Origin of the sequence: Gardnerella sp. DNF01205 (assembly GCF_049244135.1) — a bacterium.
GTDB lineage: Bacteria > Actinomycetota > Actinomycetes > Actinomycetales > Bifidobacteriaceae > Bifidobacterium > Bifidobacterium leopoldii.
In genome coordinates, this window is sequence record NZ_CP058378.1 from 57672 (window position 1) to 519044 (window position 461373).

Consider the following 461373-nt stretch of genomic DNA (forward strand, 5'->3'; position numbering starts at 1 on the left):
TGTAACGATCTGCTTATACGGTTCGTCTGAACAATCTCCAGCAGCAAAAACACCCGGAGTATCAGTGCATCCAGCGCGATTCGTAATAATTTCTCCTCGATTATTAAGAGAAATATTATTTGCAAGCCAACGAGTATTCGGAGCTAAACCAATTTGCACAAAAACCCCATCGGTTTCAACAATATGTTCTTCGTTTTCATCATTGTCTGCTTTATTGCGATCTATGTAACGTATTGCAGTAACTTTACTACCACTACCTTCAATACTGCTTACTGCAGCACTTGTAATAACTTCAGTGTTAGGTAATTTATGCAAAGCATTAAGCAATACTTGATCCGCTTTAAGCACATCCATGAACTCAATCACAGTAACGTGTTTTGCAACTCCTGCTAAATCAATAGCAGCTTCAACACCAGAATTTCCACCGCCAACAACGACAACATTCTTATCTTTGAAAAGTGGACCGTCGCAATGAGGACAGAATGATACGCCTCTATTCCTATACTCATCTTCTCCAGGAACGCCCAACGTACGCCAAGTCGCGCCAGTTGCAATAATCACTGCACGCGCTTTCAAAGATCCGCCAGAACGCGCATGAATAGTATGTAACCCATATGGTTCCTTAGATAAATCGAGCGAGTCTGCCCAATCAGGAGTAAATACGTCAATATCGTATTGAGAAATATGCTTAGTTAAATCTACTGCTAGTTGAGAACCAGTCGTATGAGTTTGTGAAATATGATTTTCAATACTTTCAGTTTCTACAACCTGGCCGCCACGATGATCCATAATCATAGCCGTACGCAAGCCCTTGCGAGCAGTGTAAATTGCGGCAGCAGAAGCAGCAGGACCGCCGCCAACAATAACAATATCGTATGGATTTTGCGAATTCATTTTTTCTGCGAGCGCAACATTTGCCGAAGAAACGCTATTACCATTATTGCCATCCTCATCCTGCTCAACAGATTTTTCTTGTGATGCAAGCACAGATACAAGTTCGTCAATTCCTGCTCGTCCGGAGGAAATAAGTTTGCCATTTTCAAAAACTGCTGGCACGCTCATTACACCAAGTTTATCTACTTCTTCGCGGAAAGCGCTACCTTCAACTACAGTATGCTGAACTTTAGGGTTAATAATAGAAATGGTGTTAAGCGATTGCACAACTTCTGGGCAATTCAGGCAAGTTACCGACATGTACGTTGTCACATTGTGTGAACCAAGCTTTAGTATTGCATCGCGTTGCTCATCACTAATTTTTGGCGCATAGCCACTTACTTGTAGAAGTGCTAGTACTAAAGAGCTGAATTCGTGCCCTAAAGGCAATCCCGCAAAACTAATCGATACAGTGGATTCTCCATTTACTGGATTATCTAGTTTTCTACGCAATTCAAAGCTTGGCTTACGCTTTACATTGCTAATTTTATTATTATTTACTTCAGAAATACTAATTTTGTCACTTTGTTGAGATACTTCTTCTAGTAAGGATTTAACTTTTTGAGATGTTTCAGAATTATCAACGTAAGAAACGATTTCTATTTTAGATACCATCTTTTTTAGTAATTCTGAAAGCTGAGCAGTTAATGACGCATTCAACAAAGACATAATTTACTTCCTTCGGTAATTTTAGTCACAAGTAAAAATAAGCGAATGCGTAGGAAACTATGAACGTAGCTCCCTACGCATTGAGAATATTCTTTAAAAAGATTCTTTAATATTTAATTGCAAAAATCAGATTTTGCCGACTAAATCGATAGAAGGTTCCAAGGTTTTTTCGCCCTGCTCCCATTTTGCTGGGCAAACTTCGCCTGGGTGCGCTGCAATATACTGTGCTGCTTTAACTTTACGAAGGAGCTCGTCGGCGTTACGACCAATTCCGTCTGCGGTCATCTCAAAGAACTGAATCATACCTTGCGGATCTACGAGGAACGTAGCACGGTGAGCTAAACCGGATTCTTGATTCCAAGCGTCAAAATTACGCGAAAGAGCTCCAGAAGGATCACCCAACATAGTGTACTTTACTTTTGCAATTGCTTCAGAATCGTCATGCCATGCTTTGTGTACAAAATGTGTATCCGTAGAGACTGAGTAAACTTCAACGCCTAGCTTTTGCAATTCCTCATAGTGGTTTGCAAGATCTTCCAATTCAGTTGGGCATACGAATGAAAAATCAGCTGGATAGAAGAAGAAAATTGCCCATTTGCCAAGAACATCAGTATCGTTTACTTCAACAAATTCGCCATTCTTATAACCATTTACTTTGAATGGAAGAATATGTGTGTTCATTAAACTCATATCATTCTCCTAAATAGGTCATTTGCGCCTTCGTTGCGCTTTTATTTTCATTATTAAGAATAGATTATGGCTATTGATAATTCTAGTTATATAGATGTTTTCTATGGCTCTTATACACATCGTCAATGATTTTAGTAAACAAAAAGGAGCAACAACATTTATTTAGAAGTATGGACTTTTGTTTATGTAGACTATACAATTGACGAATTGTGTAGAATAGCAATTGTGGCGGCAAAATAAATTTCGATTAATTTATATAACGCACGTAGTTAACAAAGAGGTGCTACAAATCGTAAACAGTCGTCCTATACATTTGTTGACTACAAAACTAAACAAAATATGGGAGGATACTATGAAACGCAATGCAGTAACAGGGTTCCTAACTAGCCTATGCATGCTCTTGAGCCTATCTGCTTTCGCAATGCCAGCAATGGCAACAACCGCAGATAATTATGCAAAAACTCCACTTACTGCTGAAACAGCTAAACAAATCGCAAATGGAACTATAGGCTTAGATTTACCTGGGGCTTTGGATATGTCTTTATATCACAAGAAGCCTCTTGATCCGCAAGCTGATTTAGATGGTGACGGCTTAACTAATAGTCAGGAAATTTACACTTACACTAAAGACGGTAAGACTTATTATGGGTACAATTCTCACCCTATGATGAACGATACCGACGGCGATGGTATTCCAGATAATCAAGACAGCAATCCTCGCAGGTGGGATATTAGTCCTCGCGATATGGCTTTATTCTCTGAACTTTCTTATCGAGATGATAATTACATAAATAAGGTACTCGATTACACTAAACCGCTTCACGACATTTACAAAAATCGCAATGAGTACCGCCTTATGCACAACGAGCTTGCACCATTCTGGAAAGTTAAAGAAACCTACCACAAGAGGGGAGGATTTGATGCTGTTTTGTTTGAAAATGTAAGTCCATACCCATTCTTAGAACAAGGCACTGTTCAAGTACTAGCAATTCGTGGAACTTCCCAATTTAATGATTACGATGATGATTTTGCAATAGCTGTAGGTCATAACCCAGATCAAGCTAAAGATGTTGAGCAGTTGATTGAGCGTTATGGTCGCGAAAATACTGTTAGCAATTTGTATATTACCGGACATTCCCTCGGAGGATATCTTGCACAGCGTGCTTTAATTCGTGCTAAAGGCAAAGGCTACAACTGGATTAAGAAAATTTACACATTCAATTCACCACAAATTTGGGGAAATATTTTCAACCGTTGGTTACGTACCGTCGCCAATACTGGCAATAAGCTCACTCGAGAAGGTTACGCTGTTCATTACAAAGTAGACAACGACAAGGTTATTCGTTCTGTTGGCAATTTTGCTGGAGCTATAAGCGTCGGCAATTCTGCGCAAGGACATAGCTCTCGAAGCTATCTTGAGGCTCGTATGAACAATTTCCCAGGTTTCACCGTAGGTACTAGAGGAGATATTTCTGGCACTGGACGTTGGATGGAAGAACTTAACAACTTCTACGATGTTCGCACGTTCTAATTACTGCTAATTAAGGATTGCTAATTAGCACCAGCAATAGATAGCTACCTCGTGTAATTTATTAACAATAAGCTAAGCGCTGATTTACCGATGATTCATTAATATCCCAAGTAGCTCAGCGCTTTTCCTATATCAATTAATCTAATGAAATTCTTTCCTATTACACCGCATAAGCTTAAGTATTAACTTTTGGTACTTATTAAAATTATCTGATTCAACTAGATACAATTTTATGAAGTTGTTAAATCTGATAAAATCAACACGTTGAGCTAAATCTGTTGTGCTGCTCGCAAAAATATTTTCAAAATAAAGTAGAAGTCTGTACAAAAAGTAAGGAATAGCAGTATGAGAAAAGTAAGTACCATTCACACAATTAGTGGAATTGTATTAGCTTTTGGTTTGATTGTTTCATCTCTGATTTACGTACCTTCGTTAGCAACAACCGCAGTTGCAGAAGAAACATCACCAATTCACACTCCTTTGACTGCACAAACTGCTCACGACATTTCTACTGGTCGAATTCGTTTGGAAAATAATCAGATTGATTCTTTGCTTTACCATAAAGCCGCGCTAGATCCAGATCAAGATAGCGATGGCGACGGTCTGAAGAACAGCGAAGAGCTTTACACTTACGTAAAAAACGGACGCACATATTACGGATATAATTCGCATCCACTTATTAAGGACACCGACGGCGACGGGTTAGATGACAAAAACGATAACAATCCTCGCAGGTGGGATATTAGCCCCCGAGACATGGCTCTTTTTATGGAGCTTGTGTATAGGGAAGACAGCTACGTCAAAGAAGTACTTGACTACTCAAAACCGCTCACTAAAATTTACAAAAATCGCAACGAATACAAGCTTATGCATAACGAGCTTGCGCCATTCTGGAAAGTCAAAGAAACATACCACTTTGGAAGCGGATTTGATGCTATTCTTTTTGAAAATGTAAATCCTGCATACCCATTTATTGAGCAAAACGGCGTGCAAGTTCTTGCAATCCGAGGAACTGAAAGCGGCGGAGATTTTACTAATGACATTAAACTAGCAATTGGATTAAACCCGAGCCAAGCTTTAGATGTAAACAATGTGATGGATAAAATCAATAGAGAAAAACTTGCTACTAATTTATATATAACAGGGCATTCTCTCGGAGGTTATTTATCTCAACGTGCTTTAATTTACGCTAAACAAAAAAATTACCAATGGATTACAAAGGCCTATACTTTTAACGCTCCGAGGATCAAAGGTAATATATTCAACAAATGGCTTTGGGAAACATCTGATTTTGGCGATCAATTAACAAAAGAGGGTTATGCTGTTCATTACAAGGTTGATAATGATAAAGTAATAGGACCAATAGGAAACCTTAACGGCGCAATAAGCATAGGAAGATCTGGAGAAGGTCACGGATCTCGTAGTTACTTTGAGCCTAGAATGGATAGTTTCGAAGGATTCACAGTTGGCGAACGCAATAAAATTGAAGGAACCGGTCGCAAAATTGCTGCACTCGACGGATTAGTTAACGAACCAGTTATTAAAACTGACGAACAATCTTTCGAACCTAAAATTGAAAACATAGACATTTTTGAAAACGATAAGTTACCAAAAGTAACAGATTATCTTCTTAATGCATCAGACAGACCGCAAGGATCTACCATTACAGATATTACAGATAAAACTTCTATTAACACTTCTAAAAGTGGAAAATACGAAGGTAAAATATTACTTGCATTATCTGATAATTCAGTAAAAACTATTATAGTTCCAATAATTATTCATAAGCGATTGGCTAATATCGAGGAACTTCCAAATGTTACTGCTGAACCTGGCAAGAAAATAGAAGTCAAAAAAGACAATAAAATCCCCGATAATTTCGACTTCAAACCATACTTAAAAAACTTACCAGAAAACAGCACAGTACAAGTTGTAAAACAACCAAACACAACAAACACTGGAGAAACAACATTTATCGTAGAAATAACCTTTGCAAACAAAGCAAAACAGAAAGTAACTCTTAAAGCTCACGTTGTAGAAATCATTCCAGCAACACCACTAAACCCAGCTAAAAAACTCATACCAGGCAAAACCATTACTCCGATTCCAAATGTTACTGCTGAACCTGGCAAGAAAATAGAAGTCAAAAAAGACAATAAAATCCCCGATAATTTCGACTTCAAACCATACTTAAAAAACTTACCAGAAAACAGCACAGTACAGGTTGTAAAACAACCAAACACAACAAACACTGGAGAAACAACATTTATCGTAGAAATAACCTTTGCAAACAAAGCAAAACAGAAAGTAACTCTTAAAGCTCACGTTGTAGAAATCATTCCAGCAACACCACTAAACCCAGCTAAAAAGAGTATTACGTGGGCCGTGTTAATTCCTGCAAAGAAATCAACACCATGGACCGAGCTAACACCAGCGACACCAGCTCCAACACCAACTCCCGTACCTCCGACACCTGTTCCACCAACGCCTTCGCCTACGCCGACACCGACGCCTGATCAACAACCTGCAGTGCCTCTGCAGCCGAAACCAAACCCAGTGAATCCAACACCCGTTCCGCCAAAACCTGCGCCTAAACCAGAGCCACAACCTGTTCCACCAACACCAGAATCTCATTCTGGCAACAGTGAGCACTCTAGCAATGGCGAACCTGATAAGTCTGCAAATAGCACAACCCCACAGACTAATAAGTTCGATCAAGACCATAAGGAAATTCCAAGCATGGGATTTCCCGGACCAACGCATCCTTCCAAAACTCTACAAACTCCTGCAGTTAGTAACGATTCTATGCGCGAAAACCACATAGAGCTTAACGCAAACTCAGAATCACACACATTACAGCAACAGATTCCATCAGCACCAAAGAGTATTGCAGATTTACTTCCAGCGTTGTGCAACACTCTCACCGTCGGGAATAATAACATTGCTTATGCGGGAAAAAATAACCATATCACTGTTACAGTAAATGCAACATCAGAATTCATGCGCAGATTACAACTAGAAAAAGCAGTAAAAGCTTATGCCTACATATATTCCAACCCTAAACTTCTTTATAGCGCAAATGGAATGAAATATGTAACAGTTCACATTAATGAATATGGCAGGATTGTATTCGACGTAGTTATCCCGGAAGACTATAAAGGCAATCATACGATTGTCCTTATTGACGAAAACGGTAAACAAGTTGCGTGGACGAATACTTTAGTAAAGAAAGACCCCCATTTACACAAACAATCCACAATAGCCAATAATGCACTCCCTCGTACTGGAATACAAATAATTCCAATTGTACTTAGCGTTGCATTGATGCTGTTTGCTAGCACAATTGTGACAATTGCAAGAAAAAGAAAGTTTAACTAAGCGTAAGTTGTAGTTTTTATACATCCAATGTACAAAAACTACAACTTATACAATTTTACAATCTGAATGGAGCGGATGACGGGAGTCGAACCCGCCTCTGAAGCTTGGGAAGCTTCCATTCTACCGATGAACTACATCCGCATGCTGTAACTAAAAGCAAACTAGTTTCAACAACCATCTAAGGGTATCATGCACAGCTTACCGCTTCAATATTTAGGAATCAGTTTATGAACTCAATAAACAAGACAAGCAAGTTCAACAAACAAAATATTCATGCAGCAATGCTCATTAGACGCCCAATCCTATCCTGAACAGTAGGACGTGCAGTACACAAACGCACAAGCGCAGGAGCGTTATTATTCCATGGGCAAATAATCATCAAAGAAGCAACAGCCTGCAATCCAGCAGTAGATTTCATCTCGTGAAGCTGCATGCCGTAGGTAATTTTATTAAGTGCGGAAGCAAGCGCAGCAAAATCTCCAGTAATTTCACTACTTCCCTTATCTGCGTCAAATTCACGCGAACCAGGAATAATTGCATTGATAATAACAGAAGCAATAGGAGCGAATAAAATATTTAAAAACTTACCAATAAATTTGCAATACTTGCGAATATCACGACGATATGTATCACCAACATAAACAAGCCAAGAACCAACGTACGTTAATACTGTTGCTGTAGCAGTAGCCAGCGAAGAAGCGAGAATATCATGATTATAAATATGAGTTAATTCATGACCAATAACACTACGTAACTCGCGCTCGTTAAGGATATTAATCAAACCACGAGTACAACATATGCTTGCATGACGCTCACTTCTACCGGTTGCAAAAGCATTAGGACTTTCGTAGGGAGAAACCATTACTCGCGGCATAGGTTTACCAATTCGAGCAGATAAATCTCTAACCATTGCGTAGAGCACAGGCTCTTCTTCTTCACTAACCTCTGTAGCACGCATAGCAATAATCGCAAGCTTACTTGAGCACCAATAAGCAAAAACACTAAATGCAATACCAGGAATAATGAACCATATTAGTGATGACAGATGCGAGCCAGCAAGAACCCAACATAAGGCAAGAAAAAGCCACACAACAACAAAAAATAGTGCGGCTTTTAAGCTGCCATAGTGTATTCTCAAGCCTTTCAACATATGATCTATCTTAATAATGCGAACTTAAATTTTTCTGAATATATACTGCGTATTTACTAACTACAAACTTAAATACTAAGTAATATTTTCAGTTTATTTAGGGCATTATTTGCTACCTAAAGCAATATTTACAAGTTCAGACGCTGAAACAACTTTCTTTCGAGTTCTCTGCTCATTGGCTCCAAGCTCACGCTCATAAGAGTCAACTCGCTTCCAACCGGCGTAATCAATTGGTTTAATGCCCTTTTCTGCCAATAATTTATCTATAGAATTTTCATCACGATCAGGTGCGATTCGCCCAGCATTGCCAGCTTTAGATAAATCTTCAAGCATATTATTAACAATCAAAAGAGCATCAGATTTTGTAGAGCCGATTAATCCTACCGGCCCACGCTTAGCCCAGCCAGTTGCATACAATCGCTCACGGACTTCGCCATTTTCTACAGACGTCACTAAGCGTCCATCAATATTTGCAAGCAAAGTACGCTTTTCGTCGTAAGCAATTCCTGTAACTTCTGCAGGATGGTAGCCAATGGCATGGTAAACAGCTTGCACAGCGTAATCTTCAAATTCACCTGTGCGAGTCATTGTGCCATCCGCGCTTGTTACAGTTCGCTCAACTCGTATTGCTTTCACACGCCCATCTTCACCAAGAATTTCTACCGGCGCACAGTTGAAGTGGATAATATAGCGTTTGTCGGCTGGATTCCCCTCAAAATCAACGTTTCCGCCATCTTCCATATCTTCTGCCATGTCTCGAATCGCAAAAAGTTCCTCAACCATTTGACGCGTGAGCTTATCGTTACCTGCAACTTCTATCGTCTCATCGTCAAGTTCAAAATCATCCTCATTAATAACAATTTGCACTCCGGATAACTTTTCCATTTCGCGCAATTCTTGAACAGAGAATTTTGCTTGGGCAACTCCACGACGAATAAATAAATGCAAGGTTTGGGTTTTATTTTTTTGCAATCCCTCATACACGTCGTCTGGAATATCCGTATGCGCGCGCAAATAATCAGGATCTCGTAAAAGCTCACGAGCAACATCCATTGCCACATTTCCGCCGCCAATAACAGCTACTTCCTTAGCTTCGAGCGGCCATTCTCGATTGCTAGTTGGGTATCCGTCGTACCATTCTACGAATTTTGCAGCTCCGTACACTCCGTCTAAATCGGCGCCTGGAACTCCTCGAAGAGGCCTATCTTTCACAGCGCCGGTTGCAAATAGCACAGCATCGTAGCGTTCCAATAAATCTTCTAATGCAATATCCTTACCAAATTCAACATTTGCATAAAGATGAATATTTGGATTATCAAGCGTCTTTTCAAGCGCATCCGCAATAAATTTGATACTTGGATGGTCAGGAGCTACTCCGTAACGCACTAATCCAAAAGGCACTGGCAATTTTTCAAAAAGATCGATGCGAGCGCTAGAGCCTAATCCCAATTCTTCTCCACGCTTTGCAATCTGGCGTAAGAAGATATCGGAAGAATACACTCCTGCAGGGCCTGCTCCTATTACAGCAATACGCAGTTGAGATGTTTCTTGTGAAACATTTTCGTTTAAATTATTTTTTTCCATTATTATCCCCATATTGAGCTGTATTATACGGCACTTTTCGCCGTTTTCGCGCTATTTAGCACGGCCTACAAGCATAGGTTGCCTCAATCCACTCAGCAGCGTAACTGTAAAGCGTTTATATGTAATTCTTCGCCAAAAATAAGTTACGTACAAGCTTGAGCTGTTACCGTTTGCAGCTAACTCGTATGCTTTCATAATTAGACTAGCGCATTACTTCGTCTTACAACATGCTCAAATAAATAAAATGCTCAAACGAATATTATTAAAGGTGTCGTAATGAATATCGTAAAAAATATTGCCAAAAATATTTTTATTTTCGTTCGCACAATGCTGTTAAAGCCCACATAATAGCAACAACATCAATTGCTTCTTGCATCATTGCACCAATAACTGCTGGAATAAAACCGAAAGCCGCAAAAATCATACTTATAATTGCCAATCCAATGCCCATCAATACTGACTGAACCATAACGCGTTTAGTATGTTTTGCTACTCTTATTGCGCTTGCAACGGAAGAAATATCGTTGTTCATAATAACTAACTGAGCACATTCAGATGCTGCCGTATCTGTGCCATCCGTTACCGCCACGCCAATATCTGCAGCCGCAAGCACTGGAGCATCGTTTACACCGTCTCCAACCATCATTGTTACAGTCGAATCTTTCTTACTTTTGGCTGCATTGTAATTGTGCTTTTTTACATACGCTAATTTATCTTGCGGAAGCAAATCTGCATATATTGTGTCAATTCCAACGCTTTTACCAATTGTTGTTGCAGCTTGCAAACTATCTCCAGTAAGAATAGATATTGAGCACGCACCAAGCGTACGCAATGCGTCAATAGTTGATTTCGCGTTATCGCGAGGCACGTCTTTTAACACAATCCGACCAACTAGCACTCCGTCAAAGGAAACATAGGTTGCCATTTCGTCTGCAGCGAGCGCACTGACTACATGTTGTGCCGCAATATGTTGTGTCGCAATATGATTCATGACCTGTTTATTAATATCATCTTGCTCAGTAACATACTTTCTACGCCCAACGCGCACCAAAACACCATCTACAACGCCTTGAATACCCTGACCTGCAGTTTCCTTCACACTATGCACTACTGGATACTCTCTAACGCTAGGCAATTGCGGAGTTGAAGATGGATGCGTGTGCTCCCACAAAACTGAACCTGCTTTTGCTATACCTCCAGCGAGAATATGCTGAGAATACGTTTCTAGCACACCTGCGAGCATCACAATTCGATCAGCTTTCTGCGTAGTATCGATTACGTCTACGTTTACAACTTGCGGCTGTTTTACAGTTAGCGTGCCGGTTTTGTCAAAAAATACGTCTGTTACACGACTTAATTGCTCAAGCACATCCTGACTTTTAACAACAATTCCAAGTTTTGCTAAACGCCCAGTACCAGCCATGCAAGCAACTGGAACTGCAATAAGCAGAGGACATGGGGTTGCTAGAACCAATACTTGCGCAAATCGCAATGCGTCGCCAGAAAAGCTCCAAGCAAGACCTGCAATCGCAAAAGATAATACTGTAAACGGCACAGATAGCATGTCTGCAAATCTAACTACTGCAGCTTTAGAAGACCTAGCAGACTCAACAAGCTGCATGATTTTCTGATACTGCGAGTTTTTAGACAGCTTTGTTACGCGCATAATAAGCACAACTCCACCGTTTACACAGCCTGAAAGCACTGCAGCTCCCGCATAGACTTCTCTAGGAACAGATTCTCCGTTAATAGTACTTGTGTCTAAAATTGCAGAACCGCTTAATAATTCACCGTCAACTGGCACTGTTTCGCCAGGAAGCACAATAATTACGTTTCCTATCTTTAGCTCATCAACAGGAACTGTAGCGTAACGCTGCAAATTTGAGGAGATTTCGTTGTCTGTAGATGCTTGCAAAAATGGGCAATTATTTTGTTTACAGTTGCAATTTTGCAAGTCATTATTTTCGCAATTACTTTCGCTATTTTGCTCGCTACTATTAGATTGCTTAGAATTAGCGGCATCTACTTTTCTAAATTCAGCATGCTGGCACAGAACACACGAGCTAGGCTTGCACTGATTTTCACTCAAACATGGCGGTTCGTATGATTCATCATTTGCTTGATTATTATTCATACCATGCTCAATACCTGGCAAAGTCATAAGGTGAGCAGTTTTTGGAGCTGCGCTTACTAAAAGAGATAGATTGCGCTGAGCTTTCATATGCGCAAAATCTTCTATAGCTTCTCCAGTCCAAACCATTACAACAATCAAATAACTTGCCCAGAACTCACCAATACAAAGTGTTGTAAGCAATGCAACAAAAGCAAGTAGATCAATACCTAAAGTTCCATGCAGTAAATGTTTAATCATATTACGCAAAGAAATAACGCTCGTATATAAAACGAGAATAGCGATAATAGTTTTGCCAAGACTAATACTTATGGAAATACTGCAATTAATTTTTAAAAAATCAAAGATTTGCTGCGAAAAATTAGAAATTTGCTCACAGAAAGTAGCTAATATAGGCAAATTATACGAGTACAAAGGCGCAATAAACGGAAAAGCAAGAATTACGACTGTTAATTGTGGTGCACGACGGCAATATGCTAAAAGTTTACGCATACACTTTCCTTACGCTGATCAGGTTAACTACGCTTAAAACGCTGCTAACACACGATTTCACGCCTTGTTAACCCACTGAGCGCAACCTAAATAGCGCACTCAATACACGGCGTAAAGATACTTATGTTGATTTTTGGTTAATCCCAATTTTGGAATTAACAATGACTTTTAATTATTTATTTGTCTCTTTAATATACCATGAAGCCTTGATGAGAAACATTCTCATAAACACAAGCTTAAATAATGCAAAACCAAAACAAATCCAAAAAAATAAATTAATAAATAAAAAAAGTTCTGATTGAAAAATCAATCAGAACCCTGTTCGTGGAGCTAAGGAGACTCGAACTCCTGACCCTCTGCTTGCAAAGCAGATGCGCTACCAGCTGCGCCATAGCCCCATTCGGTATTGAATGAAATAATCACTCAATTCCGTGGGCCCGGGAGGACTTGAACCTCCGACCTCATCCTTATCAGGGATGCGCTCTAACCACCTGAGCTACGGGCCCAACTCGTACGCCTAAAACATACAAGTAGTTACATTAGCACAGACACAGAAAATGTCAAACCGCAACACGCCATAAAAAAGAAAATAGCATGTTGCGGTTTGAATCAAAAAAATTAAACAGAGGTTAATTAATCAAGATGACTGCGCATGAACCACTGGAACTTTTCCAACTGTTGAACATGATCTTGAATAATATTTGAGCTAACTAAATCAAGCTCATCAAGCTCCGCGATAGCTTTGCGATCGTCTGCAATCATATCGTTATAGTATTCAATAAGCGCTTGCAAATACTCCTTTGTGGACTTGCGACCAGTCAAAGCAAAACGCTTCCATGTACGAGCAGCAACAACATCATCAGCACGTCCAAGTGGAGAACCACCCAAAGTTGCAATTCGCTCAGCAGTTTCATCCGCCTGCGCCAAAACTTCAGCAACCTGTGGATCAAGCATTTCATGCACTGCAATAAAATCTGAACCAGTAACATTCCAATGCGCATGCTTAAGCACCAAAGCAGCTTCCTGCTCGTGGCTTAAACGATTCTGTAAAATGGCAACAGCCTTTTCACTGGCCGCTTCGTCGAGACCTGGCAAAATATGCAACAAAGCCATGTTCTATCCTTCCTTAGGTTTGTTAATACCGTTATTATTCTACTGCTATGGCTTAAACTACGCGCGGCGACGCACTTCAATCGTCGCAATACGCCTACCATCAACCGCAGTCACAGTCATATCGTAACCATCCGCATCATGCAAAACAGCTCCAACACTTCCCATTGAACCAGTATGCGCTAAAAAGTAGCCTGCAACAGTCTCATACGGACCGTCTTCAAGCTCAATGCCGGTAATGTCAGCAAAATCTTCAATGGTCATACCGCCATCAATTTTTGCAACACCATTTACAAAAGCAGTTGTTTTATTCACATTATTTTGCTCAGTTTCACCAGGCAAATCATATTCATCGCGAATATCTCCAACTAGCTCTTCTGTCATGTCCTCGAGCGTAACAATACCGTCAGTTCCACCATATTCATCGATGACAACAGCCAAATGAATACCACGTTTACGAAGAAGTTCCAGGCTCGGCAATAGTTTGGAAGTTCCAGGAAGACTAATTCCTTCGCGAGTTACATCTGCAACAGTTTTTGCATTTGGATCACGCACATCTAGCAAATCGCGAACATGCACAAAACCTATAACATCATCAAAATCTTTGCCAATAACAGGGTAGCGAGAATACGGAAGCTCACGAATTTTCGCGGCAGCTTCTTCAAGGCTCAATGAACCATCCAAAAACTCAACATCAGCACGAGGACGCATCACTTCAGCAACAATAGTTTCCGAAGCATCAAACACGTCATCCAAAATATTGCGCTCATCCTGACTTAAACGCTTATTGCTATTAACAAGCACGCGCAATTCTTCGTCAGAAACTTCGCTTTCCTTCTCATTAGGATCAAAGCCAAGAATGCGCACAAAACCGTTCGTATTCTTTCCAATAAGCCAAATTAAAGGCTTGCAAATCTTTGAGAAAATATCTACTGCCGGCACAACCGATCGCGCAATCTGCTCAGCACGCTGCATAGCAATACGTTTCGGAACTAATTCAGAAATAACAATAGAACAGTAAGAAATAACAAGAGTTAGGAAGATTGTTGTAAGTGGGCCAGCAACGTGCGAAGAAACACCCCATGAACATACAACCGGCACAACATACGGAGCTAAAGCAGACTCACCAAACGATGCGGAAAGAAAGCCAGAAAGAGTTACTCCAATTTGTAGAGCAGATAGAAAAGTGTTGGGATCGCGGGCAATTTTTGCAACTCTAGCGCCACGCGCATCCTGCAATTCCATGCGATCAATTTGCGAACTTCTCAAGCTCACTAAAGCTAATTCGGTTGCCGCAAATACGGAACCAAATAGCAAAAAAATCATAATGAGTAGAATATTAAAACCAATCGCCATACTTGTTATCTTAGTTTACTTCTATGCGATATCAACAATTCTAAAATAATTATCACCATTAACGAAGATAAATTATTTATGGGCGATAAAAATATCCAGTTGGAGCTTGAGCTGTTTGCATTGATATAACGTGCAGCACAACTCCAGGATGCTGATATCCAGGAATGCCAATATTGCCTCTAGAAACACGTGCACGAACACGCACCCATTCATGATCTTGAATTTCGCCAATATTTGATTTTTCGGCAACTAATCCAAACGGAGACATGTCGAGAATACAGCATGACATAAGCTGACGAGATACCCTAAATTGATTTGCATTCAACGTAGAATCTCTGCTAACAAAACCTGTAAGAGTAATCGTGTATCCATCATATTTTGCAGCATTATGATCGATTTCGTCATACCAGGAGCCAAAATCATCATCATCAACTGCTATCTCACGAGACTTTTCATACAATCCCGACAAAGGATAATTTTGGCTACGAATAGCAATAGCACGACCACCAGCATACTGGTCGAATCCATCTACACTAATATTTTGAGCGTAACGCAAAGGAACAATAATAAGTAGCGCAGGAACAACGAAAGCTACAAGCATACGCCAAACATCGCGCGAAGAAACAGAAAACCATCCAATCGCAGCGCATATAGACAGAATAAATAGCAAAATAGCAGTAATTAACAAATAATAATATGCTCTAGGCGTAGTAAAAAGCGTATATTGACCGCTTAAAGTAACTTCCGCAATTATGACTGCAAAAAATAGCAATAAAATAGCTTCTACCAATTGAGCTAAAGTGATTTTTTTACAAGCATTATGCTCAACACATTTTTGTTTTTTCATGCGATGAACCCCCAAGCCCAGTGAGCTAATAATGACGCTAGGAAGCACGCAAAAGCAATAGTTAATGTTAAGCGCCACACAAATTTACCACGGCAATCCTCAACGAGCATAAGCGTATTCTTTAAATCAAGCATAGGACCAAACAGCAGAAATACTAGCACCGACGACATAGGCAATGATGTTGCTAAACTTCTTGCAATTACAGCATCTGAGCTGGAGCATAGAGAGCTTGCGTACGCAATAGCCATCATTACAGGAATAGCAATTAACACATTACTCACTTGTACGCGAGAAGCAGGATCAGCTCCGAGCCATGCGCGAATTACAGAAGCAACTATAGTTCCACATACAATAATTGGAATTAATTTTATTAAATCCTGATGTATATGCTGCACATATTTGCGAATTTGCGCAGAAATACTATGCTTTTCAATATTATTTTTTGTGAGATTACTTTCGTTATTCAATTCGCAAGAACAATGTAAAGAAGATTTATTTTCTACTAAAATTTTCTTACGCAAAATATTGGTTTTTGAAGGGAATATAACAAAACTTAATCCAACCAGTAATGCAATACCAACACCTAGAGCAATACGCATAATAGCAACAGCTGGGGCGTCAGAGAACGCATAAAATGTTGCTAATACAGATACTGGATTTACAACAGGAACTGCACATAGAAAAGTTATGGCGCACGGTAATGGTAGTTTTCTTGCAACTAAACGAGAAAACGTTGGAACTACTACACAATCACAAACAGGCACGCAAACGCCAGCCAATATGGCAGCCAAAAAACCGTTTGCCGTAGATTTTGGAGCATGTTTCTCAATAAAATCAGCAGTTACCCAAGTTTCTACTGCAGCAGAAACAAGCACACCTATGAGAGTAAAAGGTATCGCTTGTAGCAACAAACCGGAAACACCTCGAATTGTTGTATCAATTAGAAACCAAGGATGTCTCCCCTGTAAAGCAGGAGCAGCTGCAATAATAAAAGCTACTAAAGGAGCTCCAACAAGCAAGAAAAGATAGTTCGCAGAATTAGCAGAATTTGCAGAATTCGCACCAAGCGTACCTTTAGATGATTGATTCATATTTGTAACCTAACAACGTATTAATAATTCTGTTAAAAATGTGACTACATGCTACTTAGCATGAAAGAACCTCTACCAAACCATCCTTCATTCTATACCTAGCACCAACTAGCATGAGGTTATCATTAAAAGCAGATTCACGAATAGTTTGAGATTTATTACATATTTCAGCAAGAATATTAGATACATGGATTCGTTCAATATCATCCGTGTTTAATTCTTCTTCAATACCAGCAAGTGCAGCAGGACCTAAAGAACGAAGCAATATTGACTCGCTAGACTCAATTATTTCGCTTGTTTCATCTTCGCCGTATTTAGAAACCAGCTTTTGCACATTCGGCAAAACGGCTTGTACTGCACCGCAATGCTCATGCCCAAGCACAACAAGCACTTTTACTCCCAAATCGCTTACAGCGTATTCTAAAGATGCAATTACAGCATCATCAAGCACTTCGCCTGCAGTGCGAACAGAAAAAATATCACCTAAACCGGCACCGAACACAAATTCTGGAGCAACGCGCGAGTCAGCACAGGAAAGAACAACAGCTCCAGGATGCTGACCTTCAATAAGAGATAATCTCGTTTCTTCACTAAGTCCATCACAATTTAATGAGCCTTCTGCAAACTTACGGTTACCAGCTAGCATCGCGCTCCACACAGATGTAGCCAAAAGTGAATCTTCTTTTAAAAGATCTTCTTTGACTGTCTCGTGCATTATTACCTCCTTGTATTGATGCGCTTGCGCAAAGGTGACGAATACAAGCTATCAACAAATTTTGAAAACACTTCGACTTATAAAACATATTCTATCGTTACTGTGTTAAATAGAAAATATGCTATAAAAGCTAACAAAATTTATAAAATATGATTATAAAAAGAAAAGCCAACGCACAGCTAACAAAGCAGCACGAAGGCTTTTCTTAATCATATAAACTTATAAAATCATCCAGTATTCTGCAAGCCTGCAGCAACACCAGAAACAGTGCAAAGAATAAGGTAGATGAACTCTGCCTGCTGGCTTTCGCTAAGCTCTTCTTTGTCTACCTTGTTGCGAAGCTTGTGCAATGCAAGCGACTGGATTACAGACAGCGCGTCAACATAAGGCGAGCGCACACGAATAGCCTGGCCAAGCACGTGACGGTGCTGCAAAGGCCACTTGTCGTCGACAATTTGCAAAACCCACTTGCGAGTAAGCTGCATTTCTGAAAGTACTTTATCGCTCAAATCTTCACGATCTCCAAGGCTTAAGTACATGCGAGCAATACGCTCATCTGTCTTAGCCAAAGACATCTCAATATTGTCAATAAAAGTACTGAATAGCGGCCACTCTTCGTAAGCTCTGCGCAAAGTTTCCAAGTCACCAAACTTTTCGCAAGCCGTGCCCAAACCGTACCATGCTGCCAAATTGATTCGCGCCTGAGCCCAAGAGAACACCCACGGGATTGTGCGCAAATCGTCCAAAGACTTCGCACCCAAACCGCGCTTAGCTGGGCGAGAGCCGATTGGGAGCAAGCCAATCTCGCTAAGCGGCGTAACCGTAGAGAACCATGGAGTAAAATCATCCGTTTGTAGCAAGTCAAGGAAGCGCTCATGAGCTGCAACATCAAGTTTTGCAGCCATATCCGCATACTTCTTCGTCATATCAGTGTTAGTTTTCTCAACACTTGGCGAAGACTGAAGCAAAGTTGCAGAAGCAACGGATTCAACGTGACGAATAGCAAGAATTGGATTGCCATATCGTGCGAAAATAACTTCGCCCTGCTCAGTAAGCTTGAAACGGCAGTTGACGGAACCAACTGGTTGAGCAAGCACTGCACGGTTTGCAGGACCGCCACCGCGACCAACAGCACCGCCGCGACCGTGGAACAGTGTCAAATCAATATCATGCTTCTTAGCCCATTGAGCAATTCGCTCCTGAGCGGAATGCAAAGCAAGCGTTGCGGAAGTAGGACCAGCATCCTTGGAAGAATCCGAATATCCAAGCATAACTTCCATCTTGCGGCCAGTAGCCTTAAGACGAGCTTGCACTTCAGGAATTTTAATAATCTCCTCAAGCACATTTACGGAATTCTGCAAATCTTCAAGCTGCTCAAACAGCGGAATGACGTCGATTGTTGGCGCATCCTGTGGGTGAGCGAAAGCAAGACGATTAAGCTCAAATACATCGCGCACATGCTGAGCAGATTTTGCGAAGGAAATAATGTAGCGTCGAGCAGCACGCATTCCGTTGCGCTTTTGAATTGCACCCAAAGCACGGAACGTATCGAGTACTTCACGAGTCATTGGCTGAAGCGGTCCGCGTTCGCCGTGCAATCCATGTTCGCGAATATCTTCCAAAGCACGAGAATGCACGAGAGAATGCTGACGGAATTCCATTTCAACCATGTGGAATCCAAAGGTTTGCGCCTGCCAAATCAAATCCTGCAAAGGACCATATGCAGCACGAGGATCTCCGCCTTCTGCCAAAGAGCGTTGCACAATTTGCAAATCCTCAATGAAATCTTCGCAAGAATGATACATCAAATCCGTATCGCGGCTAATAGTGCGATGCAAACGGTCAGCCATTACAAGCATTACAGCACGATGCGGCTCACTGTTAGAAACGTCTGAAGCGTTTTCTGTAAGCTGTTCGCTCATTTCGCGCTGACGATTCCACAACTCAAGCAACTCCACACTTGGAGGCGTTGTGCGCGTTTCCATAGTTAAGCATTTGCCAACTTCGCGAGTACGATTCTCCAAAGCCACAAGCACGTGATCGCTAAACTTTCGAGCGACTTGACGACTCACTTTAGCTGTCACATTAGGGTTGCCATCTCGATCTGAACCAATCCAGCTTCCTGGATGGAAGAATGCAGGGCAACGCGGAGGAACTAATCCAGCCTTCTTGCCAAGCAGCCAATCGTCAAATCGACGATACACGACTGGAATCGTGTCAAACAAAGTAGCGTCAAAAATGTCAAGAATAGTGTCAGCTTCTTCAACTGGAGTTGGCTTCTTCAAAGCAATCGGAGAAGTGCGAAGAAGCGCATCAATTTCGTTATAGAGACGACGATAATTTTCGCGCTTATCAGATCCGCCTAAACGATGATGTTCGCTTAATAATTGCGAAATTCTGCGAATTTTACCTGCAACGGCTTTACGACGAGCTTCGGTTGGGTGCGCAGTAAATACAGGATGGAACTCAAGCTTTGCGAGCAATTCTTTCGCTTCAGCAGGGCTCATTTCAGTGAGTAACTTGTGATAAGCACAAGTTAGTTCGTTAACTGGATCAACCGGCAACGAGTCTTCAACTTCACATTCACGCTGATGAAGTACAGAAACACGATAATTTTCCTCGCACAAATTTGCCAAGTGGAAATATGTTGCAAAAGCACGAGCTAAAAGCTGCGTATCGTGCAAATTCATTCCGTTGAGCTTGCTAACAGCTTTACTTAAGCCATCATCTGCAGTTACTTTTGCGTCTACCATTTGCGCAAAATGAGCTGCACTAGCTTCTACAGCATTCAAACGCACATCGTCGAATACTGCTAATAATTTTTCATCAAATTCGCCAAGAACATCGCGAAGAATATGCAAGCACAAATCCATGTCTTGCTTAAGTGATGCTGGAAGGTCACGCTCCTCTGGGCCTTTTCGCCCTAAACCAGACGTAACAATAGTTGCGTCTGCCGGAGTAACCTGCTGATTTTCTGTTGCCATCAGACCTCCTTACGCCAGACTAAGGTTGCTTGGTCGTCTGACTTCCGCGGCTCCTCCGCGGTTATGTAGGTCAGAAGTTGCAAGCCCACAGCCTTGTTTCCAGCGAGATACCAAGTTAATTGTGAAACTACCACCGGACGTAGTAAAGAATGCTGATTTATCAACAAAATATAACTCGGCAACGGGGTTGCGTATACTAAAAATTGTGAGTACAGCAGAGAATAATATCGAGAATAATGAATACGACAACAGCATCAACAACTGCGATTGCGATAAGCCTGAAATTCTTTCGACTGGTCATATAGTCGGAAAACCTTCTGGGCGTTTTCATACTCATGCTATTCCACTCGATATGGACGATGTTGAGCGAGATTGGGATAAGCCAGTTACGCAAGCAGGAATTGCTGCGAAATCGAGTATTATTATTCGCGTCGGTGCGCTCGGTTTAGGAGCAGGCACAGGAAGCTACCGAGTTCGCGAGCTTATGCACAGAATCGGCGAACCAATGGGTGTACATGTGCGCGCGGACGTGAATCTCACAGATATTGAAGCAACTTGTACTGATAAGCATGAGCGAATTACTGAAGTTGTAGATCTTCCAACCACAGGTGTTAACACTGAGCGTATTTGGCTTCTAGAACATTTTGCAGATTGGTTTAACGTCAAGCTTGGAAACGATTCTTTATATCACTCTAAAGCTGCTGTTTCTAAGGAATTAGTTGACACATTGCAAGCGAGCGACGACGAACATACCATTGTACAAACAGCTAAGCAGTCTGAAGAAAATGCTACTAAAATTGCAAAAAAGAAAGCGTTGCAAGAAGCTATAAAAAAAGAAAAACCACGCGGCATTTTTGCATTGCAGCCAGAAAGTGCTTACGCTGAACATTTTTCGCACGTAAACACATCCAACAGTAATGACGAGTCTAAAAATGATCATCCTCTTACAGTTAGGGAAGTACACGACCGTCTTGATTTGATTAAAAATAGGAAACCGCTATACAAACCGTGGTTTGCTGGTCTTGCTTCGGCAGTTGCTTGCGCATCCTTTGCGTTCTTGCTTGGCGGCGGTATTTACGACATGATTGGTGCTTTTATTGGTGCAGGAATCGGTCACTATATTCGTCGCAGAATGTTTATGAAGCATCTAAACCAGTTTGTAGTTACATTCGTAGCTGTTGCAATAGGTGCACTATCATGCATTGGGGCTTTACGTCTTATTGGCTGCTTTGACCCTAGCGCGCTTAATCATACAACTGCATATATTGGTTCAGTGTTGTTTGTTATTCCTGGATTCCCTCTTATTACAGGCGGCTTAGATATTGCAAAAATTGATTTCCCTTCAGGAATTCAACGACTGTGTTACACAATGGCGATTATTTTGATGGGAACTCTTGCAGGATGGACGGTTGCAAGCCTTGTACAGCTCAATCCTCAAGGCTTCCCTCCTCTCGGATTAAATCCTTGGCTTAACGCAGTTCTTCGACTTATTACAGCTTTTGCCGGAGTATGGGGCTTCTCAGTGCTGTTTAATTCTCCACAACGCATGTGCATAGTTGCTGGCATTATTGGCGCTATTACAGATACTCTTCGCTTAACTATGACAGATTTTGGAGTTGCTGCCGAAATTGCAGCTTTCAGCGGTGCTTTATTGGCAGGTTTGCTAGCTTCTGCTTGGAGAACTATCGTTCGTCACGGATTAGCGCCTCAATATTTGGGTTATCCACGAATAGGTCTTACGGTTCCATCTATCGTAATTATGGTTCCTGGACTTTATATGTATCGCGCAATGTTTTATCTTGGTCAATTCCACACGCTCCCGGCGTTAGACTGGACTTTCCGCGCTTTCATGGTAATTATTTGCTTACCTATTGGTCTTGCTGTAGCACGCGTTATTACAGATAAAAGCTGGCGTTACGACGTGTGATGTTCTAAGTTTCAGCCCGTTAATTTTTAACAAAAAGCCGCTTACAAGTTTTCTTGCGAGCGGCTTTATTTTTTATTACTTTACTTATTGAAATTTAATTAATACTTCATTCCCATAGCATCTCGCACTTGGGAAAGCGTTTCTTCTGCAATAGCATTTGCACGCTTATTGCCGTCATGCAAAATGTCTCGAACAGTATCCATGTCTTTTGCAAGTTCTGCACGACGCTCACGGTGAGGTGCTAAGAAATTATTTACATTTTCAATTACGTAAGCTTTCAATGCACCAGCACCAGCGTTGCCAATTTCTTCAGCAATCTCTTTAGGATCCCTGCCTGTAACTAAACCTGCGGTAGTAAGAAGCGCAGAAACTTGCGGACGAGTTACTGGATCAAAAGTAATCATCCTCTCAGAATCAGTTGGACTCTTCTTAATTAATTTGGCAGTTTCCTCGGCAGTAGCTCCGAGCATAATCGAATTACCGTAAGATTTGCTCATCTTTCGTCCGTCCAATCCTGGAATTTCAGGAGCATCAGACAAAATTGCTGCTGGCTCTGGGAACACTGGATTCTTTTTTGCGTATCTCTCATTAAAACGACGCGCGATCGTACGAGTAATTTCAACATGCGGCAAATTATCTTTACCGATCGGCACAACATTAGCTTTGCAGAACAAAATATCGCAAGCTTGGTGCACTGGGTACGTAAGGAGCAATCCGGTTAAAGCATGTCCAGATGATTCCATTTCCGACTTTACAGTAGGATTCCTGTGTAATTCTGCTTCTGTAACGAGCGAAAGGAAAGGCAACATAAGCTGATTTGCTGCAGGAACTGCGGAATGAGTAAATATCATTGTTTTTTCAGGATCAATTCCGGCAGCCATATAATCCAGCACTAAATTCAAAACATTATCTTCAATATGCTCAGTAGTGTCACGATCAGTAATTACTTGATAATCTGCAATAATAATATTAGTTTTTACTCCGCGCTGCTGCATTGCAACACGCTCACGAATAGATCCAAAATAATGTCCTAAATGCAAACGGCCAGTTGGGCGATCTCCAGTAAGCATAGTAAAAGACGAAGGGCTAGCTTTTAACTTTTCAAGCGTTGCATCTGAACGTTTACGCGCTGCAAGGAAGCTTGCGCTCATCTCATTACCAGCAGCTGTAACCTGTGCTTCTTCCGGCATTTTAGGCTCCTTAATTGTGCGTATTTTTACGCTGAAAATATGGCTTTTATGGTAAAAGTTTACACAGACAATATACTCGGTTGCGGTTAAGTGGTACGCTCTTGTGTGATGAACTGATTGTTACTTAATTTTTAGAGGGGGTCAGATGGGCCGCGGACGACAGAAGGCAAAGCAACAGAAAATTGCCCGTAAGCTCAAATACCTGACGACCGATACGGATTATGACGAGCTTGCTAAGGAACTTAATTCCAGCGAACCCGGACAAGGATCCTTCGATCCATTTGCGTCGAGCGAAAGCTATGAGGAAGATACATATCTTCCAGAAGAGAATGACACAGATCAAGAAAATGATGCCGTTGATGCTTCAAACGAAGATGATTTAGACGAGTATGCCAAGTGGGCTGCGGAAGCAGCTGCAAAAGCCGTTAGCAGCGAAAACTCTTCTACAAACTCGGGAGCGCACACGCCAGTGCATCATCATATCCCTATGCCAATTCCAAACTTCATACACAAACACGACAATTAAAAATTAAATTTTATTAAAATTATTTTATTTACGTATCCTGGGCATTCGAAATACTGTTTGCCCAGGATATTTGTAAATACATGCTGTAAATACGCAATTTAAGCTGCTTAAAGCCAACTTACAACGGCAAAATATCGCTTAAATCATCACGCTCGCCAATTGCACTTATGTTGCCAAAGTCCTGTTCCTGATGCCATTTAGTAACACCACTCGCTAATCGAAGCCATACTTTAGGCTCAAGTTCAATAACATCTGGCGGCGTGAGATTATGCGGATCCGAAGCTGGTCCTTCCAAAATTTTTACTGCACCAAAAGGCGCAACTCTTACTTCTACTGCACACCCAGGCACCTTATTTTCAAGAAGATATAACGAATATCTAACTGCTAAAGCTTCGTCGCTTAAAGAGATATTTAAAATATTACTATTTATTTGCGTAGCTTCTACGCCATCGCCAAGTGCTTTAATAGCTGATTCGCGCCAGGATTGCCAAGCACATTGTCCTCGTTTTATATCTCGTTCAAGTATTACTGACATACTTTTTATTATCTTCTAAACAACCTACTTTCAGCAATATATTTGTATTAAGACGTTATATACAAATATTTAAAGGGGCTAGGTTGTGGTATTCTTGGGGTTATCGTGTGCATTCACATGCCTCTTGTAGTTATCTGCAAAGGTTATCTGCAAAATGGTGGTGGTTTAATTGTCTAAACACAAAGTTTTAGGCTGCACACTTTTAGGAAATATATCAAACGGCACAAGGAGTCAAATATGACTAAACACGTCGCGCCGAAAGCCAAAACTACTGCGACGGCATTTGCCAAAGAACTTCAAGAGCACCTCAAGTACACCCAGGGTGTAACGCCAGAGCAGGCCACTACGGCAGATGTGTATGTTGCCGCTGCTACCGCAGTTCGTCGTCACTTGATGGACTCTTGGATGCAGACTCAGCATGACATGGTTAATGGCAACACCAAGGCTGTGGGCTATTTGAGCGCAGAGTTCTTGATGGGTAAGCAGCTTGAGAACGCTTTGTTGAACGCTGGTCTTACTGACCAATTCAATAAGGCTGTTACTAAGCTTGGCTTTGATCCAAAGGCTGTTATCGATGCTGAGTATGAACCAGGTTTAGGTAACGGCGGTTTGGGTCGTCTCGCAGCCTGCTTCATCGATTCACTCGCCTCTATTGGCGTTCCAGCATTTGGCTACGGCATCCAGTATCGTTACGGCATCTTCAAGCAGCGCTTTGATGAAGAAGGTAAGCAGGTTGAAACCCCTGATTACTGGCTTAGCAATGAAGAGCCATGGGGTCACATTGATTATGGTCGTGACCAGCGCGTCAACTTCGGTGGTGAAGTTGTAGAAGAAAACGGCAAGCGCGTTTGGAAGCCAGCTTGGTCTGTTCGTGCAGTACCAGTTGACTACATGGTTCCAGGTTATAATTCTGGTCGCGTAAACACTCTTCGTTTGTGGACTGCTAAGTCTTACGACGAGTTTGATTTGCTCACCTTCAACAAGTCTGATTACTTGGACGCTGTTAAGCCACAGGTTGCAGCGGAAAACATTTCTAAGATTCTTTACCCAGAAGATTCCACTCCAGAAGGTAAGGCTTTGCGTCTTGAGCAGCAGTACTTCTTCGTAGCTGCTTCTATTCATGATGCTATCCGCGTATTCTATCCAGGTCAGGATAAGCCGGATCTCACCACCTTCCCAAGCAAGATTAACTTCCAGTTGAACGATACTCACCCAGTTATCGGCATTCCAGAGCTTATGCGCGTTCTTATGGACGAGTACGGCTACGATTGGAACACCGCTTGGGGTATCACCACCAAGACCTTCAACTACACTTGCCACACCTTGCTTCCAGAAGCTTTGGAAGTTTGGCCAGCCAAGCTTATCGGCGAACTTTTGCCACGCCACCTTGAGATCATTCAGGGCATCAGCGAGCAGTTCCGCAACGAGCTTCGCGGTAAGGGCGTTGCTGAGGATCAGGTTGAGCGCATGCGCATCGCTACCGACGCTGACGAAAATGGCGAAGGTGCTGTAGTTCGTATGGCTTACTTGGCTACCTACGGCGGTTCTTACGTTAACGGTGTTGCTGAGCTTCACTCTGAGTTGTTGAAGGATGTCACTTTGAAGGACTTCTCCAGCGTTTACCCAGATAAATTCAAGAACGTCACTAACGGCGTAACTCCTCGTCGCTTCGTGCGCTTGAGCAACCCACGTATGTCTGCTCTTATCACTGAGGGCTTGGGCACCGACGCTTGGCAAGGTAATTTGGAGCTTCTCGAAGGTTTGAAGCCATTGGCTGACGACAAGGCATTCGTTAAGAAGTTTGCTGAAGTCAAGAAGCAGAACAAGCTTGCCTTCGTTGATTTCGCAAAGCAGAAGTATGGCTTTGAGATCAACCCAGACACCATGTTCAACACCATCATCAAGCGTTTGCACGAGTACAAGCGCCAGTCCATGAAGATCCTCCAGGTCATCTCCATGTACGCTGGAATTAAGAACGGCACAATCGACGTCGACAAGATGCTTCCACGCACCGTGTTCTTCGGCGCTAAGTCTGCTCCTGGCTATGCTATGGCAAAGCTCACCATTCAGCTCATTAACAATGTTGCTCGCGTGGTGAATAACGACCCAGCATGCAAGGGCAAGCTCGCTGTGTTCTTCCCACCAAACTACAACATCGAGTTGGCAATGAACTTGATTCCTGCCACCGATTTGGATGAGCAGATTTCTCAGGCTGGTAAGGAAGCTTCCGGTACTGGTAACATGAAGTTCGCTTTGAACGGTGCTTTGACTGTTGGTACTCTCGATGGTGCAAACGTTGAGATTCGTGAGCGCGTTGGCGCTGAGAACTTCTTCCTCTTCGGCATGACCGTTGACGAGGTTGAGAAGCTCTACGCTGAAGGCTACGATCACGGCGGCTCCCGTAAGTACTATGAGTCTGATCCTCGCTTGAAGACTGCTGTGGATATGGTTGCTGACGGCACCTTCTCCAACGGCGACAAGAGCGTGTATGAGCCACTCGTTAACGATTGGCTTACCCACGATTACTTCATGGCAATGGCTGACTTCAGCTCTTACATGGATATTCAGGCTCAGATTGAGGAAACTTACCGCGATCCAATGAAGTGGGCTCGCATGGCAGTCTTGAATGTAGCCAACTCTGGTTACTTCTCTTCTGACCGCTCTATCGAAGATTACCTCGATCGCATTTGGCACACTGGTGCTCTTCCAACACCTGTTGCTGAGTAATTGAGTATTCTCTAATAGCAATACATAATAACGCCTGCGTGAGTTTTGTACTTCCGCAGGCGTTATTGTTTCTAAACTCACTACTGCTTTTCGTAGTGTTATTTATTTCGTAGTGTTATTTATTTGCATAGTTACGTTATTTATGCATATATTTTTATTTTTAATCTTTTGAAGAAATTGTAAATATTGTTATTTTATTTTGCATGCACCTACCATTTGACACTAATAACTCCTAGAATAGCAATGTATTTTCAACAATATTCGCATGCCTTTAGTTGCGTGCTTTATTAAAGAAGGTTTTATGAAGAAGAAGAGTATACGCTTATCGTATTCATACATAATTACAGCAGTTATATGCGCTCTCGCGCTTTTGTTTAGTTTTGCAGCAAACAGCTTTGCTTTAACTTCTCGCGCAACTGCGCAGTCAACGCAACAGTCACAAAATAATAAACAAACGAATACCCCCCCCCCCTGAAACAAACTGATAGAAGCACAACTCAAACAAATAACACTGAACTACAATCTCTTAAACCATTAGACGAAAATATTTACGGCAAAGTTGACGTAAGTAAATGGACTGTTACAGTAAATGGCACAAGCGCGACCATTGAATCTTACAATGGCGATAAAAAGCATGTAGTTGTTCCAACGCTTGCAGATCTTAAAGATGATACAACTAATGGAAGCAAGTACAAAGGTGTTACTAGCTTAAGCATTGCAGAGAACACTTTATCTGGATTAATTGATAAAAATCAAACTGACACTACAAATAACACTAAAACTATTGCTATTTCTCATAATGGCAATCCTGTTAATATGCCTGACACTAACTTAAGTTATTTGTTTGCAAGCACAAAGCTTACACATATTGATCTTGCTAATTTACATACAGGTAGAATTACTGGTTTACATAGAACATTCTTTGACAATGGGGAACTTCAAACTATAAAAGGCATAGAGAATTGGGATGTAAGTACTGTTACTAGTTTAGAAGAACTATTTTCTCAATGCTATGTTTTGGTAGATCTTCCTAACTTATCTAGCTGGAATACTTCTAAAGTAACGAACATGGATTATGTATTCAACGGATTAAAAATAGTGCCAGATAAAGATTTTGGATTCTTGAGCAAATGGAAAACCGACAATGTCACAACAATGGACAGCATGCTTGCACAATGCTATGAGTTGAGATCAGTAGAACCATTGAAGAATTGGAACACTGCTAAAGTAACGATTATGAAAGATATGTTCTATGCTGCAGACATAAGAGATTTATCTCCACTTGCTAACTGGAATGTTAAAAACGTTACTAATATGCAACAGATGTTTATTTCTAACTATAATCTCGAAGACTTCTCTGGTTTAGGTAAGTGGCAGCTTAATCACGATGTCAATATGAACAGAATGTTTTCAAAACTTACCGGTACATTAATAGCTAAAGATTGGAAGTCTGTTACAAGTTATAAGAATAGTCCACTGTTTATTAAAATTATCAATAATATGGCACAAGGAGAAGAACAAGGGCCTTATAACAGATCAGGAATCGGCGCAATTTTCATAACTGATGGACCCTTTGTTAAGGAAATAAAAAATATAAGTGGATTCCACCATTGTGTGCGCCTCTATCATTCTCGCAAAGATTATGACGATAAAAAAGCTCCTTTTGCAACTATCAAAATGCCAGTAGTCTACTACAGCACAAGCATTGATGCTTCAAATAAAGATGCACAACGAAACGTTGTTCTTGCGGAAGCTCAGAAAAAAGTCAATAACTGGATAAAAGAAAAAGAAAAGAAAGATAATAAAAAATACGTAATTACAGATACCATTTTCGACAAGTTCAAAAACAGCTACAATGACGCTCATTTAACAGCTAACGCATCATTTGTTATTGAAGAAGTAAAATACAAAAAAACTATTACGCAAACTATAACAGTTCACGATCAGCCGGGCGAGCCAGAATATACTATTATTCGCAAAAGAGAGATTCATCGTACTCTTAAAACTGATAGCAAAGGCAATAAAGTGTTAAGCCCTTGGTCTAAAGCTGTTTTTGAGAAGTTTACACTTCCTCAAATTAAGGGATATAGTGTTATGCCAGTAGAAAAAGCTTCTACTACTGTCAATATTAAAGATGATGTTTATTATGTTCAATACAATAAGCAAACAACCACCGATACCGGCACGCAAACTGATACACCGGAAACAACCGACACTGGCACTGGCACAGATACAGTGACAGATACACCAGAAACCACTGATACTGGAACACAAACAGATCCAGAACCACAAAAGCCTGCAAATCCAGATCACTCAAATGTTCCAGACAAGCCGAATATTATTTACGTTCAAACTATGCCAAATAATGCCGGCACACAAAATCAAAAAGATCAACAAAATAACGATACTTCGCCTGCTTGCAATTGTGATTGTTCCGCTAAAAATATCGGTAATAACGAAAATAAAAGAAACAACCAGTCTGCAAATAGCACTTCTAACGCATCGCACACTGAACAAAATAATGCGTCAAAAAATCTATTAGCAGCAACAGGTTCTGCAACGCAATATGCAGCATTACTGTCGTTGTTCATTGCAACCTCCGTTGGATCGTTCTCCTTGGGCAAACTGCGTTTCAAAAAGCGCAAGCATGCAATTAAGTAATACTGCTGCGTAAATTACATAAAAGGCGGAAGCTGTTAATCAGTTTCCGCCTTTTTGTGTAGATTTTAGTTAAATTGCATGTAAGACAAACGCTTTTGTTTGCAACAATTCTTTAGTAATTACAAATAAAGGCGACTACGAATATACGCAATCGCCTTTATTTTGGACTGTATAAAGCAAATGTCACTTATGCCTCAGCGGCAGGAGTATCGTTAGCTTCTTTCTCTTCTTTTTCTAACCCTAGGTCAATTGGCGAAGAACTGTTCTCCCATGGTTCCTCCCAAGGGTCATAATCAGGATTATGCTGCTTGTACACATACAACGCAGCAATACCTGCGAGCAGTGCTCCGAAGAGCAGTGCAAAGAACTTCCAACCGCCAGAGGATCTGTTCTCCATGATGGCTCCTTTCCGGTTAAGCTGACCTGCTCGTCCAAGTCAACAATCTATACCGCTTTTTGTCGCGTAATAACTATCATAGTTGCTTTTCTTCAGAGTTGCATCTTTTTTAAATAATGTTATTGATTAAATTTGTGAAGTAAAACCGATATCATAAGCATATGCACAACTTTGATATTAAAAATATTTTAAATAATATAAGACTTCGTTTTAACACAACCACAGCCATTTTAGTATATTCATGCATTTTTATTTGGATATTGGAAATGGTACTAAACTTTGCATATCCAAATTATTATTCGACTCTAATAAGCTATACTGCGTTTCTTCCAATTACTGCGTTACAAACACCTTGGACTTGGTTCACATCAATGTTTGTTCACGCACCAAATTTAACCCATATTTTCTTCAATATGCTATGTCTTTGGTCGCTCGGAGTTGAATTAGAACGATTCTTCGGTAAATGGAAGTTTTTTGGATTGTATTTAATATCCGGCTTTGGCGGAAGCGTAGCTGATATCGTATGGTGCAAACTCACTAATAATTGGTTCGTTGCTTCATACGGTGCTTCGGGAGCTATTATGGGGCTTATAGGTGCACTTCTCGTAGCACAATGGCGACTAGGAGAAAACATGCGAGGAACAATTATTTGGATTGCTATTACTCTCGCTATGCCAATTATTGTACCTAATATCGCTTGGCAATCACACGTTGGAGGCTTAATTTCAGGTACTGCAATTGCAGCATTGCTCGGAGTACAAAATCCGCTACTTAAAAAAGCTTCGTTTAATACGCGTTTCTTAGTATATTTTGTATCACTATTTGCTATTCTCACTGCTTGTGCAATGTTTTGTTTGAAGGCATGATTTATTAAATTACACACGTGTAGTTTTCCACCAATGTGCACAGGATTGTGTATAAGTTGTGCCTAAATTGGTGACAACTATATAAGTTATCCACATAGTTAATCACAAACGTTGATAACTTGCCTTTTGTGAACCTGTGCACAAGTGTATAAGAGTTATCCACAATTTAAGTTTTTTGTGGACTAAACTATCGACTACATAATTTTAAAATTTACTTGCTCTAAAATTTTCTACACCTCAATAAGGAATGAGATTCATGCCTACACTTCAAGTTCCAAAAACAATCGAACCAGCAAACGCTTCTACACTCACTTTTATTAAAGAAAACGCACAATTGTCGCCAAGCAAAGCTGCTCTTAAAGCTCCACGCAACGCGAATATCGACATACCGTTTGCAATTAACCAAATAGCAGGTAGACAGATTGCGCAACAAAAACTGCCAAAATGGGCTTCCTGCAACGAAGTCATATATCCTGCACACATTTCTATGGAACAGTGTTCTTCTCAATCAACAGCACAATACAAAGCAAATGTTGCAAAAGAATTACTCAACAAATTAAATTCAGAAAATTTTAGTAGCACACTTGTGGACCTTACTGGCGGCTTTGGAGTTGATTGCACAATAATGTCTGAAGTTTTCGATTCTGCTATTTGTATTGAACAGCAAAACGAACTTTCTAGCATTGCACATCACAATATGAATGCACTTGGTATTACAAACGTAAAATGCTACAACAACAATAGCCTTGATGCACTCAAAAATATTCCTAAGTCAACGATAATATACGTTGATCCAGCTCGCCGTAACAAACAAGGATCTCGCACATACGCTATTGAAGATTGCACTCCAAACGTATTAGATCTTAAAAATCAGTTGCTCACTAAAGCAGAAATAGTAATTATTAAACTTTCTCCAATGCTTGATTGGCACAAAACAGTTAGTGATTTCAGTGGCAATGTAGAAGCCGTACATATAGTCGCACATAATAACGAGTGCAAGGAACTATTGATAATACTTAGTAACTCTCAGCACACAAAAGTACCAGTATATTGCGCAAACGATGATCAGATAACTGTTATACAAGCAACTTACAATACTTCAACAAATCAGGTATCAATACAGCCTGAATCAAATGTTTTAAATAATAAAAAAGAAAATAATAAAAAAGATGAAAATTTAGATATAAATAACTGGCCAGAATGGTCGCAATACGTTTATGAGCCGAATGCAGCAATCATGAAAGCTGGCTGTTTTTCATTGTTAGAAACTCAATACAATATACAACAAATCAGTGCGAATAGTCATGTTTACGTATCGGAAGAATACTACTCAGAATTTCCAGGAAAGACATGGAAAATTGAAAATGTATGCAGCATGAATAAACGCGAAATAAAACAAACTTTTGCTGATATTACTCATGCAAATATTGTTACTCGTAACTTTCCAATACCTGTAGAAGCATTGCGCAAAAAATTAAACCTACAAGATGGCGGAAATACAAGAATTATTGCAACAACTGATAACAATAAAAATCACATACTTATTCGAGCAGTAGCAGCAACAAAAAAGTAGCTACGCAACATTTGCATAGCTACTTTTAAAACATATTAAACAGTTTGTTTTACAGACTAACGCCACCACATTGTCATAATGAATCCAGTCATTACTATTACTAATGCAATAACTAAATTCCATGCACCAATTCCAGGAATTGGAAGCACAGGGTTCAAATAATAAACAACAGCCCAAATTAATCCAACGACCATTAATGTGCAGAACAGCGGCACAAACCATGCAGCATTAGCTTTTGTGCCTTTAATGCTTTCTTCGACACGTCGCCTATTTTCAGCTTGTCTCTGCATCATTTGCTGAATCTGTGGAGAAAGCGTTGCTTTATCCGCAGTAGCATTCAACACTGCTTCAACTTCGTCCATAGGAACGCCATAAGTATTCTCATTTGACGTATCGCTCTTCTTTGCAGCGTCGTCAGCTGCAGTTGTGTGCAATTCTTCATCAGCCATAACTGTAACTCTCCAATCAATCGGCTACACGCTATAATAGTGGTTACACTCGAACGCGTGAAGGATGAAGATAAAATATGGCTAAGAGAACTGGGAAACATCGTGCTCAACACTCGCTGTTAAGCAGTTTTGCTGTTGCCGTTGCAGTATTTCTTACCGGCTATTTATTCGTTCTTAATTTGCGCGTAAACCGCTCTGCTTTTGTGACTTCTAATACGAGTCAAATGGTTGAAAGAAATTCGCAGCGCACAAAAAATTTACGAGAAGATATAAAATCTTTAGATTCTAAAATTAATTTACTTAATAAAACGCTCGGCAGCAGCACTAGTGAAGGAAAAGAATCTTCTGATACTGGAAGTAGTACCGTACTTCCAAAACTTGAAGGACCTGGAATTGTTGTAACTCTTAACGACTCTCCTCTATGGAAAGGCGCGGTTAATGGTTCCGGAACATCCGGAAATATTAATGATTACGTAATCCACCAGCAAGATATTGAAGCTGTAGTAAATGCTTTGTGGCGCGGTGGAGCAGAAGCAATAACTATTCAGGATCAGCGAGTATTATTTAACTCCGCAGTTGTTTGTATTGGTAACGTTCTTATGTTGCAAGGTCATCAGTACTCGCCACCGTATAAAATATCTGCTATTGGTCCAATGGATAGCATGGTTGATGCTCTAAACAATTCACCAGCCATACACACCTACAAGGAGTATGTAAGTTCGTTTGGATTAGGATGGAAAGTGGAGAAAAAGAATAATCTGCGATTCCCCGAAGCATCGGCCTTGTTGCAACCATTAAGGTACGCAACAGTTCCTAAAGTGCTAAACAAATAAAATATGTTGCAAAGTCTTCATACATCAATAAAGGAGTAGCACACTATGCAATCTGCTAATATGCAGGAAGGAAAAACGAAGCGTAGCAGCTCGAATTTCTGGTGGCAAGCCGCTGGAATTATTGGCGAACTGTTGATAGCTTTTGCAGTTATTTGCGCATTGTACATTGCATGGCAAATGTGGTGGACTGGAGAGCAGGCTGAGCACACTCAAGTAGAGGCGCGTCAAGCAATATCTTGGCAAAACCCAAAAACTGGCGATAAAACGAAGATTGCTTTACCACAGAATACTGACCCACCTGCTTTAAGCAAACCAAAGTCTGAAGACCTTGTAGCTCGTTTATACATACCACGTTTTGGAAATCAGTGGGAACGAAATGTTGTAGAAGGCATTACGCCAGACATCTTAAGCAAGCGTGGTTTAGGTCATTATCCAACCACACAAATGCCTGGCGCAATAGGTAATTTCGCAGTAGCAGGTCACCGAAATGGTTATGGTCAGCCATTGGGAGATGTAGACTTACTGAAGCCTGGCGACGCAATAGTAGTTCGTACAAAGGATTATTGGTTCGTCTATAAGTACACTTCTTACAAGATTGTTACACCAGATCACGGTGAAGTTATTGATGCAAATCCTGATCATCCTGGTGAGAAACCAACAAAACGTATGCTTACTCTTACAACTTGCGAACCTAAGTATACTGCTGCAACTCATCGCTGGATTAGCTACGCAAAATTCGCTTATTGGGCAAAGATTAGCGATGGCATTCCAAAAGAACTTTCTACTATTGATGAGCAAGGAAAAGTGAAGTTTATTAACAATGAGCAACAATCTCTAGTTTCTCATCTTTCTTCACTAGTGCCAGTTATGGTGGTTGTTTTATTAGTGTATGTGATGATTTTCGCAGCAGGAGCAATCGCTTGGCAATGGCCAGAACTTCGCGCTATTCATTCTGGATTAAAGAAAAAGCCTGATGCAAGCATTTTTGGCGGTCTTTTGCGCATACAACCAGGTATTACAGCGATTCGTTGGATTCTTTCGATTCTGATTTATTTCTTCATTGTATTAGCATTATTCCAGTGGATTTTCCCTTGGGCCGCATCTACAATTCCATTCCTTCAGCAGATGTCTAATTACTCAACAACTGTATGATAACGGGTTAAGTAGTAAGTTTTAAATATTCTTACGATTGCTTTAAAACTTACAAAATAAAAACATTTAAGGCGATTGCGTATGAAGTGCAGTCGCCTTTTGTTTATATTAATAAAATAAAAGCCTATAGAAACACATAAAATAACGCATTGCTATAAAACTATGTCTAAATAAACAAACATATCTTAAACAGCTATTTTTTCGTTTTATCACATACTTTGCAACCTAATATAAGTCTATTTTTGCAGATCTATTTTCACGCATCAATTTTTATAAGTAATATATGGATTTTATTAGAGATACAAACATTAGAGATACAAAAATGCTGCTTGCTCTACTTTTCTTGTAGAACAAGCAGCATATACATTATTTTTACAGACTTAATCTAACACAAATCTAAATCAGTCTGAATCAGACGAAGAACCAAGGCTTGGACGTGTAACTAATGTAATCGCTTTGCCCTTCTCAACCTTGCTTCCTGCTTCCTCAGACATGCTCATGACTATATCGTCATCTTTTGCCATTGAATCAGATACTACTCTCAAACCTTTTGCTTCAAGTATTTTCTTCGCCTGTTTGAAGGTAACAGTACCAAGATCTATACTAGGAACTTCAACTTTCGAAGCACCTTGAGAAACGTACACAGTAATAGAGCTGTGTGGTTTAACAGAGGAACCAGACGACGGATTTAGTCGAGTTACAGAACCTTCAGGCACATTATCTGAATCTTCCTTAACTACATCCGTAGTAAAACCAAAATTCTCTAATTGGCTAACCACAATGTCTTTGCTTTGACCAACAAGACCGTCAGGAATTTTAGTTAAACCGGATGCAATATATAAAGTAATTAATGTACCCTTATCAGCAAACGAATCTGCATCAGGATCTGTGCGAGTTACATGATCTTTCTTAATATCTGCACTATCTTCTACTCGAACATTAGCAATCTTAAACCCAGCACGCTCAAGCATTTTACGAGCAGCTTCTTGCGTTTTACCACTTACATCTGGCACGCGAGTTGATTGTGGTCCAACCGAGAACCATACAGTCACCTTGGATCCAGAAGCAACATGTTCACCTCCACGCGGTGATTGCTTAGTAAAAGTTCCCTCAGGTTGAGAAGAATGATCATCTTCACGAATATCTGGAACCAAACCAAGTGCACGCAACTTTTCACGAGCAGCATCCTGCGTTGTTGTCTCCATAAATGTTGGAACTACAACATCTCCAGTAGCACGACTTCGATTGAGCATAAACAGCACACCCAGAAGAACTAATACTGTTACTAATACTCCAACTATAGATCCGATTACTACTCGTTTACGACGTTGCGCTTGCATTGTTGCTCTTTGTGACGCGCGCGTACTAGGAGAAAATGCAATATTTGCAGATTCAACTTGACCAGTAATAGGATTAAACGATTGAGTTGCAGCACCATCTGTCATGCCCATAGCCATAGTTGCAGCATTCTGTTCAGCCTGCTTACGCGCCTTCATATTAGCTAAATCAGTCAATGGATTAAACGCTGCTGCAACAGGCACTCCACCGTTCATAAACGCTAGAATGTCATTCTTAAACTCTGATGCTGTAGCATATCTATTTTGTCTATCTTTTGCCATTGCTTTAGCACAAATCTTGTCCCACATAGCAGGCATGCCTGGAACAAGTGTGCTAAGAGGTGTCGCCACTTCTGAAACATGCTGATATGCGATGGCAACAGCTGAATCTCCAATAAAAGGAGGACGTCCAGTTAGCATTTCATACAGCACACACCCTGCAGAATACAAATCAGAGCGCATATCTACTTGTTCACCACGAGCCTGCTCTGGAGACAAATATTGTGCTGTTCCAACAACACCTTGAGACTGTGTCATAGTTGTTGCAGAATCATCAAGAGCTCTAGCTATTCCAAAATCCATGACTTTTACTAAGCCTTGTTCAGAAATCATAATATTTCCAGGCTTAATATCGCGGTGAATAATACCCATTCTGTGCGAATACTCTAAAGCATTGAGCACTCCAAGCATAACTTGTTCAGCGTCTCTCTGACTTAAAGCTCCATTCATTTTTAGAATATCGCGTAATGTTTTACCTTTAATGTATTCCATTACAAGATACGGTAAACGCTCTTCTAAGCCATTTTCTGCTATAACAGATTCTTCTCCAGAATCATAAATATTCACAATATTAGGATTGTTCATCTGCGCAATGGCATGCGCTTCCCTGCGGAATCGCGAAAGGAAAATCTCATCGTTCGCTAAATCGGAACGCATAATTTTCACAGCAACTGTACGACCTAAGCGCTTATCAACAGCAACACGCACTTCTGCCATGCCGCCACGGCCAATAAGCTCCCCTAATTCGTATCGACCATTCGCTAATGAGGTGGGCATTGTGGTATTCATTGCTGCTCCTTGCGATCATTGGTATTAAAAATATTAATAATATTTACTTGGCTTTGCGGCATACTTTTAATACATCTTCGTTGTCGCAAATTTGTAGAAAGTACTCCTGTTGTATTGTTGAAGGCTGTTTCTTGATCTAACAGTCTGCGCTCAATACGAGATAATACTTTCGACACGACTAATGCATCTTTTGGACGATCTTTTGGATTCTTTGCAAGCATAGACATAATAAACTGTTGCAATTGCAAATCAACATTTTCTGGCAAAGGTGGCACAGGATCATTAACATGTGCAGCAGCAATATCTACCGGCGTTGCTCCAGTAAATGGACGATGTCCACACAAGCCTTCATATGCCACAACACCTAACGAATAAATATCAGATTGTGCAGTAGCTTGCTCACCTTGCGCTTGTTCTGGAGAAATATATTGAGCTGTTCCAACTACCATGCCATCTTGAGTGATTTGTTCTTGGTCGCTGGAATATGACACGCCAAAATCTGTGATTTTCACATTGCCAGTATCAGAAACCATAATATTTGCAGGTTTTACATCGCGATGAATTACACCATGAGAATGAGCTACAAAAAGCCCTCGAGCTGTTTGAATAAGAATAGGAAGTAACTTAGTAGGATCAATTATTTTTTCTTTATGATACAAATCTGCCAATGATTTACTTGGCACATATTCCATAATTAAGAATCCAATACCATCATGCTCATAATAATCAAATAATGCTGCAATATTAGGATGCGCTAAATTGGCAGAATTATGCGCTTCAGCACGAAGACGACGTAATTTTGCTTCAACGTTTACGGTATCTGTGCGTAACGCCTTAATGGCAACAATTCGCCCAAGTTGAATATCAAAGCCTTTCCAAACTTCTCCCATACCGCCTTGAGCAAGGCGGCGATCAAGTCTATAACGATGATGAACTAACTGTCCTTCAACGAGTTTCATTGTTTAAGCGCCTCCTCCATCACTTGTCGCATAATAGGTCCTGCCGCGTAACTACCAAATGTACTTGTGTTATGTACTATAACTGCTATAGCTATTCTAGGATTTTCAGCAGGAGCAAATCCAATAACCCAACCATTAGCAGCTTGATTATACATTCCAATCTGTGCAGTACCTGTTTTAGCAGCAACATGAATATTAGGTAAAGCAAGATTAGGATTTTCTTTTGTAACAACAGCCTGCATCATAGAAGTTAATTTAGATGCACTGTCACTACTCATTACTTGGTTCATAACGGTTGGTCTAGTTTGTGACAATACTGACAAATCACTAGATCTTACACAATCAACAAGAGTAGGCTTCATCAATGTTCCATTATTTGCAATAGCTGCCGCAATCATAGCATTTTGCAAAGGTGTAACCTTAGCATCACCTTGACCTATTGATTCCAGAGCTAGTCTATCTGGAGTTGGCTTAATAGAAAAAGTAGATTTCACGGATCGCATTGGGAATCCAGTAGAATCAGAACCATCAATAGACAGCGAATCGAAGAATCCAAACTTTCTTGCTTGCTTTACAATTACGTCAGATCCTAAAGAATTACCCAATTGAGCAAAAGCAGTATTAGACGAATATGCTAAAGCATCCTCAAAAGATATTTTTCCATCAACGCCATTCGCTTGGTAAGTGACATTTGTAAGAGACGTCTTGGTTCCAGGCAAAACATAGCTCGCACCAGCAGGTATTTTCGTATCAGGCTTGTATTTTCCAGATTCTAATGCTGCTGCTGCAACAACAGTTTTGAACGTAGAGCCAGGAGCATAAAGCTCAGAAACAGCACGATTCAGCATAGGATTTGACACATCTGATGTTATTCTCTCATACGATTTATTTACTTCATTAATATTGTGAAGAGCAAGATCATTCGGATCATAACTTGGAGTGCTTACCATGGCGCGAATTCTTCCGGTTTTTGGCTCAATTGCAACTAAAGCTGCGTCTTTGCCTTTAAGAAGATTGTAAGCAAGATTTTGCAAGCGTGAATCAATTGACGTCTCTATAGAAGCTCCGCGATTAGTTGCTCCAGTAAATAATGAACGGAATTTTTGCCAGAACAGAGCGTCTGATTCTCCACTTAATAAGCTATTGCGAGAAGCTTCAATTCCTCTATCTGCACGCTGGCTAATAGAAAAATATCCAGTAACTGGAGCATATACTAATCCGTTAGAATACTGACGTTGATACACAAAAGCATCTTTAGATGGTTCAGATTTCGCTATAACTGTGCCATCTGATGTAAGTATTGCTCCACGTGGAGCACCAAACTCATGGTATAAAGCTCTGCGATTTCGAGGATCAGAATTTAGAGCATTCGCTTTAATAGAAGTAATAATTGTACTTGAAATACCAAGTATTACAAAAAGTACCAATACTGCAGTAAAAAGTTCTCTAAGACTTTTATTCATTGTTATCACCTCTCTCTGAAGAGGAAATAACAGCAGAAGCATCTATATTATTTTCATAATCTGTATTGTTATATTCGCTATTATTTGTATTCGTATTAGCTCGCTCTCGCAATTCACGCTCGCGCAACGCTGCTAAGGCAGCGTATTGGAAAGTATCTGAAACAGGAGCAGATTCAGGTTTATTTGCAGCGTGAGAAATAACAATAAGCAAAGATGCAAGCAAATAATTTGCCACTAAAGAAGAGCCTCCAGCTGCCATATACGGCAAAGTTAAACCGGTTAATGGAATAACCAAAGTAATTCCACCAATAACAGTAAACACTTGGAAAGCCATAGTAAAAACAAGCCCTGAAGCTAATAATTTTCCAAAGCCATCTTTAATTTTCATTGCAGTAATCATTCCAGATGCAATAATAATTAAATACAAAACCAATACGGCTAGAAGCCCAGTAAGACCAAGCTCTTCACCAACAGAAGCATAAATAAAATCAGAATTAGCTAGCGGTGTTATAGAAGGATGACCTTGTCCTAAACCTGTTCCGGTTGTTCCTCCAGCAGCCAAACCAAACAATCCAGATACAATTTGCGCTGAGCCACCAGGGAAACGATTATAGACCGCATTATCAAATGGATGAAGCCACGAATCCACACGATATTGCACATGTGCGAATAACTTTACTGCCATCAAGCATCCAGCTACAAAAGCAATACCTCCAACAGCAATCCACCCTCTGCGACCTGTTGCAACATACAACATTGACACAAACATTGCGAAGAACATCAATGACGTTCCAAGATCATGCTGAATAACGAGCACGCCCATTGATGCGGCCCATACTAAAGCAATAGGTCCCATGTCTTGTAAGCGAGGAAGGTGAATTCCCAAAACTTTATTTCCACCTACAGCAAGTCGATCACGATGATTAAACAGATACGCTGCAAAGAAGAACGACAGGAAAAGCTTAGCAAACTCTCCTGGCTGCACTGTGTGATCACCAAAACCTATCCAAATTCTTGCTCCACCAATTTCTTTACCTAATCCAGGAACCATAGGTGAAAGCAAAAGAATCAAGCCTATGACCATATTCACATAAGAAAAACGCCTTAAAATGCGATAATCATTCAAAAGAATAACGAAAATAATTGATAATACCAGTGCCGCACAAATCCACACCATTTGTTTTATTGCAACATTTGTATTATTTTGCCTATCAATTCTAGCTATAAGAACTGTTCCAATTGCAGTTAAAAGCATAATACAAGGTAAAATAGCTTGACTTGCATATGGCTGTTTAACAAGAAGAACACCCCAAAATACGAAAAACAGTGCCATAACGAGAATCAACATTGCTGCATAATTAGCAGAAATATAACCGTCAATACGGAAAAACATCTGTAAAAATGCCATGCCAGAAAGCAACGTTGCAAAAAGCAACAATGCTATCTGTCTGATACGCGTAGCAATCATATTCATGAGGTTTTACCCCCCTGCTTCGCATTATCTTTATTTTTATTTATTTTATTTTCTAATTTCTTTTGATTCTGTTCATTAAGTTTTTCTTGTTCTCGTGCACGCATTTCTCGACGAATTAACGAAGCATGACCACGAGCCTCAACTAAGCTGCCAAAACTAATGCCTTCTTTTAATTGATCCTGCCAAGATCTATCTAGTTTATTAACAGGGATGTCAGTAGATTCCACTTCATGAGATAATGCAATACCGAAAATATTTGTTGGCACTCCTTGGTAGATAACAACTTTGTTACTGTCTTTTCCAATATAATATTGCGTTTGAGTCCACGCATATACTCCGTAGCCTACTCCAGAAATAACAAATAATACTAACAATATTCCCAAAGATATGCCTATGCGAGTCCACCTGCGCCTCAATGAATGAGCACGATGTGCCTCATCCTGCTCATGTTTGACAGCACGAGCAACATCTGGATCATGAGGATCCGTTGAAACTTTACCATTCTTTTTTTTGACTATAGGAATCTCATTAGTGTCAGGTGTATGTAATTCTCCAACTTCTTCACGAATGTGTGAAGGTTGCACAATTCTTGTAATAGATATTGTTCCTTCATCTGGATTTTTAGAATTATCATCATCTTGAGCTAGCGCGGCTGCTCGTTGAGCTGGTGAATTCTTATCTTCGCGCAATGCCGGTGCTGAAGCTACTGCTTTATTTACGATATCTGCAATTGACTCGAGATCCTTACTTGCAGCTCCTCCAATAAGTGGAGTTTGATGCGGAAGATCAAATGCATCAGCATCAAGTGCAAGCGTTGCATCTGCAATAACGGCTGTAACATTATCTGTACTACCAGCACGAAGTGCCATAGATACTAATTTTTGAGCGCATTCTTCTTGATTAGAAATACTACTCATCACATCTTGAATAGTTGAATCTTCAAGAACTCCACACAATCCATCAGAGCAAAGAAGCCAACGGTCAGAAGGATGAGCTGAACGCAAAGCAATATCAGGACGAGGATCTATATCAAAATCACCTAATACTCGCATAACAACATTTCGTTGAGGATGATTTCGCGCTTCTTCAGGCGTAATATGACCTGTATCAATCAAATGCTGAACATAACTATGATCAGTAGTCATGCGCATAAGATGATTATCTCTTAGTAGATACGCTCTAGAATCACCTAAATGAGCCAGAACCCAGTATCCTCTTACAAGAGTTACTGCAGTCACTGTCGTTCCCATTCCAGCAAGACGGCGCTCACGCTTAGCTTTACCAACAATCGCATCATGAGCAGCCATAATCGATGTTTCCATCATTGAAGAAACAGTTTTAACATCATGCGGTCTTGAATCTTGTTCAATATGTGCAAGAGAACGAATCGCTATAGTAGAAGCTGTATCTCCTCCAGCATGACCACCCATTCCGTCGCAAATTGCAGCTAAATGTTCACCAGCAAATGCAGAATCTTGATTATTACTACGAACAGTTCCAACATCACTGACAGCCGTAGCATACATAAAAAGTATTTTTTCTACAGAATTTGCGCGATTTTCTTTAATATCATTTTTATCTGTTATAGATGATATTTTTTCTATTTGCCCAGTAACTGCGGTCTGAATTTCTTCTTCGTTATTTGAATTGATTTGTTTCATTTGTTACCTCAATTCAAACATTGTTGCGCCGATTCGCACAGAAGTACGCGGAGCTAATATAACAGGCTCAGTAACACGATTATGACCAATCATGGTTCCATTTGTGCTGCCTAAATCTTCAAGAACCCAAGAATTAACTGATTGATTAAAATAAACACGAGCATGGTGTGAAGATACAAATTCATCGTTTAAGACGACCGTATTAGAAGCAGCACGACCAAGAGTCACACCAGCAGCGTTCAATGGGAATGAAGATCCTGCCAAAGGTCCATCAATAACAACTAACAAAGTTGGAGAACCGGATGTATTTTCTTGATTTTCTGCTTTGGTAAATACTGGCGTCTCACGCACTTGCATGACTTGTGAAAACTTTGCTTCACGAGAATTACGACGAGAACTTTTCTTCCAAAAACGAGATTTTTTAGGACTAAATACTTCAATATCGCAGCGAAGCGAACGGATAGCGCACCATACAAAAATCCAGAGTAAGACTAGAAAGCCATACTTAAGTATTGCAAACGTTAATTCAGTGAACATCATGCGCGTTATCGTCTCCTAGCTCGGAAATACTTACTACTCCTGGTCTTGAGACGATGCCCAATAAAGAATACGCGTACGACCAATAGTAATAGTGTTGCCATCAACCAATGTTGCTGCAGGAACCTGATGACCTTCTACATATGTACCATTAGTAGATCCAAGATCACGAGCAATAACACCGTCAGGAGTTATATCAATACCAAGATGATGACGAGAAATACCTGGATCATCTATTACAATATCGCAACCAGACCCACGTCCTAAAATAGTACGATCCTTTGTAAGCAGGTACTGGTTACCATTAATTTCAAGCATAGGATGATTCTGTTGCTGATCGTCTGTGGTAACAGGAACAGCATTACCCTGAACAGATTCAGATGTCAAATGGAAATTACCTTTAGTTAATTCCAAATCCTCTTCAAAAATAACAACTACAGGTCCTACGAAAGCATAATGCTGACTCTTAGCATATTGAGTAAGATTATCTGCAAGCTCATTAGCTAATGCTTCACTGCCCCATTGTTCAATATGATCAAAATCAGGCGTACTCAGCTTAAAACGATACTCATTTGGAGCAACTGTGTGATCTCTGCCAATAGGCATGGCTTCAGCGTCAATTTCACGTTCCAAAGCACTCGAAAAATCGACTGGCTGCAAATCTTTGGAGCCGAATTTTGCGAAGACGCCGTTCATTGCACCTTCCACGCTCTTCTCAAATCGGTCAAACACGCTCATGGTAAACCCTTTCTATCTGTTCATCATAGTACTCGTCACCGGGTACGGTGTTCAACTACCACACGCTTTTCTTCTAATATATTTTCTTTTTTATACATATTATTTCGTACTCTCCAACGTGCATTTACATCATTGTGCGTGTAATCTTAACAAGTATGATGCAGAAAAATAACAGTAATCACAGCGGATTATCGGTTTTCACTAGAAATTCCGCTACTATTTTTACACTATTACTCGCAGTTGTTATTCCGTGCTTAGGAAAAGCACTACTAGTTACGAGTAAAGAGCGTACTTATGAATCATCCATAGTCTCCTGGTTCCACAAGAGTGTTCCCTCTGTAATTCTCAGTATTTCAAAAATATTAGCTTTAGTTTTTTCAACTAAGGGTTGCATAGCAATACTTGTTTTATTAGCAGCGCTTTCATTATTTATAAATAAAAATTGGAAGATGACAATAATTCAACTTTTAATTTCGCTTCTTCCTATGATTTACATTTTTGCAGTTAAATTTGCTGTAAATCGTCCGCGTCCGTACATTGGTTTGAATATTAAATTACCACCTGATCCAAGTTTCCCAAGTGGTCATACTTCAGCAGCTGTAGCAGTTTGCGTTATGGCAATGTTAATTCTTTACATTAATAAACCATCGTCAGTTCAATTTGGATTACTTTTTAGCGCAATTCTTGTTGTTATAGTTGCTGTTTCACGTATTATTGTCGCTGCTCATTTCCCTACGGATGTATTAGCTGCAGCAATTATATATCCACTACTTTCTGTTACAATTTTGCGCTCGTTCCAGCGACATAATTTATATATTGACAACAGAAATGATGACAAATCTACTTACGAAGAACAAGTACTAGATTCTAACTCACAATCTAATATTCAATAATGTATAAAAGGAAGAAAATACTAATGATAAAAGGATTTAAAAAATTTATTTTACGAGGCAGCGTAATCGATATGGCTGTCGGTGTTGTTATGGGTAGTGCAGTAACTGCAGTAGTAACAACGATAGTTAATTATATTATTAATCCTCTTATCGCAATGATTTGCGGAAAGCCAGAACTTAATGGCGTTCTAACTATTAGTATGAATGGTGCAACAATTTCTTTTGGCGCAGTAATTGGAGCATTATTGAATTTCCTTATTGTTGCTACAGCAGTTTATTTCTGCATTGTTTTACCTATTAATAAATTACGTGAAATTGGTGCAGATTTGTTGCAAATTGAACATGAAAAAACTGAAGAAGAAAAAAGAAAAGAGCGCGAAGAAAAAACTATTCAACTGTTACAAGATATTCGTGACGAACTAGTAAAACGCTAATTTCTTATTTTTCTTATAAAAAATTCCCACTGCTTCGTAGTAAACAGTGGGAATTTTATTATCCAAAACTAAATTATTCACACTATCAGTCGTCACCTAAAGTAATGTGAATTCCTCCAACTAATGAACCAACAACGTTATATAGAAGGGCAATTATTGCAGATAATACGGTTATTATAATTATTTCTACAATTGAAAAAATAGTTACAGCACTTAATACTGTTGGGAGTGAGAACACATCTGCAAGATTAAAACCGTTACTATCCAAACCAGTAGAAGAAACAATCTGCGTTACTTGATCAAATACACCAATCATATTCAAGAACAACCACACTAAACCTGCAGCAATAACTTGAATAATTCCTCCTGCAACACTTAGAAGGAATGTTACTTTTGCTACAGACCATGCATCTACTCTTACTAAAGAAAGACTCATACGACGAGCACGCGGAACACGTCCTGATTTTGTTGCGTTTGTTTTATTGGAAATAGATGAAGCAACGCCACCAATTGTACGACGATACGTATTGGAACTACCACTAACACGTCCAGAAGATGATGAATTTTTAACAATATTTCCTAAAGAAGAATTACCAGATACTTCATCAAAATTATTTTCTTCACTTGAATAATTAGCTTCCTTAGAAGGAACCATTTTTTCTGCAGATAATTCTGTGTCATTAGACAAAAATCTTGCAGATTCCTCATTCATATTCATCGGATTTTGCGATGGCTCAAAATTTTCGCTCATCTCAGTGTTCCTTCTCTTATTAATTTGCTTATAATCAGTGCCATTATACCAATGAGAGTACCAATAAAAACAGACTAGAACAGTTTTTATTAGTACTCTCAAATTTTTAAGAAATAATATTATTAATATTATTCCGTATAAGAAGTTTCTTAAGCTTCCTCATTTTCTGAAGTAGCTTCTTTTTCTTCTAATTGATTTTCTTCGTCATCCGTTTCTTCATTACGGGCAATAGAAATAATTTCATCGCCTTTATCCGGCTTAGCTAAGGTTACGCCTTGAGTTGTTCTACCAGTACGCTTCACTTCGTTAACGTCAGAACGAATTACCTTACCGGACTTCATAATTGCCATTACTTGATCTGTTTCTTCAACAATCAAAGCTCCAACTAATGAACCACGACCCTCTGCAAGTTGAACAGCTTTAACACCGTAGCCGTTTCTTCCTTGCAAACGATACTCTTCAATAGCAGTTCGCTTAGCAAAACCTTCATTAGTAACAACAAGAAGATCTTTACTAGTTTCTGCTGCAACAACGTCCATATCAAGTAATTCGTCACCTTCACGGAATCTCATACCCTGAACGCCGGCAGTCTGACGACCCATTGGTCGAAGTTGTTCATCATCTGCTCTAAACTTCAAACTCATTCCAAGCTTAGAAACAAGAATAATGTCGTCTTCTGAATTACACAAAGCTGCACCAATAAGCTCATCAACAGGTTCACCTGTTTCTTCATTTGCCATCAAACGTACAGCAATCAAACCGCCTTGACGTGGAGAATCATACTCTTGCAATGCAGTTTTCTTAACTTTTCCAGAACGAGTTGCCAATACCAAGTATTTAGCGACATCATAATTTGGAATTGATAACACTGCTTGAATTGTTTCTCCAGGGGCAAATTGCAACAAATTAGCAACATGCTGACCTTTAGAATCGCGAGATCCTTCTGGAAGTTCGTAGGCTTTCAGACGATAAACTCGACCACGATTAGTAAAGAAGAGCAACCAATTGTGTGTAGAAGTTAAGAAGAAGTGATCAACTACATCATCTTCACGAAGCTTTGCACCCTTAATACCTTTACCACCGCGGTGTTGAGCACGATACTCGTCTGCCTTAGTACGCTTAATATAACCTGCGCGAGTTACTGTTACAACAACGTTTTCTTCAGCAATAAGATCTTCAACATTCATTTCACCAGAGAATGGAAGAATCTTAGTTCTGCGATCATCACCATATTTTGCAACAATTTCATCCAGTTCATCGCCAACAATTTTGCGCTGACGTTCTGGGCTTGCCAAAATATCGTTGTAATCAGCAATTTTAATCATCAAATCTTCATGCTCGTCGAGAATCTTCTGACGTTCCAAAGCTGCAAGTCTACGAAGTTGCATTGCAAGAATAGCATCCGCTTGAACTTCATCAACATCAAGCAAATTCATTAAACCAGTACGAGCAGTTTCAACATCTTTAGATGAACGAATTAAAGCCACAACTTCATCGATCATATCCAAAGCTTTCAAATAGCCTTGCAAAATATGATCTCGCTCTTCAGCTTCACGCTTTAAGTAACGTGTACGCCTATCAATTACTTCAAGCTGATGGGTTACCCAATGACGAATAAACGCATCCAAGCTCAAAGTTCTAGGAACACCATCAACCAAAGCAAGCATATTTGCGCCGAAAGTTTGCTGCAATTGCGAATGCTTATACAAGTTATTTAAAACAACTTTTGGAACAGCATCGCGCTTAAGAACAAGAACCAAACGCTGACCAGTACGGCCAGACGTTTCGTCGCGCATATCTGCAATACCTTGAATTTTGCCATCTCGTACAGCTTCACGAATAGAAGCAGCTAAGCGATCAGGATTAACTTGGTATGGAAGCTCGGTAACAACCAAGCACATACGTCCCTTAATTTCCTCAGTATTAACTACTGCTCGCATTGTAATTAAGCCACGACCTGTACGATAGGCTTGCTCAATTCCCTTATGACCTAAGATTGTTGCTCCAGTAGGGAAATCAGGTCCTTTAATTCGCTGAATTAAAGCTTCAAGAAGTTCTTCCTTGCTTGCATCAGGATGATCCAACGCCCAGTGCACACCATCAGCCACTTCACGCATATTATGAGGTGGAATATTGGTTGCCATACCAACAGCAATACCAGCAGAACCATTAACTAAAAGATTCGGGAAACGAGCTGGCAAAACCGTAGGCTCTTGAGTTTTACCATCATAATTTGGCAGGAAATCAACGGTATCTTTATCGATATCTCGTACCATTTCCATAGCCAACGGTGCCATACGGCATTCCGTATAACGCATTGCTGCTGCAGGATCATCACCAGGAGAACCAAAGTTTCCTTGACCATCAACAAGCATATAGCGCATTGACCAAGACTGAGCCATACGCACTAAAGTGTCATAGATAGCAGAATCACCATGAGGGTGATACTTACCCATAACATCACCGACAACGCGAGAACACTTGTTATATCCGCGATCAGGCCTGTATCCTCCATCATACATTGCATAAATAACACGACGGTGAACAGGCTTTAAACCATCACGAACATCTGGTAAAGCACGCTCAACAATAACAGATAATGCGTAAGCTAAATAAGATTCGCGCATTTCCTGCTGCAAATCCATGTTCTTTACGCGAGCACCCTTCATTAAGCCATAATCAGTATTATCTGCTTCCTGAGGGCTCTGTGGTTCCATAGAACCATCTGGAAGCTGATCTCGCTCAGCATCATCACGAGCGGAATTTATTTCGTCTACCACTTCAATTCCTTCTTAATCTTATAAAAATTAAAGTTTTTTCTTTTTATCTTTTCGAATAAATTAATACTTTTAAGCGTCAATAAACCTTGCATCATGAGCATTTCTTTGAATAAAGAGTCTACGAGGCTCTACTTCATCGCCCATAAGCATAGAGAATGTTTCATCAGCTCGAGCAGCATCTTCAATATGAATTTGCTTCAAAATACGATGTTCAGGATCCATTGTTGTTTCCCACAACTCCTGATAACTCATCTCACCCAAGCCCTTGTATCGCTGAATACCTTCACCTTTAGGAAGTTGACGACCAGCAGCTTTACCTTCTGCCAAAACTCTGTCTCGCTCAGCATCCGTATAAACAAAGTCATGTGCTCCCTTGCTCCACTTCAAACGGTACAAAGGTGGCATAGCAACATAAACGTATCCTGCAGTAATCATAGGACGCATATAGCGGAAGAATAGTGTCAAATTCAAAGTAGCAATATGAGCGCCGTCGACATCAGCATCAGCCATAATAATGACTTTGTGATATCGAACCTTGCTTAAATCGAAGTCTTCTCCATAACCACCACCAACAGCAGTAATTAAGGATTCAATAGTTTCAGACTTCATCATTCTGTCAATTGAAGCGCGTTCAGTATTCAAAATCTTACCGCGCAAAGGCAAAATTGCTTGCGTAATAGGATCGCGACCTTGAATTGCTGAGCCACCTGCAGAATCACCCTCGACTATGAATAATTCACATTCCTCAGGATTACTTGACTGGCAATCCTTCAACTTATCTGGCATTCCAGCAGTTTCAAAAATAGACTTGCGACGAGTATTTTCGCGAGCTTTTTTAGCAGCAAGTCGAGCACGAGAAGCTTCTATAGCTTTTTGAATAATATTTTTTGCTTCATTTGGATGAGCATCAAACCAATCTCCAAGCTTTTCAGTCATAACTCTTTGTACAAAAGTCTTAGCTTCAGAATTTCCAAGCTTTGTTTTAGTCTGACCTTCAAACTGTGGAGTTGTAAGCTTTACTGAAACAACTGCTGTTAAGCCTTCGCGAACGTCATCACCAGAAAGATTAGTATCTTTCTCTTTTAAAATATTCTTTTCGCGAGCATAACGATTAACTAAAGTAGTAAGCGCTGCACGGAATCCTTCTTCGTGAGTACCGCCTTCAGTAGTTGAAATAGTATTAGCAAAAGTGTGAACTGCTTCAGAATAAGCAACAGTCCATTGCATAGCAATTTCCGCAGAAATACCAATTTCAAGATCTTCAGCCTCAAAGTCAATAACATCTGGCTCTACTGGAACAGCTTTTCGAGATTTAACTAAGTAATCAACATAGTCTTTAATACCATGCTCATACTGGTAGCTTACACTTCTATGCTTTTCTTCACTAGAAGATTCAGAATCACCTGCAACTTCATCTCCAGCTTCATCTGGCTTACGTAAATCAGTTAAAGAAATCTTCAAACCCTTATTTAAGAAAGCCATCTGTTGGAAGCGAGAACGCAAGGTTTCAAAATCATAAACTGTTGTTTCAAAAATTGTTCCGTCTGGCCAGAAAGTCACAGAAGTTCCAGTAGATTCTCCTTCTGCCATTGGCTCACCTTTTGCCAAAGGAGCAGTTGGATGCTGATCAACATAAGTTTGAGTCCAGTGGAATCCTTGACGACGAACCTCAATTTCTACACGAGTAGAAAGTGCATTAACAACAGAAATACCTACACCGTGTAAACCACCAGAAACAGCATAACCGCCGCCACCAAACTTACCGCCAGCGTGAAGCTTAGTCATAACTGTTTCAACACCAGAAACACCTTCGCCTGGCACTTCATCTACTGGGATACCTCGACCATCGTCGACAACACGAATAGCATTATCAGGCAAAATTGTTACTTCAATATGCGAAGCATATCCTGCCAAAGCTTCATCAACAGAATTATCAACAATCTCATAAACCAAATGATGCAATCCACGAGGACCAGTAGAACCAATATACATACCTGGTCTAATACGAACTGCCTCTAATCCTTCTAGAACGCGAAGGTCACTCGCATCATAATGTTCAGGAGCAAGTGAATCATCGAGTTGAGCATCATCAAGTTTATGCTCTTCGACGGCATTATCCATCGAATTATCTTCCGTGTTTGCCACTTTAGGTCCCTTCACAAATTGCCTCATATCAAAAGGCATTTATAGAGCCAACACATGCTAGAAAGCACATAAAAGGGGATTCTAGCGTTTTAGCCATAATACATGACATTCTACACACATACTATGACCTCTCTTCAGAAAGAGGCATTTTTACTATTTTTAAAAAAATATAATACTATTATTAAAATTTATTTCTTAAAAATCCTAATCCACTCGTTGTTGGACCAATAACTTTAATTTCTTTTATTTCAATATTTTCAAGGTTATTATTAATTTTTTCTTTTAATTGTGGAATTAAATAAGAAAGTTGAGTTGCCCAAACTGTTGATTGAGCACGAACAATAAGCACACCATTTACAACTTGACTTATTTCACAATGTTTTGCAATACTTTCCCCTACTACTTTATGCCAAGAAGAACGTAATTTTGCTATAGAAAGTTGACTATTCCAGTTACTTGTAGAAGCAAAATTTTTTAAAATACCACAGAATGATTTAGGATCTCTACCAGGTTTTCCAAAATTTTCCCAAGCTTGTTCTGCAATTTTTTCACGATTATTTTCGCGTTCAGCTTTTTTATTAATAGGATCAAAAATAATTGCAGGTAATTTTCGAGTATCAATTTTTAAAAGAATATTAACAGGAATCATTATTTTTCCTCCTGCTTATTTTTTCTTTGTTCTATTACATCAAGCAAAATATTATTATGCTCTTCACTGAAATTATTAATTTCATTATTTTTTTCTAATAGTTCTCCAATATTTATAAGATTTGTTTTTTTAATATATTCTTTATTAGGAATGTCGCTAAGAGAAGAAGTAGTAATAAAAACTTGACCTTGATTAAGTGCAAAATTTAATATTCTTATGCGCCTATTTTCATCAAGTTGTGCAAATACATCATCGAGAATAACAATAGGTTTATTATTATTTTTTTCTTCTAAGGCCTTGCATAATGCCATTTTTGAAGCTATTGCAATTGTCCAAGATTCACCATTCGAAGCAAAATCTTTAGCAGAAATATTATTAATAACAAAGTCAATATCATCACGATGAGGGCCAATAAGATTGCATCCTCTAGCTAGTTCTCCCTCATAAATACGTTGAAAATGCTCACTTATTTTAGAAAAAAGCTCGTTTTTATTTTCAACATTTTCCTCACTATTTTTTTCAAATAATACTTCTTCAAAAGAAGGAACATATATTATTCCCGTATTCTCTTCATTAGTAAAAGATTTAATTATATTTTTGAAATATTTATTAATAATTTGCACAGTTTCTTGTCGTGCTTTTGTTAAGTTAATACCACTTTCAATAAATTTACCAGTCCAAATTTCTAATCCGGATAATGAAACTGTCTGATTTTTGTATGAATAATCTCTAATATTTTTTAACAGTGCAGCACGCTGTTTAGAAATATGTTTAAATTCTTGCAATAGTTGCACATAATTTGGTACTAACAAAGATCCAGCTTGATCGATAAAAGTACGCCTAACATTAGGATCACCAATTATAAGAAATTGGTCTCTTGGAGTAAAAGAAACTATTGGCAATAATCCAATAATGTCTTTAACATATAATGCTTTACCAGAATTTATATGTGCTCTATTAGAACCTTTTAAGTAAAGGTCTATTTCATAAGTTGTTTTATCTAAATTACTTTCTAAAGATGAAATATTATTTAAATCAGTATTTGTTTCATCTTTTTTATAATTTATTTCGTTATTAATTGTATTTATTCTTATTATTGATTTTTCATAGCCCTTTTTAATAAGAGGCAATGTTGAAGATGTTCTGTGACTTATTCCAGTACCAGTAACTTCTAATGCTTCTACAATATTGGTTTTCCCTAAACCATTATTGCCATATATAACATTTATTCCAGGTTTAAAATCACAAATTATATGGTTCCAAGAACGAAATGTATCAAGGGCAATTCGCGAAATATACATTGCTTAATTACCCTTTCTTAATAGTTTTAAAAGAAAAATGCGATATTACATTGTACATCAAAAAATAATCTAAAATACAATGCAATATCGCAACAATATTAATTATTAAAACGCATAGGAACAAGCAAATAGCGATAATCTGTTGATTCATCACCATCTGATTCCTGCTGACCATTAAATTCAACAGGTTTTACAGCTGTTGCCATTTTCATATGAACGAATGGCTCTGGAATAGCTCCTAAACCTTCAAGTAAATAGTTTGGATTAAAGGCAACAGTTATGTCTTCTCCATCCATATCGATATCAAGTACTTCTTTTGCTTGTGATTCGTCAGCAGTACCAGCACTCAAAGTTAACTCCTGATTTGAAAAAATCATTCGAATAGGAGCATTTCTTTCGGCGACTAAAGATACTCGCTTAATTGCATTTATCAATAATTGTTTATTAATAATTGCGTGAATAGGATATTCATCTACGAATAGTCGATCTACAGAAGGGAATTCTCCATCAATTATTTGTGAAGTACTTGTACGACCGGAATTTTCAAAACCTAAAAGTGACTTATCTTCCTCGTTAAAATGAATAATAACATTTTGATGATCGTCAAGAGAATGAGCAATATCTCTTAGTAATGACCCACGAGTAAGAGTGGTCGAATGAATGTCATTATGTTCTGGTGTCCACTTAAAAGTAGATCTAGATAGACGGAATCTATCAGTAGAAGTCATAGTAACGGTGTCATCTTCAAATTGGATCCTAATTCCAGTTAAGACCGGTCTATTTTCTTCTCTAGATGTAGAAACAGATGCTTGGTTTACAGCTTGAATAAATGTTGGTGCATCAACCTGACCTAATTTATTAGGCAATTTAGGCAAATCAGGATATTCTCCAAGAGGCATAAGTTGCAGAGTAAATGTTGATTTTCCGGAAGTAATAGTCAAAGTATTATTTTCAGATTTTAGATAAGTTTTTTCTGCAGGAAGAGACTTAGTAATATCTGCCATCAATTTGCCTAGAATAAGTATGCTTCCCTCTTCGTCAACACCAGCTTCAATGTGATGGCAGCTAGAAATTTGATAGTTGAATGCAGAAAGTTGCAATGTGCCATTTGCTGCTTCAATCTTTAAGCCTGCAAGAATAGGGTTTGCAGGGCGTGCGTCAATTACGCGTGTAGTCCAAGCTACAGCATCAGCAAATGATGCAGAGTTGACTTCTACTTTCATGCTTCCTCTTTTCTGTAAAGTCTGCATTTATTCTACAGTATGATGTTGCCTATAAAAAATATTTTTAAATGATTACATTGCTTTTGCAATTGTTATTTTTCTTATTAAGTAAGTAATAAATAAAAGCAGTAATAAAGACTGTGTATATGTGGAAAAGTGGTTAAAAATCGCTTTTTAAAAGACTTATTAACAATTAAAAGATGTGGATAACGCAAGAACAACAATGTGGATAAGTAGGCAACTTATCCACAGCTTTTTCTATTTTTTAAAGTTTCCACATTTTTAAATGCCTTATAAACAACTTAATAACATTTTTAAGCGGCGTTTTCCACGAGTTATGCTCAGCTTTTACCCACATTTGTTATTAAGTATGTGGATAACTTTTTATAAACTTTTAAACATTTCTTCATAAATATGTGGAAAATAAGTTTACTTTCTACGCTCAACAGGATTTTGTTTTAAACGAACAGTTAATTCCATGACGTAGTTATAAATTTCTTGCTTTTCTTGCATCTCGCCACTTACTCGAGTATAAGCATGCATAACTGTAGTATGATCCCTACCGCCAAAAACTTCGCCAATATCAACCAAACTCATGCTTGTCATTTCTCTTGCAAGATACATTGCAATTTGACGAGCGAGTGCAACATTCTTTGTGCGCTGACGACCAACAAGTTCATCAAAAGTCATGTGGAAATACTGAGCTACTTGACTAATGATGTCAGTTGGTCTTACTTCAATATCTGTAGCAAAGAAATCTTGTAATGCTTGTTCAGCTAAAGCTTTACTAACAGGCTGATTACTTAAAGATGCTACAGCAGTAACGCGTGTCAATGCACCTTCAAGTTCACGAATATTTTCCGTAAAACGTTCAGCAATTAAATCAAGTACGTCACTTGGAACATTACAGTGATTCATTGATGCCATCATTCTCAGAATTGCAATACGCGTTTCCAAATCTGGCGGTTTAATATCAACCGTAAGACCTGATTCAAATCTGGAAATTAAGCGTGCTTCAAATCCCTTAAGATTTTTTGGCGCAACATCTGAAGCTATAACTATTCGCTTATTTGCTTGATATAAAGAATTAAAAGTATGGAAGAATTGTTCAAGTGTTGCTTCTTTTCCACCAAGGAACTGAATATCGTCAATAAGAAGAACATCTACTTCACGATATCGCCTATTAAAATCAGCAATTTGACCTTGACTTTGATTTGGTGTTTGAAGAGCTTCAATAAATTCATTAGTGAATTCCTCACTTGTTACATAACGAACTTTAAGTGAAGAATCTTTTACTAAAGCATAATTGCCAATTGCATTAAGCAAGTGAGTTTTGCCAAGACCGGAGCCACCATAAATACATAAAGGATTAAAATCTCTGCCGGAACCCTCTGCGACTGCCAAAGCTACAGTTCTTGCAAAACGATTTGAATCGCCAGGCACAAAAGTATCAAAAGTTGCGCACGTATTTAAATGTGTAATTGCATCGCGTTGAACAGAGACAGGCATTTTTTGCTGTGCAGCCTGTTCAGTAGAAATATCAGTTTGTTGAAGAGTAGATATTCCAGTTGCATGATCAAAATCTGGTTGTACAGGAGATACATCATTAGCTGTAACTGATGGCAAATCATTAGATGCTGAAACTGAAATATTATCAACAGGTAAAACTGTATTATCAGTTACTGCTTTATTTAAAATCGTATTGTTCTGTGCTTGATGAGATAAAGAATTTGAAGGACTTTGTGCAGTTTTTTCCTGATATTCAGATTGAGGAACAATCCTAAAAGCAGGAAACATATCTTTACCAGTGCAAATCTTTAATGCTGTAAGTAGAGGAGAATTTAATTCATTTTGCAAGGCTTGTTGCGTTTCAGCATTAGATACACACAAAACAATGGTTGTACCAAAGATTGCTTCTGGTTTAACACCTTCAAACCAACCTTTATCGCGCGCAGTTAAAAGGGCATTATGCTGTAAAACAGTAAGCGTATTAGACCATACCAAAGCAGCTTGCGATGTAGGATCGCCTAATGTATCAGCCATTTCACCCCCCAAACTTGCATTTAGCGCATGTAATAATGCTGATTCTGTTTACGAGCGCACGTGTGTAATAAGTATCAGTAAGATATGTTTACTCTGACCCTACGAAGTTATCCACAGTCTAGCGTGTTGAAATTGTTTAATTGTGAATAACATGTGTGTAATTTGTGGATAAGTTTAAAGCTGAGATTTGGCTATTTTTCAACGATTCTGCGTGTATAATAAATTATGATAGAAATGTGAATAAATCATTTTTATTTATATTTGACTATGTTGATTCTTTAATAAGAAAATGTGGAGTTTTGAACATTGGTGAGGGGTAATAGTATTTTGGTATAGCTTGACTCATACGGGGCCATGCTTTTGCATGGCTGAATACAGGAGCATTAGTTATGAAGAGGACATTTCAGCCGAATAATCGTCGTCGTCACATGAAGCACGGCTTCCGCGTTCGCATGCGTACGCGTGCAGGTCGCGCAGTAATCAATCGTCGTCGTGCCAAGGGCCGCAAGTCACTGTCTGCCTGAGTTAAGGTAGCGTCGTAAGGCATGGAAAGGCTGAAAAGCCACCGTGATTTTGTTGCGGTGCTAAAAAAACGGCGCAAGGTGAGTTCCCGGGATATCGTCGCGCATTACATTATGCGTGACGATATAGCCGTGCAGAGCACACTTAACGAAGATAGAAGTGCAAGTTTAGATTATATTGCCACGGGTTTTGAAAGTGATACTCCCGCGGCATTTTCTGGTACCTTCTTACATGATCAAAAATTTGAACATGTAAAGAGGCTAGGTCTTGCTGTATCTAAATCAGTGGGGAAAGCTGTAGTTCGCAATAAGGTAAAAAGACGTCTACGAGTAATCGCAAAAAATTATGAATCTTTATTACCTGCAGGTTGTGATGTGGTGCTAAGAGCAAAACCTTCTGCAGCTCAATCTTCATTTGATTCATTACAATGCCAGATACAAAAGCTTTTTGGCAAAATTAGTGCAGATTTATGTTCTACACAAAATTGCAAAATGCATGAGAATAATCAGAATCAAGGATAATTGAAATATATTATTTTGAGTAAATGGTGGTTATTGTTATGCGTAGTAAAAAAAGTTTAAGCTCTAAGTTTGTAATTAGTGCAATTAGATGGTATCAGCGCACGATTTCTGCAAATAGACCAGCTTGCTGTAGATACTATCCTACGTGTTCGCGTTATGCTATTGAAGCAATTGCTAGATATGGCACGTTCAGAGGTGGTATTCTTGCATTATTACGCCTTCTACGCTGTAGACCTTGGACAAGCTGCAGTATTGATGATGTGCCACGCAAATATTCAATTTTTTACAGATGTGCTTGGTCTAAGGCACATGAAGAGCCACGGCTAACTCCCTTGGCTGAAGAAGACAAGGAAAACTAATGTTTAATCAAGATAACTTCATACTTGATAATGGATTCTTGGGATGGTTTTATAAAATCTTGACGCCAGTTGAGTGGCTTATGACTCAAATTATGTCATTATTCCACAAGTTATTAACTCTTCTTGGAATGAATGAAATTGGCTTTTCATGGGTTTTTTCCATCGTATTCTTGGTATTAGTTGTGCATGCGTGCATTTTCCCTGCATTTATTAAAAGCATTAAAGGCATGCGCAAAATGCAAGCTATTGCGCCTAAGGTTAAGAAAATACAGCAGAAATATAAAGGTAAAAATGACCCTGCAAGTAAAGAAGCTATGCAGCGTGAAATGATGAAGCTTTATCAAGATAACAAAGCTAATCCTGCTGGTTCGTGCTTGCCTATGATGATTCAGGGTCCTGCATTTATGAGTATTTGGTATACGCTTTCCGTTATTCCTTTTATTGCTCGTGGTAAGCATGCAGCTCTTGGTGCCTTTGATATTGCAACAGCACAGCAATTCGTTAAAACTCGCGTATTTGGGGTTGGTGTTGCAGATACTTTTATGACAACTGCTGGCGCAGGTAAAATTGTTATAGTTATATTTGTTGTACTTATGTGTGCTGCAATGTGGTACATGCAATTCAATAATATTCGTAAGAATCTTCCGCCTGAGTCTAAGCAGGGTAGCCAATATACTGTACAAAAGCTCATGATGTGGGGATTCCCGTTGATTTACGTTTTCTCTGCGTTTGCTATGCCGTTTGCAATGTTGGTTTACTGGTTAGTAAACAATGTTATAAATATGCTGCGTTCAATTTGGCAGGTTTATGCATTCCCAACTCCTGGATCTCCTGCAGCTGAAGAAAAAGAAAAGCGTGATTATCAAAAAGAAACTGCTCGGCGCGAGCGCGAAGGTTTGCCTTCTATTGAAGAAGAGAATCTTCAAAAAGCTCGTGAAGAAGCTGAGCGTAGAGAGATTGAGGGATTCCAACGCAAGCAGCCGCAACGTAAGCGTAAGGTGGCAAAGCGCTAATATTTAGATACATTTTGCGGATATATAAAGTCATTTTTATGACTTTAAAATAAGTTAGTAACTTGGCTTTATTATCCGCTAAACTAGACTTCAGAAATTTTTAAAACGTGAATTTTCTCACGATAAGGAGTAATTAATGGTACAAGATGAGAAGAGGACGGTTGATCAACTCAATGAAGAAGCTGATATTGCCGCAGATTATTTAGAAGGCTTACTCGATATTGCTGATTATGAGGGTGATATTGAGATGGGTGTGCGCAATAATCGCCCAATGATTCAGATTGTTGCAGATGATGACACTGATATTAAGAATTTAATTGGTCGCAATGGTGAGGTTGTCGATGCCTTGCAGCAATTGAGCCGTCTTGCTGTTCAGCAAAAAACCGGTGATCGTTCGCATCTTATAGTTGATGTAGATGGATTCTTAAAGCGTAAGCGCCAGCATTTGCGCGATATTGCGTTAGATGCTGTTGATGAGGTGCGTGAAACTGGTGAACCTGTGAATTTGAAGCCAATGAATTCTTTTGAACGCAAAGTTGTTCATGATACTGTACGTGACGAAGGTTTGCGTTCCCGTTCACATGGTGAAGAACCACACCGCTATGTAACTGTTTACATGCCTTCAGTTGCTTCTGAAGATGAAAATATTGACGAAATTGACGATGTAGACGGCGAATATTCTGAAGAATAATTAATTTTTATTTAATTGTTTCTTTTCAAAGGAAAAGAGAAATAAAATGAAAAGTAACACAATGAAACAAAAAATGTTTTGTTGTGTTACTTTTTATTTATTTTTTATTATATTTCTTTTATTTGTTTTGGGGAAAATATGGAAGCTAGTTTAGATAAAAAATATGAGGAAGATGCACAAAAAGTAGCGGACGAATTAGAAGGATCCCCATTGTTAAGTGAAGTTTTAGGTGAAGCATTAGAAAAGTGCAAGCTGTTTCACGTGAAACTTCAGCAAGAAGGATTAGTAAGAGGTCTTATCGGTCCTAGAGATATGAATATTCTTTGGGAAAGGCATATATTAAATTCTGCAGCAGTTGTTCCTTTTATTAAAGAAGCAGTAGTTGGTAGGAAAAATAAAAGAGTTGCAGATGTAGGTAGTGGCGGAGGTTTTCCTGGTCTAGTTTTAGCTGCGTGCTTACCTGATTATGACGTTACTTTGATTGAACCTATGGAGCGTCGTGTTGATTGGTTGTGTGAGTGCGTTGCTCTTATGAAATTAAAAAATGTTACTATATTTCACGGCAGATCAGATGAAGTTATTGACAAAATTAAGTCACATGAAATTCCAGCGTTTGATGTAGTAACATGCAGAGCCGTAGCTCCTATGACGAAATTAGCTGGATGGACTATTCCTCTATTGAATAAGCACGGGAAATTAATAGCATTAAAAGGTAAATCTGCTCAAGCAGAAGTAGAAAAAGCTGTAAAAATGATTCGAAAAGCTGGTGGCACAAATCCTCGCATTCTTGAAGCGCCAGTTGCATCTGGTTTGCAGCCGACTACAGTCGTATTAATCGATAAAGCCTAATTTTTTTAATTAAAATTTGTGTTTTCTATGGCGCGAGTTTATTTTCGATGTTCTTGCATATCGTCTATGAGTTTTGTAACTGATTTAGTTTTTTGGTTTTGACGAGGCTGGAAAATTTGTGTTTGCGTGCGTCCCGTCCTTCGTGCGCTCTGGCTGCTAAAAGAGTTTAGTTTGTTCGCCTATCTTTAAAGAATGTAGCTTCTCAGTCCTCTTTTAGCACTGAACACAATTTTTCCAGCCTCTCAACACATTAAACACCAACACAAAACTCATAGACTCGTGCAGAAAGTTACGTAAAGTGCGTGGTTTACTAAGTGCAACTAAAGTAACGCAATTAAGCTGCGGGTGGGTGCGTGGGTTGAGGTTTCTGGTGTGGTGTGTGCGGCAGCGCTAATACTAGTGTTCGCTGATCAACAGGAATCAGCGTCTGCAGAGCATTAATGTTAAAGTTCACTAAGCAATAAGTAATCGACGTTAGCAAAGCATTACTGCAAAGCTTCATAAGCAACGTTCGCAAATCACTGATGCAAAGCTACAAAACTACTGTTCACAGAAGCCAACTGCAAAGCTTCATAAGCAACGTTCGCAGAAGCACTGATGCAAAGCTACGAAACCACTGTTCGCAGAAGCACTGGTGCAAAGCTTCATGAACGTGCAAGATTTAATCAGTGCGAAAAATCGAAAAAATACGTAGTTAGTTATGGAATAAGGTGTTGATGTTTCATGTGAAACATCAAAAAAATTTGTGCTTTTTATGTCCATAGAAACGACGAAACTTAAAACACGATATTTTATTTTAAGAGTTTCGCATATTTAATTGGGGGTGATACATCGTGGAATCAGCTGCTGAAACGATTCAACGAATTTTTGGAGATTCGAAATCCTCCCTAGGTATTGAATTGGCAGATTTGACATCTCGTTTTCATTCCATTGAACAGGCGAAATATCCTAAGCCTAAGCAAACGCGTTTTATTGCTGTTGCTAATCAAAAAGGTGGAGTAGGAAAAACAAGTTCTGCTGTAAATCTTGCTGCAGCTATGGCTGTGAGTGGATCAAAAGTACTTCTTATTGATATGGATCCACAGGGGAATGCATCAACTGCATTAAATGCTCCTCATGCTTCTGGTAATTTGTCGGTTTACGATGTTCTTGAAGGGCGAAAAAGTATCGCTGAAGTAAAACATGCTTGTCCAGATATTGAGGGACTTGATGTTGTTCCAGCATCTATTGATTTAAGCGGTGCTGAATTAGAGCTTGCAGATATGGATAATCGTAATAATCTGTTAAAGGATGCCTTGCAAGAATATCTTGATAATAGCAGCGAACACTATGATTATGTTTTTATCGATTGTCCTCCGTCGCTTGGCTTATTAGTTATTAATGCAATGTGTGCAGCACGTGAAATGCTTATACCAATTCAAGCTGAGTATTATGCTCTTGAAGGTTTAGGACAGCTTATAAGAACTATTGGTTTGGTCCAGCAACATTACAATCCAATTTTAGTTGTTTCTACAATGCTTGTTACTATGTTTGACAAGCGAACTTTATTAGGCAGAGAAGTTTTCCAAGAAGTTAAAAAACATTATCCAAATATTGTGCTTGAGACTACGATCCCTCGTACTGTGAAAATACCTGAAGCGCCAAGTTTTAACCAAAGTGTTATTACTTATGATCCTCATGGATCAGGAGCGATTTCTTATCGCGAAGCTGCGTTGGAAATTGCGAAAAGATCTAAGACTGTATTATCTGTTATTGCAGCAAAGCAAGATGCTAATCGACAAGAACAACAACAGGAGAATAAATAATGAGTGGAAATAAGTCTCGCCTGGGTAAAGGTTTAGGCGCTTTGTTCCCAGCTTTGCCTGGCGAGGATGCGCTTGCCGATGCGTCTAATAATTTGCAATTTAATGTTTCGCATGAAACAGAAAAATCCGAATCTGTGGATAGTCAATTAGAAAAACAAGCAAAAGTTTCACGTGAAACGTTACATAAAGATAATAATCAATCAAAAAATGTTTCACATGAAACAAAGGTCCCTAGTATGAGCAATTCAATTGCTCCTCATGTGGATAAGAATAATAACAAAATAAAGAATGTTTCACGTGAAACCGTGCCGTCAATTCATACTAACAAGCATTCTCACAAACGTTCAACTATGCCGTCTCTTGGAGATGTCACTAGACCTATGGATTTCTTTTTTGGAGATTCAGCATCGACTACATTTATGTCATCTAAGACAAAAAATAATGAAGAAAATGCTTTTGGCGAAAAAATAAAGCTGTTGAAAAATCGAATAAAACCGCAAAAAATGAGCCTTTGAAGCCAGTAAAAGGCGGATATTTAGCTTATCTTAAGCCGCTAGATATTGTTCCTAATGCGCATCAACCGCGAACAATTTTTGATGAAGATGAGCTGCGAGAACTTGCATCATCTATTAAAGAAGTTGGCGTTTTACAGCCTATAGTTGTGCGACCTATTGTTGATGCCGATAAAAATGATGAACAAATTGCACATTATGAACTTATTATGGGTGAAAGAAGATGGCGTGCTTCTCAGCTAGCTGAACTTGATACAGTTCCAGCGATTGTGCGCACAACTGCTGATGAAAATATGTTAAGAGATGCATTGCTTGAAAATCTTCATCGCGTTGCTCTTAATCCTCTTGAAGAAGCGGCAGCATATTCTCAGATGATAGATGATTTTGGTTTAACACAGATTCAGCTTTCTCAGTCTGTATCAAAATCACGTCCACAAATTGCTAATACTTTAAGACTTCTCAATCTTCCTGCTAGCGTGCAAAAACATGTCGCCTCAGGCGTGCTTTCTGCAGGTCACGCACGAGCACTACTTGGCTTGGAAAATCCAGAAGATATGGAAAGTCTAGCTAAGCGCATTATTGCAGAAGGATTGTCAGTTCGTAGTACTGAAGAGATTGTTTCGTTGAAGAATGAAGATACATCTCATGGAGCAGTACGTACGCGTGTGCGTCGCAATAATCAGTGGTCTTCTTCGCCTGTGCGCAAGCAGCTTGAGGAGCATTTTGCTACCAAAGTTTCTATTAAGGGCACAGAAAATCATGGTCGCATTGAAATCGTATTTTCTTCTCCTGAAGAAATGCAACGAATTATTGGTTTACTTGTTGATGGGAATGGTAAAAACTAGAACCAGATTTGAAGAGCATGTAGCACAAAATATAACAGTAAGTAAATTGCGCTAATATTCCTATCTCCGCAGTTTATGGACGGAATAAATTTATGCAACGAGTAATTGCATCTCTGTTAAGAACTATTAAGAAATAAATATCGGAGTGTGCAAATAAGTTGCTCAGTAGTAGCAACGTAATTAGGATGGCATGTATAAGAATAGCATGTGAAGTAAGTAAAATAGGAATATCAAATCCAATATTATGCATAATGCTTGATTTTTGATCGGTTCGTATATAGCCTAATGTTTAGTGTTATCCGATATTTAAAACAGATAACGCTCATTCGCATAAATGGTGAATAATATTTGCAAAAATGCATATATAGAAGAAAGGGAAAGATATGTTAAATAAGAAAGTTGCTAAAACTTTTGCTTTTAGTGTAAGCGTGGTTTGTGGGCTAGTTGTTTCTGGATTATTTGCATCCAGTGCTCATGCATGTGTTTTTGATGATGTTGATCATAGTGTTTATACCAATCCTTCTAGTTCTTACCTGAGTAGTTTAGACTCATTTGATAATCTTTATTCAGGTAAAAAGGTTTCAGTTGAATTATTGAACAAGTGTGATTATATGACTGGTGGGGATTGTGCTCCGCTTCCGCCTTATGCTTCTATTCTTGACGGTGTCGATTCTGATACCTATGTCAATCCTTCTTCTTATCACTTGGGTGATTTAGACTCATTTGATAATCTTTATTCAGGTAAAAAGGCTTCAGTTGAATTATTGAATATGGGTGATTATACAACTGGTGGGGATTACACTTCGCTTCCATCTTATGATTTTACTTTTGACGGTGTCAATCTCGATACTTATGCTAATCCTGGCAACACTAACATAGATGATGACATCAGATTGGATGAAGTAAATGCTTACGACACGATCAGCTCGGATTCAGAAATTGAAAATGAGTTGCTAGAGAAACATAAAGAATTAGCCGAGGCAAAGTTGAATGCTAAGATTGCTCTTCCTGTGCCAGGTTCTCAGCATAACTAAATGCTAACTAATATATCTATTAGATAAAATCGTTTTTCGGCTGAGCTTGTTTCACGTGAAACTTACTCAGCCGAAAATACTTTAATAATATTTTAATAATAAAATTTAGTAATTTAACAAATATAAAAGCTGGAGTTTATATTATGATGCTTAGCTATATTTTTCGTTGAGATAAGTTTGAGCATCAAGAGCTGCTCTGCATCCCATTCCTGCTGCAGAAATTGCTTGACGATACATGTTGTCGACAACATCTCCAGCAGCAAAAACGCCTTCAACAGAAGTGCGAGTAGTTGCGCCATCAACAACAATCGTTCCATCTTCATTAAGCTTTAATTGGCCGTTTAAGAACTTTGTTGCAGGAGTGTGACCAATTGCCACAAACAATCCGGCTGACTCAACTTCTTGAGTTTCTCCCGTAATAACATTGCGAACAGTGAGTGAAGTAGCTTCTACATCGTTGCCGTGCACTTCATCTACAACGCTATTTGTAATAAATTTGATTTTTTCGTTCTCTTTTGCTCTGTCAACCATAATCTTTGAAGCGCGGAACTCATCTCTGCGGTGAATTAAAGTAACAGAAGAACCAAATCGTGTGAGGAACAATGCTTCTTCAAAAGCAGAATCTCCCCCACCAACTACAGTAATTGGTTTTCCTCGGAAAAAGAAGCCGTCGCAAGTTGCGCAATAAGATACACCTCTGCCGGAGTACTCGAGTTCTCCCGGAACGCCCAATTTGCGCACTTGCGAGCCCGTAGAGACAATAACTGCGTCGGACCCATAAGTTATACCGTCATCGGTAGTAACGAGCTTTACAGCGCTCTTAAAGTCTACAGAAGTGACATCGTTCAACAATACTTCTGCGCCAAACTTTTCAGCTTGTTTTTGCATAGATTCCATTAAGTCAGGGCCTAAAATACCTTCTGGGAATCCTGGATAATTCTCTACTTCCGTTGTGTTCATCAATTGACCACCTGGAGTAAGAGCTCCAGCAATAACAAGTGGTTTGTACCCAGCGCGACCCAAATATATTGCAGCAGTGTATCCTGCAGGTCCGGATCCAATTATGATAACTTTTCGAAGTTTATTTTCCATTACTTATTTCCTTAAAGCACTTATTATAAGAGATTCAGTACAGTTTTACAGAATTGATGTACAAACTGTTCTTAGGCATGCTATCTTTTGGAACCCATAGCATGAAATCTTGAGATTTTACAATCTTCTTAAGTTTTACATCTGTTGTTCCACTTTCGTCGAATGTAAATTCTGCTACTTGAGTTCCCTTAGTTGGATTATCTTTAGTATCTGCCAACAAATATGCGTGACCTCCAGAGGAACGTATCGAAACAACGAAGCGATACACAGTTTGTGGTTCGGTTAAGTGAATATAGTATCCATATCCAGCTTGATTAGCTGGGAAGCTTAAGAATTGATAACGATCAGCTTCGTAAGCAACGTTATTAGTAGGAATTTTAGGCTTAGGCACAGGTTTTACTTGCTTACGACCCATATTTTTCTTAGCAGGTTGTTTTTCTTGAGGAAGAATACCTTGGCTGCCAAACGGAACATTTTCTAGACTAGTGCTATCCCATGAGCCGTTGTTTCCGAAGCTATCTGTGCTTTCATGATTTCCAAATAAACCATGTAATGCCAAAGCTAATCCAGCTACAAGGAGTAACGAAACAGCACCGATAGCAATAACTTTGGTTGAAAGACCCCACCAAATTTTAGCATCTGCAATAGTGTTGTTATTTTGTGTATTCTGCTTTTGTTTGTGCAAAGTAGCAGCTTGTTCCAGAGGCTGGAAGCTTGGCGGCAAAGAAGGTGCTCCATTTTCTTGGATATCGTCGTTTTGGTCACTGTTTATTTCGTCTCTAAGTGCTCTTGCTGATTCCTCTCCAGGAGCTACAAATCTTCCGTGAGAATCAACAACAGGAACGCGACCAGTAGATTCGCCTTCTGAAGTTAAGTTTTGTGGTCTTGACATTAATTCTGTGTGCTGATTATTTTCAGTAAGAAGATGCCCAAAATCAAAACTACTAACTACGCCTGTTTCGTTAATAGTATTTTTGGAAGTTTGATTTCTTGTATTTTCAGCGTGATCAAAAATATTTTTAGACGTAGCAGTATCAGGAAAATGTTTATATGAAGCAGACAATGTTGGGAAAAGAGCATCGTCTGTATCAAGTTCTGTAGGAGCGAGAATGCTAGCCATTTCTGCTGCTGCAATATCATGAAAATCTATATCTGTATTAGTGTTAGTTTCGTCACTAAAACTATTGTTACCAATGCCTTCAGAATCTGAGTTAGTGTTGCTTCTTTTAAGAAGAGATCCTAATGTTCTCCCAGCATTTTTGAAACTATTACTTAATTTAGCGGATCCATTTGTATTGTTTGAAATAGTGTTGGCTGAATTAGTTGAAGAAAAATCGTTAGAATCCTGATTATTTCTTTGCATTAATTGTGCATCAAATTCTTCTTCACTTTGTGAAAGACCTTCAGGCAAAGGTAATATAAAATCATCTTTTGCTTCGCGAAGTCGAACATTGCTAATAGAAGCAGCACTTGTTTTACCATCAAGCACAATATCTTTTGTTGTGAGCTTCGATAAAGGCGTGTATGAACCTAATAATGCTACTAATTCTGCAATAGACGCCATAGGTATTACGTTGTTATTTTTATTTGGAGCTAGGCTTCTTGTGCAAATCATCCTAAATTCTGAAGGAGTATTATCTGGCAGAAGAGACGCATCAAAACGAGCTTGTATTCGAGAAGAAGTTTTAGTAATCAAAGTGTATAACAATGACGCAAGTTGCTTAGTTGCAATATGTTCAACATTTTGCCTTGGAATTTGATCATCATCTTTTTGAGTCACATCTTCCAAAAGAGGACTTACTGGAGTATCTGCTAACTCAATTCCTGAAGAACTTATGCGAACAGTGTCACTAGAAACAGCGTGGTGAGTGATATTGCTAGCAAGTAATCTGCTTAAAGCTTGTGCAGTTTCTGCAACAATAGTTCTTATTGCTTCGTAGCTTAAAGGTGCTTTTTTAAGAGCCAAATAATCATTGATAGTAATACCGCGATCTAAAGCTGTAACAATAATTGCAACAGAATCATGATGCCGTAATTGAAGTACTTGCGTAAACTTGCGGCTATGCGATAAAGCCAAGGTTGATGCAATTGTATTTACTTGCGGCAAAAAACGTGAATCTCGTACAATAAAAAGCTGGCAATCCTGCGTAAGTATGCGGTCATTAGCTTGCCATACTTGCAAGCCTGCTTCGTTGCGCAAAAGCGATACTAATACGTATCGATTTAGTACAATATCTCCTAACCGAGGTTCCATTTGTTCCTCATCTTCCTACGCATGTGCAATAAGTAACTTAACATTTTTTACTAACACATAATTGTACTGGTGAGCCGTCATGTTATGTACAGCATTTTGCTGTTATTGAAATAATTTCCCAAATAATCACATATTTTAAGGAAAAGCTCAATATGAAACTACGCTCTTAGAAGTTTTTGCCGTTAGAAGAATCATGATATTTTGCATCGGATTGTATTCTACGTGGAATTCTAAGATTTTTCTGTTCGCGTTGTGATTGACTTTTTGCAGTTTCTTCAAAAATTTTAGCAAGAGGAATAAGAGCAGGAATCTTTTGGGCAAGCTTACTAATTATTGGAGCAGACAAATCTACAAGTTCTCTGGTCCTCAAAAGTAAGAGTGCTGACAGATAAACAACAGCAATAATAATTGTTGTTATTGCGCAAATAAGTATTGCGTATACCCACCTTAATACTCCATGCATATGTGGGGAATTGAAGTTTAAAACATGCAATAGCGGTTTACTCACTAAGAAACCAACAACAATAGATACTATTGAAGCAATAATAATTTTTATATGCGTAATTATAAGATTTCGATCATCTAAGTCATTGTTGAAACGATTTCGAAGCATATGAACAAGTGATGGGAAAGTCAAGAAGTAGCTTATTGAAACTGATGAGCCTAAAGCTGTAACCCAATAAGTAGGTGACAGTACATTAATGCAACCGATAAAAGCGAAAAGCTCAGTAAAAAGTTGCGCTGCTGCGAAAATAAAAGGACTTTTACCGTCTTCAAAAGCAAAGAATGTGCGTTGAATAATCAAATAGCTACTAGTTAAAGGCAAGCCAAAAGCTAGCATCATTAGAGGTGCGGACATAAGGTTTGCTTCTTGAACACTTATTGATGGTATTAAAGCTAACGAAATAGGTGTTGGAATAACAATAAAAATGACTGTAAAGAAGCACATAATTATGCTTACATGCCTGAGTGCTTCACTTAAGTCATTGCGCGCGCTATGTAAATCGTGAGATGCAATAGAGCGTGAAATTTTAGGGAAAATTGCTGTTGCAACAGATACTGCAACTAAAGAGTATGGCAATAGGAACATTGTGTAAGCGTTTTGATAAGTAGCATTACCTGCTACTTCAAACTGATCTAATCCTAAACGTTTTTCAGCAACAAATGGGACGCTTGTTGTTATATGCGTAGTAATCATTACAACTATTTGTGTAACAATAACAATGCCCATGCTCCATGCAGCAACAGGGCCCATTGATCTTAAACCGATATCTCGTATACCAAAACTTGGCTTGTAGTGTATTCCGCATTTTATAAGAGGTAGGAATAACACTAAAGCTTGTGCTGCTACGCCGATAGTCCAGAATCCTGCAGTGAGCAAAAGAGTATTGCCATTCCAAAAACTTAGTGGCATCCTATTTGCTTTACCAAAGATGATGATAAAAACGCCAAAGCCTAGGCAACTAATAATATTTGCTGCAACTGAACTCCACGCGTACATAGCAAAATGCTCTTTTGCTGCCAAAACTTGCCCAAGTACTGTATAAATACCGTAAAAGAAAATTTGAGGCATGCACCATAAAGTAAATGAACAAGTTAATGTTTGCATTTCGGCGCTTCCGCCGGCGTATAGCATAGTGAGCACAGGCGTTGCTATAGACATAAGAACTGTTAGCGCGAGAAGCAGAAGAATTGCAAATGTAATAAGTTTATTTAAGCGTTCCTCGGCATTTTTCTTTTCGAGAGTGCGAACAATTTGCGGTACTAATACAGCGTTGAAAATTCCACCTGAAACAAGCGTATATATTAGCTGTGGAATCATAGATCCAGCTTGATATGCGTTTGCTGCCAAACCTGTTGTTCCAAGGGCTGCTGCTAATAAGATAGTACGTATTTGACCTGTAATGCGTGATGCGGCTGTTCCGCTAGCCATAATTACAGAATTTCGACCTACTGAACTCATTCGTCTGGATCCTTCTTACGGTGGAATTGCCTCCAAAGGCCAAGAAGACCAAGAATGAAAGCAAATACTATAATAATCGTACCGCTTTTATCACTAATTTGCAGTGTACTAGTAATAAGTGTGCTCTGTTCTTTTGCAAATACGCGATGCTGATTGTCTTCAAGCACAAAAGTAGCTTTTGTGTGAATTGATGTAGTAATTCTCAACGGTAAAGTTACTTGAGTTTCGCTATTAGCTGGAATTTTTACTAAAGTTTTACGGCGTGTAACAATTTCCATAGCATGAGTATTTGCAGATAAATACACTTGCACAGGGTAAGAGTATGTGTTGCTTATCGTAATAGGCATGCTTGCTGTTTCGCTTACGGCAGTAATATCATGCGGTGGGATTATGCGAATGCCATTCATCAGTGTATTTGCAAAAGTCTTAGCAGTATTTTTACTTATACAAGACTTGTTATTTTTCTTGCTGTGTGCAGTAGTTTTAGCTGAATTTTGCTGCTTGATTGTATTATTGGTAAATTCATGCAACGAAATATCGTCGTATAAGCGTAATAGATACTTTTCTAAGTCTTTTATGCTAATAAGTTTTTTTGTTTTGGCTGTTTGCTTTGCAAGTGCTTGAGCGTCACCTTCAGTATTATGAGGATGCTTAGCGGCACTATAGTCGAGAATATTCTTAGTAAAACGTAAAACGTCTTTCCTTGAATGTGACAAATCGTTTAGGCAAGAGCGTCTTGTTTTAGTAATATTCGCGCTTATAGAGCTGTTGCGAGATATTTCACGCATTATGGAATTTTTCTTCCAGTCAGGCAAGGCATTTTGCTTCGTATTTGCCATTGTTTGCAAGTCGCTTAACGACAGCCAAGGAGATTGTTCTAATGCGTTCATAACAGCATCAATATTTGAATTAGATGCATTATTCGAAAAAGTAATAAGAATATGCCTATCAACATACGGCTGTTCCATTTGGTAGAACGCGCTTTGTGCCACTAAACGATTAATGCGCCCAGCCTGAGTTCGTTCGCTTGTTGCGTTATCGCTTGTAGGCTTTCCATTTGCTAGAAGAGTAAGCACTGATTGAGGTGACAAAACTCGCACATTCCCTGCAGGCGTATCTATATCGTATATGCCATTTCTAACAGCAAACTGTGAAGCATTATTGTCAAATTCGTCTGTTGCAATAACAGTTTCATATCCATTACGTTTTGCTTGCTCTAGTGCATGAATAGTCCACTTGCCATATGTTTGCCATGCATAAGCTTTATTTAAATTATGATTAGCTGAGTCGGTTTGTTTTGAATTATTTGCTTTAGTAATATTTTTCTGCGATTGCGAATTTTTTGCAGACCATTTTTCTTTAGTAATTCCTGCCGATTTATACAAATCGTCATTATTGTCATCTGCATAAGCACTGATATCAAAACCAGATTGTTGCATATAAGCGCTTGGTTTGAGTGTTAAATGCGATGCTTGTATTGTGCTTAAATCTGCGATTGTTTGTAATTTTGAGTGTTTATTTGCTAAATCAGCTTTCCCAATAATGTTGTGAATACTATCTTTGTCGGCTCTAAGTAGCGTTTCTAAATGATCGCTAGGCTGAATGTTATTAGTTTTAAAATTGCGTAAATCGTTTTGTGTACGAATTAATATTGGCATAAGCGCAGTAAGTTTCATCGCTGGTAAGCTAGCTGAGTGCATGCCAATATTTGCTCTTGTCAAAAAAGAATGTATCGATTTGTATTTTGAATAATTTTGTGAGAAATACGTAATTTTTAATGGTTTTGGACCCCAATTCAGGATGGAACGTAATTCTTGTTTATCTGCAGGTATGTTAAAGCTAAGAGTGCACGTATGGCCGGAAGCTAAACTTGGAGTTTTTACGGAATCTAAAATTTGAGGAGTTGGTATAAGAGATTCCTCTTGCGACCAATTTTGCACGTCCGTGCGCGAAACAAAAGTGTAATTGGAATTTATAGAAAGTTGTAAAGTGCCTTCTGGAAGTGCCGTTTTTACGGCTTTTAGTGTTGCAGTAAGGTGGTATCCGCTTTTATCTGTTACTACAGGCGTTGCTTGAGTTATATCTATTTCAATGCCCTTGCTATGCGGATTCTCATACGTAGATTGTTTTTTATTTTGCCTTGTAGAAGTTTTGTCAGATAAATCTGCTTTTTTCGTGTTTGCATATGCATAATTTACTAATCCTGCATATTTTGCTGTTGGAAAAGCAAAAATCGTTGCAAATACTACGAATAATATAAAAATAAAACGTGCAGAAATTAAACAAGTCTGTAACGTAATTCGTAATAAAGAAAATACGTATGAAAGTGATTTCTGCTTTAGAGCAGTAGACGCATTTGTGGTCTGATGTTTACGCGTGAGTTTCTTCACTGTTAGACCGCCTATGTGCTTTTTTGGCATAAAGCCATGCAATTTTACGTTCATTTGGATAGCTTAATATTGCATTAAGTTCTTTAAAATTCACCCATATTGCATCTTCTGCTTCGTGATCAGGATCTCCTAATACAGATAAGTCGCCACTTACATAACGTAACGCAAAATGGTGCACTAGCTTGTGTACTCTATGCGTTGTGCCTGTAAACCAATAGTCGATTGTGGCAATCGAATCTACTACTTCGCCAACTATACCCGTTTCCTCATGAATTTCGCGAACTGCTGTTTCTTGAGGTGTTTCACCTTTTTCTATATGTCCTTTTGGTAGACACCATTCAAGGTGTCCGCTTCTCGAATGACGAGCAATAATTGCGACACGCCCAAGAGAGTCAAATACTAAACCGCCTGCGGAATATTCTCGAATAATTGGCAAGTCTTGCGCATCTAAAGAAGCAAAAGTTGTAGGAGTATCTGCCTGTCTACGTGGTGGCATAAGTGCTGGAGATACGCCTGAGAAAGAAGATGTTTTTTGAAGATTATCTTCCGGCGATTCTGAGTCTTGCGCAGTACCGTCATCCTTAGAAAACAGCGGAATATCAACAACATTTTGCTCTTCGCAACTGTCTTGTTGCCAAGACTTTTTTCTATGCATTTTAGCTAAATCAAGTGGTGTAATAACAGGAGCAGCTTGATTTTGGGCATGATTATCCGCAAGCTTGGCGAGTGTACGTCGTAAATCTGCAGGAGTAATCATATAGTCAACATTACTCAATCCGCTGTGCATTGGGGTAACGGTATGCTGGAATATAGATTGATTTTTGCTGAAAGGGTGTCGGTAAGGGTGACTGAGAACTTCGAAGTTTGGCCTGAAGCTATAGAGTTGGGGCGACTTTTTGCTGAGCGTCATTATGAACTTGCATTAGTTGGTGGTCCTGTGAGAGATATGCTACTGCATCGCGTGTCGCATGATCTTGATTTTTGTACATCAGCTCGACCTGAAGAGTTTGAACCTATTTTGCGTCGTTGGGGACATGATGGTTTTTGGGATATGGGTCGTAAATTTGGCACGTTGGGAGCTATGCGTCGGCGTGCTGATGGTACAGAAGTAAAAGTTGAAATTACTACATATCGTTCTGATGTGTACGATCCAGATTCTCGTAAACCTGAAGTGCAATACGGTGATACTTTAGAAGGTGATCTTTCTAGGCGTGATTTTACTGTCAACGCAATGGCGTTGCGCGTGCCAGATTTAGAGTTTGTGGATCCTTTTGGCGGTGCCAGTGATTTAGCTAAAGGCGTGTTGCGAACCCCGGTTGATCCTCGTCAATCTTTTGATGACGATCCTTTGCGTATGATGCGTGCAGTTCGTTTTGTTGCGCAACTTGGGTTTAGTATCGAAGCAAATACTGCTGAAGCGATTGTAGACATGGCAGATAGGTTAGATATTGTTTCTGCTGAAAGAATTCGCGACGAAATTACTAAAATGTTACTTTCGGACAGACCTCGTAAAGGATTAGAAGCTCTTGTTGAATCTGGTATAGCTCAGCGTGTTCTTCCGGAGATTCCAGCTTTACAGCTTGAAATTGACGAGCATCATCGTCATAAGGACGTTTTTGAACACACAATGATGGTTCTTGAGCGCGCTATAGCTTTGGAAACAGATCAAGAAGGTCCAGTGCCGTCTCCAGATTTAACATTGCGTCTAGCTGCTTTATTGCATGACATTGGGAAGCCAAAAACTCGAAAATTTGAAGATGGAGGGAAAGTTAGTTTCCACCACCATGATGTTGTTGGCGCAAAAATGACTCGTAAACGTTTGAAAGCACTGCATTTTGATCATCATCTTATCGACGATGTTACTGAATTAGTGAATTTGCATTTGCGTTTTCATGGGTATGTTGATGAACCGTGGACTGATTCTGCAGTTCGTCGTTACGTAAAAGATTCAGGACATCTGTATGAGCGGTTGAATCGACTTACTAGAGCAGATGCAACCACTCAGAATCGTCGCAAATCGTTAATGTTTGAGCATGCGATGGACGAGATGGAAGAGCGCGTAAAAGAGCTTAAAAAGCAGGAAGATTTTAACGCTATTAGACCTGATGTAGACGGTAATGAAATAATGCAATTATTGCATTTGCAACCAGGTCCAATAGTTGGTGAGGCTTATAAGCATATGCTTGATTACCGTCTCGATAATGGTCCGGTAGACCATGATATTGCTGTAGAAGAATTACAGCGATGGTATGAGGAAACGTACAAAAAGTAAAAGTTTCTTCACTTAAATAAAAGAGTAGCAGTAAAATATTTTATACTGCTACTCTTTTTTATCTAACTTCCTTATGCTGATCTGCCTTAGGAATGTTTTTCATAAGGTCAGCTCTTATACATCCTTGCACTTCATGTATTGCTGCGCCTGCTGCTGGAACATCTACTTTAGGGCGAAGATTATTAAAAGTAGAGCCAAGCACAATATCGACGAGCTTATCTTTTCTATCATCCATTCGCATAATTGCATCGGTAAAATTAGCGTTTACTGTATAAGCTTCATTAATAGCGTTTTTTCCAAAGTAAATGATTGTTCGTTTAATATTACTTGATTTGTTATTGTTAACCTCTGTTAAGTTAAATCCACGAGCGTTTAAAGCTTCGCCAACAGCGCGAGCAAAACCGCGGAACTTTGTGCCGTTTAGAACTCTGATTGCTACAGCTCTATTATCTACGTAAGGGGCTTTGGCTCCTTCTTTTCCTATTATTGCGCATGGAGCTGGAACACCATAATTTGGGTTATCTTTTGGAGCACGCACAGAATTTATACCAAAAGCGTGGAATTGCACAAGTAAAGCAAATATAAAGGTGACGCCTAGGCCTACGCCCACTGTGGTGAGTACAGATCTTTTTCTTTGATACATGAAAGCTTTACGAGCAATACGTTCGTCGTATTCTTGCGTCATGTTCACTTCCGATCTGTGGTTTGTAACTTTGTTAGCAGCAAGTTTACACAAGCTGCAGAATATACGTAATATTTCATTGCGTAATATTTTATTTTGCATATTTATTCAACGAATAAATATGCGTTTTATTTATAATTGACAATCTTTGCATGCGCGATACAAAGCAATAAATTCATCGCAAGTAAGCGTCTCGCCGCGTCTAGTTGGGTCAATTCCAGAATTTTTATATGCTTCTTCTGGAACTTGATTTTTAAGAGCTGCGTGCAATGTCTTACGTCGTTGCTGGAAGGCTGCATCAATGAAAGCGAATACTCCCTCACGCTCATTGTTGTCACCTTTGCTTGTGCAATCGCGAGTAAAAGAAACTAATGCCGAATCAACGTTTGGCGATGGCCAAAACACATTACGACCGATAAGCCCTGCGCGCTGGGCTTTGCCGTACCACGCCAACTTAACACTTGGTGTGCCATATACTTTATTCCCAGGTTGTGCGCATAAACGATCTGCTACCTCTTTTTGAACCATAACTAGAAAATTCTGTAAGTTGCTAAATTTTTCTAGCAAAGTAAGAATAATAGGCGTCGCAACATTGTATGGCAGGTTTGCAACAAGAGTAAATTTTTTAGCCTGTGCAATTTGTGGAACATCATCGGCATTTACTGTTAAAGCATCTTTTAGAATGACATTAAACTTTTGCATTGCTTTAGGCATAAATTCTTCTACAGTATGCGGCAATCGTCGAGCTAGCGGAGGGTCTATTTCTACTGCAGTAAGCTGTGCTCCTGTTTGCAATATTGCAAGAGTAAGAGAACCAAGACCAGGCCCTACCTCCATAACGATATCGCCAGATTTAACTCCAGCTGCCGCTACTATTTTTCGCACTGTACCAGGATCAATAACGAAATTTTGACCAAACTTTTTGGTAGGAGTAATGCCTTCCTCGGCAGCAATACGTCTAATATCTGCTGCACCTAAAAGCTGACCTTCATTTTCAATGCTGATTTCTGTCAAAGTTTTACCATCCAAATTTCGTAACAATTAATCTGTTGCACCAAAGTGCGTTAAAACACGCTGCTGCCTTTTAATACCAGCCAATTTCGCGCGAATGCTTTACTGCTCCACTAGGTGTTTTATATTTGCCCTTAATGTAACTTAGACCCCAGCTAATTTGTATTGCGGCATCTTCATGCCAATTAGCTCCTGCGCTGCTCATTTTATTTGCAGGAAGAGCTTGAGGAATGCCATAAGCGTGTGAGCTAGGATTTTCTGCGTTCCATCTCCATCCAGATTCCCTATTCCATAACCATAAAAGATCTTCCCATTCTTTACCGGTCCAACCCATTTGCGCAGCCGCGCCCTGAGCAAATAGTTTAGCTTGTTCTGGAGTAGCATGTACGAGGCTATCGGGATTAGAGCTTGGAGCGGGTGCAGGTGGATTAGCTGCAGGTGCGGGGGCAGCAGATGCGGTTTGTTGTTGAGTTTGTGATGTTTGCGCACCATTGTTACCATTCTGGTCTTTGCTTTGAGCCTGATTTTGCGTTTTCTGATTTTGTTGAGTTTGCTGTTGGCTGTTTTTCTTCTCCTGTTTTGCAGGCTGCTCAGTATTCTGCTTTTTGTGTTGAGAGTTTGTTTGTTGTTTGGATTGTTTTGACTTTTGTGTATTTGTATTATTTTTGTGAATTGGTGCGGGAGCAGCCTTACCTACAGCAATAACTTGATTAACTGCAGGCTTTACCAAATTTTGCGAAACTAGAGTTGCGCTTTCTGCTTTGCCATCTACGTATGTAACGTTATAAACATCTTCCCGCTCACCATTCACGCCAACTTGTTGTACAACGCGAGAATTTGCTGGAAGTTTAGGATCTACTACAGTTTGTGTGGCAAAAGGTAATGAAACCGTACGAGTTTCTTTGCCATGAGTAACTCGAGAAACACGTAAAACAGTATTTCCATCATCTTCTTCTACGCTTACGCGATCTTCCTTGCCGAGCACTATACCTTGAGAATCAAGAATTGCGCTCGCAGGTAAGTCTCCATTTTGCACAACGCGTGTTTTCCCGTCAGAGATAACGCTAATTGGACCTTTTTTATTAATCGATAAGCCGCAAGTTAGTTTATCGTAAATATTTTGCAAATTTACTGTAATTCGTGAAGCGTTCTTAGCATTAGCTTTAAAAAAGCCGATTAATTGATCGACACTAGTTGCAACAGTCCAGAACGGTATAGTTACTCCATCTACAGTGATAGAAGTTTGATAAGCACTGCGAACTGTTACAGTAGAATGATTTGTGAGAATATCTCCAGAAGAAGAAATAATTTGATCGTGAGTTTTTACTGGCACGTGTTGTTCTTCCAATAAACGTATTGGATTTGTTGAATAAGTGCTTACAATACGCGTTTTTCCATTTACGATCATTGCAACAGATTTTTTAGCTGTAAATATAAACAAGCTTGTTGCTGTGAGTGATATAGATAAAACGCAGGCGATTATTCTTGCACGACGCATCACTATTAATCGTCTAGGCGTCCATCGACGTGCCATACAATCACTCCCTTCGCAATAATGCTAACTTTTCTATTATACCTTCAGTTTGGCATTCAAAATCGAATGCAAAACAAAATAAAAGTGGGGGCGGGAGAGAAGGGGATATTCCCGCCCCCTATGAGGTGGAGCTGGTTGGGGGACGCTCCACTCTCACCTCGGAAACCCTGAGTTGGGGGAAGGTTCCCGAGTTCTTACTCGCGAAAAGTTTTTTGTTATAAAGATGATCATGTGCGCAGATATAGATTTGTCATTTTCATAATACGCCATAATTGGCACTGTATATGAAAAATAGAAATCTTTTCTATTTTTGAATAGTTAATTAGCCACTATCCCCTCTGCTTTAATCATTTCACGTCATTATATGTGATACGAAAGATAACAAAACTATAGTTCTGGAATATGTGAACAAAAAATAAGAAATACTCACGAAACGAGTGGAATAAAAATGGAGCCTCCTGCCGGGATCGAACCGGCGACCTGCCGCTTACAAGGCGGCCGCTCTGGCCATCTGAGCTAAGGAGGCGATGTTTTCTCGTTAGCATAACAAATCATGCTAAGTAGAACAATTGATTAGTGTACCATATGCCACGTCATTACAAAATTACGGCGATGTTGAATATAGAAACGGCGTGTTTTTTGTTGTTTATATTTGTGTATTTGGCAATATAAGGCATTAACATAATGCAGTATGGAAGATACAAGCATGTTCGATTTGCAGCCAGGGAATAATGTAGGCGGATACACGCTTATTTCTAGGCTTGGCGGCGGCGCAATGGGGTCAGTTTGGCGCGTTAATGACGATGGCGGCAATCAATATGCTATGAAAATATTACGTGCTTCTGTTCGTACAAAACAGAGTGAAGATGAGGATTCTGAGCAGGAACGTGCTCGAATGCGTTTAAAACGTGAAGCTTTGGCTTTGCAGAGGATTCATCATCCAGGTGTTTGCGCGATAGTGGATATGGAATTAGATGCTTCAATCGCTTTTATTGTGACAGAATTGATTGAAGGACATAATTTGCGCGAAGACGTGGATGAGAATGGGCCCTATATTGCAGATGATTTAGAGCGTCTCGCGCATAAGCTTATTGAAGCTGTTAAGGCAGTTCATGAAGCCGGTATTGTTCATCGCGATATTAAACCAACTAATGTAATGATTTCTGCTACTGGACCAGTATTAGTAGATTTTGGTATTGCGATGGGTGAAGGTGAAAGCCATGTTACTCGCACGGGATTAGTGATGGGCACTCCTGGTTTTATTGCTCCAGAAATTATTGAAGGCGGAGATTCAGATGAACTTACAGATTGGTGGTCTGTTGCTGCTGTGCTTGCATTTGCGGCTACCGGTAAGCCTGTTTTTGGCACAAAGCCTATGATGGCGGTTTTGGAGCGTGCTGCCTCAGGCAATGCAGATTTAACTGGGTTGCCTCCTAGAACAATGGCTGCTTTTCGTAAGGCGTTGAATCCGATTCGAGAACAGCGTTGCATGCTATCTGATTTAGAAAATGCAATTAGTCAAGATGCTATGGATCCTTTAGCCTGGCCGGAGGTGAACCGCCCTTTTGACCGTAATGCCACTAACATAACTATGCGTAAAATGTGGCGTGAAACGAGTCGTGAAACAAAAGAAAAAACTGCTATACTAACAAATTCTCGTACCTGCGATGCAGCTGGTACAGCTGGCATAACAAATCTTAACTCTGATGGAGAAACGCCAACCGTAACTGTTCGTTCTACTACTGTTATGCCGCATTCATTAGATAGTGAAGACGATAAAACATTTTGTGTAGATGAAAAAACACGAATTAATGCGTTAAACGATGTCGATTTACAGCATATACAGAACGACAATTCAAACAATTCACGTATTGCACAATCTTCAAAACTTATTCATGCTTCTAATAACGTTTTTGATAATGACAATATTGAAAATGAAGCAGGCGATTCCCTTCATGTTAAAAGTGATGAAGTGCCTTCTGTTGATCATACTCTTAATCAACATGATTATGTGCGTAAAGGAACATGGATACTGCTGATTTGTATAATTCTTCATTTAGCCATTGCTTGCTTAAGCATTCTCGATTCTATTGGTTTTGCGATGGTTTTTATGTGGATTAGTGCAACATCCGGCTACAGTATTTCATCAAGCTTGCGAAGATGGCAACTTAACGATGGAATAATTCCTCGTCATGATTCTGTAGTGCGTATTGCAACTTTGCCATGGCATATTATTCGAGGATTCGTCTACATGCTTCCACGAGTTATAGCTATTGTGATTTCTGGAGGTATTGGAGCTGTTATATATCCATTTCTCTGTGGTGATAATCCTGAATTACTTTCTATAGATGTTGGATCCTTGCGTATTCTTTTGCCAGCTTACTCACCTAATATTTTTTCAAATACTGCATTTGGATATACTCTAGGATTTATTGTTGCATGGGTTGTTTTTGCTGTAGTTAAATGGACTACAAAATTCCGTTTAGGATTAGGTGCGTTATTTTATTCTGGAAAATCATTTGAAAAATAAAAATAGTACGATACGTAATGTGTATTTTCCGTTGATGCCATCTACTAAACTGTGGTGAGGTTATTATTTCATTAGCAAGAATGCTGCTAGGAACTAGTCTTAGCATGCGAAATAAAGGGTTGAAGGATAACAATGCCTAAAATTCAGATGCGTGATAATAAGCAGGGAGATTCATCTGCTACTCGCCTACAAAGAACCATAGAAAATCGCGAACGTGCCGCGCGTGAGCGTCGTCAGCAAGCAATTATCGGCGTTATTGTAGTAATTATTGTTGCGGCTATGTTGGCTGCTGTAGGCATTACTGCGTATCAGGCAGCTTACGTTCAGCCTCAGAAAAAAGTAGAGCAATCTGCAAAATCTAATCATAATTTGGATAATATTGATCCAAGTATTCGTCCAAGCGGTGTTAATTCTAAGAATGGAATTCTTCTTAGCAAGGATGGGTACGGTAAGCAAGCTGCTGGTGCTCCTACAGTTGCTACTTATTTTGATCCTTTGTGCCCTGGCTGTGGAAACTTTAATCGTACTGTTGATGAAACTTTAATTAAAATGGTTGAAGCAGGTCAAATTAACCTAGAACTTCACCCAATGTCATTCTTGGATGGACTTTCTACTGACCATTACTCGACTCGTGTTTCTAGTGCTATTGCTTATATCGCTTCATATGATAACGATCCAAAGCATTTGCTTCAGTTTATCAATGGTATTTTTAACGAAAAATTCCAGCCGGAAGAAGGCGAGGGATATAAGCCTGTAAGCAATAAAGAATTGATTAAACTGGCTAAGAAATCTGGAATTCCAAACGAAATTGCAAGTAAAGCTTTTAACCGCCAATATTTGAAGTGGCAGCTGCTAGTTAATAAATACACTCCTGATCGTAAGGAATTGTGGAATGTCAGCGGTTCAAATAAAGGATCTATGACAACTCCAACAGTAACTATTAACGATAAATTGCTTGATATGAATGCCATTAATGAGAAAAAAATGAAGGTGCTTGATGCTCTGCTTCATTGCATTGGCTTGGATAAAAAGCAAGTTGGAGTTGCAGGTCAGATGCCTAAAGTGTCTGACACTAGTTCCCCTATTGCATTGTAAATAAGCTAAATTATAGAAATATAAATTATTAAATAAAAACGGACGTTGAGTGTATTCTTAACGTCCGTTTTAGTATAGAAATTACTTAATTTTATTTATAAATCAAGCGGCTTGCTCTTATATGTAACTTTTGGCATATGGCCAGATTTGCCAACATGTTCTTTATCGATTCCCAAAGACTTTAATATAGCTTCCAAAGGATCCATCTGCTTTTCAGAAGCTGCATTGAGATCTACTAGCTTACCATTAATTGTTACTGTTGGAGTTGTCATAGCGCCTTTATTAGAGCCAGAAACATTCCATAAAGCTTTTTCTTCTGGAGTATTCTCATTAATAACTTCTTGCCACTTAACATAGTGTAGGTTAAAGGCTTCATTCGCAATCTTATTTGCAACTCCAGCATCTTCAGCTAAATCAATAAGAGCTTTATTCGGTGTTGCTTGGTATCCATCGCCTTCTTCCGGCTGGAATCTTTCACTAAAGATGCTATTGATAAACTGAAGCAAATGCTTTGGATCGTTATCATATGAGGCGATATAAGCAATACCGCTTGAGACGCGATAAGAATATTGATCTGAGCTAAAACGATTTAAGAATGACATAGGATGAAGCTCTAGGTTAATTTGACCTGCTTCAACCATTTTAATTAAAGTTTCATCAACAGTACGATTAAAGGATCCGCAACCAGGGCACAAAGGATCAAAATAAGTAGCAACTGTAGGAGCACCAGCAGCTTGCTTGCCATACCCATCCTTGCTAAGAAGAATTCCGCCTTGTAAATTAGATGCCGGTGGGATGTCAGAAGAAGGCAGTTTTTTAATCTCTTTGGCTATTTGGGAGTTTGCTGTATCCTCAATTTGTGTATCTGGCTTATTGGTTGTTGGATTTTCAATTTTTACTTGTGGTTTATTGATTGAATTGTAATAAGTCATAAACCCAGCTCCTGCAGCGAATGCAAGAATAACTAGTGCTATTACGATGCCAATTAAGCTTTTACTATAAGGGGTATTTGATTTTTGCATTTCATTATTTGTTGTTTCTTGTTGTTGATCCATAGTTATTCTCCTTTTGTGCGTCTTACTCGACACGCCGAGTTTATGCAAAATACTGATTTTTTGCTGTTTTTCTAAGATAAACATGATATATTAAGGCATGGCTCAACGAAGAGAACCTTCAATGGACCAGGTAAGTAAACTGTGGACGATTGATACCCGCCGATGTAGGAATTGGGGTCATGAGTGCACACCCTTCACTACGGATCGTTCGGCACGTACCTGCCGATGAAAGGACATATCATGGCAGAAGTTGTATTTGATCATGTGACTCGTATATACCCGGGCAACGATAAGCCTTCGGTTGATGACTTGAACATGACTATTAAAGATGGTGAGTTCCTCGTACTCGTTGGTCCATCTGGTTGCGGTAAGTCAACTACTTTGCGTATGTTGGCAGGTCTTGAAGAGGTTAACAAAGGACGTATCCTCATCGGCGGTCAAGATGTTACTACAATGCAGCCAAAGGATCGCGATATTGCAATGGTCTTCCAGAATTATGCACTGTATCCACACATGACAGTTGCTGATAACATGGGCTTTGCTTTGAAGATTGCTGGTGTTCCTAAGGAAGAAATTCGCAAGCGTGTTGAAAAAGCTGCAGAAGTGTTGGATTTGACAGAGTATTTGGATCGTAAGCCGAAGGCTTTGTCTGGTGGTCAGCGTCAGCGTGTTGCTATGGGTCGCGCAATTGTTCGTGAACCAAAAGTCTTCCTCATGGATGAGCCTCTTTCCAACCTTGATGCTAAGCTCCGCGTTCAGACTCGTACTCAGATTGCTGCTTTGCAGCGTCAGCTTGGTGTTACTACTCTGTACGTTACCCACGATCAGACTGAAGCTTTGACCATGGGCGATCGCATTGCAGTGATTAAGCTTGGCGTATTGCAGCAGGTTGGAGCTCCTACTGAGCTTTATGACCGCCCTGCAAATGTATTCGTTGCAGGCTTCATTGGCTCGCCATCCATGAATATCAATCAGCACCCAGTTGTAAACGGTCGAGCTCAGATCGGTGAGGATTCTATAGTTCTTCCAGCTGAGGCTGTTGACAAGCTCACTGCAGAAGATAACGGACAGATTATTGTTGGCTTCCGTCCAGAAGATGCAAGCTTGGCAACATCCGATGATCCAAATGCGTTCTCCTTGAAGGTAATGAACGTGGAAGATCTCGGTTCCGATGGCTATATCTACGGCAATATCATCACCGATGGTTCTCCTGAGGAAGCATCTACGATGATGTCTGATCAAAACAAGCTCACGACTATTCGCGTGAACCCACGTGCTCTTCCAAAGGTTGGCGACACTGTGAAGATCAAGATCGATCCATCTAAGATGCATCTGTTCGCACCTTCTACGGAGTTGCGTTTGAACTAAAAGTGTTGGTTTGCCTGCTTATATGAGCTAGTAAGCAAACTTTCGGTATAAGGTATAGCGGGGTTCGCAGTATGACGCGAACCCCGTTTTTGGCACAAAAAAGCAGCATAATAAGTGTGCAATAATACATCATTACAATGCATCGCTTATTATATATAGTTGTTATCAATAATTCGTCGGTGGTTGAGCTGTGTTTATCTGGAATGCAGTGATATCGTTGGCATGAGCTTGATTGGTAAATAAACTTTATGGAATGGAATGACGCTCCTCAATTAGACCCGCGTGCTGTGCAAGCAACTTCGGTATCTGCACAGGACGAGAATGCGTCGTCTCAAGAGCCGCAGGCACTGAAGATTACTGCGGCTAGTTCAGATCCAAAAATGTTTACACTGCCTTGGGAATTACCACTTTCTCAATGGCCTGCTGATTTATTCGTGAATTTGCCGCGTGGTATTTCTCGTCACGTTGTGCGATTTGTTCACGTTGGCGATGAAGTGTATGCAATGAAGGAAATTACTCGTCAAGTTGCAGAACGTGAGTATGAGCTTTTGCGTAGGCTTCGTAAACTTGAGTTGCCTACAGTTACTCCTATAGCTGTTGTTGCAGGACGCCATGACGCTAATGGTGAAAAGCTTGAGGCAATGTTAGTTACGAAACATTTAAAGTTCTCACTACCATATCGTGCATTATTTGCTCGTACGTTGCGTCCGGATACTGCAGAGCGCCTTATCGATGCGCTTGCTGTTCTTATGGTGCGCTTGCATCTTTCTGGCTTCTATTGGGGCGATGTATCGCTTTCCAACGTGCTGTTTTTGCGAGATGCAGATGCTTTTTCTGCATTCCTAGTTGACGCAGAAACTGGTGATTTGCATGGAAGTTTAACAGAAGGTCAACGAGAATACGATATCGATTTAGCCCGAACCAACATTATTGGTGAGCTTATGGATTTGAGCTCCGGTCAGCTTTTACCGACAGAAGTAGATGAAATCAGTATAGGAAATCGTCTAGTAGATCGCTATCATTCGCTTTGGAGTACGCTTACTGACGTTGATAAGTTCAGTCCTGATGAGATGTGGCGAATTGAACGTCGTGTCAATCGTCTAAATGAGCTTGGTTTCGATGTTGATGAGTTGGAGATGAAGACTTCAGAAGATGGTCGAAGGGTTTTGGTTCGACCTCGCGTTGTGGATGCTGGTTATGCTTCCCGCAAGCTTCTTCGTCTTACTGGATTGGACGTTCAAGAGAATCAGGCTCGAAGGCTTCTGAACGATTTGGATGCGTATCGCACTTCTACATGGCGTCAAGGTGAAGAGCTGGAAATCGTCGCAACTGATTGGATGCGTGAAATTTTCGAGCCAACAGTTCGTATGATTCCTCCTGAGTTCCGTTCGCAAATTGAGCCAGCTCAGTTCTTCCATGAAGTGTTGGATCATCGTTGGTTTATGGCAGAAAAAGTTGGCCATGACGTTGCTATGCAAGATGCTGTAACTAGCTATATTAAGAACGTATTACCACAGTACAAAATGGATAAGCATGTTCTTGCTGCTATTAATGCAGATGCTGATTCTGGCGTTGTGGATGATGAATACACGTATTCTTCTCCAGCACCTGTAGGTCACGATATAGTTGAAGATGATCAAGATGCTAGTGTTTGGGCGAGTTGAGTATTGCGTTATATAAGTAATTAGCTAATTCTCAACAAGTATGGCATTGATTGTCGTTTTTGATCTTAAGTGAATTTTTCGTAGGGGGAGCTTCGACTCCCCCGTTTTTTTTATTGCAGTTTACTCGCTTACCCTAAATTTGGATATAAAAAAGTGCCCCCTGTGGGACTCGAACCCACAACCCAAGACTTAAAAGGACTCTGCTCTGCCAATTGAGCTAAAGGGGCAACAAATGCCAAGTATACTACATTCAATCGACGAAGTGAATATCGTGTGAACTTATGCGTGTTATATATATTTATTGCAGTATTCCGAGTGACTCCAGTTTTGCTTTTATTTGTGTTGCAGATGGCTCAACCATAAAAGTATTATCCGCAAAAGTAACAACTGGAATGTGCTTTTGATTGCTAATTTCAATCGCTTTTTCTTCAGCACCTTCTTCTGTTTCAATATCGTGCCAAACGAATGCCACACCATACTGGGTTAGCGCAGCTTTTGCACGTTTGCAATCTCCACACCAATCTGCACCGTATACATTTACGGTAGGCTGATCTGACATAAAATCCTCCTTAATGATTTTGTGAATTCAAATTTTGCGTAATAATAGCTCGTGCTATTTATTACTACTTTTATTAGTGTAATAGATGCAGATGTACTTAAGCATATTGACGTTGAAGTGTGACAAAGATGAGAAAAAATAGTGAAATGTATTGCTAGTGTCCCTTGACTTTCATAGTCTTGATGTCATGAATATGGTTATGGATATGAACATGCTAATTTGGTTTGCGGCTGCGGCTGTTGTTATTGCCATCTTATTAGTAACAGTTGCAGTGATTTTGCGCATTCACAGCAATAGTCATGGACCAGTAATTCCTGAAAGCGTTGATAGTTCAATCGATACAGGCAAAACTAAAGCGCGTGGAACAAAAAAATCTGGAAAACAGATAGAAAGTAACATAGCTGTTATACCTAATGAAGAAGTAAAGTCTGAATTATTGCCAGAAAGTACTTCTTCGCGTATTAAACGTCTTCGCGAACGTTTGGCTCATAGTGCAAATCCATTTGGTCGTGCATTGTTTAATATCATAAGCAAGGACCATCTTTCGGAAGAAGATTGGGAAGATGTAGAAGATACTCTTCTTATGGCCGATGTTGGCTCTCGAGCTAGTGAAGAATTAGTAGAAGATCTACGCAAAGATGCACGCATTGCTGGTACTTCTAGTTCAGAAGATGTGCATTCAGCATTGCGTACGAAACTATTGAAAATAGTAGATGAAGACGCTGATCGACGCTTAAATGCAGATAAATCAGATGCGCATCATCCTAGCGTTATTATGATGGTCGGCGTTAATGGCACCGGTAAAACCACTACTGCTGGTAAATTAGCGCGATTGTTTATTGCCCAAAAACGTTCAGTAATGTTTGCTGCAGCAGATACTTTTCGTGCGGCTGCAGCTGATCAACTTGAAACTTGGGCGTCTGCAGTAAGCGTGCCAGTTGTTCGTGCAGATAAAGATGGTGCTGATCCTGCTTCTGTTGCTTTTATTGCTGCGAATAAGGCAAAAGAAGAACAAACTGATTTATTGATTGTAGATACTGCTGGTCGTTTGCAGAATAAAGCAAATTTAATGGAAGAGCTTGGCAAAATTCGTAGGGTTATAGAAAAAACTATGCCTGTTGATGAAGTATTGCTGGTATTGGATGCTACTACTGGTCAAAATGGCATGTCTCAAGCAAAAGTATTTGCTGAAGCTATTGGCATTACGGGCGTAGTCCTTACTAAGCTTGATGGTTCCGCTAAAGGTGGAATTGTTATAGCTGTACAGCGTGAACTTGGTGTGCCGGTTAAGCTAGTAGGTCTTGGCGAAGGACCAGATGATTTGGTCCCGTTTGATGCTCAAAGCTTCGTAGACGGTCTGCTCGCTTAATGCTGAGCATTGATGTAGCTGCATGAGTGGTAGTTTTTAATCTTCCGCTAAAGTCTTTATGAGTTTTGGCTATAAGAGTTTCTCGGTACAATAGTTATATAAAGTAATACTTAAGCTGCAATGATGTTATTGTTGCGCTGTTTCAAATAATTGAGGTGAAAAATGACCACAATGGATCCGCAATGGGCATTGTTGGCTGGCGCGTTGGTGTTTATTATTACGCCGGGTATTGCCCTGTTCTATGGAGGCCGTGAACGCGCTACTTCCATGGTGAATATGATGATGCTTTCAGCTGGCGCTATTGCTGTAACTACACTGGTTTGGACGCTGTGGGGATGGTCGTTAGCTTTTGCTGGCAAAGATATGGCTGGTGGTGTTATAGGTGATCCATTGAGCGGTTTGCTATTCCGTGATTCGATGGTGGCAGATCATGGTGTGTTTACGTCTATGGACGCAAATTCCGGATTATCTGGCGGCATTCCTGCAGCTTTTCGCTTAGCATGTGCTGTTGTTGCAGTAGCGCTTATTACTGGAGCTCTAGCCGGTCGAGTGCGTTACGCTATTTGGCTTATTTTCGTAGCTGTGTGGATTACTTTAGTATTCGCTCCGTTAGCGCATATGGTGTGCGGTGGTGGATTGCTTTCGCCTAATGGTGCTATTTCACAGGCGTTAGGTATTTCAGTGCATGACTTCGCGGGTGGCTCTATATTGCATATTGCTGCGGCTGTTTCGGCTTTTGCAATTGTTATGATCATTGGCGGACATGCTCACTTCCCTCTTAAGCGTTTTGTTTTGCATATTAAGAATGTTGCGCATACGAGTGGCAATGCTAATTCTGGAGCTACTAATTCGCGTAATCCTAAAAGTCGTTTATCGCGCGCATTGTGGGCTGATGTTGAGCATGCTAAAAATGCTGCTAGTGAGACTGTTGTCTCTCCAGTTGCTACAGTAACTGAAGTTGCTGCTGAATCCACTGCAACGCAGTCAGCAGTCGAAAATGGTGTTGCTGCTCGCCAGCCGCATAATGTTCCTTTCGTTATGCTTGGCGTTTTCCTGATTTGGTTCGGTTGGCTTGGGTTAATGATTGGTTCTTCTGCAGGTGTTCCTGGAGTTGCTGGTTATGCTTGGGTGAGTTCCACAATAACTGCTTCTGCTTCAATGCTTGCCTGGGGTGTGACTGAACGTTTACACTCTGGATGCTTTACTGCTTTGGGAGCTGCGTCTGGTGTTATGGCTGGATTAGCTGCAAGTGCTGCAGCCGCGGATGTTATTGCTCCATTGTGGGCTTTAGTTTTGGGTGTTCTTTCTGGTGTTATTACTTCTCTAGTGACTCACTCTCGTACTTTTGTGCGCTACGATGGTGCCTTGCATGTAGTTAGCGTGAATGGTGTTGCTGCGCTTATTGGTGTGCTTGCAGTAGGCTTATTTGCTGATGGCTCTGGATTACTCGCTGTTGGTGATTGGCATCAGTTAGTTGCACAACTGTGCTTGATTGGGATTACGGTGCTTTATGCAGGTGCTGTAACTGCAGTGCTAGCTTTTGTTCTTGAAAAGCTTTTTGGATGGCGAATCTCGGAAGCTAAGGAACGTAAGGGCGTTGATTTAGCTGATCAAGGAGAGCGTGCTTACGATTTTTCTTCTATTGCACAAAGTCATGATGGCGCTGTAGTTGCTGTTGCAGATGATGATGCAAATAAAACTCAAATGGCTGTTCTTACTTCTGTTGATATTGATATGGGTGAAAACGAGGTTGAACAATCTGATTTTATGGTTGATCAATCTGAGGCAAATCCTGAGCAAGGCGATTCTGAGGTTGATGATACTAAATCTGAAGTTGAGCAGAAAGAGTCTTCTTCTGAAAAAGAGTCTGAAACTGTAGAAAAAGATAAATCAGCGCAGAATAATAAGAAAACAGGAAAACGAAATAATAGTGCTAAAGAATAGAAGCATGTGCGTAAGCGCTATTGTTTAGCAACAAGTTCTAGTTATTTTGATATAAACCGCATGTCTTATCTAAGATATGCGGTTTTGTTATTTTTGCTAATTTAAAATCAAGTTTTTAATTAATAAGTTATTTTTAATGAATAAGTTATTCATATGACACGCACGAATTGCTTGATGTGGATAAAAAAGATAAGTTATCCACATTTTAGGCGTGTCTACGTGGATATCACACAAATTTATCCACATAGTGGGGATAACATTGTGGATATCCTGCGGATAACTTTTTAAAATAATATTTTTATTTGCGATTTACGCATATTTGTGTTACTTCACTTGCAATTGTTTTTGCATAAAATTGTTAGCAATTGCAATCTTCTTTTATACAAGCGTGACAAAGTAGCGGTAGAATGAAGCATTATGACAAATCAAAAGTTGGACAACCAGAACAAAAAAGACGTACTGCGCAATATTTGGCTACTAGCCGTACCAACTTTTGGACAGCTCATATCTGAGCCAGCATTTGTACTTATTGACACTGCTATTATTGGCCACATTGGCAAAAGTGCTCTAGCAGGTCTTTCTATTGGATCAACGGTACTTCTTACTACTACAGGTCTTTGCTTATTTTTGGCTTACAATACAACTTCACAGGTTGCGCGTCTTTTAGGCGCAGGTAAGCGTCGAGAAGGTTTTAGCATTGGCATGGATGGGTTGTGGCTTGCATTATTGCTTGGCATAATTCTTACAGTCATACTTATTTTTGCCGCTGAACCGTTATGCTACGCAATAGGCGCGCGTGGCTCTACGTTGCAAAATGCTATTGTGTACACACAAATGGTTATGCCTGGATTGCCTGCGATGCTACTCGTATATGCAGCAAATGGCATATTTCGCGGTCTTTGCAACGTGCGCATAACATTATTTGCTGCTGTAAGTGGAGCTGTTCTAAATACAATTCTCGATATAATCGCAGTATTTGGTCTCAACATGGGAATTGCTGGCTCTGGTATTGCAACAATGATTGCGCAATGGTATATGGGACTTGTTCTCACTATTCCTGCAATTATTTGGGCTACTCAAAGTGGTGCGCGTCTCAAACCGCATTTCCAGCATATTCTACATTCTGCTGGAACTGGTATGCCTTTGTTTGTTCGTACACTTGCATTGCGCGTGTGCATGGTAGCTACGGTTGTTACTGCGACTCATCTCGGTACCAATACTCTCGCTGCGTATCAGGTTGCTAATTCTTGCTGGAATTTTGTTATGAATATTTTAGATGCAATTGGTATTGCTGCGCAGACTATTGTTGCTGCAGCGCTAGGTGCAGGCTGTCGTAAGCGCGCAGGAATGATTACGCGTATTTGTGCTCAAGTGGGAGCTGTAAGCAGCGTAGGAGTCGGTTTATTCATGATTTTCGTGGGTTGGAGTTGCGCGCCACTATTTAGTCAGCATACAGATATTCAGTTTTTAATTTCTGTAGGTATGACAATATTAGGATTGTTCTTGCCTCTTGCTGGATGGATGTGGGCGTTAGATGGCGTATTGATTGGCGCAGGTGATCATCGCTACTTGGCAAAAGCTTGCTCAGTAATGGCTGTCGTATATTTAACATTTTTGGCGCTCACAAGCGTTTTTGATGTCATCGTTGATGCTAATGACGTGATAAGAACTATTACTTTGTGGGTTGTTTTAAATGCTGTTTATATTGGGGGGCGTGCAATAGGCAATAGTTTGCGCATAAGAAATGATACGTGGATGGATTCTGCGCTAAAAATGTAGATAAAGTTTTGTGTTAATACATTTACGTTTTTTCATAATACGTGCGCGCGTTTATACTCGTTTCTATGGCAGATAATGATATGTGGCAATCTACTAAAGGCAATGTTATCCGCGCAGGTAGCAATCATGGTGGCAATGGTGACGCCTCTGCATATGGTTCTGGCGTTGCAAATCGTGGTGCCGAAGTAGGTGCTACGTTGTTTGATCGTGTACCTCCTCACGATGTTGATGCAGAAATGGCTGTGCTTGGCGGAATGCTCATGAGCAAAGATGCTATTGGCGAAGTGTCTCAATTACTTGAAACATCAGATTTTTATTTACCGCAGCACCAAACAATTTACGATGCTATTCTTACGCTTTTCGCTGGCTCACAGCCTGTTGACGTTGTGCTTGTAGCTAACGAATTAATGAAAGATGGAAATCTCGATAAAGTTGGCGGAGCTGACTATTTGCACAGCCTAGTAGCTTCTGTGCCAACAGCCGCAAACGCAATGTACTACGCAGATATTGTGCATCAAAATGCTGTTCTTCGTAACGTTATTACTGCTGGCACAAAAATTGCACAAATGGGCTATTCTGCTTCCGGGGCGCAAGCAGAAGATATTGTAAATCTTGCGCAATCAGAAGTGTATGAAATGAGTGCTGGCAAAGTGCGTCAAGATTACGTTGCTATTGGTCCAGTTTTACAAAATACACTTGATCAGTTAGATAAAATGCAAAATCACGAACTTGAACAAGGTGTACCGACTGGATTTAGAGATATTGACGAAGTTACGCAGGGTTTGCAGCCTGGTCAAATGATTGTTGTTGCTGGTCGTCCGGCTATGGGTAAGTCAACACTTGGCATTGATTTTGCTCGTTCGGCTGCACTGCACCACAATATGACGTCTATTGTATTCTCTCTAGAAATGAGCAAAGTGGAATTGGCTCAGCGCATTATTGCTGCAGAAACTAATATCCCACTCGCTGCTATGCGAAGAGCGGAAGATATTACTCCAGATCGTTGGAATACTCTTAATACTTTTTGGACAAAAATGCAAAACGCTCCGCTTTTTATTGATGACAGCCCAAATATGAGCTTGATGGAAATTCGCGCAAAATGCCGTCGTTTGAAGCAAACTAATGATCTGAAGCTAGTAGTTATTGATTATCTTCAGCTGATGAGTTCTGGCAAGCGTGTGGAAAGTCGTCAGCAGGAAGTTTCGGAATTCTCGCGTGCGCTGAAGCTTCTTGCTAAAGAGCTTGAAGTGCCAGTTGTGGCTTTGAGCCAGCTTAATCGTGGACCGGAAATGCGAAACGACAAGAAACCACAGCTTTCAGATTTGCGCGAATCTGGTTCTATTGAGCAGGATGCTGACGTTGTGTTCCTAGTGCATCGCCCTGATTTTTACAATAAGGAAGATCGCCCAGGCGAAGCAGATATTATTATGGCAAAGCATCGTAACGGCCCTACTGACACGTTTAATCTTGCCTTCTTGGGTGCAACTTCCAAGTTCATGGATATGCCGCAAGACTACCAGCAATAAGGGGTGTGATTTAGTATGTCAAGCCGCGACCATGAATCGCATAAAAAGTTGCGCCAAAATTTGCATAAGCATTGGTACAGTTTTGCCATGCCTGCTGTTGGTAAACTTGTTTGCGCGCTTTCTAGGCTGCTACATCATGGTGGAAGCGCATTGCCTGGGAAAGTTATTGAGAGCCTCGATTCTGGCTTTTTAGCGCGCACTCTTGCCGCATTGCCGTACGGAATAGTGTTGATTTCTGGCACCAATGGCAAAACTACCACAACGCGTATGGTAACTTCTATGCTGCGCGACGCAGGACTTAACGTATTTACTAATCCAACCGGTTCAAACTTTACTAGAGGAGTAGTGGCAGCCCTTGCAAAAACAATGCCTGCTTTTGGCACAAAACTAAATGCGGATATTGCAGTTTTAGAGCTCGACGAAGCGTACGCAGTGCATTTTGTAAATCAAATCAAGCCTCGCTACTCTTTATTGCTAAACGTTATGCGAGATCAGCTTGACCGATTCGGCGAAATTGACACAACTGCAAAACTATTAAGCAACGTGGCTGAAGCAACCGAAGGAACGGTAGTGCTAAACCGTGAGGATCCACGTATTTGCGCGCTTGCAAAAGTTGTTCCTTCCGGGACTTGTGTGCGGTATTTTGGTTTGGATGACGCTGTAAAAAGCATGTTCCCGACGGATGATGATTTGCACAATAGTTCCGAAAAAAGCGAAAATTGCGAAGATGCTGCAGAAAGCAAGGCTAACAATCTTCCTAAAGCAGACGTTGTGCTTTCAAAAGTTGGAGACCATGAGGCTGAGTTTATACTTGATGGCAAGCGTAAAACCACATCTGTAAAACTTGACGGTGCTTACAATATTTTCAACGCTGCTGCTGCAGCAACAGTAGTTCGCGCTATCTTGGCGGACGCTGCAAAACAAAATTCTGCGCTGCAAAAATTCGATGACGATGCGCTTATGGAAGCGATTTCGCACGTAACTCCTGCTTTTGGTAGAGGCGAAGTAATTGAAGTTAATGGCGCTCCTGTTGAGCTTGTTTTAGTGAAGAATCCTATTGGTTTTAGGCTTGCAATCGCTTCGGATCATCCGCAAAATCACGATACTATGATTGCAATTTGTGACGAATATGCGGACGGTAGAGACATGAGCTGGCTGTGGGACGTTGATTTTGCAAGCTTTAGCGGCACTGGAGTTGAGTGCGTTTCTGGTACTCGCGCATGGGATATGGCTTTGCGGCTGCAATACGATAAGGTTGAGGCTCGCAATGTGAATACGGATTTGGAAGAAGATGCTAAAGCTTTTGTAAATGGCGATTTTAGTGGCAATACTAAAAATGCTAAACGCATATACTGCACGTATACTGCCATGCTTCGCGTACGCGCTGCTTTAGCGCAACTCGCGGAAGTTAAAGACGTTGGAGTTGGAAAGTAGTTGTCATGAATGATTCCAGTAATATTAGTAAAGCAAATGCTACTTTTGAAAACGCAAATCGCGTGCTACATATTGTGTCGCTATATCCAAAAGACATGAATATTTACGGCGACTACGGCAATGTGCTTACGATTATGCGCCGAGCGGAATTGTACGGTTACAAGCCTGTACTTCACGAGTACAATGTTGGCGATTTATGGCCAGAGCGTGTGGATATGATTCTTGGCGGCGGTGGTCAAGATCATGGTCAAAGCAGAGTCACAGAAGATTTATTTGCGCGCGCGGGCGCGATTCGTGAGCTTGCAGAAAATGGCGTTCCAATGCTTATGATTTGCGGACTTTACCAGCTTTTTGGAGAGTATTTTGAAACCGTTGAGGGTCAAAAGCTTAAAGGAATTGGAATACTTGGCGAGCATACGGTTGGTCAAGATGTGCGCATGATTGGAAATCTTGTGGAACATAGCGACGATTTTGGCGATATTGTGGGCTATGAGAACCATTCTGGACGAACAAGCTTGGAGGGTGATACTCAGCCACTTGGCTCGGTTGATAGTGAAAATTGCGGTAATAATGGCAAGGATCACACGGAAGGAGCGCGCAAATACAATGTTATTGGCACTTATATGCACGGCTCAGTTTTGCCAAAAAATCCGTGTCTGGCTGACTTTTTAATCCGTACTGCTGCGCAAAATCGTTACGGCGAATTTTCGCCAAAGCAGACTGATTCTCAACGCGCGGAAATTGCTAAACTAGACGAATTAGCAGAGCGCGCTCGCGAAGTGGCCGTAACTCGTCCGCGGTAAAGAGATTTATCTGCGCAAAATTTGTCAACGCTAAACACAAAAGCCTGCTGAACTTGCAAAGTGTTGCAAAATCAGCAGGCTTTTTGTAGTTTTTGATTCTAGCTTTCGCTTGATTTGGTTAGTAACTATTAGTCAATCAAGCCATACAAGCGATCGCCGGCGTCGCCAAGACCTGGAACGATATAAGCTTTGTCGTTCAAATGCTCATCAACAGCGCAAACAACAACCTTAAAGTCAATAGAAGGATCAATCTCCTTCTCCAGGCGTTCCAAGCCTTCTGGAGCTGCCAAAATGTTAATAGCAGTAACGTCCTTAGCACCGCGCTCAGCCAAATAGTGTGTAGCAGCAATAAGAGTGCCACCAGTGGCAAGCATTGGGTCAAGAAGGAAGCACTGACGGCCAGTTAAATCTTCTGGTAAACGGTTGGCATAAGTGATGATGTCGAGCGTCTGCTCGTCGCGCTTCATGCCAAGGAATCCAACCTCAGCGGTTGGAAGAAGGCGAGTCATGCCATCGAGCATGCCAAGACCAGCGCGCAAAACCGGCACAACCATTGGGCGTGGGCGGTTCAAATGCTTGCCAGTCATCTTGCAAATAGGAGTTTCAATCTCGCGATCGCTAACTTCCAAATTGCGGGTTGCTTCGTATGCTTCGAGGGTTACCAATTCGGAAACCAACTCGCGGAAAATGTTAGAAGGTGTATTCTTATCTCGCAAAACGGTGAGCTTGTGGTCCACCAGCGGATGATGTAAAACATGAAGATCCATACTTTCTAGATTAGTGCAAGCATTGCACGTTAAGCTAGCGGCGTGCCGTTATTTTTGCGCAAAATATAAACAAATGTGAGTGGAAAATATATTTTATTTAAACTTATCTAGCAAAATCTAAAATCTAAAATTCAAAACAGAAACGATACTGACTTGCGAAAGCGCCTGTCGGCGCAAACGCCGCTCGCAGCGGCAAAAAATGGAGCCCGGGGCTTAAGCACAAGCCAGCATCATTTTGAGTATACCTTGTTTTCTGTTTTCACGCGCCGCACAATTTTAATCGAAAATAATTTATTCCAACTTTCCTGCTCGCCACAATTTTGCTCCATGAGCAAAAGATAGTGAAAGAGCGTGCATATTTGCGGATATGTGCAAAACCTTTGAAATTTTTTGCGTGTGTATTGTATTTTCTTGCTCGTCTAACTTTTTTGCGTAAACTCGCATTCCGCTCGCAATAATTGAAGTAAAAGTTGAAGCGCGGTAAAGCGCTACAGCAAAATCGCCTGTAAAAGCGCCGGAAAGAATAGAATCTGCAAGTCGCGCAATATCTTCTCCGGTAGGAGTCTCATCAATTCCTGTAATAGCTGAAGCACTTGTTGCTTCAGGCTCGCCAAGACTCCAGTACTCAGCGTAAGCTTCGCGCTGTTTTCGTAAAGACATGCGCAGTAAATACAGTCGCCACAACATTCCAGGAAGAGACTCAGCCTCCGCATGACTCCACAAATCTGCAATAACTTCAATACCTTCATTTTCAACCAAATTCAGCACGCGCTCAACGATTTCCGGCGACTGTGTTTTATGAACGCGGTTAAGCAAAACAGCAGCGGAAGTGCGGCTAATCTCATGCACAATTTGCGGATCCGTGCCTCCTTCAATCTGCGCGAGCATCGCAGGATCCATTTGTGCAGGTCGGCTTGGGCGGGCAGAGCCAGTGGGGCTTGGCATAAAAGCAGATCTGCTTGAATGAATAGAACTCGATTGTGAATTTAAACTAGTAGACACTTGGAAGAACCTTTTCAATATCGATAATGCGAGCGCCTTTAGGGGTATTAATTATGTGCAAAACTATTGCGCTTCCTGTAGGCATGTATGGAGATTTTTGGCTGAGTATGCGTTTGTGTGCTCTAGGTTTTGTTATTTCGCGCAAATAATCGAAGAAAGTGCCGATAACCGGGCGATGCAAGCATATGACTGTTGCATTGTTGGTTGTGCTTACATTGTTAGTTTCGCTTGTATTTTGTGTGTTGCACTCAAGATTTTGTATTTCGTTTATAAGCACAGACAATGTAGATTTTGGTTTTTTCTCGTGACAATCTTCTGTAAGTTCCGCAACCTGTTCGATAGAAAGCGAAGAGTCGTGCGCAAAAGCCGCAACTGTTTCTAAGCAACGCTTCCAAGGAGACGATATGATTTTATTCGGCGCGTAGCAGGCAAGCTCGCGGCCTAAAGCGTATGAGGCGGCAGCACCTAGAGGCGTGATTGGTCGAGTCGCTTCGCTTCCTTGCCAAGTTTTTCGAGACTCAGCTTTTCCGTGACGCACTAAAAGCAACGTGCTATATTCTGCTTGACCTTCGTGTAGCTTCTCTAAGAAAGCATCTAGCACTTCGCGGTCACTATCGTGCGTAAGCTTTTTTCGTGCTTGAGAAGGAGTAAGCCATAACACATTGCCGATTTCAGTGGGTTTAGCAGGCTTAATTGGTCCGAAAGCAGGAAGACGCTTTGCTGCGGTTGGCTTATCGATTAAGCGCATCATCCAGTAGTGGATTCGCTTTATTACTTCCGGCTGAGAATTGCGATTTTGGTTGCTATTTGATGTGTTGCTCTTGGAAGATTTTTTGCCTTCGCGCTCAAGCGGATACTCTATTTTGGCGATGTGCGGACCTAGTGTGACTGAATATCCTGTTTCTTCTCCAACTTCGCGCACTGCTGTGTGGCGATGTGATTCTTTTGGCTCATTCTTTCCTTTTGGCCAGCTCCAATCGTCATATTTAGGACGGTAGACTAGGCAAAGCTCAAAATCATCGTCGCTAGACTTTATTGAGTCGCTGCTTGTTTTTGCCTCTCCACTTGCATTTGAGCTGTTTGTAGTATTGCGCTTGCGATAAATAATTCCGCCAGCTGCTTCAACGTATTGCGTCGTTACTGCACTCATATTCACTATTTTAGCGGTTTTCTTTCACAACTTTTAGTTGTGCCGTAATCTTTTACTTTTGTCACAGTCATAACAGTAACAAATTGTTTTATAATCCTTAAATTTGCCAAAACTGATAAATAATTACTTAAAAAACTTCCTAAAACTGGCAAATGGTGCTGTAGAAGATTTCGACTATTGCTGGAACGCTTGAGATTTAGTCAGATTAGAAGTGGTAATAAACACAAAAAGAGCCAGAAACATGTTACTGAATCTGGCTCTTACTTATCGTTTATTTAGTTGCTTGCGATTAGTTCGCGCCGCGAGGCTTACGCGTGTGAGTATGAATCAAGTAAGCCTGGCTGTCAACGAGCGGACGACCTTCCTTATCGCGAGAATGCAAGGTATACGTGCCGTCACCATCCATCCACCACGAAACAGTAGAATCAGCCATTTGCAAATCAATGTACTGGATTAAAGCTTCAACCTGATCAGGCGCACTGATACGAACCAGCGTCTCAACGCGGCGGTCAAGATTGCGGTGCATTAAATCAGCCGAACCAATCCACACTTCTGGGCCGCTTGCAGGACCGTCGCCAATCTGCGGACCGCAAGAGTTAGCAAAAGCGTAAATGCGGCTGTGCTCAAGGAATCGGCCAAGAATAGAACGAACGCGAATATTGTCGCTCAATCCTTCAATGCCAGGCTTAAGCGAGCAGATACCACGCTCAACAATATCAATCTTTACTCCAGCTTGCGAAGCTCGATACAAAGCGTCAATAGTCCGCTCGTCAACTACAGAATTGACCTTAATCTTAATCCATGCTTCTTTACCAGCAAGAGCTGCAGCTTCCTCGCGCTGAATTCGCGCAATAATACCTGTGCGAACTGTACGAGGGGCAACAAGCAGGCGGTGGAAACTAGACTTCGGCGCGTAACCAGAAAGCTGGTTAAACAAGCGAGTCAAATCCTGGCCGACTACAGGATCGCAAGTAAGCAATCCCAAATCCGTGTACAAGCGAGCAGTCTTAGGATTGTAATTACCTGTACCAACGTGGCAGTAGCGGCGCAATCCTTCTGCTTCCTGACGAACCACGAGCGAAAGCTTGCAGTGAGTTTTCAAACCAACAATGCCGTACACAACGTGAACGCCTGCGCGCTCAAGCTTACGAGCCCAAGCAATATTTGCGTCCTCGTCAAATCGTGCCTTAATCTCAACCAGCGCAAGTACCTGTTTGCCAGCGTGAGCTGCGTCAACAAGAGCGTCAATAATTGGCGAATTGCTAGACGTGCGATACAAAGTCTGCTTAATTGCAAGCACTTTTGGATCCGCGGCAGCCTGCGCGAGGAATGCTTGCACAGAAGTAGAGAACGAATCGTAAGGATGATGCAACAAAATGTCATGCTCGCGAATAGAAGCGAAAATATCTTGCGCGTGGCTAGTTTCAACTTCCGCAATCTGACGGTTTGTAGTAGGAATGAACGGACGATACTTCAAATCAGGGCGGTCAAGCGCTTGCAATTCAAACAGTACCGTCATATCAAGCGGCGAAGGCAAGCGATATACTTCCTCAGGGCTTACGCGAAGCTGATTTGCAAGAAGCTGAGAAAGGAATGGGCTGGCCTCGTTAGAAATTTCCAAACGAATTGGCGGTCCAAAGCGGCGGCGAAGAAGTTCCTTCTCCATAGCGTTGAGCAAGTTTTCTGCGTCATCTTCCTCAACGTCAATATCTTCGTTACGCGTAACTCGGAATGAGCGGGCTTCCTTAATAATCATGCCTGGGAAAAGCGATTCCAAGTGTGCTGCAATCAGCTTTTCCATAGTAATGAAGCCGTAACGCTCTTCGCGACCTTCCTCGTCTGTTAAATCGTCAACTGGTACAAGGCGATTCAAATTATCTGGAATCTTTACACGAGCAAAATGCGACTTTCCAGAATTTGGATTTTCGACGATAACAGCCAAGTTAATAGACTTGCCGGAAATGTACGGGAATGGGTGAGCAGGATCCACTGCAAGAGGCGTAAGAACAGGGAAAACTTGCTTTTTGTAGTAATCAGACAAACGTGCTTTTTCTGATTCTGTAAGCTTATCCCAGCTGAGCAAAACAATGCGCTGTTTGGCAAGCTCGGGAAGAATGTGCTCAATAACATAGTGAGCGTGCTCATCTTGACGGCGGTGAGTTACCTCACTAATAGCGCGCAACTGCTGGCGAGGGCTTAAGCCGGATGCTGCAGTTACTGCTATTCCAGAATCTATTCTGCGCTTTAATCCTGCAACTCTAACCATAAAGAATTCGTCGAGATTTGACGCAAATATAGCAGCAAAATTAGCGCGTTCAAGAAGTGGCAAATCTGTATTCTGAGCCAACTCAAGCACGCGACGATTGAACTTCAACCAGCTTAATTCTCGGTCGAAGAAACGATCTTTTGGCAACGGTAGCTCACCCTCACGAGCTTCACGCTTTTCTGCCTTTTCATCTTCGGCGATATGCTCTGCAATTTGACCGCGCAGAATCGCCTTTGAGGGAGCGTCAAAAATTTGTACCATATTCTGTAATTGTATGCGTTGTAAGGGAAGTGCGCGAATGAGTGTCGATTTTATTTGCTTGCTTCGCGCTCGAAAAATATCTTGCGACACGCCGGAGTGTGTCTCATGCGAACGTAATTTAACATGATAACCTTTGCATGTTCACAAAAGGCCGCAAGAGTTACGATTTTTCGTGTGCAATTGAACAGTAGTGACAATATGTTAACAAAGGCTAATTTGCTCTTTACTATTAGGTAAAAAACGATGATAATAATAATTACAAAAACAAAAAAGAGATAGCGGTAACCCACAAAAGTGTATGGATATGAAATCCGTGGACGTTGGACGGGATATTTAAGACTTTAACCGTTGCAACGAGGATGTTGTGAAGATGAAACCGCAGATATTGTTTTTGTAGATAAGAGGCTCGCCAAAGTGGCGGGCCTCTTTTGATGTGAGGGCGATTTTACTATTTACGCAGACTGTCGCGCGTATAAGGGAAACTATCAAAGAATAAATGTTGGAATTCATTTTCTTAGCTTCTTTGAAAATGAGAATATATTGTGTTCCATGCTGTGCTAATCGCAATTGCGAGTTGTTGGACGATTGTTAAGCGACGAGTCGTTATTTATGCGCGTGATTACGTGTGTGGAGTTTGAAACAGGTAAGAAGGATCGAAGGACCATGCAACATTCGTTTATGGCAATGTTGGCTGCAGAATTTATTGGCACTGCTATTCTCATGATTTTTGGAAACGGTGCTGTTGCAAACGTTGAATTAAAAAATACTAAAGGACACCATGCCGGCTGGCTAAATATTGCTATGGGCTACGGTTTTGGCGTGATGTTCCCAGTGCTCATGTTTGGCGGAATCTCAGGTGCGCATATCAATCCTGCTATGACAATTGCGCAAGCTGTAAACGGCATGTTCCCGTGGGCTAACGTTGCGCCTTATATTGTAGCTCAGCTTTTAGGTGCGCTGGTTGGTCAGCTTATTGTGTACGTAACGTATTTGCCGCATTACAACGAAACTGAGGAGCCAGAAGCAATTCTTGGCACTTTCTGCACTACGGATGCGTATAACAACAAGCTTAACTACTTCCTTAACGAGTTCTTCGGCACACTTGTGCTTGTTCTGGCTGCTCTTTGCTGCCTTACCTCTCCATGGGGTGAGAAGAATTTGGCTGGCGCTTCAATCGTTGTCGGCTTCGTGGTTTGGGGTTTGGTGACTTCTATGGGCGGACCAACTGGTCCTGCTTTGAATCCTGCTCGTGATCTTATGCCGCGTTTGCTTCACGCAATTTTGCCAATTCCGCACAAGGGATCTTCTCGCTGGGGTGAAGCGTGGATTCCAGTTATTGCTCCTATTGCCGGCGCAATCTTGGGTGTGGTTATGTATAAGTCGTTATTTGCATAAAGTAGTTGCTTTTAGCTGTGCTTGATTGCGATTGTAAGAAGCGCGTAATGCTAGTATGAATGCGTTACGCGCTTTTTATTTTGTAAGCTTATGCTTTGCAAGTTTATGCTTATTAATTAAAGATATTAAGAAAGACTAAATCATGTTTTCGAAGTCAACTATTGCAATTGGTCGTTTTGCGCCTACTCCTTCCGGGCGTATGCATATTGGCAATATGGTAGCAATGTTGGCTGCGTGGCTCTCTGCAAAATCGCAAGGCGGACACATGCTTTTACGTCTGGAAGATCTTGATATTGCGCGCATGCCAAAGGATGCTAGCGCGCGAGTTATTGACGATTTGAAGTGGGCTGGGCTTGATTGGGTCGGCGAGCCGACTTATCAGCATGAACGCACTGCAATTTACCAAGAAGCTCTTGATGCGTTAGAATCTTTGCAAGACGAAGACGGGAATTCTCTAATCTACCCATGTTTTTGCTCGCGTTCCGATATTCGCGCAATCGCAGCTCCGCAGGAAGGCGACGGTTTTATACGCTACCCGGGTACGTGCAGAAATCTTCGTAAAAACGCGGAAGGTCTGGCACAAATCGAAAAGCGTTTGCAAAATAATCAGCAACATTCTTTAAGGCTTGCTGTTCCCTCGGCTGATTCGCCGCAAGCAAATGTGAGTTTTGAAGATGCGATTTTTGGTGCGCAATCGTTTAACATTAATCGCGATTTGGGTGACATGGTGATTCGCCGCGCGGATGGCGTTTTTTCGTACCAGCTTGCGGTTGTTGTTGACGATGTTCTGAGCGGAGTAAACGACATTGTGCGCGGCCGCGATTTGCTTCGTTCTGCGGCGCTTCAAATTTGGATTGGTGAGCTGCTTGAAAAATCAGGATTTTTTGCGGCTCACGGTACGCATTATGTGCGTCCGCAATTTGCGCACTTGCCGCTAATTGATAACGCTCAAGGTGAGCGGCTTGCAAAAAGTAAGCACTCGCTAGACGTCGGTGCGCTTCGAGAATCTGGCTGGAGTGCCGAGCGCATGATTGGCTATTGTATGTATCTTCTGGGATACAAAAAGCATGGTCAAAATCAATCGGTAGATATGAGTGCTGCCGATGCGCTTGCGTTGTTTGAAAGCCTTGACACGCCGTGGGATTCTGTTCGCGCAAACCTAGCCGACAAATCCGTGCCCTTCCTTGACTAAACTATGTAGTTAGGTTTGATAGATTGGGGCATAAATGGCATATATGACGCAAAAAGATTTAGCGAATACTGAAGTCGATTGTGTTCGTGCGTGTCAAATTGCCGACGGCGTGCACAGCGTGCAAGACGCCATTGCTCAAGCCGAATTGCATTATGGTCGCAAAGCTGAGTCGGTTACGCTACTTGCCGCAACTAAAACGCGAGATGTTGGCGAAATCATGGCAGCGCTTAAAGCTGGAGTGCGAGTAGTTGGGGAAAATCGCCCACAAGAAATCGTTGCAAAAGCCGAGATTTTACGCGCACAAGCTGCTAGAGAAGGTTTAAGCGTTGGAGTGAACGGTGAAATTCCACTCTACTTAATCGGTCAGCTGCAAAGCAATAAAATAAATAAAGTTTTACCACTTGCAAATGGTATTCAGTCGGTTGACGGCATTGAACTTGCGCAAAAAATATCTACGCGCGCACAAAATTTGGGACTTTGCACAGACGTTATGTTGGAAGTGAATGTTTCGGGAGAAGCTACGAAATCGGGATGCGCGCCAGAACGTGCGATTGATGAAGCGCTCGCTATATCTAGTCTTCCGGCGCTTAATTTGCACGGATTTATGACGCTCGGAGCGCGCGTGGATGATGAAAAAATAGTGAGAAGTGGTTTCGCAAAATTGCGAGAAATTCGAGATTGTGTAAGTGGACAACTCGCGCAAGATTATGATGGAAACTCTGCAAAATTAGAGCTTTCGATGGGAATGTCCGGCGATTTTGCGTGGGCGATTGCCGAAGGCTCGACGATGGTTCGAATCGGTTCGGCAATCTTTGGCCCACGCGCATTTGTGTAGTCTTAAGTCAAAGTTTTAAGCCAAATTGATGATTGTAGTTACGCATGCACAATCACATTGCGCAGCGAACCGATGCCATCTACGTGTACAATCGCTTCGTCACCCGCGCGTAAAGTCCCAGCCGGGTATGGGGTTCCTGTCAAAATCACGTCTCCTGGAAGAAGCGTTGAGAAGCTTGAAATCGCTGCAATTTGCTCAGGAATACTGTGAATAAGTCGAGCTGTAGTGCCGTCAGCTTCCGGCACATTTTCACCATTAAGCGTAAATGAAATATGTGCATCGCGCCAATTTAGCTCGGTTGTAATCCAAGGTCCAAGTGGGCAAGAAGTGTCGAAACCTTTTGCGCGCGTCCACATTGGGTCGCTTCCTGCGCAATCTCGTAAAGTTACGTCATTTACGCAAGTAAAGCCAAAAACGTAATTCATTGCGGTAGCTGCAGTTACATTTTTGGCGATTTTGCCCATAACAACTGCCACTTCTGGCTCAAAATTCATGTCGTTTGAGCAAGCAGGAATCACAATCGGATCGTCCGGACCAATTACAGAAGTGCTCGGCTTTGTAAAAATCACCATGTCTGCAGCAGTATGCGAAGATGCCGCAGGAGAAGCAGCGCGCTCGTCGTCAGAACGGGTATCGTAATTTTTTGCCAATCCGTATACTTTTGATGGAATTACAGGCACGAGTAAACGCACGCCATCAGCGTCCAACGCGTAACGTTTACCAGTTGGCTTAACTCCTTGCGGACTTAAAGGATGTCCTTCAAGGGCTACTAAATAATCTTTACCGTCGGTTTCGTCTTTTTGGACGAAAGCGTATTGCGGAACTTCATTATACGAAAAACGTGCAATTATCATGTTTTTAAGATTACGACATATTTGCTACTTAATTAAGCATTGCTCGATACTTAACTAAACTTTGCTTACTACTTAATTAAATTATTTGTGTAAATTATTTGCGATTGAAAGTTCTTGAAAACAAAACTTGAGTCTAGTACACTCAAGTTTTAGGAATAAAGTTATAGGAAAATCTGTTATACGTATCAGATACATGAAAGTGAAAGCTCGTTAGAACTCAAAAGTATCGTCAAAAAGCTTGAAATTGCAATAAAAGTTGCAGCGATTTGACTTAACTGAAATGTGTTTTAGAGCTTTCGTGGAAATGAGGTAGATATGGAACAAAAGTTTACAACCTTAGCGCAAGACGCATTAAGCGACGCTGTGCAAAGTGCAGCGGCTGCTGGCAATGCGCAAGTTGACACTCTGCATTTGGCGGATGCTTTACTCCGCCAAGAGCAGGGCGTCGTTCGCGCGCTTATTGCTCAGGCGGGGGCGGACGCGCAACAAATCGGTGCTGAAATTCGTAACGCATTAGTGGCATTGCCTTCATCTACTGGCTCAACTACAACTAAGCCAGATGCAAGTCGTCAGCTTTTGGCTGCGCTAAGCCAGGCAGAAAAAGAAATGCGCGCAATGGGAGACGAATACGTTTCTACGGAACACATGCTTATTGGCATGGTTGCTAGCGAACCAAACGCTGTTGCGGATATTTTCAAAAAGCACAACGTTTCCGCAGACGTGTTGCGTAAGGCTGTGCCAACTGTGCGCGGTGGCGCAAAAGTGACAAGTCCGGATGCTGAAGGCAACTACAAAGCGCTCGAAAAGTATTCTGTTGATATGACTGCGCGCGCTCGCGAAGGAAAGCTCGACCCAGTAATTGGACGAGACCAGGAAATTCGCCGCGTGATTCAGATTCTTTCTCGCCGCACGAAGAACAATCCTGTGCTAATTGGAGAGCCGGGCGTTGGTAAAACGGCAGTTGTAGAAGGATTGGCTCAGCGAATTGTGGCAGGAGATGTGCCTACGACTTTGCAAAACAAGCGTCTTATAAGCCTCGATTTGGCTTCGATGGTTGCAGGTTCGAAGTATCGCGGCGAGTTTGAGGAACGCTTAAAGGCAGTGTTGAAGGAAATTCAGCAATCGGACGGTCAAATTATTACGTTTATTGACGAAATTCACACTGTTGTTGGCGCAGGATCTGCAGAAGGTTCAATGGATGCTGGCAATATGCTTAAGCCAATGCTTGCGCGCGGTGAGCTGCGCTTGGTTGGTGCAACTACGCTTAACGAGTATCGCGAGCATATTGAAAAGGATTCCGCGCTTGAACGCAGATTCCAGCAAGTGTTTGTTGGCGAGCCATCTGTTGAAGATACGGTGACGATTTTGCGTGGACTTAAGCAACGTTACGAAGCGCACCACAAGGTGACGATTAGTGACGATGCAATCGTAGCTGCAGCAACGCTTTCAAACCGCTATATTACTGGCAGACAGCTTCCAGATAAGGCGATTGATTTGGTGGATGAAGCGGCAGCTCACTTGCGTATGGAACTTGATTCTCAGCCAGAAGAGATCGACGAATTGCAGCGCAAAGTTACGCGTCTTGAAATGGAAGAAATGCAATTAAAGAAGGCGGAAGATGCTGCTGCGCGCGAACGCTTAGAAAAGTTGCAGGAAGAATTAGCTAACTCGCGCGAAAAGCTTTCTGGATTGAAAGCGCGTTGGGATGCGGAAAAGGCTGGCCATAACAAGGTTGGTGATTTGCGAGCGCAACTCGACGCTAAGCGCGTAGAAGCCGACAAATTCACACGTGAAGGCAACTTGGAACAAGCAAGCCGTATTTTGTATGGTGAAATCCCAAGCATTCAAAAAGCTTTGGAAGAAGCGGAGTCTGAGGCCGCTAATGCTAAAAGTGAAGCGAAAGAGCCAATGGTTCCGGATCAGGTTGATGCTGATTCTATTGCAGGAGTCGTTAGCGAATGGACGGGCATTCCTGTTGGTCGCTTGATGCAAGGCGAAAATGAGAAGCTGCTCAACATGGAAAAGGAGCTTTCTAAGCGTGTGGTTGGTCAAAGTGAAGCAATTCAGGCTATAGCGGATGCTGTGCGCAGAAGCCGTGCTGGAATTGCAGACCCGAATCGCCCAACTGGTTCCTTCTTGTTCTTGGGTCCTACTGGCGTTGGTAAGACGGAGCTTGCTAAGGCTCTTGCTGACTTTTTGTTTGACGACGAGCGTGCAATGGTTCGCATTGATATGAGCGAGTACATGGAAAAGGCTTCCGTTTCGCGTCTAATCGGTGCTGCTCCTGGTTACATTGGCTACGAGGAAGGCGGCCAGCTTACTGAAGCTGTGCGTAGACGTCCGTATTCTGTAGTGCTTTTTGACGAAGTTGAGAAGGCACATCCAGAAGTATTCGACGTTTTGTTGCAGGTTTTGGACGATGGTCGTTTGACTGACGGTCAGGGTAGAACGGTTGATTTTACGAATACGATTTTGATTATGACATCAAACTTGGGTTCGCAATTCCTTGTGCAAGAGGGCTTGGACGATGCTGCTAAACGTAAGGCTGTTATGAACGCTGTTCACGCTGAGTTTAAGCCAGAGTTCATCAACCGTTTGGATGAGCTTGTTATGTTCCATCCGTTGAGCCGCGAAGAGCTTGGTGGAATTGTGGATATTCAAGTTCGTCAAGTGGCTGCACGCTTGAGCGACCGCCGCATTAGCTTGGATGTGAGCGGTTCTGCTCGCGCTTGGCTTGCGGAGCATGGCTATGATCCAGTTTATGGTGCTCGTCCGTTGCGTAGATTGGTTCAAACGGAAATTGGCGATCAGCTTGCTCGATTGCTGCTTTCTGGCGATGTGCATGATGGCGCTCGCGTAGTTGCGGATTGTGAGAATACTAGCGACCATGTGACCCTAAAGATTGCGTAGTTCCTGCATTCTTCAATGTAGTCAAATAAAAAAGCGTGCTGTTTATTGGATTATTTTCCAGTAGACAGCACGCTATTTTGTATTAGGTAATGCACGTGTTTAATTATGTTTCAAAAGTCAACTCAATAGTGTTTAATAGAACGTATGTTCGATAATATTGTGATGTTTGTTTTAATGGTGGTTGCTGTTGTAATAACCGCCATTGTTGTGCTGGCTATTGTTAAGCGCAACTCTGGAACGCAAGGCGCTAATGGCGTAAACCAGCGCGAATTTAACGAATTGCGCTCGCAGTATGAACAAGCGCGCGCTCAAGCTCAAGAAAATGGTAATCAGGCTATACGGTATCGCACGCAAGCAGAGCAGCTTGCTGAACGATTAAAGTTTGTTGAAGCAGAACTTGCTAAAGCGCAGCAAGCAGAGCAATTGCGAGTGAATCGCGAAGAGCAATTGCGCGCAGAGCGAGAAGAACGCGAACGGTTAAATCGTGAGAAAACTTTGAAAGAACAAGGTAAAGTTTTGGAAGCGCTTGCTCCAGTAAAAGACAATCTCGAAGCATTGAAGAATAAAGTTTCGCAGATTGAAGAAGGGCGTAAACAAGAAATGGGTGTGCTGAGCACTCAGCTTAAAGGCTTAAGTGAGCAGCAAACAAGGCTTGACCGCGAAACAAGTTCGCTTTCTGCAGCATTGCGAAATAATAAGGTTCGCGGAGCTTGGGGCGAGGCTCAACTAAAGAATATTGTTGAATCTGCAGGCTTGCTTGAGCATGTTGATTTTGATACGCAGGTTGTTGTAACTGGAGTAAATGGCGAACAGCAGAGGCCAGATATGGTTGTGCATCTGCCAGGAGGCAAAACAATTCCAGTTGATGCAAAAGTTCCGTATGCGGATTATCAGCGTGCTTGTGAAATCCCAGATAACGCAAGTGACGAAGAATTAGCTAGAAGGAGCGAGCTTCTAAAAGCGCACGCTAAGGCTTTGCGAGAGCATGTTAGAGTATTAGGAGCTAAAGCGTATTGGCAGGCTTTTGAAACAGCACCAGACTTTGTAGTTGCATTTATTCCAAACGAAGCATTGCTTCAGGCGGCTCTTGAAGCGGATCCAACGCTTATGGATGATGCTTTTGCACAAAAAGTAGCACTCACTTCACCAGTTACTTTGTGGGCTGTGCTTAAGTCTGTTGCGTACGCATGGCAGCAGCAAAGTCTTACAGATGATGCAAAAGAACTTTTCGATTTATCTAGAGAATTGTACGATCGCTTTGCGGTTCTTGGAGAAAATGCTTCAAAACTTGGCGTATCTTTGGCAAGAACAGTTGCAGCTTACAATAAGTTTGCTTCCTCACTTGAGTCTAGAGTGTTGGTAACAGCGCGTAAACTTCAGAAGTTAGATCAAAGTAAGGTTATTGCTTCAATAGATCTTATAGATTCCGATAAAGCTGATGTTAAAGAGCTGAGCGCTCCAGAAGTATCAGTAGAAGATCGTTAAGCATAAAAACATCAAAGCGTCAAAAATTGAACAGCTCTAAACGCTAAGGAGTGCAAAAATGGCAGAATTACAAGAGGAACGCGCGGAACTTAAGCGCATGCTTTGTGCGGATATGAGTGCGAAACCATTTAGCGAACTGTTTTCTGTTACATTTGCTCAGCGCGGCTCTAAGCTGGTTGGAGATGTTCTTTTTGATGCAATTGAGAAAGCTGGGTATTCGTTAGAACGCGATGTTGACGCTATTGGTGCGTTAACTGCTGCTGCAGTGCCGATGGTTTTTGCGCTTATTCATGCTGCAGAACGTAAAGGAATTGCACTCGACGGCTTTGTTATGGATTTTGTTTTTCCTGCAACAAAAGGTCCGTCAGTTAAAGGCAAGCGAGTATTGTTACTTGACTCTTGGCTTTCTGAAAAATCGTATGTTCAAACTTCTTCGCTTGTTACTTTACGACACGGCAATGAATTAAGTCTTGATTTTGGCATTGTTCATCAGCAAGGCGCGCAAATTCTTGCTATAGTTGCATTAATTGGTGGTGTTGACGCCGACGAACAAGGCATGAGGCATCTTCAATTAGTAAATCCAATAAGTGAGGAGAGTACTAAAATGGCATTTGTTCAAGCTTTCGGTGAAGAAGAATTACGTGCAGATGCAGATCACGAAGATTGCTGCAACGACAATTGCTGTGGCGGCCATTGTGAGGTTAAATGCACGGGAGATTGTGCTAACGATGGTTGCACTGAGCCTTGCTGTGAAGATAACTGCTGCGGTGGCCATTGCAAAGTAGAGTGCACGGGAGATTGCGCTCATGACGGTTGCACTGAGCCTTGCTGTGAAGATAACTGCTGCGGTGGCCATTGCAAAGTAGAGTGCACGGGAGATTGCGCTCATGACGGTTGCACTGAGCCTTGCTGCGAAGACGATTGCTGTGGCGGTCATTGCAAGTCAGGTTGCACAGGCGATTGCGCAACTGACGGCTGCCAAGACTAGTTGTAATTACTAGCTGCCAATACTAAGCAAAAGTATTAAACGGAGCAAAACTCACACATGCACGAACCGAATCCAATTACTTTGGCTGCAAAAGCTTCCGATGAACCAGAATTTCGACCTATAGGAGTTGGCCCGTGGGAAGAAGAGCATCCAGGTGAGCCTCGTCCAGATAATCCAGAATCGCCAAATTACGATGCGCGGTTTAGCGCTGAATTACTAGACGAAGGTGACCAGCGCAACGTCCTAGACCGCTACCGATACTGGAAAGTAGAAGCTATAAAAGCGGATCTCGATTCTAAAGGACGCCACGAGTTTGAAGTAGCTGTAGAAAATTGGACTCACGATTTCAACATAGGCTCTATGGTTCGCACTGCAAATGCGTTTACAGCGAAAAAAGTGTATATTGTAGGGCCTCATAAATGGAATCGTAAAGGCTCGTTAATGACTGAGCTTTACCAATACGTTGAGTGCTGCCCAACTATTGAAACTCTAGTAACTAATTGGCGCGAAAATATAGTACGAGAAGCAGAAGAAGCGCATCAACTTTTGCTTAAAGCACAAGCAGAAGGCAACAAAGAAGCTGAAAAAATCGCAAATATAAAGGAACACGACGCTAAAAACGCGCGCGTTATAGCGCTCGATATTATTCCAGGTGCTGTTGCTATGGAAAACTACAAGTTTCCTAAACGTTGCCTTATGCTTTTTGGTGCAGAAGGTCCGGGTCTTTCTAAAAAAGCGTTAGAAATGGCGGATGACGTTGTTTATATTTCGCAATTTGGCTCTGTTCGCTCGCTAAACGCAGGAGCAGCTGCGGCTGTTTCCATGCACGCATGGATTGCGCAACATGCAGCACCAAATTGCTGAATCTTAATAAAATATTAATTAGAATTTCGGTAGCAGAATTTTGTCAGCAGAATCTCATCAGCAATATTAGTTAAAACGCAGTAGCTTGTACTCATAAACGCTTACATTTGATGTTTATTTTTTTTTTATTTGTGATATTGTTAATTTATGTTAGAATTTCAACATATTACAAAGCGTTTTGGTGCAAAGACAGCGCTTAACGATGTTTCTTTCGTCGCCGAAGACGGTAAAGTCACGGGCTTTTTAGGACCTAATGGCGCTGGTAAATCTACAACCATGCGTTGCGCGTTAAATCTTATTCATGCAAATAGTGGCACTTCTCTTATTGACGGCAAACCTTACGCAAAAATTGCATCCCCAATGACGGAAGTTGGCGCAGTTCTTGATGCAAAGTCTGCTCACAGAGGTCGAACGGCTTACAATCACCTGTATTCATTGGCTTTAACTCACGGAATATCAAAGAAACGTGTCGATGAAGTCATTGATATTACTGGTTTAACTAGCGTAAAAAATCGCAAGGCAGGTTCATTCTCGCTTGGCATGGGTCAGCGTCTTTCCATTGCTGCGGCTCTTTTAGCAGATCCACATAATCTCATACTTGACGAACCGGTTAATGGTTTGGATCCGGAAGGTGTTAAGTGGGTTCGCGAATTATGCAAGTATTATGCAAGCCAAGGTCGTGCAATACTACTTAGTTCTCACTTAATGAGCGAAGTCGCGCTTACTGCAGATAATCTTGTGATTATTGCGCACGGAGAAATTTTGGCGCGCACAACAGTACAAGATTTTGTTAATGCACATTCTCAGCATGCTATACGTTTAGTGACACCTGAAGGCGAAAAACTAAAGTCTGTGCTCACTCAGAATCATCCGGAATGTAAGATTTTGTCTGATAATCGCACACCTCAAGATGTTCAAGAGGGCGAACTTTTTAAGGTAACAGGTTGTGAGCTTAATCAACTTGCTCGCGAAATTGCAGATAATCAAATTATGGTTTACCAGCTAAATCAAGAGCATGCATCGCTTGAGGAAGCATATTTGGCTCTTACGCACGGCCAAGAGCAGTACGTAACAAAAGCATTGCCAAATGCTACTGCTGTGACTGGAACGCAATATGCGGATGGAGGAAATGCAAAATGAGTGAGCAAATTAATCAATCTGTTAATCAAGAAACAAGCAACTCTTACAAAACCGGCAGAAGCATGAACGCTCAGCATCTACGTCTTACATTTATGCACTCGCTTAAATCTGAGATGGTTAAGTTGCGTGGACTTGCATCAACCTGGTGGTGTATGGCATTGGCCATTGTTTTGCCTGTAATTTTCAGCTTTATTATCGCGATTGTGCAAAAAACAATATCTAAAGTTGACTTTACTAAACATGGTGCGTCTGCTGGCAAATCAAGCGGTGTAGTCACCATGGGGCCGAGCGATAAAAGCAGCCTTATTTCTTCTCAAGAAGGTATTTTCAACTTAGTTATTAGTTTTGCCTCTATATCTTTGATTATTATTGCGATTTTTGCAGTGCTTGCTATAACAGCTGAGCATTCCACAACTTCAATTCAAGCTTCGCTTACGTCTGTACCACGCAGGGGTATGTTCTTTACTGCTAAGTTTGTTGCAATCACAATCTACGTTTTTGTTGTGCAACTTATTGCAATGGCAGTTTCGTTAGTTGCTGCAGAATTAGCATTTATGGGTGAGAATATCTCAGGCTTGTCTGGAAGTAGAACATGGCAATTACCTCTTACTCTGTTCCTTGGCTCACCTGTAATTATGGTTGTTGTGGCAGCAATGGCGTACGGTTTCGGCATGATTTGCAAGTCAACTGCTGGCGGAATTATGTGCGTTATTGGAGCCGTGATGATTTTGCCTACTTTTGTTAGCATTATTATGATTACGAGCAATTTCGCGAAGTGGACTTCAATACTTATGCAGCTTTTGCCAGCCAAGGCTGTGAGCCGATTCTTAGGAACGGGCGAACAACTTCCGCCAGACGCAACTGCTTTCGAATGGTGGCAGTCCGGTTTAGTGGTTCTCGCTTGGGCTGTAGTCATGTACGCAATTGGCTACGTTATTGAAAAGCATCGCGATATTTAAACATAGTAAGTATAAATAAAAAATAAGCCCCGTTCGATTGCAATCATTACTGAGCAAACGAGCGGGGTTTATTTATTGCAACTTTTGCCGATACTAGTTTTAATTCTTTTTGCTAGAAGTAAAGCGCCCACTGCAAATAGCATAACGCCCCGAGCAACCATAGCAATAATAGATGGCACTAATTCTGGCACTAAGCTCATTGTGCATTTTCTTGAGAATCCTGATCGTTTTGTTTCTTTTTAGCAAATTGAGGATGAGCATACTCTGGCCCAATATATGAAGTATCAGGCAATGGTAGCTCGGTAGTAGGCTTAGCATACTGAGGTTGCGCATACTGCTGTTCACAATGCTGTGGTTCAGGATACTGATCTTGTTGCGCATACTGCTGCTCATAGTATGGTTGCTGACTGTATTGCGGATTGTAATATTGTGGCTGCGCGTACGGCTGTTGTCCGTACGGCTGTTGTGCATACGGCTGACCGTATTGGATTTGTTGCGGTTGCTCATATTGTTGTTGCGCATACTGATTTTGTTGCGCGTATGATTGTTGTGCGTACGGCTGCTGTGCGTACGGTTGTTGAGCGTACTGTTGTTGAGCGTACTGCTGATCGTATTGTATTTGTTGTGGCTGTTGAGCGTACGGTTGTTGCTCATATTGCTGTTGAGCATACGGTTGCTGTGCGTACGGCTGCTGAGCATACTGATTTTGTAAGTATTGTGGAGTCTCCTGCTGCGGTTGAATAGGTTGTGCCTTTTGAGCTGGCAAGTCAGTTTGAGAGGCTTCCTCTATTACGTTGGCGTGTAGCACAGGTGCAGGTTGTGGTTCAGTCTCAGGCTTGGCTTGAGGCTCAGGCTTGGCTTGTGGTTCAGGTTCAGGTTCAGGTTGTGGCTCAGGTGTTACTTGCACAGCAGGCTCAGGCGCTACCTTTGTTTCATGCTCTGTCATTTGCTGCGTATCAAGCTCAGGAAATACCTGTGCTTCAGGCTCAGTAGTCACATGCGTTTCAACCGCAATTGTTGCCTGAGGTTCAACTGCCTTAGGTTCTGCAACTGCTTGAGGTTCTTCCGCCAGCTGAGGCTTTACTTCTTCCTTTACCGCTGTCTTTACTTCTTCCTTTACTGCTGTCTCTACTTCTGCCTCCACAGTTGTATTCTCTGTTGTTAGTTGAGGTTCAGGAGTCAATTGTGGCTCAGGCTCATTTAACAATTGAGTATCTACTGCCGCATCTTGCGTTAATTGTTGTATTGAATTTAGCTGAGTCGTTTCATTGTTGACATTATTAGGGATGTGTTCCTGAGCATATGCTTCTGTAGAATTTTGGTATTTTTGTACATTGTTATAAACATATGGAGGTTTGGACACATATGCTGCGTTGTCTCCTATTGCCGCCATATACGCATCTTCGAGTGAAACGCATTCTTTACTCAACTGATATGTAAGTAATTGTTTATCGTTAAAGAATTGCGCCAAATCTGCAATATTTGCATTATTTATAACGAAAGCTGCGCCTTCCTGCACGTCTTCGTTTTTGTGCTCAACTTGCATAATAGAGCATTCACTATGCTGCGATTGCATAATGTCAAATAGCTTTTCTGGCTCAGGAGTAATAACTCGTACAGTGTTCTGAGAATATGCAGTAAGCAAATCTGTCACGCTTGTTTTTTGTAGAATTTTACCATGCGCAATAATAACAAGATCGTCTGCAATAAGAGAAAGCTCACTAATGTTATTAGTGCTGATAAGTACCGCACCACCGCGTTCTGCATAGTATTTGCAGATATCGCGCATCCATCTAACTCCTTCAACGTCTAAGCCATAGAATGGATTATCGAGAATAAGATTATGAGGATCTGCGAGAAGTGCTGCAGCAATCTCAAGTCGTTTGCGCATGCCGGTTGACATTTCTTTAATTTTCATATTTTGTATAGAGCTGATTCCGGCAATATCCATAATCTCCGATACGCGCGTTTTTGGAATTTTGCAATACTTCGCGACGAATGTGAGCTTTTTTATAGCACTAGTATTTCTATAATTAGCTTTTAAATCTAATACTGTGCCGACTGTTTCTATTGGGGAATTAAGTTTTTTGTATGGGACGCCGTCGAATAATGCTTCACCTCCATTGGCTTTTATGAGTCCCAATGCGCAATATAGTGCAGTTGATTTTCCGGAACTGTTAGGTCCAACAAAACCTGTAACTTTACCATCTTCTGCTACAAAAGAAATATTATTTAGTACTTGCTGTTTTTTATAGTACTTAGATATATTTTGTATCTCTAACATAACTAAATCCTACTGCTAAAAATGTAATAAAAAAATCCTATTTGTGTAAAAAATTAAGGACTTCATCTCATAACTGGCTATAAGATAAAGTCCTTAATTTTTCAGTTTTATTTATTTATGCTCAATTGCAATATGAGTTCAGTCATTCTTTACAGTTTCAGCAACGCGAGGCCACAAGGTTGTGCCCCAGTTCTTGATTGTGCGCTGGCGAACCAACGGCAAATCAGTACGGTTGTACACTGTACGCCATGGTTCCCATACTAAGCCGGTCTTTTCTTCCAACTTAATGCGAAGATTGCGCACATTGCCCTTGAACTGAATCGTTGTGCTGAAGTGAGCGGTACGATACTTGCCGTTTCCTTCCCAAGCGCGAGAACGTACGTATGGAGTTCCGTCGATATCAGTGCCGTACTCATCCCAGTAGACGTAGTAGCGAGCTACATAAGCTCCACGGTGATCCAAGGTCAAATAACCGTCACGGTAAGCAGAAACCTTAGTCTCAACATAATCGCTGTTGCTCTGGAGAGTTGCTACTTCGTTATCTTTTACGAAGGAAGTAGTGTAAGCGATTGGAACAGCTGGGCTAGAGGTGCTCAAATTTGCACCTTCCTGAATCAAAGCCTTTAGCGTATCGATATTGCCGGTAATAACCTTTGCTGCACCGTTAGCGCTGCCGCCGAGAATCACTGCAGTAACAGAAGTATTCTGGAGAATGCGATGGAATTCGGTGTTTGGCTTGATTTCTACGCCCTTAATTGCTGCTTCTACTGCAGCCTGGAAATCAGTGCTCTTGCTGGTGGTATCGAACTTTACGTACATTGAGCGACCATAAGCTACGTTTGACACGTAAACTGGTGGGCGTTTGCTGTCAACGCCACGGTTCTTCAAGCTTTCTGGCGTGGTGCATGGAGCAAAGAAATCTGCTGGGCTATCTGGAGCGTCGACGCTTACTGTGTAGTAAGTTTGCTTGAAGTTCACAATTTGAGTCTGCTTCTCACCCTTGTGTACCGCATCGAAATCAATCTTCAGCGGTACGCCAATCTTTGCAAAATCAGCACCAAACTTAGCCTTGAGCTGGTTCATGCTTTGTGCGCTTGCGGAATCATACTGCATACGAGCTGCTACATGATGGCTTGCTGCATATTGTGCATTCCATTTAGAAACTAAACCGTTAACTGCTGAAGTAACGGAGCTCTTGGTTGGATGTTGCACAGTTACAGCACTCTCGCCGCCGTGGAAGCCTGGCAAATCAATGCTCAAAGTTAATGGTGCGCGATTTGCTGAAATCAAGCTTGGCATGTTATCCATCAAATTCTGGTCAGCGCGGAATAATGCACCAGGATACACGCGATCATTGTTGGCCGAAGTTACCGACAAGTTTGACGTTGTATTGGTGATGTTCTTCTTCTGATGCTCAACAACAACGAATTCGCCGTTCTTGTTGAAGCTGTCGCTGGAGAATTTATTGTTAATTGTTTCGCCGTGACGTGCGAGAATATTTGTTTTATCGTAATGCAAATCCCACAAGTAGTTGTTCAGCGAGTCCTTGCTAGCTGCGCAAGATGCAGCTGGTGCAGAAGGCTTTGTGGAAGAATCTGCCATTGCTGGAACTGCTAAGCATTGTGGAATAATAGTCGCGCCCGCGAGCAACAACATTGCTGCATTACGGTAGAACTTTGTGCTCTTCATATGTATCCTTCGATTTTTATTAGATTTTATTTCAAATTATTTTTCAGTGAGATGCCGCAAAATACGTGCTTCAGTGCATATATATGCTTCAGTGCATCAGCTTCAGCTTCTCACATCACATGATTATTACACACTTTTTATTTATGCGATAATTGTTTAAAATAATTTTTTTAAGTTTCAAACAAAAGTTTAAATAATGCTGAAATACCAACACTTTTTGGTTACGTCAGTTTTGTTGTTTCGGCGTGTTGACAGATAAAACGAGCGGATTTTACGTATTTTGATTCGTGATAATTTTGTGAAAATATATGCAAAATATTTGTGCAAGTATTATTTAGTGTTACGCATGCGCAATTTTTAATTGCTTCAGTCTTAAAAAATTAATTTGTAGTACTTTCTCAATAAAACAAAAATAATCAACAAATAACTCTCGTAAAGCTTTTATCCACATTGCTTTTTTCTACTAACGAAGGTCACGTATCACACATATAGTTGAGGTTATGCCTACATTCACACGCGAAGAAATTGAGCATTTGGGCGTTTTGTCCCAGATTGCTTTAAGCGACGAAGAAATCAGTCGCTTGCAAGGCGAATTAAACGTCATTGCAGAATCTATTAATAAAGTGCAGGAAGTTGCTGGCGAAGATGTGCCACCTACTGCAAATCCAGTGCCTTTGGAAGCTTATTTGCGTCCAGATGAGCCTGCTACACCTTTGACTCAAGAAGAAGCTCTTTCGGATGCTCCTAGAAGTGAGTCTGGCATGTTTGTAGCGCCTCGAATTTTGGGGGAGGAATAAAACATGACTAATACTCAAGATTTGGTAAAACTTTCTGCTGCCGATATGGCAAAGGCTGTAAAAGCTAAAGAAGTTTCTAGCCGTGAACTTGTTGAAGCTCACTTGGCAGTCATTGAATCTGCAGAGCCAGAAATTAAGGCATTCTTGCATGTTTCTGCAGATATTGCTCTCGAGCAGGCAGATGCTTTTGATGCTAAGAACGCTAAGGGTGAGACTGAAGGATTGCCTGAGTTGGCTGGTGTGCCAATTGCCATTAAAGACATGATTGTCACTAAGGGCATTCCTACTACTGCAGCATCGAAGATCCTCGAAGGCTGGGTTCCACCTTACGATGCTACTGTTATTGAAAAGCTCAAAGCAGCTGGCATGCCAATTCTCGGCAAGACTAATTTGGATGAGTTTGCTCAAGGTTCTTCTACAGAACATTCTGCTTATCAAACTACTTGCAATCCTTGGGATACTGAGCGTGTTCCTGGTGGTTCCGGCGGCGGTTCAGCTGCAGCTGTTGCTGCATTCGAAGCTCCTATTGCTTTGGGTACAGATACTGGTGGTTCTATTCGCCAGCCAGGTGCTTTAACTGGTACAGTCGGCGCAAAGCCAACTTACGGTGGTGTTAGCCGTTTTGGTGCAATCGCTATGGCAAGCTCTCTCGACCAGATTGGACCTGTTTCTCGTACCGTTCTTGATTCTGCGCTTTTGCAGGAAATTATCGGCGGTAACGATAGGCGCGATTCTACTTCTATTCCAGCTCCTGTTCCTCCAATGGCTCAAGCTGCTCGTGAGGGCGCTCGCCGTGATTTGAAGGGCTTGAAGGTTGGTTTAGTTAAGGAGCTTAGCGGTGAAGGCTTCCAGCCAGGCGTTGAAGCACGCTTTAATGAAGCTGTGCAATTGCTTAAGGATATGGGCGCAGAGGTTACGGAAGTTTCTTGCCCTCACTTCCCTTACTCTTTGGCTGCTTATTACATTATTATGCCTTCAGAAGTTAGCTCTAATTTGGCTCGCTACGACGGTATGCGCTACGGTTTGCGCGTCATGCCACCAGCAGACAAGCCTCAGACTGCTGCAAATATGATGGCTGCAACTCGTGAAGCTGGCTTTGGCGACGAAGTAAAGCGTCGTATTATTCTCGGCACTTACGCACTTTCCGCTGGCTACTACGATGCTTGGTATGGCTCTGCACAAAAAGTTCGTACGCTTATTATTCGCGATTTTGAAGAAGCGTTTAAGAAAGTAGATGTTCTTGTTTCTCCAACAAGCCCTACAACGGCATTTAAGTTTGGCGAGAAGATGGATGATCCACTTTCTATGTACATGAACGATATTGCTACAATTCCTGCAAACATGGCTGGAGTTCCTGCTTTGAGCCTCCCAGCTGGCTTAAGCGACGACGGTTTGCCTGTTGGCATTCAGATTATTGCTCCGCAATGCCACGATGAAAAGATGTACAAGCCTGCAGCAGCGTTGGAAGCAGCGCTCGAAGAGCAGTGGGGCGGTCCAATTTGGAAGTCGCTTAAAGCTGGTTGGCTCGATTCATTGGCTAAGTAAAGTGAAGTAAAGCTTAAGTAAGAAGGATATCTAATGGCTGAAAAACTTATGAAATATGCCGATGCTGTTGAGCAATTCGATCCAGTATTCGGTTTGGAAACTCACGTTGAGCTTTGCACTCGTACGAAGCTGTTCTGCCCAGCAGAAGTATCTTTTGGCGGTGAGCCAAATACTCAGCTAACTCCTGTAAGCCTTGGTTTGCCAGGCTCTTTGCCAGTTGTAAACAAGACTGCAGTTGATTATGCAATTAAGCTTGGTTTGGCTTTACATTGCGAAATTGCTGAGTGGAGCCAGTTCGCTCGTAAGAACTACTTCTACCCAGATATGCCTCGCGATTATCAGATCTCCCAGTACGATAAGCCTACTAATGGCAACGGTTACTTGGATGTTGAGCTGGAAGACGGCACCGTGTTCCGTGTGCCGATTGAACGTGCTCACATTGAGGATGATGCTGGTAAGAATACTCACGTTGGCGGCGCTGACGGCCGTATTGAAGGCGCAAATCACTCTTTGGTTGATTACAATCGTGCAGGTGTGCCTTTAATCGAGATTGTAACTAAGCCAATCGAAGGTGCAGGTAGCCGCGCTCCAGAAATTGCTGGTGCTTATATGCGTGCTATTCGCGATATTGTTCGCGCTCTCAACATCTCTCACGCTCGTATGGAGCAGGGCAATATGCGTGCTGACGTGAACGTTTCGCTCCGTCGCAAGCCAACCGATCCATTTGGTACGCGTTCAGAAACTAAGAATGTGAACACATTCCGCGGAATCGAAAAGACGCTCCAATATGAGATTCGTCGTCAGGCTGCTATTTTGAGCGAAGGCGGCGAGATTTTGCAGGAAACTCGTCACTGGGATGAGGCAACTCAGACCACTGCTGGTGGTCGTGTGAAGTCGGATGCTGACGATTATCGCTACTTCCCAGATCCTGATTTGGTTATGCTTCACATTACTAAAGAGCATATTGAGCGCATGAAGGCAGAAATGCCTGAAATGCCTCGCGAGCGCCGTAACCGTTTGCAAAGCGAATGGGGTATTAGTGATCTTGAAATGCGCGATATTTTGAACGCAGATGCTCTTGATTTGGTTGAAGAAACCGTTAAGGCTGGCGCAAGTGCGGCAGGTGCTAAGAAGTGGTGGCTTGGTGAGCTTGCTCGTGAAGCAAACACTCGTGGCGTGACTTTGGAAGAATTGCCTATTACTCCGCAAGATGTGGCTGAAGTTGAAAAGCTAATTGCAGACGGCAATCTTAACGATAAGCTCGCTAAGCAAACTGTTGCATGCGTTTTGGCTGGCGAGGGTAAGCCTGATGAAGTTGTTAAGAAGCACGGATTTAAGGTTATGAACGACGACGGTGCTTTGGAAGCTGCTGTTGACGCTGCTCTTGCTGCTGATCCTGAAGTTGCAGAAAAGCTTAAGGCTGGAAATATGAAGCCGATGGGTGCAATTATTGGCGCTGTTATGCGTGCAACTAAAGGTCAGGCTGATGCTAAGGCTGTTACTAAGATTGTGATGGCAAAAATCAAAGGCTGAAAAGTGCCGTAAAGGCTGAAAAATTTAATATTTGATAACGCTAATGTATAAACGTAAAAGCGTAATCAATATTCAAAAGTAAGTGCTGCGTACTTGCTGCATACTCAAATCAGATTTGTTTGTGTAGCAGGTGCGCAGAATTTACTATTTATCAACATTGCGAGGCATTTTTCGTCTTCTGGATTATCATATATTATGCGATGTGAGAATTATGCGAAGGGCTTAATTTTCAAAGGCACAATACAAGTAGGTGACTATGCAACAAACCAATGATGGTGTTATTAACTCTCGCGAGTTACCAAAATCTATAGTAATTCCTCAAATTCGTGGAGAGATGGCGCACCTTCGTCCAGCTACGTGCGATGATTTTCAAAGAATGGATGATTTGTGCGCATTTGATGGTGCTGCAGTTATTACTGGAAAGGATGCTAATTCAGAGCGTTCTATGGTTCATTCGTGGGTTGAAAGCTCTATGCAATGGACTAAAGATAGTCTTATTGGCGAAAATCCTTCTGAATCTTGTCGTTTTGCTGGCGATGTTCAGTTGCGTCACACTATTGCGTGGGCGATTGTTCCTGATGTTTTGGATGATTCAAATAACGCTTCCGGCGATATTATTGGCATGATTTTCCTTATAGATATTGACGGATGGTCTCGCAGTGCTCGAATTCAAGTTGTTTTAGGCAAAAATTATCGAGGAAGAGGCTATTCGCGCGACGCAATGCCTAGGGTTATGACTTATGCTTTTGCATCAGAGCCGACTGGTCTAGGGTTGCATAGAATTTGGGTAGGAGTTCCGGCAACTAATACTCGCTCACTTTCTGTATATCAATCTCTTGGATTCGTAAAAACAGGCACTGCGCGCGACGCATTATGGGATGCTCAAAATCAAAAATATCAAGATTTTGTTGTAATGGACACTCTTGTAGATGAATATGATGCAATTCGCTCGCTGGATGCGTTTGGTCTACACGTTATTGAAGAAAATCCTGGTGTAGTTGAAGCTTTGAGCGCGCATGAGCATTCTGTGGCTATACCTGTGCATCGTGATAATCTTGATGAAGCATGGCCGTACAATGCAAACATCTCTGAAGGAAGTTCATCAAAAAAAGCTTGGTGGCGCATTATAGGTCGTGGACGCAAACGTAATACGGAAGGTAAGTAATGAGCGCCGAAGATCTCGACAACTATGAAACCGATGCAGAACTTGCGTTATACAAAGAATACCGTGATGTTATTAAGCTTTTTACTTATGTTGTAGAAACAGAGCGACGATTTTATTTAGCCAATAAAGTCGATTTTAATGTGCGTTCAGCAGGTCAGGATGTTTATTTTGATGTTCAACTTACAGACGCTTGGGTATGGGATGTTTACCGCCCTTCGCGTTTTGTTAAAAATGTCCGAATAGTAACTTTTAAAGATGTAAATGTTGAAGAAGTACAGAAAACAGACATTGACATTCCTGAATCTATCGCGTGATGCGCGTATGCTCAATAAGGATATATAGAAATTGCTTACCTAGCACGCAAAGTGTTTTCGTAAAAATTTGATGTATTAAGATGGAGGACAAGTGACGGATACACAATCCCCAAAGGAATCTGTGGTAATTATTGGTGGCGGTCCGGCAGGGTTGACGGCAGCCTGGGAACTCGTTAAGGATGGCGGATCCAGCCGCTACGACGTAACAGTACTCGAAGCCACGCGTGAATTTGGCGGTATTTCGCGTACTGTGAAGTATAACGGCAATCGTATGGACATTGGCGGTCATCGTTTCTTCTCAAAAGATGACCGTATTATGCAGTGGTGGCGTGAAATGCTGCCTCTACAGGGTGCGCCTTCATATGATGATAAAAAGCTTGGTCGTCATCACGATTTGGAAGCAGGTGGACCTGATCCTGAAGTTGAAGATGAAGTGATGTTGAAGCGTCATCGCGTTTCTCGTATTTTCTGGAATCATCATTTCTTTGATTATCCAATTTCTCTTTCTGCAGCAACCTTGCGCTCTATGGGCTTTATTTTGACAATGAAAGTTGGCTTCAGCTATTTGTGGTCTATGATTCACAAATTGCCAGAAACTAATCTTGAGAATTTCTACATTAATCGTTTCGGCAAGAAACTTTATTCCATGTTCTTTGAGGGCTATACAGAGAAGCTTTGGGGTAGGCATCCAAGCCAGATTTCTGCCGATTGGGGTGCTCAGCGCGTTAAGGGTTTGAGCATTGTGGAAGTGTTGAAGAATGCTTTTTCCAAGCTTTTCCCTAAGAAAAAAGGCAAGAAGAAGGAAGTAGAGACCTCATTAATTGAGGAATTCTGGTATCCAAAGCTTGGTCCTGGTCAGTTATGGGAAACAGTTGAGCGCCGTTGCCGCGAAAACGGTGCTACTGTGCGCACAGACGCAAAGGTAGTTGCTATTAAGCAAGCAGACGGAAAGATTTCCAGTGTTGTAGTTGAAGATGCAAATGGAGAGCGTTCAGAATTGCACGCCGACCAGTTTATATCTTCTATGCCAATTAAGGATTTGGTAGCTGCTCTTGAGCAGGGTGCAGATGGTGACGAAAAGGCTGAAGTTCCAGCAGAAATGCAACGCGTTGCCAAAGGTTTGCCTTATCGCGATTTTGTGACTGTAGGCTTGCTTGTTAAGCGCGTGCGTCTGCGTAATACTACTACTATTCCAACGCTTGGTAATCCTCCTATTGTTCCTGATTGCTGGATTTACGTGCAGGATCCTGGATATAAAGTCGGACGTTTGCAAATCTTCAACAACTGGAGCCCATATCTCGTTAAGGATGTTGATAACACTGTTTGGATCGGTCTTGAGTACTTCTGCGAAGAAGGCGACGACTTCTGGAATATGAGTGATGATGATGCTCGTAAGATGGCTATTGACGAGTTGACTCGTATGCAGGTTATTAATGGTGAGGAAGACGTTCTTGATTCTCATCGTGAGCGAGTTCCAAAGGCATATCCTGCTTACTTTGACACATACGCTCAGATGCCTGAATTGATTGATTATCTTGATGGCTTCGGTAATTTGTATTGCGTTGGTCGTAATGGACAACATCGTTATAATAACCAAGATCATTCAATGGCAACTGCTATTGAGGCTGTAGAAGATATCCGAACTGGAGAAACTTCTAAGAAGAACGTGTGGTCTGTTAACACTGAAAAGTCATATCACGAAAAGAAGTAGTAATTAATTCTCGTATAAATTTGAGCGTTTGATTTTAAAGCGCAAATAATTTAGCGATATAGCGTCAATAATACTGGGTGTTACCCATATTATTGGCGCTTTTTGTTTATTCTAATATCGCTTTAAAAGCTTTATAAAAATTGTAATAAAAAATACTAAATACTATGGCGCGTCGCGTTGTACAGCGTCGTATAGCTGTAGTAGCATACATAATGTTCGTTGTTATGTACATATGAATTGTTATGAAATGGCAGCGAGTTCGTGACGGATTTTTCCGTAATCTTCCATGTAAAGACTTGCCGGGGCTCTATTCCGTGTGAGTTAAGGAAAGGTAAAATTGTGGCAACAGGCCAGAATCTTGAAAAAATGAAGCTTTCAGAATTGAAAGATCTTGCAAAACAGATGGGTTTGCGCGGAACATCTACAATGCGTAAGCCTGAGTTGGTGGCTACACTGACGGCTGCTCGTAATGGGGGAGAAGCGCCTGCAGGTGTAAGTGTTCGTGTTCCTCGTGATGTTGTAAATCCTAATAAAACTGCAGATACTAGTACAGATATAGAAGATGCTGGATCATCGAAAGACAATAGTGATTTAGAAGCATTAGAAGTTTTGGTTCCCAATGCTACTTCAGATCGTCGCTATAGAGACGAAGAAGATTTTGGGAATAAAAATTATCGACGCGATGCGAATCGTAATAATACATTCCAGCGTCGTCGTTCCTCAGAAGATCGTAATGATAATCGCGATCGTAGAGAAGATGGTATGGACTCGCATGAGTTGGATCAAATTTTGGCAACATTGCCTGGTGAAGATTCTCATGCAGAGGGTGAACCGCGTCGTCAGCGTGTAGCTTCTCGTGACTTTGATAGAGAAGAACAACAAAATCGTGCTGATCGTTTCCAGCGTCGTATGCGCGGTCGTGCACGTGATTACGATGAGTCTCGTTCAGATTATTCAGATCGGCAGAATCGTTCAGAACGCATGGATCGAATAGAACGTGAAGATCGTGATGAACGTCGTGCTGAGCGTGGAGAACGTCAAGATCGTAACGATCGCAATGTTCGTCTTGATCGCGATGCACGTGATGCGCGCGATGCTCGCGAAGAGCATGATTTACGCGAGCCTCGTCGTGAAGAGCCTCAGGAAGAGCTCGTGCCAGTAGCTGGAATTGTTGATGTCTTAGAATCTTACGCATTCGTGCGCACTTCTGGTTATTTGCCTGGTCCTAACGATGTTTATGTTTCAATGAGCCAAATTAAAAAATATGGCTTACGTAAGGGTGATGCAGTTCAAGGCTCCATTCGTGCTCCTCGCGAAGGCGATCGTCGAAATCAGCGCCAAAAGTTTGTTCCTTTGCAAACAATCGATAGCATTAATGGAATGAGCGTTGAAGAAGCTCAGTCTCGACCGCAATTTGCTAAGTTAACGCCGTTATATCCGCAGGAGCGTTTGAAGCAAGAAACTACTCCGAATCGCATGTTGGGACGTGTTATTGATTTAGTTGCCCCAATTGGTAAAGGCCAGCGCGGTTTGATTGTGTCGCCACCAAAGGCTGGTAAAACCATTACTCTTCAGAATATTGCAAATGCAATTACTACAAATAATCCTGAAGTGCATCTTATGGTTGTGCTTGTAGATGAGCGCCCAGAAGAAGTTACCGACATGGAACGTACTGTGCAAGGCGAAGTGATTTCTTCTACATTCGATCGTCCTGCAACAGATCACACTACTGTTGCTGAGCTTGCTATTGAGCGCGCTAAGCGTTTGGTTGAGCTTGGCCAGGATGTTGTGGTTTTGCTTGATTCTATGACTCGTTTGGCTAGAGCTTACAATATTGCAGCTCCTGCTTCTGGTCGTATTCTTTCCGGTGGTGTTGATGCTCAGGCGTTGTACCCACCAAAGAAGTTCTTCGGTGCTGCTCGAAATATTGAAGACGGCGGCTCTTTGACGATTATTTCTTCTGCATTGGTTGAAACTGGCTCTAAGATGGATGAAGTAATCTTCGAAGAGTTTAAGGGCACTGGAAATATGGAATTGCGCTTGAGTAGAGATTTGGCTGATAAGCGTCTCTTCCCAGCGGTAGATATTAATGCTTCTGGAACTCGTCGCGAGGAGTTAATTACTCCAGCTGCAGATTTGCCAGTTATTTATCGTTTGCGCCGTCTCTTTGGCGGTCTTGAGGCAGAGCAAGCGTATCAGACTTTGATTCCTCGATTGAAGAAAACTGCTTCAAACCGTGATTTCTTAGCTGCTATAACTCAACAAACTGGCACTGCTACGAATAATTCTTCTTCTACGACTATTGCGTAGTTCTTATTTCGTAAGGAATTAAAATTATTGCCCTTTGGATTATCTACCAAGGGGCAATAATTTTATTTATATTTATATTTATTAATAACTAATATTTTATGCAGCATGTAAAGCTTGTTGCGCAAGTGCAAATTTGCTTATGCGCGCTACGCCTTCTTTAAGTTCTTCTGCTTTTCCAGCGTAAGATAGTCGCACGAATCCGCTTCCTTCTGCGCCAAAGGCTTCTCCTGGTACAACAGCAACTTTTTCTTCATCTAAAAGTTTTTTGCTAAATTCTTCTGAACTTAAACCAGTTGGTCGAACGTCAACAAAAACGTAGAATGCACCTTGAGGCTCTATAAGACGCAATGCATTGCAATTTGCCAATCCGTCTATAACAAGCTGACGTTTTGTACGATACTCTTCTCTCATTTCACGCACGTGATCTTGCGGACCTGTTAATGCAGCCACGCCGCCATATTGTGCGGTAGAATTTACAGAAGAATGCATCATTTCTGCAATTTTGCTGGTTTGCTCAATAACTTGACTTGGTGCAAGAATATATCCAATTCTCCAGCCTGTCATTGCATAAGTTTTCGATAAACTTTCTACAATAATGGTTCGTTCGTGCATTCCTTCAGCTGCTGCAATAGATGGTGCTACAGCATTTCCGCAAGGTTCAGTTTCTGGATTGCTTGCGAATACGAATGGATGGTAGACTTCGTCAGAAATTACCCAAAGATCAAATTCTTGGCATAATTTTGCAATTTTTTCGAGTTCTTCTGCGGTTGTTACTGCACCGGTTGGGTTGCATGGAGAATTGATAATGATGGCTTTAGTGCGTGGTGATATAGCTTTGCGTATTTCTTCTGCATTAATATGCATTCCATGTTCTGGCTTAAGGGCTACAGTTACTGGAATTCCTTCGCACATTAGCACTTCTGCATCGTATGATGTGAAGTATGGAGATGGAATAATAACCTCATCTCCCGGATCTATTACTGATTTAATAGCTAAATATAATCCAATAGTAGCGCCGTCAACGGCTTGAATTTCTGTGTCTGCGTTGTAGTTTAAACCTTTTACTCTATTCGTATAATTTGCAGCTGCCTCGCGGAATTCTGGTATGCCTAAAACGTCTGTGTATTTTGTTTTTCCCTCTCGTAATGAGTTGCACGCGGCTTCAACAATGTGTGAGGAAGCAGTTTCGCCTGGTTCTCCTAGGCATAGTGAAATAGCGTCTGGTATTTGTTCTACACGGTCAAATACATCTCTAATACCTGAACGAGGTATTGAAATTGCATGTTTCGCTACTTTTGCCATGCTGTGCTCCTTTTTGATTGTTGGTTTTGATTTTATAAGAATAATCTTTAAAGGTTATAGGTTTCGTTTATACGCTTATTATGCGAATTGTACAACACTATTACGGCTGATGTTAAAAGAAAAAATTATTTTTAACGTAATAATTTGTATTTTTTATTATTTTTTGAATAAATTTGTTCTTTTTCTGTAAAAAATACTGTACCATAAAAGAGACTGCAATGTGGCGCTACATAGATTCGTTTTAGATTCTCAATTCAGCGTCGACTGGAGAATGGAGGACGTATGGCTGGAAATCCTCATAAAGCTGAAACTAGTATAGCTATGGATTCAACTGATGCAATCATTGTTGATATTCTCGAGCATGATGGTCGAGCGACGTTAACTCGTTTGGCTAAGGCTTCGGGTTTGTCTGTTTCTGCGGTTCAATCTCGAGTGCAAAAGCTTGAGCGTAAAGGTGTTATTACCGGTTATCGCGCGTTAATTGACTATGAGCGTCGTGGTTTACCTGTAAGTGCATTTGTGTCTGTTACACCACTTGATTTTGGGCAGGAAGCTACAATACCTAACAAATTGCGTGATATTTCTGGTATTGAAGCTTGCTATTCGATTACTGGTAGTCCAAGTTTTATGCTGGTAGTGCGTGTTGCTACGCCAAGCAAATTGGAAGAACTTATTAATACCATTCATCGCATAGTCCCTGTCAGTACAGAAACAACTATGGTTCTGCAAACATATTTCGATTAAATAATATGTGTGATTTTTCTGAAACAACGGTTGACGCGCGCGATACATCTCTTACGACATGTTGCAAAGTTGCTGCCGAAGAGATTATCGTGTTGCGTCAATCTGTTGATAATTTTGATAATGCAATAATTGCACTGCTTGCTGAGCGGTTTAAAATTACGAAACGAATTGGTGAGTTGAAGGCTGAAGCTGGATTTGCTCCTGAGGATTCTAGAAGAGAGCGGCAGCAAATAGAAAGTTTGCTAAATATTGCGGAAAATGCCGGATTAGATTCTTCGATTGCGTTGAAATATCACGAGTTTGTTGTTACTGAGGCTAAAAAACGTCATCAGCAAATGCAGTTTTGAGATTAGATGTTTCTGTTATTTTAATTGAGCTGAACTATAGAATCACAATCAGTTTGTAGATTTTGAAGATAGATTTTCGCATACCAGTATGTAATGTTTTTGTGCATATGCATAGCTATCTGAGTAATAAAGGCGGATAATACAAGTATGACTATTGCAACTGTTGAACGTTATGCGCATATGCTTGATGCTGCAAGTCGAGGTGGCTACGCATACCCTGCTATCAATGTTACTAGTACGCAAACTCTTAATGCAGCTTTGCAGGGGTTTGCTCAAGCTGAATCTGATGGCATTATTCAAGTTTCTGTCGGTGGTTCTGCTTATTTTTCAGGTCAATCTCTCAATAATCGTGTTGTTGGTTCAATAGCATTTGCAAAGTTTGCGCACGAAGTGGCAGCTCAATACCCTAATATTACTATTGCGCTTCATACAGATCATTGTGCTGAGCGATATTTAGATGGTTGGATTAAACCACTAATTTCTTATGAAACAGAACAAGTCAAAAAAGGCGAAGAGCCGTTATTCCAGTCGCATATGTGGGATGGTTCAACAGTGCCTTTGCAACATAATCTAGACGTTGCAGAACAGTTGCTTGACGCTTCGCAAAAATCTCGCACAATTCTTGAAATTGAGATTGGTGCTGTTGGTGGAGAAGAAGACGGGCATCGTGCTGATATTGACGAGAGATTGTATTCTACGTCTGAAGATGCTTTGCGTGTTGTAGATAAGCTTGGCTTGGGTGAACGTGGCAGGTATATGGCAGCGTTTACTTTTGGCAACGTTCATGGAGCCTATAAGCCTGGCGTTGTAAAACTGCATCCTAAATTATTGCAAGAAATCCAAAAAACTGTATATCAGAACTATCAAAATATTTGTGATACTCGCACCTTTGGCGCTTCTAAAAAGCCGTTCCTGCTGGTATTTCATGGCGGATCTGGTTCTACTGCTCAAGAAATTGCTGAAGCTGTGCGCTACGGCGTAATTAAAATGAATATAGATACTGACACTCAATATGCTTTTACTCGTGCAATTGCTGGTCACATGTTCAGTAATTATGACTCTGTTCTTAAAATAGACGGAGAAGTTGGCGAAAAGAAGTTGTATGATCCTCGATCTTGGGGTCGTGAAGCCGAAAAAGCCATGGCTCAGCGTGTAGTAGAAGCTTGTGTGCAGTTAGGTTCTGCTGGTAAAGCACTGAAATAGTAAATTTTTTAATTTTATATATTTCTTTTTCTTATTCGGTAGTGGCATAGAGATAGTCTTAACAGGTAAGAATTGTGCTTATTTGAGCAGCGTTAGCTCAAAAATGGAGGTGCGGCATGCCTGGTATTGTGCTTATTGGAGCTCAATGGGGTGACGAAGGTAAAGGCAAAGCAACAGATTTAATTGGTTCAAAGGTTGATATTGTCGCACGTTTTAATGGCGGTAATAATGCCGGACACACTGTTGTTGTTGGCGATAAATCTTATGCATTACATTTACTTCCAAGCGGAATTATCAGCCCTAATGTTACGCCTGTAATTGGTAATGGTGTTGTTGTTGACCCAGAGGTATTGCTTGAAGAAATTGACGCTTTGGAATCTCGCGGTGTAGATTGCTCGCGCTTGCTTGTGAGCGAAGCCGCGCATGTTATTACTCCGTATCATCGAGTTATTGATAAAGTAACTGAGCGTTTCCTTGGTAAACACAAGATCGGCACGACTGGTCGTGGTATTGGACCTACTTACGCGGATAAAATTAATCGTGTTGGTATTCGAGTGCATGATTTATTTAATGCTGATCACTTGCGCGACAAAGTTGAAGCAAGTTTGCATCAAAAGAATCAAATGCTTATAAAACTTTATAATCAACATCCTATTGATATTGATGCAGTTACTGCTCAACTTGTGGAGCTTGGCAAACGCTTGAAGAAATATGTTGCTGATACTTCATTAGTATTGAATGAAGCAATGGATGAAGGCAAAACTGTGCTGTTTGAAGGTGGGCAAGCCACAATGCTTGACGTCGATCATGGTACTTATCCGTTTGTAACTTCTTCAAACCCTACTGCTGGTGGCGCTTGCACGGGTACTGGTGTTGGTCCTACTCGTATTACGCGCGTAATTGGAGTAGCGAAAGCGTATATTACTCGTGTTGGTGAAGGTCCATTCCCAACTGAACTTTTGGATGAGCAGGGTGACTGGTTGCGTGAGCAAGGCCATGAATATGGTGTTACAACTGGTCGTCCTCGTCGTTGTGGATGGTTTGATTCTGTAGTAAGCCGTTATGCAACTCGCGTAAATGGTTTGACGGATATTGTTCTTACTAAGCTTGACGTTTTGACTGGTTTGAAGGAAATCCCAGTTTGCGTGGCTTATGATGTGGCTTTGTCTGATGGAACAGTTCAGCGTATGGAAGAAATGCCTGTAGATCAATCACTATTTGCTTCTGCGAAACCAGTATACGAGATGCTTCCAGGCTGGAATGAGGATATTTCTCAAATCCATAAGTTTGAAGATTTGCCTCAAAATACGCAAAGTTATGTAAAGCGTTTGGAAGAGCTTTCTCATTGCCGTATTTCTGCTATTGGAACTGGTCCGCAGCGTGATCATATCATTAGTGTTCACTCACTAACTGACTGAAATTGTTTATTATTTTATGATCAACTTAGCAAAACGGCACTTCTCGATTGGGAGTGTCGTTTTGGTTTATGACGATAATTTCAAAAAGAGTGAAAATGAGTAAAATAAGCGGAAAAAATAAAAAAAATAATTGTCGATTATACTTTTTAGTTTTTATTGGTGGTACATGTGGAGCTTTCGTGCGCGCAGTAATTTCTTCTTATGCGCACACGATTCACCAAGTAGACGGACAATCATTTATATTTGGCCAGCTTACTTTAGGGACTTTTTTGTCAAATATGATTGCATGCTTTATTTTTGCTCTTGTTACTGCAATATCTGTTAAAGCTTTAACGCAAGAAAAGCAAACTTTGTATAAATATGCGCTAGGAACAGGCTTTTGTGGCGGATTGTCGACTATGTCTACTTTCGCGTTTGAAAGTGCAATGTCTTTCATGGCTCCACGCATGACGCTTGTTGTTTTGGGCATGCTTTTTTCGCTGCTTTTTGGCGTTTTTATGGCTTTTGTTGGTAATTGGGTTGGAGCAGGAATTGCGAATTGCATGAATAAAAAGCAAAGTCGATCTGTTGCAGAAGCTAATACTAAGGTGATGAAGTGATGAATTCTTTATACGTTTTTATTATGTTTATTTTGCCTTGCTTTTTTGGTGGTTTAGGTGCTGTTTTAAGATGCGCAATGACTAAAAAAATTTCAGCTGCTCATAAAAGCGAAGTTCCAGTTGCAACGCTATTTATCAATTGCGTTGCTTCATTTGCTATAGGTGTTGTGTCTAATGTTTTCATGGTTGCAGCTGCAATATGTGGAGTACGTTTTGCTTATTTGATGATTTTGGGATTTTTGGGTGGATTTTCCACGTTTTCTACTGCAATTTTTGAAGGTGTGGATCTTATTCAAAGAAAGCGCATAAAAGATGGAGTGTTCTTGCTTTTTGCAGAACTTATTGTTCCATTCTTTGCTGCTTCTGTTGGGTATATTGTTTCGCAAATATTGTTACTGCACGTAATTTAGTATTTAGAAGTTAAGTGTTGTGCGCAGAATCGAGTTGTAGTGAAGTTTAAGAATGCATTGAGCTTTTTAAGCAATAAGTTAAAGCAAATATCAAAAACTTTTTGCCAGCTTCGTTGGAAAGTAATATTAGCTGGGATATTTGTCGGCGCTGTTTCTGGTTCATTAGTAGCTTCTTACAGGCTTGGTATTGAATACGGTACGGATTTTGCGCGTTGGATGTATTTACAAATCCGGCATAACGTATGGTGGATTTTGCCATGCTTTATTTTTGCTGTAATTGCAGGTCTAATTATTGGCTGGATGAGTCGTAAAGAAAGTATGGCTTCTGGAAGTGGTATTCCTCAAGTCGTGGGATATGTTAATCGCGGTTTGAATATGCGATGGCATACAATTCTGCCAGTGCGTTTTGTTGGTGGTTTACTTGGTTCTTTATTTGGATTGTCTCTTGGGCGTGAAGGTCCATCTATTCAAATAGGTGCATGTGGTGCTCAAATGTTGTCTCGAATTTTCCGTAAAGGTAGGCGTGACGATATTAAAGAGCATTATGTAGTAACTGCTGGAGCTGCAGCCGGTTTATCTGCTGCATTTTCTGCGCCACTTTCTGGAGTTATGTTTGCTATGGAGGAGATTCAGCACGGCTTAACTTCAATTGTTCTTATAGGAGCTGCTGCAGCTGCTTTATGTGCTGATTTTGTTTCGCAAACTTGTTTCGGATTGCGTCCAGTTCTTGATTTTGGTCAGATTCCAGATTTGCCAATGAACTTGCATATTTGGATTATTCCTCTTGGTATTTTTGCAGGTTTTGTAGGCTCGATAATGAATCGTTCGTTACTTGGTCTGCAAACATTATACGGATATTTGCCAAAGTGGATGCCTGTTGCTGTTGCTTGCTTAATTGCAATACCAGTTGGCTTGTTCCTGCCTGAAGTTCTTGGTGGCGGATCTAATTTAGTGCGACTTTCTGAATATGGAAAAGCAAGTCTTGTAATGCTTTGTTTGCTATTTGTGGCAAAAATGTTGTTTACTTCTACGAGTTTTGGCTGTGGCGCTCCTGGTGGTATTTTTATGCCTATTCTTGCAGTAGGTGCGCTCGCAGGTGGTGTTGCTGCGCGCTGTATTACTAGCGTTTCAGCATTTGGCATTGATACAAAATTTGTATCTGTGTTTGCAGTTTGCGTTATGGCTGGTACGTTGTCTGCATCTGTAAAAGCTCCACTTACTTCGATTTTGCTTACTGTTGAAATGTCTGGAACTATGATTCATACGCTCCCAGTTGCAGCTTCTGCATTTATAGCATTGCTTATTTCAGATATTCTAAAAACTAAGCCAATTTATGGTGAGTTACTTGAACGCTATATGAAAGTTAATAAAGATTTAGTATTGCCATCTGTAAATTCTGTAAAATAGATGTTTTTATAGATAATTTTTGTGCAATATTTGCTTATTCTTAATATTTTCTGAGCTTTTAACCACATTGCATGAATATTGTTGAAAACTCATTGCTGTATGCGTTTCAATAGGCGCATGAGTATGAATATGAGTGTAAACAATAAATCAATTGGCGTTAAGCAGATTGATAAGAATTATAACAATGGCGAAGCTGTAGGCGCATTTAGAGATGTTAAACGTTATGTTTATCCTCCTCAAGTTGCAGATAAATCTATATACGAATCTGCGTCTAATGGTATAAAAATTGCGCCATGTATAGCTGACGATCATACTGTTATGACTCTTTTGCCTAAGAGTTCTCAAGATGTGGAGAGTTTTCAAAATACTGAACGCTCGCAAGATATTTCTATTAAGCATAAATCTCGTATGTTTAATAATGCTGAAGAAGATAATCTTATTGCGCGTGATTCTTTAGATTCATTGCCTAAAAATATTTTGGTTGGAATGTCTGCTGCAGATGGCATTGGGCTAAGCACTTCTCTATCTATTCTTTCTCGCTATATAAGTGAACAAGGCCATAGTGTTGCTCTTGTAGATGCTGATTTGACTCATGGCGGTTTAGACGTTCTGCTTGGTTTGGAATCAGATGAAGGTCGCAGGTTGCAAGAAGTTGATGCTCCCTTAGGTAGATGCGATGGCTATGTGTTGCGCAATGAGCTATTGCATTGGGATAATGTGGATGTTTTAGCATTTTCTCCATGGCATGGTAAATATCCTGAACCTTGGGTTTTGGAGGCTGCTATTAGAGGTCTAGCTGATGCTGTTGATGTAGTTATTGTAGATATAGGTTCTGGCGAGACTGCTATGAAGTCTTACCGTAATATTCCGCAATTTATTGACAGTGCGACTCTTGCTGCGGTTGAGCTATCTGTGCTTGATTTAGCAAGGTTTAGAGCGTTGCTACAAAAATTAGATACTTTGTGTGATTCTGGCGTAAAGTTCAACAAATTTGCTGTTGTGGGATTGCCTCCTCGCGGTTTAATGCAAAAATCTTATGTTTTAAGTATCGATGAAGCTTCTGAATATCTATCAACTACATTTCTTGGTTCATTGCAACATGATGCTCGCATGTACACCGACATTATAGGGGGCTACGGTATTCGAAATGTGCCATCTTCAATGAAGGAAACCATGAAACGCATAAATAATTGGCTTATTGGAGATGTTATATCAAATACAAAAAATGTTGTAACTAAATATCGTCGTTCGCAATATCGTCGTTCGAAATATTCAAGAGGTAAATATGATCGTAAATAATATTCGTGATATCGATTTTGGGATTTTGCAGGGATTTGCCAATGACGTAAGAGTCACAGACATGGTTGTAAGCGAGTCTGGTCGTGTGTGGGTAGATTGTGGGCAAGGTCTTAAGGAACGCGCAACTCGAGTTCCACTTAACAACCCTGCTTTGTTAAGAGAATATGCTGTATGGCTCTGTGCACAATTAGGCAAAAGACTGGATGATGCGTGTCCTATTGCTGATGCTTCAAGTACTTCTGGCATTCGCATACATGCTGTTTTAGCGCCACTTGTATCTCAAGGAGCAGCATTGTCAATTCGTTTTCCTTCAATTAATCGTTATGATCTTGTTTCTTTGAGTGATCAAGGCATGTTTCCAAAAGAATTGTCTTGTATTCTAAGCGTTCTAGTTAAAAAGCGAGCAAATATAATGATCACTGGAAGTACTGGATCTGGGAAAACCACACTTATGAAGGCTTTGTTGGCTGCTGCTGATTGCGAAGATCGTATTGTATCTGTTGAAGAAATTAGAGAGCTTGGCGAGTTGACACAAAATCATGTTTCGTTAAGTGCGCGAGAAGCTAATGTAGAAGGTGTAGGAGAAATTGGCTTATCTCAATTAGTAAAAGCAACATTAAGAATGCGTCCGGATCGCATTATTCTTGGTGAATGTCGTGGGGAAGAAATTGCTGATTTGTTGAGAGTATTTACTTCTGGTCATAAGGGTGGAATGACAACTCTTCATGCAGATGAAATAGAGAAAGTTCCCGCTCGTCTTATGGCATTAGGGTTATTGGCTGGGTTGGAGCCTGCAGCTTTATGTGCTTTAGCTGCTGGAGCATTCGATGTTGTTATTCATGTAGAGAGATCCTCTAACGGGCGTCGAATGATCAAAGAACTCGGTATTCTGCAATACGCTTCTAGCGTTTCGTTGCTGTGCGGCGTTCCAGTTTTGCAATTATCTTGTGGAATTGACGGCAGTATTGTTATGAAATTTTTGCCTGCATGGGTTAAGTTTTCAAATTATTGGAATCTTCTCGGGAATATGGCCAGCATATGTGTTGACAGTTCAAATAATTAGTAGTCGATTGTGTTGCTTGGAGCGTAAAAATGGATATTGAAGAAGTTCTTGCTGGAATGATTGCTGCATTACGTTCTGGTTCTACTTTTGCAATGATTGTTCACAGTGACTCTAAGTCTCAACAATGTATTTGCAGTAATGCAGTTAATACAAAAATTATTTATAAATGGCTTTATGAACGTTGTTTTCCAAAGAAGCGCAATATGAATAAGACTCAACGTCGTCAGCTTGAAAAACATATGCATACTGTTTCTGAAAGTCTTATGGCTTCATATGAATTGAGTAATACTCTTGGTTGCGCTATGGCAGAATGTGTGGAAGCTACGGCAGCGTCATATCATGCTCAGAAGCGTGCAGAAGATTTACGTGCTGACGTAGCTGCAATGCCAAAAGCAACAATAAAATTACTTACTGCTCTACCTATTTTGGCTCTTTTTGCTGGTGAATTACTAGGTGGTCACCCTATTTTGATGTTAATTACAACAGTAAATGGATGGATTTTATTAACAATAGGTGGAATATGTTATGGATTGGGTTTGGCGTGGGTTAGTTCTATGTTGCAAATATCTCAGCATGCAATGGATGCTGCTTCGCTGGAAGGATGATTTATGGAATCCACAAAGCAGCTTTTGTTTATCATCCCATTGTTTGTTGTAATTGTTTGGCAATGGGTGAGTTTGAGATTAGAGTGCGATTCATTAGATAATCGTATGCGCTTTAACAGTAAAATTATGCTATTTAAATACGAATGGCGTAATTCAAAAGTTTCATATGTAGATCCTCTTCTTGGTTTACATATGATTATTGTTTCACTTCGTAGTGGTGTTGCTATTACTAGGGCTCTTAGTGCTGTTGGGCAAGTGTTTCCTTGCGGTCAAGGCATGTGGCTTTGCTCTGTTTCCAATGCTTTACTTGCAGGAGATACGTGGCATGAAGCATGGTCTTCTACTTATACTAGACAAGATGATTTTGAATTAGAAAATAAATCAAAATTTACTAATCGTAAAAACTTAGATTCTTCAGAAATATTAGCTAGATGGTTAATGACATCTTTAAAAGAATCATGGTGTTATGGTTCATCTCCAGTTCCTGTATTGTCTGCACTTGCTCAACATTATGAGAGAAATATGGCCAATATTGCTAGACAAGAAAGTTCTAGGTTGTCTGTGCGATTGCTGCTTCCTGTTGGATTATGTTTTTTGCCATCTTTTATATGCATAGGAATTTTGCCAACAGTTATGTCACTTATGCGCTAGCTTTTTAAAAATAAATTTCTAGAAAAATAAATTAGCTTTTATCCACAATGCAATTTTTTTATTTTCATTCGCAAAACAAGTTGTAATAATATTTCTATCCGAAAATTTCGGATAGTTTGAAGTGAAAGGTACAAGATGATGGTTGGGATAATGCAAAAACTTGTTGCACGATGCTCTGTGTCTATGCTTCAAGTAAATGAACAATTAGTGAATATTGAGTCATGTTTGTGTCAAAAAAGAAAATTGTACGCTGACGGTCTTAAAAATAAGGATTCTGGAGCTGTAACAGCTGAATATGCAGTAGTTATTATTGCTGCCACTGGTTTTGCTGCACTGCTAGTTGCTATTTTGAAATCAGATACGGTTCGCACAACGTTGACAGATTTAGTTAAAAAAGCATTGAAAATCGGCTAACGGCATGCTTTAGCGGATGAAATGAGCTTATGATGCGGAAAGTTATTGTGTGCAAAAGGTTGTTGCGCAAAATTAGTGATTATGACAGAGGGACGGTAACTGCTGAATTTTCTATTGTTTTACCTTGTGCATTAATACTGTTATTTGTATTGATTGGCATAGGTAGAGCAGTTGTATGTACTATGAATTGTCATGATGCTGCTGCGCAAGTTGCGTATTATCTTGTGACTCATAAGGACGATAAAGCTGCCGCAAGTATCGTGCAGTCGGTCGCAGGTCAAGGAGCGTCGGTGAAAATAAGTCGTAGCAATAATATGGCGAATATTGTTGTTAAATGTCCTCTTATTCCTGATCCTCTTCATATTTTGCCGCCTCTAGTGGAAAGTCATGTAAGCCAGGTTTTAGTATGAGTAGGCGCAAGAATTTTGTGAAGCATTCAATAAATTTCATTCATAAGCGATGTAAGGGCATCGACTGCGGTTCTGGCACTATGCTTGGCATTATGCTAGTGATCGCAGTCTGCTCAATACTAGTGCTTTCTGCTATTTTATGTAATGTTCTCGGAGCTAAACATCAAGCTTATGCTGTTGCAACTTCTGCTGCTTTATCCGGTGCTTCTGCGTTGCAAAGGATGGAGGATAATGCGTGTGAGGTTGTTGCGCGTACTGTTGCTTCAAGCAATGCTTTTTTGAAATCTTGCAACTCTACTAGTAATGATGTAACTGTTCGTGTTTCTGTTGGGCTGAATATTCCATTTGCTTCTAACGTGGAAGTTTCTGCTAGAGCAGGACTAGAAGATTGCAATAAGTAGTAAGTAGCAAAAACGAATATAAATATCAGCAGTCGGGTGGCGGCTGCTGATAGTCTTAACTAAGATATATCGGGGAAATAGTTAGGTCGCGGTAGGTTAGGAAACATGGCACTTGCACTGTATCGTAGATATCGTCCTGACACGTTTGATGGTGTTATTGGGCAGGATCAGGTTACCATACCTTTGTCTAGAGCATTAGACCAAGGGAAAATAACGCATGCATATTTATTTTCTGGACCACGTGGATGCGGTAAAACAAGTTCTGCGCGAATTTTAGCTCGCTGCATTAATTGCGAAAAAGGACCAACTTCGCACCCATGCGGAGAGTGCCAAAGCTGTAAAGATTTAGCTACTGGCGGTGCAGGTTCTATCGACGTTGTAGAGATTGATGCTGCAAGCCATAACGGTGTCGATGATGCTAGAGAGTTGCGTGAGCGTGCTGGTTTCGCTCCTGCTCGTGACCGTTATAAGATTTTCATTCTCGACGAAGCTCATATGGTTACACAGCAAGGTTTTAATGCTTTGCTTAAGATTGTAGAAGAGCCGCCTGAGCATGTAATGTTTATTTTTGCTACCACTGAGCCGGATAAAGTTATTGGCACTATTCGCTCGCGTACACACCATTATCCTTTCAGACTTGTGCCTCCAGAGGTAATGTCTCCATATCTTGAAGATATTTGCAAAAAGGAAGGTATTCTGCCGCAGCCGGGAGTTCTTCGCCTTGTTATGCGCGCTGGTGCGGGATCAATGCGAGATACGTTATCTGTGCTCGATCAGCTTATGGTGGGTGCTGTTGATGGTTCAATTTCTTTGGATTCTGCGGTTGCTTTATTAGGTTTTACGCCTAATTCATTGATTAGCGAATTCATTGACGATCTTATTAATCATGATGGTGCTTCGATATACGATGTAGTTCGTCGCGTTATTGTTGGAGGTTACGATACTCGTAAGTTTGTAGAAGATTTATTAGGTAGAGTTCGTGATTTGTTGCTTATGGTATCTGCAGGTCCTAAAGCGGCTTCAAGCTTACTTAATGATGTTTCTCCAGAAGATTTGGAAATATTGAATAAGCAATCTGCAAGCATGACATTGCATGATTTAGCACGTATGGCTCAAACAATTAATGATGCTTTAAGTGCAATGGCTAGTGCAATTTCTCCTCGCATGAATTTGGAAATTTTAGTTGCTCGTTTGCTTGCAGACAGCGAAACTTCAAATACTGTTGCAACTAATTTGCGCATCAATAACGTGCAACAACAAAATATTTCCACTTCTACGCAGAATATTCAAAATAAAGTATCTTCTGGTGCTCATTTCGTAGGTTCTACAAGCAATAAGAAATATGTTTCTGCAGATAGTGAGAATAATAGTACTTCAAATTCTTCACTACCTTCTGAAACTACAGCATCTCCTATTGCTAAAGCAGAAACGCAATCTGCTACAAACACAAAAGAAACGGAATCTAAAAAAGTGTTTTTGAACGATGCGCATAATGCTAATTCAAAGAATGATTCCATGGATACTGATGCAATGTGGGATAAAGTAGTTTCAAAATTGCCTGATGACGTACGTGAGTATGTAACTCGTGAGTATGTTCCTACAGTGCAACTTACTTCAGCACAATCAGGTCGACAGCGTCTTATTTTGACTTTTAATGAGCCTATGAGTCAACATGCGTTTGCGCTCGCAGTATGCACTACTTCTCCATATGATGGACAAAAAGTGCCAAAAGTAGTAATGAATGAAGTGCATGAGATATTTGGCACGCAAGTAATGATTGCTCCTGCACCAGTTGCTGCTAATGGTGAACAAGTAGAATCTGTTGCTCGAATGGATCCGCAGAAGCTTGCAAAAGTTAAGCGCGATATTTTATTGCGTAAAACAGGTATATCTGCTGGTTTTAGTAATAAAACTGATTCTGATAGCAGCGGAATAAATAAAAATCCTACTAAAAAAGAATCTTCGGGTTTTAGTGGCGCTGATGGCTCCGCAGCATCAGTAGCTTCTGAAAATACTGCGGATGAGTTAAGTGATGTTGCGAATGCGGATGATGATGTTTGGGCAGACATGTCGTCTATGCCTATGTCGGATGTGATTGCAATGCCAGAAAACTCTTCTTCTGAAGAGTCTTCTATTGAAGATGAGCCTATGAATCATGATGACGAGATTACAATACAGAAGAGTTCGCATTCTCATAACCAAGATGAAGCTATTTCTGGTGTCTTGGATCAAGATAAACTACAGTCTCAAGTTCAGAATGCAACTAATACTTCAGAATTGTCTGCTGAATCAATTCAGACTACTGTTTCTCCTACGAATGGAGCTACTGCTGACGAATGTTCAATGGATGATGCTTCATTAGAATCAGCAACATCTGTAAGCACTGATGAGCTTAAACAAATTTTTGAAGTTAAATCTGTTGAAGAATTTGCTTCCACTGATCCTAAAAATCCTAAAAATGCGATTATGAGCGTTAAGAAAAAGCAAGAGGAGTAGTTTACAGTGCATAATTCATCGTCATATGATGGAGCAATTGGTCGCTTAATTGAAGCATTTTCAAAGCTTCCAGGGATTGGACCTAAAGGCGCTCAGCGTATTGCGTTTTACTTACTTTCTTCCTCGGATAAAGATGTTCAAGAGCTAATAGACGCAATTAATAACATGAAAGAAAGTGTGCGTTTTTGTGATGTATGCGGAAACGTATGTGAGCAGAGTCCTTGCATAGTATGCGCAGATCCTCGGCGTGATCATAGCAAAATTTGCGTAGTTGAAGAACCTAAAGACATTATGAGTATTGAGCGAACTCATGAGTATTCAGGTGTTTATCATGTTCTTGGTGGTGCAATTAACCCAATGGCAAATGTTGGGCCTGGGGACTTAGCAATTACGCAATTACTTGAACGTCTTAAAGATGCAAAAGTTCAAGAAATTATTCTTGCGCTTGATCCTGATATAGAAGGTGAAGCGACTGTTACGTATTTGGCTCGATTGCTCGATCCTCTAGGAATTAAAGTTACTCGCTTGGCAAGTGGATTGCCTGTTGGTGGAGATTTAGAGTATGCGGATGAGATCACTTTAGGTCGTGCATTTTCTGGCCGTCAATCTGTGTAATTTTGAATATTGTTTTTATGTGCACAAATTATTATCAATAAATAGGGCATAGTTGGTAGTCTGATATCGAAGCCATTATTCGGCATATCCTGTGCGTTTATCAATATTGACATGAGCAAGGGGTAAAAATTGGCGCTTATCGTACAGAAATACGGTGGTTCTTCTGTAGCGGATACGGATTCCATACAACGTGTTGCCAAACGCATTCTTTCTACAAAAGCAGAAGGCAATGATGTTGCTGTTGTAGTTTCAGCGATGGGAGATACAACTGACGATTTAATTGATCAAGCAATGAGTGTAAATACTCATCCTCCTGCTCGCGAAATGGATATGCTTATGACAGCAGGCGAACGAATTTCTATGAGTTTGCTTGCAATGGCTATTCATGCTCAAGGATCTCATGCTTATTCTTTTACTGGTTCTCAAGCTGGATTTATGACAGATACTCAGTTCGGAGCTGCGCATATTCGTGCGGTTAAGCCTGATCGTGTCAGAAGAGCTCTTAGCAAAGGCAGTGTTGCAATTGTTGCCGGGTTCCAAGGAATTAACGAAGTTGGAGATGACACGACTCTCGGTAGAGGTGGTTCGGATACTTCCGCTGTAGCGCTTGCGGTTGCTTTAGGTGCTGATGTATGTGAGATTTACACGGATGTAGATGGAGTATTTACTGCAGACCCACGTATTGTGCCAACTGCAAAACGTATTCCTGTAATTGATTATGATTCAATGCTTGAAATGTCATCTTGCGGTTCGCGCGTGCTTGCTTTGCGTTGTGTTGAGTACGCTCAGCGTTTTGGCATGCCTCTTCATGTTAGAAGTTCATTCTCGCATAGGAACGGAACGCTTATAGTTCCAAATAATATTAATCCGAACGATTTGCCTAATCTGAGTTAGAAAATACAAAACTAAATATTAATAGATAATGTCAAATAATCTTCGAGCTTAAAGGCGGTAACAATGGTAAACCACGATATTCTTTCGACTATGGGCGATTTATTTCCTGATTTAGGTCCGGAAACTCCCGTTATTTCTGGCGTTGCTCATGATCGCAGTGAGGCAATGATTACGGTTCGCGGTATTCCAGATATTCCTGGTATGGCTGCGAAAGTATTTACAACTCTTGCAAAAGCAAATGTAAATATTGACATGATTGCGCAAGCAAGTGCTTCTACTGGTACAGCAGATATTTCTATTACTGCTCCAGGAGCGTCAATGGAAGCAGTCCGTAAAGTTCTAGAAGAAGCGCATAATGAATTGAAATTTACTTCTATGGATGTCGTTCCAGTAGTAGGAAAAGTAGCTGTTGTTGGCGTTGGTATGAAAACACATTCAGGTCTAGCTGCTACCTTCTTCACTGCGCTAAGTGAACATGGTATAAATACTTTGATGATTTCTACTTCGGAAATTCGTATTGCTGCCATGGTTCCTGTTGAACAAATTGATGAAGCTGTTCGTGCTTTGCATACTGCTTACGGTTTGGACGCAAGCCAGGTTGAAGCAGTAGTGTACGGCGGAAGCGGGCGCTGAAGCAATTTAAATTATTAAATTAACTAAATTGTAGAATTGTAAAAACTGTAGAAATTATACGTACTTACTTTTAGGGGAGTCTCGATGACAATTATCAACGAAAAAGGCGTGAACGTGGCAGTACTTGGCGCAACTGGCCAAGTTGGTATGGTAATGCGTCGAGTGCTTGACGAGCGCGATTTTCCAATAAAAGATTTACGTTTTATGGCTTCCGCTCATTCTGCTGGCACAGTTTTGCAATATCGTGGCAAAGACGTAGTCGTAGAAGATGTAGAAAAAGCAGATTTGCACGGAATTGACATAGCTATTTTTTCTGCAGGCGGCGGAACTTCAAAAATTTGGGCTCCGAAATTCGCTGAAGCTGGCGCAATTGTAGTAGATAATTCTTCGCAATGGCGTATGCATAACGATGTGCCTTTGGTAGTTGCGGAAGTAAACCCTGAAGATTTAGATACTATTCCAAGAGGAATAGTAGCAAATCCAAATTGCACAACTATGGCTTGCATGCCTGTATTAAAGCCGCTTGCTGATGCTTTTGGATTAAAACGTTTAATTGTTTCGTCTTACCAAGCTGTTTCTGGCGCCGGTCGAGCCGGTGCTTTGCAACTCATGAATGAGGCTCAAGCTGCATTAAACCAAGGAGCAGATAAACTCGTTTTCGACGGTAGTGCAATAGATTTCCCTGAACCTACAAAAGTTGCTTGTACTATTGCTTTTAATGTAGTGCCTTTTATTGGTTCAATAGTTGATGACGGTTCTGAAGAAACTGACGAAGAACAAAAATTGCGCAATGAAAGCCGTAAGATTTTGCATTTGCCAAATCTTGCAGCCTCATGTACTTGTGTGCGCGTAGGTGTTTTCACTGGTCACGGCATGAGTGTAAACGCTGAGTTTGAGCATGATGTAACTCCAGACATGGCTCGCGAAGTATTAAGCAAGGCTGAAGGAGTTGAGCTTAACGATATTCCTACTCCTCAGCTAGCGGCAGGAAAGTCTGCAAGTTATGTTGGTAGAATTAGGCAAGACCAAGCGGTCGATGGAAATAAGGGATTGGCACTTTTCATCACTAACGATAATTTGCGAAAAGGTGCTGCACTAAATGCTGTGCAATTGGCTGAAATTATTGCTAAAAAGCGTAATTTCCTAAACTAATTATGGTTATATTGCGCTCGCGATTATGTAAGATTTTGCGTAAACTGGAATTATGTCAATAGCATCTGAAGAAATACAGCAGCAACTCGATCGTATAGTGGCACTTGGGTATCCAGATGTGGCTGATATGAGTGCCGATGCTTTTCGTAAGTTGGCAAATCCTATATTGTGTGCGCTTGAAAATAGTAGTTTAGGTGCGAATATTTTATTGGTTCCTACGCGTGAATTAGTTTCGCCTGAATCGTTGATTTCTCGTACGAGTATTAATCGCATGGCTGGATTCACCACTATGCCTCCGCGAGATATCATAAGTTTTCTTCCCAAAGACGGGTATGAGTTTCCTAAAGGCCCGTTCTATATAGTCGTCGATCCACATACTGGCTCATCGTATTTGAATCGAGAGCCTGATGTCGCTCGTAAGCTTATTGATTCTGATGAACGTTTGCCTCTTACTCTTGAGGAAGGGCTTGCTATTGCAACACAGCATCCAGATTGGCTTGAAAGCAAGAATGGATTTAATTTGCTTGGTTCGCAAAGCGCAGATGGGCGTGTGCCAAGTATATGGATGAGTCAGTGTGCTCCGCGTTTAGGTGCTGTTTGGCCAAATTCTCGTCATACTTGGCTTGGTAATGCATATTGCATGGAAAGATGTGGAGTGTCGTCGCTGAAGTAAGTTAGCGAATTTTGCGCTCATTTAGTAAAATAGTACGAAATATAACGGTAGATAATACAAATAAAGAGAAGTTGAATTTTTATAGTTTCTCATATTGTGAAGGTGCATTGTGGCATATATAACTTTTGATCATGTAGTGAAAGAATACCCATCAGGTTCTGGTGCTGTGCGAGCTTTAGATGATGCCAGTTTTACTGCACAAAGCGGTGAGCTTACAGTAATCTTAGGTGCATCTGGCGCTGGAAAAACTACAGCATTAAATATTTTGGGCGGTATGGATACTGCGACAAGCGGTCGTGTTGTTGTTGGCGATTGCGATGTTACTAAGCTAAAAGGTCGTAATTTGGTTCGCTACCGCAGAGAAGACATTGGTTTTGTTTTTCAATTTTATAATTTAGTTCCAAATTTAACTGCTCTTGAAAACGTAGAGCTAGCTTCGCAAATTTGTGCAGATCATTTTGACCCTGCTCAAACGCTTATTGATGTTGGCTTGAAAGAAAGGCTTCATAATTTCCCAGCGCAACTTTCTGGCGGTGAGCAGCAACGCGTATCTATTGCGCGCGCTCTTGCTAAAAAACCTAAACTATTGCTATGTGACGAGCCTACTGGTGCTTTGGATTATGAAACAGGTAAGGCAGTATTGCAATTATTGCAAGATATTTGCCGAACTGAAGGCATGACAGTGCTGATTATTACTCATAATGCTGCCATTGCTCCGATGGCTCACAAAGTTGTTCGTTTCCGTTCTGGAAAAGTTGTAGACGAAACTGTGCAAGAACATCCTATGGCTATAGCCGATATTGAGTGGTGATTAGGTGGTTGTTATGCGGAAAGTAGCAGCAGTTTCAAAGCAATCTGATAATAAAAATGCCAATAATGGTGGTGAAGTTAAGCGCATGCATTCGTTGCTGCCAATAGTATTTATTAGCGCAATTAGAATGTGGGTTCGCGAATGGCGCCGCTTTTGCGTTCTTGCGGTTATTGCAATGCTTGGCGTTGCTGTTATGACTGGTATTTATGCAGGATGCAACGACATGTTTCTCGCTACTAACGATATGTATGCGAAATTGCATGCTTATGATTTGCAAATCGTATCTACTCTTGGTTTAACTAAAGACGATGTTGCAGCATTACGCGCGTTGCCAAGTGTGAGTGAAGTTGAAGCAGAGCGTTCTTGGAAAGCAACAGCGCACGCAACAGATGATGCAAAGTCTTCATACGCAATGAATTTCGTGCATTATGTAGAATCACAAAAAAATCTTAATCGCTTGCATTTGCTTAAGGGCAACATGCCTAAAAATAATAGTGAAGCTGTTGTAACTCAGCGATTTTTACACGATAGTGGATTGAGCATTGGCAATGTGATAGTAGTCAACGTGCAGCAAAATGCGGGCGTTGGAAGTCTTGGTTCTTCTAATTCAAAGTCTAAAACTTATCGTTTGCGCATAACTGGTAGCGTGCTAGATAGCAACGATTTAAACAATCCTGATGGCTATCAATCTAAAGCATTTCGTAACTCTGTGACGTCTAGATACCCAATATTTACTTCTGCTGCTCCTGATAACGTGACTAGCTTGCCGTATACAGCAATGTCGGTGCGTTTGAATGATGCTCAACGTGTCAATGTTTTTTCTAAAGATTATCGTGGCATTGTTGACGATGCATCTGAACAGATTCAGGAACTCGTGCAATCTAAACGCGAAAAAGCTCGACGTAATCAAATTATCGACAAACAAGTTAATTTAGAATTAAAAAATATTATTGCAAATGATCCTAGGCTTCAGCGCGCTCCAAATTTTGTTAAAGAGCAAGCAAAAAAGCAAATTTGTAAACAAATTAAGTCAGAGATTCAAAAACGTGTTCCTCAAGCTCAATGGCATATATCTACTCGCATAGCTAACGATAGTTATGCAAGTTTGCGTTCTGACGTTGCTTCAATACAGTCACTTGGATACGCTTTCCCAGCGGTATTTCTTGTTGTAGCAATGATGATGAGTTTAACTGCTATGGCTCGTATGGTTGAAGAAGAGCGAGGGCTTATTGGTACATACTTAAGTTTGGGATACGGTCGTTCTATTGCAGTAACAAGACATGCTTTCTTCGCGATATTTGCGTGCTTTGTTGGCGGCGGAATTGGCGATATTATGGGTTTTCTTGCAATCCCTTCACTTTTACTAAAAATCTTGCGTGGTTTATACGCTGTGCCAGACGTTAGGTTGAAGTATGACTGGCTATATGGCTCTTTGTGTGTGCTAGCATTTGTGATTCCTGTTGCAATATGCACAATCGTTGTTAGTTGGCGAGAAACAAAGCAAGTTCCTGCAGCTTTGTTAAGACCAAAAGCTCCAAAAGCTGGTTCTCGCGTTCTTCTTGAAAGGTTGCCTTGGATTTGGAAGCGAATGAGTTTCTTAAATAAGGTTACCGTTCGCAATTTGGCGCGATTTAAAGGCAGATTGTGCATGACTATTGGTGGAGTTGCTGGTTGCACAGCGCTTATTGTTTGCGGTCTTGCTTTGAACGATACTGTTGCGACCTTGGGTATTCGCCAATACGAGGGAATTTATCGATACGATATGATTTCTATCTCGGCTCCAGGATCTTTCCAAAATATGAAGAAAAGCGTTGAGCAAGACAAGTCAAACAATAAAGTAGAAACTATACTTCCGGCTTATGTGGGCTCTGGAGAAATAGCTAAAAGCCAATCAAATAAGTCGAATAGTCGTCATGTTGAGGATGCGGAAAGCGTGCAGTTGATTGTTGTAAAAGACACAAAAGCTTTGTCTCATCTTGTAAATTTGCAGGATGTGAACAATAATTTGCAAACTATTAAACTTACGGATGAAGGTCCGTTGCTTTCTCAAAGCGCTGCTGCATCTCTGGACATTACTCGTGGTAGCGAAATTAATGTGACGAATACTAGTTTTAAACGTGCGAAGGTTAAAGTTAAAGCTATTGTTCGTAATCTTATCGGTTCTAATATTTACATGACTGAACGTTGCTACGAACGCTTATTTAATGGTGAAAACAGTAAGCTTCTGAAACATAATGCGTTAATTTTGCGTTTGCGCGGTAGCGATAATAATAAAATTAAATATGCTGACAAGGTTTCTGAACGTGACGGTGTGCTTGCTGTTATGAATATTACGCGTATGAAGCATGCTTTTAGTTTTGATCTTATGAATGCTGTTGTTGCTTTAATCGTAACTTTGGCTGCTGGCTTAGCTTTAGCTGTGCTTTTTACTCTTGCAAGTACTAATATTTCGGAACGTACTCGCGAAATGGCTACGCTGAAAGTTCTTGGTTTTTATCGTAGAGAAGTTCATTCCTATGTGCATAAAGAAATGCTTACCTTAACTGTTATCGGCATTGCAGTTGGATTGCCATTAGGAAGGCTTATTGCAGGATTGTTGACTAGCGCGCTTCGTATGCCGTCTTTGTATTTTGAAGTTGAAGTAGCTCCTTTAAGCTATTGCATTGCTGGCGTTGCAACACTAATTTTTGCGTTAATTGTGCAATGGGCTACCAACCCAGCTTTGGATCGCATAGATCCAGTAAGCTCACTTAAAAGTGTGGAATAGTTGCGCGAATTGTGGAATGCGTAATGAATAGTTAAGGGTTCCTATAAAATTAGAAATTCGTGGCTATTAAGGAACGGAGTTGTAATAATGAGTGAGACTGTGAATAGTGACATTAATGTAGGTTCTAAACAAACAGAATCTACAGAGACGCACAATAGCACATCTTCTCATAATCAATCTTCTAGCGTATCTGCGCAAGAAAATGCAAGTAGCAATACAAACCAAATGGAGCGTAGTCTTACCAAGCGTCATGTGCAATTTATTGCTATTGGCGGCACAATTGGAACAGGTTTGTTCCTTGGTTCTGGAAAATCAATTAGCTTAACAGGTCCGAGTATTGTATTCGTTTACATTATTGTGGGCTTGATTATGTTCCTGCTGATGCGTGGTATTGGTGAGCTAATGTACAAGGATCCAAACCAGCATACTTTTATTAGTTTTATTACGCGTTATCTTGGCAGAGGTTGGGGTAATTTTGCTGGATGGTCGTATTGGTTTGTGCTTGTACTTATTGGTATGAGCGAAATTACGGCAGTTAGTACGTATTGCGTCACATTCTTCCAAACTTTCGATATTGACGTAAGTCATTGGAAATGGCTTATAGAAGTAGTATTTTTAGCGGCTTTAGTGTGCATAAATTTGGTAGCTGTAAAGCTATTTGGGGAAACTGAGTTTTGGTTCTCAATGATTAAAATCACGCTAATTGTTGCTCTTATTGTTACAGCCGTAGTTATGGCTTTAGTTGGTTACCATTACTCTGCAGCTCCTTTGCATGGTGGCGTAATAAGTCCTGCTGGTCACGCTGGATTAGATAATATTTTCAACAATTTTTCGCTTATGCCAAACGGATGGCTTTCTTTCTTAATGAGCTTCCAAATGGTGTTTTATGCGTACCAGCTTATTGAGTTTGTTGGTGTGACTGTTTCGGAAACTAAGAATCCTCGTCAGGTTTTACCAAAGGCTATTAACGAGATTATTGTGCGCGTACTAGTTTTCTATGTTGGCGCTCTTATAGCGATTATGCTTATTGTGCCGTGGCAACAGTTTAAAGCTACGAATGCGGAAGGCGTATTTATGTCACCATTCATTATGGTGTTCCAATACGCAGGATTGCATTGGGCTTCTGCGCTTGTGTTCTTTGTGGTTATTACAGCTGCTTCTTCTGCGCTTAATTCTTTGCTGTATTCTGCTGGTCGCCACATGTATCAGATTGCGCTTGAGTCACCTTCGCCTCTTTTGGGTAAGTTGCGTAAGGTTTCACGCACGAAGGTTCCTGCTCGCGCGATTTTGTTCTCGTCTGCTTTGATTCTTCTTTCGCCAATTATTAATTCGATCCCTGGCATTCATGGTGCGTTTATTTTGTTTGCTTCGGCTTCTTCTGCAGTGATAATCATGATTTATATTTTGATTATGGTTACGCATCGTAAGTACCGTGAATCTGCTGATTTTATGCCAGACGGTTTCGTTATGCCGCATTATAAGCTTTTGAATTCTATTACTATAGCGTTCTTTGCTTTTGTGTATGTGACTTTGTTTATTAGTGACGATACACGAGCTTCTGCAATTGGTGGACTAGTGTGGCTCGTATTGTTCGGCGGATACTGCGCCTTACATCAGCATTGGCAGAATCGCGATTTAGCTGAAGCTTTGGGGAAGTAGGGTACTTCTTTACTTGATTTCTGTTATGCTTGCTGTGTGCGAATTATTGTTGCAGATTGCAGTGCAGAGTATACAGGTAGGTTAAATGCCACGCTTCCTTTAGCTAAGCGAGTGTTGCTTATTAAAGCAGATGGCAGCGTACTTATTTTTTCTGAGCTTGGTGCGTATAAACCTCTTAATTGGATGGTAGCTCCTTGTACTATGCGTGTTTTACGTAAAGAAGATAGCGGCGAATCCGATGCTGGCATTGTTGTAGATGGCTGTATTTTGCGTGTTGCTGCTGCTAAAAGCGATGATTTGCTTATGATTTCGCTTGAGCATGTTTATAGTGATAATACTTACGATTTGGGTGAGGATCCTGGCTTAGTTAAAGATGGTGTTGAGGATCATTTGCAACGTTACTTGGCTGAGCAGATTGAACGAATCGGCGATGGTGCCACGTTGGTGCGCCGTGAATATCCTACGGCTATCGGCCCAGTGGATATTATGGCTCAGGACGCGGATGGTGTACATGTCGCTATTGAGATTAAGCGGCATGGCGGTATCGACGGCGTTGAGCAACTTACGCGTTATTGTGAGTTGCTGAATAGAGATCCGTTACTTAAGCCGGTTAGAGGTATTTTTGCTGCGCAAACTATTAGTCCACAAGCCCGTGTTTTGGCTGAGGATCGTGGATTTACTTGCTTAATATTGGATTACGATGAAATGCGTGGAGTCGAGTCCAACGATCTTCGTCTGTTCTAAATATGTGTTCTAAATATGTAAAAACCCCTCGGGAAGGAGGGGTTTATTATTTATGAATCGCTAGTTAATTTTGCAACAGTTTGCAAAATTACAAATCTCACGAAGCATAAAGAATATCGACTACAAAGTACAGCGTGGCATTTGCAGGAATAGTTACGTTTCCGCGCGCGTCCTTCTTTTCTTCTTTGCCGTAGCCATCTTCTGGTGGGATTACCAAAAGAACTTGGGAACCAACTTTCTTTCCAGTTAAGCCTTTAGTCCAACCAGGGATTACTCCTCCAGCAAGTTGGAAGTCTGCAGGTATGCCACGAAGCCAAGAAGAATCAAACTGATGAAGTTTGCCGTCTTTATCGGCAGTCCAACCAGTGTAATGAGCGGAAACTGTGTCTTTTGCAGTTACTTTTTTGCCGGTTCCTTCAATCAAAGTCTGAGAAACAAGCTTTCCGTCTGGAACGTAGTTATTTTTATCTAAGGTTGGTGCTCCAGATTTATCAAGAGTTACCTTCGGCAAATTTGCGGGAATATTCGTAACAGCTTTGCCTGTTGCTCTAGTTAGAGATTTTGATCGCGAAACCATTGTAAGAACCATAATATATGAAGGATTTTTGGCTCCTCCGCTTACGCCCAAAGCAATAGTCGTATTAATTTTTTTGCCCTTAATTAAAGCGTAATATGGTCGGCTTGTAGAGTTTTTATTAATGGAAATTGAGCAATCAACTTTGCCTTCTTTCCAAGTATTCATAAGCTCTTTGCCGGTTTTGGAGTCGAACACAATGCCCTGAGAGCATACGCGATCGCCTTCTTTAATTGTTTCTCCGTTGCCTCGTTGCAAAACGGCATAAGTATTTTGCTTTACTTTTACAGGCGTTTTCAGCGTTATTTTAGGCTTTTTGCCCAGCTCTCCCGATGCGCTTACGCCTTCCAGCAACTGCATTCCAGCTTTTTGAGCGTTTTCATCAGTTAAATTGTTATTGTCAGAATTTTCTCCGCATGAAGCAAGCACTACGCACATTGCTACTGCGCTAATAGTTGCGAAAGCGCGAAGTAAAAGAGATTTTTGTCCTAATGTTTTGATTTTTTTCATAGCCTCACATTACCGCTTGACGCTGATTTTTACATCAAAACATGCAAGTAATATTAAAAGACTGTAGAATGGTATCGTTATGACAAATATAGAAGATGCTTCTGATACAGAAGGACGACCAATGCGACGACCAATGCGACGGCTCACTTTGCGCAGTAAAATCATGCGCGGCGTTGTAGCTCCATTTTTTGCTTTGCTTGCAGTATTAAGTGTTGTTCTTGGTGTTGCCAACTCAACATTTTGGAAGCCTAGTAATGTGGTTATTGCGTACGCTAAAGTATCTGGAACTCGTTATATTGTCACTGATCCTGGTGTTTTGAATCTTGTAGATAACAGGGTTCGTATTAGTGTCGCTGCTTTGCATACGCGTAAGCCTATTTGTGTTGCTGTAGGTTTAACGAAAGACGTAAGAGGCTGGGTGGCAGGTTCTCCAGTACAAAGAATTACTGGTTTGCGTGATTGGAATAATCTTTCAGTTTCTGAAGTGTCTGGTAGAACCTCTGTGCAAGCGGGTGACTCTGTGGACATTAAGGATCCTGACGTAAAATTCCAAGAATCTAATTTATGGCCTATAGTTACATGCCAGCTTGGTTTAGCGAAATTGGCAATAAATACTGCAGATTATGTTCAATCTTCTGGTTCTGCGTCATACGATCATGCTGTTGCAAACGGCACAATGTCTAAATCAGGCACTCGCTCTAGTAAGTCAAATAGCTCTGATACTGCTTCTTCTGCACTGCGTTCGCAGGCTGCTAGACGTGTTTTGCTAATTGATTTGGGGGATAATGTACCGGAAGCTTCCATAGAATTGCGGTGGCGTCGTAATCAAATTCCAGATTTTGCAACGCCTTTATATTTTGTAGGAGCACTTTTTGCAGTATTAGCTATACTTTCTGCAACTATTTTTGCAATGGCTCCGCATCGTCGTCGTAATAAGCAATTAATAGCTAGCCGTTCAGGAGCGTTGGCAGTAAAGTCTGCACAGCGTGACGAAGTCACCTTTGCTGAGGCGATTTCTGGAACCATGTCTGGTATTTTTGGTCACAAACGACACAAGAAGGATTCTGGAAGTCACGCAAGGCATGGGGGTCATGCACGTCGTCGCAAAGATTCAATGCAAAGCGGCGACTCAAATGGTATGCAAACTCGAATTGCGTCTGCTTCTACAGCGGTTGCATCTACTGATTCTTTGGCTGAAACTACTGTTATTGCACAAGATGAAATGCTTGCGTTTGCCGCGCGCTTTATGCAGCAACATGACGATAATTCTTATTTAGATGACTTAGGCAATGTTGATGATGAATTTAATGATTTGCACAATCAGGATGCTGCGGCAAACGGGGAAGATTTAGCAAATGCGGAAGATATAGGAAATGCGAAATATTCTGGAAATTCAGCAGAATCAGCAAATTCAGAAAATAAGCAATATAAGCGGAATTCTCAGAATATTAAGACTCCGCGAAATAAGAAAAAATCTTACGCAAGCGCGTCGGATGGCAATAGTCTGAACGATCATAAGGATAAGCATCAGCAGCAAAATAAGTATGCACAGCAGAATAACAAGAGGCGTAACCGTCAGAACGATAGAAACAATGCTAATAATTCTGAAAAGTTTGCAAAGAAACGTTTAGAAACGGTCAAGCCTTCAGATAGTAATAGCAAGATTTCACATGAATCTAGTAAGAAAAAGCTTAATGATCACGAAAACTATCGCAACTCAGAATCAAACAAGCGTCAAAATTCGTCTAAAAATAGCAACGATAAGCAGTCTCGCATAAAACGAAATGGGTTTAGAGGAGACGGTGGTAACGGTCGTTACAGAAAAAATGGGAAAGGCTACCGCGGTAATTCTTCAAGTGAGCGAGGAAATGAATAAAATGCGTAATACTAATGTCGATATTCACCGCGTAAACAGTAAAAATAGAGGCGTATTGCGCAACAACATAGTCACATTAATAGCATGTGTTGTATCAACGGTTATGGTAACTGGATTATCTGCTTGCGATGGGCAGGTGCCGAAACCTGCTGAAGCGCGTAGTAATCAAGAGTTGCCTAATGTGACTATGCTCCAAGAAAAAGATATCCGCTTGGGGTTGCTTCGCACTCTAGAAAAGGCAAATGACGAAAAAGATGTGGATTCATTATCTCAAGCAGTTTCTGGACCTGCTCTCGATATTCGCACGAGCGAGCTTACGATTGCAAACAAAACTGGAAACTTAGATCCTAAGACCACTATTCCGCGTGAAGCCGCGCAAACTATTGTGCCAACTAATTCTGGTTGGCCAAGAGATTTAATGACTATTACAACTACTACTAAAGATCAACAGTCAAAACGTTTGCTGGTTTTACGTCAACAGAGAGCGCGTTCGAATTATAAACTTTGGGCTGTTGCGCGCTTATTCCCTGGAGTGCATCTTCCTAAATTTGCTGTGCCAAGTATTGGTTCTTCAATGGGTAAATCTAATGATACTGGTTTGGTGATGACTCCAGATGAAGCGGTAGCTGCGTATGCAGACGTTTTACAAAATGGTGAAAACAGCAAGTACGCGAAGCATTTTGCTGACGATTATTTGCGTAAAAAGTTAGTTGAACTTTCTAAAGCAGTGCAAGCTGGAATGGAGCGAAATAAAGGCTCTCAAGAACAAATCTTTACACCAAATCTCAAACAAATAAGCATTATGCGTTCAAGCGATGGAAGCGATTTGGTTGTTGCGCGCATAGATTCTGTGTGGACTCGTAAAGCTGGTGAAGGGCGTGAATCTCGTCCTGCTTCTGATGAAGAAAAAGCATTATTTGGCGATGGTAAAGCAAAAGGTACTATGCGAGTAACTTACGTAAATGTTATTGCTCTAGTAGTTCCTCCAGCTAGTTCTCATATGAAGATTATTCCTGTTGGTGCTGAGCGTCAGCCTATTAAGGTAGAAGCTTTATAAATTTTGTAAGTACAATTTAGTGTGCTTGGAAAAGAGGAAAAATGGTGAGTAGTAAAGCGCAAGGCATGAATCCTGGCGGATTTTCGCTTGCTGGGGCTGTAGATTTAGAAGGCGTAAAGCGTCGCGTAGAAGCTCAAGCTAAGCAAGCTGCTAAAGCTGCATCGGGCTCTACTGGTTCTTCTGCTCCAAAAGCTGGCGGCTATGTAATCGATGTTAATGAGCAGTCTTTTCAGGCGATGGTGCAAACGTCTGTAAGTTTCCCAATTGTTATTTTGCTTTGGCAAGCTAATGACGAGGCCTATTATGATGTGGCACAGAAATTAGCGGATGCTGTTAACGCGCTTGACGGTCGTATGCAGTTAGCTCGTATCGACTCTGATGAAAGCCCAAGTATTGCTCAAGCATTGCAAGCGCAGCAGCTTCCTGCAATTTACGGTTTAATTGGCGGACGTCCTATGCCTATTGCGCAAGGTTTACCTAGCGACGAGGAATTACAGCAGATTTGTGGCACTATTTTGCCGCAATTGGTTCAGGTTGCTGAACGCTCTGGTGTTGCTGGAACTGCTCCTTTTGTGGAATCCTCGGTTGAGAAAAAGTCTGAAATGTCTAAAGACTCAGATCAAGATAGTTCCGGGAATAACTCTGTTGAGAATGTTCCGCCTGCTCATGAGCAAGCTCATTCGCTTGCTATGAAGGGTGATTATGAAGGTGCTGCACGCGAGTATGCAAAAGTAATGGAAGCAGATCCTCATGATGTGCTTGCATCGCGTGAACATGCAAAAGCTTTGTTGCTTTCGCGTAATACTAATACTGATGTTGCTGCGGTTAGAAAGGCTGCTGGCGATAATAAGGATGATTTAGATTCGCAGCTTGCAGTAGCAGATGTAGATATGATTGACGGTCATATTGATGACGCTTTTGGGCGACTGCTTGACTTCCTTGCATCTGGTCATAAGAGTGATGCGGATGCTATTCGTTCTCGTATGCTTGAGTATTTTGCCATACTTCCTGCAGATGATGAGCGTCTTGCGCGCGCTCGTCGCCGTCTTGCAATTCTTCTTTATTGATTATTGCGCGATGACGCTTTTGGGCGACTTATGTAGTATTAAACAAAAAAGCCAAGAACCACAACAATCGTGAGAAATTTGTGTGATTCTTGGCTTTAGTAGCGGGGCATGGATTTGAACCATGGACCTCTGGGTTATGAGCCCAGCGAGCTACCGAGCTGCTCCACCCCGCGTCGGCTACTTTTAGCAGCTCTATCTACGATAGGTGCAAATTTAGATTTGTCAACTTTCGGGCGTGTCTCGCTGTATTTGGTTAGAATTTTACGATTCGTGTACATGAGTGACATAGACATAATAAACATAAACAAGTGTGGAGTATAATAAACACATGCCTATTAAGATTCCTGAAGGATTGCCAGCGCGAAGCATATTAGATGCTGAGCGAATTTTTGCATTGGAACGCCCAGAAGCAGAACAGCAGGATGTTCGACCACTTCGTTTGTTGATTTTGAATCTTATGCCCAAAAAAATCGAGACAGAAACTCAGCTTTTGAGACTCATCTCTAAGTCTCCTTTGCAAGTTGACGTCGATTTTATGAAAACTTCTACGCATGTATCGACACATGTTAGCGCTGATCATTTAGTAAAATTCTATGAAAATCTTGACGCACTTCGTAACAACTATTACGACGGATTCGTTGTGACGGGCGCTCCTGTTGAGCATATGGAATTTGAAGAAGTCGACTACTGGCACGAATTTACGCAAATTCTTGACTGGGCATCAACACACGTTTTCTCAACAATGTATTTGTGCTGGGGCGCAATGGGTGCGCTTTACTATCGATATGGCGTAAAAAAGCATGTTCTCAGCAAAAAAGTTTTTGGCGTGTTCCCGCAATATTTGCAGGATGAGTACTGTTTTCTTACAAATGGTTTTGATGAAATCGCTTTACAACCGCATTCTAGAATAGCGAGTGTTGATGTTGACAGCATTTCTGCAGATCAGCGTTTACAAATTCTTACGTATGGTCCCGAATCTGGTCCGGGATTAGTTGCTACGCGTGATTTTTCTGAAGTTTTTGCGCTAGGACATTGGGAATATGGCAAAATGACTCTTGCGCAGGAATATGAGCGTGACATGTTAAAAGGTTTGAGCAACGTGCCATTCCCTTACAACTATTTCCCTCATGACGATCCAAAATTAGAGCCACTATTTTCTTGGCGTGCGCACGCGAATTTGCTTTGGCGCAACTGGATTAATTGGGTGTACGAAACTACGCCTTACAATCTTTCTGATATTCCTCATTTAAGAACTGCTGGAAGGCTTGGAACTGAACGTTCTATAAGGCATGAGCCAGCTTCTCCGCGCTCCGATAATTTTTATCCATTTGACGGTGTTAAGTACGGTATGAACAAATAAATTTCGACATTGCGTAATTAGTTGCGTAATTAGTTGCGTAATTATGTACAAGCAAAGAGTACAATCAGCAGTTAGATATATTTTTCGTTTCGTGCCCCGCGCCTTACGAAATATGAAACATATGATCTAGTTGATATATATGCCGCAAGAATGATTGAATTGAGTATGTGAGTGAGCGGCACTGAATTGAGGCGTGTGAACGAATTGCTATAAGGAGGCACTTATGGATGTAATGGTTGATGTTTTACAGAAGGCCACAACTGTAGCTTCTACTGTAGCTTCGAATAAACCAGAGCTACCTAATATTAGTGAGTTTTTGCCTCCAGAAATTTTGTTCCAAGGCACTCCATTTGCCATGAATCGCATTATTTTAGTGCGTTTACTTATGACAGTAGTAGTGATGATTATTTTTGGAATTGGTGCAGCCCGCGCAAAGGTTGTTCCGGGCAGATTCCAAAGCGTGCTTGAAATTTTGATGGATTTTGTGCGCTACAACATTGTTTATGAAATGATTGGCGAGGAACGCGGTAAGCGCTATGTGCCAATGATGTCCACATTATTCCTCACTATTTTCTTCTTTAATCTTTGTTCTGTGATTCCAGGATTGAATATGGCTGCAACAGCAACTATTACTGGACCGCTTGTTTTTGCTTTGTGGGTTGTTTGCCAGTATCTTATTGCTGGCATTCGCGAAAAGGGTTTTTTGCGATTCTTCCGTGAAGCATTGTTCCCAGCGGGTGTGCCATGGCCTATTTACTTTATTCTTTCGCCATTGCAGCTCATAGAATTAATAATTGTGCGACCACTTTCGCTTACAATCCGTTTGTTTGCGAATATGATTGCTGGCCATTTGCTGGTGGCCACTTGTTTAGTATTCACCAATTTCTTCGTGGTGGATTCCAGCAATAAACTCCTTGCCTTAGGCGGTGCTTTGTGGCTGCTTGGTGGCATTCTGTTTACCCTATTCGAAATTATGGTAGCTGGCTTGCAGGCATTTATTTTTACAGTGCTTGCTTCAGTCTACATTTCGGAAAGTTATCCGGAAGAGGAAGAAAAGTCTGCTGTTGTAGCTGCTTAATAAAAGTAGTTTAGATTTTCAGATTTTACATATCTTACGGGTTTATACTGGTTACTGTTTCAACAGAAAGGAAACCAATGAATAGTATCATCGCTCTTGCAGGTTTGACCGGCAACCTGAGCATTCTTGGCTTTGCTGTAGCAACTATTTCCCCTGCACTCGGCATGGCAATAGTAGTGGCTAAGGCTATGGAATCTACTGCACGTCAGCCAGAGGTTGGCAACCGCATTCAGCTGTTTATGTTCGTCGGCTTGGCATTTATTGAGGTTTTGGGCTTGCTTGGCTTCGTTTCCTACATTATGGGAGCCTGAACAAAACTTACAATGCACAACACGAATAGTGTTGAAAGAATAGAAAGGACAAGCCATGGCATATGCAGCCGGAAGTAATAAGTTGGCGTTGTTCTTGCCTGAGCCTTATGACGTACTGTGGTCATTAGTAGTTTTGGTAGTTCTTGCAGCGTTTTTCTACAAGTTTGTTATGCCTAAATTCCAGGCAATTCTCGACGAGCGTGCAGAAAAAATTGAAGGCGGAATGGCTAAGGCTGCTAATGTGCAGCGTGAAGCAGACGAGTTGAAGAGCCAGATTGAAAACGAACTTTCTCAAGCTCAAACTGATGCTGCAAAGACTCGTGAAGAGGCTCGATCGGAAGCTTCAAAAATTATTGGCGAAGCTAGACAACGCGCTGAAAAGGATGCTGCGAAGATTATCAGTGAAGCGCAGCATTCTATTGAGGCTCAGCATAAGCATGCCATGTCCAGCCTCCAAGGAGAGGTGTCGGTTCTTGCAGCAGCTTTAGCTGGAAAGATTCTTGCATCCAAATTGGATGACGATACCGTCAGCTCCAAGATTATTGATCATGTGATCGATGAAGTTGGAGACACTAAAAATTCGGATCAAAGCAAGTAAAGTAATGTACAAAACTGAATGATCGCAAAATGAAATTACGGTTATTTCATTTTGTATTATTTGCATTACTTCGTTTTTTACAGAAACGAGGAGGTAAGAATGCCAGAAAAGGCATCGCGAGCAAACGATAGTTTGTCGCGTTCTTCGCTTGCTCAGGCCATCTCAGATGCGCACGATGAAGCGCAGCGCATTTCAGACGAGCTTTCGTCAATGATGGACATGATTGATAAGTATCCTGAGCTTTCTGATGCGATTACTGATCCGAATAGGTCTTCGGAAGATAAGTCTCGCCTTATTGACGAGCTTATTGGAGGTAAGGCGCACCCTGTTGTATTGCGCATTATGCATTATCTAGTAGGAACTTGGCACGGAGGTGCCGAAAGCGGTAAAACCGGTAGCTTCGGTGGTGCTTGGTCAGGATTTGAGCGTGAAGCTGGCGAAACATTGGTTACAGTCACTACTGCTCAGCCGCTTACAGATAAGCAAATTAAGCGTTTGATTGAAATCTACAGCAATAAGTTGGGTCATCGTGCATACATTAACCCAATTGTGGATCCAAACGTACTTGGTGGTATGCGTATACAAATCGGTGATCAAATAACCGATCGCACCATGTTGATGCAGCTTAAGCAGTTGCAGCGTTCTGCGCGAAATGGTGCTTGGACACAGGCAGTGAAGTAGTAAATTAAGGAGAATTATGGCGGAACTATCTATTGATCCCGCCCTGATACGCAAGGCGCTCGACGGGTTTGTTGACTCGTATAAGCCTACCGACATGCCAACGCAAGAAGTTGGCTATGTTGTTACGGCTGGTGACGGCATTGCGCACGTAGCTGGATTGTCCGGCTGCATGGCAAACGAGCTGCTCACATTCGAGAACGATACCTTGGGTCTTGCGTTCAACCTTGATGCACACGAAATCGGCGTCGTTATTCTCGGCGATTTTACAGGTATTGAGGAAGGGCAGGAAGTATACCGCACAGGCGAGGTGTTGTCTGTGCCGGTTGGTGACGCTTATCTTGGTCGTACTGTGGATCCGTTGGGTAATCCAATCGATGGTTTGGGTGCGATTGAGTGCAGTGAGCGTCGTATTCTTGAAGCCCAGGCTCCAGACGTTATTCACCGTCATCCAGTCGATGAACCATTGTCTACTGGTTTGAAGGCTATTGACGCAATGACGCCAATAGGTCGTGGTCAGCGCCAGTTGATTATTGGTGACCGTCAAACAGGTAAGACTGCAATCGCAATAGATACGATTATTAACCAGCGTGCTAACTGGGAAACTGGAGATCCAAAGAAACAGGTTCGCTGCATTTATGTAGCAATCGGTCAAAAGGGTTCTACTATTGCTTCAGTGCGTCAAAGCCTTGAAGAAGCAGGAGCTATGAAGTACACCACAATCGTGGCAAGCCCAGCTTCTGATTCTGCAGGTTTTAAATACATTGCACCTTACACTGGTTCTGCAATCGGTCAGCACTGGATGTACAACGGCAAACACGTTTTGATTGTTTTCGATGATTTGTCGAAGCAAGCAGAAGCATACCGTTCAATTTCCTTGCTTTTGCGTCGTCCACCTGGGCGTGAAGCTTACCCAGGCGACGTGTTCTACTTGCACTCTCGTCTGCTTGAACGTTGTGCTAAGCTTTCTGACGATTTGGGTGGCGGTTCTATGACCGGTCTTCCAATTATCGAAACCAAGGCAAACGATGTTTCTGCATACATTCCAACCAACGTGATTTCTATCACCGATGGTCAGATCTTCTTGCAGTCTGATTTGTTCAACGCAGGTCAGCGTCCAGCAGTAGACGTTGGTATTTCCGTGTCTCGTGTTGGTGGCGCAGCTCAGGCTAAGGCTTTGAAGAAAGTCTCCGGCATGTTGAAGATTTCTTTGGCTCGTTACAAGTCTTTGGAATCCTTCGCAATGTTTGCTTCTGATTTGGATGCAGCCTCAAAGGCACAGCTTACTCGCGGTGCTCGTTTGACTGAGCTACTTAAGCAGAAGCAGTTCTCTCCTCGAGCAATGGAGCAAGAAGTTGTTTCTGTGTGGGCTGGTACTCATGGCAAGCTTGACGATATTCCTGTGAAGGATGTGTTGCGTTTCGAAAGCGAATTGTTGGATTACTTGGATAAAGGAACCGACATTTTGCAAGTAATTCGCGATACTGAAGACTTCACTAAGGAAACTGAAGCTAAGCTTGATGCAGCCATTGATGATTTCCGTAGGACGTTTAAGACATCTGCTGGCAAACCTTTGATTGTAAAGGATTCTTTGCCGCCGGCTGAAAACCCTGCTCCTGTTGAGAAGGAACAGCTTGTAGCTAAGCCAAAAGCAGACAGTCGCGAGCCTGAGGGGAAGTAGCGTATGTCCTCCCAACTTGCATTGAAATCGAGAATTATTTCCACACAGTCTTTGGGTAAAATCTTTAAGGCTCAGGAAATGATTGCGTCTTCTCATATCGCTAAAGCGCGAGATATTGCGCTTAATGCTAAGCCTTATAGTGACGCAATTTTCGATGCCGTGCAGGCGTTGGTAGCTCATCACGAAGCAAATATTAAGCATCCTATTTTTGGTAAAGAGCATGCCGGCAATCGCGTAGCGGTTTTGGCTCTTACTTCTGATCGTGGTATGGCAGGTGCGTTTACGTCTTCGATTATTCGTGAGACTGAAGCACTTCTTGCAAAACTCGATGCAGAAGGTAAGCATGCAGAACTGTACGTGTACGGTCGACGTGGTGCAACTTACTACAAGTATCGCAATCGCGATGTGGCAGGTACTTGGGAAGGTTCTACTGACCATCCTGACGTTACTATTGCTGAAAAGATTTCCGATACTTTAATGGACGCTTATATGACGCCGGAAGCAGAAGGCGGAGTTTCGGAACTGTATATTGTGTTCACTGAATTTATAAATATGGTGAGGCAAAAAGTTCGTACGTTACGCATGCTGCCAGTTGAGCTGGTTCCTTTGAAGGACGGTGAAGAGTTTTCTATGCATCGTCCTGACTATGAAGCAGCATCTGGTCCTTCAGCAGCGTTGTCGTCTACGAGCGCAGTTTCGGCTCGTGAAGAAGCAGTTAGCCGCAGCAATCCAGAAGCTGTGGAGTATTGCTTCGAACCAAGCCCGGATGAAGTATTGGATGCTGTTTTGCCGAAATATATTCAGTCTCGTATTCACGAGTGCTTACTTACTTCTGCTGCTTCCGAAACGGCAAGCAGACAGAACGCTATGCATACGGCTACAGATAACGCCCGCAATTTGGTGGATGATTTGACAAGAAAGCTTAATGCTTCTCGTCAGGCATCCATTACTCAAGAACTTACCGAGATTATCGGCAGCGCTGATGCGCTGAATAATGAGGAGGATTAGGAGCATATGGCTGAAAATCAGACCACAGCGCCTCCAGAAGCTGAGCAGGAGGTCGATCCAACAGCTGGTCGCGTAACCCGCGTTCAGGGTTCCGTGATTGACGTTGAATTCCCAGTCGGCTATCTGCCGGATATTTACAATGCTCTCAAAGTCGATATTGCTACCGTTGGTAACACGGAAGGTGATACCGTTCACGAGATCACGCTGGAAGTTGAGCAGCACCTTGGTGATTCGACTGTGCGTGCAGTTGCTTTAAAGCCTACTGACGGTTTGGTTCGTGGTGCTTTAGTGCGAGATACTGGCGGTCCAATCTCTGTACCTGTTGGTGACGTTACTAAGGGTCACGTGTTCGATGTTACAGGCAACATTTTGAATGCTAAGCCTGGCGAGCATATTGAAGTAACTGAGCGTTGGCCAATTCACCGTAACCCACCTGCTTTTGATCAGCTTGAGTCTAAGACTCAGATGTTCGAAACTGGTATTAAGGTTATCGATTTGCTTACCCCTTACGTTCAGGGCGGTAAAATTGGTCTGTTCGGTGGTGCAGGCGTTGGTAAAACTGTGTTGATTCAGGAAATGATTCAGCGCGTTGCACAGAATCACGGTGGTGTGTCTGTGTTTGCTGGCGTTGGCGAACGTACCCGTGAAGGTAACGATTTGATTGGCGAAATGGCTGATGCTGGCGTTTTGGAGAAAACAGCGCTTGTCTTTGGTCAGATGGATGAGCCTCCTGGGACTCGTCTTCGTGTGCCTCTTACCGCTTTGACTATGGCTGAGTACTTCCGCGATGTGCAGAATCAGGATGTGTTGCTGTTCATCGATAACATATTCCGCTTTACTCAGGCTGGTTCTGAGGTGTCCACTTTGCTGGGTCGTATGCCTTCCGCAGTTGGTTACCAGCCAAACTTGGCAGATGAAATGGGTGCATTGCAGGAGCGTATTACTTCTACGCGCGGTCATTCCATTACGTCGCTTCAGGCTATTTATGTGCCTGCAGATGATTACACTGATCCTGCACCTGCAACAACCTTTACGCACTTGGATGCAACTACTGAGCTTTCACGTGATATTGCAGCTAAGGGTATTTACCCAGCTGTGGATCCTTTGACTTCTACTTCTAGAATTTTGGATCCGCGTTACGTTGGTCAGGCTCATTATGATTGCGCAAACCGCGTTAAGGCTATTTTGCAGCGTAACAAGGAGCTTCAGGACATCATCGCTTTGATTGGTATCGATGAGCTTGGTGAGGAAGATAAGACTACTGTGAGCCGCGCTCGTAAGATTGAGCAGTTCCTTGGTCAGAACTTCTATGTGGCTGAAAAGTTCACTGGTCGTCCAGGTTCTTATGTGCCAGCAGACGAAACCATTGAGGCATTCACTCGCATTTGCGATGGTGTTTACGATGAGATTCCTGAGCAGGCATTCTCTGGTATCGGTGGCATTGATGATCTTGAGCGTCGTTGGCACGATATGCAGCAAGAGTTTGGTGCGTGATTATGTCGGAGAAGCAAGTAAAATCGCTGCACGTTAGTGTGGTGGCAGCCAGGCATCCTGTTTGGGAAGGTGACGCCAAGTTCGTGGTTATTCCTTCTGTGAATGGCGCTATGGGCGTGCTTCCTGGACATGAGGCTGTGCTTGCGTTGATTGATCACGGTTTTGTGAAGGTTGACGATTTGAAGGGTGTGCGTCACGTTTTTAAAGTGACAGACGGCTTCTTCTCTGTTGATTCTGATCATATTACTATTGCTGTTGAGCATAGTTGTAACGTTGATAAAGACGGCAACGTGCTGCCTAACGCTAAGGTGATTTAGGCTTACGTATAAGTGAAGTAAGCGAAAAGGCAGGAGTTTGGGTATCCCGAGCTCCTGCCTTTTGTTTTTGGCGCGCGTTGTAAAGTTTCTGACGTTTTTTGGTGTGTAGACGACTTTTTCTTTACTCGCGTGTAAAGTTTCTGCCGTTTTTCTGCTATTTCGCGACTGTTTCTTTACATGACTGTAAAGTTTCTGACGTTTTACAGCCTTAATCCGACCGAAACTTTACGCCGCTGTAAAGTTTCTGCCGCGCAGTGGTGCGAGGTTTGTTATGAGCTTTGGCTTGGTTTCGGTTTGAGCTTTGGTTTGGGTTTAGGCTTTGTTTTGGTTTGAGCTTTGGTTTGAGTTTGAGCTTTGGTTTGGGTTTTGGGATTGTGTTGGCGATAGTAGCAGTATCGCGCTCCAATTTGGAATCATCGTTAATTTTGTTTTCAGAATCGCAGTATGTAGTATTTTTCACTTTTGAAAATAGATGCGTAGTTTCACTTTCAAAACTTTAATATTTTTTCACTTTTGAAAGTGAGTGCCTATTTGTGTTCGCGTTCGAAGGCTCTTTTCTTTATGCATTTTCCGATTGCGTTCTGTTTTTTGTGTTTTGCGGCTTGTGCAAATATCATCTGACTTCGCAAAATTAAAAAATTTTCAAATTTGCGAAGTGGGATTTGCTTAGTTTTAAAGTGCGTAAATCATGTTGCACCGAAACTAGTGGCGTTATGTTGCCGATGCTGGATTCGTCAAATCGCAAAATATGATGCAACAAAAATGTGTTGTAAGCAGAATATGCAGTAATCAAAATGCGTTGCGAATAGTAAAATAGTGCGTAGTTATTTTTGATTTGGGTGCGTGTGTTGGCAGGGAGAAGAAATGATTGATAAAGAAACGCAACGTAGGCGTCAAGAAAATTTGGGTCTTGCAATAGCTTCAGGCAGACTTGAAGGCAATTCGCCTTCAAAAGAGTTTCTTTATGACGCAAATCAATATGCTAAAGGTCTTATAACCAGTGACGAATTTGTTGCTAGAATGCGTTCTAGATATGGCGTAATGGATTAAGTTATTGGGTTGTGTGTGTCGTGGAAACAGTTTTTGACCCTTATCTTATTCCTCACACAAGGGTATTGAAGAACAAATCTAATATAAATAATCAGATTGAATTAGATAAATATGAGAACGATGCTGTTCTCACAAGATGTTCTATTTTGTACGAAAACTTGCCGCATGCTGAAGGAACTGTTAAGCAATTGCAGTGGATTCATCATTATCTTTTCCAGGATGTTTACGATTGGGCTGGTCAGATTCGCACTATTGACATGTCTAAGGGCGGTGGCGAGCCGTTCCGCCCGCTTGAATACATGGGTGCTGGGATTCGTTACTGTGAGCAAACGCTTAAAAATGATAATTTATTGCAAGGTTTATCTATTGACGAGTTTATTAGTAAGCTAAGCGTAAATTACAATAATTTTAATGTTTTACACCCATTTCGTGAGGGCAATGGTAGAACGCAGCGTGTTTTTTGGGATATAGTTGCGCGAGATGTTGGGTATCATTTCGATTGGGGATTAATAACGCAGCGTGTTAACGACGAAGCTTCAATCCAGGCTAAAGATGCTAACGATACAAAGCTTCTTGAGGGCATGTTCCACATTATTACAAAGCCTTTGAATGTTGAGCTTTTAGCTCAGAAGCAATTTGCGCATCTTGTTGAAGAAGAATACGAATACGCGCCGAATGTGGCTAGTGTTTTGCAAGATAAGGATTACGCTGCGTATAAAACTCGTTACGGCATAGATTGAATCTAGCAATTATGTATCGCTATAGTGTGCAATCTAAACTTGCAAAAATACAAAGTTTGAGTTATCAATAACTTAAACTCACGAAAAAGAAAAGTTTAGATCATGAATAACTTAAACTTGTAAAAGGTGGATTTTGTTGCGACTTCTGCTTGCGAAAAGCTTTATATTCAAGTAACTGAAAGCATGATGGATGAGTCTGTGCGCGAGCGAGAGTTAAAGCCGCTTCGGAAGATTCAGAATAATTATGAAAAGCTGGTTATTAGTTTGAGTAAGGCTTTGGACGATGATTACGACGGCATTCGTGTTGAAAACATTGTTGATTGGTTGCTTAAGTAGCGTTGTTTATTTGTTTCTTAGCTAGTTGTTATGGGTATTCATTAAAACGCGTAAATCGTGCTACGCAGAAACGAGTTGCGTTATGTTGCCAGTGCCATAAATATTTCTATAATGCGTTTTTGCAAAAATTTTGGTATAGATGAATATTTTTTGCACGCTATGCCTTCATTTTGCCAGAATGTAGGTATAGGCGAATGTTTTTGTGTGCTATGCTGCTATTTTTTAAAAATGTCGGTATAGAATGAGACTGTCTGTAAACTATGTCGACATTTTGCTGTTTTTGTTGTTTTGTTGCGGATTTTGACGAGTAACAGAGAGTTTTGACTTAGGGATTGAAGCAAGCGATGTTTGAAAATGTTACTGCGATTGCGCGCGCGCTTGGAACGGGGATTATTATCTCTAGCAGCAAGCCGATTTCGCAGCGCGTGCAGAAGCGGATTCGCGCTTTTGTTGAAGAGTATGAATCGGTGCTTTCGCGCTTTCGTGAAGATTCGCTTGTTTCGCGTATGGCTTGTGCGGAGCATGGCGGCGATTTTGAGTTTCCGTCGTGGGCTGGGTCGCTTTTTGCAATTTACGACGAGTTTTACGATGCCACTCGCGGAGCTTTCGACGCTTGTATTGGCGCGGATCTGCTTGCGCTTGGCTACGATAATTCTGTGCAATTCGTTCCGGAATCTACTGTTAGCGCGAGCGAGAATAGTGGCAGTGTCAGCTGCAGCTGGAGCAAATATCGCCGCTCTCTTCCAGTTAAGTGGGCAGATATTTCTCGAGATGACAGCGGCACAACGCTTCACACAAATCAGCCAGTGCAGCTTGATTTTGGGGCAGCTGGGAAGGGTTATTTTGTAGATCTTGTAACGAATATTCTTAAAGACGAGCTTGGTGACGATTCGCTTTCGGATTGCGATTTTTTGGTAAATGCCGGCGGTGATATGCGCGCTTGCTTTAGCGATGAAGATTACCAAATAAAAGTTGCGCTGGAAAATCCTTTTGATACAACGCAAGCAGTTGGAGTGGCATCAATTGCAAGCGGAGCGTTGTGTGCTTCGTCTGCTGCAAGAAAGCGTTGGAAAGTAAAAGACGCAAATTGCCTTGCAGACAATGCTTTTGAATCTAATTTAATTGCAACTCATCTGATTAACGCTTTAGACGGCGTTCCTTCGCAAAAACTTTCTGCAAGCTGGGCGTATATTCCTGCTAAAACTTGTGCTTTTCCAACTGCTTACGCTGATGCGCTCGCAACTGCGTTGTTCGTATCGCAAGAAAGCGATTTGCAAAAAATCGTGCAAACTACCGGCTCTGAGTTTGCTGTAATCTCGCCAAATCATGCGCTTCGCAAAACGCGCGCATTCCCAGCGCGCTTTTTTGCTGAATAATGCTGGATAATGCCGCATAGTGTTGACTAATGCAGGATAATGCCAACTAATGCCCAATAATTACTATGCGAGCTATCTTGCTTGCAAGAATTGAAGATCGTAAAAAGCAATACGAGTACTATCGCTGCTGATTGTGCGCGTTTACAGTAGAATATCAAAGAACGCTTATTTAATTATTGCGTAATTATTGCGCTTATTTAATTAGCTTATATATTGCGCATACGCTTGCACGAATTGCACAAATAGGGAGCAGTAAATGGACACTCGTAAAGAAGAAGAACGCGCGGAATTGCATCGTACGATTTGGAAGATTGCTGACGATTTGCGGGGTTCTGTTGATGGTTGGGACTTCAAAGCATACGTATTGTGCACTATGTTTTATCGCTATATTTCCGAGAATTTATGCGATTATATTAATAAAGATGAGCACGAATCTGAAGGCGGCGATCCAAACTTTGATTATGCAAAAATAAGCGATGAAGATGCTGAGCCTCTTCGCAGTGAAATGATTAGTGAAAAAGGCTTCTTTATACTTCCTAGCGAGCTGTTTTGCAATGTGCTTAAGAACGCTCCTCAAGATAGCAATCTAAACGAAACATTAAGTCGTGTGTTCCGCAATATTGAAGCTTCTTCTCAAGGAACTGATTCGTCTGGTGATTTTAAGGGATTATTCTCCGATTACGATGTGAATAATATTAAGCTTGCAGATACTGTTGAAGGCAGAAATAAGCGTTTTGTTAAGTTATTACAAGTGATTAGTGAGATGAAGCTTGGTAGCGTAAACAACAACGTGATTGAGGCTTTTGGTGACGCTTACGAGTATTTGATGGGCTTGTACGCTTCTAACGCTGGCAAGTCTGGTGGCGAATACTTTACGCCTGCAGAAGTCTCAATGCTGCTCACGCGCCTTGGAACCAATGGAAAATCAAGTATTTCCAGCGTGTACGATCCTGCGTGCGGTTCTGGCTCGCTTCTGCTAAAAGCCAAAAAAGTGCTAGGCATTGAAAATATTAATGGCGGTTTTTACGGCCAAGAAAAGAACGTTACTAGCTACAACTTGTGCCGCATGAACATGTTTTTGCACGATGTGAATTTTAACAAGTTTGAAATTACTTGCGGTGATACTCTTATAAATCCGCAGATCGATGCTAATAAAAAGTTTGAGCTAGTTGTTTCTAATCCGCCTTATTCCACGAGTTGGGAGGGGGATTCTAATCCGTTGATGATTAACGATCCTCGTTTTGCTCCAGCTGGAGTTCTTGCTCCAAAAAGCAAGGCAGATATGGCATTTGTGTTGCACTGTTTGGCGCATCTGGCGGAAGATGGTGCTGCTGCTATTGTTTGCTTCCCTGGAATTATGTACCGCGGCGGAGCCGAGCAAAAGATTCGCCAATATTTAGTTGAGCATAATGCTGTTGATTGCGTGATTCAACTTCCAAGCAACTTATTCTTTGGTACTTCGATTGCTACATGCATTATGGTTTTGCGCAAAAATAAGCGGAATGATACTTCTATACTGTTTGTTGACGCAAGTAAAGAGTTTGTAAAGTCAACGAATAGCAACAAGCTTTCGGACGAGAACATTGAGCAGATTGTTAAGTGGTACACTTCTAGACAAGATGTGGATCATATTGCGCACGTGGCATCTTTAGAAGAAGTTAAATCAAATAAATACAATCTTTCCGTTTCTACATACGTTGAAGCAGAAGATACTCGCGAGAAGATTGATATTACGGAGCTTAACGCGCAGATTGCGTCGGTTTGCGCTCGCGAGCAAGAGTTACGCGAACAAATTGAGAAGATTGTAAGCGAGATTGAAGCTGGCAGCGTTAACTTTGATAATAGCGAGGTGGCTCAATGACTAGCAGACTTGAGGAGTTAATCGCTGAGCTTTGCCCTAATGGTGTGGAGTATAAGAAAATTGGAGATATTGCTGATGTTAGTATTGGATTAGCAACATCTGTAACAAAATATAAAAGAGATTCTGGCGTTTTGTTACTTCACAATTCAGATATTCAACAAGGTAGAATTGAACTGAAAAATATTGAACATATTGATGATTCATTCGCTAAAAAAAATAGTAGTAAACTTCTAAGAAAGAATGACATTATCACTATTCATACTGGTGATGTAGGTACGTCGGCAGTTATTACTGATGAATATGCAGGATCTATAGGATTTACTACAATTACCTCTAGAATAAAGGATTTTAATCAAGTTTATCCGTATTATTTATGCACATATTTCAATTCACATAAGTGCAAGATTGATATACGTAAAATGACTATTAGCGATCGTAGCAATCTGAATCAAAAAGATTTCATTAAAATTCAAGTCCCCGTCCCTCCTCTGGAGGTACAACGTGAAATTGTCCGCATATTGGACAATTTCACAGAGCTTACAGCAGAGCTTACAGCAGAGCTTACAGCTCGTAAAAAGCAATACGAGTATTATCGAGATACCTTACTCACTTTTAACGATAATAATCCCCTACGCTCGCTTATCTCACGCTACTGCCCAAACGGTGTGGAGTATAAGAAGATTGGCGATATTGCTACGCTTTCTCGTGGTAAAGTAATGTCGAAAAGCTTTATAAATGATAATTCAGGTGAGTATCCTGTTTACTCGTCTCAAACAGAAAATAATGGTCAATTTGGTGCGATTTCTACTTACATGTTTGACGGTAAGTATGTGACATGGACAACTGATGGTGCTAATGCTGGAACAGTGTTCTATCGTGACGGTAAATTCAGTGTGACAAATGTTTGTGGCGTTATTGATATATCAGATTGTCAAGTTGACACTAAGTATGTGTATTATGCGTTGACAATTCATGCGAAGAACTATGTAAGTTCGGGCATGGGTAATGCAAAACTCATGAGTAATGTTATGAGTAAAGTAACAATCCCCGTTCCGCCTCTAGGAGTACAGCGTCAAATCGTACAAATTCTGGATCGTTTTGATGCTCTGTGCAATGATTTAACTCAAGGTTTGCCTGCAGAAATCGAAGCTAGACGTAAGCAGTACGAGTACTATCGCGATCAACTCCTAACCTTCAAGCGTGCGTAATGTAGTTATGCACAATTTATGTAAAGTAACCTATAAAAGCGTATCTAGTATTACAATTTATATAAATTACATTTCTAGTGAGACTCGCCGAAGAGATTGAGGAGGTAAAAAATGTCTGATAGACTTGCTGATAACAGCAGCCCCCTAAGCCTACTAACAGTGCTCAAACCTGGGGGTTCTTCTTGTTTTTCAGCTGATTCAAAGCCTCCAAAATCTATTGACGATATGATTCAACTCATGAAAACTCGAGGATTAGTAGTTACAGATGAAAATAATTTAAAAAGTATGCTATATAACTGCAACTACTATAGATTATCTGGGTATTTTCGAGTGTTTCAAGTCGATCCTTCTTCTGGCAATAATCAGTTTAAGCCAGGCAGCAAAGATGTTGATTTTCTTGTGCCGTACAAAATGGATGAAGAATTGCGAACAATTATTCTTAAAGGTACCGCACAAGTAGAGTTAACATTAAGATCTAGATTTGCATATCACGTTGCAAACTCTGGAGGAGCATATACATACCTCAATTCAGATTCGTATATTAAAAAATCTAATATAAGCATAAATAATCTTTTATCTAATATGAATAAATGGCTGGAAAAATCTAACGAAGTTTGTATAAAACATTACAAGAGTAAGAAACAACCTATACCAATATGGGCTGCTGTTGAAGCTTTTCCATTTGATACTATTTCACGAATGATTTCTTTGTACGAAGATACTAATGTGTTGCGAAAACTTTTTGATTCAATGGGGTTAAAAACAGAAATTCGTAAATCTTCTGAAGCAATCCATTCAATAGTTTACTTGCGTAATTTGTGTTCTCATCATTGTAGATTATGGTATAAGGAAACTGTAATATCGACTCCTTCAATTCGTGATGTTAAAAATTCTTCTTTATTAAATGGTTATACGGATAAATCTATTGCTGCAGCATTAGTAAATTTAATGTATTTAGTATCAAAAATAGAAAACAATCATAATTATGAGACTGAAATAAAAGATTTTCTGAATAAAAATGAAGAATATAAAAATGGGATATTTAACCATTTACATTGGAGATAATTTAAATTTGTAGAATATGCAATGCGTTATGTGAGTAAGTAAGAAAGAAGGAAGCAGAATGAAAATTGTGTTAGAGAATCAAGATAGCACTGTAATGTCTACGTTTACGCCAAGCGCGCGCAACGACGGCAGCTATCAAAGCGAAGCGCAGCTCGAAGAAGAGTTCATTAACATTTTGCAATCCCAAGGCTACGAGTACGCTCACATTCACAGCGAGAAAGATCTTATAGCAAATCTTCGCGTGCAAATCGAAAAGCTCAACGACTACCATTTTTCGAATGACGAGTGGGAAAGATTTTTCAAAGAAAATATTGCAAACAGCACTGACGATATAGTTAAGAAAACAGATACTATTCAGCGAGATAACGTTAAAATACTCAAAAAAGATGACGGCGTAGATAAGAACATTACTATTATTGACAAAGAAAATATTCACAAGAATATTGTGCAAGTAATCAACCAATATGCTGTTAACGCAAACGATAATGCAAACAATAATGATGCAAATGGCCCTGCGCGTAGCAATCGTTACGATGTGACTGTTCTAGTAAACGGCTTGCCGATGGTTCATATTGAGCTAAAGCGCAGAGGTGTGCCTATTAGAGAAGCGTTCAATCAGATTAACCGTTATGCTCGCGACTCATTTTGGGCTGGAAGCGGACTATTTGGATACGTGCAAATTTTCGTAATCTCAAACGGCACTGAAACAAAGTATTACTCCAACTCAACTCGCAATAATGCGTACAACGAGCAGAAAAGTAAAGGATCTAGCAAAAGCACAACAAGTAACAGTTTTGAATTTACAAACTATTGGTCCGATGCTCAAAACACTATAATCTCCGACTTATGCGATTTTGCTAAAACCTTCTTTGCAAAGCACGTAATTCTTAACATTCTTACAAAATATTGCGTTTTTAATGCAGAAGATTGCTTGATGGTTATGCGTCCATACCAGATTACTGCAGCAGAAAACATAGTGAATCGCGTAAAATACATGTTTGCTAATGCGAGCAAAACGCCAGCATCAGAGCGTCAAAAGGGTGGTTATGTTTGGCATACTACTGGATCTGGTAAAACGCTAACCAGCTTCAAAACATCGCAGCTAGTAAAAGCGTTAAAAGACGCAGAAGGCAATAATCTTGTTGACAAAGTTTTGTTTGTTGTAGACCGTAAAGATCTTGACTATCAAACAATGAGAGAATACGACAGGTTTGAAAAAGGAGCCGCAAATAGTAACACTTCAACATCTGTGCTTACAAAACAGCTAGAAGACAATACGGAAGAATGCAGGCTTATTATAACTACTATTCAAAAGCTTAGTAGATTTATAAGCAGCAACCCGAGTCATGAAATTTACAAAAAGCGAATAGTGTTTATTTTTGACGAATGCCACAGAAGCCAGTTTGGAGGCATGCATGCAGATATTGTAAAACATTTTAAAAATGCTCTGCTTTTTGGGTTTACTGGCACGCCAATTTTTGAAGCGAACGCTGCTGGCTCCGACGCTACGCATATTTCTACAACCGAGCAAACCTTTGGACCGTGCTTGCACACGTACACAATCATTAACGCGATTAACGATAAAAATGTGTTGCCATTCCGCGTGGAATACGTTGCTACTGTAAAAACGTCTAGCGAGCTTGAAAAAGCAATCGACGAATTGGTTAAAGATATTAATCGACCCGATGTAATTAAGCATCCGGAGCGCGTGCACAATGTTGTTCAATACATTATTGAGCATTTTACTCAAAAAACGTATCGCAACGAGAAAACTTACAAGTACAAGCGCATTCTTAACGTTAAAGAACTTGCCGCAGATAAGCACAATACTTTAGAGCCTAAAAAATCTTCTGAAGCAGTTGACGTAAACGGCTTTAATTCAATCTTTGCTGTTGCAGACATTGAGCTTGCAAAATTGTATTACAACGAGTTCAAAAAGCAGCAGCAAAATCTGCCTCCAAGCGAACGCTTAAAAGTAGCAACTATTTTCAGCTATGCAGTAAACGAAGGGGAGTCAGATTCTTCGGCGTACGTCAACGGCATGGGTTCTCTTGGAGAAGAAAATTCAGAAAGCACTGCAAAGCTAGACGCAAATTCGCAAGAATTCTTGGAAAGCGCAATAAAAGACTATAACGAAATGTTTAATACTACTTACGATGCGTCAAATAACAAATTCCAAAACTATTACAAAGATGTTTCACTTCGCATGAAAAATAAGGAAATTGACGTTTTGATTGTAGTCAACATGTTTCTAACTGGTTTTGATGCAACAACTTTGAACACGCTTTGGGTAGATAAAAATCTTCGCATGCACGGGCTTATTCAAGCGTTTTCGCGCACAAATCGAATCTTAAATTCTGTTAAAACATTCGGAAACATTGTGTGCTTTAGGGATTTAAGTCATCAAGTTGACAAAGCGGTAGCTCTTTTTGGAGATAAAGATGCGCAAGGTATTGTGCTTTGCCCTACCTTTGAGCAGATTTTCAACGGTTATATTGATGCTAATGGATTTGAGCGTTGCGGATACAGTGATTTAGTAAATGAGCTTATGGAAAAGTATCCGCTGCAAGGATTGAACATTGTTGGAGAAGAGAATCAGAAAAAGTTTATATCGCTTTTTAGTAATATTCTGCGCTTACGTAACATGCTGAAAGCTTTCGATCAATTTGAAGGCAACGAGATAATCAAAGAGCGCGATATGCAAGATTACTTGGGGCATTACCAGGATTTGCATGAAGAATGGAAGCGCAAAGAGCAAAAAGGCGAGATTGCAGACATTACGGATGATGTTGTGTTTGAAATGGAGCTTGTGCGCCAAGTAGAAGTAAATATTGACTACATTTTGATGTTAGTAGAACAGTACCATAGCAAGCATTGTAAAGATAAAAATGTTCTTGCTTCTATTAAGGTGGCGATTGACGCTAGCCCACAGTTGCGTAGTAAAAAGAAGCTTATTGAAGGGTTTATTGTGCAGCTTAACGAGAATGAGCTCGGGAAGCTTGTGGATTCTGAAGGTAACATTACTATTTACGATTCTAACGGCAACAAGTTGAGTATTGTTGATTGCTGGAGCGAGTATGTTGAGCAAAAGTATAATCATGATTTGGCGCAACTTGTGCAAAGCGAAGGATTAAACGATGCTTTGACTCGCAAGTTTATGGAGAAATCTTTTAGCGCTGGCGAAGTGAGTGAGCTTGGTACAGACATTAATGATTTAATGCCTAGGATGAGCAGATTTGGCGCTGCTGCTAAGGCGCGCACTGAGAAGAAAAGTCGCATTGTAGAAAGTATGAGAAACATGTTTAATGAGTTTGTTGGGCTTATTGGCTTTTCTCAATACGATTCGCAAAAAGATTGATAATTATCGTTATCAATATCATTTTTGTAATATTTGCGTGTTTTTTGCGTAGAACTATATCAATCTACATGATATGTCGATATTATGTACCTGTGGGGCCTTTGTAATGGCAAGTTTTAGTTGGGTGCGCTCAATTTGGGGTAGAGCGCGTAGATATGCAGAAATGCGTTAACGCAAAAGGCGTAAAACGCGTGAGAAGTGCGGAATCGCAAGAAGACGCGGAAGAACGCGAGGAGATGTTATGCGCGCGTATGTAAAAGTGCGCCGAATTATTCGTGACTCGGCTGCACTGATTCTGGCTGTGTGCATGTTGGTAGGTTGCATAGTGAGTTCGTTCGCTACAACTATTCCAGCTTTTGCAACAGATGCGGATCGTTCATATACTAGCTGGACAGAAGTTTCTAAAGCAATTAATAAAGAATTGCTACAAGGTCAATCAGAATACAATAGTGGCAATAATTCTGGAGCTGCAACTCGATTTGAAGCAGCATACAATTCCGTTTATGTTGCTTCTAACATGATTACGGTTGTGCGAGATGCAATCGGGCAGAATAAAGTTCAGGCACAAACTGATCAATTCCAGCAGCTACAAACGCTTGTATACCAGCAAAATCAAGGTTCACAAATAAGTGCTGTTTCAACGGCTCTTTCAGTGGATGTTGCACAAACTGCATCTAGTCTCGATGCCAACTTAAAAGTGGATAAGCCAAATGTTTATGCACAAAAGTTGCGTGCGCAAATTAAAGCAGAGCGCAAAAAGCTTGATGCTGCAAAAAAGAAAAACCTTGGGCGCAATGGTCGTACGTGGGGTCAAGTTGCTCGAGAAATGAACGTTATTCTCGACAAGTCTGTTGCAAAATACAAGTCTGCAAAAGGTAATAAAACTCAAGTAGCATCTGCAGTTGATTTAATTAATGAAGCCTATTACCAGTATTACGAAAAGCTTGGTTTCGAGAAGAACGTGATGAATGCAATAAGCGGAAGTCGCGTTTCGACTGTCGAGTATCAATTCAAAGAGTGCCGCCAAACAATGAACAACGGCGGAACTATTGAGCAAGCTAAAAAGTTCGTAACGGATCTTAAAGCGATGCTTATTGAAGACGCAGCAAAATTAGACAAAGGCGCATCTTCAAGCGCAAATCCATTTATGCAATTCATAACTAGCTCATTCGGTCAGGCTTTCGTAATTTTGCTTCGTGAAGGTTTGGAAGCGTTGCTAGTTGTTGCAGCAATTATTGCTTACCTTGTTAAATCCGGTCACAAGAATATGGTGAAGTATATTTACCTAGGTATTGCGGCTGGAATTGTGGCATCTCTTGCTGTAGCTGCACTATTCGGCTTGCTATTTAATGGTTCTGGTCCGCAGCAGGAGATTACAGAAGGCGTTGTTGCATTGTTCGCAATGCTTATGCTGCTTTACACGAGTAATTGGATGATTTCTAGATCTTCAGTGCAAGCATGGAATAAGTATATTAGTGAGCAAACAACGGCAGCAGTTTCTAAGGGAAGTTTGGTTTCTTTAGTGTTATTGAGTTTCCTTGCGGTGTTCCGCGAAGGTGCTGAAACTGTAATCTTCTATCAAGCAATCTTTGCAGTTTCAAACGGAGCTGACTCTATGATTTGGGGAGGCTTCATTTCCGCTGCTGCAGTTCTTGTAGTGATATTCTTGCTGATTCGTTTCGCATCTGTGCGCATACCAATTCGCCCATTCTTTACTGGAACAAGCGCTCTTATGTCTGTTCTCGTAGTAATTTTTGCGGGCGGTGGCGTGCACGCGTTAATCGAGGGCGATGCTCTCGAAGGAATGTATATTCAAGGCTTGCCAACTAACGATTGGCTTGGGTTCTATCCGTATGTTGAGACGATTGTTGCTCAAATTGTGGCAGCAATTGTTGTGATTTCACTGCTTTGCGTATCTATTGCGCGGAGTCGTGGGAAACGCGCGATAGAAAATAAATAAGCAAAACAACAAATAACCAACTAATAAATAATTAATAAACAACCAATAACAACAATTAAATAAAAGTAACTAACAACAAATACAGAAGGTTAGATATGAAGAATAATAAAATGACAGCAATTGCAGCTTTAGCTCTTGCTGGACTGCTTGCGCTCGCTGGATGCGGTTCCAATGGCAATTCAGCTAAAACTGATGCTAAGTCACAAGCAACCGAGCAGAAGTCTGATAACAAGTCTGATGACAAGGGCGGCGATAAGGGCTTTGAGGAGGTTCCAGTTGGTCCTCACCAAGATCAGAACATTGGACCTCTTACTATTGGTGCCGTGTACTTCCAGCCAGTTGATATGCTCCCAACCGGTATGGGTTTGAAGGCAAGTGAAGCAAGCTTCCACCTTGAAGCCGATATCCACGCTAACCAAAAAGGTACAAAGCTTGGCTACGGTAAGGGCGAGTTCATTCCAGATTTGACTGTGAATTATGAGATTGTCGATAAGGCAAGCGGTGAATCCGTTGGCAAGGGTACTTTTATGCAGATGAACGCTTCCGATGGCCCTCACTACGGTGCAAACGTTAAGCTTGACAAGGCTGGAAATTACAAGCTCGTGCTTTCTATTGAATCCCCAGAAAAGAAGGGTTGGATGCTTCATGTCGATCCTGCTACCGGCGTAACCGGTCGCTTCTGGACTGAGCCAATTAAGGCAACCTTCGACGATTGGAAGTACACTCCTCGTCAATGGTAGTGATAGCTAGTTAATAATTAGCGATTAATTAATAATTTTAGTAAATAATAAGTAATAGCAAAGGAGGGAGTTATGCTCAGACTGTTTGTGGCAGTTATGCCTGGGCTGCTCCCTCTTGCGCTACTCACAATGGGATTAAGCACATCGCTTACTGTTGGCGAGGGGCGAGATAAGCCTCTAAGCGCACGTTGGAGATTGTATGGGCTGTCTGCAGGCACAGTTGCAGCTCTTATTTTTGCTATACTTCGCGCATCTGTGGTAATTAATCAGCGAAACTTTATTAATATGCCGGCGTTGTGCATTGCAGTTCCGCTTGATATTGCTGCAATTATTGTGGTTATCTTTTCACACAAAATAGTAAGAAATTGGCGTAATTGCCCGCTTTTAATGCACATAAGTAACGCAATTGGTGCATGTTGCTTAGCGTTTACTGTGTTTTATGCTTTGCCAGATGTTATTTTGCAGCTTACTATTTTCGTAGATTCAAGCACTCCGCCTTTTACATCAGACATGTTGCTTCGCGCGCTTGGTTTTGTACTTGGCGTTATTGCTGCTATTTGCTTAAGCCTTATGGTTCGTTCTTTGCGCACTACATCTAACGCTATTTGCTTCAAAATTGCTGTAGTTTTAAGCATGATTATTTTGCTAGTGCAACACATAACTTCACTTTTGCAGATTATGCAAGGAAGCATTCTGCTTTATATGGATGACTTTTCTTTCAGCGTGCTTGTTTGGCTAATTAATAACGCTCCATTAATGATTATGGCGCAAATTAGCGTGTTCATGATTCCTGCTGCTGCATCCGTAATAATCGGCTTTAAAACGGCTGTAGTTGGTGAAAATGCTGCAGAAATTCGCACGAAGCGAGCGTTTAAAAGGAAATCTCGAAAGTCTGCGCTCGCAGCTCTTTTGGCTGCTATCACAGTAATACTTACGCTTACTGTAGGCGTATCTATTATGAATATTAAACCAACTCTTACGCCTCCAGAACCGTACGAATTGCACGATGGTGTTGCGACTATTAATTACGTTCAAGTTTCAGATGGTCATTTGCATCGCTTCCAATACAAAGCAAAAGACGGCACTGTTATGCGCTTTATAATCATTAAAAAGAATGGTGGAGCGTATGGCGTTGGCTTGGATGCTTGCGAAAACTGTGGAGATGCAGGCTACTATGAAAAAGACGGTAAGATTATTTGCCGTAAATGTGACGTAGCAATTAATTTGGCAACTATCGGTTTTAAAGGTGGTTGCAATCCGATTCCGTTCCCGTATAAGGCTGGGCATGGCAAAATCACAATTCATACTGCTGATTTAGACGTGCTCAGTTCGCATTTTAAGTAAGGGAGAGTTGCTATGTTTATGATGCGCATGGTTGCTCGATCTCTTGTGCGGCAATTGAAAAAGCGTGTGTTAATTGCTCTCGTAGTGTGCTTAAGTGCGTGCGTTAGTGTGTCAATGCTTAGCGTTGTGTATGACGTTGGAGACAAAATTAACGCAGAGCTCGGCTCGTACGGTTCGAATATTGTGGTTCAGCCAAAATCAAGTGCTGTTGTAAATGATTTGTATGCTTCTCGCGAGCAGATTGATACTAATGGTTCTGGGAGTTTAAAGGCTGCGGAAAGCCACGAGTCTACTGCTTCGCTAAAAGAATCTGATGCTGCAAAAATAAAAATGATTTTCTGGGCGTTTAATATCACTAATTTTGCGCCAAAAATAAAAGTTCACGCAAATCTTGAAGCGAAATCTTCTGGCGATTTGGTAGTGCCTATTATTGGAACTTGGTTTAATCGTAAGCTTGCGCTCGCTTCCGGGGAAACAACGGTTGTTGGTGTTAGGGGTTTGCGCTCTTGGTGGAAGATTAATGCAGGTCGTTGGGCAAAAGATAATAAATCTGAAGCAATGGTAGGTGCGCAGCTAGCTGAGCATTTGCACTTAAAAATTGGTCAGCGTTTGCGTTTGATTCGTGACGGGCGCGAGGTTTCGTTGCGCTTGGTTGGTGTATACGATTCTGGCGACGACGACAATAACGCAATCTACGCAAGTTCTAGTGATGCTCAAAGCCTTGCAAATAAACCGAATAAGGTTGATTCGATTGAAGTAAAGGCTCTTACTACTCCTGAAAATGATTTAGCGCGCAAGGCTGCTAAAAATCCGGCAGCGCTCAGCCAGGAAGAGTGGGAAACTTGGTATTGCACGGCTTACCCGAGTTCGATTACTTACCAAATTGAGGAGGTAATTCCTGGAGCTGTTGCAAAGCAGGTTCGTCAAGTTGCAGCTCTTCAGGGTAACGTATTAAATAAGACGCGCGCTGTTATGGTTTTGATGACTGCGTTGAGTTTAATTGCTGCGGCTGTTGCTGTGGCGAATCTTATGGCTGCTTCAATTTCTGAGCGTTCCGGTGAGCTTGCATTGCTTAAGGCTTTGGGTGCGCGTGATGGTGCTGTTGCTCGTCTTATGCTTATGGAAACTGCGGTTATTGCGTTTGGTGGAGCGTTACTCGGCATGGCTTTGGGATTTGCTGTTGCGCAGATTATTGGTTTCACAGTGTTCGGCTCTGCGATTTTGTTCCGACCGATGGTATTTGTTCTGGTATTCGTGCTGCTTGCGTTGACTGTGCTTGCGGCTGCAGGCTCGTCGATTCGTTCGATTTTGAGTGTGCGTCCTGCGGAGGTGCTTCATGGCAGGTAAATCTTATATGACTTCCAACAATTCTATGTTTATTACCATGCTATTTAGCGCGGTATTTCGTAGAAAATCGCGTGCTTTGATGGCTGTTATTGCAACGCTTGTTGGTGCTGCCACGCTGTTTTGTTTAGCTGCAATCTGCCTTGTTGTGCCTCAGCAAATGAGTGATGAAATGCGTGCGTATGGAGCGAATATTATCGTAACTCCAATTGAGGGCGAGTGGAAAAACGGTATTGATCGCGCAATGGTTTTGCACACAAATGATATGGTTCTTGCAAAAGGTGCTATGCGCTCTGCTACGTATCGTTACGAAAACGTGCGTATTAACGCAGCTCCGTATGTTTTAGCAGGAATAGACGTTCGTTCAGTAAAGTCGCTTAATAAGCATTGGAATGTAGACGGCTCTTGGCCTAGCAGTGGAAATGTTATGGTTGGGCGAGATGTAGCTCTTGCGATGGGCTTAAAAATAGGTTCTCGAATTGCGATTGCGTATAGATCCTCGGATAATACTGCCGGCTCGCATAAGCCAGCAGATAAATCTCTAGATAAGTCTGAAAATAAGTCTGCAGATAAGCCAGCGCAAAATTCATCTCAACAAAAGCTCGTTGAAGGCAGAGTCTCAACAGATATTATGGATACTCACGGCACAACTTTCCGAGTTTGTGGCATTTTGGACACAGGCGGCGCAGAGGATTCCATGTTATATGCGCTAAACGCAGATGTAAATTCTCTTACAGGAGTTAAGCGTGGTACGGATGTTATTGCTTACTCGTCTTCTGCTCCTAGTGTTGATGCTGTTGTGAGAAGTATTAACGACATGACTTCTATGCGTGTGCGCGCTCAGCAAGTTACTAAAGTTACTGCTGCTGATACGGGCATTATTACTATGTTGCGCAGCCTGTTCTGCATTGTGTCGCTAGTTGTTCTAGTGTTGATGATGGTTGGCGTGAGCACTACGATTTCTTCGATTGTGCAACAGCGTCGAAATGAAATTGGTTTGCGCAAAGCTTTGGGTGCGAGCGCACGGAGTATTGGCGTGGAGTTTACTGCTGAAGCTGGATTATATGGCTTCGTTGGTGGCGTTGCTGGTACCGCAGTAGGGTATGTGTTTGCACGTTTGCTTGCAGCAATGGTGTTCTCTAGAGATTTGGGCGTGAATTGGTGGCTTGTTGCGTTCTCGGTGGCGTTTAGCATTATTGCATCTTGCGTTGCTGCGTTGCCGCCTGTTTTGCGCGCTTCAAAGATCGATCCTGCGATTGTGCTTCGAGAAGAATAATTTTAAGCGTAAATTTAGAGATTGTTTAAGATTTGAGTTAAGGATTTAATATGACAGAGAATGTAGAAAATAAGTTGGAAGGCGCGGAGTCTAAGCCAAAAATGCTGTTGACTTTGGATCATATTTCCAAGATTTACGGATCTCTTCGCGCGGTTGACGATTTGTCGCTTACTGTGCCAGAAGGCGAGTGGCTTTCTATTGTTGGCTCGAGTGGCTCTGGCAAAACAACACTTATGAACATTATTGGCTGCATGGATTCGCCTTCCAAGGGTTCCGTGTCTTTGCAAGGTCGCAAACTTGAGGATTTGAATGCCGGTCAGCTTGCTGACGTTCGTAAAAACGTAATTGGCTTAGTTTTTCAAAAGTTTTATCTTGTGCCGCATTTAACGGCAGTTGAAAACGTGATGGTTGCGCAATACTATCATTCTGTTGTTGACGAAGCTCAGGCAATGGATGCTTTGGATCGAGTTGGCTTGAAGGACCGCGCTCACCATTTACCAAGCCAGCTTTCTGGCGGCGAGCAGCAGCGTGTGTGCGTTGCTCGCGCGCTTATTAACTGTCCGAAGTTGCTGCTTGCGGATGAGCCGACTGGTAATTTGGATGAAAAAAATGAGCAGATTGTGCTCGATTTGTTTAAGCAGCTGCACAATCAAGGGACTACGATTATTGTTGTAACTCACGATTCTCTGGTTGCTCAATGCGCGGATCGCGAAATTATGCTTAATCACGGTGTGCTTGTTGGTGAGCGTTGGAATAATGAGAGTGCGCGCAAAGCGTACGAGGCGATTGGTGGCAAGCCTGCGTTTACGAGTGCTCACGTTGATGAAAGTGTTGTGGAAGCTTTGCAAGACCATGAGCCTACTAAGTCGCCTAAATTAGCGAATTTAGATGATTAGTTGCGCAAGATTTTAAAATATACAAGATTTAAAGGCGATGATTTTATGATTTCAGATAATATGTTTCACGATGTTTCACGCGATGATTTGAAATCCAAAAAAGTTGCAAAAACCGTTGCTACGCTTGCAATTGTAGCTGCATCTTCTGCTATGTTGTCGGCTTGCGGTGAACCTAGTGCTGTGCCAATGAATGATGAGTTTGCTGGCAATTCTGGTCAGAGTGCAGATGATGGTGGTAATCCTTCAGGCAAGTACAATGCTGGTGCTCAGCAATCTAAGTCTTCAGCTCAAAGTGAAGATTCTGGGGATTCTAAAAACCAGTCTAAAACTGATACTGGCAATTACAAAGATGGTGACTACAAAATCAAATCCACGTATGGTCCGGTTTCAGAAGACAGTTTTGATGTACGCTTAAGCGTTGCAAATGGAAATGTTAGCGATGTGCAGATAACATCTCATCCGTTTACGCCGATTTCAAAAGGCCACATGGACGCATTTTCAAAAGCTATACCTGGCAAAATTGTTGGAAAGTCACTAAAAGATTTGCATATTTCGGTTGTTGCTGGAGCAAGTTGGACTAGCGATGCCTTCAACAAAGCGCTTGATGTTGCTCGCCAAGAGGCCTCAATTCAACCCGTGCAATAAATGTACTCAAAACTTAGTGCTCAACGTAATGGTAGATTGCCAATAAGCTTAAATCCTTAAAAATCGCTTTTATCCGTAGGGTGACCTTGTGGGCGCTTTATGACTCGACACAAAATCACTAATGCTAAGACACCATTTGCAATTCCGTAGTAATAAATCCAAGGAACGTGAATAAGCCCACAAATAAAGCATGTAATAATATTTGTTAAATTATTTGAGTAATTGTTAAGTATTTGCTTATTTTGCAATTCGACTTTTTTGCGTTTTAGTGCGACAACTTTGTTTTCTTCGGCACTTTCGCTTTTGTCGTTTTCTGAGCCGTAGCTGTTTTTAACATTGTTGTCATAGTTATCGCAATTATCGCAGCTATCGTAATTTTCAGTATCGCAAGCTTTTTCGCTGCCTGTGCTCTTAAGTTCACTATCTCTACTTATACTGTTAGTGTTATCGCTATCAAGCTCAGCTATATTATTTGTGTTACTTGCATTTTCGCCTTCAAGAACATTCTTGCGCAAGAAAAAATATGCATAAGAATACATTGCAACAGAAAGAAGTCCTAAAACAAGCCACAAAACAAAAAAGCCAAAACTACGCATAAAAGCAGCTGCCGAGGCAAACGCCATCGCAGCTACTTCTGCGGAGTGCAATACTACTAATCGTTTTGTCATATAATCCTGCTGCAATCATTATTGAAAATGAGTTTTCAACGCAACCAAAAGTCGCATACTGTCACTTATTATAATCACATTTGACTTACATGCATTACTTGTAATCATTTCTTGCTACACAATTTGCTCTATTTTGTGCGCACTTATAAAGTAAAATATAAGAAAAGTAGCGTGAAATTGCAAGAAAGCCATTATGCAAAAAACGTATGCAATAGTAGATAACGACCCATTAGTTTTAGCGGTTATGCGAAACGTGCTCAGCAAGCTTTTGCCAAGCGAGTACGCGTGCAAATGGTGCGTAAAATCTGGAGCGCAAGCTTTGGAATACTGCCAAGTAGCAAAAACTACTCCGGATTATATTTTGATTGATATGTCAATGAAAGACATGTCTGGAGTAGACGTAATACGCGCAATTCGTGAGAAAAACAATAGCATTATTTTAATTGGTATGACTTCGTATGACTGCAGATCCTATGCTTCGTCAGTGGCGCAAGTTGGTGGGCAGGCAATGGTTGCTAAAGACAATTTCAAAGGGCTAGCAGAAGCTTTGCAATATTGTAATAATCAGCACGCGTATGGCTGCCGTTGCGTTAAAGACGTTGCTTACGATTTTGCTACACCGCAAGAATCTTTTATTAGGCTTTCTAAATCAAGATCGCGTAGCGTTTTGCCGCCTCAAGAACTAAAAATCATGGATCTGCTTGCTAAAGGCTACACAACGAATCAGATTGCGGCTCAACTTGGTCTTATGCCAAACACTATTAACACGCATATTCATAGAATTTACAAAAAATTGCATGTTTCTAACCGAGTGCAAGCAATATCCGCATTTGCTGCAATGCAAAATCGTGAGCAAAATAGCAATCTGCAATATTTGAATGATTCGCCGCAGAATCATACGAATATTTTGCAAGAAACGGATAACGCATGTTAATGAAAACATTTTCGCGCGTTATTGAGTTGGTTAAAAGCTGGAAAATTCAGCGAACTTTATTCATAATATTGGCGATTCTTGTAGTGTCAATGGATGTGCAATCTTGTAATACAGCTGGGTTGTGGCACAATCCATTACAATCTGCGTGCCAATACGTTTGGATGTTTGCAACTTTTCTTATGATTGCTTTTCCGCGTCAAATATCACTCGTAACTCCGATTTTTTATTGCGTAACGTTAGCAGTACCAGGCGTAAATGCAACTTGTGTGCTTTTTGCGCTGCTCGCTGGCATGCTTGTTGCAGGCTTTTACGATTCGTGGAAGTATTTGCTTTGCGCTTACATAGTTTCGCTTAATATTATGTACTTTGCAAAAATGGCGTACATTCCGCTTACTTTTCCTTGTTTTGTTCTTATTTCTATGATTTGTGGCTACGCTTTGCGCAAATATTTGAACATGTTGGAAGAAAATAATCGCGCAAAAATGGATATTGTACGAAGTAAGTTCCAGTCTTATATTGCGTCTGTTGCGTTGCAATTGCATGACGATGTGAACAATGAGATTACTGATATTACGTTGCTTGCAACGGATGCTTTATATGTTGAGAACAATGAACATACAAAAGAATCGTTAGAGCAGATTATTGAACATTCGCGTAATGCACTTTCCAAAGCGAGACTTGTTATCAGCCTGCTTGAGCAAGCTGAACAAAAGTATGATGATTCTTTAGATTCAAATATTGCTAGTACGCAGTTTGTTTATAGTTCTAATAACAATGATTGCATGAATTTGACTGATTTTTTATGCAATATTCGTGCGCGTTTACAGGCTGAACGGCAAATTTGTGAGCAGCTTGGGTACTATGGCTCTTTAATAGTGGTTGATAAAAGTTCGGGGAGTGGTGATTTTGCTGCATCTGCAACTGTTAGTACTGAAAAAGCTCAATGTGCTATTCGCATGTGCAGTGAGTTGCTTACTAACATTCGTAAGCATTGCAGTACTAGCGTTGACTTTTCTATGAACGTTACTGTTGATGAGCGAGAATGCAAAATAATGTGCATGAATTCGTTGTCGAATAAGTTTGGTGGAAGACTTGTTTTTGGCAAAGGGTTACTATTCCACAAAAAATCTGTGGAACGTTTAGGTGGATCTTTAAACGCGCAAAAAGATGATGACACTTGGCTGGTCAATGTTGTTATTCCACTAAACTAGCAGTACTTAAACTCTCGAGTTATCGTGGCAGTTTTTGCGAATTTTGCAATTTTTGCCACGATAACGTGTGATTTTTGTGTTTTATAAGTCTTGTAATACAATTCTTTTATCTTCTGCAGACTGCTTAGATGACTTATCGTCTTTCTTAAGAGAATGCGCATATCGAATAAGACTTCTTGCAATAAAGAACACTAATACGCATATAACAAGTGCAATAAGAATGTCAATTATTGGACCAAATAATGCATAGCTCATGATTCATCCTTTCTTTTTCTATATTCGTTTATGAGTGTTCGAGCTGTGTCAACATCGTATTTATCGTCAATAGCAAGACTCTTTACTAAAAGAACGAACGGGTCTTCTGGTTCATTGTCGCTTATGCGCAGCTTTTCAATGAGCCGGTTAAGCCTGATTCTCATCGTTGGGTAAGAGACTTGATACATTTGCGACATTTCTTTTAACGATCCAGACGATAATACAAAGTTCTTTATAAACGACATATCTTCGTCTGTGAGATTAGCCATCCATTTTGGAATATGATCCATATCACCCCTTTCGTCAACCTATAAAACTTTAATTAAATTAAACTTTTATTAAAAATATTAAAGTTGTTATATGAGTTTGTCAAGAATAAACATGAGAGATATGACACAAAGCGGCATTTTTATGTCGCCAAAATTGTCGCTTTGTCGCCAATGGATACAAAATTTAGTCATTTTGCTTAGAGCTAAGAACGTTCAATAAGTTTATAATTTCATCAAGTTCGCTTGAAAATGTTATTCCTTTTGTATAACTATATTTTTTAAGCAAGTTATCGTGGCAAAAATTGCAAATCTTACAAAAACTGCCACGATAACGTGTATGACATAGCAACGAAACAGCATTCTGCATTGCAAATTAACCGCTTACTTGCATCTTCTGTGCAAAGCTTCGTCCAAATACTCGATTAAAACGTGTCCAAATACTCGATTAAAGCGCAAGAAAGCACAATGACTATTTCTCTACATGAAGTGGAACATGTACATTAATAATCCACGAATCGCCATCTTCAATAACTTTAAAAGTTCCGCCAACTCGTTCCGCAAGCATCTTATGAAAACGCAGTCCATATCCTAATTGCAAGTTAGCAAGAACGCCTCGTTGCGCACTATTTATACACGTAATATGACATTCATGGTCATTAAGCATTACATTCATGGCGTATTCTTTAGGTTTTGCAGCATGCTTTTTTACGTTCGCAAGCAGTTCTCTGCAAATATATTCAATTTGAGCACATTCTTCAAAAGGTAAATGTGCTGATCTCGAATTTTCAGTAGCTAAATCACTACTCAAGTCAATGGAACCAATATAGTCAAGCTTTTCAAATGACTTTTGTTCACAGTCAAATAAAACACGTAAGCCTGTGCAAAAATCTTTATAAAATGTAGTCGATTGCATAACATCGCCAGTGCTTGCAGTTGTAGCATTGTCAAGAAGAGAAATAATATTACGTGCTCTATGAACAGTTGTAGTAGCACGTTGAAGAATCTCTCGCGAATTTTCATGCTCTTGGTCATGAGTTGTTTGAGGTTCAATAGATTGTTGAGCTATCATCATAATGCTGGAAAGCTCATTAGTTACTTCATCGTGCATGCGAATTGCTGCAATAGTGGCATATTTTTGAAAAATGTTGTAACGCTGTGCAAATAACTGTTCCTGCTGTTGGTGAATAGTGGAAATATAGTATTTTACGATTGCGCTAGAAATAAGAGTGATAAGAAGCCACCACGCTAACACATAAGCGTTTTGAAAATCGCAGATAATAAAGAACCATGAAGAAACTCCGCAAGAAGAAAGCACAGTGTACCAAGGTTGAGTAATTACAGCAATTGCTAAACAAATCAATATGGTAAGCATCATAGATGAGTAGTTGATATTTGGCGCAATAATTACCAACGGCATCCAAATAAGCACAATAAAAGATGCTTTACGAGGCCATATTGCAATACATAAGCAGATTACAATCCATACTATTTCAACCGTAATTGCATGCCAATTAGAGTAGTAATGAAGATTATTATAGGAACAAATTTCAAGAATCAAAGTACAACTTATGATTGCGCCAATTCCAATTTTCTGCCAGGCATCATGCGGCAAAAAATTGATCATACGCGTTAATAATTTCATAACTACCTACTTTTACATGTTAATTTCTTACACGTTATATGTCATGCGAATATTTTGCGAGCGCAGCGAGTGCTTGCATACGACTTTTAACTTGAAGTTTTCCATAAATACGCCGTAAGTGCGTGTTGACTGTTGAAACTTTCACATTAAGCTGATCTGCAATCTCTTTCGTAGAAGATCCCTGTTTGCACAAGCGCATAATTTCCGATTCTTGAGGAGACAAAACTGAGGTCTTCGGAAGTTGAGAAATCATATTGAATGATTCTTGCGGAGTGTGAAAATAGTCAATATATTGTGGCAATTCTGGGCAACCGTAGCTTGTTGTGCGCGATTGAATAGCTGCAACTATGTCTGCTAAATTGTCTTTATGTACTAGCGCTTGACCACCCGACTTAGCAACTTGCAATACGTATTCATCCAGCATGTAGGAAGTAATGCCAATCAAAACAATATTGCTATTGCGCTCGCGAATTGCCTTAATTACATCAACACCACTCATTTCTCTCATTGACATATCTACTAAAAGTATGTCAGGAGTATTTTCTGTAACGCAACGATGAATAGCTTGTTTTGCAGAAGAACACATCCATGCACAAACAAAGTTTTCAGGCAAACGACTTCTCAGAAGAAGTTGCATATATCGCAATACAAGCGTGTCATTATCAACAATTGCGTAAGTAGTGTTCATACAATATATGGTATCTTGTTTTGGAATCCGCTTATCAAGAGATGTGCGATTGTATTGTTTTTCTCAAATTATCAAGATTGTACACATTAAAGTGCCATACGCTAGCACTTTCCGTTGGCACACTCCATTCTTCGGTTTTACCATTCGCAGTAAAGCGAATTATTTGAGTTGTTGGCTTATTTATAACTTCAAAATTAGTGAGTTGATTCCACGGAATGCGATGAAGATGCTTATCGTCTAATTTAGCTAGATTACCCGAGCCTAAAATGGTATTCGGATTAACAACAATAAACTCATTATTAGTGGCAGCAACAATACGCGCATCAACACTTTGCGCTACATAGAATAATTTAGGTAACAAAAATAGTTTGAGTAAATCTTTCCACCAAGGGTCGTATTTCATGGTAAATACATACGTCTTATCAACTGAAAGATTGTGATCTTTAAAGTACTTGACGATATCTTCTTCTCGTATACCGCGCAAAGGATTGGTCATAATAAGCACCTCCTTGTGATTCTTGTTTTGTAAATTACCAACATACTAACGTTCAAATTTTATCTACACAAATAGGCGTACTTATTTTTAACGATAGCGTTTTTAGAAAACTTTTTAAAACTTTTACGATTAGCAGTTTGTATGTTCTCAACAATCAACATTTAAGAACATTTCCGTTTTGGAACCATTCTTAAATAAAGACATATTTATGGAGTTATCGTGGCAAAAATTGCAAATCTAACAAAAACTGACACGATAACGGATGTGTTTGGGTTGATTTTTGCAGCATAAAAATTTCTACTGAGCCCAAAAATAACAATCACAAGTATTGCCAATTTTACTGTGTCACTAAATATAGTTACAGCTGATTACATGACAGTATTTTTTTATTACACTGAGAGCCATTGCACAATTTATTTGTACAGCAAAATAACGTTTTAAGGAAAGGAATTATGCGGTGAAGCGCTTAGCAAAGACAGTGTTAAAGAAACTCGGTGGTTCTGTTGGTATTGCATTTCAATTGGGTATTGCGCATGGCAATGTCGTGACCAGTGGGGTAGGTGAATCATTATGAAAAAGCAAATTTTGGCTTATTTTAAGCGACTTATCAAACGAGAAGCTACTTATATGCCGTTGACATTTATTGGCTTGCTTGGAATTTTTGCAATATTTAGTGGCAATACAATTGCTTACATTTCATCTCCAAATAGGTGGATTGAAACATTTGTTTTTACACTTATTGTTGCTTTTGCACGTGCCTTCATACCTGATGATCGTTATTGAACAATTTATTTCATAAAGATTAGCGAAATGCACACAGCACTTCGCTAATCTTCTATTTCATATTTTCTAAGTTATATTACGGTAGATTTTAATCCTATTTAGTTGTTTTTTATTTATCAGTAACTTTTTGGTTGCTGTCTAGGATGCTAATATGCAATATTCATAGATTACATTAAGAAGAAGGAATATCATGAGTCAAGATTTTGGAGTAAAAAATTGGAATCCATCTGCTGCAGCAAATACTAGTGACGATGACGATGAGCTTTCTGAAGAAGATTTTGATAAATTGGCTGCAGAGCTTGAGCAATTCTTTACCAAGTATGTAGTGTTAGAAAATAATAAGTTTGTAGTTCATGACGATGCGATTATTGCCGATGGTTATGGAGAATATTTAGAAGGCTTTCACATCTTAGCAGAAAAATTCACTGCTGGTCTTGAAGAGGACAGATAGCGTAAATTAACCACGATAACGCGTATAACATAGCGAATGTGCAATTAAAGTTATACGATACAGTCGCGTAATCAGTTAAAAAATATTGCCTGTTCATCAACGATATTGATTAACAGGCAATATTTTCAAAACAACAAAATTTGGCAAATAGCCTAAATTTTGTGGCTAAACCATTTACTATTTTGCTACGTCAAGAACTACTAAACGTTGTCCGCCATAAGTTCTGGCATCAAGACAGGTTTGAATAAAGTAAGCAGATTTAGGGAATTGCTCAACATATCCTTTGAACTGGCTTAACAATTTATCCGCGCTGCCTCCTCCTTCAAAGTCTTTATAATCTGCCACTTTATAGTCTTTGCCGTTTAATTTAACTGGTGTGCCCTTTTGAAGTTTCTTTAATAACATTCCTGAAGTATTTAAACGGTCGACGACCATGTAGTGACCAGTAATGACTTGGAACCAGTCGTCTTGAAGTGTCCAATGATAAAAAGCATCTTTCACGTAGGCCAACTTATCAGGATAAGCGTCCCAAATAACGGGTTTAGTTTCACCTAGTGCTTCAAAAGTTCCTTTTTCGCCTTTCACAAAAGCCTCAGGAACGTTCTTTTCTGAAGGTTTTTTGATTGATTTTGAATGTTTTTTAGTTGACTGATGGGTTATTTTCGTAGACGCTGAATTGTTTGCTTTGGAGCTACCGCAGGCCGCTAGCCCCACCAGCGAACTGAATAGCACTACAACACAAAGTACTTTTTTATAAGTCATTTTCCCCATAACTGACCTTCTTTCTTCGTATAGATGTGACTAACAACTGCTAGGCATCCTTATCAATTTGGATTCCAAACTTGAGCGCCTGCTCAGTTCAGCCCAAAACGCTTAGTTTAAACGGAGGATGAATTGATAGTCACTGCTGATTTTTGCATAAAGGGATTAACAAAACCAGTTTCTTTTCCATAGTGTACCATAAAGGCTGAGGGGGCTCATGTTACTTTCTAATTTTTCAGTTTTTATGTATACGATATTTTGGTTCAATAATTGACTTAGATAAATTAAATTGGTTAACTAATTAAATTAATTAGTTAACCAATCGAACAGTCAGTTAATCAAATAAACAATCAATTATGCGACTAGAAGTCCCAATCGTCGTCGTCGGTTTCAACAGACTTTCCCATGATGTAGCTGGAGCCAGAGCCGGAGAAGAAGTCGTGATTTTCGTCGGCAGCAGGAGATAGAGCTGCGAGAATTTCTGGGCTTACGTGAGTTTCTTCTTCGCTGTACTTAGCAGGATAGCCAAGATTCATCAAAGCCTTGTTAGCGTTATAACGAACGAAGTCAAAAACGTCATCGTGGAAGTCAAATCCTTCGTAAATCTGACCAGAATACTCAACTTCCAAATCGTACAAAGTATCGAGCAAGTTCATAGTGAACTTTTCAAGATTCTTCTTATCGTTCTCGCTTCTAAGCTCCAAACCGCGCTGGAACTTGTAACCAGAATAATAGCCGTGAATCGCCTTATCGCGCAAAATCAAACGAATCATATCGGCAGTGTTCATCATCTTTCCGCGAGAAGCAAAATAAAGCGGAAGGTAGAATCCCGCGTAAAGAAGAAGTGAAGAAAGCATAGTTGCAGCAATCTTGCGCTTAAGCGGATCTTCGCTCTCGTACTCGCAAAGCACAGTGGTGACGCGCTGCTGCAAAACATCGTTGCCAACAGCCCAACGGTAAGCTTCGTCAATTTCCTCGCTAGAGCAAAGAGTAGAGAAAATAGAGGAGTAGGAGCGCGCGTGAATCGACTGCATAAAAGCAATATTCGTGTAAATAGCCTGCTCGTGCTCAGTGCGAGCGTGCTCAATCTGGCAAAGCTCGCCAATAGTTGCCTGGCTAGTATCAAGCAAAGTCAAGCCCGTAAAAACGCGAGTAGTGGTCTTGCGTTCAAGATCGGTGAGGGAACGCCAAGAAGGAATATCGTTGCTCAGCGGCACTTTTTCAGGAAGCCAGAAGTTAGCAATAAGACGATTCCAAACGTCCAAATCCTTGTCGTCAACAATATTATTCCAATTAACTGGGCGTACACGCGATCCGTGATGGTAGCGGTACTGAGATGGTGTGATAGAAGCTGCCATCATAGCGTCATCTGCGATTACGCGATTTGTGCCGAAAGGCTTATCGAGGCTACTGCGCAATGCTGTTGGATCGAGCGCAGTTGTATCGAGTTCTGTCATAATTACTCCTGATCTTGTGTTTACGTTTTACAAAATTTTTAAGTTTTTTTATTTAATTTGGAAATATCTACGTAGCTAAAATTTTTATCACTACTACTTATAGTGTGCAGCTTACGCAACCTTCAATTTCCGTACCTTCCAAAGCTTTCTGGCGAATACGAATGTAGTAAAGAGTCTTAATGCCCTTGCGCCATGCGTAAATCTGAGCCTTATTCAAATCGCGAGTAGTCGTAGTGTCTGGGAAGAACAAAGTAAGCGACAATCCCTGATCCACATGCTGAGTTGCTTCAGCGTAAGTATCAATAATTGCCTTCCAGCCAATCTCGTAAGCATCCTTAAAGTACTGCATATTGTCGTTCGTCATGTATGCTGCAGGGTAGTAGACGCGACCAACTTTGCCCTCTTTACGAATCTCAATGCGAGAAGCAATTGGGTGGATTGAACTCGTGGAATGGTTGATGTAAGAGATTGAGCCAGTTGGAGGAACAGCCTGCAAATACTCGTTGTAAATGCCGTCGCGCAAAATCTCGTCGCGCAGTTGCTCCCAGTCTGAAACACTTGGAATCGCAACATTGAAACGAGCAAACAAATCGCGAACCGCTTGAGTGCGAGGCTCAAGAGAACGACTTCCATCAGTGTATTTATCGAAATAGTTGCCTTTTCCTGCAGGCTTAGCGTAGGCACTCGTTTTAAAGCTTGCAAAAGCGTGTCCGCGCTCTACAGCCAAAGCGTGAGAAGCCTTATAAGCGTGGTAAGCAACAGTCATAAAGTACATGTCTGTAAAGTCAAGAGCTTCCTCGCTTCCGTACTGCATGTGCTCGCGAGCAAGGAAACCGTGCAAATTCATTTGACCCAAGCCAATAGCGTGACCTTCTGCGTTTCCGCGACGAATCGAAGGTACAGAATCAATCGAAGTGTGCTCCGAAACAGAAGTGAGCGCACGTACCGCCAAATCAACGCTTGCACCCAAGTCACCATCCATTGCCTTAGCAATATTAAGAGAGCCGAGATTGCAAGAAATGTCGCGGCCAACGTGACTATAAGATAAGTCAGCGTTATAAGTGCTTGCTTCCTGAGTTTGCAAAATCTCGGAGCACAAGTTGCTCATAGTAATGCGACCCTTAATAGGATTTGTGCGATTCACAGTATCCTCAAACAAAATGTAAGGGTAGCCAGACTCAAACTGAATTTCCGCAAGTGTCATAAAGAATTCGCGAGCGTCGATGTACTTCTTGTGAATGCGAGGATTTGCAACCATCTCATCGTAATGCTCAGTAACAGAAATGTCTGCAAAAGGTTTACCATACTCACGCTCAACATCGTAAGGGCTAAACAAAGCCATCTTTTCCTTACGCTTAGCAAGTTCAAAAGTAATATCTGGAATAACAACGCCCAAAGAAAGCGACTTAATACGAATCTTCTCGTCCGCGTTCTCGCGCTTAGTGTCGAGGAAACGCATAATATCTGGGTGGTGAGCGCTAATATACACAGCACCAGCGCCCTGACGAGCGCCAAGCTGATTAGCGTAAGAGAATGAATCTTCCAAAAGCTTCATAACAGGTACAACGCCACTCGACTGATTTTCGATGCGCTTAATAGGAGCGCCAAGCTCGCGCAAATTCGTAAGCAAAAGAGCCACGCCGCCGCCTCGTTTAGAAAGTTGCAAAGCAGAATTAATTCCGCGCGCAATAGACTCCATATTATCTTCCAAACGCACGAGGAAGCAGCTCACAGCCTCTCCGCGCTGAGCTTTACCAAGATTCAAGAACGTTGGAGTGGCTGGCTGGAAGCGACCTGCAAGCATTTCGTCCAAATAGTTGAGCGCTGCTTTTTCGTCGCCGTCTGCGAGTTCCAAAGCGACTGCAGCTGCGCGTTGAGCGAAGTTTTCCAAATACTGTTTGCCGTCGAAAGTCTTTAAAGCGTAAGAAGTGTAGAACTTAAAAGCACCTAAGAATGTGCCAAAAGTGTGGTGAGCGGCTTCTGCATGCTCGTAGAATTTATCGAGAAACTCATCGCTGTATTTGTTGAACACGTTGCCGTTGTAGTAATAGTTGTCAATCAAATAGTTCAAGCGCTCGCGAGTTGAAGCAAACTTCATGCTGTGTTCTTGCACGTAATCCGAAACGTAAAGCTTTTCTGCTTCCTGATCTTTATCAAACTGAATGCCTTTTTCTGGGTCAAAAAGACCGAGCATAGCGTTAAGAACGTGGTAGTCGCGGCTGTTGCGAATGCGCTCTGCTGTTGTGCTGGCAGTTGTGCTTGCAGAATCAGTGTGATCAAGATTAAGCGAAGTAGATTCGCTCATCGGATCCGTGCTATTCATGGGGTTTGTTCCTTTCTTCATGCGTTATTTTTGTTTTTCAAACGCTGTTTGTTTTGTTTCTTTTACTTATTTCGTTTATTTCGTTTGTTCTGTTTCTTTGAGTTGTTTTAAAAATCTCGGTATCCCATGCGCTACTTTTTCTATATCTTCTGCAGTTCCCGTGAGTTCAAACGAGTACATATTTGGGATTTTGCACTTTCCTGCAATTTGACCGCCTGCAGCGCAATATGCTTCTCCAAAATTTGTATTTCCGGAAGAAATTACCCCGCGAATAAACGAACGATTTTCGCGATTATTTAAGAATTTGCGAACTTGTATTGGTATTGCTTTCGCAATATTTCCACCGCCGTAAGTTGGAACAATCAAAACGTACGGTTCGCGCACGTTTAATTCCGGCTCTTTAGGGCGAAGTGGTATGCGGTACACGTTTACGTTATTGCTTGGAAAATCGCAATTTTGCACAAATCTTAACGTGTTTTCGGAAACTGAGGAAAAGTAGACTACAGCTCCGATTGATTCGCCTTGTGCGCGCGATTCAGGCTCGCTTTGTTGTGTTATATTTTCTTGCTCACACATTTCTTATGCTTCTTTTGCTGCCTCTGCGGAAGTTCCGAGTTTATCCGCAATTTGCGCAATTAGATCTGGACGGTACCCACTCCAGGATGCGTCGGGAGCAATGACTACTGGAGCTTGACGGTATCCGGCATTTCTTAACTGTTCGAGTGATTCAGGGCTTTTTGACAAGTCTACTGTTTCAAAGTTCACGCCAAGTTTTGTGAACTGTCGCTTAGTTGCATCACACTGTGGGCAATGAGGTTTAGTAAACACTGTGATAGTCATTTCAATCTCCTCTGGTGATGGGGAATTTTGCAATTCCGTGTTGTATCGACAAAAGCCAAGTAGTTAGCTTACTCTGAATAAGCACTATTTATAGTGGTGTGTCGACTGTGTGAACACTATATATAGTTATTATTTAAAATAGCTAAAAATAGCGTGTTTGTAAGCGTGTCGTGTTCTATGAAGTGAATATGGGTTTAGCTTTAACGATGAAAAATGTAATCTATCTCACAAAATTTATATTTGAAACTACTTAACTTACATATTGTTAAGCCTTGTGCATATCCGCCTATAAAATTATTAAGTGCGTTTCTTGAAGGGGCGTAACGCAAAATAAAAAATTGTGTATTTTGTAGATAATGCAGATTGCTTGGGTGCGCAAAGCATGCGTGCAAATAACAAAACAAGTACAAGATAAGAGGTGTCATTATGACTCAAGCTCAGGCAAATATTGGTGTTGTTGGTTTGGCTGCCATGGGTTCGAATTTAGCGCGTAATCTTGCGCATCATGGAAATACAGTAGCTGTTTACAATCGTCATTATTCTCGCACTGAAACTTTAATGAATGAGCATGGCAGTGAAGGTGCTTTTGTGCCTTCAAAAACTGTTGAAGAATTTGTGGCTTCTCTAAAGCGTCCGCGCACCGCAATAATTATGGTAAAAGCTGGTGCTCCTACGGATGCTGTGATTGAAGAACTTGCAAATGCTATGGAGCCTGGAGATATTATCGTCGACGGAGGAAACTCTTATTTTGAAGATACGATTCGCAGAGAGCGTGACATTCGCGCGCGTGGTCTTCATTACGTTGGTTGCGGTGTTTCTGGCGGCGAAGAAGGTGCTTTGCGTGGTCCTTCGATGATGCCTGGTGGCACTGAGGAATCTTGGAAGACTCTTGGTCCTATTTTGAAGTCTATTGCTGCTGTTGCTGAAGGTGAACCTTGCGTAACGCATATTGGTACTGACGGCGCTGGTCATTTTGTGAAGATGGTTCACAATGGCATCGAGTACTCGGATATGCAGCTTATTGCCGAAAGCTACGATTTAATGCTTCGCGGTTTGAGCATGAAGTCCGACGAAATTGCAGACGTGTTTAGCGAGTGGAATAAGGGCGAACTTGATTCTTATTTGATTGAAATTACGGCTGATGTGCTTCGCCAGAAGGATGCTAAGACTGGTAAGCCTTTGGTTGAGATGATGGTGGATCACGCTGGCATGAAGGGCACTGGCACTTGGACTGTACAGTCTGCGCTTTCGCTCGGCATACCAGTTACGGGTATTGCTGAAGCCGTGTTTGCTCGCGGACTTTCCAGCCAGGTTGCTTTGCGAGAAGCTGCTGAAAGCCAGGGTTTGACTGGTCCGGATGTGCATTTTGATTTGAGCGATGCTGAGCGTAAGGCGTTTATTGAGGATATTCGCCAAGCTTTGTACGCTTCTAAGATTGTTTCTTATGCGCAGGGCTTCGATGAGATTGCTGCTGCTGCAATTGAGCATGATTGGAAGATTGACCAGGCTGCGGTTGCTCGCATTTGGCGTGGTGGATGCATTATTCGCGCTCAGTTCTTGAACCGCGTTTCTGAGGCTTTTGAGTCCGGTGAAGCGAGCGTTTCTTTGCTTTTTGCACCGTACTTTAAGGATGCTATTGAAAAGTCGCAGGCTGCTTGGCGTCGTGTTATTGCGCGTGCAGTTGAGCACGGGGTTCCTGTGCCAGCATTCTCTAGCTTGCTTGCATACTACGATGGATTGCGTTCCAAGCGTTTGCCAGCTTCGCTTATTCAGGCTCAGCGTGATTTCTTCGGCGCTCACACTTACGGTCGCATTGACGAGCCAGGCGTATTCCACACTTTGTGGGCAGAGCCTAATCGCCCAGAAGTAAAGCAAGATTAAAACAAATAATATTTAGAGATAACAGACCTTTGCATTATTATGCAGAGGTCTGTTATTTATTGTTCTGAGTATTATGCATGTTGCTAGAAAGCTATACAAGTTACTTAATAGCAGCTTGCAAAGTTTCCGCGGTGGTTAGCCAAGAGATTTCGTCAGTTCCGTTTGCAAAAGACGCAGGATATTCTGGATTATTATCACCAGAAAGTACATTCATTAAAGCAGCGCCTTTTTCTTCTCCTGCAGTCAAGAACCAAGTTCGGTGGCTGTGAGCTAATACAGGAACAGTAAGAGTTAAGCGCATAGGCGGCAACTTAGGGGAGTGATTTACTCCAACAACAATGCGATCGCGATTATTAACCTGCGGTAATCCTGGGAAAAGTGAAGCCATATGCGCATCCGGCCCCATGCCAAGAATTGCTAGATCAAACACTGGCTCTTTGCCAAGTATGCTCACGATTTCTTCCTCATAGTCGCGCGCTGCAGCATCTAAAATAGCGTCATTTTCAGCGTCGCTGGCTGCTGCAATTTTCTCAGCATTACGCTCATCTGCAGGCATTTCGTGAATATGAGATTCTGCCAAAGCTTTGTTAGAAGTAAGTAAGTTAAGAAACATTTCGCGAGCCTTGCGCGCATTGCGATCCTCGCTATCATAAGCTACGAAACGCTCATCTGCCCACCAAATATGCACTAAATTCCAATTAATTGCTGGTAAAAGCGGGTTATTAGCAAGCATTTGGAACATGCGTATTGAATCTGTGCCACCAGTAAGTAATAAATGAAATGGTTTATTGAGATTTTGCACATCATTCTGTGATTCCATAATAAGCGTTACTAGACGTTGGGCTGCAACGGCTGCAAGCACATCGCGATTATCGTATCCGTAAATACTTGCGTTATGTGCAAAAGTAACTTCATTATTTGTCATAGTTGTTCCTTTTATGCAATTAAAAATATTTCACGAATTGTTTCACGTAATGTTTCACGCATTTTCTGAAGGATTATCTCGCACCAGCTGCGCGTAAATTTCGTCCGGATCAATGCGTCTCAATTCTTCGCTTAAGCAATCATCCAGAGTGCGAATAGGAAGCGCAATAGGTTGTGCAGCCTGTCCAGGCAGGCTAATCAAAGCTTGATCTCCGCCAGCAGGGCGAGTGAGTGACAATGTGCCATCCTCGCGTTCTAAAGTTACGGAAGTAATAGCTTGAGCTTCAGGATTTTCAACTATTTCTACAGGCACGTGCAAGCTACTCTTAAGCCAAGCTGCAAGTAAATGCAAAGACACGTAATGAGTAGGACCCACAACCTTTGCGCTAAGAATAGGCAAATGTGGAGGTTGATCGAGCATAGAAGCAAGTAACGCGCGCCAAGGAGTTAAACGCGTCCAAGACAAATCTGCATCTTGCGGAGACCAGTTTTTACGCAAGTTTTGCACAGTTTTAAGAGTATCGTCTGCTCGCTGTGCGTCAGTAATTCTGCTACTTGCCATAGCTCCAAGCAAATCGTGAGCAGGATCTTCCGGAGCGTTTGTTGGCCACCATGCAACAACCGGTGCATCTGGCACAAGTAGTGGAATGACAAGCGTATCCGGATGACGAACTAAACCGTTGTGCGGATACAAAATAATAATTTCGCCAGCTCCAGCATCTGCGCCAAAACGTACTTGAGCATCGAGATTCGGCACAACCTCACCGCGCTCAGCAGCGTGCTCGCTAGACCAATCTCGAACCATTGCAATAACTCGGCAAGGATGCTCGCGGCTAGCTGCGTTTGCTGCATCAAGTGCATGCTCTAACTCTTTAAGAGTTGTATCAATAAGCAAAGTGAGCACTCGACCAGTAGCAGATTCGCCGCGCTCTTCGTGCAATTCGTCGATTTTTGCTGCAATTTTGCTTGTATTAGTATCAGGAAGGTTGATAATCATGGCAGCCTCCAATGGCGATTATCTCGAGCAAGCATAGTATCAGCTTCTGCTGGACCCCACGTTCCAGCGCGATATGGTTGCGGTTGTGTGCTAAGCGAACTCCAGAATTCCTCAATAGGGTCAAGAATTTTCCAACTTAAATCTACTTCTTGCGTAGTTGGGAATAGCGGTGGTTCGCCAAGAAGTACGTCAAGAATCAAGCGCTCGTAAGCTTCAGGGGAACTTTCAGTAAAAGAGCGTCCGTAACTAAAGTCCATAGAAACGTCTCGAACTTCCATAGCAGTTCCGCCAGGGACTTTCGCACCAAAGCGCATAGTAACGCCCTCGTCTGGCTGCACTCGAATCACAATAGCATTGCTACCAAGCTCTCGAACTGCAGTAGACTCAAACGGCAAATGCGGAGCGCGCTTAAAAATAACAGCAATTTCCGTAACACGCTTGCCTAAACGTTTGCCGGTTCGCAAGTAGAACGGAACTCCAGCCCAACGGCGAGTATCAACGTCAAGTCGCACTGCAGCGTACGTTTCAGTAGTGCTTTTAGGGTCGATTCCTTGCTCTTCCAAGTATCCAACAGCTTTGTAAGAGCCTTGCCATCCTGCTGCATACTGTCCTCGAGCAGTATTGGCAGCCAAGTCTTGAGGTAGTCGGATTGCGGATAGAACTTTCGTTTTTTCAGCAGTCAAATCGCTAGCGCGGAAACTTACAGGCTCTTCCATAGCAGTAAGCGCCATAAGTTGAAGCAAATGGTTCTGAATCACGTCACGTGCAGCACCGATTCCGTCGTAGTATCCGGCTCTTCCGCCAATGCCAATATCTTCAGCCATCGTAATTTGCACGTGATCGACGTAATTTGCGTTCCAAATCGGCTCATACATTGCGTTAGCAAAGCGGAAAGCCAGCAAATTTTGCACAGTTTCCTTGCCTAAATAATGGTCAATTCGGAACACAGAATTAGGATCAAAAACTTCAGAAACGACGCGATCCAATTCTCGTGCGCTCGCTAAATCGTGGCCAAAAGGCTTTTCAATAATTACGCGTCGCCAAGCATGCTCAGAAGAGTGCGAAAGACCTGATGCTGCAAGCTGTTGGGCAACAACTGGGAAGCTGGAAGGCGGAATAGACATGTAAAAAGCGTGATTTCCGCGAGTACCTCTGTCTCGATCAAGTTCGTTCACTGTTTTGCTTAAACGCTCAAACGCGGACGCATCGTCAAAGGTGCCGCGTACGAAACGTATGCCTTTAGCGAGATTAATCCAAGTTGACTCACGAAATGGCGTTCTGCAATGCTGCTCAATATTTTCGCGCACAAAGTTTACGAAATGTTCATCCGTCCAATCGCGTCTCGCAAAACCAGTTAAACCAAATCCTGGAGGCAAAAGCCCGCGATTAGCTAAATCATATACTGCTGGCATAAGTTTTTTGCGTGCTAAATCGCCAGTAATGCCAAAAATTACTAGGCTGCACGGACCCGCAATGCGAGCTAAACGCAAATCACGTGGATCGCGCAAAGGATTCGTCCAAGTAGATACGCTTTCCCCAGCGTCTTGCAAATCACGTAGTGTCCTCAACTCAGTCATAGATACTATCGTAATATTTCGTAGCTATTTTCACCACGCAAAACGCAATTTATTATGCTTAATAACAGTATTAAAAAGTTTTAGCGCGTTATAACTCTAATTTTCAGCCGCCGCATACAGCTAAACGAATCATCTTCGCGTATTGTGGACCGCCAATTGGAGTTAAGTGAACTCCATCGTCAGTTAAATATTCCGAGTGACCATTACTCAAACCATGCCAGTCTATAATGCCAACATTATGATGAGTTGCTGCGAACTTGCGTAAGCTATCGTTCGTTGCATCCTGCCAAGGTTGCGGAACTCGTGTGGTAACGAAATAAACAGGTCTACCTTTTGCGACATCAACCATGTGTTGAAGCACGCTATCGTCATGAGGAGGACCGTTGGTTCCAAGAGCGAAAATCACCACATCTCCAGCGTGTTTTGCCGAAATATCTTTCTCGTATTCATCAGCTCCGTGGAAAATTTGTCTACTCACTTTTCCATCTATATAAGCGTTAGGCATAACTTGCATCAAATATGGTTTAGCGCCTTCAGTAATAGAATCTCCAACCATAGTTAAGTTTACGGAACAAGTATTGCGTCGTTTGTCGATCCGCGTATGAGTAGTAACAAGATTTCGTGGAACTTTTTCTGCAATAGGGAAGAGAATACGATACTTCGATGGTGTAGGTGGAAGAGACTGTTTTACTACATTCTTTTGCACACCTTTTGGAACTGCTTTTTCTTTTGTTTCTTGCTTAGAATTAGTTTTGTCAAAAGCAGTAGGTTTTTTATTTGACGATGAAGATTGCTCTACTTGTGCTGTCAATTCTGGGCGAAGCTGCATTGACCTATGCTTGGCTATATCCTGCCAATTTACTGGCAAGATAATTAACGACACAATAATTATGCAGCACAAAGTTAGTGAGACGGAGCGAATAAGCTTAAATAATTGTTGATCTTTTATTGGCTTTTCAAATAACTGATACAAGCATTCTGCAAGTGCAACTATTACTAGTGCTTGCAAGACTTGCTCTCCTGTAGAAATAGCAGTTGTTCTATTTGCTGGGTTGAATAATTCAAGAACAGGGAAGTGAACTAAATAAATTGCAAAAGAGCGTCTGCCGATATAGGCGAGTGGAGTCCATGCAAATATTCTCGAGCAAATATTATCAGTTTGCGTGCAAGACCATAGTATTAGTGTGCAAGCGGCTGCTGTTATTGTGTATCCGCCAAAAACAAATACTGAAGATGTGCCTTCTGCATACACGAAGCAGTAGCACAACACAATTGTTGCCAATAACCCAACGCAAGATCGCTGCCATGCACGAAGCGGATTATAAAAAACAGTTTTTGGCTTATTGAATGCGTTATTTGGAAGTTCTTGTATATCTGGAGTTACGCCATTATCTGATAAATCAATTTGTAATCCTTTACGCAAGTCAGCAGGTATTCCATCTTCAATAAACTCTTTTTCTTTATTTGCGCAGGATTTATCTGATTTTTTCGTTAGTGCTGAATTATCTACACTACTGTCTAACTTAACTGATGAAGCTAAGCTGACCGATATGTTCTTTTTGCCCATTAGCAAATGTAATGCATGAATAAGCCACGCGTGGAATGAATGTTTGACAAACCAAGCACCGTACATTGCTAGCATTGCACCCATTAAGAATTCTGATGCTCTCGTATCTAGAGAATAGTAGACGCGAGCTGGAGTTGTGTAATTGTTAAATAAGTAGGCAAAAGTAAAAGTAAGAATAGAAGAAAGTATGGCTAAGCCTGCTGTGATATACATGCGTATTAGCTTGCTACGCACGAATTTAATAAGTGCAGCAAGGATAATAGGCCATATAACAAAAGCCTGCATTAAAAGTCCGAGATACCAAAGATGTTTGATAGGAGAAGGTAGTCCGGACTGTTCAAAATATGAAAGTTTACGGGCAACATACATTATATTGCTAAAGAATCCGGAGCCTGAAAGAGCATCCGCTTGTAACTTTGGTAGTAGACTTGGCGAAAAAAGCCACATAATTGGTGCTGTTATAGCGATAATTCCAAGTGTTGACGGCCAAATTCTTTTTATGCGCTTTAGTAAATACTCCCAGTAATGCTTGATTCCTTGAGTATTTTTATTATTATCTTCGATATTTTTTGCATTTTTTGCGTTTTCATCTGCGTTTAAATAGCGCAGAACTGATCTCGTACAAAAATATCCTGCCAATACCAAAAATAGTGTTACTCCAAGGAATCCTCCCATAAGAAGGCTTGGACGCATATGAAAGCATACAATACCAATAATTGCTAAAGCTCTTAAACCGTCTATTGCTTTATTTCGCTTCGAAACAGTATTTGTAGGTAAAGTAGATGATTGTTTATTTTCAGCTTTTGCGCTATGAATAGTTTTTTCTACGGTATTATTTGCGTTTGCTGAAAGATTAGTTGAGGTCGTTTTACTAGCATTTTTTTCTGCAGGAACCTTCTTTGTTTTGAAGGATTGATCTGCTTGTGAAGCAGTGGAAGTGTTCACGCATCTCTTTTTTGTCATCTTGCCTACGCTTCGGTAACCATACTGGTATGTATGCAACATATCGTGTGTAAAACGTAGCAATAGTAACTGTGTATTAAGACACTTTTATAGCTTAAAGCGTGTCTTGTTGCTATGCCTAGGATGTGCTAGAAATATGTGATTTTATGCTACTTCTGTAAGTGATACAAAACGTTTATCATTTAACGAAATTTGTTAACAAAATTTTGTTTTATATGCTCTATTGCTGTCGTTCGTCGGTGCGCGCTAAAGTGAGATAGAACAGTTATATGAATTGTTATTAAAGTTATCAAAGGAGCCAATATGGCAGAAACTTTTAACGTTGTGGTAGAGATTCCACGCGGTTCTAAGAACAAGTATGAAGTGGATCACGAAACTGGTCGCGTATTCTTGGATCGCACCCTTTTCACAGCTATGGGTTATCCAGATGATTACGGTTATATTGATGGCACTTTGGGCGAAGATGGCGATCCACTCGACGCTCTTGTTATGATTCCAAATTCTGTGTTCCCAGGATGCGTTGTTGAGTGCCGCGCCGTTGGCTTGTATCACATGGTTGATGAAGCTGGCGGAGACGACAAGGTTTTGTGTGTTCCAGCAGACGTTCGTTTTGACGACATCAAGGATATCGATGACGTGAACGAGTATCATAAAGCTGAAATCAAGCACTTCTTCGAGCAGTACAAAGCTTTGGAGCCAGGTAAGGAAGTTCTTCCTGGTGACTTCTGGGCTGGTGTAGAGCAGGCTGAGAAGGAAATCGTCGCAGCTCGCAAGCGCTTGGAAGAAAGCGAAAAATAAGTTTCGCTTTTAATGAGCAAAACAATAAAAATTAAAAGCTAATAAATAAAACGTCGAAGACACATACCGTGTTTTCGACGTTTTTATGTAAGTGCGTGCTGCTTTCAAAAGTAAATTAAAATGTAACGTTGCATACGCTTTTAAATAATTTTAAGCAGCTACTAGCATTCCAAGGCCTGCAATATACACGAGCATTCCTGAAAGCATTATTGGCAATATAGAAATGGCGATATCGTGCGAAACTATTCCAGTTTCGTATTCTTCATAATTGTTGCGAACCCACAAATATGAAAGTCCTGATAGCGCGATTAGCATAAATATGCACAGTACTATAACGAGTATTCCACCGTCTAAATTGCGAAGCGATGGCATAAAGCTAATAATTGACGGCAAAAATAGCCAACCCGGAAGTGCTGCACAAGCAATACTTGCAGTAAGCGTGTGCGAAAGATTTCGTACTAAATTTGTGCGATTCTCGCGCAGCATTTGCCTCAAGAATGTTACAAATGTTGCTGCTACAAGAATTAGAGCAAAAGATACAGCCCAGCGTTCGTAAGGGTGAATTGCAGCAATGAACTTACTCATCGACACAGTTTCGTTATCAATAATGACGCTTTTTGGTAGCCATCCCTTTAATACTCCGGTTGCAAACCATGTAGAAGCAATTCCTGCGCATAATGCAATAGCTCGGTCAATTACATTTCCGTGCAGTGGCCACAACGCTATAAATGTAAGCATTATGATAAGGCATAATATAAGTGTTATTTTTGCTGTTGCGATTGGCAATATTGCTGCAATTGCGAGAAGTACTACAACAAAAATTTGGCTTACAAACATCGCTAATGCGTTCATGCTAGGTATACGGGTATGTTTTTGAACATTTACGCAAGAATTATCATTTTTCTGCATCTTATCATTGCAGATACGTGTTTCATTGCTCATACACACTCCCTAGTGCTGTAAGTTTTATATTTATAAAGCGTAATATGTCCATAAAATATTAACAAATTACTTTGTTTATTTACTAATGTAGCCTATAACCTGCACTGCGCTTTATTGTGTTGATATTTTTTATCTTTAGAAGATGCAAGTGTTGCAGTTGTCGCTATTTTTCGCAGTATGGTTTACAATTCCTGTAAAGGCTGAATTTGCTACTACATCAATTGTTTGTTGGAGGCATCATATGACTGATATCACATTGATGACTTCGTGTGCTTCTCCTTCTTCAGTTTTACCTTCACTTACTTTGTTATCTCATAAAGTGCGTTTACTTTCTTTGGATACGTCAAGTTTGGCAAAACTGCCCGCACAAACCATTCTTTTGCTTGATGCGCGTGAGGATTTAGCTCTCGCTAAATCAATGTGTTCTTCTCTGCGTGTTGCAAATATTACGGTTCCTGTCATATTAGTTATAACTGAGGGTGGTTTTACTGTAGTAAATCCTTCGTGGAACATTTCTGATGTTGTGCTTACTAATGCTTCTCCGGCGGAAGTAGAGGGTCGTTTGCGTTTGGCTTCTTTGCAACACGGATCTTCTGATGATTTGTTTGTGCATTCGCAAGGCTCTGAAATTGATGATTCTTTCAATTCAGACAATGGAACTATGCGTTCTGGAGATCTTGTTGTAGATATGCGTAGCTACACAGTGAGTTTGCATGGTCATCCTGTTGATTTAGCTTATAAAGAATTTGAATTGCTGAAATACTTTGTGCAGCATCCGCGCAGGGTGTTTACTCGTGCTCATTTGTTGCAAGAAGTATGGGGTTACGACTACTACGGTGGCACTCGTACTGTAGACGTTCATATTCGTAGGCTTCGTGCAAAACTTGGTGTTGAATATGAACATCTAATTGGCACAGTGCGTAATGTTGGCTATCGCTTTGATCCTTCGGAGTCTGATGAGAATAGCGAAATTTCCGAAAGCAGTGTTGAAGATGATTCTGAAAATGATGCAGATAAGCAGTCTGCGCAATAATGATTTATCGAAGCTCTAATATGCGAGAATCAAAACAAGCGAAATTAGCTCGTATTTATGCAGAGTACGATTTATTGTGCAAAGAAATACCGGAGCCGAAGTGTGCATTAAATTTCAAAAATCCATTTGAGCTACTAATCGCTACTGTATTAAGCGCGCAAACTACGGATAAGCGCGTGAATATCGTGACGCCTGAACTCTTTTCTATTTTTCCCAACGCGAGTTCCTTAGCTGCTGCTCCTGTATCTCAAGTTGAGTCAATTATTTACCCTCTCGGATTTTATAGAGTAAAAGCACAGAATATTATTTCATTATCTGCATGTTTGCTTAATAATTTTTCTGGTATAGTGCCATCAAATATGGAAGATTTAATATCGTTGCCGGGTGTTGGTCGTAAAACTGCCAATGTTGTTCTTGGCAACGCATTTGGATTACCGGGGTTTCCTGTAGATACTCACGTAATACGTGTTACAGGTCGTCTTGGTTGGCGTAAGGTTCAGAATCGTCCAAATCCTGTTGCTATTGAGCGCGAAATAACTGCTTATTTTGCTCCTAAAGAGTGGACTAATCTTTCTCATAGACTTATTTTGCATGGCAGAAAAATTTGCACTGCTCGGAATCCAAAATGTGTTTCATGCCCTTTAAATACAACATGTCCGTCGGCAATTATTTAAAGCGTGTTGTCTCCAATTCAGATATTGATATAGACTGTAGGTTATGTCAAGAACAGGCAAATATGCGTATCGCACTTCCAGGTCAGCTCATGCTCGCACTAATGCAGACTGGATGCCATGGGTTGTGTTTGTAGTTGTGTCTGTAATAATGAGCGGCATTTTGTGGTGTGGATGGCAAATATACCAGGGTCATTCGCCTTTTGCTGCAATAATGCATCCAGCTAGTAACTCAGTGCTAAAAGTTGGTTTACGTACTGCTCCTGAATCTCTTGATATTAGAAACGACGACAGTGACGCTTTACAGCAAGCTTTAATTGGTAATGTTTACGAAACTCTTGTTAAACGTGGCGATGATAATAGTTTGCAACCAGGTCTCGCGAAGTCATGGGATATTTCGAAAGACGGCTTAACATATCGTTTTAATTTGCGTCAAGGTGTGCGTTTCTCTAACGGTAGTGAGATGACTTCGACTTCCGTATTACAATCTTTGAAACAAGGCATCACAAATAATTATCCTGGTTATAGCGCACTTACAAATATTAAAACTGTTAATAAACCGGATGATTACACTTTAGTAATTACACTTAATAATCCAGATGCGTTACTTTTACGTCGTCTTGCTGGACGTGTTGGCATTGTCTATGACACAAAATCGATGATTGACTATGCAAGTGCTGCTCTTGGCACAGGTCCTTTCACTGTAAGTGACTACAATAAAGGCAATTCTTTAGTATTACTTCGCAACGATAAATACTGGGGAACCCCTGCTTCTTGTGCAAGTATTACTTTGCAATATTTCAATAGCGATACTGCTCTAGCTGAGGCAATGGAAAAGGGCAATATTCAAATGGCAGTTCCGCTTGAAGGTAACGAAAATAAGCGTCTTGCTGCTGTTGCTAATACGCAAATGGTAGAGGGTCAGAGCACAAGAGTGCGATTTATTGCAATAAATACAACAGTTTCATCGATTTTCTGCGATGAGCAGGCTCGTAAAGCTGCGAGATACGCTTTGAATGCGCAAACTGTACTTGCAGCTGATGGCAATGGTGGTGTTCCAGTAGGAGGACCTATTGATCCTCTTTCAACTGGTTATGAAGATTTAAATGGATTGTATCCTTATAATCCAGGCAAAGCTGCTCCCTTGTTCCATTACTTTAGCGCAAGCTATTTAGGAACTATTAATTTTCTTGTTCCACAGGGCGAAGGTGGAGTTGGGCGCGAGCTTTCAAAACAGATTAGTTCCGTGAGTGGTTTTAAGGTCAATCTTGAAGAAGTTGATCAACAAACTATGCGTAAGCGTATTAGTGAAGGTAAGTATGATCTTGCGCTTACTACGAGCAATCGTACTTTAGATGAAGGCATGTTTGCAGAAAGCGGTTCTCCGTTCGTTTTGCAAGACGCGCGTGCTCAACAAGCTTGGGCCGATGCGGTTCATTCTAAGAATGCAAACGAATATGAGGCAAATGCTCGTGCATATGCGCGCGAAGTAAGCAATAATGCTGCAGCTCACTGGTTATATGCTCGAAAGAGCATTATGGCTGTGAAGTCTAATGTAAGCGGCTATACGAAAAATATGACGGATCAGCTTCTGCCATTGCAGAGCGTAGTGGTGAAATAGAAAAGCGTAAAGATTTGCGTTGTCGCGCTGAGTTTCTAATATTCAGTTCATGAGTGAACAGGATAATAACACAGTAAAGCACGCACATTTAACGCCTCTTCCTAACAAAGTTGGCGTTGATGGTCTTGAAGACAAGTGGCGTAGCAATTGGGACGAAGCTAAAACTTACGCATTCCATAATTCTCGCGACCGTAAGGCCGTATATTCTATCGATACTCCACCTCCAACCGTTAGTGGCCACTTGCACGTAGGTCACGTATTCTCTTACACGCATACGGATGTCATTGCGCGATATAAGCGCATGCAAGGCTTTGACGTGTTCTACCCAATGGGTTGGGACGATAACGGCTTGCCAACAGAGCGCCGCGTACAAAATTATTACGGTGTGCGAGTGGATACTTCGTTGAAGTATGACCCTGATTTTAAGCCGCCTTTTGAAGGCACTGAAGGCAAGAAGATTGAGGCTAAAGATCAGGTTCCTGTAAGCAGGCAGAACTTTATTGAGCTTTGTGAGCGCTTGACTTCTCAAGATGAGAAGCTTTTTGAAGCATTGTGGCGCAGGCTTGGTCTTTCTGTAGACTGGTCGCAAACTTACCACACGATTGGTGAGCAGCCTCGTCGAGTTGCGCAAAAAGCATTCCTTCGCAATCTTGCTCGCGGAGAAGCTTATCAAAAAGATGCTCCTGGATTGTGGGATGTGACTTTCCAGACTGCAGTTGCACAAGCAGAGCTTGAATCACGCGAATATCCTGGTTTCTACCATAAGATTGCGTTCCGTTTTGAAGATGGTACGCCAATTTATATTGAAACTACGCGTCCAGAATTGCTTGCTGCATGCACTTCTTTAATTGCAAATCCAGAAGATGAGCGTTACAAGAAGTACTTTGGTCAGGAAGTTTATTCGCCACTGTTTAAGGTGAAGGTTCCGATTTTGGCGCATTCTGCTGCTCAAATGGACAAGGGTGCTGGCATTGCAATGTGCTGCACTTTCGGTGACGTAACAGACGTTGAGTGGTGGCGCGATTTGAATTTGCCAACTCGACCAATTATTCAGCGTAACGGTCGCATCGTTATGACGACTCCTGATTGGATTACAGATGAATCCGGCCGTGAAATGTTCGAGAAAATTGCCGGCAAAACCACGTTCTCTGCTCGTAAGGAAATTGTTGAAGCTTTGCAAGCAGCTGGAGACATGGAAGGCGATCCAAAGCCAACAAAGCGTATGACGAACTTCTACGAAAAGGGCGATAAGCCTTTGGAAATCGTCACTTCTCGCCAGTGGTATTTAAAGAACGGTGGCACGGACGAAAAGTTGAATGCTGAACTTATTGAGCGAGGCAAGGAACTTAACTTCCACCCAGACTTTATGCGCGTGCGCTATGAGAATTGGGTTCACGGTTTGAATGGTGACTGGCTTATCTCTCGCCAGCGCTTCTTCGGTGTGCCATTCCCACTTTGGTATCCAGTAAACGAAAATGGGGAAGTGGATTACGAGCATCCTTTGACTCCTAGCGAAGATCGTTTGCCAATCGATCCAACTATTGACGTTCCAGAAGGATTCGATGAATCGCAACGTAACCAGCCGAACGGCTTTACTGCTGAGCAAGACATTATGGACACTTGGGCTACATCTTCCTTAACTCCACAAATCGTGACTCGTTGGGAAGAGCCAGGTGAGGAAAATCAAGCTTTGTTTAAGGCTACTTTCCCAATGGATTTGCGTCCACAAGGCCAGGATATTATTCGTACTTGGCTGTTTAGTACTGTTGATCGCGCACATCTTGAAAACGGCTGCTTGCCTTGGAAGCATGCTGCACTTTCTGGCTGGATTCTTGATCCTGACCATAAGAAGATGTCTAAATCTAAAGGCAACGTTGTTGTGCCAAATAAGCCAATCGAAGAGTTTGGTGCAGATGCTGTACGCTACTGGGCAACTTCTGCAAAACTTGGCTTGGACGCAACTTACGACGAAGGCCAAATGAAGATTGGCCGACGCTTAGCTATTAAGCTTTTGAATGCTACTAAGTTTGCGCTCGCGATTGGTCGTGAAGATGATGAGCATCAGGTTCTTGAGCCTGCTAGCGCGGACTGGAATTTTGCTGATGTTACTGAAGTTTTGGATCGCTCTGTTATGGCAAAGCTTGCATCCGTTATTCGTACAGCTACTGATGCGCTTGAATCTTACGAGCATTCCAAGGCTTTGGAAGCAATCGAAACATTCTTCTGGGAGTTCTGCGACGACTATATTGAGCTTGCAAAGAATCGCGCTTACGGTACTGCAGAATCGACTGGACGCACTCCAAGCGAAGCTGCTGTAAAGTCTGCTCGCACAACTCTTGGCCTTGCGCTCGATGCTTTGGCTCGCTTGCTTGCTCCTTACTTGCCTTACGCTACTGAAGAAGTGTGGAGCTGGATGCATGACGGCGAAGGCTCTGTGCATCGCGCTAGCTGGCCATGCGCTAAGGCGTATGAGGCTGCTGCAAACGGTGTTTCTGCAGATACTTTGGCTTACGCGGGTGAAGCTTTGGCTACTTTGCGCAAGATTAAGTCTGAAGCAAAAGTTTCTATGAAGACTCCTATTTTGCAAGTGACTTTGAACGTAGCAGAAAATGCTTACAAGGCTGTCGAGGAGACTTTGGATGACGTTGCTGAAGCTGGACGCGTTACTGGAGAAGTAAATCTTAACGCTGTTAAGGCAGCAGTTGCTGGAGATTCTTCTGATTCTGAATCTGATTCCGCGGAATCTGATGCAGCTAACGTAAACGTTTCTGTTGCTCAAAGCGAACTCGGCGAAGCTCCTGCAAAAAAGAAGTAGCTGTAAGTAGTTGCAAGTAATCGAAAATAATTAATCGCAAAACAAAAGCGCTGGAAGTCAATCTTCGACTCCAGCGCTTTTTGTGTATTGTAATCGCGAAGCATCGCGCGGTAACGCTAGACTGTAAACCATGAATCCAGAAAGCTTAAGTGAATTAATTGAAAAAATTGCTAAAGATTTAGTAGCAAGCGGTAAAGCTGGCAGTCTAACAGAAGATTTGATTCCTGCTGCCGAAAAACTTGCAGTTATGCGACCAAAGGATCGCGCACACGGTGATTGGGCTACGAATGTTGCTATGCAGCTTGCTAAAAAAGCTGGTATGAAGCCTAGTGATTTAGCCGAGCTTTTTGCTGAGAGTTTGCAAGAAGCGGAAGGTATTGCGTCTGTAGAAGTTGCAGGTCCTGGCTTTATTAACATAACGCTTGATTCTGCTTCTGCAGCGGCAGTCGTAGACGAGGTCTTAAAGCAAGGTGCTGATTTTGGCAAAAATACGCACTTAAGCGGCAAAACTTTGAATCTTGAGTTTGTTTCCGCAAACCCAACTGGTCCAATCCACATTGGTGGAACTCGCTGGGCTGCAGTTGGTGATTCTATGGCTCGAGTCTTGGAAGCGAACGGCGCAAAAGTTGTGCGCGAGTACTACTTCAACGATCATGGCGAGCAAATTAACCGTTTTGCAAAGTCTTTAGTTGCTGCAGCTCATGGTGAAGAAACGCCTGCAGATGGTTACAAAGGCGCGTATATTAACGAAATCGCAGACGCTGTTATAAAAGAAGCGCAAGCAGACGGCGTTGATGTTCTTTCTTTGCCTAGAATTGATCTTGGAAAAGATGAGGAAGGTTTGCCTCTTGGCGAAGGCGATTCCGAGCAGCGCGAAGAGTTCCGCAAGCGCGCAGTGCCAATGATGTTTGCCGAAATCCGTAAGTCCATGCGCGATTTTCGTGTTGATTTCGACGTGTGGTTCCACGAAAACAGCCTGTACGAGGATGGCGAAGTTGAGCGTGCTATTGCAGATTTGCGTTCTCGCGGAGACATTTTTGAAAAAGATGGCGCAACTTGGTTTGAATCCACTAAGCATGGCGACGACAAAGATCGCGTAATTATTAAGTCTGACGGCAATTACGCTTACTTTGCTGCAGATATTGCGTACTATCGCAACAAGCGCCATCGCGAACAGAATCCTGCGGACGTAGCGATTTACATGCTTGGTGCGGATCATCACGGCTATATTGGCAGAATGATGGCAATGTGCGCGGCTTTTGGAGACAAGCCAGGCGAAAACATGCAGATTCTTATTGGTCAGCTTGTAAACGTTATGAAAGATGGCAAGCCTGTACGCATGAGCAAGCGCGCAGGAAACGTTATTACGATTGACGATTTAGTTGATGCAATTGGTGTTGATGCTTCGCGCTACTCGCTTGCTCGCACAGATTACAATACAAGTGTTGATATTGATTTGGATTTGCTTGCTTCTCACAGCAACGATAATCCTGTGTATTACGTGCAATACGCGCACGCACGCAGCTGCAATGTGGCTCGCAATGCTGCGGACGCTGGAATTACGCAAGATGGTGCTGATTTAAGCTTGCTTAATACCGAGGCTGACGGCGAAGTGTTGGCTGCTTTGGCTCAATGGCCTGCTGCTTTGGCTCAAGCTGGCGATTTGCGCGCTCCACACAGAGTTGCGCATTATCTTGAGGATTTGGCAGCAAGTTACCACAAGTGGTACAACCTTGAGCGCGTTGTGCCAATGGAGTTAACTGACCCTGAAAATCGTTTGCCAGAAGCCGATCGTGAATCTCAGCGCATTGCAAAGTGCCCAGAGCCAGCTCGTGCTGCAGCTCGCTTAAAGCTTAACGCTGCTGTGCGCACAGTTATTGCAACTGGTCTTGATTTGCTTGGAATTTCTGCTCCGGAAAAGATGTGATTTTGCTTATTTTATATAAGATTTAGAGCAAAGCTATAGAGCATTTTTGATTACATAGGACGTTGGTAGTTTGCCAGCGTCCTTTTTATTTTTTATTAGAGACACGCACGAATTATAAGTTTCTATCGATTAAGTACATGCAATTTATTAATATACCCTCTAATATTATTTTCGCTTTAAATCCACAAAATTACAAAGTAAGAGATTTAGCTGAATAGTATATAAATACAAATTTATCCTTATGGGAGGTGTAAGCATGAGCGTCACAACACAAAGTGTCAGCACAGATAGTGCCCCGAAAAAAAGGAACTTGACCATTATTGAGTCCGCGTACGTGGCGGTCATGTTGTTTGGTATGTTCTTTGGCGCAGGAAACCTGATTTTCCCTGTGTTCCTTGGAGCTAATGCAGGAAACAATTCCGCTCCTGCAGCATTAGGCTTTATTATTACCGGCGTTGGTTTGCCATTGCTTGGTGTTACGGCTCTTGCGATGAGTCGCGCAAACGGTCTTTTTGAACTTTCTAGTAAGCCGAGCAAAAAATACGGCATGTTCTTTACTTGTGTGCTGTATTTAACAATCGGGCCATTCTTTGCAATTCCTCGCTGCGCAACAACTTCGTACACTGTTGGTTTGGAGCGCGTCGTTCCACAAGACGGAAACGGTCAATTGTATTTGTTCTTGTTCTCTGTGGTTTTCTTCGCGTTAGCATTCTTCTTTGCTATGAAGCCTAGTGGAATACTTACATGGGTTGGTAAAGTTCTTACGCCGATATTCCTGGTTTTCTTAGGTATTCTGGTATTTACTGCACTGTTTTCTCCTGTAAGCGGCGCTTCTGCGGATGCTGCTCCTATAGGGAAGTATGTTAATGAATCATTCTTTACAGGATTCTTAGATGGCTACAATACAATGGATGCTTTAGCTAGCTTGGCTTTTGGCATTATAGTTGTTAGTACTATTCGATCCTTTGGCGTAAAAGACCCTAAAGATGTGGCAGTGAATACTGTGCGATCTGGATTCTTTAGCTGCTTGCTTATGGCGTTGATTTACGTCGCAATTGTTGTTGTCGGTGTGCGTAGCCGTGCACTGTTTAAGCCTGCTGAAAACGGTGGCGTAACTTTGGCGCAAGTTGCACGCTACCATCTTGGAAACGTTGGTTTGCTTGTTCTTGCTGCAACTGTTACTCTTGCATGCTTAAAGACGGCAGTTGGTTTAATTGTAAGCTGCTCGGAAACCTTCTCTAAGTTATTCCCTAAGGGTCCTAGCTATCGCGTTTGGTCTGTGTTGATTACGCTTGTTTCGTTTGGCCTTGCAAACTTTGGTTTGAGCACAATCATCGAATATGCAGTTCCAGTATTGATGTTCTTGTATCCACTGTCAATCGTATTGATTCTTTTGGCTTTGTGCGGTCGACTTTTTGGAAATTCCAAAGTCGTGTACGCTTGGACACTTGGTTTTACTGGTGTTGCAGCTGTATTTGACTTTTTGAATAGTTTGCCAACAGCTTTGCGCAACGCATTGCATATGAACGATATGTTGGTGGTTGCTCAAAACTGGTTGCCGTTCTCGGAATTTGGCATGGCTTGGGTTTGCCCTGCTGTTGTTGGATTTGTTGTTGGCTATGTCCGCATGGTTTTATTTGAAAACAAGGACATGGAAGAGGTGGCTCGTCTAGCTGCTGGTCCAGATCTTGAAGGCAGTGTTGCTAGCGAAAATGATTCATATGCTTCCATTGATTCTCAGTTTTGCGAGCAAAATTAGAAAATCATGAAATAACCGTATAAGCTAAATAAACCGCCATATTTTGTTGCGTAATTTTTCGTAGCAAAGTATGGCGAATTTTATATAAAACGCACGCTTGACTTATTTATTGGAACGATTTAGTATATTTCAATAACGAACAAAATAATGTGCAATCTAAAAGTAATTCTCGCTTAGCCAGTAAAGCAAGATACGAAAAGGCACACGTCTAGTGCTCGGCGCTGAGGCATTAGCAAAATGGTTGTTCATGAGTGAAAGGAGTAAACGACGCTGTTTGCGGCAGAAGTCTGGCGTTGCTATATATCAAATGGTGCATTGGGCGGTATGCCCAAGAACCTTTAAGTTTCTCTAAATATTTCTAAGGAAGAACAACGATGTTGAAACTAAAAAAGTTTGGAGCAATCTCTGTGATGCTCGTTGCTGCGCTTTCGCTTACCGCATGTGGTGGCGGCACAAGCTCCACGAGTAATGCTCAAGGTAAAACAACCGTTTCTGTTTGGCATTATTGGGATGGCGCTAATGCAGATGCCTTCGATAAAAAAGTAAAAGCATTTAATGCTTCGCACAAGAACATTGAGATTAAAACTACAAATGTTCCTAATGCTGATTTCTTAACAAAATTACGCGCATCTGCTACGTCAAATACTTTGCCTGATATGGCCATAGGTGATTTGATTTGGATGCCTCAAATGGCACAAATTGGTAAGTCTGCAGACTTAAAAAAGCTTCTCAAGCCTGAAGTAATTGACAATATTAACCCTGCATTAAAGAATTTTGGGTCAATTGATGGTCGCTTAGTATCCGTTCCAATGTCAGCCAATAATCTTGCTTATATGTACAATCGCACAATATTTAAGAAGGCTGGTTTAGATCCAGATAAGCCGCCAAAAACTTGGGCTGAATTAAAGCAAATGGCAAAGCAAATCAAAGATAAGACTGGTCTTCCAGGATACGATTTGCCAACCGAAGCAGGAGACAGCGGTGAGGCTCTTACCTGGAACTTCCAAGTCAATCTTTGGCAAGCTGGGGGTGAATTCTTAAAGAAAGATAACTCTGCTGCTGCTTTTAACACTCCTGCAGGTAAGAAAGCTGCCAATTTCTGGATGGATCTTATTAAAAGTGGAGTGAGCCCATATGCTGGATGGGGCAAGTTTGAAAAAGGTAAAGGTGGTTCTGCGCAGGAAGGTTCTTGGATGGTAGGTATTTGGGCAGCGGATCCTCCATTTGATTTTGCTGCAGCTCCTTTACCAACTCCTGAAGGTGGTAAACCATCTACTAATCTTGGCGGAGAACAAGCCATGTTGTTTAACAATGATGATGCAAAAGTAAAAGCTGCTGCTGAATTTGTGACTTGGTTCTTGCAGGACAAGCAAGTGCTTGATTGGTGTGAATCTACTGGTTTCCTGCCTGCGACAAAGAGTGCTGCTAACAATGCAGAGTATCGTTCATGGGTTGAAAAGAAAGAGCCTCGCTTACTTCCATATATTGAACAAATGGCAACTGCTCATACTCGTCCAAACACCAAACTATATCCACAGATTTCGTTGGCATTCGCAAAGGAAATGGAAAAAGCATTTTCTGGCGAAGTAAATGTTGGAACTGCATTAAAGAATGCAGAAAAAGCAGTCAACGAAGTAATATCGCAAGGTAAGTAATCATGCGTAATCCGATAGTACAGTTGAAAAAGAACAAGTCAGCTGCTAATGCAGAAGCAAAGGCTAGTAATGGTAAGCTGATTCGTGATAGTCGTAAAACTGTAGGTAAATGGGAGCAAATTCTCACAGCATGGGGATTGTTGCTTCCTGGATTAGTGATTCTCGTCATCTTCACTTTTTATCCAATTATTTCTGCAGCTTATACGAGCTTAACAAATTGGAACGGGTTTTCTGTAAATCCAGATTTTATTGGATTGAAGAATTATGTGAAACTATCTCAAGATCCAGAATTTTGGAATAGTTTAACCGTGACTGTTATCTATGCATTTGGTGTAGCTGTGCTATCGGTTGTTTCGGGGTTGCTTTTTGCGGTATTACTAGATGCGCCAATTCGCGCTCGCGGATTGTATCGCACTATATATTTCCTTCCTGTCGTTACCTCCTCGGTGGCTGTAGCAATTGTGTGGAAATATATGTTGGATCCATCGGGTCTTGTAAATTCTGTACTCTCATCCCTAGGTATTGCAGGACCCGACTGGCTCCACAACAAGTGGCTAGCATTACTTGCTACTACACTCCTTACAGTTTGGAAGAACTTAGGTTTTAATATCATTCTATATTTGACTGCTTTGCAATCTCTTTCTAAGTCGACTTATGAAGCTGCAAGTCTTGATGGTGCTACGAGCTGGCAACAGCTGCGTTATATTACAGTTCCTCTGCTTAGACCAATGACATTCTTTGTGGTTGTGCAAGCGCTGATTAGTAGTTTCCAATCATTTGATTTAATTTATGTGTTTACTGAAGGCGGTCCTCGAGGTGGCACTGACGTACTAGGAATGTTTATGTATCGTCAAGCATTTAGGTTAGGCAATTTCGGTTATGGTACGGCAATTGCTATAGCGTCGCTGGTGTTAGTTCTTATCGTAACTCTTGTGCAATGGAAGGTAAGTAATGCAGAAAATAAGTAAGGTTTTTACGAGATTGCGTTCGTTGCATCTTGCTCGGCATATTGTACTCATTATCGGTGCAGCTTCGGTACTTATTCCATTTATGTGGATGTTTACAACGTCGTTGCAAACAAAAGCCGAAACGTATGCCGTTCAGTCAGTGATTCCAACATCATGGCATTGGGAAAATTATCTGCATGCGTGGCAAAGCGCTCCGTTTGCAAACTATTATATTAATAGCTTGATCATGTCGGCAATTATTGTAGTTGGTCACCTTGCGTTTGATGCTATGGCAGCTTTTGCTTTTGCGCGATTAGAGTTTCCTGGAAAGAAAATATTATTCGTGCTGCTACTTTCTGCTTTCATGGTTCCTGCTTTCGTAACAGTTATACCTATGTACGGTATTATCGCTCAGTTGCGTTGGATTGATACTATGGCAGCTTTAACAGTTCCGCGTTTGGCTGATGTATTTGGCATTATTTTGCTACGCCAACATTTTACTACTATCCCGCGTGAGCTAGATGAGGCTGCAAGAATTGACGGATGTTCAAGCCTTGGTATTTTTATTAAAGTTATTCTGCCGCTTTCTAAGCCAGCTCTTGCAACTCTTGGTGTATTCTCATTCCTATTTGCATGGAATGATTTTCTGTGGCCTCTGTTGGCTACAAATGCAGAAGAAATGCGTACTATTCAAATCGGCTTGAGTGGTTTTGTTGGACGTTATGGTACGTCATGGAACTATTTAATGGCTGGAACTTTGACGTCAACTTTGCCATCAATTATTATTTTCTTCTTCTTCCAAAAAGCTCTTGAACGAGGAATCGCTTCTACAGGTCTTAAAGATTGAAGAAGTGCTAAGACGTTTACAATTTGTAAAATTTACTATTTTTTAGGAACAAGTCATGCAACCTGAATGGGTAAAATCAAGTGTATTTTATCAGATTTTTCCGGAGCGTTTCGCAAATGCAAATGCCTCTATTAACCCTAATCCTGTAGAATCATGGGATAAATCTCCAACTAGGGACAATTTTTTCGGTGGTGATTTGCAAGGGATCAGTGAGCATCTGTCATATCTTGCGGATATGGGTGTCAATGCTTTGTATCTTACTCCAATTTTCCAAGCGGATACGAATCATCGCTATGATGCCACTGATTATTTCAAAATTGATTCACGTCTTGGTAATGATGCAGATTTTGATGAGTTTATTAAGCGTGCTCATGAATTGCAGATTCGTGTAGTTTTAGATGGTGTATTCAATCATTGTGGAATAGGCCACTGGGCGTTTCAAGATGTTGTACGTAACGGCGAACAATCGCAATATGTTAATTGGTTTTCGGTAGAGGGCTTTCCTGTAGTGTCTCATCCGGAACCGAATTATAAAACATGTTCCGGCTGTTACTATTTACCAAAATGGAATGTATATAATCCAGAAGTACGTAGACATCACTATAACGTTGCTAAATATTGGTTAAATCGTGGTATTGATGGCTGGCGTTTAGATGTTCCATATTTCGTCAATAAAACATTTTGGAAGGGTTTCCATAAAGTAGTGAAATCTTTTGGGGATGATAAATACTTAGTAGCTGAAGAATGGCGTAACCCTTCTCAATGGCTTACTCCGGAACTTATGGATGGAACCATGAATTATACAGTTCGTGATTTAGTCCTAGGTTTTTGCGCTGATGAAACGTTGGATGCTTATGATTTTGCAGATGGTATGAATGCTTTGTATAACGATATTCCAGAAGAACATCGTTCTTGTATGTTGAATTTGCTTGGGAGTCACGATACTGAGCGATTGCTTACGCGTACAAAAGCTCATGAATATGCTTGGGATACGTCTGCTGAAGACGCTGAGAATTTAGCTTATGCGCTGTTATTTGCTGCTGATGGCGCTCCTATGGTGTATTACGGCGATGAAAATGGTATGGAAGGAGAAAATGATCCGGGTTGCCGCGCTCCTATGATTTGGAATGAGAATGCTTGGAATTTATCTGTTCGTAAAACAGTTTGCAAATTAATGCGTCTACGTAGAGAAAATGCTGCTCTCCAATATGGCAGGCAGCATGTAGCTGCTTTAGGTAAACATACTGTGTGTATTACGCGCAACTTACCTTCGGGGCGTGCATGCTTATGTTTAGTGCATCGCGGATCTGGAGCTTACATCAATTGTGATGATTTGCCGGTGCGTATGGATCGTTCGCTATTTGGTGTGCCAAGTATAATAGGTAAGCAATACCGTATGGGAGAAAAATCCATTATATTATATGAAGGTGAAGCAGTGGGGAAGCTATGAATGTTCGTAGAGTGACTATTAAGGATGTTGCAGAAAAAGCTAATGTTTCCAAGTCTGCAGTATCTTTTGCATATAATGATCCGTCAAAACTATCTGAGGCGACGGTTGAACATATTATGCAAACTGCTGAAGAAATGGGATATGTGCGAAGTGCAACAGCTAGAGCATTGCGTACGAATTCTTCGAATGCTTTGGGCTTGTTGCTGCCGCAAGGTATTGATACGATTTTGCAAAATCCCTATTATTCACTTTTGATTCAGGGCATTGGGCAGGTTTGCCAGTCGGAAGGCTACACTTTGATGCTTGTTCCTCCGCTAAGAGGTTCAATGTTAAAAGCTATTCCTACAGCTGCAGTAAGTGGTTTTATAATTTGCGGCTTGGAAGCTGAACGTGCAGAAGTTGTTGAAATTTTGAATAAGCATGTTCCTGTAGTGATTGTGGATCCTGCTCAACCTATTAACGTTCCGACTGTAGAAGTTGACGATGAGCATGATTTTGAAGATTTAGTAGATCGACTTATTGATTTAGGTCATAGAAATATTGGTATTGCGGCAATTGAAACGAAATCGCATACTGATTATCCTGGGTGGCAAGGAATAGTTGGTAGGCGCATGGCAAGTGTTGTGCGCGCGCTTAAAAAGCATAACTTATCGCCGGAAGATAAAGAAATTACCGTTATAGAAACGCCCTGCACATATCAGGGTGGCACTGATGTTTTCAATAAAATGTGGAATGATACTAATCTCGAATACAGACCTACTGCGATTGTGTCGTTTAGCGACATTATTGCGCTAGGCGTGCTTGGAGCAGCTCAACAACAAGGGCTACGTGTGCCTGAGGACCTTTCCATTACTGGTTATGATGATTTGCCTTTGTCTACAATTTGTACGCCACGATTAACTACGGTTCATCAGCCAATTACTTCAAAAGGACGTTTGGCTGCAGAAAGTTTGATTGATCAAATACGCTTTGATGAAGAAGCTTTGCCTGTTTCGCATAAAAAACTAGGAACTGCCCTCATCGTGCGTGAATCGGTTGGGGCAGCTCCTCTTAAGAAGTAATTGGCTTAATATATTTTGCAGTTTTGACTAGAAGTTGCCGCCGTTCCAACCCCAGTCAGTAGTTGCAGTGTAACGAATATAAGTGCGATCCTGTGGAATCCCAAGCTCTCGCTCTAAAGCTGCCATAATCTGCTCAGTTAACTTTTCCCAAGCAGACCCTGGCACGCTGGAACCAAACACGTTCACCTCAACGTAAGCTGCAGGCTTAGTATTGTCTCCTGCAAAATAAATCGGCATATTGTCCTCGAATGGGCACATGAGCCAATGCTCGCTTTTTCCTGGAACTGCGCTAATTGCTTTGCCATAAGCAGCTTTTAATGCGTCACGCTGGGCAGGTGTTGTGCTTACAGAAACATGAGTATGAATAACTGGCATAATCGCTCCTTTGCTAAATTTAGTAAGCTTTATTACGTAACAATTATATATGTTATTTGTTAGCAGCCGCGTGTTTAATGGATATTATGAAAAAGCTTATTGAACAGGTTGTAAAGTTTGGAATTGTGGGCATTATTGCCCTTATTATTGACGTTGCGCTACTCAATTTATTAATGCTTGCGCACTTAAATAATGTGGTTGCGGGTACGATTTCTTTCGTAATCTCACTTATCTTCAACTATATTGCCAGTATGAAATACGTCTTTAAACATCGTGAAGATATGGCAAAGTGGATGGAGCTTCTGATTTTTGTTATTTCCGCAGTCATAGGTTTGCTTATAAACGATTTGATTATTTGGGCTAGTACGTTAGGAATGGCTGAAACTTTACGCGGATCTGCAGTATACGTTTTGCGCACAAATATAGGAAAACTTGTAGCTACTGTTGTTGTTGCTGTGTGGAATTTTGTTATACGAAAGTGGCTGCTCGATGATACTAAATCTCAACAGCCTGGGTATGTTGCGCAAGAAGATACGAGTTTTGCTCACCGCTTGGGAATGTGGTCGCTTAATCATACAAAAAACCGCAAGTAATTGGTTTAATCTTTTAAACAGAAAGTAGAACGCAATGCCAGCTACGACAATTCATTTTGTGCGTCATGGAGAAGTTGATAATCCAAATCACGTGTTGTATGAGCGTCTTCCTGGATTTCATCTTTCGGCTCGCGGAGTGAGGATGGCGCAAGCTACAGCAAAATATATTGCCACTGTTCCGCAAATGCGCGGAATTACTGCAATTTATTCGTCTCCTCTTGAGCGGACTCGTGAAACAGCGCGTGAAATCGAAAATGCTTTGCGCAATATTGCAGATTCTGCCTATGTAAAAGCGCACTGTGATGAAGATTCTGCGCAATCTCAAGAAAGCGACATTATTTTAGATAAACGCTTAATTGAAGCTGGAAATAATTTCCGCGGAAAACGCATAGGCTACGGTGAAGGCGCGCTGTGGAAAAACGACAATTGGAAGCTTGTTGCGAATTTGTGGAAGCCAAGTTGGGGAGAAAGCTACCGCAGTATTGCTACTCGCGTTGGTGATTTTGTGCGCGAGCAGGTTCGTAAGCATCCTGGTGAGCAAATCGTTGCAGTTACTCATGAGTCGCCAATCTGGTCTTATAGACACCTACTGGAAACCGGTCACGCTGAACATAATATGCTTCTTCGTCACACGGCTTTAGCTTCGATTACTTCTATTACTTACGATTGTGAGACTTTGCGTGTGCTTTCAATTACGTATGTTGATCCTGCTGGGCGAGTGAAGTAAGTAACATATAATGCGAAGGAGCATTGAAATGGTTAATTCTGTTGATTCTGTCAAAGATTCTGAAGATATTAAAAATAATGAAAAAAGTATGCTAATGCTGAATGATGCAGCGCAATCTGCCGCAAAACTAACAGAATTATGGCCATTGACGGAAGCGCGACATTTAGATAACGACGCAAAATATGCGGAAAATCTTGAGGTGCGCTCAATGCGAGCAATAGCACGAATACTCACGAATCTTGACGTTACCGTTCCGGATGCTGAATTTGTGTATGAAGGCGCGGATGAAATTCCTGGACGTCCGCAAGAAATAGTAGACGCGCTACTTGCTGCCGCCGATGCTTACGACAATATGGATTCATGCTATGAGCCTAACTATGATGAACCAGAAGAAGAAATACTAGAAAATAGTAATAATATAAATTCTATTTTTAGTAAGATTGCATCTCATTCTGCCGAAGATTCTAATGCAATAAATGCAGCAGCCGATACGTTAAATGTTGAAGGTAATTGGAGTATTAACAATATCGACTTTGCAATTAATTATGCGAAACAAATGGTTTCTTGTTATGAAAATAAATCATTGGAAACGCAAAAAATTATTGTAGTTTTAAGCTTATTAACAAATCTAATTAAAAAAACTAACGAGATTTGCGAAACTTTACCAATCTTCTTATATATTAACGAAATATGTGAGTGTGCTGGTTTGCCGCGAATGATGTTCAAGGATGCTCAATGGCGTGAGATTGTTGATTGTGTGCGCAATTCTAGTGATAAGTGTAATTGTGATATAAGTGCGTTGGTCAATTTTATTTCGCCGCTGCTTATTTCAGAGTGGGAAAAGCATCGTGAAGACGTGCTGTGGGATCCTGAAGTTGCGAAGAAGCTCGCAAAAGAAGAGGATGATAGAAAGTCCCGCGAGGCTCTTGCTGCGAAGTTTGCGCACGTTGAGGGTAATAAAGAATCTACGCAGGCGCTTGATTAGTTTTTAGGTTGACTTATGTTTGATGCGAATGCTGCACGTCCGTAACGCGCGGCACAATGGAACCTATGACTGATATCGAGGAAACTCAAGAAGTTGCTAATAATGCAACAAAATCCGCAAAGCCTGAACTTCCAAAGAATGTTCGCGTGCGTTTTTGCCCTTCGCCAACCGGTACACCTCACGTAGGTATGGTTCGTACCGCGCTATTTAACTGGGCGGAGGCTCGCCATACTCACGGCAAATTGCTGTTCCGTATTGAAGATACCGATAATGAGCGCGATAGTGAGGAAAGCTACCAGCAGATTATTGAGGCTCTTCGTTGGCTCAATATTGATTGGGACGAGGGCATTGATGTTGGTGGAGATAACGGACCGTATCGCCAGTCCCAGCGCATGGAAATTTATAAAGACGTAGCACAAAAGCTTTTTGAAGCAGGATACGCTTATGAATCCTTCTCTACTCCTGAAGAAATTAAGGAGCGTAATATTGCTGCTGGCCGTCCTGCTGAATTTGGTTACGATGGCTACGATCGCAATCTTACGGAAGAACAGAAGCAAGCTTTCCGCGACGAAGGTCGCAAACCTGCACTTCGCTTGAAGATGCCAAATGAAGACATTACTTTTAACGATTTAATTCGTGGCGAAATCACCTTTAAAGCTGGATCTGTTCCAGATTATGTGATTGTGCGCCCGAATGGCGATCCACTTTATACGCTTACAAACCCTGTTGACGATGCGTTAATGGATGTGAACGTTGTTTTGCGCGGTGAAGATATTCTTAGCTCCACGCCTCGTCAGATTGTGCTTTACCGTTACCTTATGGAGATGGGCATTGCTAAGGAAACTCCACTTTACGGCCATATGCCTTACGTTATGGGCGAAGGTAAGAAGAAGCTTTCCAAGAGAGACCCTGAGTCCAACTTGTTCTTGCATAGAGATAACGGATTTATTCCAGAAGGCTTACTGAACTACTTGGCTTTGCTTGGCTGGTCGATCGCTCCTGATCGTGACGTGTTCACTATGGACGAAATGATTGAAAAGTTCGATGTGCGAGACGTTAAGGCAAATCCTGCACACTTTGACTTAGACAAGGCGATTTCCATCAACGCTGAGCATATTCGTATGCTCGATCCGCAAGATTTCTTGAATCGTTCTGTGCCTTACTTGCATAAGGATGGCGTAGTTAGCGCAGATAATTGGGATGCGTTAACTGACCGTGAGCGTGAAGTACTCACAGCTGCAGCTCCTCTTGTACAGCCTCGCGTGCGTTTGCTTGGTGAAGTCGCTGGAATGGTTGGAAGCCTGTTAAGCGAAGATGGCTACATTGCTCCAGATGACGACGCTCGTAAACAGTTGAAGGAATCTGCAGGCGAGGTTCTTGACGCTGCGCTCGCTGCTTTGAAGGGTGTTGATGCCGCTGATTGGCATACTGATTCCTTGCATGAGCTTTTGAATAAGAAGCTTGTTGAGGAAGCTGGTTACAAGCCGCGCTTGGCATTTGGTCCTGTGCGAGTTGCACTTTCTGGCCGTCGCGTTTCTCCGCCACTGTTTGAGTCCATGGAAATCGTGGGCAAAGACGTGACTTTGGCGCGTTTAGCTGGATTGCGTGAGCATTTGTAAATCACCAATAATTTATAAGCTCAAATAAAATTTGAACAAGGTGGGAACGTGGCACTATTGCTACGTTCCCGCTTTTTTATTTGTTTTATGTTTCGTTTAATATATTTTCGACACGCCGCGGTTGCGTATTGAGTTGTTATGTTGTAAAGTCGCTATTTGTTGCGTCAAGAGGCGTAGCTGATAAATGAAAGCCCCCGTCGTCTAGCGGTCTAGGACTACGCCCTCTCACGGCGCCAACACCGGTTCAAATCCGGTCGGGGGTACGAAGACGGAACGGTCCCAAGAGCCGCGAAGCCTGCCAATTGGGGTATGGTGTAATTGGCAACACAGGTGATTCTGGTTCATCCATTCTTGGTTCGAGTCCAGGTACCCCAGCGAATAGCTCTCGTAGAACGAGGGCTTTTTTGTTATCTATCTGTATTCCTGCGATTTGCCTCAGCGCGCGACCTTTTCTTTACGCGGCTGTAAAGTTTTGGTCGGATTAAGGTGATAAAACGGCAGTTTCTTTACATGCGTGCTCAGTTTTTGCCGTTTACCGCGCTTGTACACGCTTATCCCGTTTACTACGCTTGCCGCACGCTTCTTATGCAGCCTTAAAATCAAAAACCCCGGTGCGTGACCGGGGTTAGAGAAAGAAGAGAAGAAGAGAGGTTTAAGTTATTAAAGTCAAATTCAACTACTTGCTTGTAGTTTATTTCCTTTTGATGTATATATAATAACCACCTTATGCTGAGTGCAGTAATGCGATTACCTGTGAATTGTCTGTGAATTTGTAACTATTTTACTGAAATTGCACGTTTTTATCGCTTTTGGGTTATTTCTTATCAGTATTTGCTTAATTTAGTATTTTTGAATGTAAATAATTTATGTAAACTTGCGAACAAAATTGAGTGAGTCGCGGCATATCTGCCGTATGCTTAAAGTATGACTGATTCTGCACAATCCGAAGCTAATGCATCTGCGGCACTTCCTTTATCTGTTTCGGCGCGTTTAGGACGTTTGCAGTTCCATCTTTCTGGTAAATTCCGAGTGCTTCAGTGTGCAGATGTTCAAGATGGGCTACGTATTTCACAAGATACTATTCGACTTATTGCTTCTGCTTGCGATGCTGTGCGACCAGATCTTGTAGTTTTTAGCGGAAACCAGATTGCAGGTTATGAAAAAGTATTTGCAAAAACTTTTCAGCGTAGACGCTGGCAGGAATCTTCCGATATTTCGTCTTCTGATAAGAAGCAATTGGTTGATAAAGTGCACGAATTCGTTGCTAAGTTAATGAAGCCACTAGAAGATCGCAGTATTCCATGGGTTGTTACTTATGGTAATCATGATTTCCAGTGCGGTCTAAATAATGAAGAGCTTGATAAGATATATCAAGATTTTCCATGTTGCATGAATCGTAGTGCTTCTAGTACATCTTCTGCAAGTGCTATGCAATCGACAAAATGTGTGTTGCCAAAGCAGATTATTTTTACATGCGAGCCTGGTACTTTTGCCTTGCCTGTTATGGATGAAAAGCATGAAAAGGTTGTTTTTTCAATAGTTTTAGTTGATTCTGGAGATTATGCTAAATCAGGCGGCTATGGTAGCCCTTCTAAAAAAACTATCGAGTTTATTTCTGGTCTTTCTTCTTATTTGCCTGAGCATATTTGTGTTTTTCAGCATTTTCCATTGCCGCAATATTATCGTGTTCTTCGTGAAGTTCCGCAAGAACTTGCTGCGCGCGAACATGCTATCGAGGGGTATCGTACTTTTGCTGGCCGCTATTATGCTCTTGACGAAAAACATGTTCTGCCCGATGGGTATTTAGGTGAAGGAATTAGCTGCCCTGACGTCGATAGTGGCGAATATGCTGCTTTGCTTGATGCCGGAGCTTTTGCGCTAATTGCCGGTCACGATCACCGCAATTCTTTCGCAGCTAAAGATCCCGAGAGTAATATGCTATTTGTTGCTACTCCTACATGTGGTTTTGGATCTTACGGCCCTGAACCTGCTAAAAGAGGCGTGCGCTTGCTCGAATTTGATATTCGTCATCCGTTTGAACCGCGTACGCAAATGCTTGAATTTGGGAATCTTGTTGGCAAACCTTCTTCCAAAAAAGCCTATACTTATGCTCTTACAGCTGAGTCTGAGCATGAATTGCCAGAAGTAGATTTATTGCGTAAACCATCATTGCTTACTAGATTGATTCGTCGATGGCGTCAACGATCTACGCGCTAATTTAATCAGTTTTAATAGATTGCATGAGCGCGTTGGCAAATATGCCGGTATTATAGTGAATAGTGTTTTAGCGCGAACGAAAGAGGTAAATGTGTCCGCACACAATACGGCTGAACAGAACAACAATAGTGGCATTGACGCTGCAGATGTGTTGCATGTAGAAGGTGGTAAGCCGCTTAATGGCACTATTAAAGTGCGTGGCGCAAAAAACTTTGTTAGCAAAGCTATGGTTGCAGCTTTGTTGGCACCAGGTAAGTCTGTTCTAAAAAACGTTCCTGAAATTCGCGATGTTCATGTAGTTTCTGATCTGTTGCGTTTGCATGGTGTTGACGTTGAGGTTAATGGGCCTGAAGGCATTGTGACAATTGATGCCACAAAAGTGCAGCTCGCAGATGTAGCTGACGTCGACACTCTTTCTGGTTCGTCTCGTATTCCAATTCTTTTTTCTGGTCCTCTTCTTCATCGTCTTGGAGAAGCGTTTATTCCTGCGCTTGGAGGATGCAATATTGGTGGTCGTCCAATTGATTTTCATCTTGAGACGTTGCGTAAACTTGGTGCAAATGTAGATAAAGATCATGAGGATGGTATACATATTACTGCACCTAATGGCTTACATGGCACTAAAATTCATTTGCCTTATCCTTCTGTCGGTGCAACCGAGCAGACTTTGCTTGCAGCGGTTCTTGCAGAAGGTCGTACAGAGCTTTCCGGAGCTGCAATTGAGCCAGAAATCATGGATTTGGTAGCCGTTTTGCAAAAGATGGGTGCGATTATTTCTGTAGACGTTGACCGTACTTTCCGTATTGAAGGAGTAAAAGAGCTTCAAGGATACACTCATACGTCATTAACTGATCGCATTGAAGCAGCTTCTTGGGCTTCTGCTGCTCTTGCAACACACGGAGATGTGTTTATTAAGGGCGCAACTCAGCCAGAAATGATGACTTTCTTAAACGTGTTCCGTAAAGTTGGCGGACAGTTTGATGTTACAGATAAAGGAATTCGTTTTTGGCATCCGGGTGGGGATTTGCATCCTGTTGCTATTGAAACCGATGTACATCCTGGTTTTATGACTGATTGGCAGCAGCCTCTTGTTGTTGCGCTTACTCAAGCGAAGGGCTTGAGTATTGTGCATGAAACTGTTTATGAAAATCGTTTTGGCTTCACGAAGCCACTTGTGCAAATGGGAGCTATGATTCAGCTTTATCGTGAATGCTTAGGTTCGCTTCCTTGCAGGTTCCAGCAGCGCAATTACAAGCATTCTGCAGTTATTTTCGGACCTACTCCGTTGACAGGTCAAGATATTGACGTACCTGATTTGCGCGGAGGCTTTAGCCATTTGATTGCAGCTCTTACTGCTCAAGGTCCGTCGAATGTGCGCGGAATTTCGCTAATTGATCGAGGATATGCAGATTTTAGAGGCAAACTTTTAGCTTTGGGCGCTAATATTGACTGATATATTCTTCTACTTCTTCTACAAAACGTGAGTTTTGTAGGTTTATAAGCTTTTATCCACAATGCTATAAAAAGCTTTTTTACGCATAAATTTATCGGTACAGTAGTCGCAACTGTAATTCAATTACTCAAAAAATTAACTGAAATATTTGATGAGTAGTTGTAGTTTTCAATATTGCGGAGGCGTAACGATGGTTTGTGTAGGCGGACGCTATCAGCTGCTTGGTGAGCTGGGGCGTGGTGGCACTTCAACAGTCTTTCTTGCTGTTGACACCGTTTTGCACAAGCAATGGGCTGTTAAAGAAACGCTTCTGCAAGGAGACGAAGAGTATCAACAGCATATTATTCAATCCTTACGCGCTGAAGCGAATGTTTTAAAGGAATGCGATCATCCAGCTATTCCGCGAATTGTTGATTTTTTTGAAGAAAATGGTAGAGCTTATGCTGTTCGCGATTATGTAAAGGGGCGTTCTTTAAAATCTATTGTAGAAGAATCTGGATTGCAAAATGTTGAAATTGTTCTTGATTTAGGTATGCAACTTTGCTCAATACTTTCTTATTTACATTCGCATTATCCGCCAATTATATACGGTGATCTTAAGCCTTCTCAGGTTATGATTTCAGAAGATGGCACAGTCCGTTTGATTGATTTTGGTGCTGCAACGCAATTATATGCAAACGGGGGAGTGCTTGATTTACGCACAATAGACCAGTGCGACGCTCGATTTGCTACTAATATTTTTACTGCTCCTGAAATTTTGAATGAAAACTCTGCAGCAACTACTTCAAGCGATGTGTATTCGATTGGAATGACATTGCGTTACGCATTATTGCCAGCTGAAGTGTCTAAAACAGACGTGCAATCTGCTGTACTATTGCCTCATGAGAATCGTGAAGTAGTAGAACAATTGGTGTCTGTGCTCGCAATAGCTACAGCTACTAAACCATCTCATAGATATAAAGATTGCGAAGAAATGTTTTCTGCACTGGAAGCGTGTGAGCATACAGAAAAACATTCACAACAATGCGACACCTCTACGAATGTATTGCGACGTAAACAATGCAAAAATAGTTCTAAGCCTGGAAAAAAGCGCTATGCAATTACGGCATTAATTGTTATAGTGCTAGTTTTTATAGTAATTTTATTCAACTGCTTAGGTTTATTTGTGGGGAATGCTTTTGTAAATCGAAATAAGCAATCTTTTAATGGTGAGCCAAGTAGTAAAAGAATTGAAGCAATACGCAAAAATAATAAAAGTTACGATTCTTACATGCAATTAGCTGAGCGTGAAAGCAATTCGGATATTGCGTGTCGATATATTTCTCATGCAATGCAAGTGCAAAATAGCATGCGCAATAAGAAATATATAAGCAAAATGTCATTTAAACCTCTCCAAATTTTATTGCAAATTCAACTTGCAGATCAGCAATGGAGTGTCAACGAAGAGCAATGTTTTGTTGGTTTGATTAATAAATACGAGCAAAACTTGCGTCCTGTAAATAAAGATTGGTCGAATATTTCTATAGAAATAGGCAAAGCGTATTGGTACTATTTTGCAGGATTTTCTGGAAAAGTTTCGCAAACAGAACGATTATCTCGTATGCGAGTAGCAAAAGTATGGTTCCAAGAGGCTCAAAAATATGAGAAGGATGCGAATGAAACGTCTTCGCAAACTGTAGAAACTAATTCTGATGACATATCGCATACTGTTTCAAATCAAAAAATGTTAAGCGCGTACATCGCTATTTCTGACGCTTATGCGCAACTTGTTGATGTTTCTAAAGATTGTGCAAGCGTAGAAAGATATAAAAATTATGTGAATCAATTACAGCAGTTAATGCAAATTGTTGAGAAAGATCACGGAGACGTCTTATTCGTGGATACTGGAGAACTAGTTTTGCAATCAATTCATTCGTGGTTGCCAATGTTCCTAGAAAGTGGATCCAGTAAACAAGAAATTCAGCAAATGTGCGAAAAGGCAGAATATCTTCTTAAACAAGCGCATGTGTCAAATGATGAAGCTGTAAGTAGAAAGAAAAACGCAATCGACAGTGTCAAAAAAGTTCAAGACGAAATTAATCTAGCTTTTTTGCAAAAGAAATAAAAGAAATAATAAAAAAGGGGGGAATAAATGTGTAAACAAAGAAATTTGGGGGATATGTGTTTTTTCAAGCGACTTAAATGCGGTTGCGCTCGCATTGGTGTCTATATTGGGATTATTGCATTTATTAGTGTTGCTATAGTTGCTGCATTATTGCCACTTAATTCTATTGCGTATGCGAAAAACAGCTATAACGCAGCCAAAGGATTGCATATAGCAAATGTTTCTGTTATGACAAAACAGAAAACTGTTCGCACTCAAGGCGAGTACATGTTTACTAAACGTTCTGCTTCGCTACTTATAACTTTTGATGGATTGGACGCTTCGGAAATTAGGAACGCGCATAAAGCTACTGTTAGCGTTGGAAGATATCAAATAGTGAGTGCCAAAGCTGATTTAGCTAAGATTGAGGCGGTGTCGTCGCTAGTTAATATTCGTTATAAGATCCGACCTCGAGTATTAGGAATAGTAAGAGTTGAATTGCAAAAAGAAGGAATATATGATTTGCAAGATATCTCTATAAGACTTGCTGCTGTAACAATGCATCCTAAACGCATATGGGGAGGAGTTGACTCTAATCCTCATGTTTCAAAGCAAACTAACTATATTTCTAATGAAAATAGACTTTCTGGCAACAAATTGTGCTCTCGTAAGCCAATATTAAGCATTCCTGATTCAGTTCTGAATGCCTCAGATTTAACAAAAGATAACTCTTATAGCAAGCGTTCACGATATATTGTTATTGATAAAATTGCTCCTCGCTTGAGTGTTAGCTATGATAACAACGCATCGTATGAAGGCAAATATTTTCGTAATAATCGAGCTTCAAGAATATTAATACAGGATGATTCGTTCGTTTTCTCGTATTTGCTTCATGATTCTTATCCTATTGCGAAAGTTTTTGCTGATGGTAAACAGGTTATGGTACTTACAGCTAAAAGCTTTAAAAACGATGGCGTGCATACAAATATGTGGTATGCTGATGTTTCTTTTTCGGGGGATGCTTCTTGGAATGTTCGCTATTGTGTTGAAGATCTATCAGGTAATGTGAGTTCTTCTATCAGTAATAAATTCATTATTGATACGCTTGCGCCAACTGTTTCTATTACTGGAGTGCAACAAGGCGGAGCATATTCTCATGCTGTAGTTCCAACATTAGTTATAAAAGATCGTTGGTTAAAACCTGAAAGCGTAACGTATTCTCTGAGAAGAATGCGATATGCTAAGGAATTGCGTTCTTTTGTGCCTAGAAAAGCCGATTCGCAAAGCGTAAGTGTGCAATACGCAGGTTTTTATAATGGAATTCAAGACGATGATGTGTATCAACTTCAGTGGAGTGCTAAAGATTTAGTAGATCATGTTATTTCTGGTAAGTTGCAATTTTCTATAAATAGAAGCGGTTCATCATTTAGTATAGATAGTTCCACTAAAGCAATGAATCGTAAACAATTGCAAAATGCTAAAGATATTCATATTGAAGAACTCAATCCTAGCGGATTGGCAAGTCCTGCAAAAATTAGTGTTATGCAAGACGGTGTAGAGAAGATTTTGTCAAAACAGGATTTTTCTGTAAACAGTCGCATAGATCATGGCTGGCAACGATTGACTTACACTATTTTTAAACGGAATTTTGCCGATAATGCTCATTATCGTGTACGTGTTATGTCAGTCGACAAGGCAGGAAATCATTCTTGTAGCGAAAATGCAGTTAGCAAAAAAGAAGGAATGTTGCAATTTGCACCAGCTTCCGTGCAATTTACAGTAGATAATCTTGCTCCAATCGCAACAGTGTTTGATATGCAAAATAATTCTACTTATCACACTAATAAAGAAGGAAAAACTTTACGTATTAGTGCAAAAGATAACATAGCATTGCAATATGTAACGATCGATGTTGATGGTAAAACAAATCATATTTGGAACGGTAAAGATGTGAATAAATCAGTTTTATCTACAAAACTAAAACCAGACGGTTTTACTCATGACGTATTAGTAAAAGCTGCAGATTATGCGGGAAATATAACAGCTTTGCAATATAAAAATGTAAAAATTGTTTCTATTGCAAATAAGCTTGTAAAAAAATCTGAAGCAGATAAAAAATCTAAAAATAGCGAGAGTAAAGACACTGATAGTTCTGATGATGGTTCAGATGATGGCTCCGACAATAGCTCCGATAACGATGATTGGATAGCTCGTTCGCAAGTGAAAAAATCGGAAAAATCTTTTGAAAATGCTGATTCCTTTAAACGAAACTCGGTAAATTATATAGGAATTGTGGCTTATATTTGTGCTGGAATTATAGCAATTCTTTGTGCTGTATTAGGAATTAGCATTATTTTTAAAAAGAAAATTAACGTAAGTAAGCTGTTTTAATAGTTTTAATGGTTTTGATAGTTTCGATAGATTTGATAGGCATTGTGCAAGAAAATAAAAAGCCCACTGCGGTGGAATGAATGCAGTGGGCTTAGTGGAGCTAATGGTAATCGAAACCACGACCTCTTCGATGCGAACGAAGCGCTCTACCAACTGAGCTATAGCCCCAATGTCTAAGACAAATCATCTTACGACAACTCTGCACACTGTACTACAAAGCTTGTATAAAAACAACATTTCTTGTAGTGCAGCGTGCTTGAGTGTCGTAAGTTAAAATACTAGTTTATTTGTTTTCTTTATTAAGTTTTGCTGTTTTCTTTGCTTTGTGTGCTTTGTATAAACCAATAAAAGTTGGCACAAGCGAAATAAGCAAAATTGCAACAATTACTAATTCAAAATTCTTCTGTACGAAATCAATCTTGCCGAAGAAATATCCAAGAAATGTGAAAAGCGACGACCAAATGAGACCGCCTAGTACAGAAAATGGTGTGAAGCGTATCCAACGCATTCCAGAAATTCCGGAAATAAACGGCATAAAAGTGCGTATGAATGGGAAGAATCTACCCAAGAATACTGCCAGCGGACCCCATTTATCAATCATTTTTTCGGTTTTTGCAACTCGTTCTGGAGTGAGCGCTTTTACTTTCCCAGATTCTACAATCTTTCGTCCGAAGAAATGACCAATAAAGTAATTGCACTGATCGCCAATAATTGGGGCTAGCCACACTACGGCAAGTAATAGTGGAAGTGGAAGCGCGCTATGACCTGTTTGAGCGTCAGGAGCTGCAAAAAAGCCTGCTGCAAAAAGAAGTGAATCTCCTGGGAGGAATGGGAAGAATACTACGCCTGTTTCAATAAAAACAATGAGAAAAATAAGGCCTAATGCTGGAGCTGTGCCCATTGCAATCCAACTTGCAATAGCTGAGCGTGGATCCTTGAGTAGGTTAACAATAAAATGAATAAATCCCATAATGTCCTGTCATAAATTTTGCGTATTTAGTGACGCTTGTTAATTAAAAATCAAGCGAAACAACTGTTATTTTGAGCCTAGCAGTCGCCATAAACGGTTGACACTTTTTGTGCACACGCTATCAGTTAATTGCGTTATAACATACAATAATAATTAGTAATGTAATGTTGCATGGTTAAAACTTGAGAAATTGCTTGGCGATTAAAGATTGGCAGGAGAAGTAACGCATGAAGTTAAATGATGAGCATGATGGTGAACATCCACAAAGTTTTGCTCCGCTAAAGCCTAGAAAACGTTCTGCTCGCGTAATCAATGCTAATGAAGTTCCGAAAAAGAATGATGATTCGAAAAGCAAAATTCCTGACGAATATTTAAACATTGGTTTGCCGGAAACAGACCTATCGATTGCTGATTTTTCTCGTAAGCATTCTAATCCAAAGAATTGGTGGATTTATTTTGGCGTTCTGCTTGTTGCTATTGTTATTCCGTATTGGATTGGTCGCACTATGGCAGCTCGTCATACTTCGTGGGTTATTTCGCATTGCTCTGGATTATCTTCGCAAGGTGTTGTTTTTATTTCGTGGGTAATCACAGTGTCTGCTTTTACAAGTCTTGCTATGGCGTTAATTGACACTCATCGTTGGATTTGGCGGATAATGTTTGCTGTTTTTCTGGCTTTAGAACAACTTATTGCCGGATTATGCATGCTAAACATGAGCTTTTGGTATTCGACGTATGTGGTTTATGGTCACGCTTCAGGTTTAGCGAATGCGGCAAATCTTGGCATTATTTCTGCAGGTATTGGAGTAGCTGTATTTGCTGTCATTTTTGTTGGTTTGCTTGTCATTGTTCCTAAAACCTCGGCTTTGAATGTTCTTACGCGTAGTTGGGCGTCGTTCATAATGTTTTATGCGATTGAGGTTTTGGCAATATTAGCGGTTATTTTTGGTGGTTTTTTGACAGCAATGTAATATTTAGATTTTGCGAAAATGAGTTGTTTGCAAGTGGTTGTACAATAGATATTTGGCGTGTAACGCCCGCGGATTGAGAGCGCTACAGCAGAAGGTTGTGGCACCGCGCAGTGATATTAAGGAGGACGCCGTGGCATTAACGGCTGAAGATAAGAAGAACATTATCAACGAATACGCGACGCACGAGGGTGACACGGGTTCCCCAGAAGTGCAGGTCGCTTTGCTTAGCAAGCGCATTGCTGACCTTACTGAGCACTTGAAGGAGCACAAGCACGATCATCATTCTCGTCGTGGTTTGTTGCTTATGGTTGGTGATCGTCGTCGTCTTCTCGATTACTTGAAGCGTGTTGATATCAACCGTTATCGTTCTTTGATTGAACGACTCGGCTTGCGTCGATAGTCTTATTGCCCGGGCTTAAGCTCGGGCTTTTGTATTATTTATACGTTTTGCTTAATTGTTAAATGTATAAATTGTTCACTCATGCGCAATATTTGGGGAAAGTGTAGTGGGCAATATTTAAAATTTATAATTAAAAAGTAATTGATAACTAAAAAGAATTAACAAATAATTCAACACATAATTGAAAATTGAAGCATAACTTAATACGGATGATTGAAGTAACCGAAACAAAAAACACTACGAAATATTGACGTAACGCAAGTGTTGCAAAGAGTGCAAATATTCGCATATAGGTAATAATGCGAAGTCGTCAATGTTATTACGCATGTTGGTTGATTAGGTAAGTTAAGAAAAGGAGGAACCCGTGGAGGGTCCCGAAATTAAGGCTGTAGAAGCCGTTATTGATAATGGTTCATTTGGTAAGCGTACGCTACGCTTTGAAACTGGTCGACTTGCTCAGCAAGCAGATGGTGCTGTTGCCGCATATTTGGATGACGATTCCATGATTTTGTCGACGACGACTGCAGGATCTAGCCCGAAGGAAAATTACGACTTCTTCCCATTGACTGTTGATGTGGAAGAAAAAATGTATGCTGCTGGAAAGATTCCAGGTTCGTTCTTCCGCCGTGAAGGTCGTCCTTCTAACGAAGCAACGTTGGCATGCCGTATTATTGATCGCCCGTTGCGTCCATTGTTCCCACACACTTTACGTAACGAAGTGCAAGTTGTTGAAACAATTTTGGCAATTAATCCAGATGATGCTTACGATGTTATTGCTTTGAATGCGGCGTCTGCATCTACTATGATTTCTGGCTTGCCATTTGAGGGTCCAGTTTCCGGCGTTCGTTTGGCTTTGATTGATGGCCAGTGGGTTGCTTTCCCACGTTGGAGTGAGCGCGAGCGTGCAGTATTTGAAATTGTTGTGGCTGGTCGTGTGATTGAAAATGGCGATGTTGCTATTGCAATGATTGAAGCTGGTGCTGGTAAGAATGCTTGGAATTTGATTTACAATGATGGTCAAACCAAGCCAGATGAGCAAGTTGTAGCCGGAGGTTTGGAAGCTGCAAAGCCATTTATTAAGGTTATTTGCGATGCTCAAAATGAGTTGAAGCGTATTGCAGCTAAGGAAACTAAGGAATTCCAACTCTTCCCAGAATATACTGACGAACTTTATGCTCGTATTGACGAGATTGCTCATGCTGATTTAAATGAAGCTCTTTCTATTGCTGAAAAGCTTCCTCGTCAAGATCGTATCGCTGAAATTAAAGAAGGCGTGCGTGCTGCAATCGCTGAAGAATTCACTGATATGGACGAAGCCGAAAAGGAAAAGGAACTCGGCAATGCGTTTAAAGAATTGCAGCGTCAAATTGTTCGCCGTCGTATTTTGACTGAAGATTATCGTATTGATGGTCGTGGTTTGCGCGATATTCGTACGCTTTCTGCAGAAGTTGATGTTGTGCCTCGCGTACACGGTTCTGCACTCTTCCAGCGTGGTGAAACCCAGATTTTGGGTGTGACTACTTTGAATATGCTTAAGATGGAGCAGCAGGTTGATGCGCTTTCTGGTCCACAGACTAAGCGTTATATGCACAACTACGAAATGCCTCCATACTCCACTGGTGAAACTGGTCGCGTTGGTTCTCCAAAGCGTCGTGAAATTGGTCACGGTGCTTTAGCTGAGAAGGCTTTGGTTCCAGTATTGCCTGGACGCGAAGAGTTCCCATACGCTATTCGTCAGGTGTCTGAAGCTATTGGTTCTAACGGTTCTACTTCTATGGGTTCCGTTTGCGCTTCTACGCTTTCTTTGCTTGCTGCTGGCGTGCCTTTGAAAGCTCCAGTTGCTGGTATTGCTATGGGCTTAGTTTCTGGCGATGTTGATGGAAAGCATATCTTTAAGACTTTGACTGATATTCTTGGTGCAGAAGATGCATTTGGTGATATGGACTTCAAGGTTGCTGGTACTTCTGAATTCATCACTGCTTTGCAGCTCGATACGAAGCTTGACGGTATTCCAGCTGATATTTTGGCTGCCGCTTTGCAGCAGGCACATGAAGCTCGTACAACGATTCTTGAAGTTATTAACGAGTGCATTGATTGCCCAGCTGAGATGAGCCCATTTGCTCCACGCATTATTACAACCACAATTCCTGTAGACAAGATTGGTGAAGTAATCGGACCTAAGGGCAAGATGATTAACCAAATTCAGGAAGAAACTGGTGCTGAAATCGCTATTGAAGATGACGGTACTGTTTACATTTCTTCTGAAGGCGGCGAAGCTGCTGAGAAAGCTAAGGGAATCATCGATTCTATTGCAAATCCTCGCGTGCCAAAAGCTGGTGAAACTTTTACAGGCAAGGTTGTTAAGACCACAAGTTTTGGAGCTTTTGTGAATTTGACTCCTGGAACTGACGGTTTGCTTCACATTTCACAGATTCGCAATTTAGCAAATGGTGAGCGCATTGACACTGTTGAAGATGTGCTGAAGGAAGGCGATAATGTTGAAGTTATCGTACAAAGCGTAGATGAGCGTGGCAAGATTTCTTTGGCTATTCCAGGTTTTGAAGATCAAGAATCTTCTGCTCCAGCAGTGCGTGAAAATCGTTCCCGCGGTTCTCGCGACGATCGCGATTCTCGTGACTCTCGTGGCGATTACCGTCGTTCTCGCCGTGACGATCGCGATAATCATGATCGTGCGGATCGTGCAGAGCGTCCTCGTCGCCGCATGCGCGATGATCGTGACGATCGAGATCGCATGGATCGAAATGACCGATACGCGGATCGCGATAACCGTTATGATGACCGCAGCACTCGTCGCGACGACCGTCGTGCAGATCGTGATGACCGTTACAGTGATAACGATTTTGATGAGCGTCCTCGTCGCCGCGTGCGCGATGACCGTGACGATCGTTACGAAAATCGCGACGACCGTGAAGAGCGTGCCGACCGTGACGACCGTGAAGATCGTTCAAATCGTCGAGATTCAGAAAATCGTCGCGTATCTGATCGAAAGCCGCGTTATGCAGCTGATGACGATCACTATGACGAGTATCGTTCGGCTCGTGAAGAGCGCGCAGAGCGTCCTCGTCGCCGCGTGCGTCGCGATTTTGATCCATTTGAGGAAGATTAATCGCGCAAATAGTATTAAAGCAAAATTATTGCTAGATACTAAGTAAAAAATAAATATTCGTAGAAATGCCTTCAAGCTGCGTTTGCGTTTGGAGGCATTTCTTTTAGATAGCTATTTAAATGTTTTATGTAATCTGTGCAATAAAATAAAATATAAAAAGTAGTAAAATATTGTGACTGCGTAAAGTAGCGTAATGCAATAATAAATACTTACGGAAAATATAAAACTTACAAAATAGGGGTGAAATATGGTCATGCATCGCGCATTAGGTTCGTTTGATACAACCGCTATTGGTTTTGGCGAAATGCCATTGACAATAGAAAATAATCTTGGTCACGATATGGGAATTAAGACAATTCACGCAGCTCTTGATGCAGGTTGTACGCATATTGACACAGCTTGGGCATATTACTGCTCTGGCAGCGAGGAACAAACTGGTGAAAAGCTTGTTCGTGAGGCTTTAGAAAGCTGGAAAGGCGACAAATCTTCTATTTTAGTTGCAACAAAAGTCGGTCACTTCCGTAACTTTACTGACGGACGACCAACGTGGGGTAAGGATGGTAAGCCAGAGCATTTGATTCGTCACGCTAAAGAGTCTGCAATGGCTTTAGGCGTTGACACTATTGACTTGCTTTACTTCCACAGGCCAGATCCGGAAGTTCCATACAATGAGTCTATTGAAGCAATGCAACAGTTGCTTGACGAAGGTGTGGCTCGAGAAATCGGTATTTCTAACGCTTCTGTAGAGCAAATCGATATTGCACGCAATATTTTAGGAGAAAAGCTAGTAGCAGTGCAAAATCAATATTCTCCAGTTCATTTAGAGAATGAAGATACGTTGCAATATTGTGAAAAGCTTGGAATTGCTTTTGTTTGCTGGAGTCCTCTTGGTGGATTCCGTCATCCTTATGACGAGCATCTTTTCGATCCATTCCGCAAAGTTGCAGAAAATCATGGCGTAAGCTATCAGCAAGTAGTTTTGGCTTGGGAACTAGCTAAAGGCGATCACATATTCGTAATTCCTGGAGCTCACAGACCAGCTACAATTTTAGATAGTTTGAAAGCTTCCGATTTGCAATTAAGCAATGAAGAATTGGCTTATTTAGGCTGAAAGAAAACAATAAAATGCAAGAAACAAGCGTAACTGGTATGCCGTTGCCTCACGAAGATGAGGACGGTACGCCAATTCCTGTGACTATTCCGGTGGCTTTAGGAACTCACACTCATGCAGTTTTTACTACTAGATTGGGTGGAATTTCTGAAGGCTCATTTGCTTCACTTAATTTAGGCGGACGCGCAGGAGATAGTGAGGAGGCTGTAGCAAGCAATCGCGCAGCTTTACAAAAAGCTTTGCAAGCTGACTTGTCGCTTGTTGCTCAAGTTCATAGCAGAGAAGTATTTGACGCAGATAGTGTAGTAGATTCATGGAATACTTCTTACGGCTTTGATGCAACAGGTTTTGCGGATTCGCAATTGAGAATTGAAGCAGATGCGCAAGTTTCAACTGCGTGCTCGCTTGCATTAGGAATGTTTGCTGCAGATTGTTTGCCAGTTTTACTTGCGGACGACGAAGCTGGAGTAATCGCTGCAGCGCATTGTGGGCGAAAAGGATTGATGGCTGGAGTGCTTGATGCTGTTATCGAAGCAATGTGCGAAAAGGGAGCTGAGCGTTCTCGTATAACAGCAGTGCTCGGTCCATGTATTTGTGGAGATTGCTACGAAGTTGGTGAGAGTATTGCGCGCGATTTTGAAAAACGTTACCCGCAAACTGTAACAAAAACTCGTTTCGGTGGAATCGGTATTGATATTGCTGAAGCTGCTCGCATTGATTTAGCACTCGCAGGAGTTGCGAATATTGTTGACGCTTTGCCGCGAGTTACAGCTGCAACGCAATATTTATCTGAAGATGAGGAATTGCGTACGATTTGCGAAGTAGATGGGGAAGGTGAATCTTTGCCAGAACGTTTGCAAAATTTGCAAAACCCAATGTGCACTTTGGAAAATCCACTCTGGTATTCTCATCGACGTGCTAGTTTAGCTGGAAAATCGCATGAAGGTAGACTTCTTGCTTTAGTAATTCGCGACAAATAAGCGCATATGCTATATAAACAGTACTGTATTTGAGCTAGGTAGTAAGTGCAGTTGTGTGAGCTTAGCAAAAACGTGCGCAACACACGAGTGTTTTTTGCTTGTAAGTGATAGCGTTGATTCTGATGGTGTAGCACAGCGTTTTGTGCAGCTGTGTGGGGGCTTGTGAAAGGAATATTATGGTGGCTGATTTATTCCCAACCGCGTTGCGTGGGTACGATAAAGACAAGGTAAATGAAGCATTTGCAAACTATGAGCGTACTATTTCTCGTCTGCGTGAACAAGTGCGTTCAAGTGATGAATCAATTTTGCAATTACAAGCGCAATTGCAAGAAGAAAAAAATAATGTAAAACGTGCCAAAAGCGGAAATACTTTTGCGTCTTTAGGTGCAAATGCGCAACAATTGCTGGCATCTGCAGAACAAACTAGTTCTCAATTGCTTGAGCGCGCTAAGCAAGATGCTGCATCAATTAAAAAGAATGCACAAGCACAAGCCGGAACTTTGCTGAACAATGCAAAGCTGGATGCTGCACATTTAATGCAAGAAGCACAAACTAAAGCAGACACAATGCTTTCCAATGCCACGCAAAAGTCGACACAACTTATGCAAGCTGCGCAAGAAGATTCTGCACGTTTGCGCGATACTACTGCTAAAGATGTGCAAGCTCAAAAGACGCTGCAGAATTAGCTTTACAAAACGCTCAAGAAGAACATACAAAGCGTATGGCTTCAGAGCGCGCGCAACAAGAAAGCAGTATTTCGCAACTTAAGTCGGAAGCTGCTCAAAAAATTGCTGAGCAGCGTGCGGCTGCAAACGAAGAGATTGCGCGTGCTAAGGCTGAAACAAACGATCAGATTGAATCTGCTCTCGCTGAAGCAAATAAAAAGCTTGCTGATATGCGCGAACACGCTTCGAAGATGATGGCTGACGCACAGCGCAAAGCTGGCGAAATTACGGATGCTGCTGCCGCTAAAGCTCAAGAAATTGCAGATGATGCTCAAGTTGAACGTACGCGTACGTTAAGCCAAGTTAGTGCAGAAGTTGAGCAGATTCGCGCAGATATTGCTGCTCAACAGGAGGAAGCTACAAAGAAAGTCAATGCCTTGCTTTCTGGCTTGAAAGAGAAAGAAAGTGCAGCTCAGGAAGAAGCAGATGCTTTGGTTGCTCGTGCAAAAACTGTTCATCAAGAAGCTGACGAATATGCAGCGCAAACGCATCAGGCTGCGGATAGTCAGGCTGCTGATATTGTGCGCAAAGCTATGCAGGAGGCGACTGCTCAGGTTGAAGAGCGTAGAGCTGCAGCACAACAAGAGCTTGATGGCATGACGACTCGATTAACCCAATTGCAGCATCGTGAGGCAACTATTACGCAGCGAGTTACGGAATTGCGCTCGCTGTTTGCGAATGCTTTCTCTGGATTTGATTTTGGAGATGCTCAACAAAACCAACAAGTTGCGCAAGCTTCTGACGATAATGAGGATTCGGCGAATGCTCAATCTTCTGCGGATGCGAAGCAGGCTCAGCGAGATGTTCAAGCTGCGTTGGCTGAATCTGAGGAAGCTAGTGAAGCTAACGAGTCTCAAGAAAACCAAGACACAGATAATCAATAAAGAAAATATTATAAAATTTGTAGATTGGCTTAAGTATCGTACGTTAGAATGTGCTGGTATTTGAATAAATATTTGAAATAAATATTGATAATTAACAGGAAAGGTAGCATTGTGACTGAAATCACTGCTCTAACTGATGAAAAATTACAAGGTTTGCGTGAGGATTTTGACGCAAATCCTTTAAACCGTTTAGCTATGAATGGTGTGACTGCTGCTGGTATTGATAAAGTCGCGCGTAATTATGATCGTGCGCGCTTATTGCAGCGTCGTTTTTCTACCATTGTTGATAACGGAGATGCAACACATCAGGATCGTTCTGGCCGTTGCTGGCTGTTTAGCTCGTTGAACGTGGCTCGTTTCATTGCGAAGAAATCCCTTGGATTGAAGGAATTTGAGTTTTCTCAGAACTACGCAATGTACTATGACAAGCTTGAGCGAATTAACTACTTCTTGAAGGATGTTGCGGCTTTGGTGCGTGCAGGTGAGCCTTCAGATTCTCGTTTGATTCAGCATTTGTTGCATGACGTTATGGGCGATGGCGGTCAGTGGACCATGGCTATGAACGTTTACAAGAAGTATGGTGCTGTTCCTAAGGATTTGTTCCCAGAAACCGCTTCTTCTAAGAATACTGGTGCTATGAATACGCAGTTGCGTGCGCTTTTGCATACTGCTGTTGCTCATATGTATGCGAATGCCACTGAAATTGATGAGATTATTGCGGATGCTACTGCTGCAGGTCACAGGATTTTGACAATTCACTTGGGTGAGCCACCTAAGAGCTTCGATTGGGAGTGGACTGATAGCGACGGCAAGTTCCATCGCGATGGTGAGATTACGCCAGTTGAGTTCTGGAAGAAGTACGTGAATGCTGGTCTTGAGGATTATGTGTGCTTGGTTGACGATCCTCGCGCTGAACATCCTAAGGGCAAGAAGATTGCTATTGAGCACTTGGGTAATGTTGCTGGCGGAGACGCAACCGAGTATTTGAACGTGCCAAACCAGTTTATGAAGGATTGCGTGCGTAAGATTTTGGTTGAGAAGGGCATTCCAGTGTGGTTTGGTGCCGATTGTCATCCTATGATGGATCGCGAGAATGGCGCTTGGGCTACTGATTTGTTCGAGTATGGTCGCGTTTATGGCGTTGATTTTGATTTGGATAAGGAAGCGCGTGTGCGTTTTGCTGATTCTGCGATGAATCACGCTATGGCTTTTGCTGGTGTTGATGTTGCTGATGATGGTACGACTACTCGCCGTTGGCGCGTAGAGAACTCTTGGGGCACTGATATTGCAGATAAGGGTTACTTTACGATGAGTGACGACTGGTTTACTGAGTATGTGTACGAAGTTGCAGTGCCGAAGAATCTGCTTCCGGAAGAATATCGCAAAGCCCTAGAAGAACCAGCAATTGTTTTGCCGGCGTGGGATCCAATGGGCGCTTTGGCTTAGCTTAAGCGCATTGGGCGCTTAAGCTACTCCAAAGCGCCGCGCTCACTATTGCGAAAAGCACAGTGTGCTTTTCGCGTGAGCGCGGCGGTGCTTGCATCTTTATTCAAGATGCAAGCACCGACCACATCAAATGTGGTTGTGCTTTCAACGCAAGCTCGGCGGTGTACGCATCTTTATTTCAAGATGCGTACACCGACCCCACAGTTAGGTTAACTCTTTGCGCAAGCGCGGCGGTGCGCGTTTTGTTTTATAGGATGGTGACAAATGTCTTCTGCAGCTGAGCAGCGTACTTCTCGCGCGGTAAAGAAGGAGGTTGAGGAGGGGCGCAACCCTCTTAACTCTGCGAAGTTCCAGCGCTGGGAGGACCAGGTTGGTGTGGATCGCATTATTAACCGCCGCGTGCTTGAGCTGGAGCCGCTGCCGACTCCTGCTCAGGTGCTTGGCGAGTTGCCATTGTCGTCGTATGCGCAGGATATTGTTGCGCAGTCGCGTGATGAGATTCGTGGCTGTTTGAATGGCGACGACGATCGCCTTCTTGTTATTGTGGGCCCGTGTTCTGTGCATGATCCTAAGGCTGCTCTTGATTATGCGAATCGTTTGGCTAAGTTGCGTTCGGAGCTCGAAGATGAGCTTCTTATTGTTATGCGCGTGTATTTTGAAAAGCCGCGCACAGCTCTTGGCTGGAAAGGTTTGATTAACGACCCGGATATTGATGGAACGCATGATATTCATAAGGGTTTGTTGCTTGCGCGTAAGACTTTGCTCGGCGTGTTGGATGCTGGTTTGGCTGCTGCTACTGAATTTTTGGAGCCGACTAGCCCTCAGTTTATTGCGGATGCTGTGAGTTGGGGCGCGATTGGTGCGCGTAATACGGAGTCTCAGATTCATCGTCAGCTTGCTAGTGGTCTTTCTATGCCGGTTGGTTTTAAGAATGCTACGGATGGTTCCGTTTCTGCGGCTGTAAATGGCTGCTTAGCTGCGAGCCAGCATCATACGTTCTTTGGTATTGATCATCTTGGTCGCGCTTGTGCTGTGCAGACTCTTGGCAACCCTGATTGTCACGTGGTTTTGCGCGGTTCTAGTAAAGGTCCTAATTATGATGCTGCGTCGGTTGCTTCTGCTGTTGCTTCGATTCGTTTGCGCTTGGGCACTGGTTGTATGGCTTCTAACGGCGTGGTTGTGGATTGTTCGCATGGTAATTCTGGCAAGGATGAGCGTCGCCAGATTGAGGTTGTGCGTGAGATTGCAGATCGTTTGGCTGATGGCGAGCAGGGTATTAAGGGCGTTATGATGGAGAGCTTCTTGCAGGGTGGCAATCAAGATCCTGCTCCTCTTAGCGAGCTTGAATACGGCAAGTCTATTACAGATCGTTGCATTTCTTGGGAAGATACTGCCAATTTGCTAAGAATTTTAGCTAAATCTGTAGCAACTCGCCGTAGAGCTTAGAGATTAGAGATTGTAGTAAGATAATCTCAATTAATTTCTACTTGGCTTATATTCCTTACTGTATTTGCCGCCTATTTTTGCATTATATTTTGTGTACAAGGGAGTGTGTTGAAATGTATAACAAAGACTTGAATAAAGCTAATAAAGCGAATAAAGGTTTTATGTGTAAAGCATTACCGGTGGTGCGTTATATATTGTTAGCTTTGATTTACAACGGTGTGCTTTTGTTGGCTCTTGCATGGTATCGTGGCACGCATAGCGCTGGGTATACGCTTGTTACGTTTTCTGCTTTGTGGTTTAGCGTTTTTATGCCGTTTGTAACTGGAATTGCTTTAATTGTTTTTGCTAGCGGATGGCGTCGCATTGTTGGTACTTTAGTTTGTGTGCTTCTTATAGCTGGATTTTTTGCTTTTCTTGCTTTGCAGGATCAAATTATTGCGTTTTTCAATGTTCCTGTTGTGAATCCTTGGTTTGATTTTACGTGCGGAGCATTGCTGAAGATTGCGACTTTGACTTTTGTTATTATGACTTTAGTATGCGTGTTTTTGGTTAAGAATAACGATAAATGCGTAAGTAGCGAAGTAAAAAAGGATGATTCTGCTAATGCCTAGTACTGAGAAAATTACGAAAGTCGCTGTTGTCGGTGCTTTAGAGGAAGAAGTTGCACATATTGCTAGCGCGCTTGAAAACGTGACTCACGATAAGTCTGCAAGTCTTGATGTATCTTGCGGCACTCTTGACTCGGCGAATGGCAGTAAAATCGAAGTTGCAGCTACGGTTGGCGGAATGGGCTTAGTAAATGCTGCTGCAACTGTGCAGTATCTTATTGACACATACAATCCTCAAGCTGTAATTTTTTCTGGAATTGCAGGAAATCTTAATAAAAATTTGCATACGAACGATGTTGTTCTTGGAAAGACTGTAAAATATCTCGATACTGATATGCGTCTAATCGGTCAGTGGAAGCCGTTTGCAAGCGAATTTCATTCGGATGATTACTTGCTTAAAGTAGCTAGCAATGTATTAACTGACATGAAAATCACGCATATTGCTGGAACGATTGCGTCCGGCGGATATTTTGTTGATTCGCAAGAAAAAGTTGCGGAAGTAATTGCAGCTACTAAAGCAGATGCAGTTGAAATGGAAGGTGCTGCTGTCTTGCATGTTGCTGCTCGTAATGACGTTCCTGCGCTTATTGTGCGCGCAATGAGTGATAATGCAGACACTGAATACGAAACTTTCCGCGCTTTCGATATTTCCGAATACGCGGACACTGCTGCAAAAATTACTGTAAATATAATTCGCAATTTGTGACATTTCGACACGCCGATGTAGTCGCCGACCTTCATTTTGCTTAGGTCGCGTCAAATATAACGCCAAATACCGCCGTTTTTGATACCCACTTTATTTTTGCCGGTGAGGTTTTACCCACCTGTTTACGATGGTTGCGTTAATAAAAAAAGATAGGGATTAATTAAGAAAATGCGCCCAATTCGCAATACGGCTATAGGAACGCGAAAATGTGGTGGGGCGCAAGGCAATTCTTCGCGAAAGGAAAGAAGAATATGCGTAACGATATGAATAAGTCAAATATGAATAAATTTAATATGAATAAAAGCGCACTTAAGTTCCGTAGTATTGCTGCTGCGGCGCTCACTTTCGGCTTGTGCGCAACTTGCGCTGCTTGCGGCGACAATAGTCCAGCGGGCAGCAACAACGCAACCGGAGCGCAGAATGCAAAAATTTCCGGCAATTTCCAAGGCTCGGGTGCTTCTTCCCAGCAGGTTGCAATGGAAGCGTGGATTGCAGGATTCCAATCTAAAAATCCGGGTGCAAAAATTGCCTACAATCCAACCGGTTCTGGTGCTGGTGTTACCACTTTTATGACAGGAGCCACGGCTTGGGCTGGTTCAGACAAAGCGTTGAGTAACGACGAAGTTGAAAAGTCTAAGTCGGTTTGTGCTCATGGAACTACGGCTTTCGACGTGCCTGTGTATGTTTCACCAATTGCGATTATTTTCAACCTTAAAGGTGTTTCTGATGCTGGCAAGCATATTAATTTGGACGCTTCGACGATTGCTAAAATTTTCGACGGAAAAATTACGCGCTGGAATGATGACGATATCAAGAAGCAGAATCCTAAGCTAAAGCTTCCAGACACCCCGATTACTGTTGTTCACCGCTCCGATAAGTCTGGCACAACGCAGAATTTCTTAAGCTATGTGAAGGATGCGGCTCCAGACGATTGGTCGCACGATCTTAGCGAAAACTGGCCAAATAGCGTCGGTCAAGGCGCAAAGGGAACTTCGGGCGTTGTATCTACTATTCGCATGGCGAATGGTGCGATTGGTTACGCTGATTTTTCACAGGTCGGTAAGCTCGGCACTGTTGCAGTGAAAGTGGGGGATACTTACAATGAGATTTCTCCGGAAGCTGCTTCTAAAACTTTAGCTGATTCTGAAATTGACGCAGACGCTTCTGCAAAATATCCTAATCGCGTTGTTATGAAAATTAATCACAATACGCAATCTAAGGGCGCTTATCCAATTGTGTTAGTTTCTTACGATATTGCTTGCCCGGTTTATAAAGATGCAGGAACTGCTCGATTTGTGAAGTCTTGGCTGAGCTACGTAACTAGCGCGGAAGGGCAGAATGCTGCTTCTGCTGCTGCTGGAACAGCTCCACTCCCACAAAATTTGGTAAGCAAAATTAACGCATCGATTAAGTCTGTTAAAACAAGAAAATAAAAACTTTACAAACTGATATTATGAACGTATCGGTTATAAAGGAGAATGATTGAGTTCTACGAAAAATGCGAAAGCAGTCGCGAATAGTGCAAACGAAACTGCTAAAATTTCTGAGAGCAATAGAAAAAATTATGTTGGCACTCATCTTGCAGACCGTCTTTTTAAAGGCGTGGCTGCAGGCTGCGGCATGCTAATTTTGCTTGTTCTTACGGCAGTTGCAGTATTTCTGCTGTTTTGTGCTTTGCCTTTAATAAGTGGAAATCACGATCAAGTAAGTCATGTGTTTGCTGATTTTACTGGTGGTAAGGCACATGATTTTATAAGCTATGTGTCTCCGCTTATTTTTGGCACAGTGCTTATGTCTGCGCTCGCGCTGCTGTTCGCATTTTTTGTGGCAATTGGTATTGCTCTATTTATTTCTTATTATGCACCTAAAAAAATTGTTCCGCTTTTCAGTGGAGTAATTGATTTGCTTGCGGCAATTCCATCCGTAATCTATGGTTTGTGGGGCGGATTGGTTTTGGTTCCAGCTATGTATCCTTTCTGGGATTGGGTTTCTAAACTTTTTGGCTGGATTCCGTTATTTTCTGGTCCGGCGGCTAATCCTTCTCGTTCTGCTGCTACAGTTGCATTAGTTTTGGCTGTGATGATTTTGCCGATTATTACTTCTATGGCTCGCGATATTTTCCAGCAGGCTCCGCGTTTGCAGCAAGAAGGTGCGCTTGCGCTTGGCGCTACAAAGTGGGAGATGATTAGATTAGCGGTTCTGCCGTTTGCAAAGTCTGGTATTGTGTCGGCTTCTATGCTTGGGTTGGGTCGTGCTTTAGGCGAAACGATGGCAGTTTTGATGATTTTGTCTCCTGGATTTACTTTTGGTATCAATATTCTCAAGGCTTCTCAAAATCAAACTATCGCAGCAAATATTGCAGCGCAGTATCCGGAAGCAAACGGACTTGGCGTAAGTGCGCTTATTGCAACCGGCTTAGTTTTGTTCGTTATTTCTTTTGCAGTCAACTTTATTGCTCGCAAAATCACAGGAAAGGCGGGCGCATAAATGGGGAATCAAATTAATAATATTGAAGTGCTTAGCGAGAATACTTTTGCCGAAAAGTCTGTCGAAAGTTCTGTTGAGAATTCCGCAGAAAATTCCGCAGCTCCGGTTATTGACTTCAACAAATTCCGCCCAACTCGCTCACACATAGCTGCGCGCAAACGTAAAGACATGCTTATGCGCGTGCTGATTTTCTTATCTTTTGTTGTGGCACTTATTCCGCTTATTTCTTTGCTTTTAACAACCATTATTAATGGTATTAAGCGCTTGAATTTTGATTTTCTCACTCATAACATGACTTACGTTGTGGGCGGAAATGCTACTGGAACTGGCGGTTATGGCGGAATTTTGCACGCGATTATTGGAACTCTTGAAATAACGCTAGGAGCTATGGTTATTTCAATTCCGATTGGTTTAATGTGTGCTGTTTATTTGGTTGAGTATTCTCGCGGAAACAAAATTTCGCGCATAATTAATCTGCTTGTTGACGTTATGAGTGGTATTCCGTCTATTGTTGCTGGCTTGTTTGCGTTTTCAATGTTTGCTTTTCTTGCTGGCCCAGGTACAATCAATGGTTTTGAAGGATCTGTGGCTCTTTCTCTTCTTATGATTCCAACAGTTGTGAAGTCTTCTCAAGAAATGCTAAAAATCGTGCCTAACGATTTGCGCGAGGCGTCTCTTGCTTTGGGAGTTACTCAGCAGCGCACAATTACAAAAATCGTTTTGCGCACTGCTCTTCCGGGAATTGTGTCTGGCTGTATTCTTGCGGTTGCGCGCGTTATTGGTGAAACTGCGCCACTTCTTATGGCTTCAGGCTTTATTGCTTCAACGAATCTCAATTTATTTGACGGGCAAATGACGACTTTGCCGGTGTATGTTTACCAGGAGTATTCCAAGCTTTCTGCGAATTGCCCTGCTAACGCGCCGGCTTCTTGTGTAACGTCAATTCCGATGGAGCGCTCGTGGGCTGCAGCTTTAACGCTTATTGTGTTGGTGTTGTTGCTAAATATTTTGGGGCGAGTTGTAGCTCGAGTGTTTTCTGTAAAGGCGAGATAAAGCGAAATAAAGTAAAGCAAAGCGAAGCGAAATAAAGCAAAGCAAAACGAATTAAATTTTTAGAAAGTGAGCATAAAATGGGTCAGCGAATTGATGTGAAGCATCTGAATATTTATTATGGCGATTTTCTTGCTGTAGAAGATGTGAATATTAATATTGAGCCAAATAAAGTGACGGCTTTTATCGGACCTTCCGGATGTGGAAAATCAACAGTTTTGCGCACCTTAGACCGCATGCACGAAATCACTCCGGGCGCGCGAGTAGAAGGACAGGTGCTTCTTGAAGGCCGCGATTTATATGGCAAAGATGTGGATCCTGTGGCTGTCCGCCGCGATGTTGGCATGGTTTTCCAGCGCCCAAATCCTTTCCCAACAATGTCTATTCGCGAAAACGTGCTTGCTGGAGTTCGTTTGAATAATCGTAAAATTGCTAAGAGTGATGCTGACGATTTAGTTGAGTGGGCTTTGCGAGGCGCGAACTTGTGGAATGAAGTTAAGGATCGCTTAGATAAGCCGGGTATTGGTCTTTCTGGCGGTCAGCAGCAGCGACTTTGCATTGCTAGGGCTGTGGCTGTGCATCCGCAAGTTTTACTTATGGATGAGCCTTGCTCAGCTCTTGACCCTATTTCTACGTTGGCTGTAGAAGATTTGATTAATGAGCTTAAAAACGATTACACGATTGTGATCGTGACGCATAATATGCAACAGGCTGCGCGTGTTGCGGACTACACTGCATTCTTTAATTTGAAGGCTGTCGGTAAGCCTGGTCATCTGGAATACTTTGCAGACACAACTACTATGTTCAACAATCCGCGCAATGCTGAAGCTGAGCGTTATATTTCCGGTCGTTTTGGCTGATTTGTTATATACTTTTTTGATTTCGGTGTATTTCCTTGGTCAGCACGTGCGCGTAAGGTCAGAGCTGTTCGGTTGTTCAAAGGTTTCGCAATTTTCATAATTTTATGTGAGATTTTGTGATGCCTTCGTTCATTCGACGAGTCGCAGTAACCTCTGCGTGAATGCCCAAATGTAATTGCGTACGCGATTGCTCAAGTGCTTTCGCCGCGCTTTTCTGGTCTTTTGCGCTTGTAAACCAAGGAACAGAGAGTTTATGGAAAAGTTCTTCCATCTCAAAGAAAACGGCACGAATGTATCAACGGAGATCACTGCAGGTCTCACTACATTCTTCGCAATGTCGTACATTATCATCGTAAATCCAAATGTATTAAAAGAAACTGGTATGCCATGGGGTGGCGTGTTCTTAGCAACAATTATTGCTGCTATTATTGGCACGCTTGTTATGGGCTTATTTGCTAACGTGCCTTATGCTCAGGCTGCTGGTATGGGCTTAAATGCATTCTTTACGTTCACAGTCGTAAAAGGCTTAGGCTTTAGTTGGCAGCATGCAATGTGCATGGTGTTCTTATGCGGTTTAATTAACATTATTATTACCGTTACTAAAATTCGTAAAATGATTATTCGTGCCATCCCGACTTCGTTACAACACGCAATCGGCGGTGGCATTGGTTTATTTGTGGCTTATGTTGGCATGGTGAACGTTGATTTGATTAAGTTCACTCCAAAGGATGACAAAGCTGCAAAAGTTGCGTCTCATTTTGGTGCAGCTCCTGCAATTCCAGGTCTTGCTGTTTTAAAGAACCCAGTATTGTGGTTGTTCCTCATTGGATTGCTTTTGGCAATCGTGCTTACTGTGTTGAATGTTCGTGGATCTTTGCTTATTTCCATTGTTGTTACTGCATTAATCGGTATTCCAATGGGACTTACAACCATGAGCAATTCTGTTTCAGTTTCAGAAGCTTTTAATAATTTGCCAACTACTTTCTGCGCAATATTTAGTGACAAAGGCTTCTCAACGCTGTTTGCAGACCCTTCGCGTGTTCCGCTTGTTTTGATAACGATTTTTGCATTCTCAATGTCTGATACTTTCGACACCTTGGGTACCTTCATTGGCACTGGTCGTCGTACAGGTATCTTCTCTGAGGCTGACGAAAAAGCTCTTGAAAACGGCTCCGGTTTTAGTTCCAAGATGGATCGCGCTTTGTTCGCTGATTCCATCGCAACTTCTGTTGGTGCAATTTTCGGTACTTCTAATACCACTACTTATGTAGAGTCTGCTGCAGGTATTGGTGCTGGTGGTCGTACCGGTTTGACTTCCGTAGTTGTGTCTATTTGCTTCGCGCTTTCTATAGTGCTTGCTCCTGTAGTTTCCGCTGTTCCTGCTGCTGCAACTGCCGGTGTGCTTGTGGTTGTTGGTTGCATGATGGCAAGCTCTTTGAAGGAAATTGCTTGGGATGATATTTCTGAGGCAATTCCTGCATTTTTCGCTGCAGTGTTCATGGCATTCTCTTACAACATTTCTTATGGTATCGCCGCCGGCTTTATCATGTACTGCTTGGTGATGACTTGCAAGAAGCGTGCTAAAGAAGTTCATCCAATGCTTTGGATTGTTTCTTTGCTGTTCTTACTTGATTTTGTTGCTAATGCTGTGCTGTAAATGTGCATTTAATGTAAGGGTGCATTTTACAAGTAGTGAACTTGTGAAACAAAAAATATAAAAGTAAAAATTAAAAAATTAGAGGGTATGTAAATTACATGCCCTCTTTTTTATTTCTATAATATTTCTCTTGACATTGTCCTAACAGCGTATTAAAATTACCCAACGTAAACCACAGACCGTTGGTGGGATCGCGAGATTCCTGAAATTGATGTGTCATGCCAGCACAGGTTGAGCGAGGATTTATAGCGGATCTCGTTATGAGTCGAAAATTTAGCACGCTTTAGTGCTTCTTATGTTGCTCTGCCAGTGCGCAGGGCTTTTTTTATTGCCCTGTTTAATTAAGCTTGATGCGTTTCTTTCACCTACGGCCAATTTAGGAAGGAACGCCATGAAGAGGCCCGAAAAGGAAGCGGTAGTTGCCGAGCTTACGGAACTTTTCCGTAATGCAGACGCTATCTACCTCACCGAGTACCGCGGGCTTACCGTTCCGCAGATTTCTACTCTGCGCGAAAAGCTAGGCCGCGATACTTCCTACTCTGTGGCTAAGAACACGCTTGCTCGTATTGCTGCTAAGGAAGCGGGCATTGAAGGTCTCGACGAGCTTCTCGCCGGCCCAACTGCAGTCACCTTCGTTAAGGGTGATTTCATTGAGGCTGCTAAGACCTTGCGTGATTTTGCCAAAGAGAATAAAGCCCTCGTCATTAAGGGCGGTTTCGCAGATGGAACCGTTTACGATGCCGAAGGTGCAAAGCAGCTCGCCGACTTGAAGTCGCGCCCACAGTTGCTTTCCGAAATGGCCGGCGCGCTCAAGGGCACCATGTCCAAGGCCGCTTGCCTGTTCAACGCATTGCCAACCAAGGCAGTTCGTACAATCGACGCTTTGCGCGAGAAGCAGGAAAAGGCCGCTTGATTCCCTTGCAGCTTGCTGCATGAGACCAACCAAATATAAAAATGTTATGGTCGTAAGGCATAAAGTATGCCCGGCCAAGTAAGAAAGGAAGCCAATTATGGCTAAGCTCACTAACGAAGAGCTTCTTGAAGCTTTCGGTGAAATGACCCTCGTTGAGCTCTCTGAGTTCGTCAAGGCATTCGAAGATAAGTTTGATGTCGAAGCTGCTGCTCCTGTAGCCGCTGTTGCTGCTGCTCCAGCTGCTGCTGGTGCTGCTGAGGAAGAGAAGGACGAGTTTGACGTCGTTCTCACCGCTGCTGGCGATAAGAAGATTGCAGTCATCAAGGCTGTGCGTGCTTTGACCAGCCTCGGCTTGGCTGAAGCTAAGGCTCTCGTGGACGGCGCTCCAAAGGCTGTTCTCGAGAAGGCTAAGAAGGAAGATGCTGAGAAGGCTAAGGCTGCCCTCGAAGAGGCTGGCGCTTCCGTTGAACTTAAGTAGTTCTAACTTTTTGTTGCTTTGCGCGTAACGCAGTTTTATGCGTGTGTGCATAGTGAAAATTAGGCGGTAGGATTATTCCTGCCGCCTTTTTTGTTGCGTCCCAACCTTTTCTTTACTCGCGCGTAAAGTTTTTGCCGCTATTTCGCACGCAAACGACCTTTTATTTACACCGCTGTAAAGTTTTTGCCGGATTAAGGCGCGTAAACGACCTTTTATTTACAACGCTGTAAAGTTTTTGCCGCTATTTCGCACGCAAACGACCTTTTATTTACACCGCTGTAAAGTTTTTGCCGCGTGCGATACGCGAGAAGCGGGTTGTCGGCGTGTCGCACAAGAGTGGCTATATTGCAACGGTTTTGCGGCTGGTTGGGGGAGTATTCAAGAGTTTCCTGAGAGTTTTCTGAGAAAAATCTTTAAAAACCTTGAAATTGACATTTTTACGAAAAATAACGCATAATACTGTATTTTTTATTCTTGAAAATAGTTTGACTGAAATATTTTTATAAAAATATGAATGTTTTTTGTTAATGAGTTGTGTGTTGGCTCTTGACTTTTTCGAACGGGGGGGGGTATGTTAATAGCAAACGCCGGTCGGTCCTAGTTTGACGGGCGTGTGTGGCTCCGTTTGGAGTTGCACAGCAAATTTTTCTTCGTGTACCTAGCACGAAGGAGAAGAAGAAAGGAAAAATATTATGTTGAATAAGAAGGCTATCGCCGCATTTGCTGCTGGCGCCACCCTCCTCTCCGGTTTCGCTTTTGCTGCCCCAGCAATGGCTGATAGTGCGAATTTACCTCAAACAGCTATTGAGAATGCTAAGAAGCAGGAAAAGGCTGATGCAGCTGAGTTGGCTAAAAAAGTTGAAGAGAACAAAGCTAAGGAAAATAAGGCAGTTTTAGATAATCTCGATAAGTCCAAGGCTTTTGACAACTTCCTTAACGGTTCCGAAAAGGGAGACATTGTAAATGGTTCTTTGGGCACCTTGAATGGTCGTGGTGCTGCAGAGGTTTCAGCAGCTAGGTCCAAGGCTAATGAAGCTACTGCTGCTTTGAATGCTTTGAAGGCTAAGTGGGCTGATATGTTGGCTCAGGCTGATTATCTTGACGCTGAAGGTGAACATGAAGCTGCTGCTGCTTTGCGTAAGGCTTACTACACTAATGTTCCATTCTTAGATAGTATTTCTGCTGCTACTAAGAATGAGAAGGAAGCCAAGGATGAGCTTGCTAAAGCTGAGAAGGCTTACAAGGAAAGTAAGGAACGCTTTGCTAAGTTCTTGAACAATCTTGGTGGCAAGAAGGCTGATGTTAAGAAGTCTGATAAGAAGTCTGATAAGAAGGCTGCTGCTAAGACCCCAGTTGCTGCTGCTCCATTGGCTAAGACCGGTGCTGCTGTAGCTTTGGCTGCTGTTGCTGCTTCCGTGCTTGCTGGCATGGGTGCTGCTCTTCGCAAGATCCGTCACTAAGCTGTTAGCACATTAAGTGTGTTGATTGTTTAATGATTTGTGAGCGTGCTGTATGTAAGTATGGTACGCTCACTTGTTAAATCTTTCACTCAACGTGCCGTAAATACTGTTCAGTGTTTTGCGGCGAGTTGCTTGTAGGCTGTTTCATAATTTTACTGTTTTGCCAGATCTCTTTCTTGACAGTGGGATTGTGGTGTGGCTTGTGAGTGTAACTGTTGAGTGTAAGGCTGGTTTATTTTTAGGGAGATAGGCCAGTTTATTAAGGGCTTGGGTTTAGTGCTTTTATTTGGTACTTATTCTCCGAGCCCTTTTCTTTGTATTTACGTACTTATTTACTTACTTGCTTACCTACCTATCTACTTAGGCACTTACTCTTTTTGCTTTTCCTATTCTTTCTTATACTTGAATCATTAAAGGAAAATAAATAGTTTTCTTAGTTATTTAGATTATTTTGCTTATGGATAGGTGGTGTTTCATGTTACAGACAGAGCAACTTATAGATAAGCTAAAAGGTAAGGGTGTTACTTTTCAAAAATGTACAATTAAGGATGCTATTTCATTTTTGAATGAGCATAATTATTATGTTAAGGTCACTGCCTATAAAACCAATTTTCATAAGCATAATGGTAAATATGTGGGTCTTGATTTTATGGCTCTAAAAGATTTATCTACTATTGATATGTATTTACGACGTTGGATTATTAGTGCAAGTCTTAGCGTGGAACATTCTTTAAAAGTTAATATATTAAAAAATATACAAGAAAAAAATATTGATGAATTCAGTATAGTAAGTGAATATATCGCAAAGTATCCACGCATTATAACAGAGCTTAATAACAGACGTTCTACTGCGTATGTAAAGACTATATTGGGTAAATATACTCACCCCAAGTATCCTATATATGTTTTTCTGGAAGTGATTCCATTTGGAGAATTTGTTAATTTTTATAAGTATTACTGTTCAAAGTATGAATATAATGAATTTAATTGTACATTGTTGGATAGCATAAGGAATATACGAAATGCTGCCGCTCATAGCAATTGTATTATTCATGATTTAACGAATAAAGATGGTTTTTACAATAGTTATTTAGCTTCTAGACTTGTTGAATTATTGCCTGATATAAGAAAAAGGACTATTCAAAACCGATTAAAAAATAACTGTGTGCAAGATTTTATTTCGCTGCTTATTGCGGTGGATGATGTTATAAAAAGTGAGGATTTGAAGAATCATTGTTTACAGGAAATCAAGGAATTGTTTGACGGTAGGATGATTACTAATAGGGACTTGTATAAGTCGTCTACATCAGTGCAACAGATGTATGCTTTTTGTAAAGAGATTGTATATAATGTACAGCCATCATAGTAATTTATTAGATACGATTTGAAAACGAAAGTTTTGCGGGCGATGCATTTATGCGTCGTCCGATTTTTTTATTTGCTGGGCTATAGGCCAAGAAGCAGTATTGCTTTTGTATGAACGTAGAGGAACTGCCGCGCGTGTTATGTAAAAGTGGGTTGTTGGCGTGTCGCGTGGGAGTGGCTATATTGCAACGGTTTTGCGGCTGGTTGGGGGAGTATTCAAGAGTTTCCTGAGAGTTTTCTGAGAAAAATCTTTAAAAACCTTGAAATTGACATTTTTACGAAAAATAACGCATAATACTGTATTTTTTATTCTTGAAAATAGTTTGACTGAAATATTTTTATAAAAATATGAATGTTTTTTGTTAATGAGTTGTGTGTTGGCTCTTGACTTTTTCGAACGGGGGGGGGGTATGTTAATAGCAAACGCCGGTCAGTCCTAGTTTGACGGGCGTGTGTGGCTCCGGTTGGAGTTACACAGCAAATTTTTCTTCGTGTACCTAGCACGAAGGAGAAGAAGAAAGGAAAAATATTATGTTGAATAAGAAGGCTATCGCCGCATTCGCTGCTGGCGCCACCCTCCTCTCCGGTTTCGCTTTTGCTGCACCAGCAATGGCTAATGTTAACGTTCCAGATTGCCCAGTAAATAGGGAAGAATGGAATCTTAAGAGCAAGAATGAGTCTATCGCTGCTCTAGCTCTTGATGAGTACAATACTGCTAAGGCTGCTATTCCAGCTGTTCCACAAGAGCCACAAGAGCCAACTAAGGCTGAAGTTAAGGCTTTGTACGAAGCTGATGGCAATGCTGGCAAGCTTAAGATGAAGACTCCTCTTCCTAATGGCACCAAGCCAGAAGATGCTGCAGCTGCTCAGACATATGTAAATCTGAAGAACAAGTATGTTGAAGACAAGGCAACCTACGATGCTAAGGTGACTGATGCTAATAATGCTCATGCCAAGTATCTCAAGGCTTTGGACAACGTTAATAACTGCTCTAACCCAGATCCAACTGAGGATCAGATTAAGAGGGCTCTTATTAACAAGGTTCGTCTTGCTAAGATGAACTTGGACAATAAGGATGATGAACTTGCTGTTGCTAAGAATAAGTTCAATGATGCTTATAAGGCTTTGGTTGCTGCTCTTGCTGAGTTCAATGCACGCGTGAATGCTTTCAATGATGCTCAGGAAAAGCTCAATGCATTCTTGACTTCTGGTACGAATGATTCTGCTACCGAGACTCGTTTGCGTGATGCTGTGGACCGCGCTAAGGCTCATCTTGTCCGTGCAATGAATGCTCTTGACAAGGCTACTGCCGACTATAATGCTGCTTTGGCTGCTGCCAAGGCTGCTGTAAAGGCTTATAATGAGGCTTTGGCTCTTTACAAGGCTGTTTACAATGAGGCTGTTGCTGCCGGTGTGAACCCATCTTTGTTGCCACCAGTTGTGACTTCTGATCCTTTGGCTCCAACATTCCCAGCTGTTCCTGGTTTGAAGCATGCTTATGCTTCTGCTATGAGCGGTAAGTTTGGTAAGGAAGTTCAGGCTGCTGCTAAGCAGGGTCAGAAGGGTAAGGATACCAAGGCTTCTGCTCAGCAGAACAACAATGCTAACGGTGCTGCCGCTGGTGCTAATGGTGCCGCTGCTGCTGGTTTAGCTAAGACTGGTGCTGCTGTAGCTATGGCTGCTGTTGCTGCTTCTGTGCTTGCTGGCATGGGTGCTGCTCTTCGCAAGATCCGTCACTAAGCTAAAAGCTGATTCAGCGATGAATCATTTGGGCTTTAGCTTATTGGTTGATTGCTGAGTCGGTTTTACTGTGAATTACTTAGTCTAGTGTGCTAAAAGGTGCGCTAGACTAAGTGCTTTTATAAAAATTTTGTGCTTGGCACGCTGTGTAGATCTTTTAGTTTTATACAGCAATTACTTGGTTTGCGTTTGCTTGTTGATATGGTTTGCCAAATTTCCTTTTTTACTATTGATTCAGGCTTCGTTAACCGATTAATGCTGAGCGCTTTGCGTTGTTGCTTTCCGCTAGGGACGGTTGGCAATATCGCAAGTTTCGAGGCTCGGGAGTTTCTTCCGAGCCTTTTGTTATTTTTATGCTTAAAATCAACAAATACTAGCGCAATATACACAAAGCATGACACAATAGTAGGTAGTATGTTTTTTGAAGGGAGCAGATCACGTGAGTGAGCGACAAACCGTGCAGCGCTGGATGATTACAGTTGGTGGTGTCGAGCAGGCACGTGTGGGTGCAGGTCAGTCTGTAGAGATTGGTCGAAAGCCTATACGCCCGTTGCGTGAAGATGGTTTCGCGCGCGTCGACATAGTAGATAACAAACGTTCTATGTCAAAGAGGCATGCGCTGCTAATTGTAGACATGCGAGGCGTGGCAACAATACGAGATTTGCATTCAACTAACGGTACGTATTTAGTCAGCGAAAATGGTGATTTGCTGCGTCTAGAGCCTGATGTTGATTTTCAGCTTCCAGATAACTTAATGCGCATGCAATTCGGTGATGTTCCTGTTGATTTTGTGCGTGTAGAAGAAGAATCTGCTGAAGTTGAAAAAGATAACGCAGTGCGTAATCTGTTCTCTTATGCTACAGATGAATCGCATGATGAGCCTGCAGCTTCAGATTTATCGGTAGACCAAATTCTTGATTTGCGCGCTGGTGAGCCAACAGGTGTTTTCCATGCTCAATCAGTTTCGCATCCTGGGTTGTCTTGGAAACAAGGCATGCAAAATCAAACTCAGCTCAATGATGATTCGCAAACAGATGTTGCTCCAATCAATCATGATGTAACTTTGCCTGTTATGCGAGAGCAGCAGGAGGCTCCTGTAGAGCCGCGTAATTTATTTGCAGATGCGCAAGCAATTCAGCAAGAAAGTGCGACTAAAGAAGAACCTTCTCAACAAGATTCTGTGGTTTCTGCAGTTGATTCGGTTTCTGCAGTTGATCAAGCTGATTCGGTTGCTCAGGTTTCTCCGGTTACTCAAGCTTCTCCGGTTACGCCAGTTAATTCGGAAGCAAATGTATTGCAAAACGAAAGTTCTCAAGAATTTCCAGTATCTCCATTAAATTCAACTGAAACTTTTGCTGAAAATATTGCCAATACTTCAGCTTTTAATAGTGCAAATACAAGTTCTAATAATCTCGATATTAACAGTTTTGGCTCTACGAATCTCGGTACTACAAATCTCGATATTAACAATTCTGATGCGGAGTACACACCTGCATTTGAGCCAGGCTCCGTATTTGAAAAAGTATCAAAAGGCGAATTTGACTCTCAAGAAAATGTAGTGGAAGCCGGCGGATTCACGTCAAAAGAAGCTGAAGAAAGTAGTGATTTTTCAAAGCAATTTGAGATGGCGCAATATTCGCAGTTGCTTCCGTTCTTGGCTGCAAACACTGGGTTATACGATGACTTATACGCGTGGCTCGCAGCTCAAGGTAATTCTGAAGTAGATGCTGCACTAGCTAGAAACAGCGGTTATAGTGCATATCGCAAAGCTATTGAACAGTAAGCAAGTAGGGTGGGAATATGAGTGATACAAACAACGTGGAGCAGGATTCGTCAGAGCAAGTTTTTACTGATGCAGTAGTTGAAAATACTACGTCAGAGGATGGTTCTTTAGAAAAATCTGGCTCTAATAATACGAACAGCGCTCGTACTAACGCTTTACAACATATAGTTGAGTGGAAGCAGCAATATCAGGCTCAGCTATCTCCTTCTCCACTAGAAGATGTAACGCAACTTGCTGCTCAATTAGAGTTGACGCATGCTCATCCTTCCGGAATTGCGCAACTTTTTGCAAGCGGAAAAGTAACATTAAAATCTTTATTCCGGGACGCTGGAATGTTGCGAGCTGCTGGGCGAAGGCTAGATCGAGTTTTTGAAGATAGAGACGCAAAAGCGCACGAAAGTGGTGTTTCCGAGCTTTCTTTAATAGTCGGTGTTGCATCGTGGAATGGCAACCATGTGCCTGTTCTTACGTATCCTGTGAAAGTTGTTCGTGACACTAATCAAGATGAAACCTCCGCCACTATTTATTTCTCTGGAAGTGTTGGGCTGAACAATTCGCTTGTGTCGCGTTTAAGTGAGCGTGGTGTTCAACTTAGGGAAGATGTTTTATTCGACGGATCTCAATATGAAAGTGGAACGCCAGAAACTTCTGTAGTGTTTGATGCTATTTGTAAGCAAGCTCGCTCAGCTTTTCCAGATTTTGATATTGAGCGCGATATTATACTTGGCTGCTTCACAGATGCTGGTTCGCGTTTCGTAGCAGAAAGTGAACAAATTATTAACGCTTTGCAATCTGGCAATGTTGGGAATGCAATGATTGACGCTATGGCTGGCGATGATCGAGCTATTCATAAGCTTCAGTCTGCAAATAAGCCAGAATATAGTCCTTTCGACGCAGATCCTCATAGCGAATGCGAAGTTGGTGAAGTAGATAACGTTGTGCGTTATGCAGCGGAGCTTGTTGCTTCTGGAAAATCTCTGTTCGTGGATATTGATTCGGGATCGGATTCAGCTGCGATTGCTGCTGCGATTGCTTCTCGTTCTGTGATTGCAGGACGTTCTGTGTTGTATGTGCCTAATGTTGTTGAACAGCAGAGGCGTTTCCGTTACACGTTGAATACGCATGAAATTTCCTCATTAGCATTAGACGTTGCGGATGGTCATATTGCTAAACATGTCGATGCGCAGTTGATTGCAGCAGTTGGCGCTAGACATAGTATTGCGACTTCACGATTTGAGCAGGTTGCAGATGAGTTGGTTGGAGTGCGTTCTCGCCTTACTCGTTATTTAGGCGATCTTCACGGTATCAACGAAACTTGGGGGGTATCTGCATATCAAACAATCCAGAATCTTGCAGCAATTGCAATGTTCCCAACTCATCCGTCTACGCATGTGCGTTTAGATGTTGCCGCAGCGCACGCTATGACCGGTCATATTGAGGAGTGGTCGAAGAAATTCCACCAAGCCGATGAGCTTGGAGAGTTTAGGATAAATCCTGAAGATACTCCTTGGTTTGGCGCGTCGATATTTGACGAAAATGAAGCTATATCTGTATATCAGCGTGTTGTAGACGTGCTTCTTAAGCTTCTTCCAGCAACTCGAGAACAAGTTAAAAGCACTGTGCAAAGCTGTGGTTTCCCTGTGCCAACAACAGCTCGTGAGTGGAGTCGTCAAGTTACAGTTCTCAAAAATTTGCGACGTGTACTTGACGTATTCCAGCCTGAAATTTTTGAGCGCGATTTAGATGCAATGATTGAAGCGAGTAAGCCGAAAGCTCAGCGTAAAGCTGAAGGCACAGTTATGGGCTTCTGGGAACGTAGACATCATGTTCGAGAAGCGCGCAGTTTGCTGAGAGTTGGAGCTAAAGTCGATGATTTGCATGAGGCATTAAAGATTGTTGCGCAGCAAGCAGCTCAGTGGCGTACTTTCGTACCTCACGGCGGATGGCCTGTTTTGCCGCCAAAATTGGATGATATTGTAAATACTCAAGAGTTATTAGCAAGGCATTTAGTTGCTCTTGATGCAGTGTTAGCAACAACTCTTAAGGGCGCAGATCTTGAAAATATTGAATTTGCGCAGCTCGAAGCTCGTTTGCAAGATTTGCATGACGACAGAGCATCTCTAGATACTCTCCCTGGTCGTTGCAATTTGGAACGCGAGTTCAGTAAAGCGGGCTTATCTGATTTAGTCAGCGATTTGCGTCGTCGCAACGTTACAGGTAATGCAATTGACGGTGAGTTGCAATTAGCTTGGTGGACTACTGTTTTTGAAGATATCGTTAATTCTTCTGCAATTATTTCTCACCAAGATGGCTCAGCAATGCAAGATGCTTCTGATCGATTCGTGCAAGTTGATACAGAACATGTGCGTTCAATCGGTCCAATGGTTCAGCAAGAAGCTATGAGGCATTTGTGTGATTTATTGTTCTCGCATACGCAAGAAGCTAATCAGTTACATACTATGCTTGCCGGAAACCGTTCTGGAATTACTTTTAATAAATTATTGCGCAATTATGCGGAACTTGTTTTGGCTGCGAAACCAATACTTGTAGCTATGCCATCTACTCTTACTATGATGACTCCATTGAGACCTATTGCAGATACTGTAATAATTGATTCGGCATCTCATATATCAAATATTGAGTTGCTATCTATTTTGTCTCGTGCTCATCAAGTAGTAGTTTTAGCACATAAGCAAACAATAAGTTCTGAAAGCTTGCGTTCGCTTATTTCATTACTCCCATCTGTAACAGTAGTTTCTAGAGCAACAAGGCGCTCGCTTCGTTTAGCGCGATTCTTGGAAGAACATGGTTACGGAAAGTTGCGTCACGACGTTCCTGTTGAGCGTTTGCAAGGCAAAGTTCGTTTGCATCAAATTGAAGCAACTGGAGTTCCAGTAATGTCTTCTGGGCTTATTGAAAGCAGCCAGCGTGAAATTGATGAAGTAGTTGAGCTTATTCGTCAGCGCGCAAATACGTTTACGGTTGTTCCTTCAAGCTATGTGCTTGTCGTAGTTACGTTGACAAACGTGTTCCGTAGTCGTTTGGGAGCGGAGTTGAAGTCTTTGTCTATTAAAGACGAAAACATGGCTAGATTCTTGCGACATGTGAGACTTTTGGGCGTTAATGAAGCTTCTGGAGCAATAGCAACAGATGTAATTATGTCGCTTTGCTATGCAAAAACATCTCATGGCAGACTTCTTCAGCAGTTTGGATTGCTTGAAGAAGAAGGTGGAAGCAGTATGCTTCTTGACGCTTTGGCTCTAGCTCGTCGTCATCTAGATATTGTTAGTGCGTTTACATCTAAAGATATGGAAGATGAGCGTTTGCACCAAGATGGTCCAAAGCTTTTGAAGAGTCTTTTGCAATGGGCTGAGAAGTTAAGTGATAAGCCGCTTCGTCCAGAAGATGCTAACGATGTTGAAGCGCAAATTGCTGCAGAAGCTGCGCAAAGGAATGTGCTATTTACTGATTTAGCTGAGCGTATTCGCTCGCGTGGATTAAAAGTTGCAGTCAACTATGGCTTCGATAATGGCGTTAGAATTCCTCTAGTAGTTGGACTTGCGGATAAGCCATTTGCTGTTGCTGTGCTTACGGATGATGCGCAATTTATGAGCGTGCAATCAACTCGTGAACGTCATCGCATGATTATTCAGGATTTGGAATCCTTGGGCTGGTCAGTTATGACAGTGTGGAGCGTTGGAGCTTTTGTCAATCCTGAAAAAGAGGTTGATCGTGTTGTTTCTCGTCTCGGGGAATTGTATGGTGACAACGAATGAGTAAATACGATCCCAATAGAAGATCTCCCCGCAGGTCGGTTAGGGTTGTCCGTGAAGGCTCAGAGCTTTTTGATGCAGATGGCGTTAAACTCGAGCCTTCTGACGAGCTTACTTTGCAACAGCGTAATCAAGACGACGATAATCGTATTTTAAGCGAATTGCCGCCTCACTGGGCGGTGTTTTCCGAGCGTATGAGTTGAGCTTGAAATACGCGAGAAGTAGCAGAATGATTTATTCTTGTTGCTGCTTGTTGCTGACTGGCTATTATCGCTAATTGCTAGTAATTACCGCTGATTTCTACTAATCGTGTACGTATTCCATGACGGCAATCTCATTGTGACAATTTCATGGCAATAATTGCCAAAGAGGGGTTTGCAGACTGAGCTTGTAATAATCGCAACGCATCTGCAGCAGGCATAGCAAGAGTGGTAGTATTCTGCTGATTTTGTGAAGCTTGAGTGCTTTGAGTTATTTGCATTACCATAACATTATGAACTACGCTAACATAGCGTTCGTCAATTTCTGCAATATTGTTTTCTTCAATATCGTGGTTTTTGTTTTTATCGTTATTTGTCACAGTGTTGCTTTTGGATTTTTCGCTGTTGTGGATTTCTGCATTTTGAGAGTTAGAAATTTCTTCATCTTGCACAGGCTTGCTAAAAGCTAAATCGATTTTTTCGCCAGGAAGCAGTGTGTGATCTGCACTAGCTAAATGAATGGTAATAGAAGTGAATCCTTCTGGAATGCGCGGAATTTTACTTAATAGTGTTTGCAAAATTGGCATGCCTTTACGTATTTCGCATGTTGCAATAATAGAAGCATTCGCGCTTATATTATTGGATAACGCTTGATTAAATACTTTATGCTTAGGAACTCGAACGTATGCAATATCGTTTACGCTAACGCGTGAACCTTGCTGAATATTGTGTTTAGCTACTGCTATGACTTGAGTTTCTTGTGAATCAATAATAGTTGACACAACGAGTAAAGCCATCATTCCAGCACATAGCACAATAATGATTTTCCGCACGAAAGCGCGTTGCCTTCGCTGCAATAACGCACTATTTTTTGCGTTATTTTGAGATTTAAATAAAGAAAAATTTATGCTCATACTTGCATTTTGAAATATAAAAAATGCAAGAGCAAGAAAAATTGCGCGCTGTGGATAAAACCTATTAGCGCGCAATATTTAAACAATAATTAATATTTATAATTTTACAAAATCATTTATCGGTTCGATAAAAGCCTTTGCCTTTAAAGTTGATTGGAGGAGCGGAGTACACTTTGTGCACTGCATCTTTCCCGCACTGAGGGCAAATGGTAATAGGGTCATCTGAAAATGATTGATGTTCTGAAAAATCGTATCCGCATTGCTTGCAACGATAATGATAAGTAGGCAAAAGTCCCTCCGAAGTTACACGAGCACGTAAGTAGAAACTTACTGTTCCTTCACATATCCTAGTACATACTATGACAGTTATTATAGGTGTTAAATTTGCTTAGTGAATGATTGCGGCACAGCATATTGTGTGATGGCGCGCGCAGTAATCCCACATTTTGGCGACACGCCGAAATGTTTATGTTGCTACACATCCTATGACTTCCTTATATTAATAGTTATGGGTTATGAATCGGTGAGTGCGGTACTCGTATTAGTCATCCTCGTAGCCTTATGGTTCGGGTGGTTGCCTAAACGCACGGTTAACGGCATGAAGTCTATGCTTGAACATCGCGAGGATAGGTTTTCACCAACACTTCATCTTGTAGGTGAGTGGAGTACTGCGCGTATTTGCGACGGTACTAGTATGTTGGCAAAAGGGGCTTGTATGCAACCGACACAACAAAAACGAACATTAACTCCTGAATATATTGCGCGCATTCGCGCTGCTAGGCGTGCTGCGATACGCCGTCGTTGTGTGTTGGTAGTTGCGCTTGCTGTCTTGACTTTTGTCGTATTCTTAGCAGGATGCTCTGGTATATTTTCTCCAGTTTTTGCTCTTATTCCTGGAGCTATGTTGGCAGTAGTGTTTTATTTTGGAGCTCGTGCTTCTAAGCATGCTCGTGCTTGGGAGGCGCGTATTGCAACAATGCGCGCTGCTTCGAAACGCAAAGCCGATGATGAATTATGTGAACGCCGCAATAGTGCTGTTATACGTCAGTTGAAAGATTATTCTTCTGCATCTGATTCTGATTTTAATGGAGGAATCAACAGTAGTGATGCGATTGCTCAAAACGACAGTGCTGAGTATTCTGTATCTCAGACTGTAGTGCCTGTTCGAAATGGCGCATCTCGTGACAATACTGAAACTTCGGTTATGGAGCAGAGCGAAATTCGTGTTGCGTTACATCGTGCGGAGCAAGAGCGCAATGCAGCGTTGCGTGAGCGTTCGTATAAAGAAGAATCTGAATCTAAAGAATCTAATATCGTTGAAGCGGAAAATAAAGACGCATACGATTCTTCTAACGCTTCTGTGGCTTCGGGGCAAAACTATCAGTCTAATCAAGATTTAATTTCGTTCTCGCTTGATTCACAAACTAAGTCTGATTCAAGTAATGCTAATTTGGCATCTCGTACTCCAGAAAGTTTGGAAATTAAATCAACTAAGCAAGTAGTTAAAGCTGTACCAGTTGCTAACGCTGATAGTGCTGCTGCCGCTACTAATTTTGTTGCTGCAAACTCTTCTCAGTTCCACGAAAAAGAAAAAGTAAGCGAAGTGGATGCTCCAGAAAGTTCTGAAGACTCACTTGGTGTGGCAAATTTGCATGATGTTCTTGCTCGTCGCAATGCCTGATTTAAGAGTTTTCTAAAAATTTTCTTAAAAGATTAGCACTCGAGTTGTTAGAGTGCTAAATTCGCGCTATTATGAGGCACAGAGCGTAAGTGCGGTTGCGGACGTGATCGTCAGCCTCGTCGGATTGTTTCTTGCGTACGAAATTAATATCTCTTATGAAAGGGGTGGCAACAGTGTCGATTAAGCTCACACCGTTGGAGGATAAGATTATTGTTAAGCAAGCTCAAGCGGAAACTCAGACTGCTTCTGGCTTGTATATTCCAGATAATGCCAAGGAAAAGCCACAGCAGGGTGAAGTTCTTGCCGTAGGTCCTGGTCGTCGTGACGATAAGGGCGAGCGCATTCCTATGGATGTTAAGGTTGGAGACAAGGTTCTTTATTCCAAGTACGGTGGAACTGAAGTGCATTACGAAGGTGAGGACTACTTAATCGTGTCTTCTCGTGATGTGCTTGCGATTCTTGGCTAGTATTTAGCTGGTTGAAACAATAAAACTTACGCTGGAAATGACGGAAACGTTATTCCCAGCGTTTTTTATTGCGGTACGTAAGAATGTGCCGTGAAATATTTGGATAGCCGGCAGAAACTTTACATGGCTGTAAAGTTTTGGTCGGATTTTGGCTTGGAAACGGCAGAAAGTTTACATGGCTGTAAAGTTTTGGTCGGATTAAGGCGATAAAGCGGCAGTTTCTTTACATGCGTGCGCAATTTTAGTCAGATTTTCGCTATTGCACAGTTAAGGTATGTGTAGAGTATGATGGAGAAGTATGACATACAAACACCGCAATATTGTAGATACAATTCCTAGCTACAAGCAGGGTAAGCCAGCTCCTAAATTGGACGGCATTCGTGCGTATAAGATTTCTAGTAACGAAAATCCTTATGAGCCTTTGCAAAGCGTAAAAGAAGCAATCTCAAATCGCGCGCTTAATGTAATAAACCGTTATCCTAATATGCGTGGCACAGAAGTTGTTGAAGAACTTGCTAAGCGTTTTGGTGTGACTGCAGACGAAGTAGTGCTTGGTTGCGGCTCTACGGAAGTTATTACGCAGCTTGTTGACTTGGTTGCAGGTCCGGGAGATGAGGTCATATATCCTTGGAGAAGCTTTGAAGCTTACCCGATTATTGTAACGGGAGCTGGTGCTACAAGCGTTCAGATTCCTAATCGTGCCGATGGTTCTCACGATGTTGACGCTATGATTGCAGCTATTAACGATCGCACGCGTTTGATTATTTTGAATAATCCTAATAATCCAACTTCTGCTTCACTTAGCGAGAAGGAAGCTCGCAAGGTGTTAGATGCTGTGCCAAGCGACGTTCTTGTACTTATTGACGAAGCTTATGTGCAGTTTAACACAGCAAAAGGCACTGCAAATGGCATAAAGCTGTACCATGAGTATCCAAATGTAGTTGTTGCTCAAACGTTCTCCAAGGCTTATGGATTGGCAGGTTTGCGCATTGGTTATGGTATTGCTCCGGCTGAAGTCGTAGAGGGTATGCGTAAAGTTGCTGTGCCATTTGGAGTGTCTCAAATAGCGCAGGTCGCAGCTTTGGCTTCTTTGGAAAATGACGCAAGCAAGGAGATGAGTACTCGTGTTGCATCTCTTGTTGCTGAGCGCGAGCGCATTGTTGAAGCTTTACGCGAGCAAGGCTGGAATATTGAGGATGCGTACGCAAACTTCTTCTGGATGCCATTTGGGGCAGATACTGAGAAAGTAACAGAACATTTTATTGCTGCAGGATTGTCTGTTCGCGCTTTTGCTGGTGAAGGTATTCGCATTAGTATCGGCGAGCGCGAGGCTAATGACAGAGTTTTGACAGTTTGCGAAAATTTAAAAAAAGAGGGTTTTTCGCTAAATAACTAGCTTTTTGCATAAAAGTTTTGCTTTCGGCGTGTCTTAATCTTGCATTAGTCGCGATTTCGTGGCAAAATAACAAAGTTGCCGTTTGAAGTTCACTTCTTACGGAGACTGCTGGCGGGTTTCCCAAGTGGTCAAAGGGAGCTGACTGTAAATCAGCCGCTTCGTGCTTCAGTGGTTCGAATCCACTACCCGCCACGCCTCGATAGCTCAGTGGTAGAGCACTTCCTTGGTAAGGAAGAGGTCGTGAGTCCGATTCTCACTCGAGGCTCTCTGGCGGGGTAGCTCAGCTGGCTAGAGCGTACGACTCATAATCGTAAGGTCAAGAGTTCGAGTCTCTTCCTCGCTACAACGGCCAGTAGGAGACTGGCTGGCCAATAATGAATTGTAGAGGTGAACGAAATGGCAAGCAAGAGCGCCGACATCCGTCCGGGCATTACGATGGCATGCACGGAGTGCAAAGAGCGTAATTACATCACGACGAAGAATCGTCGCAATACGCCTGATCGTCTTGAGTTGAACAAGTTCTGCCCACGCTGCGGCAAGCATACGCTTCATCGCGAGACTCGCTGAATTTTCAGCTTACTGCGCTCACGGTTTTGGCTTGTTTAAGCTTGTTGCTAGTTGCGCAGATTTTATGCTTATTACCCCGCTTAATGCGGGGTTTTTGTTATTTATTGCTGTTAATATTTAAACCATGAGTATGCAAGCATCTTTAGTAAATAATCCATCATTTGCAGATATAACAACTGTTGGCGTAGGTGGCAAAATTGTGCGTTTTATAGAGCCCAAAAGTCGCGTTGCTGTTATTGAAGCGGTAGAAGATGCTGATGAGGCTGGTCTGCCTTTATGTGTTATCGGTGGCGGCTCTAATATGCTTGTTAGCGATGAGGATTTCAACGGCGTTGTTGTGCGAGATGCTAGACGCGATATTCATGTGCTTGATGAAGCAGCACCTTCAGAAGATGGCATTGATTTGCAAAGTGGTGCTCATTTAGTGCATATCAATGCTGAAGCTGGTTGTAATTGGGATGATTTTGTTTCACATACGATTTCTCTTGGCTTAGAGGGTGTAGAAGGTCTTTCTGGCATACCTGGCACTGTTGGGGCTTCTGTTGTACAAAATATTGGCGCTTATGGTCAAGAAGTATCTCAAAGTGTTACTTCCGTAGAAGTTTGGGACCGCAAAACAAAATCAACTATAGAGCTGCAGAAGGATGCTTTAAATTTTGGGTATCGCACTTCATTGCTTAAAAAAAGCATGTACTCTTCAGTAGGAGTCCCTGTGGACTCGTATTTTCCTACTCCTCGTTACGTTGTACTGTCTGTTACTTTTTGTTTGAAGCATAATTCAACCGGCGTTGTTTCTCATTCGCAATTAGCTAATGCTTTGCACGTAGAATTAGGCGAGCGCATGCAAACAGCAGCAATACGTCGTGAAGTTTTGCGCGTTCGTGCTTCTAAAGGCATGCTTGAGGATGCTTCTCGTTACGATAAGCTGTGGATGCGTGGTACAAAGTGTGCTGAAGGTGTTGAATTTGCTTTGCGATTGCAAAGTGAAGACTATGTTACTGGTGAATTTTTAGAGGGCGATAATATTTACAGTGATCGTCATAGTTGCGGTAGTTTCTTTATGAATCCAATACTTAGTACTAGTGAAGCCGATACTTTGCCAGAAGATGCTCCTAAATTTGATGCAATTATGCAAGATGGATCGCATGGTATAAAAACTTCTGCAGCTTGGCTTATTGACCATGCTGGATTCCATAAGGGTTTTAGGCTTATAGAAAATGGGAAACCTTCGCCTGCAGGTCTTTCTTCATTGCATACTTTGGCGCTTACCAATCGTAATAATGCTTCTTGTGACGACATTGCAAATTTGGCAAAAACTATTATCCGTGGTGTGCAAAGTAAGTTTGGTGTAACGCTTATTCCTGAACCTGTTGTAATAAATATTTCTATAAACTGAAAATTTTACGAATATAATATGTTTTATGCAGTAATATATAAGTTTATTGTTTAAATTTTCACAAATAATAAAGGAACACACGGTAAAACTACCGTGTAAGCAATGTTTTGTGTAATATTTACCTACATTATCTATATAAATTTTTTTATTTAATTACATTTACAGGAATAAATAAAGAAAATTAAGTAGAAATTTTATATAGGTGAAGTCGCAACTGTTTCGCAAATTTATTAATTCGCTTCTGATTGCGGCATACCTTTATACCTATACCTCAACGAAAGTGCGTTTATTATGCAAATATGGAGAAAAAAGTCTGTTGAACAGACTATCGCTGAGACTATGGATGGTGAACGCCATCTTAAACGTACATTAAATGCTTGGGATTTGGCAGTTATGGGTGTTGCTGTCGCTGTTGGTGCCGGTATTTTCTCTGTCGGTGCTCAGGCTGCAGCATTCCATGCTGGTCCTGCTGTAATTATTAGCTTTATTATTGCAGGCATTGTATGCGGTTCTGCTGCAATGTGCTACGCAGAATTTGCTTCAATGATCCCAGTTGCTGGATCTGCTTATACGTTTACATATACTACAGTTGGTGAGCTTATTGCTTGGATTATTGGCTGGGATATGATCCTAGAAATGCTGATGGCTGGCTCAGTAATTGCAAAGTATTGGGGCGTTTATCTTAACGATTTAATGAAGCTTTTCGGTTTGAATATGACCACCAGTTTTAACGTAGGTGGTTTCACTATTGATGTTGCTCCAATTATAATTGTTGCATTCTTTACAACTATGCTTGTCCTTGGAACTAAGCTTTCTGCACGCTTCGACGGCGCTTTAACAATCTTGAAGATTGGTATCGTTCTGTTCGTGGTTGTTGTGGGCTTCTTCTACATTAAAGCTTCCAACTTTACGCCATTTGTGCCACCTGCAACCGACGCTGCAAGTGTAAAGGGAATAGAAGTTTCTGGCGTTATGAGCCAGCCTCTGTGGCAGTGGGTAACAGGCATGCAGCCAGCTGTTTATGGCGTTCCAGGTATTCTTTCCGGCGCGGCCCTCGTGTTCTTCGCGTTTATTGGTTTTGACGTTGTGGCAACCACAGCAGAAGAAACTAAGGATCCACACAAGAACATTCCACGAGGCATTGGTCTTGGATTGTTTATTGTTACTGTTCTTTACATCCTCGTCGCAGTCGTAACAACTGGTATGGTTTCCTATAAGGATTTGGCAAAGCAAGCCGCTCCTTCGCTTTCTACAAGCTTCGAACTTGTGGGTGCTACTTGGGCTGCAAAGATTATTTCCCTCGGTATTGTTATTGGTTTAACAACCGTTGTGATGGTGCTTTTGCTCGGTCTTACGCGCATTATCTTCGCTGTTAGCCGTGATGGTCTGCTCCCACGCAGCTTCTCTAAAGTGAGCAAGCGTGGTATTCCTGCAAGACTTCAGATCGTTGCTGGTATTGTTGTGGCAGTCGTTGCTTCCACTCTCGATATTGGTATTCTTTCCGATATGGTGAACATTGGTACGCTTTCTGCATTCCTGCTTGTTTCTGCTGGCGTGCCGATTATGCGTATGCGCAGACCAGATTTGCACCGTTCATTTAGCGTTCCTGGCAATCCATGGCTTCCGCTGTTTGCAGCACTTTCTACATTCTGGCTCATGCTTAACTTGTCTGTGCTTACGTGGATTCGTTTTGCAGTGTGGCTAGCAATTGGTTTTGCGGTGTACTTCGGTTACTCTTACCGTAATTCTTTGCTTGGCAGGCAGTTGCGTAAAGCTAAGCAGCTCGGTGTTCCGGTTGAAACTTTGTTTGCTCAAGATGCCGCTGCTGCAGCGAAGGTAGCTGAAGGAGAAACAGAGGAGCAGGCTCGTGCAGAAGTTCAAGCTGAGGCGTCTGCTGCGGCCTCGCAAAATAATCAAAATTAATAAATTATTTATTTAGCAAGAAGTCGGCATACGGTTATATCGCATGCCGACTTTTTGTGTCATAGACTTTTCAAAAATGTTCTATAATAGAAAAGTTGCATAAAAGCAGAAAGGAGGGCGTTATGCCATATGTAATCGCAGAGCCTTGCGTTGATGTAAAAGATAAAGCGTGTGTAGATGAATGCCCTGTAGACTGCATTTATGAAGGCGATCGAACGCTTTATATTAACCCGAACGAGTGTGTGGATTGTGGAGCTTGCGAACCGGCTTGCCCAGTAGAAGCTATTTTTTATGAAGATGATTTGCCAGAAGGCTGGGAGTGGTATCGCGATGCTGCGGTTGATTATTTCGACAAGCTCGGAGATTTGGGAGGAGCTACAGATGCTGGAGCTTCCGGATGGGATGAAGCTCGCGTTGCAGCCTTGCCTCCGCGTTCAGATAAAGCAAGTAATTAATCATTTGAAAAGTATTGTTTAATGTGGCGCGAGTTCATAATCCAATATGAGCCGCGTTGTTGCCGTATTTTTTGCGAACGGCATCTAAAGCGTGTTCTGCGTGACGCAATCTAGTATTTTTATTCATTGCGGACATGCTGTTTTGTGTAGGATTTTTAGATTCGCGAGTATTTTCCTCCAGAATATCGTTTAGAGAAGGCTGAAGTGAAACCTTATTTGTTGGCACAAGATTATTCGCTGTAACACCAGCTAAACGAACTGGGCTTAAAAGCTTTGTATTATTGCCTCCAAGAATGTAATTATGCACAGTTGGATTAGCTTTAGAAAGCAAAACAACGACATGCTCGTAAAACTCGTGTGTTGAATCAGTTGCGTTTTGCAAAGTAGAAGATCTAGTAACATAATGCAAGTCGCCAAAGCGTAGTTTTAACGTTATAGTGCGTGCCATAAGTTTTCTGTTTCGCAACTGTTGAGTTACTTCGCTGCAGCATTGCTGTAGTAATTGTTTAACAGCATTCTCGTCCGTGGTATCTGTATCAAGAGTTCGCTCAGTTCCAATGGATTTTTCAGGGGCATGTGCAGTCACAGTGCGCTCGTCTATGCCCCTAACTGATTGATATATCATTCTTGCTAAGATTTGCGAACCTGTTATGCGAGTAAGCGTTGCTTCGTCAACATTTTTAAGCGACGTAACAGTAGATAAGCCCCAATCCTCAAGCTTATGTATTAAAGATGAGCCAATTCCTGGTATTGCGCGCAATGGCATTATTGATACAAAATCTTCATTGCATTTTTGCGGAATAAGAAGCATTCCATTAGGTTTTGCATTAGTGGAAGCCATTTTTGCAATAAGTTTATTGTTAGCAATACCAACTGAACATGTAATATGATACTTTTCAAATACTTCTTTTCGTACCCAAGTTCCAATATTTACAGGCGATTTCCACTGTAATAAAGCCGATTTAACATTCATATAGCATTCGTCAACAGAAACTTTTTCAACTTGATTAGTAATATGCAAAAAAATATTTTCAAAAATACTTTTGGAAACGTTTGAATAATAAGGAATGTCAACTGGCAAGAAAACTCCTTGTGGACAAAGATTTCTAGCTTTAACAACGGGCATAGCGGAATTAACGCCGTAAGCGCGCGCTTCGTAGCTTGCTGCAGAAACAACAGCACGATTGCCTGTGCCAATAATAAGCGGCTTTCCTTTAAGCTCCGGATGTCTTGCAACTTCTAAAGAAGCATAAAATGCATCCATGTCGACGTGAAGTATGTTACAACCTGAGGTGTCGTGCCCCCAATCACGTTTCGCTGCTTGTACTCTCGGTGCTGTACTCATAAGTTTATAATAGAACAAACGTTCGATTTTATGGAAAAAATTTGTGGATTAAACTAATGTTTTTGTAGAAAAGCGTATGTCGGATCAATATTCATGTAGGGTTGTTGCTATGAAGCAATTTGTCGTCAATCTTTTACATCGCATGCCTGTGCTGCTTATTATCGTCATTGAGGCTTCAATGGTGTATACAGCAACCTCTGTTGCAAAAGTAGCTTTTAGCCAATTGGATCCTCTGTATGCAGTGTGGTATCGCGTAGGATTTATGACATTGTTGCTTTTGGCTTGGAGAAGACCATTTTCTCGCAGCAAACGTAGTCTTTTGCCAAAAACGCTACGAGAATGGGGGATTGTTGCAGCTGTTGGCGTGTCGTTAGTTGCTATGAACACTATGTTCTATGTTGCTATTAGTTGCATGGCTGTTGGCGTTGCGGTAACCATAGAATTCATAGGCCCCTTGCTTGTAGCTGTTATTACAGGTCATGAATGGCGAGAGCGTGTGGGAATTGTGATTGCTGTTTGTGGCATTATGCTGTTAGCTAGTGCTTCTATACATAGTTCAGTAAGCCCACATTTTCTAATTGGGTTATTCGCCATTCTTGTTGGCGGTTCAATGTGGGGTCTATATATTGTTTCAGGTCGCATGTTGGCAAAAAGTTCACATGCTATTGATCGTGTAAGTGTTGCAGCTCTTATCGGTTGGCTGCTGCAGTCTATTGTTCTTGCTGTTCCTGCAGTGCAGCATGTTATTTCGCCTAAACCAGAAGCTACTTGGGCTGCTCGCCCTGGTGGTTCTTTTGCTTTACTTGCGTTAATGTTGGTTATTGCAATATGCGCTTCTTTCTTCCCAACTTTGCTTGATCAGGTTTTATTGAAACGTGTTACTTCTGCAAAATACTCTGTTATGCAAGCGTTGTATCCTGCGATCGCGGTTATTATTGGAATGGGATTTGGTGAAATTCCAACATTGACTGATATTGCAGGAATAATTCTTGTTATGTTTGCTGTAGTCGTAACGTTTTCTGGAGATCATAATCCTGTGTAGCACTGGATATTGTTATATTAATGTTATCTTAAAGTGTGTCGCCAAGCTTGTTTACAGTCCTTAAGAGGTGCTATAGTGTCAATCTGTTGCTGTTATGTACAGTAAACAAGTGGAGTCATGCCTGAGTGGCCGATAGGGGCACCCTGCTAAGGTGTTAGTCGTGTAAGCGGCTCGAGAGTTCGAATCTCTCTGACTCCGCGGGTTACTCCGGATTGCTTTTCGCGGTCCGGAGTTTTTGTTTTTTTATCGATTGCGTATAGAAAACGTGCAGTATGCAATTAAAATGCGCTTATTTTACACTTTAGAAATAAAAAATAATATATCAAAAGAAGAAATTGTGGATTTGTGAATAGCTCCGTAATTTTACTCAAGCTTTTAACCACAATAGTAAAAAAATATTTACTCATACTTTCTTTAAGCTCATAGTTGACTCATGAATGCTTATTAAAAGTGTTCAAAATAATATTTAAAGGGTTGGGCTAAAGGAGATTTTTATGAAAAAGTATGGAGGGAAGCATAATAGTGCTCGTAGCGATAACAATATGCGCGCTAGTATGAAACGTAAAACTATTCGTAGTCTGTCAGCATTTTTTGCTTCTATTTTTGTAATTCCTGCTATATTCTGCACGCAGTCAGCTTTAGGTTATTATGATGAACCTGGTGTATTTTATAAGGTTTCAGACAAAATAGAATGGCTTAAAGATCATACTCTTCGCACAAAGCTTGGTCCTACACCAAGTTATTGGGGCAAGAAACATATATCTTATTGTATTGAATCAAGTGTAGATTTTGGTCGCTCATCAGGTGATTGGAAGCAAGAACTCGACAAAGATTATCGCATTGCTGCAGAAATGATAAAAACTTCTAGTAATAATGACGATTTGCTTACTCAAACATCTATAGCTTTCGCAATGCACGATCATTTTGATCTTAAAAAAGATGAGTGGAAAAGAGCTGTAGATAATGGTTTTGAAAAAATCTCTACTGAGGATTTGAAAAAAACATCTAAGAAATTGTGGGAAGAAGCCGAAAATAATACTCCTATGAACTTAGAAGTTAATCAAGAGTATACTTCAGGAAAGCATGCTGGAGTTGTGCATGTAAGGGTGAAAAATATCAAGGGCTATGCTCTTAAAGATGTTCCTATTAGGCTTGAATCTGAAGATGCTTTAGTTGAGTTTAATGATGGTAAACAATCTGTTGAATTAAAGTCAAAAGATGAAGTAGTGAATATTCCTTGGAGTTCTAAGAGGAATGGTACTGCCATCGTTAAAATTGGATTTTTAGCTCCTAAAGCTGAAAGATATTATTCACCTGAATATCAAGACGAGATACGTTCCATAAACGATGCTGAATATAGTGAAAAACTTGCTTTCGGAGTAAAAGACAGTTTCCAGCCGACTCTTACTTCAAAAGTTGCAAAACATGAGCTGCATGTGGGCGAGAAGGTTGATAGCACGGTAACCAGTGGAGTGTTGGCAAAAGATAGTTGGTTAAATGGAGTTACTTTGCGTGCCCAAGGATATTATTTCGTTGGATCTGCTAAAGATATTTTGCAAATTAGGCAACGTAACAATGGCGAATCTGCAGTTCAATACCTGAAACGTATTAGAGCTTTGCCAGATTTGCGACAGGTTGCTGCAGCAAAAGCTGACTTTTCTAAAGCTAACGAAAGTGTGAATGCTAAGGCTAAACGCGCAAATGGCGATATTAGTGCATCAGATTTGAAGGAAGCTGAAGATTACAAAGTCGCTGATAATGAAGCTGGTCTTTTTGGCACATGGGTTTGGATTATTTCTCGTGATGCGCAGAAAAAAGAAGATGCAGATAAATTAGATGATGAAGTTGTGAAAGTATTTGGTTCTGCAGATTCTACTTCTGTATACCAAGCAACTATAAGTTCTGATGTTGTTACAAAGCAGAAAATTGTTGGTATTGGCACAGAAATTGTTAGTGAAATCACTGTAAGAGGTCTTCCGGAAACATATGGATCGTTTAAAGGTAATGAAACATATGGTTTTAATGCCGACAAGAAGGCACACATTCGCGTTTGGTGGGCTGGAGAAGGCAGTGAAAAAAGCACTAAAAAAGATAATGAAAAATATATGCCGGGATCTAAAGGTGAAGCAGCCGAGCAAGAGCCAAAAGAAGATGCGCATCATCATTTAATTGGTAATTGGGAGGTTCCAGCAGTAAATGGAGTTTATAAGGTTGGTAATGGAAGCATTACAATGCGCCCTATTGCTGGAGTCAATAAATCTTCTTCGGATCCGAAAGTTTTGAAAGATAATGTGCATATTCGCGCCAATAAAAATAGTGAGTCAGGATGGTATGTGTTTGTTTATGATTTTCCTGGTTCTTCGCGCGCTTTAGCTCATAAATCTGCGTATAACGGATTGTGGAGTCGTGCCTTAGTTGAACCGAATGTTTTAACTACTCCTGTATCTGTTACAACTAGAGTAAGCGATGAAAAGGTTAAGGCTGGTGAAAAGTTCCACGATAATGCTCGTATTACTGGCACGTTGCCAAAAGGCAGTTACGTAGTGTTTAGTGCATACGAGTATGAAGATGGTAAGGAAAATAAGAGCGATTGTGACGGAGCTAAATGTAACGATGCTAAGAATGGCGACGCTAAGAATAGTGAAACTAAAAATAGCGGTACAAAAAACAGTAATTCTGAAACTAAGGAAAATAAGGAAGCTAAAGAAACTAAAGAAACTAAGGAAACTGCAATATCTGTTGAAATTGAGAAAAAAATGCCTCAATCTCGCGTAAATATTACAGATAAGCAGGCTGAAGAAAGTAAGAAGTCTTCTATTTCTGTAAGTTCTGCAGATATTACATTAGATCATGAAGGAACTATTTATTGGAAAGCTGAAGTTTACGATGCTCAGGGTAATCCTTTAGCAACTCATGTATTGGGTGTAGAAGGAGAGACTGTGCAAGTTTCCGGCGGCGAGGATCGTTCTAAGAATGATAAGAATGATGGAAATGATGAGCATGATGCAAATGATGAGAAAAATGAAGAAACTTTGAGTAATGAAACTGATGGAAAAAATAGTAATGAAAATAAGGAGAATGGTAAAGAAAGCAAAGAAAAAGTAGAAGAAAATCATAGTAAAACTGGTAGTGATGAAACGGTTAACAGTGATGATTTAACTGATTCAAAAAATGATGGGAACGATCATACTTCCAATCAACATGTCGGTACGAATAGCAACGAAAATGCTAGTAAGAATTATGTTAATCAAAGTAATACAATTCCAACATCGCTTGCTGTTACTGGCGCTTCTTCGGTAACTGTGATACTTCTTGCTGTTATTATGTTAACCTTTGCTTCAGGTTTATCGTTAGGTCGTTTTTCAGCTATAGTTCCTAAACATGGGAGAATGTCTACTGGGGCACGGCATAGCGAAATTCCTCCAATGAGGCGTAGATTAGTGCAATAATATGTTTTGATATAGAATATTTGACGCGTTAGTCTATTGAGATCTTTTTGAAGTAGATTAACGCGTCATTTTGCAATAAATAATACGATGATGCATAATATAGATACAACGATTTATTGTATTAATTTGTATATGATGTTATAACCTTTGTGTGGTTATGTAATTGATAAATCGGAGTAATGATGAAAAGTTATGATATTGATAAAGAAAAACTGATAGTACGCATGCATCGAGTACAAGGTCAGCTTGCAGCAGTCAATACTATGATTGAAAACGATGCGAAGTGTCAAGATGTTCTTATGCAGCTTTCCGCTGCAACTGCTGCTTTACATTCTTTAGCAGTGATAGTGGCAAGGGAACATGTCAATAAAGAAATACATGAATCTGTAAAAATTGGTACCGAAGGAGGTGCCGATGCAGCAATGGAAGATATTTCTGGTATCATTGACAGGTTATTGCGTTACGAAAAAGCGTAGTATTGGTAGTATCTAGTGATTAATTCGCATAATATTCTGCACACTGTTCGTCAATTGCAATCGCAGCCTTTCGAGGCTTCTTTCGTAGAGAAAAAATCAGAGTTTATTGGATGTATTTGTCATATTGACAATCTTGACGATGCTGTGGAATTTATGCAATCAGTGCGTTTTAAGAATCCTAAAGCTCGTCATGTTGCTTATGCTGCAATTTGTGGCTCATCGAAAGCTCAATTGCGTGAGCGCATGAGTGACGATGGTGAGCCAACTGGGACAGCAGGAAAACCAATATTAGATGTACTTAGATCGTCAAATTTAACAGATTGTGTAGTAACAGTAACGCGATATTTTGGCGGTATTTTGCTTGGAGCTGGTGGTCTAACCAGAGCTTATGCGCGTGCAGCAAGTATGGCAGTAGAATCTGCGCAAATAGTTGATATTATTACGTGCACTCGTTTTACTTGCAAGTTGCAATATCAACAATTGCGAATGTTGCAACATATTGTAAGTCAAATGGAAGGCATAATTGACAACGAAATTTATGGTGCTGAAATTTCTCTTAATATTGCTATTCCAACTTTAAAATCACAAGAATTTCTTGATATGGTTCAGAATGCTTTTTCTGGAAGCGTTGTGCCGGAAGCAGATGGTACTCTAAGTAATAAGCTGATAGATACTAAGCGTTAAAGGTGATTTCATGGAAAAGACTAATGAAAAAACAAACACTACTGACGATTCATCTTATGAACCTTTAACTGCTGTATATGAGCATTTACGACATAGCGAAGATTCAGCTGAGCTTCATGAATTTGCTAGGAGAGAATTACCGGATCGATCAGATCAAGCGGCATTTTCTAGAGCCACTTCCTTGCTTGAAGCAGTTGCAGGTAATATCAATACTCCAGAAGAAGACCGTATTTATTTAGCTACAGAAATGCCTTTTCCAAACATATTAGTGAAACTTTCTGAAGATTCTGCTGATAAAGTGCGTTTGGCTGTTGCTGAAAATAAAAATGCTAAAAATTGGTTAGTTGGAAGACTTACTAAAGATTCATGTAACGCAGTTCGAAATGCTGCATTATGCAATCCAAAAGCTTCTTGGAAAATGCGTTTAGAGGGTGCGCAATCGGATGGCATAAGTGCTGAAACATTGAAATATTTGGCCTCCCTTGGTGTTAGTGCAGAAGAAAACGCTCCAACTGTATTAGCTTCCATGGTACGAAGAGCTGTTGCGTTAAATCCTGGTGTTCCACAAAATGTGCTGCAAGAATTATGTAACGATAAATCTGAAGATGTATCATCAGCGGCGCGCAGTCGTTGCTAACGCGAATAATGGAGCGTATGGATAATACAACAGATGAAGAAGTAGCAATGAAGCCATTACACCGTCTTGCTGAATTAATGGGCGTTGGCGTGAGTTTTATTGGTTCAGATAATCAAAAACACGAGATTCAAGATAACGTATTAGTTTCGGTTTTAGGCGCATTAGGCGTGGACGCTTCGACCAATGAGGCAATAGAAAAATCTACAAACGACGTTTTAGCGTATCGACATGGACGCATTATTGCGCCAACTATTTTGCACACTGTTGGCAAATGTGATGAAGTTACAGTTAATACGGGAATATTAGAATACCCAGTTGCAACATTGACATTGGAAAATGGTGAACAATATAAAGGCGATTTAACTATTGTTCCTAACGAAAATGATGTTGCATACCCTGTAAATGGAAAATTTGTTGCAACATCTCTTATAAAAATTCCTGAAGATGTGCCAATGGGTTATCACACATTGCGTGTGACGGTTGGTGAGCGTCAAGAAGAGGCAACACTTATTAGTGCTCCAGAAAGCATTGATACGCTTAATTCCTTGGAACCAAATGGAGAACAGCTTTGGGGATGGATGGCGCAACTTTACTCAATCCGTTCTTCAAAGTCTTGGGGCGTTGGTGATTTTGCTGATTTGGCGACTCTTCTTACTGAAGCTAAGCAAAAAACTGGTGCTGACTTTGTGCTAATAAACCCAATGCATGCAGGTGAGCCTATAACTCCGCTTACTCCATCTCCATACCTGCCGGTTGCTCGAGGAATGGTAAATGTAACGTATATTCGCCCAGAAAGTATTCCTGAGTACGAAACGTTAAACGATAAAACTCGCAAAGAAATTGAAAAGCTTCATGGACAGGTTGAGCCGCTTAACAATGACGCGCAAATAATAGACCGTGATTCCATGTGGCGTGTAAAAATGCGTGCATTGTGGCTGATTTTCAAGGCTGGTATGTCTGAAACTCGCGCTCGCGTTTTTAATGAGTTTAAGCAGGAGATGGGTGACAGGCTTGAATCTTATGCTACTTGGTGCTTGTGCTATGACAAGTGGGGTGCTCCAAAGGGTGACGATTGCTGGGAGAGGACTCTTACTAAGGATTCTGATCAAGTTCGCGAATTAGCTAATCGTTTCCCAGATACTCTTGAGTTTTATCGTTGGCTTGAGTGGGTTGCTTTTACGCAATTGCATGATGCTCAAGTTGCTGCTCGTAATGCTGGTATGAAAATCGGCATTATGTCTGATATGGCTGTTGGCGTGCATCCTGCAGGATCTGAAGTTTGGTGGAATCCAGAGCGATTTGCTAACGGAGCTACTGTTGGTGCTCCGCCTGATTACTTCAATCAGCAAGGTCAAGATTGGTCTCAGCCACCTTTGCATCCATTTGAGCTTGAGCGTACTGGTTTTAAAACATACCGAGATATGGTTCATGGAATGTTTGCTTCAGCAGGCGCTGTTCGCATCGACCATATTCTTGGACTTTTCCGCTTATGGTGGATTCCAGAAGGTTCAGCTCCAAGTGGCGGTGCTTATGTTTACTACGATGCTGATATTATGCTTGGCATTTTGGCAATTGAAGCCGCTCGCGCTCACGGTGTAGTTGTTGGCGAAGATTTGGGTGTTTTGCCTGCAAATGCTTTGGAAGTGTTGCGCAAGAAGGCTGTGCTTGGTTGCACGGTTGAATGGTTCGAAGAGCGTGACGGCGAATTCCGCACTCCAGACAAGTGGCGCGAAATGACGCTTGCATCTGTAAATACGCATGATTTGCCTCCTGCTGCCGGCTATTTGCGCTATGAACAGGTTAATATTCGTGAGCGTTTGCACTTGCTTACTGGTTCTGTTGAAGAATTCCGCGCTGGCGCTGAGGCAGAGCATCGCGCTATGATGCGAATGTTGGTCAAAGGTGGTTATTTGGATGCTCAGTTGCTTGAAGATGAGGATGCTCATACTCAGGAAATTATTGAAGCATTGTACCGCGCTTTGAAGGCTGCTCCTTCGCGTTTGCTTGCTGCTTCTTTGGTTGATGCAGTTGGAGAGTATCGTGCGCAAAATCAGCCTGGAACGAATGACGAGTATCCAAATTGGCGTATTCCGTTAGCTGATAGTGACGGCAATCCGGTGTCTTTGGATACTATGTTTGATTTGCCGCGCGTGCGCTCGCTTGCTGCGATTATGAATGCATAACATTTTGTGATTTATTTTGTTTGACAATTTGTTTAGCAATTTGTTTTGTATTCGTCTCAGCCTTATATAAAATATACATTTGCAAGTAGTCGCCACTTGGCGATATACTTGCAGATTGTTGTGTTTCCCTAAGGGGTCCTTCAAAGCGCTTTTCCCACTCGCCATCGAGGACTTTCAGGGAGCCCACGGATTATGAGTAAAATATTTTCTATAAACCAAGAAAATATAAGCTCGAAACACAATAGAGAAAAGGTACGATTGTGAAGACTTTCACACCGAAACCAGCAGATTTAACTCATGACTGGTACATCATCGATGCCACTGACGTGGTACTTGGTCGTTTGGCCTCTCAGGTAGCAATCTTGCTGCGTGGTAAGAATAAGCCAACGTTTGCTCCTCATGCTGATTCTGGCAATCACGTTATTATTATTAACGCTGAAAAGATTGCTTTGACTGGCAATAAGTTGAGCAAGGAACTGTATTCCCACTCTGGTCGTCCAGGCGGCCTTCGTCGTGATAGCTATGCAGAGCTTTTGGAGAGGAATCCAAAGCGTATTATCATGACTGCCGTTAAGGGCATGCTTCCAAAGAATCGTCTTGCTAAGGTGCAGCTTGACCGTCTTCGTGTGTTCACCGGCGCTGAGCATCCGCACACTTCGCAGAAGCCACAGGTCTTCGAGATCGCTCAGGTCTCTCAGCAGGCTAAGTGAGATCAAGGAGAATAGATATGGCAGAAAATAACAACTCCGCGGTTCTTGAGAACGAAGAAGAACTGACTAGCTACACCACTGAAACCAATGCTGGTGCAGGCACTGGTACTTCCGCCATCGAGCCAGGCTATGGCACTGGTCGTCGTAAGGAAGCTGTTGCTCGCGTGCGCTTGGTTCCTGGCTCCGGCAAGTGGACTATCAATGGTCGCACTTTGGAGGAGTACTTCCCATCTCGTTTGTTGCAGCGCGAAGTGAATTCACCAATCGTGTTGCTCAAGCTTGAAGGCAAGTTTGATGTTGTAGTCCTCGTTGACGGTGGTGGTACCACTGGTCAAGCTGGTGCTATTCGTTTGGGTGTTGCTCGTGCATTGAATGCTATCGATCGCGATGCAAACCGTGTTGCTTTGAAGAAGGCTGGCTTCTTGACCCGCGACGCTCGCGTTGTGGAACGCAAGAAGGCTGGTTTGCACAAGGCACGTCGTGCACCTCAGTTCTCGAAGCGTTAAGTTTCGCGAATTTATATTTGCAAATGGCTCCTGGTTTTGCTGGGAGCCATTTTTTGTATTTTTTATTATTTATTAAATTAAATTAAATTTGTTGAGTAAATGTTATAAATAGTGTGCAACTAGCCGTTAAAATTGACATTCTAGAAAAATTTATCTATTAATTGAACATAAATTATTACAAATAAGAACAAATAACGAACAATAGAGGATAAAGCTCGCTCATAAATAGCGCAACTCGCTTCAAAGATGCGAAAGTACAGCAAAGAGGCTAAATTGTGACTTGTATCACATATTTAGCGGTGAATACTAAATTAGTCTGCTCATAAGTCTATTGGTACCGCTGGTGGAACTATCGAGGAGGATACTCATGGTTGAGGCACAACACCAAGCCGAGACTGGCAAAACTGCTAGTGCTGATGACGTTGCGTTAGCTGCTCAAAATGAAGTTGATCAACTTGTTGAAAAAGCAACCGTCGCTTTGAATGAGTTTGAGAAGCTTAATCAGCAGCAAATCGATCATATTGTTGCTAAAGCTTCAGTGGCAGCGTTGAATAAACATTTGGTTCTTGCAAAGATGGCTGTCGATGAAACAGGTCGTGGCCTAGTAGAAGACAAAGCTACAAAAAATATCTTTGCATGCGAACATATTACGCATTATCTAGCAGGTCAAAAAACAGTTGGTATTATTCGCGAGGACGATGTTCTCGGAATTGACGAAATAGCTGAACCGGTTGGTATTGTTGCAGGCGTAACTCCAGTTACTAACCCAACTTCTACAGCTATTTTTAAGTCGCTTATTGCACTTAAGACTCGTTGTCCAATTATTTTTGGATTCCATCCTTTTGCGCAAAAGTGCTCTTCTGAAGCAGCTCGAATTGTTCGCGATGCTGCTGTGGCTGCTGGTGCGCCAAAAGATTGCATTCAGTGGATTGAGCATCCTTCAATTGAAGCTACCGGTGCATTGATGAAACATCCAAAGATCGCAACTATTCTTGCAACAGGCGGTCCTGGAATGGTTAAGGCAGCGTATTCTTCAGGAAAACCTGCTCTTGGTGTGGGTGCAGGAAATGCTCCTGCATATGTCGATAGTGACGTTGATATTGTGCGCGCTGCAAACGATTTGATTCTTTCAAAGCATTTTGATTACGGAATGATTTGTGCAACAGAGCAAGCAATTATTGCGCATAAGGATGTGTATGAGCCATTACTTCGCGAATTGAAGCGCAGGAAAGCATATTTTGTTAATGCTGACGAAAAAGCTAAGCTTGAACAATATATGTTTGGATGCACTGCATATTCTGGAAATACACCAAAACTTAATTCCGTTGTTCCTGGTAAGTCTCCGCAATATATTGCGCACGAAGCTGGATTTGAAATTCCAGATGATGCTGTGATTTTGGTTGCAGAGTGCAAAGAAGTTGGCGAAATGGAGCCGCTTACTATGGAAAAGCTCGCTCCTGTACACGCAATGCTTCGTGCAGAAAATAAGGAACAAGGCTTCAAGATGTGCGAGCAGATGCTTGTACATGGAGCTGGTCACACTGCTGTAATTCACACAAATAATCAAGATCTTGTGCGCGAATATGGTGTTCGTATGCATGCTTGCAGAATTGTTTGGAATTCTCCTGGATCTCTTGGTGGCGTTGGAGATATTTACAACGCGATTGCTCCTTCGCTTACTCTTGGATGCGGATCTTATGGTGGAAATTCCGTTTCCGGCAACGTACAAGCTATAAATCTTCTTAATATTAAGCGTATTGCACGAAGGAATAATAATATGCAATGGTTCAAGATTCCGGCTAAAACTTATTTTGAGCCGAATGCTATTCGTTATTTGAGGGATATGTACGGCGTTGAGCGCGCAGTTATTGTGTGCGATAAGGTTATGGAGCAACTTGGCGTAGTCGATAAGATTGTTGATCAGCTTCGTGCTCGAGATAATCGCGTTAGCTTCCGTATTATTGATTACGTTGAGCCTGAGCCAAGCGTTGAAACAGTTGAGCGAGGGGCTGCAATGATGCGTGACGAATTCCAGCCAGACACAATTATTGCTGTTGGTGGTGGTTCGCCAATGGATGCTTCTAAGATTATGTGGCTTATGTATGAGCATCCGGAGATTTCTTTCGCTGATTTGCGAGAAAAGTTCTTCGATATTCGTAAGCGCGCATTTAAGATTCCGCCTCTTGGCAGCAAAGCTAAGCTTGTTTGCATACCAACTTCTTCCGGAACTGGTTCTGAAGTTACGCCTTACGCTGTTATTACAGATCACAAGACTGGATACAAGTATCCTATTACGGACTACGCTTTGACTCCAACGGTCGCAATAGTCGATCCTGTTTTGGCTCGTACGCAGCCGCGTCGATTGGCATGTGATTCTGGTTTTGATGCCTTAACTCATGCTATGGAAGCTTATGTTTCTGTTTACGCAAATGATTTTACGGATGCTATGGCTTTGCATGCTTCGAAACTTATTTGGGAAAATCTCAACGATTCTGTGAATTGCGAAGATTCTCAGCGCAAGGTTGAAGCGCAAGAAAAAATGCATAATGCAGCTACTATGGCTGGAATGGCGTTTGGTTCTGCATTCTTAGGAATGTGCCACGCTATGGCTCATACTATTGGTGCTTTGTGCCACGTTGTACACGGTCATACAAACGCAATTTTGCTGCCTTACGTTATTCGCTATAACGGTCAAATTCCGCAAGAGCCAACTAGCTGGCCAAAGTACAACCGCTATATTGCTCTTGAGAGATATCAGGAGATCGCTAAGAATCTCGGTGTAGATCCTGGTAAAACCCCTGAAGAAGGCGTTGAAAATCTTGCTCGTGCTGTTGAAGAGTATCGAAATGAAAAGCTTGGAATGGACGCTTCGTTTAAGGCTTGTGGCGTAGACGAAGAGTACTACTGGTCGATACTTGACAATATTGGCATGCGTGCTTACGAAGATCAGTGTGCGCCTGCAAATCCTCGTATTCCGCAAATTGAGGATATGAAGGATATTGCTATTGCTGCATATTATGGTGTTTCTCAAGAAGAAGGCCATCGTATGCGTTTGGAGCGTGAAGCGGCGTAATTATTTGCGTATTTAGTTAATAATGGCAGAAGCTCAACTAATTGTAGTTTCTGCCATTTTTTGTTGGAAAATAGCCGACACGCCCGGTTTTTAATAATCGAAGGTTGATGGTTTAATTACTTAGTTGCCTGTTTTAAGGCTCGCATATTGTAATTAAAAAAAGCGAGCGCGGAAGCAAAAACTTTGAATCGAAATCTTTTTGTATGAATAGGTTTTTGATGCCGCGCACTGATGTGGAATTACCCTAGGGGTTTATTCTCGCCGGTGCCCTTGAATTCAGGTTGGTAAACAGTAAACGAATCGCTAGAAAGGGCGGACGGCAATGGCGGGACAGAAAATCCGCATCAGGCTTAAGTCCTATGACCATGAGGTCATCGACCAATCGGCGAAGAAAATCGTCGAGACGGTGACGAACGCGGGCGCCACAGTAGTGGGTCCGGTTCCTCTGCCGACCGAGAAGAACGTGTTTGTTGTTATCCGTTCTCCTCATAAATACAAGGATTCTCGCGAGCATTTCGAGATGCGCACTCATAAGCGCCTCATTGACATCGTAGATCCAACGCCAAAGGCTGTGGATTCTTTGATGCACATTGACCTGCCTGCGGATGTAAACATCGAGATCAAGCTGTAGGAAGGGGGAGAAAGTAATGTCGCAGAATAAGAATCGCACTGCATTGCTCGGCCGCAAGCTGGGTATGTCGCAGGTTTGGGATGAAAACGGCTTCTTCGTCCCCGTAACTCTGGTTGAAGTTGCTACTAACGTAGTTACCGCTGTAAAGACTGTAGAGTCTGACGGTTATTGCGCAGTACAGCTCGGTTATGGCCAGATTGATCCTACCAAGGTGACTAAGCCATTGGCTGGTCATTTTGCAAAGGCTGGTGTAACTCCTCGTCGTCACCTCGCTGAGGTGCGCACCGAGAACGCAGCAGATTATCAGCCAGGTCAGGAATTGACTGCTGAATTGTTCGCTGAGGGTTCTGAAGTAGATGTCACTGGCACTACCAAGGGTAAGGGCTTTGCTGGCACTATCAAGCGTTGGGGCTTCAAGTCCTATCGCCGTACTCACGGCTCGCACAAGAACGAACGTCGCCCAGGTTCTGTGGGCGCTTGCGCAACTCCAAGCCGCATTTTGAAGGGCAAGCGTATGGCTGGTCGCATGGGTCATGTGACTTCCACCGCGCTTAACCTCACAATCGTTTCTTCGGATGTCGAGAACGGCATTCTCGCTATTAAGGGCGCTGTTCCAGGTCCTAAGGGCGCAATCGTTCTCGTCCGTTCGGCAGTGAAGGGAGCCTGATAATTATGGCAAACGTAACTCTGAACGTCACTGATACTAAGGGCAATGCAAGCGGAACCGTTGAAGCTCCTGCTGAAATTTTCGGCATCTCCAACGAAGACGTTTTAGCTCACGGTCCACTGGTTCATCAGGTCGTAATCGCTCAGCTTGCTGCTGCTCGTCAGGGCACCCATGCTGTGAAGAATCGTGCTAATGTTTCCGGCGGCGGTAAGAAGCCATGGAAGCAGAAGGGCACCGGTCGTGCTCGCCAGGGTTCCATTCGTGCTCCTCAGTGGGTACATGGTGGCGTTGTTCACGGTCCAGTTCCTCGTAAGTACGATCAGCGCACCCCGAAGAAGATGAAGGCAGCTGCTCTTCGCTACGTTCTTTCGGATCGTGCAAATGCTGGACGTATTGCTGTAGTTGACTTTGGTATTAAGGATGTTCCATCCACCAAGACAGCTGTTGCAGCACTTACTCCTGTGACCAATAACCAATTCACTACTGTTGTTCTTTCTCGTGAGAACATCAATGAGTGGATGTCTGTACGCAACATTCCAACTGTTCACGTGATCTTCGCTGATCAGCTCAACACCTACGATGTTGTTACAGCTCAGTACGTCGTCTTCTCCAAGGAAGGCTTCGAAGCCTTCGTTGCTGCTAAGACCGAGCCTGTCGTTAAGGAGGCCTGATTTAAATGGTCGCAGTCCATAACCCAGCACATGACGTAATTCTTAAGCCAGTTGTTTCTGAAAAAAGTTACGCAGCTTCTGATCGTGGTCAGTACACTTTCGTAGTGGCTCCAGATGCTAACAAGGTTCAGATCAAGCAGGCTATCGAAGAAATCTTCAAGGTCAAGGTGACAAACGTTAACACTTTGAACCGCGCTGGCAAGTTGAAGCGCTCTCGCACCGGTTTCGGCCGTCGTGTGAACCAGAAGCGTGCTATTGTCACCGTGGCTGAAGGTCAAACGATTGACATCTTTGGTAACTGAAGGCTAGCCGAGAAAAGTAAAGGAATACTATATTATGGCTATCCGCGTTTATAAGCCGACGACTGCAGGCCGTCGTAACGCTTCGGTTTCGGATTTTGCCGAGATCACGCGTTCTACGCCTGAAAAGTCGCTGGTACGCAAACTCAGCAAGACTGGTGGTCGTAACTCTTACGGCCGCATGACTTCTCGCCATCGCGGCGGCGGTCACAAGCGTCAGTATCGTCTCATCGACTTCAAGCGTTGGGACAAGGATGGCGTGCCAGCAAAGGTCGCTCATATTGAGTATGACCCTAATCGTTCCGCTCGCATCGCTTTGTTGCATTACGCAGACGGTGAGAAGCGTTACATTATCGCTCCTGAAGGCGTTGCCCAGGGTGATGTTATTGAGACCGGCGCTCAGGCTGATATTAAGCCAGGCAACAACCTGCCTCTGAAGAATATCCCAACCGGTACCGTGGTTCACGCAATTGAACTTCGTCCACTTGGTGGTGCGAAGATTGCTCGTTCCGCTGGTGCCGCAGTTCAGCTCGTCGCTAAGGATGGTGCTTATGCGCAGTTGCGTATGCCGTCTGGCGAAATTCGTAACGTGGACGCTCGTTGCCGCGCTACTGTTGGCGAAGTAGGTAACTCCGATCACGCCAATATCGAGCTTGGTAAGGCAGGTCGCGCACGTTGGCTTGGTCGTAGACCAATCACCCGAGGCGAATCCATGAACCCTGTGGACCATCCACATGGTGGTCGCACCCGTGGTGGTAAGCCACCAGTTTCTCCATGGGGCAAGGGCGAGGTTCGTACACGTCGTCCAAAGAAGGCTTCGAACAAGATGATTGTTCGTCGTCGCCCGAATGGTAAGAACCGCAAGTAAGGGAGTGTCGAATAGATGACTCGTAGCATCAAGAAGGGCCCTTTCGTCGACGCCCACTTGCAGAAGAAAGTCGACGAGCAAAACGACAAGGGTACGCACAATGTCATTAAGACTTGGTCGCGTCGTTCGATGATCACTCCTGATTTCATTGGACACACCTTTGCCGTACATGATGGCCGCAAGCATGTGCCGGTATTCGTTACCGAAGCCATGGTTGGTCATAAGCTCGGTGAGTTCGCCCCGACCAAGACCTTTAAGGGTCACGTGAAGGACGACAAAAAGGCACGCCGCTAAAGGAGAGTTAGGACACATGGAAGCTAAAGCAATCGCTCGTCACGTTCGCGTGACGCCGCGCAAGGCTCGCCGCATGGTCGACCTCATCCGAGGCAAGCGTGCAAGCGAAGCTATTACCATTTTGAAGTTTGCTCCTCAGGACGCATCATTGCCGGTGCGCAAGGTTCTTGAAAGCGCGATCGCTAACGCTCGCGTTAAGGCTGAAAAAGCCGGTGAACCATTCCGTGAGCAGGACTTGGTCATCAAGGAAACCTATGTGGACGAGGGTGTAACGCTTAAGCGTTTCCGTGCTCGTGCACAGGGTCGCGCTGCGCGCATTAACAAGCGCACAAGCCATATCACTGTTATCGTCTCGCTTAAGGAAGGAGCCCGCTAAAGATGGGTCAGAAGATCAATCCTTTCGGCTATCGCCTGGGCATCACCGAGAATCATCGCTCTAAGTGGTTCTCTGACTCCAACAAAGCTGGCGAGCGTTATCGTGACTTCGTCCTTGAGGATGACAAGATTCGCAAGGAAATGAGCCATGACCTCGAGCGTGCTGGCGTATCTCGTATCGTTATCGAGCGCACTCGTGATCGCGTTCGTGTAGATATTCACACTGCTCGTCCGGGTATTATCATCGGTCGTCGTGGCGCTGAAGCTGAGCGCGTTCGCGCAAAGCTCGAGAAGCTCACAGGCAAGCAAGTACAGCTCAACATCTTCGAAGTGAAGAATGCTGCACTTGACGCTCAGTTGGTTGCTCAGGGAATTGCGGAGCAGTTGACAAACCGTGTTACATTCCGTCGTGCTATGCGTAAGGCACAGCAAGATGCAATGCGTGCAGGTGCCAAGGGTATCCGTATCAAGCTCTCCGGTCGCCTTGGTGGCGCCGAAATGAGCCGCTCTGAGTTCTATCGCGAGGGTCGCGTTCCACTGCAGACTCTTCGTGCCTTGATTGATTACGGCTTCTTTGAAGCTAAGACCACATACGGCCGTATCGGCGTAAAGGTCTGGATCTACAAGGGTGATATGACCGAGCGTGAGTTCGAAGAGCAGCAGGCTCAGCAGGGTAAGCGTGAAGGTCGTCGTGGTGGCGATCGTCGTCCACGTCGTGGCGCACGTCCTGCTAACCAGCAGAAGGCTGCTGAAGCACAGGCTGAAAAGCCAGCTGAAGCTGCAGCTGCTGAAGCTCCTGCCGCAACGGAAACGAAGGAGTGAGCAGATGCTTATCCCAAAGAGGACTAAATATCGTAAGCAGCACCGTCCTACCCGTAGCGGCATGTCTAAGGGTGGCACCGAGATCGCTTTCGGCGATTTTGGTATTCAGGCGCTGGCTCCGGCTTACATCACTAACCGACAGATCGAGGCAGCTCGTATCGCAATGACTCGCTACATTAAGCGTGGCGGTCGTGTGTGGATTACGATCTTCCCAGATCGTCCATTAACCAAGCACCCGCTTGGTGCGCGAATGGGTTCCGGTAAGGGTGCTCCAGAATTCTGGATTGCCAACATCCACCCAGGACGCGTAATGTTCGAGATCGGTGGTGTTTCTGAGGACATCGCTCGCGAGGCTTTGCGCCGCGCTATCGATAAGCTCCCAATGAAATGCCGTGTTATTGCGCGTGAAGGCGGTGACATCTGATGCCAGTCGGAACTGCAGACTACACCATCAAGAATTTGAACGAGAAGACAAATGCTGAGATCGAAGGCTTCTTGAAGAAGTCTAAGGAAGAGCTATTTAACTTGCGCTTCCAGGCAGCAACTGGTCAACTCGAAAACAGCGCTCGCCTCAAGGCGGTCAAGCACGACATTGCCAGGATGTATACTATCCTGCGTGAGCGTGAACTCGGCATCAGCCAAGAGCCTGGCGCCACTGAGGTCAAGGAGAAGTAAGCATGGCTGAGAACCAAGAGCGCAACTTCCGCAAGGTTCGTCGCGGCTACGTCGTGTCCGAGGCCATGGACAAGACAATCGCCGTTGAGCTGGAGCAGCGTTCGACACACCCGCTTTACGGTAAAGTCGTTCGCTCCACCCGCAAGGTCAAAGCCCATGATGAACACAATGAGGCACATATTGGCGACCTCGTGAGTATTATGGAAACTCGGCCACTGAGCAAGACCAAGCGTTGGCGTCTCGACTCGATTATCGAGCGCGCCAAGTAAACAAGTTCGGCAAGGCTCCGCGCTTCACCTGTGTCTGCTACTGTGGTAGACACAGGTGAGTGGGGAGAACCAGCTCGGCTAAGGAGAATCAATGATTCAGCAGGAAACGCGGCTTCATGTCGCCGACAACACGGGTGCTAAGGAGTTACTTGCCATCCGCGTGCTCGGTGGATCGAAGCGACGCTATGCCGGCATCGGCGACATCATCGTCGCCTCCGTCAAGGACGCGATCCCTGGCGGGTCGGTCAAGAAAGGCGACGTAGTTAAGGCTGTCGTCGTCCGTACTGTCAAGGAACATCGCCGTGTCGATGGTTCCTATATTAAGTTCGATGAGAACGCCGCCGTAATTCTCGGCTCCGGTCGTGAACCAAAAGGCACTCGTATCTTCGGACCAGTCGGTCGTGAATTGCGCGATCAGCGCTTCATGAAGATTGTGTCCCTTGCTCCGGAGGTGATCTGATATGGTAGCCAAGATTAAGTCCGGCGACCAGGTGAAGGTCATTCGCGGCAAGGATCGCGGTAAGGAAGGCAAAGTAGTTCGTGTACTAGCCGATGACCGTTTGATCGTAGAAGGCGTTCAGGTCGTTAAGAAGCACGTTCGCGCCACCCAGCAGGGTCAGCAGGCGGGCATTGTTTCGGTTGAGGCTCCAATCCATCGCTCTAATGTGATGGTTATTGATCCAGAGACCAAGCAGCCTACACGCGTTGGCGTGATTGTTAAGCAAGAGGCTCGTGACGGCAAGGTTAAGACCGTGCGCGTGCGTGTCGCCAAGAAGTCCGGAAAGGAGCTGGCATGACCGATACTACAGTTGAGTTGCCGGCAACTCCGCGCTTAAAGCAACAATACAAGGATGAAATCGTACCAGCCTTGGAGAAAGAATTCGGCCACACTAATCCTATGCAGGTGGCTCGCGTGCAGAAGGTTGTCGTCTCTATGGGCGTCGGCGCTGCAGCTCGTGATTCTAAGCTCATCGAAGGTGCGATTAAGGATCTCACTTTGATTGCCGGCCAGAAGCCAAAGGTAACTAAGGCAAAGAAGTCTGTCGCTCAGTTCCATTTGCGCGAAGGTCAGGCTATCGGTGCTTACGTAACTCTTCGTGGCGATCGTATGTGGGAATTCTTGGATCGTTTGCTCACTCTGGCTTTGCCTCGTATCCGCGATTTCCGTGGTATCAATGGCAACCAGTTTGACGGTCAGGGTAATTACAACTTTGGTCTTACGGAACAGTCTATGTTCCATGAGATCGATCCTGACTCGATTGATCATCAGCGTGGTATGGACATCACCGTGGTGACTACCACCAAGGACGATGTGGAGGCCAAGTCTTTGCTTAAGCACCTCGGTTTCCCATTCAAGGAGAACTGAAATGGCAAAAACCGCTCTGAAAAACAAGGCGGCCGCCAAGCCGAAGTTCAAGGTACGCGCTTATACGCGTTGCCAGGTTTGTGGTCGTCCTCACTCCGTGTATCGCAAGTTCGGTCTGTGCCGCATCTGCCTTCGTGAGAAGGCTCATCGCGGTGAGTTGCCGGGTGTTACGAAGTCCAGTTGGTAAATATCGACGCTGAAGGTCCACTGCTTGAAGACAAAGTTCTCATATAGAGGCGGTGGAAACCACGGCGAGAAAGGGCGTTAGCCCACATGACAATGACAGATCCAATCGCAGACATGTTGACACGTCTGCGTAATGCGAGCGCGGCAAAGCACGATACCGTGGAAATGCCGTACTCCAAATTCAAGGCGAATATCGCCGAGATTCTGAAGCACGAAGGCTATATTAAGGACTTCGCTGCTAAGGAAGCTAAGGTTGGACAGACGTTGGAAATTACGTTGAAGTATGGCTCCAATGGCCAGCGTTCTATCCAAGGCATCAAGCGCATTTCTAAGCCAGGCTTGCGTCGTTACGCAAAGTCTGATGCTTTGCCAATGCCTCTTGGTGGCCTCGGTATTGCTATTATCTCGACCAGCTCGGGATTGTTGACTCAGAAGGAATGCCTCGATCGAGGCATTGGCGGCGAAATCGTCGCCTACGTATGGTGAGAAAGGAGAGCTGAAGATGGCATCGCATATTGGTAAGCTCCCCGTCGACATTCCTGCAGGCGTGGAAGTAAAGATTGAAGGTCAGTCCTTCAGCGTCAAAGGCGCTAAGGGTTCTGATTCTTATGAAATTCCAGAGGGAATCACCGCAGCAGTCGCTGACAATCAGATTGTTCTGACTCCAGTTGACGATTTGCGCCCAACTCGTGCAAAGCATGGTTTGGCTCGCGCAATTGTTGCTTCTATGGTGAAGGGTGTGCATGACGGCTACACCAAGACTTTGGATATTGTCGGTACCGGTTATCGTGCAGTGATGAAGGGCAAGGGCATTGAGTTCTCGCTCGGTTATTCTCACACTATTACCGTTCAACCACCGGCAGGTATTGAGTTCGAGTTGCCAAATCCTAACCAGGTAATCGTAAAGGGCACCGATAAGCAGACTGTTGGCCAGGTTGCTGCTAACATTCGTAAGCTTCGTGCTCCAGAACCTTACAAGGGTAAGGGTATTAAGTACACCGATGAACGTATCCTGCGCAAGGCTGGAAAGGCTGGTAAGTGATATGAGCGTTAAGATTTTCGGTAAGGGTACCAAAGTCGCACGTTTGCGTCGTCACGCCCGTCTTCGTAAGCACATTGCCGGCACATCTGAACGTCCTCGTTTAGTTGTTTCCCGTTCTAACCGTCATATGGTTGCTCAGATTGTGGATGATACCAAGGGAATTACTTTGGTAAGCGCTTCCACTTTGACTGCTGACTTCGCTGGTTTCACTGGCACGAAGACTGAAGCTGCAACCAAGGTTGGCGAATTAGTAGCGGCTAAGGCGAAGGAAGCGGGTATCACCGCTGTAGTCTTCGACCGTGGCGGTAACAAATATCATGGTCGCGTCGCAGCAGTGGCTGAAGGCGCCCGTCAGGGAGGTCTGGCACTGTGAGCGACAACGAAAAGGAAACCCAAGTGGCTGAAGAAACTCAGAACACTCAGGCATCCGCTGAGGAGCGTAACGATGATCGTCGTTCTCGCCGTAACAAGGGCGAGGGTAAGCGCGGCGAACGTCGTAATCGTCGTGAAGAAAACCGTGGCGAAGAGCTTCTGGATCGCGTAGTTACTATTAACCGTGTTTCCAAGACCCACAAGGGTGGTCGTACCTTTAGCTTTGCAGCACTTGTTGTTGTTGGCGACGGTAAGGGCACTGTTGGTGTTGGTTACGGCAAGTCTCGCGAAGTTCCAGCTGCTATTGCTAAGGGTCAGCTTGACGCTAAGAAGCATATGTTCACTGTTCCACGCATTCGTGGTACCGTCACTCATCCAGTGCTCGGTCACGATGCTGCTGGTACTGTGTTGCTCCGTCCAGCTGCTCCAGGTACTGGTGTAATTGCTGGTGGTGCTGTGCGCGCTGTTATGGAATGCGCCGGCATTACGGACATCCTCACCAAGTCCATGGGCTCTGCAACTGCTGTAAACGTAGTGCGTGCTACTGTGGACGCTTTGAAGAAGCTCGAAGAGCCAGAAGAGATTTCTGCTCGTCGTGGTCTTTCTCTTGAGGAAGTCGCTCCTGATGCTTTGCTCCGTGAGCGTGCTGCCGGCATTGCCGAAGCTCGCAAGGCTCGCGAAGAAGCTCAGGCCGCCAAGGCATCTGAAGCAAAGGATGGTGAGTGATGTCAAATTTGAAGATCACTCTGGTGCATGGTTTAGTTCATACAACTGAGCGCCAGCGCGCGAATGTTCATACGCTCGGCCTTCATAAGATTGGTCACAGCGTAGTTCGCGAGGACACCCCCGTCAATCGTGGCTTGGTTATGGCCGTTCGCCACTTGGTGAGCGTCGAGGAGGTCGACTGATTATGGCTAACGAAGAACCAATGCTGCATATGCACACGTTGCGTCCAGCTCCAGGAGCTAAGAAGGATCGCATCCGTGTAGGTCGTGGTGAAGGCTCTAAGGGTAAGACCTCAGGTCGTGGTGATAAGGGCACAAAGAAGCGTTATCAGGTTCGTCCTGGCTTCGAAGGTGGCCAGCTCCCACTGTACATGCGCTTGCCTAAGTTGCGTGGCTTCAAGAGTCCTTTCAAGAAGGAATTCCAAGTCGTCAACGTTGCAGATCTTGCTGAACTTTTCCCAAAGGGTGGCGAGGTTACTGTAGCTGACCTTATTACTAAGGGCGCTGTACGTGATGGCTATCCTGTAAAGGTTCTTGGTGATGGTGAATTGACTGTTGCCTTGACTCTTAAGGGTATGAAAGCTTCTGCTTCTGCTAAGGCAAAGGTTGAGGCTGCCGGCGGCTCCATCAGCGAAGAGTAGTTAAAGGCTACTTAAAGCTTGATGCAGTTATAAATCTGTGATAGTCCCTCTAGCATTGTCTAGAGGGACTATTTTTATCACCAAAACTCACCAATAACCTATTTCAGTAGGTACCGTGGGTTAAACTATTGCCTCAGAGTTTGTTTTTTGCACTGTTGCGCCTAGGAGTGCGCGAAAAAAGGGAGGAAGACCCAGGTGAAAACGTTAATCCAGGCCTTCAGGACGAAGGAGTTGAGGAACAAGATCCTCTTCGTCTTCGCTATGATAATTATTTATCGTATTGGTTCATTTATTCCGATTCCGGGTGTGGACTATAAAGTTGTGCATGCTTGCACTGTTAAATTAGCTTCATCGAGCGAGAACTTTATTGGGTTAGTTAACTTGTTCTCAGGTGGCTCGCTGTTGCAGCTTTCTATTTTTGCTTTGGGTGTTATGCCTTACATCACTGCTTCCATTGTGATTCAGCTTTTGCGCGTGGTTATTCCTCGCTTTGAAGCTCTTCATAAGGAAGGTCAGTCTGGAGAAACAAAGCTTACGCAGTACACGCGTTATCTAACTATTGGATTGGCAATTTTGCAATCTACTACGATTTTGGTAACAGCACGTACGGGTGCTTTGTTTAATTATCAGTGCGGAAATAATATTATTCCAGACGGAAGCATGTGGAGCCTTATTGTCATGGTTTTGATCATGACTGGCGGTACTGGTCTTATTATGTGGATGGCAGAACTCATCACCGATAAGGGTATCGGTCAAGGCATGTCTGTCTTAATCTTTATGTCTATTTGCTCTGGCTTCTTGCCAAAGCTTTGGGAAATTGGTTGGGGCACCAACGGTTCTAATGGCGATTGGAATAAGTTCGCTATTGTTGGTGGCGTTTTGATTGTTATCCTCATATTTGTTGACTTTGTTGAGCTTGCTCAACGTCGTATTCCTGTGCAGTATACGCGCCGCATGATTGGCCGAAAAATGTATGGTGGCTCTTCGACTTATTTGCCATTAAAGGTGAATATGAGTGGTGTTATCCCACCAATCTTTGCTTCGTCAATTCTTGCTGTTCCTACTCTTATTGCCCAGTTTGGAGATAAGAGCAAGGCTTGGGTGAATTGGATTGAAGCTAATTTGGCTAATTCCACTTCTGCTTGGTATATTGCGTTTTACACAGTAATGATTGTGTTCTTCTGCTTCTTCTACACAGAGATTACTTTTAATCCTGATGAGACTGCAGATAACATGAAAGAGTATGGTGGCTTCATACCAGGCATTCGCGCTGGTAGTGCTACAAGTCATTATCTTAGCTATGTTATGAACAGGTTGAATACTGTCGGTGCTATTTATTTGCTCTTTGTTGCATTGATTCCTACCGTTTTGATTATGGCTTTGCATTTGAATACAAAATTGCCATTCGGTGGTACAACAATTTTGATTATTGCTGGCGTTGGTTTGGATACGTTGCGTCAAGCAAAGGCTCAGACTGAACAATTCCAGTATGCTGGTTTCTTGTTCAAGCATGATGAGCAAAAGCAAGTATCTAAGTAACTACAGTTAGCGAGCCAAGGAGATGAATATGCGATTACTAATTATGGGTCCACAGGGCGTTGGAAAAGGCACTCAGGCCGCTTTGTTAAGTGAACATTATGGCATTCCAGCGATTTCTACTGGTGATATTTTCCGCTATAACCTTAAGAATCATACTGAGCTTGGAAAACAGGTTCAGGGATATCTTGACAAGGGCGAGTTGGTTCCAGATGAGCTGACTAACAACATTGTTAAGGATCGTCTTGCTCAAGATGATGCAAAGAGTGGTTGGATTCTCGACGGTTATCCTCGCAACGCTTCTCAGGTTCAAGCTTTAGATCGTATGTTGGAAGAGCTTGGCACTCCTCTTGATCACGTTGTGGCTCTCGAGGCTGAGCGCGATGTTTTGCTCGAACGCATGCAAAAGCGTGCAGTGGAGCAAGGCCGTTCTGACGATACTCCAGAAGTAATTGCTAAGCGTTTGGAAACGTATGAGAAAGAAACAGCTCCATTGCTTGATATTTATGATAGCCGCGGTCAGTTGGTTGAAGTAGATGGCGTTGGAGATATTAAGGAAATCAATAATCGCATTGTTGAATCACTTAATTAAGTAGTGCGTTTTTAAATTTAAAAAGTAAGATGCGTTCTGTTCGACACGCCGAGTGTTGAATGGGACGCATTTACTGTATTATAGAAGATTGGCGTGTCTTCGGATGCGCAAAGTAGTATGCCCAAGGAACGGAACGAGGCTCATGGCAAAAGACGGTGTGATTGAAGTCGAAGGCACGGTAGTAGAAGCACTACCAAATGCGATGTTTCGCGTTCAGCTTGAGAATGAGCACATTGTTTTAGCTACGATCTCTGGTAAGATGCGTAAAAATTATATTCGCATTCTTCCTCAAGATCGTGTAGTGCTAGAGATGAGCCCTTACGATCTGAATCGTGGGCGTATTACGTACCGTTATAAGTAAGGTACAAGCAAAGGAAAACCATGAAGGTCAGCCCTAGCGTGAAGAGGATCTGCGAAAACTGCCGCGTGATCCGCCGTCACGGCCGCGTCATGGTGATCTGCATTAACCCACGTCATAAGCAGCGTCAGGGCTGAGCAGATTTCCATCGCGGAATACAAAGAATAAGGCGCTAAGTCACAGCAGAAGCTGAACCCTGGGTGCGCAGGCCCAGGCCGCATTTAATTTCTATTAATGCGGAAGACTTGGTGCACGACCTGCGTAACAGTAAAGGAATTACAATGGCACGTCTTGCCGGAGTAGATATTCCCAATGAGAAGCGCATTGAGATTGCCCTCACCTACATTTTTGGTGTTGGTCGTACTCGCGCTAAGGAAACGCTTGCCGCGACCGGTGTTAATCCGGACACTCGCGTCAAGGATCTTACGGATGAACAGCTGATCACCTTGCGTGATTATCTTGAGGCCAATTACAAGATTGAAGGCGATTTGCGTCGTGAGATCGACGCTGACATCCGTCGTAAGATTCAGATCAACTGCTATCAAGGCCAGCGTCATCGCAAGGGTCTTCCTGTGCGTGGTCAGCGTACCAAGACTAATGCTCGTACTCGCAAGGGTCCGAAGCGTACTGTCGCCGGGAAGAAGAAGGCCACCCGATAGTAGTCGGTGGTCGGCTCTAGGCCACGGATATATTTCCATCGTCTAGACATACCAACTCATTCGTCATTAGGAAACGAGGGTCAATGGCAGCTGCAAAGCAAGCCTCGCGCAAGCCGCGTCGCCGGGACCGCAAGTCGGTGCCGGTTGGGCAGGCGCATATTAAATCAACATTCAATAACACGATTATCTCCATTACCGATCCATCCGGTGCAGTCCTTTCTTGGGCTTCCGGCGGTGATGTCGGCTTTAAGGGTTCCCGTAAGTCGACTCCTTACGCTGCAGGTATGGCTGCTGAGTCTGCCGCACGCAAGGCAATGGAGCATGGCCTCAAGAAGGTCGACGTGTTTGTTAAGGGTCCAGGTTCCGGTCGTGAAACCGCTATCCGTTCCCTCCAGTCCGCGGGTCTCGAAGTTGGTTCTATTACCGACGTTACCCCGCAAGCGCATAACGGCGTACGTCCACCAAAGCGTCGCCGCGTCTGAGCACTCTTACGAATCCATCCATCCAACCCGCTTATGGGCGGCGAGTGCACCACCGACCAGAAGCTGAAAGGATACCAAAGTGCTTATCGCACAGCGTCCGACACTTACCGAGGAATCACTGAATCCCCAGCGTTCTCGCTTTACTATTGAGCCGCTGGAACCAGGTTTTGGCTACACTCTCGGCAATTCGCTGCGTCGTACCTTGTTAAGCTCTATTCCAGGTGCTGCCGTTACTTCGGTTCGCATCTCTGGAGCTCTGCATGAGTTTACGACTCTGCCAGGTGTTGAAGAAGATGTCACTGAAATTCTGCTGAACATCAAGGGCATCGTGCTCACGAGTGAGTACGACGAGCCTGTAGTGATGTATTTGCGCAAGAATGGTAAAGGTGAAGCCACTGCTGGAGATATTACTCCTCCAGCCGGTGTTACTATTGCTAACCCTGACTTGCATATTGCTACACTCGCAGAAGATGGTGAACTTGAAATTGAGTTTACTGTTGAACGCGGTCGCGGCTACGTGCCAGCTCAGATGAACAAGCAGGAGAACAGCGAAATCGGCCGCATTCCTGTGGATTCGATCTACTCACCAGTTTTGAAGGTGAGCTATAAGGTCGAAGCTACCCGCGTGGAACAGCGCACGGACTTCGATAAGCTCATCCTGGATGTGGAAACCAAGCCAGCTATTACACCGCGTGATGCAGTTGCATCTGCAGGCTCGACTTTAGTTGAGCTTTTCGGTCTTTGCCGTGAGCTTAACGTTGATGCTGAAGGTGTTGAAGTTGGTCCAGCGCCAACTCATGATGAAGCTGATTCTCAGTTGGCTATACCGATTGAAGATATGAATTTTACTCAGCGTAGCTATAATTGCTTGAAGCGTGAGGGTATTCATACAGTCGGCGAACTGGTAGTTCACACTGAGCAGGATTTGCTCGATATTCGTAATTTCGGCATGAAATCCATCGATGAAGTTAAAGAGAAGTTGCAGGCAATGGGTCTGTCTTTGAAGGCTTCACCGATTGGCTTCGACGCCAATAATCTCGAAGGTGGCACTTTCTTCTCGCCTGAAGACGAGTAAGTTCCGCCTGCAATCGTCGTAACGTTCGGATGTTCGGGTTGATGCCCACCTGAGCGATGCGACAATAAGGAGTAATAATGCCTACACCGAAACAAGGCCCTCGTCTGGCTTCTAGCCCGGCTCATGAGCGCCTGATGCTGGCCAATATGGCGACCAGCCTCTTCCAGCACGGTCGTATCGTAACGACGTTGCCAAAGGCAAAGCGTCTTCGTCCGCTTGCTGAGCGTTTGATTTCATTCGCTAAGCGTGGCGATTTACATTCGCGTCGTCGTGTGTTGCGTGTAATTCGCAACAAGTCCGTGGTTCACGTGCTTTTCACTCAGATTGCTGAGCAGATGAAGCAGCGTGAAGGTGGTTACACCCGCATCGTGAAGATTGCTCCACGTCGTGGTGATACCGCTCCTCAGGCAATTATTGAGCTCGTGACTGAGCCAGTAAGCCCAAAGAAGGCTGTTGTGAAGGAAGCTGAAGCAGCTACTAAGGTTGCAGCTAAAGAAGAAGCTGCCGAGTAGTTTATATTCCAGCTTTACGCATCGGTAAAGTGAATCTTAAAGCAAGCGTTTAATCGCTTCTTAAAGAATTGCTAAGACGAGTCGAGGTTAGTTCCTCGGCTCGTTTTTTATTTGTATTATTATTAAGTTATGCCGAATATTATTGATTTGTTGCGCAACGATTTCTCTACCTTCGCTCAGCGCAAGTTTAATGCCGTGGATGCGCTGATTTTGTGCGAGCTATCTTATATAAATATGCCAACTTCCGTGCCAAAATATTGCGATAATCCAAAGAATATTTCGACTGTATCTATTAACGAATTGCTTAGAATAGAAGACTATTCGTCAATGTTTGCTTCTGGGGCTCCTAAAGTAGATAAATTCCGTAGGAAGCTGCTTCTTGCTGTCGCTTCCAGCCCTAGGTATAGGGGAATTCGCGTAGGGGAGTATCTTGAGAGGTTTGATGAATCAAATATTGACGAATCATTAGAACAGCAGTTTGCTGGAGTTACTTTTGATCTTAGCAATTGCGAGGGGATTGATAATCCTCATACTCTTGTTGTTGCGTATCGTGGCACTGATAATACGCTTGTTGGGTGGAAAGAAGATTTCAACATGGCTTTCCGCTGCCCAGTGCCAGCGCAAGAATCTGCTGCTGAATATTTGACTTCTGTAGCGCAAAGATATAGCAAACGTTATTCTAATAAAAACTTCTTTAATAAACTTTTTGCGAACAAACTTTTTGCCCGCTTTTCAAAATCTTCCGTAGACTTGCAAAATAATAATTCAAATATTATTGTTGTCGGTCATTCAAAAGGTGGGAACATGGCTGCTTATGCGGCTATGCGCTTAGATGCTACAAGTCAAAAACTAGGTGACCTTGTATCAAAAATTTATTCTATGGACGGCCCTGGTTTTGCGTCTGATGTAGTGGATACAAGCGTTTTTGCGAATGTTTCAAGTCGTATTGAAAAAGTAGTTCCGCAGTCTGCTTTTATTGGACTGATTATGGATACTGGGGTGCCGTATAAAGTCACGACTGCCGATTCTATTGGCTTAATGCAACATTTTGGCATGTATTGGCAAGTTAAGAATGGCGATTTTGATTACTGCGATTGCGTAACGCCGCGCGCGCTGGCAGTTTCTAAGGCAGCGAACGAGTGGATGATGAATTTGCCGTTTGAAGAGCGCAAGCGCAGGATTGACGCTGTTTATAAGATTTTTAGTAATTTGGGTTACCCAACTTTTGATGAAATGTCTTTGCATTGGTCGGAAGTTGTTCCTAAATTATTGAAGGTTGCGATGCATATGGATTCAAAGACTCATGAGCTGATTCGTAGTGTTATGAGCGCTTTTGCGCTTGTGGGCGGTTCGGATAAGAAAAGCTAGTGTAAAGTCTGTTTGGAAAGGTTTTTAAATGCGACTTCGCTTGGATTTGGCTTATGACGGCGGCGGATTTTATGGTTGGGCTAAGCAGCCTACTTTGCGCACTGTTCAAGGTGATATTGAAGCAGCATTGCATATGGTTTTGCGTGTCCCGGAAAATGATCCTACTGAATCGTTGCGTCTTACTGTTGCTGGTCGTACGGATACTGGCGTTCACGCATCTCATCAAGTGTGTCATTTAGATATTTCAGATGAAACATTGCAACGTTGCATAGGGCATACTGGTTTAGATGGTGTTAGTGCGTTGGAGTATAGGCTGAGGCACGTTCTTGCGCAGGATATTGTTATACACAAGGTTAGTGTTGCGCCTTATGGCTTTGATGCTAGATTTTCTGCGCTAGAGCGCACATATGTGTATCGTATTGCTGATGGGTATTGCAAAGCTAAATATGATCCTCGTATGCGCGGCTTTGTTTTGCGTTTTGATTCAGAGCTTGATATTGATGCTATGAATCAGGCTGCGCGTCTTATGGTTGGTTTGCATGATTTTGGCTCATTTGCTAAGCCGAATCCTGGCGGAACTACTATTCGCAAAGTTAAGCAGGCTCGATGGCACAGAGTTGGGTCAAAGGATGCGCAGAATAGTACTGGATTTGTTCTTCCTATTGAACAAAGTTTGCTTGAATTTACTATTGTCGCTGATGCTTTTGCGCACAATATGGTGCGTTCTCTTGTGCAAGCTTGTGTGCAAATTGGTTGTGGAAAGCGTTCTCTTGATTGGTTTGAGGAAAAGATTAATGTTCCTCTTCGTGAAGGCTCGACGGGTCCAATTGATCCTCATGGATTGACATTGGAATATGTAGCTTATCCTCCTGATGAGGAGCTTGCTTCTCGCGCTGAAAAAATTCGCGCTCGCCGTGATTCGTCTGAGTTATAACGTTTCAACGCACCATGGATTTTATATTCGCGGCATGGTTTACAATTGAAAAGTTGCGTTTGTGCGCGCTTGCAGTGCGACAAATCGCAAGTGGATGAATGTCCGAGCGGTCTAAGGAGCACGCCTCGAAAGCGTGTGAGGGTAAACTCCTCCGCGAGTTCGAATCTCGCTTCATCCGCGAATTAACCAAGCCTAAAGCTGTAAATTGCTTTAGGCTTTTTTAATTCGCCGAGCTTGCGTCAATAAAGACGCAGGCAGGGCAGACTAGTGTATTTCCGCGCAAGCTCAGCAGCAAGCGCGTAATCCGCGCGAACTTTCTCTCGCGTTTGGAGCGTTTTGTTTTGGAAATTGCTCCAAACGTGCGCAACTTATCTCGCGTTTGAAGTCAAGTCCTGTTTTGTGTGTAAAGGGGAATGCCGTATAGGCTAAAAGCACTAAGTTTAAGTTTTACTTCAAAATAAGTTTTGCATCAGTAGGATACCCAAGCTCATAAGCTCTTAACAGTCTAGATGTGATTAATTGCACAATTGCATTTTTAAGAGTTTGTTGGGCGCGCATTACAGAATCGTTATCATCGCTTTTTGCAGTAACGTTATTCTCGGATGCATTATTATTTTTTGACGTAATCGTTATTATTTGATTAAAAGCAGCTAGTTCTTCTCTAGCGCAATCCATGTAAGCTATAGCGGTAATCGGCAGATCTTTTCCGTTTACTGAATCATGTGTTTTTCCGCTTTCTAACGTCTCTTGAGGAATATCGTAAACTTTTTTGCGCAAGTCTGTTCCTTCTCCTGCAGCTCGCATAAGAGTTTGAGCATTTGTCGACGCCATATCGCTGTATTCCAATGCAATATTTTGCTCTTTTCGCGCTGCTAGTGTCTGTAAAATAAAAGCAAGTTTGTCTTCAGCTTCTGCAGCTTGAGCCAAGGGCTGATGTGTCCATTTGAAGTTTTTGTAATGATTTATTACTTCGATAAGATTCGCGTATGAATCGTGCTCCATTTGTTGCGCTGTTGTAGTTTTTGTATTTTCTGAGCTTTCGTTTCCGCTTTTATTGCTTACATTATTTGAATTTTCGTCACTATTTTTCTTTGAAAGCATTTCCCATTGAGCTTGCGTGCTGTATACAATGCTTTCGCTTAATCTTCCTGGGCATTGCTGAGCGACAGTTTTCCAATATTTCGCTGCGGTTTCAAAATCCTTAAGGGATGTGTTATTCTGGTTCTTTTTGATTTCGCGCTGCCTTTTTTGCGCAAGCCTGTATGCTTTAGCACATGCATTTTCTGGAGCTGCTGTGTGAACTGTATGCTCGACATGAATGTTTTGCAATGTTCCGCAAGCGGTTAAGAGTGGAGATATTAAAACGCATATAAGAAGCACGAGTGCTCTGGCAATACTGCGTTTTACTTGTTTGTGCATATCATTTAACAAAACATAAAGTGTCTGCATAATCTACTAAAATAGCCACTGACTGTGACCAATATCGATTTATTAATTTGGTATTTGTTCTAAGTCTGTAACAATTAAAGCTAACTGTTGTTAGAAGAAAAAAATAAGTGTGCTCTAATAGTTACAATTAATAATCATAAATTAATGCGTTATAACGAGAGGACGTGCGCGATGGAATTGGATTTGGCGGGAATGCATCAGCTTGCGGCACAGCAGGGGATTAATGCCGAGGAGCTGGACGAGGCGCTCGCCGAGGCCTTGCGTCTTGCGTATATGAAAACCGCTCATCCTGCAAAGCATGTGCGAGTTGAATTGGACGAACGTGCAGGTTCGTTCACTGTGTGGGCTAGGGATGAAATTCCTGGTAAACCTACTGAAGATAACCCGTATCCAGCCCCAACGCTGGGAGAGGAGTATGACGATACTCCACGTGATTTTGGTCGTTTAGCTGCTGCGACGGCTCGTCAAGTTATTAGTCAAATTTTCCGTAAAGCTGAAGATGACCGCGTATTTGGTGCGTTTTCTGGTCAAAAAGGCAAGCTTATTAACGGCATCATTCAACAAGACGCAAAAGATAACACTAACATCCACGTTGCTGTTGGAGACGTTGAAGCTATTTTGCCGCGTCGCGAGCAGGTTCCAGGTGAACGTTACCGCCATGGCGAGCGTATTCGCGTATATGTTGTAAATGTTGCTCGCGGTCTGCGTGGTCCAGAAATTGTTGTTTCACGTTCACATCCTGAATTAGTTCGTCGTCTTTTTGAGCGAGAAGTGCCGGAACTTGTTTCTGGAGCAGTTTCTATTATGTCGATTGCGCGTGAAGCCGGTGCTCGCACAAAGATTGCTGTTAGAGCTAATACTGAAGGTGTGAATCCAAAGGGTGCTTTAATTGGTCCTGGCGGTTCACGCGTGCGTGCTGTAATGGAAAACTTGGGTCAAGAGAAGATTGATATTGTGGATTGGTCGTCTGATCCAGCAAAGTTTGTTGCTGCTGCTCTTTCGCCTGCTACTGCTACACAAGTGCAAGTAGTGAGTGAAAAGAATCAAACTGCAGTTGCTTTTATTCATGATGCTCAGCTTTCTCTTGCTATTGGTAAAGAAGGTCAGAACGCTCGTTTGGCTGCAAAGTTGACTGGTTGGAAGATTGGTATTGAGTCTGCGGAAGAGCATGCTAAGAAGGTTGCTGCAGCTCAAGCACAAAATGCTCAGCCTGCTTCAGTTGATTTGAATAATAACGCATCTGCTGCTGAATAGATTGTTAATTGAGAAGTGCTAAATATTTTTTAGATTGATATTTCCGCAATGTTTAGCACTTCTTGATTGTTTATTTTGCTAGTGGTGTGCAAATAAAGTAGTCTCTCGTGCAGCGTTTGGCGACACTCGAGCCAATCCAACGTTTCGAGTATGCTAAAAGCTGGAATCTGGGCGAAAGGCAATCGCCATCGTCCGGCGGGAGACGAGGTATAAGATCATGGTCGCACGATGATATATCGCACGATAATAAATAATAAGCTCGCAATAATGTAAAGTGGTCGCGTGTACTAGCGCTGCCACAGACAGAGGAGAACACTGAGTGGTTAAAAAGCGCGTGTATGAACTGGCCAAAGAATTTGGTGTAGACAGTAAAACCGTGTTGGAGCGTTTGAAGAGCATGGGTGAATTTGTTAAGTCTGCTTCTTCAACAGTTGAGGCTCCAGTAGTCCGTCGTTTGCAAACAGCGTTAGCATCTGACGGAAATAAGTCCGAAAAGGCATCTAGTGCAAGTAAGCCTGCTGCGCCAAAAGCTAAGCCTCAAGCTAAGCCGCAGGCTAAACCTCAAGCTAAAGATTCGTCACACAGTGATTCTGTAGCTGGCTCTTCTGCTAACCAGCCTGTGCATAACACAGCTTCTCATTTTGCTCCAAAGCCGGGTGCAAATCATACTCGTTCAAACAATACTTCGCGTTCTAATGCGTCTGCCGGCGAAAATAGAAAAAATGATCGCCGCAATGATAATCGCGGCGAATCGCGACAGCAAGCTCAAGGTCAATCTCACTCAGATCGTTCACAGATGCCTCCTCGCCCTCGTCCGCACCAGAATGCACAAGGTGCAGGTGCATCTGCTCCACGTCCTGGTAATAATCCGTTTAGCCGTAAGCAAGGTATGCGTGCTCCTACACCTGGAGATATTCCACGTCCTCATCCGATGTCTCGTCCTGGCGCTGAAAATGGCCGCGGTGGTCGTCCGGGTCAAGGTGGCTCTGGAGCTCAAGGTTCGCGTGGTGAACGTGCAGAACGCGGTGGTCGCTCACGTGGCGGTCGCTCTGGTCAAGGTGGCGCACGCTCATCGCAGTGGTCGGGTCAGCGTCGCGGTCAAGGTGGCGCAGGTGCAGGCTCCGGTGCATCTTCTCGCCCATCTGCAGAATCTCGTTTTGCGTCTCAAGGAGCTAGTTTCCAGGCTGCTGCAGCGGGCGCACCTAATGGTGGTCCATCGCGTAGTGGCGGTCGCGGTCGTGCAGGAGCTGCAGGCGCATTCGGTCGTCAAGGTGGTAAATCTTCTAAGGCTCGTAAGAATCGCTTAGCGAAACGTCGTGAATACGAAGAGCTTAAAGCACCAGTGATTGGCGGTGTGCGTATTCCTTCTGGTAACGGCGCTACGATTCGCTTGCGTCAAGGCGCAACTCTTTCTGATTTGGCAGAAAAGATCGATGTAAATCCAGCAGCTTTGGTAACTGTTCTCTTCCACTTGGGTGAGATGGCAACAGCTACACAATCTTTGGATGAGTCGACATTCCAAATTTTGGGTGAAGAAATTGGCTGGAATATCAGCATTGTTTCTGCTGAAGAAGAAGATAAAGAGCTTTTGCAGCAGTTTGACATCGATTTGGACGAAGAAGAGCTGCAAGAAGATGACGATTTGCAGTCTCGTCCGCCTGTAGTAACAGTTATGGGTCACGTCGATCACGGTAAAACTCGCTTGCTTGATACCATTCGTAAGTCGAATGTTATCGATCGCGAAGCAGGTGGCATTACTCAGCGCATCGGTGCTTATCAAGTAACTGTAAATCTTGAAGGAAAGCCTCGTAAGATTACGTTCCTCGATACTCCAGGCCACGAAGCGTTTACTGCTATGCGTGCTCGCGGTGCTGAGCTTACAGACGTTGCAATTCTTGTTGTTGCAGCAGACGACGGCGTGATGCCTCAGACTGTTGAAGCTATTAACCACGCTCAAGCTGCTCATGTGCCAATTGTTGTGGCTGTGAACAAGATTGATGTTGAAGGTGCTAACCCAGATAAGGTTCGCGGTCAGCTTACAGAATACGGTTTAGTTGCTGAAGATTACGGTGGAGACACCATGTTTGTGGATATTTCTGCAAAGCAGGGCACGAACGTCGATAAGCTTCTTGAAGCTGTGTTGTTGACTGCTGACGCTGAGCTTGATCCTAAAGCAAATCCAAATATGGATGCTCGCGGTGCAACTATCGAAGCTCGACTCGATAAGGGTCGTGGTGCTGTTGCTACTGTTCTTGTGCAGCAAGGTACTCTTCACGTCGGTGATTCTATTGTTGCTGGCACTTCTTATGGTCGTGTGCGCGCTATGCTCGACGAGAACGGCAAGCATTTGCAGGATGCGGCTCCTTCCACTCCTGTTCAGGTGCTTGGTTTGACCTCTGTTCCAACCGCTGGCGACTTGTTCTTGGTTACTTCGGACGACCGTTCTGCTCGTCAAATTGCTGAAAAGCGCGCAGCTACAGAGCGTGCAGCTCAGCTTGCTAAGCGTCGCAAGGTTGTGTCTCTTGAAAGCCTTAAGGAACAGTTCGCTAAGTCTGAAGTTGACATGCTGAACATCGTTATTAAGGGCGATTCTTCTGGTTCTGTTGAAGCTTTGGAAGATTCCTTGATGAAGATTGAGGTCTCTGAGGAAGTTGGCATCCAGGTTATTCACCGCGGTGTTGGTGCAATTACTCAGAATGATGTGAACTTGGCAACTGTCGATAAGGCTGTGATTATTGGATTCAACGTGCGTCCAAACCGTCAGGTTGCTGATTTGGCTGAGCGTGAAGGCGTGGAAGTTAAGTACTACTCGGTTATTTACAAGGCAATCGAAGATATCGAAGCTGCTTTGAAGGGTATGCTTAAGCCAGAATTTGAAGAGGTTGTCACTTCTCACTCTGAGATTCGCGAAATCTTCCGTTCTTCCAAGTTCGGCAATATTGCTGGTGTTATGGTTCAAGATGGCGAAGTCAAGCGCGGTACGAAGTGCCGTATTTTGCGCGACGGCGTTGCTACAGTCAACGACTTGGAGATTTCCAGCTTGCGTAGGTTTAAGGATGACGTGCAATCCGTTAGCGAAGGTTATGAAGCTGGTATTAATCTCGGCAGCTTTAATGACATTGAGCTTGGCGATATAATCGAAACCTTTGAAATGAAGCAGATTGAGCGCAAGTAATTATGGCAGGAACGAATCCTAGAGCTGCACGTATTGCAGCATTAATTCAGCGCGTAATCGCTTCCAATATGGAATCGCATTTGCATGATAAGCGTTTGGCGAGTGTAACTATTACGGAAGTGCGCGTTACGAACGATTTGCAAATTGCAAAGGTTTACTGGACTCAACTTGGTCACGAAGGCAAAGAGCAGGGCGAGCGTCAGCGTGCAGCACAAGCTTTGCAGCAGGCTCACGGTCGACTGCGCTCTTTGGTCGGTGCAAAAGCTGGATTGCGTTTGACTCCTCAATTGCAATTTATTTATGACGAAGTGCCGTCTGAAGCGCACGAAATTGAGGATATTCTTGTTGCAGCTCGTCATCGTGATGAAGAATTAGCTAAGTTGCGTGAAAATGCTAAGTATGCTGGCGATGTCGATCCGTATAAGAAGCCACGCGAAGTTGAAGAATCTGACGATGATTTCGATGACGACGACGATTTTGACGACGACGATGACTTTGAAGAGGGCGACTTTGAAGACATGTCTGAATCGTCTGACAACAATTAAATCTCAAAGCAAACTCAATGTGAATCGTATAGTAGCTAGATTTAACTTATGTGCATACCAGATTCAGGATTACTGCTTGTAGATAAGCCGCAAGGTGTTACAAGTCACGATATTGTTGCATGCGCTCGTCATTTGTTGCATACAAAGCGAGTTGGGCACGCAGGAACGCTTGATCCTATGGCAACAGGATTGCTAATCATAGGTTTTGGCAATGCAACGCGACTTTTAAATTACATGTTGGGGCACAATAAAACCTATGAAGCAGTAATCCGCTTAGGAGAAGCAACTACTACTGATGATGCAGAAGGTGAAATTCTTCCGAATGACGCATTAAATATAGGTCCGGGGGTTCACGTCGCTAATAAAGACATGTCTTTTGAAAAGTCACTGTCTTTTGAGCGAATTAAGCAAGTTGTTAGCGAAAATTTAGTAGGCAAAATTATGCAAGCTCCTACTGCTTTTTCTGCTATTAAAATTAATGGTCAACGCGCTTATGATTTAGCGCGCGAAGGAAAATCAGTAGAGATTGCTCCTAGAGAGATATTTGTTAGTGATTTTTCAGTGAGCAATCCTCGAATTACTAGGGGAGTGAGTGGGAAACTCGTATGCGATATATCTGCAAAAGTTTCTTGCAGTAGTGGAACATATATTCGCGCTTTAGCTCGTGATTTAGGTCGCTTACTAGGAGTTGGTGGACATCTTACTCAGCTTCGTCGCACTAGCGTTGGTGATTTTTCGGTTACTGATTCGCGAGTTCTTAAACTTCGCTCGCAAATGCGAGAATTTACTGATCGCAATGGAGTATTGCAGCATCGCTCAAAAGCAGTTCCTAGTGACGATTTTGACGCAAATAATATGCTTCCTAAAATTTGCTTAAATATGATGGATGCAGCTTCGCATTCGCTTCCAACTTTAAGCATTGATGAGAATCAAGCTAAAGACTTACGTTTTGGGCGCTGGATTGAGCTTAAATCTGGCATAAATTACGAAAATTATCCTGCAATAGCGTACGTTTCAAACGCAAATACTGAGGAATGTGACGTTGTTGCAGTAGTTGAATTGACAAAAAATATAAAAAGTAATCAAATCAAACCAATTGTGGTATTTCCGGCAAGCGAGAAGACTGGTAAACTAGATAAGTATTTAAAATAACGAATTGCGTATTTTGCGTAGTTTGCTTGAGTAATGCTTGAACGCGGATAGTAAGGATATCATGAAGGTCATCGACATTCGACCAGATGCCAACGGCATGATTAATTGGCCAACGTTAAGTGCAGAGCGTAAAGCGGTTGTTACCATTGGCGTATTCGACGGTATGCACAAAGGTCATCGCGAGGTTATTCGTCGTACTGTGGATCTTGCGCATCGTCATGGAGCGTTTTCAGTAGTGATTATGTTTGATCCGCGTCCAAGCGTAGTGCATGCTAATCCTGATTTATACGATGATTTTGGCGACGTTAATTCTAAACTTCCGGACGATCCGGATGCTCTTACAAGCGTGCGTCAACGTTTGCGCGTGATGTCACAGTTGGATGTTGATCATGTTGTGATTGTGCGCTACAGCCTTGCTTTTGCTGCAAAATCGTACCGTTTCTTCTTAGGTCAGCTCGTTGGAAAGCTTGGTATGCGAGCATTAGTTCTTGGCTCTGATGCTGCGCTTGGTGCTCGTCGTGCTGGTGATATCAAAGCAATTCGTGAGTTGTCTCAAGCAACTGGAGTTTTTGAGCTTATTGAAGTAGAGGATTTGGGTCCAGATGACGTTCGCGTGCCTGATCCTATTGTTCGTGAAGTTCCACAGGAGCCTGGAGATCCTAAAGATCCTTCTGAGGGCATGAATAAAGCTGAATATCGTGCTTGGAGTAAGAGCATGCCAAATAAGAAAGTGCGTGCTTGGAGTTCTACAAATGTGCGCTGGATGTTGGCTACTGGTCGAGTCAAAGAAGCGCGTGAAATTTTGGATCAGCCGCATCGCGTTGAAGGAACAGTAGTTCATGGAGACGAGCGTGGGCGCGAGATTGGATTCCCAACAGTAAATCTTGGCGAAAAAATTGAAGGCTATGTGCCAGTTGATGGCGTGTATGCAGGTTGGGTTGTTGATTTAGATGCTGACAATAAGAACGATGTCAGACCATCGAAAAATGCTGTTCCAGATGTGAGTGTTTTGCGTCGTGATGAGCTTCATTTAGGCGTTCATTCTCCGTGGCGTTGGCCTGCTGCGATTTCTATTGGAACTAAGCCAACATTTAATAAAGATGGCGAAGAAGATGCAGAGCGCACTGTTGAAGCTTACGGATTGTTCGACGATTGGAAAGACTTGTACGGGCACCGCGTTTGCATTGAGTTTGCTAGTTTCTTGCGTCCGCAACAGGCTTTTGATTCAGTTGACGCGCTAAAAGATATGCTCAAAGCTAATGTTGAGCAAGTGCGCGAGATTACAGATGCTGAAGCTGAAGTCTGATTTTGATATTTGCGCTTAGTGGTTTTTAGTTGCGATTATTTTTGCTAGCTGCGTTTAGCTTATAGTCCAAGTGCTTTTAACGCTTCTCGCACTGTGCTAACTTCAATAATTTCTAATCCTGGAATACTAACGCTTTTCCGCATATGGCAAACTATTGCGCGCCTATATCCTATTCGCGCAGCCTCGCGCAATCGCGGCTCTATTCTTGGCACTGGGCGAACTTGACCGGTTAAGCTCATCTCGCCAATTGCGCAAGTTTTAGGAGTTACTGCTTTCCCGGCAGCAGCGCTAGCTAAAGCTGCTACGATTGCCAAGTCGCAAGACGGCTCCTTTGCCAACGCTCCTGCAATAGTAGATACGTACAAATCTTTTGCAAGCAAATTAACGCGTCCGTGACGATACAAAACTGCTGTAAGCATTGCAAGACGGTTAGAATCAACACCAGAAACTGCACGGCGAGGAGTGGGCAGAGCCGATTGTGTTACAAGTGCTTGTATTTCAATCGGCAGGCTTCTGTGTCCTTCAAGTGTAAAAGTGACGCAAGTTCCGTCGTTTGTGCCATCTTGCGCATTTTTACCTTGATTATTGTTTTCTGTAGAAGACAAAAACAGTCCGGAAGGATCCGGCACTTCCTCAATTCCTTCACCGCTCATATCGAAGCAGCCAACTTCGTCTGTAGGTCCAAAGCGATTCTTTACAGCTCTTAGCATGCGTAGCGCTGTTTGTGTATCGCCCTCAAATTGACATACTGTGTCTACTAAATGTTCAAGCGTACGCGGCCCTGCTATTGAACCATCTTTTGTAACGTGCCCAACTAAAAGTATCGGAATATTGTTAGCTTTAGCAACGTCGATAAGTGCGCTCGCAACTTCTCTAACTTGTGTAGAACCGCCTGTAATACCATCTACTTCTTGTGCGGAAATCGTTTGTGCAGAATCGACAATAGCAAGCGTAGGGTGATGTGTTTCAATAAGATCTAGTACAGTGTCAAGATCGCCTGTTGTTGCAAGTAATAAATAATCGTTTACAGCGTTAATTCTAGACGCGCGCAATTTAACTTGTGCTGCTGATTCCTCGCCGGAAATATACAATACAGGGGGAGTGTTGCTTTCTTTTGATTGTTTAGATACGTAAGCTGCAGTTTTTAGAAGTAGTGTTGATTTTCCGATACCTGGCTCTCCTGCTATAAGAGTTACGGAGCCTGGCACAAGTCCTCCGCCTAATACGCGATCGAATTCGCTAAAACCAGTGTGAATGCGCATTGCGTCGTCTGCTTGAATTTCATTAATTGGTTGCGCAGATGTTGCTGAATCGAGAGTTGAATGTGCGATATTGCGATTAGAAGTAGTTATGCCATCCGGTGAATAGGTGCGCGATGCTGTTGTTGCGCGTGATGCACGTGTTGTACGAGATAATCCGCTAACTCGCGCCTCTCTAAACTCGTTCACTGTGCCCCATTCGCCACATTCAGGGCAGCGACCGTACCATTTTGAGCCGCTCCAACCGCATTCGGAGCATAAATAGTGAAGAGTAGATTTACTAGCCATATCTCGACGCTATACGCTTTATTAGACAATCATATTTTGTATTTGTTTTTGATTGTAAAGCGCTTTTGCGTACTAAAAGCGTCATCGCGATGTGACATAATGCAAGTATGTCGAAATCGAATGCTTCAAGTATGAATGCTTCAAAGATGGGTGCGTTGAATATGAATTCCTCAAGTGTCAATAATTCATCACACAGCAAATTATTAGTTGTGTTGACTTCAGCTGCAGTAATTGTGGTTTTGGCTCTAATTTCAGCATTTATGTGGCCAGGTTGGGCATTGAATCACGAAAATGTTGCGAGCAAAAATCATATGGTAATGCCTAAAACGCCTTCTATACCATCGAAACCTTTGCCAGCATCTTCTACGGCATTGCTTAAGGCTATGCCTGATAGCGTACTTGATTTCGCTCGTGTTGACGCTATACCTAGTGCAACTTGGACTGAATCGTCGCCTTTGGAGGAATATTCTGTTAAGTACTCAACTGGTCAGCCAGATGGGGAAGTGTCTGTAACTGTTGCTCAATGGTCGAATCGCGATTCTGCGAACAAGCAGTATGAAGCGTTAGTTGATGGACTTAAGGGTTCTGATATCGCAAGTGGAAAAATTCAAGTTTCTGGTAAGACTTCCGGTAGCTATGTGTTGCGAAATGATGAAAATGATAAATCACAGGCTAGTGCATTGTGGCAGAACGATACCGCTGTTTTTGAAGTGAACGGCGCAAAGCAAGCAGTAGAGCGTTTTTATCACAGATTCCCAATGTAAATGTTGTAAAAAATGATGTTCTTTGTAATATCACTCCACAAAGTCGTTAAAACGGTGTAACATTAGGCAAGTTGCACACTTTACATAGGAATGGAGGCTTCAGATGGGTTCTGTCATCAAGAAGCGCCGCAAGCGGATGAGCAAGAAGAAGCACCGCAAACTGCTGCGTAAGACTCGTCACCAGCGCAAGTAATTTTCTTACTATGCGTTGATGCGTGTCTGAACGTTTAGGCACGTAAGACTTTTTTGAAGCGTCGGTTTTTCCGGCGCTTTTTATATACAAAAAAGTAGAGCCCGCGTTTGCGGACTCTACTTTTCGATTAGTTTCGCTACTTATTTGGGTTTGTAAGCGTGCGAGGACCGTTTGGATCGCCAACAATCACCGTGTCAACCATGTTCAAGAACAAGCCGTGTTCCACAACGCCAACAGTTTCAATCAAATCTTTCGCCAACTCCTGCGGATGCTCAATGCGCTCCATGTGCAAATCAACCACGAAGTTGTTCTCGTCGGTGCGCACTTCCTTGCCGTCAGCATCAAGACGCAAAACTGGCTTATATCCGCGCTTTTCGAACTTACGAATCACCTGCGCGGAGCCAAACGGAATCACCTCAACAGGAAGTGGGAACTTGCCAATCGTGTCGACTACCTTACTTGCGTCAACAATCCACACGATGCGGTCGGAATTAATAGCCACAATCTTTTCCCAAAGAAGAGCTGCGCCGCCGCCTTTAATTCCGTTGAAATTCTTGTCAACTTCGTCAGAACCGTCGATTGTAACGTCAATGTGATCCACTTCGTTAATGTCGAGAATCTTAATGCCGTAGCCCTCTGCCTGCTCTTGTGTGCGACGAGAAGTGGTGACTCCTGTGAAGCTCAAGCCTTCTTCCTTAACTCTGCGGCCAAGCTCGTCAACTAAGAAACGCACTGTAGAGCCGGTGCCAAGACCAACCATCATTCCATTCTTTACAATCTTTGCGGCTTCAATGCCTGCTGCTTTTTTAAGCGCATCTTGTTGTGCTTTATCCATTATCCCTGCTTTCTTGTTTTTGTTATTCCCGAGTTCGCCGATGAACTTCCATCGCTATTTGCGGGAGAGGCTTTGTGTTTTTATGCGTGCCTCATTTTCGTACATTTCCATATTAACCTTTGCCAAGATTTTTAGGGCTATGTGCATCTTAGTTGCGTCGTCATTCATTCACGGGATATTCGTGTGGTAGAGATTTGAGATTTTTCGCACTGATTGGATGCTTGCATGTTTATGAAGTTTTGCAGTTGCGCTCTGCCGACGTTGAGTATTTATTGCTTAGAGAACACTAGCGTCATTGCTACTGCATGCGTCACGCCAGGCACTCCTACCACACCACAGAACACTAGCGGTTTTACTAGTAGTGAGGGGTGGGTGTTGCTTGGTCGAGCAATATAAAAGCGGAACGATAGTAATAATCGTGATGATGAATACTATTTTTGCAGAGAAAGTAAGTAAAAAACTAAACTTAACTACGCAACCGCTAAGTCTAAGTAAGGTATAAGAGCGGAGCGCTGCGAGACAAGTAACACCCACTACTCACAGCCACATATAGAAATCCGCCAGCCAAACACCACACTAAACGAATTGCAAAAATAGCTATGAAAGGTAGAAGGCAGTTGGAGATAAATGCAAGGTGCCGTCGGGCTCTACGTAGCCGCTTACGTTGATTGTGCCGGAAATAAAACGCGCCTCGCCGTTAAAGCTTGGGCTTGTGTTTGGCGGGGGAGTAAACTGCAGCACGCCAGAAACACTTAATCCTTGAACTGGTTTAGATGTAGTTTGCGTAACATTTTGCTCTGTTTTTGGAACTTCTTGAACAATAGTTATAGCGTCTTGCTGGTGCATATCTTGTTTATTTTCTATTGATAGTGCATCTTTTTCGCTATCTTCTAACGTTTCACGCTTTGTTTCACGCATTTGTTCAGGCTTCGTTTCACATGCTGCTTCTTGCGCTTGTTTGCGTGCTGATTCATTTACAGATTCAGTTAGATCACTAGCATTTTTACTATTTTGTGCAGAAAAATCAGGATTAATATCTTCGCCAACTGTGCGTTCAAGATGATATTCTGCATTGGAAATTTTGCCATCTAAAAGCATTTTCGCATCACTTGGCACATTCGTACCTTTTGCATATTCAGAAGCAAGAAGCGACTTCCAGCCTTCTAAAGGCAAGTATCCGTCCTTCAAACCATTTCGGCAATCTTCCGCATATCCGCGCGCTAGTGTATCAACTTTTTCGTTTCCTTCGTTTCCTGCGTGACCCTTAACCCACACGAATTTTACGGCGCCTTCGCGCTTAGTAATTTCCGCGTCGATTGCTCGAATCAGCTCGGCATTTTTAACAGGTTCATTTTTAGAGTTTTTCCAACCGTTCTTTTTCCATCCGTGAATCCACGTAGTTGCGCAGTTTATAGCGTATTGTGAATCACTTTCGATTGTGAGCGGCTCACTTCCAGGATGTGCTCGTAAAGCTTCCAAAACTGCGCATAATTCGCCAATTTGATTTGTGCCATTAGTTGCGCCTCCAGCATCTGCATTGCCTATGTGATGGTGTTCGTTAGAGCTACCAGACTCGTCAATGTGATCTGCCCACGCCCAACCCATTGAACCGTTTGGGTTTCCGAGCGCGGAACCGTCTGTTGAAACAACAATCATGACAAAACCTTTCAAAAATGCGCCGGCTGCAGATTGCAACCAGCGCAATTAGTAGATTCTTTATTTACGCAAGATTATTACGTTACGCTAAAGCCTTGTCGACTACAGCAGTAGCTTCCTCAAGCACCTTGTCAAGTGCTTCTGGAGAAACGAAGGATTCTGCGTAAACCTTGTAAATATTCTCGGTACCAGATGGGCGAGCAGCGAACCAGTTGTTCTTAGTCGTCACCTTCAAGCCGCCAATCTTTGCGCCGTTTCCAGGAGCTTCCGTAAGCTTTGCGGTAATATCTTCGCCAGCAAGCTTAGTTGCTTCAACGTCGCTGCCGCTCAAAGCTGCGAACTTCTGCTTTTGCTCAAGAGTTGTCGGCGTATCGACGCGCTTATACCAGCTTTCGCCAAAGCGAGCAACCTGATCCTGGTGAAGCTGAGCTGGGTTCTTGCCAGTCTTTGCAGTAATTTCCGCAGCGAGTAAATCAGGAATCAAACCATCCTTATCGGTGGTCCACACGCGACCATCTTTGCGCAAGAAGCTCATGCCGGAGCTTTCCTCTCCGCCGAAAGCAACTTCGCCGCTAAAGAGTGGGTCAACGAACCACTTGAATCCAACTGGAACTTCCACAAGCTTTGCGTTAATAGAAGCAGCCACGCGGTCGATCAAGGAAGAAGACACAAGCGTCTTGCCGATAGCAGTATTCTTTGGCCAATCCGGACGAGCACCGCCGAACAAATACTCCACGCATACCGCAATGTAATGGTTCGGGTTCATAACGCCCCAGTTAGGGCACACAATACCGTGGCGGTCAGCATCTGGATCGGTGCCGCCAACCAAATCGTACTTATCCCAAGCGCCAGCGTTAAGCTGATCAACTAAGCCCTTCATTGCGTAAGGGGAGCTTGGATCCATACGAATCTTGCCATCGTGGTCAATAGTCATGAATCGCCAAGTTGGATCAACTTCTGGACGCACAACGCCGATGTTCAAACCGTACTTTTCGTTCATAAGTGGCCAGTAGTTTACGCTTGCGCCGCCGAGTGGGTCAATTCCCAAACGCACGCCGCTAGAGCGAATCACATCGAAATCGATTACATTAGCCAAATCGCTAACGTAGTGTTCGCGGTAATCGAAGCCTTCAACCAAATCAGACTTGATTGCTTCCTCGAAAGGTACGCGCTTTACGGACTTGTAATTGTCGAGCAATTCGTTTGCGCGAGCTGCAATTGCGTTAGTTACTTCCGCAGGTGCAGGGCCGCCTGTTACAGGATCGTACTTAAAACCACCGTCGGTTGGTGGGTTGTGTGAAGGAGTGACGACAATGCCGTCAGCCAAGCCGTCGCCGCTAAAACGCTGAGTGCCGTCGGCTGCGCGATTATGCGTCAAAATAGCTTGAGAAACAACAGGAGTTGGCACGAAGTCGCCGCGAGAATCCACGCGAACGTGAACTCCGTTAGCAACCAAAACCTCAATAGCGGTTTTTTGAGCAGGCTCAGAAAGAGCGTGCGTATCGCGACCAATATAAAGAGGACCAGTTACGCCAGCTTTCTTGCGATATTCAGCAATAGCTTGCGTAATTGCCACAATATGAGCTTCGTTAAACGAAGTTTTCAAAGCAGAACCACGGTGGCCGGACGTGCCGAAAATCACGCGCTGTTCTGGAATGTTGGAATTTGGAACTTCATCATAGTAAGCGCCAACCAAAGCGTCGACGTCGACTAGATCTTCTGGGGTGGCGGGCATTCCCGCATTTTTTGCTACCATAATTTTTTATTTTGCCACAGCGCTTGTATTTTATTTATTTTCTGGCACTCTTACGCACAATGCTTGCTTGTCAACAGTGAAGCGCAAATGTTTCGTATATCCCAAAATGTCGCCGTCTACTTGCACTGGAGCAGATTTTTCTAATTGCACTTCTGCGCTAAAACCTTGCGTTTGGTCAATTCTCGAGCCTGCAGAAAGCGAATCCTGCTGGAGTGCGCGCCCTGTTAGCGTTTGGTGTATTACTCCTCGGAACAAATTAGCCCAACCAATTAAACCGCCAGAAGTGTCAATAATCTCAAAATCAAGCACACCATCGTCGTATGCTGCTTCTGGCATAAGCGAAAACATAGGAATTTGACCGCAATTTCCAGCCATAAGTGTGCGGAAAGTCAATCCTTTTAGCACACTTTCGTCGCCATTTGAACGCTGTAAGGTAACGGTTGCGCGATATTTTGGCATAAACAAATGCTTTACACCAGAGACAAAATAAGCAAGCCAACTAATATTCTTTTTTAAGTTTGGATCAGTGTCGTCAATCATTAACGCGTCAAAACCAATGCCTGCAATAATTAAGAATGCGTGTCCATGATCTTCTTCTGGATTGTCGAGAATCGTTACGCGCCCAACGTCAACCTGCCTAGAGCCGTGAGAAGTTGCAACACGCAGCGCAGCATCCACGTCGTTTACTGGAATTCCCATATTTCTAGCAAAAAGATTGCCAGTTCCAATAGGAATAATTCCCATCGCATGACCTTTACCGCTTACTGCGCTCGCAACAGTACGAACCGTGCCATCTCCGCCGACTGCTACTACTACATTAGCTCCATTTGAAAGTGCTTCTAAAGCGCATTCGCGTCCATCTTTATCTAACTGTGTATCAATAATTTCGTAGGTTAAATTGCGTTCTTTGCAATAATTTTTAATACTTTCGCGATACGATTCCGCTTGTGGTTTTGAAGGATTAAGTATGAATGCGTAATGCACTGAGTCGCCGTGTCGTTGAGCAAGTTTTTCTGCCAAATGATGACGTTTTAAAGCGCGCGAAACAATCATGATGACGAATGGTGCGAGTACAAGCGCGAATACAATCATCATAAGAGCAATAGTCGCTTGAATAGGCATAGTTGGCATACCTCCTATTCTTGCACATTATTTTTTCTACAATACTAAATTTTGCGGCATATTGCGAATATTTACGTTTTTTACACATTTGTGTAGTATTTATTGTTTTTATAAATATCGTTTATTGCTTGTATTAGATGTTTATTAGTTACTCATTAGGTGTCGGCTAGTTGCTAGTTAATTGTGCATTTTGCTGCTTTTGCTTGTTCTTTGCTCGTTTTTTAACGTGTATTATTCGCATTAATTCTGTACTAAATATTTAGCTAGTTATATAGCTAGTTATGTAACCAGTTATGCTCTCATGTTTCGCTAATACTAATTTCGTGCGTCGCTAGTGGTAAACTGTGCAAGCGTGTCTGTCGCATACAATTATTGAGCAGAGGTTTTGAATATGGCTGAATTACAGCAAAATTTTGAGGGAGATGAATCCTTCAATATTACATCTAGTAATATGCCTGATGATGCTAGTGACGATACTGTTGCTTTTATGCAGGTTCCTCAAAGTCATGTAGAAGATCAAATGGCTGATAATTCTGTTAATTATGAGGGAACTCTTGCTGATAATTTAGGCGAAGTCGCCGATGAAGAAGATACTTCTGGAGACATTGTTGACGATATCGTTGAAGATATTGCCGGTAATAAGAAGAATGTGTTTGGCAATAATGCTACATCTTATGGCATGTATGCAAATGCAACTCCTGCCGATTCAACTGCAACCGATTCATTTAGAGTAGTAGAGCCGAAAGCAAAGAAACATCGTGCGAACCGTTCCGCATTGGCGTTGATGTATTCGCTTCTTATTTTTGTTATTTTGTTAGCTGCAGCATTTTTTGCACTTCATTTGTATTTCAACAATCGAGTTGCTCCAGGTGTTGATTTTGGTGATGCTTCTATTACGCGCAATCTCACTGGCTATCAGGAAGATTCTGTAAGCAAGACTGTTCAGAATGCTGTGGACCATAGCGAATTAGTAATTAGTGACGATCAAGGCAATAGTGTTGATGCAGATTTGAGTCAACTTGGTGTCAAGATTGATAAGAACGCAACTGTAAAAGCTATTATGAATGCTAAGCGAGATAATTTATTTACTCGTATTATGCCTTGGGTTCATCAAACCGTGAGCTTGAAAGCTGTACGTGATGATTCTGCTTTGGATTCGTACTTATTGCATAAGTTTATTCGTGAGAAGGATCGCGCTGTACCTTATAGTGCAGTTTTCGACAAGGATTCTGAATCTTACAAGGTAGAGGATGGTATACCTGGTCGCACTATAGAAACTATGTCTGTTCGTGAAGCAGTAAAAAAGTTAATTGCTCACCCTGGTAAAACAGTAAAAGTTTCTGTTACATCTCGACGCACTGACGCTCCTATTAAGCTTGATGCAGCGCAGAAACTTGTAGATGATTTAAATAAACTTCTTGAGAAAAAAATCACGTTTAATAACGGTGACGGTAAAGATTTTACGGTTCCAAAAGAAGCGATTGCGTCTTGGATCAGTATAAAAGCAGATACGACTCGCCGTAAGCTTTCTTACACAATTGATGCAGATAAAGCAGATTATTATTTGTCTCAAGTTCTTCCAAAAGAGCTTAATCAGCAAAAGATTAATCAGGAAGATGCAGTCAATAAAGAAGGCAAGTTTATTTTCACAACACTTAAAGGTTCTAATGGTGTTGAAATTAGCTATTCCGATAGTATTGCGAAAAAGGCTGTAGAATCTTTGCGCAATGGCAATGATTTCAAGATGTCTGTTCCTTCAAAAATCACTAAGTTTACCGTTGAAAAGAAGCTTGTTGAAATGCGCATTGTTGTTGACAAAACAACCCAAACGGCTTCTGTTTATAGGAATGATGAACTTGTAAAAACATTCCCTGTTTGCACAGGTAAGCGCGGTGCCGATGATTCAGCTTCTGGTACATTCTTTATTTACTTGCGTTATGCTTCACAAGATATGCGCGGTAGGAATGGCGATGGCTCTCCTTACTTCTCTCCTGGAGTGCGTTGGGTTAGCTATTACCATGGTGGAGAAGGTTTCCACACTGCTTCTTGGAATTATAAGGGTATTGCAACTGGCGATGCTGCAAATCACGGCTCTCATGGTTGCATAAACATGTATGAGCAGGATGCTCGCTGGATTTTTGAAAATTGTCCACGTGGCACTATTGTGCAAATTGTTGGCACGACTCCGGATGGTCCGGTACGCGAATGAGCGAATCTGTGGGTAACTCACTTAACAAAGATGAACGCGCCGAAGGACTTTCGCTTTCTGCGCGTTCTAATCTTGAGTATGTGCAAAGCCCACAATCTACTCCGCAATTAGTGGCGTCTAGACGGATTAGCAGTGCGCCAATTCCTGTGCATGTTACGGCAACATTGTTTGACGCTCCTTCTAAAGCTGAGCGTATTGACAATAAGCCATTGCTTGTGCGTTTTGGTCGCAGGCTCGTTACGTCTATTGTCGGCATGTGGATGCGTCTTGCTGGTCGTGTTGCTCGTCGTTTTGGCTGGTTTCCAAGTGTTGAGCCATATATTGGGTATGGAACGCATAGATATGCTCGCTTGATTTGCAGAACTGTGTATGCTCCAAAGCTTGGTCATCATTCTGCTCTAAAACGCGGAATTTATGCGATGCTTGTTGTTCCTGCTGTGCGTGTGCGCGTGACTTTGTCTATTGACGGTATTCCTGTAGAAACAGCTCAAATTGGCGATTCTGAAATATACGATAAGCCTGAAGGTTCACGCGATGGTAGTGCAGAGTACTGTATTTCTGACCGTGCAGGGTATTTAGATTTAATTACCGAACGCGCTTTAGAGCCTGGTCGTCACGTTGTTTCGTATTCTGTTAGTGACCGTGAGCCTGTAAAAGCGAGTTTATTTGCTATTGATGCAAATGTTCCTGTTGGTGTTATTTCGGACGTTGACGACACTATTATGGTTACTCAAGCGCCTTCGCCAATTCGCGCTGCTTATAATTTGCTTATTATGAATCCTGCTCATCGTTCGCCAGTTGCTGGAATGTCTGAGTTTTTCCAGTCTTTAGAGCGTTTGCGTGACGATATTCCATTTTTCTATCTTTCTACTTCTCCGTGGAATGTTGAGGCTTCAATTCGTCACTTTATTGATCGCGAAAAGTTTCCTGAGGGTCCTCTTCTTCTTCGTGATTTGGATCCGCGTCCTAAAACTTTTATTCCAAACGGACCGCAGCATAAATTAGAATTTGCAACTCAACTTATGGATGATTTTCCTGGCATGCGTTTTGTGCTTATTGGCGATGATGGTCAAAAGGATCCTTTAACGTATGCGAATATTATTCGTAAGCATCCAGGTCGTGTGCTTGCAGTAGGTATTAGGCAATTGCGTAAGCGTGCTACTGTTGAGGATTTTCGTCGTAAATTATCTCGTGATTTTGCTGTTGCTTTAAGTGCATCTAAACGTGCGTATGTTTTTTCGGATGCTCTTGATACTGCGTGTGAAGATGCGCAAGAAATTCCTACTATGGCGATCGAAAAATTACATAATGCTAACGAGTTTTCTGGTGATATTGATGATTTTGATGATGCTCAAATGCGCATAATTGAAGCAGAAGGTGCTGCTGGTACTTTGCAAGGCGTGCCATTTTTTGCAGCTCCTCAAGGCAAAGATTTAGCTAAAGTAATGCTTCCGTTTATAGAGGAAGCGATTGCGAAATAGTATAAAATAATTGCAAAATAATTTTGTAATATTAAAGAATTGCAGAAAATATTTCGTTACTAATATATAAGAGCTGAAGAAAATACTTAATGAAAATTAAAAGAGGTGTAGCTATGAATAATCAAGATTTTGCAAAGCCAAAAGCGGCAGAACGCATACCGTCGGCACGTGAATTCCATGGCGACACTTATATAGACGAATATGCTTGGATGAAAGATCGCAATAATCCTAAGCTTATGGAATACGTCAATAGTCAAAATGCTTATACTGAACAGCGTGTAAAGCACTTAGCAAACTTGCGTTCTACATTATTTGACGAGTTGCGCTCAAGAGTTCAAGAAACAGACATGTCTGTTCCTGTGCGCATGAATAATTACTGGTATTACGTGCGCACTGAAAAAGGCAAACAATACGCTGTGCAATGCCGTATGAAAGTCGAAAATAGTGACGATTGGAATCCGCCAACTATCGACAATTCTGCAAAACCTGGCACAACTGATGGTGAAGAAATTTTATTTGATGCAAACCTTGAATCTGAGCACTCTGGTGGCAAGTTCTTTAGAGTCGGTGGAATGGATTTGAGCACCGACGGTTTGCGAATGCTGTACGGTGTCGACACTCAAGGTGATGAACGCTTTAACTATTTTATTCGTGACTTTTCTACAAAAACATGTTCTTGGTCGCAGTTAGAAGAATCGTGGGAAAATCTTGCTTCTGCTTCACTTTCTCCAGATGGAAAATGGGTGTTTTATGTAAAGCTTGATGATGCTTGGCGTCCTTATCAGGTTTGGAGGCATAAGGTTGGCACTAACGTTTCTAATGATGTAAAAGTTTTTGAAGAAACTGACGAGCGATTTTTTGTTGACGTGTATGAAAGTTTTGACGAACGATACATGATGATCAGTAGTAGTTCAAAGACTACATCGCGCGTGCTTATGCTTCCTTTGAGCAATCCTGAAGGCGAATTCCGTATGGTTATTGAGCCGGTTGAGGGGGTGGAATACGATATTTCTTTCGCTTGCTTTGAGAATGCTGGCGAAAATGGTGAAGATATTCCAATTGCGATTGTGTGCCATAACGCTAAAAATCCTAATTTTGAAATTGACATTATTGATATGAGAGGAAATTCCGGCAAGTTTGATGAGCATGTAACGTATAAGCTTTCGGATGGAGTATGTGTTGCGTCGGGTTCTCCTTATGGTTGCGAGCAGGGAGATGCTTGGCAACAAGGTGCCGGAAGTGAGCCTATTACAAAGCCTTATAATTCGCCTCAAAATCCTGAAATATTGCAAAATGCAGTTGGATTGAGCATAAGCGGATTGTCAATGTACAAAAATTATGTGGCACTAGCTTACCGTTCTCAAGGTTTGCCGCATTTGGCTGTAATGAGCAAGAAGCGCGCTGTTGAAGATTTTTTGCAAGCAAAACCGTGGCGTTTTTGCGAAGTGCGACCGCTTTCTTCCCAGCTTGCGAATCAATTTACGGATCAACCTACGGATCAATTTTCTTCTCAACTTACGGATCAACTTGCGGATCAAGCGCAAGCCGAATCACGTGCTGCGCTCGCAAATATTTCACAAGAAGAAATCAACAATAATCGCTTATTTAGTATTTCTATGACTGGAAATCCTTCGTACGAAGCTCCGCGTATGCGTTACGCTTTTGGCAGTTACGCAACTTTAGGTCAACTTCGCGAGTTGGATCCTTTAACAGGCGAAGATGTGCTGCTCAAGCAAGGTAAAATTTTAGGCGAATTTAATGAGCACAATTATGCTGAAAAGCGCGTTTGGATTACTGCTCGAGATGGTGAGCGTGTGCCAGTATCGCTTGTGTGGCGTCCGGATAAAATTTCTAAAACTGACTCAATGTTTATTACTGGTTATGGAGCGTATGAAGTTAGTTCAGACCCTACTTTTTCTGTCGGTCGCTTGAGTTTGCTGGATCGCGGCGTGTTATATGCGCAAGTGCATGTGCGAGGCGGCGGTGAAATGGGTCGCGCGTGGTATGAACAGGGTAGGCGTGTTAATAAAAAGCATACTTTTGAAGATTTTGTTGATGCCACGCGTGCTTTGCAAAATGCTGGTTTTGCTTCTGCTTGCCATACTGTTGCAAACGGTGGTTCAGCAGGAGGCTTGCTTATGGGTGCTATAGCAAATATGGCTCCGGAATGTTATGCAGGAATTGAAGCAGACGTGCCTTTTGTAGATGCTCTTACGTCTATGCTCGACTCTTCTTTGCCGCTTACTGTAACAGAGTGGGATGAGTGGGGCAATCCGCTCGATGATTCTGAAGCTTATGCTTATATGAAATCGTATACTCCTTACGAAAATGTGCCTTGCGCAAAAACGGAAGATGGTCGCAAGAAGTTAGCTGATTTTCCGAAAATCTTAATCACATCGTCTATTCACGACACGCGCGTGCTTGTTACGGAACCTTTGAAATGGCTCGCTAAATTGCAAGCTTCTGGGGTTGATGCAATTGCTCGTATTGAAACTGACGGTGGTCACGGTGGCACTTCTGGCAGGTACAGGCAATGGCAGGAGTTAGCTTATGAAAACGCATGGTGCTTGCATGTTATGGGAGTAAATAGTTAGTCGGAAGCGGCAGAAACTTTACAGCGGCGTAAAGAAACGGTCTGCTACGCACCAAAAAGCGGCAGAAACTTTACAACTGTGTAAAGAAACGGTCGTTTGCGCGCCTGAAAGCGGCAGAAACTTTACAACTGTGTAAAGAAACGGTCGTTTCCACGCTAAAAAGCGGCAGAAACTTTACGCGCGTGTAAAGTAATGGTCGTTTCCACGCTAAAAAGCGGCAGAAACTTTACAGCGTTGTAAAGTAAATGTCGTTTCCTCGCCTTTCGTGATATCATAGGTCAAGTGATGTGCGTTTTTCGTATGCGTCTTTCACTTGCGTCTTTCACTTGCGTCTTTCACTTGCGTTTTTCGCTTGCGTTTGCGCTCATCCACATACAGGTAGTTCAATGGAGATATCTACTTATTGCTTAATGAAGGGGTAGAGCAGCAATGACAACACTCAGCGTTGACAGCGATGAATTTTCACTGCAACATACCGCATTGTTTAAGCAAGTTCCAGCTGATCAAGTAAAAGAATTGATGCAGTATTTGCAAGAATCGACATTTAAAAAAGGTTCGGCAATTTTTAATGAAGGCGATACTGACCATCGAATGTACTTGCTTGAGCGTGGAAGAGTAAAATTAGTTCGTCATTCAAACGACAATCGTGTGCAATTGCTAAGTATTCACACTCCTGGCGAAATTCTAGGCGAAATTCCCGTTTTTGATCCTAGCGGCGGTCCTCGTACAGCTTCAGCAATATCTATTACAAACAATACTAGAGTTTTATGGCTAGAAAATGACGTGTTATTCCATTGGCTAAACAATCACCCTAGCGTTGCAGTAGATATGCTTCAAGTGCTTGCAGCGCGCATGAGAGCAAATAATGAGCGAATTTCCGACTTAGTTTTTATGGATGTTCCTGCTCGTTTAGCAAAGACTTTGCTGAATTTAGCTTCAAGATTTGGCGAGCCTATGAGCGATGGCTTGCTTGTGCCGCATGATTTAACGCAAGAAGAGCTTGCGCAACTTGTTGGCTCTTCACGCGAAACAGTTAACAAAGCACTTATGGATTTTGCAAACAGAGGCTGGATTATGCGCCAAGGCAGGTCAATTATTATTTATAAGCCTGGCATGCTTATTCGTCGAGCTGAGCGTTAAAGTGCGAATGTTTATGATGCCAGTTTTCAAGTAGAGGCAAACCTTTAGAATAGTACGCATGCCGAAAAAGAATTCACTGACTGTTCGCCGTGTGCTAGCACTGTTCCTTACCTACATCACTTTGTGTGTTGCAGGAGGTGTTGCAGCAAGTATTATGTTTGTTCCTGGCGTAATGAGCGTGAATAGCATAGTGAAAACAGTAGTACCTTCACTTCGCGTTGACGGCATTGATTTTGATGTAACTGCTTTGCCGCAAAAATCGCGACTTTACGCTTCTGATGGCAAAACTATTATTGCAACTTTTTATGCTCAAAACCGCACTGTAGTGCCGCTTCGACGCATATCGCAATATATGCAGCGAGCAATGGTTGCTCGTGAAGACCGTCGATTCTTTGAGCATTCCGGCGTAGATATGCAAGGTGTTATTCGCGCATTCGTGCAAACATTCGTTAAAAAGGGAGATATGCAAGGTGGCTCTTCCTTAACTCAGCAATATGTAAAAAATGTGCTTATGATTAAAGCTCGCGAAAATAACGATCCTTTAGCTGAGTATCACGCTTCTGAAGGCACTATTGCTCGTAAATTGCGCGAAATGCTTATTGCAATTCAAATGGAGAAAAAATACTCCAAACTTGAGATTTTGCAGGGATATTTAAATATTGCGCAGTTCGGTAGCAATAATATTTACGGCGTAGAAACTGCAGCTCATCGCTACTTCAATACGAGCGCTGCAAAACTTAATCTTGTGCAATCGGCAACTATTGCTGCAATTACAAAGAATCCTTCGCGTTACGATCCTTCTATTGAAGCAAATCAGCCTGAAGCGCAAAAGCAGCGCAATATTGTACTTGATTTAATGCTTCGTCAAGGTTTTATTACTAAGAGCGAGCATGATTCCGCTGTTGCTATTCCTCTTAAAAGCACTCTTAACATACAGAGGGAAGTTTCTAAGATTGGATGCCAAGCTGCAGGTGATGCAGCATTCTTCTGCGATTATGTAACGAAGAAAATTTTGCATTCTCGCGAGTTTGGTAAAACTGCTGCCATGCGCGAAAAGTTGCTTACTGAGGGTGGTCTTGATATCTACACAACTATGGATTTGCGCGCCAGCAAGGCTGCTATGAAAGCTGCTAGAGATACGATTCCTGTAAACGATAAGAGCGGTTTTGAAGTTTCAATTGCGGCAATTAAGCCTGGAACTGGTGAAGTTTTGGCATTTGGCAGCAATCGTATTTATGATGCTACGGATGCTGCAAAATCAGATCCTACGCATACGGCTTTGAACTATGCTGTAGATGAGCGCGATGGTGGCGGTCTTGGTTGGCAGATTGGTTCTACGTGGAAGCCAATTAATATGGTTGCATGGATGCTTGCTGGAAAGTCGATTAATCAGCCTCTTCGCACTTCTATGCTTTACAACAATGCTGATTTTAATTGCAGCAAATTCCGCGGAGTTGGTAGTTGGTCAGTTCAAAACTCTGGTGGTGGCACAACTAATCCGGAAACTCCTTTGCAAGGTCTTGTGCGCTCGCATAACACCACTCAGGCTTCTATGGCTCAGCAAATTAAGCTGTGCTCAATCGCGGATGCTGCTCGCATACTTGGTTACCATAATTCGCCTCTTGGTCAGGAAAGTGTGTATTCTTCTAACTCGCTTAATCCGCCTATGACGATTGGTTCTGTGCAAGCTTCGCCTTTAACTGTGGCGAATGTGTATGCAACTATTGGCGCTGATGGCGTGGCATGCGATCCTATTGCTATTAAGCGAGTTGTTGACAAAAACGGTAAGCGTTTGAAAGTTCCTAGTGCGCATTGCCATCAAGCAATTCCAAAGGGAATTGCTCAAACTGCTGCTTATGCGCTGAATCAGGGTGTTGTGCAACCTGGCGGCGAGGCTTCAACTACCCAACTTGATGGTGGTCGCAAGACTTTCGCAAAAACTGGTACTAACGAACAGTACTACATGACTACAGCTGGTTTTGTGCCGTATCAAGTTGCTTCGTTTGTGGCAGTTGGTAACGCCGAATCACAAAAAAGCTTTAATGGCATGACTATTAACGGTCGTACAATGGCAGCTTGGTATGGTATGTATATTGCAACGCCAGCGTGGAAACAGTTTATGAATGACTATTTGAAAGCTGCTAACATTCCTGTTGACAACGATTATGGCAAGCCTGATCCAAAGTACACTGCCGGTGGAACTCTGCCTGGCATGCCTAAAAATACTGTTAAAACTGATCAGCAGAAGCGAGATGAAGACGCTAGAAAGCAGGCAGCACAAGAACAGCAGGAAGAAGCTAAGAAACAAAAGAACACGCAAGATCAGTACGGCACTGCTCGTCGCGACGACTATAGCAATTCGGAAGGCGATAATTACTAAACGGCATTTGTTAAACTGCATTTGACAAACTGCATTTGTTAAACTGCATTTGTCAACTCGTAATTGCTAGTTAACTTACTAAATACTAAGTTGTTTTGTGCTGTTCCTACAAATAGACCCTTACTTATGCTACTTGATTGTGAGCAAAGTAAGGGTCATTTTTAGTGCAAATACGCACTGTGCAAATACGCACTGCTAGTTCAAATCAGCACCGACTGCATCTGCAACATGCTCAAAGCCGTCGCGTTTCAAAAGATCCGCAAGTCCGCGTTTCAGCGTCGTAATTTGCTGCGGTCCTCTGTACATAAGTGACGTAATAAACATAACCAAGTCAGCGCCTGAGCGAATCTTCTCATATGCTTGCTTTGGTGTAAATACTCCGCCAATGCCTGCAATAGCAAAGCGTTCACCAAAAGCTTTGCGCGTGCGTCGAATAAGATCGTTGCTTGCGCTGTAGGTAGGACCTCCGGAAAGCGCTCCTTGCCAATCTTGCGGAACGTCAAGTCCTGCGCGATTCTTTTGCAAGTTCGCAATACTTACTCCGTCAACTTTATGTTCTGCAAGTACGTCAAGCAAAGACTTGAACTGCTCCCAACCGCCGTGCAAATTAAGCGGCATCTTAACTAAGGTTGGCTGAGGTCGCTTAATAGTGTCAAGATCGGTGAATAATTTGTCAAGCGCTTCCGGCTGACTAAACGGTTCGCCAACGCGAGTGTTCGGGCATGAAATATTTACTTCAATTATTGAGCTTCTTCCTGCTGCGCGTTCCATGGAAATATGGTAGTCTTCAATTCCTTCTTCCAAGTCGCCAACTAAGTCGTCGTTTGTGCGCGCAATAGAAATAGACATATTCATAGACTTTGCGTGCGTCCAAGCTTTTTCGGCTCGTGCAATAACGGCTTCGCTGCCATCGTTTGCTAGTCCTGCGTGCACAAGAATTGAGTCATATTCTGGAAGGCGATGATACCAAGGTTTTTGATTTCCTTCGCATGGTCGGCTCGTGGTAGAGCCAACTGTTTCAAAACCAAAGCCTGCGTTGTCTAGTACGGTTGCCATTTGGCAGTTTTTATCTAGTCCCGCGCTTAAGCCAAACGGGTTCGCAAAATCCACGCCCATAACGTTAGTTTCTAACACCGGGTCTGTGTAGTTAAGCATTTCGCGAAGAAGCCACATCAATCCAGGAGTGCGCTCGCTAAATTTGCAAAAATTAATCATGCGATCATGCGCTTCGTCTGGAGGAATGTTAAAAACAAAATGCGGTTTAATAATGTGTTTGTATGAGAATGTAAAAAGGTCGGTCGTTGCTTTATTGACGACATTGTGCAATGAATGTTCAGAAACGTAGTACATATTTATATAGTAGAGCATTATTTTTATATGCGCTATTATTTAGTGTTTTTGTGCGTTTCCTCACTTAGCGTAATTTCTTTAGTGTATTTTGTGCGTTTCCTCACTTAGCCCGCGTTCGTTTTTGTGCGATTTTTCACAAAACCTGCGTTGCTTGACAACAAAATGTGCGTTCTTTTCGTTTTAAGGCATTAAAACGCTCAATTACGTTTGTTTTTTGCGTTTACGTGTGCGATAATGTTCGTATGATTTCTTCGCAGCGTCAACATTTGATTTTAAGCCGTCTTCGTACGCGCGGTGCTGTTCGCATTACTGCGCTTTCTAAAGAGCTGAACGTTTCTGCTATGACGGTTCGCAGGGATATTGCCGAGCTTTCGGATCGCGGTCTTTTAAAGCGCGTTCACGGCGGCGCTGTAACGACTAATACTTTGCTTTCGGAGCCGCTGTTTTCTGTAAAGTCGCAGATGGACATTGGTTTGAAGGATGCGATTGCGCGTTTGGCCGTGGATTATGTGTCTCCTGGAGATGTGATTGCTATTGGCGGTGGTACCACTGCTTATGTGTTTGCGCAACATTTGCTCGAGTCGCGCAGGGCTTCTGGTATTACGATTTTGACTAATTCGATTCCTGTTGCAGAGCTTGTGCAAGCGTTGGAGTCGAAGGATGTTGAGGTTATTGTTACTGGCGGCGTGATTACGCGTTCCAATTCGCTTGTTGGGCCTATTGCAGATAAAGTTGTTGCTTCTCTTCGTGTGAATACTGTTTTTCTTGGCACGCACTCTGTGTCTCTTCCTCGCGGATTCCTTATGCCGAACTCTTTGGAAGCTGCTACGGATATGGCGTTAATGGATATTGCGGATCGCACGATTATTTTGACGGATCACACTAAATGGAGTTGCACGTCGCTTTCGCTGTTTGCTCGTTTTGATCAGGTTGATACTGTTATTACTGACGATGGTTTGGATGCTGATTCTCAACTTCGCACGCGTGAGCTTGTAAAGGATTTGGTTTTGGCACCTGTTATTGACGAGCGAGATGTTCTTGATGCATCTAATGGTGACGATTTAGCAAATTCTGAAGATTCTGACGATTTGCTTGATTAGTGTTTTTGTAAAGTTTGATTTTTGCAAGGATTGATTTTTTCAAAGATTGATTTTGCGCGCTGTTGATTTTAATGCCCGAGTGAGTTATTTACTTGTTTACTCGGGCATTTTTTGTGTTTGATGTGTGTTTGTTGCCTAGTTTTGCTTAAAGCGCGTCAATGCTTAAATATTGCGTTTTTCCTTGTTTTATAAGGCATTTGGAGCAATCGCAAAACTCAAACCTTAAAGAAAGCTGAAAAAACATTAAAAAAATCCAGTATATGGCGTGTCGCGTAATTTTTATCAAAAAATACATGGAAATGCCGTAAATATTTCTGCTTTTTAATGAATACAACTAATATTTATCAAGATTTTTGTATTTTTGGCGCTTAGAAATCTGAATTTTAGTGTTGAGTTTTCTGAGAGCTTGCGGTAAGTTTTAACTCAGTTACCGGTTGAATCCCTAGTTCACTGGTACTAGCGGGAAACCGCAAATGGCAAATTTTTCTTCGCATACCCTAGTGCGAAGGAGAAGAAGAAAGGAAAATATTATGTTGAATAAGAAGGCTATCGCCGCATTCGCTGCCGGCGCCACCCTCCTCTCTGGTTTCGCTTTTGCTGCTCCAGCAATGGCTGAGGTTACTGTTCCAGATTGCCCAGCTGATCAATCTAAGTGGGCTTTTAAGAGCGCTAATGAGCAAATCCTTAAAGATGCTAAGGCTGAGTATGATACTGCTAAGGCTGCTGTTCCATCTGTGCCAACTAAGCCAACTGAGCCAACTAAGGCTGAAGTTAAGGCTTTGTACGAAGCTGATGGCGCTGAGGGCAAGCTTAAGATGAAGACTCCTCTTCCTAATGGCACCAAGCCAGAAGATGCTGCAGCTGCTCAGGCATATGTAAATCTGCAGAACCAGTATGTTGCCGACAAGGCAAACTACGATACTAAGCTCGCTACTGCTAATGAAGCTCATGCCAAGTATCTCAAGGCTTTGGACAACGTTGCTAACTGCTCTACCCCAGATCCTGATAAGAAGCAGGAAGCTATTGATAATGTTCGCGATGCCGCTAAGAACTTGCAGAACGCTGATAATGCTTTCGCTAAGGCTAAGAAGGCTTTCTACGATGCTAAGGCTGCATTCCTTAAGGCTCAGGCTGAGGTGAAGGCTCGTGAGGCTGCTTGGGAGGCTGCTCAGGCTGCTTATGATGCATTCGAAACTTCTGGTGTGAATGATTCTGCTAAGGAACAGCGTTTAGCTGATGCTGTGAATCGTGCTGTTGCTCATCTTGCTCGCGCAAATGCAGCTTATAAGGATGCTGAGACTAAGTACAATGACACTAAGAAAGCTGCTCTTGAAGCTAAGGATGTTTACAACAAGGCTTTGCAGGATTACAAGGATGCGTATGATTATGCAGTGTCTGTTGGTGTGAACCCAGCTTTGTTGCCACCAGTTAAGACTGCTGATCCTTTGGATTTGAGCTTCAACCCTGTTCCAGGTGCTAAGGAGCTTTATGCTGCTGCAGTGAGTGGCAAGTTCGGTCCTGCTGTTCAGGCTGCTGCTCAGAAGGGTAAGGATTCCAAGGCTTCTGCTCAGCAGAACAAGAAGAACAATGCCGCTGACGCAAACGGTGCATCTGCCTCTGCTGCCGCTCAGCTTCCTAAGAGTGGTGCTGCTGTAGCTATGGCTGCTGTTGCTGCTTCTGTGCTTGCTGGCATGGGTGCTGCTCTTCGCAAGATCCGTCACTAAGCTAAAAGCTGATTCTGCGATGAATCATTTTAAGCTTTAGCTTACTGGTTGATCGTTGAGTCGATTTTATTGTGAATTACTTAGTCTAGTGTGCTAAAAGGTGCGCTAGACTAAGTTTTTTTTTGACCTATAACCCTTTTTATAACAATTTTGTGCTCTTCGCCTCCTGTCTGCGCCTTCTACCGCACCCACGTAAACTTTCTGCCGTTCTTCCGGTTCTGTTTCTTCCGATTCCGCACTTTCTGCTCGCACCTTCTGTTCGCACCCACGTAAAGTTTTTGCCGTTTTTTCGCGCGTAGCCGACCGTTTCTTTACGCCCTTGTAAACTTTCTGCCTCCTTTTGGCTCTTTCACGACTTTTCCTTTACACAGCTGCGCAGTTTCTGCCGTTTTTCCGCCTTTTCGCGACCTTTCCTTTACACTGCTGCACAATTTCTGCCGTTCTTCCGGTTCTGTTTCTTCCGATTCCGCACTTTCTGTCCGCGCTCGTGTAAACTTTTTGCCGCTTTTTCGTGCGTATCCGACTTTTCCTTTATTCTCGTGTAAACTTTCTGCCGCCTTTTGGCGCGTACCCGACTGTTTCTTTACTCCGCTGTAAACTTTTTGCCGTTTTTTGGCGCGCAGCCGACCAAAACTTTACGCTACTGTAAACTTTCTGCTGTTTCTTCCGGCTCCGCGCTTTCTGTCCGCTCCTTCTGTTCGCACCTTCTGTTCGCGCGCTTGTAAAGTTTTTGCCGTTTTTTCGTCTTTTCGCGACTTTTCCTTTACGCCGCTGCGCAGTTTCTGCCGCATTTTCGCGCGTACCCGACTTTTCCTTTATACCGCTGCACAGTTTCTGCCGCTACCTGCCGTTCCGCACTTCTGCTCGCTCCTTCTGTTCGCACTCACGTAAAGTTTTTGCCGTTTTTTCGCGCGCATCCGACCGTTTCTTTACACAGCTGCGCAGTTTCTGCCGTTTGTTGGCGCGTATCCGACCAAAACTTTACACTCGTGTAAACTTTCTGCCGCATTTTCGCGCGTATCCGACTTTTCCTTTACACTCGCGTAAAGTTTCTGCCGTTTTTGGCGCGTAGCCGACCTTTACTTTACACAGCTGCGCAGTTTCTGCCGCTACATACCGTTCCGCGCTTTCTGTTCGCACTTTCTGCTCGCACCCACGTAAACTTTCTGCCGTTTTTTGGCGCGTATCCGACTTTTCCTTTACTCTCGTGTAAACTTTCTGCCGCATTTTCGCGCGCACCCGACCGAAACTTTACACCGCTGCGCAGTTTCTGTCGTTTCTTCGTGCCTAGCCGACCGTTTCTTTACTCCGCTGTAAACTTTCTGCCGCATTTTCGCGCGTACCCGACTTTTCCTTTACACTCGTGTAAACTTTCTGCTGCTACCTACCGTTCCGCGCTTTCTGCCGTTTCTTCCGATTTACGTTCCTTCTGCCGCTCCTTCTGTCTGTGCTTTCTGTCTGCACTCGCGTAAACTTTCTGCCGTTTCTTCGCGCCTAGCCGACCGTTCCTTTACATGTCTGCACAGTTTTTGCCGTTTTTCCGCTTTTTCGCGACCTTTCCTTTACGTGACTGCACAGTTTCTGCCGTTCTTCCAATTCCGCACCTTCTTTCCCTACCTTTTATCCACAATGCAAAAAATTTATTTACGCACGAATAAAGCTTTAATAACCTTGCATTATGAATAATTTTTATATAAACGATTTATTTTCGAATAGCGAACAAAATAAGCGTTGCTTCGCCCCGAAAACTAATGCTGAAAGAAAAGCAGTTCAAAGGTCGTCGCAACGTGGAGAAGCTGTGCGCGTGTACAAAAATCTTTACATGCGTAAAGAATATTGGAATAGTCTTTACGAAGCTGAAAAAATACGTCATATTGCGCTATCTATTATTGAATCGCACCCCGATTGTAAATTAACAGCTTCGACTGCCTCGGCACTTCTTGGGTATCAAGTTATGAAAGATTATGACAGCGAAAAAAATTGCTATAATAATACTTTTCTTAGCAAAAAGAAGAATTGTGCGGACGCAAAAGATACTAAAATCTATATTAGAAGCAACAAGCGAAAATCAAGCAAGTATAACAATCAACTGAAAGTTATCCCTTCCGCAGGTTACGAACAGAATGGTATGAGCGACGATGTCCGCATTTTAACGCGTGAGAATAACAGTACTGGGCAATTAATGAAGCTTCCACATGCAAGCGATTGCGTGACTGAAGAAATAAAAAGTCACTTGGTAGATAAAAGCACTATGTTGTTTGACGTTGCTAATAATTACTCATTTAGATTTGCTTTGCCTATTTTCGATTCAGCAGCGCGAGATAATGTGAATTTAAGCAGAGTGATCGAAATTTGCAAAAGTCGATACTGCGATTGCAAGAATAGCTGTAATTACAAGAATAATTATAATTGCAAGAATAACTGCGATTACAAAAATAACTTGAGTGACGTCGCTTGTAATAGCGAGATTGCAAATAATGAAACGTGTGCGAATATCAGTTTACACAAAAACCAACGCCATCATACAAGGAATTACGCTTATTTGGATGACTTGCGAAACTATGCAAAAACGAATGGTGGGACTAGTTTTTCATTGTCTTTTGAGCAAATTTTTGAGTGCGAACAAAAAAAGTTGGCTAAATTATGTAAGCTTTGCTTCTTTGCAAATGGTCTTAGCGAGAACGCTGGTGAATCCTTAGCTCGGGGGACAATGATTAATTTGGGATTTATGATACCAGAATTACAGCGTGAGTTTGAGATTCCACATGTAAATTTGAAGTATCGTTGCGACTTTTTGTGGAGTCTGAATAATGGGGAGTTGATTGTTGGGGAGTTTGACGGGTATTCGAAATACTACATTGATACAGATGATGCGCAATATAAGAATGTGAATCTTAATTCTTCAGAAGACAATAAAAATTTATTCGAATCGCGAAACCAGAGTGTTATTCATAAGAATATCGACAAACAAGCGGAACGTGAGGTATTGCTTATGAAGGAATGCGGCGTAAATAAAATCGTGCGCTTTAATTACTCGGATATTCTTGATCCTAGGAAGCTTGAGAAGAAACTTGCATCTGTTGGAGTGCCTAGAATTATTGGAAAATAGGCGATGCGTGCGCGTTCTGCGTAACTTTGCGCTCTTTCGCGACTTTTCCTTTACGCTGCTGTAAAGTTTTTGCCGTTTTTTCGCGCGTATCCGACCGAAACTTTACGCCGCTGTAAAGTTTCTGTCGCCTTTTGCCGCGTAGTTGACCGAAACTTTACGCCGCTGTAAAGTTTCTGCCGCCTGACACCATCGTTTAAGCGCGTAACTCTCGTCGTCACGAGCGTGCTGTAAAATAGCGAAGTTGTGTGCGGTTTTGGTGCTTATCATCAAACAATCGCGCATATTTTGCAAACACACTCCTGCTGTGGAAGGTCCACAGCCGATAGTCCGAAGGAGGTGGGTGATGTCTGCACATAAGTATGAACTGATGTTCATTGCAAATCCTGAGCTGGATGAGCACGGTCTTAAGAAGTTGACCGAGCAGTATCTTGAGCTTGTCACCAACGAGGGCGGTTCCGTTGACGGTACCGATTACTGGGGTCGCCGCAAGTTTGCCTACGAAATTGAAGGCAAAACCGAAGGTAACTACGTTGTGGTGAACTACACTGCCGAGCCATCTGTAAGTGACGAACTTGACCGTGTTTTGAACCTTAACGAATCTGTAATCCGCACGAAGATTCTTCGCAAGGACGCTAAGTAAAAACTAGCAAAACTAAGTAAGCTCTAGTGAATTAAATAAAAACTAGTTAAGCTAAATAAATACGTAAACAACCGCGCATAAGTTGCGCACAAAATTGCCAGTAATTGCTAACTAACATGCGATTACGAGTAAAGCGAGAAAGAAAAGGCACGATATGGCAGGTGAAACAATTATTACCGTCGTGGGAAATCTCACTTCGGATCCTGAATTAAGGGCACTTTCCAACGGTGCTTCTGTTGCGAGCTTTACCATTGCATCCACACCTAGAACGTTTAATCGTAATACGAATCAGTTCGAGGACGGGCCTGCATTATTTATGCGTTGCTCAGCGTGGAGAGACTTGGCAGAACATTGTGCAAACAGCCTTTCTAAAGGCACGCGCGTGATTGCTCAAGGCAGGTTGTCGCAGCGTTCGTATCAAGCGCAAGACGGCTCGAATCGCACAGTTGTTGAACTTACAGTTGACGAAATTGGTCCATCTTTGCGTTATGCAACTGCGCAAGTTAACCGCCAAAGCTCTTCAACAGGTTTTGCTGGTGGCTCGCGTGCAGTAAATGCTGCTGGTACAGTTGCTGGTGCTGCTGGTGCAGGTTATGCTGGCGGAGCAAATTATGCTGCTAGCCAGGCTTCTCAGCATGCCGCAAGTTCTTCAGCTGCTGATCCATGGAGTGCTGCTGCGCCAACAAACGATAGTTTTTCAACTTTCGGCGCCAATTCTGATTTTGGTGGCGATTCTGAAGAACCTGAGTTCTAGCGTTTTAGTTGAGCTATAGATAGCGTATTTATTTGTTTATTTACGCACTTATTTACGCATTTATTTACGCGCTTACTTAATCCTTATAAATACATCATCAGTTAAATGTTATGCGAACAAAAAGCATAACGGATTTGAGAGAGGACATCTTATGTCACGCAAAAGGCCGCAACCACCGGTCAAGCCTTTCAAAAAGAAGCCAAATCCTTTGAAGGCTGCCAAGATTACTGAAATTGATTATAAAGACGTTGCTTTGCTGCGCAAGTTCGTTTCTGACCGCGGCAAGATTCGTTCCCGTCGTATCACCGGCGTAACCGTGCAGGAACAGCGCAAGATCGCGAAGGCAGTGAAGAACGCTCGCGAAATGGCTTTGCTTCCTTACGCCACTACCGGTCGCTGATTGAGAGGATAGGAATATGGCTGAAACCAAGGTTATTCTTACCAAGACTGTTGCCAACCTCGGTCACTCTGGTGACGTTGTTGAAGTTAAGGCTGGCTATGCACGCAACTACCTGATTCCTCAGGGTCTTGCTTTTGCATGGAACAAGGGTGCTGCTTCCCAGATTGAAGCAATGCGTCGCGCTCGTCTTGCCAAGGCTGTTGCCACTCGTGAAGAGGCAGTTGCAGCTAAGGCTCAGATTGAAGGCACCGTTGTGGAGCTTTCTGCTAAGGTTTCCGAATCCGGCAAGCTTTTCGGTGGCGTTTCTGCCGATAAGATTGCTGCTGCTTTGGCTTCCAAGGCTCAAGTTGAGGCTCGCGCAATTAAGGTTGCTACTATTAAGACCACTGGTGAGTTCCCAGCAACCGTAACGTTGCATCCGGAAATCACCGCTTCCTTCACTGTTAAGGTTGTGGCTGAGTAAGTAGCTTTGTGAATTTTACAAAACATGTTGCAGCAAGCAGATTCTTGCTTTTAGTGGTTTTCTGCTTGTAATACATGTGGATTGAACTTAAGCATTAGCTCTGCGTTTGTGTTGCATTGAGTTTTCTCATTGCGATGCTGCGCAGAGTTTTTTATTGGTGCGCGCTGGTCGGTTTTACATTTCTATTCCCCGCGCGACCTTTTCTTTACGCGACTGCACAGTTTCTGCCGTTTTTTCGCGCGCATCCGACCGTTTCTTTACACAGCTGCGCAGTTTCTGCCGTTTGTTGGCGCGTATCCGACCAAAACTTTACACTCGTGTAAACTTTCTGCCGCATTTTCGCGCGTATCCGACTTTTCCTTTACACTCGCGTAAAGTTTCTGCCGTTTTTGGCGCGTAGCCGACCTTTACTTTACACAGCTGCGCAGTTTCTGCCGTTTCCAAATGTGAATGTGTTGTAAGTGTCACGTGCGTAACGTAGTTTTTTAAGTTCTACTCTACTAAATTGGAACAGTTGGAAAATTGCGAATTATAAAGGAGATACAAACTGTGCTGAAAAGCAAATATGAACTGGCTGACGAGCTTAGTATGAACGCAAAAGCGCAAGATGCCAGCATATCTGCTATTCGCAATGACGAAGAGTATGCTTGTAAAAATTCCGCAATTACGAATTCAGCAAGCGCAAATCTTTCAAGCGAAAATCTCGTAAGCGAAAATCTCGTAAGTGCAAATCTCGAAAACGCAATAAAATACAGCAATCACAAAGGTTACGGCGAAACTTGCGCGAAGGTTATTCTTTTCGGCGAACATTCCGTAGTTTATGGCCATTCTGCAATAGCTTTGCCGCTTAAAAACTTGCGTATGCGCGCTGTTGTAACTAGTTGCAACGAATCTTTAGCGCCTGCTTCGTGCGAATCTTCAGCGTCTGAACCACGCGAATCTTTAGCACCTGCACCGCGCGAATCTTCAGCATCTACTACGAATCTCGACTCACATATAATTCTTTCGTGCCTTGACTTTACTGGCAAACTTTCCGAAATTCCTGCGCGCTTTAATAGCATACGAACAGCAATCCGCGCGTCGCTAGAGTTTGCAGGGTGGAGCGGTGAGAATTTGCACATTTTTACTGAGTCTGATTTTCCAGCAGAACGAGGTCTTGGCTCGTCTGCTGCCGCTGCCGGTGCTGTAATTCGTGCGATTCTTGACTATTATGGCGTTGCAGCTAGCGATGATGAGATTTTTAAGTTGACGCAGACTGCTGAGTGCGTGGCTCACGGGCGTTCTTCAGGCTTGGATGCAACTGCAACTGCTGCTTCCTGGCCTGTGCGTTTTAGTCGTGGCTGTTTTGATCGCATGGAAATTAACATGCGTGCGTGGCTTGTTTTGGCGGATTCTGGATGCAAAGGAATGACTCGCGAAACAGTTGAAGCTTTGCGTTCTCGTTTGGAATCGAATCCTGTTGAAGTTGGAGCGCAGCTCAATAAATTGGGGGAGATTGCGGCTGTTGCAGAAGATGATTTGGCGTTTGGTCGCATTGAAAATATGGGTAAGCAAATGACTTTCGCGCACCGTATTTTGGCGGATTTGGGCATAAGCACTGCGAAACTTGACGCACTGGTAGATGCTGCTTGCCAACATGGCGCGTTGGGTGCAAAGCTTACTGGCGGAGGTGGCGGAGGATGCGTAATTGCGCTGGCTGATAGCGAGGATGCAGCTAAGCGAGTGAGTGAAGCTTTTAAAAATGCCGGTGCTTGCGATACGTGGATTGTGAATATAGGTGATTCTGCAATAAATTGAATCTTATTTTTACTTGAAATGTGGCATAAACTTTGCAGTTGCTTAAATAAAAGAAGCTTGTGCGCACTGTTTTGCTAAAATATTGCTTAGCACATTAACAAACGAGAATTACGTATCTGCCGCAAAAGGAACAGCATGCAAAATGTTGAAATTCAGCCAAAAATAACGTTTGACGCTAGTCTTTCACCCAACTCAGCTTTTGCTAAAGCAAACGCGAATATTGCGCTGATTAAGTATTGGGGTAAGCGCGACGAAAAGCTGATTTTGCCTTATACTTCCTCGCTTTCTCTCACACTTTCGGATTTGTCTACAACTACAAGCGTAAGTTTTGCGAATAATCTTGAACAAGATACTTTTACTTTAGATAATGAAAAGATTTCGCCGTCTGCAAAAACTTTTCGTCGCGTAGTCGCTATGCTCGATTTGGTGCGTGAAATTGCAGGAATTTCAACGAAAGCAAGCGTTGTTTCGCATAATATTGTGCCAACTGCTGCCGGTCTTGCTTCGAGCGCGTCTGGTTTTGCAGCTCTTGCGTCTGCTGCCTCGTACGCTGCTGGATTAAACCTAACTCCACGAGAACTTTCTAGACTTGCAAGACGTGGTTCTGGCTCAGCTTGTCGTTCGATTTTTGGAGGACTTTCAATTTGGCATGCAGGTTGCGACGACGAAACGTCTTACGCAGAGCCTATTGAAAACGCACAAGTTGCGCTTAAAAATTTAAACCTTGCTATGATTGTTGTTACTTTGGACGATAGTAAAAAGCCGATTTCTAGCCGGGAAGCGATGCGCAGAACGGTTGAAACTTCGCCAACGTATATGCAATGGGTTGAGCAGTCGAAAGACGATCTTGAAATTGCTAAAGATGCAATTAAGCGAGCAGATATTGAGCAATTGGGAGAGGTTGTTGAGCGCAATGCTTTTGGAATGCACGAAACTATGCATAATGCTGTTCCGTCGGTGAATTATTTGACTAGCAAAACGCATGTTGTGCTTGAAGCGGTTAAAAATATGCGAAAAGATGGTTGGCTGGTGTGGTCTACGATGGATGCTGGTCCGAATGTGAAGGTGCTTACTTCTGGAGATGATGCTTATCGTGCAATGTGTCAGTTGCGTGCGCGAGTTGAGGATGATTTGCGTAATTCTAGCGTTTTTTGTAATACAGAATATTGCGAGCCGAAATTTGCGATTGCGCTGCCAGGTGACGCTGTGACGGTGAGTACGAGTTTAAAATAGGCGGATAATATGACTCAAGTGCGCTCTAGTGCCCCAGGAAAGCTTTATATTGCTGGCGAGTATGCTGTTGTTGACGGCTGTGCTGCAATTGTTGCTGCTGTTAATCGTTATGTGACGGTTAGCGTAAGTGATGAAACTTTAAACGAAGAGTTACGCGAAAATTTGCAGAAAAATACGCCTAGTAGCAGAAATTATTGTGGTGTAATTACCTCAGATGGCGAAAAATATAAACCGCTTCTTTGGGCGCGCGCATCCGACGGAAGTATTGAAATACAAAACGACGGAAAATATGCTTATGTGCTTGCAGCAATGAGTGTAGTTGACGCTTATGCTAGTGAGGAATGTGCGCCAAATATTAACCGCAAAAGTTACAATGTGCATATTTCTAGCGAACTTGATGATGCAAAAACTGGTAGAAAATACGGTCTTGGATCTTCTGCTGCAGTAATTGTTGCGGTTATTCGCGCGTTGTGCAAATGGTATGATTTGAATCTTTCGACTCCAGAAATTTGCAAGCTAGCGTTAATTGCGTCGTCGAGTGTTAAAAAATCCGGAAGCGGTGGAGACGTTGCCGCCAGTTCTTATGGCGGTTGGATTATGTATCGCGCATATAACCGCGAGTGGCTTGAAGCTGAGCTTACGCTAGTAAAATCCGGATGCTCCGATTTCAGTGAGTTGTTGCACAAAAAGTGGCCGCGCCTGGAAGTTAAGCGTTTAAATGCAGATAAGTCGCTAAAACTTTTAGTCGGATGGACTGGTTCTCCTGCGTCTAGCGCAAAGCTAGTAAGTAGCGTAGAAAGTAGCGTTAAAACTAGTACGGAAAGTAACGTTGAAAGTAATGCTGAAAGTAGCGTCGAAACTAGTGCTTTTGACAAAAAAATTAAATCTTTTACTTACGAAGATTTTTGCAAACAAAGTGAGATTTGCGTGCAAAAACTTGCGCACGCAATTGAAAAGTTTGAAATAAGCGAAATTTCTAGCGGTTTTGCTCAAAATCGTGCGTTGTTGCAAAAATTAAGTGCTCTTACTGGAACTGTTATCGAAACGCGTGAACTTGCAAAATTTATTGAAATTGCGACTTGTGCCGGTATTCCTGCAAAAACTAGCGGTGCAGGTGGGGGAGATTGCGCAATTGCGCTGTCGACAATTTATGACAATAATGTAATTGAAACTATGAAATCTACTTGGGAAGCCAATGGGATAAAGCCATTGAATATTGATGTTACGGAAATTTTTGGAACTGGTAAGCCTTCTGAAAATATTGTATTAAACGCGTTTGCTGAGGGTCGCGAGCCTAATGCGCAATCTGCTCAATCTTGCACAATACAAAACCGAAAAGACGCGCATATTGCGCTTGCGGACAAGCAGTATAAAACTCGTGCAGATTCAGATTTTGACAAAGTGCGTTTTGTGCCGAATGCTTTGCCACAGGTCGCGCTTGAAGAAATTGACGCTAGCGTGAACGTGCTAGGAAGCGAAGTATGCGATTCTGTGCATTGGTGCTCGCCGATATATATTAACGCAATGACCGGCGGAAGTGACGCTGCTAAAAAAGTGAATGCAAGTCTTGCTAGAGTTGCTGCAAAAAATTCTGTTGCTATGGCGAGCGGATCTTTGAGTGCTGCTCTTCGAGACGAAACTTTACTCAGCACTTTCAGTGTCATAAGAAGCGAAAATCCACATGGATTTGTGATGGCAAATGTTAGCGCTGGAACTAGCGCGTCTGATGCATTGCGTGCTGTAAACATGATTCAGGCGAATGCGTTACAAGTGCATTTAAATGCTGCACAAGAGTTGGTTATGCAAGAAGGCGATCGCGATTTTCGAAATTGGTTGCGCAATATTGAGTCTATTGTCAATGCGTGCGAAGATCTAAAAGTGCCTGTGATTGTGAAGGAAACTGGATGCGGAATTTCTGCTAAAGATGTTCATCGTCTTAAAGATGTTGGAGTGCGCACTGTAGATGTTTCTGGTCGTGGCGGAACTAATTTTGTAACAATAGAAAATGCTCGCAGGAACTTAGGCGACTGTGATTATTTGGCTGATTGGGGTCTTACTACTGTTGAGTCGCTAGTTGACATACGCAAGTGTGATTCGTTAAAAAATATGGAAATTTTTGCAAGTGGAGGAGTTCGCACGCCTTTGGATGTTGTGCGCGCGTTGGCTTTGGGTGCTTCGGCAGTTGGTGTTGCTGGCGAGTTTTTGCATACGCTTATGCATGAAGGTGAGGACGCGCTTTCTTTGCAAATTGATAACTGGCAGAAGCAAATCAAGATGATTATGGCGCTTCTTGGATGCAAGACAGTTAAGGATTTACAAGAAAAGACTGAGTTCGTGCGTGCGGATTGTCTTGGTAAGTGATATACTTGTGTAGTTGTGCGTTCAAGCGTGCTTATTTGTTTATGCAATGTGCGTAAGTAATTTGCGTAAGTAGTTCGTGTGTTTGAATGACGCAAGACTTGCAAGTCAAAGAAAATAGGAGTCCAATTATGGCAGCTCGTTGCGCAGTATGTGGCAAGGGACCTCAGACTGGTTTCACTGTTTCACATTCGCATATCCGCAATAAGCGCACCTTCCGCCCGAACCTTCAGCCGGTTCGCACCACCATTGATGGCGAGAACGTTCGCCTTCGTGTGTGCGTGAAATGCATTAAGGCTGGCAAGGTTCAGCGCGTTGAGGCGTGATTCGCGCATTGTATTGCGTTTAAATTGTAAGGCCCTGAGTGTTGCTCGGGGCTTTTTTGTATTCGCATATTTTTCGCTTGCGCGTTATATTCCTGATTGCGAATGATTTATAATCGAAATATGCTAAATACGCCCACGAACTCAGCCAAAATGCACACTTCGCTTTCTACAATAATCAGCAATAAGCGACGCGTTTCTGCATTAAAATCTTTGGGCATAGTCACAGTCGAAGACGCGTTAACTTACTACCCGTTTAGAGTCACAAGTCCATTGAGAATTGCGAACTTAAAAGATGTAAAAATTGGCGAAGAAGTGGCTTTCTATGCGCAAGTCCAGTCAATTAACGTTGTGCCTATGAACGCTCGTCGCGGTTTTAGAATCGAAATTAACGTTTTGCAAGATACGCAAGCAGTAGCTCAACTTATTTATTTTTCTAAAAATCGTCAATACGCTCAGTGGCTTTCCGCAAAGATGCATGTTGGCGAAATGGTTGTTGTTGGCGGCACGTCTAGCGCTTTTAATGGTAAATTGCAATTTACGCATCCTCAAATTTTAACCGTATCTGCTGTAGAAGAAAGCGATAGCTTACATCAATCTCGCGATACTGTAAGAAGCGTGGAAGATGGTTTGGCGCGTATGAGCGCGCCTATGCCCGTGTATCATGCAAATTCGCGAATCTCTAGTGAGCATATTCACGAAACTATACTTTCTATACTTTCTGCACTTTACGCAGCTTCTGAAGATTCTGCACTTTCTGAAGATTCCGCAGTTTCTGAAGATTCCGCAGCTGGCGCTACTGAATCCCTGCAAATCCCAAATATTACGCCTGAATCAGTGCTAAAAAAACGTAACCTCATGACTAGAGCGTCAGCAATATACTCAATTCATAATCCGCAATCAGTTGACGAATTTTACAAAGCTGTTGACTCGTTGCGCTATGAAGAAGCTTTTATTTCCCAAGTAGCTGTATTGCGATCTCGTGAAGATTCTAAAGATAATCAAGCAAAATCCTGTAATAATTCTCTTCTAAGAAATGAATTTGTGGAAAGTTTGCCGTTTGAGCTTACTGCAGGTCAAAAAGATGTAATTGATGAGATCGTGCGCGATATGCGTGAGAACCATCCGATGCGTCGCTTGCTTCAAGGTGAAGTTGGTTCCGGAAAAACAGTTGTTGCGCTCGCTGCAATGCTTGAAGCAGTTGGATCAGGCTATCAGGCTGTGCTTGTGGCTCCTACTCAAGTTCTTGCGTCTCAACATGCCGAAAACTTGCGACAAATGATTTCGCGCGCGAATCTAAAAGTGCCTGTAATCGTAGTAACTGGCGGCATGAGACTTGCGGATCGCAGACGTGCGCTAGCGAGTGTTGCAAGTGGAGAGCCTTCGCTTATTGTTGCAACTCATGCAGCGTTCTCGTCGACTTTTAAGCCGACTAATTTAGCTTTGGTAATTATTGATGAGCAACATCGTTTTGGTGTTGAGCAGCGCGATGTTTTGTTACGCAAAATGAGTGTAGATCCGCATGATAGTGCTGAAAAGTCTTTTACACCGCATCTTTTAGTAATGACTGCAACGCCTATTCCGCGCTCTGCTGCTATGACGTGGTTCGGTGATTTGGATGCTTCATATTTAACTGAATTGCCTGGAGGCAGAAAACCTATTCGCACTTTTGTTGTACAAGAATCGGATGCGAATACTATGGCGAGAATGTTTGCGCATATTCGTGCTCGCATTGATGCAGGTGAGCGTGCGTATGTTGTTTGCGCGCATATTGATGATGATTTTAATGAGGATTCTGGTAGGGATTCTGGTAGGGATTCTGGTAGTGCTTCTGCTAGGGATTTTGATAGCGATGAATCTGAAGGTTTTGAAGATGTTTCGCAATCTGTGCAATCTAATCAATCTGAAGAAAATAGCGCAGATTCTTTGCGTAAACTTCACACAGTTAACGGCATTTTGAAGCGGCTTTCAGCTTTGCCGCAATTTAAAGGCGTTACTTTTGCTAAGCTTACTGGTCGCGACGATGATGCTACAAAACGCGAAACGATGGAACATTTTGCACGCGGAGATGTGCAAGTTCTTGTTGCTACAACGGTTATTGAGGTCGGTGTTGATGTGCCTCAAGCGAGTTGCATTGTGATTTTTGACGCGGATCGTTTTGGCCTTGCGCAATTGCATCAGTTGCGTGGACGTGTTGGGCGTGGTGGCACGAATTCTTGGGCATTTTTGGTTGCGCAAACTGAGGATGGAAGTCTTGCTCAAGAACGTTTGCAAGTTGTTGAAAATTCGCTAGATGGTGCCGTAATTGCTAAAAAAGATTTGGAATTGCGCAATGTTGGCGATGTTCTTGGCGATAAGCAGTCGGGTGGTCGCTCGAGTTTGAAGATTTTGCGAGTTGTTAAGGATGCAAAGATTATCGCTATGGCTCGTGAAGATGCGTTGGAGACTTTGCAAAAAGACGCTCATCTTGTTTCGTTGCCGTATCTTGCAGGTGCAGTGCTTGATTTTACGAGAGGCGGAAGTACGCAAATCGTAAGCAATTAAAATTCTAAAGTTCTGAATTTGCTCGCAAAATATCTTATAAAATTAAAATATTGTATGAATAAAATATCCTATAAAGAAAAGTATAAAGAAAAAATTATTGCATATTTATGCACTTAATTTAGTAAAAAATACTGTAAGAAACTATTTTTAATTGATAATTAATATCAACTTTTGTTAGATATAATATAAAAAAACAACAAAATTACATAAATTTACGTGCATATTATGAGAATTGTGAATATCCTAGATAGTAGGCATCATTTGTAATCACAATAGAGATGAGGCGACAATGACTGAACGCGAACAACAAATCTTGACTTGGATTCAACAAAACCCGATGATTAGCCAGCAGGAACTTGCAAATCTCGCAGGAATTACTCGTTCAGGTGTGGCCGCTCATATTTCCAATTTAATTCGCAAAGGCTATTTACGAGGTAAGGGATATATTGTTACTCCTCCAAGTTATGTGACTGTTGTTGGCGGAATTAGCATGGATGTTCTTGGCATTGCTTGCGGAGATTTGATGGATTACACGTCTAATGCCTCCCACGTGCGCTACATGCTAGGCGGTGTTGGAAGGAATATTGCAGTTGCGTTGGAGCGTCTTAATATTCGCACAAGCATGGTTTCTGTCTACGGTGGCGATCACAACGGAGAACTTTTCCGCATTGATGCTGCTGCAAACGGCTTAGATATCGGTTATGCGAAGCAACTTCCTGAGTCGATGACTGCTTCGTACATGTATGTTGGTGACGCTTCTGGTCAGCGTTTGCTTGCTTTAGACGATATGAGTATTTACGATCACATGACTCCTGATTTTTTGCGTGAGCGTATGTCTATTATTGAAAATGCTGATATTTTGGTGTTGGATACTAATATTCCGCAAAAGTCAATTGAGTGGCTATGTGACCGTTATCGCCGTCCTATTGTTGTTCGTGCAGTTACGGATGCAAAAGCTCCTCGAGTGCTTTCTAGATTGTCTCGTATTGACACTCTTATTTTAGATACTGCTGAATCGCAGGCTTTAACTGGCATTAATGCTGTTGACGAGCGTTCTGCAATTCGCTGTGCGAATGTGCTTTTAAAGCGTGGAATAAAACGTGTATTTGTAAATGCCGGTCGCGCAGGAGTTGCTTATGGTGTTGCAGATGAGGGAGTGTCGTTCTATCCTGTCCCAGTCAAGCGCGTCCAGAGAATGATGCTAACTCGCGGAAATAGCAATGCTGGTGTTAAAGCAGTCGGCAACGACAACGGTTCTAGCGATGCTGCTACTGCGGCGCTTATTTACGCGCGATATAACGAATTTGATTCTTCAAAAACTGGCAGATTTGCGGTTGCTGCTGCAGCTTTGAATACTGAATCTATGCAGCCTGTACATGAGTCGTTTAATCCAGAACTTATTTCTCAACGCATGACGAATATTCATGAGCATGCTTAATTTTGCGTTCTTATGCGAAGTGCATTCGTCACGATTTGCTTCCAAAATACATGTGTTTATGAAGGAGTTAGTATGACTTCCATCATCCTAGATTGTGACCCTGGTCATGACGATGCGATGGCAATTTTATTAGCTGTTGGCAATCCTAGTATCGATTTGCTCGGCGTAACTACGGTTGGTGGAAATCAAAGCCTAGAAAAAGTAACATACAATGCTCGAGCAACTCTAGAAATAGCTCATGCAACTAATATTCCAGTTCATGCCGGATGCGACCGTCCTATGGTTCGTCCTCTAAAAGTTGCTGCTGCTGTTCATGGAGAAACAGGATTAGACGGAGCAAATATTCCAGTGCCAACTAAACCTTTGGATAAAGGGCATGCTGTTAACTGGATTATTGACACAATTATGAGCCATGAGCCTGGCACGATTACGCTTGTACCAACCGGACCTCTTACGAATATCGCTATGGCTGTGCGATTGGAACCTAGAATTGTCAGCCGCGTTAAAGAAGTAGTTCTTATGGGTGGTGGCTATCATAGCGGCAATTGTAGTGCTGTTGCTGAGTTTAATATTAAGACAGATCCTGAAGCTGCGCATGTTGTGATTAATGAAAATTGGCGAGTTACGATGGTTGGCTTAGACTTAACTCACCAAGCTTTGTGCACTTTAGAGATACAGAAGAAAATTAATTCTATTGGAACGCCTGTTTCTAAATTTGCTTGCGATCTTATGGATTACTTCCGTAAAGCTTATAAGAATAATCAAGATTTTGTTGATCCTCCAGTGCATGATCCTTGCACAGTCGCTTATTTGATCGATAAAAGTGTTATTAGCACAAGGCGTTGCCCACTTGATGTTGAAATAAACAGTGACTTAACTCTTGGCATGACCGTTGCAGATTTGCGTGGTACTGAACCTTCTGAAGAAGAATGCCATACGCAAGTTGCTACAAAACTTGATTTCGATAAATTCTGGAATTTGATTATAGATGCGATTAAGCGCATTGGATGATTGTTGGTGACTTTTGAATGACGTTTGAATGACTTTACGTAATTAAGCGGAGGTTAGATTATGGCTGAGGTTGAATCTCCAACATTTTCTACGCGTATGCTAGATAAGGGTGGACGTTCCGTTTTGGCGTTAATGGTGGCGTTTCTTGCTGCTATCTTTGCGTTCCAGCTAAACGTTTCTATGCTTTCGCCAGTATTGACGACGATGTCAAAAGAACTTCATACTACAGATACTCAAATCGCTTTAACGCAAACAATATTCTTTACTGCTGCAGCATTATTTTCGCTATTTTTGCCGCGATTGTCTGATCTAATTGGGCGTAAAAAAGTACTTTCCGGAATTCTTATCTCAACTCTTTTTGGAAGCATTATTTCTGCGCTAGCTCAAGACGTTAATATGCTTATGCTTGGGCGTATTTTGCAAGGTGCTTCCGGTCCTGTATTGCCAATGTGCTTAATTATGTTGCGCGTGCGCGTACAGCAAGAAAAAAGTTACGCAAAGTTGATGGCAATATTAAGTTCCGTAAATGGCGGTATTGCTGGATTTGATGCTTTATTAGGTGGTTGGCTTGCCAGTAAATACGGATTCCGTTCTGTTTTCTGGATTATGGCTTCAATCGCAGCTATTGCTGTTATTATGATTATTGTTTTAGCTGATGAATCTCGCTCGGATGCTACTAGCAGAATGGATTGGCTAGGAGTTGTAACGCTCGGAATTGCGTTTCTTGCAATATATCTTTCTATTAATGAACTTAGTAATAAACTAGCTAAATCTAACTGGCTTATGGTGCTTATTCTTGTGCTTGTTGCTGTGCTGTTTTTCGCAATATTCTGGAAAATCGAAGTTTTAAGCGCGGCTCCGCTGGTTTCTACAACATATATGAAGCAGCGTCGTACATGGGGTTTGCTTTTGTGCACTTTATTGACAATGACTGGCGTGTTTGCTTTGATAAATGGCGTTGTGATAAAGCTTGCTAACGATAGTAAGTTTGGTGCAAATATTGGCACAAATATGGTAAGTTTCGTAACTCTTACTCCTTACGCAATTATTGGGCTATTGTTTGGCACTATTTCGGGCGTGCTTGCTGCAAATTACGGGTACAGGCTTGTGTTGCGTATTGGAATTGCGTTTAGCATGATTTGTGTTGCTTTTGGTGTGTATGTTGCTTATATGCCGTCTGCTTGGGCTTTGGTGCTGTTTTCAGTGTGGGTAGGTGTGAGCTATTCTGGCATGGCAAATATTATGCTTAATGGCTTAGGTATTGTGCTTTCTCCAAAAGATAATCCGGGATACTTGCCGGGTATGAATGCTGGAGCTTTTAATTTGGGAGCCGGCTTAAGTTTTGCAATTTTGTATGCTGTGATGACGAATGTTGCGTCTTTAAGTGGCGTAACATGCGGATACGCTGCTGCGATGGTTGCCGGCGTCGTTTTGCTCGCTTTTGCGCTTGCTTGCTCGTTCTTAATTCCAGATCCTAAGGCTGCGGATAAGTAATATTGTAAAGTTTCTGCCGTTTTTTGGCGCGCAAACGGCTTTTCCTTTACACAGCTGCACAGTTTCTGCCGTTTTTTGGCGCGTAGCCGACCGAAACTTTACACGCGCGTAAAGTTTCTGCCGCCACGTGCGTGTCTGCAGGTTCCAGCTAAGCTATAAGTATGCACATTATTGCTGGACGTTTTAAATCTTTGCCGCTTACTTCAGCGCAGTCGTGTACAAGACCTACTACAGATCGCACAAAAGAAGCGATATTTTCTAGGCTCGATTCGTGGGATGTTATGTACAATGCGCGCGTACTTGATCTATTTGCTGGCACGGGAGCACTCGGAGTTGAAGCGCTATCTCGTGGCGCGCGTGAGCTTGTTTCTGTTGAAGCAAATTCGCAAGCAGCTGCGCTTATACTTCGTACGTCGAAAGCGTTGCAGAGTTCAAAGGCTTGGGATTCTGCGCTTTCTATGAGGGTTCTTCGAAAGCGCGCGGAGCAGTTCGTTGCGGATTATAGTGGGGAAGCGTTTGACTTGGTTTTTATTGATCCGCCTTATGCTTACGAAACTGCGGATTGCGAAAGTTTATTGGCTTCGATGATTGCGAGCGGAGTTGTGAGCGTTTCTGCAGATACGTTGATTGTGTTGGAGCGTAGCGCGCGAAGTGTTTTGCCGACTATGCCTGAGGGCTGGGAGCTGTTTGATACGCGTAATTACGGAGAAACTTCCGTGTTGTTTATTCAGCCTTCTCGCGACTAATTTATTTTTCGGCTTCGTTACAATCTGTTTTCGCACTCAGGCTGTGGCGCGAGTTTTGGGGGATTTCTCTCCTCGCAGGCGCGACGACCTGCTTTCGCGCAGCATTGTGCGTGCGGCAGCAATACTGTTGCCGGAGTATTTCTGGCTTTTGTTGCTAGAGTAAGTTTTTGCGCGGATGATCGCCAGAAACTTCCCATCCGAGCGACATAAGTGTTTTTCGATCCGCCTTATCTATCTTGTGGCAGTCCAATTTTTCAATCAAATCAGGTCGAATTTCGCTTGTGCGAGATATAGCTTCATCTCGACGAAAACGATCAACTTTAGCGTGATTTCCGGAAGTGAGTATTTCCGGAACGCTTATACCTCGCCAAGTAGTTGGACGCGTGTATTGATGGTGTTCCAAAAGTGCGTCCGATCCTGTGTACGACTCTTCAACAATCGACTCAGGGTTTCCCATAAACCCAGGGATTAAGCGTGTAATTGCCTCAAGCATAACGCTTACTGCAACTTCTCCGCCATTTAGCACGTAATCGCCAATTGAATACTCGCGTACGTCAATTCCTTGCGCGCGGTAATATTCTGGAATCCTAGCGTCGTAGCCTTCGTATCTGCCGCATCCAAACACCAAATGATTTGCGTTGCTTAATTCCGTTGCGTCTTTTTGCGTAAATAGTGGGGCAGAAGGGTTCGGGAATATAAGGATTGGTTTAGTTGAGTCTATTTTATTAGGCGCGATTTTTGCTTCTTCGCAACTATCACACGTATCGCAACTATCGCACGTATCACACGTATTTTTTACTTCAGATTTTGGCAAGTTAAGCAGCTCGTCTAAGCATTCCGCCCAAACTTCAGGCTTCATAACCATGCCAGCGCCACCGCCAACCGGCGTGTCATCAACCGATTGATGCACATCGTGAGTCCATTTGCGTAAATTGTATGCGCGAATTTGCAATAAACCATTATTTTGCGCTTTGCCTAACAAACTTAGGTCTAGCATGCGAAAATATTCTGGGAATACGGAAATAATATCGATGTCCATCATAAGGCACTCTACTACGAAAACTACAAAACTACAAAAGCCCCGGAATTAAACCGCCAGGAGGATCAATAGTCAAATACCCGTTTGCAACATCAACTTCCGGCACAATAGCTTCAACAAATGGCACGAGCGCTGTTTTATTCTCTTCGTCAATCGGATGATCTAAACGGATTTTCAGTAACGATTGCGCGCCGTTGAGCACATCCACGACTTTTCCAATAACTTTAGGAGTAAGCCCAAGCTGATTTTCTTCGCACAAACGCGCTTGCAAACCGACCAAATCCTTAATATACCAAGCATTTTCAGCAGCAAGTTCTTGCGCATCTTCTGCATGCACATACAATTCAGTGCCATTAAGTGCTTCCGCATCGTTGCGATTTTGTGATTCTTCGAATAGTAAAATCCAACGATTTTTGAACGTTCTTGCGTTCTCAATAACGAACTCGCGTTCGCCGTCTGCAGTGCACAATACATTTCCAGGCTCAAAACGTTCATAAGGCTCATCTGTAAAAATTTGTACAGTGACTTCACCTTTTAAACCTTGGGCTTTACCGATACGACAAACCCTCAGCAGGTCATTACGACTTTGCTGAGGGTTGTCAAAAGATTGTTGGTCTAATGCCACGTTCATCTCACTTACGTACGTCCATAATGTCAACGCGCACATTGTGGTTGCTCAAAGCTTGCACAACAATGCGAATTGCATTAGCGGTACGACCATTGCGTCCAATAACGCGACCGATATCTTCAGGATTCACGCGTACTCGAAGCAATTCGCCGCGAGCATTTTCGTGAGAACGTACCGACACGTCATCTGGAAAATCTACGATGTTCTTAATGAGATGTTCAACAGCTTGAGCCAGCATGATTACTCAGCCTTTTCCTCGGCTTCGGCAGCTTCAGCTGGGGCTTCTTCGGCTTCGTTTGCAGCGGCTTCAGCTGCAGCCTTAGCCTTAGCAGCGGCTTCAGACTTAGCGGCCTTCAGCTTCTGAGCTTCAGCTTCAACAGCTTCAACGCGAGCCTGTGCGTCTGGGCCAGCTTCAGAAGTCTTCAACGTGCCTTCGGCGCCGTCGAGACCCTTGAACTTCTGCCAGTCGCCAGTGATCTTCAAGAGCTTCAACACTGGTTCGGTTGGCTGTGCGCCAACGCCAAGCCAGTACTGTGCGCGCTCAGAATCAATCTGAATCATAGATGGCTGCTTGTTTGGATCGTAAACGCCGATCTCTTCGATGGACTGACCGTTGCGCTTGTTGCGTGAATCAGAAATGACTACACGGTAGAAGGCATAGAACTTCTTGCCCAATCGCTTAAGACGAATCTTGGTTGCCAAAATGGCTCTCCTTATAACTAGAGTCGTGGAATTTCGTTCGGGTGTGGGGCACTCCTTGCGAGCTTCCACATGTTCCTCACGTGATCGGGAAGAGGGCGCCGATTCACGCGAATAACTTATCCATTATGCCTGCGCGCTTGGACGTTTTTATCTAGTGATTGTAGGTCGATTGCTGCGATGTAGGCTAGGTGATCAGTGCCGTCAACAACTATATTCTTTTGCCATAGTGCGTTAGATTTACAGTTTTTTGCGCAAAATAGCACATGGTCAAGTGTAAGATTTGGCCATTTAAGCCATGTAGGCCATGTGCGTAGACGCTTTCCAAGCGAAAGTGCAACGTCTGTAAATCCGTATTTCAAAAGAGATCGAAAGCTTGGGTGATCGACTGTGGAATTAAGATCGCCAGTAACAATAGTAAGAGTTGCTAAATCGCAAGTTTTCGAAGTGGATTCGTCAACGCAATAAGTAGAATCAATAGTCGCAAGTGCGCGAATTCCATTACTCCAAGCAGCACACCCACGCATCGGTGACTTTGGATGTGCAGAAGCAAATTTCACTACAACTTTTTCAGTTGCACCAAAATCTAAGCAAGTTGTAACGCGAGGCACGCTTGCAGCTTCAATTTTTACGGAATTATTGCAAGTAGAAATCGCGGAATATTGCGTAAAAATAGCGTTGAATCCGCCGTTATTATGCTCACTTTGCGCACCTACGCACGAAGTTGGGAAAATTTCGTATATTCCAAGTTTCTCAAGATTTTTTACTAAAGACTCGCTTAATTCTTGTAAAAGTAACGTATTTACGTGATATTTTTTCGTTATTTCTATTATTTCGGATGCGCTCGCTTTTCCGTATCTGCAATTAAGAGTCATCACGCGTATTTCTTGATGCCGTTTCTTGCAGCTTTTGCGCGACGACCTGCTTTCGTGCAACCTACGTAATTTTGCAAACCAGTACGGCGTATGCGACTTAAGCGAAATCAAAAATAGCACAGCGTACGCAATACATAAATATCCGTAAGATTTCGCGTAAGATTGCGCTAAATTAAGCGATTTCGTCACTTTTTCTGCGCAGCATGTATACAGCAAAAAACCGCCAAAATTACACAAAAACAGTGCTCCCATAACGTAAGTTGCAAGTGGAAGCAGCGCAATAATATACGGAAGTGGGTTATATTTATCCGCACCTGTTGGCAGCCAACGCATCAACTGCCACAAAAGAAGCGGCACAAATATAACCCACAAAAACGCCAATACTAAAATCATCGACCGAATAAGCCAGCTAATCCGCCGCCAAAGTTAGGTGGCAGTTGATTATCTTGATTTGCATCTTCGGAATTCATAAGTTCCTTAAGTCCTTCAGGAAGATTCTGAAGATTTGGTTGCTGCGGCTTTGCAAAAGCAGAACCTGCAACATCGTCGCTAGTAGATTCGCCAGAAAGACGCTCACGCAACGCGCGCTCTTCAGCTTCCCTGCGCATTGGATTTCCGGACTTTCCGCCCTTCTTCTTGCCTTTCTTATCTTTGCGCTTCGACTTACTGCCGGCTCCACCGAAGCCAGGAATTCCGCCCATGCCAGGCATTCCAGCGCCTCCGCTCATTCGCTTCATCATTTTTGCAGCCTGCTCGAAACGTTGCAAAAGTGCATTAACTTGCGAAACGCTCACACCTGAACCAGCAGCAATTCTCGCGCGGCGAGATCCGTCAATAATCTTTGTATTTCTACGCTCTTGAGGAGTCATAGAGCGAATAATTGCCTCAGTTCGGTCAATTTCCTTATCGTCAAACTGCTCAAGCTCCTGACGGTGAGCTGCCATTCCAGGCATCATGCCCAAAAGCTTCTTCATTGAGCCAAGCTTACGAACTTGCTGAAGCTGCTCCAAAAAATCATCCAAACCAAAGCTGCCTTCAGCTATTTTTGCAGCAGCCTTGCGCGATTCTTCTTCGTCGAACTGCTTCTGTGCGTGCTCAATAAGCGTCAAAATATCGCCCATATCGAGTATGCGTGAAGCCATTCGATCAGGATGGAAGATTTCAAAATCCTTCAAACCTTCACCTGTAGAAGCAAACAAAATCGGCTTTCCAGTAACGCTTGCAACCGAAAGTGCAGCACCGCCTCGAGCGTCGCCATCAAGCTTAGAAAGCACAACGCCAGTAAAGTTCACGCCATCGTTAAAAGCTTGAGCAGTGCGAACAGCATCCTGACCAATCATTGCATCAATAACAAACAGCACTTCTTGCGGTTGCACGGCATCGCGAATATTGCGTGCCTGCTTCATAAGCTCTTCGTCAACACCCAAACGACCTGCGGTATCAATAATCACAGTGTCATACATTTTTTCGCGCGCATAATTAATAGAATCGCGCGCAACTTTAACAGGGTCGCCTTTAGTGAACCATGGCAAAGAAATCGCGCTTCCACCTGTTTGCACACCCTTTTCTGGAGCAAATACAGGAACTCCTGCGCGCTCGCCAACAACTTGCAGCTGTGTGACTGCATTAGGTCGTTGCAAATCTGCTGCTACAAGCAAAGGAGTATGACCTGCATCCTTTAGCCAGTAGCCTAGCTTTCCAGCAAGCGTAGTTTTACCTGCACCTTGCAAACCTGCAAGCATAATTACAGTTGGAGGGTACTTCGCAAAATTAAGCTGCCTATCTACACCTGCGCCCAATACTTGTGTAAGCTCGTCGTTTACAATTTTCACAACTTGCTGAGCTGGATTTAAAGCGTGCGAAACTTCCTCACCAAGAGCGCGCTCGCGAATTCGAGCAGTGAATGAGCGGACTACTTCCAACGCAACGTCTGCATCGAGAAGTGCGCGACGAATCTCGCGAATTGTGCCGTCAATATCGGATTCTGATAGCTTGCCTTTGCTGCGCAAATGCTTAAAAGCATTGGAAAGGCGGTCTGTTAACGAACTAAATGCTGCCATAGTTTTCCATTCTACCTGTTGTTGCTAACGTAACTTTAGTGCAATTGCTAACTAATACTTTTGCGTTACTTTCGTTTATTGCAAATGCCAAGATGATCCTTGCGAAGTATCGACAATTACAATTCCTGCGTTATTTAACGCGTCGCGAATAGCATCTGCAGTAGCAAAATCCTTTGCTTTTCTAGCATCTGCTCTAGCTTTAAGTTGCAAAGTAATTAAAGAGTTCAAAGCTGAGTATTCTTTGCTTTCCTTGCCATTTGAGCCTTCTGCGGACGATTGATTATCGTTCGAAGCCCACGTTTTTGCGTAAGGATCCAAGCCCAAAGTATCTAACATAGCTCGCACTTGCAAAACAGCGAGATATATGAGCTTTTGTACGCTTTCGCTTTGTGCTTGTGAAGAATCTTTGCTGCAGTCGTCAATAAGAGCATTTCCTTGACGAATTGTAGTAAATATTTCTGCGATTGCGCCAGAAACGTTAATGTCATCGTTCATAGCGCGAGTAAAATCTTCTGGAAGCTCGTCTGCGTTAACAGAGTGCACTTCTTCGCAAGTTGGCTTCTTGTCAAGCAATCTGCCAGCTCTCTCAAGGAAGTTCATAATTCGATCGTAAGCCGATTTTGACTCCACCAAAGCTTGGTCGGACCACTCCAGCATTGCACGATATTGCACTGCTCCCAAAGCATAACGCACAACCCAAGCCGAATTATTTGCCAAAACTACTGGTACGGAAAGTCCATTTCCTAAGGATTTGGACATTTTTTCACCTTTTGCGGTAACCCATGCTGAATGCATCCACACATCAGCGCTTTCCCAGCCAGCAGCACGCGTTTGTGCCATTTCGTTTTCGTGGTGAGGGAAACGCAAATCCAGGCCGCCTCCGTGAATATCGAAATCGTCGCCAAGATATCGATGGCTCATAGCAGAGCATTCAATATGCCAACCAGGGCGTCCCTCGCCAAAAGGAGTTTTCCAGCGCGCATCCGGCTGATCGAAATCGCAAGGTGCTTTCCAAAGTGCGAAATCCCTAGGATCATGTTTGTCTGGTGAAGCATCTGCAGGATCTGTTGGATTGTAAATATCGTTTTCAGCAGCGTCTACGCTTGGACCTTTTGCGTCTGCAATAGCTGCGGCTTCGTCTGCGCAAGTTTCATTTTGGTTCTGATTTTGGTGCGTTAATTCGCCGTAATGCTCCCAATTTGGCACGTCAAAATAAACATTTCCAGTAGGATTTCCGTCGCTGTCATTAATAACATATGCGTGACCGCGCTCAATCAAACGCTCAATCAGCTCAACCATGTCTGTAATATGACCTGTTGCGCGCGGCTCAACTGTTGGCGCAAGTACCCCTAAAGTATTGTAGGATTTTGTAAATTCGCGCTCGTAAATATATGCTCGTTCCCACCAATTTTGCCCTGATTCATTGGCTTTTTTCATAATTTTGTCGTCAATATCTGTGACGTTTCTAACAAACGTGACTTTGTAGCCTAAACGTAGCATCCAGCGACGGATTATATCGAATGCGATTGCTGCGCGAATATGGCCAATATGTGGGGAACTTTGCACTGTTGCGCCGCACACGTACATGCCTACTTGACCAGGCTTTTTAGGTACGAAAGTGTTCGTTGAATGTGAAGCCGTGTTGTATAAGTGCAGGTTTTCTGCGGCTTTAGTAACTTTTGCAGTCTCTTCGTTCAAACTCTTATTAAGCATAATTGCTATTATAAATGCTTCTTTATACTCAGAGTGACTTCGAGAAGTTGCATTTCGTACGTCGGCTCTTTAGTTAGCGATACAATTATTGCGATTTGGTTTTAGATTTAGCTTTAGTAATCCAATTAGATTCATATCTATTACTTATCTATTACCTAGCTGTTTTTATTTTGTTCGTTACGAAAGGAATATCATGGCTGAGATTTCATCTGCTCTTATGACGGACATGTATGAATACACTATGCTCGACGCTGCTCTTAAAGACGGCACCGCAAATCGCAAGTGCGTTTTTGAAATTTTTACGCGCCACTTGCCTCAAGGCCGTCGTTACGGAGTTGTTGCTGGCATGGGCCGCATTTTGGAAGAGTTGCAAAAATTCCATCTTTCGGAAGATGATTTACGTTTCTTAAGTGATCGCAAAATTGTTAGTACAGAAACCATTGAATGGCTGAAAAATTTCCGATTCCGCGGTAAAATTTCCGGTTATCGCGAGGGTGAGATGTTCTTCCCTAACTCGCCAATTTTGCAAGTAGAAGGCACTTTCGGCGAGTGCACTTTGCTCGAAACTCTTCTGCTTTCCGTTCTCAATTACGATTGTGCTGTGGCGTCTGCTGCAGCTCGCATGGTTTCTGCTTCCGCAGGACGTCCTTGCATGGATATGGGCGGCCGCCGCACGAACGAATATTCTGCAGTTGCCGCATCTCGTGCAGCAGTAATTGGCGGTTTTAAAGGTACTGCAAATCTGTTAGCTGCAAAACTTTACGGTTTAAAGGCAATCGGAACTGCAGCTCACTGCTTCACTCTTGTTCACGACACTGAGCGTGACGCTTTCACTTCTCAAATTGCAGCTCTTGGCAAAGGCACTACGCTTCTTGTTGACACTTATAATATTGAGGAAGCTGTAAAGACAGCCGTGGAAGTTGCAGGTCCAGATCTTGGCGGAATTCGTATTGATTCTGGAGATTTGTGCGCTCTGGCTCGTCGCGTTAGGAATCAGCTCGACGAGTTGGGTGCTAAAAACACAAAGATTACAGTTACGAACGATTTGGACGAGTATGCTCTTGCTTCCTTACAAAATGCGCCTGTGGATTCTTACGGCATCGGCACAATGCTTGTAACCGGCTCCGGCGCTCCAACTTGCGCAATGGTTTATAAGCTTACTGAGCGTGAGGGTGCAGATGGTGTAATGCAGCCTGTTGCTAAGCGTTCTAAGAATAAAGCGACTGTGCCTGGACGTAAATTGGCGTATCGTTCATACGATTACAGCAACGATTCTTGCGGTGTAGCTGATTGCGAACGCGTGATTTCCGGTTCGGAAGTTGCGCTCGCTCAGTTTAAGCCTAAGGATTCGTGGGAGAATCTGCTAGTTGATTACATGGTCGACGGTGAAGCTGACGAACAGTTTATGGGTCACGATGCGATTATGCGTGCCCAGGATTATTGCGCTTCTGCTTTGCGTCGACTGCCTTTGGCTGCGCAAAGTTTGATGCGCGGAGACCCTGCAATACCAACAGAAATTCAAGTACTGTAGAAGTACTGTAAATTGATCTTTTTAAAACTAAACTTTACTAAATAACTAAATAAGATTCGCAAAAGGATCGCAAATAATTTTCGCAAATAATTCATGCGTAAAGATTAGCGTTTTCGACAGCTTTTTGAGTGTTTGTTGCGATAATGCTTTATGCTTGGTTTTGCGAATAAAATTCAATTAAATTTTAGTGCGCTACGAAATTCGTTACACAATGCGTTACGAAAGGATGCGAGATGTTTTCATCTTTAGAAGCAGATAATGCGTTAGATGCTGTTATGGAATCTGGTTCGCAATCCACAGATCCAGACTCTGGTTCCGGCACAAGCACTTCTGTTCTAGAACGTCCAGAAGTTGACGAAGATGCTCGTCTAGATGATGGTGGTAATGCAGATCGTTTTGCACACTATGTGTCAAAAGACAAAATTGAAGAGTCGCGCTTAACTGGTCGACCAGTAGTAGCTTTATGCGGTAAAGTGTGGATTCCTCGACACGAAGCAAATGACTACCCAGTTTGCCCTGAATGCAAGCGCATATACGAGGAATTAGGAAAGTTTAATTTTTAAGTAATTATGTTGCGTATTTAAGCAATTTATATTAAATATCAGCGTTACTTCTATCTTTAACGATAAAAGTAACGCTATTTTATTAATATATTTTTGTTCTGAGCGCAATGGGTGATAATCTAAGAGCATGACTATAGCTGTGTGCCCCGGCTCGTATGATCCAGTCACTGCCGGCCATTTAGACGTAATACAACGTTGTACGCATCTATTTGATGAAGTACATGTGCTAGTTGCGGTAAATGCTGCAAAGACTCCGTTATTTCCTGAATCTGAGCGCGTAAAAATTATTCAAGAAGCAATAAATAATTTGCCGCAAGCTCAGAATAGTTTCAATCGCAATTGCAAAATAGTAGTAACTTCAACAGCTGGTTTGATTACTGATTACTGTACAAAAGTTGGTGCTACAGTAATCGTAAAAGGCTTACGTCAAAACGGTGATTATGAGGCAGAACTTGGAATGGCGCTAGTGAACCGCAAATTAGCAGGTATCGAAACGCTTTTTCTGCCTGCTGATCCTGTGCTTGAGCATGTTTCAAGCTCTGTGGTTAAAGATGTTGCTCGTCATGGGGGAAATGTTACTGGCATGGTTCCAGATAACGTAATACCCTTATTAAAAAAGCTTTTTAATGAACAATCATTAGGTGTAGATAATAATTCATTTATGCTGAACAATTGAACAGGAGAGTAGAAGATGACAAATAAAAATGAACTTACTGACGCAACTTCTGGATTATCTAGTGAAGGAGACGACACAATGGAGCGCGAAGTGCAAGTTGATCGCAATCAAAAGCTTCCATTGCATCCGGTTCTTGCAGATGAAGAAGATGCTCAAGACGGCGTTGTAAATACAACGCAATCCGACGTGCGAAGTGCGCGTAAAGGCGACCTATTAGTTGACTCAGATGCTGACAATACAGAAACGTCATCTGTTGCGGCAGTTGGAAGTGTTTCTGCTGCGGAAGATGTGCGAGATAATGGCGCTGATAGTGCAAATAAGAACAATAAAAATAGCAAAGCAGCTTCTTCGCCAGCATCATTTTCTCCTTTCCCTCTTCCAGATTTACGAGAAAGAGAAGACGGTGGCGTTATTGACTTTGAAGAAAATGAATCTGAAACTTCAAAAGTAGCTGCAGAAGCAGTAAGCGATGAAGTGCGCTCAAAGAGTCGCGCTGAATTTACAACAGTTTACGACATTATTGATGCAATGGAAGCAGCCCTTTCGGAAGCAAAGAATGTTCTGTTTGCTGCAGGAATGGTAAAAATTGATCGCGATGAGTTCGTTGACCAGTTAGCGCGTTTGAAAGATATGCTTCCTGTGCAATTGGAGCGAGCTTCTGCATTAATGCGAGAAGCAGAGCGACGTTTGCGTACAGCGCAAGCACAAGCAAGCTCTATTGTTTCCTCAGCGCAATCTCAATCTGCAGAAATAATTGAAGAAGCGCAAGAGCGTGCTCAATTCTTAGCAGGTCAAGAAAACGTAACGGCTTTAGCAAAACAGAAAGCTCGCGATATTCTCGCTATTGCGCAAGCAAAATCAGACAAGCTTACGCAAGGTGCGGATCAGTATTGCGCAACTGTTATGGAAGGCTTAAAGCAGCAGCTAGATAAATTAGAGCAAGACGTGCAAGCGGGTCAGCGAGTGTTAGAAGATCGTCGCCGAGCTGCGGCGCACGTACAAAACGACATTAGCTCATCATTGTATGACGATGATGAAGAGGAAAGGAATTAGTAATGGCTTCGCATCCATCCCAATCACCATGGGCTGTTCCAGTAGCGCAAATGGCTGCGCGCGCTGGTAGTAGCATGTCGTTGCATCGCGTATTTCCGGCGCCGGAAGGCATTGGAGATTACGTTATTGGCGTAAAGCCAGGCAGCGATGTTATGGTTGATGGCGATTTTGATGCTGTGGTTGACGGCTTAATGTTTCAGGGCAGTATTACTGCTCCGGTGCATGCAGAATGTACTCGATGCTTGATGCCGCTTCGTCGCGATTGGAAAGTGGATGTGTGCGTATTCTTCCCATATGCTGACTCGCGTTCTAATCGTTCTGATAATCGCAATACTCGTGGCGATGCGGATGAAGCTGAATCGCAAATTTGGGATGAAAATGACGAGTCAGGCAATGTGTATCCTCTAGTTGCGGGTGGCGATTTTGCGGATATTGAGGCTCTTATTCGCGACACGATGGTAAGTGAGTTGCCGTTGCAGCCGTTGTGTGAGCCGGATTGCCGCGGACTTTGCTCTCAGTGTGGCGAAAACTTAAACGAGCATCCAGATCATCATCACGACGTTACGGATATTCGTTTTGCTGCTTTAGAGGATTTGAAAGCTCAGCTTGAGCAGAATGAAGAGCGGCATTAATTTTAGCGAGTTGTAAAGTTTCTGCCGTTTTTGAGCTGATTCCCGACCGAAACTTTACAGTAGTGTAAAGAAAAGGTCGTTTTTGGGCTGAAAAGCGGCATAAACTGCGCACGTTTGTAAAGTTTCTGTCGCACTAAAGAGAAATTAGGTTGCGCAATTTGTACGGCGCTTGCTGTAATATACAGAACGCTTAAGCTCAATCGATTGAACGAAATAGAGGAAAGAATTATGGCACTGCCTAAGTACAAGACCTCGCGTGCTAATACGCATTCGCGTCGCGCTAATTGGAAGGCGTCTGCCGTGCAGACTGTGACTTGCCCGAACTGCGGTTCTCAGGCATTCCCACACATGGCTTGCCCATCTTGCGGAACCTTCCGTGGTCGTGTTTACCGTGAAGCTATTCGCTCCGAGCACACCAAGTAGGTTTTATTAACAGAAACCCTGCCATCGACGGGTGGCAGGGTTTTTCTTTTTTCTTTCGTATTGTGGTTGTTGCGCGAGTTATCGTTTGGTGTGGCGTGAGTTTTGGGGGATTTCTCTCCTCGCACGTCCCGTCCTTCGTCGCTTTGGCTGTTAGAGGTTTTGCTGTTTGCTTTGTTCTTAAGGAATGTTGCTTCCTCAGTCCTCTTTTAGTGCTCGTAAAGAAATCCCCCAAACTCTGCGTGTTTAATCTTTAATAACCTCGTTTTATCGCAGAGATTTTTCGATTTTTCTTCTTCGCTTGGCGAATCAGCAGCCTGCGGCTCTGACGTTCGCCGCGCTCAGTGCGAAAAATCTCAAATCTCTACCGCACTAATATTCGACCTCTCAAGCAACACCCACCCCTCACTACTCAGAAAATGATTAGTGTTTTTGTTGTGTGGTAGTCATTTCGGTGTAGCGATGGCAGAGCAATAATGCTAGTGTTCTTTGATTGATAGTCGCTTATCGTATTCGAAGTATCGATGACAAAGTTCGCAGATCAGGTAAAGTTCGTAGTTACTTACGCGCGTCGAGTGCGTGCCAAGCGATTTCGGCGGCTGCGAGTTGCGCTTTTCGTTTGCTAGAGCCACTTCCGACTCCCAGCACTTCGTCGCCATCCTTATGCGCCAAAACCGCGCGAGCTTCAAACACTGGTGCGTATTCTGGCCCAGAAACAGCCATTCGATACTCTGGATCTTCCAAACCCATATCGTGAGCTTTGACTGTAAGCGAAGTCTTCCAATCGAGAGCTGGTCCTTCAGTTAGCACTTCCGCCAAAGTGTCGTCAATCAAACGATGCACAACTCTGCGAGCTTCATCAATTCCATGCTCAACAAAAGTTGCGCCAATAAGCGCTTCAACAATATCGCACAAAATTGAATCTTTATTATTTCCGCCCTGCTCCATTTCTCCGCGACCGAGAAGAATATACGCGCCAACATGCAGCTTTTCGCGCGCAACAGCAGAAAGCGCCCATTCAGACACAGCTTTCGCTCGCATCTTTGCAAGCTGACCTTCAGTCATGTCTGGATGTGCAGAAAACAGCGTTTCCGTAGAAACTAACTCAAGCACAGCATCGCCCAAAAACTCAAGTCGCTCATAATTTCGTGTGCCAGGATGCTCGTGCGAGAACGAGCGGTGGGTGAGTGCTTCTACCAAAAGATCCGGCGAAATAGTTGTGCCTAAAGCGTTCAAAAGTTCCTGCGTTGGGTCTCCAGGACGTGTTTCATCGCCATCTAATCTCAAAACTCCATCTTCGTTGTGTTGCGCATGTGAGTTGTTTTGATTGTTTTGATTGTGTTTGCTCTGCATATTCTGTTGATTTTGTTGATTGTTCTGAGTTTTCATAGCACGTATTATTATAGTCCTACTACCAACACAAGCGCTTTTAAGCTTCGTGTTCGCATTTGCGATCGCATTTTTCCATATTTCTTCTATATCCTTTCGTATAAGTGTTCAGCTATATTTGTGGATTATGCCTACGTATGATTTGGGATTAGAACGAGTTTCGCTAGAATTTGCTACAAAAACGATTTTTACAGACGTAACTCAAGGTGTTTTTGAAGGCGACAGAATAGGTATTGTTGGAAAAAATGGTGACGGAAAGTCAACGCTACTTCGACTACTTGCCGGTACAATGCAGCCTGATTCTGGTCGCGTTACAAAACGCGGAGGGCTTACTTTTGGCATGTTGGATCAGCGAGATCCATTGGATGATAACGCAACTGTGCGCGAGGCTGCTCTTGAAAATCGCGAAGATTACGAGTGGGCTGCAGATCAGCGTTCACGCGAAATTGTAGAAGCGCTTCTTGGTGGCATAAATTTGGAAGCAAAAGTAGGCACGCTTTCTGGAGGCCAGCGCAGGCGCGCAGATTTAGCAAGATTATTGTTGCACGATTGGGATATTTTGGCTTTGGATGAGCCTACGAATCATTTGGACGTTGTGACGATTCATTGGCTTGCGGAGCATCTTCTTCACCGTTGGCAGGACGGTCAAGGTGCGCTTTTGATTGTGACGCACGACCGCTGGTTCTTGGATGAGGTTTGCACTTCGATGTGGGAAGTGCACGACGGCGTAATTGATCCTTTCGAGGGTGGTTACAGCGCTTATATGATGCAACGCGTGGAGCGCGAACGCCAAGCGGATGTGCGCGAAGAGCGTCGCAGAAATTTGGCAAGAAAAGAGTTAGCTTGGCTTTCTAGGGGTGCTCGTGCGCGTTCTACTAAGCAAAAGTTCCACGTAAAGCAAGCGCGTGAGCTTATTGCAGATGTGCCGCCGCTAAGAGACACTCTTGAATTGAAGAAAATGGCAACTTCGCGTCTTGGTAAGCAAGTTGTTGATTTAATTGACGTTACGCAAATTTTCGACAACGCTCAGCAGCTAAAAAATATCGATCCGGATATTGTAGAAAACGCATCTTTAGGTGAAGATAATGCAGAAAAATCAAATAAAGTCGATATCGTAGAATCTGCTTTTGCGCAACCAACTCACGTAGGAAGCGTTACTATTGCTGTTGACGAGAGTCAAGAAAATTCTTTTGAAAATGCTGCGGAAAATACTTCTGAAAATACTGCTACGAGCGCAGAAAACATTGCAGAAACTTCAGCTGCATCGCGCAAAACTATTACTGGACGCATGATTTTAGACGATGCAACTTGGCTTATAGGCCCAGGCGATCGTTTTGGAATTGTGGGTGCGAATGGAGCAGGAAAATCAACATTATTAAGCATTATTGATGGATCTCTAAAGCCTACGCTTGGACACGTAAATATTGGCAAGACTGTAAAATTTGCTGTGCTTTCGCAGCGGCTAGAAGAGCTTGAAAAGCTTGGAAAATATAAAGTAAAAGAAGTTTTAAGTCGCTATAAGCCTAGCTATATTATCGATGGCAAAGAAGTGACTCCAGGTCAGCTTATGGAAAGGCTTGGTTTTAAGCCCGAGCAGCTTATGACACCAATTGCGGATCTTTCGGGCGGTCAAAAGCGCCGTATGCAGTTGCTGCTGATTTTGCTAAACGAGCCAAATGTGCTGATTATGGATGAGCCTGGAAACGATCTTGACACTGACATGCTTGCAGTTATGGAGGATTTGCTCGATACTTGGCCCGGCACTTTGATTGTTGTTTCGCACGATCGCTACTTGCTTGAGCGCGTAACAGACCAGCAATTTGCGCTTATTGACGGCAAAATTCGTCATCTTCCAGGCGGTGTAGATGAGTATTTGCAGATTGTAGAAAAGTTGCAGCGCGATCACGAAAATAGCATTAGTGCTGCGAGTACTGTGAATGCTTCAAGTACTACAAATTCTACAACTAAAGAAAGTTCAGAAAGTACAGTAGCTGAGCCAAAACTTACAGGCAAAGCCTATCACGATGCTGCAAGGCGAGTTTCTGCAATCGAGCGAAAACTTACAAAGCTTGAAGAAGAAAAGTCGCAAATTGAAGCGCAAATGGCTGCGCACAACCCAAGTGACTTTGTTGGACTTCAATCTCTTAACGAAGATCTCCAAAAAAACGAGCAAGAAACCAGTGCTCTTGAGGATGAGTGGATGAAGCTTTCTGAGCAGCTTTAGTACAAAATTGCTGCGCGCTAAGAAGAAGAAATAGAAGATAACAGCCACGTGCTAAATTTGTGAGGTATGACTCAAATCAAGGATATGTTGGAATCTGTAAAACCAATTCGCGTTGACGGTCGTAATGTTGACGAGCTCCGACCTGTGCGCATAACACGTAAATTTACTGATGTTCCTGAAGGTTCTGTGCTTATTGAGTGTGGCAATACGCGCGTAATGTGCACTGCAACTTTTACGGTTGGTGTGCCTCGTTGGCGTAGAGATTCCGGTTTGGGTTGGGTAACTGCCGAATATTCTATGCTTCCTAGAGCAACAGCTGAGCGAACTGATCGCGAATCTGTGCGTGGAAAAATTGGTGGTCGCACTCACGAAATTAGTCGTCTTATTGGTCGCTGCTTGCGCGGTGTAGTCGATATGAAAGCAATGGGTGAGTGCCAGATTCAAATTGATTGCGACGTGTTGCAAGCGGATGGTGGAACTCGTACTGCTTCTGTAACTGGAGCTTATGTAGCTTTGGTAGATGCGCTTAATTGGGCAGAAAAGAATGGTCATATTCGCTCTGCTGCAAGTGTTATTAAGGATTCTATTTCCGCTGTTTCTGTAGGCGTTATTAACGGCACGCCTATGCTTGATTTGCCTTATGTTGAAGACAGTCAAGCTATGACAGATATGAACGTAGCTATGACAGGTTCCGGCACTTTCATTGAAATTCAAGGCACTGCAGAACATCGTCCATTTAATCGCGACGAATTAAATACGTTACTTGATTTGGCAACTAAAGGTAATCGCGAATTGCAAGCTGCTCAAAAAGCCGCTTTAGCAAAATAGAAGAGATTGAAGGAGAACGGGCGTGAAGCTTATTGTGGCAACACATAATGAGGGAAAACTCGTTGAAATTAAGCAAATTTTAGAGGAGCAATTGTCGAAGCTGGCAAACAGTTTCGAGTTAGTAACTGCAGGTTCTCTTGGCTTGCCTGATCCTGTGGAAACTGGCGTGACTTTTGAACAGAATGCTTTGCTCAAAGCGCGTGATGTTGCTGCAAGAACAGGTTATCCTGCTATTGCAGACGATTCGGGTCTTATTGTCGACGTGCTTGGTGCTGCCCCTGGTATTCTTTCTGCCAGGTGGAGTGGTGTGCATGGGGACGATAAAGCTAATAATGAGCTTCTTTTGCGCCAACTTTCTGATATTCCAGATCAATGTCGTACTGCTCGTTTTCGTTGTGCTGCAGCTCTTGCTATTCCGGATGGGTGCAGTGAGGTTCCTGAAGGCAGTGTTATGTCGCATTCTCACGGCTTTGAGACTGTTCGAGTCGGAGAAATGGTTGGTCACTTGTTGCGCGAGGTGCACGGAACTAACGGTTTCGGCTATGATCCGCTATTTGTGCCAGATCTTCAGCCTATTCGCGATGGTGTGCAAATGAAAGGTTTGACTAGCGCGGAGCTGACTCAAGAAGAAAAGAATGCTATTTCGCACAGAGGTAATGCTTTGCGCGCGCTTTTGCCGGAGTTGCAGGCATTATTTATTACCGAATAAGCATTTATTACTGAATAAGCGAAAAATTTCGTGCGCGAGATGGGACTTGAACCCACACGTCGTAAGACACAGGAACCTAAATCCTGCGCGTCTACCATTCCGCCACTCGCGCATAGACTCATATAAATAATCGAGCGAATAAAAACAAATCAAAAGTATTAATACACTCGAGCGAGTCAGAGAGCCGCTTGACAGAATCGAACTGTCGACCTTCTCATTACGAGGGAGACGCTCTACCGACTGAGCTAAAGCGGCATGTCGCCCGAGACGCATTCGCGACTCGCGCACAAATCAATTACTATATATCATATTTTTAAATTTGTCCAATGGGCGCGCCGTACAAAATATAATAGTCATTAAGCAAGTATTGCATAGTTTGTATTGCAATTCGTTTAGTGTGGCGCGAGTTTTGTGGGATTTCTTTCCTCGCAGGCGCGACGACCTGCTTTCGCGCAGCACCAGTGTGATTGTGTTCATTTTTGTGTTAAGCTTCGCGTGTTTCTGTCTGCTTTTGTGAGTATCTTGTGAATTGGACTATAGTGACGATTGCTGTCACGTAAGTTGAAGAAATGAAAGGACCTAGAAATGGCCATCAATCCGCCAGTTGACGCCGTAAAAACCCCAGAGTGGGCTGCATTGCAGAAGCATTACGACGAGTTGCAATCAGAAGGTGTTTGCCTGAAGAAGTGGTTTGCTGAGGATGCAAATCGCGTGGATAAGTTGAGCTTCGAAGCTGGAGATCTCCACTTCGATCTTTCTAAGAATTTAATTAAGCCTGAAACTCTTAAGCTTTTCGCAGACCTTGCAAAGGCAGTTAAGCTTGACGAGCGCACTAAGGCAATGTACACTGGCGTGCACATTAATAATACAGAAGATCGTGCAGTTTTGCACACTGCTTTGCGTCGTCCTGCAGAGGATGCTGGCAAGTTCATTGTTGACGGTCAAGATACCGTTGCAGACGTGCGTGAAGTGTTGGGTCGCATTTACGATTTCGCTAACGAAGTTCGTTCCGGCGCTTGGAAGGGCGTTACCGGCAAGAACATTAAGACCGTTGTAAACATTGGTATCGGCGGCTCTGATTTGGGTCCGGTCATGGTTTACGAAGCTTTGAAGCCATATGCTGACGCTGGTATTAGCGCTCGCTACGTTTCTAACATTGATCCAAACGATATGGCAGAAAAGACCAAGGATTTGGATCCAGAAACCACTTTGTTCATCATTGTTTCCAAGACCTTCACTACTTTGGAGACTTTGACCAACGCTCGTACCGCTCGCACTTGGTTGCTGAATAAGCTTCAGGAGTGCGGTGCTATTGACGGAAGCGACGCAAAGAAGGCTGAATCTGTTGCTAAGCACTTCGTGGCTGTTTCCACCAACCTCGAAAAGGTTGAAGAGTTCGGCATCAACCCAACCAACGCTTTTGGCTTCTGGAGCTGGGTTGGCGGTCGTTACTCTGTGGATTCCGCTGTCGGCACTTCTTTGGCTGTTGTTCTCGGTCCAGAGCGCTTCGAAGAGTTCTTGAAGGGCTTCCATGCAATCGATACTTACTTCGCTGAGACTCCATTCGAGAAGAACGTTGTTGTGCTTCTCGGTATGCTCAACGTTTGGTACCGCAACTTCTACAAGGTTGCTTCTCACGCTGTGCTTCCATACGATCAATACTTGCACCGCTTCCCAGCTTATTTGCAGCAGCTCACCATGGAATCCAACGGTAAGTCTGTGCGCTGGGACGGCACTCCTGTAACAAGCGAAACCGGCGAAATCTTCTGGGGTGAGCCAGGTACTAACGGCCAGCACGCTTTCTACCAGTTGATTCACCAGGGCACTCAGCTTATTCCAGCTGATTTCATTGCTTTCGTGAACACGCCAAATCCTACTAAGGATGGCGATCAGGATGTGCACGAGCTCTTCTTGGGCAACTATCTTGCACAGACTAAGGCTCTTGCTTTCGGCAAGACTGCTGATGAAGTTCGCGCTGAAGGCACTCCAGAGGAGATTGTGCCAGCTCGCGTGTTCAAGGGCAACCGTCCAACCACGTCCATTTTCGGCGATGCTTTGACTCCATTTAGCTTGGGCGAGCTTATTGCTCTCTACGAGCACATTACCTTCGTTGAAGGCACTGTGTGGGGCTTGGATTCCTACGATCAGTGGGGTGTGGAGCTTGGCAAGCAGCTTGCAAAGCAGATTACTCCTGCAATTTCTAAGGATGATGAAGCTTTGGCAGCTCAGGATGCTTCTACACAGAGCTTGATTCGCTTCTATCGCGCTCATCGCAAGTAAGATAGTAGTCATATAGGCAATCGTTTTTAGCGATTGTTGATTTATAAGCCTCTTGGCGTTAATTCGTCAAGAGGCTTTTTTGTTTAGCATCTGTCGCTGAGTTTTGTAAGTTTCAAATGCATCGCAATGTGTTTTGCTGCATGTTGACACAACTGCAACAATAATTTATAATGAGCACGGTCGGTAGGTAAGGCTACCACGGGGATACGGGTTGCTGCCGCAACACAGTGGAGACACTGCACGCTGGTTAACAGTCGTTGTCGAATTCAAGGCTTCGACTAATGCAACGCCACCGCCCTGCGAAGCTGAAGCTTGAACGACGTGGCACGCTTAATATGCGTTTGTGTGTTTTGGTGCGCCTCTGTTCTCTTGTAAACCTCCGATTCAATGATGAAGATTTGCGCCGGCAGCGCACTAACTTAAGGAGGTGATTTGCCGTGAAACATGACAGTAAAAGCCATAATTCTAGTACTCGTACTGATGAAGGCTCCGACACTATTGGCAGTAGTAGTTCGGATGTTCCTCCTGAATATATGAAGCCGGCAATCACCGAATTTAGGTTGCAAAACTTGCGAAATATATAACTTACGAAATACAACTTACGAAGTATAATTTACGAAATATAATTTGTGGAGTTAAAACGTGAGTTCTAGTTATTTGCGCCTGTAACGTAATCAATGGTGATACGGCTACGCAAGAATTTACGAAAATCTAAATAGAAATTCGCATAGAAATCTCAATAGATATCTGCGTAATAAATGAATAGAAATAAAAAATACACGAAAGTGAATCCACTTATTGCCTATTCGAGGACTTTATTATGACCGTATTTACAACTTCGCGCAAAGAAAGCGCAGGCGCGCAAGTCGACGAGAACACTCGTTTCTGGTCGGACATTATTGTGTGCGTTGGCATTATTGCCGTTTTTGGCGTAACTGCCTTCCTTATTCAGCGCATAAATCAACCGATTGGTCCAAGTGGCATACCATCTAAGGTATCCACGGACTTAATCAATCTGCCTTACTACACTTTGCGCTCAGTATTTCGCATGCTGATCGCATTAGTTGCATCTCTTATCTTTACTATTGTTTATGGCTCTCTTGCAGCTCGCAGTCGTAGGCTTGGCAAGGTGCTTATTCCTCTTCTAGATATTTTGCAATCAGTTCCAATTCTTGGCTTCCTTTCGGCAACTGTCACGATTTGGTTGGTAATTTTCCCTGGATCGATGCTTGGTGTTGAAGCCGCTTCGATTTTTGCTATTTTTACGAGTCAAGCATGGAATATGACTTTTTCGTTCCACCGTTCGCTGCTCAGCGAGCCAAAGGAACTGGATGAGGCAGTTCGTAGTTTGCAACTCACGCATTGGCAACGTTTCTGGGTGCTAGACATGCCTAACGCAATGATTCCACTGCTTTGGAATTGCATGATGTCTGTTGGAGGCGGATGGTTCTTCCTTACAGCTTCGGAAATGATTTCCGTAAATAATCACACTTACGCTCTTCCTGGCATCGGTAGTTTTGTGGCACAAGCTGCTGCTGAAAATAAGCTTGGTCTTATTTGGTGGGCTATTGTGTCGATGGTGATTGTTGTTTTGGCACTTGACTTCTTCTTGTGGAAACCGCTTACAGCTTGGGCTGAGCGTTTCCGCATTACGCAAAGCGCATCTGATAATGAGCGTCACAGTGCTATTTTGACTCTTATTCGTCACTCTCATGCAGATGAAGTTATTAGTAAACTGTTTTTGCCAATTCGCGAGTGGCTTGAAAAAGTAACGCGCCCATTCGGTCGCACAGGCTCCAAGTGGCCTCACAAGGCTGCTCAGCATAAGCTTGGTGATTGGGTATTTAACGTTATTATGCTAATTATTGTGGCTGCTGGCGCTGCCCATATGCTTTACTTTGTGTATACAACTGCAGGTTTGCATGAGTTTATTACTGCAGGCATGCTTGGTGGCATCACTTTTATACGCGTTGCTGTGTTGATTTTAATAAGCTCGCTTATTTGGGTTCCTGTTGGTGTTGTAATCGGCATGAATCCTAAGATTTCGCGTATTATGCAGCCTATAGTGCAAATTCTTGCTAGCTTCCCAGCAAACTTCATCTTCCCGTTTGCTATGGCTTGGTTTATGGCTTGGCATATTGATCTTGGTTGGGGAAGTATTATTTTGATGGCTCTTGGCACGCAATGGTACATTCTGTTCAATGTTATTGCAGGTGCTAGTGCTATCCCTGATGATTTGCGTGAAATGACGCGCAGCTTCCGCTTGGATCGTACTTTGCGATGGAAGACGCTTATTTTGCCGTCTATTTTCGGTTCATGGTGCACTGGCGGTATTACAGCTGCAGGCGGTGCATGGAATGCTTCGATTGTGTCTGAGATTGTGGAATATGGAAAGAACCACATGGAAACTCAGGGTTTGGGCGCATATATTACTAATGCAACCACTTTAGGAGATTCTGCGCGCACTTTAGTTGGCGTAACTGTTATGAGCTTGATTGTTGTTTTAAGCAACCGATTATTCTGGTCGCCAATGCAACGTATTTCCGAAAAACGTTACGTATTGAATTAAATCGACTAATAAATCGACTAATAAAATTACTAATAAATCGCTTAAAATAACAAAATTTTATGAAAAAGATTGGCAAAATTATGAATACTTTAAAGAGCAATGCAAAAAAAGTGCAATCCTCAATTACAAGCGATATTATCGACGCAAAGCACATCAGTCAAAGCTTCACTTCTGACAGTGGCACTACTCAGCACGTTTTGCACGATATTTCTTTCACCCTTCGCGAAGGTGAAATCGTAGCAATATTAGGACGTTCTGGTGCTGGAAAATCAACTTTCCTACGCACAATGGCTGGTCTTGTGCAGCCAACAGAAGGCACAGTAACGTATCGCGGACGCGAGCTGACAGGTCCAAACCCAGGTGTTGCAATCGTATTTCAAACCTTCGCTCTTATGCCGTGGCTTACAGTACAAGACAATGTGGAACTTGGTTTGCGTGCTAGAGGCGTTAGTAAAGAAAAGCGTACTGAGCTTGCTTTAGCTGCAATTGACGCAATCGGTTTGGACGGCTTTGAAACAGCATATCCTAAGGAACTTTCCGGCGGTATGCGTCAGCGAGTTGGTATTGCGCGCGCGTTGGTGCTACGACCGGATGCATTATTTATGGACGAGCCATTCTCTGCTCTCGATGTGCTTACTGCAGAAAACTTGCGTCAGGAAGTTCTTAAGCTGTGGTCTAGCGAGGAGCGAGATATTAAGTCTGTGCTTATTGTGACGCACAATATTGAAGAAGCTGTGCAAATGGCTGATCGCGTTGTGGTTCTTGGATCTCATCCAGGTCACTTAATTGCTGATGTGAATGTTGATTTGCCTCGTCCTCGAGATAAGCACAGTGCTGAATTTGAAGCGATGGTTGATAATCTGTATGCTATTTTGACTGGTTCTGCTCCAGAAAGCGCTGCAGAGCAAGACGCTTCCGAAGATGCTGATTCTCAAGATCAAGCAAATAATGCAACTAATGAAGATGCTGAAGATAACGAAGCTGCAGCAATTGCAGATATGCTTATTCAGCGCCACCATGACGATGAAGATGAAGATAAGCAAAGTGAGGATGAAGCTGAAGCAGGTGAGGTAAAGGCAGAGCCTGTGGCTGTTCATTTGCTTCCAAACGCTACACCAGGTGGTATGGCTGGTTTGCTTGACGTGATTTCTGAAAACCCAGATGGCATTGATTTGGCGGATTTGGCAGCTGATTTGTCGTTTGAGATTGATGATTTGTTCCCACTTGTCGATGCGGGCACGATGCTTAATTTACTTACTGCAGAAAACGGTCATATTACTATTACTTCTGAGGGTGAAGAGTGGCATAATGCCGATATTTTGCACAGTAAGCAAGTTTTTGCTCGTCTTGCGATTGAACATGCACCTCTTGTGCACGCAATTGATCAAGCTTTGAGTAGGAATCGTAACGGAAAGCTTCGTGGCGAGCTGATTTTGGATTTGTTGCGCAGTAAGCACACGGATGCTTTGGCACGTCAGCAGTTTGATATTGCAATTAGCTGGGGTCGTTACGGCGAGTTGTTTGATTATGACGCTGATGATGACGAGTTGACTCGTACAGTTGAAACTGCTCCTCTCGATGGAGTTGTGCGCTGAAATAGTGCAGAATAGTGCGGAATTATGCTCAATAATGTCCATTATTGAGCATAATTTGGTATTTGTATGCTTTCGATAAAGGGATGCCGCATAGTTCTTTTATCTTTTAGGTCTAGTCGCTTCTTATTTAAGATTGCGCGGATCGGAAGCCCCCTAAAAAGCGAACTTTTTGGGGAAAGAATTGCGTAGCACATTTGTTGCTAACGCTTACTATGCGTCGATATGCGGCGGCGATGGAGGAATATTATGGTAAATGCTGTAGAAGCATTTGATGCTAAGCATCTTAAGGCTGCTGAAGAAATTCCAGCTTTCCGTCCTGGCGATACCGTTGATGTCAATGTTAAGATTCAGGAAGGCAACAACACTCGTATTCAGACTTTCACCGGCGTTGTGATTGCTCGTAAGGGTGCTGGCGTGCGTGAAACTTTCGTTGTTCGTAAGGTGAGCTTCGGCACTGGTGTTGAGCGTCGTTTCCCACTTCATTCTCCAGCTATCGATTCGATTAAGCTGGTTCGTAGCGGTCGCGTTCGTCGCGCTAAGCTTTACTACTTGCGCGCTTTGCGTGGTAAGGCTGCTCGTATTGCCGAGCGTCGCGATAACTCTGCTAAGTAAAATGGAACTTATGTGAAGGGTATTTGTTATGACTGATGACACGCAAATTAGCGATACTCATATCGTTTCAGTAGCGGGTCATGGTATAGATCCTTCACCGGTTCCACCAGAGCCGGAAGGAGATTTACCTTCCGGCTCTCGCATGTTTAAGCGCAAAAATAGAAAAGGTAAGCATTTTGCACATTCTAAGCGTGCTAAAAATGACCGCCTAACTTTGCGCGATGCTATAACATGGTTCGGTATTCCAGTATTAGTAGTGATACTTATTCGTGTGTTCCTATTTGGAGCTTACACAATTCCTTCTGGCTCTATGCTAGATACTATTCATATTGGCGATTATGTTATTACGACTAAGCTAACTCCGCGCTTATTCCCATTAAAACGTGGAGATATTGTTGTTTTTGAGGATCCTGCACATTGGTTGAGTGGTGAAAATTCTTCCGGTGCTGTTGGCAAGGATTTAATTAAGCGTCTTATTGGTTTGCCTGGAGATACTGTTGAATGTAAAGGCGCTGGGCAGCCTATTGTTGTGAACGGTGTTCCAATACGAGAATCTTCCTATATTCGTCCTGGTGTTGACCCGAGTGCTTTTCCGTTTAAAGTAAAAGTCAAAGCCGGTCACGTGTTTGTTTTGGGTGATAATCGTTCTAATTCTGCAGATTCACGATACCATCGCAATGATGGCGATGACGGTTTAGTTCCTATTTCCAAAATCGAGGGCGTTGCTGTGTTTAGATCGTGGCCGCTTGATCGAATTGGTCTTTTAGACGAACATCATGATGATTTTAACAATGTGCCTGATCGTCCTGCAAAATAAAAGTATTAGCGCAATGAGTATTAACGAAATTATATTAGCGCGACTTATATCAACTGATTTCAATTATGCCAAATAAATCATCCAATATACCGCTTGTTCCATCATTTAAATATGAGCAAGATCTGCTTTCTGAAGGCTATGATTGGGTTATTGGTCTTGATGAAGTAGGAAGAGGCTCTCTTGCAGGTCCTGTGATGGTAGGAGCTGCAGTTATTGGAATTAAACAAGTAAAAGAAAACTATATGCCTGAAGGCTTAGCTGATTCTAAATTGTTGAGCGAAAAGCGTCGAGAAGAGCTTTATGAACCGTTGCAAAAATGGTGTACAACTTGGGCAGTCGGGTCTTGCACTAACACAGAAATTGATGAGTGGGGTATTAGCTATGCGCTTGGTGTCGCTGCATTAAAAGCAATTTCTAAAGTTGAAGAAGATATTAAAAAGCTAAGTTTTAGCGTAAATGCGAATACGCGTGCGAATACGCGTGCGAATTCAAACTTTCGTATTGCCGCAATATTGGATGGACCTTGCGATTATATTGACAAAGTCGCAAATACTTTTGACGCTCCTTACGTTCCGGAGCCTGTAAAAGTTCATACTTTAGTAAAAGCAGACAGGCAGTGCGCGAGCGTAGCTGCAGCTGCAGTTTTGGCAAAAGTTACTAGGGATAATCTTATGGTATCTCTTGCTAAAAATCCGCAATATGAAGCCTACGATTGGGCAAGTAATAAGGGTTACGGTTCTTTAGCTCATCGCAATGCCATTAAAAAAGTAGGTCCTAGCGATTTGCATAGACTGTCTTGGCATTTATAAGCGAGGGTGCATATGGCAAAAAATGAAGCAAAACGCGTGTCAATGATCGATGTTGCGCACGCTGCTGGTGTAAGTCATCAAACTGTTTCTCGCGTTATTAATAATTCTCCTGATGTTTCTGCTAGCACGCGAATTAAAGTTCTGCGAGTTATTGAGCAGCTTGGGTATTATCCGAGTAATTCAGCACGCGCATTAGCAACTAAGAAATCGCGTACTTTAGGGCTTATCGTTGGTGCAGAAAATAGAACATCTCGAAACATTATTGCTCCTATAGAAGCGCAAGCAAAATCTCGTGGTCTTTTTCTTTCTATTAGCATGGTCAACGAAACATTATGTGAACAAAGTGATATTCAAGATTTATGCGAGAGTTTTGAAGAGCAAAATGTCGACGGATTAATAATTGACGCTCCAACAGATGCAATATTTACGTCACTGTGTCGTACGCGTATTCTTAAGCCGTGCGTATGCGTTACTGCTACTCATGGTGCAATAAGCGCGCATGAAGGCATGAATATGTTGCGTTCTCATAGCAACGTTGAGTATTCAATGATTGGTATTAATCAATCTCGCGCAATGAACGATATTGTGTCACTTATTGCGCATTATGGACATCGAAATGCCATTTATATAGCAGGTCCTTCGCAATGGAGAGGTGCTGCAACGCGACTCATTGCATGGCGTTCACTTTCAACTGCTCAAGGTATTCATTCGCATATTGTGCAATGTACTTCGTGGAAGTCTTCTGAAAGTTACGCGCGAATGAATCATATGATTGAGAAATTTGGCATAGATGGCATTGCATTGCCGACTGTTATTGTTGCTTCAAGCGATGAGCAGGCAGTAGGAGTTGTGCGTTCCTTGTATGAGCACGGTTTGAAAATTCCGAGTGATATTAGTGTTGTTGGTTTCGGCGATATTCCGGCAATAAGTGATTTTTTCCCACCTCTTACAACTGTGAGTCTCGATATGCAGCAATTAGGGTCGTTGGCAGTGCGTGAAGCTTTGAGATTAATGAATCATGGGCCTGAGCCAGCATTCCCAGATATGTCTCATGGAGTTGGGCAAATACCTGCTGGCTTAAAATTGCGTTCTTCTATTGGTGCCGTATTGAGATAATTTTGCGATTGTGAAAAATTGCATTAAAAATTATCGAGAATAGAATTAAGAATGGTATTTTTAATTATTTTTTTGATTATTTAAATATTGCGTGAAACAGTTGTGAAACAACTTTATTTTCTTAATGCTAATATCTGGCAAAATGGCTTAAAATCAGCATAATTACGCGGATGCCGGCGTGTTGATGGTGTGTGTGAAGCGTAATCTTAACATCAGTTGGGAGTGTGTGGTTTTTGAATAAATATGGAATAAAGAAAAGGATCAGGAGATGATAAATCGCTGCTTTGCGTTCGTGCCAGGAATTAAGCATCTAGTTATTTTAAGGTCGGCGTGTCTTGCGATTTCTTATCTTGTAAACATAGCTTTTGTCTACGTTTGCGTTGGGATGTTGTCTCCAGTATTAAGACCTGTTCGTTCTACTGGAACTTCTTTAATGAGTTCTGTTGAATTTACGTCTTACATTATTGCTTTAGCTGCTATTATTTTGCTGAAATATGCAGTTTTTTACTGGTCGTGTACTGTTTGTGCAGAAATTGAGTCGCGAATAGCTATGCGTTTGCGCCCTAAAATGTTGCACGCAATGTTATCTCTACGTTCTGTAGATATTGAAGATTCTCATGACATTACTTCTTTGCGTGTAAATGAAGATATTTTTGCAATACAAAGTTTTGTTGCTTCTTTAGTTCCACAAATTATTGCAGCTATTCCTGTTCCTGTGGTTGTTTCTGCAGCACTATTTACAGTTAACCCTGCTATAGCCGGGATTTGCGCATTAGCTGCATTGTTTAATGTCGCTTCTCTTATATTCTCGTTGGCACTAAGCCCAGTATCGTGGCGTTGTGTAAGTGCGTTATTTGCCTATGTTATTGCTGGACTCGCAATTGTTGCAACTGTTTGGTTATCTTCCGTTAAAGGTGTAGGTCTTGCTGCAGCTCTGTTAACAATGCCCTTGTTAATGTTAAGCGTCCAGCCACTGAGAATTGTTGGTAAGAATATGCATGTAGTTAAGCATGCTGTTCATGGTTTGGATCATGTTGAAACATTGTTAAAAATGGTTACTGATTCTCCTGCTCCAATAGCATTTAGTGACGATGGTTCAACATTATCTTTGCCTGATGGCTCAACCAATATTGCTTTGCGTATGCGATGCAATATTTTGGAAAATAATGCGAATACTAATGAAGCTCAGCGTTTATCGATAATTGCAAAATCTGGTGAATTGCAAGTTATTCCAAGTAAATATCATCATGTTATGCGTGAGAAAATACTTTCTGGTACAGGTTTTAACAAATCTGCTGACATATTGCTTTCTTATAGCGACCGTTATGATATTCATGAAGACGACGTTTCTCCATTTGTAGTTTCTGAAGTATTTGACGCAAACGATAGTGCATCTTACTTGTCGTTGAATGATGCAAGTTCTGCAGCTTTAGCAGATATTGTTACTATAGTTAGCGAGCGAAGTCATCTATTTTCCACAACATTGCGAGAAAACTTACTTTTGGCTGCTCCAACAGCTACGACTACTGCGATGTGGGATGCATTGCGAGCTGTGCGAATAGATGGCGTTGTTTATGCCGATTACGACGGTCTAGATATGCCAATAGATAGACTTTTTAATAATCCTGAAGCATCCTATAATTCTGAAGATTTAAAGCGTCGTGTTATTCTTGCTAGAGCAATTTTAAGACACACTAAAGTGTACGTTTTTGATTATTCCCAATGTGATATTAGCAATCATGAAGCTGAAGAAATTGTTAAAATATTGCGTCGCATAGCGCGTTATGCGAATGTAATAGTGTTAATGCCAAATGATGCTGGAATTAGCGCAACTGATGAAATAGCAACTGTAGAATCGTATCGTCATGTTGCTAATGATAGTTCTAAAAATATTACGCAACTAAATCAATTAAACGAATCTCAGAACTCGCAAAACTCACGAAACTCGCAAAACGTTGAGCAAGCTCAGCAAGATCCTAATAAAAACAAGCATATTTCTTCTATTGCAAGTATTGCTTACACTTATGAAGTGAGAACAATCTCAAAGTTCAAACGTGCTATTTTTGCTTTTATATCAATGTTTAGTACTGCTCTCAATCTTGTTTCTGCAGTATGTATTCCTGTTGCTATTGTTTCAGCAATGTTTGCTGTTGCAGGACGTCCAATATTTGGTTTTGTAATGCAACAGTGTGTGCTTGTTGCTGTTGCTTGTATGGCAGTTCGTGCATTAACTCTTGTTACAACATTTGCAGGTGTAGATATGCATCACGAACGTTGGCATAAAGCTCATATCAGCATGAATGTTGGAATGATATTTGCAGTTGTGCCGCTTATGGTTGTTTTGTACTATTTCGATGCGAATTTGTCTTATGTAGCTATTGCTTCGTGCGTGTTTATTATGTTTATTGTTCCTCGATACTTACTTATACGCTCCAAGCATATTGCAAATAAAGTGCGCATTGAACAACATGAAGTTGAGAATGAAGTAAGTGATATTGAACTTGGTATCGATGAAGTACTTGCATTTAGGCAAGGTGAGCATTGCGTTAATCGAATGGTTACTTCAATGCATAAAGTTTCTCAACAAAGAATGCGTTTGGCTCGTAAAAGTGGAGGCATGTCGGCACTTGTTCTTGCTATATCGTTAATTAGCATTTCTGTAGCAGCACTAGTGGTTTCTCACACTATCCATCCAGTTCCAGCTAATATTCCAGCATGGAGCACTGTTTATGCTGTTATGGCAATGGTTTTGCTTGTAATTATGATTCAGCAAGTTGTAGATGTTGTTTTACAAAGAATACCGTCTGTTATGAGAGTTAAGAGCAGTAACTAACTTTAATTTAAAAAATATAGAATATGCATAAGTTGGGTTGGGGGACTGGACATGCGTAATCGTTGTAACAAGAGGCAGTTTCTTGCGCTGTTTTGGATGCTGTTGTTTGCTGTTTTATGTGGGATTGTTATTGGCTTGTTGCTTCCTAAAATAAACAGTAACGTTGGGAAGATTACAGGAGAATATGAAGCAAGCGGAGAAGCTGCGCAAGCATTGAAAAAATTGCGTATATCTAAGCCTTATCGTTACGGGTACGAGCGTCAAGTATTTGGATATCGTACTACTGACGATGACGGTAACGGATGTGACGTTAGGGAAGATGTTTTAGCGCGTGATTTACAAAATGTGAAATACAAGTACGCAGGATCTTGCCAAGTGCGTTTCGGCTTGTTGCATGATCCGTATACTGGCAAAGATATCAACTTCGTGCGTGGGCGAAAAACTAGTGCCTTAATTCAAATAGATCATGTTGTTGCATTACAAAATGCGTGGGAATCTGGAGCATGGAAATGGAATCGTGCAAAACGATTAAAATTTGGCAACGATATGATGAATCTACTCGCGGTTGAAGGAGCTGCTAATCAAGAAAAAGGTTCCGCGTCCGCAGCTTACTGGCTTCCTTCAAACAAAACCTTTAGGTGCGAATATGTTGCTAGGCAAATAGCTGTTAAATATAAATATGGTTTAACTGTAACTCGCGAAGAAAAGCAGAGTATGGAAAGCGTATTGCATAACTGTTCTGCACAGAAATTGCCAAAGTAAGGATTTTGCTCAGTCTAGTATCCTTAAAAGCGACTTAGTAAGCGTTTAATAAGCATTTAGTAATGATTATGGGTGTGATCGTGCATTACGTCGTGATGCTCTGCTGAATGAGGAATATGCAAAACGCGCATACGGTCAATAGCTCTACGCGCAAGATTGTGAGCAGAACCTGTGCCTTCGCCCTTGACTCCAAAAATAACGATAAGAGCCATAATTCCCGTAATAATAGCACTAATGCGCAAAGTCCATTGAACTCCAAAAATACTAGCAGCAATATCGGCAGCGTGACCTGTGCCAGAATGGTGAAGAGTTGTCAATACTGTCATTGTAACTACTAAAACAGGTGCTCCAATAGCGCCCCAAAGCTGACGCATAGTATTAGTTACAGCCGAACCGTCGCCAAGCTCTTCCTTACGCAAACAATTAAGTGACCACGTAGTTATTGGCATAAGCAAGAATCCCATGCCAATTTGGCGAGTAAACTGCCAAATGGAAATCCACCAAATCCACGTATCCATGTCAATAAGACTCATCATTACAGTGCCAAAAAACAGAATAATAGAGCCTGCCATAGCAACTGGGCGCACTCCAAAGCGATCTAGCATACGACCACCAAAATACTGCGAAATAGCCATGCCGAACGCTCCAGGAAGCAGAATTAAGCCGCTCATAGTTGCTGAAAAACCACGATCAGACTGAATATAAAGCGGAATAAGCACCATAATTGAGCTGAAAGCAAAAAATGTAAGGCAAGCGCAAATAGTACCTACCATAAAGTAGCGGTTTTTAAGCACATTAAGACCAAGAAGAGGAGTGTGACCGCGTTTTTGCGCTCGCAACTGCCTTATAACAAACCAAGCAATTCCAAAAGCACCAATAATCATAGGAGCCCAAGATAATGGGTGGGAAATTCCGCATCCTTCAATATTAGTGAATCCAAACATGAGTCCGCCGAAGCCGATAACCGAAAGACCAACCGAGAAGAAATCAGCATGCGCGTTAAGATCATGTTCTCCAAAATTATGCAAGAAAAATACTGCTAAAACGACGGATATCGCTCCGATAATAGTAAGAGAGCAGAAAATAGAACGCCATCCATTAATATCAGTTTGCAAACCGCCAATAGTAGGACCGATTGCTGGAGCAATACTCATAGCCATGCCAACGCTTCCCATTGCCACACCTCTGCGAGTAACAGGGTAGACGGAGAATACGGTAATTTGTAAAACAGGCCACATTACGCCAGTGCCAATAGCTTCAAGAGTTCGACCAACAAGTGCCATCATAAAGTCGTTACTAAGCCATGCAAGTACGGAGCCAAAAGTAAAAAGCGACATGGAAGTAATAACAATTTGGCGAGTAGAAAAGCGTCTTGTTAAAAATGCTGTAAGTGGAACCATAATTGCCATAATCAGCTGGAAAATAGAAGTAAGCCACTGACCAGTTGTGACGCTTATGCCAAATTCTTGAACTATTGTTGGCAATGCTGCAGTAAGTTGTAATTGTGCGAAATTGCCAATAAATGTAATAAACGTAAGAATAGCAAGAGAAATTAAAGCAGGACGTGTAAGACGATTGTTATTGTATGCTTCTTCGCCTGTTAGCGCATGGCTGAGATTTTGGCTTTTATTAGACAGCCATGTTGAGTGCATCAAAATAAAACATCCTTTTTATTCTTAAACGTAGTTTTTCTTAAGCATATTTTTAAGCATAGGTGGCAAAAGTCAATCGACTTAAGTCTATTCTCTTATCTATTACAACGAAAAATTGTAAGACTTAATTTGCGCAAAACAATAATATCTAGACTGATTCTAATCAGTAGCTGTGGTAGGAAAGCCAATGATTGTAAGCGCCTTGAATGGAGCCATAACGACCATTGCAATAATTCCAGAACCAGCGGAGCTGAGTTTGATAGTTAGTAGCCCAATCAGCTCCGGCAGAAGCCATTTTTCCGCCTGGCAAAGCTTGAGGTAAACCGTAAGCTCCAGAAGGATTCATTGCGTTTACGCGCCAGCCAGATTCATGAGAAATAATAAATACTGTTGCAGTAAAATCAGCTTCACTATAACCGTTAGAAATAAGCCAATCGTGAGCCCATTGTTGCATCTCGCCAGCAGGAACAGTCGTGCCGATAGAAGCAGCTAAGCCAAGTCCGGCAGAAGAACCGCCAGTTCCAACAAGAATAACCTTATCTTTTGGAGCTTTTTTAACATAAGAAGCAAAAATATTAGAGGAAACTATTTTTCCCTTAGTTCGAGTAACTATTTTTGCTGTTTCCATTACGCCGTTAACGCCTTCACTTTGCACCTTCTCAGTACCTTTTGGAAGTGCAGCAGTTTCCTTCTTAACGACGTTAAACGCGATTGGGTCGTCGGAATTTTCTAATTTTGCGCCTGCACGATTAATAGTAATAACAGTTGATTCGCTAACTTTAGTTGTAAGAGATGGAGTAACAACATCGTGTGGCTCAAGAGTGATATCTCCGGCATCAAGAACGGATTTTACGTCAGTGAAATTATTGCCCAAAATAGTACGATGATGACCATTTATAACAACGTTAACATATGAAGTTGCGCTATCATGCAACATGCGACGGCTAGCACTACGAGAAACTTGCGAAGAATCGGTTGCCGAATAAGAAGTAACCTGAACAGCGTGACCTTTAGACGAAGTGTAAAAATCTCGCGAGGCAAAACCAAGTATCACCAAAGCAATGAAGCCTAAAATAACCGCGCTAACTCTAGCCCACTGTCGTAAACTGAGTGAACCAAGCGTAACAGTATGCTTACGGTGACTGGCCATAACCCTCCTTATTTCTGCAATTACTCTATTGATACTTGCAAACGCTCGCAACGTAGAGTAATAAAACTAAAATGTATGTGCAAAACGTATATGCAAAACCTCACATATTATATCTCATGGCATAGTCTATAAATCAGGATTCAGAATCAGCAGATTCGTAAGATTTAGCTTGTTCAACCAAATCTTCTAAATCAGAAGCTAGTAATGCTCCAGCTTGTCTATAAATAACTTCGCCGCGCTTAATAACCATTACTGTTGGGACAGCTTGGATTTGAGCAACTGTAGCAATCTCGTTGCTTTCGTCAATATCAACTTTTACGAAAGGAATTTCGGGATATTTTTCACTGACCTTCTCAAAAATAGGACCAAAAGACCTGCATGGACCGCACCACGTTGCCCAAAAATCGACAACAACTATTTCATTTGTCGAAGCAATCTTCTCAAAATTTTCTGTAGTAGCATGTATTGCTGCCATATTACTCCCTCAATATTTTGCGTATTTGCTTTATTGTACGTGCCGCCTTGCATAAATGTTGTCGATAGTGCGCTTATCTGTCGTCTTGCGGCACTAGGCTAGGAGTCATGCTTGATATCCAATTTATTCGTGAACATGCCGACGTAGTTAAGGAATCGCAGCGCAAGCGCGGTGAATCCGTTGAGCTCGTCGATGAAGTATTGCACAACGATGACTTGCGTCGTACTGCTCTTAAGGCTTTTGAAGAGGCTCGCGCTGAGCAAAAAGCTATTGGTAAGAAGGTTGCAACAGCTAGCGCGGAGGAAAAGGTTGCGCTTATTGCTGAAACTAAAGAATTAGCGTCGAAGGTTGCAGAATACAAAGCTGAATCCGAAAAAGCTACTGCCGACTACACTACAGCAATGTGGAAGCTTTCTAACATCGTTGAAGATGAAGCTCCAGAAGGCGGAGAAGACGATTATGTTGTAGTTAAGAAGGTTGGCACACCTCGCGATTTTGCAGCAGAAGGTTTCGAGCCAAAGGATCATTTGACTCTTGGAACTGGAGTTGCTGGAATTGATATGCGTCGCGGCGTGAAGGTTGCAGGATCTCGCTTCTACTTCTTGCGCGGTGCTGTGGCTCGCTTGCAAATCGCAATGCTTACTATGGCTGTCGATCAAGCCGAAGAGCACGGTTTTACGCTTGCGATTACGCCAACGCTTGTGCGCCCGGAAGTAATGCGCGGAACTGGCTTCTTGAATTCTCATGCGGACGAGATTTACCGTTTGCGCGAGCCAGATGATCAGTATTTGGTCGGTACTTCCGAGGTTGCTTTGGCTGGCATGCACGAGGATGAGATTCTTGACTTAAGCAATGGTGCTTTGCGTTATTGCGGTTGGTCGAGCTGCTACCGTCGTGAGGCTGGTGCTGCTGGAAAGGATACTTCTGGTATTATTCGCGTGCATCAGTTTGATAAAGTTGAGATGTTCGTTTATTGCAAGCAGGAAGATTCTCGCGCTGAGCATCAGAAGTTGCTAGGCATGGAGCAAGAAATGCTTGCTAAGGTAGAAGTGCCTTACCGCATTATTGATACTGCTGCAGGTGACCTTGGTTCTTCTGCCGCTCGTAAGTTTGATTGCGAAGCTTGGGTTCCAACGCAAGGACGTTACCGTGAGCTTACTTCTACTTCTAACTGCACTGAGTATCAGGCTCGCCGCTTGAATGTGCGTGAACGTATGGAAGATGGTGGAACTCGTCCAGTTAGTACGCTTAACGGCACTTTGGCTACTACTCGCTGGCTTGTGGCTATTTTGGAAAATCATCAGCATGAGGATGGTTCGATTGATATTCCGAAGGCTATGCAGGCTTATATGGGTGGCAAGGAAGTCATTGAGCCAACTAAGTGGGAAGCGTGAGTTTGCTCGTGCACAAACACGGCGTTTGTTTCAAAAAATCGTTTAATTAACTATAAAGCCCGGGAAATTACCTGGGCTTTGTTTTTTAGTTGATAAGTTTTTTGAATCTGGGTGTTGTGTGTTGCGTTCTATACGTGATGATATGCTTACCACTTGTGCGTTAAAAGCGGCAATTTGATTGCTTTCGCGCGCAAATGGATGGGTGTCCGAGCGGTCTAAGGAGACGGTCTTGAAAACCGTTGTAGGGAAACCTACCGCGAGTTCGAATCTCGCCTCATCCGCGAATTAACTAAGCCTAAAGCATGTGAAATTGCTTTAGGCTTTTTTAATTCGCCGAGCTTGCTCAGGGTTGGAAGCACAGTGTGCTTCCAACGCAAGTGAGGTCTTTCTGCGTCAATAAAGACGCAGAAAGTGTGGGCTAGTGTGTTTAACGTAGTGTGTCAGGTTTGTGTTGCTGCATTTCGCGCTTGAAGCTTTTTTAATTCGCCGAGCTCGGGAAATTAGCAAATTGCGGCAGAAACTTTACAGCGGTGTAAAGAAACGGTCGGTTGTGCGCGGAATAACGGCAGAAACTTTACAGCAGCGCACAGTTTATGCCGCCTACGCACCAAAAAACGGCAGAAACTTTACGTGGGTGTAAAGGAACGGTCGGTTGCGCGCGAGAATCCGATTGAAACGTGCGCTCGCTCGATTTTAGCGCGTGGAATAATGACGCTCTTGAGAAGTGATTGCGTCAAGGAAGAAGTTCGCACCTTCGCGGCAAGACGTGCTGCTTTCGAAATCTTCCGGAGCGTAAGGCGCAACGCTTTCAAACATCTCCTCGTAATCAGCAACGCTTAAACGCACGCGCGAATCAAGCATATCCGCATGCTCGCGCGCAAACAGCGCATTTCTAAATCCTGGCGCAATCGTGCCGCTGAAAAATTCACCAACAGCGCCGGAGCCGTAAGAAAATAGCCCAATCTTATCGCCGCTTTTAAGTGCAGTAAGATTACTATTTTCGCAAGTAAATTCGTCTAACTCAAGTAAAGACAGCAATCCCAAATACAGGGAACCCGTATAGATGTTGCCTACGCGATGGCTGTACTTCGTGCTGGTTCCATAGCGCGAAAGTAAGCGATTGCGCGACGACTCGCTTAGGTTGCTATTATCGCAAGAATCCATCGCAGCCTTAAGCGCCTTCAAACCCATTTTCGTATACGGCAAGTGGAAGCATAACCCTGCAAAATCATTGAAATTACAACTGTTTTGCGCACAATATTTTTGCCACACGTCGCAGAAAAATTGTATGTATTGCTCAGTCGAAAACTTTCCGCGAGCAAGCGCAGTGTCTTGGTAAACAGGTCGCCAAAAGTCCTGAATATCAGCGGATTTCACAACGCTATCGTCGTTAATTTTAAGCACGTGCGGGTTCGCGCTCACAAGCATTGCTACAGCCCCTGCTCCCTGCGTTACTTCGCCAGGTGTAGCAAGACCGTAGCGCGCAATATCGGCTGCAATAACAAGCACTTGCGGATTTTTTTCGGCGTGCGCGCGCACGTAGTCACATGCCATCATCAAAGCCGCGGTGCCGCCGTAGCAAGCTTCTTTTACTTCAATAGAGCGCACCCACGGCGTGAGTTTTAGCAGATTTTGAACGTACAGAGCACTCGATTTACTTGCGTCGACGCCGCTTTCTGTGCCGACGATTAGCATTTTGAGGCGATTGCTATCGATGTGGGGTAGCAGTGGGAGGGCAGCTTGCGCGGCGAGAGTGACGATGTCTTGGTGATTTGGTGGCACAGATTGTTCGCTTTGACCGATTCCGATTGTGAATTTGTTAGGGTCGATTCCACGGTGTTCCGCCAGTTCTTCGAGGTTTAGGTAATAGTGCGGCGTTGCGAAGGAGATGCGGTCGATGCCGACGGCAAGGGGAGTGGTTGCGGAGGTTGTGGTTGCTGATGTTTCGGTATTTTGTGTGTTCATTTGTCCTAAAATTCCTAAATTTTTCTTAATTTTTCTTAATTTTTACTTGATTCTCGTAACTTTTGAAGTAATTGCATAACTTTTTCTGTAGTTCTTTCTGCAGGGCTAAGTTGCAAAATATCATGCGCGATTTCCGCGATTTCCGCACCTTTGGCACCTGCTGCAATTGCTAGGTTTGACGACTGTAATGCCATATGACCTGCTTGAATTCCAGGGCCTGCTAGTGCGCGAAGAGCCGCAAGATTTTGTACCAAACCGAGCGCGGCAAGCGTGTTTCTAAAGTCGTTTGCGTTTTTGTAATTGCCGATTTTGATCGCGAGTTTTGCCATTGGAAGCGATGAGATTGAGCCGCCAACAATGCCGATCTGTAGCGGAATTTCAATACTGCCATGGAGTATGGTTTTTCCGTTTAAAGTTTCGGTGTTCCACTTTGACAGTGGTAGGTAGCGACCGGAGCGCGCCGCCCACGCGTGTGCTGCCGATTCTAGCGCTCGCGTATCATTTCCTGACGCGAGCGCGGCTCCTGCGATTCCGTTTAGGATTCCTTTGTTGTGCGTGGCGGCGCGCGCAGGGTCGCTGGCGGCAAGCGCGCTCAATGCCGCGATTCGGCGCGCAAGGCGTTTTCCTTCGCTCTCTCGCTCAGAGTCTTCCAGCCGCCTGGATGCCAGTGCTTCAACCGGTATATGCACTTCTGCTGTGGTGGCAACGCGGCTGGTGTTTGTGAGTATTGCCACTAGCGCCTGCACGCCGAGCCAGCTCTCCAGCTGGGCTTTGACGGCTTCGCCCATAGTGTTTACTGTGTTGGCGCCCATTGCGTCGCATGTGTCTACGTCAATCTCGAGCTTTGCGAAGCCGTGCAAAGCTGAAGCGCGGCATTTTCGCGCGCCGCCACCCCTTTTACTCATTGATGGGTGTGACTCGTTTGCAATGCGCAACAGTTCTGCAACCTTTTCTTTATCTTCAACGATTCTGCTCAAGCGCGCCGCCACGCTCCCGTCTGCGTCCTCAAAAGCTATTTGCGCTGTAGTCACGTATTGTGGGGAGCGCGCAATAATTCCGTATCCAACGTCAGTCGCCGCGTCAAATCCAACGTCAGTCGCCGCGTCAAATCCAGCGCCAGTCTCCGCCGCAATCCGCGCCCCATTGCACGCAGCTGCAATCACGGACGGCTCTTCGGTTGCAACCAGCACGTCCCGCACTTCGCCGTTCACAATCAGCCCACGCACAACGCCAACCGGCAGCGTATACTTTCCAATTTGATGCTCAATCATATGATTTGCAACGTCTGCAGGAATTGTAGTATCAGAACTTTCCGCAAACTGTTTAAGCAAAAATGTTGCATCAGCATCGTTAATTGCGCCCTCATTTTGCAAGGTTTTTATGCGATTTTCCACGCTTAATTCGCGAAAAGCAGTCATCGAAATCACCTCATGATTTGTAGACTACGAATGCTTCTGATCGCTTCGCATTCTGACTTAGTTGTTTTGCAGTCTGACTTTATTGTTTTACATTTTGGCTTGATTGTTTCGCATTCTAATTTGCATAGAAACGCCGATTCCGCCGCCGACGCACAGCGCAGCAACTCCATTTAACTTATTGCTATCTCGCAAAGCGTATATAAGCGTCGTCAAAATCCTAGCTCCGCTAGCGCCCAGCGGATGACCGAGTGCAATTGCTCCACCGCGTACGTTTAGTTTTGACTCGTCAATATGAAGTTGCTCCGAAACGGCAATGCTTTGCGCTGCAAACGCTTCGTTTATTTCGAATAAGTCAATGTTGTCAACGCTGCTACCGGTCGCATTTAGCATGCGTTCCATCACATGTTTTGGAGCATATCCCATTAAATCTGGGTCGATTCCGCCTTCTGCGAATCCCACAATTTGCGCAAGATATTCAATTCCGTGCGCTTGCGCGTAATCTTTGCTCATAAGCACTAGAGCTGCAGCTCCGTCGTTAATTCCGCTTGCGTTTCCGGCAGTTACAGTCGATTCGTGCTTGCAAACTTCGTTCTCGCTAATTTCGTTCTTGCCAACTTCGCAAGTCGCGCCCGAAGTTTCTTCCGATGCTTTAAAAAGCGTGCGCAATTTCGACAACTGCTCTAAAGACGTATCTTCGCGAGGATGCTCGTCTTGAGTTATAACAGTTCCGTTTGCAAGCGTTACTGGCACAATTTCAGAAGCAAAATCGCCTCGTTTAATAGCGGCAACAGCTTTTTGGTGAGATTTAAGTGCAAAAATATCTTGTGCTTCGCGAGTGATACCAAATTTTGCTGCAACATTTTCTGCAGTAACGCCCATTGCGTCGCCAGTAAAAGCGTCGTTTAAGCCGTCTCGTTGCAAACCGTCAATAAGCGCAAAATTCCCGTATTTGTGTCCGCTAAATCGCGAATTAGTTGCGTAAAACGGTACGTTGCTCATGCTCTCAGTGCCGCCTGCAACAACAACTTGCGCATCTCCCATAACGATTGCGGATTGTGCTAAACGCACTGCTTTTAAACCGGATCCGCATACTTCGTTAATTGTCATTGCGCAGCTAGAAGTATCTAAGCCTGCTTTTAACGCAATTTGGCGAGCAACGTTTTGTCCGCTGCCTGCTTGTAATACGTTTCCAAAAATAGCTTGATCCACGTCGTGTGAGCTAATTCCAGCGCGTTCTATTGCTGCTTTTGCTGCGATTGTTCCTAAATCAACTGAGGAAAGCGAAGATAAGCTGCCGCCGAATTTGCCAATAGGCGTACGTACAGCGCTTGCAATCACCACATCAGTCATATGTTTAGCCACCTAATCAATTGTTTGTTGCAATACGTGTTGAAGTATACCAACCGGACTACTTTATCGTATTTTTCGACAAAATTACCATTTGCGAAAAATTTTTCTCGTTTCCTTCACAATTAAACGTGCTTCAGTGAGTTCGCTCACCCGAATCCGGCATAAACTTTACAGCGGTGTGAAGTTTCGGTCGGCTACGCGCCTGAAAGCGGCATAAATTTTACAGCGTTGTAAAGTAACGGTCGTTTGCTCGCCAAATAGCGGCAGAAACTTTACAGTCGTGTAAAGTAATGGTCGGCTACGCGCCTGAATCTGGCATAAACTTTGCGCTCGTGTAAATTAAGGGTCGTATTTTCCCAAACCTCCTGAAGCTTTGCGCCAGTGCTTCTGCGAAAAGTGGTTTTGTAGCTTTGCGCCTGTGCTCTGCAGACGTTGCGTCTGTAGCTTTGCAGTAATGCTTTGCTAACGTCGATTACTTATTGCTTAGTGAACTTTAGCAATAATGTTCTGCAGACACTGATTACCTGTTGTTCAAGAACAACTAACGTCATTGCTGCTGCACACATCACGCCAGACACTCCTACCACACCACAAAACACTAGCGGTTTTACTAGTAGTGGGAGATAGGAATTGCTTGGTCGGAACAAATATTCGTGCGGTAGAGATTTGAGATTTTTCGCACTGAGCGCGGCGAACGTCAGAGCCGCAGGCTGCTGATTCGCCAAGCGAAGAAGAAAAATCGAAAAATCTCTGCGATGAGCACGGTTATTAAAGATTAAACACGCAGAGTTTGGGGGATTTCTCTATGAGCACTAAAAGAGGACTGAGGAAGCAACATTTTTTAAGAACAAAGCAGACAGTAAAGTCTTTAACAGTTAAAGCGACGAAGGACTGGGCGCGACGACCTGCCTGAGCGCTTAAAGCGTAGCGCGCGAAGGCAACTCGGAGCGTGAGCTTGCTCAAGTTGAAAGCACAGTGTGCTTTCAACTTGAGCTCGGCAGCGAGTACACGCAAAGTGTACGAGCGCTATAAACGCAAACACAAATTTTCCAGCCTCGTCAAAACAAAAGAACAAGAACACCAGTCAAAACTCATAGACGATACGCAAGAATATTGCAAATAAGCTAGCGCACTTGCTACTTACGGAACGAAATCGACCCATCAACAGGATCCATCGCGTCAACAATCGCCAGCGAATCCAAGTCATATCCGGCTTCACGAAGCGCATCTCCGCCACCTTGGAAGCCCTTTTCGATAGCGATTCCAATGCCTGCAACGCTAGCTCCAGCATGATTGCAAATGTCGATTAATCCTTGTAGAGCTTTGCCGTTCGCCAAAAAATCATCCAAAATAAGCACGCGATCTTCCGCACTTAAATACTTACGTGACACAATCACCGGAAACTCGCGCTGCTTTGTAAAAGAAAATACCGTAGATACGTATTGGTCGCCATCGAGATTAATTGACTGAGCTTTCTTTGCAAAAACCACAGGAACTCCACCAAAATGGCGTGCTGCAACACATGCGATTCCAATACCAGAAGCCTCAATCGTAAGAATCTTAGTAATATTTGCGTCGCGGAAATGCTCAGCCCAAGCGGCTCCCATATGATCAAATAAATTCACATCGCACTGGTGGTTCAAAAAAGCGTCTACTTTTAATACATTGCCTGGTTTTACGATACCATCTTGGAGAATGCGTTCTTCCAATTCTTGCACGATGCGCCCCTTCTTACGAACAATTACTTGCAGTACGCTCAAGCATACCCACGTTCGTGACACAATACGAGTAAAAACGACTGCAGCATGTGGTAAACCTGATTAGATACGTGCGCAATTAAAACGTGGGGGCGTTTTATTGCTGAAGCTAAAACGTAGGTAATTGGCAGCATCAATGGAGTACAAGTATGAGCGTAAGTATGGGCGCAAGTATGAATGCAAATATGAGTGCAAAAGATAGCGATTATGGATATGTAAGTGATTTGTTGGGGAATCCAGTTGATTCGTTCGATTCTGACGATCATTTTTACGAGAATGTTGCGGATGCGAATGATTATGCCAACTACAGTTACGACGAGTATGCTGACGCTTACGCTAAAGAGCCTGATTTTACGCAGCAAGAATATGCGTCTGATCAAGAATCAGTGCCTCCTCAAGAAGAAGTGTCTCCTCAAGAATCTCAAGAATCTCAAGAATATTCCCAAAATTCTGCACATTCTAGAGTTGCAGTTGACGCGCAAAAACTACTCGACGGCTTAAATCCGCAACAATCTCAAGCAGTCCAATACGACGGACCGGCACTGCTTATTGGAGCAGGAGCTGGAAGCGGCAAAACGCGAGTTCTTACGCGAAGAATAGCTTGGATATTAAGCCAAAAAGGTGCCTGGCCAAGCCAAATCCTTGCTATCACGTTTACAAACAAAGCTGCTGCCGAAATGCGTGAACGTTTAAGCAATCTTATTGGCAGCGAAGCAAATACTATGTGGGTTTCGACGTTCCATTCTGCATGTGTGAAAATACTTCGCAGATCAGGACAGTATATTGGCTTAAAATCAGGCTTTTCTATTTACGATACTTCCGATTGCGAGCGATTAGTAAAAATTATTGCAACAGAGCTTAACGTTGATATTAAGCGTTTTACGCCACGCAGCATTTTGGGCAAGATTTCGGATTGCAAAAATAGTTTAATCACTTGGCGTGAGCAACTAGACATGTATGCTAACGATTACAAGCCGGGTGTTGCAGGTCAACAAATTGCGCACGCTGGCAATTCTGAAGCTGTTTACGCAACTATTTATGCGGAATATCAGCATCGTTTATCTCAAGCAAATGCGGTTGATTTTGACGATTTAATTATGCGAACTGTGCAACTCATGCGCGAAGTACCAGAAGCTGCGCAATATTACCGCCATAAGTTCCGCTATATTCTCGTAGACGAGTACCAGGATACGAATCACGCTCAATACGAGCTTATTCGCGAGCTTGCAGGAGTGGATGTAAAACAAAATAGTGCGTATGTAAAGCAAAATAACGCAAATGCATCTCAGCAAAATAGCACTCCTGCATCAATCACAGTTGTAGGTGACTCCGACCAGTCGATTTACGCTTTTCGCGGAGCAGATATTCGCAATATTCAAGACTTTGAAAAAGATTTTCCAAACGCTACAACTATTATGCTTGAGCAAAATTATCGCTCTACGCAAACTATTTTGGATGCTGCAAACGCAGTTATTTCGCATAATCAAGGACGAAAGCCTAAAAAATTGTGGACTGCATTAGGTAAGGGCGCTCCAATTACCGGTTATGCAGCAGACAGCGCTCAACAGGAAGCAGCTTGGGTTGCGCAAGAAATAGCGCGATTAGCAGGTGAGGAGGGTGTTGCTTATTCGGATATGGCGATTATGTATCGCGCTAATGCACAGTCTCGTTCGCTGGAAGATGCGTTCGTTAAAGCAGGTCTTCCGTATCAACTTGTTGGCGGCACGAAGTTTTACGAGCGTCGCGAAGTAAAAGATGCGCTCGCATACTTGCAATCTATGGCAAACCCGGATGACGATGTGAATATGCGCCGAATTTTGAATGTGCCTAAGCGTGGGCTTGGAGCGCGTGCGGAGGCTTTGCTAACGCTTTACGCTCAAACACAAGGAGTTAGCTTCTGGCAAGCTTTGGAGCATTTGGAGTCAATCGAAGGCATGCCAACTCGCACTGCAACCAAGCTTAAAGAGTTCCGTGAGCTTATGCACAATTTAATTACTTGTATGCAAAACGATGACTCGAAACCTTCTAAAGTTATTGACAGCATACTGAACGACAGTGGTTTGCTGGAGGATTTGCAACGTTCTGAAGATCCTCAAGATGCCGCTCGCGTGGATAATTTGTCGCAATTGCAGTCGGTTGCAGCTGAGTATGAGCAGAATACACCGGATGCTAGTGTTGCTGGATTCCTTGAAACGACGGCGCTTGTGGCTGATTCGGATCAATTGCCGGATGAAAATGAGGACACTGGTAAAGTTACGTTGATGACGCTTCACACAGCTAAGGGCTTGGAGTATCCGGTTGTGTTCCTAACTGGCATGGAGCAGGGAACTTTTCCGCATTCTCGCGCTTTGGAAGACGATGGCGAGCTTTGCGAGGAGCGTCGTCTTGCTTATGTTGGTATTACTCGAGCTAAGCAGCGTTTGTATGTTACTCGTGCTGCTGTTCGTGCGCAATGGGGGCAGGCTCAAGATATGCTTCCAAGCCAGTTTTTGGATGAGATTCCAGATAATTTGATTGATTGGAAGCGCAGAGAGTCTGATGTTGAGCGTTGGGGCGCTTCGTCTAGACGCGGCGATGATTTCGATAGCGATTTTGATAGTGATTTCGGTGGCGATTTCGGTGGCTGGGATGACGATTATAGCGATGCGTTTAGTGAAAAAACAACTTATGGTGGAAGCAGTTACGGTTCTGAAAAGTCGCATGGCTCTAAGTCTTACGGAAGAAATAAATCGTATGGCTCTAAGTCTTACGGCTCTTCTTACGGAAAGTCTTATAGCAAGTCTTACGGATCTTCTTATGGCTCGTCTTACGGCTCGTCTTATTCTAAATCGAATTGGTCTAAGTCAAGTGCAGTAAAAACGCGCAAAGTTACTGCAAAAACTGCGACTTCAACAAGCGCAACAAAAGTTGGTTCAACTTCTGCAGTTATGAATAAAGACAATCATCTAAATATTCAAGACTTCCAAGTTGGCGACAAAATTACTCACGATACTTACGGCTTAGGAACCGTGTTAGCAACGCAAGATAAGGGCAGAAACTCAATTATTACAGTCGATTTCGGCTCCGATGGAGTAAAGCGACTAATGCTTAGAGTTGCACCAATCGAAAAATTGTAAAATCTTTTATTTATGCACTTTAATGTAAGATAAATTTTTAACAAGGACGTGGCGTTTGCTGGTGTGAGCGCTGAGAAGCGTGTTGCATTAACGAAAATGTGACACTAAAAAATAAAAACATACATTTCATGAGGTATAAATTATGAAAAACAAATTATTCGCATCAATTCCTGCAATTATTTTCGGCCTGCTTATTGCCGTTGCACCATTGACGTTTGCAAAGCCATGCTCAACCGGAGGCATGCACAAAATGCATATGATGATGCAACCTATGGCATGCTACTACACAGGTCGTGCAGCCGTTGGAATTGGTTTAGTTATTGCAGTACTTGGAATTATTGCGCTATTTGTTAAAGAAAATGTTCGCATTGGTTTAAATATTGCTGTAGTTGTGAACGCTTTGCTTATGCTCGCTGTTACAACATTCCTTATTGGCGTGTGCAAGAGCCCAATGATGCACTGTGCATCGGTTATGCGTCCAACACTGATTGTTCTGTCTGTGCTCGCATTAGTGTTCGCAGCTGTTTCCGTGTATTTGGATAATAAAGAAAATTAATAGTTCAAATAGTTCGAAAAGCTTAACAAAGCAAAATTATGCGCACTATTACGCTAAAGCGATTGCCGCTGGAAAATCTTAAACGCAAGCCATTGCGCACGGCTGCACTTATTGTTGTATCTGCGTGCTTGTCTGCAATATTTTTCGGCGGCTCGCTGATTTCTATGAATCTTGAACGCGGCTTGAACAGTATGCGAGAACGCATGGGAGCCGATATTATGGTTATCCCTCAAGGTACGCATACTAAAGCAGAAGCGCTGCTTACAAACAGTGGTTCAAGCACTTTTTATTTCACTAACGATATTGAGAATTTAGTAAGACGCTCTCCGGGTGTGCAAAAGGCGAGTGCACAAACGTATATTTCTTCGCTTTCTGCAGGATGTTGCGCTGAAAAATTACAAATTATTGGTTTTGATTCCGATTCTGATTTTGTTATAGGTCCTTGGATTTATTCTCAACATAAGCAGAAGTTACAAAAAGGCGAGATGATTGCTGGCGCAAATGTAATCGTGTCTTATATGAATACTGTTCGTCTTTTTGGACACCAATGGCCTGTAGCTGCGCAGCTTGCAAAAACCGGCACAAGCATTGATAATTCAGTGTTTGTGCGACGCGAAAGTGTGCCGCAAGTAGTTGAGTATTCAACGAAAGTAGGGCATACCGCTATTCCAAAGGAATATGCTAAAAAAGCAGTTTCTGCAGTTCTTGTAAAAGTACAAAAAGGTTACAGCGCGAAAGAAGTTGCAAAAAATATCCGTAAAACAACTGGTCTTTCAAGCATTGGCATAGTTTTTCCGGGCGGAATTACAGCAACTACGCAAGCTAATCTTGGTGTTTTTACTCGCACGTTGACTTTTATAATTGCTGCGTGCTGGCTAGTTGGATTGCTAGTTTTAGTTGCAGTGTTTTCAACATCTGTAAACGAGCGTAAAAAAGAGTTTGCTTCTCTTCGCATACTTGGCACAACAAGAAATATGCTTTTAGGTGTTGTAGTTAGAGAATCTACGATACTTGGCTTAGTTGGCGGAGTATTGGGTGTTGCGTCTGCAAGTCTTATATTGTTCCCTTACAGTTCTCTTATTTCTGAACAATTGCAGCTTCCGTATTTGGAAGTGACTGCTCTACCAGTAGCAGTGCTTATGTTAGTGTCTGTGCTATTTGCGCTTGTTGCAGTTGTTGTAGCTTCAGCGCTTACTACATTGCGTATTGCTATGCGCGAAACGTATTTGACACTTAGGTCAGGTGAGTAAGTATGGAAGATAAGAGTCAAAAACTGCCAAGTAATGAGTTTGATAGTTTACCTGTTGTTGAACTTACTCGTGTAACTCGCGAATTTATGCGCAGAAAGCACAAATTTTTTGCAGTAAATAATGTGAGCTTTGTGCTAAATAGCGGCGATTTTGTGGCAATCGTTGGAAAGTCAGGTAACGGAAAATCTACTTTACTAAATTTGATTGCTGGGTTATTGAAGCCAACGCATGGAAGTGTAAAAGTTTGCGGCGAAGAGATTTCTGAACGCACTTTTAGTGATGTCAAGATGTCTCGTTTGCGCGCATGTGATATAGGTTTTGTGACGCAATCGCAGACGCTTTTGCAAAATCTTACTGTGCATGACAACATACTTTTACCTGTGCAAATTGCAGCTAGTACTTGTGAAGTAAGTAAGTCTGCTGAAAGTAAGTCTGAAGTAAGCGAAGATTCAAACGAGACTCGCGCGTTAGAACTTTGCAAGCAATTGCATATTGAAGATTTACTGTGGTGCTACCCAAGTGAGCTTTCGGGTGGTGAAATGCGTCGCGTAATGATTGTGCGCGCGCTAATAAACAATCCGAAGCTCCTTATTCTTGACGAGCCTACTGGCGATTTGGATTTAGAGCATACTCGCATAGTGGTGAAAATGTTGCGCGAGGCTGCAAAAAATGGTGTGGCAGTGCTCATGGTAACTCACGATGTTGAGGCTGCTCGTTGTGCGGATCGCACATACACAATGGATTGCGGATTGACTTGCCGGAGCGCTTGAAGCGTAGCGCGCGAAGGCACTTCAATCCGGAAACTCGCTAAAGTTGGAAGTCCAGTGGACTTCCAACGCGAGTTTCGCAAGCGAGCGCGTTACTCGCGCGAGCGTTTTGGCTGGTTTGTGGAACATTTGCCGGGGAACTTACAACGTGAGTTTCGCGCTCAGTACGAAAAATATCAACAATTATTCTTACGGGTGTGTAGAATCAGAAACGATGCCTATTTTGTGTAAGCATCATCTGGAGCCTTAGCCCATCAGTGGGTCGGCGTGCGGTAGTTATGGCGTTATTTCAACGTTTTAATACTTGCGCGTTCGTGTGTTAGCACGAAGAAGCACTGGAGAGGCTGGCTCAGCGTGAGTAATTTTTAGGCGATTTTGCAATCGACTAAAAACTTGGTTCACGTTCCGTTCAGATAACGACAGAATTAAAGGATTAGTTATGACTAATATTCAGCGTTCTCGCCGTCAGGTGCGTCTTTCTCGCGCCCTCGGCATCGCTTTGACCCCAAAGGCTCAGCGTATCTTCGAGAAGCGTCCATATGCTCCAGGTGAGCACGGTCGCACTCGTCGTCGCACCGAGTCCGATTACGCAGTACGTCTTCGCGAGAAGCAGCGTCTTCGCGCTCAGTACGGCATCTCCGAGAAGCAGCTTCGTGCTGCTTACGAGAAGGGTACGCACACTGCAGGCCAGACCGGTGACGCAATGCTCACCGATTTGGAAACTCGTCTTGATGCTTTGGTTTTGCGCGCAGGCTTTGCTCGCACCACCGCCCAGGCTCGTCAGTTTGTTGTACATCGTCATATTTTGGTTGATGGCAATCTTGTTGATCGCCCATCTTACCGTGTGAAGCCAGGTCAGACCATTCAGGTTCGTGCCAAGAGCCAGACCATGGTTCCATTCCAGATGGCTGCAGAAGGCGTTCATCGCGACGTTTTGCCAGCAGTTCCTGGTTACCTCGATGTGAATCTTGCCTCTTTGAAGGCTACTTTGACTCGTAAGCCGGAAGTCGATCAGATTCCAGTTGAAGTCAACATTCAGTACGTCGTCGAATACTACGCTCGTTAATTCGCCGATTTAATTCTTAAGGACATACCGCTTGACCCCTGTTGCGCGTTCGCGTGGCAGGGGTCAATGCGTTTTTGTCGATTTCATCGGTTGGTTTGGTGTTTTCGACAGTTTCGTTGCGAATTTTGTTTATTTCACCAAATGATTTGGTGTTTTCGACAGTTATGTACCGCTTAGTGCAATAATGGAGCTATGTTGCTGCATCTTTATTTAGTGCGTCACGGACAGACGCTATTTAATCGCTATAATCGACTGCAAGGCTGGTCAAATTCTCCGCTTACTGAAAAAGGTTTGAAAGATGCGGACACGGCTGCAAAAAAGCTAGAAAATATTGCTTTTGCTGCAGCTTACTGTTCGGATACTACTCGTGCGCAAATCACAGCACAACGTATTCTCGATGCAAATGAAGCTGCCGGTAACGTGCGCCCGACGCTTATAAGCGATATGCATTTTCGCGAGCAATGCTACGGCTATTTTGAAGGTCAAGATATGCAAATGGCTTGGTGGGCTGCAGGAGCGCCTCACGGAGCGCACACTTATAACGAAATCGTTGAAAAATTTGGGCTTGCAGCCACGCGTGACATGCTTAAAGAAGCGGATCCTTTTCACGATGCCGAATCAGATATCGAATATTGGACTCGCGTAGAAGAAGGTTTTGCGTTAATTGCTTCAAATTCTTTGCTTAACGATGGAGATAATATTTTGCAAATTTCGCATGGCAACACTCTGCTAAGTCTTATGCACCGTTTTGCGCCTGCAGGCTACGATTTAAGCGAACGTCCTCAAAACGGAAGCGTAACCAGACTTGATTTTGACACTACCAAACCTATTGATAATGCCATTACTATTCGAGGCTATAACGAGTAGATTCTACTGTTTAACTTTGTTATATGCGTCTTTACCGTTCGTTAATCTTAAGTCATTGCGAAGGGTTTTAATACGTAGTTTGATTTGCTGTTGTATGGCTTTTGATACTGCGAAATCTTAGGCAAAATGGTATAGAAAGAGGTTACGATGAGCGTTGGAGACATAGCTGCTCTTATTGCTGCGATTGCGTTTGCCGTGCTTTCTGGCTTTTTGATTTATCCGTTAATCAGATTAGGCAGATTGTTTGATCAGATTGCGAAAACAATTAAAGAGTCGGGTGAGCATGCGATGCCGGCAATCGATGAGTCTGTTACAACTATTAAGCAAGTTAATAAGACTCTTGACGACGTAAACGCTGTTTCAGGAGCTACTCGCACAACCGTTACAAATATTAGTGCTCTAACAGATTTGTATGGTGCTTTCCTTGGAAAACCGCTCGTAAAAATTGCAGCTGCCGGTTACGCTCTAAAAGATACTGTTTCTTCTTTCTTCAATAAGCCGACTGTGCCAACAGACAAGAATAGTGCCAATCGTAACGCTTCAAAAGAATCCTCTGACAAGAATGCAACTAATAATGCAAGCAGGGGGGAGTAATGTTCAAGCGTTTATTTTGGATGTTTGTTGGCATTGTAATTGGTGTTCTTACAGTTACGAAGGCTCGTGCATATGTTAAAGCAAAAATGCCGTCTTCTGCTAGTCGTTTTATATTTGATGAGGAACCGAAAAATATCACATTGCGCACAGTAATGGGATTGTTTAAAGATTTCAATACTAGCCGTAAAGAGCATGAAGCTGAGCTTAATTCTCGTTATGCTAATCGTAGAAATAGGGAATTTTAAATAAAAAACGAGTTTTTCATAATTTCGTTACTTTGCTAAGTTTAGTTAAGTTAAGTATTGAAGTACTATATTGAATGTTTGCATGATTGCGTCGTGCGTCATGCGGCACGATTTCGTGTGAGCGTTGCATGTGGCTTTTGTTTGTGACGGTTATTTGTGACGGTTTGCGTGGGTCTTGCTAAAAATTACACAAGGAGTTCGTACGTATGCGCACAGCAGAAATTGCAAAGCGTTATCTTGACTATTTTGCCAAGAATGGTCATATGGTTGTTCCTTCGGCTTCTCTTATTTCGCCGAATCCAACAACATTGTTTACTATTGCCGGCATGGTGCCGTTTATTCCTTACTTGCTTGGTGAGCAGACGCCTCCTTCGCGTCGTATGGCTTCGAATCAGAAGTGCGTTCGCACTCTAGATATTGACGAAGTTGGTAAAACTACTCGTCACGGCACCTTCTTCCAGATGGTTGGTAACTTCTCGTTTGGTGATTATTTTAAAGAGGAAGCTATTCACTACGCTTGGGAGCTTTTAACTAGTCCTCAAGATAAGGGCGGCTACGGTTTTGACCCTGAAAAGCTTTGGGTTACTACTTATACTGACGACGATGAAGCCCGCGCAATTTGGAAGAACGAAGGCTTCGACCCAGAGCATATGCAAGTTTTCGGTATGGAAGATAACTTCTGGACTACCGGCGGTCCTGGTCCTGGCGGCCCATGCTCCGAAATCTACGTGGATCGCGGTCCTAAGTATGGTCGCGACGGAGGCCCAGCTGCTGACGAATCTCGCTTTATTGAGATTTGGGATTTGGTTTTCGAAAATTACCAGGTAGATAACGTCAAATCTAAGACTGATTTGCATATTGCTGGCGAACTCGATCAAAAGAATATTGATACTGGCGCTGGTTTGGAGCGTTTGGCTTACCTTATGCAAGGTAAGGAAAATATTTACGAAACTGACGAAGTTTACCCAGTTATTGAAGCTGCAGAAAAGCTTAGCGGCGTAAAGTACGGCGATAATAATGATGCTGACGTGCGTTTCCGCGTTGTAGCAGATCACGTGCGTTCCGCTTTGATGATTATGAGTGATGGCGTGCGTCCAAGTAATGTTGGCCGCGGCTATGTGCTTCGTCGTCTTCTTCGCAGAACTGTTCGCGCAATGCGTATGCTTGGTGTGCAAGATCCAGTTTTACCAACCTTGTTCCCAGTTTCTAAGTCTGCTATGGAGCCAAGCTATCCAGAGCTTAACGATACTTTCCACGAGGTTAGCGAAGCGGCTTACGGTGAAGAGGACGCTTTCCGTCGCACTCTTGAAAAGGGCACAACTATTCTCGACTTGGCTGTTGAAAAAGCTAAGAAAGAGCACAAGGATGACCCTATGGTTGGCGGCTCTGACGCGTTTACTTTGCACGATACTTACGGCTTCCCAATTGAGCTTACTCTTGAGATGGCAGCCGAGCAGGGTGTTAAGGTCGACGAAGCTAAGTTCCGCGAGCTTATGAGCGAGCAGAAAGGTCGCGCTCGCGCTGACGCTTTGAAGAAGCGTCACAATGTGGACGTTAGCGTTTACGACGATATTAAGAAGTCGCTCGAAAAGTCAATCGACTTCCTCGGTTACACCGACTTCTCAAGTCGTTCAAACGTTTTGGCAATTGTTGAAGCAGGCAAGGGTTCTGTTAAAAGCGTCACAGCTCCTGCAAACGTTGAGATTATTCTCGATCGCACGCCATTCTATGCTGAGCGCGGCGGTCAGATTGCAGATCAAGGTGAGATTATTTCCGACGACGGCGCAATTTTGGAAGTCGACGATGTTCAGCGTCCAATCAAGGATTTGATTGTTCACAGCTGCCGACTTACTGAAGGTACTTTGAGCGTTGGTTCTCCTGTAAACACGAATATTGATCAGGTTCGCAGGGCTGCGTTGGCGCGTTCTCACACCGCTACTCACACTCTTCACAAGGCTTTGCGCGAAGAGCTTGGTCCACAGGCTACTCAGCGTGGTTCTGTAGTTGATCCAGATCGTTTGCGTTTCGACTTCCAGTGGCCAAAGGCTGTCGATAAGGATGCGCTTTCTCGCGTTGAAGCTCGCGTAAATGAGCGTATTCGTGACGATTTGCAGGTAGTTCCTAAGGAAATGCCAATCGACGACGCTTTTAAGCTTGGAGCAATGCACTTGTTCGGCGAAAAGTACGGCGATGTTGTGCGCGTTGTTGAAATCGGCGACGGTTGGAGCCGTGAGCTTTGTGGCGGTACTCACGCTAAGAGCACTGGAAAGATTGGTATGGTAACTATTCTTTCCGAGTCTTCTATTGGCTCTGGTGTGCGCAGAATCGACGCTCTTTGCGGTGAAGCTGCGTACGAGTATGGCGCTCGTGAACACACTTTGGTTGCGCAATTAGCAGACATGGTTAACGCTCGTCCAGACGAGTTAGCTGAACGTTTGGAATCTTTGCTTAACAAGATGAAGGATTCTGATCGTAAGCTTGCATCTGTTTACGAAGCTCAATTAAATGAAGCTGTACCAACATTAGTTGATGAAGCAAAGAATAGTAACGAAAAAGTTAAGTTGGCTCTTAAGAATGTTGGCAACTTTGGCTCATTCGATGCTTTGCGTAAGACAGTTCTAGATATTCGCGCTCGTTTAGGTGAAGATGCTCCAGTGGTTGTTGCACTTGCTGGTGTTAATGAGGACGATCGTCCAATGATCGCAGTCGCTACAAACGAAGCTGCTCGCGGTCTTGGTGCTAAGGCTGGCGACTTGGTGCGTACTGCTTCCAAGGTGCTTGGTGGCGGCGGTGGCGGCAAGCCAGACTTCGCTCAGGGCGGTGGTACAGACGCTTCTAAGATTGATGAAGCTCTCGAAGCTGCGAAATCAGAAGTAGCTAAGCTCGCCTAGTGCGTGTCTTACAGCTTAAAAATTTACGAATCATACCAAAAGCAACACGAAATATGGTGTGGTTAGGTATTGATTTAGGTGACGCAAGGGTCGGACTTGCACTTTCCGACCCTGGTCTCACCTTTGCACATCCTATTGGTAATGTGCAAGTGTTTGGAGATTCCTTCCGTGCTATAGATGAAGTGCTTGAAGTTATTGAAGATAACAATGTAGAAAAAGTTGTTATAGGCTTGCCTTTGCAACTCGATGGCACTGAAGGAAAATCTGCTAAAAAAGCTCTGCGCTGGGGGAAGAATCTAATAAAACGCATGCAAATATTGCATGATGAAAAAGATTGGGCATTGGATTATATGCCAGAAGTAGTTTGGAAAGATGAGCGTTTGACAACAGTAAGTGCTCATCGTCAGCTTCTGCAAGCAGATCTTTCTACTAAAAAGCATCGCCCAATGGTAGATCAGCAGTCGGCAGTGTTGATTTTGCAGTCTGCTCTCGATTCAAAATATGCGCAACAAAACTAGTAAAAGTAAATGAACAAAAGTTAGTAGAAAGTAGAAGAGGAGTGTCAAATGTCTGATAGTTTTGATGAGTTCTTTGACAATCATGCACAATGGACTGAGCATGATGATTCTCCTTCATCGTCTACTTCTAACGGTTCAGATTCGTCAGGAAAATCTCGCAAACGAGCAAAAGCGCGTCTTGCTGCAAAGAAGCGTAAACGTCGAGCAAAAGCAGTTTTAGCTATATTGATTGTGTTCGTGCTATGTGTTGTTGGTTACGTTGGATACAGTGCTGTGCGTGCGTGGCGTTTGTCTCAGAACAGTGAAGCTGTTGCAGATTGGTCGGGTCCTGGTTATGGATCTGTTGAGTTTACAGTCGATACTGGCGAAGGCGCTATTACAGTTGCTGAAAAACTAGTGAAAGCGAATGTTGTTAAATCGCAAGCTGCATTCACTTCAGCTGTTTCTGCAAATAATAAAATTTTGTATCCTGGCGTTTACTCACTGAAAAAACATATGGCTGCTATTGATGTAGTTGATATTCTTTCAGATCAAACAAAAGCAGGCGGATTCCTTGATGTTCGTGCAGGGGATCACGCAGCAGACGTTTTGCAAAAAGCTTCAACATTATCTGGAATAAGTTTAGATAAATTCAAGGCTGCGTTAGCTGATGGCGCCGCAGGAATTCTGCCTGCTGAAGCAAACGGTAGCGTTGAAGGCTGGCTAGAGCCTGGAGTTTATAACGTAAAAGCTATGAAAAGTGCGGATGCTATTCTTTCCGCAATGATAAAAAAGCGTATTGAAAAACTTGATTCTCTTGGAATTCCTAAAGGTAAAGATAGAGAAAAAGCCTTAATTATGGCGTCTATTGCTGAAGCTGAAGTGAATAATCGCGAATATTATGGCAAAGTTATTCGCGTAATACTGAACCGTTTGGCAAAAGATATGCCGTTAGGAATGGATTCTACTGTTGGTTACGGCGCAGGAGTAAAACCTATTAAACTCACGCAAGCAATGCTTGACGATGCAAATAATCCGTATAATACACGTATTCATAAGGGTTTGACCCCTACGCCTATTGGCATTGCTGGCGACAGCGCGTTGCTTGCAACCATTAAGCCTCAAGATGGTCCATGGCTTTACTTCGTCACTACGAATTTGAAGACTGGTGAAACGAAGTTTGCGGATAACAAAGACGACTTTTTGAAATTCCGCGACGAGTACAAGCGCAATAATCCCGAAGGCAACTAAACTAAGCTTATTTTTGTTTGCTGTGGCGCGAGTTTTGGGGGATTTCTCTCCTCGCAAGTTCCCGTCCTTCGTCGCTCTGGCTGTTAAAGATTTTACTGTCTGCTTTGTTCTTAAGGAATGTTGCTTCCTCAGTCCTCTTTTATTGCTCGTAGAGAAATCCCCCAAACTCTGCGTGCTTAATCATTAATAACCGTGCCTTATCGCAGAGATTTTTCGATTTTTCTTCTTCGCTTGGCGAATCAGCAGCCTGCGGCTCTGACGTTCGCCGCGCTCAGTGCGAAAAATCTCAAATCTCTACCACACTGATATCCACACGACTGAATGGTGCGAAATTAAAATATTAAATAAAAATATAGCTTTTAACCACATAGATGTGTTGAGGTTGTAACAGTTTCGCAAGTTTTCGTAATCTGCTTTAATGAAGCAATTAATTATTACGATACTATCGGTGCTACCAACGCTCACATGTTTAATTTCAGTTTGCGCAACAGACATAAAAAGTCGCGTAGTGCCAAGACTTTGGGTTGTTATTGCAGGAATTTTTCAATCTTTTGCGAATCTCATATATTCGATTATTTTATTTAGAAATATTAGCGTGCTTATTTTCGGCTGGATTTCTTGCGTAATTATTTTTGTAATTTACTGGAGTATGCGAAAAATTTCCGCAAAAAATGCTATTGGCTTCGGAGATGTTACGAGCGCGTCAATGATTGCGCAAGCCTTGGTATTATTCGGCTTTGACTGCTTAATTTACTGGTTCGCTTTAGTTGGAGCAGTTGGCTTACTTTGGCTTTTGCTATGGAAAATTTACTGCAAAATCTGCTCTCCAACCAACGCATCAATACCATTCGTACCAGTAGAAGCAATATCTGCAATACTCGCAGCATTGCTGTCAATAACAACCAGCTCAATACTTGGTAGTTAGTAGAGTAGAGTATTTAGACGCGTAAATTACTTGAGAATGGAGAAATGGCATGCTTAGATGGCAAACGGCAGGGGAGTCGCACGGTGAAGCGTTAGTAGCCATGATTGAAGGTTTGCCGGCTGGCGTGCACATTACTAGCAACGATGTAGTTTCGGCACTTGCTCGCCGTCGCCTTGGTTATGGTCGTGGAGCGCGTATGAAGTTTGAGCAAGACAAAGTGCGTCTTTTAACTGGAGTTCGCCACGGCGTAACGCTTGGTTCTCCGATTGCTGTAGAAATCGCGAATACAGAGTGGCCAAAGTGGACCGAAGTAATGAGTGCAGATCCTTTGGATCACGAGGTTGAGCAAGTTGGCAGAAATGCTCCTTTGAGCCGTCCTCGCCCAGGTCATGCGGATTTAACTGGCATGCGCAAGTACGGTTTTAATGATGCTCGCGAAGTTTTGGAGCGTTCGAGTGCTAGGGAAACAGCTTCTCGTGTGGCTTTGGGTGCTATTGCTGATGCGTTTTTACAGCAGGCTTTGGGTGTGCGCACAGTTGCGCATGTTATCGGCATCGGCGGCGAATACACTAACAAAAGTTTAGCTTTACCAACACCAGATGATGTTGCCGCTCTGGATGCTTCTCCAGTTCGCACTCTCGACAAAGATGCTGAAGCTAAAATGATGGCTCGCATCGACGAAGCAAAAGCAAATGCAGATACGCTCGGTGGAGTAGTGGAAGTGCTTGCTTACGGTATGCCTGCAGGAGTTGGCACATACGTTGAGTCGGATCGTCGATTGGATGCGGCTCTCGCGAGCGCGATTATGGGAATTCAGGCTATTAAAGGCGTGGAAATTGGCGACGGTTTTGCAGAGGCAGATCGCCCTGGATCGGCCGCGCACGACGAAATGGTAACAGGCGAAAACGGGAAAATTAAGCGTCTTACTAATCGAGCTGGAGGAATTGAAGGCGGAATGTCGAACGGCGAAATTATTCGCGTGCGCGCTGCAATGAAACCAATTCCGTCTATTCCACGCGCTTTGTGCACAGTGGATGTGCTTACTGGCGAAGCTGCTCAAGCTATTAATCAGCGCTCAGATTTCACTGCTGTGCCAGCTGCTTCTGTAGTTGCAGAAGCGATGGTAAGGCTTACTTTAGCTAAGTATGCTTTGGAAAAATTCGGCGGAGATTCTTTGCAAGAAACGCGCCGAAATGTGGAGTCTTACGTAGCTTCCTGGCCGGAGAATATGAAATGAGCAACACTAAACTTCCGCTAGCTGTTATTATTGGCATGCCTGCTGCTGGAAAAACGCGTGTTGGCCGTGAAGTTGCGCATCTTATGAATCTGCCTTTTTATGATACAGATGACATGATCGAGTGCGATATTGATATGTCAATACCGCAATATTTCGAGGAATATGGCCAGGATGCTTTTCGTGAAATAGAAGCTCGCATAGTGCGAGAGGCAATTTTAGGAGATACATCTGCAGAAGATTCTACAAAGGGAATAGTTTCGCTTGGTGGCGGTGCGCCTATGCGTGAAGAAACTCAAAAAGTTTTGCGTGAGTATATGCGTAGTGGTGGTCGCGTTGTGTATTTGCAAGCAAATGCTAAAGAGGCTATTGAGCGCGCAAGCTGGAATAATAATCGTCCTATGTTTTCTGGAGAAGATGCGCAAAAGCGTTGGATGGAATTATTTGAGCAGAGAGATCCTGTTTTTAAGGCGGTATCGAATATCCACATGCAAACAAAAGGTTCGACTCCGTATATGGCTGCAGAAAAATTAAGGAATATGATTATGCAACGTATTGTGCACGTAACAGGTGAGGGAATTGAACCATACGATGTGCGAATTGGCGACGGTGCAATGCAACTTCTGCCGCAAATGCTTGGAACTAAGCCGGTTAAAGTGGCGTTAGTTCACACGCAACCTGTTCAGCGTCATAGCGACAAAGCTCGAACTATTTTGCGCCAATCTGGTTACGAAGTTTTCGACATGCTAATTCCGGATGCAGAAGCTGGAAAAACTATTAAAGTTGCAAGCGGATTGTGGGCTAACTTGGCAGAAGCTGGTTTTACTCGTTCGGATGCAATTGTTGGTTTAGGCGGGGGAGCAGCAACGGATGTCGCTGGCTTTGTTGCTGCAACTTGGATGCGTGGAATTCGCTATGTAAACTGCCCTACTTCGCTTCTTGCGATGGTTGACGCGTCTACGGGCGGTAAAACTGGTATTAATACGGATGCTGGAAAGAATCTAGTCGGCAGCTTTTACACTCCAGCTGGCGTTTTAGCAGATACTTCTACGCTTGCAACTCTTCCAAACGATATTCTTATTGAAGGCTTGGGTGAGGTTGCAAAATCTGGTTTTATTCGCGACGGTGAAATTTTGAAGATTCTTAGCGATGCCAATAATGCGAAGCTTTTGCGTGAATTTAATGGGGATGATTTAGAAAATAATAACGAACTTCACGAACTGCTCGTGGAGCTTATTGAACGCACAGTTAAAGTAAAGGTGTATCACGTATCGAGCGATTTAAAAGAGCAGGGTTTGCGCGAGTTTTTGAACTACGGGCATACGCTTGGCCACGCGATTGAGCAGATTGAGCATTTCCGCTGGCGTCATGGAAACGCTGTAGCTGTTGGCATGGTTTTTGCGGCGGAGCTTGCGCAAATTTTAGGATATTTGGATGCGGGAGACGTTGCGTATCATCGTTCGCTTTTGGATTCGCTTGGATTGCCAACTTCGTGGCAGTGTGCAAAAGATGCGGATGCTGCTTTTGAGTGCGTGCTTAACCTTATGCATCGCGACAAAAAAGCGCGCGGCAACATGCTACGTTTCGTAATTTTGGATGGTATTTCGAATCCTATTCATCTTGACAACCCGCCTATTGAAGCAGTTAAAGAAGCTTTTGAGCGCGTTTATAAGCAAAATTAATTAATCTTGCGAGGTAAAAATGGAAAATCAGCATACAAAAAAAGTGCTTGTTGTAAACGGACCGAATTTAGGTCGTTTAGGCGTGCGACAGCCGGACGTGTACGGTAGCGAGAACTTTGAAACTTTGCGCGAGAAATGCGAAAAGTGGGGTGCGGAACTTGGGTTTGAAGTAGAAGTGCGCCAAAGTGACGACGAAGCTCAAATGGTTCACTGGATGCACGAAGCTGCCGATACTCATACGCCCGTTGTTATGAATCCTGCCGCTTTTACGCACTACAGTTACGCGCTCGCGGACGCGGCTCACATGGTTTTGGATGCTGGAGTTCCGTTAATGGAAGTGCATATTTCTAATCCTGCTGCGCGCGATGCTTTTCGTAAAATTAGCGTAATTAGTCCTGTTGCAACCGGCACTATTACAGGCATGGGATTGTACGGCTATAAGCTCGCTTTGGAAGCTGTTGCGCATCTTGTTTGATTTTGTTCGATTTTTTGCGAATCAACACCCAGCGTCGAGGCTCGAAGATACTATGGAGTTCCATGGTTAGAAGACAACATGGTAACTCTCAGGAGCATATTACAAAGCATATTTTTGTCACTGGTGGCGTAGTTTCGTCCCTCGGAAAAGGCCTTACAGCATCATCTTTAGGCCGACTTTTACGCAGTCGCGGATTGCATGTATTACAACAAAAACTCGATCCTTATATCAATGTTGACCCGGGTACAATGAACCCATTCCAGCATGGTGAAGTCTATGTTACGGAAGATGGTGCAGAAACAGATCTCGATATTGGTCATTACGAGCGATTCCTCGATGTTTTCTTAAGCCAGAAAGCGAATGTTACAACTGGTCAGATTTATCAGTCTGTGCTTCGTAAGGAGCGCGCTGGCGAATATTTGGGTCAGTGCGTGCAGGTTATTCCGCATATTACTGGTGAAATCAAGTCGCGTATGCGCGCTCAAGCTTCCGACGATGTAGACGTTATTATTACGGAAATTGGCGGAACGGTTGGCGATATTGAGTCCCAGCCATTTTTGGAGGCAGCTCGCGAAGTTCGTCGCGATTTAGGTCCTGAAAACTGCATGTTTGTGCACGTTTCTTTGGTGCCTTATATTGCTGCAGCTCACGAATTGAAAACTAAGCCAACTCAGCATTCTGTTATGATGCTTCGCTCTCTTGGCATTTCTCCAGATGCGCTTGTCTTGCGTTCGGATCGTCCGCTTAATCAAGGCATTAAAGACAAGATTTCGCTTATGTGCGATGTCGATGCTGAAGGCGTTGTGAACTGCGTCGACGCTCCAAGCATTTACGATGTGCCGAAGATTTTGTTCAACGAAGGCTTGGACGCTTACGTTGTGCGCGAACTTGAGCTTCCATTCCACGATGTTGATTGGAACGAGTGGGAAGATTTGCTTGAGCGCGTGCATCATCCAAAGCATGAGCTGAACATTGCAATCGTTGGTAAGTATATTGATTTGCCAGATGCGTACCTTTCTGTTACTGAAGCTATCAAGGCTGGCGGTTTTGCAAACTGGGCTAAGGTAAACGTGCGCTGGGTTGCTGCAGACAAGTGCGAAACTCAAGAAGGTGCGGCTGCGGCTCTTGACCAAATGGATGGCATGGTTATTCCAGGCGGCTTCGGAATTCGCGGTATTGAAGGTAAAATTGGCGCACTTCGTTACGCTCGCGAGCACGGTTTGCCAACGCTTGGTCTTTGCCTTGGCTTGCAATCTATGGTTATTGAATACGCTCGTCACGTGCTTGGACTTGAGGATGCTAATTCCACTGAGTTCGAGAAGGATTGTGGCGATCCAGTAATCGCAACTATGGAAGAGCAGAAGGATATTGTGGCCGGTAAGGGAGATATGGGTCACACAATGAGACTTGGCTCTTACCCTGCAACGCTTGAAGAAGGCTCTATTGTTGCTGAGCTTTATGGCACTACGCATGTTACTGAGCGTCACCGTCACCGTTATGAAGTGAACGTGGCATATAAGGATCGTTTGCGTGAAGCCGGCTTGCGTATTAGCGGTCAAAGCCCAGATGGTAATTTGACTGAGTTTGTGGAGCTTCCAAAGGAAGTTCACCCATTCTACGTAGCAACTCAAGCTCATCCAGAGTTTAAATCTCGCCCAACTAAGCCTCATCCACTGTTTGCTGGCTTGGTTGCGGCTGCTCTTGAGCATCAAGAGGCTTCTCAAAATAGCAAGGAAGATAAGTAGACTTAAGTAAGATTTAAGTAAGGCTTAAGTAAAGCTTAAGTGGGACTTAAGTAAGAATTAAGTAAATAGAAATAAGCGGTAAGACTTGGTTTTCCTAAGTTTTGCCGCTTTTTAATTCGTAAACGACCTTTTCTTTACAGCGTTGTAAAGTTTCTGCCGTTTTTTGGTGCGTAAACGACCTTTTCTTTACACTTGCGTAAAGTTTCTGCCGTTTATGTTTTATTAGATTGTGATAAACATTACGTTTTGCACGTAACACGGCTATACCAAGAAATCGCATTACGCGGTAACCTTAGATAGGTGATAATTGAGTGGGGAGAGTGCAAAAGTAGCGCTTTGGGGAGCAGCTTTTGCCAATTAATACGTACCGCGCGCAGGTGTGCGTTAAGTATGGAGGTGTAACAGGCTTTATGAGCGATACTAGCAATATGAGCGATGCTGGCAATATGAATGATGCTGGCGTTACTGGCGATCCAAGCGTTGCAGCAAGTGATGGCAATAATTCAGCAAAAAATAAAGCTGCAGACGTTGAAATGAGCCAGTATGTGGCAGATCGCGCTCGCGTAAACGAAGAGAAAATCCGTAAAGACGAGCAGATTGTCGCTGAATTTGGCGATTACAATTACGGTTGGCATGATTCGGATGCTGCAGGCGAGGCTGCGAAGAAGGGTATTGACGAGTCGGTTGTTCGTGCAATTTCCGCTGATAAGCACGAGCCGGAATGGATGCTAAATCTTCGTTTGCAAGGTTACCGCGCATTTTTGCAAAAGCCGATGCCGGATTGGGGCGTGGATTTAAGCGGTTTTGACGCGGATGATTTTAAATACTACGTGCGTCCGGTTCACGATCAAGCGAAAACTTGGGACGATTTGCCAGAAGATATTCGCAAAACTTACGACAGGCTCGGCATTCCGGAAGCTGAGAAAAAGCGCTTAGTTTCAGGCGTTGCAGCACAGTATGAGTCGGAAGTTATTTACAATTCGATTCGCGAAGACTTGGCTGCGCAAGGGGTAATTTTTGTTGATACGGATACAGCAGTGCAAAAGTATCCGGAGCTTGTAAAAAAGTATTTTGCAACTGTGATTCCAGTTGACGACAACAAGTTTGCGGCTCTTAACACAGCGGCTTGGAGTGGTGGCTCGTTCGTGTACGTTCCAAAAGGCGTGCACGTGGATATTCCGCTTCAGGCTTACTTCCGCATTAATACGCCGAACATGGGTCAGTTTGAGCGCACGTTGATTATTGCAGACGAAGGCTCTTACGTGCATTATGTTGAGGGTTGCACGGCTCCAATTTATTCCACGGATTCTCTTCACGCTGCAAACGTTGAAATTGTTGTGGAAAAGCATGCGCGCGTGCGATACACAACCGTTCAAAACTGGTCAAATAACGTGTATAACTTGGTAACTCAGCGAGCTTACGTGCGCGAAGGCGGCACAATGGAGTGGGTTGACGGCAACATCGGCTCCAAAGCTACTATGAAGTATCCTGCTTGCATTCTTGCTGAGCCGTACGCAAAAGCAGAAACTATGTCTTTGAGCTTTGCTGGACGCGGTCAGTATCAAGATACGGGTGCGAAAATGATTCATTTGGCTCCGCACACGAGTTCAACGATTGTTGCTAAGTCGATTTCGCGCGGCGGCGGACGTTCAGCTTACCGCGGTCTTGTGAAGATTATTAAGGGCGCGAAGGGCTCTAGTTCGTCTGTTGTGTGCGATGCTTTGCTTGTTGACGATTTTTCGAGGTCGGATACTTATCCGCATGTTGACGTGCGTGAAGACGACGTTTCAATGGCTCACGAGGCCACTGTTTCCAAGGTTTCGGAGGATCAGCTTTTCTACTTGATGAGTCGAGGGCTTGAAGAAAAAGAGGCTATGGGCATGATTGTTCGCGGCTTCGTAGAGCCGATTAGCCGCGAACTTCCAATGGAGTACGCGCTTGAGTTGAATCGCTTAGTTGAGTTGCAAATGGAAGGATCCGTGGGCTGATGAGCGAAGATTTAAAAGAGAATTTAGGCAATAAAATGACGGAAAAAGAAATTACTATTCCTGTAGCAGATCCTAATGATCCGTATGCGGTTCCTGCGGCAATGCCTTCTAGCGCAGACAAATCCGTGCGCTCGTTCAACGTGGAAGATTTTGCGATTCCAACGCGTAAGCAGGAAGATTGGCGATACACTCCAGTTGAGCGAATTTCCGAGTTTTTCGAGCGTTTTGAACCATCTAATAGCATTCAAGTAACGCTTGAAGGCGTTGGTGGAGCTGCTTTGGATGATTCTTATGTTGGAAGCGACGGTTCCGTAAGTTTGCAAGTAAAGCCGCAAAACGAGGCTCCTCACACCGAAATGAAGCCTTCTGATCGCGCGGCTGCAGTTGCGTGGAATGCAACGAAACAAGCGCGCGTGCTTCACGTATCTGGCGAAATTAAAAAGCCAATCGTGCTGAAAATTCAGGGTAATAATGTTAATGCGCTTGACGCACTGCACTTAGTAATCGAAGCGGATTCTCGCTCGAATGCTGACATTATTATCGAACATACCGGCTGCGCGAAACTTGCAGAAGGTGTGGAAATTATCCTCGGAAAACACGCGCACGTTTCTACTACATTTATTCAAGAGTGGGATTCGGGCAGCAAGCACGTTGGAAACCAGCGTATTCACGTTGGGGAGGGAGCTTCGCTTCGCCACACGATGGTCACTCTTGGCGGAGATGTTGTGCGCATTCGCATGGATCAGGATTTTGGCGGCGAGCAGGGCGATTTGAACATGCTCGGCATGTATTTTGTGGATCCGGGCGAGCATGTTGAGCATCGCACGATGGTTGTGCACAATTATCCGGAATGCAAGTCGCGAGTAGTGTACAAGGGTGCTTTGGAAGGAAAGGGCGCGCATTCAACTTGGGTTGGAAACGCGCTTATTAAGCCGGAAGCTCCTGGCACAGATTCGTATGAGTTGAATCGTAATTTGGTGCTCACTCCTGGAGCAATCGCTGATTCTGAGCCGAATTTGGAAATTGAAAACGGAAATATTATTGGTGCCGGTCACGCAAGTTCAGTCGGTAGATTTGACGACGAAGAGCTTTTCTACTTGCAATCGCGCGGAGTTAGTGAGATTGAAGCCAGAAAGCTTGTTGTGCGTGGATTCTTTAACGAGCTGATTGAAGAAATTGGCGTTCCGGAAATTGTTGATCACTTAATGAAGGCAATTGAGCGCCGTCTTGCAAGAACGGAAGAGCCTGCGAAAAAAGAGCCTGCACAAGACTCACCTGCACAAAACTAACTTGCAAGAACGGAAGAATAGGAGAAAAACATGTCAACTTTGGAAATTAAGGATTTGTACGCTTCTGTAGAAACAAAAGAAGGTCGCAAGCAAATCTTAAAAGGCGTGAATCTTACAGTTAATTCTGGCGAAACGCACGCAATTATGGGTCCTAACGGATCTGGAAAGTCTACTCTTGCATACACTTTGGCAGGGCACCCAAAGTATGAAGTCGATTCCGGTCAAGTTCTTCTCGACGGCGAAGATATTTTGAAAATGACTCCTGACGAGCGCGCAAAAGCCGGATTATTCCTCGCAATGCAATACCCAGTAGAGGTACCGGGCGTATCTATGACGAACTTCCTTCGCACTGCAAAAACTGAAGTCGAAGGCAAAGCTCCATCTTTAAGAAGCTGGGTGAAAGAACTTAGCGAGGCTATGAAAAAGCTTCGAATGGATCCAAAATTTGCGTCGCGTTCTGTAAACGAAGGATTCTCTGGCGGCGAAAAGAAGCGCGCGGAAGTTTTGCAATTAGAGCTTTTGAAGCCGAAGTTTGCAATTTTGGATGAAACTGATTCTGGTTTGGATGTTGACGCGCTTCGAATTGTGTCTGAAGGTGTGAATCGCGCCAAAGAAAACACCGGTTTGGGCATTATGATGGTCACGCATTACACACGAATTCTCAAGTATATTAAGCCGGATATTGTGCATGTTTTTGCGCAAGGTCACTTTGTAAAGACTGCAGGACCGGAGCTTGCGGACGAGCTGGAAGAAGAAGGCTACGACAAGTATTTGCCGGAAGGTACAACCGAGTCGGCGCTGGCTTAAGCGCGGTTCAAGTGCAGTTTAATCTATCTGTATATTCGTAAAAATAGCGTTAAAATAGCGGTTTAATATGACTACAGTGACTACAGAAAATATTATGCGAGAATTTAGCGATTTGCGCTCGCAGTTTCCGATTTTAAGTCGCACAGTTCACGGCACTTCGCTTCACGATACTGTGCACGGAAAACCCTTGATTTACTTGGATTCTGCAGCTACTTCGCAAAAGCCGCAAGTTGTAATCGACGCTGAAAAAGAGTTTTACGAAACAATTAACGCTGGTGTGCACAGGGGAGCGCACGAGTTGGCTGCACTTTCGACGGTTGCGTTTGAACAAGCGCGCGCGAAAGTTGCGTTGCTTGTTGGAGCGTGCGCAGATGCTGGCAGCGAGGAAATTGTTGTTACTTCGGGAGCTACAGGCGCGCTTAATCTTCTCGCAACTGCTATTAGTAACGCTAGTGCGAAGGCAAAAATCTGCAAAAAAGACAGTAGTGATCTGGCTGATTCTAAAAGTGATTTCCGCAAAAATTTTGCGCTTCAAGAAGGCGACGTAATAGTCGTATCTCGCGCGGATCACCATTCTGTTTTGCTTCCATTCCAAGAGCTGGCTCTTCGCACGGGGGCTGAGCTTCGCTGGATTGATGTAACAGAAGACGGTCGCGTGCGCACGGATACAGATTATTTGCGAACAATTATTGACGAGCGCACGAAAATCGTTGCAGTTACGCATATTAGCAACGTTACTGGCGCTATTACGGACGTTTCGTCGATTTGCAAGCGCGCTCACGAAGTCGGCGCGATTTTTGTGCTTGACGCATGCCAGTCAGTTCCGCATATTCCAGTTGATTTTCACGCATTAGACGTTGATTTTGCGGCATTTAGTGCGCATAAAATGTATGGTCCTACGGGAGTTGGATTCTTGTATGGTCGTCGCGAGCTTTTGAACGCGCTTCCGCCTGCGAATTTTGGCGGCTCAATGGTGGAGCTTGCTTGGCTTAACAAGTCGGCGCAATACATGGATGTGCCTTACCGCTTTGAGGCTGGAACTCAGCCTGTTGCGCAAATGGTTGCGGCAGGAGTTGCAGCGGATTGGCTGCGCTCGTTGGACATGAACCGAGTTGCAGAGCATGAGCAGGAAATTGCTGCAGAATTGCTAAAATTACGGGATGTTCCAGGCGTTCGCGTTTTGGGTCCGACTGATTTAGAGAATCGAATTGGCACAGTTGCTTTTGAAGTTGAAGGTGTGCATCCGCACGATGTTGGACAGTTTTTGGACGCGAAGGGCATTGCGATTCGCGTCGGGCACCATTGTGCTCAGCCGATTCACCGTCATTTTGGTGTGTACGCTTCGAATCGCGCGTCTGTTGGTGTTTACAATACAGTTGACGAGGCTCGTGCGCTTGTTGAAGCAGTCTCACACGTTCGCGCCTACTTTGGCGCATAATATTGTTAGCGAGCGAGTTGGAGAAGTTAGCGAGTTAGTCAATCGAATCGGTGAGTCAACGAGTTAGTGAGTAGGTAAGGAGAGCGTATGTTTGATATGGGTTTTGGTACAACAGGTGCTGGTTTTGCAGATGCGGCTGGTGACGGCTTAGAAAGCATGTACCAAGAAGTAATTTTGGATGCTGCGCGAAATCCGCATGGCAAAACTCATTTCGAAAGTACGGACGAGCTCGCACAAGCGGAATTGCAGGAAGAATCTCAAGAATCTGCAGAAAATACAGAATCTACAAAATCTCAAGAATCTGCAGGAAATACAAAATCTGCCGAAATTACCTTAAATAATGCTCACGAAAGTTGCGTTGCAGCTGGCGAAAACTCTGCTTTAGGTCAATCGCACCAATTCAATCCAACTTGCGGCGACGAAGTCACAATGCGCGTGGAGCTTTCACGCAGCGCAAATAATGACGAAACTCCAATAGTATCAAGTATTAAGTGGGATGGTCATGGCTGCTCGATTTCGCAGGCAAGCCTTTCAATGATGGTTGATTTAGTCGAAGGAAAGTCGGTTGACGAAGCTTTGCGATTAGACGCGCTTTTCCACAAACTTATGGAATCTCGCGGCGAAGGTTTTGAAAACGAAGAGGACGAAGATGCGCTGGAAGATGCAATGGTTTTGCAAGGCGTATCGCGCTACCCAATGCGAATTAAGTGCGCGCTTTTGGCGTGGGAAGGCTTAAAAGACAGCATTGCAAAAGCCTCGCAAAACTTAAATCCGCAAATTCTTGGCAACTTGTAAAATCGAACTTTGGTACAAGCAAAGCAAGGAATATTATGGCAGAAAATCAATTGGCATCTGAGGTGACGCATGAAACGCATCCTGCGAATTTAAGCGCAAATGACATTGGCCGAGTTACAGAAGATGATATTTTAGACGCTTTACACGATGTTGTGGATCCTGAGCTTGGCATTGATGTGGTTGATTTAGGCTTGGTTTATGGCATTGAAATTGACGAGCTTGGGCGCGCAATTATTACTATGACGCTTACTACTCCTGCATGTCCGTTAACTGAATTGATTGAGGATGAGTGTGCGAATGCGCTCGCAGGCTTGGTCGAAGAGTTCCGCATTGACTGGACGTGGAAGCCGCGTTGGAGCGTTGAAAACATTAATGAGGACGGTCGTGCGCAGCTTGAGGCACTTGGCTACAATCTCAACAGTTTACAAGCGAATTTTGCTGCAGGAATGTACGGTTCTGGCGTAGTTGGCGATGCGTCGATGAGTGCCGGTATTCCGCCAACTGTGTGAGTATTTGGTTGGTGTGCTGTTTTGTTTTGAAAGCAACGTATTGCACAAGTGGGAATTATGGGCGCTGAAATAAAAGCAGTTAGTGCAAGCGGTATCTGTGATATTCGCGAAATAAGTGATGTGCGCAAAAATAGTATCAGCGAGTATGCTTCGCGCGGAATGACTGACGTTGTTTTCGACTTGCAATTGCTTGTAGATTGGGATGTGCGCCGCACTCTGGATGCAGATTATCCGGATTTTATTGGGGAAGTGCTCTTTAGTTTCGAGCCGGAATGGGGTTTTGAGTTTCACGAGTCATTGCGCGAGGCTGGGTGGAGCAGAAAGCAAGCGATGGATTCGTTTGATGAGCATCACGGACCGGCAGTTACGTGGCTATATCGCTTGTATTTTGAGCGTTTCGAGCGTGGTTTTGCTGGCGAGCGCGCGGATGCTTCGGCTGTGGCACGCGAGTTGATTGCGAGCGGCGTGCGCGTGTGGGCACTTGGTAACGCTTCTTGCGATTGGTTAAACTGCGCGCGCAAAACTTGCCCAATACTCGGTGAGTTAAACGGTGTTTGTGCATCTTACGAATCGCATTCGCGCAAACCTGACGTAATGCTTTACCGCGCGTTTTTGCAACACGCTGGTCTTTCTGCTGCTTCCACGCTTTTTCTCGAAAGTGATTCTCGCGCCGCTTCTGCAGCGTCGTTGCTTTATTCTTAAGCTGCGCGCGTGCGCGACGACCTGCTTGAGCGCTGCGATTTAGCGCGCGAAAGCAATTCGGAGCGCCGAGCTTGCTCAGGGTTGAAAGCACAGTGTGCTTTCAACGCAAGCGAGGTCTGCCTTCGTCTCGATTGACGAAGGCAGGGCAGGTTCGCGTGGCGGTGCTTTAGAAACTAGGTTGTGATTGGTGTGCGCTGACGACCTGCTTTCGCGCATGTTCCTCACGGCTTTTGGTAGCCGTTCGGCTGATTTGGCATGTGAAGCACAGTCTGCTTTCAACGCAAGCGAGGTCTGCCTTCGTCTCGATTGACGAAGGCAGGGCAGGTTCACGTGGCGGTGCTTTAGAAACTAGGTTGTGATTGGCGTGCGTAACGAATGAATCCGGCGCTCAAGCACTTTATTGCGCGCGCTCGGCCGCTTCGAGCGAATCGTAGCCATACATGCGCACAGTATTCGCAATTATCATTTGCGTAAGATTTAGATTTTCCGTGCGCAAATTATTTACAAAACGCTGGTATTTTGCGAAAGTTGCGTCAGAATATGTGCTTAATTCGCCTCGCAAATACGTTTCAAAAGACGTATTTTCTGCTGTATCTTCGCTAGTTTTAAGCACGCGCATCGCAAAACCCAAATGCGGGTAGCGCTCGCGAAAATCCGCAGCCCACTCGACTTGCGTTAAAATAATCTGCTCCTGCGCGCTTTTTCTAGGTTCCAAAATTGGCTTAATATAAGGCTTAATCGTGCGCTCAAAAATTTCCGGTGCAGTAGATTCCATCATTCGCGCATACTTTTCCGTAATCAAATTGCGTCCATCGCTATTCGCGCGCTCAAGATCCTGTTTATAAGACTCCTGCAAATCAAGCGGCCACGCCAAAAATTGACTCATGCGCATAATGCGAAAAGTTGGCCAGTTTCCTTGGCAATTCGCGCGTCCGCCTTCGTTTTGCGTGAGCTGGAACTGATCCCACTCGAGTTTAGTGATTTCTTCCGCAAGCTTTTGCGTTCTCGGATTTTGCGCTTTCAGCTTTTCTTCTTTCGTATTCTGCGCTTTCGTATTTACTGATAAATCGCACATCATAAGCTCCTCAAACACGCCGCACGCGAATTAATATGCGCTTCAACATACGGCCGTTGCCATTCCAAAAAAGTTTCGTCGCAATCGCTTAAGCCCTCGTATTGCAGTTCGCGCACAATATCCTCGCAAATGCTGTCAATTATTTGCGAAACTTGCTTTTGCGCAATTCCGGCTCCCTTCCCACCTTCGCCAAAACTGTCTCCGCCAAAACCGTCTCCGCCAAAGCAAGAAGCGGAAGAAAGTCGCATTATTGACTCAAGTTTGCTGCACACTTCCGGAAGCCTAGAAGCCATGCGGTTGCTGAGCTTTCGTAACGCTGCAAACTGCCACTTGTAGTAAGGCAAGTAGCCTGCGGTTACGGGATTGTTGAGCAAAAACACGAGTGAAGCGGTTGCGCGCACGAATTCGTTGATAGAAAGCCACGCTGCGGAAGCGTCTTTGCGTGCTAGCATTCGTGGAACATTGTATTGACCTGCTTGAGCCATCATGCCAAGTCTGCGCGAGATTAGTGAGATTCGCACGTCGTCCGGCATGAGCTTGAAGCTTTGGCGCGCCTTTGAGAACTCTCCAAGAGGGTCCGCGAAAATTTTGCCATTCGTCGCTGCTGCAAGCGTTGACTCGCTTAGCGATAGCCATAAGTGCGGCTCGTTTTGGCTTGGAGCGGTGGGAAAGCCGGTTAGATTTTCAAAAAATTCGCTTATGCGAAATACTCCGACGCGCTTGCTGCTTTCGCATGATTTTGCGCGCGGTGTTTCGTTGCGAGAGCCAAAACCGGCGTATTTTCGCGGAAGTGCGTCGTAAGCAGTCTGCAAATCCGCGCCGATTTCCGCGTAATCTTCGTCGGTAAGCCATAAGCAGAAACCGGGTCCAAAATCGTGGTCGCGCGAAATCTCGTCGTCAAAACCGTAGCATTCCGATCCGTGTCCAACTAATCCTGCAGCTATGCGGTTCTTGTATTTCGCAAATTTTGGCTGATCAAGTAACGGCTTTCCGTAAGTTTGCCAATATGATTGCGCTAATTGCATGCCAGTTTTTATATTATGGTTTGCTGCGTTCTGGTTTGCTGCGTGTGAGTTCGTTGAGTGTTGTTCTGTTATATCTTGGTTTGCTGATTCTTGAATTTCTGTAGATTCTTTCGTAACTTTTTCTGCCAACTCGCGCGCCTGCCGCAAATTTTCTGCCGTAATCGCGTAAGATTCGCTATCTTTTCCGTAGCATCTCGCAATCAAATCAAGTGCCTTACTGTAACTTTCCTCAGCCTGAGCGTACTCGCCGCGCGCGCACTGTACTTGCGCAAAACCTGCCAATGCAGAAGCGTAGTGCGGCTGATTTTCGTTATTCCCCGCGACGTACATGCGAACGCTGGTCGAAGCGTGTTCAAAAGCGGAGTCAAGAGTTGCGGATTTGCTGTTTGTGCTGGTGTTAGGGTGCGAGCACTCCTGTGAGCACTCCTGCAACATTGCAAGCGCAAGATTCGTGTGCGTGGCGGCAATATCGATGTCGCGCTCAGGATCCGTGCTCGTATTTTGCAAAATTTCAAGCGCATGATTGAGCTCCTCAATTGCATCATGAGTGCGACCGGTTTCGCTGTAAAGCATCGAAAGATTGTTGTGAAGCGCGGCAAGCTTGCGGTTTTTAGCGCCGAGCGTTTCGGTGGATTCGTTAAGAGCTTGAGTGTAAATTTTTTCGGCGCGATCGTAGCTGCCTGCCGCGCGAAGGCTTGTGGCGGCGTTAATTAGCGTAGTTGTGCCGGCTTCGGTGCCTGCTAAATCCATCTTTTTTGCCAAATCTAGCGCCTTATCAATGATTGGCTTGTTTTTTGCGTACTCTCCGCGCGAACGGTAAAATCCCATGAGTTCGTTGAGAACTGAAAGCTGCAGGGGATTGGCTTCGGCAAGTTTTCGCAAAAGATACGTCTCGATCGCGTCAGCGCCCGCGTGATTCGCAAACATTTCGTCAAGCTCGTTATAAAATTGCGCAGCGTTCTCCATCAAAGCCCCCTTGCTATTGCGCTTGTTCACAATCAATCGACTTCAACTTTACAGTCATGTAAAGAAACTGCCGTTTTTACGTCAAAAACCGGCAGAAACTTTACAGCCGCGCGCAGTTTATGCCGCCTTCGCGCCAAAAAACGGCAGAAATTTTACAGCCTTGTATAGGAAACGTCGGAATTGCGGTGGGGGGGGGTGATTCTGGAAATCAAAAGTCGGGCTGGCGGGATTTGAACCCGCGGCCTCTTCGTCCCGAACGAAGCGCGCTACCAAACTGCGCTACAGCCCGATGCTGAAACTCGCGAAAGCATATGCGCATAAAAGTTCCAACAACGTCCGTAATGTTACAGGTTGGCTAATACAAATTATTGTAAAGCGTGTGCAAGTTGCGCAAAGTAAGTCCCGCGCAAGTATATTGCGTACAAGCTGCGGAATTCCTTTGTAAACATATTACAAATTATCGCTACAGCTTCTGTGTAAACATATCGCAAATTAGCACTGCAAGTCGCGTATAAAACCTGTATTACCTACTGGCTACAATTAGCGTTTATGACTGACACCAATACTGCAATGTCTGCCGCGCAAAGTGCCGCAGAATCTGCCGATAAAAATGCAGCAGAAAACGAAGCAACAGATACCGTCAATGAAATTGACACTGTTGAACATGCCGAAATGTTACTCGCTCAAGACGAAGCAATCGCCAAGCGCGTAAACGAAGGCGCAACTCTGGATGAAGCAATCGACCCAAGCAATAAAGAATTTGGACCGCAAGCTCATCCTGAGCAGGTACAGATGCGCGTTGCTAAGCGCGCAATGATGATTAAGGAAGGCGTGCAGCCTTATCCTGTGCATCTTAACGTTACGGATACTATCGAAAAGGTGCGTGCTGATTTCGATGGCAAGCTTGAAGCTGGCGAAGAAACCGATACTGAGGTTGGTATTGCAGGCCGCGTGCTTTTCTTGCGTAACGCTGGCGGCTTGTGCTTTGTTAAGCTTTCTGCCGGTGACGGTACTACGATTCAGGCGATGGTTTCCAAGAAGGAAATTGGCGAAGAATCCATTAAAAGCTTCAAGCAGATGGTGGATTTGGGCGACCACCTTTACGTGCGCGGTCGCGTGATTTCTTCTAAGACCGGTGAGCTTTCCGTATTCGCAACTGAGTGGGCGATTGCAGCTAAGGCTTTGCAGCCGCTTCCGGCTTTGCACAAGGAATTAAGCGACGACACTCGTACGCGTAAGCCATATATTGGCATGATTGCGGACGAGAAGATTCGCGATATGGTTCGCAGGCGTTCGCGCGCTGTGGCTTCTCTTCGCCGTACTTTCGACAGTCATGACTTCTTGGAAGTCGAAACTCCAATGTTGCAAACGGTTCACGGCGGTGCTGCTGCTCGTCCATTCACAACTCACATGAACGCTTTCGACATTGATCTTTATTTGCGCATTGCTCCGGAGCTTTTCTTGAAACGCTGCTTGGTTGGTGGCATTGAGCGCGTGTTCGAAATCAACCGCGACTTTAGAAACGAAGGCGTGGATGCAACTCACGCTCCAGAGTTTACAATGCTTGAGGCTTACCAGGCTTACGGCACTTACGATACGATTGCTGCTCTTACCAAGGAGCTGATTCAAAAGGCTGCACTAGACGCTTTCGGTTCAACTAAGGTGACTTTGCTTAACGGCGAAGAGTATGATTTTGGTGGCGAATGGAAGCAGATTACCATGTACGGCTCGCTTTCTGAGGCTTTGGGTGAGGAGATTACTCCGGAAACTTCTGTTGAGCATTTGGGCGCGATTGCGGACAAGCTTGGCGTTGAACGCGACGAAGTTGAGAATCACGGCAAGTTAGTTGAGCACTTGTGGGAGCACTTCTACGAGGATAAGCTTTACGCGCCAACGTTTGTGCGTGACTTCCCAGTGGAGACCAGCCCGCTTGTTAAGGGTCACCGCACGAAGCCTGGAATGGTTGAAAAGTGGGATTTGTACGTGCGCGGCTTTGAGCTTGCAACCGGCTACTCCGAGCTTAACGATCCTGTTGTGCAGCGCGAGCGCTTTGTTGCTCAAGCTAAGGATGCTTTGGCTGGAGACGTTGAGGCAATGGATATTGATGAGGACTTCATTGAGGCTCTCGGCGTCGGCATGCCTCCTGCTGGCGGCATGGGAATGGGTATTGATCGCTTGCTGATCGCTCTTACGGGCGCAACTATTCGCGAGACGATTACATTCCCACTCGTAAAGCCTCTTCGCTAGTTGACGCAAAGTCAAAGTTAATGCAAGTAGTCGTATGAAACGAATAGACTAGGTAATTATGACATACAAATTAATATTGCTCCGACATGGTCAGAGCGCATGGAATAAAACCAATCAGTTCACTGGTTGGGTTGATGTACCGCTGACTGAGCAGGGTGTTGAGGAAGCTAAGCATGGTGGCGAGCTTCTTAAAGAGAAGAACGTTCTTCCAGACATCGTGTTCACTTCTTTGCTTCGTCGCGCTATCAATACCGCGAATTACGCGCTTGATGCAGCCGACCGCCTTTGGATTCCAGTTCGTCGCAGCTGGCGTTTGAACGAGCGTCACTACGGTGCTTTGCAAGGCAAGAATAAGTCTGCAATTCGTCAGGAATATGGCGATGAGAAGTTCATGATTTGGCGTCGCTCTTACGCAACTCCACCTCCTGAGATTGATCCAAATGATCAGTATTCCCAGGCTAACGATCCGCGTTATGCTGGCGAACCAGTTCCAGAAACTGAGGCTTTGGCAAACGTCGTGACTCGCGTAACTCCTTACTGGGAGTCGGATATTATTCCAGAGCTTAAGTCCGGCAAGACTGTAATGATTGCTGCTCACGGCAACAGCTTGCGCGCAATCGTTAAGATGCTCGATAACTTGAGCGAGGAAGAGATTTCCAAGGTGAACATTCCAACCGCTATTCCTCTGCTTTACGAGTTGGATGAGAACTTCAAGCCAATCAAGCCTCGCGGTGAGTATTTGGATCCAGAAGCTGCTGCTGCCGGTGCTGCCGCTGTGGCTGCTCAGGGTCAGAAGTGAGATTCTGATTCGCTGGCTTTGGAGCGCTTAAGTTAGTTTTTAAAATAAAAGTAGGTTTGCAATTAATTTGCGGACCTACTTTTTTATTTACGTTTTATTTTCATGCGCACTTTGAGTAACTTGAAATTGCGTAGCGCGTTTCGTTGTAGCCGCTTTACGCTACAAATCTCGTTACGCTACAACAGTGTCTTTATCTGGCTCTGGCTTCTTGGACGGATCGAATCCGGAAACAATAAACACAATTTGCCTTGCGACGGCAACGCAATGGTCTCCAATTCGCTCAATAAAGCGGCTAAGCAGAACGACATCAATCAACTGCCTGCGCGTACCCTTCCAATTTTCGCCTTCTACCAGCTCAAAAATCTTCTCGTGCAATTTGTCGAGCGCATCGTCGCCAGCAATAATAGTTTCCGCAATTTGCACGTCGCGATTTGCAACCATGGTCGTTAAGCGACCTGACAGTTCGCGCAAGAAATCAACCATTGCAACAATAGTTTCGCGTCCTTCTTGCGCAATAGCAGATTCAGGCCAGGTTCGTCTAGTAATTTGAGCGATATGACTTGTTAAATCTCCCATGCGCTCAAACGTTGCAGCTAATCGCATTGTAGCTACAACTTCGCGCAAGTCCGTTGCCACAGGGTTTTGGCGAGCAAGCAAAGTCAAGCATTGGTCAATAGTGTTTGCTTCTAAAGCGTCTAAGTCTGCGTCTTTATCGATAACAGTTTGAGCAGCTTCCAAATCCGCGTTTAAAAGCGCGCTTCCAGCATCGTTCATAGCTTTTGCTACAAGTTCTGCCATGCGTTCGATGTTTGAAGCAATTGCCTTCATTTCTTCGTTGAAAATTACTCGCATGGTGCGTCCTTTCTCAGTGCTGTGAGTTTATTTGAACGCCTAGTTTGCACGTCGCTATAAGTCAGGCATCCTATGTAATTATAGACGACGCTGGTAACGAAGCGACCGAAACTTTACTCACGTGTAAAGTTTATGCCGTTTTTGTGGTGATTTTCGACCGAAACTTTACAGCCGTGTAAAGTTTATGCCGTTTTTGTGGCGATTTTCGACCGAAACTTTACAGCCGTGTAAAGTTTATGCCGCTTTTTAGTTGCATAGTTACAAAAGCGTGCAAAGTATGAGATTATAGGAGTATGCCTCAAGGTTCTTCTGCGGTTGTGATCGTTGTATTTGTTGCTTTCGGCGTGCTTGCGTTGTGCGTTGTGCTTTCGTTGTGTGTGTTGATGTCGGATTGGTTTTCTACAGTTTGCCGTCTTTTTAAACGAGCGTTTAATTATATTCGTGGCGCAAAGTATGGCGCAAAGTATGGCGCAAAGTATGACGAAAGCGACGACATAAGCGACGATTCAAGCGACAACGCAAGTGATGACATCAGCTACGACGCGTCCCAAGTTTTGGCGATGCTCGACATGCCGACTGTTGTAATTGATGCCAACAATGACGTAATTCGCGCAAGTTCTGAAGCTTATTTGCTGGGTGTTGTTAGCGATGATTCGTTATGCCAGCCTCGCGTTCTTCAAGCTGTTAATTCCGTGCGAGCTTCTGGCGGATTCGAGCGCTTCTCTTTGGTTACTTCGACACCTGAGCGTTATGTGTCAATAACTGCAAATCCTCAAGAGTCAACCACTGTTTCGCGCCCTAATTGGCTTACTGTTACGGCTGGAAGCATTGGAGGCGGTATCGTAGTTGTAATTATTGAGGATACGAGTGCAGCTCACCGTTTTGCGCAAACTCGCGACGACTTTATTTCCAACGTTTCTGAGCAGTTAATGCGATCTACTCGCAACTTAACTCAGCTTACGAGAGTTTTGCAAAACGAACAGGTATCTGCGCAAAAAATTAAAGATATTGCGCAAATTGCCGGTAAATCTTCCAAGAAACTTGAGCACATGCTTGAAGATTTGTTGTGGCTGGTTCGCGCTCAAAATCCTATTGACTTAGATTCTGCGCAAGTATTTTCTTTGAATGATGTTTTGTCGTATGTGCAAAATCAAGTTGCTGCGTTTGCTAAGGATTGTTGCGTACATGTTGTGTCAAAAGTCGATTCGCGTTTGTGCGTGCGCGGTGAAATTTCGCAAATTCAAGCTGCAGTGCGGAAATTAGTTGAGAATGCAATTACGTATTCTCCAAAAAATTCTACAGTTTCGCTATCTGCGTCACTATCGACAGATGGTCAATACGCTGTGATCCGTGTTGTAGATCGCGGAGTTGGCATTGATTTGCAAGATCAGTCGCGAATTTTTGAACGATTCTATCGTGCGAATAATCAAAATAGTCAAAGCCAGGATGGCGTTGGTTTAGGGCTTGCAATTGCCAAGCATGTGGCACTTACGCACCACGGAAATATTACTCTTTGGAGTATGCCGGGGCAGGGTACTACCGTAAGTTTTGCGCTACCAATTGCAAATAAATAAGCAGCAAATTAGTAAGTTAGAAAATCAGTAAGTTAGCAAGCCAGCAAATCAGCAGTAAATAATTCAGCAAATCAGCAATAAACTATTTTCCTAAGCGCCTGTAGTCCCAGCGGTCAAAATGTTCCCAAATTAATAGCAGAACGCCAATAATTGTTCCCGATGCGCAAAACAACACAGGAAACCAAGTTGTAATATGCAATAACGCAACGATAAGCGCAATTATTGTTGCGACTAGCCACGCGATCGTTCCTATAGCAAAAACCTTTCGCAAATCAACTCGCAGCGGTTTTGGTGCTGCTTTTCGTGCATCAGGATTAACTATAGGTGCAAATTTCATACTTCCAACCATACAACTTACCGAAGTCTAAGTGTGACAAGTGCAGCTTAAGCGCGAAAATTGGCGGATTTAGGTTGTGTGCGTTTCTTACATCCTAACCACGTTGTAACCTTTCACATAGAAGATTGAAAGAAAGTCAGTTGGGGGTGTGGCGTTTGTGCGCTGCGTTCCACGTTTAACATAAGAAAGTGATTAGTATGAGACATGCTGCACATGGTGCCACAAAAGCAAAGAGGCGTGGTGATTCGCCGCTTTCGCTGTTTGTCGCTCAGCATGGCGCGCATGGTGCGCATAGTGTGCGTGGCATGCGTTCTGTTCAAGCTAATCGTGTTAGTGAGCGTTTGGCTGCGGTTGCTACTAGCAATGGTGCTGTTGTAGAGCTTCCAGAAGCTGTTTCTGAGCGTTTGCAGGAGCTTGTTCCTCAAAGCAGGCGCGCGCTTAGGTTGTCTAAACTTGCTAATGAGCGTCGTCGCAATGTAATACTTTCAACTTCTCTTGTTGCAATGGTTGGTACTGTTGCAGCTACTATGGCTTTAACTAAGGTTAATAGTTTTGATTCTCGTGCTTCCGAATTTGAGCCATCTATGACTGCAGTTGGCGACGCATCTTCAACAGTTTCGCGTTCTAGCCAACGCGAGTCTCTTGATCCTATGGCAACTATTAATAACGCTGTTGACTCTATTGAGAATGCTGCTAAAAAATCGCATAATGCGGACTCTGCTGATGCTGCAAATAGTGCGAATGAAAGTAGTTCTGCTCGCTCGAATTCGAAGCATAAAAACTTAGCCGATAAGGTTGCTAATTCAGTACAACCTGGCACTTTTTCTACTATATCTTCGAAGTCTGATTCGTGGAATTTAGGTTCTGGTTCAGGCTTTAATATTGCAGAGATGTCACGTTCTGCTGCGAATAATCCTAGGGTTGCTTTGTTGATGGATAAAGACTTTGACGTTTTACCGAAGGGCTTTAATCCAAATCACGCAACTGGTGATACCGGTAACGCGTATGAGTTCAGCCAGTGCACGTGGTGGGTGTATGTTCGTCGCCATCAGTTAGGTTTGCCTGTTGGCTCGCATTTTGGCAACGGAAATATGTGGGCTGATTCTGCGCGCAATCTTGGCTATTGGGTAGATAATTCCGCTCGTCACGTTGGCGATATTATGGTGTTCCGCTCAGGTCAGGCTGGTTCTGATCCGTTCTACGGGCACGTTGCAGTTGTTGAAAAAATTAATTCAGACGGTTCTATTGAAACTTCTGAATGTGGTGCTTCTTACCAAGGACGAACTTTCTCGCGCAAGTTTGACGCTAAGGAAGTTTCTCAATATCAGTTTATTCATTACTAAATTTGTACTACTGAAGCTTTGTTACTAAAGCTGCTTTATTAAAATTAGTTTGTTTATTACTAAAATGAGTTTGCTTGTTACTGGCGTTGCTAATTTCTCTCGTATGTAATGCCCCGATGATATACTGCAAAAAGTATGCTAAAACAAAGTAGAATTTTCTCAGTTTTTGTATCAGCTGCCGCAGCAGCTTCAATGCTTACTGTTATGGCGCCATTCGCCATGGCAGAGTCTTCGCATGAGCTTTCCGAGTCAGCTGTCACTTCTACGCGCGCATTTCCAAAGGTGACGAATGTGCGTCGCGATATTTTAACTGAATCCACTTCTACTGATGTCGACGCAAATTCTCATTGGGGTGGCATAGAAAGCTTGAATGTACCTCAAACTAAGACTCCTAGCGAACAAGCTGCTGAAACGGCACGCCGTGCTTTTGCTGGAAATGCTACTGCAAGCCGTTCTGGTTTCCGCAGTGGTGTTGAACAGGTTCCTCTTGCTTCTGTAGTTCCTCCTGATGGTAAGTCTGTTGCCTCTCTTTTGAATTTTGCTACTCAATTCTTAGGCAAAGTGCCGTATCGCAGCGGTGGCAATACTCCTGCTGGATGGGATTGCTCCGGTTTTGTGCAGTATGTTTTTGCTAGTGTTGGTATTTCTTTGCCTCGTACTTCTGGAGCGCAGGCAACTGTTGGAACTCCAATCCCAAGTTTGGCTCAAGCGCAGCCTGGAGATATTATCGCGAATGCGCAGCATGCTTCTATTTATGTTGGCAACGGCATGGTAATTAATTCGCAGCTTGCTGGCACTAAGTACGATCCTATCCGCTACGTGTTCCCAGGCGGGTACTCTATTCGTCGCATTCTGTAGCTTCTATAGTTTCTGTAGCTTCTGTAGTTATATATCGCAAAACTGCCAACACTCAATCTAAAATTACGCTACAATAGTATTTACAAGTTGTGCGCGAGTGACGCTGCTGTCGCGAGTGCAAGTATGAGGAGGTTGGCAATGATCCCAGAAAAAGCTGTATTGGTTGGAGTTGACGGCTCACACGCGAGTTATAAAGCGGTTTGGTGGGCTGCAAATTACGCAAAGCATGCTGGGTTGCAATTGCAAATTGTTTGCGCTTATTCGTTGCCAAGTTATGCTGCTGTTTCTTTTGATGCCACCTACACTGCGATTGGTGACGATAATGCAGCTCATCACGATGCGCAAGAAATTCTATCTAAAGCAAAAGCTGTTGCTCTTGAGCAGGGTGTTGACGCGACTACGCTAATTGTTACGGGCGATCCTTCTTCGGTTTTCGTGGAACTTTCTCGTAACTATCAGCTTATTGTGATCGGTAATCGTGGAAAAGGTGGCTTGGCAGAGCGTTTGCTCGGCACAACTAGTTCTTCGCTTCCAGCTTATGCGTATTGCCCAATTGTGGTTGTGCCTTACACTGACGATGACGGTCAGCGTATTCACTTGAATAATACGATTACGCGTGTGGCTGTTGGCTCTGACGAGTCAAAGTGGGGGCTTAAAGCTCTTGAAATTGCGGCTGATTTGGCGGATAGCTGGCATGCTGAGCTTGATGTTATTTCCGCAGTGCCAAGAGTGCAAGGTGCTGAGGGCGATACCGCTGTTATGGGATCGTACATGGAGGATCTTGAGGAGCGCGTGAAGCCAATTTTGCAGCGTTTGCCGGATTTGCAAATTCATCGAACTGTTGTGCCTGGTTCTGCCGTTGAAGCTTTGACTCAGGCTAGTTTGAATCATGATCTTGTGGTTGTTGGTTCTCGCGGTCGTGGTGGCTTTACCGGTTTGCTGCTTGGCTCGATTAGCCAGGGATTGTTGCAGCATTCTTCGAGGCCTGTGTACGTTGTGCCGCGCAAGTATGTGGAATTTAGTGCAGCTCAGGTTGCAGCAGCGCAAAAGCAGCATTCTGAAGCGTCTATTGACGATATTTCCGGAGTACATGAGGTTGATGTGCCGAAGGCTGGTAAAGAAGCTGCTAAGGAGATTGAGCAAACAATCGATCCGCTGCGATAGCGCGAAAGCATGTCGTTACGTGCGCAGTCGCTCATCTGCACCAGTAACGAAAAACGGCAGAAAACTGTGCGGCTGTGTGCAGTTTCTGCCGCTTCCCAGTCGGATTCCGACCAAAACTGTGCGGCTGTGTGCAGTTTCTGCCGTTTGCCAGTCGGATTCCGACCAAAACTGTGCGGCTGTGTGCAGTTTCTGCCGTTTGCCAGTCGGATTCCGACCAAAACTGTGCGGCTGTGTGCAGTTTCTGCCGCTTACCAGCCAGATTCCGACCAAAACTTTACAGCGGTGTACAGTTTCTGCCGCCTACGCGTTGTGCTGCGCTCAAGCATGTCATCGCGACCGCGTTTTGGAGCGTTTGGAGCGTTTGGAGCGTGAGAGCCGTCTAATCTTGCGATTCTTGCGACTCCGCTTCAGTATTCTCGCGCTTTTTCAGCATAAAACGCGCGCGCCTGGCATCTCGCTTAGCTTTCTTTTCAGCGAGCTTTTCCTTGTTCATCTCGATTGCGCGCTTGTAAATCTTAAGCAGCTCAAGCGCTTGGCTCTTAAAATCGTTATTCTTCGAATACTCGAGCACGTTCGCCTTAAGCTGAGCCTGCTCAGCCTCGCTCATATTCAAAACTTTACTAAAAACAGTCTTAAAATCTTCCTTAGTATCCCACTGATACCCGTTTTGACCGCTAATAATCTGCTTCTCATTCGGCACATCATGCTTTACAAGCGCAAACAGACCGGAAGCCATTGCCTCTAGCATCGAAAGTGAGTGCATTTCGGAAAGTGATGCTGTTGTGTAGTAGTCCATTGCGTGCAAATACTTTGGAATTTCCGTGTGAGCAATAGGCCCAAGCAAGCAAATTCTGTCGTCAAAACCATTATCTGCCACGCGCTTGCGCAACGATTCCAAATCAGGACCGCCGCCAATAACAAATAAGCGCGCTTTTTCGCGAGGAAAATCGCAATACATAAAGTTGTCAATTAATTCTGAAATATTTTTTTCAGCGCCGATTCTACCAACGAAAACAAACAGCTTAGTAGAGTCAGAAACGCCATATTTTTCGCGGAAAGCTTTGCGGAATGCAAGTCGCTCAGGCGTTGGTAGGAACTTCTTATATTCCACAGCATTATTCAGCACAATTACTTTTTTATCAACCTTCTGACGGTCAATATATGCCTGTGCTTTAGGAGACATGCTCGTAATAATTGTGGCATTTTTCGAGAATCGCATAAAATATTTCGCCGAAATATTGCGAGAGAACTCAGTAAAATGCTTTAAGCCAATGTAAAACAGGAATTTATCGTATTCTGTGTGAAGCGTATAAATAACGGGAATATGCTCTTTTTTTGCTACTTCCAAGCCGATTTCGCCAATGCCAAATTCGTTTTGAATATGAATGACATCCGGCTTAAATTTAAGAGGAAGTTGCTTTCGCATGTGACCAATCGGGAGTGCAACGCGGTATTTGTAAAGCTTTTTAAGCAATATGCCCGGAACGTAAACAACTCCATCTTCAAGCTTGGTTTTGCGCTGTTTTTCGGAGCCGACCGTGACTACTAGCACTTCATGACCAAGCTCTTCATACATCTTTTTGAGCATATAAGACTGTGTTGCGACGCCATTTATGTACGGTGGATACGTTTCGGTAAAAATAGCGATTTTCAAAGTTTCCTCCGGTTGCATACATGCATGCGTAGCGTCATTATTGCGCAAATATCTTGTGTACTCAATTGTGCCACACGTGGTGAATTTTAATGCAATTTTAGTGCAATTTTAGTGTGATTTTTCGCGACTTTTGGCTTATTCTAGCTGCGAACCGTAACGTTTACGCTAACTTGCGCGCCTTTTTCGAGCGTATGCTTAACAGTACAACCCCTGGAAATGTGGCGTTCCATGCGCTCTTTTAGTGCGGACGCATCTTCCTGGCTGAGCGCAGGTTTTGCGCAAGTTGCGTCAAGAGTGACATCTTCTTGAAAACGCAAGTACGTGCCTTCTTCCGCGTCGTACGTGCCGTTTACTACAACTCGCGCTCCAGCGCCCTCGCCAATAGCGTGTTCTGCAGCGTATTGGCTGCTAAGAGCTGTGCAACCAGCTAAAGCGATTTGCATTAATTCAACCGGGTTGAACATGCCTTCGCCGTGACCAAACTTCAAGCTCACACCGTCGTCGCTGTGTGCTTCCCAAGTGCCGTCCTCGTTGCGTTCTACCCATAATCTTCTAGACATTTTTGCTCCTTTGCTGTAGTCGTTTTTGTTCATGTTATCGTAAGGATTGTAACTTTGTGCTCAATTGTCGAATCTAGCGTTTTGCGTGGTAGACATATGGTTTTACGAGCGCAATTCTTTAAATTTATTAGCGCTTTGTTAACATGGCAGCATGGCTTTAACAGAAGAAGAACTTGCAGCAATTCGCGCGCGCGTACCACAAAAACCGCTTTCCAGCATCCCAACTCCTTACGAGGATTTAGTGCGAAAAATCCTTACGGAAGGCACTCTAAAATCAGATCGCACAGGCACTGGTACGATTTCGCTTTTTGGTCAGCAAATCCGCTTCGACATTAGCAAATATTTCCCGCTTATCACCACGAAAACCGTGTTTTTCAAAGGACTTGCGTACGAGTTGCTTTGGTTCCTTAAAGGCTCGAGTAACGTGCGTTGGTTGCAGGAAAATGGCGTTCACATTTGGGACGAGTGGGCGGACGAAAACGGCGACTTGGGTCCTGTTTACGGAGTGCAGTGGAGGAGTTGGCCGGCGCCGACAGCGGAAAATCCAAACCGCACAATCGACCAAATCGCAAACGTGCTGGATCTTATGAAGAATCACCCGGATTCTCGTCGCATGATTGTTAGCGCTTGGAATCCTGCGGAAGTTGAGCATATGGCGTTGCCGCCTTGCCATTCGCTTTTCCAATTTTACGTTGCTGACGGCAAGCTTTCGTGCCAGCTTTACCAGCGCTCTTGCGATATGTTCCTTGGCGTGCCGTTTAACATTGCGTCTTACTCGCTTTTGACGATGATGATGGCTCAGCAAGCAGGTCTTGAGCCGGGCGAGTTCGTGTGGACGGGCGGCGATTGCCATATTTATGACAATCACGTTGAGCAGGTGCTTGAGCAGCTTTCGCGCGAGCCGTACCCGTATCCGCAGCTTGAAATTCGTAAGGCGGATTCGATTTTTGATTACGATTACAGCGATTTTAAGGTGGTTGATTACAAGCATCATCCGACGATTAAAGCACCGGTTGCGGTGTGATTGATTGCAAATTATTTTGCTTGATTTTGCTTGATTTAGTTTAATTTTTAGCTTGTTTTAGCGTGTGAGGTGCGTATATGGCAAACAGCGTGTCGCATAATTTCCCTGTGCGACTGATTTGGGGCGAGGCTTTTGGTTTGGACGGCAAGCCCGGCGCTATGGGCGTAAACGGAGGCATGCCGTGGCGACTTTCGCCGGATTTGCGCTATTTTAAGACGATGACTATCGGCTGCCCTGTGATTATGGGTCGCGGTACATGGGATGCGACGCCTCCGAAATTCCGTCCGCTTCCGGGTCGCGAAAATATTGTTGTTACGCATAATCCTGATTTTGTAGCAGATGGAGCGCGTAGTTTTACTAGCATTGACGCGGCTTTGGATTACGCGCGCGAATGGCTGGAAAATAGGGAAGTGCTGGAAAGTCAGGAAAGCGTATCTCAAAACGTATCTCAAAACTCGCCTCAAGATGGCCCAGCAATCTGGGTTATTGGCGGAGCTGCGATTTTGCGCGAAATGCTTGCGAATTATCACGCAGACGCAGCTTACGTAACGCAAATTGATGCGAAAGTTGCAGCGGACACATTTGCTCCGAATATTCATGCATTAGTTGATGCAGGAAAATGGCATGTTGCGCGCGAAGGCGAGTTTGAGGAAGCGCCGCTAAAAGTTGGTAGCGAAAGCAATCCTGCACGATACCGGTTTATGGTATATGAGCCTGCTTAGTAAACGAGAAATCGCAAAGTAAACGAGACAGCAAAATAAACGAGGAAGCATGACTGAAGAATCAAGCAAAATCAAGGTAGACGCACGTCACCCATACACTGTTATGACGGTTTGCACAGGTAATATTTGCCGCTCGCCAATGGCGGAAATTGTGTTGCGCAACGAGTTTCAATTGAGGGGATTGGGCGACGTCGTCGCTGTGCGTTCCAGCGGTGTAAGCGACGAAGAGTACGGAAATCCGATTGACCGCCGCGCGCAAAGGGAATTAACTAAGCGCGGATACAGGCTTCCTGCGTCGCATTTTGCGCATCGAATTGAAGCGGATGAGATTGCGGAAACGAACCTGTTTTTGCCTATGACAGCTTCGCATATGCGCTCGCTTTTGCGTTTGTTGCCGCCGCAAAAGCGTGAACTTGTGCACATGTACCGCGCGTTTGATCCGTCGCTTCCTAAGCCGCAGCCTGGTCGCGAGATGTTGCTCGACTTGGCTGATCCGTGGTACGGAGGTCCTCGCGAATTTGAGGTTGCGATGGATCAGGTTGAGCAGTGCGCGCCTTATATCGTCGATTGGGTTGCCACGCGCATTGAGAGGGCTTGAAAGCGGCAGAAACTTTACAGCCGCGCGCAGTTTATGTCGTTTGCGCGCCAAAAAGCGGCAGAAACTTTACGTGCGTGTAAAGTAACGGTCGTTTGTGCGCTTGAAAGTCCAGTGGACTTCCAATGCGAGTTTCGTAAGCGAACGCTTATAGCGCGAGCGTTTTCTCACGTTTGCGAATATAGTTTAAATTTGTAGGTATAGTTTTACAGGCATCAATTACCGCTCTGTTACTTTTAGTTGGGAGGATTTATGGCAGATTTGGCTGTCGAAGACGTGCGCGCTCGCGTGCAAAACGCCTGGAATGACGTAGTTTCCGTGCTGAATAAGAAGATTTCGCTGGCTGCGGTGTCGGCTAAGGGCATTGCTGGCGAGCATATGCGCAAGTCCGCGCAATACGTGGCTGGGGTATTGCGTGAGGTTGGTATTGACGCGCGCGTCGAGCAGTCCACGAATCCGGACGGCACTCCAGGAGCTTTCGAAGTGGTCGGCTCGCGCATCGTAAACCCAAGCGCGCCAACGGTTTTGCTCTACGCGCATCATGATGTGCAGCCAGTTCCAGATCCATCCGAGTGGGAAACTAACCCATTTGAAGGCACAGAGCGCGACGGTCGCCTCTATGGACGCGGCTCAGCCGACGACGGCGGCGGAATCGCAATTCACTACGGAGCTTTGCGCGCACTGAGCGACGATTTGCGCGTAAATATTAAAGTTTTCATCGAAGGCGAAGAAGAGATGGGCTCGCCAAGCTTCATCCCGTTCATCGAATCACATAAAGACGAGTTCGAATCCGACGTAATTATCGTTGCTGACTCCGGCAACTGGTCCGCCGAAATCCCAAGCCTCACAACGAGTTTGCGCGGAAATACCGACGTGGACGTAAAGGTTAAAGTGCTCGGCCATCAAGTACATTCCGGCCAGTTCGGCGGCCCAATTTTGGACGCTTACACGCTCGCTTCCATGCTTATTACCTCGCTTTACAACGAGGCTGGCGACTTGGCAGTTCCTGGAATTGAAGCAGAGGAGCCAGTTGGCGGTTTGCAGCGCGATCTGGACGAAGCGCAAGTGCGTGCCGACGCTTCCGTAGTCGATTCTTATAAGCTTGCCGGCACTGGTTCGCTCGCCGCACGCATGTGGACGAAGCCGAGCCTGACGGTAATTGGCATGGACGCGCACCCAGTTGAGGGCAGTTTTAATGTGATTGCGCACGAAACTAAGTTGCGTCTTTCGCTTCGTACCGCGCCTTCGCAGCGTCCGGAAGAAGCGCAAAAAGCTTTGTGCGACTTCTTGGTATCTCATGCGCCTTTTGGTGCAGAAGTTACTGCAGAGCCGATTGATAATGGCATGGGTTGGGCAATGGATCCGGATGCTGTTGCAACGAAAGATGCGCTCGCTTCTATGCGCGATGCTTTCGGCGTGGAGCCGGTAAATAAGGGCGAGGGTGGTTCGATTCCGTTTATTCCGGAGCTTCAGCGCATCTTCCCGAAGGCGCAGGTGCTGGTGACGGGTCCGGAAGATCCTAAGTCCAATGCGCACAGCCCGAACGAGTCGATTTCGCTTTCTGGTTTGCGCGGAAATATTGTGACGGAAGCACTGCTTTTGGATCGATTGGGCGAGTAATTCTGGCTAATTTTGCGCGCAGGCGGCATAAACTTTGCAACGCTGTAAAGTTTCTGCCGCTTTTTGCTGCGTAGCCGACTTTTTCTTTACACGCGCGTAAAGTTTCTGCCGTTTCCTCCGCGTCTGCATGCGTCTAGTCTGTTGAGTAATCTGCAAACATGACATGGAATCCATTTGCAAAGAAAACTGCCAATAATGAGGGCGCGTCTACTCCTTCGTTGCAAAAGAAAGTAGCGGATGCAGAATCGTCTGTAGCGACGAAATCTCGCGAAAAAAACGCGCCGACTCCTAAGCGCAACGCTGCTCAGGCGCAAAAGCTTCGCCCACTAGTACCAGCAGATCGCAAGGAAAGCGCAAAACGCGCGCGTGCTCGTCTTCGCGAATCTGAGAATTTGCAATACAACGCAATGCGCACTGGCGATTTGGCGCATATGCCAAAAATTGAGCAGCTTCCGTGGCGTGTGTATATTCGCGATTACGTGGATGCTCGAATTAATATTGGCGAGTTTTTCATACCAGTTGCAGTGCTGATTATGATTTGCTTGTTTGCGCTATCTAAGTTTGTGATTGTTTATTTTGTTTTTGCAGTGTTCTTGTACGCGTATTTGTTTGCATCTGTAATTGACATGTTTGTTATGTGGCGTAAGTTGCGTAAGGAGCTGATTCGTCGTTTTGGTGATGTGGCTGTGTCGCGCAAGTCGCGTTCCGGCATGTACGCATTCAGCCGCGCTATGCAGCTTCGTCGCTGGCGTTTGCCTAAGCCGAGTAGCGCAAAGCGTGGTAACTGGCCGAAGTAAGTGCAGAAATAAGTGCAAATTTATTAATATTTGCACAAGCTACTATTATTATTTGGGATACTCAAAATAACGCGAATATTATGGGGTAAACGCATGGCACAAGATAAAGCACAAAGCAAATCGCAAGGCGCGTCGAAGGGTGCGACGCAAGGCATGAAGCAGACTAAGAAAAAGCAGGGCATGTTCTCGCAGATCATACGTATTTATAAGTACACGCATTCTGACGATAAGCAGCTGCCTCTGTGGTTGTCTTGCGCGTTTGCTGCGCCGATTTTGGTTGCTGTAATTCTTGGAATTGCATCTCGTTGGTCCATTTTGATGTGGATTATGATGCTTATTACAGCGGTGATGCTTGGTCTGCTGCTGTTTACTGTTGTGCTTACGAAGCGTGCAGATAAAGTTGGTTACGCAAAGTTGGAAGGTCGTCCGGGTGCAGCTGCCGGCATTATTTCTGCGATTAATAAGGGCGGTTTTACTTTTCCGCAGCAGCCTGTGTGGGTGGATGCGCGCACGAAGGATGCGCTTTGGAGAGGCACTGGTTTTAACGGAATTTTCCTCGTTGGTGAGGGTAATTACGAGCGTTTAATGCATGCTATGGATCGACAGGAGCACGCTATTAAAAGCGTTACTGCCGGATCTAATATACCTGTATACCGTATTGCTGTTGGTAATGGCGAAAATCAGGTGAAGCTTAAAGAATTGCGCGGAAAGGTGTTGCGCTCGAAGACGTTACAGCCTGTGAAGCACAAGTTTGCGTTGTTTGATAAAATTCATCCGAACCGCCGATTCTTCCTTACTAAGACGGAGCTTGCGATTTTGAATGAGCGTTTGCGCACGTTGCAAAGCAAGAGTGGATTTGGCATTCCGAAGGGCATCGATCCAACGCGTCCGCAGCGCATCAGCCGTCGTGCAATGCGCGGTAAGTAAATTATTCTTGCGACGGATTGGCGACAGTTACTTTACGTAAATGTGAAGGAACTGTCGCTTTTTGATGAGATTTCGACATTTTCTGTACACAGCTGCACAGTTTCTGCCGGGATTGCGCGCGCAGGCGGCATAAACTGTACGCGGTTGTAAAGTTTCTGCCGTTTTTTGGTGCGCAAGCGACCTTTATTTTACACGCGCGTAAAGTTTCTGTCGTTTTTCGTTACTGGTGCAGATGGGTGATTGCGCGCGCTGTGCTGCGCTCAAGCATGTCGTCGCGCGCACAAAACACAACTGAATTCCCAATAAACTACCATGCAAACCTGCCCTGCCTTCGTCAATCGAGACGAAGGCAGACCTCGCTTGCGTTGAAAGCACACCGTGCTTTCAACCCTGAGCAAGCTCGGCGCTCCGAGTTGCTTTCGCGCGCGCTGTGCTGCGCTCAAGCATGTCGTCGCGCCCGCGTTTGGAGGGTTGGCGTCTACGCGCTGCCGTACAATCGTCAATCGACACGGGTGCTCTGTGTTCTCGCTTATGTAAGCGTGAACATTCAGAGCTGAGAGAAAACCGCTTGAACGTGAATCCGGGTAATACCGGCGCACGGAGGTCTGTTTTTCCCGTGCCTGGAGAGGTGTTGCAAGGTTTCTTTGTAACGCAAAGTATTGCATGTAACGCATCGCAATGTAACGCGTTTGACGCACAGCATCGTAATGTACACATGTAACGCAAAATATTGCATTGCGCACAATGTAACGCATTGCAACACGTAACAAGAAAGGCACATTTTTATGTCAGAAGAAAATTATCAGTCCAACATGCAGTGGCGTGTTGCAGACATCGCAGTTGCTTCCGTAATTGGCGTTGTTTCTGCTTTTATTTATTGGGTTGTTGCCATTTTTAGTGAGGTTCCATGGACTGCGCTAAACAGCATTCTTCCAGGTTTTGCAGGTCTTATTAACGGTCTTTGGCTCTTCGCTGCTCCTTTGGCCGCAGTAATCGTGCGTAAGCCGGGTGCTGCTATTTACGCTGAAGTCGTAGCTGGCGTGCTCGAAGCTTTGATGGGCAATCAGTGGGGTGGTGCTGAAACCTTCGCTATTGCAGTGGTTCAGGGTCTGTTTGCTGAAATTGCGTTCATTATTTTCGCTTACAAGAAGTGGAATTTGAACACAATGATTCTTTCCGGCGCATTGACTGGCATTGGTTGCTGGGGTTACACCTTCCTCGGTAAGTTGCAGGCTGTTAGCGTATTCGGCAAGTATGGTCTTCCATACTTCGCCAGCACAGTGGTTTCCGGAATTGTGTTTGCTGGTGTTTTAATGTGGTTCTTGTATGTGGGAATCGCTAAGACCGGCGCGTTGGATCAGTTTGCGTCCGGTCGCGAAATACGCGAAAAATAGCGAATAACGTATTCGCAAAAATTAAAAATCTATCATTGCCATAAAGGATTTACTATGCCTGATGCTGTTAAATCGCAAGAATCTGAAACTTTCCTTCCATCAGCTTCAAGCGATTGCAATAGTGACAGCAGCGCTAATAACGCTAATAAAGCTAGCAAAGCTAATAACGCTGAACTTCGGTTTGAGCATTGGGGTTATCGTCATGCTTCCCGTCGCGCTTTTGCTGTGCGCGGGTTGGACCTCACAATTAAGGCGGGGCAGCGCGTGTTGCTGCTTGGTGCATCAGGCATCGGTAAATCCACGATTTTAAGCGGCGCGGCAGGTCTTATTGGCAATGATTTTGTGGCGAAAAATAGCGTAGAAAATAGCGAAGATGGCGCAAAATCCCAGCAAACCACTCTCGTCGAAGATGCCGATGGTGGTGTGAGCGAGGGTTGCGTTTTGGTTGACGGCGTGCCGGTTCGACGTGCGCGCGGTCGCGTTGGTTTGGTTTTGCAAGATCCGGATGCACAGGCGATTTTCCAGCGTTTGGGGGATAACGTTGCGTTTGGTCCGGAAAATATGAACGTTCCGCGCGGTGAGATTTGGGATCGCGTGCGCAAAAGTCTTAAAGAAGTTGGGTTGGATGGCTTGCAATTGCATCGCTCAACTTCGCATTTAAGTGGCGGTCAGATGCAGCGTTTGGCGCTTGCTGGCGCGCTCGCTATGCAGCCGAGTGTGCTGCTTTTGGACGAGCCGACTGCGAATTTGGATCCGGATGGCACGCAGCAGATTGTTGGTGCTGTGCGCGCGGTTTTGGATTCGACGCATGCCACGATGGTGCTTGTGGAGCATCACGCGGAGCCATGGATTGACATGATTGACCGCGTGGTTGTGCTTGGGCTTGAGAATGATGAAGCTGCGAACGGAAAAGATGCGAACGGCGAAACCGTTCATAGCGAAACCGTTCACGACGACGATATTGCGCGCGCGGCTTCTTCGCGCACGGTGATTGTGGCGGACGGCACGCCAGACGAGGTGTTTAATCGCACTGATTTGGACTTTGAGGATCTGGGAATCTGGCTTCCTGAGCGTTACAAGCACAACGCAAAGTCTTCCGAAAAATCTTCCGCAAATGCGGAATCTCCTGAAAATTCTTCCGCAAGTAATTCTTCCGTAAGTAATTCTTCCACAAATGCAGAATCTTCTGAAAAATATTACGAAAACTACAATCCAGCAGAAGGCTACGGAGAAGTGCTACTTTCCACGAAGGACCTCGCAATCAGCCATAGAAGCGAGCCGATTGCGCGTCACATCAATCTTGAGTTTAAAGCAGGGCAGATTACGGCTTTGGTCGGCGCGAATGGTGCTGGAAAATCAACGCTTTCGCTCACTTTGGCTGGTCTTTTGCCGGCAGTAAGCGGCGAGGTAGTGGCGAGTGATGCTCTTGCTCAAGGCGCGAATGGCACGGATCCAATGAAGTGGAAGTCGCCTGATTTGGCGAAGCGCATTTCGTACGTTTTTCAGAATCCGGAGCATCAGTTTGCGTGTGGTTCGGTGTTGGATGAGGTTATGTTGGGGCCGCTTCGCACGGGTGTTTCGGCGGATGAGGCGCGCGCGAAGGCTCAGGAGTTGCTGAAGCGATTCCGTCTGGCTCGTTACGCGAAGGCGAATCCGTACACGCTTTCGGGAGGTGAAAAGCGTCGTCTGACTGTGGCAGCGTCGCTTGCTGCGGCTCCGCGTGTGCTGATTTTGGACGAGCCGACTTTTGGGCAGGACCGCAAAACTTGGTTGCAAATTATTCGCTTGATTGCAAGCCTTCGTAGCGAGGGTGTGAGCATTATTGTGGTGACGCACGACCGTGAGCTGGTTGAGGCGTTGGGTGCGCGCTTGGTTGAGCTTGTGCCGGATGCGAAAGCTGAAGCTGCTGAAATGAGTGCTGCTGAAGCGAGTGCTTCCGAAGCGAAATCTTCCGAAGCGCTTTCCGCAACTACCGGCGCAACAGACATTTCGCGTATCAAAGTGAGCGCAGTAAACAATCGCGACGAGGAAGCGAAACTTTCCAGCAAATCGCCACTTCTTGCGTCAATTAATCCAGTATTTCGCATTTTTGGAGCGTTCGCGGCTTCGATTCCGCTACTTTTTACGCTTGATTGCGTTTCTGCTTCGGTTGCGTTGCTGCTGGAATTTGTGATTTTTGCGTGCATTAAGCTTCCGCCATGGCGTGTGATTCGCCTTTCGTGGCCTGTGTGGGTGGGCGCGCCGACTTCCGCGCTCACTGTGTTACTATACGGCAAAAGTGGCGGAAATACTTGGTTCCAGTGGTGGCTGATGCATGCTACGGATCGTTCGGCTATGCTGGCTGTTGCAACTTCGCTTAGGATTTTGGCGATTGGCGTGCCGTCGATTGTGATGGTGATTGGGCTTGATGCTACGGATTTGGCAGATGCTTTCAGCCAGGTGTTGCATTTGCCGGATCGATTCGTGTACGGCGGTTTGGCTGGAATTAGGCTGTTTGGCGTGCTGCAGGATGATTGGGCGGCACTGACTGCGTCGAGGCGTTCGCGCGGTTTGGGTGATGAGCATCGCGTGAGGGCGTTCTTCCCGCAGTCGTTTGCGCTGCTTGTGCTTTCGATTCGACGTTCGACGACGCTCGCCACTGCTATGGAAGCGCGCGGTTTTGGGGGAGTTGGTGCGCGTTCGCACGCTAGGGTGAGTCGTGTGCGTGCGCGCGACTGGTGGATTTTTGCTGTGTGCGCGATTGTGCCGTCGGTTGCTGTTGCGGCTGCGCTTTATTTCGGCACCTTCGCCTTCCTCGGTGGCGCGTGATGGCTGTGCGCGTGTGAGTTTTTGGTGCGTATGCGGCATAAACTGTGCGCGCCTGTAAAATTTCTGCCGTTTTTTGCTGCACAGGCGGCATAAACTGTGCGTGCCTGTAAAATTTCTGCCGTTTTTTGGCGCGTAGGCGACATTTATTTTACATGGCTGCACAGTTTTTGCCGTTTTTTCGTGCGTAGCCGACCTTTCCTTTACACCGCTGTAAAGTTTCTGCCGCTTTTTGCTTCGCATCCCCAGTCACAATTTAATTTCTAAAGCACAACCATACTAACCTGCCCTGCCTTCGTAATAAAGCCGCAGGCAGACCTCGCTTGCGTTGAAAGCACACTGTGCTTTCAACCCTGAGCAAGCTCGGCGCTCCGAATTGCCTTCGCGCGCGCAATGCTGCGCTCAGGCAGGTCGTCGCGCATCCTCACTAGCGTGTATACTTTCTCGAGTTGCGGGCTTGTAGCTCAGTGGATAGAGCGTCTGCCTCCGGAGCAGAAGGTCGTGGGTTCGAACCCCATTAAGCCCACTTTTGATTTTCTACTTTCCCTACTTTCCCTACTTATCGTCGTAGTGGCCTCTGCAGGCGTAGATTATAATCGAGTCATCTGTAAATGAGTAAACGATTCTATCCTTATCGTTTACTCGTCTACTCCAGCAACCGGAATAGTTTCCTTTGAGTGGTTCAGGCTTACCTTTTCCGTCTATTGGATTCCGCATAATCTCTTTAATAATATTGTTGAGCTTTTTGCGAGTTTTATTATCGCTTTCCCAATAGAGATAGTCGTTCCAGGCATCTGGAGTCCAAGCAATCTTTCTCATTGTTTGAACCCTACGTCCTAATCCATTATTAGATTGTGCTCTTCGAGCTTGATGGTTCCATTTCTCACACCGTCAATCTGCGATTTCAAATATGCTTGATTTGACGGTTCGTAAAACGGATCTAGCGAAAAATCTAGCGGTATCCTCTTTTCGCGACCAATAGTTTTAATAAACACGTTCAGCGCGGCGCTCATAGAGATTCCGAGCTCCTTGCAAACTCGTTCCGCGTTGAGTTTGTCTTCTTTCTTTGCTCGAAAGTTCACGTTTACTATATCTTTTGTTGCTGTAGTCATTTTGGACTCCTATGTCTATGGTGAATTTTGTACTTTTTCTCATACTCTCATATAAGTATACAATAATTCTATATAATGTAACGTAAATATCATTAATTATGCAAGCAATTATTGATGATTTTAGCGCGCGACGACCTGCCTGAGCGCTGCGATTTAGCGCGCGAAAGCAACTCGGAGCGCCGAGCTTGCTTAGGGTTGAAAGCACGGTGTGCTTTCAACGCAAGCGAGGACGTGAACGCGGCTAATCTGCGCGAGCGACACGACCTGCCTTTTCGCTTGGAGCGTAGCGCGCGGCTGCACAGTTTCTGTCGCAATTCCGTCATTTCGCGACATTTATTTTACGCGGTTGCACAGTTTCTGTCGTTTTTTGGTGCGTAGGTAACATAAACTGCGCACGCCTGAGTCGTTTCGGTCGTGCCTGTCTACTCGTTGCTTTTCCTGTACTGTTTTGTAGAATAGTTGTATATGCGCTGATGCGTTTAAACGATGCGTTTATATGTGATTTGCGTGATTTTAGTAACTTAGTGATTTGTTTCTGTGATTTGTTTCTGTGATTTTGCAGTGTTGCTTGTGATTTATGGATCTTGTGTTAGAAGTTACGTTTTTGTTGCACTGCGCTAGGTTTTACGTACATTTTTAGGAGGGGTTTTATGGTAGAGGGGAATAAAAATTTAATTATCGCGGACGCTAAAAGTGTGCCAGCTAAAGCGCTTATAGACGCTGAAACAATAAAAGAGAAGATCTATAACATTCGCAATCAAAAAGTTATGCTTGATTTTGAGCTTGCTGAAATATATGGGTATGAAACGAAAAATTTCAATAGACAGATTAAGAATAATATTGAAAAGTTTGAGGGCGAAGATTTTATGTTTCGGCTAACTGCTGACGAGTTCAAAAACTTGAGGTGCAAAAATTTCACCTCAAGTTGGGGTGGCTCTCGATATTTGCCTTATGCTTTTACGGAGCAGGGTATTTATATGCTCATGACTGTGTTAAGAGGTGATCTTGCTGTTAAACAGAGTAGGGCATTAGTTAGAACCTTTAAGCAAATGAAGGATTTTATTGTTGAAAACAGGGATTTTATTGTTGAAAACAGGGATTTTATTGGCGCGAATGAGTTAGCGCAGTTGGCGATTCAAACGAATCAGAATACTAAAGATATAGCGGAAATAAAATCTCAAATGGCAACGAAGGAAGATTTTAATAAGGTAATGGATAATTTTATTAATCCAGATTCGTATAAGCATTTTCTTCTTATGGACGGCAATAAAATAGAAGCGGATCTTGCGTATTGCAAAATATATGAGTCAGCTAAGAAAAGCATTTACGTTGTTGATAATTATATTGGTCTTAAAACTTTGGAACTATTGCGGTTTGCTGGTGAAGGGGTGGGAATAGTAGTTTTTAGTGATAATTCTAGGAATAAGAATATGCTTACGGAAAGCATGTTGGGAGATTTTGTAAGCGATTATCCTGGTGTTGATTTGAAGTTTAAGACTGCTGGCAGAAAGTATCACGATAGGTATGTGGTTATAGATTATGGGACGGCTGATGAGGCTGTTTACGTTTGTGCGCGACGACCTACTTTTGCGCTTAAAGCGTAGCGCGCAAAGGTAATTCGGAGCGCTGAGCTTGCTCAAAGTTGAAAGCACGGTGTGCTTTCAATGCAAGCGAGGTCTGCCTTCGTCAATAAAGACGAAGGCAGGGCAGGTTTGTGTGGTGGTTCATTGTGAATTCGGTTGTGTTTTGTGTGCGTGCGTATGCGGCATAAACTGCGCACGGCTGCACAGTTTCTGCCGTTTCTTCCGGCTCCGCACTTCTGCTCGCGCTTTCTGTCTGCACTCGCGTAAAGTTTTTGCCGGATTAAGGTGCGCAAACGACCGTTTCTTTACATAGCTGTAAAGCTTTTGCCGTTTTTTGGCGCGGAAACGACTTTTTCTGTACATGTGCGTAAAGTTTCTGCCGGAATCTGGCTGGGAAGCAGCATAAACTGCGCACGGCTGTAAAGTTTCTGCCGGATTTTGGTGCGTAGACGACCTTTATTTTACACCGCTGTAAAGTTTCTGCCGGAATCTGGCTGGGAAGCGGCATAAACTGCGCACGTGTGTAAAGTTTCTGCCGGATTTTCTTTCTGACGCGACGACCTGTTTGAGTGCTGCACAGTATATATAGCAGCACGGCATATAGCGACGAAGCACACAGTATATATAGACGAATCATATAGCAGCATGGCATATAGTGACGAATCTCACACAGAATACAGCAGCGAAGTACACAGCACATAGAGCGTATACAAGCACTGCATATACCAGCACAGTATATAGCGGTGCGATGCATGCGCTATAACAACATGTAGTACTTTGTGTTGGGAAAGTGGTCGGTTTTTAGACACGCCGAAGACGCGATTTCGTCGTTTTGGCGTCGGAAATTATTCATTATAAATGCGTTTTACAGTAGATTTTTTAGCGATATTCGTGAATTATAGAAATTTTTTATATGCACGAATATAACACGTGTTTTGCTTGAAATCATTCATGGGGGGGGGGGTATAAATATTAGAGGCTTTTCAGCAACCATGCTTGCATATAGGGCATACAGATATGTTATACTGACTACCTGTGGTTAGCTCTGTCTATGGCATTTGCAGTAGTATGCGTACAAGGTTTTAGTACGCTAAGCATTGGCATCGTATGCAGGTTGAGTACGTGAAGTCTTAAAGATTAGAGAGTTGGAATTTGGGATATACTGCGGCTTGTGCGGCGGTTGAGGACCAGGAAGGCGAGAAAATGTTACCAGCAAAGTTCCGTGGATTCGCATCACGCGTGGGTCGTCTTGCGTCGCGCGCTTTGGTCTGGCGTAAGACCAGCGCTAACGACGCCGTTCATACTTCCAGCACCGCAGTTATTTCTTCCACCAATGCCAGTACTTTCGGCACCGCCAGCACTTCTTTCGACAATGCAGTCATTTCCGGCACCACAGCCACTTCCAGCAACGTCACCATCGCTCGCACCGCTCACCCAGCCCACACTCTTCGTCGCGCGCTCTTCGCAATGCTCGTATCAGCCGCCACCATAGTAACCATGCTCATAGTGCCGCCGGCACATAATGCGAAAGCTGATCAGGCTTGGTGGGATAAATCAGGTAACGGTTTTTTCACTCATAATGGTTATTGGGTTGGTGACGCTCAGAGAGATATTGATCTTTCATATCCTGAAATAGAGACTGTTAATGATAATGGTCGTATCAGGAGAAAGATAACTTGGAAAGTAACTTTTAATGCCAATAGCTTAGCACTTAAAAGAATGGGCTCATCGCAATTCGCTGCTGAAAATATTGGAAATCAGAAATCTGATGGTCAGGCTTGGGATGGTAGAAGCTACATCTACGTATATCTTCCGAGGGGTATTGATGACTCTAGTGTTCATGTTTATCGTGAATATACAAAACGAAGTTTATTGCCTGGTCAAACTAATTTTAACTGGTCGTTACAGGGAGATGAGAAGAATCCAGGAGAATTTAATGCAGGTTGGACCAGATGGACATATACTTACGCTGATGGTCCGAAATTTCAGCATGATTGGGATTTGTCTTTAGGAAACCTTGGACGAGGTAAAGATCCGAAGGATCAATTTAAAGATCAATTTGATACTTGTGAAGTTAAAAAATGGAAAGAACACGGAGATTTTTCTCGTGTGTTGATTTCTCGAGAGAACGGTGATACCGTAACTGCGTATCGATGGACAGTTTCTGCTTATCTTGATGATTCTGTAACTGTTCCAGAAAACCTTCCATTCATTGCAGGATTTAGATCGGATGATAGTGATAAGCACAAGTTTGCGATCATGGGTCCTTATGATACAGATGGCGATGGTTTCCCTGATTTATGGGAGCACGCTCATAACACGAATCCTGATTCTTGGGATGAACTACGGTATCCAGAGCCGAAAGGTGCGTTTGGTAGATTCGATGACGGCAAAGATTATAACGCTGTTTATGGTAAACCTTATTCGCAAAAACCATTTATGTATACCGGTAAGTGGGTTGGTGATTCTGTAAAAGGTCATTTCGAATACAATAAGGATAAAAATCCGAAGCCTACAAACCCTAAGGACTATAAAACAGAAGATATACCACAAAATGGCATAGCATATGTGTTTACTAATCAAAAACTACCTGACGGAGTCCGGCGTGTGTGGAGTAGTAACAATATGCAGGATGGTGATGTATACCTCAATGAATTCACTGGTGAGGTCATATACAAACCTAGGAAGCAGGATGCGGGTAAGACTGTAACCTTTAATATAGGTATAAATTATCCTGATCCATCTTTCTATAACTGCAAGAAATCACAGGTTAGTGTATCTAAAAAGGTCGTTTTCAAAGTTAAGAAGATGTCGCAGTTGTACAACCCAGTGTATGTAACAAAGGATATGTATGCTGGTACTCAGGATTTTTCTGATAGACCTACCAGTGATGGATCGTATGGATCTATAAAGGGTCCTTTACCTGAAGGTACTACTTTTGCAATAGGAAAGTACAATCATGGAATAGATCCTTTATCGTGGTCTGCAATTCAACCACAAGATACTAAGACTGGTTCTGTATATTTTTACCCTAACAAGTGGCTTACTGCAAGCAAGCCAAATGATCCTTATAAGACACCAGTAATAGTTACATATCCTGATGGATCAAAATCTACAGATGAAGATTCTATTACTAAAGGTAATCCTGTTTATGCGAAGGTAAATTTAAAGCGTCATGATCCTGGTACTGGTGACTTGCACCTCCGTATTGCTAGGAACCAAAATGGTCAAGAGATTAACTACAACAATGGATTCGTATTCCGCAAGAATCGTGATGTTAATCCACAGCCATGGATAGATTCTTGGTCAGTGCAGGAGCCTGGCGATATTAAGATTCGCTCTGTGTGTGCTGATACTACAAGTCCTACGAATATTAAGTTTTATCTTGACGGTATTAATGGAATAACAATAAATGGCGAAAAACCGTGGCCTCATGCTACTGATGAGGAACAGGAAAAGTGTCGAAATGGTCAGGGTTGTGTAGCAAACAAATTATTTGATAGCACTGGCAATACCATGGAGCGTACGCGTGGTAGTATCACCGGAAAGCCAGTAAAGACTGGTAATTATCAGTGCACTGTATATGCTTTGAAGCCTAAGGCTTTGAAGAAATTTGAGGATGCTGAGAAAAAGAATAAGAATATTGGAAAGGAAGAAGGTTCTTCTACTAATATCATTAGTTCGGATACCTTCAGTGGGTTAAGAGAAGGCATTGACTATACATCTAGGACTGTGCCAATTAAGGTTCACTCTGACGCGCATTATTATAACCCTAAATACGATAAGATATATGTGAAGGCTGGTAATTCTAAACAATCGGCTGCTCCAGTAAGCCATCGTGGTTCTAACGGCGTGAAGGGCGACGACAAGAGTCAAAATGATCTTGTTGATGAAGGCACAAGGTTGCCAAAAGGCACTTGGTTTGAGTTAAGAGGGTATCCTAACGATAAAAATAAAGTTCGTGACTGGTTTAAGTTTGATGGTAAGCAAAGTAACAAGAAATCAGGAGAGAACAAGCCTGAAGATGCTACTTCCGAAGAGATGTATGGCAAAGTCACTTTTTCTCCAAACAAGATTGTTAAGATTAACGAAGAATATTACGCTCCTGTAATCGTGCATTATCCGGACGGTTCCACTTCTGAAGATCCGGATTCTGGTAATCTTGGCAAACCTGTATACGCTCCAGTGGAAGTAACTAATCAAGATATTCAAAAAAATGATTTAAAACTCAATGTTTATTCCCAACATGGTGGCGGAAGGAAAATTGAGGACAACGATAAAAGCGGTATGCGTTTCCGTAAAGGTGATACTTTAGGCGACAAGCCTAGCGATACGTATAAGCCAATGTTCTTTGACTCCTGGTCGAGTGCTAAGCAGGGAAAAATTTACCAGCGCATGCTTTGCTACAAAAAGAATCCACAAACTGGTAAACCTGAACCTAAAAGCTATGAGGTTGATGGTGTTAATGGTCTGAAACTTGCTGGTCGAAAAGGCAATATTGAAGGCGGTGAGTTTACCGATAAGAATCCATCTCAGTGGACGCGAGCTAATGAACAGCAGAGGAAAGAGTGTAAAGCCAATGATAGTAAGTGCGATCGTAATAAATATCTTTATGGTAATGAACGTGATACTACAGAGCGCACGTGGGGCTGGCTGTACGGCAAGGTAAAAGAAAATGGCGACTTTGTGTGCACTGTGTACGCTATTAAAGACCTTGAGGGTAAAGGTAATGCGCATGGTGCTTTGCAAACTAAGTTTGATAATGCTGTAAAGGAGTTTGTAAAGAACCCTGGTGACCGCAAGTTTGAAGATGTTATCAGTAAGTCAGTCTTAACGGATAAGCAGGGTAGTCAAGATCATCCTGAATATGCCACTCAAAGGCACATCGATTGGGACTCTGTGAAATTCCCAATTCACGTGCACTCGGACGCGCACTACTACAACCCTAAGTATGAGCCTATAACTATGGAGGCTGGTACCAAACAAGCCACTGGGCTGCCTCAAAGCAAGAAGAATGCTAACGGTGCTGATAAGTCGCAAGACGATGTGAAAGAAGGCGACTTGCCGGACGGCACTTGGTTTGAAAAGAATGGTTTAAGTTATGCATTCTTTGAGGATGGTCAAGACAATAAAGCTGACTCTGGTGATTCAGCTAAAAATGGCACGGGTCAGTTTGGTAAGGTTACGTTCCGACCGCACAGGTGGTTCCCTGTTGCTCCTGACCAAACGCAGGTTATAGTGCATTATCCGGACGGTTCTAAATCAACAGATTCAGATTCTGGAAACAACGGCAAGCCTATTTATGCGAGTGTGAAGGTTACTCGATCACATGATGAGACTCCTGATAATTTGCACTTGAATGTTGGCGATAAAGAAGGTAGTGGCAACTGGTCTAATACTACAATCAAACTCACTAAGGGCGAGGAGTTAAGTGCTTCTAAACAGACGACTCGTTGGCTTGATTCTTGGTCCGTGTATAAGCCTGGAAAAATCAATTTGCGCACAATCTGCTATAAGATCAATTCAGACGGCACTAAGTCTCACTACCAGTCGGGCGGTATTGCCGGCATTACGATGCAGGAAGTTAAAATTTGGGAGCATACAGAGAATGCGCAACAGCAGAAAGACTGCGAGAAGGATAGCAGACAGTGCCACCCTGATAGGCAGCTGTATGACGATTACATTACGAATGGTAACTCACGCGACACAACTGAGCGTACTCGTGGATGGATTAAAGGCAAGGCTAACGAATCTGGTGACTACGAGTGCGTAGTGTATGCGATTAAGCAAAAGCAGTTTAAGGACGATACCAATAATTTGCTTGATAGATTCGATGCAGCTGTAGCAAAACTCAACAAAGATGCAAGTAAGAATAACACTGATCCGTTGCAAAACTTCAAGTGGAAACTTGATGGTGATAACGGCAGCAAAAACGCGGTTGAAGGCATTGACTATGCGAAGCGCCCAATACCAATTAAGATTCACAACGAAAACCACTTCTACAACCCGAAGTACGTTGATGTGAACGTTACGGCTGGTCAAAAGGTTGAGAATGCTGTGCCTCAAAGCGTTAAGAGCGCTAACGGTGCGGATAAATACCAGGATGCTGTGAAGGCTGGCGCGCTGCCGGATGGCACTTGGTTTGAGTTTAAGGATTCTGCGAACGGCTTTGAGGTAAATGATTACGGTACTAAGGGCAAGAGTGTGTCTTTAGACTGGTCGTATTGGGCTTCCGCTGCTGGTAACACCGGTGAGCAAAGCAATAAGCCTGACGATCCTACCAAACAAAAGAGTGGCAAGCACAGTGCCAAGGATGACGGTACACGTTACGGCAAAGTGACATTCCATCCAGATCAATCTGTTGCTCCTAAAGCGTACTTGAAAGAGATTGTCATCCATTACCCGGATGGCTCCACTTCGGACGACCTGGATTCTGGTAACAACGGCAAGCCTGTGTATGCGAAAGTTACAGTTGGAGGTTTGGGCGGTGGCGCCGACAGGGATCTTAAGATGACATTGCTCAGATCTCAAGACGCTGATTCTACTGACACGCTTGGTGGTGGTAATTCTCTTACTGTTATGAGCGGCACGAGTCTTACTAAGAACCCGTATGTGCTCGCGTGGAGCTTGAAGGATCGTAGCAATATTTCATTGCGCATGATGTGCACTAAGCAAGGCGAGCAAAAGTGGAGCCGCGGGCTTGACGATACGCTCAATATGCACCTGAACCAGAATTATGGCGAAAGTGTAAAGCCGTGGGCTTTTGCAACTGCTGATCAGCGAAAGTCTTGCAGTGAGAACAGTAATAATTGCATAGCTAACTTGCTGTATGGATTCACGAAGAATAAAGATCCGAACAGCATAGAAAGCGCTGTGTCTCGCAGTGAAGACGATATTGCTGGCGTACCTCAAAAGGCTGGAAATTACACGTGCGCTGTGTTTGCGTTGAAGCCGAATGCACTAACGGTGTTTAATAACACTGTTGATGCTGGGCTTAGTGCTGATAAAAAGTATTCGTCTACAAATATGCAAAAGGTTCAGCTTACAGGATTAAAGTCTGCGGTTGATTGGAACAGAATTTCCTTCGACGTGAACGTGATCGATCCGCCTAAATTCGCTCTGCCAAAGACCGGCGGAATGAACTGGAACGTGCTGCTTGGTGCGTTTGCTGTGATTGGCACGGGCGTGATGGCGGCTGGGTTCTTCCTTGAGCAAACCAAGTGGGGGCGCGCGATGCTTGATGCATTGCTGCGTAAGACACTGATTAAAGATTTTATCTGCAAAACTGCCAAAAAGCTTCGCGCTTTAAGGCGACGTAGCGAAAGGTGGCGATGCTGATGAAAACATTTGCACGCAATCCTGCTAGCCGGCTAGTCGCAAGACGTAACTGACTCGCAAGCTTGCAGTGCGATTCTCGCTAAAACTTGTTGCGCAATGCGACGCGCGCAAACAGTGGCTAGATCACTGAATGCGGCACGCGTACGGAATGTGGCTCTCACTCGCAAGTTGTGGGAACCTCTGCATGTGGGAACCTCTGCATGTGGTCACACTCGCAAACCGCAACACAAAATAAAACAATAAACGTATTTTCCTCAAAACCTGCCCACAAGGGCACTGAACAAAGGAGAAGAAAGTGAATAAATTCACTAAACAATGCGTGGCGGCATTCGCCTCGCTCGCAATGGCTGGCACGCTGTGCGTCGCCGGCGCCGTGGTGGCAAACAACTCTGCTTGGGCTGCTGGTACGCCAAGTGTTGATACTACTTTCAATACAAAGGGTAAAACAGGTTTGACCACAGATTCGCAAACTGGTGATTACCAAAAGGCTCCGTGGCTTGAACAAGCTCCAACTTCTGGTAACATCACTGTTTACAAGTGGAAGAGTGAAACTGATCAAACCGGAAACCAGAAGAAGGAAACTCCTGTCAAGGGTGCAGAATTTACTATTAAGAAGGTTAAGTCTGTCAGCGGTAAAGAACTTGATCTGACCAAGTATGACTCTTGGGTAGAGATCGCTAAGGTAGCTGATAAACTCAACAAGAATACAGCCGGTGTTGTAGTAACTGATGAGACATTTGCTGCTAATGCAGGTAAATTAACTGGCATTACAAACGATAATGGTGTTTTAAGGTTTAAGGATCTTCCACTTGGTTTATATCAGGTTCAGGAAACCAAGGCTCCTGAGGGCTATTCTGCTGCGGAAACTAAACCATTCTATATGACTTTGCCAATGATTCAGCAGGTTACTGCTGGTAACAAGAAAGATACCAAGTACAACTATTCTCCGTTCGTTGATCCTAAGAACGTTGATATCAATGATAGCGTTAAGAAGACTAAGGATACAACGAAGACTGTAGGTGCTGGAGATAATATTAGTTATACCATTACCGCAGACCTCGATAAGATTAAGGCGAAGGCTTCTGACACAATTACTGCAGATGATTTCAAAGGTTATAGCGTCTTCGATCTTGCGCCAGCTAATTACTTTACGAGCTATAACGATGTTGTAAAGAAGGTTAAGGCAGGAGATACTGAACTTAAAGTAACTGAAGATTACACAGTTAATACTGCTGAAGTTAACACTGATAAGAAGATTACAATTGATTTCACTGATAAAGGTCGTGAAAAGCTTGCTGCTGCTGCAAATGCTAGTACTGGCAAGGCTGCAAAAGTAACTGTTGAGTTGACGTTCAAACTTGTTGATACGGCTAAACTCGGTAATAGCTCTGTTACCAACAAGGGTGGTATTGTGCCATCTCACGATACTGGAACAACTCCAAGTGAAGTTAAAACTAAAGACAACCCAAAGGTAGACTTCGCTACATTCAAAATCAAGAAGGTTTCTTCTAAGGATAATTCTGTTTTGAAAGATGCAAAGTTCAGGTTGTTTGCAGTGGAATCGGAAGCGAATACTTGTGCTAAAGCCCTTAAAGAAGGTAAGAGTGGCAATGAACTTAAGAATGCTTGCGAAACTCCATCCTCTGCTGGTTTTGGCGAGAAGAAGACTGATGGGAATGGCTTAACTGAAGCTTATTCTGTTAAGCGTGCTGAAAAGTTCTATGCAGTGGAAACTGTTGCTCCAGCTGGATACATTCGTAACCCTGATGTTCATCCTATTATTGTTGATATAACTAAGACTGAGGAAACTATTACCGTTGAGAACCTTCCAGATTCAGGCAATGACGGTAAGAGCTGGCTCTTCAACCTTCCAAAGACCGGTGCTGCAGGCGTGATCATCTTCGCGTTGGCTGGCATGTGCTTGGTTGCTGTTGGTATGTTCATCTTCTTGCGCAACCGCAAGAAGGATGAAGAGCAGCAGGCTGCCTGATTGTAGTTGGTGACTGCTGAGAAAAATCAGCAGTCACTGCTGCATGAATGTAAATATCTGTTTGCATGGCATAAATATTGGAGCTGGGTGCGACTTGTTGCTCCCGGCTCTATATTTGTGCGCTTTAATTGAACTAACTAGCGAGCGCAAAATAAATAAATCGTAAATCAAATCTAAATCCAACGAAAAACCCACGAAACGAGGAAGCATGAAATTAAACGACGCTGTTGCTAAAGTATATGCTTTCCTCAACAAAATTGCCCTGAATATCCCCATCGTAAGTAAGCTTTTCAAGAATCGCACTGCTGAAACTAGTACTGCTGAAACTACCGCAATCGAAACTGCTATATCCGAAACTAATCCTGCAGATCAAAACTCTTCCGAGCAGACTTCCGCAAGCGCACAGCCCATCGTAGGCGCGCAAAAATCTAAGCAAAAATCCAAGCTCCGCCGCATCGTCGAGCCAATTGCATTCGTGTTGGCAGGCATTTTATGCTTCAGTTACCCTGTTGTTTCAACGCTTTGGAACAATCGCGTGTCGAAGGAAATTTCTAACGCGTACGACAAGTATAACCACGATCAGGCTGGTGACGTGCGCCGCGCTCACATTCGCGCCGCGAAGCTTTACAATAAAACTCGCAAAAGCAAGCTTGCCGCGGATCCGTATGGTCCGAATGGTCAAAAAGACGTAACTAACACGCCTGAATACAAGCGTTATCTTAAGGCGCTTGAGGAACCTATGGGCATTATCGGCATTGTAAAAATTCCGAAAATTGGTGTAAAACTTCCTATTTATCACGGCAGTTCGCAAGAAGTTTTGGCGCGTGGCGCTGGTCATTTGTACGGCACGGATTTGCCGGTCGGTGGCAAGAACCGCCACACAGTTATTACCGCGCACACGGGTCTTGCGGATGCAACCATGTTCGACGATTTGGTGAATTTAAAGAAGGGCGACTACTTCTACCTTGACGTGCAAGGCGAGACTTTACGATACAAAGTGTTCCGCATCAGCGTGGTTGAGCCACACGATATTAGTTTGTTGCAGCGCGAAAAGGGGCGCGACTTGGCGACTCTGCTAACGTGTACCCCGTATGGTGTGAACTCGCATAGGCTTTTGGTGACTGGGTATCGTGTGCTGCCGGACCCTGTGAAGCCGCCGGATGACCACGTGCAATGGCCGCTTTGGATGACGCTATTCG

General features: G+C 43.0%; 380 protein-coding genes, 19 tRNA genes, 6 pseudogenes and 1 riboswitch (2 of these 406 running past the window's edge). Of the genes and pseudogenes, 294 read left to right on the forward strand and 111 right to left on the reverse strand.

Going from position 1 to position 461373, the window contains the following annotated elements:
• A protein-coding gene (gene ahpF / locus HXT47_RS00235) for an alkyl hydroperoxide reductase subunit F (protein ID WP_004106153.1) crosses the window boundary here: on the reverse strand, nucleotides 1-1602 show its 5' portion. The gene continues 72 nt to the left of window position 1, outside the view; the window shows 1602 of its 1674 coding nt (coding positions 1-1602); the start codon lies at nucleotides 1600-1602; the stop codon falls past the left edge of the window.
• Between the two features lie 126 nt (nucleotides 1603-1728).
• Complete coding sequence (ahpC, locus tag HXT47_RS00240; RefSeq protein ID WP_421789066.1) at nucleotides 1729-2292, reverse strand: alkyl hydroperoxide reductase subunit C; 564 nt, start codon at nucleotides 2290-2292, stop codon at nucleotides 1729-1731.
• 352 nt (nucleotides 2293-2644) lie between these two features.
• Here ahpC and HXT47_RS00245 point away from each other — a divergent pair, with 352 nt between their 5' ends.
• Together HXT47_RS00245 and HXT47_RS00250 are read left to right on the forward strand one after the other, a co-directional pair.
• The gene (locus HXT47_RS00245; protein ID WP_004119768.1) at nucleotides 2645-3823 is read left to right on the forward strand and encodes a lipase family protein; all 1179 of its coding nucleotides are present in this window, start codon (nucleotides 2645-2647) and stop codon (nucleotides 3821-3823) included.
• 345 nt (nucleotides 3824-4168) lie between these two features.
• On the forward strand, nucleotides 4169-7201 hold the full coding sequence (locus tag HXT47_RS00250; protein ID WP_421777063.1) for a Rib/alpha-like domain-containing protein: 3033 nt from the start codon (nucleotides 4169-4171) through the stop codon (nucleotides 7199-7201).
• Between the two features lie 67 nt (nucleotides 7202-7268).
• Here the strand turns inward: HXT47_RS00250 and HXT47_RS00255 are convergent.
• From HXT47_RS00255 to HXT47_RS00310, 12 genes are all read right to left on the reverse strand, one after another.
• A tRNA-Gly gene (locus HXT47_RS00255) sits at nucleotides 7269-7342 on the reverse strand.
• A gap of 130 nt (nucleotides 7343-7472) precedes the next feature.
• Complete coding sequence (locus tag HXT47_RS00260) at nucleotides 7473-8351, reverse strand: M48 family metalloprotease (protein ID WP_004106145.1); 879 nt, start codon at nucleotides 8349-8351, stop codon at nucleotides 7473-7475.
• 105 nt (nucleotides 8352-8456) lie between these two features.
• Nucleotides 8457-9935 (reverse strand): FAD-dependent oxidoreductase, encoded by a 1479-nt coding sequence (locus HXT47_RS00265; RefSeq protein ID WP_116442538.1) that lies wholly within the window; start codon nucleotides 9933-9935, stop codon nucleotides 8457-8459.
• A gap of 310 nt (nucleotides 9936-10245) precedes the next feature.
• The gene (locus HXT47_RS00270; RefSeq protein ID WP_415688436.1) at nucleotides 10246-12558 is read right to left on the reverse strand and encodes a heavy metal translocating P-type ATPase; all 2313 of its coding nucleotides are present in this window, start codon (nucleotides 12556-12558) and stop codon (nucleotides 10246-10248) included.
• A gap of 325 nt (nucleotides 12559-12883) precedes the next feature.
• Nucleotides 12884-12956: transfer RNA gene (locus HXT47_RS00275), tRNA-Ala, on the reverse strand.
• Between the two features lie 34 nt (nucleotides 12957-12990).
• A tRNA-Ile gene (locus tag HXT47_RS00280) sits at nucleotides 12991-13064 on the reverse strand.
• A 127-nt stretch (nucleotides 13065-13191) separates the two neighbouring features.
• A complete protein-coding gene (locus HXT47_RS00285) occupies nucleotides 13192-13671 on the reverse strand; it encodes a Dps family protein (RefSeq protein ID WP_004106140.1) in 480 nt (159 codons plus the stop codon).
• Nucleotides 13672-13728: 57 nt separating this feature from the next.
• Complete coding sequence (locus tag HXT47_RS00290) at nucleotides 13729-15024, reverse strand: hemolysin family protein (RefSeq protein WP_064340211.1); 1296 nt, start codon at nucleotides 15022-15024, stop codon at nucleotides 13729-13731.
• A 76-nt stretch (nucleotides 15025-15100) separates the two neighbouring features.
• A complete protein-coding gene (locus HXT47_RS00295; protein WP_004106138.1) occupies nucleotides 15101-15871 on the reverse strand; it encodes a TIGR03943 family putative permease subunit in 771 nt (256 codons plus the stop codon).
• Nucleotides 15868-16962, reverse strand: a complete 1095-nt coding sequence (locus HXT47_RS00300) for a permease (RefSeq protein ID WP_112928828.1) — start codon at nucleotides 16960-16962, stop codon at nucleotides 15868-15870. Before HXT47_RS00300 ends, HXT47_RS00295 begins: the two co-directional genes overlap by 4 nt.
• Nucleotides 16963-17017: 55 nt before the next feature.
• Nucleotides 17018-17677, reverse strand: coding sequence for a carbonic anhydrase (locus HXT47_RS00305; RefSeq protein ID WP_004106136.1), 660 nt, complete (start codon nucleotides 17675-17677; stop codon nucleotides 17018-17020).
• A 227-nt stretch (nucleotides 17678-17904) separates the two neighbouring features.
• Nucleotides 17905-20661 (reverse strand): phosphoenolpyruvate carboxylase, encoded by a 2757-nt coding sequence (locus HXT47_RS00310; RefSeq protein ID WP_004119754.1) that lies wholly within the window; start codon nucleotides 20659-20661, stop codon nucleotides 17905-17907.
• Between the two features lie 205 nt (nucleotides 20662-20866).
• Between HXT47_RS00310 and HXT47_RS00315 the strand changes: the two genes are divergently transcribed.
• Nucleotides 20867-22588, forward strand: coding sequence for a threonine/serine ThrE exporter family protein (locus tag HXT47_RS00315; RefSeq protein ID WP_421789070.1), 1722 nt, complete (start codon nucleotides 20867-20869; stop codon nucleotides 22586-22588).
• A 98-nt stretch (nucleotides 22589-22686) separates the two neighbouring features.
• Here HXT47_RS00315 and trpS read toward each other — a convergent pair whose 3' ends face one another.
• Nucleotides 22687-23778 carry a tryptophan--tRNA ligase gene (trpS, locus tag HXT47_RS00320; protein WP_004106132.1) on the reverse strand — a complete coding sequence of 364 codons (1092 nt, stop codon included), beginning with the start codon at nucleotides 23776-23778 and terminating at the stop codon, nucleotides 22687-22689.
• A 145-nt stretch (nucleotides 23779-23923) separates the two neighbouring features.
• Between trpS and HXT47_RS00325 the strand changes: the two genes are divergently transcribed.
• Nucleotides 23924-24304 (forward strand): DUF3073 domain-containing protein, encoded by a 381-nt coding sequence (locus tag HXT47_RS00325; RefSeq protein ID WP_004106131.1) that lies wholly within the window; start codon nucleotides 23924-23926, stop codon nucleotides 24302-24304.
• A gap of 118 nt (nucleotides 24305-24422) precedes the next feature.
• Here the strand turns inward: HXT47_RS00325 and HXT47_RS00330 are convergent, their stop codons facing one another.
• Nucleotides 24423-24839 (reverse strand): sterol carrier family protein, encoded by a 417-nt coding sequence (locus HXT47_RS00330; protein ID WP_004106130.1) that lies wholly within the window; start codon nucleotides 24837-24839, stop codon nucleotides 24423-24425.
• Between the two features lie 237 nt (nucleotides 24840-25076).
• Here HXT47_RS00330 and HXT47_RS00335 point away from each other — a divergent pair, with 237 nt between their 5' ends.
• Both HXT47_RS00335 and HXT47_RS00340 read left to right on the forward strand, forming a co-directional pair.
• A complete protein-coding gene (locus tag HXT47_RS00335; RefSeq protein WP_004119745.1) occupies nucleotides 25077-27566 on the forward strand; it encodes a glycogen/starch/alpha-glucan phosphorylase in 2490 nt (829 codons plus the stop codon).
• A gap of 816 nt (nucleotides 27567-28382) precedes the next feature.
• The gene (locus HXT47_RS00340; RefSeq protein ID WP_174191464.1) at nucleotides 28383-30227 is read left to right on the forward strand and encodes a BspA family leucine-rich repeat surface protein; all 1845 of its coding nucleotides are present in this window, start codon (nucleotides 28383-28385) and stop codon (nucleotides 30225-30227) included.
• A gap of 187 nt (nucleotides 30228-30414) precedes the next feature.
• Here the strand turns inward: HXT47_RS00340 and HXT47_RS00345 are convergent, their stop codons facing one another.
• Nucleotides 30415-30624: a hypothetical protein gene (locus HXT47_RS00345; protein WP_004106126.1), complete on the reverse strand. Its 210-nt coding sequence runs from the start codon at nucleotides 30622-30624 to the stop codon at nucleotides 30415-30417.
• A gap of 161 nt (nucleotides 30625-30785) precedes the next feature.
• Between HXT47_RS00345 and HXT47_RS00350 the strand changes: the two genes are divergently transcribed.
• Nucleotides 30786-31490 (forward strand): rhomboid family intramembrane serine protease, encoded by a 705-nt coding sequence (locus tag HXT47_RS00350; RefSeq protein ID WP_004106124.1) that lies wholly within the window; start codon nucleotides 30786-30788, stop codon nucleotides 31488-31490.
• 267 nt (nucleotides 31491-31757) lie between these two features.
• On the opposite strand, the gene HXT47_RS00355 is transcribed toward HXT47_RS00350, so the two are convergent.
• Complete coding sequence (locus HXT47_RS00355) at nucleotides 31758-31958, reverse strand: hypothetical protein (protein WP_421789072.1); 201 nt, start codon at nucleotides 31956-31958, stop codon at nucleotides 31758-31760.
• Between the two features lie 19 nt (nucleotides 31959-31977).
• Here HXT47_RS00355 and HXT47_RS00360 point away from each other — a divergent pair, with 19 nt between their 5' ends.
• A complete protein-coding gene (locus HXT47_RS00360; RefSeq protein ID WP_421789074.1) occupies nucleotides 31978-33063 on the forward strand; it encodes a THUMP-like domain-containing protein in 1086 nt (361 codons plus the stop codon).
• Nucleotides 33064-33119: 56 nt separating this feature from the next.
• Here HXT47_RS00360 and crgA read toward each other — a convergent pair whose 3' ends face one another.
• Nucleotides 33120-33512: a cell division protein CrgA gene (gene crgA / locus HXT47_RS00365; protein ID WP_004106118.1), complete on the reverse strand. Its 393-nt coding sequence runs from the start codon at nucleotides 33510-33512 to the stop codon at nucleotides 33120-33122.
• A gap of 77 nt (nucleotides 33513-33589) precedes the next feature.
• On the opposite strand from crgA, the gene HXT47_RS00370 reads away from it, so the two are divergent.
• On the forward strand, nucleotides 33590-34345 hold the full coding sequence (locus HXT47_RS00370; RefSeq protein WP_004106116.1) for a DUF881 domain-containing protein: 756 nt from the start codon (nucleotides 33590-33592) through the stop codon (nucleotides 34343-34345).
• 45 nt (nucleotides 34346-34390) lie between these two features.
• On the forward strand, nucleotides 34391-35497 hold the full coding sequence (locus tag HXT47_RS00375) for a class E sortase (RefSeq protein WP_004106114.1): 1107 nt from the start codon (nucleotides 34391-34393) through the stop codon (nucleotides 35495-35497).
• 401 nt (nucleotides 35498-35898) lie between these two features.
• Here the strand turns inward: HXT47_RS00375 and pknB are convergent, their stop codons facing one another.
• From pknB to HXT47_RS00410, 7 genes are read right to left on the reverse strand one after another with little or no spacing between them, the layout of a single operon-like run.
• Entirely contained in the window at nucleotides 35899-37902 is a 2004-nt protein-coding gene (gene pknB / locus HXT47_RS00380; protein ID WP_004106112.1) for a Stk1 family PASTA domain-containing Ser/Thr kinase, read from the reverse strand.
• On the reverse strand, nucleotides 37899-38861 hold the full coding sequence (locus tag HXT47_RS00385) for a serine/threonine-protein kinase (RefSeq protein ID WP_112928832.1): 963 nt from the start codon (nucleotides 38859-38861) through the stop codon (nucleotides 37899-37901). Before HXT47_RS00385 ends, pknB begins: the two co-directional genes overlap by 4 nt.
• Entirely contained in the window at nucleotides 38858-40324 is a 1467-nt protein-coding gene (locus tag HXT47_RS00390) for a peptidoglycan D,D-transpeptidase FtsI family protein (protein WP_004106109.1), read from the reverse strand. Before HXT47_RS00390 ends, HXT47_RS00385 begins: the two co-directional genes overlap by 4 nt.
• On the reverse strand, nucleotides 40317-41798 hold the full coding sequence (locus HXT47_RS00395; RefSeq protein WP_421789076.1) for an FtsW/RodA/SpoVE family cell cycle protein: 1482 nt from the start codon (nucleotides 41796-41798) through the stop codon (nucleotides 40317-40319). Before HXT47_RS00395 ends, HXT47_RS00390 begins: the two co-directional genes overlap by 8 nt.
• Complete coding sequence (locus HXT47_RS00400; RefSeq protein WP_101885817.1) at nucleotides 41795-43459, reverse strand: PP2C family protein-serine/threonine phosphatase; 1665 nt, start codon at nucleotides 43457-43459, stop codon at nucleotides 41795-41797. The genes HXT47_RS00395 and HXT47_RS00400 overlap by 4 nt, the downstream gene beginning before the upstream one ends.
• A 3-nt stretch (nucleotides 43460-43462) precedes the next feature.
• Complete coding sequence (locus tag HXT47_RS00405) at nucleotides 43463-43999, reverse strand: FHA domain-containing protein FhaB/FipA (protein ID WP_004119723.1); 537 nt, start codon at nucleotides 43997-43999, stop codon at nucleotides 43463-43465.
• Nucleotides 44000-44032: 33 nt separating this feature from the next.
• Nucleotides 44033-44734, reverse strand: a complete 702-nt coding sequence (locus HXT47_RS00410; protein ID WP_004119721.1) for an FhaA domain-containing protein — start codon at nucleotides 44732-44734, stop codon at nucleotides 44033-44035.
• 155 nt (nucleotides 44735-44889) lie between these two features.
• On the opposite strand from HXT47_RS00410, the gene HXT47_RS00415 reads away from it, so the two are divergent.
• Together HXT47_RS00415 and mscL are read left to right on the forward strand one after the other, a co-directional pair.
• Nucleotides 44890-45627 carry a phosphatase PAP2 family protein gene (locus HXT47_RS00415; RefSeq protein ID WP_004106098.1) on the forward strand — a complete coding sequence of 246 codons (738 nt, stop codon included), beginning with the start codon at nucleotides 44890-44892 and terminating at the stop codon, nucleotides 45625-45627.
• Nucleotides 45628-45650: 23 nt separating this feature from the next.
• Entirely contained in the window at nucleotides 45651-46061 is a 411-nt protein-coding gene (gene mscL, locus HXT47_RS00420) for a large conductance mechanosensitive channel protein MscL (protein WP_004106097.1), read from the forward strand.
• Between the two features lie 85 nt (nucleotides 46062-46146).
• Here the strand turns inward: mscL and HXT47_RS00425 are convergent, their stop codons facing one another.
• From HXT47_RS00425 to dnaA, 7 genes are all read right to left on the reverse strand, one after another.
• Nucleotides 46147-46716: a DUF3566 domain-containing protein gene (locus HXT47_RS00425; RefSeq protein ID WP_407645754.1), complete on the reverse strand. Its 570-nt coding sequence runs from the start codon at nucleotides 46714-46716 to the stop codon at nucleotides 46147-46149.
• A gap of 245 nt (nucleotides 46717-46961) precedes the next feature.
• Nucleotides 46962-49592 carry a DNA gyrase subunit A gene (gene gyrA, locus HXT47_RS00430; RefSeq protein WP_004106095.1) on the reverse strand — a complete coding sequence of 877 codons (2631 nt, stop codon included), beginning with the start codon at nucleotides 49590-49592 and terminating at the stop codon, nucleotides 46962-46964.
• A 69-nt stretch (nucleotides 49593-49661) separates the two neighbouring features.
• A complete protein-coding gene (gyrB, locus tag HXT47_RS00435) occupies nucleotides 49662-51737 on the reverse strand; it encodes a DNA topoisomerase (ATP-hydrolyzing) subunit B (protein ID WP_004106076.1) in 2076 nt (691 codons plus the stop codon).
• A gap of 181 nt (nucleotides 51738-51918) precedes the next feature.
• Complete coding sequence (locus tag HXT47_RS00440; RefSeq protein WP_004106074.1) at nucleotides 51919-52386, reverse strand: DUF721 domain-containing protein; 468 nt, start codon at nucleotides 52384-52386, stop codon at nucleotides 51919-51921.
• Entirely contained in the window at nucleotides 52386-53687 is a 1302-nt protein-coding gene (gene recF, locus HXT47_RS00445) for a DNA replication/repair protein RecF (RefSeq protein ID WP_004119711.1), read from the reverse strand. Before recF ends, HXT47_RS00440 begins: the two co-directional genes overlap by 1 nt.
• Nucleotides 53688-53785: 98 nt before the next feature.
• Entirely contained in the window at nucleotides 53786-54910 is a 1125-nt protein-coding gene (gene dnaN / locus HXT47_RS00450; RefSeq protein ID WP_004106071.1) for a DNA polymerase III subunit beta, read from the reverse strand.
• Between the two features lie 429 nt (nucleotides 54911-55339).
• Nucleotides 55340-56953 carry a chromosomal replication initiator protein DnaA gene (gene dnaA / locus HXT47_RS00455; protein ID WP_004106068.1) on the reverse strand — a complete coding sequence of 538 codons (1614 nt, stop codon included), beginning with the start codon at nucleotides 56951-56953 and terminating at the stop codon, nucleotides 55340-55342.
• Nucleotides 56954-57342: 389 nt separating this feature from the next.
• Between dnaA and rpmH the strand changes: the two genes are divergently transcribed.
• The 9 genes and pseudogenes from rpmH to HXT47_RS00500 all read left to right on the forward strand — a co-directional run bounded on the left by rpmH (nucleotide 57343) and on the right by HXT47_RS00500 (nucleotide 65104).
• Nucleotides 57343-57477 (forward strand): 50S ribosomal protein L34, encoded by a 135-nt coding sequence (rpmH, locus tag HXT47_RS00460; protein ID WP_004106067.1) that lies wholly within the window; start codon nucleotides 57343-57345, stop codon nucleotides 57475-57477.
• Nucleotides 57478-57498: 21 nt separating this feature from the next.
• Complete coding sequence (gene rnpA / locus HXT47_RS00465) at nucleotides 57499-57996, forward strand: ribonuclease P protein component (RefSeq protein ID WP_004119708.1); 498 nt, start codon at nucleotides 57499-57501, stop codon at nucleotides 57994-57996.
• A gap of 38 nt (nucleotides 57997-58034) precedes the next feature.
• Complete coding sequence (gene yidD / locus HXT47_RS00470) at nucleotides 58035-58355, forward strand: membrane protein insertion efficiency factor YidD (protein WP_004119706.1); 321 nt, start codon at nucleotides 58035-58037, stop codon at nucleotides 58353-58355.
• Nucleotides 58355-59368 carry a membrane protein insertase YidC gene (yidC, locus tag HXT47_RS00475; RefSeq protein ID WP_004106059.1) on the forward strand — a complete coding sequence of 338 codons (1014 nt, stop codon included), beginning with the start codon at nucleotides 58355-58357 and terminating at the stop codon, nucleotides 59366-59368. The genes yidD and yidC overlap by 1 nt, the downstream gene beginning before the upstream one ends.
• Nucleotides 59369-59504: 136 nt before the next feature.
• Entirely contained in the window at nucleotides 59505-60059 is a 555-nt protein-coding gene (locus HXT47_RS00480; protein WP_004106048.1) for a protein jag, read from the forward strand.
• Between the two features lie 138 nt (nucleotides 60060-60197).
• Nucleotides 60198-60908 carry a 16S rRNA (guanine(527)-N(7))-methyltransferase RsmG gene (gene rsmG, locus HXT47_RS00485; RefSeq protein WP_004119703.1) on the forward strand — a complete coding sequence of 237 codons (711 nt, stop codon included), beginning with the start codon at nucleotides 60198-60200 and terminating at the stop codon, nucleotides 60906-60908.
• Between the two features lie 833 nt (nucleotides 60909-61741).
• Complete coding sequence (locus HXT47_RS00490) at nucleotides 61742-62713, forward strand: ParA family protein (RefSeq protein WP_004106046.1); 972 nt, start codon at nucleotides 61742-61744, stop codon at nucleotides 62711-62713.
• Nucleotides 62713-64070: pseudogene (locus tag HXT47_RS00495) on the forward strand (ParB/RepB/Spo0J family partition protein). The gene HXT47_RS00490 and the pseudogene HXT47_RS00495 overlap by 1 nt, the downstream one beginning before the upstream one ends.
• Nucleotides 64071-64681: 611 nt before the next feature.
• Nucleotides 64682-65104, forward strand: coding sequence for a hypothetical protein (locus tag HXT47_RS00500; protein ID WP_410297498.1), 423 nt, complete (start codon nucleotides 64682-64684; stop codon nucleotides 65102-65104).
• A 150-nt stretch (nucleotides 65105-65254) separates the two neighbouring features.
• Here HXT47_RS00500 and trxB read toward each other — a convergent pair whose 3' ends face one another.
• The 5 genes from trxB to HXT47_RS00525 all read right to left on the reverse strand — a co-directional run bounded on the left by trxB (nucleotide 65255) and on the right by HXT47_RS00525 (nucleotide 73560).
• Complete coding sequence (gene trxB / locus HXT47_RS00505; protein WP_004105805.1) at nucleotides 65255-66196, reverse strand: thioredoxin-disulfide reductase; 942 nt, start codon at nucleotides 66194-66196, stop codon at nucleotides 65255-65257.
• Nucleotides 66197-66230: 34 nt separating this feature from the next.
• A complete protein-coding gene (locus HXT47_RS00510; RefSeq protein ID WP_032835464.1) occupies nucleotides 66231-68450 on the reverse strand; it encodes a kinase in 2220 nt (739 codons plus the stop codon).
• A gap of 166 nt (nucleotides 68451-68616) precedes the next feature.
• Nucleotides 68617-70413: a murein biosynthesis integral membrane protein MurJ gene (gene murJ / locus HXT47_RS00515; protein ID WP_116442561.1), complete on the reverse strand. Its 1797-nt coding sequence runs from the start codon at nucleotides 70411-70413 to the stop codon at nucleotides 68617-68619.
• Nucleotides 70410-72803 carry a DUF6049 family protein gene (locus HXT47_RS00520; RefSeq protein ID WP_004119618.1) on the reverse strand — a complete coding sequence of 798 codons (2394 nt, stop codon included), beginning with the start codon at nucleotides 72801-72803 and terminating at the stop codon, nucleotides 70410-70412. Before HXT47_RS00520 ends, murJ begins: the two co-directional genes overlap by 4 nt.
• Complete coding sequence (locus tag HXT47_RS00525; RefSeq protein ID WP_004105813.1) at nucleotides 72784-73560, reverse strand: NUDIX hydrolase; 777 nt, start codon at nucleotides 73558-73560, stop codon at nucleotides 72784-72786. Before HXT47_RS00525 ends, HXT47_RS00520 begins: the two co-directional genes overlap by 20 nt.
• Nucleotides 73561-73602: 42 nt before the next feature.
• On the opposite strand from HXT47_RS00525, the gene HXT47_RS00530 reads away from it, so the two are divergent.
• Nucleotides 73603-75075 carry a CCA tRNA nucleotidyltransferase gene (locus HXT47_RS00530; protein WP_050543380.1) on the forward strand — a complete coding sequence of 491 codons (1473 nt, stop codon included), beginning with the start codon at nucleotides 73603-73605 and terminating at the stop codon, nucleotides 75073-75075.
• A 58-nt stretch (nucleotides 75076-75133) separates the two neighbouring features.
• Here HXT47_RS00530 and HXT47_RS00535 read toward each other — a convergent pair whose 3' ends face one another.
• From HXT47_RS00535 to HXT47_RS00550, 4 genes are all read right to left on the reverse strand, one after another.
• Complete coding sequence (locus HXT47_RS00535) at nucleotides 75134-75760, reverse strand: LytR C-terminal domain-containing protein (RefSeq protein WP_004105817.1); 627 nt, start codon at nucleotides 75758-75760, stop codon at nucleotides 75134-75136.
• 129 nt (nucleotides 75761-75889) lie between these two features.
• Nucleotides 75890-76786 (reverse strand): 16S rRNA (adenine(1518)-N(6)/adenine(1519)-N(6))-dimethyltransferase RsmA, encoded by an 897-nt coding sequence (gene rsmA, locus HXT47_RS00540; RefSeq protein ID WP_116442562.1) that lies wholly within the window; start codon nucleotides 76784-76786, stop codon nucleotides 75890-75892.
• A 55-nt stretch (nucleotides 76787-76841) separates the two neighbouring features.
• Nucleotides 76842-78302: a G5 domain-containing protein gene (locus HXT47_RS00545; RefSeq protein ID WP_410299516.1), complete on the reverse strand. Its 1461-nt coding sequence runs from the start codon at nucleotides 78300-78302 to the stop codon at nucleotides 76842-76844.
• Between the two features lie 449 nt (nucleotides 78303-78751).
• Nucleotides 78752-78828 (reverse strand) — tRNA-Thr (locus tag HXT47_RS00550).
• Between the two features lie 165 nt (nucleotides 78829-78993).
• Here HXT47_RS00550 and HXT47_RS00555 point away from each other — a divergent pair.
• Together HXT47_RS00555 and HXT47_RS00560 are read left to right on the forward strand one after the other, a co-directional pair.
• Complete coding sequence (locus tag HXT47_RS00555) at nucleotides 78994-80832, forward strand: serine/threonine-protein kinase (protein ID WP_004119604.1); 1839 nt, start codon at nucleotides 78994-78996, stop codon at nucleotides 80830-80832.
• Nucleotides 80833-80964: 132 nt separating this feature from the next.
• Nucleotides 80965-81927 carry a DsbA family protein gene (locus HXT47_RS00560; protein WP_004105824.1) on the forward strand — a complete coding sequence of 321 codons (963 nt, stop codon included), beginning with the start codon at nucleotides 80965-80967 and terminating at the stop codon, nucleotides 81925-81927.
• A gap of 95 nt (nucleotides 81928-82022) precedes the next feature.
• On the opposite strand, the gene HXT47_RS00565 is transcribed toward HXT47_RS00560, so the two are convergent.
• On the reverse strand, nucleotides 82023-82982 hold the full coding sequence (locus HXT47_RS00565) for a DsbA family protein (protein ID WP_116971242.1): 960 nt from the start codon (nucleotides 82980-82982) through the stop codon (nucleotides 82023-82025).
• A gap of 240 nt (nucleotides 82983-83222) precedes the next feature.
• Here HXT47_RS00565 and HXT47_RS00570 point away from each other — a divergent pair, with 240 nt between their 5' ends.
• Nucleotides 83223-84350, forward strand: coding sequence for an ABC transporter ATP-binding protein (locus tag HXT47_RS00570; RefSeq protein WP_004105828.1), 1128 nt, complete (start codon nucleotides 83223-83225; stop codon nucleotides 84348-84350).
• A 248-nt stretch (nucleotides 84351-84598) separates the two neighbouring features.
• Complete coding sequence (locus tag HXT47_RS00575) at nucleotides 84599-86014, forward strand: DUF4032 domain-containing protein (RefSeq protein ID WP_004105830.1); 1416 nt, start codon at nucleotides 84599-84601, stop codon at nucleotides 86012-86014.
• Nucleotides 86015-86168: 154 nt separating this feature from the next.
• On the opposite strand, the gene HXT47_RS00580 is transcribed toward HXT47_RS00575, so the two are convergent.
• Nucleotides 86169-86241: transfer RNA gene (locus HXT47_RS00580), tRNA-Lys, on the reverse strand.
• Nucleotides 86242-86312: 71 nt separating this feature from the next.
• The gene (locus tag HXT47_RS00585) at nucleotides 86313-86573 is read right to left on the reverse strand and encodes a glutaredoxin domain-containing protein (RefSeq protein WP_004105832.1); all 261 of its coding nucleotides are present in this window, start codon (nucleotides 86571-86573) and stop codon (nucleotides 86313-86315) included.
• Nucleotides 86574-86760: 187 nt separating this feature from the next.
• Between HXT47_RS00585 and ftsY the strand changes: the two genes are divergently transcribed.
• From ftsY to HXT47_RS00615, 6 genes are all read left to right on the forward strand, one after another.
• Nucleotides 86761-87942 carry a signal recognition particle-docking protein FtsY gene (gene ftsY / locus HXT47_RS00590; protein WP_101885826.1) on the forward strand — a complete coding sequence of 394 codons (1182 nt, stop codon included), beginning with the start codon at nucleotides 86761-86763 and terminating at the stop codon, nucleotides 87940-87942.
• 162 nt (nucleotides 87943-88104) lie between these two features.
• Nucleotides 88105-89886: an ammonium transporter gene (locus HXT47_RS00595; protein WP_064621992.1), complete on the forward strand. Its 1782-nt coding sequence runs from the start codon at nucleotides 88105-88107 to the stop codon at nucleotides 89884-89886.
• Between the two features lie 417 nt (nucleotides 89887-90303).
• The gene (locus tag HXT47_RS00600; protein ID WP_004105838.1) at nucleotides 90304-91665 is read left to right on the forward strand and encodes an MATE family efflux transporter; all 1362 of its coding nucleotides are present in this window, start codon (nucleotides 90304-90306) and stop codon (nucleotides 91663-91665) included.
• A gap of 65 nt (nucleotides 91666-91730) precedes the next feature.
• Entirely contained in the window at nucleotides 91731-93191 is a 1461-nt protein-coding gene (gene dnaB, locus HXT47_RS00605; protein WP_004105840.1) for a replicative DNA helicase, read from the forward strand.
• Nucleotides 93192-93206: 15 nt separating this feature from the next.
• A complete protein-coding gene (locus tag HXT47_RS00610) occupies nucleotides 93207-94625 on the forward strand; it encodes a MurT ligase domain-containing protein (protein WP_174143491.1) in 1419 nt (472 codons plus the stop codon).
• 5 nt (nucleotides 94626-94630) lie between these two features.
• Complete coding sequence (locus tag HXT47_RS00615) at nucleotides 94631-95428, forward strand: type 1 glutamine amidotransferase (protein WP_117008630.1); 798 nt, start codon at nucleotides 94631-94633, stop codon at nucleotides 95426-95428.
• Nucleotides 95429-95556: 128 nt separating this feature from the next.
• On the opposite strand, the gene upp is transcribed toward HXT47_RS00615, so the two are convergent.
• The 4 genes from upp to HXT47_RS00635 all read right to left on the reverse strand — a co-directional run bounded on the left by upp (nucleotide 95557) and on the right by HXT47_RS00635 (nucleotide 100874).
• Nucleotides 95557-96195 (reverse strand): uracil phosphoribosyltransferase, encoded by a 639-nt coding sequence (gene upp, locus HXT47_RS00620; protein ID WP_004119581.1) that lies wholly within the window; start codon nucleotides 96193-96195, stop codon nucleotides 95557-95559.
• Nucleotides 96196-96486: 291 nt separating this feature from the next.
• Nucleotides 96487-97140 (reverse strand): hypothetical protein, encoded by a 654-nt coding sequence (locus tag HXT47_RS00625; protein WP_004119577.1) that lies wholly within the window; start codon nucleotides 97138-97140, stop codon nucleotides 96487-96489.
• Nucleotides 97141-97186: 46 nt separating this feature from the next.
• Nucleotides 97187-98347: an NUDIX hydrolase gene (locus HXT47_RS00630; protein WP_004119574.1), complete on the reverse strand. Its 1161-nt coding sequence runs from the start codon at nucleotides 98345-98347 to the stop codon at nucleotides 97187-97189.
• A gap of 289 nt (nucleotides 98348-98636) precedes the next feature.
• Complete coding sequence (locus HXT47_RS00635; RefSeq protein WP_064340417.1) at nucleotides 98637-100874, reverse strand: RNA degradosome polyphosphate kinase; 2238 nt, start codon at nucleotides 100872-100874, stop codon at nucleotides 98637-98639.
• Between the two features lie 663 nt (nucleotides 100875-101537).
• On the opposite strand from HXT47_RS00635, the gene HXT47_RS00640 reads away from it, so the two are divergent.
• The 3 genes from HXT47_RS00640 to HXT47_RS00650 all read left to right on the forward strand — a co-directional run bounded on the left by HXT47_RS00640 (nucleotide 101538) and on the right by HXT47_RS00650 (nucleotide 104296).
• Entirely contained in the window at nucleotides 101538-102269 is a 732-nt protein-coding gene (locus HXT47_RS00640; RefSeq protein WP_004119570.1) for an MIP/aquaporin family protein, read from the forward strand.
• 142 nt (nucleotides 102270-102411) lie between these two features.
• Nucleotides 102412-103461 carry a glutamyl-Q tRNA(Asp) synthetase gene (locus HXT47_RS00645; RefSeq protein WP_004119568.1) on the forward strand — a complete coding sequence of 350 codons (1050 nt, stop codon included), beginning with the start codon at nucleotides 102412-102414 and terminating at the stop codon, nucleotides 103459-103461.
• A gap of 34 nt (nucleotides 103462-103495) precedes the next feature.
• Entirely contained in the window at nucleotides 103496-104296 is an 801-nt protein-coding gene (locus HXT47_RS00650) for a YggS family pyridoxal phosphate-dependent enzyme (protein ID WP_004119565.1), read from the forward strand.
• Nucleotides 104297-104334: 38 nt separating this feature from the next.
• Here the strand turns inward: HXT47_RS00650 and HXT47_RS00655 are convergent, their stop codons facing one another.
• Nucleotides 104335-105150 carry a fumarylacetoacetate hydrolase family protein gene (locus HXT47_RS00655; RefSeq protein WP_421789079.1) on the reverse strand — a complete coding sequence of 272 codons (816 nt, stop codon included), beginning with the start codon at nucleotides 105148-105150 and terminating at the stop codon, nucleotides 104335-104337.
• Nucleotides 105151-105465: 315 nt separating this feature from the next.
• Between HXT47_RS00655 and clpB the strand changes: the two genes are divergently transcribed.
• The 6 genes from clpB (at nucleotide 105466) to HXT47_RS00685 (ending at nucleotide 113496) form a co-directional block, all read left to right on the forward strand.
• The gene (gene clpB, locus HXT47_RS00660; protein ID WP_004119561.1) at nucleotides 105466-108060 is read left to right on the forward strand and encodes an ATP-dependent chaperone ClpB; all 2595 of its coding nucleotides are present in this window, start codon (nucleotides 105466-105468) and stop codon (nucleotides 108058-108060) included.
• Between the two features lie 144 nt (nucleotides 108061-108204).
• A complete protein-coding gene (gene rmuC, locus HXT47_RS00665; protein WP_064340416.1) occupies nucleotides 108205-109545 on the forward strand; it encodes a DNA recombination protein RmuC in 1341 nt (446 codons plus the stop codon).
• Between the two features lie 58 nt (nucleotides 109546-109603).
• Nucleotides 109604-110533 (forward strand): hypothetical protein, encoded by a 930-nt coding sequence (locus HXT47_RS00670; protein WP_174164305.1) that lies wholly within the window; start codon nucleotides 109604-109606, stop codon nucleotides 110531-110533.
• Between the two features lie 57 nt (nucleotides 110534-110590).
• Nucleotides 110591-111397 carry a TrmH family RNA methyltransferase gene (locus HXT47_RS00675; protein ID WP_116971232.1) on the forward strand — a complete coding sequence of 269 codons (807 nt, stop codon included), beginning with the start codon at nucleotides 110591-110593 and terminating at the stop codon, nucleotides 111395-111397.
• Between the two features lie 147 nt (nucleotides 111398-111544).
• Nucleotides 111545-112537 carry an ABC transporter ATP-binding protein gene (locus HXT47_RS00680; protein WP_421789081.1) on the forward strand — a complete coding sequence of 331 codons (993 nt, stop codon included), beginning with the start codon at nucleotides 111545-111547 and terminating at the stop codon, nucleotides 112535-112537.
• Nucleotides 112534-113496 carry an ABC transporter permease subunit gene (locus tag HXT47_RS00685; protein ID WP_421789083.1) on the forward strand — a complete coding sequence of 321 codons (963 nt, stop codon included), beginning with the start codon at nucleotides 112534-112536 and terminating at the stop codon, nucleotides 113494-113496. Before HXT47_RS00680 ends, HXT47_RS00685 begins: the two co-directional genes overlap by 4 nt.
• Before the next feature lie 196 nt (nucleotides 113497-113692).
• On the opposite strand, the gene HXT47_RS00690 is transcribed toward HXT47_RS00685, so the two are convergent.
• Entirely contained in the window at nucleotides 113693-115780 is a 2088-nt protein-coding gene (locus HXT47_RS00690; RefSeq protein ID WP_421789085.1) for an ATP-binding cassette domain-containing protein, read from the reverse strand.
• A 138-nt stretch (nucleotides 115781-115918) separates the two neighbouring features.
• Nucleotides 115919-117469 carry a cholesterol-dependent cytolysin vaginolysin gene (vly, locus tag HXT47_RS00695; RefSeq protein WP_004574203.1) on the reverse strand — a complete coding sequence of 517 codons (1551 nt, stop codon included), beginning with the start codon at nucleotides 117467-117469 and terminating at the stop codon, nucleotides 115919-115921.
• Nucleotides 117470-117969: 500 nt separating this feature from the next.
• On the opposite strand from vly, the gene gatC reads away from it, so the two are divergent.
• From gatC to rho, 7 genes are all read left to right on the forward strand, one after another.
• Complete coding sequence (gene gatC / locus HXT47_RS00700; RefSeq protein WP_004105888.1) at nucleotides 117970-118266, forward strand: Asp-tRNA(Asn)/Glu-tRNA(Gln) amidotransferase subunit GatC; 297 nt, start codon at nucleotides 117970-117972, stop codon at nucleotides 118264-118266.
• Between the two features lie 3 nt (nucleotides 118267-118269).
• The gene (gatA, locus tag HXT47_RS00705; RefSeq protein WP_004105890.1) at nucleotides 118270-119811 is read left to right on the forward strand and encodes an Asp-tRNA(Asn)/Glu-tRNA(Gln) amidotransferase subunit GatA; all 1542 of its coding nucleotides are present in this window, start codon (nucleotides 118270-118272) and stop codon (nucleotides 119809-119811) included.
• Between the two features lie 33 nt (nucleotides 119812-119844).
• Nucleotides 119845-121344 carry an Asp-tRNA(Asn)/Glu-tRNA(Gln) amidotransferase subunit GatB gene (gene gatB, locus HXT47_RS00710; protein WP_004105892.1) on the forward strand — a complete coding sequence of 500 codons (1500 nt, stop codon included), beginning with the start codon at nucleotides 119845-119847 and terminating at the stop codon, nucleotides 121342-121344.
• A 256-nt stretch (nucleotides 121345-121600) separates the two neighbouring features.
• A complete protein-coding gene (locus HXT47_RS00715; protein WP_117008621.1) occupies nucleotides 121601-122509 on the forward strand; it encodes a GNAT family N-acetyltransferase in 909 nt (302 codons plus the stop codon).
• On the forward strand, nucleotides 122509-122823 hold the full coding sequence (locus tag HXT47_RS00720; RefSeq protein ID WP_004105898.1) for a DUF2469 domain-containing protein: 315 nt from the start codon (nucleotides 122509-122511) through the stop codon (nucleotides 122821-122823). The genes HXT47_RS00715 and HXT47_RS00720 overlap by 1 nt, the downstream gene beginning before the upstream one ends.
• Nucleotides 122824-122914: 91 nt before the next feature.
• Nucleotides 122915-124534: an NAD(P)/FAD-dependent oxidoreductase gene (locus HXT47_RS00725; protein WP_032835339.1), complete on the forward strand. Its 1620-nt coding sequence runs from the start codon at nucleotides 122915-122917 to the stop codon at nucleotides 124532-124534.
• 339 nt (nucleotides 124535-124873) lie between these two features.
• Nucleotides 124874-126844 carry a transcription termination factor Rho gene (rho, locus tag HXT47_RS00730; protein ID WP_004105901.1) on the forward strand — a complete coding sequence of 657 codons (1971 nt, stop codon included), beginning with the start codon at nucleotides 124874-124876 and terminating at the stop codon, nucleotides 126842-126844.
• 96 nt (nucleotides 126845-126940) lie between these two features.
• Here the strand turns inward: rho and HXT47_RS00735 are convergent, their stop codons facing one another.
• Complete coding sequence (locus tag HXT47_RS00735) at nucleotides 126941-128146, reverse strand: pyridoxal phosphate-dependent aminotransferase (RefSeq protein ID WP_421789088.1); 1206 nt, start codon at nucleotides 128144-128146, stop codon at nucleotides 126941-126943.
• 282 nt (nucleotides 128147-128428) lie between these two features.
• Between HXT47_RS00735 and HXT47_RS00740 the strand changes: the two genes are divergently transcribed.
• The 24 genes from HXT47_RS00740 to nucS all read left to right on the forward strand — a co-directional run bounded on the left by HXT47_RS00740 (nucleotide 128429) and on the right by nucS (nucleotide 151561).
• Entirely contained in the window at nucleotides 128429-128890 is a 462-nt protein-coding gene (locus HXT47_RS00740; protein WP_004105907.1) for an Lrp/AsnC family transcriptional regulator, read from the forward strand.
• A 5-nt stretch (nucleotides 128891-128895) separates the two neighbouring features.
• A complete protein-coding gene (locus tag HXT47_RS00745; RefSeq protein ID WP_174164295.1) occupies nucleotides 128896-129237 on the forward strand; it encodes a chorismate mutase in 342 nt (113 codons plus the stop codon).
• Nucleotides 129238-129384: 147 nt separating this feature from the next.
• Complete coding sequence (gene fbaA / locus HXT47_RS00750) at nucleotides 129385-130440, forward strand: class II fructose-bisphosphate aldolase (protein ID WP_174164293.1); 1056 nt, start codon at nucleotides 129385-129387, stop codon at nucleotides 130438-130440.
• A 116-nt stretch (nucleotides 130441-130556) separates the two neighbouring features.
• The gene (locus tag HXT47_RS00755) at nucleotides 130557-131858 is read left to right on the forward strand and encodes an adenylosuccinate synthase (RefSeq protein ID WP_421789090.1); all 1302 of its coding nucleotides are present in this window, start codon (nucleotides 130557-130559) and stop codon (nucleotides 131856-131858) included.
• Nucleotides 131859-132037: 179 nt separating this feature from the next.
• Nucleotides 132038-132457 carry a fluoride efflux transporter FluC gene (locus tag HXT47_RS00760; protein WP_012913740.1) on the forward strand — a complete coding sequence of 140 codons (420 nt, stop codon included), beginning with the start codon at nucleotides 132038-132040 and terminating at the stop codon, nucleotides 132455-132457.
• A complete protein-coding gene (locus HXT47_RS00765; RefSeq protein WP_004574195.1) occupies nucleotides 132457-132867 on the forward strand; it encodes a fluoride efflux transporter FluC in 411 nt (136 codons plus the stop codon). The genes HXT47_RS00760 and HXT47_RS00765 overlap by 1 nt, the downstream gene beginning before the upstream one ends.
• Nucleotides 132868-132906: 39 nt before the next feature.
• Nucleotides 132907-134274 carry a ClC family H(+)/Cl(-) exchange transporter gene (locus HXT47_RS00770; protein ID WP_421780965.1) on the forward strand — a complete coding sequence of 456 codons (1368 nt, stop codon included), beginning with the start codon at nucleotides 132907-132909 and terminating at the stop codon, nucleotides 134272-134274.
• A 123-nt stretch (nucleotides 134275-134397) separates the two neighbouring features.
• A complete protein-coding gene (locus HXT47_RS00775) occupies nucleotides 134398-135573 on the forward strand; it encodes an ATPase (protein ID WP_421789093.1) in 1176 nt (391 codons plus the stop codon).
• Entirely contained in the window at nucleotides 135560-136636 is a 1077-nt protein-coding gene (locus tag HXT47_RS00780; protein WP_421789095.1) for a CpaF family protein, read from the forward strand. Before HXT47_RS00775 ends, HXT47_RS00780 begins: the two co-directional genes overlap by 14 nt.
• A gap of 29 nt (nucleotides 136637-136665) precedes the next feature.
• Complete coding sequence (locus HXT47_RS00785) at nucleotides 136666-137241, forward strand: type II secretion system F family protein (protein WP_101885838.1); 576 nt, start codon at nucleotides 136666-136668, stop codon at nucleotides 137239-137241.
• Nucleotides 137242-137244: 3 nt separating this feature from the next.
• Nucleotides 137245-137892 (forward strand): type II secretion system F family protein, encoded by a 648-nt coding sequence (locus HXT47_RS00790; protein ID WP_421789097.1) that lies wholly within the window; start codon nucleotides 137245-137247, stop codon nucleotides 137890-137892.
• A gap of 138 nt (nucleotides 137893-138030) precedes the next feature.
• The gene (locus tag HXT47_RS00795) at nucleotides 138031-138306 is read left to right on the forward strand and encodes a DUF4244 domain-containing protein (RefSeq protein WP_004574189.1); all 276 of its coding nucleotides are present in this window, start codon (nucleotides 138031-138033) and stop codon (nucleotides 138304-138306) included.
• A gap of 29 nt (nucleotides 138307-138335) precedes the next feature.
• Nucleotides 138336-138716 (forward strand): TadE/TadG family type IV pilus assembly protein, encoded by a 381-nt coding sequence (locus HXT47_RS00800; protein WP_032835337.1) that lies wholly within the window; start codon nucleotides 138336-138338, stop codon nucleotides 138714-138716.
• A complete protein-coding gene (locus tag HXT47_RS00805) occupies nucleotides 138713-139117 on the forward strand; it encodes an Rv3654c family TadE-like protein (RefSeq protein ID WP_004574187.1) in 405 nt (134 codons plus the stop codon). Before HXT47_RS00800 ends, HXT47_RS00805 begins: the two co-directional genes overlap by 4 nt.
• 105 nt (nucleotides 139118-139222) lie before the next feature.
• A complete protein-coding gene (dnaX, locus tag HXT47_RS00810; RefSeq protein WP_117008615.1) occupies nucleotides 139223-141613 on the forward strand; it encodes a DNA polymerase III subunit gamma/tau in 2391 nt (796 codons plus the stop codon).
• 6 nt (nucleotides 141614-141619) lie between these two features.
• Nucleotides 141620-142228, forward strand: a complete 609-nt coding sequence (recR, locus tag HXT47_RS00815; RefSeq protein ID WP_004105782.1) for a recombination mediator RecR — start codon at nucleotides 141620-141622, stop codon at nucleotides 142226-142228.
• Nucleotides 142229-142357: 129 nt separating this feature from the next.
• Complete coding sequence (locus HXT47_RS00820; protein ID WP_004574185.1) at nucleotides 142358-143122, forward strand: aspartate kinase; 765 nt, start codon at nucleotides 142358-142360, stop codon at nucleotides 143120-143122.
• Between the two features lie 63 nt (nucleotides 143123-143185).
• Entirely contained in the window at nucleotides 143186-143755 is a 570-nt protein-coding gene (locus tag HXT47_RS00825; RefSeq protein ID WP_421789099.1) for an ACT domain-containing protein, read from the forward strand.
• A gap of 84 nt (nucleotides 143756-143839) precedes the next feature.
• The gene (locus HXT47_RS00830) at nucleotides 143840-144907 is read left to right on the forward strand and encodes an aspartate-semialdehyde dehydrogenase (RefSeq protein WP_421789101.1); all 1068 of its coding nucleotides are present in this window, start codon (nucleotides 143840-143842) and stop codon (nucleotides 144905-144907) included.
• Nucleotides 144908-144959: 52 nt separating this feature from the next.
• Nucleotides 144960-145580, forward strand: coding sequence for a DUF5701 family protein (locus HXT47_RS00835; RefSeq protein WP_004105772.1), 621 nt, complete (start codon nucleotides 144960-144962; stop codon nucleotides 145578-145580).
• Between the two features lie 109 nt (nucleotides 145581-145689).
• The gene (locus HXT47_RS00840) at nucleotides 145690-146391 is read left to right on the forward strand and encodes an ABC transporter ATP-binding protein (protein ID WP_004105770.1); all 702 of its coding nucleotides are present in this window, start codon (nucleotides 145690-145692) and stop codon (nucleotides 146389-146391) included.
• Nucleotides 146392-146476: 85 nt separating this feature from the next.
• Nucleotides 146477-149158, forward strand: coding sequence for an FtsX-like permease family protein (locus tag HXT47_RS00845; RefSeq protein ID WP_421789374.1), 2682 nt, complete (start codon nucleotides 146477-146479; stop codon nucleotides 149156-149158).
• A gap of 225 nt (nucleotides 149159-149383) precedes the next feature.
• Nucleotides 149384-150817 carry an amino acid permease gene (locus HXT47_RS00850; protein ID WP_100066591.1) on the forward strand — a complete coding sequence of 478 codons (1434 nt, stop codon included), beginning with the start codon at nucleotides 149384-149386 and terminating at the stop codon, nucleotides 150815-150817.
• Between the two features lie 36 nt (nucleotides 150818-150853).
• Complete coding sequence (nucS, locus tag HXT47_RS00855) at nucleotides 150854-151561, forward strand: endonuclease NucS (RefSeq protein ID WP_004105764.1); 708 nt, start codon at nucleotides 150854-150856, stop codon at nucleotides 151559-151561.
• A 97-nt stretch (nucleotides 151562-151658) separates the two neighbouring features.
• Here nucS and HXT47_RS00860 read toward each other — a convergent pair whose 3' ends face one another.
• A complete protein-coding gene (locus HXT47_RS00860; protein WP_064340281.1) occupies nucleotides 151659-152645 on the reverse strand; it encodes an FKBP-type peptidyl-prolyl cis-trans isomerase in 987 nt (328 codons plus the stop codon).
• Nucleotides 152646-152724: 79 nt separating this feature from the next.
• On the opposite strand from HXT47_RS00860, the gene HXT47_RS00865 reads away from it, so the two are divergent.
• Genes HXT47_RS00865 through HXT47_RS00875 form a run of 3 tightly spaced genes read left to right on the forward strand, consistent with a single transcriptional unit; the run spans nucleotide 152725 to nucleotide 156645 of the window.
• A complete protein-coding gene (locus HXT47_RS00865) occupies nucleotides 152725-154521 on the forward strand; it encodes a hypothetical protein (RefSeq protein ID WP_415688526.1) in 1797 nt (598 codons plus the stop codon).
• Nucleotides 154514-155578, forward strand: a complete 1065-nt coding sequence (locus HXT47_RS00870) for a hypothetical protein (protein ID WP_004574176.1) — start codon at nucleotides 154514-154516, stop codon at nucleotides 155576-155578. The genes HXT47_RS00865 and HXT47_RS00870 overlap by 8 nt, the downstream gene beginning before the upstream one ends.
• A gap of 41 nt (nucleotides 155579-155619) precedes the next feature.
• Nucleotides 155620-156645, forward strand: a complete 1026-nt coding sequence (locus HXT47_RS00875; protein ID WP_004574175.1) for a tetratricopeptide repeat protein — start codon at nucleotides 155620-155622, stop codon at nucleotides 156643-156645.
• A gap of 99 nt (nucleotides 156646-156744) precedes the next feature.
• Here the strand turns inward: HXT47_RS00875 and HXT47_RS00880 are convergent.
• A tRNA-Met gene (locus HXT47_RS00880) sits at nucleotides 156745-156818 on the reverse strand.
• 155 nt (nucleotides 156819-156973) lie between these two features.
• Here HXT47_RS00880 and HXT47_RS00885 point away from each other — a divergent pair.
• From HXT47_RS00885 to HXT47_RS01000, 24 genes are all read left to right on the forward strand, one after another.
• Nucleotides 156974-158005 (forward strand): homoserine O-succinyltransferase, encoded by a 1032-nt coding sequence (locus HXT47_RS00885; RefSeq protein WP_421789104.1) that lies wholly within the window; start codon nucleotides 156974-156976, stop codon nucleotides 158003-158005.
• A 223-nt stretch (nucleotides 158006-158228) separates the two neighbouring features.
• Nucleotides 158229-159083 (forward strand): F0F1 ATP synthase subunit A, encoded by an 855-nt coding sequence (gene atpB / locus HXT47_RS00890; protein WP_415683209.1) that lies wholly within the window; start codon nucleotides 158229-158231, stop codon nucleotides 159081-159083.
• A 77-nt stretch (nucleotides 159084-159160) separates the two neighbouring features.
• Nucleotides 159161-159394 (forward strand): ATP synthase F0 subunit C, encoded by a 234-nt coding sequence (gene atpE, locus HXT47_RS00895; RefSeq protein ID WP_391496173.1) that lies wholly within the window; start codon nucleotides 159161-159163, stop codon nucleotides 159392-159394.
• A gap of 55 nt (nucleotides 159395-159449) precedes the next feature.
• The gene (locus tag HXT47_RS00900; protein WP_004109948.1) at nucleotides 159450-159992 is read left to right on the forward strand and encodes a F0F1 ATP synthase subunit B; all 543 of its coding nucleotides are present in this window, start codon (nucleotides 159450-159452) and stop codon (nucleotides 159990-159992) included.
• A gap of 99 nt (nucleotides 159993-160091) precedes the next feature.
• Nucleotides 160092-160673, forward strand: a complete 582-nt coding sequence (locus HXT47_RS00905; protein WP_004574172.1) for a F0F1 ATP synthase subunit delta — start codon at nucleotides 160092-160094, stop codon at nucleotides 160671-160673.
• Between the two features lie 16 nt (nucleotides 160674-160689).
• Nucleotides 160690-162351, forward strand: coding sequence for a F0F1 ATP synthase subunit alpha (atpA, locus tag HXT47_RS00910; protein ID WP_012913755.1), 1662 nt, complete (start codon nucleotides 160690-160692; stop codon nucleotides 162349-162351).
• Nucleotides 162352-162354: 3 nt separating this feature from the next.
• Nucleotides 162355-163359 carry a F0F1 ATP synthase subunit gamma gene (locus HXT47_RS00915; protein ID WP_004574170.1) on the forward strand — a complete coding sequence of 335 codons (1005 nt, stop codon included), beginning with the start codon at nucleotides 162355-162357 and terminating at the stop codon, nucleotides 163357-163359.
• Nucleotides 163360-163365: 6 nt separating this feature from the next.
• Nucleotides 163366-164853 (forward strand): F0F1 ATP synthase subunit beta, encoded by a 1488-nt coding sequence (gene atpD, locus HXT47_RS00920; RefSeq protein WP_004105740.1) that lies wholly within the window; start codon nucleotides 163366-163368, stop codon nucleotides 164851-164853.
• A gap of 2 nt (nucleotides 164854-164855) precedes the next feature.
• Nucleotides 164856-165170, forward strand: a complete 315-nt coding sequence (locus tag HXT47_RS00925) for a F0F1 ATP synthase subunit epsilon (protein WP_032835331.1) — start codon at nucleotides 164856-164858, stop codon at nucleotides 165168-165170.
• An 864-nt stretch (nucleotides 165171-166034) separates the two neighbouring features.
• On the forward strand, nucleotides 166035-166220 hold the full coding sequence (locus HXT47_RS00930) for an antitoxin VbhA family protein (RefSeq protein WP_004105736.1): 186 nt from the start codon (nucleotides 166035-166037) through the stop codon (nucleotides 166218-166220).
• 20 nt (nucleotides 166221-166240) lie between these two features.
• The gene (locus tag HXT47_RS00935) at nucleotides 166241-166960 is read left to right on the forward strand and encodes a Fic/DOC family protein (RefSeq protein ID WP_421789107.1); all 720 of its coding nucleotides are present in this window, start codon (nucleotides 166241-166243) and stop codon (nucleotides 166958-166960) included.
• Nucleotides 166961-167086: 126 nt separating this feature from the next.
• Nucleotides 167087-167296, forward strand: coding sequence for a hypothetical protein (locus tag HXT47_RS00940; protein ID WP_421789109.1), 210 nt, complete (start codon nucleotides 167087-167089; stop codon nucleotides 167294-167296).
• Between the two features lie 344 nt (nucleotides 167297-167640).
• Nucleotides 167641-168672 (forward strand): FAD:protein FMN transferase, encoded by a 1032-nt coding sequence (locus HXT47_RS00945; RefSeq protein ID WP_421789111.1) that lies wholly within the window; start codon nucleotides 167641-167643, stop codon nucleotides 168670-168672.
• A gap of 256 nt (nucleotides 168673-168928) precedes the next feature.
• The gene (locus tag HXT47_RS00950; RefSeq protein ID WP_117008609.1) at nucleotides 168929-170533 is read left to right on the forward strand and encodes a type I restriction-modification system subunit M; all 1605 of its coding nucleotides are present in this window, start codon (nucleotides 168929-168931) and stop codon (nucleotides 170531-170533) included.
• On the forward strand, nucleotides 170530-171741 hold the full coding sequence (locus HXT47_RS00955; RefSeq protein WP_117008608.1) for a restriction endonuclease subunit S: 1212 nt from the start codon (nucleotides 170530-170532) through the stop codon (nucleotides 171739-171741). The genes HXT47_RS00950 and HXT47_RS00955 overlap by 4 nt, the downstream gene beginning before the upstream one ends.
• A 111-nt stretch (nucleotides 171742-171852) precedes the next feature.
• Nucleotides 171853-172806 carry an Abi family protein gene (locus HXT47_RS00960; RefSeq protein ID WP_117008607.1) on the forward strand — a complete coding sequence of 318 codons (954 nt, stop codon included), beginning with the start codon at nucleotides 171853-171855 and terminating at the stop codon, nucleotides 172804-172806.
• A gap of 58 nt (nucleotides 172807-172864) precedes the next feature.
• Nucleotides 172865-176164: a type I restriction endonuclease subunit R gene (locus HXT47_RS00965; RefSeq protein WP_410299506.1), complete on the forward strand. Its 3300-nt coding sequence runs from the start codon at nucleotides 172865-172867 to the stop codon at nucleotides 176162-176164.
• A 241-nt stretch (nucleotides 176165-176405) separates the two neighbouring features.
• Nucleotides 176406-178124 carry an FTR1 family iron permease gene (locus HXT47_RS00970; protein ID WP_064340277.1) on the forward strand — a complete coding sequence of 573 codons (1719 nt, stop codon included), beginning with the start codon at nucleotides 176406-176408 and terminating at the stop codon, nucleotides 178122-178124.
• Nucleotides 178125-178219: 95 nt separating this feature from the next.
• Nucleotides 178220-178864 (forward strand): iron transporter, encoded by a 645-nt coding sequence (locus tag HXT47_RS00975; RefSeq protein WP_421789114.1) that lies wholly within the window; start codon nucleotides 178220-178222, stop codon nucleotides 178862-178864.
• A gap of 72 nt (nucleotides 178865-178936) precedes the next feature.
• Entirely contained in the window at nucleotides 178937-180208 is a 1272-nt protein-coding gene (locus HXT47_RS00980; RefSeq protein ID WP_101885848.1) for a DUF2318 domain-containing protein, read from the forward strand.
• Nucleotides 180209-180220: 12 nt separating this feature from the next.
• Entirely contained in the window at nucleotides 180221-181555 is a 1335-nt protein-coding gene (locus tag HXT47_RS00985) for an ABC transporter permease (protein ID WP_421789117.1), read from the forward strand.
• A complete protein-coding gene (locus HXT47_RS00990; RefSeq protein WP_421789119.1) occupies nucleotides 181545-182828 on the forward strand; it encodes an FtsX-like permease family protein in 1284 nt (427 codons plus the stop codon). The genes HXT47_RS00985 and HXT47_RS00990 overlap by 11 nt, the downstream gene beginning before the upstream one ends.
• 50 nt (nucleotides 182829-182878) lie before the next feature.
• The gene (locus tag HXT47_RS00995) at nucleotides 182879-183724 is read left to right on the forward strand and encodes an ABC transporter ATP-binding protein (RefSeq protein WP_004105693.1); all 846 of its coding nucleotides are present in this window, start codon (nucleotides 182879-182881) and stop codon (nucleotides 183722-183724) included.
• A 45-nt stretch (nucleotides 183725-183769) separates the two neighbouring features.
• Nucleotides 183770-184369 (forward strand): FMN-binding protein, encoded by a 600-nt coding sequence (locus HXT47_RS01000; RefSeq protein WP_421789121.1) that lies wholly within the window; start codon nucleotides 183770-183772, stop codon nucleotides 184367-184369.
• A gap of 56 nt (nucleotides 184370-184425) precedes the next feature.
• Here HXT47_RS01000 and HXT47_RS01005 read toward each other — a convergent pair whose 3' ends face one another.
• Complete coding sequence (locus HXT47_RS01005; protein ID WP_004574157.1) at nucleotides 184426-185037, reverse strand: hypothetical protein; 612 nt, start codon at nucleotides 185035-185037, stop codon at nucleotides 184426-184428.
• Between the two features lie 193 nt (nucleotides 185038-185230).
• Here HXT47_RS01005 and HXT47_RS01010 point away from each other — a divergent pair, with 193 nt between their 5' ends.
• Both HXT47_RS01010 and HXT47_RS01015 read left to right on the forward strand, forming a co-directional pair.
• Nucleotides 185231-185971: a LuxR C-terminal-related transcriptional regulator gene (locus HXT47_RS01010; RefSeq protein ID WP_421789123.1), complete on the forward strand. Its 741-nt coding sequence runs from the start codon at nucleotides 185231-185233 to the stop codon at nucleotides 185969-185971.
• On the forward strand, nucleotides 185965-187182 hold the full coding sequence (locus HXT47_RS01015) for a histidine kinase (RefSeq protein WP_421789125.1): 1218 nt from the start codon (nucleotides 185965-185967) through the stop codon (nucleotides 187180-187182). Before HXT47_RS01010 ends, HXT47_RS01015 begins: the two co-directional genes overlap by 7 nt.
• Before the next feature lie 81 nt (nucleotides 187183-187263).
• On the opposite strand, the gene HXT47_RS01020 is transcribed toward HXT47_RS01015, so the two are convergent.
• The 5 genes from HXT47_RS01020 to HXT47_RS01040 all read right to left on the reverse strand — a co-directional run bounded on the left by HXT47_RS01020 (nucleotide 187264) and on the right by HXT47_RS01040 (nucleotide 190532).
• On the reverse strand, nucleotides 187264-187437 hold the full coding sequence (locus tag HXT47_RS01020; protein ID WP_004105682.1) for a hypothetical protein: 174 nt from the start codon (nucleotides 187435-187437) through the stop codon (nucleotides 187264-187266).
• Nucleotides 187434-187727: a DUF2089 family protein gene (locus tag HXT47_RS01025; protein WP_004110367.1), complete on the reverse strand. Its 294-nt coding sequence runs from the start codon at nucleotides 187725-187727 to the stop codon at nucleotides 187434-187436. Before HXT47_RS01025 ends, HXT47_RS01020 begins: the two co-directional genes overlap by 4 nt.
• Before the next feature lie 448 nt (nucleotides 187728-188175).
• A complete protein-coding gene (locus tag HXT47_RS01030) occupies nucleotides 188176-189348 on the reverse strand; it encodes an exodeoxyribonuclease V (protein WP_004574153.1) in 1173 nt (390 codons plus the stop codon).
• A gap of 34 nt (nucleotides 189349-189382) precedes the next feature.
• Complete coding sequence (locus HXT47_RS01035; RefSeq protein ID WP_004105678.1) at nucleotides 189383-190036, reverse strand: response regulator transcription factor; 654 nt, start codon at nucleotides 190034-190036, stop codon at nucleotides 189383-189385.
• 34 nt (nucleotides 190037-190070) lie between these two features.
• Nucleotides 190071-190532, reverse strand: coding sequence for a hypothetical protein (locus HXT47_RS01040; protein ID WP_004574152.1), 462 nt, complete (start codon nucleotides 190530-190532; stop codon nucleotides 190071-190073).
• Nucleotides 190533-191102: 570 nt separating this feature from the next.
• Between HXT47_RS01040 and HXT47_RS01045 the strand changes: the two genes are divergently transcribed.
• Nucleotides 191103-191315 carry a hypothetical protein gene (locus tag HXT47_RS01045; RefSeq protein WP_004105675.1) on the forward strand — a complete coding sequence of 71 codons (213 nt, stop codon included), beginning with the start codon at nucleotides 191103-191105 and terminating at the stop codon, nucleotides 191313-191315.
• 190 nt (nucleotides 191316-191505) lie between these two features.
• Entirely contained in the window at nucleotides 191506-191766 is a 261-nt protein-coding gene (locus HXT47_RS01050; RefSeq protein ID WP_004105674.1) for a hypothetical protein, read from the forward strand.
• 177 nt (nucleotides 191767-191943) lie between these two features.
• On the opposite strand, the gene HXT47_RS01055 is transcribed toward HXT47_RS01050, so the two are convergent.
• The 5 genes from HXT47_RS01055 to nrdH form a co-directional block, all read right to left on the reverse strand.
• A complete protein-coding gene (locus HXT47_RS01055) occupies nucleotides 191944-192537 on the reverse strand; it encodes a hypothetical protein (RefSeq protein ID WP_004105672.1) in 594 nt (197 codons plus the stop codon).
• A 353-nt stretch (nucleotides 192538-192890) separates the two neighbouring features.
• Entirely contained in the window at nucleotides 192891-193985 is a 1095-nt protein-coding gene (nrdF, locus tag HXT47_RS01060) for a class 1b ribonucleoside-diphosphate reductase subunit beta (RefSeq protein WP_004105670.1), read from the reverse strand.
• A 97-nt stretch (nucleotides 193986-194082) separates the two neighbouring features.
• Nucleotides 194083-196308: a class 1b ribonucleoside-diphosphate reductase subunit alpha gene (nrdE, locus tag HXT47_RS01065; RefSeq protein ID WP_100066576.1), complete on the reverse strand. Its 2226-nt coding sequence runs from the start codon at nucleotides 196306-196308 to the stop codon at nucleotides 194083-194085.
• Between the two features lie 75 nt (nucleotides 196309-196383).
• The gene (nrdI, locus tag HXT47_RS01070; RefSeq protein WP_004105666.1) at nucleotides 196384-196884 is read right to left on the reverse strand and encodes a class Ib ribonucleoside-diphosphate reductase assembly flavoprotein NrdI; all 501 of its coding nucleotides are present in this window, start codon (nucleotides 196882-196884) and stop codon (nucleotides 196384-196386) included.
• A 3-nt stretch (nucleotides 196885-196887) separates the two neighbouring features.
• On the reverse strand, nucleotides 196888-197148 hold the full coding sequence (gene nrdH, locus HXT47_RS01075) for a glutaredoxin-like protein NrdH (protein ID WP_004574150.1): 261 nt from the start codon (nucleotides 197146-197148) through the stop codon (nucleotides 196888-196890).
• A gap of 426 nt (nucleotides 197149-197574) precedes the next feature.
• On the opposite strand from nrdH, the gene gndA reads away from it, so the two are divergent.
• Complete coding sequence (gene gndA / locus HXT47_RS01080; protein ID WP_421789127.1) at nucleotides 197575-199029, forward strand: NADP-dependent phosphogluconate dehydrogenase; 1455 nt, start codon at nucleotides 197575-197577, stop codon at nucleotides 199027-199029.
• Nucleotides 199030-199129: 100 nt separating this feature from the next.
• Here gndA and pgl read toward each other — a convergent pair whose 3' ends face one another.
• From pgl to HXT47_RS01100, 4 genes are all read right to left on the reverse strand, one after another.
• Nucleotides 199130-199954, reverse strand: a complete 825-nt coding sequence (pgl, locus tag HXT47_RS01085; protein ID WP_410297144.1) for a 6-phosphogluconolactonase — start codon at nucleotides 199952-199954, stop codon at nucleotides 199130-199132.
• A 54-nt stretch (nucleotides 199955-200008) separates the two neighbouring features.
• The gene (locus tag HXT47_RS01090) at nucleotides 200009-200950 is read right to left on the reverse strand and encodes a glucose-6-phosphate dehydrogenase assembly protein OpcA (RefSeq protein ID WP_064340574.1); all 942 of its coding nucleotides are present in this window, start codon (nucleotides 200948-200950) and stop codon (nucleotides 200009-200011) included.
• Nucleotides 200947-202527, reverse strand: a complete 1581-nt coding sequence (gene zwf, locus HXT47_RS01095) for a glucose-6-phosphate dehydrogenase (protein ID WP_421789130.1) — start codon at nucleotides 202525-202527, stop codon at nucleotides 200947-200949. The genes HXT47_RS01090 and zwf overlap by 4 nt, the downstream gene beginning before the upstream one ends.
• Nucleotides 202528-202630: 103 nt before the next feature.
• Nucleotides 202631-205057 carry an acyltransferase family protein gene (locus HXT47_RS01100; protein WP_415697926.1) on the reverse strand — a complete coding sequence of 809 codons (2427 nt, stop codon included), beginning with the start codon at nucleotides 205055-205057 and terminating at the stop codon, nucleotides 202631-202633.
• Between the two features lie 303 nt (nucleotides 205058-205360).
• Between HXT47_RS01100 and HXT47_RS01105 the strand changes: the two genes are divergently transcribed.
• Nucleotides 205361-205855 (forward strand): inorganic diphosphatase, encoded by a 495-nt coding sequence (locus HXT47_RS01105; RefSeq protein WP_004105658.1) that lies wholly within the window; start codon nucleotides 205361-205363, stop codon nucleotides 205853-205855.
• Between the two features lie 150 nt (nucleotides 205856-206005).
• Here the strand turns inward: HXT47_RS01105 and HXT47_RS01110 are convergent, their stop codons facing one another.
• Complete coding sequence (locus HXT47_RS01110; RefSeq protein WP_032842348.1) at nucleotides 206006-206797, reverse strand: hypothetical protein; 792 nt, start codon at nucleotides 206795-206797, stop codon at nucleotides 206006-206008.
• 241 nt (nucleotides 206798-207038) lie between these two features.
• Between HXT47_RS01110 and HXT47_RS01115 the strand changes: the two genes are divergently transcribed.
• From HXT47_RS01115 to HXT47_RS01165, 11 genes are all read left to right on the forward strand, one after another.
• Entirely contained in the window at nucleotides 207039-207830 is a 792-nt protein-coding gene (locus HXT47_RS01115; protein WP_032835323.1) for a response regulator transcription factor, read from the forward strand.
• A gap of 20 nt (nucleotides 207831-207850) precedes the next feature.
• Entirely contained in the window at nucleotides 207851-208504 is a 654-nt protein-coding gene (gene nth, locus HXT47_RS01120) for an endonuclease III (protein WP_032835362.1), read from the forward strand.
• A gap of 112 nt (nucleotides 208505-208616) precedes the next feature.
• Nucleotides 208617-210122: an ABC transporter substrate-binding protein gene (locus HXT47_RS01125; RefSeq protein ID WP_421789376.1), complete on the forward strand. Its 1506-nt coding sequence runs from the start codon at nucleotides 208617-208619 to the stop codon at nucleotides 210120-210122.
• Between the two features lie 49 nt (nucleotides 210123-210171).
• Complete coding sequence (gene valS, locus HXT47_RS01130; RefSeq protein ID WP_421789132.1) at nucleotides 210172-212937, forward strand: valine--tRNA ligase; 2766 nt, start codon at nucleotides 210172-210174, stop codon at nucleotides 212935-212937.
• A 130-nt stretch (nucleotides 212938-213067) separates the two neighbouring features.
• Nucleotides 213068-214864, forward strand: coding sequence for an arginine--tRNA ligase (gene argS / locus HXT47_RS01135; RefSeq protein ID WP_174164268.1), 1797 nt, complete (start codon nucleotides 213068-213070; stop codon nucleotides 214862-214864).
• Between the two features lie 256 nt (nucleotides 214865-215120).
• On the forward strand, nucleotides 215121-216623 hold the full coding sequence (brnQ, locus tag HXT47_RS01140) for a branched-chain amino acid transport system II carrier protein (protein ID WP_080550923.1): 1503 nt from the start codon (nucleotides 215121-215123) through the stop codon (nucleotides 216621-216623).
• Between the two features lie 374 nt (nucleotides 216624-216997).
• The gene (locus HXT47_RS01145) at nucleotides 216998-218278 is read left to right on the forward strand and encodes an ABC transporter substrate-binding protein (RefSeq protein ID WP_004105646.1); all 1281 of its coding nucleotides are present in this window, start codon (nucleotides 216998-217000) and stop codon (nucleotides 218276-218278) included.
• Between the two features lie 2 nt (nucleotides 218279-218280).
• Nucleotides 218281-219246 carry a carbohydrate ABC transporter permease gene (locus HXT47_RS01150; protein WP_004105644.1) on the forward strand — a complete coding sequence of 322 codons (966 nt, stop codon included), beginning with the start codon at nucleotides 218281-218283 and terminating at the stop codon, nucleotides 219244-219246.
• Nucleotides 219230-220072 (forward strand): carbohydrate ABC transporter permease, encoded by an 843-nt coding sequence (locus HXT47_RS01155; protein WP_421789134.1) that lies wholly within the window; start codon nucleotides 219230-219232, stop codon nucleotides 220070-220072. Before HXT47_RS01150 ends, HXT47_RS01155 begins: the two co-directional genes overlap by 17 nt.
• A 55-nt stretch (nucleotides 220073-220127) precedes the next feature.
• Nucleotides 220128-221522 carry a glycoside hydrolase family 13 protein gene (locus HXT47_RS01160; protein WP_004105641.1) on the forward strand — a complete coding sequence of 465 codons (1395 nt, stop codon included), beginning with the start codon at nucleotides 220128-220130 and terminating at the stop codon, nucleotides 221520-221522.
• Nucleotides 221519-222583, forward strand: a complete 1065-nt coding sequence (locus tag HXT47_RS01165; RefSeq protein ID WP_032842347.1) for a LacI family DNA-binding transcriptional regulator — start codon at nucleotides 221519-221521, stop codon at nucleotides 222581-222583. The genes HXT47_RS01160 and HXT47_RS01165 overlap by 4 nt, the downstream gene beginning before the upstream one ends.
• A 27-nt stretch (nucleotides 222584-222610) precedes the next feature.
• Here HXT47_RS01165 and HXT47_RS01170 read toward each other — a convergent pair whose 3' ends face one another.
• The gene (locus HXT47_RS01170) at nucleotides 222611-222958 is read right to left on the reverse strand and encodes a phenylpyruvate tautomerase MIF-related protein (protein WP_004574134.1); all 348 of its coding nucleotides are present in this window, start codon (nucleotides 222956-222958) and stop codon (nucleotides 222611-222613) included.
• 86 nt (nucleotides 222959-223044) lie between these two features.
• Here HXT47_RS01170 and HXT47_RS01175 point away from each other — a divergent pair, with 86 nt between their 5' ends.
• The 10 genes from HXT47_RS01175 (at nucleotide 223045) to HXT47_RS01220 (ending at nucleotide 235026) form a co-directional block, all read left to right on the forward strand.
• The gene (locus HXT47_RS01175; RefSeq protein WP_032835361.1) at nucleotides 223045-223551 is read left to right on the forward strand and encodes a GtrA family protein; all 507 of its coding nucleotides are present in this window, start codon (nucleotides 223045-223047) and stop codon (nucleotides 223549-223551) included.
• A 34-nt stretch (nucleotides 223552-223585) separates the two neighbouring features.
• A complete protein-coding gene (locus tag HXT47_RS01180) occupies nucleotides 223586-224278 on the forward strand; it encodes a histidine phosphatase family protein (RefSeq protein ID WP_004105630.1) in 693 nt (230 codons plus the stop codon).
• A gap of 28 nt (nucleotides 224279-224306) precedes the next feature.
• Nucleotides 224307-225263: a hypothetical protein gene (locus HXT47_RS01185; RefSeq protein WP_004105628.1), complete on the forward strand. Its 957-nt coding sequence runs from the start codon at nucleotides 224307-224309 to the stop codon at nucleotides 225261-225263.
• A 56-nt stretch (nucleotides 225264-225319) separates the two neighbouring features.
• Nucleotides 225320-226882, forward strand: coding sequence for a glutamate--tRNA ligase (gene gltX / locus HXT47_RS01190; RefSeq protein ID WP_100209131.1), 1563 nt, complete (start codon nucleotides 225320-225322; stop codon nucleotides 226880-226882).
• Between the two features lie 190 nt (nucleotides 226883-227072).
• Nucleotides 227073-227145, forward strand: a tRNA-Glu gene (locus HXT47_RS01195).
• A 40-nt stretch (nucleotides 227146-227185) separates the two neighbouring features.
• Nucleotides 227186-227257, forward strand: a tRNA-Gln gene (locus HXT47_RS01200).
• A gap of 549 nt (nucleotides 227258-227806) precedes the next feature.
• Entirely contained in the window at nucleotides 227807-229099 is a 1293-nt protein-coding gene (locus tag HXT47_RS01205; protein WP_421789137.1) for a metallophosphoesterase, read from the forward strand.
• 91 nt (nucleotides 229100-229190) lie between these two features.
• Nucleotides 229191-230552: a UDP-N-acetylglucosamine 1-carboxyvinyltransferase gene (gene murA, locus HXT47_RS01210; RefSeq protein ID WP_004109784.1), complete on the forward strand. Its 1362-nt coding sequence runs from the start codon at nucleotides 229191-229193 to the stop codon at nucleotides 230550-230552.
• Nucleotides 230553-230742: 190 nt separating this feature from the next.
• Nucleotides 230743-232656, forward strand: a complete 1914-nt coding sequence (locus tag HXT47_RS01215) for a protein kinase domain-containing protein (RefSeq protein ID WP_174164255.1) — start codon at nucleotides 230743-230745, stop codon at nucleotides 232654-232656.
• A 27-nt stretch (nucleotides 232657-232683) separates the two neighbouring features.
• Nucleotides 232684-235026: a hypothetical protein gene (locus HXT47_RS01220; RefSeq protein ID WP_174164253.1), complete on the forward strand. Its 2343-nt coding sequence runs from the start codon at nucleotides 232684-232686 to the stop codon at nucleotides 235024-235026.
• Between the two features lie 95 nt (nucleotides 235027-235121).
• On the opposite strand, the gene HXT47_RS01225 is transcribed toward HXT47_RS01220, so the two are convergent.
• Nucleotides 235122-235194: transfer RNA gene (locus HXT47_RS01225), tRNA-Ala, on the reverse strand.
• A gap of 115 nt (nucleotides 235195-235309) precedes the next feature.
• Nucleotides 235310-235996, reverse strand: coding sequence for a DedA family protein (locus tag HXT47_RS01230; RefSeq protein ID WP_004105614.1), 687 nt, complete (start codon nucleotides 235994-235996; stop codon nucleotides 235310-235312).
• Nucleotides 235997-236223: 227 nt separating this feature from the next.
• Between HXT47_RS01230 and HXT47_RS01235 the strand changes: the two genes are divergently transcribed.
• From HXT47_RS01235 to HXT47_RS01345, 23 genes and pseudogenes are all read left to right on the forward strand, one after another.
• On the forward strand, nucleotides 236224-236967 hold the full coding sequence (locus HXT47_RS01235) for a hypothetical protein (protein WP_064340245.1): 744 nt from the start codon (nucleotides 236224-236226) through the stop codon (nucleotides 236965-236967).
• A 130-nt stretch (nucleotides 236968-237097) separates the two neighbouring features.
• Nucleotides 237098-237367, forward strand: coding sequence for a 30S ribosomal protein S15 (gene rpsO / locus HXT47_RS01240; RefSeq protein ID WP_004109774.1), 270 nt, complete (start codon nucleotides 237098-237100; stop codon nucleotides 237365-237367).
• Between the two features lie 364 nt (nucleotides 237368-237731).
• The gene (locus tag HXT47_RS01245) at nucleotides 237732-240494 is read left to right on the forward strand and encodes a polyribonucleotide nucleotidyltransferase (RefSeq protein WP_004105607.1); all 2763 of its coding nucleotides are present in this window, start codon (nucleotides 237732-237734) and stop codon (nucleotides 240492-240494) included.
• 247 nt (nucleotides 240495-240741) lie between these two features.
• Nucleotides 240742-241605 carry an aldo/keto reductase gene (locus HXT47_RS01250; RefSeq protein WP_004105605.1) on the forward strand — a complete coding sequence of 288 codons (864 nt, stop codon included), beginning with the start codon at nucleotides 240742-240744 and terminating at the stop codon, nucleotides 241603-241605.
• Between the two features lie 14 nt (nucleotides 241606-241619).
• Nucleotides 241620-242585, forward strand: a complete 966-nt coding sequence (locus HXT47_RS01255) for a polyphenol oxidase family protein (RefSeq protein ID WP_004105603.1) — start codon at nucleotides 241620-241622, stop codon at nucleotides 242583-242585.
• 176 nt (nucleotides 242586-242761) lie between these two features.
• Nucleotides 242762-244194 (forward strand): annotated as a pseudogene (locus tag HXT47_RS01260) (cell division protein).
• Nucleotides 244195-244305: 111 nt separating this feature from the next.
• Complete coding sequence (locus tag HXT47_RS01265) at nucleotides 244306-245640, forward strand: C1 family peptidase (RefSeq protein WP_004105599.1); 1335 nt, start codon at nucleotides 244306-244308, stop codon at nucleotides 245638-245640.
• A 264-nt stretch (nucleotides 245641-245904) separates the two neighbouring features.
• Entirely contained in the window at nucleotides 245905-247086 is a 1182-nt protein-coding gene (locus tag HXT47_RS01270) for a 3-deoxy-7-phosphoheptulonate synthase (protein WP_004574114.1), read from the forward strand.
• Nucleotides 247087-247199: 113 nt separating this feature from the next.
• Entirely contained in the window at nucleotides 247200-247697 is a 498-nt protein-coding gene (locus HXT47_RS01275; protein WP_004105595.1) for a hypothetical protein, read from the forward strand.
• Nucleotides 247690-248400, forward strand: a complete 711-nt coding sequence (gene mtnN, locus HXT47_RS01280; RefSeq protein WP_004105593.1) for a 5'-methylthioadenosine/S-adenosylhomocysteine nucleosidase — start codon at nucleotides 247690-247692, stop codon at nucleotides 248398-248400. Before HXT47_RS01275 ends, mtnN begins: the two co-directional genes overlap by 8 nt.
• 206 nt (nucleotides 248401-248606) lie before the next feature.
• Nucleotides 248607-249833, forward strand: coding sequence for a phosphate ABC transporter substrate-binding protein PstS (pstS, locus tag HXT47_RS01285; RefSeq protein WP_112928872.1), 1227 nt, complete (start codon nucleotides 248607-248609; stop codon nucleotides 249831-249833).
• 106 nt (nucleotides 249834-249939) lie between these two features.
• Nucleotides 249940-250887, forward strand: coding sequence for a phosphate ABC transporter permease subunit PstC (pstC, locus tag HXT47_RS01290; protein WP_174164405.1), 948 nt, complete (start codon nucleotides 249940-249942; stop codon nucleotides 250885-250887).
• Nucleotides 250888-251940, forward strand: a complete 1053-nt coding sequence (pstA, locus tag HXT47_RS01295; RefSeq protein ID WP_174164249.1) for a phosphate ABC transporter permease PstA — start codon at nucleotides 250888-250890, stop codon at nucleotides 251938-251940.
• A 77-nt stretch (nucleotides 251941-252017) separates the two neighbouring features.
• A complete protein-coding gene (gene pstB, locus HXT47_RS01300; protein WP_004105584.1) occupies nucleotides 252018-252797 on the forward strand; it encodes a phosphate ABC transporter ATP-binding protein PstB in 780 nt (259 codons plus the stop codon).
• A gap of 253 nt (nucleotides 252798-253050) precedes the next feature.
• Complete coding sequence (locus tag HXT47_RS01305; RefSeq protein WP_004105579.1) at nucleotides 253051-254454, forward strand: NCS2 family permease; 1404 nt, start codon at nucleotides 253051-253053, stop codon at nucleotides 254452-254454.
• Between the two features lie 391 nt (nucleotides 254455-254845).
• A complete protein-coding gene (rplJ, locus tag HXT47_RS01310; RefSeq protein WP_004105577.1) occupies nucleotides 254846-255367 on the forward strand; it encodes a 50S ribosomal protein L10 in 522 nt (173 codons plus the stop codon).
• A 97-nt stretch (nucleotides 255368-255464) separates the two neighbouring features.
• The gene (gene rplL, locus HXT47_RS01315) at nucleotides 255465-255845 is read left to right on the forward strand and encodes a 50S ribosomal protein L7/L12 (protein ID WP_004105575.1); all 381 of its coding nucleotides are present in this window, start codon (nucleotides 255465-255467) and stop codon (nucleotides 255843-255845) included.
• 692 nt (nucleotides 255846-256537) lie between these two features.
• On the forward strand, nucleotides 256538-257305 hold the full coding sequence (locus tag HXT47_RS01320; protein ID WP_004105574.1) for a hypothetical protein: 768 nt from the start codon (nucleotides 256538-256540) through the stop codon (nucleotides 257303-257305).
• Between the two features lie 475 nt (nucleotides 257306-257780).
• Entirely contained in the window at nucleotides 257781-258671 is an 891-nt protein-coding gene (locus HXT47_RS01325) for an Abi family protein (protein WP_254596774.1), read from the forward strand.
• A 530-nt stretch (nucleotides 258672-259201) separates the two neighbouring features.
• A complete protein-coding gene (locus tag HXT47_RS01330; RefSeq protein ID WP_004574108.1) occupies nucleotides 259202-260410 on the forward strand; it encodes a hypothetical protein in 1209 nt (402 codons plus the stop codon).
• Nucleotides 260411-260849: 439 nt separating this feature from the next.
• Nucleotides 260850-262193 carry an FHA domain-containing protein gene (locus HXT47_RS01335; protein ID WP_410294698.1) on the forward strand — a complete coding sequence of 448 codons (1344 nt, stop codon included), beginning with the start codon at nucleotides 260850-260852 and terminating at the stop codon, nucleotides 262191-262193.
• Between the two features lie 17 nt (nucleotides 262194-262210).
• Nucleotides 262211-265969 (forward strand): helicase, encoded by a 3759-nt coding sequence (locus HXT47_RS01340; RefSeq protein WP_421789142.1) that lies wholly within the window; start codon nucleotides 262211-262213, stop codon nucleotides 265967-265969.
• Nucleotides 265966-266169 (forward strand): hypothetical protein, encoded by a 204-nt coding sequence (locus HXT47_RS01345; protein WP_004105564.1) that lies wholly within the window; start codon nucleotides 265966-265968, stop codon nucleotides 266167-266169. The genes HXT47_RS01340 and HXT47_RS01345 overlap by 4 nt, the downstream gene beginning before the upstream one ends.
• 131 nt (nucleotides 266170-266300) lie before the next feature.
• Here the strand turns inward: HXT47_RS01345 and HXT47_RS01350 are convergent, their stop codons facing one another.
• Nucleotides 266301-267080: a hypothetical protein gene (locus tag HXT47_RS01350; RefSeq protein ID WP_410297466.1), complete on the reverse strand. Its 780-nt coding sequence runs from the start codon at nucleotides 267078-267080 to the stop codon at nucleotides 266301-266303.
• A 112-nt stretch (nucleotides 267081-267192) separates the two neighbouring features.
• A complete protein-coding gene (locus HXT47_RS01355) occupies nucleotides 267193-267369 on the reverse strand; it encodes an FmdB family zinc ribbon protein (RefSeq protein ID WP_004574103.1) in 177 nt (58 codons plus the stop codon).
• Nucleotides 267370-267678: 309 nt separating this feature from the next.
• On the opposite strand from HXT47_RS01355, the gene HXT47_RS01360 reads away from it, so the two are divergent.
• The 10 genes from HXT47_RS01360 to fdxA all read left to right on the forward strand — a co-directional run bounded on the left by HXT47_RS01360 (nucleotide 267679) and on the right by fdxA (nucleotide 274965).
• Nucleotides 267679-268761: a hypothetical protein gene (locus tag HXT47_RS01360; RefSeq protein ID WP_174164245.1), complete on the forward strand. Its 1083-nt coding sequence runs from the start codon at nucleotides 267679-267681 to the stop codon at nucleotides 268759-268761.
• 173 nt (nucleotides 268762-268934) lie between these two features.
• The gene (gene groES, locus HXT47_RS01365) at nucleotides 268935-269228 is read left to right on the forward strand and encodes a co-chaperone GroES (RefSeq protein ID WP_004114319.1); all 294 of its coding nucleotides are present in this window, start codon (nucleotides 268935-268937) and stop codon (nucleotides 269226-269228) included.
• Nucleotides 269229-269526: 298 nt separating this feature from the next.
• Nucleotides 269527-270624, forward strand: coding sequence for a histidinol-phosphate transaminase (hisC, locus tag HXT47_RS01370; protein WP_421789144.1), 1098 nt, complete (start codon nucleotides 269527-269529; stop codon nucleotides 270622-270624).
• A 110-nt stretch (nucleotides 270625-270734) separates the two neighbouring features.
• A tRNA-Tyr gene (locus HXT47_RS01375) sits at nucleotides 270735-270816 on the forward strand.
• A 1-nt stretch (nucleotide 270817) separates the two neighbouring features.
• Nucleotides 270818-270889 (forward strand) — tRNA-Thr (locus HXT47_RS01380).
• Between the two features lie 4 nt (nucleotides 270890-270893).
• Nucleotides 270894-270967: transfer RNA gene (locus HXT47_RS01385), tRNA-Met, on the forward strand.
• 53 nt (nucleotides 270968-271020) lie between these two features.
• Entirely contained in the window at nucleotides 271021-271191 is a 171-nt protein-coding gene (gene rpmG, locus HXT47_RS01390) for a 50S ribosomal protein L33 (protein WP_004105548.1), read from the forward strand.
• Nucleotides 271192-271315: 124 nt separating this feature from the next.
• Nucleotides 271316-272587, forward strand: a complete 1272-nt coding sequence (locus HXT47_RS01395) for an FAD-binding protein (RefSeq protein ID WP_421789146.1) — start codon at nucleotides 271316-271318, stop codon at nucleotides 272585-272587.
• A 291-nt stretch (nucleotides 272588-272878) separates the two neighbouring features.
• Nucleotides 272879-274510, forward strand: a complete 1632-nt coding sequence (locus HXT47_RS01400; RefSeq protein ID WP_004574100.1) for an APC family permease — start codon at nucleotides 272879-272881, stop codon at nucleotides 274508-274510.
• Between the two features lie 122 nt (nucleotides 274511-274632).
• Nucleotides 274633-274965, forward strand: coding sequence for a ferredoxin (gene fdxA / locus HXT47_RS01405; RefSeq protein WP_004105541.1), 333 nt, complete (start codon nucleotides 274633-274635; stop codon nucleotides 274963-274965).
• A 34-nt stretch (nucleotides 274966-274999) separates the two neighbouring features.
• Here fdxA and dinB read toward each other — a convergent pair whose 3' ends face one another.
• The gene (dinB, locus tag HXT47_RS01410; protein ID WP_174164239.1) at nucleotides 275000-276310 is read right to left on the reverse strand and encodes a DNA polymerase IV; all 1311 of its coding nucleotides are present in this window, start codon (nucleotides 276308-276310) and stop codon (nucleotides 275000-275002) included.
• A gap of 109 nt (nucleotides 276311-276419) precedes the next feature.
• On the opposite strand from dinB, the gene HXT47_RS01415 reads away from it, so the two are divergent.
• The 42 genes from HXT47_RS01415 (at nucleotide 276420) to HXT47_RS01620 (ending at nucleotide 306667) form a co-directional block, all read left to right on the forward strand.
• The gene (locus HXT47_RS01415; protein WP_174164236.1) at nucleotides 276420-277352 is read left to right on the forward strand and encodes an EamA family transporter; all 933 of its coding nucleotides are present in this window, start codon (nucleotides 276420-276422) and stop codon (nucleotides 277350-277352) included.
• Between the two features lie 111 nt (nucleotides 277353-277463).
• Nucleotides 277464-277550 (forward strand) — tRNA-Ser (locus HXT47_RS01420).
• Nucleotides 277551-277846: 296 nt separating this feature from the next.
• Nucleotides 277847-280801, forward strand: coding sequence for a peptidase (locus tag HXT47_RS01425; RefSeq protein WP_421789149.1), 2955 nt, complete (start codon nucleotides 277847-277849; stop codon nucleotides 280799-280801).
• 182 nt (nucleotides 280802-280983) lie between these two features.
• Entirely contained in the window at nucleotides 280984-281277 is a 294-nt protein-coding gene (locus HXT47_RS01430) for a metal-sensitive transcriptional regulator (protein WP_004574096.1), read from the forward strand.
• A gap of 15 nt (nucleotides 281278-281292) precedes the next feature.
• Nucleotides 281293-281961 (forward strand): YigZ family protein, encoded by a 669-nt coding sequence (locus tag HXT47_RS01435; protein WP_004574095.1) that lies wholly within the window; start codon nucleotides 281293-281295, stop codon nucleotides 281959-281961.
• Between the two features lie 10 nt (nucleotides 281962-281971).
• The gene (locus HXT47_RS01440; RefSeq protein ID WP_004105530.1) at nucleotides 281972-282598 is read left to right on the forward strand and encodes a hypothetical protein; all 627 of its coding nucleotides are present in this window, start codon (nucleotides 281972-281974) and stop codon (nucleotides 282596-282598) included.
• Between the two features lie 8 nt (nucleotides 282599-282606).
• Complete coding sequence (gene malQ, locus HXT47_RS01445; RefSeq protein ID WP_004105528.1) at nucleotides 282607-284781, forward strand: 4-alpha-glucanotransferase; 2175 nt, start codon at nucleotides 282607-282609, stop codon at nucleotides 284779-284781.
• 260 nt (nucleotides 284782-285041) lie between these two features.
• The gene (gene rplM, locus HXT47_RS01450; RefSeq protein WP_004574093.1) at nucleotides 285042-285491 is read left to right on the forward strand and encodes a 50S ribosomal protein L13; all 450 of its coding nucleotides are present in this window, start codon (nucleotides 285042-285044) and stop codon (nucleotides 285489-285491) included.
• Nucleotides 285492-285508: 17 nt separating this feature from the next.
• A complete protein-coding gene (rpsI, locus tag HXT47_RS01455) occupies nucleotides 285509-285997 on the forward strand; it encodes a 30S ribosomal protein S9 (RefSeq protein WP_004105525.1) in 489 nt (162 codons plus the stop codon).
• Nucleotides 285998-286364: 367 nt separating this feature from the next.
• On the forward strand, nucleotides 286365-289070 hold the full coding sequence (adhE, locus tag HXT47_RS01460; protein ID WP_004105523.1) for a bifunctional acetaldehyde-CoA/alcohol dehydrogenase: 2706 nt from the start codon (nucleotides 286365-286367) through the stop codon (nucleotides 289068-289070).
• A 322-nt stretch (nucleotides 289071-289392) separates the two neighbouring features.
• Nucleotides 289393-289701, forward strand: coding sequence for a 30S ribosomal protein S10 (gene rpsJ / locus HXT47_RS01465; RefSeq protein ID WP_003808013.1), 309 nt, complete (start codon nucleotides 289393-289395; stop codon nucleotides 289699-289701).
• 16 nt (nucleotides 289702-289717) lie between these two features.
• The gene (gene rplC / locus HXT47_RS01470) at nucleotides 289718-290368 is read left to right on the forward strand and encodes a 50S ribosomal protein L3 (RefSeq protein WP_004105519.1); all 651 of its coding nucleotides are present in this window, start codon (nucleotides 289718-289720) and stop codon (nucleotides 290366-290368) included.
• Nucleotides 290369-290373: 5 nt separating this feature from the next.
• Complete coding sequence (gene rplD, locus HXT47_RS01475) at nucleotides 290374-291039, forward strand: 50S ribosomal protein L4 (protein WP_004105517.1); 666 nt, start codon at nucleotides 290374-290376, stop codon at nucleotides 291037-291039.
• Between the two features lie 5 nt (nucleotides 291040-291044).
• A complete protein-coding gene (gene rplW, locus HXT47_RS01480; protein ID WP_004105515.1) occupies nucleotides 291045-291341 on the forward strand; it encodes a 50S ribosomal protein L23 in 297 nt (98 codons plus the stop codon).
• Between the two features lie 34 nt (nucleotides 291342-291375).
• The gene (rplB, locus tag HXT47_RS01485) at nucleotides 291376-292206 is read left to right on the forward strand and encodes a 50S ribosomal protein L2 (RefSeq protein WP_004574091.1); all 831 of its coding nucleotides are present in this window, start codon (nucleotides 291376-291378) and stop codon (nucleotides 292204-292206) included.
• Between the two features lie 15 nt (nucleotides 292207-292221).
• The gene (rpsS, locus tag HXT47_RS01490) at nucleotides 292222-292500 is read left to right on the forward strand and encodes a 30S ribosomal protein S19 (RefSeq protein ID WP_004114357.1); all 279 of its coding nucleotides are present in this window, start codon (nucleotides 292222-292224) and stop codon (nucleotides 292498-292500) included.
• Between the two features lie 16 nt (nucleotides 292501-292516).
• Complete coding sequence (gene rplV / locus HXT47_RS01495; protein ID WP_004105510.1) at nucleotides 292517-292876, forward strand: 50S ribosomal protein L22; 360 nt, start codon at nucleotides 292517-292519, stop codon at nucleotides 292874-292876.
• Between the two features lie 2 nt (nucleotides 292877-292878).
• Complete coding sequence (gene rpsC / locus HXT47_RS01500) at nucleotides 292879-293697, forward strand: 30S ribosomal protein S3 (RefSeq protein ID WP_004574090.1); 819 nt, start codon at nucleotides 292879-292881, stop codon at nucleotides 293695-293697.
• 4 nt (nucleotides 293698-293701) lie between these two features.
• Nucleotides 293702-294121: a 50S ribosomal protein L16 gene (gene rplP / locus HXT47_RS01505; protein ID WP_004109684.1), complete on the forward strand. Its 420-nt coding sequence runs from the start codon at nucleotides 293702-293704 to the stop codon at nucleotides 294119-294121.
• Nucleotides 294121-294372, forward strand: coding sequence for a 50S ribosomal protein L29 (rpmC, locus tag HXT47_RS01510; RefSeq protein WP_004105502.1), 252 nt, complete (start codon nucleotides 294121-294123; stop codon nucleotides 294370-294372). Before rplP ends, rpmC begins: the two co-directional genes overlap by 1 nt.
• Nucleotides 294373-294374: 2 nt before the next feature.
• On the forward strand, nucleotides 294375-294641 hold the full coding sequence (gene rpsQ / locus HXT47_RS01515; RefSeq protein WP_004114365.1) for a 30S ribosomal protein S17: 267 nt from the start codon (nucleotides 294375-294377) through the stop codon (nucleotides 294639-294641).
• A 91-nt stretch (nucleotides 294642-294732) separates the two neighbouring features.
• Nucleotides 294733-295101 (forward strand): 50S ribosomal protein L14, encoded by a 369-nt coding sequence (gene rplN, locus HXT47_RS01520; RefSeq protein ID WP_004574089.1) that lies wholly within the window; start codon nucleotides 294733-294735, stop codon nucleotides 295099-295101.
• Between the two features lies 1 nt (nucleotide 295102).
• Entirely contained in the window at nucleotides 295103-295438 is a 336-nt protein-coding gene (rplX, locus tag HXT47_RS01525) for a 50S ribosomal protein L24 (RefSeq protein WP_004105501.1), read from the forward strand.
• Nucleotides 295435-296007 carry a 50S ribosomal protein L5 gene (gene rplE / locus HXT47_RS01530; protein ID WP_004109679.1) on the forward strand — a complete coding sequence of 191 codons (573 nt, stop codon included), beginning with the start codon at nucleotides 295435-295437 and terminating at the stop codon, nucleotides 296005-296007. Before rplX ends, rplE begins: the two co-directional genes overlap by 4 nt.
• A 1-nt stretch (nucleotide 296008) precedes the next feature.
• Nucleotides 296009-296194 (forward strand): type Z 30S ribosomal protein S14, encoded by a 186-nt coding sequence (locus tag HXT47_RS01535; RefSeq protein ID WP_003808046.1) that lies wholly within the window; start codon nucleotides 296009-296011, stop codon nucleotides 296192-296194.
• An 86-nt stretch (nucleotides 296195-296280) separates the two neighbouring features.
• Nucleotides 296281-296679 carry a 30S ribosomal protein S8 gene (gene rpsH / locus HXT47_RS01540; protein WP_004105495.1) on the forward strand — a complete coding sequence of 133 codons (399 nt, stop codon included), beginning with the start codon at nucleotides 296281-296283 and terminating at the stop codon, nucleotides 296677-296679.
• Between the two features lie 16 nt (nucleotides 296680-296695).
• Nucleotides 296696-297235: a 50S ribosomal protein L6 gene (rplF, locus tag HXT47_RS01545; RefSeq protein WP_004105494.1), complete on the forward strand. Its 540-nt coding sequence runs from the start codon at nucleotides 296696-296698 to the stop codon at nucleotides 297233-297235.
• Nucleotide 297236: 1 nt separating this feature from the next.
• Nucleotides 297237-297608, forward strand: a complete 372-nt coding sequence (gene rplR / locus HXT47_RS01550; RefSeq protein ID WP_004109670.1) for a 50S ribosomal protein L18 — start codon at nucleotides 297237-297239, stop codon at nucleotides 297606-297608.
• Nucleotides 297605-298333 carry a 30S ribosomal protein S5 gene (gene rpsE / locus HXT47_RS01555; RefSeq protein WP_004574087.1) on the forward strand — a complete coding sequence of 243 codons (729 nt, stop codon included), beginning with the start codon at nucleotides 297605-297607 and terminating at the stop codon, nucleotides 298331-298333. Before rplR ends, rpsE begins: the two co-directional genes overlap by 4 nt.
• Complete coding sequence (rpmD, locus tag HXT47_RS01560; RefSeq protein ID WP_004105491.1) at nucleotides 298333-298515, forward strand: 50S ribosomal protein L30; 183 nt, start codon at nucleotides 298333-298335, stop codon at nucleotides 298513-298515. Before rpsE ends, rpmD begins: the two co-directional genes overlap by 1 nt.
• A gap of 2 nt (nucleotides 298516-298517) precedes the next feature.
• Complete coding sequence (rplO, locus tag HXT47_RS01565; protein ID WP_004105490.1) at nucleotides 298518-298973, forward strand: 50S ribosomal protein L15; 456 nt, start codon at nucleotides 298518-298520, stop codon at nucleotides 298971-298973.
• A 195-nt stretch (nucleotides 298974-299168) separates the two neighbouring features.
• Entirely contained in the window at nucleotides 299169-300512 is a 1344-nt protein-coding gene (secY, locus tag HXT47_RS01570) for a preprotein translocase subunit SecY (RefSeq protein WP_004574086.1), read from the forward strand.
• Nucleotides 300513-300540: 28 nt separating this feature from the next.
• Nucleotides 300541-301101: an adenylate kinase gene (locus HXT47_RS01575; RefSeq protein WP_004574085.1), complete on the forward strand. Its 561-nt coding sequence runs from the start codon at nucleotides 300541-300543 to the stop codon at nucleotides 301099-301101.
• Nucleotides 301102-301243: 142 nt separating this feature from the next.
• Nucleotides 301244-301462: a translation initiation factor IF-1 gene (infA, locus tag HXT47_RS01580; protein WP_004105485.1), complete on the forward strand. Its 219-nt coding sequence runs from the start codon at nucleotides 301244-301246 to the stop codon at nucleotides 301460-301462.
• Between the two features lie 20 nt (nucleotides 301463-301482).
• Nucleotides 301483-301596 (forward strand): 50S ribosomal protein L36, encoded by a 114-nt coding sequence (gene rpmJ / locus HXT47_RS01585; RefSeq protein WP_003842636.1) that lies wholly within the window; start codon nucleotides 301483-301485, stop codon nucleotides 301594-301596.
• A 144-nt stretch (nucleotides 301597-301740) separates the two neighbouring features.
• Nucleotides 301741-302118 carry a 30S ribosomal protein S13 gene (gene rpsM, locus HXT47_RS01590; protein WP_004105472.1) on the forward strand — a complete coding sequence of 126 codons (378 nt, stop codon included), beginning with the start codon at nucleotides 301741-301743 and terminating at the stop codon, nucleotides 302116-302118.
• Between the two features lie 83 nt (nucleotides 302119-302201).
• Entirely contained in the window at nucleotides 302202-302600 is a 399-nt protein-coding gene (gene rpsK / locus HXT47_RS01595; RefSeq protein ID WP_004105468.1) for a 30S ribosomal protein S11, read from the forward strand.
• Nucleotides 302601-302679: 79 nt separating this feature from the next.
• The gene (locus tag HXT47_RS01600) at nucleotides 302680-303675 is read left to right on the forward strand and encodes a DNA-directed RNA polymerase subunit alpha (RefSeq protein ID WP_004574084.1); all 996 of its coding nucleotides are present in this window, start codon (nucleotides 302680-302682) and stop codon (nucleotides 303673-303675) included.
• Between the two features lie 77 nt (nucleotides 303676-303752).
• Entirely contained in the window at nucleotides 303753-304187 is a 435-nt protein-coding gene (gene rplQ, locus HXT47_RS01605; RefSeq protein WP_004129014.1) for a 50S ribosomal protein L17, read from the forward strand.
• A 129-nt stretch (nucleotides 304188-304316) separates the two neighbouring features.
• Nucleotides 304317-305555 (forward strand): Mbeg1-like protein, encoded by a 1239-nt coding sequence (locus HXT47_RS01610; RefSeq protein ID WP_004105456.1) that lies wholly within the window; start codon nucleotides 304317-304319, stop codon nucleotides 305553-305555.
• A gap of 28 nt (nucleotides 305556-305583) precedes the next feature.
• A complete protein-coding gene (gene truA / locus HXT47_RS01615) occupies nucleotides 305584-306489 on the forward strand; it encodes a tRNA pseudouridine(38-40) synthase TruA (RefSeq protein WP_421789152.1) in 906 nt (301 codons plus the stop codon).
• A 92-nt stretch (nucleotides 306490-306581) separates the two neighbouring features.
• Nucleotides 306582-306667 (forward strand) — tRNA-Ser (locus HXT47_RS01620).
• A 269-nt stretch (nucleotides 306668-306936) separates the two neighbouring features.
• Here the strand turns inward: HXT47_RS01620 and HXT47_RS01625 are convergent.
• Nucleotides 306937-307938, reverse strand: a complete 1002-nt coding sequence (locus tag HXT47_RS01625) for a hypothetical protein (protein ID WP_004105452.1) — start codon at nucleotides 307936-307938, stop codon at nucleotides 306937-306939.
• 171 nt (nucleotides 307939-308109) lie between these two features.
• Between HXT47_RS01625 and nusA the strand changes: the two genes are divergently transcribed.
• The 6 genes and pseudogenes from nusA (at nucleotide 308110) to ribF (ending at nucleotide 315370) form a co-directional block, all read left to right on the forward strand.
• Entirely contained in the window at nucleotides 308110-309192 is a 1083-nt protein-coding gene (gene nusA, locus HXT47_RS01630; protein ID WP_004105450.1) for a transcription termination factor NusA, read from the forward strand.
• Between the two features lie 319 nt (nucleotides 309193-309511).
• Nucleotides 309512-309659 (forward strand): annotated as a pseudogene (locus HXT47_RS01635) (translation initiation factor IF-2 N-terminal domain-containing protein); the annotation flags it as partial.
• 176 nt (nucleotides 309660-309835) lie between these two features.
• Nucleotides 309836-312367, forward strand: a pseudogene (gene infB, locus HXT47_RS01640) (translation initiation factor IF-2); the annotation flags it as partial.
• 2 nt (nucleotides 312368-312369) lie between these two features.
• Nucleotides 312370-312912, forward strand: a complete 543-nt coding sequence (gene rbfA / locus HXT47_RS01645; protein WP_004105446.1) for a 30S ribosome-binding factor RbfA — start codon at nucleotides 312370-312372, stop codon at nucleotides 312910-312912.
• Between the two features lie 48 nt (nucleotides 312913-312960).
• Nucleotides 312961-314064 (forward strand): tRNA pseudouridine(55) synthase TruB, encoded by a 1104-nt coding sequence (gene truB, locus HXT47_RS01650; RefSeq protein ID WP_004105445.1) that lies wholly within the window; start codon nucleotides 312961-312963, stop codon nucleotides 314062-314064.
• 61 nt (nucleotides 314065-314125) lie between these two features.
• Nucleotides 314126-315370, forward strand: a complete 1245-nt coding sequence (ribF, locus tag HXT47_RS01655) for a bifunctional riboflavin kinase/FMN adenylyltransferase (protein WP_004105442.1) — start codon at nucleotides 314126-314128, stop codon at nucleotides 315368-315370.
• Between the two features lie 59 nt (nucleotides 315371-315429).
• Here the strand turns inward: ribF and radA are convergent, their stop codons facing one another.
• On the reverse strand, nucleotides 315430-316917 hold the full coding sequence (radA, locus tag HXT47_RS01660) for a DNA repair protein RadA (protein WP_117008581.1): 1488 nt from the start codon (nucleotides 316915-316917) through the stop codon (nucleotides 315430-315432).
• 107 nt (nucleotides 316918-317024) lie between these two features.
• Between radA and HXT47_RS01665 the strand changes: the two genes are divergently transcribed.
• Together HXT47_RS01665 and HXT47_RS01670 are read left to right on the forward strand one after the other, a co-directional pair.
• Entirely contained in the window at nucleotides 317025-317681 is a 657-nt protein-coding gene (locus HXT47_RS01665) for a hypothetical protein (RefSeq protein ID WP_004109607.1), read from the forward strand.
• Between the two features lie 103 nt (nucleotides 317682-317784).
• A complete protein-coding gene (locus HXT47_RS01670) occupies nucleotides 317785-317874 on the forward strand; it encodes a 30S ribosomal protein bS22 (protein ID WP_004268639.1) in 90 nt (29 codons plus the stop codon).
• A 136-nt stretch (nucleotides 317875-318010) separates the two neighbouring features.
• On the opposite strand, the gene rpiA is transcribed toward HXT47_RS01670, so the two are convergent.
• The 4 genes from rpiA to HXT47_RS01690 form a co-directional block, all read right to left on the reverse strand.
• A complete protein-coding gene (gene rpiA, locus HXT47_RS01675; protein ID WP_004105437.1) occupies nucleotides 318011-318709 on the reverse strand; it encodes a ribose-5-phosphate isomerase RpiA in 699 nt (232 codons plus the stop codon).
• Nucleotides 318710-319306: 597 nt separating this feature from the next.
• Nucleotides 319307-320413: a ribonuclease H family protein gene (locus tag HXT47_RS01680; protein WP_421789154.1), complete on the reverse strand. Its 1107-nt coding sequence runs from the start codon at nucleotides 320411-320413 to the stop codon at nucleotides 319307-319309.
• A gap of 34 nt (nucleotides 320414-320447) precedes the next feature.
• Nucleotides 320448-322121: a phosphoglucomutase (alpha-D-glucose-1,6-bisphosphate-dependent) gene (pgm, locus tag HXT47_RS01685; protein WP_101885886.1), complete on the reverse strand. Its 1674-nt coding sequence runs from the start codon at nucleotides 322119-322121 to the stop codon at nucleotides 320448-320450.
• A gap of 30 nt (nucleotides 322122-322151) precedes the next feature.
• Complete coding sequence (locus HXT47_RS01690) at nucleotides 322152-323252, reverse strand: diacylglycerol/lipid kinase family protein (protein ID WP_004105433.1); 1101 nt, start codon at nucleotides 323250-323252, stop codon at nucleotides 322152-322154.
• Between the two features lie 382 nt (nucleotides 323253-323634).
• Here HXT47_RS01690 and HXT47_RS01695 point away from each other — a divergent pair, with 382 nt between their 5' ends.
• The 5 genes from HXT47_RS01695 (at nucleotide 323635) to HXT47_RS01715 (ending at nucleotide 333047) form a co-directional block, all read left to right on the forward strand.
• Nucleotides 323635-325452 (forward strand): L,D-transpeptidase, encoded by a 1818-nt coding sequence (locus tag HXT47_RS01695; RefSeq protein ID WP_112928497.1) that lies wholly within the window; start codon nucleotides 323635-323637, stop codon nucleotides 325450-325452.
• Nucleotides 325449-326933, forward strand: a complete 1485-nt coding sequence (locus HXT47_RS01700; RefSeq protein ID WP_421789156.1) for an App1 family protein — start codon at nucleotides 325449-325451, stop codon at nucleotides 326931-326933. Before HXT47_RS01695 ends, HXT47_RS01700 begins: the two co-directional genes overlap by 4 nt.
• 89 nt (nucleotides 326934-327022) lie before the next feature.
• Complete coding sequence (locus tag HXT47_RS01705; RefSeq protein WP_415707215.1) at nucleotides 327023-329527, forward strand: S9 family peptidase; 2505 nt, start codon at nucleotides 327023-327025, stop codon at nucleotides 329525-329527.
• 429 nt (nucleotides 329528-329956) lie between these two features.
• Nucleotides 329957-330667 (forward strand): Crp/Fnr family transcriptional regulator, encoded by a 711-nt coding sequence (locus HXT47_RS01710; RefSeq protein ID WP_421789158.1) that lies wholly within the window; start codon nucleotides 329957-329959, stop codon nucleotides 330665-330667.
• Between the two features lie 58 nt (nucleotides 330668-330725).
• A complete protein-coding gene (locus HXT47_RS01715; protein ID WP_421789160.1) occupies nucleotides 330726-333047 on the forward strand; it encodes a transglycosylase domain-containing protein in 2322 nt (773 codons plus the stop codon).
• 195 nt (nucleotides 333048-333242) lie between these two features.
• On the opposite strand, the gene HXT47_RS01720 is transcribed toward HXT47_RS01715, so the two are convergent.
• Nucleotides 333243-334397, reverse strand: coding sequence for a quinone-dependent dihydroorotate dehydrogenase (locus tag HXT47_RS01720; RefSeq protein WP_415687919.1), 1155 nt, complete (start codon nucleotides 334395-334397; stop codon nucleotides 333243-333245).
• Nucleotides 334398-334639: 242 nt separating this feature from the next.
• Between HXT47_RS01720 and HXT47_RS01725 the strand changes: the two genes are divergently transcribed.
• The 3 genes from HXT47_RS01725 (at nucleotide 334640) to HXT47_RS01735 (ending at nucleotide 340330) form a co-directional block, all read left to right on the forward strand.
• Nucleotides 334640-335497, forward strand: coding sequence for a DeoR/GlpR family DNA-binding transcription regulator (locus tag HXT47_RS01725; RefSeq protein WP_064621441.1), 858 nt, complete (start codon nucleotides 334640-334642; stop codon nucleotides 335495-335497).
• 530 nt (nucleotides 335498-336027) lie between these two features.
• Nucleotides 336028-337221 (forward strand): hypothetical protein, encoded by a 1194-nt coding sequence (locus tag HXT47_RS01730; protein ID WP_421789162.1) that lies wholly within the window; start codon nucleotides 336028-336030, stop codon nucleotides 337219-337221.
• Nucleotides 337222-338899: 1678 nt separating this feature from the next.
• On the forward strand, nucleotides 338900-340330 hold the full coding sequence (locus HXT47_RS01735; protein WP_421789164.1) for an AMP-dependent synthetase: 1431 nt from the start codon (nucleotides 338900-338902) through the stop codon (nucleotides 340328-340330).
• 102 nt (nucleotides 340331-340432) lie between these two features.
• Here the strand turns inward: HXT47_RS01735 and HXT47_RS01740 are convergent, their stop codons facing one another.
• Nucleotides 340433-340621: a hypothetical protein gene (locus HXT47_RS01740; protein ID WP_421789166.1), complete on the reverse strand. Its 189-nt coding sequence runs from the start codon at nucleotides 340619-340621 to the stop codon at nucleotides 340433-340435.
• A 52-nt stretch (nucleotides 340622-340673) separates the two neighbouring features.
• Between HXT47_RS01740 and rpsF the strand changes: the two genes are divergently transcribed.
• The 13 genes from rpsF to rsmD all read left to right on the forward strand — a co-directional run bounded on the left by rpsF (nucleotide 340674) and on the right by rsmD (nucleotide 355531).
• Entirely contained in the window at nucleotides 340674-340970 is a 297-nt protein-coding gene (rpsF, locus tag HXT47_RS01745; RefSeq protein ID WP_004574062.1) for a 30S ribosomal protein S6, read from the forward strand.
• Nucleotides 340971-341124: 154 nt separating this feature from the next.
• Nucleotides 341125-341724 carry a single-stranded DNA-binding protein gene (locus HXT47_RS01750; RefSeq protein WP_419398920.1) on the forward strand — a complete coding sequence of 200 codons (600 nt, stop codon included), beginning with the start codon at nucleotides 341125-341127 and terminating at the stop codon, nucleotides 341722-341724.
• A 151-nt stretch (nucleotides 341725-341875) separates the two neighbouring features.
• Nucleotides 341876-342124 carry a 30S ribosomal protein S18 gene (rpsR, locus tag HXT47_RS01755; RefSeq protein ID WP_004105399.1) on the forward strand — a complete coding sequence of 83 codons (249 nt, stop codon included), beginning with the start codon at nucleotides 341876-341878 and terminating at the stop codon, nucleotides 342122-342124.
• A 16-nt stretch (nucleotides 342125-342140) separates the two neighbouring features.
• A complete protein-coding gene (gene rplI / locus HXT47_RS01760) occupies nucleotides 342141-342587 on the forward strand; it encodes a 50S ribosomal protein L9 (protein ID WP_004105397.1) in 447 nt (148 codons plus the stop codon).
• A gap of 549 nt (nucleotides 342588-343136) precedes the next feature.
• Nucleotides 343137-344384: a mevalonate kinase gene (gene mvk / locus HXT47_RS01765; RefSeq protein ID WP_421784609.1), complete on the forward strand. Its 1248-nt coding sequence runs from the start codon at nucleotides 343137-343139 to the stop codon at nucleotides 344382-344384.
• A gap of 135 nt (nucleotides 344385-344519) precedes the next feature.
• Nucleotides 344520-345617: a diphosphomevalonate decarboxylase gene (gene mvaD, locus HXT47_RS01770; protein ID WP_421784607.1), complete on the forward strand. Its 1098-nt coding sequence runs from the start codon at nucleotides 344520-344522 to the stop codon at nucleotides 345615-345617.
• A 9-nt stretch (nucleotides 345618-345626) separates the two neighbouring features.
• The gene (fni, locus tag HXT47_RS01775) at nucleotides 345627-347978 is read left to right on the forward strand and encodes a type 2 isopentenyl-diphosphate Delta-isomerase (RefSeq protein WP_421784605.1); all 2352 of its coding nucleotides are present in this window, start codon (nucleotides 345627-345629) and stop codon (nucleotides 347976-347978) included.
• Between the two features lie 128 nt (nucleotides 347979-348106).
• Nucleotides 348107-348301 carry a 50S ribosomal protein L28 gene (gene rpmB, locus HXT47_RS01780; protein ID WP_012913853.1) on the forward strand — a complete coding sequence of 65 codons (195 nt, stop codon included), beginning with the start codon at nucleotides 348107-348109 and terminating at the stop codon, nucleotides 348299-348301.
• Nucleotides 348302-348403: 102 nt separating this feature from the next.
• Nucleotides 348404-350842 (forward strand): ATP-dependent DNA helicase RecG, encoded by a 2439-nt coding sequence (locus tag HXT47_RS01785; RefSeq protein ID WP_421789168.1) that lies wholly within the window; start codon nucleotides 348404-348406, stop codon nucleotides 350840-350842.
• Nucleotides 350843-351131: 289 nt separating this feature from the next.
• Nucleotides 351132-352280 carry a PfkB family carbohydrate kinase gene (locus HXT47_RS01790; RefSeq protein WP_421789170.1) on the forward strand — a complete coding sequence of 383 codons (1149 nt, stop codon included), beginning with the start codon at nucleotides 351132-351134 and terminating at the stop codon, nucleotides 352278-352280.
• 72 nt (nucleotides 352281-352352) lie between these two features.
• A complete protein-coding gene (locus HXT47_RS01795; RefSeq protein ID WP_032842335.1) occupies nucleotides 352353-353291 on the forward strand; it encodes a nucleoside hydrolase in 939 nt (312 codons plus the stop codon).
• Between the two features lie 60 nt (nucleotides 353292-353351).
• A complete protein-coding gene (locus HXT47_RS01800) occupies nucleotides 353352-354785 on the forward strand; it encodes an MFS transporter (RefSeq protein ID WP_112928504.1) in 1434 nt (477 codons plus the stop codon).
• A 161-nt stretch (nucleotides 354786-354946) separates the two neighbouring features.
• Nucleotides 354947-355531: a 16S rRNA (guanine(966)-N(2))-methyltransferase RsmD gene (rsmD, locus tag HXT47_RS01805; RefSeq protein ID WP_421789172.1), complete on the forward strand. Its 585-nt coding sequence runs from the start codon at nucleotides 354947-354949 to the stop codon at nucleotides 355529-355531.
• A gap of 154 nt (nucleotides 355532-355685) precedes the next feature.
• Here rsmD and trmD read toward each other — a convergent pair whose 3' ends face one another.
• The 7 genes from trmD to cysS all read right to left on the reverse strand — a co-directional run bounded on the left by trmD (nucleotide 355686) and on the right by cysS (nucleotide 362545).
• Nucleotides 355686-356570, reverse strand: a complete 885-nt coding sequence (gene trmD / locus HXT47_RS01810) for a tRNA (guanosine(37)-N1)-methyltransferase TrmD (RefSeq protein ID WP_180946754.1) — start codon at nucleotides 356568-356570, stop codon at nucleotides 355686-355688.
• A gap of 31 nt (nucleotides 356571-356601) precedes the next feature.
• Nucleotides 356602-357201: a ribosome maturation factor RimM gene (gene rimM, locus HXT47_RS01815; protein ID WP_421789379.1), complete on the reverse strand. Its 600-nt coding sequence runs from the start codon at nucleotides 357199-357201 to the stop codon at nucleotides 356602-356604.
• Between the two features lies 1 nt (nucleotide 357202).
• Nucleotides 357203-357436, reverse strand: coding sequence for an RNA-binding protein (locus tag HXT47_RS01820; protein ID WP_004105376.1), 234 nt, complete (start codon nucleotides 357434-357436; stop codon nucleotides 357203-357205).
• Nucleotides 357437-357438: 2 nt separating this feature from the next.
• A complete protein-coding gene (gene rpsP / locus HXT47_RS01825; protein WP_004574047.1) occupies nucleotides 357439-357900 on the reverse strand; it encodes a 30S ribosomal protein S16 in 462 nt (153 codons plus the stop codon).
• 116 nt (nucleotides 357901-358016) lie between these two features.
• Entirely contained in the window at nucleotides 358017-359165 is a 1149-nt protein-coding gene (locus HXT47_RS01830) for an endonuclease/exonuclease/phosphatase family protein (protein WP_410299483.1), read from the reverse strand.
• Nucleotides 359162-360832, reverse strand: coding sequence for a signal recognition particle protein (gene ffh, locus HXT47_RS01835; protein ID WP_004105368.1), 1671 nt, complete (start codon nucleotides 360830-360832; stop codon nucleotides 359162-359164). Before ffh ends, HXT47_RS01830 begins: the two co-directional genes overlap by 4 nt.
• Before the next feature lie 75 nt (nucleotides 360833-360907).
• Nucleotides 360908-362545, reverse strand: coding sequence for a cysteine--tRNA ligase (gene cysS / locus HXT47_RS01840; RefSeq protein WP_421789175.1), 1638 nt, complete (start codon nucleotides 362543-362545; stop codon nucleotides 360908-360910).
• A gap of 193 nt (nucleotides 362546-362738) precedes the next feature.
• Between cysS and HXT47_RS01845 the strand changes: the two genes are divergently transcribed.
• The 6 genes from HXT47_RS01845 to rpmF all read left to right on the forward strand — a co-directional run bounded on the left by HXT47_RS01845 (nucleotide 362739) and on the right by rpmF (nucleotide 367423).
• Entirely contained in the window at nucleotides 362739-364076 is a 1338-nt protein-coding gene (locus HXT47_RS01845; RefSeq protein WP_004105363.1) for a nicotinate phosphoribosyltransferase, read from the forward strand.
• A 233-nt stretch (nucleotides 364077-364309) separates the two neighbouring features.
• Nucleotides 364310-364639, forward strand: coding sequence for a DUF3039 domain-containing protein (locus HXT47_RS01850; RefSeq protein WP_004105359.1), 330 nt, complete (start codon nucleotides 364310-364312; stop codon nucleotides 364637-364639).
• Nucleotides 364640-364766: 127 nt separating this feature from the next.
• Nucleotides 364767-365315 carry a pantetheine-phosphate adenylyltransferase gene (coaD, locus tag HXT47_RS01855; RefSeq protein ID WP_421789177.1) on the forward strand — a complete coding sequence of 183 codons (549 nt, stop codon included), beginning with the start codon at nucleotides 364767-364769 and terminating at the stop codon, nucleotides 365313-365315.
• A gap of 15 nt (nucleotides 365316-365330) precedes the next feature.
• A complete protein-coding gene (locus HXT47_RS01860; protein ID WP_004105355.1) occupies nucleotides 365331-366368 on the forward strand; it encodes a hypothetical protein in 1038 nt (345 codons plus the stop codon).
• Nucleotides 366369-366370: 2 nt separating this feature from the next.
• Nucleotides 366371-367000, forward strand: a complete 630-nt coding sequence (locus tag HXT47_RS01865) for a YceD family protein (protein ID WP_004574043.1) — start codon at nucleotides 366371-366373, stop codon at nucleotides 366998-367000.
• Between the two features lie 228 nt (nucleotides 367001-367228).
• Complete coding sequence (gene rpmF, locus HXT47_RS01870) at nucleotides 367229-367423, forward strand: 50S ribosomal protein L32 (protein WP_004574042.1); 195 nt, start codon at nucleotides 367229-367231, stop codon at nucleotides 367421-367423.
• A 555-nt stretch (nucleotides 367424-367978) separates the two neighbouring features.
• Here the strand turns inward: rpmF and rnc are convergent.
• Complete coding sequence (rnc, locus tag HXT47_RS01875) at nucleotides 367979-368809, reverse strand: ribonuclease III (RefSeq protein WP_119527004.1); 831 nt, start codon at nucleotides 368807-368809, stop codon at nucleotides 367979-367981.
• A 127-nt stretch (nucleotides 368810-368936) separates the two neighbouring features.
• Between rnc and HXT47_RS01880 the strand changes: the two are divergent.
• From HXT47_RS01880 to HXT47_RS01895, 4 genes and pseudogenes are all read left to right on the forward strand, one after another.
• Nucleotides 368937-370709 (forward strand): annotated as a pseudogene (locus HXT47_RS01880) (ABC-F family ATP-binding cassette domain-containing protein); the annotation flags it as partial.
• Between the two features lie 93 nt (nucleotides 370710-370802).
• Nucleotides 370803-371033 (forward strand): annotated as a pseudogene (locus HXT47_RS01885) (ABC transporter C-terminal domain-containing protein); the annotation flags it as partial.
• A gap of 66 nt (nucleotides 371034-371099) precedes the next feature.
• Nucleotides 371100-371861, forward strand: coding sequence for a ribonuclease PH (gene rph / locus HXT47_RS01890; RefSeq protein ID WP_004105347.1), 762 nt, complete (start codon nucleotides 371100-371102; stop codon nucleotides 371859-371861).
• Between the two features lie 22 nt (nucleotides 371862-371883).
• A complete protein-coding gene (locus HXT47_RS01895) occupies nucleotides 371884-372570 on the forward strand; it encodes a non-canonical purine NTP pyrophosphatase (protein ID WP_004105345.1) in 687 nt (228 codons plus the stop codon).
• Nucleotides 372571-372601: 31 nt separating this feature from the next.
• Here HXT47_RS01895 and HXT47_RS01900 read toward each other — a convergent pair.
• A tRNA-Leu gene (locus HXT47_RS01900) sits at nucleotides 372602-372682 on the reverse strand.
• Nucleotides 372683-372752: 70 nt separating this feature from the next.
• A tRNA-Thr gene (locus tag HXT47_RS01905) sits at nucleotides 372753-372825 on the reverse strand.
• A gap of 330 nt (nucleotides 372826-373155) precedes the next feature.
• Here HXT47_RS01905 and pgi point away from each other — a divergent pair.
• The 10 genes from pgi to HXT47_RS01955 all read left to right on the forward strand — a co-directional run bounded on the left by pgi (nucleotide 373156) and on the right by HXT47_RS01955 (nucleotide 385963).
• Nucleotides 373156-374850 (forward strand): glucose-6-phosphate isomerase, encoded by a 1695-nt coding sequence (pgi, locus tag HXT47_RS01910; RefSeq protein ID WP_410295670.1) that lies wholly within the window; start codon nucleotides 373156-373158, stop codon nucleotides 374848-374850.
• A gap of 172 nt (nucleotides 374851-375022) precedes the next feature.
• Nucleotides 375023-375183, forward strand: a riboswitch (M-box (ykoK) riboswitch).
• A 104-nt stretch (nucleotides 375184-375287) separates the two neighbouring features.
• Nucleotides 375288-375434: a hypothetical protein gene (locus HXT47_RS01915; protein ID WP_004574037.1), complete on the forward strand. Its 147-nt coding sequence runs from the start codon at nucleotides 375288-375290 to the stop codon at nucleotides 375432-375434.
• Nucleotides 375435-375670: 236 nt separating this feature from the next.
• A complete protein-coding gene (locus tag HXT47_RS01920; protein ID WP_004574036.1) occupies nucleotides 375671-377419 on the forward strand; it encodes an ABC transporter permease in 1749 nt (582 codons plus the stop codon).
• A gap of 80 nt (nucleotides 377420-377499) precedes the next feature.
• On the forward strand, nucleotides 377500-379014 hold the full coding sequence (locus HXT47_RS01925) for an ATP-binding cassette domain-containing protein (RefSeq protein ID WP_174164207.1): 1515 nt from the start codon (nucleotides 377500-377502) through the stop codon (nucleotides 379012-379014).
• Nucleotides 379015-379260: 246 nt separating this feature from the next.
• Complete coding sequence (gene rplS / locus HXT47_RS01930; protein WP_004105329.1) at nucleotides 379261-379626, forward strand: 50S ribosomal protein L19; 366 nt, start codon at nucleotides 379261-379263, stop codon at nucleotides 379624-379626.
• Nucleotides 379627-379654: 28 nt separating this feature from the next.
• Entirely contained in the window at nucleotides 379655-380443 is a 789-nt protein-coding gene (gene lepB, locus HXT47_RS01935) for a signal peptidase I (protein ID WP_004105326.1), read from the forward strand.
• Between the two features lie 65 nt (nucleotides 380444-380508).
• Nucleotides 380509-381252 (forward strand): ribonuclease HII, encoded by a 744-nt coding sequence (locus tag HXT47_RS01940; RefSeq protein ID WP_421789180.1) that lies wholly within the window; start codon nucleotides 380509-380511, stop codon nucleotides 381250-381252.
• Between the two features lie 12 nt (nucleotides 381253-381264).
• Nucleotides 381265-382368 carry a LacI family DNA-binding transcriptional regulator gene (locus HXT47_RS01945; protein ID WP_004105321.1) on the forward strand — a complete coding sequence of 368 codons (1104 nt, stop codon included), beginning with the start codon at nucleotides 381265-381267 and terminating at the stop codon, nucleotides 382366-382368.
• Between the two features lie 268 nt (nucleotides 382369-382636).
• The gene (locus HXT47_RS01950; protein ID WP_410294709.1) at nucleotides 382637-385201 is read left to right on the forward strand and encodes an ABC transporter; all 2565 of its coding nucleotides are present in this window, start codon (nucleotides 382637-382639) and stop codon (nucleotides 385199-385201) included.
• 51 nt (nucleotides 385202-385252) lie between these two features.
• Nucleotides 385253-385963, forward strand: a complete 711-nt coding sequence (locus HXT47_RS01955; RefSeq protein WP_004574033.1) for an HNH endonuclease family protein — start codon at nucleotides 385253-385255, stop codon at nucleotides 385961-385963.
• A 56-nt stretch (nucleotides 385964-386019) separates the two neighbouring features.
• Here HXT47_RS01955 and HXT47_RS01960 read toward each other — a convergent pair whose 3' ends face one another.
• From HXT47_RS01960 to trxA, 3 genes are all read right to left on the reverse strand, one after another.
• Nucleotides 386020-387615, reverse strand: a complete 1596-nt coding sequence (locus HXT47_RS01960; protein ID WP_410297130.1) for an MDR family MFS transporter — start codon at nucleotides 387613-387615, stop codon at nucleotides 386020-386022.
• A gap of 163 nt (nucleotides 387616-387778) precedes the next feature.
• Complete coding sequence (locus tag HXT47_RS01965) at nucleotides 387779-388765, reverse strand: G5 domain-containing protein (protein ID WP_410295666.1); 987 nt, start codon at nucleotides 388763-388765, stop codon at nucleotides 387779-387781.
• 133 nt (nucleotides 388766-388898) lie between these two features.
• Nucleotides 388899-389240 carry a thioredoxin gene (gene trxA / locus HXT47_RS01970; protein WP_421789183.1) on the reverse strand — a complete coding sequence of 114 codons (342 nt, stop codon included), beginning with the start codon at nucleotides 389238-389240 and terminating at the stop codon, nucleotides 388899-388901.
• Between the two features lie 107 nt (nucleotides 389241-389347).
• Between trxA and serS the strand changes: the two genes are divergently transcribed.
• The gene (serS, locus tag HXT47_RS01975; RefSeq protein ID WP_004574030.1) at nucleotides 389348-390634 is read left to right on the forward strand and encodes a serine--tRNA ligase; all 1287 of its coding nucleotides are present in this window, start codon (nucleotides 389348-389350) and stop codon (nucleotides 390632-390634) included.
• A 196-nt stretch (nucleotides 390635-390830) separates the two neighbouring features.
• Nucleotides 390831-390915 (forward strand) — tRNA-Ser (locus HXT47_RS01980).
• Nucleotides 390916-391327: 412 nt separating this feature from the next.
• Here HXT47_RS01980 and HXT47_RS01985 read toward each other — a convergent pair.
• The 4 genes from HXT47_RS01985 to HXT47_RS02000 form a co-directional block, all read right to left on the reverse strand.
• Nucleotides 391328-392599, reverse strand: coding sequence for a hydroxymethylglutaryl-CoA synthase (locus HXT47_RS01985; RefSeq protein ID WP_032835287.1), 1272 nt, complete (start codon nucleotides 392597-392599; stop codon nucleotides 391328-391330).
• A 35-nt stretch (nucleotides 392600-392634) separates the two neighbouring features.
• Nucleotides 392635-394017, reverse strand: a complete 1383-nt coding sequence (locus HXT47_RS01990; RefSeq protein WP_421789185.1) for a hydroxymethylglutaryl-CoA reductase, degradative — start codon at nucleotides 394015-394017, stop codon at nucleotides 392635-392637.
• Nucleotides 394018-394104: 87 nt separating this feature from the next.
• The gene (locus HXT47_RS01995; protein ID WP_421789187.1) at nucleotides 394105-395367 is read right to left on the reverse strand and encodes an acetyl-CoA C-acyltransferase; all 1263 of its coding nucleotides are present in this window, start codon (nucleotides 395365-395367) and stop codon (nucleotides 394105-394107) included.
• A 1136-nt stretch (nucleotides 395368-396503) separates the two neighbouring features.
• A complete protein-coding gene (locus tag HXT47_RS02000) occupies nucleotides 396504-397085 on the reverse strand; it encodes a xanthine phosphoribosyltransferase (RefSeq protein ID WP_004110321.1) in 582 nt (193 codons plus the stop codon).
• Between the two features lie 188 nt (nucleotides 397086-397273).
• Between HXT47_RS02000 and HXT47_RS02005 the strand changes: the two genes are divergently transcribed.
• From HXT47_RS02005 to HXT47_RS02115, 23 genes are all read left to right on the forward strand, one after another.
• Nucleotides 397274-400240: an ATP-dependent helicase gene (locus tag HXT47_RS02005; protein WP_421789189.1), complete on the forward strand. Its 2967-nt coding sequence runs from the start codon at nucleotides 397274-397276 to the stop codon at nucleotides 400238-400240.
• A 142-nt stretch (nucleotides 400241-400382) separates the two neighbouring features.
• A complete protein-coding gene (locus HXT47_RS02010; RefSeq protein WP_004105286.1) occupies nucleotides 400383-400796 on the forward strand; it encodes a DUF4418 family protein in 414 nt (137 codons plus the stop codon).
• Nucleotides 400797-400834: 38 nt separating this feature from the next.
• On the forward strand, nucleotides 400835-402046 hold the full coding sequence (locus HXT47_RS02015) for an FtsX-like permease family protein (protein WP_421789191.1): 1212 nt from the start codon (nucleotides 400835-400837) through the stop codon (nucleotides 402044-402046).
• A 2-nt stretch (nucleotides 402047-402048) separates the two neighbouring features.
• A complete protein-coding gene (locus tag HXT47_RS02020) occupies nucleotides 402049-402816 on the forward strand; it encodes an ABC transporter ATP-binding protein (protein ID WP_421789193.1) in 768 nt (255 codons plus the stop codon).
• A 436-nt stretch (nucleotides 402817-403252) separates the two neighbouring features.
• Nucleotides 403253-403879: a 30S ribosomal protein S4 gene (rpsD, locus tag HXT47_RS02025; protein WP_004105277.1), complete on the forward strand. Its 627-nt coding sequence runs from the start codon at nucleotides 403253-403255 to the stop codon at nucleotides 403877-403879.
• 192 nt (nucleotides 403880-404071) lie between these two features.
• Nucleotides 404072-404746, forward strand: a complete 675-nt coding sequence (locus HXT47_RS02030) for a histidine phosphatase family protein (protein WP_064340384.1) — start codon at nucleotides 404072-404074, stop codon at nucleotides 404744-404746.
• Between the two features lie 147 nt (nucleotides 404747-404893).
• Nucleotides 404894-405340, forward strand: coding sequence for a DUF948 domain-containing protein (locus HXT47_RS02035; protein ID WP_004105272.1), 447 nt, complete (start codon nucleotides 404894-404896; stop codon nucleotides 405338-405340).
• Nucleotides 405340-405585 carry a hypothetical protein gene (locus HXT47_RS02040; RefSeq protein ID WP_004105270.1) on the forward strand — a complete coding sequence of 82 codons (246 nt, stop codon included), beginning with the start codon at nucleotides 405340-405342 and terminating at the stop codon, nucleotides 405583-405585. Before HXT47_RS02035 ends, HXT47_RS02040 begins: the two co-directional genes overlap by 1 nt.
• Nucleotides 405586-405791: 206 nt before the next feature.
• A complete protein-coding gene (gene alaS / locus HXT47_RS02045; protein ID WP_421789195.1) occupies nucleotides 405792-408476 on the forward strand; it encodes an alanine--tRNA ligase in 2685 nt (894 codons plus the stop codon).
• A 53-nt stretch (nucleotides 408477-408529) separates the two neighbouring features.
• Nucleotides 408530-408994, forward strand: coding sequence for a Holliday junction resolvase RuvX (gene ruvX, locus HXT47_RS02050; RefSeq protein ID WP_004119274.1), 465 nt, complete (start codon nucleotides 408530-408532; stop codon nucleotides 408992-408994).
• A gap of 48 nt (nucleotides 408995-409042) precedes the next feature.
• On the forward strand, nucleotides 409043-410224 hold the full coding sequence (gene mltG / locus HXT47_RS02055; protein WP_064340386.1) for an endolytic transglycosylase MltG: 1182 nt from the start codon (nucleotides 409043-409045) through the stop codon (nucleotides 410222-410224).
• A gap of 508 nt (nucleotides 410225-410732) precedes the next feature.
• A complete protein-coding gene (locus tag HXT47_RS02060; protein ID WP_004105258.1) occupies nucleotides 410733-411149 on the forward strand; it encodes a hypothetical protein in 417 nt (138 codons plus the stop codon).
• Between the two features lie 49 nt (nucleotides 411150-411198).
• Complete coding sequence (aroC, locus tag HXT47_RS02065; RefSeq protein ID WP_112928516.1) at nucleotides 411199-412386, forward strand: chorismate synthase; 1188 nt, start codon at nucleotides 411199-411201, stop codon at nucleotides 412384-412386.
• On the forward strand, nucleotides 412383-414065 hold the full coding sequence (locus tag HXT47_RS02070) for a bifunctional shikimate kinase/3-dehydroquinate synthase (RefSeq protein ID WP_116442612.1): 1683 nt from the start codon (nucleotides 412383-412385) through the stop codon (nucleotides 414063-414065). The genes aroC and HXT47_RS02070 overlap by 4 nt, the downstream gene beginning before the upstream one ends.
• Nucleotides 414066-414084: 19 nt before the next feature.
• A complete protein-coding gene (aroQ, locus tag HXT47_RS02075) occupies nucleotides 414085-414540 on the forward strand; it encodes a type II 3-dehydroquinate dehydratase (RefSeq protein WP_076002657.1) in 456 nt (151 codons plus the stop codon).
• Between the two features lie 62 nt (nucleotides 414541-414602).
• Nucleotides 414603-416285, forward strand: a complete 1683-nt coding sequence (locus HXT47_RS02080; protein ID WP_004119263.1) for a CTP synthase — start codon at nucleotides 414603-414605, stop codon at nucleotides 416283-416285.
• 410 nt (nucleotides 416286-416695) lie between these two features.
• A complete protein-coding gene (gene sufB / locus HXT47_RS02085) occupies nucleotides 416696-418273 on the forward strand; it encodes a Fe-S cluster assembly protein SufB (RefSeq protein ID WP_032835345.1) in 1578 nt (525 codons plus the stop codon).
• A complete protein-coding gene (sufD, locus tag HXT47_RS02090; protein WP_004119251.1) occupies nucleotides 418273-419562 on the forward strand; it encodes a Fe-S cluster assembly protein SufD in 1290 nt (429 codons plus the stop codon). The genes sufB and sufD overlap by 1 nt, the downstream gene beginning before the upstream one ends.
• Before the next feature lie 30 nt (nucleotides 419563-419592).
• Nucleotides 419593-420369 (forward strand): Fe-S cluster assembly ATPase SufC, encoded by a 777-nt coding sequence (gene sufC, locus HXT47_RS02095; protein ID WP_004105229.1) that lies wholly within the window; start codon nucleotides 419593-419595, stop codon nucleotides 420367-420369.
• A 94-nt stretch (nucleotides 420370-420463) separates the two neighbouring features.
• Complete coding sequence (locus tag HXT47_RS02100) at nucleotides 420464-421807, forward strand: SufS family cysteine desulfurase (protein WP_421789381.1); 1344 nt, start codon at nucleotides 420464-420466, stop codon at nucleotides 421805-421807.
• Between the two features lie 87 nt (nucleotides 421808-421894).
• Nucleotides 421895-422602, forward strand: coding sequence for a Fe-S cluster assembly sulfur transfer protein SufU (gene sufU / locus HXT47_RS02105; RefSeq protein ID WP_421789198.1), 708 nt, complete (start codon nucleotides 421895-421897; stop codon nucleotides 422600-422602).
• A 35-nt stretch (nucleotides 422603-422637) separates the two neighbouring features.
• Nucleotides 422638-423111, forward strand: coding sequence for a metal-sulfur cluster assembly factor (locus tag HXT47_RS02110; protein ID WP_004105224.1), 474 nt, complete (start codon nucleotides 422638-422640; stop codon nucleotides 423109-423111).
• A 57-nt stretch (nucleotides 423112-423168) separates the two neighbouring features.
• Nucleotides 423169-423813, forward strand: coding sequence for an HAD family hydrolase (locus tag HXT47_RS02115; RefSeq protein WP_180947422.1), 645 nt, complete (start codon nucleotides 423169-423171; stop codon nucleotides 423811-423813).
• Between the two features lie 397 nt (nucleotides 423814-424210).
• Here the strand turns inward: HXT47_RS02115 and HXT47_RS02120 are convergent, their stop codons facing one another.
• From HXT47_RS02120 to HXT47_RS02130, 3 genes are all read right to left on the reverse strand, one after another.
• The gene (locus HXT47_RS02120; protein WP_410297204.1) at nucleotides 424211-424888 is read right to left on the reverse strand and encodes a DUF4125 family protein; all 678 of its coding nucleotides are present in this window, start codon (nucleotides 424886-424888) and stop codon (nucleotides 424211-424213) included.
• Nucleotides 424888-426879 carry a DUF4037 domain-containing protein gene (locus tag HXT47_RS02125; protein WP_410297126.1) on the reverse strand — a complete coding sequence of 664 codons (1992 nt, stop codon included), beginning with the start codon at nucleotides 426877-426879 and terminating at the stop codon, nucleotides 424888-424890. Before HXT47_RS02125 ends, HXT47_RS02120 begins: the two co-directional genes overlap by 1 nt.
• A gap of 215 nt (nucleotides 426880-427094) precedes the next feature.
• Nucleotides 427095-427168, reverse strand: a tRNA-Pro gene (locus tag HXT47_RS02130).
• A 260-nt stretch (nucleotides 427169-427428) separates the two neighbouring features.
• Here HXT47_RS02130 and lysS point away from each other — a divergent pair.
• On the forward strand, nucleotides 427429-429126 hold the full coding sequence (gene lysS, locus HXT47_RS02135; protein WP_112928524.1) for a lysine--tRNA ligase: 1698 nt from the start codon (nucleotides 427429-427431) through the stop codon (nucleotides 429124-429126).
• A gap of 58 nt (nucleotides 429127-429184) precedes the next feature.
• Nucleotides 429185-429925: a phosphoglyceromutase gene (locus tag HXT47_RS02140; RefSeq protein WP_004105213.1), complete on the forward strand. Its 741-nt coding sequence runs from the start codon at nucleotides 429185-429187 to the stop codon at nucleotides 429923-429925.
• A 171-nt stretch (nucleotides 429926-430096) separates the two neighbouring features.
• Here the strand turns inward: HXT47_RS02140 and phoU are convergent, their stop codons facing one another.
• Entirely contained in the window at nucleotides 430097-430777 is a 681-nt protein-coding gene (phoU, locus tag HXT47_RS02145; protein ID WP_004105212.1) for a phosphate signaling complex protein PhoU, read from the reverse strand.
• A 293-nt stretch (nucleotides 430778-431070) separates the two neighbouring features.
• Between phoU and HXT47_RS02150 the strand changes: the two genes are divergently transcribed.
• On the forward strand, nucleotides 431071-432351 hold the full coding sequence (locus tag HXT47_RS02150) for a sensor histidine kinase (RefSeq protein WP_004105211.1): 1281 nt from the start codon (nucleotides 431071-431073) through the stop codon (nucleotides 432349-432351).
• 82 nt (nucleotides 432352-432433) lie between these two features.
• Here the strand turns inward: HXT47_RS02150 and HXT47_RS02155 are convergent, their stop codons facing one another.
• Nucleotides 432434-432700, reverse strand: coding sequence for a DUF2530 domain-containing protein (locus HXT47_RS02155; RefSeq protein ID WP_004105210.1), 267 nt, complete (start codon nucleotides 432698-432700; stop codon nucleotides 432434-432436).
• A 185-nt stretch (nucleotides 432701-432885) separates the two neighbouring features.
• Between HXT47_RS02155 and HXT47_RS02160 the strand changes: the two genes are divergently transcribed.
• The 3 genes from HXT47_RS02160 to HXT47_RS02170 all read left to right on the forward strand — a co-directional run bounded on the left by HXT47_RS02160 (nucleotide 432886) and on the right by HXT47_RS02170 (nucleotide 436053).
• Nucleotides 432886-434031, forward strand: a complete 1146-nt coding sequence (locus HXT47_RS02160; RefSeq protein WP_004105209.1) for a CHAP domain-containing protein — start codon at nucleotides 432886-432888, stop codon at nucleotides 434029-434031.
• 135 nt (nucleotides 434032-434166) lie between these two features.
• Nucleotides 434167-434889 (forward strand): C40 family peptidase, encoded by a 723-nt coding sequence (locus HXT47_RS02165; RefSeq protein WP_032842321.1) that lies wholly within the window; start codon nucleotides 434167-434169, stop codon nucleotides 434887-434889.
• A gap of 138 nt (nucleotides 434890-435027) precedes the next feature.
• The gene (locus HXT47_RS02170; protein ID WP_004105206.1) at nucleotides 435028-436053 is read left to right on the forward strand and encodes a universal stress protein; all 1026 of its coding nucleotides are present in this window, start codon (nucleotides 435028-435030) and stop codon (nucleotides 436051-436053) included.
• Nucleotides 436054-436432: 379 nt separating this feature from the next.
• Here HXT47_RS02170 and HXT47_RS02175 read toward each other — a convergent pair whose 3' ends face one another.
• Nucleotides 436433-437707, reverse strand: coding sequence for a glycosyltransferase (locus HXT47_RS02175; protein ID WP_064340468.1), 1275 nt, complete (start codon nucleotides 437705-437707; stop codon nucleotides 436433-436435).
• Nucleotides 437708-437847: 140 nt separating this feature from the next.
• Nucleotides 437848-438267 carry an OsmC family protein gene (locus tag HXT47_RS02180; RefSeq protein ID WP_004119211.1) on the reverse strand — a complete coding sequence of 140 codons (420 nt, stop codon included), beginning with the start codon at nucleotides 438265-438267 and terminating at the stop codon, nucleotides 437848-437850.
• Between the two features lie 151 nt (nucleotides 438268-438418).
• Here HXT47_RS02180 and HXT47_RS02185 point away from each other — a divergent pair, with 151 nt between their 5' ends.
• The 9 genes from HXT47_RS02185 (at nucleotide 438419) to HXT47_RS02225 (ending at nucleotide 448677) form a co-directional block, all read left to right on the forward strand.
• Nucleotides 438419-439291 carry a thymidylate synthase gene (locus HXT47_RS02185; RefSeq protein WP_004105202.1) on the forward strand — a complete coding sequence of 291 codons (873 nt, stop codon included), beginning with the start codon at nucleotides 438419-438421 and terminating at the stop codon, nucleotides 439289-439291.
• A gap of 77 nt (nucleotides 439292-439368) precedes the next feature.
• Nucleotides 439369-440013 carry a dihydrofolate reductase gene (locus HXT47_RS02190; protein ID WP_410294764.1) on the forward strand — a complete coding sequence of 215 codons (645 nt, stop codon included), beginning with the start codon at nucleotides 439369-439371 and terminating at the stop codon, nucleotides 440011-440013.
• 49 nt (nucleotides 440014-440062) lie between these two features.
• Nucleotides 440063-440611: a low molecular weight protein-tyrosine-phosphatase gene (locus HXT47_RS02195; RefSeq protein WP_421789203.1), complete on the forward strand. Its 549-nt coding sequence runs from the start codon at nucleotides 440063-440065 to the stop codon at nucleotides 440609-440611.
• 249 nt (nucleotides 440612-440860) lie between these two features.
• Entirely contained in the window at nucleotides 440861-442228 is a 1368-nt protein-coding gene (locus HXT47_RS02200) for a dipeptidase (protein ID WP_421789205.1), read from the forward strand.
• Nucleotides 442229-442386: 158 nt separating this feature from the next.
• Nucleotides 442387-443025, forward strand: coding sequence for a DUF3043 domain-containing protein (locus HXT47_RS02205; protein ID WP_004105197.1), 639 nt, complete (start codon nucleotides 442387-442389; stop codon nucleotides 443023-443025).
• 153 nt (nucleotides 443026-443178) lie between these two features.
• On the forward strand, nucleotides 443179-443952 hold the full coding sequence (locus HXT47_RS02210; RefSeq protein ID WP_032835341.1) for a DUF4191 domain-containing protein: 774 nt from the start codon (nucleotides 443179-443181) through the stop codon (nucleotides 443950-443952).
• A gap of 785 nt (nucleotides 443953-444737) precedes the next feature.
• Nucleotides 444738-445346, forward strand: coding sequence for an ECF transporter S component (locus tag HXT47_RS02215; protein ID WP_004105192.1), 609 nt, complete (start codon nucleotides 444738-444740; stop codon nucleotides 445344-445346).
• A 54-nt stretch (nucleotides 445347-445400) separates the two neighbouring features.
• Nucleotides 445401-448154 (forward strand): ATP-binding cassette domain-containing protein, encoded by a 2754-nt coding sequence (locus HXT47_RS02220; protein ID WP_421789207.1) that lies wholly within the window; start codon nucleotides 445401-445403, stop codon nucleotides 448152-448154.
• Nucleotides 448155-448604: 450 nt separating this feature from the next.
• Nucleotides 448605-448677 (forward strand) — tRNA-Arg (locus HXT47_RS02225).
• Between the two features lie 29 nt (nucleotides 448678-448706).
• Here the strand turns inward: HXT47_RS02225 and HXT47_RS02230 are convergent.
• Complete coding sequence (locus tag HXT47_RS02230; RefSeq protein ID WP_080550925.1) at nucleotides 448707-448970, reverse strand: Txe/YoeB family addiction module toxin; 264 nt, start codon at nucleotides 448968-448970, stop codon at nucleotides 448707-448709.
• Nucleotides 448971-448987: 17 nt separating this feature from the next.
• The gene (locus HXT47_RS02235) at nucleotides 448988-449263 is read right to left on the reverse strand and encodes a type II toxin-antitoxin system RelB/DinJ family antitoxin (protein ID WP_174182636.1); all 276 of its coding nucleotides are present in this window, start codon (nucleotides 449261-449263) and stop codon (nucleotides 448988-448990) included.
• Nucleotides 449264-449913: 650 nt separating this feature from the next.
• Between HXT47_RS02235 and HXT47_RS02240 the strand changes: the two genes are divergently transcribed.
• The 4 genes from HXT47_RS02240 to HXT47_RS02255 form a co-directional block, all read left to right on the forward strand.
• Nucleotides 449914-450867: an ORF6N domain-containing protein gene (locus HXT47_RS02240; RefSeq protein ID WP_421789209.1), complete on the forward strand. Its 954-nt coding sequence runs from the start codon at nucleotides 449914-449916 to the stop codon at nucleotides 450865-450867.
• A 1182-nt stretch (nucleotides 450868-452049) separates the two neighbouring features.
• Nucleotides 452050-458184 (forward strand): Rib/alpha-like domain-containing protein, encoded by a 6135-nt coding sequence (locus HXT47_RS02245; protein ID WP_421789211.1) that lies wholly within the window; start codon nucleotides 452050-452052, stop codon nucleotides 458182-458184.
• Between the two features lie 295 nt (nucleotides 458185-458479).
• Nucleotides 458480-460174, forward strand: a complete 1695-nt coding sequence (locus tag HXT47_RS02250; RefSeq protein WP_421789213.1) for a SpaH/EbpB family LPXTG-anchored major pilin — start codon at nucleotides 458480-458482, stop codon at nucleotides 460172-460174.
• A gap of 208 nt (nucleotides 460175-460382) precedes the next feature.
• On the forward strand, nucleotides 460383-461373 hold the 5' portion of the coding sequence (locus tag HXT47_RS02255) for a class C sortase (RefSeq protein WP_421789215.1). Its footprint extends 143 nt past the window's final position; 991 of the gene's 1134 nt are visible here — the first part of the coding sequence; the start codon lies at nucleotides 460383-460385; its stop codon lies off the right edge, out of view.

Bases quoted from the DNA above. Each gene is read 5' to 3' on its own strand.
- HXT47_RS00805 (WP_004574187.1), top strand. From the start codon at position 138,713: ATGAGTAGGCGCAAGAATTTTGTGAAGCATTCAATAAATTTCATTCAT.
- HXT47_RS02155 (WP_004105210.1), bottom strand. From the start codon at position 432,700: ATGGTTGGAAGTATGAAATTTGCACCTATAGTTAATCCTGATGCACGA.
- cysS (WP_421789175.1), bottom strand. From the start codon at position 362,545: ATGCTTAATAAGAGTTTGAACGAAGAGACTGCAAAAGTTACTAAAGCC.
- HXT47_RS00530 (WP_050543380.1), top strand. From the start codon at position 73,603: ATGCTGGAATATAGATTGATTTTTGCTGAAAGGGTGTCGGTAAGGGTG.
- HXT47_RS01230 (WP_004105614.1), bottom strand. From the start codon at position 235,996: ATGGGATTTATTCATTTTATTGTTAACCTACTCAAGGATCCACGCTCA.
- HXT47_RS01730 (WP_421789162.1), top strand. From the start codon at position 336,028: ATGTTGAATAAGAAGGCTATCGCCGCATTCGCTGCCGGCGCCACCCTC.
- HXT47_RS00670 (WP_174164305.1), top strand. From the start codon at position 109,604: ATGGCAGAATTACAAGAGGAACGCGCGGAACTTAAGCGCATGCTTTGT.
- rpsC (WP_004574090.1), top strand. From the start codon at position 292,879: ATGGGTCAGAAGATCAATCCTTTCGGCTATCGCCTGGGCATCACCGAG.
- sufU (WP_421789198.1), top strand. From the start codon at position 421,895: ATGTTTGATATGGGTTTTGGTACAACAGGTGCTGGTTTTGCAGATGCG.
- HXT47_RS00480 (WP_004106048.1), top strand. From the start codon at position 59,505: ATGGTACAAGATGAGAAGAGGACGGTTGATCAACTCAATGAAGAAGCT.
- rsmG (WP_004119703.1), top strand. From the start codon at position 60,198: ATGGAAGCTAGTTTAGATAAAAAATATGAGGAAGATGCACAAAAAGTA.
- mscL (WP_004106097.1), top strand. From the start codon at position 45,651: ATGATAAAAGGATTTAAAAAATTTATTTTACGAGGCAGCGTAATCGAT.
- rpsQ (WP_004114365.1), top strand. From the start codon at position 294,375: ATGGCTGAGAACCAAGAGCGCAACTTCCGCAAGGTTCGTCGCGGCTAC.
- HXT47_RS00925 (WP_032835331.1), top strand. From the start codon at position 164,856: ATGTCGGAGAAGCAAGTAAAATCGCTGCACGTTAGTGTGGTGGCAGCC.
- HXT47_RS02235 (WP_174182636.1), bottom strand. From the start codon at position 449,263: ATGACTACAGCAACAAAAGATATAGTAAACGTGAACTTTCGAGCAAAG.
- HXT47_RS00525 (WP_004105813.1), bottom strand. From the start codon at position 73,560: ATGATTACTCCTGCAGATTTACGACGTACACTCGCCAAGCTTGCGGAT.
- HXT47_RS01030 (WP_004574153.1), bottom strand. From the start codon at position 189,348: ATGAAATTATTAACGCGTATGATCAATTTTTTGCCGCATGATGCCTGG.
- HXT47_RS00995 (WP_004105693.1), top strand. From the start codon at position 182,879: ATGACAGAGAATGTAGAAAATAAGTTGGAAGGCGCGGAGTCTAAGCCA.
- HXT47_RS00735 (WP_421789088.1), bottom strand. From the start codon at position 128,146: ATGGCAAAAGTAGCGAAACATGCAATTTCAATACCTCGTTCAGGTATT.
- rbfA (WP_004105446.1), top strand. From the start codon at position 312,370: ATGGCAGGAACGAATCCTAGAGCTGCACGTATTGCAGCATTAATTCAG.
- HXT47_RS01205 (WP_421789137.1), top strand. From the start codon at position 227,807: ATGACTGATTCTGCACAATCCGAAGCTAATGCATCTGCGGCACTTCCT.
- HXT47_RS00535 (WP_004105817.1), bottom strand. From the start codon at position 75,760: ATGACGCAAGAATACGACGAACGTATTGCTCGTAAAGCTTTCATGTAT.
- rplB (WP_004574091.1), top strand. From the start codon at position 291,376: ATGGCTATCCGCGTTTATAAGCCGACGACTGCAGGCCGTCGTAACGCT.
- HXT47_RS01430 (WP_004574096.1), top strand. From the start codon at position 280,984: ATGAAAAGTTATGATATTGATAAAGAAAAACTGATAGTACGCATGCAT.
- HXT47_RS01155 (WP_421789134.1), top strand. From the start codon at position 219,230: ATGCAGAAAATAAGTAAGGTTTTTACGAGATTGCGTTCGTTGCATCTT.
- HXT47_RS01320 (WP_004105574.1), top strand. From the start codon at position 256,538: ATGTTGAATAAGAAGGCTATCGCCGCATTTGCTGCTGGCGCCACCCTC.
- HXT47_RS01670 (WP_004268639.1), top strand. From the start codon at position 317,785: ATGGGTTCTGTCATCAAGAAGCGCCGCAAGCGGATGAGCAAGAAGAAG.
- HXT47_RS00675 (WP_116971232.1), top strand. From the start codon at position 110,591: ATGCACGAACCGAATCCAATTACTTTGGCTGCAAAAGCTTCCGATGAA.
- recF (WP_004119711.1), bottom strand. From the start codon at position 53,687: ATGTATATTTCGCGAATTGCCCTTGATACATTTCGTTCTTGGAACCAT.
- HXT47_RS02170 (WP_004105206.1), top strand. From the start codon at position 435,028: ATGATCCCAGAAAAAGCTGTATTGGTTGGAGTTGACGGCTCACACGCG.
- HXT47_RS00440 (WP_004106074.1), bottom strand. From the start codon at position 52,386: ATGATTCCTGTTAATATTCTTTTAAAAATTGATACTCGAAAATTACCT.
- HXT47_RS01330 (WP_004574108.1), top strand. From the start codon at position 259,202: ATGTTGAATAAGAAGGCTATCGCCGCATTCGCTGCTGGCGCCACCCTC.
- nrdI (WP_004105666.1), bottom strand. From the start codon at position 196,884: ATGTGTGAGCAAGAAAATATAACACAACAAAGCGAGCCTGAATCGCGC.
- sufB (WP_032835345.1), top strand. From the start codon at position 416,696: ATGAGCGATACTAGCAATATGAGCGATGCTGGCAATATGAATGATGCT.
- rplI (WP_004105397.1), top strand. From the start codon at position 342,141: ATGGCTGAAACCAAGGTTATTCTTACCAAGACTGTTGCCAACCTCGGT.
- HXT47_RS01440 (WP_004105530.1), top strand. From the start codon at position 281,972: ATGGAAAAGACTAATGAAAAAACAAACACTACTGACGATTCATCTTAT.
- rplO (WP_004105490.1), top strand. From the start codon at position 298,518: ATGGCTAACGAAGAACCAATGCTGCATATGCACACGTTGCGTCCAGCT.
- rpiA (WP_004105437.1), bottom strand. From the start codon at position 318,709: ATGGATAAAGCACAACAAGATGCGCTTAAAAAAGCAGCAGGCATTGAA.
- rplX (WP_004105501.1), top strand. From the start codon at position 295,103: ATGGTAGCCAAGATTAAGTCCGGCGACCAGGTGAAGGTCATTCGCGGC.
- HXT47_RS00415 (WP_004106098.1), top strand. From the start codon at position 44,890: ATGATGCAGAAAAATAACAGTAATCACAGCGGATTATCGGTTTTCACT.
- HXT47_RS01270 (WP_004574114.1), top strand. From the start codon at position 245,905: ATGTCTTCTGCAGCTGAGCAGCGTACTTCTCGCGCGGTAAAGAAGGAG.
- rplC (WP_004105519.1), top strand. From the start codon at position 289,718: ATGTCGCAGAATAAGAATCGCACTGCATTGCTCGGCCGCAAGCTGGGT.
- rpsI (WP_004105525.1), top strand. From the start codon at position 285,509: ATGGCAGAAAATAACAACTCCGCGGTTCTTGAGAACGAAGAAGAACTG.
- upp (WP_004119581.1), bottom strand. From the start codon at position 96,195: ATGGATCTTCATGTTTTACATCATCCGCTGGTGGACCACAAGCTCACC.
- pgm (WP_101885886.1), bottom strand. From the start codon at position 322,121: ATGGTAGCAAAAAATGCGGGAATGCCCGCCACCCCAGAAGATCTAGTC.
- HXT47_RS01920 (WP_004574036.1), top strand. From the start codon at position 375,671: ATGACCGTATTTACAACTTCGCGCAAAGAAAGCGCAGGCGCGCAAGTC.
- fni (WP_421784605.1), top strand. From the start codon at position 345,627: ATGACTCAAGTGCGCTCTAGTGCCCCAGGAAAGCTTTATATTGCTGGC.
- HXT47_RS00825 (WP_421789099.1), top strand. From the start codon at position 143,186: ATGGTAAACCACGATATTCTTTCGACTATGGGCGATTTATTTCCTGAT.
- HXT47_RS01790 (WP_421789170.1), top strand. From the start codon at position 351,132: ATGACTGAACGCGAACAACAAATCTTGACTTGGATTCAACAAAACCCG.
- dinB (WP_174164239.1), bottom strand. From the start codon at position 276,310: ATGAGTACAGCACCGAGAGTACAAGCAGCGAAACGTGATTGGGGGCAC.
- infA (WP_004105485.1), top strand. From the start codon at position 301,244: ATGGCAAAAGACGGTGTGATTGAAGTCGAAGGCACGGTAGTAGAAGCA.
- HXT47_RS00905 (WP_004574172.1), top strand. From the start codon at position 160,092: ATGCCAGAAAAGGCATCGCGAGCAAACGATAGTTTGTCGCGTTCTTCG.
- HXT47_RS01665 (WP_004109607.1), top strand. From the start codon at position 317,025: ATGTCGAAATCGAATGCTTCAAGTATGAATGCTTCAAAGATGGGTGCG.
- HXT47_RS00865 (WP_415688526.1), top strand. From the start codon at position 152,725: ATGACAAATATAGAAGATGCTTCTGATACAGAAGGACGACCAATGCGA.
- HXT47_RS02035 (WP_004105272.1), top strand. From the start codon at position 404,894: ATGAGCGTTGGAGACATAGCTGCTCTTATTGCTGCGATTGCGTTTGCC.
- HXT47_RS00655 (WP_421789079.1), bottom strand. From the start codon at position 105,150: ATGATAATTGCACGTTTTTCGTATAATGAAGTTCCGCAATACGCTTTC.
- HXT47_RS02005 (WP_421789189.1), top strand. From the start codon at position 397,274: ATGAGCGTAAGTATGGGCGCAAGTATGAATGCAAATATGAGTGCAAAA.
- HXT47_RS00800 (WP_032835337.1), top strand. From the start codon at position 138,336: ATGATGCGGAAAGTTATTGTGTGCAAAAGGTTGTTGCGCAAAATTAGT.
- HXT47_RS01350 (WP_410297466.1), bottom strand. From the start codon at position 267,080: ATGAGCATAAATTTTTCTTTATTTAAATCTCAAAATAACGCAAAAAAT.
- HXT47_RS00835 (WP_004105772.1), top strand. From the start codon at position 144,960: ATGTCAATAGCATCTGAAGAAATACAGCAGCAACTCGATCGTATAGTG.
- serS (WP_004574030.1), top strand. From the start codon at position 389,348: ATGCTTGATATCCAATTTATTCGTGAACATGCCGACGTAGTTAAGGAA.
- HXT47_RS00370 (WP_004106116.1), top strand. From the start codon at position 33,590: ATGGCTAAGAGAACTGGGAAACATCGTGCTCAACACTCGCTGTTAAGC.
- HXT47_RS00775 (WP_421789093.1), top strand. From the start codon at position 134,398: ATGAATATGAGTGTAAACAATAAATCAATTGGCGTTAAGCAGATTGAT.
- lepB (WP_004105326.1), top strand. From the start codon at position 379,655: ATGACTGATGACACGCAAATTAGCGATACTCATATCGTTTCAGTAGCG.
- HXT47_RS00330 (WP_004106130.1), bottom strand. From the start codon at position 24,839: ATGTCAGTAATACTTGAACGAGATATAAAACGAGGACAATGTGCTTGG.
- HXT47_RS01045 (WP_004105675.1), top strand. From the start codon at position 191,103: ATGAAAAAGCAAATTTTGGCTTATTTTAAGCGACTTATCAAACGAGAA.
- HXT47_RS00610 (WP_174143491.1), top strand. From the start codon at position 93,207: ATGTCAAGCCGCGACCATGAATCGCATAAAAAGTTGCGCCAAAATTTG.
- atpE (WP_391496173.1), top strand. From the start codon at position 159,161: ATGAATAGTATCATCGCTCTTGCAGGTTTGACCGGCAACCTGAGCATT.
- HXT47_RS00720 (WP_004105898.1), top strand. From the start codon at position 122,509: ATGAGCGCCGAAGATCTCGACAACTATGAAACCGATGCAGAACTTGCG.
- rpmH (WP_004106067.1), top strand. From the start codon at position 57,343: ATGAAGAGGACATTTCAGCCGAATAATCGTCGTCGTCACATGAAGCAC.
- radA (WP_117008581.1), bottom strand. From the start codon at position 316,917: ATGGCTAGTAAATCTACTCTTCACTATTTATGCTCCGAATGCGGTTGG.
- HXT47_RS01035 (WP_004105678.1), bottom strand. From the start codon at position 190,036: ATGAACACTACTTACGCAATTGTTGATAATGACACGCTTGTATTGCGA.
- HXT47_RS02245 (WP_421789211.1), top strand. From the start codon at position 452,050: ATGTTACCAGCAAAGTTCCGTGGATTCGCATCACGCGTGGGTCGTCTT.
- HXT47_RS02100 (WP_421789381.1), top strand. From the start codon at position 420,464: ATGCGAGAATTTAGCGATTTGCGCTCGCAGTTTCCGATTTTAAGTCGC.
- HXT47_RS00795 (WP_004574189.1), top strand. From the start codon at position 138,031: ATGGTTGGGATAATGCAAAAACTTGTTGCACGATGCTCTGTGTCTATG.
- brnQ (WP_080550923.1), top strand. From the start codon at position 215,121: ATGAGCGTCACAACACAAAGTGTCAGCACAGATAGTGCCCCGAAAAAA.
- gltX (WP_100209131.1), top strand. From the start codon at position 225,320: ATGGAACCTATGACTGATATCGAGGAAACTCAAGAAGTTGCTAATAAT.
- HXT47_RS00900 (WP_004109948.1), top strand. From the start codon at position 159,450: ATGGCATATGCAGCCGGAAGTAATAAGTTGGCGTTGTTCTTGCCTGAG.
- HXT47_RS02070 (WP_116442612.1), top strand. From the start codon at position 412,383: ATGAGCAACACTAAACTTCCGCTAGCTGTTATTATTGGCATGCCTGCT.
- HXT47_RS00650 (WP_004119565.1), top strand. From the start codon at position 103,496: ATGGCATATATGACGCAAAAAGATTTAGCGAATACTGAAGTCGATTGT.
- dnaB (WP_004105840.1), top strand. From the start codon at position 91,731: ATGGCAGATAATGATATGTGGCAATCTACTAAAGGCAATGTTATCCGC.
- pstB (WP_004105584.1), top strand. From the start codon at position 252,018: ATGGGTCAGCGAATTGATGTGAAGCATCTGAATATTTATTATGGCGAT.
- HXT47_RS00740 (WP_004105907.1), top strand. From the start codon at position 128,429: ATGGCTGGAAATCCTCATAAAGCTGAAACTAGTATAGCTATGGATTCA.
- pgl (WP_410297144.1), bottom strand. From the start codon at position 199,954: ATGACAAATAATGAAGTTACTTTTGCACATAACGCAAGTATTTACGGA.
- HXT47_RS00555 (WP_004119604.1), top strand. From the start codon at position 78,994: ATGGAAGATACAAGCATGTTCGATTTGCAGCCAGGGAATAATGTAGGC.
- nth (WP_032835362.1), top strand. From the start codon at position 207,851: ATGCGAGAATCAAAACAAGCGAAATTAGCTCGTATTTATGCAGAGTAC.
- HXT47_RS01275 (WP_004105595.1), top strand. From the start codon at position 247,200: ATGTATAACAAAGACTTGAATAAAGCTAATAAAGCGAATAAAGGTTTT.
- HXT47_RS01425 (WP_421789149.1), top strand. From the start codon at position 277,847: ATGAAAAAGTATGGAGGGAAGCATAATAGTGCTCGTAGCGATAACAAT.
- HXT47_RS02110 (WP_004105224.1), top strand. From the start codon at position 422,638: ATGGCAGAAAATCAATTGGCATCTGAGGTGACGCATGAAACGCATCCT.
- HXT47_RS00785 (WP_101885838.1), top strand. From the start codon at position 136,666: ATGGATATTGAAGAAGTTCTTGCTGGAATGATTGCTGCATTACGTTCT.
- HXT47_RS00985 (WP_421789117.1), top strand. From the start codon at position 180,221: ATGTTTATGATGCGCATGGTTGCTCGATCTCTTGTGCGGCAATTGAAA.
- mvaD (WP_421784607.1), top strand. From the start codon at position 344,520: ATGCAAAATGTTGAAATTCAGCCAAAAATAACGTTTGACGCTAGTCTT.
- rplF (WP_004105494.1), top strand. From the start codon at position 296,696: ATGGCATCGCATATTGGTAAGCTCCCCGTCGACATTCCTGCAGGCGTG.
- rpsS (WP_004114357.1), top strand. From the start codon at position 292,222: ATGACTCGTAGCATCAAGAAGGGCCCTTTCGTCGACGCCCACTTGCAG.
- HXT47_RS00250 (WP_421777063.1), top strand. From the start codon at position 4,169: ATGAGAAAAGTAAGTACCATTCACACAATTAGTGGAATTGTATTAGCT.
- HXT47_RS00500 (WP_410297498.1), top strand. From the start codon at position 64,682: ATGACTGGTGGGGATTGTGCTCCGCTTCCGCCTTATGCTTCTATTCTT.
- dnaX (WP_117008615.1), top strand. From the start codon at position 139,223: ATGGCACTTGCACTGTATCGTAGATATCGTCCTGACACGTTTGATGGT.
- HXT47_RS00875 (WP_004574175.1), top strand. From the start codon at position 155,620: ATGGTGAGTAGTAAAGCGCAAGGCATGAATCCTGGCGGATTTTCGCTT.
- crgA (WP_004106118.1), bottom strand. From the start codon at position 33,512: ATGGCTGATGAAGAATTGCACACAACTGCAGCTGACGACGCTGCAAAG.
- rpmB (WP_012913853.1), top strand. From the start codon at position 348,107: ATGGCAGCTCGTTGCGCAGTATGTGGCAAGGGACCTCAGACTGGTTTC.
- HXT47_RS01110 (WP_032842348.1), bottom strand. From the start codon at position 206,797: ATGAGCAATGAAACACGTATCTGCAATGATAAGATGCAGAAAAATGAT.
- rplN (WP_004574089.1), top strand. From the start codon at position 294,733: ATGATTCAGCAGGAAACGCGGCTTCATGTCGCCGACAACACGGGTGCT.
- HXT47_RS01575 (WP_004574085.1), top strand. From the start codon at position 300,541: ATGCGATTACTAATTATGGGTCCACAGGGCGTTGGAAAAGGCACTCAG.
- HXT47_RS02080 (WP_004119263.1), top strand. From the start codon at position 414,603: ATGGTTAGAAGACAACATGGTAACTCTCAGGAGCATATTACAAAGCAT.
- HXT47_RS01180 (WP_004105630.1), top strand. From the start codon at position 223,586: ATGCCAGCTACGACAATTCATTTTGTGCGTCATGGAGAAGTTGATAAT.
- HXT47_RS01215 (WP_174164255.1), top strand. From the start codon at position 230,743: ATGGTTTGTGTAGGCGGACGCTATCAGCTGCTTGGTGAGCTGGGGCGT.
- HXT47_RS00350 (WP_004106124.1), top strand. From the start codon at position 30,786: ATGCACAACTTTGATATTAAAAATATTTTAAATAATATAAGACTTCGT.
- HXT47_RS01400 (WP_004574100.1), top strand. From the start codon at position 272,879: ATGCAAATATGGAGAAAAAAGTCTGTTGAACAGACTATCGCTGAGACT.
- rplS (WP_004105329.1), top strand. From the start codon at position 379,261: ATGGTAAATGCTGTAGAAGCATTTGATGCTAAGCATCTTAAGGCTGCT.
- adhE (WP_004105523.1), top strand. From the start codon at position 286,365: ATGGTTGAGGCACAACACCAAGCCGAGACTGGCAAAACTGCTAGTGCT.
- zwf (WP_421789130.1), bottom strand. From the start codon at position 202,527: ATGACTGAGTTGAGGACACTACGTGATTTGCAAGACGCTGGGGAAAGC.
- rnc (WP_119527004.1), bottom strand. From the start codon at position 368,809: ATGAAAACTCAGAACAATCAACAAAATCAACAGAATATGCAGAGCAAA.
- HXT47_RS00830 (WP_421789101.1), top strand. From the start codon at position 143,840: ATGACAATTATCAACGAAAAAGGCGTGAACGTGGCAGTACTTGGCGCA.
- HXT47_RS00780 (WP_421789095.1), top strand. From the start codon at position 135,560: ATGATCGTAAATAATATTCGTGATATCGATTTTGGGATTTTGCAGGGA.
- HXT47_RS00790 (WP_421789097.1), top strand. From the start codon at position 137,245: ATGGAATCCACAAAGCAGCTTTTGTTTATCATCCCATTGTTTGTTGTA.
- HXT47_RS01025 (WP_004110367.1), bottom strand. From the start codon at position 187,727: ATGGATCATATTCCAAAATGGATGGCTAATCTCACAGACGAAGATATG.
- HXT47_RS00360 (WP_421789074.1), top strand. From the start codon at position 31,978: ATGGAACAGTGTTCTTCTCAATCAACAGCACAATACAAAGCAAATGTT.
- HXT47_RS02115 (WP_180947422.1), top strand. From the start codon at position 423,169: ATGGGCGCTGAAATAAAAGCAGTTAGTGCAAGCGGTATCTGTGATATT.
- rplL (WP_004105575.1), top strand. From the start codon at position 255,465: ATGGCTAAGCTCACTAACGAAGAGCTTCTTGAAGCTTTCGGTGAAATG.
- dnaN (WP_004106071.1), bottom strand. From the start codon at position 54,910: ATGAAAGTAGAAGTCAACTCTGCATCATTTGCTGATGCTGTAGCTTGG.
- rpmD (WP_004105491.1), top strand. From the start codon at position 298,333: ATGTCAAATTTGAAGATCACTCTGGTGCATGGTTTAGTTCATACAACT.
- hisC (WP_421789144.1), top strand. From the start codon at position 269,527: ATGACATACAAACACCGCAATATTGTAGATACAATTCCTAGCTACAAG.
- HXT47_RS00755 (WP_421789090.1), top strand. From the start codon at position 130,557: ATGCCTGGTATTGTGCTTATTGGAGCTCAATGGGGTGACGAAGGTAAA.
- HXT47_RS01940 (WP_421789180.1), top strand. From the start codon at position 380,509: ATGCCAAATAAATCATCCAATATACCGCTTGTTCCATCATTTAAATAT.
- HXT47_RS00990 (WP_421789119.1), top strand. From the start codon at position 181,545: ATGGCAGGTAAATCTTATATGACTTCCAACAATTCTATGTTTATTACC.
- sufD (WP_004119251.1), top strand. From the start codon at position 418,273: ATGAGCGAAGATTTAAAAGAGAATTTAGGCAATAAAATGACGGAAAAA.
- lysS (WP_112928524.1), top strand. From the start codon at position 427,429: ATGACTGACACCAATACTGCAATGTCTGCCGCGCAAAGTGCCGCAGAA.
- HXT47_RS00595 (WP_064621992.1), top strand. From the start codon at position 88,105: ATGACCACAATGGATCCGCAATGGGCATTGTTGGCTGGCGCGTTGGTG.
- HXT47_RS00685 (WP_421789083.1), top strand. From the start codon at position 112,534: ATGAGTGAGCAAATTAATCAATCTGTTAATCAAGAAACAAGCAACTCT.
- HXT47_RS01040 (WP_004574152.1), bottom strand. From the start codon at position 190,532: ATGACCAATCCTTTGCGCGGTATACGAGAAGAAGATATCGTCAAGTAC.
- HXT47_RS01415 (WP_174164236.1), top strand. From the start codon at position 276,420: ATGAAGCAATTTGTCGTCAATCTTTTACATCGCATGCCTGTGCTGCTT.
- HXT47_RS00400 (WP_101885817.1), bottom strand. From the start codon at position 43,459: ATGAAACAAATCAATTCAAATAACGAAGAAGAAATTCAGACCGCAGTT.
- HXT47_RS02205 (WP_004105197.1), top strand. From the start codon at position 442,387: ATGACATGGAATCCATTTGCAAAGAAAACTGCCAATAATGAGGGCGCG.
- HXT47_RS01710 (WP_421789158.1), top strand. From the start codon at position 329,957: ATGACAACACTCAGCGTTGACAGCGATGAATTTTCACTGCAACATACC.
- HXT47_RS01795 (WP_032842335.1), top strand. From the start codon at position 352,353: ATGACTTCCATCATCCTAGATTGTGACCCTGGTCATGACGATGCGATG.
- HXT47_RS00850 (WP_100066591.1), top strand. From the start codon at position 149,384: ATGGAGCGTAGTCTTACCAAGCGTCATGTGCAATTTATTGCTATTGGC.
- HXT47_RS01165 (WP_032842347.1), top strand. From the start codon at position 221,519: ATGAATGTTCGTAGAGTGACTATTAAGGATGTTGCAGAAAAAGCTAAT.
- HXT47_RS01705 (WP_415707215.1), top strand. From the start codon at position 327,023: ATGAAAATTAAAAGAGGTGTAGCTATGAATAATCAAGATTTTGCAAAG.
- fdxA (WP_004105541.1), top strand. From the start codon at position 274,633: ATGCCATATGTAATCGCAGAGCCTTGCGTTGATGTAAAAGATAAAGCG.
- alaS (WP_421789195.1), top strand. From the start codon at position 405,792: ATGCGCACAGCAGAAATTGCAAAGCGTTATCTTGACTATTTTGCCAAG.
- HXT47_RS00510 (WP_032835464.1), bottom strand. From the start codon at position 68,450: ATGGAACCTCGGTTAGGAGATATTGTACTAAATCGATACGTATTAGTA.
- HXT47_RS00270 (WP_415688436.1), bottom strand. From the start codon at position 12,558: ATGCGTAAACTTTTAGCATATTGCCGTCGTGCACCACAATTAACAGTC.
- ribF (WP_004105442.1), top strand. From the start codon at position 314,126: ATGAAGGTCATCGACATTCGACCAGATGCCAACGGCATGATTAATTGG.
- HXT47_RS02210 (WP_032835341.1), top strand. From the start codon at position 443,179: ATGAAGCAGACTAAGAAAAAGCAGGGCATGTTCTCGCAGATCATACGT.
- rph (WP_004105347.1), top strand. From the start codon at position 371,100: ATGACTCAAATCAAGGATATGTTGGAATCTGTAAAACCAATTCGCGTT.
- HXT47_RS02165 (WP_032842321.1), top strand. From the start codon at position 434,167: ATGCTAAAACAAAGTAGAATTTTCTCAGTTTTTGTATCAGCTGCCGCA.
- HXT47_RS01345 (WP_004105564.1), top strand. From the start codon at position 265,966: ATGAGTAAATACGATCCCAATAGAAGATCTCCCCGCAGGTCGGTTAGG.
- rplP (WP_004109684.1), top strand. From the start codon at position 293,702: ATGCTTATCCCAAAGAGGACTAAATATCGTAAGCAGCACCGTCCTACC.
- rplD (WP_004105517.1), top strand. From the start codon at position 290,374: ATGGCAAACGTAACTCTGAACGTCACTGATACTAAGGGCAATGCAAGC.
- HXT47_RS02180 (WP_004119211.1), bottom strand. From the start codon at position 438,267: ATGTCTAGAAGATTATGGGTAGAACGCAACGAGGACGGCACTTGGGAA.
- HXT47_RS01625 (WP_004105452.1), bottom strand. From the start codon at position 307,938: ATGCAGACACTTTATGTTTTGTTAAATGATATGCACAAACAAGTAAAA.
- HXT47_RS00970 (WP_064340277.1), top strand. From the start codon at position 176,406: ATGCGCGCGTATGTAAAAGTGCGCCGAATTATTCGTGACTCGGCTGCA.
- HXT47_RS00915 (WP_004574170.1), top strand. From the start codon at position 162,355: ATGTCCTCCCAACTTGCATTGAAATCGAGAATTATTTCCACACAGTCT.
- HXT47_RS01145 (WP_004105646.1), top strand. From the start codon at position 216,998: ATGTTGAAACTAAAAAAGTTTGGAGCAATCTCTGTGATGCTCGTTGCT.
- HXT47_RS00265 (WP_116442538.1), bottom strand. From the start codon at position 9,935: ATGGAAAAAAATAATTTAAACGAAAATGTTTCACAAGAAACATCTCAA.
- HXT47_RS01185 (WP_004105628.1), top strand. From the start codon at position 224,307: ATGGTTAATTCTGTTGATTCTGTCAAAGATTCTGAAGATATTAAAAAT.
- HXT47_RS01860 (WP_004105355.1), top strand. From the start codon at position 365,331: ATGACAAATAAAAATGAACTTACTGACGCAACTTCTGGATTATCTAGT.
- rpsM (WP_004105472.1), top strand. From the start codon at position 301,741: ATGGCACGTCTTGCCGGAGTAGATATTCCCAATGAGAAGCGCATTGAG.
- HXT47_RS01305 (WP_004105579.1), top strand. From the start codon at position 253,051: ATGGAAAAGTTCTTCCATCTCAAAGAAAACGGCACGAATGTATCAACG.
- HXT47_RS00635 (WP_064340417.1), bottom strand. From the start codon at position 100,874: ATGGTACAAATTTTTGACGCTCCCTCAAAGGCGATTCTGCGCGGTCAA.
- murJ (WP_116442561.1), bottom strand. From the start codon at position 70,413: ATGAGTTCAGTAGGTCGAAATTCTGTAATTATGGCTAGCGGAACAGCC.
- HXT47_RS01845 (WP_004105363.1), top strand. From the start codon at position 362,739: ATGGCTGAGATTTCATCTGCTCTTATGACGGACATGTATGAATACACT.
- atpA (WP_012913755.1), top strand. From the start codon at position 160,690: ATGGCGGAACTATCTATTGATCCCGCCCTGATACGCAAGGCGCTCGAC.
- rplW (WP_004105515.1), top strand. From the start codon at position 291,045: ATGGTCGCAGTCCATAACCCAGCACATGACGTAATTCTTAAGCCAGTT.
- HXT47_RS01865 (WP_004574043.1), top strand. From the start codon at position 366,371: ATGGCTTCGCATCCATCCCAATCACCATGGGCTGTTCCAGTAGCGCAA.
- HXT47_RS01395 (WP_421789146.1), top strand. From the start codon at position 271,316: ATGAGTATGCAAGCATCTTTAGTAAATAATCCATCATTTGCAGATATA.
- HXT47_RS01220 (WP_174164253.1), top strand. From the start codon at position 232,684: ATGTGTAAACAAAGAAATTTGGGGGATATGTGTTTTTTCAAGCGACTT.
- HXT47_RS01090 (WP_064340574.1), bottom strand. From the start codon at position 200,950: ATGATTATCAACCTTCCTGATACTAATACAAGCAAAATTGCAGCAAAA.
- HXT47_RS01750 (WP_419398920.1), top strand. From the start codon at position 341,125: ATGGCAGGTGAAACAATTATTACCGTCGTGGGAAATCTCACTTCGGAT.
- HXT47_RS00355 (WP_421789072.1), bottom strand. From the start codon at position 31,958: ATGACTTCGTTGCAGGAAGCCCATTTTGGCAGTTTTTGTTGCGCAATC.
- HXT47_RS01250 (WP_004105605.1), top strand. From the start codon at position 240,742: ATGGTCATGCATCGCGCATTAGGTTCGTTTGATACAACCGCTATTGGT.
- HXT47_RS01115 (WP_032835323.1), top strand. From the start codon at position 207,039: ATGACTGATATCACATTGATGACTTCGTGTGCTTCTCCTTCTTCAGTT.
- HXT47_RS00305 (WP_004106136.1), bottom strand. From the start codon at position 17,677: ATGCACGAGACAGTCAAAGAAGATCTTTTAAAAGAAGATTCACTTTTG.
- HXT47_RS00260 (WP_004106145.1), bottom strand. From the start codon at position 8,351: ATGTTGAAAGGCTTGAGAATACACTATGGCAGCTTAAAAGCCGCACTA.
- HXT47_RS00340 (WP_174191464.1), top strand. From the start codon at position 28,383: ATGCCTGACACTAACTTAAGTTATTTGTTTGCAAGCACAAAGCTTACA.
- HXT47_RS01700 (WP_421789156.1), top strand. From the start codon at position 325,449: ATGAGCGAATCTGTGGGTAACTCACTTAACAAAGATGAACGCGCCGAA.
- ahpC (WP_421789066.1), bottom strand. From the start codon at position 2,292: ATGAGTTTAATGAACACACATATTCTTCCATTCAAAGTAAATGGTTAT.
- HXT47_RS00295 (WP_004106138.1), bottom strand. From the start codon at position 15,871: ATGAAAAAACAAAAATGTGTTGAGCATAATGCTTGTAAAAAAATCACT.
- HXT47_RS01015 (WP_421789125.1), top strand. From the start codon at position 185,965: ATGTTAATGAAAACATTTTCGCGCGTTATTGAGTTGGTTAAAAGCTGG.
- HXT47_RS01610 (WP_004105456.1), top strand. From the start codon at position 304,317: ATGCCGAATATTATTGATTTGTTGCGCAACGATTTCTCTACCTTCGCT.
- ftsY (WP_101885826.1), top strand. From the start codon at position 86,761: ATGAATATGGTTATGGATATGAACATGCTAATTTGGTTTGCGGCTGCG.
- HXT47_RS01985 (WP_032835287.1), bottom strand. From the start codon at position 392,599: ATGAACACACAAAATACCGAAACATCAGCAACCACAACCTCCGCAACC.
- HXT47_RS00425 (WP_407645754.1), bottom strand. From the start codon at position 46,716: ATGGTTCCTTCTAAGGAAGCTAATTATTCAAGTGAAGAAAATAATTTT.
- HXT47_RS02120 (WP_410297204.1), bottom strand. From the start codon at position 424,888: ATGTGCGATTTATCAGTAAATACGAAAGCGCAGAATACGAAAGAAGAA.
- rpsJ (WP_003808013.1), top strand. From the start codon at position 289,393: ATGGCGGGACAGAAAATCCGCATCAGGCTTAAGTCCTATGACCATGAG.
- yidC (WP_004106059.1), top strand. From the start codon at position 58,355: ATGTTTAATCAAGATAACTTCATACTTGATAATGGATTCTTGGGATGG.
- HXT47_RS01360 (WP_174164245.1), top strand. From the start codon at position 267,679: ATGAAGTCTATGCTTGAACATCGCGAGGATAGGTTTTCACCAACACTT.
- rplQ (WP_004129014.1), top strand. From the start codon at position 303,753: ATGCCTACACCGAAACAAGGCCCTCGTCTGGCTTCTAGCCCGGCTCAT.
- HXT47_RS02015 (WP_421789191.1), top strand. From the start codon at position 400,835: ATGCGCACTATTACGCTAAAGCGATTGCCGCTGGAAAATCTTAAACGC.
- HXT47_RS02040 (WP_004105270.1), top strand. From the start codon at position 405,340: ATGTTCAAGCGTTTATTTTGGATGTTTGTTGGCATTGTAATTGGTGTT.
- HXT47_RS00645 (WP_004119568.1), top strand. From the start codon at position 102,412: ATGTTTTCGAAGTCAACTATTGCAATTGGTCGTTTTGCGCCTACTCCT.
- rplV (WP_004105510.1), top strand. From the start codon at position 292,517: ATGGAAGCTAAAGCAATCGCTCGTCACGTTCGCGTGACGCCGCGCAAG.
- HXT47_RS02200 (WP_421789205.1), top strand. From the start codon at position 440,861: ATGGCAGATTTGGCTGTCGAAGACGTGCGCGCTCGCGTGCAAAACGCC.
- rpmJ (WP_003842636.1), top strand. From the start codon at position 301,483: ATGAAGGTCAGCCCTAGCGTGAAGAGGATCTGCGAAAACTGCCGCGTG.
- gndA (WP_421789127.1), top strand. From the start codon at position 197,575: ATGACTCAAGCTCAGGCAAATATTGGTGTTGTTGGTTTGGCTGCCATG.
- HXT47_RS01010 (WP_421789123.1), top strand. From the start codon at position 185,231: ATGCAAAAAACGTATGCAATAGTAGATAACGACCCATTAGTTTTAGCG.
- HXT47_RS01005 (WP_004574157.1), bottom strand. From the start codon at position 185,037: ATGACAAAACGATTAGTAGTATTGCACTCCGCAGAAGTAGCTGCGATG.
- coaD (WP_421789177.1), top strand. From the start codon at position 364,767: ATGACTATAGCTGTGTGCCCCGGCTCGTATGATCCAGTCACTGCCGGC.
- rpsD (WP_004105277.1), top strand. From the start codon at position 403,253: ATGACTAATATTCAGCGTTCTCGCCGTCAGGTGCGTCTTTCTCGCGCC.
- HXT47_RS01785 (WP_421789168.1), top strand. From the start codon at position 348,404: ATGATTTATAATCGAAATATGCTAAATACGCCCACGAACTCAGCCAAA.
- truA (WP_421789152.1), top strand. From the start codon at position 305,584: ATGCGACTTCGCTTGGATTTGGCTTATGACGGCGGCGGATTTTATGGT.
- nusA (WP_004105450.1), top strand. From the start codon at position 308,110: ATGGAATTGGATTTGGCGGGAATGCATCAGCTTGCGGCACAGCAGGGG.
- pknB (WP_004106112.1), bottom strand. From the start codon at position 37,902: ATGAATACCACAATGCCCACCTCATTAGCGAATGGTCGATACGAATTA.
- HXT47_RS01535 (WP_003808046.1), top strand. From the start codon at position 296,009: ATGGCAAAAACCGCTCTGAAAAACAAGGCGGCCGCCAAGCCGAAGTTC.
- HXT47_RS00960 (WP_117008607.1), top strand. From the start codon at position 171,853: ATGTCTGATAGACTTGCTGATAACAGCAGCCCCCTAAGCCTACTAACA.
- HXT47_RS00980 (WP_101885848.1), top strand. From the start codon at position 178,937: ATGCTCAGACTGTTTGTGGCAGTTATGCCTGGGCTGCTCCCTCTTGCG.
- HXT47_RS02190 (WP_410294764.1), top strand. From the start codon at position 439,369: ATGGCAAACAGCGTGTCGCATAATTTCCCTGTGCGACTGATTTGGGGC.
- HXT47_RS01725 (WP_064621441.1), top strand. From the start codon at position 334,640: ATGATTTCTTCGCAGCGTCAACATTTGATTTTAAGCCGTCTTCGTACG.
- HXT47_RS02240 (WP_421789209.1), top strand. From the start codon at position 449,914: ATGGTAGAGGGGAATAAAAATTTAATTATCGCGGACGCTAAAAGTGTG.
- gatB (WP_004105892.1), top strand. From the start codon at position 119,845: ATGGCTGAAAAACTTATGAAATATGCCGATGCTGTTGAGCAATTCGAT.
- argS (WP_174164268.1), top strand. From the start codon at position 213,068: ATGAATCCAGAAAGCTTAAGTGAATTAATTGAAAAAATTGCTAAAGAT.
- nrdH (WP_004574150.1), bottom strand. From the start codon at position 197,148: ATGACTATCACAGTGTTTACTAAACCTCATTGCCCACAGTGTGATGCA.
- HXT47_RS01050 (WP_004105674.1), top strand. From the start codon at position 191,506: ATGAGTCAAGATTTTGGAGTAAAAAATTGGAATCCATCTGCTGCAGCA.
- HXT47_RS00565 (WP_116971242.1), bottom strand. From the start codon at position 82,982: ATGGATCAACAACAAGAAACAACAAATAATGAAATGCAAAAATCAAAT.
- nrdE (WP_100066576.1), bottom strand. From the start codon at position 196,308: ATGAATAGCACGGATCCGATGAGCGAATCTACTTCGCTTAATCTTGAT.
- HXT47_RS00680 (WP_421789081.1), top strand. From the start codon at position 111,545: ATGTTAGAATTTCAACATATTACAAAGCGTTTTGGTGCAAAGACAGCG.
- HXT47_RS02220 (WP_421789207.1), top strand. From the start codon at position 445,401: ATGCCTGATGCTGTTAAATCGCAAGAATCTGAAACTTTCCTTCCATCA.
- HXT47_RS01800 (WP_112928504.1), top strand. From the start codon at position 353,352: ATGGCTGAGGTTGAATCTCCAACATTTTCTACGCGTATGCTAGATAAG.
- HXT47_RS00300 (WP_112928828.1), bottom strand. From the start codon at position 16,962: ATGAATCAATCATCTAAAGGTACGCTTGGTGCGAATTCTGCAAATTCT.
- HXT47_RS01820 (WP_004105376.1), bottom strand. From the start codon at position 357,436: ATGCTGGCTCAAGCTGTTGAACATCTCATTAAGAACATCGTAGATTTT.
- HXT47_RS00885 (WP_421789104.1), top strand. From the start codon at position 156,974: ATGCCTATTAAGATTCCTGAAGGATTGCCAGCGCGAAGCATATTAGAT.
- HXT47_RS00575 (WP_004105830.1), top strand. From the start codon at position 84,599: ATGGAATGGAATGACGCTCCTCAATTAGACCCGCGTGCTGTGCAAGCA.
- rpmG (WP_004105548.1), top strand. From the start codon at position 271,021: ATGGCAAGCAAGAGCGCCGACATCCGTCCGGGCATTACGATGGCATGC.
- HXT47_RS02215 (WP_004105192.1), top strand. From the start codon at position 444,738: ATGTCAGAAGAAAATTATCAGTCCAACATGCAGTGGCGTGTTGCAGAC.
- rpsF (WP_004574062.1), top strand. From the start codon at position 340,674: ATGTCTGCACATAAGTATGAACTGATGTTCATTGCAAATCCTGAGCTG.
- HXT47_RS00625 (WP_004119577.1), bottom strand. From the start codon at position 97,140: ATGCCAAGCCCCACTGGCTCTGCCCGCCCAAGCCGACCTGCACAAATG.
- rsmD (WP_421789172.1), top strand. From the start codon at position 354,947: ATGCACATTATTGCTGGACGTTTTAAATCTTTGCCGCTTACTTCAGCG.
- HXT47_RS02030 (WP_064340384.1), top strand. From the start codon at position 404,072: ATGTTGCTGCATCTTTATTTAGTGCGTCACGGACAGACGCTATTTAAT.
- HXT47_RS00745 (WP_174164295.1), top strand. From the start codon at position 128,896: ATGTGTGATTTTTCTGAAACAACGGTTGACGCGCGCGATACATCTCTT.
- HXT47_RS01690 (WP_004105433.1), bottom strand. From the start codon at position 323,252: ATGCCAACTATGCCTATTCAAGCGACTATTGCTCTTATGATGATTGTA.
- rpsK (WP_004105468.1), top strand. From the start codon at position 302,202: ATGGCAGCTGCAAAGCAAGCCTCGCGCAAGCCGCGTCGCCGGGACCGC.
- HXT47_RS01965 (WP_410295666.1), bottom strand. From the start codon at position 388,765: ATGGCCAGTCACCGTAAGCATACTGTTACGCTTGGTTCACTCAGTTTA.
- aroC (WP_112928516.1), top strand. From the start codon at position 411,199: ATGCTTAGATGGCAAACGGCAGGGGAGTCGCACGGTGAAGCGTTAGTA.
- HXT47_RS01170 (WP_004574134.1), bottom strand. From the start codon at position 222,958: ATGCCAGTTATTCATACTCATGTTTCTGTAAGCACAACACCTGCCCAG.
- HXT47_RS02020 (WP_421789193.1), top strand. From the start codon at position 402,049: ATGGAAGATAAGAGTCAAAAACTGCCAAGTAATGAGTTTGATAGTTTA.
- valS (WP_421789132.1), top strand. From the start codon at position 210,172: ATGAGTGAACAGGATAATAACACAGTAAAGCACGCACATTTAACGCCT.
- pgi (WP_410295670.1), top strand. From the start codon at position 373,156: ATGGCCATCAATCCGCCAGTTGACGCCGTAAAAACCCCAGAGTGGGCT.
- HXT47_RS01850 (WP_004105359.1), top strand. From the start codon at position 364,310: ATGTTTTCATCTTTAGAAGCAGATAATGCGTTAGATGCTGTTATGGAA.
- dnaA (WP_004106068.1), bottom strand. From the start codon at position 56,953: ATGGCTGATACATTAGGCGATCCTACATCGCAAGCTGCTTTGGTATGG.
- truB (WP_004105445.1), top strand. From the start codon at position 312,961: ATGTGCATACCAGATTCAGGATTACTGCTTGTAGATAAGCCGCAAGGT.
- rpsH (WP_004105495.1), top strand. From the start codon at position 296,281: ATGACAATGACAGATCCAATCGCAGACATGTTGACACGTCTGCGTAAT.
- vly (WP_004574203.1), bottom strand. From the start codon at position 117,469: ATGAAGAGCACAAAGTTCTACCGTAATGCAGCAATGTTGTTGCTCGCG.
- rnpA (WP_004119708.1), top strand. From the start codon at position 57,499: ATGGAAAGGCTGAAAAGCCACCGTGATTTTGTTGCGGTGCTAAAAAAA.
- HXT47_RS00965 (WP_410299506.1), top strand. From the start codon at position 172,865: ATGAAAATTGTGTTAGAGAATCAAGATAGCACTGTAATGTCTACGTTT.
- phoU (WP_004105212.1), bottom strand. From the start codon at position 430,777: ATGCGAGTAATTTTCAACGAAGAAATGAAGGCAATTGCTTCAAACATC.
- trxA (WP_421789183.1), bottom strand. From the start codon at position 389,240: ATGGCAGCAATACATGCTACTACAGAAAATTTTGAGAAGATTGCTTCG.
- HXT47_RS01105 (WP_004105658.1), top strand. From the start codon at position 205,361: ATGGCAGAAACTTTTAACGTTGTGGTAGAGATTCCACGCGGTTCTAAG.
- rplE (WP_004109679.1), top strand. From the start codon at position 295,435: ATGACCGATACTACAGTTGAGTTGCCGGCAACTCCGCGCTTAAAGCAA.
- HXT47_RS00955 (WP_117008608.1), top strand. From the start codon at position 170,530: ATGACTAGCAGACTTGAGGAGTTAATCGCTGAGCTTTGCCCTAATGGT.
- mltG (WP_064340386.1), top strand. From the start codon at position 409,043: ATGTCTGATAGTTTTGATGAGTTCTTTGACAATCATGCACAATGGACT.
- HXT47_RS01175 (WP_032835361.1), top strand. From the start codon at position 223,045: ATGAAAAAGCTTATTGAACAGGTTGTAAAGTTTGGAATTGTGGGCATT.
- HXT47_RS00325 (WP_004106131.1), top strand. From the start codon at position 23,924: ATGGGCCGCGGACGACAGAAGGCAAAGCAACAGAAAATTGCCCGTAAG.
- HXT47_RS00630 (WP_004119574.1), bottom strand. From the start codon at position 98,347: ATGAGTGCAGTAACGACGCAATACGTTGAAGCAGCTGGCGGAATTATT.
- HXT47_RS01945 (WP_004105321.1), top strand. From the start codon at position 381,265: ATGGCAAAAAATGAAGCAAAACGCGTGTCAATGATCGATGTTGCGCAC.
- rimM (WP_421789379.1), bottom strand. From the start codon at position 357,201: ATGAACGTGGCATTAGACCAACAATCTTTTGACAACCCTCAGCAAAGT.
- HXT47_RS02230 (WP_080550925.1), bottom strand. From the start codon at position 448,970: ATGAGAAAGATTGCTTGGACTCCAGATGCCTGGAACGACTATCTCTAT.
- rpmC (WP_004105502.1), top strand. From the start codon at position 294,121: ATGCCAGTCGGAACTGCAGACTACACCATCAAGAATTTGAACGAGAAG.
- HXT47_RS02125 (WP_410297126.1), bottom strand. From the start codon at position 426,879: ATGGAGAACGCTGCGCAATTTTATAACGAGCTTGACGAAATGTTTGCG.
- HXT47_RS01990 (WP_421789185.1), bottom strand. From the start codon at position 394,017: ATGACTGCTTTTCGCGAATTAAGCGTGGAAAATCGCATAAAAACCTTG.
- HXT47_RS00395 (WP_421789076.1), bottom strand. From the start codon at position 41,798: ATGAATATGATTGCTACGCGTATCAGACAGATAGCATTGTTGCTTTTT.
- HXT47_RS02010 (WP_004105286.1), top strand. From the start codon at position 400,383: ATGAAAAACAAATTATTCGCATCAATTCCTGCAATTATTTTCGGCCTG.
- HXT47_RS01950 (WP_410294709.1), top strand. From the start codon at position 382,637: ATGATAAATCGCTGCTTTGCGTTCGTGCCAGGAATTAAGCATCTAGTT.
- rpmF (WP_004574042.1), top strand. From the start codon at position 367,229: ATGGCACTGCCTAAGTACAAGACCTCGCGTGCTAATACGCATTCGCGT.
- HXT47_RS00405 (WP_004119723.1), bottom strand. From the start codon at position 43,999: ATGATGTTCACTGAATTAACGTTTGCAATACTTAAGTATGGCTTTCTA.
- HXT47_RS00615 (WP_117008630.1), top strand. From the start codon at position 94,631: ATGAATGATTCCAGTAATATTAGTAAAGCAAATGCTACTTTTGAAAAC.
- HXT47_RS00765 (WP_004574195.1), top strand. From the start codon at position 132,457: ATGAATTCTTTATACGTTTTTATTATGTTTATTTTGCCTTGCTTTTTT.
- HXT47_RS00860 (WP_064340281.1), bottom strand. From the start codon at position 152,645: ATGAAAAAAATCAAAACATTAGGACAAAAATCTCTTTTACTTCGCGCT.
- HXT47_RS01055 (WP_004105672.1), bottom strand. From the start codon at position 192,537: ATGGGGAAAATGACTTATAAAAAAGTACTTTGTGTTGTAGTGCTATTC.
- HXT47_RS00845 (WP_421789374.1), top strand. From the start codon at position 146,477: ATGCATTCGTTGCTGCCAATAGTATTTATTAGCGCAATTAGAATGTGG.
- HXT47_RS01925 (WP_174164207.1), top strand. From the start codon at position 377,500: ATGAATACTTTAAAGAGCAATGCAAAAAAAGTGCAATCCTCAATTACA.
- HXT47_RS00690 (WP_421789085.1), bottom strand. From the start codon at position 115,780: ATGTTAGAGATACAAAATATATCTAAGTACTATAAAAAACAGCAAGTA.
- HXT47_RS00600 (WP_004105838.1), top strand. From the start codon at position 90,304: ATGACAAATCAAAAGTTGGACAACCAGAACAAAAAAGACGTACTGCGC.
- HXT47_RS00560 (WP_004105824.1), top strand. From the start codon at position 80,965: ATGCCTAAAATTCAGATGCGTGATAATAAGCAGGGAGATTCATCTGCT.
- HXT47_RS00975 (WP_421789114.1), top strand. From the start codon at position 178,220: ATGAAGAATAATAAAATGACAGCAATTGCAGCTTTAGCTCTTGCTGGA.
- HXT47_RS01325 (WP_254596774.1), top strand. From the start codon at position 257,781: ATGTTACAGACAGAGCAACTTATAGATAAGCTAAAAGGTAAGGGTGTT.
- HXT47_RS00715 (WP_117008621.1), top strand. From the start codon at position 121,601: ATGCAACAAACCAATGATGGTGTTATTAACTCTCGCGAGTTACCAAAA.
- fbaA (WP_174164293.1), top strand. From the start codon at position 129,385: ATGACTATTGCAACTGTTGAACGTTATGCGCATATGCTTGATGCTGCA.
- HXT47_RS01000 (WP_421789121.1), top strand. From the start codon at position 183,770: ATGATTTCAGATAATATGTTTCACGATGTTTCACGCGATGATTTGAAA.
- HXT47_RS01830 (WP_410299483.1), bottom strand. From the start codon at position 359,165: ATGATTTTAGTATTGGCGTTTTTGTGGGTTATATTTGTGCCGCTTCTT.
- HXT47_RS00870 (WP_004574176.1), top strand. From the start codon at position 154,514: ATGAATAAAATGCGTAATACTAATGTCGATATTCACCGCGTAAACAGT.
- atpD (WP_004105740.1), top strand. From the start codon at position 163,366: ATGGCTGAAAATCAGACCACAGCGCCTCCAGAAGCTGAGCAGGAGGTC.
- HXT47_RS01715 (WP_421789160.1), top strand. From the start codon at position 330,726: ATGCCGAAAAAGAATTCACTGACTGTTCGCCGTGTGCTAGCACTGTTC.
- HXT47_RS00585 (WP_004105832.1), bottom strand. From the start codon at position 86,573: ATGTCAGATCAGCCTACCGTAAATGTATACGGTGCAGATTGGTGTGGA.
- HXT47_RS00385 (WP_112928832.1), bottom strand. From the start codon at position 38,861: ATGAAACTCGTTGAAGGACAGTTAGTTCATCATCGTTATAGACTTGAT.
- rplJ (WP_004105577.1), top strand. From the start codon at position 254,846: ATGAAGAGGCCCGAAAAGGAAGCGGTAGTTGCCGAGCTTACGGAACTT.
- gatC (WP_004105888.1), top strand. From the start codon at position 117,970: ATGCCTACATTCACACGCGAAGAAATTGAGCATTTGGGCGTTTTGTCC.
- HXT47_RS00930 (WP_004105736.1), top strand. From the start codon at position 166,035: ATGATTGATAAAGAAACGCAACGTAGGCGTCAAGAAAATTTGGGTCTT.
- HXT47_RS01150 (WP_004105644.1), top strand. From the start codon at position 218,281: ATGCGTAATCCGATAGTACAGTTGAAAAAGAACAAGTCAGCTGCTAAT.
- HXT47_RS02185 (WP_004105202.1), top strand. From the start codon at position 438,419: ATGGCTTTAACAGAAGAAGAACTTGCAGCAATTCGCGCGCGCGTACCA.
- HXT47_RS00570 (WP_004105828.1), top strand. From the start codon at position 83,223: ATGGCAGAAGTTGTATTTGATCATGTGACTCGTATATACCCGGGCAAC.
- HXT47_RS01160 (WP_004105641.1), top strand. From the start codon at position 220,128: ATGCAACCTGAATGGGTAAAATCAAGTGTATTTTATCAGATTTTTCCG.
- ruvX (WP_004119274.1), top strand. From the start codon at position 408,530: ATGGTGTGGTTAGGTATTGATTTAGGTGACGCAAGGGTCGGACTTGCA.
- HXT47_RS01020 (WP_004105682.1), bottom strand. From the start codon at position 187,437: ATGAGCTATGCATTATTTGGTCCAATAATTGACATTCTTATTGCACTT.
- rmuC (WP_064340416.1), top strand. From the start codon at position 108,205: ATGTTCGATAATATTGTGATGTTTGTTTTAATGGTGGTTGCTGTTGTA.
- HXT47_RS01955 (WP_004574033.1), top strand. From the start codon at position 385,253: ATGCGTAATCGTTGTAACAAGAGGCAGTTTCTTGCGCTGTTTTGGATG.
- HXT47_RS02150 (WP_004105211.1), top strand. From the start codon at position 431,071: ATGCCTCAAGGTTCTTCTGCGGTTGTGATCGTTGTATTTGTTGCTTTC.
- HXT47_RS01960 (WP_410297130.1), bottom strand. From the start codon at position 387,615: ATGCACTCAACATGGCTGTCTAATAAAAGCCAAAATCTCAGCCATGCG.
- HXT47_RS01340 (WP_421789142.1), top strand. From the start codon at position 262,211: ATGAGTGATACAAACAACGTGGAGCAGGATTCGTCAGAGCAAGTTTTT.
- HXT47_RS00390 (WP_004106109.1), bottom strand. From the start codon at position 40,324: ATGAATAAAAGTCTTAGAGAACTTTTTACTGCAGTATTGGTACTTTTT.
- HXT47_RS00640 (WP_004119570.1), top strand. From the start codon at position 101,538: ATGCAACATTCGTTTATGGCAATGTTGGCTGCAGAATTTATTGGCACT.
- malQ (WP_004105528.1), top strand. From the start codon at position 282,607: ATGGAGCGTATGGATAATACAACAGATGAAGAAGTAGCAATGAAGCCA.
- rpsR (WP_004105399.1), top strand. From the start codon at position 341,876: ATGTCACGCAAAAGGCCGCAACCACCGGTCAAGCCTTTCAAAAAGAAG.
- HXT47_RS00290 (WP_064340211.1), bottom strand. From the start codon at position 15,024: ATGGCGATTGGTTTTAATATTCTACTCATTATGATTTTTTTGCTATTT.
- nrdF (WP_004105670.1), bottom strand. From the start codon at position 193,985: ATGACAGAACTCGATACAACTGCGCTCGATCCAACAGCATTGCGCAGT.
- HXT47_RS01720 (WP_415687919.1), bottom strand. From the start codon at position 334,397: ATGTACTACGTTTCTGAACATTCATTGCACAATGTCGTCAATAAAGCA.
- trxB (WP_004105805.1), bottom strand. From the start codon at position 66,196: ATGGAAAATAAACTTCGAAAAGTTATCATAATTGGATCCGGACCTGCA.
- HXT47_RS02195 (WP_421789203.1), top strand. From the start codon at position 440,063: ATGACTGAAGAATCAAGCAAAATCAAGGTAGACGCACGTCACCCATAC.
- sufC (WP_004105229.1), top strand. From the start codon at position 419,593: ATGTCAACTTTGGAAATTAAGGATTTGTACGCTTCTGTAGAAACAAAA.
- HXT47_RS01235 (WP_064340245.1), top strand. From the start codon at position 236,224: ATGAAGTTAAATGATGAGCATGATGGTGAACATCCACAAAGTTTTGCT.
- atpB (WP_415683209.1), top strand. From the start codon at position 158,229: ATGGATGTAATGGTTGATGTTTTACAGAAGGCCACAACTGTAGCTTCT.
- mtnN (WP_004105593.1), top strand. From the start codon at position 247,690: ATGCCTAGTACTGAGAAAATTACGAAAGTCGCTGTTGTCGGTGCTTTA.
- HXT47_RS01125 (WP_421789376.1), top strand. From the start codon at position 208,617: ATGCCATGGGTTGTGTTTGTAGTTGTGTCTGTAATAATGAGCGGCATT.
- HXT47_RS01255 (WP_004105603.1), top strand. From the start codon at position 241,620: ATGCAAGAAACAAGCGTAACTGGTATGCCGTTGCCTCACGAAGATGAG.
- pstA (WP_174164249.1), top strand. From the start codon at position 250,888: ATGGGGAATCAAATTAATAATATTGAAGTGCTTAGCGAGAATACTTTT.
- gatA (WP_004105890.1), top strand. From the start codon at position 118,270: ATGACTAATACTCAAGATTTGGTAAAACTTTCTGCTGCCGATATGGCA.
- HXT47_RS01695 (WP_112928497.1), top strand. From the start codon at position 323,635: ATGGCTGAATTACAGCAAAATTTTGAGGGAGATGAATCCTTCAATATT.
- HXT47_RS00245 (WP_004119768.1), top strand. From the start codon at position 2,645: ATGAAACGCAATGCAGTAACAGGGTTCCTAACTAGCCTATGCATGCTC.
- HXT47_RS01735 (WP_421789164.1), top strand. From the start codon at position 338,900: ATGAATAATTTTTATATAAACGATTTATTTTCGAATAGCGAACAAAAT.
- HXT47_RS02160 (WP_004105209.1), top strand. From the start codon at position 432,886: ATGAGACATGCTGCACATGGTGCCACAAAAGCAAAGAGGCGTGGTGAT.
- HXT47_RS00375 (WP_004106114.1), top strand. From the start codon at position 34,391: ATGCAATCTGCTAATATGCAGGAAGGAAAAACGAAGCGTAGCAGCTCG.
- HXT47_RS00545 (WP_410299516.1), bottom strand. From the start codon at position 78,302: ATGGCACGTCGATGGACGCCTAGACGATTAATAGTGATGCGTCGTGCA.
- HXT47_RS00310 (WP_004119754.1), bottom strand. From the start codon at position 20,661: ATGGCAACAGAAAATCAGCAGGTTACTCCGGCAGACGCAACTATTGTT.
- HXT47_RS02140 (WP_004105213.1), top strand. From the start codon at position 429,185: ATGACATACAAATTAATATTGCTCCGACATGGTCAGAGCGCATGGAAT.
- HXT47_RS01995 (WP_421789187.1), bottom strand. From the start codon at position 395,367: ATGACTGATGTGGTGATTGCAAGCGCTGTACGTACGCCTATTGGCAAA.
- clpB (WP_004119561.1), top strand. From the start codon at position 105,466: ATGGAACAAAAGTTTACAACCTTAGCGCAAGACGCATTAAGCGACGCT.
- HXT47_RS00410 (WP_004119721.1), bottom strand. From the start codon at position 44,734: ATGAGCGTGTTTGACCGATTTGAGAAGAGCGTGGAAGGTGCAATGAAC.
- HXT47_RS00285 (WP_004106140.1), bottom strand. From the start codon at position 13,671: ATGGCTTTGTTGCATATTTTGCCAGGTCTCGACGAAGCGGCCAGTGAA.
- trmD (WP_180946754.1), bottom strand. From the start codon at position 356,570: ATGGACATCGATATTATTTCCGTATTCCCAGAATATTTTCGCATGCTA.
- HXT47_RS00335 (WP_004119745.1), top strand. From the start codon at position 25,077: ATGACTAAACACGTCGCGCCGAAAGCCAAAACTACTGCGACGGCATTT.
- HXT47_RS00950 (WP_117008609.1), top strand. From the start codon at position 168,929: ATGGACACTCGTAAAGAAGAAGAACGCGCGGAATTGCATCGTACGATT.
- pstS (WP_112928872.1), top strand. From the start codon at position 248,607: ATGTGGTGGGGCGCAAGGCAATTCTTCGCGAAAGGAAAGAAGAATATG.
- aroQ (WP_076002657.1), top strand. From the start codon at position 414,085: ATGGAAAATCAGCATACAAAAAAAGTGCTTGTTGTAAACGGACCGAAT.
- HXT47_RS00945 (WP_421789111.1), top strand. From the start codon at position 167,641: ATGTTTGAAAATGTTACTGCGATTGCGCGCGCGCTTGGAACGGGGATT.
- yidD (WP_004119706.1), top strand. From the start codon at position 58,035: ATGCGTAGTAAAAAAAGTTTAAGCTCTAAGTTTGTAATTAGTGCAATT.
- HXT47_RS01100 (WP_415697926.1), bottom strand. From the start codon at position 205,057: ATGACAAAAAAGAGATGCGTGAACACTTCCACTGCTTCACAAGCAGAT.
- trpS (WP_004106132.1), bottom strand. From the start codon at position 23,778: ATGCCGGAAGAAGCACAGGTTACAGCTGCTGGTAATGAGATGAGCGCA.
- rplR (WP_004109670.1), top strand. From the start codon at position 297,237: ATGAGCGTTAAGATTTTCGGTAAGGGTACCAAAGTCGCACGTTTGCGT.
- HXT47_RS00345 (WP_004106126.1), bottom strand. From the start codon at position 30,624: ATGGAGAACAGATCCTCTGGCGGTTGGAAGTTCTTTGCACTGCTCTTC.
- ffh (WP_004105368.1), bottom strand. From the start codon at position 360,832: ATGGCAGCATTTAGTTCGTTAACAGACCGCCTTTCCAATGCTTTTAAG.